Consider the following 461373-nt stretch of genomic DNA (forward strand, 5'->3'; position numbering starts at 1 on the left):
AAAGAGCGGTGGGTTGAGCCTTTCGTCTCAACCGAGGCGCGCATTCTACAGCGCTCTGTGTATCTGTCAAGCGGTTATTTTAAGAAGTTTTCAAAGTTTCCTCTGCAACTTCAACCACTTGCGCTTCCGATCTCTCGTTAGCGGGAGGCGAATTCTACAGCGTTACTCGCTGCTGTCAACACCTCTTTTTGACCGCTTTCGATCGAGAAGATCGAACCGTTAACGGAGCCAGGAAAACCGCCCCACCAACTGCTTCCCAAGCTTCGATGACCTGAAGCCCTGCGCCGCCTAAAATCGTTTAACTCATTGAAACTCAAGGAGTTTTCCGCTTCGACTGCGCCGGAAGTGGGGCGAATTATAGACGTCCAGAATTTGCCGTCAAGCACTAATTTCGGCTTTTATTCCGGCTTCAGCACGATACGCGCAAAAGCCTTCTTGCCAGCCTGACAGACATGGGTAGCGCCCAGCTTATATATATAGGCGCGATCCACCACTTCACCATCGATGCGCACGCCGCCCGAACCAAGAAGATCTCGCGCTGCTGCAGCATTCTTGACCAAGCCTGCTTTATTAAGGACGGCCGCAATCGGCATATCCTCGGCCGCAGTCAATTCGATCTCAGGCAGATCATCCGGCAATTCGCCATCCTTCATGCGGTTGCCCGCCGCACGATGAGCATTGGCCGCAGCTTCCTCACCATGGAAACGAGCAACAATCTCTTCAGCCAGCTTGATCTTGATGTCCCGCGGATTTGCCCCAGCCTCAACATCCGCACGGAATGCGTTGATCTCATCCATGGAACGGAAGCTGAGCAATTCGAAGTAACGCCACATAAGCACGTCAGGAATGGAAACCAGCTTGCCGTACATAACACCCGGCGCTTCCTGGATACCCACATAGTTACCCAACGACTTGGACATCTTCTTCACACCATCCAACCCCTCCAGCAAAGGCATGGTCAGAATGCACTGGGCTTCCTGACCATAACCACGCTGAAGCTCGCGCCCCATCAGCAGGTTGAACTTTTGATCCGTACCGCCGAGCTCGACGTCAGCACGCAATGCCACCGAGTCATAGCCCTGAACAAGCGGATAGAGGAATTCATGAATGGCGATCGGCTGACTGGTTTTATAGCGCTTGTCAAAATCATCGCGCTCGAGCATACGAGCCACGGTGTATTGGGAGGTCAGGCGAATGAAATCCGCCGGCCCCATCTGATCCATCCAGGTGGAGTTGAAAGCGACTTCGGTCTTGGCCGGATCAAGGATCTTGAAGACCTGAGTCTTGTAGGTCTCGGCATTATCAAGAACCTGCTCGCGCGTCAGCGGTGGGCGCGTCGCGCTCTTGCCACTAGGATCACCGATCATCCCAGTGAAGTCACCTATCAGGAAGATGACCTGATGCCCCAGGTCCTGGAACTGACGCAGCTTATTAATAAGCACGGTATGACCCAGGTGCAGATCGGGTGCCGTCGGGTCGAAACCAGCCTTGATACGCAGCGGCTGCCCACGCTTGAGCTTTTCAATCAGCTCGGACTCGACCAACAACTCTTCTGCACCACGCTTGATCAGCGCTAGCTGCTCTTCAACCGACTTCATAACAGACCCGCAAGGCTCAGATTCAAAGGGACCCAACCATACAAGATCGCGCACCAAATACAAGGTTTGCCGGGTGCGCGGACACCAATCCACGGACAGAGTGTCCGCGGGCTTGCTTCGCAGGTGATTTGGTTATATTTTATACAGTTATTTCATCTTCATCATGTCATTCATCTTTTCCAATTCATCTCTTCAAAAGTCAAATTACCTATGACCACAGAACCATCCAAAGCGCCGCCGCTTTACCCCAAGACCCACCTGCTCGCTGCAAGTGGTATTGCCGCCCTTCTTAGCCTGGCGCTCCTGGTGTTTCCCTCCAGCGATGTTGAAGCCAAAAAGACGACCCTAAGTCTCGAACTGGAAAGCCCTGCTGAACAACTGACACAAGATCAAGACGCTGCCGAAGCCGTCCAAGCCACAAACGAGGCCGCAGCCTCCCCCTTCGCGCAGATCGAAAACAACGCTGAAGACACGCCCGCGTCCGCCCAAGCGGAGCCTGCGATCGAAGAAAAGAAAGACCCGGGCCACCATGAGGTCATAGTTGCCAAAGGCGACACGCTCTCCACTCTCTTCGAAAAGGTTGGGCTGCCGTCGACCCTGGTCCACGAGGTCCTGGCCAGCGACAAGAAAGCCAAACAGTTCGCTCGGCTCCAGAGGGGTCAGAAACTCGAGTTCGAACTCAGCCCAGACGGACAACTGACCAGCCTGCATACCAAACTAAGTGACCTGGAAAGCATCACCCTGAGCAAAAACGACAAGGGTTATGCGTTCAACCGCGTCATCACCAAACCAACCGTGCGCTCAGCCTATGCTCACGGCGTCATTAACAGCTCATTGTCGCAATCGGCCGCACGCGCCGGCCTTTCCCATAGCCTGACAATGGACATGGCCAGCGTGTTTGGCTACGACATCGACTTCGCTCAGGATATTCACCAGGGCGACGAGTTCGACGTCATTTACGAACAGAAAATGGTCAACGGAAAAAGCGTCGGCAACGGCCCTATTCTTTCCGCCCGCTTCACCAATCGCGGCAAGACCTACACGGCGGTGCGCTACACCAACAAACAAGGCAACAGCAGCTATTACACTGCCGACGGCAACAGCATGCGCAAGGCATTTATCCGTACGCCGGTTGATTTCGCCCGCATCAGCTCAAGATTCTCCGTAGGCCGCAAACATCCAATCCTGAACAAGATCCGCGCCCATAAAGGCGTCGACTACGCAGCTCCCCGCGGCACCCCAATCAAGGCCGCCGGAGACGGCAAAGTGCTGTTGGCCGGACGCCGGGGTGGCTATGGCAACACCGTGATCATCCAGCACGGCAACACTTACCGTACGCTGTATGGCCATATGCAGGGCTTCGCAAAAGGCGTGAAAACCGGCGGCAGCGTCAAGCAAGGCCAGGTGATTGGCTATATTGGCACTACCGGTCTGTCCACCGGGCCGCATTTGCATTATGAATTCCAGGTCAACGGCGTTCACGTTGATCCGCTGGGCCAGAAGCTCCCCATGGCCGATCCGATTGCCAAGTCCGAGCGCTCACGCTTCCTGGCTCAGAGCCAACCCTTGATGGCTCGCATGGACCAGGAAAAAGCCACCATGCTCGCCTCAAGCAAGCGCTAAACCATGGCGCACTATATCGGCGTGATGTCTGGCACCAGCCTGGATGGACTGGATATCGCGCTGATCGAACTGACTCCGGCGATCAAGTTGATCGCCACGCACTACATCCCCATGCCCGCCTCCCTGCGCACCGAAATGCTCGAGTTATGCAGCAGCGGGCCCGATGAGATCGCTCGCTCAGCCATTGCCCAACAAAACTGGGTAAGGCTGGCTGCGCAGGGCGTCCACACGCTGCTCGACGCACAGAAGCTCAAACCTGAAGGTATCCGGGCAATCGGTAGCCATGGTCAGACCATACGACACGAGCCGGCCCGTGGCTTTACCGTGCAGATCGGCAACCCCGCATTGTTGAGCGAATTGACCGGCATTGCCGTCGTCAGCGATTTTCGCAGTCGCGATGTCGCTGCTGGCGGGCAAGGCGCCCCGCTGGTTCCTGCGTTTCACGAAGCACTGTTTGAAGAACGGGCCGGCAATCGCGCCGTACTGAATATCGGCGGCTTCAGCAATCTCAGCCTGATAGAACCCGAAAAGCCCGTAGCCGGTTTCGATTGCGGCCCTGGCAACGTATTGCTGGACGCCTGGATACATCAGCAACGGGGCGAGCACTTTGATCGCGATGGTCTGTGGGCTGCCAGCGGAAAAGTCGAACCGGCTCTGCTAAAGGCTCTGCTTGGCGACCCTTTCTTTGTCACTCAAGGCCCTAAAAGCACAGGGCGCGAAGTGTTCAACCTGTCCTGGCTGACCCAGCACCTGTCGCACCTACCGGTCTTCGCCCCTGAAGACGTGCAGGCAACGCTACTCGAACTGACGGCCCTGACCATCGTCCACTCACTGCAGAATGCCCAGACCAACACTCAAGAGCTGCTGGTTTGCGGCGGCGGCGCGCACAACCGCACACTCATGAAGCGGCTGGCCGACTTACTGCCAAACACCCAAGTCAGCAGCACAGCCACTTACGGTGTAGACCCGGATTGGGTCGAAGCCATGGCCTTTGCCTGGCTGGCCCATTGCTGCCTTGAAGGCATTTCAGCGAATCGCCCAAGTGTCACCGGCGCACGGGGTTTGCGCATACTCGGCGCAATCTATCCCGCCTGAATCCATTTTTCGCCGCACAGCAAAACGCCGCAGAGCCGTAAGGCGCTGCGGCGTTCTTATTTAAAGCCTCAGATCGAAAACGAAGAACCGCATCCACAGGTTGTGGTGGCGTTAGGGTTCTTGATGACGAAGCGCGACCCTTCCAGCCCTTCCTGATAATCCACCTCAGCACCCGCCAGGTACTGGAAGCTCATCGGATCGACCACGAGGCTGACACCTTCGCGTTCGACGATGGTGTCGTCATCAGCCACTTCCTCATCGAAAGTGAAGCCGTATTGAAAACCCGAACAACCGCCGCCCGTCACAAAAACGCGCAGCTTTAAACGATCATTCCCCTCCTCATCGACCAGACTCTTCACCTTGTGCGCGGCACCGTGGGTGAATTGCAAAGCCGTGGGGGTGAAGGTTTCGACGCTCATGCTGAATATCTCCCGGCGCTTACGCCGCCATAATGCGTGATGACGCGCATTATCCGCTTCTCCTAGAAAATCGGTCAACTATTTGAGAGGCAGGCGCAAACTACACGTTATGAGCTGCAAGCCTGGCGCTTCAAGCTTGCAGCCTCAGATTGGAGTTAAGGCAACATCCCAGCGTGGGACAGACCCAGACGCTCATCCAGCCCGAACAGGATGTTCAAGTTCTGCACAGCCTGGCCGGACGCGCCTTTGACCAGATTATCGATGACCGACAACACCACTACCAGATCGCCATCCTGTGGGCGATGCACCGCGATCCGGCAAACGTTAGCGCCGCGTACGCTACGAGTTTCAGGGTGGCTGCCAGCCGGCATCACATCGACGAACGGTTCGTTGGCGTAACGCTTCTCGAACAACGCTTGCAGGTCTACGGAACGGTCGACGACGGTTGCGTACAGCGTGGAGTGAATGCCCCGAATCATCGGCGTCAGGTGCGGCACAAAAGTCAGGCCGACATCCTTGCCTGCCGCGCGACGCAGCCCCTGGCGGATTTCCGGCAGATGACGGTGGCCTTTGACGGCATACGCCTTCATGCTTTCCGACGTCTCGGAGTACAACGAGCCGACACTGGCACCACGGCCGGCACCGCTGACACCCGACTTGCAGTCGGCGATCAGACGCGACGCATCAGCAAGCCCCGCCTCGAGCAGCGGCAGGAAACCCAGTTGCGTTGCCGTTGGATAGCAGCCCGGGACAGCGATCAACCGTGCCTGCCTGATTTTCTCGCGATTGACTTCCGGCAGGCCGTAGACCGCCTCGTCCAGCAGATCTGGCGCACCGTGTGGCTGACCGTACCATTTGGCCCACTCTTCAGCGTCCTGCAGACGGAAATCTGCCGACAGGTCGATGACCTTGGTCCCGGCGGCCAGCAGCTCGCCTGCCAGGGCATGGGCAACACCGTGAGGCGTGGCGAAGAACACCACATCACAGGCCCCGAGGGTCTTGATGTCCGGAACGCTGAACGCCAGGCCGTCGTAATGGCCCCGCAGGTTCGGATACATGTCGGCGACGGCCAGTCCAGCCTCGGATCGGGAGGTAATGACCACCACCTCAGCCTGCGGATGCTGTGCCAACAGACGCAGCAGTTCGACACCGGTGTAACCCGTGCCGCCGACGATACCGACCTTGACCATATACCTGCCCTCAACGAACCCACTGGAAAGCTGTCGATGATAGGGGCCGCGCGGCCCGGCGACAACCGCCAAGGTGACGTGTGGCCGCTCTAGCCTCTACTATCGGGCTACCGTGAATCTGGGAATACAAAAAAATGCTCTATCTATGGCTCAAAGCACTTCATATCATCAGCATGGTCTGCTGGTTCGCCGGCCTGTTCTACCTGCCTCGCCTGTTCGTCTATCACGCCCAAAGCGAAGACAGCGTCAGCAAAGAACGCTTCATCGTCATGGAGCGCAAGCTGTATCGCGGCATCATGGGGCCGGCGATGATCGCCACCCTCGTATTCGGCATCTGGCTGCTGAGTCTCAACGCTAGTGCCTACTTCACTCAAGGCGGCTGGATGCACGCCAAGCTGACCCTGGTGGTATTGCTGATCGGCTATCACCATATGTGCGGCGCGCAATTGAAGCGCTTCGCCCGTGGCGAAAACACCCGCAGCCATGTCTTTTATCGCTGGTTCAATGAAGTGCCGGTTCTGATATTGCTGGCTATCGTAATTCTGGTCGTGGTTCGGCCGTTCTAACTTTCAATCAGCACCACCTTATCCGGGGTACTTCCGATGTCGCTGCCCGCTCTGCTTGAACAACGTTTGCGCCTGCCCGTCGTGGCAGCGCCGATGTTTCTGATTTCCAATCCACAGCTGGTACTGGCCTGCTGCCGCAACGGAATCGTCGGCAGCTTTCCGGCGCTGAACCAGCGCGAAAGCAGTGGTTTCAAGGCTTGGCTGGAAGAAATCGAAGCGGGCCTGGCAACAATGGAAAACCCGGCACCCTATGCCGTGAACCTGATCGTCCATCATAGCAACCCACGGCTTCAGGCCGACCTGGCCATCTGCATCGAACATCAGGTGCCGATTGTCATCACCAGCCTGGGCGCCGTGAAAGAACTGGTGGATGCGGTTCACAGTTATGGTGGGCTGGTGTTCCACGATGTCACCACGCGCCGTCATGCTGAGAAAGCTGCCCAAGCCGGTGTCGACGGCTTGATAGCGGTCGCCGCCGGCGCAGGTGGCCACGCCGGGACCTGGAGCCCTTTCTCACTGGTCGCCGAAATCCGCCAGTTCTTCGACAAAACCCTGCTGCTTGCGGGATGTCTGAACCACGGCCATCAGATTCTGGCCGCCCAACTGCTTGGCGCGGATTTGGCCTACTTCGGCACACGCTTCATCGGCACGACCGAAAGCCATGCGCCTGACGCTTATAAAGAGATGTTGCTCACATCCAGAGCCGCAGACATCGTGCATACTCCTGCGGTGTCTGGAGTGCCGGCCAGCTTCATGCGCCAGAGCCTGGAAAACGCCGGTTTCGACCTGGCCGCCCTGCAGGGCAAGGGCGAAGTGGATTTCGGTTCCAAACTCAAGCCGCTGAACGACGAAGCCAAGGCCTGGAAAACCGTATGGTCCGCAGGCCAGGGCGTGGGTGAAATCCATGATCTGCCCAGTGTCGATCAGCTAGTGGCACGCCTGGATGAAGAGTACCGGCAAGCGCTGGCCCGCGCGACACAACTCGGCGGCCAATGGCCCCGCTGAAATCAACCGGATCAAAACCATTGCTTAACCTTATGAGACAAGGATGCCTGGCATGAGCGAAACCCGTTTCAATATCGTATTCGATGGAGCCCTGCTGCCGGGTGTCGAAACCACCACAGCCAAGCTCAACCTGGCTGAACTGTTCAAAAGCGATGTCAGTGCCATTGAGCGGTTGTTCAGCGGGCGCAAGGTGGCGCTTAAAAGCAACCTGTCCCAGGCCGAAGCGCAGAAGTACCTGGAGGCTCTCAACAAGAGCGGGATCGATGCACGAATCGAAGCCGAACCTTCCCTCGAACTGAACCTGGACGAGGTACAGCATTCGCCGCCGTCGAACGGACGCCACCCGGACTCCATCATCGACCCGGTATCGCCCTACGCGCCACCCCGAGCCGAGGTGGGTGAGGCAATGGCCGAGTACAGCACGCTCAAGCCCTTCAGCTTCGATGGGCGCATCGGACGGCTGCGCTTCCTGGGCTGGACCATGGCCTTGACGCTGGTCATGCTGTTTGTGGTGGGCACAGCCTTTTCATTGGGCGTGACCTGGTTCCTCGCCTCCAGCTCCACAGCGGCAATGATCGTCGGCGGCCTGCTGGGACTGATCATCGCACTGGGCTTTGCTTATGTAAGCATCCAGTTCAGCGTCCAGCGCCTGCACGACCTGGGTTGGTCCGGGTGGTTGTGGCTGCTCAACCTGGTGCCGTTCGTGGGCAGTGTCTTCCCCTTCGTACTCATGGCCTTGCCCGGCAACACCGGCGCCAATCGCTATGGCCCCCCGCCGCCGCCCAACAGCACTGCGGTCAAGGTACTTTCGTCGCTGTGGATTGTCATGATCGTGGTGGCTTTCCTTGCCGCAATGGCCGGGGCATTCAGCGGCATCACAGAGGAATACGACAGCAGTTCCTTGAGCAGCTATGAGAGCAGCGAGCTCATTGATGAAGACACTGCAGAACCAGCCGTCGAAGCAGCCGAGCCTGCTGCGCCTTCTGTAGACTATGAAGAGGAACAATAAGCGCGCTTCGTGCCGGTGACAGCTCAGTACACTGGTGACGGGCCGTTGCGATGGAGAACTGCATGACCCGTTACGCTCTGATCACTGGCGCCTCCAGTGGCATTGGCCTGGCAATGGCCGAAGCACTCGCCCGCCGCGGTCGCGACCTGATATTGGTGGCTCGACAGCGTGATCGGCTGGAAAGTATTGCAATCGAACTGACTCAGCGTTTTGGCGTGGAGGTGTTGTTCCGGGCCTGTGACCTGGGAGAACCGCTGAGGCTTTCAGGCTTTCTGCTCGAGCTGGAAGAAGGCGAGCGACAGATCGACCTGCTGGTCAATTGTGCCGGTATCGGCACCAGCGGGCCGTTCCTGGGCCAGGACTGGATGACCGAGCAGGACCTGATCGAAGTCAACATCCTCGCCTTGACGCGGCTCTGTCACTCGGTAGGCAACAGCATGGCGCTGCAGGGCGGTGGCCAGATCCTGAACGTTGCATCGATCGCCGCGTTCCAGCCTGGCCCCTGGATGAGCACCTATCACGCCAGCAAGGCTTACGTGCTGCATTTCTCCGAAGCCCTGCGGGTCGAGCTGAAAAAAAGCGCAATAAAGGTATCTGTGCTTTGCCCTGGCCCGACACGAACCGGCTTTTTCGCCCGGGCGCAGCTCAATGAACAGAAATTCAACGACAGTCAAACCCTGATGAGCCCGGAGGAAGTCGCGCTGTATGCCGTGCGCGCACTGGAAAAAAACCGGGCGATCATCATTCCTGGGCGCCGCAATCGCTGGCTGGCGGCGTTGCCGCGACTGGGCCCGCGATGGCTGGTTCGCACGATTGCCGGCATGACCAACAAGGCCTGCTGCCCCCGCTGAATGCCTTTTCCCGTGAAAAACCGGGCTCGCCAATCGCGCCTTAAGTACACTCAAGCTCGACTAACCCAATGGAGAAACAGCTGTGGATACTCTGTTTACCAAGATCATCAACCGGGAGATTCCGGCCAAGATCATTTACGAAGATGATCAAGTTCTGGCGTTCCACGACATCGCCCCTCAAGCACCTGTGCATTTCCTGGTCATCCCAAAGAAACCGATCCGCACGCTCAATGATCTGACCGAAGAAGACAAAGGCTTGGCCGGGCATATCCTGTTCACTGCCCAGCGCCTGGCGCTTGAACTGGGCTGCGAAGAAGGTTTTCGTGTGGTGATGAACTGCAATGAACTTGGGGGACAGACCGTCTATCACATTCATATGCATGTGCTTGGGCAGCGCCAGATGAACTGGCCGCCGGGTTGATACCCTGACCCAACGCAAATCCTGAGCGGCCGATTGAGTTAAACTGGCCGCCGAGATTTTTCCCGGAGGTAAGCATGACTACCCAACGTCACTACTCACCGATTGACCGTCTACTGCTGCAAGCTGATACCGCGATGCGTACGCTGCTGCCCTTCAGTGGTCAGCCCTACCGTCCATCGCCGGCTATCGTGCAGCCAGACGTGCAAATGAGTGACGAGCAAACCCGCCATGTCGCTGGGCTGATGCGCATCAACCACACCGGTGAAGTCTGCGCCCAGGCGCTGTATCAGGGCCAGGCGCTGACGGCGAAGCTGCCCCAGGTACGTGAGGCGATGGAGCATGCCGCCGAGGAAGAAATCGACCATCTGGTCTGGTGCGAACAACGCATTCACCAACTGGGCAGCCATACCAGCGTCCTGAACCCGTTGTTTTATGGGATGTCATTTGGAATCGGCGCAGTGGCCGGGCTGATCAGCGACAAAGTCAGCCTCGGCTTTGTGGCGGCCACTGAACATCAGGTGTGCAAACACCTGAATGAGCACTTGGAGCAGTTGCCGGCCGAGGACGAAAAGTCCCGGGCGATTCTCAAGCAGATGCGCGAGGATGAAGAGCAGCACGCCGAAAGTGCGCTCGAGGCCGGAGGGTTTCGTTTTCCAGCGCCGGTGAAGTTCGGCATGAGCCTGCTGGCCAAGGTCATGACCAAGAGCACCTATCGAATCTGATCGTGCAAGGGTGGCGAAGGGGTTATACCCACGCCACAGCGTTGCAGGCCTGAGCGTTCATCCACGTTCTACAGAAACTAAAAAAGGCGACTCCCATGGGGAGCCGCCTTTTTTGTAGCTGAAACCTTCAGCGTGGCATGTTGCGCGCGTAGAAAATTTCCAGCATTTCGTGTTTCACACGGTCTTCCACCTGATCCCGCTGTTCAGCAGAGAGGTTGCTGGTAGCGTCCCCGAACAAGTAGTTATCAAGCTCGAAGTTCTTGAGCAGCATTTTGGTGTGGAACAGGTTTTCCTGATACACGTTCACGTCGGTCATCTGATACGCGTCGCGAGTGTCTTCGGAGAGATAGTTCTGAATCGAGTTGATCTCGTGATCAATAAAGTGCTTGTGGCCTTCAACGTCGCGGGTAAAGCCACGCACGCGATAATCCACCGTCACGATGTCCGAGTCGAACTGGTGAATCAGGAAATTGAGTGCCTTGAGCGGTGAAATGACGCCACAGGTCGACACGTCAATGTCCACACGGAACGTCGCAATGCCATCCACCGGGTGGATTTCCGGGTAGGTATGTACCGTAATGTGGCTCTTGTCGAGGTGGGCCAGGATGATTTCCGGCAATGGGCCCGGGGACTCTTCGATCTGGCTGTCGGTCGGTGTCACCGGTTCTTCCGAGATCAGAATGGTCACGCTGGCGCCTTGGGGTTCATAGTCCTGACTGGCGATGTTCAGGATGTTGGCACCAATGATATCGACAACTTCCGTGAGGATCTGCGTGAGGCGCTTGGCGTTGTACTCTTTATTGATGTACTCGACGTAGGCCTGCTGGTCCTGCGGGGTTTCCGCATAGCAGATGTCATAGATGTTGAAGCTCAAGGTCTTTGTCAGGTTATTGAACCCATGGAGCTTGAGTTTGCTTTTCACCGTTTGAAAACTCTCTATGTATTGCGGCCTGGCCGCGTGATCAAGCATGCCCGTCAGATGCGAACGACGCACCTGCGTAGGACGGTTAACACCTCTTCGCGATGGCGATTTTGGTTGCCTGTCCAGACAAGGGACCGGCCGGAGGACCGATCACTGCCCTGAAAAAAGTGGCGCATTATGCAGAGGTCGGCTTCTGATCGCCAGAGCTTGCACTGCTTTTATGATGGTTGGATGTCGATTCAACCCAATTCGATGATTTCATAATCGTGGGTGATTTCAACACCGGCGGCGCCGAGCATGATGGAAGCCGAGCAATATTTCTCGGCTGACAGCTCAATGGCGCGCTTGACCTGGGCTTCCTTCAAGGCACGCCCCTTCACCACGAAATGCATGTGAATCTTGGTGAACACTTTCGGGTCTTCGGTGGCGCGCTCCGCTTCCAGGAAGGCTTCGCAACTTTCGACGGCCTGGCGCGATTTTTTAAGGATGCTGACCACATCGAAATTACTGCAACCACCCACGCCCAGCAGGAGCATTTCCATCGGCCTTACACCCAGGTTCCGACCTCCGGCTTCTGGCGGGCCATCCATGACGACCACATGACCGCTACCTGACTCACCGAGGAACATGGCTTCGCCAGCCCATTGGATGCGTGCCTTCATCGCCAAGACTCCACTGTCTGAAAAAAGGGTCGCCAGCTTAGCACAGCCCCCCGCCACGGCGGCTTCTGCCTTAGGACGCATGACAAATACGTGTAGGTAAATTCTCAAATCAATTAAGGACGCCTCTGTTAAGCTGGCGCCAATTAGCTGGCGTATGGCCAGCTATAGCGATTGCCATTCGCGCCCCACAAAAAATCCAAATCAATACACCGCGCAGTCTTTCGGGATACAACCATGGTTGCCATTACTCCCACACCCAAGATCAAGAATCTCGACAAACTCTTGATGCATTGTCAGCGTCGCCGCTATCCGGCCAAGCACAACATCATCTGCGCGGGCGATCGCTCCGACACCCTGTCGTTCATCATCAAAGGGTCGGTCACGATCCTGATCGAGGATGATGACGGTCGCGAAATGATCATCGCCTATCTCAACGCCGGGGATTTCTTCGGCGAACTTGGATTGTTTGAACAGGCAGGCAAAGAACAGGAACGTAGCGCCTGGGTACGGGCCAAGGTCGAATGCGAGGTCGCGGAGATCAGCTATAGCAAGTTCCGGGAACTGTCGGTGCAGGATCCCGACATTCTTTACGTCCTCAGCGGACAAATCGCACAGCGCCTGCGCAACACTACCCGCAAGGTGGGCGATCTCGCCTTCTTCGACGTGACCGGTCGCGTCGCCCGCTGCTTGCTGGAACTGTGCAAGCAACCCGATGCCATGACCCACCCGGACGGCATGCAGATCAAGGTGACGCGCCAGGAAATCGGCCGGATTGTGGGTTGCTCGCGGGAGATGGTCGGTCGTGTGCTCAAGGATCTGGAAGAGCGCAACCTGGTCAGCGTCAAAGGCAAGACCATGGTGGTCTTTGGGACGCGCTAGGCGAGCAGCCTGGTCAGCAGTTCCCGGTACAGCGCCTCAAGCCGCTGCAACGCGTGAGGCGCCGGAAATTTTTCATGCAAGGCAATATGACTCTCGGCGCGCACTCGCTGCGCCAAGCCACAGGCTTCATTGAAACGATTGACCGCGGCAACCATCGATTCGCGTTCGTTCTCCAGCAACAGGGCTCCATGCACCAGACCCACCGGGCGTTGGCCGCCCTTGCTCTGACGCCAGCGCTGAGCAGTGCCGACCATTTTCCGGCCGTCGAGATTGACGTTGAATCGACCGTCGCAGAACGCACCCTCGACTTCACCCAACGAAGCCACCCCACCCAGCTCATCCAATAACTGGCAGATCGGATCACACAACCGGCGATAACCGGTTTCGATGCGGCCATGGTCGCCTTCACTACGCGGCGGAGCGTAAACCAGGGCGATATTGACGGTGGCGGCAGACTGCGGCACCGGCTCACCGCCGGTTTCGCGCAGCAGCACTGGCCAGTCGTGGGCCGCCGAGATTTGGCAGGCGTGTTCGAACCCCGGGAAACGACTCAAACGACGAGGCATGACCAGCGCGCGATCATTGGGCTGCCAGAACAACAAGCCGAACTCAGCGTCGCCTGCACAGATGCTGGCCAGCAAATCCTGTTCGGCTTGCAGACCGGCTTCGACGGTCAGGGAAATCACCGGCGACATTGAATCAATCCAGCGTCGAACCGCTTATCGGAACGCCGCGTTCAGGGAAGAACAGACGTTGCAACTCGGTACCCGGATTTTCCGCGCGCATGAACGCTTCGCCCACCAGGAACGAATACACATCGCTGACTTCCATCAGTTCGACATCGGCCCGGTTCAGGATCCCGCTTTCGGTGATCACCAAGCGATCACGCGGAATACGCGGCAACAAATCCAGAGTCGTTTCCAGGCTGACTTCGAAATTATGCAGGTTGCGGTTGTTCACGCCGACCAGCGGAGTATCGAGGGTCTTCAAGGCCCGCTCCAGCTCCTCGCCATCGTGGACCTCTACCAGGACATCCAGGCCCACGCCTTTGGCGACCGCCGCCAGCTCGGCCATTTTCACATCGTCCAGGGCGGACACAATCAACAGCACGCAATCTGCGCCCAGGGCTCGGGCTTCAACGATCTGGTAAGGATCGATCATGAAATCCTTGCGAATCACCGGCAGCTTGCACGCCTCCCGCGCCTGTTTGAGGTATTCATCGGCACCCTGGAAAAAATCAATATCGGTCAGCACCGAAAGGCAAGTCGCACCGCCCTTCTCATAGCTCTTGGCGATGTCGGCGGGGACGAAGTGTTCACGAATCACGCCTTTGCTGGGGGAAGCCTTTTTAATTTCGGCAATCACCGCTGGCTGCTTTCTCTTGGCCTGATCGATCAGCGCCTTGGCAAAGCCACGCGGCGCATCCGCTGCCCGCGCCAAGGTTTCCAGCTCTGCCAGACTGACCCGAGCACTGCGTTCGGCAACCTCTTGAGCCTTGCGAGCCAGAATGTTTTCCAGAACCGTTGGCACACTCATCCTTCGTTCTCCACTTTGAATACGGCGGTAAATGCACCCAACTCTTCGAGTTTTTCCCTGGCAAGGCCGGTGTGCAACGCATCATGGGCCAGTTCCACGCCCTGCTTGAGGCTGCTGGCGTGATCCGCCGCATACAACGCGGCGCCCGCATTGAGCACGATCATCTCGGCGGCCTTCTGGCCATTTTCAGTCTTGCGGCGCCCCAAGGCATCGCGAATCAGCTCCAGCGACTGGGCCGGCCCATCCACCGCCAGCCCATGCAGGCTCTGGCTCTTCATGCCCAGGTCTTCAGGTTCGACCCAATACTCGCTGATCTGATCATTTTTTAATTCAGCCACGTACGTGGGTGCAGCCAGGCTGAATTCGTCCAGGCCATCCTTCGAATGGACCACCAGCACGTGCTTGCTGCCCAGACGTTGCAAGACCTCGGCCAGGGGCCGGCACAATGCCTGGCTGAACACACCGACCACTTGATGCTTCACGCCGGCCGGATTCGTAAGCGGGCCGAGCATATTGAACATCGTCCGCAGGCCCAGATCACGACGCGGCGCGGCGGCGTACTTCATGGCGCGGTGGTGGGTCTGGGCGAACATGAAACCGATGCCCACGTTATCGATGCAACGCGCCACCTGTACTGGCGTCAGGTTCAGGTAGATCCCGGCCGCCTCCAGCAGGTCGGCGCTGCCACTCTTGCCGGAGACCGCACGATTGCCATGCTTGGCAACGGTACAACCGGCCGCGGCGACGACGAAGGCCGAGGCAGTGGAAACGTTGAAGATATTGGCGCCGTCACCGCCGGTGCCCACCACATCCACCACGCCATCCAGGGTCTTGAGCTCGACCTTGTCCGCCAGCTCGCGCATGACCGAAACCGCGCCGACGATCTCATCGATGCTCTCGCTCTTCATGCGCATGGCCATCATGAATGCGCCGATCTGCGCATCCGAGCATTGGCCGGTCATGATTTCGCGCATCACATCGCGCATTTCGTCGGTGCTCAGGTCGAGATGGCCGACGATACGGCTCAGGGCTGTCTTGATATCCATGAAAAGTCCTTAGCGCGTGCCGCCGGTTTGTTTGAGGAAGTTGGCGAACAGCTCGTGACCCTGTTCGGTGAGAATAGACTCGGGGTGAAATTGCACGCCTTCGATATTCAACGTTTTGTGACGAAGCCCCATGATTTCATCCACAGAGCCGTCCTCGAGCTGAGTCCAGGCGGTCAGTTCCAGACAATCTGGCAGGGTTTGGCGCTTGACGATCAGGGAGTGGTAGCGGGTGACGGTCAGCGGAAGATTCAGACCTTCGAACACGCCCTTGTTCTCGTGAAATACCGGGCTAGTCTTACCGTGCATGACTTGCCGGGCGCGCACCACGTCGCCGCCAAAGGCCTGGCCGATCGACTGGTGCCCCAGGCAGACACCCAGGATCGGCAGCTTGCCGGCGAAATACTTGATGGCTTCGATGGAAATGCCCGCTTCGGTCGGCGTGCAAGGACCGGGAGAGACCACGATGCGCTCGGGCTTGAGGGCTTCGATTTCGGCGATGGTCAGTTCGTCGTTGCGCACGACCTTGACCTCGGAGCCCAGCTCGCCCAGGTACTGCACAACGTTGTAGGTAAAAGAGTCGTAGTTATCGATCATCAGCAACATGGCGTAAGCAACCTATTGAATTCACTGACTTGAAATACAGCCTTCGGAGAGTGACCCGCGCGGTGTTGCGCTTGGCGAGGCGTGTGATGGGCCAGCGAAGCGACTTTCAAGCGGGTAAAGAAGGCAAATCGGTACAGGTCCGGCCAGGCCGGCAGAGAACGTTCAGGCGCGCCAACGCCAACGGGCGTGTGCCTTGATCAATTGATCCAGAAGTTTGCTGACAATCGACACAGGGGAAGTCTCGTTCATACGTTCCGGCACAGTAGCTTAGCTGGACGGTGCACGCAATATGACGACCCCCGAAGGGCTTTGAAACAATCGCGACGAACCTGATGGATGGCAAAACGCCGGAAGTTTTTGGTACTGTCGTTTCGTTTTCTAACAACAATAAGATAAAAACGGACTTTCTCATGCTAAGAAAAACGTTATTCGTACCAATGGCCGGCTGTCTGCTGGCAATGGCCTGCGCCCAGGCGAGCGCCGCGCCCAATCCCTACTCCAGCTTCATCGTGTTTGGCGACAGCCTCAACGATGCCGGCCAGTTTGCCGACCCGAACGGTCCGTCCGAGGCCACGCAACGCTTTACCAACCGCACCGGCCCGCTCTATCTCGACGGAAGCGGCGAATCCTATTCCCTCAATTCCACCCAACTGCTGGGCGGACGGTTGGGCTTTTCCGATGATGAAACCGCGGCATCCACCTCGGCGGTTCGTGCCAGCGAAGGCCAGGCCGATGGCAACAACTGGGCCGTGGGCGGGTATCGTACCGACCAGATCCTCGAGTCGATTACCGGCGTTTCCGACACTGGCGAACGCAGCCGTGACGGATACCTGCTGTCCAACGGCCTGCGTGCCGACCCGAACGCGCTGTACTACCTTTCCGGGGGCGGTAACGACTTCCTCCAGGGTCTGGTACTGACCCCCGCCCAGGCGAACGCCGCCGCGGACCGCCTGGCCGACAGTGTCCAGGTGCTGCAAACCGCCGGAGCCCGTTATGTGATGGTCTGGCTGCTGCCCGACCTGGGCCTGACCCCTGCGCTCAATGGCACGCCTTTACAAGACGCCGTTTCGCAGCTCAGCAACCAGTTCAACCAGCAACTGGTCACGCGGCTGCAAGGCATTGATGCCGAAATCATTCCACTGAACGTTCCGCTACTGCTGCAGGAAAGTTTCGCCGATCCAGCACGATTCGGCCTCGCCACCGGCGAGAACCTCACCGCCACCTGCTTCAGCGGCAACGGCTGCACGGAAAACCCCACCTATGGCATCAACAGCGCGACGCCAGACCCCACCAAGCTGATCTATAACGACTCGGTCCACCCCACCGAGACCGGACAGCAACTGATCGCCGATTACGCCTTTTCCCTGCTCGCGGCGCCATGGGAGCTGACATTGCTGCCGGAAATGGCCCACTCGACCCTGCGCGCCCACCAGGATGAATTACGCAGCCAGTGGCAATCGGACTGGGAGAACTGGCAAGCCGTCGGCCAATGGCGGGCGATCGTCGCAGGCGGCGGCCAGCACCTGGACATCGACAGCCAAAGCAGTGGCGCCAGCGCCGACGGCAGCGGCTACAGCCTGAACGTCGGTGGCAGCTATCGTCTCAACGAGGCTTGGCGCGTGGGTGTAGCCGCCGGTTTCTACCGCCAGGACATGGAGGCAGGCAGCGCCGATTCGGACTACAAACTCAACAGCTACCTGGCCACCGCTTTCGCCCAGTTCCAGCAGAACCGCTGGTGGGCCGATGCCGCGTTGACCGGCGGCAAGCTCGACTACGACAACCTGGAGCGCAAGTTCGACCTGGGCGTCAACCAGGCGCAAGAGAAAGGTGACACCGACGGTCACCTGTGGGCATTCAGCACGCGCCTGGGCTACGACATTGCCCAGCCGGGCAGTCAGTGGCACCTGTCACCGTTTATCAGCGCCGATTATGCGAAGGTGGAAGTCGACGGGTATTCAGAAAAGAGCAGCCGCTCCACCGCCCTGACTTTCGATGACCAGACCCGCGACTCGAAACGCTTGGGCATTGGCTTGCAAGGCAAATACAACTTCACCCGTCAGACCCAGGTGTATGGCGAATATGCCCACGAACGCGAGTACGAAGACGACACCCAAAAAGTGAACATCGCCCTCAACAGTCTGCCGGCCAATGATTTCACGCTTGAAGGCTATACGCCGCAGAGTCATTTGAATCGCCTGAGCCTGGGGGTCAGCCACAAGTTGACCAACGATCTGGCCCTGCGGGGCGGTTATACGCTGCGCAAGGACGATGACTTTACCCAGCAGGGCGTGAATGTCGGGGTCAGCCTGGATTTCTGATCGAGATAACCCTGTGTGGGAGCGAGCCTGCTCGCGATGAGGCCGGCATGTTCGACACATGCATCGCCTCGCGAGCAGGCTCGCTCCCACAGTTGATCAGCTTCCATTCAGTCGCTTGGGGTCTGCTCGGCCAGCGCCACGGCACGGAACATTGCCCGGCGCTTGTTCAGGGTTTCTTCCCACTCCAGCACCGGCACCGAGTCGGCCACGATCCCGCCGCCGGCCTGCACGTGCAGCTCACCGTCCTTGATGACGGCGGTGCGGATGGCAATGGCAGTGTCCATGTTGCCGTTCCAGGCAAAATAGCCCACGGCCCCGCCGTACACCCCACGCTTGACCGGCTCCAGTTCGTCGATGATTTCCATGGCGCGGATTTTCGGGGCGCCAGACAACGTTCCTGCCGGCAGGATGGCCCGCAGGGCGTCCATCGCCGTCAGCCCGGCCTTCAACTGGCCCGTGACGTTGGAGACGATGTGCATCACGTTGGAATAACGCTCGATGACCATCTTTTCGGTAAGCTTCACCGAACCGACTTCCGAGACGCGCCCGGTGTCATTGCGGCCCAGGTCGATCAGCATCAGGTGCTCGGCGATTTCCTTGTCATCCGACAGCAGGTCCTCTTCCAGCGCCCGGTCGGCCTCCTCCGTGGCCCCACGAGGGCGGGTGCCAGCGATAGGCCGCACAGTGATCAGGTTGTCTTCGACCCGCACCAGCACTTCGGGTGAACTGCCTACAACGTGGAAGTCACCGAAGTTGAAGAAGTACATGTAAGGCGTCGGATTGAAACAGCGCAGTGCCCGGTACAGGTCGATGGGCGCGGCCTTGAAGTCGATGGACATCCGTTGCGACGGCACCACTTGCATGCAGTCGCCGGCCAGGATGTATTCCTTGATGGTATCGACGGCCCTTTCGTAATCGTTCTGAGTGAAACTGGAACGGAACACCGGGTCGGCCGCCGACTGTTTGCTGAAATCCAGGCCAGGACGCGGCGTGATCGGCTGCCGGAGTTTTTCCAGCAGCGCCTGAAGACTTTTCTGACCTTGCTCGTAGGCGTCTTCCCGGGACGGATCAGCCAGGACAATCGCGTGCATCTTGCCGGCGAGGTTATCGAAGACGACCACTGCGTCAGAGACCATCAGCAAAATGTCCGGCACGCCCAGCGGGTCCGGGTTCGGGCAGGTGCCCAGACGCTTTTCCACATAGCGTACGCAGTCGTAGCCGAAATAACCCACCAGGCCCCCGTTGAACCGCGGCAGGCCGGGGATGGTAGGCACGTTGTAGCGAGCCTTGAAGGTTTCGACGAAGGCCAGCGGATCTTCGACCTCCAGGCTTTCGATCTCGACGCCGTCATGGGTCACGCTGACACGATGGTCATGGACCCGCAGCACCGTGCGGCACGGCAGGCCGATGATGGAATAACGGCCCCATTTCTCACCGCCCTGCACCGATTCGAGCAGGTATGAGTTGGGCTCATCGGCCAGCTTGAGGTAGATCGACAGCGGCGTGTCGAAGTCGGCCAGGGTTTCGCAGGCAAGCGGGATACGGTTATAGCCGGCAGCGGCTAGACGCAGGAATTCTTCGCGGATCATGGTGTGCCTCGTGGCAGGAGGAGCTGACAGTCAGGTATGCAAACGCGCCGGATAACCGGCCAGGATCAGGTCAGGCGCGCCAACGCCAGCGGGCCAGGGCCTTCATGACTTTCATCCAGAGTTTGCGAGTGACCACCACGATGGCGTTTCCAGAAGAGGATTGAACAGCGTCGGGCAACGTTATCTCAGCGGCCGGGTCCAGGCAACCGGGAATTAACAGGCGCAAATCGTCGATCACCAGCGCGGGAAACTCTTCGGCGATCGGCCGGCCATGGTTGTAGCCGTAGCTCAGTGCCACACATTTGACCCCGGCGGCTTTCGCCGCCAACACATCGCTGCGCGAGTCGCCGACGAACAGCGATTGAGAGGCCGGGATGTTGGCCATTTTCATCACGAAAAACAGCGCGGCCGGGTCAGGTTTTTTCTGTGGCAGGGTATCGCCACCGATGATCCAGCGAAAATAACGACCGATTTTCATCTGATCCAGCAGCGGCGCGACAAAGCGCTCCGGCTTGTTGGTGATCAGGGCCATTTCCACGCCTTGCTTGTGCAGCCACTTGAGGGTGGAACGCACACCGGGGTAGACGACCGTCAGTTCGTGATTGCCTTCATAGGCTTCGTTGAACAACTCCAACGCCCGCTCGGCCTCGGCGTCATCGACGCCCTGGGCATCGATATGGTTGGCCAAGGCCCGCCGCACCAGCATGGGCGCGCCGTTGCCGACCCAGTGGCGCACGGCGTCAATTCCGGCGGCCGGACGACCGAGCTTGAGCAGCATGTTGTCCACGGCCGCCGCCAGGTCCGGCACCGAGTCGACCAGCGTGCCGTCGAGGTCGAACATCACCAGACGCGGCAGGCTGCCGGGGAACAGCTGCTCAAAGCCGCTCATAGACGGGCCAGGGCCAGTTCGGCACGCATCTTTTCAATGACCTCTTTGTAGTCCGGCGCATTGAAAATGGCCGAGCCTGCGACAAAGGTGTCGGCACCGGCCTCTGCGATTTCGCGGATGTTATTGACGTTCACGCCACCGTCGATCTCCAGGCGGATATCACGGCCCGATGCCTTGATCAGCGCGCGGGCTTCGCGCAGCTTGTCGAGGGTACCAGGAATGAACTTCTGCCCGCCGAAGCCGGGGTTGACGCTCATCAGCAGGATCATGTCGACCTTGTCCATCACGTACTTGAGCACGTCCAGGGGCGTGGCCGGGTTGAACACCAGGCCGGCCTTGCATCCGCCTTCGCGAATCAACTGCAGGGAGCGGTCGATGTGCTGGGTGGCTTCGGGGTGGAAGGTGATGTAGGTGGCACCGGCCTCGATGAAGTCGCCGACGATGCGATCCACCGGACTGACCATCAGGTGCGCGTCGATCGGCGCCGTGACGCCGTACTTGCGCAGCGCTGCGCAGACCATCGGGCCGATGGTCAGGTTGGGTACGTAATGGTTGTCCATGACATCGAAGTGCACGATGTCGGCGCCGGCGGCCAGAACGTTGTCCACTTCTTCGCCCAGGCGGGCGAAGTCGGCGGAGAGAATCGACGGAGCAATAGCGAAGGGCTGCATGACGCACCTGTTTTGAGCGAAATCACGATGGCGCGCATTGTATACCTCAAGATTTGGCGCGCCCACCGTGGCAGACGATCAATACGCCGCGCGGTAGATCTTCTCGATATCGCTGGCGCTCAGTTTGCGTGGGTTATTGCGCATCAGTCGCTCGATCCCGGCTGCTTCCACCGCCATGGACGGTATCACTTCGTCCGTCACCCCAAGGCTGCTCAGGCCCTGGGGGATTTCCACGGCAGCACACAGCGCAACCATGGCCTCCACGGCTTCGTCAGCGGCTTCAAGGTCACTCAGGTGCGCGGTCTTTATGCCCATGGCTTCGGCAATGTCGCGCATGCGCTCGACGCAAGCCATCTTGTTCCACGCCATGACATACGGCAGCAACAAGGCGTTTGCCACACCATGGGACACGTGAAAGCGCCCCCCCAGCGGATACGCCAGCGCATGTACCGCCCCGACCCCGGCATTGCCGAACGCCATGCCGGCCATCAGGCTTGCAGTGGCCATGTCTTCGCGAGCTTGCAAATGAGCGGGGTTGGCGTAGGCCTTGGGCAAGGCGCGGGTGATCAGTTTTATTGCGCCGATAGCCAAGGCATCGGTGATCGGCGAGGCATTGAGCGACAGGTAGGACTCGATGGCATGCACCAGTGCATCGACGCCACTGGCGGCGGTCACGCTCCGGGGACAGGTGAGGGTCATCTGCGGGCTGACCAGCGCCACGTCCGGCAGCAGATAATCGCTGACGATACCTTTCTTGAGTTGCGCGGCCTTGTCGGAGAGGATGGCCACGTTGGTGACTTCAGAGCCGGTCCCGGCCGTGGTGGGGATGGCGATCATGGGCGCGCCTTTGCGCGGGACCTGATCGACCCCGAACATATCCTGCAGCTCGCCGTGGTAACCGGCGTAGACCCCCACGCATTTGGCAATGTCGATGGCACTGCCGCCGCCCAGGCCGATCAAGCCATCATGGCCGCCGTCACGGTAGGCCTGCATGCAGTCTTCAACGATGGCGATTTCCGGGTCCGGCATGACCCGGTCGAAAATTTCGTAGTCGCGCCCGCCCAGATGCTGCAGCGCCAGCTCCACGGTGCCGGACTTGACCAGCGCAGCGTCGGTGACGATCAGCGGGTTATCGACATCCAGCCGCGTCAGCTCGGCCGCCAGTTGCTCGATGGCAGCCGCACCGGTGATCAGTTTGTGGGCGATCTTGAATGAGGAAAGACTCATGTGCGCGGCCTCTTATTCGCGTATGGGCTGGCACAAGGATAGCTCGGTATTTAAGGTTGTCTTCCATTCAGCCCATGAATACACCGCAAATCCCCTGTGGGAGCGAGCCTGCTCGCGATGGCGGTAGAACATTCGACATTTTTATCGACTGACACTCCCGCTATCGCGAGCAGGCTCGCTCCCACAGGGTACAACACTGACCGTCAGACCTGCGCAGTACGCAGCTTCTCGCTACGCCCACGCAACCACTCCAGAGTCAGCAACAGGATCACCGAAAAGGCGATCAGCAGCGTCGCGGCGGCGGCGATGGTGGGGCTGAGGTTCTCGCGGATACCGCTGAACATCTGCCTTGGCAGAGTTGCCTGCTCGGGACCGGCCAGGAACAGCGTCACCACCACTTCATCGAACGAGGTCGCGAAGGCGAACAGTGCGCCGGAGATCACGCCCGGGGCGATCAAAGGCAAGGTCACTCGACGAAACGCCGTCAACGGCGAAGCTCCAAGGCTGGCGGCGGCCCGAACCAGGTTGTAGTTAAAGCCCTGCAGAGTCGCCGATACCGTGATGATGACGAACGGCACGCCCAGCACGGCATGGACCACGATCAGCGAGAAGAAACTGTTGCCCATTCCCAGCGGCGCGAAGAACAGGTAACTGGCCACCCCGATGATCACCACCGGCACCACCATCGGCGAGATCACCAGGGCCATCACCAGCGCCTTGCCTGGGAAATCACCACGGGTCAGGCCAATCGCCGCCAGGGTACCGAAGACCATCGCCAGTACCGTCGCCGCCGGGGCGACGATGACGCTGTTCCTCAGCGCCCGCATCCACTCCGCCGAAGCGAAGAAATCGTGGTACCACTGCAACGAAAAGCCTTGCAACGGGTACACCAGGAAGCTGCCGGAGTTGAACGACAATGGAATGATCACCAGCACCGGCAGGATCAGGAACAACAGGATCAGCCCGCAGAATATGCGCAAGCTGTAGAACCACACCCGCTCGACGGGGGACATGTAAGGACTCAGCATTTCAATCTCCCCTCAGCTCAGGCGCAGGCGGCTGGCGCCCACCAGCCAGTTGTAAATCAGATAAAGCACGACGGTTGCCAGCAACAACAACCCGCCGAGCGCCGTGGCCATACCCCAGTTGATGCTGGTGTTGGTGTAGAACGCGACAAAATAGCTGACCATCTGATCGCTCGGGCTGCCCAGCAGCGCCGGAGTGATGTAGTAGCCGATGGCGAGGATGAACACCAACAGGCAACCGGCGCCGACACCGGCATAGGTCTGCGGGAAATACACGCGCCAGAAGCTGGCGAACGGATGGCAGCCCAGGGAAATCGCCGCACGCATGTAAGTCGGAGAGATGCCTTTCATCACGCTGTAAATCGGCAGGATCATGAACGGCAGCAGGATATGGACCATGGAGATGTAGACACCGGCGCGGTTGAACACCAACTCCAGAGGCTTATCGATAATGCCCATGGCCATCAGGCCACTGTTGATCAGCCCGCCCGATTGCAGCAGCACGATCCACGCCGCCACCCGCACCAGGATCGACGTCCAGAACGGCAACAGCACCAAAATCATCAGCAGGTTGCTTTGGCGCGACGGCAGGTTCGCCAGCAGGTAGGCCAACGGATAGGCCAGCACCAGGCAGATCGCGGTAATCACCAGGCCCATCCAGAACGTACGGGCAAAAATATCCAGGTAGATCGCCTGGTCGGGGGTGGCCGGGGCCAGTTCGCCAAGATCATCGATGCGATGATCGACGGCCGCCAGCAGGTAATACGGGGTGACATCACTGGTGTTGCGGCGGATCACCTGCCAATACGCCGGATCCCCCCAGCGTTCGTCGAGGCTCTCCATCGCTTCTTTATAGGAAACCGGCTCGGTGGCGAACGGCAGCGCACGGGCGGTCTTGGTCAGCAGACTGCGATAGCCGGCCAGTTCCATGTTCAGGCGCTTGGACAAATCGCCCAAGGTCTGATTCTTGCGCGCTTCGGCCAGGTCTTCGCTGGCGGCTTTGTATACCGGCTCGCCTGGCAACCCACGTCCGTCCCAGGCAGCGACCGCGGCGACAGTGCGCGGCATGCCGTTGACCACTTCCGGGTTGCTGACGCTTTTGAACAGCAGCGCCACGATTGGCACCAGGAACACCAGCAACAGAAACAACACCAGCGGCGCGATCAAGGCCTGGGCCTTCCAGCGGTTGACCCGCTCGGCGCGCTTGAGCCGTTGCTTCAGGGTGGGGCTGGTGCCCGCGTTCAGTGGAACGGCGATGGCCATGGCGAACTCCGCAAATCTTTTTGATCGTTACAGAAGCGGCGTGCCGCTTCTGTTCTTTTGAAACGTTGGCCTCTGAGCCGATCGTTCCCACGCTCCGCGTGGGAATGCATCCAATGACGCTCTGCGTCACAAAGGACGCGAAGCGTCCTGGGCGGCATTCCCACGCGGAGCGTGGGAACGATCTCTGTCAGCGGTTACTTCGCCGCCCAGGAGTTGAAGCGCTGCTCCAGTTGCTCACCGTTGTCAGCCCAGAAGCTGACGTCGATCTGCACCTGGTTGGCGATGTTTTCCGGGGTGGTCGGCATGTCTTTCAAGACATCCTTGGACAACAGCGGTACAGCCTGGGTATTGGCCGGGCCGTAGGCGATGTTTTCCGAGTAGATCTTTTGCTGCTGCGGTGCCACCGAGAAAGCGATGAATTTCTTCGCAGCTTCGGCGCGGGTCTTGTCCAGACCGCGTGGAATTGCCCACGCGTCGAAGTCGTAGATGCCGCCGTTCCACACCACTTTCAGGTTGCTTTCCTTCTGCACCGCAGCGATCCGACCGTTGTAGGCCGAGCTCATGACCACGTCACCGGAAGCCAGGTACTGCGGCGGCTGGGCGCCGGCCTCCCACCACTGGATGTTCGGCTTGAGTTCGTCGAGCTTCTTGAAGGCACGATCCTGGCCATCTTTGCCGGCCAGCACTTTGTACACGTCTTTCGGCGCGACGCCGTCAGCCATCAAGGCAAATTCCAGGGTGTACTTGGCGCCTTTGCGCAGGCCACGCTTGCCTGGGAATTGCTTGGTGTCCCAGAAATCCGCCCAACTGGTCGGTGCGGTTTTCAGTTTGTCGGCGTTGTAGGCCAGCACGGTGGACCACACGAAGAAGCCCACGCCGCAAGGCTGGATGGCGCCCTTGACGTAGTCTTCGGCCTTGCCGAACAGAGCCGGGTCCAGTTGCTCGAACATGTCTTCGTCACAACCTCGGGACAGCTCCGGGGACTCGACTTCCACCAAGTCCCACGAAACGCTCTTGGTGTCGACCATGGCCTTGACCTTGGCCATTTCACCGTTGTATTCGCCAGCGATGATCTTGCCGTTGCCGGCTGCTTCCCACGGCGCGTAGAAGGCTTTGGCCTGAGCCGCCTTGTTCGCCCCACCGAAAGACACCACAGTCAGGTCCGGGCCCGCCGCCATCGCGCTTGCCGCACCCATCATGCCCAGGGTCAGGGCTGTGAACTTCAGGGATCTCAACATTTATTGTTCTCTCCACGTGCAGGGTTGGTGTTGGTACAGCAGGGGGCGATCAATTCGCCTCTAGAAGGGGATCGAGCGCACGCACATGCTCGACTTGCCAGCCAAGCGGAACCACGTCCCCAACAGCGAGCCCGGGATCGAGTTCGGCAATCGGTTGTTTCACGAAGAAGTCATTCTTGCCACAGACCTCCAGGCGAACCCGGACGTGGTCGCCCAGATAGATGAATTCCGCCACCCTCCCTGAGAAGCGGTTGACACATTGTTCGCTTGCGCCGTTGAGGCTCACCCGCTCCGGGCGGATCGACAGGGTCACCGGCTCGCCGGGTTTGCCGACGTTCACCGCCAGGGCCTCGACCTTTTCACCACGCCCCAGCTCCACCAGGCAACGATCGCCGGTCTGGCTGTGCAGGCGGCCGTTGAGACGGTTGTTCTCGCCGATGAAGTTGGCGACGAAGGTGTTCCTTGGCTCTTCGTAGAGGGTGCGTGGCGGGGCAATCTGCTGGATTTCGCCTTGATGGAACACCGCTACCCGGTCGGACATGGTCAAGGCTTCGCCCTGGTCGTGAGTCACATAGACCACTGTCACACCGAGGCGCTGATGCAGATGCTTGATCTCCATCTGCATGTGTTCACGCAGTTGTTTGTCCAGGGCGCCAAGGGGTTCGTCCATCAGCACCAGTTGCGGTTCGAACACCAGCGCCCGGGCCAGGGCCACGCGCTGTTGCTGGCCGCCGGACAACTGAGCCGGGTAGCGTTGGGCAAACGTGTCCAGCTGGACCATGCTCAAGACGCGCTTGACCCGATCACTCACGTCGCTTTTGTTCAAGCCGCGCACGGTCAGCGGGAAGGCCAGGTTCTCGGCAACGGTCATGTGCGGGAACAAAGCGTAGTTCTGGAACACCATGCCGATGTCACGCTTGTGGGGTGGCACGTTGTTGATGGAGCGTCCGGCCAGCTGGATCTCACCGGCAGTGGGTGTTTCAAACCCGGCGAGCATCATCAGGCTGGTGGTTTTGCCGGAACCGGACGGCCCGAGCAGAGTCAGGAATTCGCCTTTGCGAATGTCCAGGTTGAGGTCCTTGACGATCAGGTTCTCGCCGTCGTAGCTCTTTTGCACACCACGAAAGCTGACCAGTACATCACTGGCCCCCGCGCTTGAATCGACCTGGCTCATACCCGCACCTTTTGTATTGATGACTGCTTGTGAATCAAGCCTAGTGGAGCCTGGGGCCTGCGCAAATCGGGGCGCAGGAGAGAATCGCCTCAGCCGGATGGAAGAGTCGGTGTAGGGATTTCCCTACAAGGATGGCGGGATTGGATAAGGACAGTCGTGAGTTATGAGCTGCAAGCTGCAAGCAGGGACAAAAGCGGTGTTGGGGCGTGTCGCAAATGGATATGCCGACACACTGCCCGTGTGGGAGCGAGCCTGCTCGCGATGGCGGCGGATCAGCCAGCATCGTGGTTGACTGACACACCGCCATCGCGAGCAGGCTCGCTCCCACAGGGGATTGTGGTGGGCTTAGAGCAACTTATGCTCCATCGCATACTTCACCAGTTCCGCCAAGGAAGTGATGTTGAGTTTCTGCATCAGCCGCGCTTTGTGAGTGCTGATGGTTTTGCTGCTCAGGGCCAATTGCTGGGCGATGTCGTTGACGTTGGCCCCTTGGGCCAGGCGCTCGAAGACAGAGAATTCGCGCTCGGACAGCAGCGAGTGCAGCGGTCGGCTGTCGGTCAGGCCCACTTCGAAAACCATGCGGTCGGCCAGTTCCGGGTCGATGTAACGTCCGCCGGCCGCGACCTTGCGAATCGCCATGAGCAGCAAGGCCGGGTCGCTGTCCTTGGTCGCGTAGCCGGCGGCACCGACCTTCAGCGCGCGCGCCGCCATTTGCGCCTCATCGTGCATCGACAACACCAGGATCGCCGGCGGATTGTTCAACGCACGGATCCGCGGGATCGCCTCCAGACCATTGACGCCAGGCATGGAGATATCCAACAGCACCACTTCGCAGGGCACATGCCGCAGGGTCTCCAGCAATTGTTCGCCATTGCTCGCCTCCCCCACGACCACCAGGTCCTTCGCCAGGCCGATCAACTGCTTGATGCCTTCGCGCACGATGGTGTGGTCTTCGGCTACCAGTACACGGATCACGTTTTTCTCCAGATTCAGAATCTCATCGCGAGCAGGCTCGCTCCCACAGGGTTGTGCGTGTGTGCATCTCAATCAATGTGGGAGCGAGCCTGCTCGCGATAGCGTCAGCCAAGCCAAGCCAAACAAAAATCATCAGGCCTCATTCACCGGTACCCGCACCGCCAGGGTCGTCCCCTCCCCAGGCTCACTTTCCAACGATAACTGCCCGCCCATGATCAACACCCGTTCCCGCATGCCGACCAGACCAAAGGAGGTCGGCCGCCCCGTGGCGGGAACGAATCCTACACCGTCGTCGCTCACCGTCAGACAAAGCTGGTCGTCTTCCTGCACCAGCGTCAGTTCTACAGTATGCGCCTGAGCATGGCGCATCACATTGGTCAGCGCTTCCTGGAGAATTCGAAACAGACCGATGGCCTTGGCGTCGCTCAAGGGCGGAAGATTGTCCGGCACCTGTACCAGGCATGGGATCTGCGTGCGCGCCTCGAAACGCCGCGCCTGCCATTCGATGGCCGAGGCGATGCCCGCATCAAGGATCGGAGGTCGCAATGCCGTCGCCACGTCCCGCACCAACTGGAACAACTGGGCAATCAGGCGCTTCATGCTGTTGAGCCGCTCTTGCAGGCCCGGGTCGAGCTGCGCATAGGCCAGTTCGCACATGGACGTTTCCAGCTTCAAGACGGTCAACATTTGCCCCAACTCGTCGTGGACCTCCCGAGCTATGCGCGCCTTTTCCTCTTCCCGCACGCTCTCCAGGTGCGCCGACAATTCGCGCAGTTGCTCCCTGGAGCTGGCCAGTTCCAGTTCGATGCGCTTGCTTTCGGTGATGTCCCAGACGATACCGTCCCACACGTAAGCGCCGTCCTCGAGACGACGGGTAATGGCCTTGATCTCGGCCCAGCGCTCCCGGCCTTCGCGGGTCAGGATGCGCCCCTGCCACGACCAGTCGCTGTCGCTGTCCAGCGCCTGATCCTGAGTGCGGTGATAACTGGCCTTGTCCTGGGGGTGTACGAGGCTGCGCAGGCCGGTGTCGCTACGGGCCAGGGTCGCTGGCGAATACCCCACGAGGCTTTCGCTACCCTCACTGATGTAGGCAAAGTCGATCTGCCCGGTTACCGGCGCCCGCTCCAGGCGAAAGACCAGGCCCGGGACGTTGGCAGCGATCCCCTGCAAGCGCGCCTCGCTTTCGCGCAGCGCCGCCAGCGCGCGACGGCGCTCGGTGACGTCGTTTATGTAGACCACCAGGTATTCGGCATCGCGAAAGCGCAGGAAGCTCAAGGAAACATCGGCCGGAAGGATGCTTCCATCGGCCCGCACGCATTCGGTTTCGAAACTCTGTGGCCCCTCCTCGCTGGCCCGGGCGCGTTTCCACAGGTTCAGCCAGCGATCCATGTGCAGGCCCGGTTCGAAGTCGATCAAGGGGCGCTCAATGATCGCGCCCGGCGCATAGCCCAGCATGATTTCGGCGGCGCGGTTGGCATACCGTACATGGCTATCCCAATTGACCCAGAGAATGCCGACAGTGCTTTGGTCGATGGAAAATTGTGTCAGGCGCAGGGCTTCCTCGCTGGCGGCCCGCTGGGCGATGTCATTTCGCGCATTGCGCAGGCGCCGCTCCAGCGCCCTTTGCTCGCGGCGCTGCCAAAACACGATCGCCACGCAGCTCAAGAGCAGGGCCAGCAGCAACAGGGTCAGGTTTTGCCAGAAACCCGGGGTGTCGGTCAGCCGCGGATATTTGGGCTTGAGCCAGCGACTGTGCAGTTGCTCAAGTTCCTTGGCCGGGATCGCCTGCAAACCGCTCTCGATGATGTTGGCCAACTCCGGCCAATCCCGGCGAGTGGCGACGCGCAACAGTTGCGGCAGGCCGATATCGCCTACGACCACCAGCCCGGCGAATTCAGGCTCGACCATCAGTCGCCCCAACTGCGCCTCATCGACCACCGCGTAACCGGCCTGCTGGCTCAACAACAGTTGCAACGCCTGACGCTCCAACGGTACGCCTTGAAGATTCAACGTCGGGTAGTTGCTACGCAAATAATCGGCCGTGGTACTGGGCATGCGCACCGCCACCCGCACTTGAGCATCGAGCTTTTCCAGCTCGACCCCTTCGGCGCCCTTCTTCTGGCCCACGATCAATTGCGGCACGCGCATGTAGGGGTCGGAAAACCGCCAGAGTCGCAGCCCGGCCGGGGTCTGGCTCAGCCCTGGGGCAATATCCACCTCACCGGAGCGCAACGCGGCTTCCAACTGCGCCACGTCCTGGAAATTGCGCCAGGTCAGTTCGACATTCAACGCCTTGCCCAACCACTGCATCAGCTCGACATTGGTGCCGGACAGACGCTGCAAGCGCCGGTCATATTGCGCATAGGGCGCCTGCAACACGAGGCCGACGCGCAGTTGCGGATGCTGGAGCAGCCATTGTCGCTGGCCCGCGTCCAGTTGCACCCCAGTCAACGACGGTGCGGGCGCGGCCCACGCCATCAAGGGAAGCCATAAACAGCCGATAACCCACAGGCAGCAAAAACGCATCATCGAAGTCTCATGCACTGACAAATACTGACCAACCCATTAGGCTGCCGGAAATACTTCTGGTCATGGAATATCCGATGCCCTTTGTTTATCGCCTGGCATTGCCAGCATTGTGCCTGTCGCTGATCCTGCCGAGTGCCTTTTCTGTACAGGCTGAAGAACCGGCCCCCGCGGCGGCGGATCAAGCCACCGAGGAAAAACCGGTCGAGCGTCCGCCTTTGCTCGAGCGCAGCGAGGAAGAAGCGACAGCACTTGAACGGGAGATCCCGGTCCAGGAGCAACAACAGCTACAAACCGGCAGCGACACCTTCCTGGCTCTCTGGAAACCAGCCAACACCAGCGAACCCAAGGGTGCGGTCATCATAGTCCCCGGCGCCGGCGAAACCGCTGACTGGCCTCAAGTGATCGGCCCGATGCGCAAAAAGTTACCGGATATCGAGTGGAGCAGCCTGAGTATCACCCTGCCGGACCTGCAAAGCGACGTCATCGCACCGCGCGTGGTGGAAACACCGCCCGAGACCAAACCGGCCGACGTGGCTGGCGCGGCACCGGACGCCACGACCGCAGCACCGATTGAACAAGTGGCGGGCGGCGAGGCTGACGCTGTAGATCCGGTCGTTGCCCAAACCAGCGAGGAACACCTCCTGGCCGATGCCGAACGTATCTTTGCCCGCATCGATGCCGCACTGGCCTACGCCGAACAGCAGGGCGCCCGCAGTATTGTTCTGCTGGGCCACGGCACCGGCGCCTATTGGGCGGCACGTTACCTGAATGAAAAACAGCCCTCGCAGATCGAGCGTTTCGTGATGGTCGCCGCCCAGACCCCGCTCGCAGTCAAGCCCGCCCTGGCCGAACTGACTCCCACCTTGAAACTGGCCACCGCCGACATCTTCTACATGGACAAACCGCAGGATCGCAATGCAGCGCTGGAGCGTTTACAGGCCAGTAAGCGTCTTAAAGGGTCGAGCTTCAGTCAGGTGTCACTCAAAGCGGTGCCCAACTCATCGGCGCAGCAAGAACAGCTGTTTCGTCGGGTACGGGGTTGGTTGAACCCGCAGAAGCCGGGGGAGTGAGGCTTAGACAAGCCCCAAGCCAGCCACCGTGGTGATCCCCTTCTAGCGAAAGTCCCGGCGCTCGCGGATCAACCGATAGGCGTTGTGCAACTCCCGGGTCTTGTCGGTGGCGTCACGCACTTGCAACGGCGTCGCCCCACTGCCGGCAATCTTGTCCGGGTGGTGACGACTGAGCAGACGGCGATAAGCCCGCTTGATCTGCGACGGCTCGCTGGTGGCCGAAACTCCCAGCAAGCGTAACGCCTCCTGATAGGTCGCGCCGCTGTTGGGCAACGACTGTTTGTGTGGTTCGTAATCCGCCGCCAGTGCCTGGACCTGTTGCGGCGTCCACCCCAGCCATTTGCCCCACTGAGCAAGCAACTCACGCTCGGCTATGCCCGCGCGACCGTCGGCCCAGACCATCCGCCAGCAGGCGCGCAGCACACCCTCAGCCGCATGGGGCTGGGTCGCAAGGCGACGCAAATAACCGCGCAAATGGTCGTTTCCGGTTTTGCCCCGGTTGAATGCGGCGACGGCCCGGCGTTGCGCTGGCTCGCTCAGGTCCAGCGCGCGCATCTCCTGACGCGCCTGCTGGATGTGCCCATCCACCACTCGTCCATCGCTCTTGGCCAGCCGGCCCAGCAATACAAACAGCAACTCATCGTTGCGTAATGCCGGACGGCCACCCAAACGCTCGCGCAGCTGCGCCCAGCCTTGCAGATTAAGTCGCCGATCCAGCGCCTGTCCTAATAACGCTCCCAGCATGGCCCCCGGAATGCTGGCTATGGCAAAGCCCGCCCCGGCTCCAATCAGAGTCCCTGGCCACCACATATCAACGGCTCGCTTCTATCAAGGTTTCAACCTGCGCCAAACGTTCATGAGTCCCCACATCCACCCAGTGTCCCTTCAGGTGCTCGCCGCTGACCTGGCCCTCGGCCATGGCCTTGCGTAGCAGCGGTGCGAGTTTGAACGCGCCGTCCAGGCAACCCTCGAACAACCGCGGATGCAAGACGGCAATGCCGCTGTAGGTCAGTTTGTCGGCAGCCGCCCCGCCATCATGAATCTGTCCGTCGGCCAGGAGGAAATCGCCGCCCGGATGGTGTTCGGGATTATCCACCAGTACCAGGTGCGCCAAGCCGTCCAGAGGTCGGCGCAAGGCGCTGAAATCGTAATCGGTCCAGATGTCGCCGTTGACCACCAGGAACGCCTCGTCGCCCAACAACGGCAGGGCGCGGAAAATGCCACCGCCGGTTTCCAGCGGCTCACCTTCGGGCGAGAAATGAATGCTCACGCCAAAACGTGAACCGTCCCCTAGATAATCTTCGATTTGCTGACCGAGCCAGGCGTGATTGATCACAATGTCCTTGAACCCGGCCCGAACCAAGGCACGCAGATGGTATTCGATCAAGGGAACACCGCCGGCACGAACCAGCGGCTTGGGCGTGGTGAGGGTCAAGGGCCGCATCCGCTCCCCTTTACCCGCCGCCAGGATCATCGCTTTCATGCCGTCGCTCCGGCCGACTGACGCAGGCTGGAGAGCAACTGATCCAGTTCCGCCAGTTCAGGGCGACGGGCAATGACCGCTTCTATATAGGCAAAGAAGCGCGGCACATCGCCCAGATAGCGCGGCTTGCCGTCGCGGTGGCAAATACGCGCGAAAATCCCGATGACCTTGAGATGGCGCTGCACGCCCATCAGGTCGCTGGCCCGCAGGAAATCCTCGAAGTCCGGCTGGACCGGGATGCCAAGCGCACCGGCCTGCTGCCAGTAATCCTCGAGCCAGCCACGCACGCGCTCCTCGGGCCAACTGAGAAAGGCATCCTTGAACAGACACGTGACGTCATAGGTCACCGGGCCGTAGACCGCATCCTGAAAGTCCAGTACGCCGGGGTTCGGTTCGCTGAGCATCAGGTTGCGCGGCATGTAGTCGCGATGAACCAGCACTTTCGGCTGAGCCAGCGCGCTGTTGATCAGCAGGTCGCTGGCCTGCTGCCAGAGCGCTTGTTGAGCAGCATCGAATTCGATACCCAGCTCATGCTTGACGTACCACTCAGGAAACAGCTCCAGCTCCCGGCGCAGCAAAGCGACGTCGTAGCTGGGCAGTGGCGCGACCATCGGCAGTTGCTGGAAAGCCAGCAGGGCCTGCAGGGCGTCACGGAATAATGGGTCGGCATTGTCGCCGTTGATCACGTCCAGATACGTCTGATTGCCCAGGTCATTGAGCAAAAGAAAACCGCGCTCAAGGTCTTCGGCATAAATTTTTGGCACGTTGATGCCGGATTTAGCCAGCAAAAAAGCAATGTCCACGAAGGGTTTGCAGTTTTCCTGGGGCGGTGGCGCATCCATCACGATCAAACTGCGGCCCTCGCCTTCCCAGCGGAAATAACGGCGAAAACTCGCGTCGCTGCTGGCCGCAGTCAACGTGGCCGGGGGTACGGCGCCCCAGCCCTGCTGAACAAAAAGGATCGGCAGCTGCTCATCGAGCCAAACTTTCAGGTGTTGCAGGCGTACATCTTGGTCAGGCATTGCAAGGGTCTCCGACGGCGCTAGCCGTCAAGCGGGTCATGCTTTATTATCCAGCATCTTTTTCAGACCATCGAGAGGCGTGCGGCCCACACCGCGGGCAGATGGCACGCAGGAAGCCCGGACTAATAAGATGGCATTGAAATCCCCCGCGTTTCGTAAAAAATTTCCGTTGCTGGTCACCGGCAGTCTGCTGGCCCTGCAACCCTTGGCCTCTTCATTCGTCGTCGCGGCAGAGCAGTATGACTGCTCCGTCTCCGCTTCGGGTGCCTGGGACTGTTCGCCCAAGACGCCGGCTGCTGCATTGCCGCCACGTCCGGTGCATGACGGCAGTGCGGTTTCCGCCAGCGGCGAGGCCCCGGCCGACAGCAGCTCGGGCGAAGAAGCCGGCGACAAGCCCGTGCTCGTCACCGAAGCCAAAGGCCGCGGCCTGAAGTCTCGCAGTGCGGACTACAGTCACCTGGACTGGGTTCCACGGGAGAACCTCACCCCTGCCCAATTGGCCGAAACCGGTCCTTATTGCGCCGGCGCCTATATCGAGCCCGTTCGTCCTGGCATGAATGACAAGACGGACAAAAGCGACGCTCCGACCTTCCTTGGCGCCAAAGCATCGCGCTACCAGCAGGAAGAGCAGGTGGCAACGCTGGCCGGCGACGTGGTCATGCGTCAAGGCAGCATGCAGGTCGAGGCCGACGAGGCCAACCTGTACCAGGCTGAAAACCGCGGCGAGCTGAGCGGCAACGTGCGCGTTCGCGATAACGGTGCGCTCATCGTCGGCGACCACGCCGATGTGCAGTTGGACACTGGCGAAGCCAAGGTCGACAACGCCGAATACGTGATGCACAAGTCGCGCATCCGCGGTAACGCGCTGTACGCCAAGCGTGCTGAAAACGCGATCATCCGCCTCAAGGACGGTACGTACACCACGTGCGAGCCGGGCAGCAACGCCTGGACACTCAAGGGCAACAACATCACCCTGAACCCGGCTACCGGCTTCGGCACCGCCACCAACGTGACGCTGCGGGTCAAGGACTTCCCGGTCCTGTATACGCCGTACATCTATTTCCCGATCGATGACCGTCGCCAGTCCGGCTTCCTGCCGCCGACAATCGGCACTGGCAGCGATACCGGCTTTTTGCTGGTCACCCCGTATTACTTCAACCTGGCACCCAACTACGATGCCACGTTGTACCCACGTTACATGAGCAAGCGCGGCCTGTTGATGGAAGGCGAATTCCGCTACCTGACCAAGTCCAGCGAAGGTCAGTTCGGTGCGGCGTACCTCAACGATGAAGACGATGAACGCAGCGGCCAGTCCGACTACGACAAGACCCGCTACATGTACAACTGGCAGCACAAGGGCGGGCTCGATTCGCGTGTGCTGACGGAAGTCGACTACACCAAGATCAGCGATCCTTATTACTTCCAGGATCTGCAGTCCGACCAGATTGGTGTCGAGTCAAATGACTACGTGAACCAGCAGGGCGCCGTCAGCTATCGGGGTGACAACTACGTTGCGCGGCTGAATGCCCAGGCTTACCAGATGGCGACGATTTCGAAGATCACGCCGTATAACCGCCTGCCGCAGATCACCTTCATTGGCGACCTGCCGCAGCACCCGTATGGTCTGGATTTCGCCTACAAGACGGAGCTGGTGCGGTTTGATCGAGATTTACGGACCGGCAATTACACCGATGAGGACGGCAACGCCGAGCGATGGCTGGACACCAACGTTCGCGGCCTGGCACGGGCTAACGGCAATCGCCTGAACCTGGCGCCGGTTGTGAGCCTACCAATGGAAGCAAGCTATGGCTTCATCAAGCCGTCGCTTAAATACCAGTACACCCAATACGATCTGGACCTGGATGGCACGGGCAAGTCGCAAATTGCCGCACAGTCTGCCGAGGCTGATCGCCTGCGGGGTACTTATAGTGGCAGCCAGAGCCGCGGCGTCCCAATCGCCAGCATCGACAGCGGTCTGTACTTCGACCGGGACACCCAGTGGTTTGGCAGTAACTACCGTCAAACCCTGGAGCCGCGCCTGTTCTACCTCTATGTTCCGGAGAAAGATCAGAGCGACATCCCGGTTTTCGACACTGGCGAATCCACCTTCAGCTACTCCTCGCTGTTCCGGGACAACCGTTTCTCCGGCTCCGACCGTGTCGGCGACGAGAACAAACTCTCCCTGGGCGTGACCAGCCGCTGGATCCAGGAAAACGGTTTCGAGCGCCAGCGCGTCAGCGTCGGCCAGGCCTTTTACTTCAAGGACCGCGAAGTTCAACTGCCAGGCATCGATTTCAACACGCGTGAAGATGCCAAGTCAGACGTATCTCCTTATGCACTGGAGTACGAATTCCGCTGGAACCGCGATTGGCGAACCACGGCTACGTACAACTGGGACCCGGACACCCGCAGCCCCCGCTCTGGCAGCGCGATGTTCCACTACCAGCCTGAAGACAACCCGAACAAGGTCATCAACGCCGGTTACCGCTACCGCAACGACCAGGTGCGCTACGACCAGACTACTGGCCAATGGTCCGTGGGTGGTGGCGACTATGGCACTCCGGGCACTCCGGGCTACGTGAAGGACTACTACAAGATCCAGCAGCACGACTTCTCGGTCATCTGGCCGGTCGTGCCGCAGTGGAATCTCATCAGCCGCTGGCAGTATGACTACAACCGCAACCGTACCCTGGAAGCCTTCGGTGGTTTCGAATACGACAACTGCTGCTGGAAACTGCGCCTGATCAACCGTTACTGGGTCGACTATGAAGAGTTCAGTCAAGCCGCCCCGGAAAACGAGAAGGGCGACCACGGCATCTTCCTCCAAATTGTCCTGAAGGGACTCGGCGGCCTCACCGGCGCCAAGGTAGAGAGCTTCCTCGACAAAGGCATCCAAGGTTATCGTGAACGTGAAGACCAAGCTTTCTGATTGTCTGCGCCCGCTGATGCTGGGCGCGCTGTTCCTGGGTACTGCGGCCAACGCCGCGGTACAGCCCATCGACAAAGTGGTGGCTATCGTCGACAACGACGTGGTCATGCAAAGCCAGCTGGACCAGCGCGTCCATGAAGTGCAGCAGACCATCGCCAAGCGCGGTGGTGGCTTGCCGCCTCCGGGCGTACTGGATCAACAGGTGCTCGAACGCCTGATCGTCGAAAACCTGCAATTGCAGATTGGCGAACGCTCGGGCATCCGCATCACTGATGAAGAATTGAACCAGGCCGTCGGCACCATTGCCCAGCGCAACAACATGAGCGTCGACCAGTTCCGCGCCGCCCTGGCTCGCGACGGCCTCTCTTACGAGGACGCTCGCGATCAGATCCGCCGCGAGATGATCATCAGCCGTGTGCGCCAGCGTCGTGTAGCCGAACGCATCCAGGTGTCCGAGCAGGAAGTGAAAAACTTCCTCGCCTCCGATCTGGGCAAGATGCAGCTTTCCGAGGAACTGCACCTGGCGAACATCCTGGTTCCTACCCCGGAAAGCGCCAACTCCGAAGCCATCCAGAATGCTTACCGCCAGGCGATGGACATCTACCAGCAGCTCAAGCAAGGCGCCGACTTCGGTCAGATGGCCATTGCCAGGTCTGGCAGTGACAACGCCCTGGAAGGTGGTGATATGGGCTGGCGCAAAGCCGCCCAATTGCCCCCTCCGTTCGATCGCGAACTGAGCAGCATGGCCGTGGGTGACATCACTCAACCAGCCCGCACGCCCGGCGGCTTCATTATCCTCAAGCTGTTGGAAAAGCGCGGTGGCGGTGCTCAGGTGCGTGACGAAGTGCATGTTCGTCATATCCTGATCAAGCCAAGCGAGATCCGCAGCGAAGCCGAGACCCAGCGTCTGGCGCAAAAGCTTTATGAGCGCATCGAAGCGGGTGAAGATTTCGCCGAGCTGGCCAAGAGCTTCTCGGAAGACCCGGGTTCAGCCCTCAACGGCGGCGACCTGAACTGGGTTGACCCGAACGCACTGGTGCCCGAGTTCCGCCAGGTGATGGCCGAGACACCACAAGGCCAGTTGTCCAAGCCGTTCAAGAGCCCTTATGGCTGGCACGTACTGGAAGTCCTTGGCCGCCGCGCCACCGACAGCACCACCCAGGCTCGTGAACAACAGGCGATGACCGTGCTGCGCAACCGCAAATACGACGAAGAGCTGCAAACCTGGCTGCGTCAGATTCGCGATGAAGCCTACGTCGAAATCAAACTCCCTGGTGCAGACCAGGCAGCGCAGTGAAACCCAAGCGTTTCGCGCTGACACCCGGCGAGCCTGCCGGCATCGGTCCCGACCTGTGCCTGCTGCTCGCCTCGCAACCCCAGCCACATCCCCTGATAGCCATCACCAGCCGCGACCTGCTCCTCGAGCGGGCTGCGCAGCTGGGGGTGGTCGTCGACCTGCTGCTGGTGACACCGGGAGCCTGGCCGGATGTCCCGGCACCCGCCAACAGCCTGTATGTCTGGGATACGCCACTGGGCGCCCCGGTGGTTACCGGGCAACTGGACAAGACCAACGCGGCATTCGTCCTGCAAACCCTGACCCGCGCTGCCCAGGGCTGCCTGGACGGGAGTTTCGCCGGCATGATCACCGCTCCGGTGCACAAGGGCGTGATCAACGAATCCGGGATTGCCTTTTCCGGGCATACCGAGTTCCTGGCGGACCTGACCCACACCACGCAGGTGGTAATGATGCTCGCCACCCGCGGCCTGCGCGTGGCACTGGTGACCACGCACCTGCCCTTGCGGGACGTCGCCGAGGCCATCACCCCGCAACGCCTGGAGCGGGTCACGCGGATATTGCACGCCGACCTGCAGGAAAAGTTCGGCATCGCCCGGCCCCGTATCCTGGTGTGCGGGCTCAACCCCCATGCCGGTGAAGGCGGACATCTGGGCCATGAAGAAATCGACACCATAGAACCCACCTTGGAGCGCTTGCGCAGCGAGGGCATGGACCTGCGTGGCCCGCTGCCTGCCGACACTCTGTTCACCCCCAAATATCTGGAGCACTGCGACGCGGTGCTGGCGATGTACCACGATCAGGGCCTGCCCGTACTGAAGTACAAAGGCTTCGGCGCGGCAGTCAACGTAACCCTGGGCCTGCCGATCATCCGCACATCGGTGGACCATGGCACCGCCCTGGACCTGGCCGGCAGTGGCAGGATCGATACCGGCAGCCTGCAGGTCGCCTTGGAAACCGCCTACCAGATGGCCGAGACCCATTTATGACCGAGCAATACCAACACCGCGCGCGTAAGCGCTTCGGCCAGAACTTCCTGCATGACGCTGGCGTAATCGATCGCATCCTGCGCTCCATCAATGCCAAACCCGACGATCGCCTGCTGGAGATTGGCCCGGGCCAGGGCGCGCTGACCGAAGGCCTGCTCGGCAGCGGTGCGCAACTGGATGTGGTGGAACTGGACAAGGATCTGATCCCGATCCTCAACCAGCAGTTCGCTGGCATGAGCAATTTCAACCTGCACCAGGGCGACGCGCTGAAGTTTGACTTCAATAGCCTGGAGGCTGCGCCCAATAGCCTGCGGGTGGTGGGGAATCTGCCGTACAACATCTCCACGCCGCTGATCTTTCATCTGCTGAGCAACGCTGGCCTGATCCGCGACATGCACTTCATGTTGCAAAAAGAGGTGGTCGAACGGCTCGCTGCTGGCCCTGGCGGCGGTGACTGGGGTCGCCTGTCGATCATGGTTCAGTACCATTGCCGGGTCGAACATCTGTTCAACGTAGGCCCCGGGGCATTCAACCCGCCCCCCAAAGTCGACTCGGCCATCGTCCGCCTGGTACCCCATGCCGTCCTGCCGCACCCGGCCAAGGATCATCGCCTGCTGGAGCGCGTCGTACGCGAAGCTTTCAATCAGCGTCGCAAAACCCTGCGCAACACCCTGAAGCTATTGCTCAGCAGCGCCGAAATCGAAGCCGCCGGCGTTGACGGCAGCCTGCGTCCCGAGCAATTGGACCTGGCGGCGTTCGTGCGCCTGGCCGACAAACTCAGCGAACAGGTAACGCCCAAAGCCGACGCCATCTGACAAGCTCATCGCTATCGGGTGGGACGTCTGGTCTACTACCCGATACATGGCCTAGACTGATCTTCTCAGCTACGCCCGCGTCCCGCTTCGCTTTTAAGGCCTTTTTGCATGTCCGATCTTCGTTATCAGGTCGACGTCAGCGTCGCCACCCGCTTTCTGGCAGAACAGTCGCAACCTGAGCACAACCGTTTCGCCTTCGCCTATACCATTACCGTGAGCAACAACGGCTCATTGCCAGCCCGCCTGCTATCACGCCACTGGGTCATCACCGACGGCGATGGTCATGTTGAGCACGTGCGGGGCGAGGGTGTGGTCGGTCAGCAACCGCTGATCGACGCTGGAAAAAGCCACAGCTACAGCAGCGGGACGGTGATGACGACCAAGGTCGGCACCATGCAGGGCACGTACCAGATGCTGGCGGAGGACGGCACGCGTTTCGACGCGATCATCAAGCCGTTTCGCCTGGCGGTACCCGGAGCCCTGCACTGATGGCGACGTATGCGGTCGGCGATCTGCAAGGTTGCCTGGACCCGCTCAAATGCCTGCTGGAACGGGTCGCCTTCGACCCACAGAAAGACACGCTGTGGCTGGTGGGCGATCTGGTCAATCGCGGCCCACAATCGCTTGAGACCTTGCGCTTTCTCTACAACATCCGCGATTCGCTGGTCTGCGTGCTCGGTAATCACGACCTGCACCTGCTGGCCGCCTGGCAGAACATCGAGCGCCTGAAAAAATCCGATACCTTGAGCGAGATCCTCGATGCTCCCGATTGCGTCGAGCTGCTGGAATGGCTGCGCCTGCAAAAGCTCATGCACTACGACGAGCAGCGCAACCTGGCGCTGGTGCACGCCGGCATCCCACCCCAGTGGTCCTTGCGCAAGGCGCTCAAGTACGCCGGCGAAGTCGAACACGCGCTGCGCGACGACAACCTGTTCGGCCCCTACCTGGATGGCATGTACGGCAATGAACCGGTCAAATGGGACAACGATCTCACCGGCACCGCCCGTCTGCGAGTCATCACCAATTATTTCACCCGCATGCGCTTCTGCACCCGCGACGGTAAGCTGGACCTCAAGGGCAAGGAAGGCATCGAGACCGCGCCACCTGGCTACGCCCCTTGGTTCAAACACAAAGAGCGCAAGACCCGTAATCTGAAGATCATTTTCGGGCACTGGGCGGCACTGGAAGGCCAATCCGACGAACCTGGGGTTTTCGCCCTCGACACCGGATGCGTATGGGGTAGCGCGATGACGCTGATGAACGTCGACTCTGGCGAGCAACTGCGTTGCGAGTGTGACGAACAGGGTCACGCCAAATCCCTTCATCATCCGACCATTGCATCAGTAACGGCCGCTACCATCGTTTGATCGATGCCGCGCGTCAGGCTACAGGAGTCCCAAATGACCGCTTTTAAACGCATCCCCCCAGAGCAGGCCCAGGCCCTGCGTGAAACAGGCGCGGTTGTCGTCGACGTTCGAGATCCGGCCACCTTCGCCGCCCTGCACATCAGCGGCTCGACCCATCTGGATAACCACTCCCTCTCCGATTTCATCCGCAATGCGGACCTCGATGCCCCCGTGGTGGTGGTCTGTTATCACGGCAACTCCAGCCAGAGCGCAGCCGCTTACCTGGTCAGCCAAGGCTTCTCCGATGTCTATAGCCTGGACGGCGGTTTTGAGCTGTGGCGCACGACTTATCCTGCAGAAACAGCCCCAGGTAACCCGGAATAATTTTTATGACGCCCAAGCCCACGTGAACCGCGGGTTTGGGTGATGGCGGACGAACGGTCTGCCACAACTAATTACGCATTCAACCTTTACCTCTCCGATTCCGAACTATCCTTAGCCTCAGGCCATCCAAAACAGGGGAGAGCCGGTACACCGGCGCGCGGGTTCATCGGGAGACAGCTTTCAGGAGACGGCATTTCTGAAAGCATTCTGGGGGGTAAACGGCAGCTGGGTTCCCAGCGGCCGACCAGCATCGACTGATTGATCCGACACCGGCTCCACGTATCGAGCGAGGTGACGTCATGAGTATTTTTAGCCACTTCCAGCAACGTTTCGAGTCCACGCGGCAGGAGGAATACTCGCTGCAGGAATACCTCGATCTCTGCAAGCAGGACCGCAGCGCCTACGCATCGGCTGCGGAACGCCTGTTGCTGGCAATCGGAGAACCGGAACTGCTGGATACCTCGGCCAATTCGAGGCTTTCGCGGATCTTTTCCAACAAGGTGATTCGCCGCTATCCGACCTTCCAGGACTTCCATGGCATGGAAGAGTGCATCGACCAGATCGTGTCCTATTTCCGCCACGCAGCTCAGGGTCTGGAAGAAAAGAAACAGATCCTGTACCTGCTTGGTCCCGTCGGTGGCGGTAAATCGTCCCTGGCCGAGAAGCTCAAGGAACTGATCGAAAAGGTGCCCTTCTACGCCATCAAGGGTTCTCCCGTGTTCGAATCCCCCCTGGGGCTGTTCAACGCTACCGAAGATGGCGCGATTCTGGAAGAAGACTTCGGTATTCCGCGCCGCTACCTCAATACCATCATGTCGCCATGGGCCACCAAGCGCCTGGCCGAGTTCGGCGGTGACATCAGCCAGTTCCGGGTGGTCAAGCTCTACCCTTCGATCCTCAACCAGATCGCGGTGGCCAAGACCGAACCGGGGGATGAAAACAACCAGGACATTTCGGCCCTCGTGGGCAAGGTCGATATCCGCAAGCTGGAAGAGTTTCCTCAAAACGACGCCGACGCCTACAGCTATTCGGGTGCGCTGTGCCGGGCCAACCAAGGCCTGATGGAATTCGTCGAAATGTTCAAGGCGCCCATCAAAGTGCTGCACCCCCTGCTGACCGCAACCCAGGAAGGCAACTACAACAGCACTGAAGGCCTCGGGGCGATTCCGTTCAGCGGCATCCTGCTGGCGCACTCCAACGAATCGGAATGGCACACCTTCCGCAACAACAAGAACAACGAAGCCTTCATCGACCGGATCTACATCGTCAAGGTGCCCTACTGCCTGCGAGTCACCGATGAGGTCAAGATCTACGACAAGCTCCTGTTCAACAGCTCGTTGTCCAAGGCCCACTGCGCCCCCGACACACTGAAGATGCTTGCCCAGTTCACGGTGCTGTCGCGCCTGAAGGAGCCGGAAAACTCCAACATCTATTCGAAGATGCGCGTCTATGACGGTGAGAACCTCAAGGACACTGATCCGAAGGCCAAGTCGATCCAGGAATACCGCGACAACGCGGGAGTCGATGAAGGGATGAATGGTCTGTCCACACGTTTTGCCTTCAAGATTCTGTCCAAGGTCTTCAACTTCGATCCACACGAGATCGCAGCCAACCCGGTTCACCTGCTGTATGTGTTGGAACAGCAGATCGAGCAGGAACAATTCCAGGCGGAAACCCGCGAGCGTTACCTGCGTTTCCTGAAGGAGTATCTGGCTCCGCGTTATATCGAGTTCATCGGCAAGGAAATCCAGACCGCGTACCTGGAGTCCTACAGCGAATATGGGCAGAACATCTTCGATCGCTACGTGCTTTACGCGGACTTCTGGATCCAGGATCAGGAATACCGCGATCCGGAAACCGGCGAAATCCTCAACCGCGTGGCGCTGAACGAGGAACTGGAAAAAATCGAGAAACCGGCCGGGATCAGCAACCCCAAGGATTTCCGCAACGAAATCGTCAACTTCGTCTTGCGGGCCCGGGCCAACAACAACGGCAAGAACCCGACCTGGCTCAGCTACGAGAAGCTGCGGGTGGTCATCGAGAAGAAAATGTTCTCCAACACCGAAGACCTGCTGCCAGTCATCAGTTTCAACGCCAAGGCCAGCAAGGAGGACCAGCAAAAACACAACGACTTCGTCACACGCATGGTCGAACGTGGCTACACCGACAAACAGGTACGACTGCTCTCCGAGTGGTACCTGCGGGTCCGGAAATCGCAGTGAGGCAGTGAAGCAGCGGCAAGCTTCAAGCCTTGAGCTGCAGGGGCGCTCACCGTCCCTGCGCTTGCGGCTTGCAGCTTGAAGCTGAGAACTTGAAGCTGCCCAGAGGGCCACCTATGAGCTATGTGATCGACCGACGCCTTAATGGCAAGAACAAAAGCACGGTGAACCGCCAGCGGTTTCTGCGGCGTTACCGCGACCATATCAAGAAGGCCGTCGAAGAGGCGGTCAGTCGCCGTTCCATTACCGACATGGAACATGGCGAGCAGATCAGCATCCCCGGACGCGACATCGACGAGCCGGTGCTTCACCACGGGCGTGGCGGCAAACAGACTGTCGTGCACCCCGGCAACAAGGAATTCACTAGCGGCGAACACATTCCGCGTCCGCAAGGCGGAGGTGGCGGGAGAGGTCCGGGCAAGGCCGGTAACTCCGGCGAGGGCATGGACGAATTCGTGTTCCAGATTACCCAGGAGGAATTCCTGGAGTTCATGTTCGAGGACCTCGAGCTGCCGAATCTGGTCAAGCGCAACCTGACCGGCACCGATACGTTCAAGACGGTGCGCGCCGGCATCAGCAATGAAGGCAATCCTTCGCGTATCAACATTATCCGTACGCTTCGCTCGGCCCATGCCCGGCGCATCGCGCTGTCTGGCAGCAGCCGGGCAAAGTTGCGCGAGACAAAGGAGGAGCTCGCCCGCCTCAAGCGCGAAGAACCCGACAATTTTGGCGATATTCAGGAGCTGGAAGCGGAGATCGAAAAACTTAGCGCGCGGATTCACCGTGTGCCATTTCTCGATACCTTCGACCTCAAGTACAACCTGCTGGTGAAACAACCCAACCCCAGCTCCAAGGCCGTGATGTTCTGCCTGATGGACGTGTCGGGGTCCATGACCCAGGCCACCAAGGATATTGCCAAGCGTTTCTTCATCCTGTTGTACCTGTTCCTCAAACGGAACTACGACAAGATCGATGTGGTGTTCATCCGCCACCACACCAGCGCCAGGGAAGTCGACGAAGAGGAGTTCTTCTATTCCCGGGAAACCGGCGGCACGATCGTTTCCAGTGCCCTGAAGCTGATGCAGGAAATCATGGCCGAACGCTATCCGGCCAATGAATGGAACATCTACGCCGCCCAGGCGTCCGACGGCGACAACTGGAACGATGATTCACCCATTTGCCGCGACATCCTGATCAACCAGATCATGCCGTTCGTCCAGTACTACACCTATGTGGAAATTACTCCACGGGAACATCAGGCCTTGTGGTACGAATATGAACGCATTGCCGAAGCGTTTTCCGACACATTTGCCCAGCAGCAACTGGTCTCGGCCGGGGACATCTACCCGGTCTTCCGTGAACTCTTCCAGCGCAGGTTAGTGACATGACCGCCAAAAAAGAGCAGAAGCGTCAACCCATCTCCACCGGCTCCGAATGGACGTTCGAGCTGATCCAGGCCTACGACCGGGAAATCAGCCGTATCGCGGACCGTTATGCCCTGGACACTTACCCGAACCAGATCGAGGTGATCACCGCCGAGCAGATGATGGACGCCTACGCGTCGGTCGGCATGCCTTTGGGCTATCACCACTGGTCCTACGGCAAGCACTTCCTCAGTACCGAGAAGTCCTACAGCCGCGGCCAGATGGGGTTGGCCTATGAGATCGTGATCAACTCCGACCCTTGCATCGCCTACCTGATGGAAGAAAACACCATCTGCATGCAGGCCTTGGTGGTGGCCCATGCTTGCTACGGCCACAACAGCTTCTTCAAGGGTAATTACCTGTTTCGCACCTGGACCGATGCCAGCTCGATCATCGATTACCTGGTATTTGCCAAGCAATACATCATGCAATGCGAGGAGCGTCACGGCATCGATGCCGTGGAAGACCTGCTGGACTCCTGCCACGCGCTGATGAACTACGGCGTGGACCGCTACAAACGACCGTATCCGATTTCCGCCGAAGAAGAACGCCGGCGTCAAAAGGATCGCGAAGAACATCTGCAAAAGCAGATCAACGATCTGTGGCGCACCATTCCCAAAGGGGCCGACAAGTACAGCGAGAAAGACAACGCGCGCTTCCCTGCCGAGCCTCAGGAAAACATCCTCTATTTCATTGAAAAACACGCTCCGCTGCTGGAGCCGTGGCAGAGGGAGATCGTGCGCATCGTGCGCAAGATCGCTCAATATTTTTATCCGCAACGCCAGACCCAGGTCATGAACGAAGGCTGGGCCACGTTCTGGCATTACACGCTCATGAACGACCTGTACGACGAAGGCCTGGTCACCGACGGTTTTATGATGGAGTTCCTCACGTCCCACACCAGCGTGGTGTTCCAGCCCGGTTTCGACAGCCCGTATTACAGCGGCATCAACCCTTATGCACTGGGCTTTGCCATGTACCGCGATATCCGGCGCATGTGTGAAAACCCCACAGAGGAGGATCGGCGCTGGTTCCCGGACATCGCCGGCTCGGACTGGTTGTCCGCTATCAAATTCGCCATGAGCAGCTTCAAGGACGAGAGCTTCATCCTCCAGTACCTCTCGCCCAAGGTCATCCGCGACCTGAAACTGTTCAGCATCCTCGATGATGACCAGAAAGATGACCTGCTGGTGCCTGCCATCCACGATGAAAGCGGTTATCGCGTCATCCGCGAGACACTGGCGGCGCAATACAACCTGGGCAACCGCGAACCCAACGTTCAGATCTACAGCATCGATCGCCGGGGCGATCGCTCGCTGACGCTGCGCCATCAGGCGCATGATCGCAAACCGTTGGGCGACTCAACCGATGAAGTCCTCAAGCACCTGCACCGCCTCTGGGGTTTCGACATCCATCTCGAAACCCTGCAAGGCGAGCAGGTGATGAAAACCCATCACGTGCCCCCCAGAACCGAGCAAACCGAAGGAGATTATGGCCGGTTGGACTTGGCTGTCATTCATCTTTGAACCCGTTTTCACCTCCGAAGGCCTGGCGCAAAGGTTATCCTGTCAGACCAACGGAGGTTTTTTATGCAGATCTATAAAGTCGGCGGCGCCGTTCGCGATCGCCTGCTGGGCATTCCTGTCACCGACATTGATTGGGTCGTGGTGGGGGCTACGGCCGAGGATATGCTCGCCAAGGGCTTTCGCCCGGTGGGAGCTGACTTTCCGGTATTCCTTGATCCCAAGACCGGGGAGGAATACGCCCTCGCCCGCACCGAACGCAAAAGTGGCCGCGGTTATGGCGGCTTCGTGTTCCATGCCAGCCCTGAAGTGACCCTCGAAGAAGACCTGATCCGCAGGGACCTGACGATCAACGCCATGGCCGAAGATGACCATGGCAATCTTACCGACCCGTATCACGGCCAACGCGATCTCAAAGCCCGCCTGCTACGCCATGTTTCCCCCGCGTTCGCCGAAGATCCACTCAGGGTCCTGCGGGTTGCCCGCTTTGCCGCGCGCTATGCTCCGCTCGGTTTCAAAGTGGCGGACGAAACCCTGGAACTGATGCGCCAGCTCAGCGACTCGGGCGAACTGCAAGCCTTGACCGCCGAACGCAGCTGGAAAGAAATTTCCCGCGCCCTCATGGAAAAACAACCGCAGGTGTTTATCCAGGTCCTGCGCGATTGCACAGCCCTCAAAGTCTTGATGCCCGAGGTGGATGCACTGTTCGGCGTGCCGCAACCCGAGGCCCATCACCCTGAAATCGACACTGGCGTCCACACCCTGAGCGTGCTGGAGCAGGCCGCGCTGCATGAACAGCCCCTGACGGTTCGTTGGGCGTGCCTACTGCATGACTTGGGCAAAGGCCTGACGCCCGCGCACGAATGGCCCCGGCATATCGCCCATGAACACACGGGCCTGAAGCTGATCAAGGCGGTCAATGAACGTTTCAAGGCACCGCGCGACTGTCAGGAGTTGGCTTTATTGGTCGGTCAATACCATACCCACGGCCATCGTGCGCTTGAGCTGAAGGCATCCACTTTGCTTGAGCTGTTGCAGAGTTTTGACGTGTATCGCCGCCCTCAGCGCTTCGAGGAGTTCATCGCCGCGTGCGAGATGGATGCGCGCGGCCGCAAGGGCCTGGAGAGTCGAAGTTATCCACAGGCGGATTACCTGCGTGGAGCGGCAGCGGCCGCACGCGGAGTAGCGGTGCAGCCCTTGCTGGAAAAAGGCTTCAAGGGACCTGAATTGGGCGAGGCGATCAAGCGTGAGCGTCTTCGGGCATTGAAAGCGTATAAAGACGCGGCGAGCTGAGAAAGCTTTGTGTCGGCTTGCATCTCGGCCATCGCGAGCAGGCTCGCTCCCACAGGCATCGCGGGCCGCTCAGGCGCAATGTCGGAGCGAGCCTGCTCGCGATGACGTCAGAGGCCTGACAGCAGCTCCAAAGGCGTGAGCGGTACACCCCGCCATTCAAAAGCCACCGGAGCCAACACCTGGTCAATCTGCGACTCATCCCACAAAGTCGCGAAGCTTTTGCCTACGCCAGGATGTATCCGATCGGGTGCAATCAACGACAATGGCCACAGGACAAAGGCGTTCTTGAGAATTTCGGCGCGGGGCAGGATCAAGCCGTCGAAATTGCCGACCTGCTCGCCATACAACAACACGTCGATATCCAGCGGCAGCCCTTTACGGTCCGGCGCATAACGACCGTTGTCTGCTTCGATGAACTTGAGGCGACGGTCCAGCTCCATCAGCGGCAGATCCGTGTAGGCAGCTACGACGAAATTGAAAAAAGGCCCGCTCTTGATCCCCACCGGCTGGCTCTCGAACACCGCCGAACAGCGTATGTCCACCAGGAAACCGGCAAGGGCTTCAAGACCTGCGCACAAGTGGGCTTCGCGCTCGATATTGCTGCCGAGCCCGAGAAAAACCTGAGTCAGCGACATCCGCGCTCGATCTCCACGCCCACGCCACTGGCGGCCGGCACAGCGCCGGGCTTGGTCACTTTCAGACGCAGCCAGGTAATCTTGAACTCGTCCATCAGCGCCTGAGCCAGTCGTTCGGCAAAGGTCTCAACCAATTGGAACTGGGCTTGCTCGGCAAATGCCTGGATGCGCGACGATACGCTGGCGTAATCGAGCGCCAGGGTCAGGTCATCGCCGGCGGCGGCCGGACGGTTATCCCAGGCGAAACTCAGATCCAGCCGCAGACACTGGCGGATGCCGCGCTCCCAGTCGTAGGCACCAATGACCGTGTCGACTTCCAGGCCTTCGATAAACACTCTGTCCAAGCACTCTTCTCCGCAGCACGACAAGGGCGCAATGCGCCGTTAGAATCAGGGCGTCCTCGCCCGGAATAGTTAGCATGTTTTGGTTACTGGCGACTTTCGCCTACCTGCTTGGCTCGCTGTCCTTCGCCATTTTGCTCAGCCGCCTGACCGGTCGCCCGGATCCGCGAATGAGTGGCTCGGGCAATGCCGGCGCCACCAACATGCTGCGCCTGGCCGGACGCAAACTTGCCATCCTGACCTTGCTTGGCGACCTCTGCAAAGGCCTTGTCCCGGTTCTGCTCGCCAATCTTGCAGGACTTTCGTTGCAGCAACAGGCCTGGATCGGTGTCTGCGCCGTCCTCGGTCACTTGTTCCCGCTGTACTTTCGCTTTCGCGGCGGCAAGGGTGTCGCCACCGCCGCCGGCATGCTGCTGGGTCTGTATCCACCCGCCGCCCTGCTGGCCGTCGCTGCCTGGCTGCTGACGTTCTACCTGACCCGTACCAGCTCCCTGGCCGCCCTGATCGCCACACCGCTGATCCTGCCATTGCTGGCCTGGCAGGAGCCGGCGGCCTTGCTGCCGGTGACGGCACTCGTTGCACTGATCGTCTGGCGCCACCGGGGCAATCTACGCGACCTGTTTGCCGGGCGCGAACGGCATTTTTAATCCAATCGCCCTACAGCGGTGACAACTGCTCCATGGGCCAGCGCGCCTGCACGCTGATTGCCAGGCTTTCGTGCTGGCCGGCTTGCAAACGCTGGCATCCGGCGAAGGCAATCATCGCCCCGTTATCTGTGCAGAACTCCGGCCTGGCGTAGTAAACGTCGCCGTTCATGCTGCCAAGCATGTTCTCTAGTGACAAGCGCAAAGCCTTGTTCGCACTGACTCCGCCAGCGATCACCAGACGCTTGAGTCCGGCCTGTTTCAGGGCGCGCTTGCACTTGATGGTCAAAGTCTCCACCACCGCCTGCTGGAACGCCAGCGAGATGTCGCAACGGGCTTGCTCGCCGTCGTCTCCGGCGCTGACGCATTGCTGCCAGGTGTTCAGGGCGAAGGTTTTCAGGCCGCTGAAGCTGAAATCCAGGCCGGGGCGGTCACACATCGGCCGCGGGAAGACGAAACGCCCTTCCACTCCGTGGGCCGCCAACCGTGCGATTTCCGGTCCGCCCGGGTAATTGAGGCCCATCATCTTCGCGGTCTTGTCGAAGGCTTCACCGGCAGCGTCGTCCAGGGTTTCCCCCAACAGTTCGTATTGGCCGATGCCATCGACCCGGACCAACTGTGTATGACCGCCAGAGACCAACAAAGCGACGAACGGAAACTCAGGCGGTTGCGGCTCCAGCATCGGCGCCAGCAAATGACCTTCCATGTGATGCACACCCAAGGCCGGGATACCCCAGGCGAAGGCGAGCGCCTGGGCACAGGAAGCACCCACCAGCAGCGCGCCCACCAGGCCCGGCCCGGCGGTGTAGGCAATGGCGTCGATCTCGGTCGGCACACAGCCGGCCTCGGCCAGGACCTGGCGAATCAAGGGCAGCATGCGCTTGACGTGATCGCGGGACGCAAGCTCGGGCACCACGCCGCCATAGGCGCGGTGCAGGTCGATCTGGCTGAACAGCGCATCGGCCAACAGGCCGCGTTCACTGTCGTATAATGCGACACCGGTTTCGTCGCAGGAGGTTTCTAATCCCAGTACTAGCATGGGTTTGCGCCTTGTAGAGGCTGAATTCGAAGGCGCGCATAATAGTCGTCACGTTGTGCCCCGACCAGCGGTTTTCGATCAGAGGCTTTGCATTCCGAGCGATGAGGGGTTAACATCCGCAACCCTTAAAAACCGACGTCTTCAAGTGCTCTTTTGCCGCGAGGATGTTGACCCCGGTAATGAATGAAGGTAGCTCTGGATGCCAGCCGTCAAAGTAAAAGAGAACGAACCCTTCGACGTAGCTCTGCGTCGTTTCAAGCGCTCCTGCGAAAAAGCCGGTGTTCTGGCTGAAGTTCGTAGCCGCGAATTCTACGAGAAGCCGACTTCCGAGCGTAAGCGCAAAGCAGCAGCCGCTGTTAAGCGTCACGCCAAGAAAGTTCAGCGCGAACAGCGCCGCGCCGTACGTCTGTACTAATACACAGACGTCCGTAGCAAGCTTCTGCCAAGCCCGGCCCTCAAGCCGGGCTTATGGCATTTGCGGAAAACGCTTGATGCTTCACTGTCAAAGTCGCACATGCGACCGAGACAACCTGCTTTACCACGTCAGACCTGGCTCTTTTGCCAGCGGTGCACGTCTCTTCTGACGAGCCTTCCAAGGCTACTGACGAGCACACCCTGATTCCTCTAACGACGATCAGCCCAAGGCACCTGCTTGCGTGCCCGCCTGATGATCCGAGGCCTGAACGGCCGTTACCGGACTCAGCGCAACATATTCAAACAGTCGAATACTGATTAGTGATTAACGTCAGTGGACTATCGGCAGATACACTTCCCGACAGCGATGATGCAGACGACCCGGTCGAGCCACCGTTTTACCGTGCCTCAAGACCAAGAGTCGGTTACGCCTGCTGATTTCGGGTCCATATTTCGCGCAGTGATGATGAGAACGCCATGGCCGGGCTGATTCCCCAGAGCTTTATTGACGACCTCCTGAACCGCACCGACATCGTCGATGTGGTCAGCTCTCGCCTGCAAATGAAAAAAGCCGGCAAGAATTACACGGCCTGCTGCCCGTTCCACAAGGAAAAGACCCCGTCCTTCAGCGTCAGCCCCGACAAACAGTTTTACTACTGTTTCGGCTGTGGCGCTGGCGGCAATGCCCTCGGCTTCATCATGGACCACGACAACCTGGACTTCCCCCAGGCTGTCGAAGAACTGGCCAAAGCCGCCGGCATGGAAATTCCCCGCGAGGAAAGTGGCCGAGCGCACAAACCGCGCCAACCCACCGACTCGCCGCTCTACCCATTGCTAACCGCGGCGGCCGATTTTTATCGCCAGGCCCTCAAAAGCCATCCTGCCCGCAAGGCAGCCGTGGATTATCTCAAGGGCCGCGGCCTGACCGGGGAAATCGCCCGGGATTTCGGCCTCGGCTTTGCCCCACCCGGCTGGGACAATCTGTACAAGCACTTAAGCAGCGACACCTTGCAGCAACGCGCGATGATCGACGCCGGCCTGCTGATCGAGAATGCCGAAACCGGCAAGCGCTATGATCGCTTCCGCGACCGGGTAATGTTCCCGATCCGTGACACGCGCGGACGGATCATCGCGTTTGGCGGCAGGGTCCTGGGCGACGACAAACCCAAGTATCTGAACTCCCCGGAGACCCCGGTATTCCATAAAGGACAGGAACTCTACGGGCTGTACGAAGCGCGCAAGAACAACCGCAACCTCGACGAAATCATCGTCGTCGAAGGTTACATGGACGTGATCGCCCTGGCCCAGCAAGGTTTACGCAATGCCGTTGCGACCCTGGGCACCGCCACCAGCGAAGAGCACATGAAGCGCCTGTTTCGCGTCGTGCCCAGCGTGCTGTTCTGCTTCGACGGCGATCAGGCCGGCCGCAATGCCGCCTGGCGAGCACTGGAAGCGACATTGCCATGCCTGCAGGATGGGCGGCGAGCGCGCTTCCTGTTTTTACCCGAGGGCGAGGACCCGGATACCCTGGTGCGCTCCGAAGGCACCGATGCTTTCCGTGCGCGGATCAACCAGCACGCGCAACCGCTGGCCGATTATTTTTTCCAGCAGTTGACCGAAGAAGCCGATCCACGCTCCCTCGAAGGCAAGGCTCATATGGCCACCCTCGCGGCACCGTTGATCGACAAGGTACCCGGCGCCAACTTGCGCACACTGATGCGCCAGCGTCTGACCGAAATCACCGGCCTGAACAGTGAAACGGTCAATCAGTTGGTCCACAGCGCCCCCCAGGAAGCACCGCCGGCTTACGACCCAGGCATTGATTACGACGCGATGCCGGATTTCGCCGACTATCATCAACCTCAGCAGGACTACGCGCCTGCGCAGGAATGGACACCCAAGAAACCGGGCAGCGGCGGCAAGAAATGGGACAAAAAACCCTGGGACAAGAACGGTAAGCGCGGCGATCGCGACCAGCCACGTGCCCCGCGCGTGCCGGCCGCCGTCGAACCACCAACACTGGCCGCCCTGCGGACTCTGCTGCACCACCCGCAACTGGCTGAAAAGGTCGAGGACGCCGGGCACTTCGCCGCCGAGGACCACAGCAATACGCAATTGCTGATCGCACTCCTTGAAGCCGTGCAGAAGAACCCCAAACTTAACTCTTTCCAGTTGATCGCCCGGTGGCACGGCACCGAACAAGGGCGCCTGTTGAAGGCCCTGGCCGAGAAGGAATGGTTGATTGATGGAGACAACCTTGAACAACAGTTTTTCGACACCATTACTAGCTTGTCCGCCCGCCAACGCGAGCGAAATCTGGAACAACTTCTGCGAAAAGCTCGCCAGAGCGAGTTGACCAGCGAAGAGAAAAACCAATTGCGCGATTTACTCAGCCGCAATGTTTGCGCATCAAACCCGACCTCAACTGGCGCGTGAGGTCACAGCTCAGGTATAATCCTCGGCTTGTTTTTTGCCCGCCAAGACCTTCAGTGGATAGGGTGTTATGTCCGGAAAAGCGCAACAGCAGTCTCGTATCAAAGAGTTGATCCTATTGGGTCGTGAGCAGGGCTACCTGACTTACGCGGAGGTCAACGACCACCTGCCGGAGGATATTTCAGATCCGGAACAGGTGGAAGACATCATCCGCATGATCAACGACATGGGGATCAACGTATTCGAGGTTGCTCCAGATAAGGATGCCCTTATGCTGGCCGACGCCGATACCGACGAGGCGGCCGCTGAAGAAGCGGCCGCAGCGTTGGCAGCGGTCGAGACCGACATTGGTCGCACCACCGATCCCGTGCGCATGTACATGCGTGAAATGGGTACGGTAGAGCTCCTCACGCGTGAAGGCGAAATCGAAATCGCCAAGCGCATTGAAGAAGGCATCCGCGAAGTGATGGGCGCAATCGCGCACTTCCCTGGCACGGTTGACCATATTCTCTCCGAGTACACCCGCGTCACCACCGAAGGTGGCCGCCTGTCCGACGTCCTGAGCGGTTACATCGACCCGGACGACGGTATCGCGCCGCCTGCAGCCGAAGTGCCGCCGCCGATCGACGCGAAAGCCGCCAAGGCCGACGACGACACCGATGACGACGACGCCGAAGCCAGCGACGACGAAGAAGAAGCCGAAAGCGGTCCGGATCCGGTCATCGCTGCCCAGCGTTTCGGCGCTGTGGCCGACCAGATGGAAATCACCCGCAAGGCGCTGAAGAAGCATGGCCGCAACAACAAGCAGGCAATTGCCGAGCTGTTGGCACTGGCCGAGCTGTTCATGCCGATCAAACTGGTGCCAAAGCAATTCGAAGGCCTGGTCGAGCGTGTCCGCGGCGCCCTGGATCGTCTGCGTCAGCAAGAGCGCGCGATCATGCAACTGTGCGTGCGTGATGCCCGCATGCCACGTGCTGATTTCCTGCGTCAGTTCCCTGGCCACGAAGTCGACGAAAGCTGGACCGATGCACTGGCCAAAGGCAAAAGCAAATACGCTGAAGCCATTGCCCGCCTGCAACCGGACATCATTCGTTGCCAGCAGAAGCTGACCGCGCTGGAGGCCGAAACCGGCCTGACCGTCGCCGAGATCAAGGACATCAACCGTCGCATGTCGATCGGTGAGGCCAAGGCCCGCCGCGCGAAGAAAGAGATGGTCGAAGCGAACTTGCGTCTGGTGATCTCCATCGCCAAGAAGTACACCAACCGCGGCCTGCAATTCCTCGATCTGATCCAGGAAGGCAACATCGGCCTGATGAAAGCGGTGGACAAGTTCGAATACCGTCGCGGCTACAAGTTCTCGACTTATGCCACCTGGTGGATCCGTCAGGCGATCACTCGCTCGATCGCCGACCAGGCCCGCACCATCCGTATTCCGGTGCACATGATCGAGACCATCAACAAGCTCAACCGCATTTCCCGGCAGATGTTGCAGGAGATGGGTCGTGAACCGACTCCGGAAGAGCTGGGCGAACGCATGGAAATGCCTGAGGACAAAATCCGCAAGGTATTGAAGATCGCCAAAGAGCCGATCTCCATGGAAACCCCGATCGGTGATGACGAAGACTCCCATCTGGGTGACTTCATCGAAGACTCCACCATGCAGTCGCCGATTGATGTCGCCACCGTTGAGAGCCTCAAGGAAGCGACTCGCGAAGTACTCTCCGGCCTCACTGCCCGTGAAGCCAAGGTACTGCGCATGCGTTTCGGCATCGACATGAATACCGACCACACCCTTGAGGAAGTCGGTAAGCAGTTTGACGTAACCCGCGAGCGGATTCGTCAGATCGAGGCCAAGGCCTTGCGCAAATTGCGCCACCCGACGCGAAGCGAGCACCTGCGCTCCTTCCTCGACGAGTGATGTTAAAAACCCCCGGCCCTGCCGGGGGTTTTGTTATGTGCAGATAAAATCCCCCCGCTACGCCCCCCCGCCCTATTGCCCGTCTACACTCGAAACATCCTCCCCAAGCCATGACGAGACCGTGATGCCCAGACTGACGGCCGTGATTTTGCTGTCATTGATGAGCTGGACCGCAACGGCTGGCGCGCTGACGCTCACCGACGAAGAGCGCCGCTGGCTCAAGGACCACCCCGACCTGCGCCTGGGTGTCGACGCCTCCTGGCCACCGTTCGAATTTCGCGACGATCAGGGGCGGTATCAGGGCCTGGCCGCCGACTACGTGGATGTTATCCGCGAGCGGCTGGCTGTCACGCTCACGCCTATCGAGCCCGTCAGCTGGACGATGGTGCTGGAGCAGGTCGCACAGGGCAAAATCGATCTTTTACCCGGCATCATGTCCACGCCCGAACGTCAGAACTACCTGGCCTTCACCCGCCCATATCTGGACTTCCCCATCGTCATCCTGGCCCATCATGGCGGTGCAGAACCTCATAACCTTGAGGATTTGTACGGGCTGAAAATCGCCGTGGTGGAAAACTATGCGCCCCACGAACTGTTGCGCAACCACCATCCAGACCTGAATCTGGTGGCGCTGCCCAATGTCAGCTCAGCCTTGCAAGCCTTGGCCACAGATAAAGTGGATGCGGTGGTGGGCGACCTGGCTTCCAGTGTCTGGAGCCTGCGCCAACTCAAGCTTGACGGGCTCTATGTCAGCGGAGAAACACCCTATCGCTATCAACTGGCCATGGGCGTCCCCCGGGAGAACAGGATACTGGTGGGTATCCTGGACAAGGTGATAGCGGACATGAGCCCGGCCCAGATCAGCGAAATCCAGGAGAAATGGGTCGGCAATGTCCGAGATTACCGAAGGTTCTGGTCAGACCTGCTGGTTTACGGCTTGCCGGCGCTGCTCCTCTTGAGCGGTGTCCTTGCGGCGGTGATTCGCATCAATCGCCGCCTCAGCTCAGAGATCGCGCGACGAGTCGATCTGGAACAAGAACTGCGCAGCAGCGAATACCACTACCGCGGGCTGGTGGAGAGCCTTTCAGCAATTGCCTGGGAGGCAAGGGTCAGTGACTTCACCTACAGCTACGTGTCGCCTCACGCCGAAGATCTACTCGGTTATCCCCTCTCCCACTGGCTGATTCCAGGGTTCTGGCGCAACATCATTCATCCTGCCGACCTGATCCGCGCCCAGAGCTATTGTGAGCATGAAGTGCTGGCGGGCCGGGACCATTGCATTGATTACCGCGTGATCACTGCTGACGGCCGCTGCCTGTGGGTGCGCGACATTGTCAGCCTGATCGAACACGGCCACGAACCGGTGATGCGCGGGCTGATGATCGACATCAGCGAAGCCAAACGCACCGAGGAAGCGCTGCGCCTCTCCGAGCAAAAATTCGCCTCGGTATTTCGTCAATGTCCGGACATCCTGGTGATAGCGCGCCTGATGGACGGTTGCCTGCTGGAGGTCAACAAAGCCTTCGAGGAGCAGATTGGCCTGAGCGCCGCAGAGGTGGTGGGCCAAACCGCGACCGAACTGAACATCTGGGGCATCCAGGACGTCGGCCCGGGCCTGCTGCAACGATTACAGGCCGGCAGTATCCGCAATCTGGAGATGCCTTTCCGTCGCAGCAATGGCCAGGTGTTCACCGGGCTGATCTCGGCCGAACCCTTCGACCTCGACACCACCCCAGCCCTGGTCGTGGTAGTCCGTGATATCAGCCAGCTCAAGGAAACACAGCAGCAGTTGCAGACTTCCGAAGAGAAGTTCGCCAAGGCCTTTCATGCCTCGCCCGACGGCCTGCTACTGTCCCGGCAAAGCGACGGCCTGCTGATTGAGGTCAACGAAGGCTTCAGCCGTATTACCGGTTTCAATAGCGCCTTGTCGGTGGACCGTTCCACCCTGGACCTGGGTATCTGGGTCAACCTCAATGAGCGCAAACAGATGCTCGACCAATTACAACGAGACGGTTATGTCAGGGACTTCAGATGTCATATCCGCCGTAACGATGGGCAGATAAGGCTCTGCGAAGTGTCCAGCCGCCCTCTGCCCATCGGCAACGAAGACTGCATGCTGACCATCGCCCGGGACATCACCGAACGCCACCTGATGCAGGAAAAACTGCAACAGGCAGCCACCGTGTTCGAAAGCACTGCCGAAGGCGTGCTGATCACCGATACACAACAGCACATCAGCGCGGTGAACCGCGCCTTCAGCGAGATCACCGGCTATAGCGAAACCGAAGCCTTGGGTCACACGCCGCGGCTGTTGGCTTCCGGCCTGCATGACAGTGCGTTCTATGCCGCGATGTGGCACCAGTTGACCGCCGAGGGACACTGGCAGGGGGAGATTTCCAACCGGCGTAAAAACGGCGAGTTGTATCCCAGTTGGCTGACCATCAGCGCGGTGCGTAACCGGGATCGGGAAATCACCCATTTCGTTGCGGTCTTTGCCGATATTTCCAGCCTCAAGCACGCCCAGGCCCGACTCGATTACCAGGCGCACCACGACCCGCTCACCGGCCTGCCAAATCGCACATTGTTCGAAAGCCGATTACTGACGGCGCTCAACAGCCAGCAGGAAGATGGCGGCCAGGGTGCGGTGCTGTTCCTGGACCTGGACCGCTTCAAGCACATCAATGACAGCTTGGGACACCCGGTGGGAGATCTGCTACTCAAGGGTATCGCCGTGCGCCTGCGCGAGCAGTTGCGCGATATCGATACCGTGGCGCGCCTGGGGGGTGACGAATTCATCATCCTGCTGCCAGGCCTGCAACAACCCAGCGACGCCGAACACATTGCCCAAAAACTGTTGAATTGCTTTGCCGCACCGTTCCAGGCCGGTGAACATGAGTTTTTCATCAGCGCCAGCATCGGCACCAGCCTGTACCCACAGGATGGCTGCGACGTCGCCACGCTGGTCAAGAATGCCGACGCGGCGATGTACCGCTCCAAGGCCAAGGGCCGCAACCGGGTTGAAAGCTACACCCGCGACCTCACCGCCCAGGCCAGTGAGCGGGTGGCACTGGAACACGAGTTGCGACGCGCCATCGAGCGCAACGAATTATCGTTGTCCTTCCAACCCAAATTCAGCCTTGCCGACAATCGCCTGGTGGGCGCCGAGGCGCTGATTCGCTGGACCCACCCCACATTTGGCGACGTACCGCCGGAGCATTTCATCCCGCTGGCCGAAGAAAACGGCATGATCCTGCAGATTGGCGACTGGGTACTGGAACATGCCTGTCGACAACTGTCCGAATGGAACGACGCCTACGAAAGCCTCGGCCCGCTGTCGGTCAACCTTGCCGGAGCCCAATTGCGCCAACCCAACCTGCTGGGGCGTATCGAACAGTTGCTGCGTGAGCACCACCTCAAGCCCGGCTTGTTGCAACTGGAAATTACCGAAAACTTCATCATGAGCCAGGCCGAAGAAGCCCTCGCGGTGCTGCACCAGCTGAAAAAACTCGGTGTGCAACTGGCGATAGACGACTTCGGCACCGGCTACTCCTCCCTGAGCTATCTCAAGCGTTTGCCACTGGACTTCCTCAAGATCGACCAGTCCTTCGTCCGTGGCCTGCCCGATGACCCGCACGACGTGGCCATCGTGCGGGCAATCATCGCGCTGGGCCGCAGTATGCAATTCACCATCATCGCCGAAGGCGTCGAGACCCTGGCCCAACAACAATTCCTGGCTGAAGAAGGGTGCGAACAGATCCAGGGCTACATCGTCAGCCTGCCCCTGTGCGCCGAAGAGTTCGCCGCAACGTTTCTTCGTATGACCGTATCGGATTTTTCGGATAGCACAGCCGAGAAACCGTCGCTATAATCCGCGGCCTACTGAGGGCCTATAGCTCAGTTGGTTAGAGCAGAGGACTCATAATCCTTTGGTCCACGGTTCGAGTCCGTGTGGGCCCACCATACTCAAAGCCGCGCATTGCGCGGCTTTTGCGTTTTTGAGCGGCGAGACTGGGCGCACTGGCCAAAGGTCTTCATAAACAACCGCTGCGCAATAAGCACGTCATCCATGCGATGTATACCCGCCCAGCTATAGTGAATTTCGCCTATACCGGACGTTTAGAAGATCAAACTGGCAGTAGCACTCAACTGAACAGACATTGGGCAGCCCCTGAGGCTGATTAAGCACAACTCTCAGGGCGCCGAAAGTACCGCTCTGTAGTACAGTTGCGCCCGCCAGGGCCCGGCCACTGCCAGCGATAAAGGTCGGTTTAGCCCTCGAACGACTCGACGGTGCCATATGGCGGGTTTTCGGATCGGGAACGATCGGCGGCACCGAAACGTCCGGAGACGCGAAATCGGATGTAAAACCAGGCATAAACCGATCGCGGGACGCTCAAGAGAGCGATTCCGCCGATAATAAGAAATATAGGAGAAACAGATGGAATTCCTGCAAACGCTGTTTGGGTATGTCGACAGCCTCACGTGGGGGTGGTCGCTCATACCCATTCTCGTGGTCTTCGGAGTGTTCATCACGATCATGTCGGGTTTCGTCCAGTTCGAATTCTTCGGCCGGATGTTCCGCGTGCTGTCAGGGAAGAACCAGAACAGCGACCCCAATAACCTCAGCGCGCGACAGGCGCTACTCGTATCCGTGGGCGGCCGCGTGGGCGGCGGAAACATTGCCGGTGTAGCCGTCGCGATCACGCTCGGTGGGCCCGGCGCGGTTTTCTGGATGTGGTGCATCGCGCTCGTCGGCATGGCGACAAGTCTCGTCGAATGTACGCTTGCCCAGATCTACAAGCGCACCGACGGGGAGCACTCCTTCCGTGGCGGCCCAGCCGACTATATCCGGCACGGCCTCGGCTCGAACTACAACTGGCTGGCGATAGTTTATGCAGTCTGCCTGCTGGCAGCCTTCGGCCTTGGCTTCAATGCCTTCCAAGGCAACACTGTGGCCGGCGCGATGCAGGATTCGTTCGGGATCAGCCGCCTTGTGACCGGGGCACTCCTGGTGCTTGTCACCGGTTTTGTGATCTTTGGTGGAATCAAGCGCATCGCCAAGGCGGCCGATGTCGTGGTGCCCGTCATGGCGCTGGGTTACCTGGCGCTTGCCCTGATCGTCATCGTGATGAACATCGGTGAAATTCCGGCGCTCTTCGTACGCATCGTCTCTAGCGCCTTCGGCTATGAAGAAGCCATCGCCGGTGGCATGGGGGCTGCGATTGCACAAGGCTTGCGCCGCGGGCTGTTCTCAAACGAGGCCGGGCTTGGTTCCGCACCGAACGTTGCAGCCACAGCGCTGGTACATCACCCGGTCAGCCAGGGCATCACCCAATCGTTCTCGGTCTTCATCGACACGATCGTGATTTGCTCGTGCACGGCTTTCATCATCCTGCTGGGTGATGTCTATGTTGCCGGTGCTACAGGTATCGACGGTGTCGTACTGACACAACAGTCACTGGCCAGCCATTTTGGTGAGTGGTCGCGCTACGCGTTGACTCTGGCGATCCTGCTCTTCGCCTTCTCGTCCATCATCTACAACGTCTATCTGGGTGAGAACGCACTGGCGGCCATCACCAAATCCAAACCGGCCCTGCTGGTGCTGCGCGTGTTTATCCTGGGCTTGATTTTCCTCGGCGCCGCGGCCCCGAACGCCACCTCGGTGTTCTTCTTCTCAGATCCGATGATGGGCATTCTGGCACTGGTGAACCTGATTGCGATTTTGATGCTGTTCCCTACCGCGATACGGGTGATCAACGACTTCCGCGCGCAGTTGAAAGCCGGTGTGGCAAGGCCGGTCTTCGATCCGGCAAATTTCCCCGACCTCGATCTCGACCGCAAGGCATGGGATACCAATCGCTGGAAATGATCCCGGCCCGGTCGCAGCCTGGATTGGGCTGTGGCCGCATCTGAAACGGGCTGATGCCAGCATCGTCAAATCTGCGGATACTGCCACCATGACCAACGTCATGGTGGCAGGCATTCCCGAGCGCATCCCAATGGAGTAGGTGGCAAAGGCATGGGAGCCTGTAACATGCCAGCCACCGATATCCACGCCGGAGCCCATCTTGTCTGACACCCGCCCTCCCGTCCTCGACGAAATCGACCGCCAACTGATTGCCGCCCTGCAAATCAATGCCCGGGAAAGCGTCGCCATGCTCGCCCGACAATTGGGCATCGCCCGCACCACCGTGACTTCGCGGCTGGCGCGGCTGGAAAAAACCAAGGTCATCACCGGGTACGGCGTGCGTCTGGGGCAGCGGGTGATAGACGGCGGGTTACAGGCTTACGTCGGCATCAAGGTTCAACCGCGCTCCGGCAAGGACGTGCTGCGGCGCTTGAGTGCGATGGCCCAGGTCCAGCAACTGTGTGCGGTCAGCGGCGAATTCGACTATGTGGCTTGGCTGCGCACGGATTCACCGGAGCAGCTGGATCAGTTACTGGATCAGATTGGCAGTGTCGATGGGGTGGAGAAAACCACCACTTCGATCATCCTCAGCAGCAAGATCGATCGGGGGCAGCCGGTCTAGAGGGTGCGACTTACCTGTCAGAGCGGGCTTGCTCACGAAAACCCGAGCACAACCAGCCTCCCCAGTAACCGCCCACCGCCTTCACCAGAAGGTCCATACTCACCAGGCTCACACTCGTCATTACGACTAACCCACGCATCAAAATGACTGATAACAATCCAGAACGACGACACATTGCGTCTTATTAACGTGTTTCACCCTCTCTAGAATGGCTGGCATCTTTCCTATACTCAGACGCGAAAGCCGCGTCGAGTCGCCCAATCAAGGTCAGCCATGAACAAAAACAATCGCCACCCAGCAGACGGCAAGAAGCCCATCACCATTTTCGGGCCGGACTTTCCTTTCGCTTTTGACGACTGGATCGAGCATCCCGCCGGCCTGGGCAGTATTCCCGCCCACAACCACGGGGCAGAAGTCGCGATTGTCGGTGCCGGGATCGCCGGTCTGGTGGCGGCCTACGAGTTGATGAAGCTGGGCCTCAAGCCGGTGGTCTACGAAGCGTCGAAGATGGGTGGGCGCCTGCGCTCACAAGCGTTCAACGGCGCCGAGGGTGTCGTTGCCGAGTTGGGGGGCATGCGGTTTCCGGTGTCGTCCACGGCGTTCTATCACTACGTCGACAAACTGGGCCTGGAGACCAAACCGTTTCCCAACCCTTTGACCCCGGCCTCGGGCAGCACGGTCATCGATCTGGAAGGCCAGACCTACTACGCACAAAAGTTGGCCGACCTGCCGGCATTGTTCCAGGAAGTGGCCGACGCCTGGGCCGATGCGCTGGAGGACGGGTCGCGCTTCGGCGATATCCAGCAGGCGATTCGCGACCGCGACGTGCCACGCCTCAAGGAACTGTGGAACACCCTGGTCCCCCTGTGGGACGACCGCACTTTCTACGACTTCGTCGCCACGTCCAAGGCGTTTGCCAAACTCTCGTTCCAGCACCGTGAAGTGTTCGGCCAGGTGGGTTTCGGCACCGGCGGCTGGGACTCGGACTTTCCCAATTCGATGCTGGAAATTTTCCGCGTGGTGATGACCAATTGCGACGATCATCAGCATCTGGTGGTCGGTGGCGTCGAGCAGGTGCCCCATGGCATCTGGAAGCATGTGCCGGAGCGCTGCGCGCACTGGCCAGAAGGTACCAGCCTCAACTCGTTGCACCTGGGCGCCCCGCGCAGCGGTGTGAAGCGCATCGCGCGTGCCGACGATGGCCGGTTCAGCGTGACCGACGTATGGGACAACACCCGCGAATATGCCGCGGTGCTGGTCACCTGCCAAAGCTGGCTGCTGACCACTCAGATCGAATGCGAAGAGGCGCTGTTCTCGCAAAAAATGTGGATGGCCCTGGACCGCACCCGCTACATGCAATCGTCGAAGACTTTCGTGATGGTCGACCGGCCCTTCTGGAAGGACAAGGATCCGGAAACCGGCCGCGACCTGATGAGCATGACCCTCACCGACCGCCTCACCCGTGGCACCTATCTGTTCGACAATGGCGATGACAAGCCGGGGGTCATTTGCCTGTCGTACTCGTGGATGAGCGATGCGCTGAAAATGCTCCCCCATCCGGTGGAAAAACGCGTGAAGCTGGCGCTCGACGCTTTGAAGAAGATTTATCCCAAGGTGGACATCGCCGCACGGATCATCGGCGATCCGATCACCGTGTCCTGGGAAGCCGACCCGCATTTCCTTGGCGCATTCAAAGGTGCTCTGCCCGGCCACTATCGCTACAACCAGCGCATGTACGCCCATTTCATGCAGGACGACATGCCGGCCGAACAGCGAGGGATCTTTATCGCCGGCGATGACGTCTCATGGACACCGGCCTGGGTTGAGGGCGCGGTACAAACCTCACTCAATGCCGTGTGGGGAATCATGAAGCACTTCGGCGGTGAAACTCACCCCGAGAACCCGGGGCCAGGTGATGTGTTCGACGAAATCGGTCCGATCGCCCTGCCCGAATAAAAGGAGTTTTTGATGCGTGTAGCCCTTTACCAATGTTCACCGCTGCCGCTGGACCCGGCCGCCAACCTGCAACGCCTGCATCAGGTGGCGCTGGAGGCCAGGGGCGCCGATGTGTTGGTGTTGCCGGAAATGTTCCTGACCGGCTACAACATTGGCGTCGACGCGGTGAATGTATTGGCCGAGGTCTACAACGGCGAATGGGCGCAGCAGATCGCTCGCATCGCCAAGGCGGCCAGTCTGGCGATCGCCTATGGCTACCCGGAACGCAGCGAAGATGGGCAGATTTACAACGCGGTGCAACTGATCGACGCCCACGGCGAACGCCTGGCAAATTATCGAAAGAGTCACCTGTTTGGCGATCTGGACCACGCGATGTTCAGCGCTGGCGATAGCGAGCTGCCCATCGTCGAGCTTAACGGCTGGAAGCTCGGCTTTCTGATCTGCTATGACCTGGAGTTTCCGGAAAACGCCCGGCGCCTGGCCCTGGCCGGCGCCGAACTGATCCTGGTGCCCACCGCCAACATGCAGCCCTATGAGTTCATCGCCGATGTCACCGTGCGCGCCCGGGCCATCGAGAACCAGTGTTTTGTGGCTTACGCCAACTATTGCGGTCATGAAGGTGAATTGCAGTACTGCGGGCAAAGCAGCATCGCCGCCCCGGATGGCAGCCGCCCTGCCCTTGCCGGGCTGGACGAGGCCTTGATTGTGGGGGAACTGGATCGGCACCTGATTGAGGATTGCCGTGCAGCCTACAACTACCTGCATGACCGCCGCCCTGAGCTTTACGACGACTTGAACAAACACTGATTGAGAACGCTCCCTAATCCGCTAGCATGAGCGCTTCTCTGTTCTGGAAACGCTCATGTCGGCCGTCGATTCCTTCTGCCCCCACACTGAAACCCTGGCCAACGGCTTGCGAGTGACATTGCGCCATGTCCCCGGCCTCAAGCGCAGCGCTGCGGTGCTGCGGGTGGCGGTCGGCAGCCATGATGCGCCGCTCGCCTGGCCGGGACTGGCGCACTTGCTCGAACATCTTTTCTTCCTCGGCACTGAGCGGTTTCCCACAGAGCAGAACCTGATGACCTACGTGCAACGGCATGGCGGCCAGGTCAATGCCCGCACCAGCGATCGCACCACCGATTTCTTCTTCGAATTACCACCGGCTGCCTTTGCCGGCGGTCTGGAGCGACTCGGGGACATGCTCTCCCATCCGCGCCTGGATGAAACCGTCCAATTGCGCGAGCGAGAAGTGCTGCACGCGGAATTCATCGCCTGGTCTCAGGACCCCACGGCCCAGCGACAAGTGGCCCTGCACGAAGGACTGTCCGCAGCTCATCCACTGCGAGGTTTCCATGCGGGTAATCGCGACAGCCTCGCGGTGCAGCGGGCCGAGTTCCAAATGGCACTGCAAGACTTTTATCGAAGGTTCTACCAGAGCGGCCAAATGACGCTGAGTCTGGCAGGCCCGCAAAGCATCGAAGCCTTGAAGGCACTGGCCGAGCAGTTCAGCGGCGATGTGCCTGCGGGTGAAGCGGTCACCCGACAGCCAGCGCCGGAGCTGATGGCATCGCACCAGGCCGGTTATCAACAGGTCAGCCCAGGACGTCTCGATCTGCTGTATGCCTTCGAAGGTTTGCCCGTCGCCTCGCCGCAAGCCATGGATTTTCTCTGCACATGGCTGAACAACAGCAAACCGGGCGGCCTGCTCGCCACCTTGCGTCAACGCGGTCTGGCTGACAGTCTCAAGGCATCGGCGCTGTACGAGTTTGCCGAGCAGGCGCTGTTGCACATCGAGTTCAAACTCGACAACGATCACGCACTGAACGACATTCAGCCATTGCTGCACGATTGGTTGGGATTTTTCGCCGCCCAGGACGACTGGGCGCCCTTGCGCGATGAGTTCAGCGCCCGCCTGCAACGTCGGCAGGAGACCGCGACGGCGTTGCAACTGGCCCGTTGGGACAATGAAGAACGCGCTGTTCAACTGTCGGAAAACGATCTGTCGCGGCTCAGGGAAGTTCTCAAGCAATTGCACCCGGCGGATAACATCACCGGGCGATGGCAACTGCCCGCGCCCAACCCGTTCCTGCAAACGGCAAGCGAACCACCCCGTACCGGCTTGATACGCGGCCAGACCAGCGCCCATCGCGGTCTGCGCACCTTCGCCCAGGACCGCTCCCGGGGCCGGCGGGAACGTTCCCCCATGCAGTTCAGCCAAGGGCTGGCGGACAACACCTCGCAAGGCGCGGTGTATCTGCGCTGGCGCCTGGCGACGCTGCCCCCGCTCGACCTCCCGGCCAGGCTTGATCGGCATCTGCAGGATCTGCGTGAAGATGCGCAGCAGGCCGGCGTGGAAGTCACCTTTGAGCCCTGCGCCGACCAATGGCTGCTGAAGCTGATTGGCGTGCAGGCACCGATGCCCTTGGTGCTCAAGCACATCCTGACGAAGCTGGGACAACCACTGCCGCCGGCGCCAGCGAAGAGCGAACCTGCGCTGATACCGATTCGACACCTGTTGAAGGAGCTGCCGATTCATTGCCAGCAAAACTCCCCATCGTCAGCCTTGGCGCTGCCTGATCGCGACAACAGCGTGTGGACGACGGCGCATTGGGACGCACTGGCCATCGGTCTCTCGGCCGCCACCCAGGGAGCAATGGGCCCGGTGCTGGCCCGGGTGCCCGGCATTGCCGGCCAGCAAGCCCAACCGACCTCCCCTTGCCGGCAGCCGATCTGGCACACCCTTCAGACCCACGGCGACGAACAGGCCGTGTTGTTGTTTTGTCCCACGCCTACCCGAGCCCTGCACGACGAAGCCGCATGGCGGTTGCTGGCACAGCTGTGTCAAACAGCGTTTTACCAGCGCCTGCGGGTCGAGTTGCAGTTGGGTTACGCAGTGTTCAGCGGTGTGAAGCAGATCGATGGGCAGACCGGTTTGTTGTTCGGTGTCCAATCACCCAGCGCCTCGGCGGCCCAGTTGATCGCCCATATCGACCAGTTCCTGAGCGGCCTGCCGGACCGTCTCCAGCAGCTCGACGATTCGACGCTGGCCAGTCAGCAGCAGGCCCTCGCCGCCCAGTTCCAGAGCGCCGCCCTACCCTGCACCCAAGCGGCCGAACTGCTCTGGCAGGGCAAACTCGCTGGCCATCCGTCGGATTATCTAGAGCAATTGCCCGACGCCATCATGCGTGTGAATCGAGAACAGCTGATGGACGCCGTGGGGCATCTGACTAGCGCCGAAAGTGCACGCTACTGCCTGACCAATGGAGCCTGCCCTGGAGAGCCCTGGCACGCGGTGCCGTGATCATTACAGTCTGTGCAATGAGCTTTCTTGGAGAATTGCGGCCAACGAATATGTCAGATTTAGTAACATAGCCGCCTAAGCATCTGAACATCTCCCTTCGGAGGTGGACTATATGTATAGGTCTCAACCGACCCATCCTGATTACAGCATCCCACCTAAAGGAGTATTTCCATGTCTTGGTCCAAACCCGCATATATCGACCTGCGTATCGGTTTCGAAGTCACCATGTACTTCGCCAGCCGTTGATTGCTGCAGGCGGTTGAACGCGCAGCACAACGCCTCGGTCAGCCGGGGCGTTTTTTATTTCGGTTTGCAGATGGAGCGGCCATGTTTGTCCAGATTCTAGGTTCCGCCGCCGGCGGCGGTTTCCCCCAGTGGAATTGCAACTGCGCCAATTGCGCAGGTTTTCGCAACGGCAGCCTGCGAGCCCAGGCACGCACTCAGTCGTCCATCGCGATTTCCGATGATGGCGTGAACTGGGTGCTGTGCAATGCCTCCCCGGACATTCGCGCCCAGCTCCAAGGATTCGCCCCGATGCAACCGGGTCGGGCACTGCGGGACACCGGTATCGGCGCCATCATTCTGATGGACAGCCAGATCGACCACACCACCGGCCTGCTCAGCCTGCGCGAAGGCTGCCCGCATCAAGTCTGGTGCACCGACATGGTCCATGAAGACCTGAGCACGGGTTTTCCGCTGTTCAACATGCTGACCCACTGGAACGGCGGGCTGAGCTGGAACCGCATCGAACTCGACCAGCCGTTCACCATCCCGGCCTGCCCGAACCTGCGCTTCACTCCCCTGCCGCTGCGCAGCGCCGCGCCGCCCTATTCACCGCACCGCTTCGATCCGCACCCAGGCGACAACATCGGCCTGATCGTCGAAGACCTGCGCACCGGCGGCAAGCTGTTTTACGCCCCTGGCCTGGGCAAAGTCGACGAGCCTTTGCTGGAGATCATGGCCGGCAGCGATTGCCTGTTGGTGGACGGCACGATGTGGGACGACGATGAAATGCAGCGTCGTGGCGTCGGCAGCCGCACTGGCCGCGAGATGGGCCATCTGGCACAGAACGGGCCTGGCGGGATGATCGAAGTGCTGGAGCAACTGCCCGAGCCGCGCAAGGTCCTTATTCATATCAACAATACCAACCCGATCCTTGATGAAGACTCGCCCGAGCGGGCCGAGCTTGTACGTCGAAAGATTGAAGTGGCTTACGACGGAATGAGTATTGAGTTGTAGGACGGGCGCGACGATTGTGGGCGTGGGTGTGCGCTGTGTCAGCCAATCGCTGCTGGCGGATGAGAAGCCATCGCGAGCAGGCTCGCCCCCACAGAAGTTTGAGTCGTACCGGATATTTCATGCGTTACAGATCGAGTGTGGCAGCGAGCCTGCTCGCGATGGGGCCAACCCTGACGCCACAGAATCCACGGGAATTGCCCGGAGAACCGCAATGACTGACACCCCCCTGTCCCCCGCCGAGTTCGAAGCGGCCCTGCGCGCCAAGGGTGCGTATTACCACATTCATCACCCGTATCACGTGGCGATGTATGAGGGCCGCGCCACTCGCGAGCAGATCCAGGGCTGGGTCGCGAACCGTTTTTACTATCAGGTGAACATCCCGCTCAAGGATGCCGCGATCCTGGCCAACTGCCCGGACCGGGAAATCCGCCGCGAGTGGATCCAGCGCCTGCTCGACCATGACGGCGCGCCCGGCGAAGACGGCGGCATCGAAGCCTGGTTGCGGCTGGGTCAGGCGGTTGGCCTGGATCCCGATCAACTGCGCTCCCAGGAACTGGTGCTGCCGGGCGTGCGCTTCGCGGTGGATGCCTACGTCAACTTCGCCCGCCGCGCCTCTTGGCAGGAAGCCGCCAGCAGCTCCCTGACCGAAATGTTCGCACCGCAGATCCATCAGTCGCGCCTGGACAGCTGGCCGCAGCATTACCCCTGGATCGACCCCGCCGGCTACGAATATTTCCGCACCCGCCTGGGCCAGGCCCGGCGTGACGTGGAGCACGGCCTGGCAATTACCTTGCAGCATTACACCACCCGCGAAGGCCAGGAGCGCATGCTGGAGATTCTCCAGTTCAAACTGGACATCCTCTGGAGCATGCTCGATGCCATGAGCATGGCCTACGAATTGAACCGCCCGCCCTATCACAGCGTGACCGGGCAACGGGTGTGGCACAAAGGAATTACCTTATGAGTTTCGATCGCAGCAAGACCCCACGCTGGCGCCCCGGCTATCGTTTCCAGTACGAGCCGGCACAGAAGGGCCACGTGCTGCTCTATCCTGAAGGCATGATCAAGCTCAACGACAGCGCTTCGCTGATTGGCGGCCTGATCGACGGTGAACGGGATGTGGCCGCCATCATTGGCGAGTTGGCCAGACAGTTCCCCGACGTGCCGGAACTCGGTGACGACATCGAGCAATTCATGGAGGTCGCCCGTGCAGAGCATTGGATCGAACTTGTCTGACACCACAAGCCTGCCGCCCAAGCCTGAAGTCGGCCTGCCGCTGTGGCTGCTGGCCGAGCTGACCTACCGTTGCCCGTTGCAATGCCCGTACTGCTCCAATCCGCTGGACTTCGCCGAACAGGGCAAGGAGCTGAGTACCGAGCAGTGGTTCAAGGTGTTTCGCGAGGCGCGTGAGATGGGCGCCGCGCAATTGGGCTTTTCCGGCGGCGAGCCGCTGGTGCGCCAGGACCTGGCCGAACTGATCGCCGAGGCGCGCAGGCTGGGTTTCTACACCAACCTGATCACCTCTGGCATCGGCTTGACCGAGCAGAAAATCAGCGATTTCAAAAAGGCCGGCCTCGACCACATCCAGATCAGTTTCCAGGCCAGCGACGAACAGGTGAACAACCTGCTGGCCGGTTCAAAGAAAGCCTTCGCGCAAAAACTGGAAATGGCCCGGGCGGTCAAGGCCCACGGCTATCCGATGGTGCTGAACTTCGTCACCCATCGACACAACATCGACAAGATCGACCGCATTATCGAGCTGTGCATCGCCCTTGAAGCCGACTTCGTCGAACTCGCCACCTGCCAGTTCTACGGTTGGGCACAGCTCAACCGCGTCGGCCTGCTGCCCACCCGGGAACAACTGGTGCGTGCCGAACGTATCACCAACGAATACCGCGCCAAACTGGAAGCCCAAGGGCATCCGTGCAAGTTGATCTTCGTCACCCCGGACTATTATGAAGAACGCCCCAAGGCCTGCATGAACGGCTGGGGCAGCATTTTCCTGACCGTCACGCCGGACGGCACTGCATTGCCCTGTCACGGCGCCCGTCAGATGCCCGTGCAATTTCCCAACGTGCGTGACCACAGCATGCAGCACATCTGGTACGACTCGTTCGGCTTCAATCGTTTTCGCGGCTATGACTGGATGCCCGAGCCGTGCCGCTCGTGTGATGAAAAAGAAAAGGACTTCGGCGGCTGTCGCTGCCAGGCGTTCATGCTCACGGGCGATGCGAGCAATGCCGACCCGGTGTGCAGCAAATCCGAGCATCACGGGATGATTCTTCAGGCTCGGGAAGACGCCGAGCATGCCACTCAGACGATTGAACAACTGGCCTTTCGCAATGAACGAAACTCACGCCTCATCGCCAAAGGCTGATTCTTTCAGCGCAGCCCAGGCCGTTGCGGCAGGCATCGACTTTGCTGAGCTGCAAGCCGGGCCCCTTGGACTGTTCTGGAATCAATACCGTCCCGAAGACGGTGCCTGCCGGATCTGGCATTGGCAGGATGCCAAGGCCCGATGCCTGACCCCGGACGGGTTCAGTGTCCGCAGCCGGGTTTATGAATACGGCGGCGGTTCGTTCTGCCTGAGCGACGACGGTGTGCTGTTCGTCAATGAGGCCGATCAGCAGGTGTATCACCAGTCGCTGGCCGGCGAACAGCCCGTGGCGCTGACCTCAAGTGATTGTCGATATGGCGATCTTCACTTCGCTTGCGGCCAGGTGCTGGCGGTGGAGGAGCAGGCCAATCAGCATCGCCTGGTCTCGATCGGCCTGGCAGATCATCAACGACATCTGCTGGCCGAAGGTGCGGACTTCTACGCCGCGCCGACCTTGAGTCCGGATGGTCGACGACTGGCCTGGATTGAGTGGAGCCGCCCCCATCAACCGTGGACGTCAACGAGACTGATGCTGGCCGAGCGCAACGCTGGCGCCTGGAATGAGCCGCGTTGCGTCGCGGGCAGCGGTCACGAGGAGTCTATTCAGCAACCGCGTTTTGATGATTGCGGTCGCCTTTATTGCCTGAGCGATCGTGGCGGTTATTGGCAGCCCTGGATTGAATCCGCCGACGACCTGGAGCCACTGCCCGCCGCCGAAGCCGATCACGCCCCAGCACCCTGGCAACTGGGCGGCTGTACCTGGCTGCCGCTGGGCGAAAGCGCTTACCTGGCGAGCTGGACCGAGGCGGGGTTCGGGCGACTGGGCCTCTGCCGCAGTGACGGCGTATCCGAGGATTTCACCGGCTCCTATTCGCGTTTTCGCAGCCTGGCACTCGATGAGCGGTTCATTTATGCCATCGCCGCTTCGCCAATCAGCCCGTCGGCGGTGATAGCCATTGAGCGGCAAAACCATGCAGTGGTGGTGCTCGCCGGTGGCGTTGCGCCGTTGCCCGTCGAACACATCAGTCGCCCCCGGACCCTGCGCTATCCCTCGGCTTCCAGCCAAGCCCATGGGTTCTTTTACCCGGCCATGAACGCCGAAGAGAAGCCGCCATTGGTGGTGTTCATCCATGGCGGACCGACCTCGGCGTGTTATCCCATCTTTGATCCGCGCATCCAGTACTGGACCCAGCGCGGCTTTGCCGTAGCCGATCTCAATTACCGCGGCAGCAGCGGTTATGGCCGGGCCTATCGACAGGCGCTGTATTTGAATTGGGGGGTGGTGGACGTCAAGGATGCCTGCGCGGTGGTCACGTACCTTGAGGAACAAGGCTTGATCAATGGTCGTTGCGCGTTCATTCGTGGCGGCAGTGCTGGCGGCTACACGACCCTTTGCGCCCTGGCGTTCCATGACGTGTTCCGCGCCGGCGCCAGTCTCTATGGTGTCAGCGACCCCGTCGCCCTGGGCCAGGCCACGCACAAATTCGAAGGCGATTATCTGGACTGGCTGATCGGCGACCCGCAACAGGACGCCGAACGCTACCGGGACCGCACGCCACTGCTGCACGCTGATCAGATCCGCACCCCGGTGATATTTTTCCAGGGTGAACTGGATGCCGTGGTCGTGCCGCAGCAGACACGCGATATGGTCGAGGCATTGCAGAACAACGGCATCGCGGTAGAAGCGCATTACTACGCCGATGAGCGCCATGGCTTTCGCAAGGCGATCAACCAGGCTCATGCGCTGGAACATGAATGGTTGTTCTATCGCAGGGTGATGGATGGCCCCCTATAGGGCAAATGCAAAACCAAATGTGGGAGCGAGCCTGCTCGCGACAACGGTGGATCAGTCCATGGAGATTTTGACTGGATCTACCGCTATCGCGAGCAGGCTCGCTCCCACAGGGGATTTGTGCAAACCAACAAATTCAGCGCTTGGCGATGATGTACACCGCATGCACGATACCCGGGATGTAACCCAACAGAGTCAGCAGGATGTTGAGCCAGAATGCCCCGCCGAAGCCCACTTGCAGAAACACACCCAATGGCGGCAGCAGGATGGCGATGATGATTCGAATGATATCCATGGATGACTCCTGATTGGCGATGGCCACATTGCCATATAGCACATGGACACCCGACCGCTCGTCAGGGTTCAGTGCGAAGCCATCCAGAAGGGATAAAGCGCGGGAAGATAAAAACGCGGACAAAAGAAAACCCCGCCGAAGCGGGGCTTTGCAGACTGTTTCCCTGACATCCATTTCGCTCCGCCATCCTGGCAGAATCCTACGTGTCCGTGTTTTTGCTTTGCGCATCCTGCGCGACGTCCATGTGAAGTAGATTAGCTCTGGATCCAATCCGCCGATAGAGGGAAAACGCCAGCACGACGTGTAAGCATTTGCTTACACGTCGTCAGATTTCAAAACTGCCCAGCGTCCAGCAGGAACAGTGACTCGCTACCCGCCTTCACCGAGGCACTCAGGGAGTGGATGCGCGGCAGCAAACGGGCGAAGTAGAACCGCGCCGTGCCCAGTTTGCTCGCATAGAAGTCATCCTGCGCTTCTTTGCCCAAGGCCGCTTTGGCCATCAGTGCCCACATATAGGCGTAGGCGGTGTAGCCGAACGCCTGGAGGTATTCCACCGAAGCCGCGCCGATTTCGTTCGGGTTGCTTTTCGCCCGGTCCAGCAGCCATTCGGTCAGTTCATCCAGCGTACCGACAGCGTCGTTCAACGGCTTGGTGAACTCGGCCAGATCACTGCTCGCGGTAGCCGTGAAGTGGCGGATTTCGTCAGCGAACAGCTTGTAGAACACCCCGCCACTGCCGACGATCTTGCGACCTACCAGGTCCAGCGCCTGGATACCGTTGGTGCCTTCGTAGATCTGGGTGATGCGCACGTCACGCACCAGTTGCTCCTGACCCCATTCGCGAATGTAGCCGTGGCCGCCGAAAATCTGCTGGCCATGGACAGTGGTTTCCAGTCCCAGATCAGTCAGGAACGCCTTCGCCACCGGGGTCAGCAAAGCCACCAGATCTTCGGCACGCTTGCGGGTGGCCGGGTCTTCGCTGAACTTGGCGGTGTCCAGTTGCATCGCCACGTAGGTGGAAAATGCCCGGCCACCTTCGTTCGAGGCTTTCATGGTTAGCAACATCCGACGCACGTCCGGGTGGACGATGATCGGGTCAGCGACTTTGTCTTTGTTCTGCGCGCCGGTTGGCGAACGACTTTGCAGGCGGTCACGGGCATATTCGATGGCGTTCTGGTAGGAGCGCTCACCGGTGGCCAGGCCCTGGATACCCACACCCAAACGCTCGTAGTTCATCATGGTGAACATCGCCGCCAGGCCTTTGTTCGGCTCGCCGACCAGATAACCCACGGCGTCGTCAAAGTTCATCACACAGGTGGCGGACGCCTGGATGCCCATCTTGTGTTCGATCGACCCGCAATTGGCCGCGTTACGCGCCCCCAGGCTGCCGTCGGCGTTAACCATGAACTTGGGCACCAGGAACAGCGAGATGCCTTTCGGGCCTGCCGGTGCGTCCGGCAACTTTGCCAGCACCAGGTGGATGATGTTTTCGGTGAGATCGTGTTCGCCGCCAGTAATGAAGATCTTGGTGCCGCTGACCTTGTAGGAACCGTCGGCCTGAGGTTCGGCCTTGGTGCGAATGATGCCCAGGTCCGTACCGGCATGCGGCTCGGTCAGGCACATGGAACCGGCCCAGACGCCGGCGTACATGTTCGGCAGGTAGGCTGCTTTCAGCTCTTCACTGGCGTGAGCATTGATCGACAGGCAAGCCCCGGCGGTCAGCATGGGGTACAGGCCGAAGGACAGGCTGGCGGAGTTGACCATTTCTTCGACCTGAGCCGAAACAGCCTTGGGCATGCCCATGCCGCCGTAGGTCGGATCACCACCGACACCGACCCAGCCGCCTTCAGCGTAAGTCTTGTAGGCCTGTGGGAAACCGGCTGGCGTGGTGACGGCACCGTCAGCCCAGTGGCAACCTTCTTCGTCAGCTGCACGGCTGAGGGGGGCAACGCTTTTGCTGGTGACTTTGCCGGCTTCCTCAAGGATCGCCTCGACGGTTTCAGCGTCTACGGTCTCGGCCAGCGCCGGCAGTTGAGCCCAGAGCTTCGCGACCTCGAACACTTCATTGAGGACGAAGCGCATATCGCGCAGGGGCGCTTTGTAGTCAGCCATGGCAAACCTCGCAAGATCTAAACAATTGGTTCGTAAGAAAACGGTTTTGCAGTGGCCTGAGTGTACCCCAACAACTTTTGCGACACATAGGGTCAGCCGGTGACTGTTTTGTTATTTTTAGTCACCAAAGAAAAGATCGCAGGCTTCGCCAGTTCCTACAGGGAATATGCGCACTTCTGTAGGCGCTGGCGAAGCCTGCGATCTTTGTCCCCCTCACATCAGAGGGCAAACAACTCCGCCGGCAGCTTCATCAAGCAATCGCTCCCCGCCTCCACCGCGGCCCGATGGGCAGCGGTCCTTGGCAGCAGGCGCTTGAAGTAAAACTCACAGGTCGCCAGTTTGCCCCGGCAGAAATCCGCATCACCTTCGCCTGCATCCAGTTGCGCCTGGGCCACCAACGCCATGCGCAACCACAGATAGGCCAGGATGATGTAACCGCTGTACATCAGATAGTCCACCGAAGCGGCGCCGACTTCATCGGGGTTCTTCATGGCCGCCATGCCAACCCGGGTGGTCAGTTCGCCCCATTGCTGGTTGAGCCCGTTGAGTTGCGCGACGTAATCCTTGAGCTGTGGATGTTCAGCGTTGGCGGCGCAGAACTTATGGACGATTTTGGTGAACCCTCGCAGCAACTTGCCCTGGCTGCCCAGCACCTTGCGCCCCAATAGATCCAAGGCCTGGATGCCGTTGGTGCCTTCATAGATCGGCGCAATACGGCAGTCGCGCACCAGCTGTTCCATGCCCCACTCACGAATGAAACCATGGCCGCCAAACACCTGCATGCCGTGGTTGGTTACTTCCAGGCCAGTATCGGTCATGAAAGCCTTGCAGATCGGGGTGAGGAACGCCAGCAGGTCTTCGGCCTCCTGGCGGGCGGTTTCGTCGCTGCTCAGGTGTGCGATATCCAGCAGTTGCGCGGTGAAGTAAGTCAGCGCCCGGTTGCCCTCGTTGAAGGCTTTCATGGTCAGCAACATCCGGCGCACATCGGGGTGGACGATGATCGGATCGGCGGCTTTTTCCGGCGCCTTGGGGCCGGTCAGCGAGCGCATCTGCAAACGGTCGTTGGCATATTTGATCGCGCCCTGGAAGCTCGCTTCCCCGAGGCACAGACCCTGCATGCCGGTGCCCAGCCGGGCATGGTTCATCATGGTGAACATGCAGTTCAGGCCCTTGTTCGGCTCGCCGATCAAGAATCCCTTGGCCCCGTCGAAATTAAGCACGCAGGTGGCGGACGCCTTGATGCCCATCTTGTGCTCGATCGAGCCGCAGGAGACGCCATTGCGCGGTCCCGCTTCGCCACTGGCGTCTGGCAGGAACTTGGGCACGATGAACAGCGAGATACCTTTGGTCCCGGCAGGCGCATCCGGCAGTTTGGCGAGCACCAAGTGAATGATGTTGTCGCTCATGTCGTGTTCGCCGGCGGAAATGAAAATCTTGCTGCCGGTAATCGCGTAGCTGCCATCGGCCTGAGGCAAGGCTCGGGTCTTGATGATGCCCAGGTCCGTGCCGCAATGGGCTTCGGTGAGGCACATCGTGCCGGTCCATTGACCGGCCGTGAGCTTGGTGAGGTAGGCCTGTTTCTGCTCTTCGGTGCCGTGGGCATGAATGGCCGACATCGCACCATGGGTCAGGCCCGGGTACATGCCCCAGGAGGTGTTGCTGGAGCCGACCATTTCGCTGATGACCAGGCCCAGGGAACTGGGCAATCCTTGGCCGCCGTAAGTCGGGTCCGCCGCCAGCCCGTGCCAGCCGCCCTCTACGTACTGTGCGAACGCCTGCTTGAAACCTGTAGGCGTGGTGACCACGCCGTTGTCGAAATGGCAGCCTTCTTCGTCACCGGAGCGATTGAGCGGCGCCAGCACATTCTCACAGAACCTGGCGCCTTCCTCGAGGATCGCGCTGACCATGTCCGGGCTGGCATCGCTGGCGCCCAGTTCGGCATAGCGGCCAGGGAAATCGAAGACGTGATCGATCAGAAAGCGCATGTCGCGCAGCGGGGCTTTGTACTCGGGCATGGTGGTCTTCTCCGGTAACAGGTCGTTCAAACCTACTGCCGGCCACCGAGGCTCACAATCACAGTCCAGACGCTGAATGCGCCATCATCACTCAACCCGCGGCCGCTTCCATGCGCACCGCACCGCGACGGTTCTGCCCATAGGCAATCACACAGTTACGCCCGGCTCCCTTGGCGTTGTAGAGAGCCTGGTCAGCGGATTTGAGCACTTCTTCGGGGGTGCGCTGTTCGATGCGCTCGGCCACACCGATGCTGACCGTCACCGATACACTGGATGCCCCGGCACCGGCACGACGCTGGCGACCTTGTTGATCATCCTGGGGACGACTGTCGGGATTGCGTAGCTGGATGCTGTAGTTCGCGATGGATTCGCGAATGACTTCCAGATGAGGCATGCACTCTTCGATGGTTTTTCCTGCGAATACCAGCGCAAATTCCTCTCCACCGTAGCGATAAGCCCTACCGCCACCGCTGATTTTCGACAGTTTGCTGGCGACCAGACGCAACACCTGGTCGCCCACGTCGTGGCCGTGGGTGTCATTGAATTTCTTGAAATGGTCCACGTCGCTCATCGCCAAGACATAATTGCGACCCAGGCGCTGCATGCGCTCATTCAGTGCCCGACGCCCCGGCAGGCCGGTCAGTTCGTCACGGAACGCCATCTGATAAGCCTCGTGGGCGACCGCCGCCGCGATCATCAGCATCACCTGGCTGCACATGATGTTCAGGGTGAATGGCAGGATGAAGGTCTTGGGCAACATCCAGAACACGCCGAGCAAACCCACCAATTGCGCGGCATGCAACGGTCGCGGATGGCGCCAGTATTGCCAGGCCAGCAACACAAAGGCGGCGATGAACACCGGGTAGGACAACTGGATCAGGCTCATCCAGGCACCGTGCAATGCTGGCCAGCGGATCTCCGAAAGCCACAACAGCAGTGCCTGGGGAAAACTTTGCTCCAGGGCCAGCGCCACGCTTCCAAAGATCAGCAGCACCGCGAACCGCGCCACCATGTCCTGGAACAAATGAGTCCGCTCCTGCCACGCGGCGAACAGGCCAAATAACAGCGGCAACAACAGGCAGACGAGGTGAAACACCACCGCTGCGTCATCGCGCACCTTGCCGTTGTCGCGATAGAAGTCGGTCTGGGTGTCCAGCAGGAAATAGGCGATGTACACCGTGATCATCAGAAACAGCTCACGCTGACGTCGGTAAACGGCGCAGTACGCCCCTCCGAGCAACAACACCAATGTAGGAAGAACGTTGAACAGGGAGGTGAAAAAGACATTGAGATCCTTGACGTAGGCAGCCGCAAGCCCCGCCAGCAATAGCACCAATGACGGTAGGAAATGACTGAGACGTACAGCGGAAGAACGCGGCAAGGGTAAAAGCTCCGACCCGGCTGATCAAAGATGGCATTGTGCCTGCTACTGGGGCATTAAGGCACGCGAGATGTGACAGATGTCACACTGCCATCCTTGTAACGGCAGGGGGGGATGTTTTCTTAGGGCTTTGTTGGATGAATGTTGCTCCACGATTGCCAACAACTCCTGTGGGAGCGAGCCTGCTCGCGATAGCGGTGGGTCAGCCCACAATGATGTTGGATATGCCGCCGTCATCGCGAGCAGGCTCGCTCCCACAGGGGTTGCGGTCAGGCGCAAAAAAGCCGCTGCTCCCGAAGGAAGCAGCGGCTTTTTTAGAAGAACCGCGTAAGGCTTAGTAACCCAGTGCGAAGTCTTCTTCTTTCATGTCCATCAGGTTGTTGGCGCCCGACAACATGGTTGCCACGTGAGTGCGGGTGCGTGGCAGGATGCGCTGGAAGTAGAAGCGCGCGGTCTGCAGCTTGGCGGTGTAGAAAGCTTCTTCGGTGGTGCCGGCGGCGAGTTTTTCCGCCGCCAGGCGCGCCATGTCAGCCCAGAAGTAGGCCAGGCAGGCGTAACCGGAGTACATCAGGTAATCCACCGAGGCCGCGCCAACTTCTTCGCGGTCTTTCATGGCCGCCATACCGACCTTCATGGTCAGCTCGCCCCATTCCTTGTTCAGCGCAGCCAGAGGTTCTACGAACTCTTTGACCGCGTCGTTGCCTTCGTTGCTTTGGCAGAACTTGTGAACGATCTTGGTGAAGCCCTTGAGCGCTTCGCCCTGGGTCATCAGCACTTTGCGGCCCAGCAGGTCGAGGGCCTGGATGCCGGTGGTGCCTTCGTACAGCATCGAAATGCGGCTGTCGCGAACGTTCTGCTCCATGCCCCACTCGGCGATGAAACCGTGACCGCCATAAATCTGCACGCCGTGGTTGGCCGATTCGAAGCCGACTTCAGTCATGAACGCCTTGGCGATCGGCGTCATGAACGCCAGCAGTGCATCGGCTTTTTTCTTCTCTTCTTCATCGACGCCGTACTTGACGATGTCCACTTGCTTGGCAGTGAAGTAAACCATCGCCCGGTTACCTTCGGCGAAGGCCTTCATGGTCAGCAGCATGCGACGCACGTCGGGGTGCACGATGATCGGGTCGGCAGCCTTGTCCGGCGCTTTCGGGCCAGTCAGGGAACGCATTTGCAGACGGTCACGGGCGTACTTCAGGCCGCCCTGGAAGCCGATTTCGGCGTGAGCCAGGCCTTGCAGCGCGGTGCCCAGGCGTGCGGTGTTCATGAAGGTGAACATGCAGTTCAAGCCTTTGTTCGCCGGGCCAATCAGGAAACCGGTGGCCGCGTCAAAGTTCATCACGCAAGTGGCGTTGCCGTGGATGCCCATCTTGTGTTCCAGCGAACCGCAGCTCACCGCATTGCGCTGACCGATGGAGCCGTCGGCGTTAGGCAGGAACTTAGGAACGATGAACAGCGAAATACCTTTGGTACCGGCCGGAGCGTCCGGCAGGCGTGCCAGAACGATATGGACGATGTTGTCGGCCATGTCGTGTTCGCCGGCCGAAATGAAGATCTTGGTGCCGCTGACCTTGTACGAACCGTCGGCCTGAGGCTCGGCCTTGGTGCGCAGCATGCCCAGGTCAGTGCCGCAGTGCGGCTCGGTCAGGCACATGGTCCCGGTCCATTCGCCGGAAACCAGCTTGGTCAGGTAGGCCTCTTGCTGCTCGGGCGTACCGTGCTCGGAAATAGTGTTCATCGCGCCATGGGACAGGCCTGGGTACATGCCCCACGACCAGTTGGCTTCGCCGACCATCTCGCTGACCGCCAGGCCCAGGGACTCCGGCAGGCCTTGACCACCATGCTCAACGTCGTGGGCCAGGCTTGGCCAGCCGCCTTCGACGAATTGCTTGTAGGCTTCCTTGAAGCCGCTCGGGGTCTTCACACCGGATTCACTCCAGGTGCAGCCCTCGATGTCGCCCACACGGTTCAGCGGCGCCAGCACCTGCTCACAAAACTTGGCGCCTTCTTCAAGAATGGCGTCAACCATGTCTGGCGTTGCGTCCTGGCAAGCCGGAAGGCTCTGATAGTGCGCTTCATAGCCAAGCAGTTCGTCACGAACGAAGCGAATATCACGCAAGGGGGCCTTGTAGTCAGGCATAGCGATAAACCTCTGCTGATGTAACCGGGAATGAACGACCGCATGGATTTGTTGTGACGGTCAAACAGTTGTTTGAAACATACGTTTACGCCTAAATCTTGTCAAGCGTCGATCTTTTGCCGTTCGTCATCGTCCCTGAAAAAATCCCAGGCACAGCAATTCACCGCAGCGAAACACTCACAGCGTCCGTAGGAAAAGATTAGTTGAGCCAGAAGGAGTTAGAGACGAAAACGCCGCGAATAATCGCGGCGTTTTGACAAACCTGAAGTAGAGAATCAGACGAAAGTGTCGATCAACGTACCGAGCATTTCATCGGAAGCCTTGGCCACGTTCACGCCCAGTTCGACCTGAAATTTGCCCTGGGACATTTCAACCATGTTGCTGGCCAAGTCCGATTGCTGGCTGCGATCCACCGACCGCAAGCGATCGGCTTGCAGTTCGGACGACTGGCTGGTGACCGAACGCTCGATCGTATTGTTGGCAATCTGGCTAGAGGCCTGATCGACACGGTTCTGCCCTGTCTGAATAGTGCTCAGACCGGCATAGAACGCGGTATTTCCTGAGATTTCCATGGCAGAACTCGTCTTCTTGAAGGGTAGACAGCGGACATTGAAACAGAAGCCTGGGGAAAAGGCCCGACAAAAACACTAATGGCACAGTGCCTTGTCATAGTGAAAACCTTAGTAGTCCAGCAAATCCAGGTGCAGATGCGCAGCCACGGCTTCGGCGGTGATGCCCTTGATTCTCGGCACACGCCCCAAGCACGGCGCCGGCAGGCGTTCGGCCAGGGTCGCCAGATTTTCTTCCAGCCGCGATGTCTTGGGGTCGATGATATTGGCCACCCAACCCGCCAGTTGCAGGCCGTCCCGGGCGATGGCCTCGGCGGTCAACAGGGCGTGGCTGATGCAGCCCAGGCGCACGCCCACCACCAGGATCACCGGTAGCCCCAGCGCCATCGCCAAGTCCGAGAGGTTGTCCTGATCGGCCAGCGGAACGCGCCAGCCGCCCGCGCCTTCGATCAGAGTGAAATCGGCCTCCAAGGCCAACACTTCACGCATCGGCCCCAGCAACGATTGCACAGTCAAGGCCACGCCGGCTTCCCGAGCGGCCAGGTGAGGCGCGATGGCCGGCTCGAACGCCACCGGATTGACCTGGGCATACTCAAGCGGCACCGAGCATTCGGCCAACAGCGCCAAGGCATCGGCGTTGCGCAGGCCCTTGGGCGTTACTTCACAACCAGAGGCCACGGGCTTACCCGCGGCGGTGCTCATGCCAGCCTGTCGCGCAGCATGCAGCAGGCCAGCCGCGACGGTGGTTTTGCCCACGTCGGTGTCGGTACCGGTGATGAAATAAGCCTGGCTCATAGCGGTTTCTCCAGCACGGCGTAAACCACCCGGTAGGTCGCGGGCAAACCCTGTACCTGACGAAACTGTTCGTAAGCGTCAACCAGTGCGAGGATCCGCGCCCTGCCCGTCAACCCGCCGGGCCGGCCGGGGTTCAGATTGTGGGCGCCGAGGGCTTTCAATTCATGGGTCAGACCGCGCACGTCCGGGTAATACATCACATGGGGACGGTTTTCCAGGCTGATAACGTTCAGCCCGCTGGCCTCACATAGCTGTTGATACGTTTCGAACCCGCGAAAACGGTTGACGTGCACCAGGCCATCCACCTGACGCCAGCTGTCGCGCAGTTCGTACAACGTGCCGACGCAAAGGCTTGTAAAGGCAAACACGCCACCGGGTTTCAAAACCCGATGGACTTCGTTCAACACCGAGGCAAAATCCGCGCACCACTGCACCGCCAGGCTAGAGAACACCAGATCGCAGCTGGAGGCCTGCAAGGGCAACCGCTCGGCATCACCGGCTATAAAGTGCGCAGCCCCGCCCTGAGGGCGAGCATGGTTGAGCATACCTTCGGCGATATCCAGCGCCAACCCGGTCACCTCGCCGAAGCGCGTACCCAGCGCCCGCGTGAAATAGCCGGTGCCACAACCCAGGTCCATCCAGCGCTCAGGCATGATCGAAGCAGGCAGCCGGTCCAGCAACTGCTGGCCTACGTCGCGCTGCAGCTCGGCCACGCTGTCGTAACTGGTCGCCGCCCGGGAAAACGAGGCCGCCACCTGGCGCTTGTCCGGCAAGGCACCGGGCAATTTGGCAACAGACAAATCAGTCATCATCGGACTCATGCAAAAAAGCCTGAATCGCCCCCGCCACACCGTGGGGGTCTTCCAGAGGGAATCCGTGGCCGGTCTGTTCGATCAGACCGATTTCAACATCGGGCAGCAACACCAGCAATTCACCCGCTGCCTCAGCCGGTACCAGGGCGTCGAGCCCGGCAAACACGTGGAGCTGCGGGCCGCCGAAGCCCTGCAAGGCGGCGCGGGTATCCAGTTGCGCCAGCAGCTCGAGCCCGGCCATCAACACATCGGGCGAAGTGACAGGCGCACCCGCCAGCAACAATCGCGACAAGCCGCGCGGATCGCTGCAACCCTGGGCACATAACAAACTGAAGCGCTTGAGGGTCTGGCGCGGGTCGGCGGCGCACCCGGCGAGAAACCCATCAAAGGTTTCACCGGCCATCGCGCTCGGCCATTGATCGTGGGCCACGAAAGAAGGGTTGCTCGCCAGGGTCAACAAGCCGCAACAGCGCTCGCCCCGACGCGCCGCCAGCTCGCCGGCCAGCATGCCGCCCAGCGACCAGCCACCCAACCAGGCATCCTGGGGCAATGTGGCATCCAGCTCATCGAGCCATTCATTGAGGTCGCTTGAGGTCAGTGCCGGCAACGGCTCGATCTCGACCCGCAGATGTTCATCGAGCCCTTGCAGCGCAGCCGCCAGAGGCTCCAGCGGGGAAACGCCCAAGCCCCAACCAGGCAGCAATATCAGTCGATCACGCATGGCTTGGCTCCGGTCCCAGTTGTGCAAAACACTCGGCCAATGCCTCCAGCAGTAGCTGCACCTGAGCCTCACTGTGAGCGGCGGTCAAGGTCACGCGCAGACGAGCGCTGCCGGCCGGCACGGTGGGTGGGCGGATCGCAGTGACCATCAGTCCCCGCTCACGCAGCATCTGCGACAAGCGCATCGCCCGCCCCGCATCGCCGATCAGGATCGGCTGAATCGGCGTGAAACTGTCCATCAATTGCAGGCCGATCTGCTCGGCACCGTGGCGAAACTGGCGGATCAGCACCTGCAAATGTTCGCGCCGCCAATGCTCGCTGCGCAGCAGCTCAAGGCTCTTGAGCGTAGCGCAGGCCAGAGCCGGCGGTTGACTGGTGGTGTAGATGTAGGGACGAGCGAACTGGATCAGGCTTTCGATCAGGTCTTCACTGCCGGCGACAAAAGCACCGGCAGTACCGAAGGCTTTGCCCAGGGTGCCGACCAATACCGGCACGTCATCCTGGCTCAGGCCAAAATGTTCGACGATCCCGCCGCCATTGGCCCCCAACGGGCCGAAACCGTGGGCATCATCGACCATCAGCCAGGCGCCCTTGGCCCTGGCTGCACGGGCCAGGGCCGGCAGATCGGCGATGTCACCGTCCATGCTGAACACACCATCGGTAACCACCAACGTATTGCCGGTGGCTTTCTCCAGACGGTTGGCCAGGCTCTGGGCATCGTTGTGCAGATAACGGTTGAAGCGCGCGCCGGACAGCAACCCGGCGTCGAGCAACGAAGCGTGGTTGAGTCGATCCTCCAGCACCGTATCACCCTGCCCCACCAATGCGGTGACAGCGCCAAGGTTGGCCATGTAGCCAGTGGTGAACAGCAGTGCCCGCGGGCGGCCAGTCAAGTCAGCCAGGGCTTCTTCCAGGGCATGATGAGGCCCGCTGTGGCCGATCACCAGATGGGAAGCACCGCCACCCACTCCCCATCGCGCCGCACCGGCGCGCCAGGCTTCGATCACTTGCGGATGATTGGCCAGGCCCAGGTAATCATTGTTGCAGAACGCCAGCAGCGGCTGGCCGTCCACCACCACCTCTGGCCCCTGTGGGCTTTCGAGCAGCGGGCGCTGGCGATAGAGGTTTTCGGCACGACGGGCAGTCAGGCGTGCGGCGAGATCGAAGGGCATGCAGGCCTCGGGGTGAACCGCTATTTAAAGACTGGAGGAGATCCCCCTGTGGGAGCGAGCCTGCTCGCGATAGCGGCGTGCCAGTCAACATAAATGTTGAATGCTCCATCGCCATCGCGAGCAGGCTCGTTCCCACATTTTTTTTGCGTCAGCTCAGAGGGCGGCGTTGTAGAACTGCTCGCTGCTCTTCTGCTCCACCAGCGCCTGTTCAATAGCCGCCTGATGCACTTCATCAGCATGCTCTTCGCGGGCCTCCGGCTGGATGCCCAGGCGAGCGAACAGTTGCATGTCCTTGTCGGCTTGCGGGTTGGCGGTGGTCAGGAGTTTGTCGCCATAAAAAATCGAGTTGGCACCGGCGAAAAATGCCAGGGCCTGCATCTGTTCGTTCATCGCTTCGCGGCCGGCGGACAGGCGTACATGGGACTGGGGCATCAGGATCCGCGCTACGGCGAGCATGCGAATGAAATCGAACGGGTCGACGTCTTCGGCGTTTTCCAATGGCGTGCCGGCGACTTTTACCAGCATGTTGATCGGCACCGATTCCGGATGCTCCGGCAGGTTCGCCAGCTGGATCAGCAGGTTGGCGCGATCGTCCAGGGACTCGCCCATGCCCAGGATGCCGCCGGAGCAGATCTTCATCCCCGAATCTCGCACGTAAGCCAGGGTTTGCAGACGCTCGCTGTAGGTACGAGTGGTGATGATGCTGCCGTAGAACTCCGGCGACGTGTCGAGGTTGTGGTTGTAGTAGTCCAGGCCGGCCTGGGCCAGGGCCTGGGTCTGGTCCTGATCGAGGCGGCCCAGGGTCATGCAGGTCTCCAGGCCCATGGCCTTCACGCCTTTGACCATCTCCAGCACATAAGGCATGTCCTTGGCCGACGGATGCTTCCACGCCGCGCCCATGCAGAAACGGGTCGAGCCGATGGCCTTGGCACGGGCGGCCTCTTCGAGGACTTTCTGCACTTCCAGCAACTTTTCTTTTTCCAGCCCGGTGTTGTAGTGGCCGGACTGCGGACAATATTTGCAATCTTCCGGGCAGGCGCCGGTCTTGATCGACAGCAGCGTGGACACCTGGACGCGGTTGGCGTCGAAATGCGCGCGGTGCACGGTCTGCGCCTGGAACAACAGGTCATTGAAGGGCTGGACGAAGAGAGCTTTGACTTCGGCCAAAGACCAGTCATGACGCAGGTTGGCAGTGGTGCTGGCGCTCATGGGCATTTCCTTGATTATGCTTGGCTGGCACCTGGGGACATGGAATACCCACAGGCGCGACACGGATGTTCGGCATATTTAAGGAAGAGTCATGCGCTGTCAACCACGATACGATGGGGCGGTTTACATCTGGTTAAAAAACAAACAATCTTGTCTGTTGTGTGGCGAAACCACCGATACGCCCCAACCCATTTGCACCCCCTGCGAGAGCGAACTGCCCTGGCTCGGTGACCAGTGCAGTATCTGCGCCTTGCCACTGCCCATGGCCGGGCTGCGTTGTGGCCAGTGCGCCACTCAACCGCCAGCCTTCGAGCGGGTCCTGGCGCCATGGGCCTACGACTTTCCTATCGACAGCCTGATCGCACGTTTCAAACATCAGGCCAAATGGCCGCTCGGTCGGTTGATGGGCGAACTGCTGGCGCAGTCCCTGCAGCATCACTTCAATGAAGGACTGGAGCCACCCGACGCACTGGTGCCAGTACCGCTTGCCAATCGGCGCTTGCGTCAACGGGGTTTCAATCAGGCCTCGATGCTTGCACGCTGGCTCAGCGCGACATTGAAGATCCCTTGCGAAGAACAATTGCTGCGGCGCGTCCTGGACACCCCCGCCCAGCAGGCACTCGATGCCAGGGCCCGGCGCCGAAACCTGCGTCAAGCCTTTGCCATCACACCCGACGCCGTGCTCGGCAACCGTCATCTGGCGTTGGTCGACGATGTGCTCACGACCGGCGCCACAGCCCAGGCGCTGGCTCGCCTACTATTGGATGCCGGCGCCGCCCGGGTCGATGTGTATTGCCTGGCCCGCACGCCGAAACCCGGTGAGCCGGCTTGACGCGCCGCCTGCGAGGCGCCAACGTCCGCTCATGATTCCTTGGCGCAGTTCTCCATCATGTCATTGCCCCCGCTCCTGACCCAGCACATCGTCCGGCGCCCACAACGCATCGCCTTGTTGCAGCACATTGCCGAACAAGGCTCGATCACCCGCGCCGCCAAGAGCGCGGGCCTGAGCTACAAGGCGGCGTGGGATGCCATCGACGAGTTGAATAACCTGGCGGACCAGCCGCTGGTGGAACGCAGCGTCGGCGGCAGGGGCGGTGGCGGCGCCAAGCTGTCAGAGGAGGGGCAACGCGTGCTGCGTCTGTATCAGCGCTTGCAAGCGCTGCAGGCGCAGTTACTGGAAGCCAGCGAGGACGCCGGGGATCTGGGCCTGCTCAGTCGCTTGATGCTGCGCACCAGCGCGCGCAATCAACTGCATGGCAAAGTCCTGGGGATCGAGGCCCAGGGCCACAATGACCGGGTACGCCTGGAACTGGCCCGGGGTCTGGTCATCGAGGCGCAAATCACCCATGACAGCACCTTACGTCTGGAGCTGGCTATCGGCACCGAAGTGGTGGCCCTGATCAAGGCCGGCTGGTTGGAGTTGCACCCCATCGAGTCAGCGGAGCAATCGGGAATCAACACGTTGCGCGGCGTGATCGAGCAGGTTGCCGCCGCCGAAGACGGCCCCAGTGAAGTGCGTATCGGCCTGCCCAACGGCCAGACATTGTGCGCCCTGGCCGATCCGCTCCAATTGCATGAGCGAAACCTGGCTACCGGTTCTGCGGTGCACGTCGCGTTTTCACCGACAAATGTGCTGCTCGGCACACCGCTGTAGCGCGCTGCAACAATAGTTTCATCGACCCGCTTTAAGGTGACTGCCAAAACCAGCAGGGAGCCTGATGATGAGCCTATTAGAAGAAAACCAATCCACCGACCTGGAAAAGATCGTCGGCCTGAGCCGTCGAAGCTTCATCAGCGCCGGCGCCCTGTGCGGCGCGGCGATGTTCCTGGGCGGCAACCTGCTGAGCCGCAGCGTGCTGGCCGCCGCCGTGAGCGAAGGCAACAGCAAGCTGCTGGGCTTTAAAAGCATCGCCGCCGCCACGGCCGACACCATTACCCTGCCTCCGGGCTACAAAGCCTCGGTGCTGATCAGTTGGGGCCAGCCACTGCGCAAAAATGCACCGGCGTTCGACCCCAGTGGCAATGGAACAGCCCGCGCTCAGGAAGAGCAGTTTGGCGACAACACCGACGGCATGAGCCTGTTCGAATTCCCCGGCGACAAGAACCGGGCGCTGATGGCGATCAACAACGAGTACACCAACTACCAATACCTGTTCCCTCACGGCGGCCAGCCGCAGTCGGCCGAAGACGTGCGCAAGGCCCAAGCCGCCGAAGGCGTGTCGGTGATCGAGATCCAGCGTCGTCGCGGCCAGTGGCAGTTCGTCCAGGAATCGCGCTACAACCGCCGGATCCACGGCAACACGCCGATTCGCCTGCGTGGTCCGGCAGCCGGCCACGACCTGCTGAAAACCAGCGCCGACAAGAGCGGCAAAAAAGTGCTGGGGACTTTCCAGAACTGCGCCAACGGCATGACGCCGTGGGGCACGTACCTGACCTGCGAAGAGAACTTCACTGACTGCTTCGGCAGCAGCAAGGCGGACCTGCAGTTCGACGCGGCACAAAAACGCTATGGCGCCACTGTCACCAGCAGTGAAATCAACTGGCACCTGCACGACCCGCGTTTTGATCTGGCGAAGAACCCCAACGAACTCAATCGCCATGGCTGGGTGGTGGAAATCGATCCGTTCGACCCGCAATCCACCCCGGTAAAACGCACTGCTCTGGGCCGTTTCAAACACGAAAACGCCGCCCTCGCGCAGACCAATGACGGTCGCGCCGTGGTGTACATGGGCGATGACGAGCGCGGCGAATTCATCTACAAGTTCGTCAGCCGCGAGCGCATCAACCATCGCAATGCCAAAGCCAACCGCAACCTGCTGGACCACGGCACCTTGTATGTGGCGCGCTTCGATGCCGGCGACGGCAACCCGGACCACCCCAAAGGCAAGGGCCAGTGGATCGAGCTGACCCACGGCAAGAACGGCATCGACGCCAGCAGCGGTTTCGCTGACCAGGCCGAAGTGCTGATCCATGCGCGCCTGGCCGCCAGTGCCGTTGGCGCCACGCGCATGGACCGCCCCGAGTGGATCGTGGTCAGCCCCAAGGACGGCCAGGTCTATTGCACCCTGACCAACAACTCCAAGCGCGGTGATGCCGGTCAACCGGTGGAAGGGCCAAACCCTCGGGCCAAGAACGTCTACGGGCAGATCCTGCGCTGGCGCACCGACCGCGACGATCATGCCTCCAAGACCTTCTCCTGGGATCTGTTCGTGGTCGCCGGCAACCCGGCGGTACACGCCGGCACGCCGAAAGCCGGCTCGTCCAACATCAACGCCCAGAACATGTTCAACAGCCCCGATGGCCTGGGCTTCGACAAGGCCGGGCGGCTGTGGATTCAGACCGACGGTGATTTCAGCAATACCGGGGACTTCGCCGGCATGGGCAACAACCAGATGCTCTGCGCCGACCCCGACAGTGGCGAAATCCGTCGATTCCTGGTCGGGCCGGTGGGTTGCGAAGTGACCGGCATCAGCTTCTCGCCAGACTACAAAACCCTGTTCGTCGGCATCCAGCATCCCAGCGGCAGCTCGACGTTCCCTGAGCACCTGCCCAACGGTAAGCCGCGGTCGTCGGTGATGGTGATTACTCGTGAGGATGGCGGGGTCATCGGCGCCTGATAGCCCTCACGCTGATCGTTCCCACGCTCTGCGTGGGGATGCAGCCAGGGACGCTCCGCGTCCCAAAGAGTAACGCGGAGCGTCACATGAGGCGTTCCCACGCAGAGCGTGGGAACGATCACCGACAGCCGTCACCTATCTCCCTCCGTCTGCGCTACCATGCTGGGCCGGACGCGGCAGCCCTGCCGCTGCGCAGGAGTCAGCATGTCCCATCCGTTTGAAACCCTCACACCCGACCTGGTGCTCGATGCCGTTGAAAGCATGGGCTTGCTCAGCGACGCCCGTGTGCTGGCCCTCAACAGCTATGAAAACCGTGTCTATCAGGTGGGTATCGAAGACGCCGAGCCGCTGATCGCCAAGTTCTATCGCCCTCAGCGCTGGACCAACGAAGCGATTCTGGAAGAGCACCGCTTCACCTTCGAACTGGCCGAATGCGACGTGCCGGTGGTAGCGCCGCTGATTCACAACGGCGTCAGTCTGCACGAACACGCCGGGTTTCGTTTCACCCTGTTTCCCCGGCGCGGCGGCCGCGCGCCTGAGCCGGGCAACCTCGACCAACTCTATCGCCTGGGGCAATTGCTCGGGCGTCTGCACGCGGTCGGGTCGACCCGTCCGTTCGAGCATCGTGAAGCGTTGGGCGTGAAAAACTTCGGCCACGATTCGCTGGCCACCGTGCTGCAAAGCGGTTTCGTACCCCGCAGCCTGCTTCCGGCCTACGAGTCGGTGGCCCGGGACCTGCTCAAACGGGTTGAAGAGGTTTATGCCGCCACGCCTCACCAGAACATCCGCATGCACGGCGACTGCCACCCCGGCAACATGATGTGCCGCGACGAGGTTTTTCATATCGTCGACCTGGACGACTGCCGCATGGGCCCGGCGGTACAGGATTTGTGGATGATGCTCGCCGGTGATCGCCAGGAATGCCTGGGGCAGTTGTCGGAATTGATGGACGGCTACCGCGAGTTTCATGACTTTGACCCGCGTGAACTGGCCTTGATCGAGCCTCTGCGGGCCTTGCGCCTGATGCACTACAGCGCCTGGCTGGCGCGCCGTTGGGACGATCCGGCGTTCCCGCGCAGCTTCCCGTGGTTCGGCAGCGAACGCTACTGGGGCGACCAGGTGTTGGCGTTGCGCGAGCAACTGGCGGCGCTCAATGAGGAGCCGTTGAAGTTGTTCTGATTTGCCACTGCCGCCCCCCTGTGGGAGCGAGCCTGCTCGCGATCGCGGTAGGTCAGTCGATATCCATGTTGAATGGGCCATCGTCATCGCGAGCGGGCTCGCTCCCACAGGGGCCGGCGATGGCGCTCATAAAGGTTCACAGCACAATCTGACAAATCTCCTTACAATCACTCTTTTGTTAGCTGCCTAAGCAAGGATTCTGCATGCAAGCCGCCAACCCGCGTCGCGGGTATATCCTGGGCCTGAGTGCCTACATCATCTGGGGTCTGTTCCCGATCTATTTCAAAGCCATCGCCAATGTGCCGTCCGTGGAGATCATCATCCACCGGGTGCTGTGGTCAGCGCTGTTCGGCGCGGCGTTGCTGATGGTCTGGAAACACCCGGGCTGGTGGCGCGAACTGCGGGACAATCCACAGCGGCTGGCAATCCTGGCCCTGAGCGGTACGTTGATCGCGGCCAACTGGCTGACCTATGTCTGGGCGGTGAACAACGAGCGCATGCTCGAAGCGAGCCTGGGGTACTACATCAACCCGCTGGTGAACGTATTGCTCGGCATGTTGATCCTGGGTGAACGGCTGCGGCGCATGCAGTGGCTGGCGGTGGGGTTGGCCGCGGTCGGTGTGGCGCAGCAGGTCTGGCAAGTGGGCAGCCTGCCTTGGGTGTCGCTGGTGCTGGCGCTGACCTTCGGCTTTTATGGGCTGATCCGCAAGCAGGCGCCGGTCAAGGCTTTACCCGGACTGGTAGTGGAAACCTGGATGCTGGTGCCGATCGCCATTGCTTGGTTGTTGTTCAACCCGGCGGCTACCAGCGCCCAAGCCGTTTTCTGGACCACCTCCGAAGCCTGGTGGCTGGTGGCGGCCGGGCCCGTGACGCTGGTGCCGTTGGTGTGCTTTAACGCTGCGGCGCGGCATTTGCCCTACACCACCCTCGGGTTCCTCCAGTACATCGCACCGACGCTGGTGTTGTTGCTCGCCGTACTGCTGTTCGGTGAGCATCTGTCGTCCAGCACATTGGTGGCGTTCCTGTTTATCTGGGCTGGGCTTGCGGTGTATAGCGTCGATGCCGTGATCAGCATGCGCCGGCGCAACTGATCAAAAAACGTACGAACCTCCACAGGCCACGTCTGGCGTGGCCTGCGCTTATCCTTCCCAAGGTTATCCACAGCGTGATCCCCGCCGTTTGTGCACAAGCCCTTGAAAACTGGTGATTTTTTAATCATATCCCGCCAGCGCCCGGCGGACGTGGGCTGGCGAGGTGTCTCTACAGGTTATCCACAGGCAGGCGCAGTTTTTCCTTGGATAACCCGTATCAGTTCTCGTCGCTGAGTTTCAGCTCCACCATCAACTCATCGGCCAGGGTTTCCAAACGTTCCTGCAAAGTGTCCAGGGACAAGGTCACCGGCACCCCGAGGATCGCTTCGGCATGAAACAGCAACTCGCTGCTCATCGGCGCCGGCCGCACGTCCGTGACCAGTCGCTCGACGTTGACGCCCTGCTCACTCAGCAAGCGCGTGATGTCGCGCACGATCCCCGGGCGATCATTACCCACCAGCTCCATCGCGATAGGCTTCCAAGTGCAGGACTCTTCGACGATGCCCTCGGCGATCAGCACGCGGATGTTGTGGGCCGACAGGCCTTGCAAGGCTTCGATCAATTCATCATGGGATTCAGCCGGAACGCTTAGGCGCAGGATCCCGGCAAATTGTCCCGCCAGACGGGACATGCGGCTTTCCAGCCAGTTACCGCCGTGCTCGGCGATGCAAAGGGCGATCTGCTCGACCAACCCGGGCTTGTCCGGGGCGAAAACAGTGATGACGAGATGGTCCATGGCGCGAGCCCTCTTGTTGTGGAAAGAAGAGTATAGGCAGGTGGTCGCGGACAGGCTGGTGCCCTAAAGATATAAACCTCGCCTCTGTGGGAGCAAAGCTTGCTCGCGATGAAAACAACTCGGTCCTTCTGAAACCAGGGCACCTGTATCGCAGCAAGCTCTGCTCCCACAGGATGAAACCAGATACATCGTGTACAAAGATCAAGATTTATATGGAACAATCCATACGTTTTTTGAGAACATCCCGTGCCTCGTCGTGACCGTAACACTTTAGTGGGTCGCGGAACGACGCAATTAGTCTAATTTTCACAACCGCAATTGATCATGTAGTATGCCGCAGCGCGCACTACATAATGTTGGACCAATGACTGTTCAAGGCGCGGTCGCATCCCTGAAAGCCCCGTCAGCAAGGCTTAACGCCCGTGACAGGTCCCACCCAGCCGCCAACGATGGCATGTACTGGTTCCGGGGTTTGTGGTTTAAATGTCCCGAGGCTTCATTGTCAAAATCGAAGAGCTGAAAAGCGAAATAGCTGAGCAGAGTGAGGCAAGCAATGACTGAACACGTTCAAGTCGGTGGCCTGCGGGTCGCCAAAGTCCTGTTCGACTTCGTGAATAACGAAGCTATCCCCGGAACCGGCCTCACCGCCGATGCGTTCTGGGCCGGTGCCGACAAAGTCATCCACGACCTGGCCCCGAAGAACAAAGCCCTACTCGCCAAACGCGACGATTTCCAGGCACAGATCGATGCCTGGCACCAGGCCCGTGCCGGCCAGGCCCACGACGCCGTGGCTTACAAAGCCTTCCTGCAAGACATCGGTTATCTGCTGCCAGAAGCGGCGGATTTCCAGGCCACGACGCAAAATGTCGATGACGAAATCGCCCGCATGGCCGGCCCGCAACTGGTCGTGCCGGTGATGAATGCCCGCTTCGCCCTCAATGCCTCGAACGCCCGCTGGGGTTCTTTGTACGACGCGCTGTACGGCACCGATGCCATCAGCGAAGCCGACGGCGCGGAGAAAGGCAAAGGCTACAACAAGGTACGCGGCGACAAGGTCATTGCCTTTGCCCGCGCCTTCCTCGACGAAGCCGCGCCGTTGGCCGCCGGCTCCCATGTCGATTCCACCGCTTACAAGATCGTCGATGGCAAACTGGTGGTTGCCCTCAAGGGCGGCAGCAACAGCGGCCTGCGTGACGACGCGCAACTGATCGGTTTCCAGGGCGACGCTTCGGCACCGACCACCGTGCTGTTGAAGCACAACGGCCTGCACTTTGAAATCCAGATCGACGCCAGCACCCCCGTCGGCCAGACCGATGCCGCCGGCGTCAAAGACATCCTGATGGAAGCGGCGCTGACCACCATCATGGACTGCGAAGACTCGGTCGCCGCCGTCGATGCCGATGACAAAGTGGTGATCTACCGTAACTGGCTCGGCCTGATGAAGGGCGATCTGTCGGAACAGGTCGCCAAGGGCGGTCAGACGTTTACCCGCACCATGAACCCCGATCGTGCGTACACGACGGTCGACGGTTCGGGCCTGACCCTGCATGGCCGCTCGCTCCTGTTCGTGCGCAACGTCGGTCATCTGATGACTATCGACGCGATCCTGGACAAGGACGGTCAGGAAGTACCGGAAGGCATCCTGGATGGCCTGGTCACCAGCCTGGCGGCAATCCACAGCCTCAACGGCAATACTTCGCGCCGCAACAGCCGTACCGGCTCGGTGTACATCGTCAAGCCGAAGATGCACGGGCCGGAAGAAGCGGCGTTCACCAACGAACTGTTCGGTCGCGTCGAGGACGTGCTGAACCTGCCGCGCAACACCCTCAAGGTCGGGATCATGGACGAGGAGCGCCGGACCACGGTCAACCTCAAGGCCTGCATCAAGGCCGCCAGTGAACGCGTGGTGTTCATCAACACCGGCTTCCTGGACCGCACCGGCGACGAAATCCACACCTCCATGGAAGCCGGCCCGATGGTGCGCAAGGCTGATATGAAAGCCGAGAAGTGGATCGCCGCGTATGAGAATTGGAACGTCGATATCGGCCTGAGCACCGGCCTGCAGGGTCGCGCACAGATCGGCAAGGGCATGTGGGCCATGCCGGACCTGATGGCAGCGATGCTGGAGCAGAAAATCGCTCATCCCATGGCCGGTGCCAACACCGCGTGGGTTCCGTCGCCGACCGCTGCAGCGCTGCACGCGCTGCATTATCACAAGGTCGACGTGTTCGCCCGTCAGGCCGAACTGGCCCAACGTGCCCGCGCCTCGGTGGACGACATCCTGACCATCCCGTTGGCCGTGAACCCGAACTGGACGCCGGAGCAGATCAGGAACGAACTGGACAACAATGCCCAGGGCATCCTCGGTTACGTGGTGCGCTGGATCGACCAGGGCGTAGGTTGCTCCAAGGTGCCGGACATCAACGATATTGGCCTGATGGAAGACCGTGCGACGCTGCGTATTTCCAGCCAGCACATCGCCAACTGGCTGCGCCATGGCATCGTCACCCAGGACCAGGTGATGGAAAGCCTCAAGCGCATGGCGCCGGTGGTGGACCGCCAGAACGCCAGCGACCCGCTGTACCGTCCACTGGCGCCGGACTTCGACAGCAACATCGCCTTCCAGGCGGCAGTGGAGTTGGTGATCGAAGGCACCCGGCAGCCTAACGGCTATACCGAGCCGGTGCTGCACCGTCGTCGTCGCGAGTTCAAGGCAGCCAATGGGCTGTGATTGAAGGGTAAAACGCAGCACAAGAAAAAGCCCTGATCGAAAGATCAGGGCTTTTTCATTGCAAAATCACCAAGCCCTAGCTGATGCTCTAGTCATTGTGGGATTCATCGGCTCCCACAGACAATTTTAAAGATCCATCCCCAGCTCATGCTTGACCAGACCCAGCAATTTTTCCGTATCAATAGGCTTGAGCAAAAAATCCACTACGCTCAGGTGCATCGCTTCGATGGCGTCCTTCACGTCGGCATCGCCGGAGACGAGGATGATCGGCAGCGCTGCCCGCTCCGACTCACGGACCAGGCGGACCAGTTCAAGGCCATCGACATTGCCCATACGCAAGTCAGTGATCAATAGGCCAATCGACGGCTTGGTTTCCAGCAACTTGAGCGCCGTTTCACCGCTGGCGGCGGTCATGCAGTGAATGCCGTCCAGGGCCAGAATTTCCGATAGCAGCTCACGGGCGTCCTTGTCGTCATCGACAATCAAGACTCGTTGCGGCGGCAGGTCGGGTTCCAGCATGACGGCACTCAGCGCCTCGCGCTCGGCGTCACTCAAAATATCGTGGTCGGACATGATGCTCTCTACGTTCTTTAATCGATCCCCTGGCACAGTGGTCAGACATCGTTCTGCGTCGCTTCAATGTGCACTTCGTCGGATTTTTTTCCAAGTACATTTATTGCAGGCTTCGGATAGACCACACGAGGGATTTTTCTATCGTTCCCAGCCTTTTGCGTTGACCTAGACTTACGTCCAATGGGCACCCTACCCTCAGGGGTTGACCATGGGGACAGATCCGACCACAACAATTCAAAAAAGACTGCGCCATGGTTATGAAAAAAACGGACGCCTTTACCCAGGCTGGGAAAACCGCGGTGTTGCAGAACATCCAGGGAACGCTGCAATTCCTTCAGCGTTTTCCCCCGTTCAACCAAATGGAAAACGCTCACCTGGCTTATCTGGTGGAGCAATGCCTGCTGCGTTTTTACGCACCGGGGGACACCATCATCAAACCGGCCGACGGCACGGTGGAACACTTTTATATCGTCAAGCAGGGCCGGGTCGTGGGCGAGCGTCCGCATTCGGCAAAAGGTGGCACCGAAACCACCTTCGAAATCACCACCGGCGAATGCTTCCCCCTTGCCGCGCTGCTGGGCGAGCGGGCCACGCGCACCGAACACCGTGCCGGCGAGGACACCTTCTGCCTGCAGTTGAACAAGCAGGCATTCATCAAGCTATTCGCCCTGTCGAGCCCGTTTCGTGATTTCGCGCTGCGTGGAGTTAGCAGCCTGCTCGACCAGTTCAATCAGCAAGTCCAGCAGAAGTCCGCGCAAACCCTCGGCACCCAATACTCCCTCAACACCCGGCTGGGCGAGCTGGCGATGCGTCATCCGGTGAGTTGCAACCCCGACATGCCCCTGCGCGAAGCCGTGAAACTGATGCACGAACAGCAGGTCGGAAGCATTGTGGTGGTGAACGAGCAAAAAGCGCCGGTAGGGATTTTTACCCTGCGCGACCTGCGGCATGTGGTCGCCGACGGCTCCGGGGATTTTTCCGAAGCCATCGCCGCGCACATGACCCCGACACCCTTCTATCTCTCGCCGGACCACAGCGCCTTCGACGCGGCCATCGCCATGACTGAGCGCCACATTGCCCATGTTTGTCTGGTCAAGGACCATCGCTTGTGCGGCGTGGTGTCCGAGCGCGATCTGTTTTCCCTGCAGCGGGTCGACCTGGTGCATCTGGCACGGACCATCAGCAGCGCCCCGAAAGTCGAGACCCTGGTGGCCCTGCGCGGCGAGATCGGTCAATTGGTCGAGCGCATGCTGGCCCATGGCGCGTCGTCGACTCAGATCACCCAGATCATCACACTGCTCAACGACCACACCGTGTGCCGGGTCATCGAACTGACCCTGGCCGACAAGGGTGACCCGGGCGTGCCGTTCAGTTGGTTGTGTTTCGGCAGTGAAGGCCGGCGCGAGCAGACCCTGCACACCGACCAGGACAACGGCATCCTGTTCGAAGCCCGGGACGCCGCCCATGCGGCGCAGATCCGCGGGCTGCTGCTGCCCATCGCCCAACAGATCAACCAGAGCCTGGCCCTCTGTGGTTTCACCTTGTGCAAGGGCAACATCATGGCCGGCAACCCGGAACTGTGCCTGTCCCGCGCCGAATGGGCCCGACGCTTTGCCGCATTCATTCGTGAAGCGACGCCGGAAAACCTATTGAGCTCGAGTATCTATTTCGACCTGCGGGTGGTCTGGGGCGATGAGCAAGGCTGTGAGCAGTTGCGCCAGCAAGTGCTCGAACAGGTGGCCGATAACCGTTTGTTCCAGCGCATGATGGCCGAGAACGCGCTGCGTCATCGTCCACCGGTGGGACGCTTCAGGGATTTCGTGCTCAGCCGCAAGAACGGCGAAAAAGCCACCTTGGACCTGAAAGTGCAAGGCCTGACGCCTTTTGTCGACGGCGCTCGCCTGCTGGCCCTGGCCAATGGCATCGAAGCCAACAATACCCTGGAGCGCTTGCGGCAACTGGTCATCAAGGACGTGATCCAACCGCTCGATGGCGCGGCCTATGAAGAGGCCTACCACTTCATCCAGCAAACCCGCATGCAACAACATCAACTGCAGACCCGCGAAAACCTGCCCTACTCCAACCGGGTCGACCCCGACAGCCTTAATCATCTGGACCGGCGCATTCTGCGCGAATCCCTGCGCCAAGCCCAACGGCTGCAAAGCAGCCTGACGCTGAGGTACCAGTTGTGAGCATTTTTTCCTGGTTACGCCCGGTCCAACCGATGTTGCCTGAAGACGTGCAACAGCGCCTGGAGCGCCTGCCGGCCCCCGCGCCCCTGGGTGAATGCAGCCTGAGGGAGCAACGCTGGGTGGTGCTGGATCTGGAAACCACGGGGTTGAACCTGAACAAGGATCAGGTGCTGTCCATCGGTGCGGTGGTCATAGAGGACGGCGCCATCGACTTCAGCCAACAGTTCGAACGCACCTTGCAGTGCGACAAGCAGAAGCTGGGACCCAGCGTATTGATCCATGGCCTGGCGCCGAGTGAAATTGCCGCCGGCAGCGACCCCGCCGAGGCGCTGCTGGCGTTCATGGAATTCGTCGGCGACAGCCCTCTGCTGGCATTTCATGCGCCGTTCGACTCCCACATGCTGGGGCGAGCACTGAAGGATTACCTCGGTTATCGCTTGCAGCATTCGTTTCTGGATGTCGCTGACCTGGCGCCGATGCTCTGCCCTCAAGCGCACCTGCGCAAGGCCGGCCTGGACGACTGGATCGACTGGTGCAAATTGCAAGTCTTCGACCGTCATAACGCCAGCGCCGACGCCCTGGCCACCGCCGAATTGGCGCTCATTCTGTTCAGCCGTGCCCGTCAGCAGCAGATCCATAGCCCGCTTGAGCTGCAACAGCACCTGAGCCAATGGAAGCGACGGCAACGGGCGCCTTCGCTTTAGCCCAAGGTGGTTGACCTGTGGGAGCAAGGCTTGCCCGCGATGCAGGCGACTCGGCCAGGCTGCCAGTCCCGGCGATGCCATCGCGGGCAAGCCTTGCTCCTACAGACTCACCTGAACCCGCGGATCGTGCTCCGACCAGCGCCAATTGCTTTCTCTCCCCCGCCTCTGCGACAATCGCGAACAATTCTCGTTACTTAAAACGTCGGTGATGCTTCGTGTCGTCAGCCCCAAGCCCCCACAGTGATCTGGTTGGTGCGTTGTACCGTGACCATCGCCGGTGGCTATTGGCATGGCTGCGCCGCAACGTGGCCTGCCCGCAACGGGCCGAAGATCTGAGCCAGGACACCTTCGTGCGCCTGCTGGGCCGGGAGGAACTGACAGCGCCCCGAGAGCCCAGGGCGTTTCTGGTGGCGATCGCCAAGGGACTGCTGTTCGATTATTTCCGTCGGGCGGCGCTGGAGCAGGCCTACCTCACCGAGCTGATGCTGATCCCGGAAAACGAACAGCCGTCGTTGGAAGAGCAGCAACTGATCGTCGAAGACCTCAAGGCTATCGATCGGCTGCTTGGCAAATTGTCGAGCAAGGCCCGCGCCGCCTTCCTCTACAACCGTCTCGACGGCCTCAGCCATGCAGAAATCGCCGAGCGCCTGGGGGTTTCCGTGCCCCGGGTGCGGCAGTACCTGGCCCAGGGCATGCGCCAGTGCTACATCGCGCTTTATGGTGAGCCGACATGAGCACGCCTTCTTCCAAACCCGTCTCGACCGGGGTTCTGGATGCGGCCATTGCCTGGCAACTGTCCCTGGACTCAGGCGGCGGTAGTGCCCAGGAGCGGGAAGCGTTCGCCCAATGGCATGCCGCCGACGAAGAACACGCCCGGGCCTGGCGGCAACTGGGCATGCTTGACCAACGCTTCAGTGTCGCCAACGGCCCTGGGCGAGCCGCGTTGTTGCAATCCAGAGCAAACATCCGTCGCCGGGTGCGCAAGCTCGGTAGCAGCCTGGCCAGCATTGTTGCAGTGATCGGCCTGGCGTTGTTTGCCGGAGATCGTTACTTGCCGCTGGATTACTGGCTGGCCGACCAGCGCACCGCCACCGGCGAACAACGCGTCCTGCGCTTGGCCGACGGCACGCTGATCAACCTCAACACCCACAGTGCGCTGGACGTGCGTTTCGATGACAAGCAGCGCCGCATTGTCCTGCAAGAAGGCGAGATCCTGGTGGAAACCGGCCACAACGACCCGCGTCCGTTTATCGTTGAAACCCGCGAAGGCAACATGCGCGCCCTGGGCACCCGGTTTTTGGTCAAGCGAGAAGCAGAAGGCACGCGCCTGAGCGTGTTGAAGTCGGCAGTGGCGGCGCATCCGCAGGCCACCGACGAAGAGCAGATCCTGCGCGAAGGCCAGCAGGTGTTGATGCGTCGCGACGGCCTCGGGCCGACGATGGCCCTGAATCCGGGTGCCGATGCCTGGACCCGCGGCATGCTGGTGGTGGACAACGCCCGCCTCGAAGACCTGGTCCATGAGCTGGGACGCTATCGTCGCGGCTACCTGGGTGTCGAGCCACAGGTGGCAGACCTGCGCATCACTGGCAGCTTCCCGCTGCACGACACCGATCTGGCACTCAGCGCCCTGCTCCCGACCTTGCCGGTACAGGTCGAGCATCACACGCGCTGGTGGGTGATGGTGGGGCCGAGGGCCGAGACCAAGCCTTGAGGCCCCATCGCGAGCAGGCTCGCTCCCACATTTGATCTTCAGTGATCCGCTGTGGGAGCGAGCCTGCTCGCGATGAAGCCGTCCCGATCCGAAGACCCGTTGGACACCTCACCCCAACCTGAATCTAAATTATTTTCATCCAGCCCTATCACTTTTGAATTTTCATCCGGCACCAAGGCAATTGAGAAATATTTCCATTCAGGAGCCGCCGTATGTCCCGCCCGCTAGACACCCTGTTGCGCCCCAGTCTGTTGGCCGTTGCCATCGCTTTTGCCGCCCCGTTGGTCAGCGGCCCGTTGCTGGCCGCCGAACAAGCCTCGAGCGTGCGCACCTACAACCTGCCCGCCGCACCATTGGCCAGCACCCTGAACCAGATCGCCAGTCAGGCCGGGCTCGCCCTGAGTCTGACCCCGTCCCTGGCCTCGGGCAAAACCTCGGCACCGGTCCAGGGCCAGTTCGATGCCATTGGCGCATTACGTGAGGCGTTGCGCGGCACCGGCCTTCAACTGCAACAAAGCAGCGCCGGCACCTACAGCCTGGTGGCCGTGCCCGAAGGCGTCATGGCTTTGCCGGAAACCAGCGTGATCGGCGCCGGCCTCAGCGAGACCGCGTGGGGTCCGACCGATGGCTATGTCGCCACTCGCACGGCAGCCGGCACCAAGACCGATACGCCGATTGTCGAACTGCCGCGCTCGGTTTCCGTGGTCACACGCCAGCAGATGGAAGATCGCTCGGTCCTCAACCTCAATGACGCCCTGCGCTACACCGCTGGCGTGCAGAGCAGCGGCTACGGCTCGGACTCACGCAACGACTGGCTGCTGGTGCGCGGTTTTGTACCGACGCAGTTCCTCGATGGTCTGCCGCTGCCCAAGGGCAACTACGTCACGCCGAAAATCGAGCCCTGGAACCTCGAACGCATCGCCGTGCTGCGTGGTCCGGCGTCTTCGATCTACGGCCAGACGCCACCCGGCGGCATGCTGGACATGGTCAGCCGTCGCCCGCAAGCTCAAAGCAGCCACGAGGTCGAACTGCAAGCCGGCAGCTACGAACACAAGCAGATCAACTTCGACAGCACCGGCAAGGTCGATGACGAAGGCCAGTTCCTGTATCGGGTCAGCGGCACGGTGCGCGACAGCAACGCCCAGGTCGATCACATCCCGGACAAACGCTACAACATCGCCCCCAGCCTGACCTGGAACATCAACGACGACACCCGTCTGACCTTCCTGTCTCAGTACACCCGCGACGACACCGGCATCACCGGGCAATTCCTGCCGCTGCAAGGCACCAAGCTGTCGTCGCCGGCCGGCAAGATTTCCCACCACAAAAACCTGGGTGACCCGGACTGGGAATTCTACGACCGCACCTACTACGCCCTCGGCTATGCGTTTGAACATCGTCTGAACGACACTTGGCAGTTCCGCCAGAACCTGCGCTATACCAAGAGCGACCTGGAGTTTCAGGGTGTCACTGCGGGCGGGCAGATCTGGCCGGCCGGCCCCGACGAAGCGGTCAGCGCCGACGGAACCGTGCAGCGAACAGCGGGTATCGTCGATGAAGACGTCAGCCAGTTCGCCGTGGACAACAACTTCCAGGCCGACTTCCAAACCGCAGCCCTGAGCCACACCTTGTTGCTGGGCCTGGATCACCAGCGCTCCAACAGCAACTCGCGCTGGCTGTGGGGCTCGACCGGCGTACCGGCCAGCAATATCCACAACCCGACCTACGGACAGGATTTCTCCAACGTCCAGTACTTCACCATGTACGACTACAACCAGAAGACCCAGCAAACCGGTCTCTACATCCAGGACCAGATCGCCCTGGACAACTGGCGTCTGACCCTGGGTGGTCGTGAAGACTGGATCCACACCGGCACCGAGTTCCACAACCAGGCCGGCGCGACCAACACCCAGCGCGACAAGAAATTCAGCGGCAACGCGGCGCTGAGCTACGTCTTCGACAATGGCGTGACGCCGTACATTTCTTTCGCCCAGTCCTTCCAGGCAGCGGCCGGAACCAACGTCAACAGCACCGATGCATTCAAGCCGACCGAAGGCGAACAGTACGAAGCGGGCATCAAGTACCAGCCACCCGGCACCAAAACCCTGCTGACGGCGGCGGTGTTCGACCTGACCCAGAAAAACAACTCTGTCACCGAAAACAACGTCACCCGCCAAGTGGGTGAAGTACAGGTACGTGGCCTGGAGTTGGAGGCCTCGGGCGACGTGACCGACAACCTGAAGCTCATCGGCTCCTACACCTACAACGACAGTGAAATCACCAAAGGCACGACGGCGGAAAAAGGCAAGCGCATGGCCCAGGTGCCGCGTAACCAAGCCACCGCCTGGGCGGACTACACCTGGCACAACGGCCCGCTGGACGGCTTTGGTGTCGGTGCGGGTGTGCGTTACGTCGGCGACACCTATGGCAACACCACCAACACCGACTGGGGCCATGTCGGCTCCTATACCGTGTATGACGCCTCGGCCCATTACGACCTGGGTCGCCTGGACAACTCGTTCAAAGGGGTATCGGTGGCGGTGGATGCAAAAAACGTCTTCAACAAGGACTACCTGTCCACGTGTGACGGTTTCTACTGCTACTACGGCGATCAACGCAGCGTCGTCGCCAGCGTGAATTACAAATGGTAAACGGTTAGCATTTGCGTAAACCTTTTGAAGGGCCACCTGTGGCCCTTTTTGCATTCGGATCAATCATGAAAAGCAAAACCATCCGTCGCTGGTCCTTCGTCCACACCTGGACCAGCCTGATCTGCACGGTATTTCTGCTGATGCTGGCAATCACCGGGCTGCCGTTGATTTTTCATCACGAAATCGAGCATCTGCTGGGCGACGCCCCCGAGCTTCGCGAAATGCCGGCCGACACACCGCCATTGGACCTTGCGCAACTGGTGGAAAAAGCCAAGGCCCATCGCCCCGGTGAGGTGGTCCAGTATTTTGGCTGGGACGAGGATGATCCCAACGGTGTCATCACCATCATGGCGCCGACGCCGGGCACCGAACCCAATTCCTCCCACACGTTCATGCTCGATGCCCGCACCGGCGAGGCCCTGGAAATGCCCTCGGCCAACGGCGGTTTCATGATGGTGATGCTGCGCCTGCATGTGGACATGTTCGCCGGCTTGCCAGGCAAGTTGCTGTTGGCGTTCATGGGCCTGTTGTTCGTGATCGCCATCGTTTCCGGTGTGGTGTTGTACCTGCCGTTCATGCGCCGCCTGAAATTCGCCACGGTGCGCCAGGATAAATCCACGCGCCTGCGCTGGCTCGATTTGCACAACCTGATCGGCGTGGTCACGCTGGTCTGGGCGCTGACGGTGGGCGTGACCGGCGTCATCGCGGCGTGCGCCGACCTGATCATCGCCGCCTGGCGCAATGACAGCCTCAGCGCCATGGTCGAGCCCTATCGCGACGCCCCGCCGCTGACGCAACTGGCCCCAGCGACCCGCTTGCTGGACATCGCCAAAGAGGTTGCGCCGGGCATGGTACCCAGCTTCATCGCCTTCCCCGGTACGCTGTTTTCCAGCGAACACCACTACAGCGTGTTCATGAAAGGTGACACCCACCTGACCTCCCATCTGCTGACACCCGTATTGATCGACGCCAGCACCCTGGACGTCACCGCCGTGGCTGAACGGCCGTGGTACATGGATATGATGAGCCTGTCCCTGCCGCTGCACTTCGGCGACTACGGCGGTCGGCCGATGCAGATTTTCTGGGCGACCCTGGACGTGCTGACCATCATCGTCCTCGGCAGCGGCGTCTACCTGTGGCTCGTGCGGCGAAAAGCGGCCAAGCGCGCAGCGGTCGCAGCGCAGGTGGTCTCGTGAGGCCCCGGCAGTCGAGTTTCTGGAAAGTGTTTGGTATTCCCGTGGCAATCGGCGTGCTGAGCGCGGCGGGGTTGTTTTCGGCATTGCTCGGCGATGGGGTCTGGGATGCCGTGAGTTGGGTGGGTTTGGGCGTGCCGACGGTGCTGGGAACCTGGGGGCTGATCAAACGCAGATAACTTCAGCCCGACGCGGACCCAATGTGGGAGCGAGCCTGCTCGCGATGGCGGTGAACCAGTCACATTGATATCGACTGACACTGCGCTATCGCGAGCAGGCTCGCTCCCACACTGGCATCCAATAGGCCTCGCCAGCCGAACCGGAACTGTCTAGGCTAAGCCCTTGCCCGTTAATCGAGGATACCTGCATGTCGGCCCCCAGCATGACGTTGTTCCACAACCCCGCTTCGCCTTTCGTGCGCAAGGTCCTGGTGCTGCTGCACGAAACCGGCCAGCAAGACCGCGTGGCGTTGCAGCTCAGCCAGCTCACGCCGGTCAGGCCAGACCAGGCACTCATTGATGACAACCCCCTGAGCAAGATCCCGGCCTTGCGCCTGGCCAATGGCAATGTGCTCCACGACAGTCGCGTCATTCTTGATTACCTCGACCACCAGCACGTCGGCAATCCGCTGATTCCCCGCGACGGCGCAGCCCGGTGGCGACGCCTGACCCTGGCGTCCCTGGCTGACGGAATCATGGACGCCGCGGTGATGATTCGCTACGAAACCGCCCTGCGACCCGTCGAAAAACACTGGGCCGAGTGGCTCGATGCGCAACGGGACAAGATCCGCCGCGCCCTGGGCATGCTCGAAGCCGAGGCGATAGCCGAACTGGCCTGCCATTTCGACATTGCGTCCATCAGCGTGGCCTGCGCCCTGGGTTACCTGGACCTGCGCCATCCCGATCTGGAATGGCGCAAGGCCAATCCACAATTGGCAGCGTGGTTTGCCGAAGTGAGCTTGCGGCCTTCGATGGTCGAGACAGTGCCTAGAATCTAGCCCTGCGTTAGCCATACTGGCCTTGTCGCGGGCAAGCCTTGCTCCCACATAGACCTTGCTCCGCCTTTGGGAGCAAGGCTTGCCCGCGATGGCAGCGCAGCGGATCCAAGGGAAACAACTGCCCTATGCGAGTCACCAGCACTGCTCGCCATTGCCGGTCCTCGCGCAACCCCAGCGACCGGCTCATTTCACCTCTCCCAGATCGAACGTCATCGCAGCCGTCGGCTTCGCTCCCACCCGGTACCAGTCCAGCTTACGGGTCAATACCATGAACACACCGAGCAGACCGAACAGCAACAGCGAGCCCATCAGCAAGGCGTAGTCCTCGGCACTCAACAATCCATAGAGCAAACCGTACAAGCCCGCCAACCCCGCCGAAAACCCCAGGCCGTGGCTCACGCTGCGCAACACATGACAGACATAGAACCCGATCAGCAGCACACAGGCGCTGGCTGACAGCAAATACGCCAGGGCAAAACCGATGTGTTCCGACAGGGACAGCAGCAACAGGTAAAAGAACGCCAGCGCCACGCCCACCAAGGCGTACTGGACCGGATGCACCGCCAGGCTCTTGAGCACTTCGAAGAGAAAGAACCCGGCAAACGTCAACGCTATGAACAGCAGTGCATATTTGATCGCCCGGTCGCTCTTGAGGTATTGGTCCACCGGGTCGATGAAACTCACACCAAAGGCACGGCTGCGAAACGCTTCACAGCCATCGCTTGGCTCGCAGGCTTGCAAGGTTTCCAGCAGGTTGGTAGAGAAAAACGAGGTCTGCCAGTCGGCACTGAAGCCCTGCTCATTGATGTCGCGCTGGGTCGGCAGGTAGTTGCCGATAAAGCTGGGGTGCGGCCAGTCGGCCGACAGGTGCACTTGGGTGGACTTACCTACCGGCAGAATCTGTAACTGACCGGTGCCTTGCAGCCGCAGGTCGAAACCGAAGGTCAGCTCAGTGCTGCCCTGGGCCGTGACCATTGGCAGCGGCACATGCACGCCCTGCCCCAGCCAGCCGATCCGCGAGCCGGGCAGGAAATCGACGGTCTGCTGGTTGAGCTTCAGGGTCAGTGCATTCTCGATACCGCGGATGTCGCTGATGCCCACGCTCAGATAGGGCTCGTCAAAGCGGTAGTCGGCAAAATCCTTGGTGGCCACGCCGAAACGCTCAGGCACCTTGAAGTGGCCGTCGATCCGGTTGTCGGCATGAAACAACCGCGCCTCGTAGATCCCGCGTGCACGGGTTTCTGTGCGGATCTGGCCGTCGACGTCCAATTGCTCCGGCAGAAAATATAACTCACCGCTTTGCTCGACGGTTTCCAGGAACCGCGCGCCGGTCTTCTCGTTGGTATTCCAGACCCGCACATCCTTGCGAAACGGCACCACGATCATCGGCCCGATGAGTTGCTGGCTGTGACTGGAACTGCGGGCGATGTCCTGCAGTACACCGTCGCGCAGTTCCTGACGCTCGTCGATGAGGCCGTTGATCATCAACAACGGGATCATCAGCAGGAGGATCAATAGGGCAATCATGCCCAGTTTTACGGCGAGGCTGCGGTTCATGTGGGGCTCTCCCTGTTCGAATGAGGGAGAGCTTGAGCCGGCTGTGTGCTGGGGTTATGGAGAGATTGTGGAGATTGTGTGGAGACTACCCAAGGCTCGCTCCCACAGGGTTGTGTTCTGTCAGGCGGCAGAGGCGGTTTCAAGGCAACCGCAAAACCACCTCAACCCCACCCTCGACATTGCCAATACTGAACTCCCCGGCATGCAACTGCACCACTTCCTCCACAAAGTTGAGGCCCAACCCGGTGCTCTTGCGACCGCTGTCAGGGCGCGGCAGGGAGTAGAAGCGTTCACTCAGACGCGGCAGGGCGTAGGCGGGAATCGGTTCGGCCTGATTGAACAGCCGGATCTCGACGCGGTTGCCGACACGCTCGGCACTCATGCGCAACAACCCGTTGACGGGCGTGAAGTCCAGGGCGTTTGCCAGCAGATTGCCCAGGGCCTGACGCAACAGAAACGGCTCCCCCGTCAATGTCAGGTCCACGGCAATGTGCCGCTCGATCTGCAAATGCCGGCTTTCGATCCAGCCACTGCGGGCCTCCAGCAGTTCGTCCATCAATGCCGCCAGCGGCACGGCAACCTCTTCTTCCAGTCCCTGTCGCTGCTCGACCTGGGCCAGGTTGAGCAAACGCTCGATCAACTGCTGCATGCGCACGCTTTCGTTGTCGATGTTGCTGACGAAACGCAGACGCTGGGCCGTCGGCATGTCGCTCTGCAGCAACTCGGCGGCACCACGGATTGCCGCCAGCGGGCTCTTGAGTTCGTGAGTCAGGGTGTGCACGTAGCGCTCGACGTAAGCCTTGCCTTCCAGTTGGGTGCGCATGTGTTCCACCGCACCGGCCAGTTGCTCGAACTCGCCACCGCGATAATGCGGCACCTCTACCCGTTGCCCTTGGCTGACGGCCTCGGCATAAACAGTCAAACGCCGTAGCGCCGCGCTCAGCCACCACGACAACAAGGCGCCCAACAGCAGCCCCAGGCCGATCAACCCGGCGCCGTAAGCCAACAGGCGCCGCTCGGTGCGGTCGACATAGGGTTGCAGCGAACTGTTGGGCTTGGCCACGGTGACCACGCCGATAATCCGGCCGTTGTCGCGAATCGGCGCGCCAACGTGCATCACCGAAGACGTCGGATCATCGGCAACGCTGCGGGTCGAGCGTGCGCCGTATTGCCCGCGCAGGGTCAGGTAGACATCGTTCCAGCGCGAATAATCCTGGCCCACCGCCACACCGCTGGAGTCGAGCACCACAATCCCCTTGGCGTCCGTGACGTAGATGCGATGGTTGACCTGGTTCTTTGGCAACCCCCAGATCGATGCTGCAGGCTGGCGCTCACCGTAAGCCTTGAGCAGTTGCGGCCAGCGGTTCTGGTTGAGGGTGCCGGCCTTGAAATCGTCCCGCAGGATCTCGGCCATCAGGTTAGCGGTGTCCACCAGGGTTTCTTCGGTGGACTGGCGCACGCCGGGGCGTATTTCTTCCATCACTGTGTTGAGGACGAAATACCCGGTCAAACCAATGAACAGCACATACACCAGGAAAATCCGGATGCCCAGCGACATCAGCTATGTCCCGGGCTGTAGCTGTAGCCGAGGCCACGGTGAGTCTGGATCGGTTCAGCCTCGGCCCTGACCAGACGCAATTTGGCGCGCACGCTCTTGATGTGGCTGTCGATGCTGCGCTCGTAGCCGGCATCACTGGCCACACCCAGGGCGTCGAGCAGTTGTTCGCGGCTGAACACACGCTCGGGTTGCTCCAGCAGACAGTTCAACAGGCGGAATTCGTGACGGGTGAGGTTCAGCGGTCGGCCACGATAGTGGATCTGCACCCGCTCTGTGTCGACCTGAAATAGCCCGGCGCCCAGATCCGTGGGCGGTCGCGGCGCGACGCGCTTGAGGATGGCGCGGACCCTCGCCGCCACTTCCCGAGGGCTGAACGGTTTGACCACATAATCGTCGGCCCCGATCTCCAGCCCCACTACCCGGTCGATCTCAGCATCCCGGGCTGTAAGAAAGATGACCGGAACGTCGCTGAAACGTCTGAGATTTTTGCACGTCTCGAATCCGCTGATATCCGGCAGGCCCACGTCGAGGATGATCAGGTCCGCCGGGGTGTATTTCTGATGCTCAAGCGCAGCCGCGCCAAGGTTCAGCCAGGTGGTGCCGAAACCCTCCCCTTGCAGGGCAAACACCAGCGTATCGGCAATGGCGGCTTCGTCTTCGACAATCAGAATGTGAGGCATGGCGTCCGCGCCCGACAGTAAAGTTGCCGGAACGGTGCCCCAACCCCGGGGGCACGTCAATCAGGGAAATCAGCAGTCGGGCTTGTCAGCGGTAAAACGTCGGGCCGGGTTCACCGCCGCATCAAACTCGCGCAGGGCCTTGGCGCCGATCAGCAGCGGGTAGTTGAAGCTGCTGCGGTCCGTCAGGTTGACCTCAACGGTCCGCTTGACATCACCCAGGCACATTTCAAGCTCCACCACCGGACGTTTGCTGGGGGCAGCCGATTCGTCGTCTTCATCTTCCTCCGAGCGGGTCTTGATCTTGCTGATGCGTGCGACCTTGTGCTCAAAGAGCTTGTTGCTCGCGCCTTTGGTCGCCAGGCGGAACCGTACCCAGTCCTCGCCGTCGCGGGTAAAGGTTTCGATGTCCTTGGCCGACAGCGAGGCCGTCAGGGCGCCGGTGTCCATCTTGGCCTTGAGCACCTCACCGCCGATTTCCGGCAGCGCGATGTATTCGTAGCGCCCGTACAGGGTCGGTTCGGCGGCCAGCACTGGAAGGGCCACCAGGGAAAGCAGAGCGAGAAGGGATTTCACGTAATGGACTTCCTTTGTAAGGGTGGGCAGCGGGATTTTAGACCGTGGGCTGTGAATTCGTTCGGTTGGCGTCAAGAACATCTCTGCCGGGGAAAGGGGGTCTGTGGGAGCAAAGCCTGCTTGCGATACGGGCACCACGGTTTTCCAGAGAAATGGCGTTACCTTCATCGCGAGCAAGCTTTGCTCCCACAGATCACTTCGCTCGTTTCACCTCGATTTGGTCTGCCGCCCGAAGCTGCTTATCATGGCCCGCCCACCTGTTTGCAAGAGTCATTTATGCGCCGCCTGCTCACCGGCTGTTTTGTCACCCTTCTGCTGTTACTCAACACCCTGGTGCTGTTCGGGCCGTTGATGGTGTTCGCGCTGCTCAAACTGGTCCTGCCCGGGCGTCTTCGTGATTACGCCTCGTGGGCGGTGATGTGGATCGCCGAAACCTGGGCCGAAATCGACAAACTGATCTTTGCCCTGTGCATCCCCACCCGCTGGGACATACGCGGCGGTGGCGACTTGCGCCGCGACACCTCTTATCTGGTCATCAGCAATCACCAGTCCTGGGTCGACATCCCCGCGCTGATCCAGGCCCTCAACCGGCGTACGCCGTTCTTCAAGTTTTTCCTCAAGAAAGAGTTGATCTGGGTACCGTTCCTGGGCCTGGCCTGGTGGGCGCTGGATTACCCTTTCATGAAACGCTACACCAAGGCCTTCCTGGCAAAAAATCCGGAGCTGGCAGGCAAAGACTTGGAAATCACCCGTCAGGCCTGCGAGCTGTTCAAGCGCCAACCGGTCACCGTGGTGAATTACCTCGAAGGCACACGCTTCACCGCCGCCAAGAGCCAACAGCAACAGTCTCCCTTCACCCACCTGCTCAAACCCAAGGCCGGTGGCGTGGCATTCGTGCTGGCGGCGCTGGGCGAGCAACTGGACGCGGTGCTGGACGTGACGGTGGTGTACCCCCAGGAACGGACGCCGGGGTTCTGGGATTTAATCAGCGGTGCGGTGCCGAAGGTCATTATCGACATCCAGACCCGCGAGCTGGACCCGGCGCTGTGGCAGGGCGATTACGAAAACGATCCGGTGTTTCGCCAGCATGTCCAGAACTGGGTGAACCAGCTCTGGATCGAAAAAGATCAGCGCATCGCCGCCTTGCGCAGCGAGCGCGACTGATCAGATACCCGCGCCTGCCCCCCAGATTCCACCCAAGTTCTGCAGCAGCGAACTGGCCACGCCCTGCTGGCCGAGGTATTCAAGGATCACCGGGGCAAACTGGCCGATCATGCCGCTGTCCATGCCCAGCGCGCTGAAGGCGTTGTTCAGGTCGTGGGTGTCCTTGACGTTACCCAGCAGACCGTCGAGCAAGGCGTTCTTGTCCGACCCGCCACCGAGCAAACCGCCCAGGCCACCCAAGCCATTCAGCCCACCGATAGCGTTGTTGCCAGCGATCTGATCGAGGCCCGGCACGCTTTTGCTCAATTCGGAAAACTGCGGCTCACTGAGTCGGTTCTTCGCCAGCCCCAGCATCGCACCAGCACCGCCGATGGCCTGTTCCGGGGTGATCTTGAGCTCCGAGCCCAGGGTATTGAGCAACCCGGCGGCTTGCGGCGCAGCTGCCACCGCGCCCTCCCCCGGCTGATCGCCCTGCATCGCCGCCACCGCATTGGCCGCATCACTGAGGCTGAACTGCGCGAAGGCCGGGCTGCTTGCCAGCGCGAGCAGGCAAGACAGTGCAAAACCTCGTGAAACCTTCATCCGGGACATCCTCTTGAGCATGAAAAAACCGCTCATAAAGAGCGGCGTAAAGCGTGCGTTGGACTGGGGTCCAGGGGGATTGTTCCCTGCTGCCCTGCTCATCGCCCCCAAGCCCTCGACGTCCTCCACGACTTCGGTATTGCCTACTGTCAATGTTGACAGTAGGCAGCTGTTCATACGGACTCTAAGCTGCAGCCGTGACAACGAAAAACAAGGCTATGGGCAAACCACAGTCCCTGTGCCTTTCTTCATTCGGGCAAGCAGGAAGAATAAAAATGAACGACCGAATCAAAGGAACCGTTAAATGGTTTAACGATGCAAAGGGCTATGGCTTCATTACCTGCGGCAAAGGAGGCGAGGAGTTGTTCGTTCATTACTCGGCAATAGCTGGCGAGGGTTATAAAACATTGAAACAGAAACAGACTGTTTCGTTTGAAATCGAGAAGGGTGATAAAGGCATGCAGGCTCTGAGAGTGACGCCGGAATAACCCTCGGTTTATTCAGGTCCTTCCCCTGAAACGTCGCATGAAAACCCGCAAGGCTATTTCCTTTTAGTCTGACCCACTGTCATTTCTGACAGTAGGCCCAAGCACGACGCTCAGCGATCATCGTTGCTCCAATCAACAAGCGAGTACCTGAAATGCGCGGTTTAATAGTTTGCTTACTTTCCGTCGCTGGACTCTTGGGCGTAACCCATGCTGCGAACGCAACAAGCTGTCCCGCCGTAGGGGAAATTGTGTTCCGTTTAATGCCAGAGACCATTCCTGGCCGACCGGTCTACGAGGAGTATTCTGTGAAGGACTCCTCTGGAAAAGTTATCTGGCGGGGCGAGGCCGTGGGCCCTAACTTTCTACAACCGATGTACCAAATGACGTTAACAACGCCCACGCCTGTAGCAAACACCTGCTTATATAGTTACCGGGAGCAGTATGTGGATGAGGGCCCTCCTCCTCAGCAGGCTTGGAGGAATAAACAGCTGACACTCAATAAACAACCTTGAGGGCAACCTATCAAATAAAAAGGGCGACATCACTGTCGCCCTTTTTCCGTCTTGCCTACCGCTTAGGCCGCACTGAACATCTTGTGCGGATCGATCACAAACTTCTTCGGTACGCCTGCATCGAACTCGCCGTAGCCTTTAGGCGCGTCGTCCAGGCTGATGACCTGTACGCCGACGATTTCTGCGATGTTGATGCGATCCCACATGATGGCTTGCATCAGTTGGCGGTTGTACTTCATCACCGGCGTCTGGCCGGTGTGGAAGCTGTGGGACTTGGCCCAGCCCAGACCGAAACGGATGCTCAGGCTACCCATTTTTGCCGCGGCATCGACCGCGCCCGGGTCTTCGGTGACGTAGAGGCCGGGGATGCCGATCTTGCCGGCTACGCGAACCACACCCATCAACGAGTTGAGCACGGTGGCCGGAGCTTCGTGCTTGACGCCTTCATGGCCGTGACCACGGGCTTCGAAGCCCACCGCGTCAACGGCGCAGTCGACTTCCGGTTCGCCCAGCAGCGCGGCGATCTGTTCGTGCAGCGGAGTGTCTTTGGACAGGTCGGCGATTTCAAAACCCTGGGCCTTGGCGTGGGCCAGGCGGATCGGGTTGACGTCACCGATAATGACCACAGCGGCACCCAACAGGCGGGCGGAAGCGGCAGCCGCCAGGCCAACCGGACCGGCACCCGCGATGTAGACGGAGCTGCCAGGACCAACGCCGGCGGTGACGGCGCCGTGGTAGCCGGTCGGCAGGATGTCGGACAGGCAGGTCAGGTCGCGGATTTTCTCCATGGCCTTGTCGCGGTCCGGCAGCTTCAACAGGTTGAAATCCGCGTATGGCACCAGCACGTATTCGGCCTGGCCGCCGGTCCAGTCACCCATGTCCACATAACCGTAGGCACCGCCGGCACGGGCCGGGTTGACGGTCAGGCAGACGCCGGTGTGTTGTTCTTTGCAGGAACGGCAGCGCCCGCAAGCCACGTTGAACGGAACAGACACCAGGTCGCCGATCTTCAGGTTTTCGACGTCGTTGCCCTTTTCGATCACTTCACCGGTGATTTCGTGGCCCAGGACCAGGCCGGTCTGAGCGGTGGTGCGGCCGCGCACCATGTGCTGGTCGGAGCCGCAGATGTTGGTGGATACCACGCGCAGGATGACGCCGTGCTCGATCTTCCTGCCACGCGGGTCCTGCATTTTTGGATAGTCGATTTTCTGTACTTCGACCTTGCCGTTGCCGAGATACACGACACCACGATTGCCAGACATGCTTTCACCTCGCTGTTGTTTTTATGAAACTGCGTTGCCCAGGCAGGCAGCGCGTTGATTGCTCGGGTAGTGCTTGTGTCTTGTTTCTTTGTTGTCTGTAAGGGCCTCATCGCGAGCAGGCTCGCTCCCACAGTACATAGAACCCAGTCATGCCCCAGATCCACTGTGGGAGCGAGCCTGCTCGCGATGGCGATCTAAAGAACAACGGTTCGGTTGGCATTGAGAAACACCCGCCGCTCAATGTGATACCCCACCGCCCGGGCCAGGGTCAGCCCTTCGATGTCCCGGCCCTTGGCGATCAGGTCTTCGGGATAGTGGCTGTGGTCCACCACTTCCACGCCCTGGGCGATGATCGGGCCTTCGTCCAGGTCGTTGTTGATGTAGTGCGCCGTGGCGCCGACCAGTTTCACGCCTTTGTTGTAGGCCTGGTGATACGGCTTGGCGCCCTTGAAGCCCGGCAGCAGCGAGTGATGGATGTTGATCGCCTTGCCGTCGAGCTTGCGACACAGCTCCGGCGACAGCACTTGCATGTAGCGGGCGAGAATCACCAGCTCGGCGCCGGTGTCTTCGATCACCTGCCACACCTGCCGCTCCTGGGAGGGCTTGTCGTTCGGGTCCAAGGGGAAATGGTAGTACGGAATCTGGTGCCAGTCGGCCAGCGGCTTGAGGTCCGGGTGGTTGGACACCACGGCCACGACATCCATGGACAACTGGCCGATGCGCTGACGGTAGAGCAAGTCGTTGAGGCAGTGATCGGCCTTGGAGACCATGATCACCACTTTGGGCCGGTAGTTGGGTGGCGTCAGTTCGAAGATCATGCCAAAGGCTTGCGCACGTTCGGCCAGGCCGGCCCGGAAGTTTTGCTCATCAAAACCGTCGGGTTGGCGGAACTCCACACGAATGAAAAAACGCGCCGAGAGCCGGTCGTCGAAGGAATGATGCTCGGTGACGTAGCAGCCCTGCTCGAACAGAAAGCGCGTCACCGCGTCCACCGTGCCGAGCACGCTGGGGCAGTCGGCAGTCAAGATCCATGTGTCTGGGGCGCGGCTCATTGCAGTGACTCCTGTGGCGAGGGGATTTATCCCCGTCGGGCTGCGAAGCAGCCCCAAAAAGCTTGATGTGATCGGCCTGACGTACTGAGGTGGCAGGTTTGGGGTCTGCTGCGCAGCCCAACGGGGATAAATCCCCTCGCCACAAAAAGACAGCGTCCAACCCTAGTCAGGCCTGCACGCTCAACCCATACTCAGCCGCGGCATCCTGCAACCACAGCCACCAGTAATCGGAGAAGCTGCGGCGAATCACCAGTTCCCAGGTGTCTTCGCCCGTGTGGCGGATCACCAGTTGCGACTTGGCGAACACCGTGCCCACGGCTTTGCCCACCGGGAAATTGCTTGGGTGTACGTCATAGCTGGTGGATTTCATCAGCACGTCGCGCACATTCGGGCCGGACAGTTCGAGGATCTGCTGACCGCCGCTGACGTTGACGATCTGGATGTGCAGATCGCCCAGGGCTTCGCGCAGGTTTTTCTCGGCGGCAAATTCTTCGCCACTGGGCACCACCAGCAGCCACTCGTCCGGGCCGAGCCATTGCAGGCTGGTTTCGCCCTTGACGATGACGGTCAGCGCGCCCGGCAGCTCCAGGCCCAGGGCCTTGTGCACGCCAGCAGCGAACGCAGGGTCATGACCATCGCCACGGATGGTCAAGTGGCCCAGGAGTTTCTTCTCGCGCACGGTCACGCCGGCGTTCTTGCGACCCTTGCCCACCAGGCTGGCGAGGTCGGCATGGTGCAGCGACGACTCGGCCTTGGCCCCGGTGGTTGGGCGTTGTTGGTACACGTTGACTGCGGTCATATGGAGCACCTGTCTCGTAGATTGATCGTTCCCACGCTCTGCGTGGGAATGCCGCCATGGACGCTCTGCGTCCGCTTTTGGGACGCGGAGCGTCCCGGGATGCATTCCCACGCGGAGCGTGGGAACGATCAGGTATCAAATATTCTGCCGATCCCCCTTCGGATCGAAGAACACCGAAGAAACAATCTCTGCCTCGATCACGCTGCCGTCGGCCAATGGCGCGAACACGCGTTCGCCCATCCGCTTGAGGCCGCCCTTGACCACGCCCATGGCAAATGAATAACCCAGGGAGTTGTGGGCGTAGCTGGACGTCACATGACCGACCATGGTCATCGGGATCGCCTGCTTGGTGTTGAACACCAGTTGCGCACCTTCCGGCAGCCAGACATTCGGGTCGATCGGCTTGAGGCCCACCAGTTGCTTGCGGTCCTCACGCACACAGTCTTCGCGATTCATGCCACGCCAGCCGATCCACGAGAACGGTTTGGTCCGGCCTACGCACCAGCCCATGTTCAGGTCGTCCGGGGTCATCGAGCTGTCAGTGTCCTGACCGACAATGATGAAGCCCTTCTCGGCCCGCAATACGTGCATGGTCTCGGTGCCATACGGGGTCAGGTTGTATTTCTTCCCAGCCTCGACGATCTGCTCGAGCACGCCCATGGCGTAGTCGGCCTGCACGTTGACTTCGTACGACAGTTCGCCGGTGAACGAGATACGGAACACCCGCGCCGGTACACCACCCACCAGGCCTTCTTTCCAGGTCATGAACGGGAAAGCGTCCTTATCCAGGTCGATGTCGGTGACTTCGCTCAGCAGCTTGCGGCTGTTGGGGCCCGACAGGGTCATGGTCGCCCAGTGGTCGGTAACCGAAGTGAAGTACACCTTCAGGTCCGGCCATTCGGTCTGGTGATAGATCTCCAGCCATTGCAGCACGCGCGCCGCGCCGCCAGTGGTGGTGGTCATCACGAAATGGTTGTCCGCCAGACAGGCCGTCACGCCATCGTCGAAGACCATGCCGTCTTCCTTGCACATCAAACCGTAGCGGGCCTTGCCCACGTCGAGCTTGGTCCAGGCGTTGGTGTACACGCGGTTAAGGAACTCGCGGGCGTCCGGGCCCTGGATATCGATCTTGCCCAGAGTCGAGGCATCCAGCAGGCCGACGCTATCGCGCACGGCTTTGCATTCGCGCTTGACTGCAGCGTGCATGTCTTCGCCGTTCTTCGGGAAGTACCAAGGGCGCTTCCACTGGCCGACGTCTTCGAATTCAGCACCGTTTTTCACATGCCAGGCATGCAGCGCGGTGAAGCGTACCGGTTCGAAGATGTGCCCGCAGTGCCGCCCGGCTATCGCGCCGAAGGTCACCGGCGTGTAGTTCGGGCGGAACATGGTGGTGCCCATCTGCGGGATGCTCACGTTCAGCGAGCGAGCCGCGATGGCCAGGCCGTTGACGTTGCCCAGCTTGCCCTGGTCAGTACCAAAGCCCAGTGCGGTGTAGCGCTTGACGTGTTCGACCGACTCGAAGCCTTCGCGGGTGGCGAGTTCGATGGCGGCGGCAGTGACGTCGTTCTGCAGGTCGACGAATTGCTTCGGCGCCCGTGCAGTGGATTTTTCATGCGGCACCTGGAACAGCGCCAGGGTCGGTTCTTCCTGGCGGCTCAGGGCTTTGGGCAACACACCCTCCACCGCTTTGAAACCGGCTTCGTTGGCCGCGCGCACGCCACCTTCGAAACCATCGGCCAAGGTGTCACCCAGGCTGTAGACGCCATTCACGCCGCCGACGCACACGCGCTTCTGCGGTGCTTCGCCCGGTACGAAACCAAGGATGTCTTCGCGCCAGATCGGCTTGCCGCCCAAGTGCGAAGCCAGGTGAACCACTGGGCTGTAGCCGCCGGAGCTGGCCACCAGGTCGCAGTCCAGCCATTCGCCGGGACTGGTGACCTTGTGCGCCTTGACGTCGATGGCGGCGATGCGGGCCCCGGTGACGCGCTTGCTGCCACGAGCCTCGATCACGGCGCTGCCGGTGAGGATGCGGATGCCTTTGGCACGCGCCTCTTCCACCAGCGCGCCACGCGGGTTGCTGCGGGCGTCGGCGATGGCCACCACTTGCAGGCTGGCGTCGAGCCAGTCCAGCGCCACTCGATAGGCGTGATCGTTGTTGGTGCTCAGCACCAGTTTCTTGCCCGGTGCCACGCCATAGCGGCGCACGTAGGTGGAGACCGCGCCGGCCAGCATGTTGCCCGGTACGTCGTTGTTGCCGTAGACCAGCGGCCGTTCGCAGGCACCAGTCGCCAGCACCACGCGCTTGGCGCGGACCCGGTTGATGCGCTGGCGGACCTGGCCGATTGGCGCGCGATCACCCAGGTGGTCGGTGAGGCGCTCGTGGATGGTCAGGAAGTTATGGTCGTGGTAACCGTTCACCGTGGCGCGCGGCAACAGCACCACATCTGGCATCGACTTGAGCTCAGCCACAACAGCGGCCACCCATTCGGTCGCCGGTTTGCCATCCAGGCTCTCGCGGGAATCGAGCAGGCTGCCGCCGAACTCTTCCTGCTCGTCGGCCAGGATCACCCGCGCACCGCTGCGGGCCGCGGCCAATGCGGCGGCCAGGCCAGCAGGGCCGGCGCCGACAACCAGCACGTCGCAATGACGGTTCATGTAGTCGTAGGTGTCCGGGTCGTTCTCGGTCGGCGAGCGACCCAGGCCCGCGGCCTTGCGGATGTACTTTTCGTAAGTCATCCAGAACGATTGCGGGTACATGAAGGTTTTGTAGTAGAAGCCCGGCGGCATCAGCTTGCCGCCGACCTTGCCGAGAATACCCATCATGTCGTTGTTCACGTTCGGCCAGCCGTTGGTGCTGGTGGCGACCAACCCTTGATACAGCGCCTGTTGCGTGGCGCGCACGTTAGGGATCTGCGTGGCTTCGGTGGCGCCGATCTGCAGTACCGCGTTCGGCTCTTCGGCGCCGGCGGCAAAGATGCCACGCGGACGGGAATACTTGAAGCTGCGGCCGATGATGTCGACACCGTTGGCCAGCAGTGCAGCGGCCAGGGAATCGCCCTCGAAGCCTTTATAGGTCTGGCCGTTGAAGGTGAAGCTCAGCACTTTGTTGCGGTCGATCCGTCCGCCGTTGGACAGGCGATTGATCTGGCTCATACCTTCTCTCCCAGAGCCTGCGCGGCCGCTTTCGGACTGTCAGCCTTGTCGGTGAATTGCGGCTTTTGGCCGATCTTGTAGGTTTCCAGAATCTCGTAGGTCACGGTGTCACGGGTCACGTTGAAATACTGGCGGCAGCCGGCGACGTGGTCCCACAACTCATGGTGCAACCCGCGCGGGTTGTCACGGAAGAACATGTAGTCGCCCCACTGCTCGTCGGTGCAGGCATTCGGATCCAGCGGACGCGGGATGTGCGCCTGGCCGGATGCATGGAATTCCTCTTCGGAGCGCAGTTCGCCGCAGTGAGGACAGAAGATGTGCAACATAGGGATTTCTCCTGTTAGTGGGCGACGGCAGCAGCGCCGTGTTCGTCGATCAGTGCACCGTTGTGGAAACGGTCGATGGAAAACGGCGCGGCCAGCGGGTGCATTTCACCCTTGGCCAGGCTTGCAGCGAAGACGTTGCCCGAGCCCGGGGTGGCCTTGAAGCCGCCAGTGCCCCAACCGCAGTTGAAGAACATGTTCGGCACCGGGGTCTTGGAAATGATCGGGCAGGCGTCCGGCGTAGTGTCGACGATGCCGCCCCATTGGCGGTTCATGCGTACACGGGACAACACCGGGAACATCTCGACGATGGCCTGAACCGTGTGTTCGATCACCGGGTACGAGCCACGCTGGCCGTAGCCGTTGTAGCCGTCGATACCGGCACCGATCACCAGGTCGCCCTTGTCGGACTGGCTGATGTAGCCGTGCACCGCGTTGGACATGATCACGCTGTCGATAATCGGCTTGATCGGCTCGGACACCAGCGCTTGCAGCGGGTGGGATTCGATCGGCAGGCGGAAGCCCGCGAGCTTGGCCATGTGTCCGGAGTTACCGGCGGTGACCACGCCGACGCGCTTGGCGCCGATGAAGCCCTTGTTGGTTTCCACACCGATGCACACGCCGTTTTCCTTGCGGAAACCGATCACTTCGGTCTGCTGGATCAGGTCCACGCCCAACGCGTCCGCCGCCCGGGCAAAGCCCCAGGCCACGGCATCGTGACGGGCCACGCCGCCGCGACGCTGGACGGTGGCGCCCATCACCGGGTAGCGAGTGTTTTTCGAGCAATCCAGGTACGGAATCTCGTCGGCCACTTGTTTGGCGTTGAGCAGCTCGCCGTCTACGCCGTTGAGGCGGTTGGCGCTGACGCGACGCTCGGAATCACGAATGTCCTGCAGGGTATGGCACAGGTTGTAGACGCCACGTTGGGAGAACATCACGTTGTAGTTCAGGTCCTGGGACAGGCCTTCCCAGAGTTTCATCGCATGTTCGTACAGGTGGGCCGATTCGTCCCACAGGTAGTTGGAGCGCACGATGGTGGTGTTGCGCGCGGTATTACCGCCGCCCAGCCAGCCCTTCTCGACCACGGCCACGTTGGTGATGCCGTGTTCCTTGGCCAGGTAGTAGGCGGTCGCCAGACCATGCCCGCCACCGCCGACAATGACCACGTCGTAGACCTTTTTCGGGGTCGGCGTGCGCCACATCCGCTGCCAGTTTTCATGATGGCTGAGAGAGTGTTTGAAGAGGCCGAAGCCCGAATAGCGTTGCATAGTGATTACTCCAAAACCGACTCAGCGATAAACCGGGAAGTCCGCGCACAGCGCCGCCACTTGCTGGGCAACATTGGCCTCGACATCGGCGTCGCCGAGGTTGTCGAGGATGTCGCAGATCCAGCCGGCCAGCGTCACGCACTGGGTGACCTTGAAGCCGCGCGTGGTCACCGCCGGGGTGCCGATGCGCAGGCCCGAGGTCACGAACGGCGATTGCGGGTCGTTCGGCACGGCATTCTTGTTGACGGTGATGTGCGCGCGGCCCAGGGCGGCGTCGGCGTCCTTGCCGGTCAGGCCCTGACGGATCAGGCTGACCAGGAACAGGTGGTTATCGGTGCCGCCGGACACTACATCGTAGCCGCGCTTGATGAACACGCCAGCCATGGCCTGGGCGTTATCGATCACTTGCTGCTGGTAGGCCTTGAAGCCTGGCTCCGCCGCTTCCTTGAAGCACACCGCCTTGCCGGCGATGACGTGCATCAGCGGACCGCCCTGGGCACCGGGGAATACCGCAGCGTTGAGCTTCTTCTCGATCTCTTCGTTGGCCTTAGCCAGGATCAGGCCGCCACGCGGACCGCGCAGGGTCTTGTGAGTGGTGGTGGTGACTACGTCGGCGTAAGGCAGTGGGTTCGGGTACAGACCGGCAGCGACCAGACCGGCAACGTGGGCCATGTCGACGAACAGCAGGGCACCGACCTTGTCGGCGATCTGGCGGAAACGTGGGAAATCCAGGGTCTTGGAGTAGGCCGAGAAGCCGGCGACGATCATCTTCGGCTTGTGCTCGACCGCCAGGCGCTCGACTTCGTCGTAGTCGATCAGGCCGGTGGTGGTGTCGATGCCGTACTGAACCGCGTTGTAGAGCTTGCCCGAAGACGACACCTTGGCACCGTGGGTCAGGTGGCCGCCGTGGGCCAGGCTCATGCCCAGGATGGTATCGCCGGCCTGTAGCAAGGCCAGGTACACGGCGCTGTTGGCCGAAGAACCGGAGTGCGGCTGGACGTTGGCGTAATCGGCACCGAACAACTGCTTGGCGCGCTCGATAGCCAGGGCCTCGACTTTGTCGACGTGCTCGCAGCCACCGTAGTAGCGCTTGCCCGGATAGCCTTCGGCGTATTTGTTGGTCAGGCCGCTGCCCTGGGCCTGCATCACACGCTTGCTGGTGTAGTTCTCCGACGCGATCAGCTCGATGTGATCTTCCTGGCGTTGCTCCTCGGCATTCATCGCCGCCAGCAGTGCATCGTCGTAACCCTGGATCTGGTCTTGCTTGCTGAACATCGCGTCTCTCCCAGCGGCGGCGGTGCGCCTTTCGTCTCGGTGAGGCACTGACCACCGTTCGGTCGTGCCCTTTGGAAGCGATGGTATGGCCGGCGCAGGCAGGTCAAATGCCTATGGACGCCACGCAAAGGTGCGTTTACGACATGCGCTCAAAGAGTCGGGGAGCAAGGCCTGTGGGATAGCACTGTGTTATCCCACAGGCCTTGCTCCCATAGGGCTATGCGGCGATCTGGCGAACCGCGAGCAACAGCAGGAAATGCGCGGGATACAGACCGTAGGCCCAGCGCCGCATGGGCGGAGGATGAAAACGACCAGCGTGTCGCAAAAGCACCAGCCCAAGCCATGGCGCAAACAGACACGCCACCAACCCGCCGATCGCCACCGCATCCCCCAGCCAGGCCGCGCCATACAGCACCCGCCACTGGTTGGCCGCCAGGCACACCAAGCCTGGCAACAACGCGAAATACCAGGGCCGGCGAAATACCAGCAACATCGCCAGCGGCAGCAGGACGCCGAAAAAACCGAACATCAGCCGCGAGGAAAACAGCGCCGCCAGCAGCAACGCCCCCGCCGCCAGCAAACGCGCTTCCAGCGTATGGGTTTGCCAACTACGCGCCACCAGCAACCCGAGGGTCAGGGTCGGCAGCACGTTCAAGGTAGCCGGCACAGGAATAAACAACCGATAAGGAATTTCGCTCACTGAGCTGAACAGCAACAGCCAGCCCAGGTAACGCCACGAGCTCGCACTGGCCCCGTTGCGCGCCAGGTTCGCCGCCATCGCCAGGCAGAACCAGGGAAACGCCAGACGTCCCGGCACATACAACCAATCGGCGGAGTAACCGACATATCGCAGATGATCGAGCACCATCGCCAACAGAGCCAACCACTTGAGCAGGTCCAAGGCTCCGTCACGTCGGTTCATGGGTACAGCCGCCCTAGGGTGTTGTGAGTTTCTGACAGAAACATCCAGTGTGTTCCCCCGCGAATCTTGGGTAAAGTGCGCACCACTATCGACCACCGCGTGCCGGACTCAAAGCACGCCGGACCACGGAATTCTCCATCCGGGAATTCTGTCAGGGATCTCTTACCCAGGACTCTCTATTTCAGGAGCAAGGCCATGACCGACAAGAGTCAACAATTCGCCAGCGACAACTATTCCGGCATTTGCCCCGAAGCCTGGGCGGCCATGGAAGAAGCCAACCAGGGTCATCAGCGCGCCTATGGCGATGATGAGTGGACCCACCGCGCGGCGGATGATTTCCGTGCCTTGTTCGAAACCGACTGCGAAGTATTCTTCGCGTTCAACGGCACCGCGGCCAACTCCCTGGCGCTGTCCTCGCTGTGCCAGAGTTACCACAGCGTGATCTGCTCGGAAACCGCCCACGTCGAAACTGACGAATGCGGCGCGCCGGAGTTCTTTTCCAATGGTTCCAAGCTGCTGGTGGCGCGCACCGAAAATGGCAAGCTGACCCCGGACTCGATCCGCGAGATCGCCCTCAAGCGCCAGGACATCCACTACCCCAAGCCCCGCGTTGTGACCCTGACCCAGGCCACGGAAGTTGGCAGCGTCTATACCCCGGAAGAAATCCGCGCCATCAGCGCCACCTGCAAGGAACTGGGGCTGAACCTGCACATGGACGGCGCACGATTCTCCAACGCCTGCGCCTTCCTTGGCTGCTCACCGGCAGACCTGACCTGGAAAGCCGGGGTGGATGTGCTGTGCTTTGGCGGGACGAAAAACGGCATGGCGGTGGGTGAAGCGATCCTGTTCTTCAACCACGACCTGGCAGAAGACTTCGACTATCGCTGCAAACAGGCCGGGCAGTTGGCCTCGAAGATGCGCTTTCTCTCGGCGCCCTGGGTCGGCCTGCTGCAAAACGACGCCTGGCTCAAGCACGCCCGGCACGCCAACCACTGCGCCCAACTGCTGGCGCAACTGGTGAGCGACATCCCAGGCGTGGAACTCATGTTCCCGGTCCAGGCCAACGGCGTATTCCTGCAACTCTCGGAACCGGCCATCGCCGCGCTGACCGCCAAGGGCTGGCGCTTCTACACCTTCATCGGCAAGGGCGGCGCGCGGTTCATGTGCTCGTGGGACACCGAAGAAGCGCGAGTGCGGGAATTGGCGGTGGATATTCGGGAAGTGATGGCGGGCTAGAAAAACCGAACCCATGCCCGTCATACCCCTGTGGTGAGAGGGGCTCACAGTGGGAACAAAGCCTTGCTCCCACTGGCTTTGTTCCCACAGAAGGTGCTCATCGCTACTTGGATGGACTGATCAGAACTCGATCCGCACATCCCCCTTCGGCACGCTGCAGCACGACAGGATGTAACCTTCGGCCTCGTCGTCTTCGGTGATGCCGCCGTTGTGGTCCATCTCCACTTCCCCGCCCAGTTTCAAAACCTTGCAGGTGCCGCAGATGCCCATACCGCAGGCCTTGGGAATCATCATGCCGAGCTTGGCGGCGGCGGCGTGGACGGTTTCTCCCGGCCCCACGCGAATACTCTTGCCAGAGGCGGTGAACTCCACCAGATGCAGGTCCGCCACATCGACTTCCGGGGCGTCCGCAGCCTGTTCGGCCTGTTCCACCGCGTCGGCGCGGGCTTCCGGTGGCGTGGCGCCGAAGGACTCCTCGTGGTAACGCGTCATGTCGAAGCCAGCGGCTTCCAGCAGGCGCTTGACCGCGTTCATGTAGGGCGTCGGGCCACAGCAAAACACTTCGCGCTCCAGGAAGTCCGGCGCCATCAGCTCCAGCATCTTGTGGTTCAGATAGCCGCGATACCCGGCCCAAGGCTCGCCCAGCCCATGTTTTTCGCAGATCAGGTGCAGGTTGAAGTTATCGATCCGCGACGCCATGTGTTCCAGCTCGCGGTGATAGATGATGTCCTTGGGCGAGCGGGCGCTGTGGATAAACACCATGTCGACGTTGGCATTGGTGTCGTAGTACCAGCGCGCCATGGACATCACCGGCGTGATGCCGACACCGCCACTGAGGTAAAGCACCTTGGGGTTGGAGAAGTCGATGGCATTGAACAGGCCGACCGGCCCGTGCACCGCCAGCTCCTGGCCTTCGTGCAGGGTGTCGTGCAGCCAGTTGGAAACCTTGCCCCCCGGTACGCGCTTGATGGTCACCGAAAAACTGTAGGGCACCGACGGCGAGCTGGAGATGGTGTAGGAGCGCATGATCGGCTGACCTTCGATTTCAAGCTCCAGGGTGACGAATTGCCCCGGCTTGAAAAAGAACAGAATCGGCTGATCAGCCATGAAACAAAAGGTGCGCACATCCCAGGTTTCCTGGATGACTTTGACGCAACGGACAATGTGACGACCATTGGCCCAGGTCTGGGTGGTTACCGGGTTCAGGAAGCTGTTGGACATGCTGATCTCCACGGCCGACTGTCGGCCTCTTATGAGGCGATTCTGCGTATAGCGCGAATCGCCCATTTACCTATCTGCGACATTCACATGCTTACCGCGACCAGCCCCCAACGACCGGACCTTGCGCGTCGGGAACAGATTGGGCCATGTCGCCCATGGATAAGGTTCGCCCCCTGCGCGGCCCCACACTCGCCCCAACAGATAAATAATATTTTCTGCCTTGCGTAGCACATTTGATTAGCCACTTTCGCCGGCCACGTAGAGGGCCATGAGGATAAAACGATGGACGTCACCGCAACCCTGAGCCTGGGCGATCCGCTGGAAGCCGCACGCAAGGCCACCGCGCAAATGCTGCAGGAACGCGAGCGCACTTTCTCGCTGCCGCAGCCGTTCTACTCCGATGAGCGCCTGTTTGATATCGACATGCAGGAAATCTTCCAGAAGGAATGGTTGATCGCCGGCATGACCTGCGAAATTCCGACCAAGGGCAACTACCTGACCCTGCAGGTTGGCAAGAACCCGATCATCGTGATTCGCGGCGCCGACGGCGTGGTGCATGCGTTCCACAACGTCTGCCGGCACCGGGGCTCGCGGCTGTGCACCAGCGACAAGGGCAAGGTCGCCAAGCTGGTCTGCCATTACCACCAGTGGACCTACGAGCTGGACGGTCGCCTATTGTTCGCCGGCACCGAAATGGGCGCCGATTTCGACATGAACCAGTACGGCTTGAAGCCAGTGAACGTGAAGACCGCCGGTGGCTACATCTTCATCAGCCTGGCGGAGAACCCACCGGCCATCGACGACTTCCTGGCGACCTTGACCCATTACATGGAACCCTATGACATGGAAAACACCAAGGTGGCGGTGCAAACCACCTTGATGGAAAAGGCCAACTGGAAGCTGGTGCTGGAAAACAACCGCGAGTGCTACCACTGCGGCGGCGCGCACCCGGAACTGCTCAAGACCCTGCTGGAATGGGACGACGTCACCGACCCACGGGCCGACCAGGCATTCAAGGACCATGTAGCGGCCTCCGCCGCAGCCTGGGAAGCCGAGAAAATCCCTTACGCCCACGCCAGTTTCGGCCTGCGCAACCGTATCGTGCGCATGCCGCTGCTCAAGGGCACCGTGTCGATGACCATGGACGGCAAGCAGGGCTGCGCCAAACTGATGGGCCGCATCAAGAACCCGGACCTGGGCTCGATGCGTATCCTGCACCTGCCCCACTCGTGGAACCACTGCATGGGCGACCACATCATCGTGTTCACTGTGTGGCCGATCAGCGCCCAGGAGACCATGGTCACCACCAAGTGGATCGTACACAAGGACGCGGTCGAAGGCGTGGACTACGACGTGGCACGCATGCGCCAGGTCTGGGACGCCACCAACGACCAGGACCGTCGCCTGGCCGAAGAAAACCAGCGCGGCATCAACTCCACCGCCTACCAGCCAGGCCCGTACTCCAAGACTTATGAGTTCGGCGTGGTGAACTTCGTCGACTGGTACAGCGAGCGCATGCTCAACAACCTGGGGGCGGAACCTGCGCCGTACCTCAAGGGCGTTCCGGTCCAGGGCTGACAGCAAAAGCATCGCGAGCAGGCTCGCTCCCACAAAGGATCTTTGGCGCACCGAAGATCAAATGTGGGAGCGAGCCTGCTCGCGATAGCGGCCTCACATTCACCCGATTACTGTGAAGACCACCGCACCGACCCATCCTCCCCATAAAACGTCTCGACAATCTCCTCCCCCACCAGCCGCACCTTCACATACCCGTTCAACACCCGTTCCGGGTACGCCTCATCCCCCGCCAGTTGCGTTTCCGACCACAACACCCCGGCATGTCCGTTCAACTCGCTGGTGGTGCCGTAGGGAATCGCTCCGTGCCCGGCACAGCGTGCGTGCAGCCCGCCTTGGGGCGCGTAGCAGATGCCATTGTGCAGATGCCCCCAATACCAGTAGTCCGGCTCACGCCCCAGTGCATCGCAGACCGGTTGGTAAAGCGCGGTCTTGTGGTGCCCGGAAATATCGAAGCCCTGGTGATGACTGAGCACCATCAGCTTTTTGCGCTTGGGCAGGTTTTTCATCCAGTCGATCTGTTGCGCGTTGAGGGTGCCATCCATGTACAGATTCATCGCGTCCGAGGCGTAGGCACTGTCGAGGCCGACCACCAGCCAATCGTCGTTGTACAGGGCAAAGTAACTGGTGCCCTGTTGCACCGGGAAACGCTTGGCCAGCTCCTTGAAATAACCGTGGGCGCCGCTGTACATCTCGTGGTTGGAATTGAGCGTGAACGAGCCGTGCTTGCCCTGGGGCCAGCCGACCATGTCGACGTCCTCCTGGGAATGGGTGCCGGCGTAATACACATCGCCCAGATGGATGGTGAAGTCGGCCTCGGCCAGTTGCATCTGATTGGCGACAGCCACGGCCGGAGCATGACTGTCGAACGGTCCGGTGCCCCAGTCGCCGGCAATCGCCAACACCACGTCGCTGTCCATTTTCACCAGCGCCGGGTTAGTGGCGAACGGCGCGTGATGGCGCAGGTTCTCGATCCACTTGAGCAACGCCTCACTCCACAACAGGTCGAGCAACTCCCATTTGCGGCAACCGAGCAAGGTGCCGTCCTTGAGCACGCGGGTCGGCAGCTCGTCCTCGGTTTGCGGCAAGGCGCTGGCATTGCCAATCTTCAGGATCGAAAGACCGTGGGCCAGCTCCCACGGCACGGCCGGTTCGTCATCCGGCAGGTCGCCGTGATCGATGACGTGCCGGGCCTGATCGTGGCCACGCTGGAGCAGCTTGACGATGGCCTCGAACTCTTCGGGCTCCAGGTCGTTGACGAGTTTTTTCCAGGACATCTCCAGCCGCGTGACCAACCCGTGCAGGCGGACTTTGACCTTGTCGAACTCATGTTCCCAATGGTGCAGTAATGACATGTGAACGCTCCTTCGCAGTGCCCTGGGCTACAGGGTTTTCATGAATTCGATCAGGGCCCGTTTGTCGACATCCGACAACTGCGTGCCATACAGGTGGCCGCCGTTGTGGTTGCCTTCCAGGCGGGTGTCGTATTTGAAATCCGCCGACGCCTTCATCTGCGCGCCGCTGGTGATGAAGCCGACCTTCTCCTGGTCGTAGATATCGGAGCCGGTGTAGAACACTTGCGGCCGCAACTCGGGCGGTTGCAACAAGTCCCACAGGGTCGGCACCGAGCCGTTGTGCAGGTACGGCGCCCTTAGCCAGATGCCGTCGGTGGGGGTGTTGCTGTAGCTCTGGGTCTTGCGGTACGCGCCGAAGTCGAACGGCGGTTTCTTGAAGCCGTGGAACGCCGTCACCAGCCCGACGGTGAAGGAGTTCAGGCGATGGGGATCGGTGCCCAACTGGTCGATGTTGGTAGTGACCTGTCCTGTGTCGGCACGGCCGAAGTCGTGGCAAGCGGCACAGTTCTGCTCCCAGATCGGTTTGCCCTGGGCGACTTTCGCCTGGTCCAGGGCGAACGGCCACGCCGGCGCCTTGTGGCCCAGCAGCCAATTGGTCACCCGGTTGAAACTCGGCGGCAGCACCGATTGCGGTGTCGCGCCCACGGCCATGGCCGCCGCGTAGTTGCGTTCGTGAATCTTGTTGTTATTGCCGTCCCAATGCAGATACATCGACTCACGGGGTTTCTGGTTCCAGACCTGCGGCAAGTCCACGGTGCCGATGGTGGAGTCATCCGGGAAGCCGAACACCACCATTTTGGTCGGGTTGAAGGTATCGGTCCGCCCCGGACCTTGGGCCGGGCGCAGTTTCTGCCAGGCGTAGGCCTGCTTCTGCTTGAGTAGCCCACTCTTGGCCATCGGGATGATCAGGTAACGGTTGTACAGTTTTTCGAAAAAGCCCAGCTGGAACTTGCTGTTGATCGCCGCCATGACCGCATCTGGGGTGAATTTCGGGTCGCTGGCACAATCGTAGGCAAACCACTGGAAGGCCTGCAGTTGCAGGGTGTTGGCCGGCGCGCTGGCGACCGGAACCGCTACGTCACTGGCATTGGCCCGGTACGAGCCGGTGTGGCACAGCGCGCAGTTCGGCTCCACGGTGGGGTAGCCCAGTTGCCGCTTGGCCATGCCGATCGGCAGGTCGTTGCCGTTCTCGTAGAGAAACCCGAACACCTCGTAACCGCCGGGCTTGGGCAGTTTTTCCGGGCACATCTGCGGCAGCACGGCGAACAGGTAATAAGGGATCCGCGCTTCGATGCCCAGGCCGATGGCGGCGTATTTGTAGTGGTCCTCGTCGGAAGCGAAGTCTGGCTGGGGCACCTCTCGTATCATCTGGTACCAGGTCTGGTAGCCGATGAAACCCAGCAGCAATACCACCACCAGCGTGCCGACCTTGAAACCATGACTGTGCCAGCGCCGCGCCCAGCCGGCGCGCCACTCCCGCCAACCGGCGCAGAGCAAGGCCAGTGGACGATGGGCCACCGGGCTGCCCAGGTACAGCAGCACGCCCAGAATCAGGAACATGCTCAAGTCGCCCATCAACATCGGCACGAACAACTGGCCCTGGTTGTTGGTGTTGATCAGGTAGATCCAGAACACCACCGCCACCAGCCGCGACAGCACGCACAACCACGAATGCACCACGAAACGCGGCGCGTTGAACCCCGAGGGCATGTAGAACAGGCTGATCCCCACCAGCAACATGCCGGTGTTTTCCAGCCAGGGATCGGACAGCACGGGCGGCAGGCCAAGCATGGACGTCAGCAACGCCGGCGCGAACAGCGCCGGAATCGCGAAGACCATGTTCATCACAATGCCCACCCAGATGATGCGTTGGAACCAACGGATGTAAGTGTTCATGGCATCCTTTTTCCTTATTCCTGACTCACGAGATGCAGCGTCCAGACGATCGCATCGCGAGCGGGCTCGCTCCCACATTGAACGGTGTGGGCCACCGAACCTGCGTACGGCACAAACCCCGTGTGGGAGCGAGCCTGCTCGCGATGCGATCTAGAACTAGCCCAGCGCCGTCTTCTCCAGGTGTTCGAGGATGATCGGGTACACATCCACCACCGCGTCCTTGCCAAAAATGCAGTCGATGTGGCCGTAGCCCGGCACTTCGTGACGGCTGAACAGTTGCGGGCCGTGCATATCGCACAGTCGCTCGTAGGTCTTGAGGGTGCTTTGAGGGAGGTAGCACTGGTTCTCGGCGCCGCTGATGAAGCAGATCGGCAATTTCAACCGATCGAAATGCGGCATGTAGACGTCGTTGCCCTTGAAGTCCACCAGGTGCCCCTTGCGCACGATCAGCGCCAGGTGCTCGAAGGTCTGGATGTTCGACTCACCGAACAATTCATGCAGGTTGTCGTGCAGGGTTTCGTTGAGGGTGTCGTGGCGGTACAGCGATGCATACATGAACGTGATGCGGTGGCAGACCGGGTTGGTGCAATAGCCCTGGGCCTCGATCCGGGCATAACCGTTGAGAGCCTTGTCGTAGAGTTTGTTGAACCAGCTTTCCTTGGTGTCGGCGTAGGCCGTGAGGGACTTGATGCCGATGGCATCGAGCATCCCCGGCAAATGCAAACCGGCCTTCAGTCCGGTGGCGGTGGCAACCACCGTGTCGGCGGCAATCTGTGAGCAGACCACCGAGCGAACCCCTTGCAGCCCCGCCAGCATCGACATGAAGAACGTCGTCGCACCGTAGCAATGCACCACACATTGCACGTCACGGGCCAACGTGGCTTGCTGGATCTGCTCGATAGCAGCCTTGAAGTCGTACTGAGCCACCTGGTCGCCGTTCCATTCATGCTTGCTGGCCGGCAGCAGGATGCTCACCCGCAAGTCCAGCAACCAAACGTCGTACTCGTGCTTGCACAGGTACTCCAGCAGGTTGGTCTGGATGGTGTCGGTGGAGAAAATATTCGACCCCACCCCCAGGCCATGCACCAGCATCACCGGGCCTTTGCTGCCCGCTTGATAGCGAGTCAGGCGTAGCTCGACGTTGTCCTCGGTCTGGAAGAAATGCACGGTCGGCGCCGGTGCGTCCAGCGGCCGCTTGCTGCGAGGCGGCGCGTCCGGATTGAAGTACACATCGCCAGCGAACACCCCGCCGTAGCTCTCCCACAAAATGCCGGCGAAGAACTTGCCGAAGCGGGCCAACGCTTCCACTCGCTCACGCTCGTTACGTGCGTTGAGCACTTTCATGGTGGTCATCTGCTTGGCGAAGTCGGCCGGCAGAATGTGCATCACCCCCGAGCCGATGACCTCGCCGCTCTTGTCCGGCCCGCGATACAGCGTGACATAGAGCGTGCTGGTGTCGTGCCAGATGTTCAGCACCCCGTTGTCCTCGGGCACGGTCTTGAAGGCGCTGAAGTAATAATCGCTGCCATCCTCGGCGGTCAGTTTCATGTCGTAGTTCATGTGCCGCACATCCACCTGTTCCTGGTATTGCTCGAACAGGTTGAATACTCCGTTGCTGGCGACCAGCGGCTTGGGCGAAAGCATCGGCGCATCCAGCGTACCCACCAGGGTGGCGGCGTGTTCCGGTTCCTTGATCAGGCGATTGAGATCGGCGGCAGTGATGGTCAGGGTGAATTCGATGGGCGAGTTATCGGCTTTGCCGCGCTTGGCCGCGGCTTCGTAAAGCGAAAGATCAGTGCCCTGAGGCTGGGTGAAGGCTGTGGAAAAGTAGCCCTTCATGGTTTCAGTGAACTGCACGCCAAGGGTCGGCGCCGCCACCGGTTTGCGCGGGGCCGAAGGCAGGGTGTAGTCGATGATCCAGCCACGATCGGCCGCCAGCAGCCCCATGTTGCGCTCGCTCACCGCCGAGATGGTCAACAACGGGTTCACCGCCAGGGAAGTCGGGATCACCGCACCGTCCGTCACGTACAGACCGGGATAGACATCCGTCCCGCTGGCACCACTGAATACCTGGCCCTTGTGGTTGACCACGCCTTGCGTCGCGTCTTCCCCCATCACGCAGCCGCCCAAGGGATGGACCGAAACGATGCTGTGCTTGAGCAGCTTGGTCCAGATCGGATTCTCGACCCAGATCCCGCCCAACGCCTTGGTGCTCTGGTGCAAACGCTCATTGCCCAGGGTCACGTTTTCCTGCTCGCCGACGCCGGGCCAGTCGATGCGCAGCTGGTCCTTGTTGTCGAGCACCATGCGCCCCTTGCCGTTGTCGTGACTCATGATCAGGTAGGTCTGCATGTTATGCAGCGCGCCATAGTACGGGCCGCGCAGAAAGCTCTCGGCTTCCCGGGCCTTGTACTTGAGGCTGGCACCCAGGCCCGTGTCGGTGGGCACGCCGATCATCCCGGCGAACGCCGCCATGCTCGGCACCATGGGCCGACCGAGTGCGCCGGGGATCGAGCCTTCCTCGATGACCATGCGGCTGCGCCAGTCACCCTCGGTACGCATGTCGATGATCGAGGTGATGCACGGTCCCACCGGCTCCAGCTCCTTGGCCGAGTGGGCGCCGAAACCGATACCGTTGATGGTCTGGTCGCAGTTGTGGCCAAACCCGAGGATGTCGCCGTTGCCGCTCATGTTCTCGCCCAGTTGACTGGACATCGACAGGCCTTTGTCCCGGGAACGCAGCATGATCTCGGTAGAGCCCAGGGTGCCGGCGGACACCACCACGATGTCGGCGCGCACGAACAGGGTTGGCGCCGAGAACAACTCGCGACCGCTGTCCAGGTACTGGAAATGCACGATCCAGCCGTCGCCGTCGCGCTCCAGGTGCCGCACCTGGGCCTGACAGAAAATCTCCGCACCATGGTTCCAGGCATCCGGCAGGTAATTCATCAGCGTGGTGTTCTTGGCCTTGTTGTTACAGCCCGAGACGCAATCCCCACAGCCGTTGCACGGCAACTGCTCGACGCCGACGTGGTTGAGGTTGTTGGGCAACTTGTCGAATGTCACGTTGATGGGCGGTTTGTAGAAATGTGCGTCCTGCTTGAGATAACTCGCCGACTTGCGGTTGGCGTCGAGTTTGGGCAGGTTCGGCGACGCATCTGGGTAAGGGTTGGGCTTGAGCATTTCCCGAGCCCGCGCATAACCGTCCTTGAGCAGCGTGTCGCAATGGTCACGCACCGCCTGCGGCCAGCGCGAGTCCTCGAACACACCGGGCTCCGGCTCCAGCGAAACGTTGGCGTTGATCAGCGAAGTGCCGCCCAGGCCGCAACCGACCACCACGTTCTGCTGGGCGTTGACGTGCAGGTCGAACAGTCCGGTGCGCGACCCGATGTGACCGTCCGGGTCATGCACCTGCAACTCTTCGGTGGCCGCAAGCATGGTGTTGGGGTATTCGCCGGGCTGGATCTCCCGGCCCCGCTCCAGCAGACAAACCTTGCGCCCAGCCCGGGACAGGCGTGACGCAGCAATGCCACCGCCGTAGCCGGAACCAATGACGATAACGTCGTAATGCTCCTTGATTTCGCTAATGGGGGTCGAGATCCGTGTCATGTTCAAGTCCTCTCAGGCAGATGGGGCAACTCTGCGGTTGCCTGCAAATCGACAGGCGCACGAACGCCTGGCCACTATCCCGTACGGGTTGGAGCGGCAGTCAACGGTGTTACAGGGGAAACTCAGGGCTCAACGAGGCGCTATAGACGCGCACGCTGATTGGTGGCACGACGACGTCTGCGTTTGGGTAACCGGGTGGGAGGGGTCGGAGTACAGGTCGGAGTACAGGTCGCAGCCGAGATCGGGTACCAGCAGGGGGGCTTGCTATCCATCATGCGTTCTCCCTGAACCAGATGTGGATAAAGTGGCGGTGTCCTTGTGCCATGAGTGAAGACAGCTGCCAGGGCCACGTCAAGGTGGATCCTTAGAACTGTATGAAATTTGATCTATAGCGTCTGGGCCTATACCCGCCGTGGCTCTTACGCTTTCGCAAACAAGTTATCCACATGTCCACCCACAGCTAATGGGGACAAGTGCGTCATTGCGACTGATTTTTTTAAGTAAAAGCTAAAGAAAAACCGTGACTTATGAACAAAGAGCGTTTCCTTTCCATATAGGTCAAAAACTGATCAACCACCTGAAAGCCTTGTCTAGCGTGGCTTCTGGAGGAGAGCGAACACCTTATCCACAGAAGCGCCAACAGTGTTTGGGGGTAATTCTGACGGTTCTGTGGAAAACCGCGACTATGGCCGGTAAATCGAGGTTTTAGCGGAATTTTTCGGATAAAAATGATGAATTGATCATTTTATGATCAACCCCATGAAAGCCCCGTTCCGTATGGCCTGTAGAGGGTAGCGAACATCTTATCCACAGAAGCGCCAACAGAGATTGGGGGCAAGTAGCGTCCTGCGCTCACGCTTATTCACAAACAAAATCGAGGAAAAACCGTGAGTTAGGCTGGTTGTTTTTTAAGCGCAGGCTTGGGGAGCTTGATCTGCGTGGGGTGTGGCGAGGGGCGAACAGGTTATCCACAGAGGCGCGCACAGGGATTGTGGGTAAACCTCAGCCCCTTGTGGGAGCGAGCCTGCTCGCGATAAGGCCATGCCAGTCAACATGGAGGTGAATGGAAGACCGCTATCGCGAGCAGGCTCGCTCCCACAAGGGTGTCTGGTGAGGCCGTCGTAATGGTTAAGGCCGATGCATCAAATACGCCTCCCCCGTCACCCGAATCAGCGGATGCGGGACGACCTGGCAGGTTTTGACGATGCCAAAACCGTGGCGCTCATAAAAGCGCCGGGCGCCGGTGTTCGCTGCGTAGTCGATCAAACTGAGGCCTTTGAGCGCCAGTTGATCGGCACGTTGTTGCGCTCGCTCGAGAAAGCGCACGCCGAGCCCCTTGTTACGCCACCCTTCATGCAGGGCCAGGCTCGATATATAGAGGGTATCGGGGACTTCCATGTCGGCGTAGGGCGCCAGGATCGGATCAGTGACGGGAGTCGCCAGCGGATCCTCACGCGTCACGTAACAATGCATCATGCCGATGACCTGTCCGCCGGCTTCTGCAATAAGGCAGTTCTGGTAGGAAAAATCGACATCCTCACGGGCATAGCGAGCAGCCCCTACCTCCAGCAGATCCTGCCCGGGCTCCGCCAGCTGGCTCCAGATGTAATCCGACGCGCCCTCTGAGGAAATCCGGAACAGACGAGCGATCTCCCGTGTATCCGTGGGCAACGCCGGACGAAATTCAACTTCCATTGATGTGGCTCCATTAGCTATCAAACAGCTTTTTTTAGGCGCAGGTTTGAGTCACGACAACATGCCAGGGCAGCGGTTTTATGGCTGGATGTTGCAGCGGGGCAGATTGGACGTTTTTTGAGCGAAGGCTTGAAAGGCCTGATTTGCGCGGTGTCTGGATAGGATCGAACAGGTTATCCACAGAGGCGCGCACAGGGATTGTGGGTAAACCTCAGCCCTTGTGGGAGAGAGCCTGCTCGCGATGGGGCCATGTCAGTCAACCTGGAGGTGAATGGAAGACCGCTATCGCGAGCAGGCTCGCTCCCACAAGGGACAAGGTGAGCCTGGATTTAACGAACCACCCCTTCCTCAATCAGCAGCTTGAGAATCGCCTCGGCGCCCGCCTCCGGGCTCACGCCTTTGAGCACCTGCCCACCTCCGCCGCTGGCCTTGGCCGTGGCGGCTTTCATGCGGTCGGCGCCGCTCTTGGCCTTGATCACTTTCAGGCGTTTGGGCCGTGGTTTGGCCGGTTGCAGGGTCGCCACCGCCAACAGGGCGTCGTCGATCACCTCGACTTCTTCAGCGTGCAACGCCCCGCGTCGGGCCGGGCCGTAGGCGCTTTGCCGGGGTTTGGGGGCCGCGTTATCCACCGTGGCGAGGAACGGCAGGCGCACTTTGAGACGTCGCCGCTGGCCGCGGGGCAAGGCTTGCAGCACCAAGGCTACGCCACTGTCGATGGATTCGACCTGGGCCAACCCCACCACCAGCGGCCAGCCGAGATTTTCTGCCAGCAGGAACGGCAACATGCCGGAACCCTCGCCGGTTTCCGCCTGACTGCCGGTGAGCACCACTTGGGCTCCCGCGTCACGCAGATAGTCGGTCAGGGCCGGCAGTGCGTCGGCGCCTGCGGGGTTATCCAGTACGTAGAGTTCGTCCAGACCCATGCCCAGATAGGCGCGCAGGGCCGGTTCAGCCACGTCGCCTGCGTGCAGCACTTGCAGGTCGTTGCCAGCCAGTTGCAGGCCCAGTTCCACGGCCCGCGCATCCTGCTCGGCGCGCCGGGGCCGACCGGAAGTGGGGTGGGCGCCGATGGACACCAGGCTGATCACTTGAGTACTCATGGTTGAATCCTTAGCTTAAGCCGCATCGCGCTTGGCTTCGTTGCGGTACGCCTCTACCGCCGCGATCAAGGCCTGGAGAATCGCCGCGCTGTCGCCAATCACCGACAGGTCTGCCCGTTTGATCATGTCGCAGCCCGGATCGAGGTTGATCGCCACCACCTTGTCGCAGGCGCCGATGCCCTGCAGGTGCTGGATAGCCCCGGAAATCCCCACCGCGACGTAGACCCGCGCCGTAACCCAGGTGCCGGACGCGCCAACCTGGCGATCCCGCGCCATGAAGCCATCGTCCACCGCTACCCGCGAAGCACCCTCGGTGGCGCCCAGGGCCGCAGCGGTCTGGTGGAACAGCGCCCAGTCCTTGACCCCGTTGCCGCCGGAAAAAATGAATTCGGCTTCGGCCATCGGAATCGCGCCCGGGTCCACCGCCACCGCGCCCAGGTCTTCGATGCGCGACAAGCTGCGGGCCACGCCTGTGGATAACTCCACCGGCAAGGCTTCGTGGCGGGTTTCGCTGACCGGTTCGGCGCATTCGGCCGCGGCCAGGATCAACCGCGCCAAAGGCCGCGCCAGGTCTTGCAGGCCGGCACCGGCCCGACCGATGCACTCCTCACCCTTGACCTGCCAGACCCGCGTGGCCGGGCGCTCGCCCAGGGCTGCGGCAAACCGCCGGCCCAGTTCGCCGCCACCGGTGCGGCTGTCAGGCAGCAGCCAATGGCGTGGGTTGAATTGGTTATCCACAGCCCGCAGGCCCTGGACTCGCTGTTCCGGTGCATAACCGCTGAACGCATCGCCTTCCAATACCAGCAAGCGGTCGACACCGGCCGTGGCAAAGGTGCTTTCCTTGTGCTCACCGAAGACCACTGCCAGCACCGCGCCGCCGGTACCGGCCAATTGATGGGCCAGGCCCAGCAGATCGCGGTCGTGACTGCTGAGACGACCGCCCACCATGTCCGGCACCACGCAGATATAAAACGCCGGTTGCGGCACCTGATGCAGCGGCAATTGCACTTCAGTTGCCGCAGTGCGCTTGGTCGCGCCGCCCTGCTGGGCGCCGCTGCGGTCGATACGCTTGATGCCGTTGGGGCCGATGAATCCGACACCATGAACGTTCTTGCGGATGACACCGTTGGGACCCATCCAGCTGTGCTGGACCGGTTGCATGGCCGCGTGCAGTGGGTGCAGGCGGTTACGGGCGATCCACTCGGCGCGAGGGTCGCGGCGGATGATGTCGCTCATTAATGCACCTCCGCAGGTTCACGTTTGGCCGGAGCCGCTGGTTTGTTCGCAACCGCGTCTTCGAGCAGAGCGTCGGCCACCAGTTCAGCGATGTCCTTGATCATCGGGCGTGGCTCAACCACACCCTCAAGCATCGCGGTGCACTGTGGACAACCCACTGCCACCAGTTCGGCGCCGGTTTCGCGGATGTCTTCCATGCGCATATCGGGGATACGCTGCTTGCCCGGAATGTCAGTGATCGGCGCGCCGCCGCCACCGCCGCAGCAACGGGAGCGGAAACCGGAACGCTGCATCTCCTTGATCTCGATGCCCAGCGCACGCAGCACCTGGCGTGGCGCCTCGTATTCGCCGTTGTAACGGCCCAGGTAGCAGGGGTCGTGATAGGTCACGCTGTCGCCCTTGTGCTGGCCGAGGTTCAGGGCGCCGGCCTCGATGACTTCTGCCAGGTAAGTGCTGTGGTGCTGCACCCGGTAGTTGCCATCGAAGGCGCCGTATTCGTTTTTCAGTACGTGGAAGCTGTGGGGGTCGCAGGTGACGATCCGGTTGAAGCTGTATTTGCCCAGGGTCTGGATGTTGCGCTTGGCCAACAGCTGGAAGGTCGCTTCATCACCCAGGCGCCGGGCCACATCGCCGCTGTCGCGCTCTTCGAGACCGAGCACGGCAAAGTCGATGTTCGCCGCCTTGAGGACTTTGACGAAGGCGCGCAAGGTGCGCTGGTTGCGCATGTCGAAGGCACCGTCGCCGACCCAGAACAGCACGTCGGTGGACTTCACCTCGCTGAGCAGGTTCAGGTTCAGGTCCGCCGCCCAGTTCATCCGCCCGCCCGGGGCGAAGCCGCCAGGGTTGTCGGTGGCGATGAGATTTTCCAGTACTTCAGCGCCCTTGTTCGGCGTGGCGCCTTTCTCCAGGGTCAGGTGACGACGCATGTCGACGATGGCATCGACGTGCTCGATCATCATCGGGCATTCCTCAACGCACGCCCGGCAAGTGGTGCAGGACCACAGCGTCTCGGCGTCCACTAGGCCGTTGACGATTGGCTGGTGTGGATTGCCGCTGTGTTCGCCCACCGGTTTACCCCTGCCGTCAAGGGATGGGTAGGGGCTGCCGGCGAATTTCGCATCGGTGCCGCCGGCCAGGCCGACGACCATGTCCTGGATGAGTTTTTTCGGGTTCAGCGGCTGGCCGGCGGCAAAGGCCGGGCACGCGGCTTCGCACTTGCCGCACTGCACGCAAGCGTCGAAACCGAGCAACTGGTTCCAGGTGAAATCCTTGGGTTTCTCAACGCCCAACGGTGCCGCGGGGTCGTTCAGGTCCAAAGGTTTGAGACCGGTTGAGCGGCCGCCACCAAAGCGTTCGGCGCGGCGGTGCCAGGCCAGGTGCAGGGCCCCGGCAAAGGCATGTTTCATCGGCCCACCCCAGGTCATGCCGAAGAACATTTCCGACACACCCCAAAGCACGCCCAGGCCCAACAGCGCCACCAACACCCAGCCCCCGAAGTCGGCCGGCAAGATCCCGGCGACCGGCAAGGTCACCAGGAAAAAACTGATGGAAAACGCAAACAGGCTCTTGGGCAAGCGCATCCACGGGCCTTTGGACAGCCGTGACGGTGGATTGCGACGACGCAGGGCAATGAAGATCGCGCCGCTGAACATCAGCAGCGTGGCGAACAGCAAGGCATAGCCCAGAATGCGGTTCTGCAGGCCGAAACCATGCACCAGAATCGCCAGCAGCGCCGCCAGGACAAATCCGCCCGCTGTGGCGACGTGGGTGTTGGCGATGTATTTGTCCCGCGCCACCACATGGTGCAAATCTACCATGTAGCGCTTGGGCATGGCGAAAAGGCCACCGATCAGGTCGACCTTGGACGGTCGCCCCCGGCGCCACATGTTCACCCGCCGCAAAGCGCCAAGGACCGCAAGGCCCAGGGCAGCGAACAGCAGGATGGGAAGAAGGGTGTTCAGCATGGTGAAGCTCCCAAAGACCTCAGGTCTTGCAGGTCGAGATGCCTTACTCGGTTCCTGTGGGAGCGAGCCTGCTCGCGATTCAGGCGCCGCGGTGCCTCAGGCAGACCGCGTTATCGTTCATCGCGAGCAGGCTCGCTCCCACAGGGCTATGTGCAAGCCGTTAGAAATCCTTGCACAACCGCAGCGCGTCGTAGATGGCGGCGTGGGTATTACGCTGCGCTACGCAATCACCGATGCGGAACAGCAGGTAACCATCGCCGCTCTGCTCCAGGCACGGTTGGGGCTTGATCGCGAACAAGGCTTCGACGTCGATCTGGCCCTTGTTGCGCGAACCTTCCTTGAGCGCGTAGTAGATTTCTTCATCCGGCCGCACGCCGTTTTCCACCACCACCTGATCCACCACGCGCTCTTCCTTGGCACCGGTGTATTCGTTCTCCAGCACCGCCACCAGCTTGTCGCCTTCGCGGTAGACCTTCTCCAGCATCATGTCCCCGGTCATGATCACTTCCTTGGGGTACATGCTGCGGTAGTAAGTGGGGAACGAAGTCCCGCCAATGGCCACGCCCGGCTTGATGTCGTCGGTAACGATTTCGACCTGGCTGCCCTTGTCGGCGAGGAAGTCGGCCACCGACATGCCGGTGAATTCACAAATGGTGTCGTAGACCAGTACGTTCTTACCCGGTGCAACCTTGCCATCGAGCACGTCCCAGCTGCTGACCACCAGCCCTTCGGCGGCGCCCCAGTGTTCGTTCTGCTCGAGGAATGGATGCCCGCCGACGGCCAGCACCACCACATCCGGACGCAGGTCCATGATGGTCGCCGCGTCCGCCGCCACGCCCAGGCGCAGGTCGACTTTCAGCCGGGCCAGTTCCAGCTGGAACCAGCGGGTAATGCCGGCGATCTGGTCCCGTTGCGGGGCTTTCGAAGCGGTGGTGATCTGCCCGCCAATGAATTCCTTTTTCTCGAACAGGGTCACGTCGTGGCCACGTTCGGCGGCCACACGCGCCGCTTCCATCCCGGCCGGGCCGGCACCGACGACGACCACTTTGCGCTTGGGCCCGGTGGATTTTTCGATGATGTGCGGCACGCCCATGTATTCACGGGAGGTTGCAGCGTTCTGGATGCACAGCACATCCAGGCCCTGGTACTGGCGGTCGATGCAGTAGTTGGCGCCGACGCACTGCTTGATCTGGTCGATCTGGCCCATCTTGATCTTGGCGATCAGGTGCGGGTCGGCGATGTGGGCACGGGTCATACCGACCATGTCGACGTAACCGCCCTCGAGGATCCGCGTGGCCTGGTTCGGGTCCTTGATGTTCTGCGCGTGCAGCACCGGAACCTTGACCACTTCCTTGATACCGGCGGCCAGGTGCAGGAACGGCTCCGGTGGATAACTCATGTTCGGGATAACGTTGGCCAGGGTGTTATGGGTGTCGCAACCCGAGCCCACAACACCGATGAAATCCAGCATGCCGGTGTCGTCGTAGTACTTGGCGATCTGCTTCATGTCCTCGTGGGACAGGCCGTCCGGGTGGAACTCATCACCGCAGATGCGCATGCCCACGCAGAAGTCGTCGCCCACTTCGGCGCGTACGGCTTTGAGCACCTCCAGGCCGAACTTCATCCGCCCCTCGAAGCTGCCGCCCCATTCGTCGGTACGCTTGTTGACCCGTGGGCTCCAGAACTGGTCGATCATGTGCTGGTGCACGGCGGACAGCTCAACGCCGTCCAGGCCACCGGCCTTGGCACGCCGTGCCGCCTGGGCGTAGTTACCGATCACCCGCCAGATTTCTTCCGGCTCGATGGTCTTGCAGGTCGCACGGTGCACCGGCTCGCGCACGCCGGACGGCGACATCAGGGTCGGCCAGTTGAAGCCGTCCCAGCGCGAGCGACGCCCCATGTGGGTAATCTGGATCATGATCTTGGCGCCATGCTTGTGCATGGCGTCGGCCAGGTTCTGGAAGTGCGGGATGATGCGGTCGGTGGACAGGTTCACCGAGCTCCACCATTCCTGCGGGCTGTCGATGGCAACCACCGACGATCCACCACAGATCGCCAGGCCGATGCCGCCCTTGGCCTTCTCTTCGTAATACTTCACGTACCGGTCGGTGGTCATGCCGCCGTCAGTGGCGTAGACCTCGGCGTGAGCGGTGCTGAGCACGCGGTTGCGGATGGTCAGTTTGCCGATCTGGATCGGCTGGAACATTGCTTCAAAAGCCATGGCGCGATCCTCGACTTACAACGGCTTGACGATGAACAGGCCGTCGTCGTGGCCTTCTTCGGAACCGCCGTAGACCTGCTCGGCCACGGTGCGGATCGAACTGCCACGGGCGGCGAGAATCTGGTCCATGGCACCAGCAAACCAGCCGGTGAACATGTAGTCGACCTTGCGTCCGACCTTGCCGTACACGTAGACGAACGCCGAGTGTTCCAGCTTGACGCTGGCGGTGCCTTTATCCAGGTCGATGTCCTGGATCTTGAACAGGCCCCAACCGCGCTGGGACAGACGCTTCATGTAATGCTCAAACACCGCGACGCCTTCCAGGCCATGGCATTCGGCTTCTTTTTCACACCAGTGCCAGGCGGATTTGTAGCCGGCCTTGTAGAGAATCTCGGCGTAGGCGTCGGCGCCCAGCACTTCTTCGATGCCCATGTGGTTATTGACGAAAAAGTGCCGCGGCACGTAGAGCATCGGCAGGGCATCAGAGGTCCAGACACCGGTTTCACTGTCGACTTCGATAGGCAATTGAGGGGCGATTTTGGCCATGGAAACTTAACTCCGAAAATTCGTGGTATGCCTGCGGCGCTAATGGCCGCAGGTTAAGGATTCAGTGATGCGGCGGCTTTATTCGCCCCAGACGTCTTTCAGGACGTTGACCCAGTTCTCGCCCATGATCTTGCGCACCACCCGCTCTGGATGGCCGCGCTTGAGCAGCGTCTCGGTGAGGTTCGGGAACTCGCCCACGGTGCGGATGCCCAGGGGGTTGATGATCTTGCCGAAGCTGGTCAGCCGACGGGCATAGCCTTTGTCGTGGGTCAGCATTTCGAAGAAATCCTGACCGTGACCCTGAGTGAAATCGGTGCCGATGCCGATGGCGTCCTCACCGACGATGTTCATGGTGTATTCGATGGCCTCGGCGTAGTCGTCGATGGTCGAATCGATGCCCTTGGCCAGGAACGGCGCAAACATGGTCACGCCGACAAAACCGCCGTGGTCGGCGATGAACTTCAGCTCTTCATCGGATTTGTTGCGCGGGTGCTCCTTCAGGCCCGAGGGCAGGCAGTGGGAGTAGCAGACCGGTTTCTTCGATTCGAGGATGACCTCTTCGGAGGTCTTGGAGCCGACGTGGGACAGGTCGCACATGATGCCGACCCGATTCATCTCGGCGACGATTTCACGACCGAAGCCCGACAGGCCGCCGTCACGCTCGTAGCAGCCGGTGCCCACCAGGTTCTGGGTGTTGTAGCACATCTGCACCACGCCAACGCCGAGCTGCTTGAAGATCTCGACGTAGCCAAGCTGGTCTTCGAAAGCGTGGGCGTTCTGGAAGCCAAAGATGATGCCGGTCTTGCCTTGAGCCTTGGCGCGCTGGATATCGGCGGTGGTTTTCACCGGGATCACCAGATCGCTGTTTTCGCGGATCAGTTTCTGGCTGGCCACAATATTGTTGATGGTGGCCTGAAAACCTTCCCACACCGACACCGTGCAGTTGGCGGCAGTCAGGCCGCCCTTGCGCATGTCTTCGAACAGGTCACGGTTCCACTTGGCAATGATCAGCCCGTCGATAACGATGCTGTCGGCGTGCAATTCGGCTGGGCTCATCAGGCAGTCCCCTTTTGTCAGCGATTCATGCGCCGAATCGTGTGCCGGCGCTTTGGGGCCAGCATATGCCTCGGTGCATTGGCGACCGGGTGCAAAAACGACAGGGGAATTGCCGAAAGCGTCAATCCACGACAAAGGGCTATGAGCGGGCCACCCTACCCGTCTGTTCTTTACCCGAGGCTTACGCCAGAATCCGCCGCATCACTGGTTTTCACTGGACTCGAGCGGCAACGCAATGAAATCAATCATCCTGGCTTTGGCCCTGATCAGCACCGTCGCCCACGCGACCGAAGACACCGAACACAACCCCTGCGACGCCGTGGAAAACGACGTCCAGACCCTGGCCTGCTCGGCCTACGGCAAAGCCGCCGCCGAACAACTGCTCGCCGACAACCTGCAGAGCCTCAACGAACGCCTGCAAACCCTCTACGCCGACAACAAGGCCCAGCTCAACGACATCACCAGCAAAATCAGAGTTGCCCAGCAACTGTGGCAAAAACAACGCGATGCCGACTGCGCCATCGCCGCCTTCCCGGCCAAACCCGGCAGCGAAGCCTACAAAATCGCCGAAAACGACTGCATGGCCCAGGTGAGTGATGACCGGTCGGAGTTCTTGGAGTCGATTGGGCAGGAATAAAGGGCCGTTTACGGAGCAATATTCAGACACCGTTCATACGTTGGCCCTAGAGAAAATATAAGTCAGGATTAGCAAATCTTATAAAAGACTTATATTCCTCCATGAACACTATTCACTGGACCAGAAAGGCCGTTAAGCAGCTTCTGAAAATGCACTCTATGCATCAGGCCCAGGTTCGGGACGGGGCGATCAAGGTCGTCAGCATTCAAGAGGTCAAGAAACGCGATGAACGTACCTACTGATATTCAGATCATAAACGACGCAAACGGGAATCCTGCATTCGTGGTCATTCCGTATGCCCAATACGTTGCGCAAAAAAAAATGGAACCCGATCTGATTCCCCATGAAGTCGTCAGCCGCATTGTCGACGGCGCCACGCCCATCCGTGCATGGCGCGAACATCTGAACTTGACCCAGGATGAGGTCGCCAGGCGCCTGGGTATTTCTCAACCGGCGTTTGCCCAGCAGGAATCAGTCGCCAAACCTCGCCGGGCAACTCGCGAAAAAATTGCCGCCGCCTTTGGTATCCATGCCGATCAGTTGGAGCTGTAAGCTGCACGCCACTATCGAGCAAAGGAATTCACATGAAAATCTGCGGCATCGAAATCAAAGGCAGCGAAGCGATCATTGCCGTTGCCTCGCTGGATCCACAGGCGTTGAGTCACGTCGCGCTGAATACCAAGAAAATCGCCCTGGACGATGATGACGAGGCCGCCAACGTCAAGGCGTTCGCCGCCCAGGTCCGGGCGTTCGTGGTGGATAACGGTATCGACCGCATCGCCATCAAGAAGCGCAGCAAGAAAGGCGAGTTCGCTGGCGGGCCGACCACGTTCAAGATCGAAGGGGTTTTCCAGTTGCTTGAGGGTTGTGAGGTGACGCTGCTGTCGCCGCAGACCATCAATGCGCAGAACAAGAAACACGACTTCGCATTGCCCGCGACGCTGAACAAGTATCAGCATGAGGCTTATAAGGCGGCGTGTTCGGCGTTGGTGAAGAAGTAAGCCTCTTTCAGCCAAACACTGCACTTGCGGCAGTTTTTTGTGTGGGAGCAAGGCTTGCCCGCGATACAGGCGCCTCGCTCTCCCATGCACCACGCCGCTTTCGTCGCGGGCAAGCCTTGCTCCCACAGAGGTCCGAACGAGCTTGTCGCGATTGGAGCCGGTGAACATGGCGTTGCCCCCCTGCCTCGGTGGTCAACGCATGCTTTGATACTCAATTATGGCGACAGGTGTAATTTAGTCGCGAACATAATTGAGTATAAAAGCCTGTCAAACCACCTCCCGCCCATCCCCTTGGCGCCGCCGATCTTCCCGCGGGCACCGTTCAAACCTCGCCCGATAACTGCGGGTGAAGTACGACGGTGACTCGAAACCGCAGGCGATGCTCACTTCCAGCACACTCATGTCGGTCTGGCGCAACAGTTGCCGGGCCTTTTCCAGGCGCAGGCGCAGGTAGAAGTTGCTGGGAGTGTCGTTCAGGTGCAGGCGGAACAGGCGTTCGAGCTGGCGGCGGGTGACGTTGATGGATTCGGCCAGGGCCAAGGTGCTCAGGGGCGGCTCGCTGTGGGTTTCCATCTCGCCGATGACGTGCACCAGCTTCTTGTTGCGAATGCCATAGCGGCTGGCAATTTCCATGCGCTGGTGGTCTTTGCGCGGACGGATGCGGCCGAGCACGAATTGTTCGCTGACCTCAATCGCCAGTTGCGGGCCATGGGCCTGGCCGATCAGGTCCAGCATCAGGTCGATGGACGCAGTGCCGCCGGCGCAGGTGATGCGCCGGCGGTCAATTTCGAACAGTTCCTGGGTCACACTCAGCTGTGGATAAGATTCCTTGAACGCCTCGATCGCTTCCCAGTGCAGGGTTACGCGATGGCCTTCCAGCAGCCCCGCCTCAGCCAGGACCACACTGCCGGTGTCGATGCCGCCCAGGGTGACGCCCTCGTTGTCCAGCCGATGCAGCCAGCGCTCCAACGCCGGGGTCACGAACTTGAGCGGTTCGAACCCCGCCACCACCCAGAGGGTCGCGCCTTTCTTCAATGGCTCCAACGCGGCATCGGCGTTGACCGACATGCCATTGCTTGCCAGCACCGCCCCGCCATCGGCGCTCAACACATGCCAACGGTACAACTCACCGCGAAAGCGGTTGGCGACCCGCAACGGTTCGATGGCCGAAATGAAACCGATGGCCGAAAAACCCGGCATCAACAAGAAGTAGAAATCCTGGGACATGTAGCGCACTCGGTTGGCGGGTAGCGTGCGCTCCTTGATACGCCACAGGTCGCTGCAGTGCAAGAGCGAGTCGCCGCTGTGCGTTTTGCCGGCGGACTGGCTGCGTAACTTGGCATCACCGGCGCGCAGATGCCGGAACCCATAACAAAGACTGCCGAGGAACCCGACATGAAACGACTGATCAGCTCCTGCGTTCTTGCACTCAGCACCACCACCTTCCTGAGTTCCGCTGCGATGGCAGCCGATCCCGCCGCGTGCCAGAACGTGCGCCTGGGTGTAGTCAACTGGACCGATGTCATCGCCACCAGCGCCATGACCCAAGTGTTGCTCGACGGCCTCGGCTACAAGACCAAACAGACCAGCGCCTCCCAGCAAATCATTTTCGCCGGCATCCGCGACCAGCGCCTGGACATGTTCCTGGGCTATTGGAACCCACTGATGACCCAGACCATCACCCCGTTCGTCGAGGCCAAACAGGTCAAGGTCCTGGAACAACCCAGCCTCAAGGACGCCCGCGCCACCCTGGCCGTGCCGACTTATCTGGCCGACAAAGGGCTGAAGACTTTCGCCGACATCGCCAAATTCGAAAAAGAGTTGGGCGGCAAGATCTACGGCATCGAACCCGGTTCCGGCGCCAACACCCAGATCAAGGCGATGATCGCCAAGAACCAGTTCGGCCTGGGCAAATTCCAACTGGTGGAATCCAGCGAAGCCGGCATGCTCGCCGCCGTGGACCGCGCCGTGCGGCGCAAGGAAGCCGTGGTGTTCTTCGGCTGGGCGCCGCACCCGATGAACGTCAACGTGCAAATGACCTACCTCACCGGCAGCGAAGACGCCCTCGGCCCGAACGAAGGCATGGCCACCGTATGGACCGTCACCGCGCCAGACTACGCGCAAAAATGCCCGAACGTCAGCCGTCTGCTGAGCAACCTGACGTTCACCGCCGAAGACGAGAGCCGGATGATGCAGCCATTGCTGGATCACAAGGACCCGCTCGAATCGGCCAAGCAATGGCTCAAGGATAATCCGCAAGACAAGCAACGCTGGCTCGAAGGCGTCACCACCTTCGATGGCAAGCCTGCCGCCGACAACCTGAAACTGACCAGCAACTGAACAAACGCCATCCATCTGCGCAGCGCCAATCGGCTGCGCAGTGACTCATCACGCCTGTAAGGAACCTGCACCATGAACCACGACGTCATCATCACCTGCGCACTCACCGGTGCTGGCGACACGACCGCCAAAAGCCCACACGTGCCGGTCACCCCGAAACAGATCGCCGCGGCTGCCGTCGAGGCCGCCAAGGCCGGCGCCACGGTGGTCCACTGCCACGTTCGCGATCCGCAGACCGGCAAGTTCAGCCGTGACGTGGCGTTGTACCGCGAAGTGATGGAGCGCATCCGAGAGGCGGACGTGGACATCATCGTCAACCTCACCGCCGGCATGGGCGGCGATCTGGAGATCGGCGGCGGCGAAAATCCCATGGAGTTCGGCCCCAATACCGACCTGGTGGGCCCGCTGACCCGCCTGGCCCACGTCGAGGAGTTGCTGCCGGAAATCTGCACTCTGGATTGCGGCACTCTGAACTTCGGCGACGGCGACACCATTTATGTTTCCACCCCGGCGCAACTGCGGGCCGGGGCCAAGCGCATCACCGAACTGGGGGTCAAGGCCGAGCTGGAGATCTTCGACACCGGCCACCTGTGGTTCGCCAAGCAGATGATCAAGGAAGGCCTGTTGGACAACCCGCTGTTCCAGCTTTGCCTGGGCATCCCGTGGGGAGCGCCGGCCGACACCACCACCATGAAAGCCATGGTCGACAACTTGCCGGCGGACGCGGTGTGGGCCGGCTTCGGCATCGGCCGCATGCAAATGCCGATGGCCGCCCAGGCCGTGCTGCTGGGGGGCAACGTGCGGGTCGGCCTGGAAGACAACCTGTGGCTGGACAAAGGCGTGCTCGCCACCAATGGCCAACTGGTGGAGCGCGCCAGCGAAATCCTCAGCCGCCTCGGCGCGCGCGTGCTCACCCCGGCCGAGGGGCGCAAGAAGATGGGGCTGACCACCCGCGGCTAAACCCAACCGACACCTTCCCCTGTGGGAGCGAGCCTGCTCGCGATAGCGGTGAAACAGGCGACTGATGTGCCGACTGACACAGCGCCATCGCGAGCAGGCTCGCTCCCACATTTAGATCAGCGAACCCTTTCAGGAAATCACCATGAGCTTTATCACCGACATCAAGACCTTCGCCGCCCTGGGCAGCGGTGTTATCGGCAGCGGCTGGGTCAGTCGCGCCCTCGCCCATGGCCTGGACGTCGTGGCCTGGGACCCGGCGCCGGGTGCCGAGGCAGCGCTGCGCAAACGCGTGGCCAACGCTTGGGGCGCACTGGAGAAACAAGGCCTGGCACCCGGTGCCTCCCAGGATCGGCTGCGCTTTGTCGCGACCATCGAAGAATGCGTGCGCGACGCCGATTTCATCCAGGAAAGCGCCCCCGAGCGCCTGGAGCTGAAGCTCGAGCTGCACGGCCAGATCAGCGCCGCCGCCAAGCCCAATGCGCTGATTGGTTCCAGCACATCGGGACTGCTGCCAAGCGAGTTCTATGAAGGTTCCACCCACCCGGAACGCTGCGTGGTCGGGCACCCGTTCAACCCGGTCTACCTGCTGCCGCTGGTGGAAGTCGTCGGCGGCAAAAACACCGCGCCCGAAGCGGTGCAAGCGGCGATGAAAGTCTACGAATCCCTCGGCATGCGCCCACTGCATGTACGCAAGGAAGTGCCCGGTTTCATTGCCGACCGGTTGCTCGAAGCGCTCTGGCGCGAAGCCCTGCACCTGGTCAACGACGGTGTGGCTACCACCGGCGAAATCGACGATGCCATCCGTTTTGGCGCCGGCTTGCGCTGGTCGTTCATGGGCACGTTCCTGACTTACACACTGGCCGGTGGCGATGCCGGAATGCGCCATTTCATGGCTCAATTCGGCCCTGCGTTGCAGTTGCCGTGGACCTACCTGCCGGCGCCGGAGCTGACCGACAAGCTGATCGACGATGTGGTGGACGGCACGAGCGAGCAACTGGGCAGCCGCAGCATCTCGGCCCTGGAGCGCTATCGTGATGATTGCCTGCTGGCAGTGCTGGAAGCGGTGAAGACCACCAAAGAAAAGCATGGGATGGCCTTCAGCGAGTAAACCTTGGCTTTTGGATCAGCAGGTCTGGCCCCATCGCGAGCAGGCTCGCTCCCACAGGATTTGAGGTGTGAATGCGATCTGTCTCACCCAGAAGTTCATTGTGGGAGCGAGCCTGCTCGCGATAACGCCAGCCCAGTCACCACAACTGTCGGAACCAGAAACATGCCCACCCTCACCACCTACCAAACCCGCATCCTCCCCGAATGGGTCGATTACAACGGCCATCTGCGCGATGCCTATTACCTGTTGATCTTCAGCTACGCGACCGACGCACTGATGGATCACCTGGGCATGGACAGCCAGAACCGCGAAGCCAGCGGCCACTCGCTGTTCACCCTCGAACTGCACTTGAACTACCTGCACGAAGTGAAGCTCGACGCCCAGGTCGAGGTGCGTACACAGATCATCGGCCACGACGCCAAACGCCTGCATCTCTACCACAGCCTGCACCTGGTCGGCGGCGATAAGGAACTGGCCGGCAACGAGCAGATGCTGCTGCACGTCGACCTGGCCGGCCCGCGCTCGGCGCCCTTCACGGAACAGACCCTGGGCAAGCTCAAAGCCCTGCTCACGGAGCAATCCGACCTGTCGCCGCCGGCCTATATCGGCCGGGTCATCGCATTGCCGCCGGCCCGATAAAACCCGAACAGGAGATCGCCATGAACACCGCCGCCGCTTTTGCCGACTTCCGTCGTTACCCCCTGATCTGTGCATTGACCGCAGTGACGCCCTTGACCGACCGGGTGCAGGTCACCTGGGCCGACGGTCGGATCAGCCCCTTCCATCATCAGTGGCTGCGGGACAACTGCCCCTGCCCGCAATGCGTCTACACCGTGACCCGCGAGCAGGTGCTGGAAATCGTCGATGTACCTGAAGACCTGGCCCCCGGCGCGACCCGCCTCGACAGTGAAGGCTGCCTGTGCGTGGATTGGCAGGACGGCCACCAAAGCCGTTTCGACCCAGGCTGGCTGCGTGCCCATGCCTACGATGATCAGTCCAGGGCTGAACGCCTGGCGAGCAAGCCCAAGCGCCAGCTCTGGCGGCACGATCTGCAACTGCCGGTGTTCGATTACCAGGCACTGATGGACGACACCGATACGTTGTTGCAATGGTTGCTGGCGGTGCGCGACATCGGCCTGACCCAGGTGCGCGGCGTACCCACCGAACCCGGCTCGCTGAAACTGATCGCCCAGCAGATTTCGTTCATCCGCCAGAGCAACTTCGGCGTGCTGTTCAACGTGCAATCCAAGGCCGATGCCGACAGTAACGCCTACACCGCTTTCAACCTGCCACTGCACAGCGACCTGCCCACCCGGGAGCTGCAACCAGGATTACAGTTTCTGCATTGCCTGGTGAATGACGCCGACGGCGGCGAGAGCCTATTTGTCGACGGTTTCGCCATCGCCGAGGCGCTGCGCCAGGAAGACCCCGAGGCCTTTGCCGCGCTGTGTGAAATCCCGGTGGAGTTTCGCAACAAGGACCGCCACAGTGATTACCGCTGCCTGGCGCCCATTATCGCGCTGGATGCCCTGGGACAGGTCTCGGAGATCCGCATGGCGAACTTTCTGCGCGGGCCGTTCGACACCTCGGTCGAGCAGATGCCCAGGCTCTACCGTGCCTACCGCCGCTTCATAGCGCTGACTCGCGAGCCGCAGTTCCGCCTGATGCAAAGGCTTGAACCCGGCCAACTGTGGTGTTTCGACAACCGCCGTACCCTGCACGCCCGCAATGCCTTCGACCCGGCCACCGGAGCTCGACATTTCCAAGGGTGCTATGTGGATCGCGATGAGTTGCTGTCGAAGATTCTGGTGTTGCAACGGTAGACCGCGTCATCGTTCATCGCGAGCAGGCTCGCTCCCACAGACCTTGTGCACGACACAGAGTCCCTGTGGGAGCGAGCCTGCTCGCGATAGCGGTCTGTCCGACACCCCATCACCCTCTGATTCACCCAGGCAAAAAAATCCCCGATCAAGCCGTGACTGGATCGGGGCAGTTGCGTTACTGGAGGAGCTGTTGCGCGAGGGTGACCAAACCGTCGTGATTCAGCTTGGGGCCAGTGTGCCCAGTCCAGGCCTGGGCAAGTTAGCCGAAAACGACGCCCCCATAGTCATTCATGACATCGCGACCATTTGCCCTTGCCGCCGCTTCGGCCGGCTACCAGAATCGAGTCACGACCCCAATCCCTGAACAAGGAAAAGCGTCATGATGTACGCCGATTTGATCGACCAGGAAGACCTGCTGGGCCAGCTCAAGGCCCTGGGGCTGCAAATACCCAGCGGCTCCACCGCCGAACAGGCCTGCGAGTGTGCGGTGCGCGGGCTGGACACGGCCCGCGCCAATGAACTGCGCAAGATGGTCAAGGACATGTACATCAGCGGCGCCACCATCCTGCCCGCCGTGCGTCGGGCGATTGATCTGCAGCTGCTGCCGGCTTTGGCGGAGTATCAGAAAAACCAGAACGTCTGAAAAACCTATCGCGAGCAGGCTCGCTCCCACAGTGATTCGGTGTCGATCACAGAACCTGTGGGAGCGAGCCTGCTCGCGATTGACGGCGCCTCGGTCTTAGAGCCTCACACTGGCAAACGTCGACTCATTACGTGCCTGGCTCAACGCTGACAACGGGCCAGACAATGGCGACAGCACCAGCGCCTGTGGCAGCGGCATCATCGCTACCTGCTGCGCGGTGTTGGAGCCGACGCGCTCGTCGCGCGGTGGAATGCCGAAGTATTCGCGGTAGCACTTGGAGAAGTGCGGCGTGGAGACGAAACCGCACACCGACGCCACTTCGATGATCGACATCGGCGTCTGCTTGAGCAGTTGCCGCGCCCGGATCAGCCGCAGCTTGAGGTAATAGCGCGACGGCGAGCAATGCAGGTATTTCTGGAACAAGCGCTCCAACTGGCGCCGGGAGACGGCGACGTACACCGCCAGTTCGTCCAGGTCGATCGGCTCTTCGAGATTGGCTTCCATCAGCGCGACGATTTCCTGCAACTTCGGCTGATTGGTGCCCAGCATGTGCTTGAGTGGCACGCGCTGGTGATCCTGCTCGTTGCGAATGCGCTCATAGACAAACATTTCGGAGATCGCTGCCGACAACTCGCGGCCGTGATCGCGGCTGATCAGGTGCAGCATCATGTCCAGTGGCGCGGTGCCGCCGGAACTGGTGAAGCGGTTGCGGTCGAGGGTGAACAGACGGGTGCTCATCGATACCCGCGGAAAGGCTTCCTGCATTGCCGCCAGACATTCCCAGTGCACACTGCAATCGAAGCCATCCAGCAGACCCGCGCAGGCCAAGGCCCAACTGCCGGTGCAGACCGCGCCGAGGCGCCGGGACTGACGGGCCTGGCTCTGCAGCCATGACACGTGTTCACGGGTGACGGTGCGCTGAATGCCCACGCCGCCACACACAATGACGGTGTCGATGGGCGGCGCTTTGTGCATGGCCGCGTCCGGCGTGATTTGCAAGCCATCACTGGCCCAGACCTGGCCGCCATCAACAGTGAGGGTGGTCCAGCGATACAGCTCACGACCGGACAGCTGGTTGGCCATGCGCAGCGGCTCCACCGCGGACGCCAGGGAAATGAGCGTGAAATTGTCCAGCAGCAAAAAGCCGATGGATTGAGGCGCACGGTTCTGGGGTTGGGCCCCTGAGTTGGACGTCGTCATCGCGGTATCTCCTCACACAAAGCAAGTGATGGCCTCAGGCGGAGGCTCTTTTTATTGGTTGTTGCCCTCGGTCTCTACGCAAGAGACGGGCTTTGCATCGATAGAGCAATTGCCATGCCTAAATTGAATGCGTGTTCAATAAATCCTGAAAACGACATTGCGGCCAGTCTAAATAAGGCACGCAATGAGTGTGGGTTATAGGTGCCATCAGGGGCGGCAGGCACCCGCCACCGTTGGCCGTGAGCAGAACGGTAGCACTTGTGGGAACTGGGCTGCGCCACCTGCGCAACCGGTATCACCACAGGTGCGAATGACGAACGGTCGAGGGACGAACAGCGGTGGGTCCGACAAACGGTGTCATGTCTGTTTGCGACGCGCTAAAAGGTGGCGCGTTTGTGGATCGGTGGGCATTTTGTGAGCGATATGCGATCGCCTCGGGCGAGGCGATCAGCACTCCACCGCACTGACCGCCAGTCCACCGCGCGATGTCTCTTTATATTTGTCATGCATGTCGGCGCCGGTATCGCGCATGGTGCGGATCACCCGGTCCAGAGAGATGAAGTGCTGGCCGTCTCCGCGCAGCGCCATCTGCGCGGCGTTGATGGCTTTCACCGCGGCTATCGCGTTGCGCTCGATACACGGCACCTGTACCAGGCCGCCCACCGGATCGCAGGTCAGGCCAAGGTTGTGCTCCAGGCCGATTTCCGCCGCGTTGCACAGTTGCTCAGGCGTCGCACCGAGGATCTCCGCCAGGCCGGCCGCCGCCATGGCGCAGGCCGAGCCCACCTCTCCTTGGCAACCGACTTCGGCACCGGAGATAGAGGCGTTCTTTTTACACAGGATGCCCACCGCCGCCGCGCCGAGGAAGTAATCCACGACGTTGGCATCGGTGACCGCTTCGCTGAATTTCATGAAGTAATGCAGCACCGCCGGAATGATCCCCGCCGCACCATTGGTCGGGGCCGTGACCATGCGCCCACCGGCGGCGTTTTCTTCATTGACCGCCAGGGCGAACAGGTTGACCCATTCCATGGCGCTGAGAGTCGAGCCGATGACATTGGGCTTGTTCAGCTCTTGCAGGCTGCGGTGCAGCTTGGCCGCTCGCCGGCGCACATTCAAACCGCCGGGCAAGATGCCCTCATGCTTGAGACCCTGCTCGACGCAATCCTGCATCGCCCGCCAGAGTTTCATCAGGCCGCTGCGGATCTCCTCCTCCGAGCGCCAGACCTTTTCGTTGGCCATCATGAGCTCGGCCACCCGAAGGTTGTGGGTGCTACACAACTGGAGCAGTTCTTCGGCACTGGAAAAATCGTAAGGCAGTTCAGTGACGTCCAGATCCACCACGCCGCTGGACGCCTGGGCCTGATCGACGACGAAGCCACCGCCGACTGAATAATAGGTGTCGCGGTGCAACTCGCCGTGGTCACCCTCGGCCACCAGCGTCATCGCGTTGGGGTGGAACGGCAGGTTTTCGTCGAGCAGGCGCATATCCCGGGACCAGACGAAAGGCACCGGCAGGCGACCGTCCAGCAGCAGGGTCTGGGTTTGGCGCAACAACTCGATGCGCGGGCCAATCTGCGACGGATCGATCGCGTCTGGCCACTCGCCCATCAAACCCATGATGACCGCGTTGTCACTGCCATGGCCGATGCCTGTTGCTGACAACGAGCCGAACAGCTGCACCTCGACCCGACGCACATCGCGCAGCAACGACTTCGCGCGCATCGCTTCAACGAACAGCGCTGCAGCGCGCATGGGCCCCACGGTGTGGGAACTGGACGGGCCGATACCAATTTTGAACAGGTCGAACACGCTGATTGCCATTGCCGAGAACCTCCAGAACAGGCACATCCGGGCGCAGGAGCGCCCGGTGGCGGAGCTGCTACGCTCAACGCCGGGATGCCCGCATCATCCGGCTTTTGCCAGGGCGTTCGACGTCTGACACCGACGCAATCATGCCCACCGACGTCGCCCGCCCTTTGCCCCGGTTTTACGACGTTTTTTGCGTATCAGAGGCCAGCCAAGGGTGAAAAAAATCTGTAAACGACGTCACTGACACTGGATGCGACCCTCCCTGTACTGGATACGACGCACCCTGTAGGCGACAGATTTGCACTGGTACATGATCGGTTACGGCTCGTTTGCAAGGCCGCGTGTCGAAGAGTGCCCACGCGCCACCAACCGCAACCCCAATAAGCGCGGTGGTCCTGACCGGACACCGCCGATAAAACACCAGGAGTCCACCCATGAAAGGTTCCACGCCGTTGTTGTTGGCCGCCATGCTGAGTCTTCCGATGCTGGCCAACGCTGCTGAACCCGCGCAGTGCAGCACCGTCAACTTCTCCGATGTCGGCTGGACCGACATCACCGTGACCACCGCCACCACCAGCGTGGTACTTGAGGCCCTGGGCTACAAAACCAAGACCACCATGATTTCCGTACCGGTGACCTACAAGTCCCTGGCCGACGGCAAGAACATGGATGTGTTCCTCGGCAACTGGATGCCGACGATGGAAAACGACATCAAGGCCTACCGCGAAGCCGGCACCGTGGATACGGTGCGGGCCAACCTGGAGAACGCCAAGTACACCCTGGCGGTGCCCGAAGAGCTCTATAACAAAGGGCTGAAGGATTTCGCCGACATCGCCAAGTTCAAGAAGGAACTGGACGGCAAGATCTACGGCATCGAACCGGGTAACGACGGCAACCGCCTGATCCAGAGCATGATCGACAAGAATGCCTTCGGCCTGAAGGACGCCGGCTTCAAGATCGTCGAGTCCAGCGAAGCCGGCATGTTGTCACAGGTCGATCGCGCCGAGCGCCGCAGCACCGCCGTGGTGTTCCTGGGCTGGGAACCCCATCCGATGAACACCCGCTTCAAAATGAAGTACCTCACCGGTGGTGACGAGTACTTCGGTCCGAATTTCGGCCAGGCAACCATCTACACCAATACCCGCAAAGGCTACGTCCAGGAATGCAGCAACGTAGGTCAGTTGTTGAAAAACCTGACCTTCACCCTGGACATGGAAAGCACGCTGATGGGCAACGTGCTTGACGACAAGATGAAGCCTGACGCAGCCGCCAAGGCCTGGCTGAAGAAAAACCCACAGGTACTCGATACCTGGCTCGCTGGCGTGACCACCATTGACGGTAAACCCGGCCTGGAAGCCGTGAAAGCCAAGCTTGCGCAGTAATGCTTTTATGCCGGGCGGGTTCGCTCGTCCGGGCTGTTTATTCCTTGCATGCGGATGTTCACTACCATGCTGATTGATCAGAAAATACCCTTGGGCCAGTACATTGCGGGCTTTGTCGACTGGTTGACGCAACACGGCGCCAACACATTCGATGCCATCGCCTTGTCACTGGAAACGATGATTCACGGCGTGACGTTTGCGCTGACCTGGTTCAACCCGCTTGTCTTGATCGGCCTCATCGCTCTACTGGCGCATTTTATCCAGCGCAAGTGGGGCCTGACGGTCTTCGTTATCGCAGCCTTTCTGCTTATCCTGAACCTGGGTTACTGGCAGGAAACCATGGAAACCCTGGCCCAGGTGCTGTTCGCGACCCTGGTCTGTGTCTTGATCGGCGTGCCGCTGGGCATTGTTGCCGCGCACAAGCCGCTGTTCTACACCATGATGCGTCCGGTGCTCGATCTGATGCAGACCGTACCGACCTTCGTTTACCTCATTCCTACCCTGACCCTTTTCGGGCTGGGTGTGGTCCCCGGTCTGATCTCGACGGTGGTGTTCGCGATTGCCGCGCCCATCCGCTTGACCTACCTGGGTATCCGCGACGTTCCGGACGAACTGATGGACGCCGGCAAAGCCTTCGGCTGCTCCCGTCGCCAACTGCTGTCCCGTATCGAACTGCCCCATGCGATGCCCAGCATCGCGGCCGGTATCACCCAATGCATCATGCTGTCGTTGTCGATGGTGGTCATCGCCGCGCTGGTGGGTGCCGACGGCCTGGGCAAACCCGTGGTCAACGCACTGAACACCGCTGATATCGCCCTGGGCTTCGAAGCAGGCCTGGCGATCGTATTGCTGGCAATCATGCTCGACCGAATCTGCAAGCAACCCGACGCCAAAGTAGGGGGTGACGCATGAGCATAATCCGCTTCGAAGAGGTCGACGTGATCTTCTCCAAAGATCCACGTGAAGCCCTCAAGCTGCTCGACCAAGGCATGACACGCAACGAAATCCTGAAGAAAACCGGGCAAATCGTCGGTGTGGAAAAAGCCAGCCTGGACATTGAAAAAGGCGAAATCTGCGTACTGATGGGGCTTTCCGGCTCCGGTAAATCCAGCCTGCTGCGTTGCATCAACGGCTTGAACACCGTCAGTCGCGGGAAGTTGTTCGTCGAGCATGAAGGCCGGCAGATCGACATCGCCTCCTGCAGCCCGGCCGAACTGAAGATGATGCGCACCAAGCGCATTGCCATGGTGTTCCAGAAGTTCGCCCTGATGCCCTGGCTGACGGTGCGCGAAAACATCAGCTTCGGCCTGGAAATGCAGGGCCGGCCGGAAAAGGAACGCAAGAAGCTGGTGGATGAAAAACTTGAGCTGGTGGGCCTGACCCAGTGGCGCAACAAGAAACCGGACGAGTTGTCCGGCGGCATGCAGCAACGGGTCGGTCTGGCCCGCGCCCTGGCGATGGACGCCGATATCCTGCTGATGGACGAACCTTTCTCGGCCCTCGACCCACTGATCCGCCAGGGCTTGCAGGACGAATTGCTGGAATTGCAACGCAAACTGAGCAAGACCATCGTGTTCGTCAGCCATGACCTGGACGAAGCCTTGAAGCTGGGCAGCCGGATCGCGATCATGAAAGACGGCCGGATCATCCAGTACAGCAAGCCGGAAGAAATCGTGCTGAACCCGGCCGACGATTACGTGCGCACCTTCGTCGCCCACACCAACCCGCTCAACGTGCTCTGTGGCCGCAGCCTGATGCGCACCCTGGACAACTGCAAGCGCATCAACGGTTCGGTGTGCCTGGATCCGGGCGGCGACTCCTGGCTCGATCTGGCCGAAGGCAACACCATCAAGGGCGCTCGCCAGAACGGAGCGGTGCTGGACCTGCAAAACTGGGCCCCGGGCCAAGCCGTCGAAGGCCTGGGCCGTCGTCCGACCCTGGTGGACTCCAACATCGGCATGCGCGACGCGCTGCAGATTCGCTACCAGACCGGCAACAAGCTGGTACTTCACGATAACCAGCAGGTCGTCGGGATTCTTGGCGACAGTGAGCTGTACCACGCACTGCTCGGCAAAAACCTGGGCTAAGCGAAACCGAAAAAACGCCGCGAGACGATCGCGGCGTTTTTGTTTGGGTGATTCTGAACTGCTGACCAGACTGACTTGGAATGCAAATACTGTGGCGAGGGGATTTATCCCCGTTGGGCTGCGAAGCAGCCCCAGAGCTAGGCGTCTCGGTGTATCAGACGGAATGAGTTCGCGGCTTTTAGGGCTGCTGCGCAGCCCAACGGGGATAAATCCCCTCGCCACAACAGCATTCCAGCTATCAAGCGCATTTGGCCTACATGCCAACCGACGAGTGTTATAAAGACATCCCCAAAAGTCCTCGCCCCGGCAAATAGCGACGACTTGTCATAGAACTTATTTTTGTTGATTGAACGTTCAATCAAAACAAAATAGACTGGCCTTCATTCCGATAGACAACACTCATCCATCGGATGGCCTAAGGAGATGTACCAGATGCCCAAGGTCGGTATGCAACCCATCCGCCGCCAGCAATTGATCGAAGCCACTATGCAAGCGGTCGATCAGGTCGGGATGGGGGACGCCAGCATTGCGCTGATCGCCCGTTTGGCCGGTGTCTCCAACGGCATCATCAGCCACTACTTCAAGGACAAGAATGGCCTGATCGCGGCCACGGCCCAGTACCTGATGAGTGTCCTGAGCGAGAACGTCACTGCACGCCGTCAGGCGCTGGAGGACCCAAGCCCAAGGGCTCACCTGCAGGTGATCATCGAAGGCAACTTCGACGCCAGCCAGGTCAATGGCCCGGCAATGAAAACCTGGTTGGCCTTTTGGGCCACCAGCATGCACCACCCGTCTTTGCACAGGTTGCAGCGGATCAACGATCACCGTCTGTATTCCAACCTGTGTTGCCAGTTCCGCCGCGTGTTGCCCCTCGATGAGGCACGTAGCGCGGCACGGGGCCTGGCCGCGTTGATTGACGGTTTGTGGCTGCGCGGGGCGCTGTCGGGAGACGCGTTCGATACCGCCCAGGCGCACCGGATCGCTTACGAATACATGGATTTCCAATTGGCCAAGGCAGGGGTAACAGAGCACACAGAACCGCTCGGCTCCTGAACCGCCACCGAACCGCGTAGTCAGCTGTAGACGACACGCCCCGGTGGTCAGCCAACCACTCATGCACTTGCGAGGACTTTATGGCCCGTTTCGAACTGCAAAAACTCTACATCGATGGCGCGTACAGCGATGCCAGCGGCGACGCCACTTTCGAAGCCATCAACCCGGCCAACGGTGAAGTACTCGCCCAGGTGCAGCGGGCCACCAAAGAAGACGTCGAGCGCGCCGTGGTCAGCGCCGAAAAAGGCCAGAAAGTCTGGGCCGCCATGACCGCCATGCAGCGTTCACGCATCCTGCGCCGCGCCGTAGAGATCCTGCGCGAGCGCAACGATGAGTTGGCCGCCCTGGAAACCCTCGACACTGGCAAAGCCTATTCCGAAACCCGCTACGTCGACATCGTCACCGGCGCCGACGTGCTGGAATACTACGCCGGCCTGGTGCCCGCCATCGAAGGCGAGCAGGTGCCGCTGCGCACCACTTCGTTTGTCTACACCCGTCGCGAACCCCTGGGCGTGGTGGCCGGCATCGGCGCGTGGAACTACCCGATCCAGATCGCGTTGTGGAAATCGGCACCGGCCCTGGCCGCTGGCAACGCGATGATCTTCAAGCCGAGCGAAGTCACCTCGCTGACCACCCTGAAACTGGCCGAGATCTACACCGAAGCCGGCGTTCCAGCGGGGGTGTTCAACGTGCTGACGGGCAGCGGCCGTGAAGTCGGCACCTGGCTGACCGAGCACCCGCGCATCGAGAAAATCTCGTTCACCGGCGGCACCGACACCGGCAAGAAAGTCATGGCCAGCGCCTCGAGCTCGTCGCTCAAGGACGTGACCATGGAACTGGGCGGCAAGTCACCGCTGATCATCTTCGACGACGCCGACCTGGATCGTGCTGCCGACACCGCGATGATGGCCAACTTCTACAGCTCCGGCCAGGTCTGCACCAACGGCACCCGGGTGTTCGTGCCGAGCCATCTCAAGGCAGCTTTCGAAGCCAAGATCGCCGAGCGCGTAGCGCGCATTCGCATCGGCAACCCAGAAGATGAAAACACCAACTTCGGGCCGCTGGTCAGCTTCGCCCACATGGAAAGCGTGTTGGGCTACATCGAGAAAGGCAAGGCCGAGGGCGCGCGCCTGCTGTGCGGCGGCGGTCGTTTGACTGAAGGCGAATTGGCCAAGGGCGCGTTCGTCGCCCCGACCGTATTCACCGATTGCACCGACGAGATGACCATCGTGCGCGAAGAAATCTTTGGTCCGGTGATGAGCATCCTCACCTATGAAACCGAAGAAGAAGTGATCCGCCGCGCCAACGACACCGACTTCGGCCTGGCCGCCGGCGTCGTGACCCGCGACCTGAACCGCGCGCACCGCGTGATTCATCAGCTCGAAGCCGGCATCTGCTGGATCAACGCCTGGGGCGAATCGGCCGCCGAAATGCCGGTCGGCGGTTACAAGCAATCGGGCGTGGGCCGGGAGAACGGCATCAGTTCGCTGAACAACTTCACCCGTATCAAATCGGTACAGGTCGAACTGGGCGATTACGCGTCGGTGTTCTGATCTGACATGAGGCCTTGAGTGAACGCCGTTGTGGCGAGGGGATTTATCCCCGTGGGGCTGCGTAGCAGCCCCCTCCCCAAGGCCCCCCATTCTTCAGACAAACCCAGTCGCTGATTTACGACTGCTGCGCAGCCGAACGGGGATAAATCCCCTCGCCACAGGTTGCGCGGCGTCAAGGCAATCGCGACCTGACCCCAATTCAAAAAGAGGGTGCATTTCATGTCCCAAGAATTCGATTACATCATCATCGGTGCCGGTTCGGCCGGTAACACCCTGGCCACCCGCCTGACCGAAGACGAAGGCGTCACCGTCCTGCTGCTCGAAGCCGGTGGGCCGGACTATCGCCTGGATTTCCGCACGCAAATGCCCGCCGCCCTGGCGTTCCCGCTGCAGGGTCGTCGCTACAACTGGGCCTACGAGACCGACCCGGAGCCGCACATGAATGGCCGTCGCATGGAATGCGGTCGCGGCAAGGGCCTGGGTGGGTCTTCGCTGATCAACGGTATGTGCTACATCCGCGGCAACGCCCTGGACTACGACAATTGGGCCAAGCTGCCGGGCCTGGAAGACTGGGCCTACCTGGACTGCCTGCCGTATTTTCGCAAAGCCGAAACCCGCGACATCGGCCCGAACGACTACCACGGTGGTGACGGCCCGGTCAGCGTGACCACACCCAAGGCCGGCAACAACCCGCTGTTCCATGCCATGGTCGAAGCCGGCGTTCAGGCCGGTTACCCGCGCACCGAAGACCTCAACGGTTATCAGCAGGAAGGTTTCGGCCCGATGGACCGTACCGTCACGCCCAATGGTCGTCGCGCCAGCACCGCGCGCGGTTACCTGGACGTGGCCAAGAAGCGCTCGACACTGACCATCGTCACCCATGCCCTGACCGACAAGATCGTGTTCGAAGGCAAACGTGCGGTCGGCGTGCGTTATCTGGTGGGCGCTGCTGAAGAGCGCGTCGAAGCCCGCGCCCGCAAGGAAGTATTGCTCTGCTCCGGCGCCATCGCCTCGCCGCAGATTTTGCAACGCTCCGGCGTCGGCCCGGCCAAACTGCTGGAAAGCCTCGACATCCCGGTGGTCCATGACCTGCCAGGCGTGGGTGAAAACCTCCAGGACCACCTGGAGCTGTACCTGCAATACGCCTGCACCCAGCCGGTTTCGCTGTACCCGTCGCTGCTCTGGTACAACCAGCCGGCCATCGGTGCCGAATGGCTGTTCAACGGCACCGGCATCGGCGCCAGCAACCAGTTCGAAGCCGGCGGTTTCATCCGCACCCGCCCGGACTTCGATTGGCCGAACATCCAGTATCACTTCCTGCCGGTGGCGATTAACTACAACGGCAGCAACGGCGTGAAGGAACACGGTTTCCAGGCACACATGGGCTCCATGCGTTCGCCAAGCCGTGGCCGGATCCAGGCCAAGTCCAAGGATCCGCGCCAGCACCCGAGCATCCTGTTCAACTACATGGCCACCGAGCAGGACTGGCAGGAGTTTCGCGACGGCATCCGCCTGACCCGCGAGATCATGCAGCAGCCGGCGCTCGACCCGTTCCGCGGTCGCGAAATCAGTCCGGGCATCGAGGTGCAGACTGACGAGCAGTTGGACCAGTTCATCCGCGAGCACGCCGAAACCGCTTTCCATCCGTCCTGCTCGTGCAAGATGGGCACCGACGACATGGCGGTGGTGGACGGCGAAGGCCGCGTCCATGGCATGCAAGGGCTGCGCGTGGTCGATGCCTCAATCATGCCGATCATCACCACCGGCAACCTGAATGCGCCAACGATCATGATCGCCGAGAAAATCGCCGACAAGATCCGTGGCCGCCAGCCACTGCCACGTAGCACCGCGCCGTACTACGTGGCCGGCGACGCGCCGGTGCGCGGCAAGCCAATGCGTGAAGTCGGGCCTCTGGCACAGTAAAGCATTACACCGCTATCGCGAGCAGGCTCGCTCCCACAGTGGATCTGCGGCGGACACAGATCTTGTGCCCGACAACCGTCAACTGTGGGAGCGAGCCTGCTCGCGATGGCGTCCGGCCTGACACTCCATATTCCCATCTGCCTTGATCCCTCCCCCGCCCAGGCCTAATCTAGAGCCGTCGCGTCAATGCGCCGCACCTCGCTGCACCGCCACTCCAGACAAGGAGGTTCCATGTTCGATGTCCACCCCCAGCTCAAGCAGCGGTTTGCTGCCTTGCGCACGGGCGCTGAGTTCTTTTCCCTGCGCTACGTGCGCGAGTCCGGCCAGCATCTGTCGGTGCGCAAGAACATTGCCGAACCGCCCAGCCTGGGCCGTGACGAAGGGGCGATGCTGACCGTGCGGGTCGACGGTGTCGAGGCCTATGCGGCCACCAACGACCTGTCCCAGGCCGGCCTGCAAGCGGCGCTGGAGCGGGCCGAGCAACAAGCCCGCCGGCTCAAGCCACACGCCCTGCTCGACTTGCGCGAGCAGGCGGTCTCCAGCGACCGCGCCGACTACTTCTCGCCTCACTTCGACCAGGCGTTCCCGTCCCTCAACGACTGCTATCAGTTACTGGGCGACGAATCCGCCGCGGTGCCCAAGGATGAGCGCCTGGTGAACTGGCAGGTCAGCATCGGCCTGACCCAGGTCGAGCAGATCTACCTCAATAACGCCGGCGCCGAACTGCGCCAGGCCCAACGCTTTGTTTATCCGGCCCTGGACGTCACCGCCTTCGACGGTAACGACAGCCAGACCCGCACCCTGGGCCGTGAGAACTTCGGCCAGCAAGGCGGCTTCGATGTCATCCGCCGCTGCGGCCTGATCGGTGCCGCACCAAAGATCGCCGACCAGGCCCTGCAATTGCTCCTGGCGCCGAACACCCCGCAAGGCCCCCGTGACCTGCTGTTGATGCCTGACCAGATGATGCTGCAGATCCATGAGTCCATCGGTCACCCGTTGGAACTGGACCGCATCCTGGGAGACGAGCGCAATTACGCCGGCACCAGTTTCGTCACGACCGGCGACTTCGGGCATCTGCAATACGGCTCCCAGCTATTGAACGTGACCTTCGACCCGAACGTTCCCGAAGAGCTGGCCAGCTACAGCCATGATGACGACGGCACCGCCGCCAGCAAAGAATTTCTGATTCGTGAAGGGCTGTTGCTGCGCCCCCTGGGTGGTGCGCTGTCGCAATTTCGCGCAGGCCTGAGCGGGGTCGCCAACAGCCGCGCCTGTGGCTGGAATCGCCCGCCCATCGACCGCATGGCGAACCTGAACATCGAGCCCGGCGACCAATCGTTGGAGCAACTGATCCAGGGCATCGAACACGGCGTGCTGATGCGCACCAACCGCTCCTGGTCCATCGACGATGCCCGCAACAAATTCCAGTTCGGTTGCGAGTGGGGCCAATTGATCGAAAACGGCGAGCTCAAGGGCGTGGTGAAAAACCCCAACTACCGAGGCATTTCCGCGCAATTCTGGAAAAGCCTGCGGGCGGTGGGCGATGCCAGTACCGCCCAGGTCCTGGGCACGCCAAATTGTGGCAAGGGCGAACCGAACCAGGTCATCCGCGTCGGCCATGCCTCGCCGGCGTGCGTGTTCAGCAATGTCGCAGTGTTTGGGGGAGATGCCTGATGAGCACCGGCAATATGAGCACCGGCAACAATCAGGCCGAGGCCTTCAAGGCGCTGGTGGACTGGCTGCGCAATGCACTGCGCGAAGCCGAGCAGTTCACCCTCGGCTACGCCGCCGAATCCTCTGCTTTTGTGCGTTTCAACCATGGCAAGGTCCGTCAGGCCGGGCAGGTGCAGCAGGCCAGCGTCAGCTTCAAACTGATCAACGACGGGCGCCACGCCGACTTGCAGATCACCTTGTCCGGCGAAGTCGAAACCGACCTGCAACGCCTGGCCGAAGGTCTGCAACAGTTGCGCGAAACCCTGCCGCTGCTGCCGCCCGATCCGTACCTGCTGCTCAACCACAATCACTGGCAGAGCCACAACGTGCAGGACCATCCACTGCCGGACACCGACCAGGCCGTGGCCGAAATCACCCGCGCCGCCGACGGTCTGGATTTGGTCGGTTTCTATGCCGCCGGCCCCATCAGCCGGGGCTTTGCCAGTTCTTCGGGGGCGTTCGGCTGGCATCAGGCCAACAGCTTCAACTTCGATTTCAGCCTGTTCCATGAAAACGGCCAGGCGGTAAAAGCCAGCTACGCCGGGCACGAATGGAGCAGCGAAGGCTTTGCCAGGCGCTTTGAACAGGCCCGCGAGCAGTTGGCGTTTTTGGGCCGCCCCTTGCGCACCCTGCCGCCCGGTGAATACCGCGCCTACCTGGCACCAGCGGCGATGGAAGAAATCATGGGCATGCTCAGCTGGGGCGGGTTTTCGGCCCGGGCGATTGCCAGCAAGCAAAGTCCGTTGCAGAAGTTCTACGCGAACGAAGCAAGCTTGAGCCCCGACGTATGGCTCAGTGAGCAGGTCAGCGGCTCTTTGAGCCCGGCGTTTTCCGACGAAGGTTATCCGCGCGATGACTTGGGCCTGATCGTCAAAGGCATGGCCGGTGCACAGTTGATCAACTCCCGCAGCGCCGCCGAGCACGGCCTGAACGCCAACGGCGCCAGCAGCTACGAATACCCCACGGCGCTGGTGATGAACGAAGGCCAGCTCGAGCAGCAAGACATCCTCGAGCACCTTGGCACCGGGCTGTACATCAGCAACCTCTGGTACCTGAACTACTCGGACCAACCGGCCGCGCGCATGACCGGCATGACCCGCTTCGCCACGTTCTGGGTCGAGAACGGCCAGATCGTCGCGCCGGTCAGCACCATGCGTTTCGACGACAGCGTCTACAGCCTGCTCGGCTCGCAACTCGAAGGCCTGACCCGGGAGCGGGAACTGCTGCTCTCGGCCAGCACCTACAGCCAGCGGGCCACGGCTTCGATGCTGTTGCCGGGGGCACTGGTCAAGCGCTTGACCTTGACGTTGTAGCCAACCAAACACAGGACCTGTGGCGAGGGGATTTATCCCCGCTGGGTTGCGAAGCGACCCCCAAAGGGTAAATGCGTTCTGCCTGACTCACCGAGGCGACAGTTCTGGGGCTGCTTCGCAGCCCAGCGGGGATAAATCCCCTCGCCACAACAGCGGCATCTGTTCCTGATCAACACTCCGTACAAGAGGTCCCATGCCCAACCGCGCACCGCTCGACGCTGTCACCGCCCGCTGGCTTCCTTGGGTCGTGGCGATTGCCTTCTTCATGCAGTCCCTGGACGGGACCATCCTCAACACCGCCCTGCCCGCCATGGCCAGCGACCTGGCGGAAAACCCGCTGCGCATGCAGGGCGTGATCATTGCCTACATGCTCACCGTGGCGCTGCTGATCCCGGCCTCTGGCTGGATCGCCGACCGCTTCGGGACCAAGAAGATTTTCTTCGGCGCGATCCTGCTGTTCAGTTTCGGCTCGTTGCTCTGCGCCTTGTCCAATTCGTTGTCCATGCTGATCGGCGCCCGGGTGATCCAGGGTCTGGGCGGCGCGCTGATGCTGCCGGTGGGCCGGTTGGTCGTGCTGCGGGCCTACCCACGCTCGGAACTGGTGCGGATCATGGGTTTCATCACCATTCCCGGCCTGCTCGGCCCGCTGATCGGGCCGACCATGGGCGGCTGGATGGTGGAGTACCTGACCTGGCACTGGATCTTCATCATCAACCTGCCGGTGGGCGTGCTGGGTTGCTACGCGGTGTGGAAATTCATCCCGGACCTGCGCGGCAGCGAGCGTACCCGGTTCGATGGCCTGGGATTTTTGCTGTTTGGCGCGGCCATGGTGCTGATCACCATCGCCATGGAAGGCCTCGGTGAACTGCACCTGCCGCACTTGCGCGTGATGTTGCTGCTGTTCGGCGGCATGGCCTGCCTGGCCGCTTATTGGCTACGGGCCGGGCACATCGAAAACCCGCTGTTCGCACCCTCGCTGTTCAAGACCCGGACCTTCGCCGTGGGGATTCTCGGCAATCTGTTCGCGCGCCTGGGCAGCGGCGCCCTGCCGTTCCTGGTGCCGTTGCTGCTGCAAGTGGCCCTGGGCTATTCACCGTCCCAGGCCGGGATGAGCATGTTACCTCTGGCCGCGGCGGCGATGGTCGCCAAGTCCGTGGCCCGGCCGTTGATCGAGCGCTTCGGCTACCGCAGCGTATTGACCGCCAATACCCTGGCCCTGGGCCTGATGCTGGCGAGCATGGGCCTGGTCAGCGAACAGACGCCGTACTGGCTGCTGCTGGCGCAACTGGCGGTGCTGGGGGCGATCAACTCGTTGCAGTTCACCGCGATGAACACCGTGACCCTGATTGACCTGGACGACGCCAGCGCCAGCAGCGGCAACAGCCTGCTGTCGGTGGTGGCGCAACTGTCCCTGAGCCTGGGCGTAGCCTGTGCTGGTGCGCTGCTCGGCGGCTTTACCGCCCAGGTCGGCAACGACGGGGTGGACACCGTGCTTGGCGCGTTCCAGTTGACGTTCCTGACGGTGGGCATCATGGCGATGCTGGCGGCGACGATTTTTTCGCAGCTGTCGAAAGAGGATGGGCGGCGGGCCAAGCGGCCGGATGAGCATATCGAGCACTGACTAAGAGGCGTCGTGGCTTGGCGCTTTTTGTGGGAGCAAGGCTTGCCCGCGATACAGGCGACTCGGTTTCCTGAAATAGCGCGCCACCTTCGTCGCGAGCAAGCTTTGCTCCCACAGTTCCAGAGCCCCACAGTTTCTGGATCCACCAGCCCCCAACACAAGCGTGGCCCTCACAGCTCGTCCAGAACTTTCGAGAAAAGTGGCACGAGGCTGCTACACTGCGCGACATTTTGTTTTGCAGGCCAGTCCCGTGACCACCATTGCCACCGCTTTTAATACTCTGCCGCTGTCCGCCGCCATGCTGGCTAACCTCGAATCCCTCGGTTATGCCCAGATGACGCCGATCCAGGCGCAGAGCTTGCCGGTGATCCTCAAGGGCATGGATCTGATCGCCCAGGCCAAGACCGGCAGCGGCAAGACCGCGGCCTTCGGCATCGGCCTGCTGAACCCGATCAACCCGCGCTTCTTCGGCTGCCAGGCACTGGTGATCTGCCCGACTCGTGAGCTGGCCGATCAGGTTGCCAAGGAAATCAGGCGCCTGGCCCGCGCCGAAGACAACATCAAGGTCCTGACCCTGTGTGGCGGCGTGTCGTTTGGCCCGCAGATCGCTTCCCTGGAGCACGGCGCCCACATCATCGTCGGCACGCCAGGGCGCATCCAGCAGCACCTGCGCAAGGGCTCGCTGGTGCTGGACGGCCTCAACACGCTGATCCTCGATGAAGCCGACCGCATGCTCGACATGGGCTTCTACGACGCCATCGAAGACATCATCCAGCAGACCCCGGAACGCCGTCAGACCTTGCTGTTCTCCGCCACCTACCCGGTGGGCATCAAGCAACTGTCGTCCAAGTTCATGCGCAACCCGCAGCAGGTCAAGGCCGAAGCCTTTCACTCCGACGCGCAGATCGAGCAGCGTTTCTATGAAATCTCCCCCGAGGAGCGCATGGACGCCGTGGTCAAGGTTCTGGCGCATTTCCGTCCGGCTTCCTGCGTGGCGTTCTGCTTCACCAAGCAGCAGGTTCAGGAAACCGTCGACCATCTGACATCCAAAGGTATCTCGGCGGTCGGCCTGCATGGCGATCTGGAACAGCGCGACCGCGATCAGGTGCTGGCGATGTTCGCCAACCGCAGCACCTCGGTGCTGGTCGCCACCGATGTGGCGGCCCGTGGCCTGGACATCGACGCACTGGACATGGTGATCAACGTCGAACTGGCCCGCGACTCGGAAATTCACATTCACCGCGTCGGCCGCACCGGGCGTGCGGGTGAAAAAGGCATCGCCATCAGCCTGGTGGCGCCGTCCGAAGCCCACCGCGCCCAAGCGATCGAGCAGTTGCAGAAGTCGCCACTGAGCTGGGACCAACTGGACAACCTCAAGCCCCAGGGCGGCGGCCCGCTGCTGCCGGCCATGAGCACCCTGTGCATTGGTGCCGGGCGCAAAGACAAAGTCCGCCCCGGCGACATCCTCGGCGCCCTGACCGGCGAGGCCGGCATCCCCGGCGCCCAGGTCGGCAAGATCGCGATTTTCGACTTCCAGGCCTATGTCGCCGTGGAGCGCGCAATCGCCAAACAGGCGCTGCAACGCCTGAACGATGGCAAGATCAAGGGCCGTTCGTTGCGGGTGCGGATCCTGTAACTCCAACAGAGATCAAACTGTGGGAGCGAGCCTGCTCGCGATGACGGACTGTCAGACAACATCAATGTTGAATGTACCGGCCTCATCGCGAGCAGGCTCGCTCCCACAATGGGTTTTGTGGTGACATTTAGAGGGACACCGTTTTGCGCTCTACCGAAGTCGTGATCATTGGCGCTGGCGCCGCGGGGTTGATGTGCGCGCTGACCGCCGCAGGGCGCGGACGGCAGGTGATGTTGCTGGACCACGCCAACAAAGCCGGCAAGAAAATCCTCATGTCCGGCGGTGGGCGCTGCAATTTCACCAACATGTACAGCGAACCGGGCAATTTCCTCTCGCAGAACCCGCATTTCTGCAAGTCGGCCCTGGCCCGTTACACCCAGTGGGATTTCATCGCCCTGGTGGCCAAGCACGGCGTGCCCTATCACGAGAAAAAACTCGGCCAGTTGTTCTGTGATAACAAGTCCAGCGACATCCTCGGCCTGCTGCTGGACGAATGCGACCAGGCCGGTGTCAACCTGCACCTGGACACCTCGATCGAGCGCATCGAGAAAACCGAGAGCGGCTACCTGCTGCAAACCACCCTCGGGGCCATCACCTGCCAATCCTTGGTGATTGCCACGGGCGGGCTGTCGATCCCGACGCTGGGCGCGACCGGTTTCGGTTACCAGGTGGCCAAACAGTTCGGCCACCGACTGCTGCCCACCCGCGCTGGGCTGGTACCGTTCACCATCACCGACCAGCTCAAGGCGTTGTGCACCGAACTTTCAGGCACTTCAGTGGATTGCCTGGTGAGCTGCAACGAGCAGAGTTTTCGCGAGAACATCCTGTTCACCCACCGCGGCCTCAGCGGCCCGGCGATCCTGCAGATTTCCTCGTTCTGGGAACCGGGTGACACGGTGCAGATCAACCTGCTGCCGGACCACGACGTGCCGAGCTGGCTGCAACAGCAACAGGCCGAACGCCCCAACAGCGAACTGAAAACCCTGCTGGGCGAATTGTTCACCAAAAAGATGGCCACCCTGCTGGCCGACACTTGGTTCGTCTCCAAACCCATGAAGCAATACACCCACGCCGAACTGGCAGACATTGCCGAGAAACTGTCGAGCTGGAATGTCGTCCCGGCCGGCACCGAAGGCTACCGCACCGCCGAAGTGACCCTGGGCGGTGTCGATACGCGGGAAGTCTCGTCCAAGACCATGGAATCACTGAAAAGCCCGGGCCTGTATTTCATTGGCGAAGTACTGGACGTCACCGGGCACCTGGGCGGGTTCAACTTCCAATGGGCCTGGGCGTCGGGGTATGCGGCTGCGCAATACGTCTGATTGAAGGGATGCATTGAATCCAATGGGGATGATGATCCTGTGGGAGCGAGCCTGCTCGCGATGGCGGACTATCAGACAACATCAATGTTGAATGTACCGGCCTCATCGCGAGCAGGCTCGCTCCCACTGGGGTTTGCTGGAGCATCCCGGAACACTTTTTGCTGCCGGATGTGATCGCCGCCATTGCGTCGGCGTCATTACTGCCTCAATTTAGCGTCATTGCCCGTCAGGCCCGTGCACTTCATGTCATCGACCTCGTTTAGTCAGTCTCTGCGTCGCCTTTGGGCGTTGGATAAATTCAGTTATAGCGTGCGGGTGTTCATCGCCCTGACCGGCAGCATGGCGCTGTGTTGGTATCTGGATGAGATGGCGCTGTTGATCCCGCTGTTCCTGGGCATCATCGCCAGCGCCCTGGCCGAGACCGATGACAGCTGGCAGGGCCGCCTCAACGCGCTGGCCGTGACGCTGGTGTGCTTCACCATCGCAGCGCTGTCGGTGGAATTGCTGTTCCCTTATCCGGTTCTGTTCATCGTTGCCCTGGCGCTGGCGAGTTTCGCCCTGACTATGCTCGGTGCGCTGGGCGAGCGCTATGGCGCGATTGCCTCGGCCACGTTGATTCTCTCGGTCTACACCATGATCGGCGTAGACCAGCGCGGTGGCGCGGTCACCGATTTCTGGCACGAACCTTTGCTGCTGGTGGCCGGTGCGGCTTGGTACGGCCTGCTCTCGGTGCTGTGGCAGGCGCTGTTTTCCAACCAGCCGGTGCAGCAAAGCCTGGCGCGGCTGTTCCGCGAGCTGGGACGCTATCTGAAGCTCAAATCATCGCTCTTCGAGCCGATCCGTCAACTGGACGTCGAAGCCCGACGCCTGGAACTGGCCCAGCAGAACGGCCGGGTCGTCGCCGCGCTTAACGCGGCGAAGGAAATCATCCTGCACCGCGTAGGCAATGGGCGACCAGGCTCGAAGGTCAGCCGCTACCTGAAGCTGTACTTCCTCGCCCAGGATATCCACGAGCGCGCCAGCTCTTCCCACTACCCCTACAACGCACTGGCCGAGGCGTTCTTTCACAGCGACGTGCTGTTCCGCTGCCAACGCCTGCTGCGCCAGCAAGGTAAAGCCTGCCAAGCGTTGGCCGAGTCGATCCAACTGCGCCAGCCATTCGTCTATGACGCCAGCTTCGCCGAGGCGCTGAATGACCTGCATGCCTCCCTCGAACACCTGCGGATTCAGAGCAACCCGGCCTGGCGCGGATTGCTGCGTTCGCTACGGGCCTTGTCGGCGAACCTTGGCACCATGGACCGCCTGCTCAGCGACGCGAGCAACCCCGACGCCCTGGCCGACGCCACCGATAGCAGCCTGCTGGATCGCTCGCCGCGCAACCTGAAGGACGTCTGGGTCCGCTTGCGCACACAGCTCACGCCCACCTCGCTGCTGTTCCGGCATGCCCTGCGCCTGCCCCTGGCGCTGAGTGTGGGTTATGCCATGGTGCATCTGATCCACCCGTCCCAAGGCTACTGGATCATTCTCACCACGCTGTTCGTGTGCCAACCCAACTACGGCGCCACCCGGCGCAAGCTCGGCCAACGGATCATCGGCACCGCCATCGGCCTGACGGTGGCCTGGGCGCTGTTCGATCTGTTTCCCAACCCGCTGGTGCAATCGTCTTTCGCCATCGCCGCCGGGGTGGTGTTCTTTACCAACCGCACGACCCGCTACACCCTGGCGACTGCCGCGATCACGATCATGGTGCTGTTCTGCTTCAACCAGGTGGGCGACGGCTATGGACTGCTGCTGCCACGCCTGTTCGATACGCTGCTGGGCAGCCTGATCGCCGGCCTTGCGGTATTCCTGTTCCTGCCGGACTGGCAAGGCCGCCGGTTGAACAAGGTGCTGGCCAACACGCTGACCTGCAACAGCATTTACCTGCGCCAGATCATGCAGCAATACGCCGCCGGCAAAAGCGATGACCTTGCCTATCGCCTGGCCCGACGCAACGCCCACAACGCCGACGCCGCATTGTCCACCACCTTGGCAAACATGCTGATGGAGCCGGGGCATTTCCGTAAGGAAGCCGATGTCGGGTTCCGCTTCCTGGTGCTGTCCCACACCCTGCTCAGCTACTTGTCAGGTCTGGGCGCCCATCGGGACACCGCATTGCCTGCAGACGTGCGCGAACACCTGATCGACGGCGCAGGGGTGAAACTGGCCGCGAGCATCGACGAAATTGCCCAGGGCCTGGCGAGCAAACAACCGATAGCGGTCCAAAGCGACGAGGAAGAAGCCTTGGCCAGTGAGCTTGAGCAGATGCCCGATGAAATCGACGAGGGTCAGCGACTGGTGCAGACGCAACTGGGGTTGATCTGCCGTCAGTTGGGGCCGCTGCGCACGTTGGCGGCGCATCTGGTCAAGGATACTAGCGAGGCTTGAGGAGTATGGTGCTCGCACCACAGCCATCGCGAGCGGGCTCGCTCCCACAGTGGACCTCAGCCGTACAAAATTTAAGTGTCCGCTCTAGATCAACTGTGGGAGCGAGCCTGCTCGCGATGGCGCCAGTCCAGGCACCGCAAGATCACATCCCGTGCGCCTTCAATAACCGCGCATAACTACCATCGGCCTTCATCGCCGCAATCTCCCGATCGAATCCCGCGACAATCTGCTCGTGCTGCGGGTTCTTCAGGCTGACCAGGATGTGCAGGCTGTTTTCACTCAGTGGCTTGGGCATGAACTCCACGGCGTTGCGCACCTTGGCCGACTCACGAGACAAGTAATAACGGGCGACGAACTCATCTTCCAGGGTCAGCTTCACCCGACCGGCAGCGAGCATGCGCACGGCCATTGCAAAGTTATGCACAGGGACTTTCTGCAATTGCTGATCCTCATCGAACGCCTTGGAGTAGGCGTATCCGCGGACCACGGCGATGGGATAGGCATGCAGCTGCTGCAAGTTCTCGTACTGGATGGGTGCGTCCTTGCGCTTGATGAAGCGCACGCGGTTGAGCAGGTACTCAGCCGAGAAACGGCCCACATGGGTACGTTCTTCGCTGTACCAGGCATTGATCAGCACGTCATAGCGCCCCTCACCGATGCCCAGCATCGCCCGGGCCCAAGGCACCTGCTCAAAGTCACTGGCATAACCGGCTCGCGCCAGAGCGGTACTGACGATATCGGTCGCCAGGCCACCATTGACCAGCGTGGTGTCGGTAAAGGGTGGCCAGCCATCTGCCACCAGACGCAACTTTTGCGCGCAGGCGTTGTGGCTCAGCAACAGCAACCCGACCAAAGCAAGAGCTCGATGCAATCGCGGCATGCCAAACATCCTTGACGGGTTCAAAGCCCGGTTTGTTTTTAGCCGAATCTCAAGAGATGTCGTCAGACATCCGGTCCTAACATTAGCTCAGTGGAACCGCTGCGCAGCGTTGAATCGAAGATTACACAAAGAAGGCCACGCCGCGACAATTCGATGATGGCATTTTGGCCTTTGTCACAGATTTTTACAGTTGTCCAAGAAAGAGACTTCCGCAGCCAGCCCGCTTAATATCGGCATCAGGTTCTTCAGGAAATTCAAAAAATGGATATCGACTGGGTCTGCAAACATCACAGTGACCTGAGCAAGGAACAGCTGTACGCCATCCTCAAATTGCGCGCCGAAGTATTCGTCGTGGAGCAGAATTGCCCCTACCTGGACGTCGACGGCCTGGACCTGGAGGGCGACACCTGCCACCTGATGGCCTGGCAGGACAATCGTCTGGTGGCTTACCTTCGCTTGCTCGATCCGCACTCGCAAAACAGTGACGTGGTCATCGGGCGCGTGGTCATCGCCCCCCAAGCACGGGGACAGGGGCTGGGCCACAAACTGATGGAACAGGGTCTCAAGCAGGCCGAGAAGCACTGGCCCGGTACATCGATCTCACTGTCGGCACAGGCGCATCTGCAGGGGTATTACTCGCGGTATGGGTTTGGAGTGGTGGGTATCGAGTACATGGAAGACGGGATTCCACACATTGGCATGCACCGGCCTTGATGCCCTCTTCGCGAGCAGGCTCGCGATAACGCCTCCCCAGAAGCCGCCAATGTTCAGGGATACTCCAACACCGCTTTAATGCGCGGCAAATTCCCCTCGATCCAGCGCCGATCAATCGCCCCCCAATCACGGATCCGATAATGCCCGGCATGGTTACGGGCGCCCTCTAGCTGCTCGAATTCACACACGATATCCAGGTCCGCCAGCGCTGCCACGGTGTCCTGGGCGGTGCGTCGCGGCATGCCGGTGACTTCGGTGAGCGAGGGAATGTTGCTGGCCACGCCGCTATCAATCAGGTAAGCCACATACAAACGACGATAGAAGCTGCTTTTGGTCTTGCTGACGTCCATTCGGTCATTCCTTGGGGGGTTGCAGATCGCGCCAGGTCAGGTACACCCGCAAGTCGAATTCCAACTGGTGATACCCCGGCAGCATGTGCTCGCAGAGTTGGTAGAACGCTTTGTTGTGGTCCGACTCCTTGAAGTGGGCCAGTTCGTGCACCACGATCATTTTCAAAAACTCAGGTGCCGCGTCCTTGAACAGCGCAGCGATACGAATTTCTTTCTTGGCCTTGAGCTTGCCGCCCTGCACCCGTGAAATGGCAGTGTGCAAGCCCAGGGCGCGGTGAGTCAGGTCCAGACGATTGTCGAACAGCACCTTGTCGATAGCGGGCGCGTTACGCAGGTATTGTTGCTTGAGATCCAGCGCATAACCGTACAGGGCCTTGTCGCTCTGGACCGAATGCCGGTCGGGATAGCGCTGCTGCAAGTAGTCGCCCAGCCGATCCTGGGCAATCAGTTGCTGCACTTGGGCTTGCAGGGCGGCGGGGTAAGCCTGGAGGTATTTGAGCGCGATCATCGGCGGCAACACAGTCACAAAAGCCGCCAGTGTAGCGAATTCAGACCTGCATCGCGCTCCAGTCAAATGGCCGGGCAAAGGCATCGGTGTCTTCGGCCATCAAGGGCCGCGCTACCAGGAACCCCTGCACATATTCGCAGCCGTGGGCCTTGAGCCACTTATATTGCTCAGGCGTCTCTACGCCCTCGGCGATCACCCGCAACCCCAATTGCTTGCACAAATCGATGACCGACGCCGCCAGTGCCGCATCCCGGGGCGAATCCGGCAGACGGGCGATCAGGTGTCGATCAAGCTTGAGGGTATCGAGTTCCAGGTCGCGCAGGTGCGCCAGCGAGCAAGGCCCGGAACCGAAATCATCCAACGCCACTCGCACCCCGAGGTTATGCAGCAACCGCAGTTGTTTATGGGTTTCGTCGGGGTTGCGCATCAGTGCATCTTCAGTCACCTCGACCTCAAGTTGCCGCGGTTTGAGGGCATGTCGCTCCAGGACCTGGCGCAATTCGGTCACCAGATTGGGCAAACCGAACTGGGTGCTGCTCAGGCTCACCCCCAGTACCAGATCATCAGCGAACAAGCGCTCCCAGACTTTACGCTGGGCCGCGCTGCGATGATAAATCCAGCTCCCCAGCCGACTGATCAACCGGGCCTCTTCCAGTAATGGCAGGAACAACCCCGGCGGCACATCACCGACGCTGGGGTGCTGCCAGCGCAACAGCGCCTCGAAGCCACGGATGCGCCCGTCGCCCACCCCCACCTGGGGCTGGTAGACCATATTGAAATCGCGGTTTTCGATGGCCGAGCGCACACTTTCTTCGAGCATCAGCCGTGAACGGGCTCGACCGTTCATTTCGTGATCGTAAAACCGGTATTGCTGACGGCCAGCGCGCTTGGCCTCGTACATGGCGATGTCGGACGCGCGCAGCAGACCGTCGAGATTGGCGCCGCAGTCGGGGTAGGTCGCGATGCCGATGCTGGCCCCCAGCGCTACATCCATGCCCTCGATCTGTTGGCAGATAGACACTCGTTCGATGAGTTTCTCGGCAATCTTGGCCGCTTGCTCGGGCACTTCCAGATCCAGCAGGGCGGTGAACTCATCGCCGCCCAGACGCGCCAGAATGTCGAACGGGCGCAGGCACGCCTTCAGTTGTTCCGACACCCAGCGCAACACGCGATCACCGGCATCATGGCCCAACGAATCATTGACCCGTTTGAAGCCATCAAGATCCAGGTACAGCAGCACCCAGTTGCTTTCCAGCCGCTCGCTGCGCATCAGCAGGTTTTCGGCTGTCTGATAAAACCCCCTGCGGTTGAGCAGACCGGTCAGCGGGTCAGTGACGGCCTGGTATTCGAGTTGCTGGTGCAAGTGACGCACCACCGACATGTCTTGAAGCGTTACCACCATGGCCTTCTGCTCCGCAGGCAGGGGCGCACAAGACAAGGCCACCGACACCTGCTGGCCGGGCGCGGTGCGCAAGACCGCATCGTGCAGGCGCCAGGTCTGCCCCCGGCAGTAGGCGACATGGATATCGGAGCCGGCCCACTCGGGGATGTGGGGTTTTTGCAGGAAATCCAGGAGCGGCATTCCCTGCAACTGCTCGGCGGTGGCATTAAGCAGGCGACAGGTAGACGGATTGGCGAAGCGAATACACCCGCTTTCGTCCACCACGAGGATGCCTTCGGCGGCGTTATCCAGCACCGAGGCGTTGAAAGCCCTGGCGGCTTCCAGATCCTGGCTCAGGCGCTGCAAGGCCCGGCGATTGCGCTGGTGTTCGAGCAGGGCATGAACCTTGGGCTTGAGAATCTGCGGATCGAATGGTTTGAACAGGTAATCCACGGCGCCGCTGGCGTAGCCCTTGATCACCGCATCCTGGGATTGCTCGTTAGCGGTCAGGAAAATGATCGGGGTCAGCCGTGTCCGCTGGCTGCCGCGCATCAGACGCGCCACTTCAAAACCGTCCATGTCGGGCATCTGCACATCCAGCAGGACCAGATCGATGTCATGTTCGAGTAGAAGGTTAAGGGCTTCGACACCCGAGGACGCGGTCATCACCTTCCAGTCCTGACGCTGCAACAACGCTCGCATGCTGAGCAGGTTTTCAGGGTAATCATCAACTATCAAAAGGACGGAACTGTCTTCGCCAAGCGGTGGTTGCACGCATTCCATGCTGCTTCTCTTATCGGGCGTCACGTCCGTCTTGCCGTAGCAAGGCGGACAAATACTGTGATCTCACTCTAGACCGTGATTCTGAAAAGCAGTAGGTGTCATCCCGCCATCATCCAGACAAAGCCCAAAATAGCCGACTAACGGTCACCCACCTCGGGCACAAAACCTGCAATGACACCTTCGACGGACAATTGACGTCAATCATCCGCTGGGCGGTCATTAAAAAATTTCTCCCTGCGTGATTAACACGCCCAAAAGCTTGAGCTAGAGCCTCTGGCTGGGCGTTCAGCATTTTCACTCCGTTACGTAGGATCCGACCATGATTGATCTCGCCACCTGGAACCTGAGCATCCCCGAAGGCAGCCCACCAACGACCATCGAAACCTCTCAACTGGTGCAGGGGTTCCAGAACCAATATTTCCACGCCGACTCCGGTACGGTGTTTTTCTGGGCACCGGTCACCGGCGCCAAGACTGCCAACGCGATTTACCCACGCAGCGAACTGCGGGAAACCTATAGCAACGGTACCCAGCGCAACTGGTTGTACTCAGCGGCTGATAACAAGCTGGCCGCCACGCTGACCGTCAACCAAGTCCCCAGCACTGGCAAGCTCGTCATTGGTCAGATCCACGCCAAAGACAGCACCAGCCCCATGGTGAAACTGGAGTACCAGTACAAAACCTACAGCTCCACCGGCAACATCGTCGCCAAAGTGCGCATGCGTCCCGACGACGAATCGGGCCAGGTCATCACCATCGCCACAGGCATAAAGCTCAATCAGTCCTTCTCTTACCTGATCCACCTAAGCCCCGCCGGTGTCCTGACCATCAATGGTGCGGGTTACCAGTGGAGCTCCCCCATCAGCTCCACTTGGAGCGACAAGCCGCTGTACTTCAAGGCGGGCGTGTACGTGCAGGACAACACCGGTTATCCCACCGAAGGCGGGACCGTGACGTTCAGCCTGCTGGATATCGATCACATCTAGACGCTTTGCATGGCGCCATGGCAGCAACGCAGCGCTGCCCACCCTGGCGACCCCATCAATGCGAAATAGTTCAGGGCAAATTCGAACTGCCGACTAACGGTTCCCCATCCAGGCACAGATGCTGCAAAAGATCCATTCGACGGACAATTGACGTCAAACATCCGCCGGATGGTTATCCAAAAAACTCCTTCCTGCGTGATCAACACACCCCAAATGCTTGGAGTAGAGCCTCCCGCTTTGGTCCTCAGCACTTTTACGCCCGTTACGCAGGATCCGACCATGATCGATCTCAGCACTTGGAACTTGAGCATCCCCGAAGGCAGCCCCGCCATCACCATCGAAACACCGCGGCTAGCCCAGGGCTTCAAGGACGACTATTTCCACTCCGACACCGGCACGCTGTTCTTCTGGGCGCCGGTGACCGGCACCAAGACTGCAAACGCCATTTACCCGCGCAGCGAACTGCGGGAAACCTACAGCGACGGCACCCTTCGCAACTGGCTCTACTCAGCGGCAGACAACAAGCTGCGCGCCACCTTGACCGTCAACCAGGTGCCCAGCACCGGCAAGATCGTGATCGGCCAGATCCACGCCAAAGACAGCACCCGGCCCATGGTGAAACTGGAATACCAATACAAGGCCTACAGCTCCACCGGCAACATCGTCGCGAAGGTCCGACTGCGCCCCGACGACGAATCGGGCCAGGTCATCACCATCGCCACGGGCGTGCAACTTGATCGCAGGTTTTCCTACCAGATTCACCTCAGTCCGAAGGGCGCGCTGGGCATCAGCGCGGCGGGTTACAACTGGAGAACCACGGTAAGCCCGGACTGGAAGGACAAGCCGTTGTATTTCAAAGCCGGCGTCTACGTGCAGGACAACACCGGCTACACCACTGAAGGTGGAAAAGTGACGTTCAGCATGCTGGAAATTCATCACACCGTTCTATAAGCGTATTTCCCCTGGCATACCGCAGCATGGACGCTGCTCCCTGCGAACGTGACCCACATCGACGCCGATGCCATAGCGCCATCGTTCAAAAAAAATTCGAATTGCCCGACTAACGGTCGTCGTCCTCGGGCACCAAAGCGGCAAACACCACTCTGACGGACAGTTGACGCCAACCCCCCGCCGGAAGGATATGAAAATTCGATCCCCCCGCGTTTCTCGGGACGCGTCATAAAGCGCTGGCTAGAGCCTCCGGCTGGATCTTGCAACATATTCATTCCGTAGAAAGGGCCCGCACATGGTCGATCTTGCAACCTGGAACTTGAGCATCCCCGAGGGAAGCCCACCCAAAACCATCGAAACCCCTCGACTGGTGGACGGTTTCAAGAACAAATACTTCAACTCTGAAGGCAGCACGGTGTATTTCTGGTCACCGGTCACCGGCACCAAGACTGAAAACGCGATCTACCCGCGCAGCGAATTGCGCGAGACCTACAAAAACGGCACCTTGCGCAACTGGCTATACCCCGACGCCGACAACAAATTGAGTGCGACCCTGGTGGTCAACCAGGTACCCAGCACCGGCAAGATCGTGATCGGTCAGATTCATGCCAAGGACAGCAGCAAACCCATGGTGAAGCTGGAATACCAGTACAAGGACGACAGCAAGACCGGCAACATCGTCGCCAAAGTGCGCATGCGCCCCGATGACGACGAGGGCCGGGTCATCACCGTCGCCTCGGGTGTAAAACTCAATCAGTCTTTCTCTTATCGGCTCCATCTTGATCGTACCGGCGACCTGGGTATCACCGCGGCGGGTCGTAGCTGGTACACCACCATGAGCGCCAAATGGAAGGTCAAGCCGCTGTATTTCAAGGCTGGCGTGTATGTGCAGGACAATACGGGCTACACCAGCGAAGGAGGGAAAGTGACGTTCAGCAAGCTGGATATCGATCACAACACCTGAGATTTTCAGCTCCGAAAATCTCGTAGGAATTTACCTTTGTGGCGAGGGGATTTATCCCCGCTGGGCTGCGCAGCAGCCCCCTCCTTTCGTCAGACCAACCGCATGCGCCGGTTTTGCAGCGGCTGCGCGCCCGAGCGGGAGCAAGCTCCCTCGCCACGTGGGCGCGGTGCGTCCTACAGGTCGATTTTGGGCTCGAAAATCTCCTCTATAGTTCGGGCTCGTCTGCTGGCTTTGGTCAGCGGGGCACGGGTTTCGCAGCCCACTGACAGAACAGAGACTTTGCACCGTCAAATGAAAATTCAGGCAAACTCGCCTGCGTTCATTTTATGGCGGTTGCGCGCGGGAGACCTTCGGGTCTGCCGGGTTTGGTCTCTATCTCGGTCTGCGAACCCGCGCGCAACTGCCACCCATTTGTTTCGCAGCAAGAAGGTGGCAATTAATTTTTATTAATAGAGCCCAAACCTTATGACGACGACTCAATCACTCAGCCGCTTCACCCCGCTCACTCCAATCGCCACCACCCAACCCATCCTGTTCATCGACAGCACTGCCCCACTGACTGAACTCCACGCCTGCGCCAGTGAACGCCTGCACGCTACCCTTGATTACCTGTCGCTCATGGCCTGCGCCACCCTGCGCGATTCGGCCGCCAGCGACCTCAATACCCTCACCAATGTCGCCCGGATCCTGGTTCAGGATGTCACCGATGTGTTTGGCGTCATTGAACAACGCGGCCTCGAAGACCAATAAAGCCCTCCCGGCGGGAGATGATCCCCTGTGGGAGCGAGCTTGCTCGCGATAGCGCTGGGTCAGCAGCATGGATGGCGACTGACACAGCGCTATCAGGATCTGTGTGTATATCCATTTCTTTGGTAACGGCTACTTAGGGTTCCGCCCTTACGGCGGGTCACTTTTGAAGAGCGCAAAAGTAACCAAAACGCTCCTGCCCCACCACTCGGTGCCTCGCCTAGGCTCGGCATGCCCGAACGCAGGCATTGCTCCGTGGGCCCGCCGCGAAGGGCCATCCATGGCCCAGCGCGGCTACCTCGGCATCCATGCCGAGGTGCCCACTACGCAACATCTGCGTTCGGCCAGCGTGGTTAACGGGGCGCCGAGATCAACGTCCACCGCGAGGCGGCCTTATAGCCGACCTGTTTCTCCCGGTAGTACTCCGATCCAATTGTGGGAGCGAGCCTGCTCGCGATGACGACAGCACATTCAACATCTTCATCGACTATGACACTGCCTTCGCGAGCAAGCCCGCTCCCACAGGAGAAACGCGATCTCCCTAAACAAGGCCGGCTATCAGGCCGCCTCGCTTTTGATTTTGATCTATGGGCCCCGTTAACCACGCTGGCCGAACGTAGGTATTGTGGAGTGGGCATCCCGGCATGGATGCCGGGATAGCCGCGCTGGGCCATGGATGGCCCTTCGCGGCGGGCCCACGGAGCAATGCCTGCGTTCGGGCATGCCGAGCCTAGGCGAGGCACCGAGTGGTGGGGCAAGACCTTTTGGTTACTTTTGGGGCGTTTGCCAAAAGTGACCCGCCGTAAGGGCGGAACCATAAGCAGCCGTTACCCAAAAAACGGATATACACACAAATCCCACACATAAAAAAACCCGCATCACTGCGGGTTTTCTCACAACCACAACGCTGAAGCCTTAGTTAACCTTAGCGTTCAACTCACCCTTCAAATACCGCTGATACATCGCTTCCAAAGAGATCGGCTTGATCTTCGAAGCATTACCCGCAGTACCGAAAGCTTCGTAACGCGCAATACACACATCACGCATCGCCGTCACGGTCGCACCGAAGAACTTACGCGGATCAAATTCGCTCGGATTGGTCGCCATCAAACGACGCATGGCACCGGTAGAGGCCAGGCGCAGGTCGGTGTCGATGTTGACCTTGCGCACGCCGTACTTGATACCTTCGACGATTTCTTCAACCGGCACGCCGTAGGTTTCTTTGATGTCGCCGCCGTACTGGTTGATGATCGCCAGCCACTCTTGCGGAACCGAGGAAGAACCGTGCATCACCAGGTGAGTGTTGGGGATGCGTTTGTGGATTTCCTTGATGCGGTCAATGGCCAGCACGTCGCCGGTAGGCGGCTTGGTGAACTTGTAGGCGCCGTGGCTGGTGCCGATGGCGATGGCCAGGGCGTCGACCTGGGTCTTCTTGACGAAGTCCGCGGCTTCTTCCGGGTCGGTCAGCATCTGGCTGTGGTCCAGCACGCCCTCGGCGCCGATGCCGTCTTCTTCACCGGCCATGCCGGTTTCCAGCGAGCCCAGGCAACCCAGTTCGCCTTCCACCGACACGCCGCAGGCATGGGCCATGGCGACGGTCTGTTGGGTGACACGCACGTTGTATTCGTAGTCGGTCGGGGTCTTGCCGTCTTCGCCCAGGGAGCCATCCATCATGACCGAGCTGAAGCCCAGTTGGATGGAGCGCTGGCAGACGTCAGGGCTGGTGCCGTGGTCCTGGTGCATGCACACCGGGATGTGCGGGAATTCTTCGATGGCAGCCAGGATCAGGTGACGCAGGAATGGCGCGCCGGCGTATTTGCGGGCGCCGGCCGAAGCCTGGACGATCACCGGGGAGTCAGTCTTGTCAGCGGCTTCCATGATGGCGCGCATCTGCTCAAGGTTGTTGACGTTAAAGGCTGGGACGCCGTAGCCGAACTCGGCTGCGTGGTCCAGCATCTGACGCATGCTGATAAGTGCCATTAGTGTGTCTCTCCCGGTCGAGGGTCGTTAATCGTGCCAGCCTGCCGGAGCGGCGGCGGCTATTCAAGTCATTGCAGGTCGGGGGTGGGTCCGCCCTGTGTGTTCGGTGAAACAAAATCTCGAAACTATAAGAGGCCCCTGTGGGAGCGAGCCTGCTCGCGATGAGGGCCCGACAGTCAACATCACTGATGCCTGATACATCGCTATCGCGAGCAGGCTCGCTCCCACATTGGATCTCTATTGAATCAGTCAGCCTTGCAGCCCCGGCCAATCAAGTCATTGGTGGCGACCCAGTAAACCAGGCCTTCCTCACCTTTGACGTGAAACGCCAGCATGTCGTCGCTGTACAGCGTACCCGATGCGCCCGGCTCTTCCTTCAGGTGATAGACCTGCTCGGCACCGCCGAGGCGAACGTCGACTTCCTTGCGGGTGTCATCGGTATAGCGCCACAGCACCTTGGCCTGACTGTCACAGGTCCAGGTTGTCCAGCCCTCTACGACAGGCTCGGACGAACGAAACCGATCCAGCTGCGCACAACCGGCCAGCATTGCCAGCGCCACAACGGCGATAAAGCCTTTCATCCGTGTTCCTCGACTGACGACCCGTGCCGCCAGCCATGAGTTAAAGAGTCTGACCCGTCAAGGACAACCATGTTCCTTGGCCGGGTTTTGCGTCTCATATTTATCCAGGCCATCCGGCCCCGAACGCTTGTTCAGCACCGGATTGGTCTCGGCCTGCCAGTCGGCCTGGTAACAGCCGCCTTCAGGCGTTGGCGTCCCGGTTTCCGGAGCCGTGGCCTTTGGGCTGCTCGAACAGGCCACTAACAGCGTCGTCGTCAACAGCAACGTGAACGTCTTGACCATCACAACACTCCTTTGCCTGGTCAACGAAACCTCAGGCCTTGGCCCGGCTTTCCAGGACTTCCACGGCTGGCAGTACTTTGCCTTCGACGAATTCGAGGAACGCACCGCCGCCGGTAGAAATGTAGGAGATCTGCTCGGCCACGCCATATTTATCGATCGCCGCCAGGGTGTCGCCGCCGCCAGCGATGGAGAAAGCGTCACTCTCGGCGATGGCCTGGGCCAGCACTTTGGTGCCGTTGCCAAACTGGTCGAACTCGAACACGCCGACCGGACCGTTCCACAGGATAGTCTTGGAAGATTTCAACAGTTCGGCGAAATTGGCTGCGGTTTGCGGGCCAATGTCGAGGATCATGTCGTCTTCGGCCACGTCAGCGATCAGCTTGACGGTGGCGGTGGCGCCTTCGGCAAATTCCTTGGCAACCACCACGTCCACCGGCAACGGCACGCTGACCTTGGCGGCGATTTCCCGGGCGGTGTCCAGCAGGTCCGGCTCGTACAGGGATTTGCCGACCGGGTGACCGGCCGCAGCAAGGAAGGTGTTGGCAATGCCGCCGCCGACGATCAACTGGTTGCACACCTGGCTCAGGCTGTTAAGCACGTCGAGCTTGGTGGAGACCTTGGAGCCGGCAACAATGGCAGCCATCGGCTGGGCCGGGGAGCCCAGGGCCTTGCCCAGTGCGTCCAGTTCGGCGGCCAGCAGCGGGCCAGCAGCGGCCACTTTGGCGAACTTCGCCACGCCGTGGGTCGAACCCTCGGCGCGGTGGGCGGTGCCGAACGCGTCCATCACAAACACGTCGCACAGGGCTGCATACTGCTTGGCCAGTTCGTCAGCGTTCTTTTTCTCGCCTTTATTGAAGCGCACGTTTTCGAACAGCACGACATCGCCGGCCTTCACGTCCACACCGCCCAGGTAGTCAGCCACCAGCGGTACGTCGCGGCCCAAGGCTTTGCTCAGGTAATCGGCGACCGGCTTGAGGCTGTTTTCCGCCGAGAACTCGCCTTCGGTCGGACGGCCCAGGTGGGAGCAGACCATCACGGCCGCGCCTTTTTCCAGGGCCAGCTTGATGGTCGGCAGCGAAGCCAGGATACGCGCGTCGCTGGTGACAACACCGTCCTTGACGGGGACGTTGAGGTCTTCGCGGATCAGTACGCGCTTACCTTGCAGATCGAGGTCGGACATCTTCAACACGGTCATGGGTCGCAATTCCTGGGTAACTGTTTAGAGAGCAGGTTTTTTAGAAGCGGTTTGCAGGTAATGCTCGGCAACGTCCAGCATTCGGTTGGCAAACCCCCATTCGTTGTCGAACCAAGCCAGGATGTTCACAAGCCGTGGCCCGGAAACCCGGGTCTGGCTGGCATCGACGATGGCCGAATGTGGGTCATGGTTAAAATCACAGCTGGCATGGGGCAACTCGGTGTAAGCCAGAAGGCCTTTGAGCGGACCGCTGGTGGCGGCTTCGCGCAAGATCCGGTTGACCTCGGTGGCGTCGGTATCGCTCACGGTCTGCATCGTAATGTCGAGGCAGGACACGTTGACCGTCGGCACCCGCACGGCTTTGGCCTGAATTCGCCCCGCAAGTTCCGGCAGCAGCCGTTCAATGCCGCGCGCCAGACCAGTGGACACCGGAATCACCGACTGGAACGCCGAACGGGTCCGCCGCAAGTCTTCATGGTGATAGGCGTCGATCACAGGTTGATCGTTCATCGCCGAGTGAATGGTGGTGATCGACACGTATTCCAGGCCAATGGCCTGGTCCAGCAGGCGCAATAGCGGCACGCCGCAGTTGGTGGTGCAGGACGCGTTGGACACCAACAGCTCGTCGCCGCTCAGGCAATCCTGGTTCACGCCGTAGACAATGGTCGCGTCGACATCCGCTTCGCTGGCCATCGGCTGGGAGAACAACACCCGCGGAGCGCCGGCCGCGATGAAGCGCTGGCCATCTTCACGGGTGTTGTAGGCGCCCGAGCATTCAAGCACCAGGTCGACACCCAAGGATGCCCAATCGATACCTTCGGGAGTGGCACTGCGCAGGACTTTCACGCAATCGCCATTAATGTGCAGACAATCGCCCTCGACCCGCACCTCGCCCGGAAACCGGCCGTGGGTGGAGTCAAAGCGTGTCAGGTATTCGATGCTGGCCATGTCGGCCAGATCGTTGATCGCCACAATCTCGAACCCGGCCCTGGCCCCTCGCTCGAACAACGCACGCAAGACGCAACGACCAATCCGGCCGTAGCCGTTGAGTGCAACTTTGTAGGGACGCGGTTGGGGCATGGGGTTCTCTGACTTGGGTGAATCCATCAAGGCAGCGTTGCCTGAGCCATCGCCATCGCGAGCAAGCTCGCTCCCACAGGGTCGGTGGAGATCCTTGTGGGAGCGAGCTTGCTCGCGATGGCGTCAGCCCGGACGACGCGACTTCGGATCAGTCTTCCAACAGCTCTTCAGCCTGACCCAGGATGTTTTCCAGGGTAAAGCCGAACTCCTCGAACAACGCCGGCGCAGGCGCCGATTCGCCGTAGGTGGTCATGCCGATCACACGACCTTCCAGGCCGACGTACTTGTACCAGTAATCGGCGTGAGCGGCTTCGATGGCAATCCGGGCGCTGACTTGCAACGGCAATACCGCTTGCTTATAGCCGGCGTCCTGGGCATCGAACACGCTGGTGCACGGCATGGACACCACACGTACGTTGCGGCCCTGCGCGGTTAGTTTGTCGTAGGCCTGGACGGCCAGGCCGACTTCGGAGCCGGTGGCGATCAGGATCAGTTCAGGCTCGCCAATGCAGTCCTTGAGCACGTAGCCACCGCGGGTGATGTCGCCGATCTGGTCGGCATCGCGGTTCTGGTGCTGCAGGTTCTGGCGGGAGAAGATCAGCGCCGATGGACCGTCGTTACGCTCGATGGCGTATTTCCAGGCCACTGCCGATTCCACGGCGTCACATGGGCGCCAGGTGTCCAGGTTCGGCGTGCAGCGCAGGCTTGCCAGTTGCTCGATCGGCTGGTGAGTCGGGCCGTCTTCGCCCAGGCCGATGGAGTCGTGGGTGAACACATAAAGCACGCGCTTCTTCATCAGGGCCGACATGCGCACTGCGTTGCGGGCGTATTCCATGAACATCAGGAAGGTAGCGCCGTAAGGCACCAGGCCGCCGTGCAGAGCCACACCGTTCATGATCGCGCTCATGCCGAACTCACGAACACCGTAGTACATGTAGTTGCCGCTGGCATCTTCGGCGCTGACGCCTTTGCAGCCCTTCCACAAGGTCAGGTTGGAACCGGCCAGGTCGGCCGAACCGCCGAGCAGCTCCGGCAGCAGCGGGCCAAAAGCGTTGAGGGTGTTCTGGCTGGCCTTGCGGCTGGCAATGGTTTCGCCTTTGGCGGCGACTTCCGCGATGTAAGCCGAGGCTTTTTCAGCGAAATCGGCAGGCAGCTCGCCGCTGAGGCGACGCACCAGTTCATTGGCCAGCTCAGGGCATTGCGCGGAGTAGGCGGCAAAGCGCTGGTCCCACTCGGCTTCGGCGGCACGACCTTTTTCCTTGGCGTCCCACTCGGCATAAATGTCGGCCGGGATTTCGAACGGACCGTGTTCCCACTTCAACGCAGCGCGGGTCAGGGCGATTTCCTCGGCACCCAGTGGCGCGCCGTGGCAGTCTTCCTTGCCTTGTTTGTTGGGCGAACCGAAACCAATGGTGGTCTTGCAGCAGATCAGGGTCGGCTGGGCGCTCTTGCGCGCCGTCTCGATGGCGGTCTTGATTTCTTCCGGGTCGTGGCCGTCGACATTGCGGATGACCAGCCAGTTGTAGGCTTCGAAACGCTTGGGGGTGTCGTCGGTGAACCAGCCTTCGACTTCGCCGTCGATGGAAATGCCGTTGTCATCGTAGAAAGCGATCAGCTTGTTCAGGCCCAAGGTGCCGGCCAGGGAGGCGACTTCGTGGGAAATGCCTTCCATCATGCAGCCATCACCCAGGAACACGTAGGTGTGGTGATCGACAACGTTATGGCCTGGGCGATTGAACTGCGCCGCCAGGACTTTTTCCGCCAGGGCAAAGCCCACGGCGTTGGCCAGGCCCTGGCCCAGTGGACCGGTGGTGGTTTCCACGCCTGGGGTGTAGCCATATTCCGGGTGGCCCGGAGTGCGGCTGTGCAACTGGCGGAAATTCTTCAGGTCATCGATCGACAGGTCATAACCGGTCAGGTGCAGCAACGAATAGATCAACATCGAGCCGTGGCCGTTGGACATCACGAAGCGGTCACGGTCGGCAAACGACGGGTTGCTCGGGCTGTGCTTGAGGTAGTCGCGCCAAAGCACCTCGGCGATATCCGCCATACCCATAGGGGCACCGGGATGGCCGCTGTTGGCTTTTTGCACGGCATCCATGCTGAGTGCACGGATGGCATTGGCACGCTCACGACGGCTGGGCATCGCTGATCTCCTGGGTTTTGAATTGTGAAACTGAAAAAAGGCGAGCATTTTCCCTCACCCACCCGCCCCGGGGCAATGACAGATAGTCATCCAGAGGCTTTTTTCCGGTGGATAAAGTCGCATTCGCCAGGTGAAACCTTTCCGCTGAAGGTTTGTAGAGTCAAGCACGCCTTGGGAAGTGCCATTTATCGAGCAATATCAAAACTTTTTGATATTGACCTTGCGGTGATCCATACCCCTCACTAGACTGCCGCCCTATGAATTTACGCGTGCCTTCCATTCGCCATGACGATTGCGATGAGCTGGCGGCCCTTTGCAAGGCCGGCGGCGATCCGCTGCGGCTCAATGTATTGCGCGCCTTGGCCAACGATTCGTTCGGCGTGCTGGAACTGGCGCAGATCTTCGGCATCGGTCAATCCGGCATGAGCCACCACCTCAAGGTCCTGGCCCAGGCGGACCTGGTGGCGACCCGTCGTGAAGGCAATGCGATTTTTTACCGCCGCGCCCTGCCCCATACCGATCTGCTGGGCGGCAAGCTGCATGCCGCGTTGCTCGAAGAGGTGGATGAACTGGACCTGCCGACAGACGTGCAGGCCCGCATCGCCCAGGTACACGGGCAGCGAGCCGCTGCCAGCCAGGATTTTTTCGCCCGGGTGGCCGAGAAGTTTCGCGCCCAGCAGGACCTGATTGCCGGGTTGCCGCAGTACCGTGAAAGCGTCGTGGCGCTGCTCGACAAACTGGGCTTCGAGCCCACCGCCACGGCCATTGAAGTCGGCCCCGGCGACGGTGCGTTTCTGCCGGAGCTGGCGCGGCGTTTCAGCCAAGTGACGGCGCTGGACAACAGCCCGGCCATGCTCGAGCTGGCACGCCAGGTGTGCGAACGTGAAACACTGGCTAATGTCAGCCTGCAACTGGCCGATGCCTTGAATGGTGTGAGCCTGCAGGCCGATTGTGTTGTATTGAACATGGTGCTTCACCATTTCGCCGCGCCGGCCGATGCGCTCAAGCACATGGCCGACTTGCTGCAACCGGGCGGTAGCCTGTTAGTGACAGAGTTATGCAGCCACAACCAGAGTTGGGCCAAGGAGGCCTGCGGTGATCTCTGGCTGGGGTTTGAACAGGACGATCTGGCCCGTTGGGCCACCGCTGCGGGCCTCGTGCCCGGGGAAAGCCTCTATGTGGGCTTACGTAATGGTTTCCAGATCCAGGTCCGCCATTTTCAGCGACCGGCTGGCGACACTCACCATCGGTAACTTGTAGGAAAACATCGAGATGAGCGAATACTCCCTTTTCACCTCCGAGTCCGTGTCTGAAGGGCATCCGGACAAAATCGCCGACCAGATTTCTGATGCGGTGCTGGACGCCATCATTGCTGAAGACAAGTTCGCCCGCGTGGCGTGCGAAACTCTGGTGAAAACGGGCGTGGCGATCATCGCTGGCGAAGTCACCACTTCAGCCTGGGTCGACCTGGAACAGATCGTCCGTGACGTCATCCTGGGCATTGGCTACAACAGCTCCGACGTCGGCTTCGATGGCGCGACCTGCGGCGTGATGAACATCATCGGCAAGCAGTCCCCCGACATCAACCAGGGTGTTGACCGCGCCAAGCCTGAAGACCAGGGTGCCGGCGACCAGGGCCTGATGTTCGGCTACGCCAGCAACGAGACCGACGTGCTGATGCCAGCACCGATCACCTTCTCGCACCAGTTGGTTCAACGCCAGGCTGAAGCCCGTAAATCCGGCCTGCTGCCTTGGCTGCGCCCGGATGCCAAGTCTCAGGTGACTTGCCGTTACGAAGGCGGCAAGGTTGTCGGTATCGATGCCGTCGTACTGTCGACCCAGCACAACCCCGAAGTGTCCTATAAAGACCTGCGTGAAGGCGTGATGGAGCTGATCGTCAAGCACGTACTGCCTGCCGAGCTGCTGTCCAAGGACACCCAGTTCCACATCAACCCGACCGGCCAGTTCATCATCGGTGGCCCGGTAGGCGACTGTGGCCTGACCGGCCGCAAGATCATCGTCGACAGCTACGGCGGCATGGCCCGTCACGGCGGTGGCGCGTTCTCCGGCAAGGATCCATCGAAGGTCGACCGTTCGGCAGCCTATGCCGGTCGTTATGTGGCCAAGAACATCGTGGCCGCCGGCCTGGCCGAGCGCTGCGAGATCCAGGTTTCCTATGCCATCGGCGTTGCTCAGCCTACCTCGATCTCGCTGAACACCTTCGGCACCGGCAAGATCGGCGATGACAAGATCATCAAGCTGGTTCGTGAAGTGTTCGACCTGCGTCCGTACGCCATCACCACCATGCTCGACCTGCTGCACCCGATGTACCAGGACACCGCCGCCTACGGCCACTTCGGCCGCACGCCGCAAACCAAGACGGTCGGTGACGACACCTTCACCACCTTCACCTGGGAAAAAACCGACCGCGCCGACGCCCTGCGCGCGGCTGCCGGCCTGTAAAAACTGCGGGTACGAAAAGCCCCTGGCGACTGGGTCGTCAGGGGCTTTTTCATGTCCGGCCCATACCCATTCAGGGGGGGGTTAAGCCATGCAAGGATTTGTCGCTTGGGCACTTATCTGTGGGAGCAAGGGGCCATCGACTTCAGGACCGTCGCGCCACCAGCAAGAACGAAGCCGCACTGGCCAGCAGCCCCGCACACAGGCGATTGAACAGACGTTTGCCGCTCGGCCGGGCAAACAGCCGCCGCGCATAAATCCCCATGTAGCAATACAACCCGATGGCAATGCACTCCAGCGCCAGGAACAGGCCGCCCAGCACGGCGAACTGCTGGGTGACAGTGCTGGCGCGGTCGACGAACTGCGGCAGGAAGGCGGTGAACAACAGGATCGCCTTCGGGTTGCCGATCGCCACCAGAAACTCCTGGCGTGCCAGGCGGGTCACGCTCATCGAAGTGACCGCCGTTTCAGCTCCGGCTTCTGGCTGCGCCCGCCACAATTGCACGGCAAGGTAGAACAGATAAGCGGCACCCACGAACTTGATCCCCAGGAACAACAGTTCCGAGGTATGCAGCACAGCGGTCAATCCCACCGCTGCCAGGGCAATCATGAGCGCAAACGCCAGCAACCGGCCAATGCCACCGCTGCACGCCCGGACGAAGCCATAACGCGAGGCGTTGCTGATGGACAGCAGGTTATTCGGCCCCGGCGCCATGTTCAGCGCGAAGCAGGCCGGGATGAAAACAGCGAGGGTCGTCAGGTCCATAGGATGCACGCCTGGCAGAGCAGATCGAGCCCCCATTCTGCACTCGCCCCTGATGGGTTCAAGGCACAGTTGCGCAACCAAATCACCCTGCACTGTACCGCCACGACTTCGCTATCGCCCCCTGCAAAATCCGGTAACGCTCCCAGCCTCGCACCTTCTGTGACAGTGACTAGCCTTCAAGCACACCACCAAGCAAGGATGCTTCGATGCTGCCGTTATCACGCCTATTGGCCTGTTTTATATTCATCTCCTTCCCTGTCATTGCCGCGCCTTGTCCCGACTGGCCCCTCGGACGCGCCCAGGCGGAAATCACCGCCCTGCAACAGCGAATCGATTCGTGGGATGACAGCTATCACCGTCTCGGCCGATCACTGGTAGCCGATGAACTCTACGATCAATCCCGCATCCAGCTGGGCCATTGGCGCGACTGCTTTGACCTTGTGGCACCCAGTTTCCCCCTGCGTACGGCGGGCGGGAAAGAGCCACATCCGGTTGCACACACCGGCCTGGACAAACTCAAGGATGCCGCCGCGGTCAAGGCGTGGCTACAAGGCCGAGAAGACCTCTGGGTCCAACCGAAAGTCGATGGCGTGGCCGTGACTCTGATCTATCGCGGGGGGCGCCTGCATCAGGCGATCAGCCGCGGTGATGGTGTCCAGGGGCAAGACTGGACCTGGGCTGCGCACAAAATCAACGCCATCCCGCAACGGCTGAATCAGCCATTGGACCTGGTCGTTCAGGGTGAGCTGTACTGGCGGCTGATTGCCCATGTCCAGGCCAGCAACGGCAGTCTCAACGCCCGGGCGACCGTGGCGGGGCTGATGGCGCGCACGAATTTGACCGCGCAAGAAGGGGCGGACATCGGCCTGTTTGTCTGGGACTGGCCTGACGGACCGGCCACGCTGCCCGAACGGGAGGCGACCCTGCAGGCGCTGGGCTTCGCCGACACCATCGGCTACAGCCAGCCCGTTCAGGCATTGGCCGACGTCGAGCACTGGCGCAACCACTGGTATCGCACGCCCCTGCCCTTTGCCAGCGATGGCATCGTCTTGCGCCAAAGCCGCCGCCCACCGGCTGACCGCTGGCAAGCCCGGGCGCCGTTCTGGAGCGTGGCCTGGAAGTACCCCTATGCCCAGGCCCTGGCCGAGGTGCGCAACGTGCGCTTCAAGATCGGTCGTACCGGGCGCATCACGCCCGTGCTGGAACTTGAACCTGCCATGCTCGACGACCGACGAATCCGCCGCGTGAGCGTCAGCACCCTCAAACGCTGGGAGCAAATGGACATTCGTCCTGGCGACCGGGTCGCCATCAGCCTGGCCGGGCTGACCATTCCACGCCTGGACAGCGTCGTGTTGCGTAGTGTCGAGCGCCAGGACGTGAACGCCCCAGCGGCAGCCGATTATCACTTTTTAAGTTGCTGGCAGCCGACACCCGGCTGCGAAAGCCAGTTTCTGGCGCGCCTGGGCTGGCTCAGCGGCAAGCACGGGTTAGCCCTGCCCCATGTCGGCCCGGGCACCTGGGAAAAACTCCTGGCCGCCGGTCGACTCAATGGTTTGCTGGATTGGATGACCCTCGATGCCGACGAGCTTGCTAACATTGCCGGCTTCGGCGAACGCAGCAGCGCCCGCTTGCTCGACAGCCTGCACAGCGCCCGGCAACGTCCTTTTGGGCAGTGGCTCAAGGCTCTTGGCCTGCCACCCACCGGCGAGGTCCGGCTGGAAGGGCCATGGCAGGTGCTTGCCGAGCGCGACATCGAACATTGGCAAGCCGAAGCAGGTATCGGCCCGGGACGCGCCGCGCAACTGAGGGCTTTTTTTCGCGACCCACAGGTGCTGGCGTTAAGTGAAGTACTAAGGGGTGCCGGGGTCGACGGTTTTTAATCCAGGTCCCACAGTTGAACCCAAGGGGTAAACATGCGCTCCAACAGCGCATCTATACCAACCGTTCGCGAGTTTTCACGGAGTTGCTATGAATTTCCTGTCTCCTATCGCACTGCTGACACTATGCATGGCCGCCCCCCTGATGGCAGCCGAGCAAACACCGGAGCTCACCGGCTGCGCAGCCAAGCGCCAGGGCATCATCAATCAAATCGAGCTGGCGAAGTCCCGCGACAACAAAGACCAGCAAGCCGGCCTGGAAACAGCATTAAGCCAGGTCACCACCCATTGCACCGACGCGTCCCTGCGCAAGGAACGTGAAAACAAGGTTCTTGAAGCCAAGCACGAAGTCAACCAGCGTCAGGCCGATCTGGACAAAGCCATGAAAAAAGGCGACGCGCAGCGGATCAACAAACGCAAGGACAAGCTGGCGGCTTCGCGCAAAGAGTTGCAGGAAGCGGTGGATGAGTTGGATAAATAAGCGGCAAGTTTCAAGCTGCAAGCCCCAAGCTTCACACTTGCAGCTTGCAGCTAAAAACTTGCAGCTGCCCCTACTCAATAATCCCGAAACTCTTTATGGCAGGCACTGCACGCGTCCTCTACTTTCTGCACCGCAGGCCCCAGGTTGCTGGCCCTGTACGGCTGGACCTTGCTGGCGGTTACCAACTCACCGGTGGCGGCTTCAAGGCTGCGGGCCAGTTCCTGGAAACGCGCCTGTTTTTGCCAGACCTCATCCCGGGCACTGGTGTGGTCTTCTTCACGCACTTGCGGGAAATGCTTCCACGGCTCGCGGGACAGTTGATCAAGTTGCACCGCGCCCTCGGCAAAGCGCGGGCCGTCGAACGGGATGCGACCGCGCAGCATGCCACCGAGCTCTTCGTTGGTCTTGAGCATCTGCTTGAAGATCGCTTTGCGTTGGCCCAGCGGGGAATTGGGATCGACACCGCCACAGGCGGACAACATCAGGCAGGCCAGCACGGCCATGGAAAATCGTTTTACAAACATCTTGGCCTCGGAGCAGGAAACGGCGGTTAGTATCCTCGGGTCATCGGCAAAGACCAATAGCCCTATTATCAATACGGGTTGTCTGGACGCCTGGAGCGTCCGTACGACCGGCAAGGAAATCTCATGCACAGTTTCAAGACCTGGCACAAAAGCCTGGCGCTGACCCTACCGCTTATCGCGCTGTTGGCCGGTTGCAATCGCGGCGACAAAGCCGAAGAGCCCCAGACTCACGCCGTCGCTACTTATGTCAGCGCACCGTGGGAAGCCTTGCCATCGGTGTCCGACGAAGACCTGCTGGCGGGCTTTGGCTCCTGGCGCAGCGCCTGCAACCGGCTCAAAGCCGACGCGGTGTGGGGTGCCACCTGCGCGGCGGCGGCCAATGTGCCGCTGACCGCTGTAGATGTGCGCAGCTTTCTGAAGCAGAACCTGGATGTCTACGGCCTGCGCTCGGGTGACAACAGCCCCAACGGTCTGATTACTGGTTACTACGAACCGGTCTACCCCGGCAGCCTCACCCAGACTGCCAGCGCCAACATCCCGGTGTACGGGGTTCCGGAGGACATGATCATCGTGTCGCTGGACAGTATTTACCCCGAGCTCAAGGGCAAGCGCCTGCGCGGTCGCCTCGAAGGCCGAGTGCTCAAGCCCTACGACGACGCGGCCACCATCGAAACCAACGGGGTGAAGGCTCCGGTGATCGCCTGGCTGACAGACCCGATGAACCTGCAATTCCTGCAAATCCAGGGCTCGGGCCGCATTCGACTCGATGACGGCCGCCAGTTGCGCATCGGCTATGCCGACCAGAACGGCCACCCCTACCGGCCCATCGGGCGCTGGCTGGTCGAACAGGGCGAACTGAAGAAAGAAGAGGTGACCATGGGCACCATCAGTGCCTGGGCAAAAGCCAACCCGAACCGGATTCCCGAATTACTCGGCAGCAACCCCAGCTACGTGTTTTTCAACCGCAACCCCGACAGCAACGAAGGGCCGCGGGGCTCACTGAATGTGCCGCTGACCGCCGGCTACAGCGTGGCGGTGGATCGCAAGGTGATTCCTCTGGGAAGCCTGTTGTGGTTGTCCACCACCCGCCCTGACGGCAGTGCATTGAACCGCCCGGTCGCGGCTCAGGACACCGGCGGCGCAATTGCCGGCGAAGTACGGGCGGATCTGTTCTGGGGCACCGGCGAAGCAGCGGGAAACCTGGCCGGGGATATGAAACAACAGGGGCAGATCTGGATGCTGTGGCCCAAGGGCATGGCATTGCCGCAGGTGCCGCAGGTTGCCAATACGGTCACCGCCAATCCCTGAGAAGTGGGCTGACTGTACCGGCGCCATCGCGAGCAGGCTCGCTCCCACATTGGATCTAGTCGTACACAAAACATGTGTCCACTGGAGATCAACTGTGGGAGCGAGCCTGCTCGCGATGGGGACAGCACAGACAACGGGACTCAACCGCCAGGCTCAGACCGAAACGAAGAAGAAACTCAACACCAACCCTACCCCCACGAACCACACCAGCGAACGCAAGATCGCCCAGTCCGCCAGATAGCAGATGATGTACAGCAGACGACTGGTGATAAACAGCACCGCCAGCACGTTGATGGTCACAAGCTCGGCATTGCCGGCCAGGTGCGCGACAATCACGGCAGCGGCGAAAAACGGGGCGATTTCAAAGCTGTTCAGTTGCGCGGCGTATGCACGCCGGGGGGCTCCTTCGAGCGAGTCCAGAAAATCCCGAGGGTCGTGGTTGTCGCTCAACCGGTACTTTCCACCGGCCTTGGCGATCGCAATGCACAGGTAAGGCAGGAGAAAGGCAATCAAAATGCACCACAGGGCAACCGTCATGAAGCAGTTCCTTCTTTGAGTGTTATAGAAAAACAAGAATCGAGGCACTGGTCAGAATTTCATCACCAACATGCCAATCAGCACCAGCCCGCAGGCTAAGAGCCGCGGCCGGCCGAAAGGTTCTTTCAGGTAGCGCATGCCAAACAACACCACCAGGATCACGCTGATCTCCCGCAGCGCAGCCGCTTCGGCAATCGAGCCCAGTTGCATGGCCCACAGCACCAGAGCGTAGCTCAACAATACGCAAAACCCGACCGCCAGCCCCAGCCGCCACTGTTCACGCCAGAACAGCATGAACGCAGGTCGTTTGCGCACCAGCGCCAGCAACGGAAAGGGCCAGGCACTGAGCAGCGTGACCCAGGCCAGGTAATCCAGTGGCCGGGGCCAGCGCCGAAGGGCATGGCCGTCAATAAAGGTGTAGCAGCCGATGCACAGGCCGATCAGCGCCACCACCGGTAGCATCGACCAGGGCAACCGTTCGCCACCACCGCCCTGCCACAACAGGCACAGCATGCCGAACGGGATCAGCAAGATGCCGATGATCTGATGGGTTGTCAGCACTTCTCCGGCGAAGATCAACGTCAAAGCCAGCACCACCAATGGCGACAGACCACGCATCAGCGGATAGACCAGCCCCAGGTCACCCACCCGATACGCCTGAATCAACAGATAGCGGTACAACAGCTCGAATGCCGCCGACGCCAGGATCCACGGCCAGATCTCCAGCGGTGGCAACGCCACAAAGCCCAGCACCAGCACCACGAACAGCAACGCGACGCTGTCCATGCACGCCACCACCAGCAAACGCTCGCCACTGAACTTGATCAGCGTATTCCATGCCGCATGCAACAGCGCGGCGACCAATACCAAGGCCGTTGCCAGCACAGCAAGCTCCTTATTGCGTCCAGAGAATTGATTCGCCATCCATCAGCGCCCGTTTATACTGCAAACGACCACGCCGCACTCAGTTGCGCATAAACCAATTCCAATAATTTTGCTGCTGCCCCGTTTCATCCGAACCGGCGCATCGGCATGCGTATGCCTGATCAGAGCGTCAAGACTACAGACAGAGACCTTGCGCATGCCACTCGCCTTGCTTGCTTTGGCCGTCGCCGCTTTTGGCATCGGCACCACCGAATTCGTCATCATGGGGCTGTTGCCCGATGTCGCCCGTGACCTGGCCGTGAGCATTCCCCAGGCCGGGCTGCTGATTACCGGGTACGCCCTGGGCGTGGTGTTCGGCGCGCCGATCCTGGCCATCGGCACCGCCAACATGCCGCGCAAGGCAACGCTGCTGGGCATGACGCTGATGTTCATCGTCGGCAACGTGCTCTGCGCCCTGGCGCCGAACTACGCCACGCTGATGGCCGCCCGGGTCATCACCGCACTGTGCCACGGGGCATTCTTCGGGATCGGCTCGGTGGTCGCGGCCGGACTGGTGGCACCGAACAAACGGGCCCAAGCCATTGCGATGATGTTCACAGGACTGACCCTGGCCAATGTACTGGGCGTGCCCTTGGGCACTGCGTTGGGCCAATATGCCGGCTGGCGCTCGACCTTCTGGGCGGTATCGGTCATCGGGATCATTGCCGCCCTTGCCCAATGGGTCTGGCTGCCCCGGGAAATTCCCATGGAGAAGGCCAATCTGGCCAGCGAGTTCAGAGTGCTGGGCAAGGCCAACGTGCTGCTGGCCCTGGGCATGAGCGTGCTGGCCTCCACCAGCCTGTTCAGCGTGTTCACCTACATCGCGCCGATCCTGCAGGACATCACGGGAGTCAGCCCCCACGGCATCACGCTCATGCTGCTGCTGTTCGGTGTCGGCCTGACAGCGGGCAGTTTCCTCGGCGGGCGGCTGGCGGACCGGCGCCTGCTGCCTTCGCTGGTAGCCATGGCCCTGGCAGTGGTGCTGGTGCTGGCCGCGTTCAGCCAGACCAGCCGGTCGGTGGTTCCTGCAGCTATTACCCTGGTCCTATGGGGTGTGTTCGCCTTCGCACTGTGTCCGATCCTGCAATTGCTGATCATCGACCAGGCCCAAGAAGCGCCGAACCTGGGCTCGACCCTGAACCAGAGCGCGTTCAACCTTGGCAACGCATCTGGTGCCTGGATTGGCGGCCTGGTGGTGGCCAGCGGCGCCGACCTGGCGGACCTGCCATGGACCGGCGCTCTGGTGGGCGGGCTGACCGTGTTGACAGCACTGTATTTTATTTATCGTCAGCGTCGTCAGGACGCCCTGGTGGGTGTGGCCGACTAGGCTGGCCGGTCTCGCTCCGCACCTGGGCATGACTCAGCAGCGCAAAGATGAAACTGCCACCAATGATGTTCCCTGCCAGGGTCGGCCCGGCAAACACCATCCAGAAGTCCTCCCACGACAGCTGGCCGGCGAACACCAGATAGGACACTTCGGCCGAGCCGACGACAATGTGGGTGAAATCCCCAAGCGCCATCAGGTAGGTGATGAGGATGATGATCCACATCTTGGCGCTCTCCATGGACGGGATCATCCAGACCATGGTGGCGATCATCCAGCCTGAAATGATGCCCTTGGCGAACATCTGGCCAGTGTCGTTTTCCATGACCTTGCGACCGATCTCCAGAAAAGCCATATCGGTGCGGCGGTCGAAAATCGGCAGATGCAGCATCACATAGGCCACCAGCAAGGTCCCGCACAGGTTCCCCACCAACACCACCCCCCACAGGCGGAACAGACGGCCGAAGTTGCCCAAGGTGGGTTTGCTCATGATGGGCAGCACGGCGGTCAAGGTGTTTTCGGTGAATAGCTGCTGGCGGGCAAGAATCACCGCGAGAAAACCGGCGCAGTAGCCGAAGCTGGCGATCACCTTGAAGGCTTCACCCTCGGGCAAGCGGGAATTGAGCAGCCCCATCGCCATCAGCGACAGGCCCATGGTCAACCCGGCGGCCAGGGCCGACCACCAAAGCGCGGCGACACTGCGCTCCAGTTCCTGATTGCCCTGGGTCCGGATAATTTCATGCAGCACTGCGGCCCGCGGTGGCTGATTGCGGTCGACTTCGTGCTTTTCCTGTGCCGAAAGATCAGGGGTCTTGCCGTCTTTACGAGTGTCCATGGAGCTCCTGAACCGGTGGCGTGATGTACCTACGACACGCGGCCTTCGGAGCTGTTCAGTGGCGGATGAAATCCAGGAGCTTGAAGCACTGCCGTCGCGAGTAGGCTCGCTCTCACAAGGGATGGGTGGTAGACAACAATGCTGCGACCGACCGCAAGTCCATGTGAGAGCGAGCCTGCGCGCGATTGGCGACGCCGCCGATCTCATGCACTGGCAATATCGTCCTGGAACTGATCCTTGACGTACTTGATCTCGGTCCGGCCGTGCGGCGCCGGCAGGCCATCTTCCCCAAGATTGACGAAGACCATCTTCTCCACGGTGAGGATGCTTTTACGGGTGATCTTGTTGCGCACTTCGCAGGTCAGGGTGATCGAGGTGCGGCCGAATTCGGTGGCGGTGATGCCCAGTTCGATGATGTCGCCCTGGCGCGAAGCGCTGACGAAGTTGATTTCGGAGATGTATTTGGTAACCACACGCTGGTTGCCGAGCTGGACAATGGCATAGATCGCCGCTTCCTCGTCGATCCAGCGCAACAGACTGCCGCCAAACAGCGTGCCGTTGGGGTTGAGGTCTTCGGGCTTGACCCACTTGCGGGTGTGGAAATTCATGTTCACTCCTGAGCGTCTGGCCGATGGATGCCTGCATCATGGCAGACCGGGCAGCGTGGCTCTATGTCGGGGTCCCAATAACGATCATCGGCAATTTTGATTTGCCGACAGAAACCCTTTGGAAGATCCGATTAGCCCGTTATAATCGCCACCGCTTTACCTCGGTCCTCGCTTTGGACCGTTCCCGCCACCTGTCCGAGGGGCGCTGCAGCAGGTTCGACCTGTCAGGCTCGGATGGGGCGTTGTTTGTACGGGGCTCCCCGCACGGACACTAAACGCACAACGGCGCCCATTCGCATACATTACGAATGGAGGCTCTTCATGAGCGCTGTTATCACGCCTGCAGATTTTACCGATTACAAAGTCGCTGACATGTCCCTGGCTGCCTGGGGTCGTCGCGAAATCATCATCGCCGAATCCGAAATGCCAGCCCTGATGGGTCTGCGTCGCAAATACGCCGGCGAGCAACCGCTCAAGGGCGCGAAGATCCTCGGCTGCATCCACATGACCATTCAGACCGCCGTGCTGATCGAAACCCTGGTTGCCCTGGGTGCGGAAGTGCGCTGGTCGTCCTGCAACATCTTCTCGACCCAGGACCAGGCCGCTGCCGCCATTGCCGCTGCCGGTATCCCGGTATTTGCCTGGAAGGGCGAGACCGAAGAGGAATACGAATGGTGCCTGGAGCAGACCATCCTCAAGGATGGCCAGCCATGGGCCACCAACATGATTCTTGACGACGGCGGCGACCTGACCGAACTGCTGCACAAGAAATACCCAGCCGTACTGGACAACGTCCACGGCGTGACCGAAGAGACCACCACCGGCGTACACCGCCTGCTGGACATGCTGGCCAAGGGCGAACTAAAGATCCCGGCCATCAACGTCAACGACTCGGTGACCAAGAGCAAGAACGACAACAAGTACGGCTGCCGTCACAGCCTCAACGACGCCATCAAGCGCGGCACCGACCACCTGTTGTCGGGCAAGCAGGCGCTGGTGATCGGCTACGGTGACGTGGGCAAGGGCTCGGCTCAGTCCCTGCGCCAGGAAGGCATGATCGTCAAGGTGTCCGAAGTTGACCCGATCTGCGCCATGCAGGCCTGCATGGACGGCTTCGAGCTGGTTTCGCCGTTCATCGACGGTAACAACGATGGCACCGAAGCAAGCATCGACAAAGCGCTGCTGGGCAAGATCGATTTGATCGTGACCACCACCGGTAACGTCAATGTCTGCGACGCGAACATGCTCAAGGCCCTGAAAAAGCGCGCCGTGGTCTGCAACATCGGCCACTTCGACAATGAAATCGACACCGCTTTCATGCGCAAGAACTGGGCGTGGGAAGAAGTGAAGCCACAGGTCCACAAGGTGCATCGCACCGGCGCCGGCAGCTTCGACCCACAGAACGATGACTACCTGATCCTGCTGGCCGAAGGCCGCCTGGTGAACCTGGGCAACGCCACCGGCCACCCAAGCCGCATCATGGACGGCTCGTTTGCCAACCAGGTCCTGGCGCAGATTTTCCTGTTCGGCCAGAAATACGCCGACCTGTCGCCAGCCCAGAAAGCCGAGCGCCTGACCGTGGAAGTGCTGCCCAAGAAACTCGACGAAGAAGTGGCCCTGGAAATGGTCCGCGGTTTCGGCGGCGTGGTCACCAAACTGACCAAGCAACAGGCTGACTACATCGGCGTGACCGTCGAAGGCCCGTTCAAGCCCCACGCCTACCGGTACTGATCGGCGCTGCCTCCTTGGTGGAGCGGACCTGTGGGAGCGAGCCTGCTCGCGATGCAGGCACCTTGATCTGACTGTCAGACCGAGGTGATGCCAATCGCGAGCAGGCTCGCTCCCACATGAGTCCGCTCCCGCAAGGGATATGCAAGCCTCCCCGGCCTACGAGTTTCCAAGGATATGACCATGTCCCAAGACCGTCGCTACAGCTTCGAGTTCTTCCCGACGAAGACCGATGCTGGGCATGAAAAACTGATCGCCACTGCCCGTCAGTTGGCGAGCTACAACCCCGACTTCTTCTCCTGCACCTATGGCGCTGGCGGTTCGACCCGTGACCGCACGATCAACACCGTGTTGCAGCTCGAAAGTGAAGTCAAAATCCCCGCCGCCCCGCACCTGTCCTGCGTGGGTGACAGCAAAGCCGATCTGCGCAGCCTGTTGAGCCAGTACAAGGCTGCCGGCATCACCCGTATCGTGGCCCTGCGCGGTGACCTGCCCTCGGGTATGGGCATGGCGAGCGGTGAACTGCGCCACGCCAACGACCTGGTTGAATTCATTCGTGAAGAAACCGGTGAGCACTTCCATATCGAAGTGGCGGCCTACCCAGAGATGCACCCCCAGGCACGCAACTTCGAAGACGACCTGCTCAACTTCGTACGCAAGGCCAACGCCGGCGCCAACAGCGCGATCACCCAGTACTTCTTCAACGCTGACAGCTACTTCTACTTTGTCGACCGCGTACGCAAGATGGGCGTCGACATTCCTGTCGTGCCGGGGATCATGCCAATCACCAACTACAGCAAACTCGCGCGTTTTTCCGACGCCTGCGGGGCAGAAATCCCACGCTGGATCCGCAAGCAGCTGGAAGCCTACGGCGACGACACATCCAGCATCCAAAGCTTCGGAGAGCAAGTCATCACACAAATGTGTGAACGCTTGTTACAAGGCGGGGCACCGGGGCTGCATTTCTATACCCTGAACCAGGCCGAGCCCAGCCTCGCAGTATGGAATAACCTCAAGCTGCCGCGTTAATGTCTTAATTGGGCGGTACAAAGAGGCCTTGGCGAAAAACCAAGGCCTTTTTTCTACCCGAAATATCTGGAGGGATGCAGTAGATGCCTATTGGTCAAAGGTTAACGACCCCACAACTCATTTATCTGGTCTACGGGGCCGAGACCTATCATCAAGAAGCCGTGTTCAGCATTGCCAGCGCCTTGGCCGGACTGCGCGAGAGCCCGGGTGAGGCACTGGACATCCAAGTATTTACCGACAATCCCATGCCCTACGCTGGACTCCCGGTGCGCGTACGCCACCTCGACAACGAAACCCGTCAGACCTGGATCGAGCCGCACGGCTATCACTTTCGCGCAAAGCATGTAGTCATGCAAAAGGTGCTTGAGGAAGTCGAGCTGGCACTGCTGATCGACACCGACACCTTCTTCCACTGCTCTCCTCTGGAGCTGTTTCGGCGCATTCAGCCCGGCACGTTGCTCTGCAACGCGGTAGATCTGAACTATGGCGCCAACAAGGATGCCGTACTTTACGTAACGCTGGCGCAAGCCCTGCAACGACGGCAACTGGCGGATGACAACATGCCGCAGTTGAACTCGGGCGTGATTGGTCTTCATTGGACCGACGCATCAGTTCTGGATCGCTCGATTGCCCTGATGGACGAGTTTTATCCCATGGCGAACGGAGCCTACACGCTGGAAGAGTTTTGCCTTTCGGTGGCGGCCTATCGTTCGGTACACGTGCGCGAATGTCCGGACCTGATTCACCATTACTGGAGCCGCAAACAGCTGTTCCGCGCCAAAACCAAGGCTTGGCTCGACAAACATCATGCCGCGCCCATGTGCCAATCGGCCCTGGATGAAACCCGACAAGTCACCGCGACGTTACCCCGACCGCCCACATTGCAACGTCTGGCTTATAAATTGATTACCGTGGCGTTACCCAGCCATAAACGGCAATTCATGCGCGAAATTCTCTACGGCTGCTACCGTCACACCAACCCGTTCGACCAGGCCTGCGCGCCGGTCTGGTGGGAAAAGGCCAGGGAGAACGTTGAAAATCGCCTGAAAGAGCCATTGAAAGACCATGAACTCAAACGATGGCTCAACCACCCACTGATTCGCTGGGTGCTGGGCGAGCGCCGCGAAGCCATCTATCGGCACCTAATGCAGGCAAAAGGCAATTAAGCCGCGGGCCAGAGGGCTCTAGCTATTTGATGAGCTCTCGTCGTAACCTCAGGCCATGCCCTTCATCACCCGGTTACTGACCACCTTTGTCCTCCTGTACCTGAGCATGGATGCCCGGGCCGAGAAGTTGCGCATTGTCACCGAACCCTGGGCGCCTTATGTCTACGAAGAGAACGGCCAGGTCCTGGGACTCGACTACGAAACCACCGCCATTGTGTTCAAGCGCCTGGGCATTGATGTGCAATGGCAACTGCTGCCGTGGAAACGTTGCCTGGCGATGCTTGAGCAGGGCCTGGCGGACGGTGCGCTGGACATTTTCCACAGCAACGAACGCGACGCCATGCTGCTTTACCCCAGCGAACCGCTCTCGGACGTGGAGTTCGTGATGTTCTACGCCAACGCCCGCCCCCATCCCTTTCGCACGCTCGATGACTTGGTCGGCCTGACCGTGGGCACCTCGCCCGGTTATCTGTACAGCCAGGCCTTCAGAGAATCGCCCCTGTTCAAACGTGAGACGGCACCCACCCATGAAGCCAACTTTGGCAAGTTGCAACTGGGCCGGATTGACCTGCTCATCACCGACCGCCGGGTGGGTCGGCACGTACTCAAGCAAATGCAACTGGGCGACCAGATCACCGAAAACCCCGTGGTTGTGAGCCGTCAAAGCCAATACCTGGCGGTGCGGCGCAACGCCGGGATGGATCTGCTGGTGCAGCGCTTCAGCGCCGAGCTCAAGCGCTTCAAGCGCGAACCGGCCTATGCCGAGCTGATCGCCCGCTATGGCGCCGTTCCGTCTGCCAGGACCAAACCGTCCAGCCCGGTGCAGCGTTGAAATAAACCGTTGAGCAGCAGGAAAGCGGCGCACGGCGTTTGCTCTGTTATACTCCGGCCTTCCCGCCAGGCTCACGCCCGGACGCCCGGTCTTGCAAAAGGCATCCCGACACCGCTACAGCGCAGCTTCCAGCCCGCGCGAGCCCTGTCCGGACCTGCCTTCCAGACTCGGCAGGACCGGACGGGATGACGTCTTTTTGTTGAACGTCATTCGCGCCCGGCAAGACTATCCCATTGGGCCAGGCCCTCACTAAAACAGGATTACTCATGTCCTTTGCTTCCCTCGGTCTCTCCGAGGCTTTAGTCCGCGCCATCGAGGCTGCCGGCTACACCCAGCCTACCCCGGTGCAACAGCGGGCCATCCCCGCCGTGTTGCAAGGTCGCGATCTGATGGTCGCGGCGCAGACAGGCACTGGTAAAACCGGTGGTTTTGCCCTCCCTATCCTGGAGCGGCTTTTCCCCAACGGTCACCCAGACAAATCCCAGCGTCACGGCCCGCGCCAACCGCGCGTCCTGGTCCTGACCCCTACCCGCGAACTGGCGGCCCAGGTACACGAGAGCTTCAAGATCTATGCTCGCGACCTGAAATTCGTCAGTGCCTGCATTTTCGGCGGCGTTGGCATGAACCCTCAGGTCCAGGCCATGGCCCGTGGCGTCGACGTGCTGGTGGCCTGTCCGGGTCGTTTGCTCGACCTGGCCGGCCAGGGCAGCGTCGATCTGTCCCACGTGGAAATCCTCGTGCTGGACGAAGCCGACCGCATGCTCGACATGGGCTTTGTCCATGACGTGAAGAAAGTGCTGGCCCGCCTGCCCGCCAAGCGTCAGAACCTGCTGTTCTCGGCGACGTTCTCCAAGGACATCACCGACCTGGCCGGCAAGCTGCTACACAACCCGGAACGCATTGAAGTCACACCGCCAAACACCACGGTCGAGCGCATCGAACAACGTGTGTTCCGCTTGGCGGCCAGCCACAAGCGTGCCCTGTTGGCGCACCTGATTACCGCCGGCGCCTGGGAACAGGTCCTGGTGTTCACCCGCACCAAGCACGGCGCCAACCGTCTGGCCGAGTACCTGGACAAACATGGCCTGCCGGCCGTGGCGATCCACGGTAACAAGAGCCAGAACGCCCGCACCAAGGCCTTGGCCGACTTCAAGGCCGGCGAAGTGCGCATTCTGGTTGCCACCGACATCGCCGCTCGCGGTCTGGACATCGACCAGTTGCCCCACGTGGTCAACTTCGAGTTGCCGAACGTCGATGAAGACTACGTACACCGTATCGGTCGTACTGGCCGGGCCGGCCGTTCGGGCGAAGCGATCTCGCTGGTCGCGCCGGACGAAGAGAAACTGCTCAAAAGCATCGAGCGCATGACCAAGCAGAAAATCGCCGATGGCGACCTGATGGGCTTCGATGCCAGCACCATCGAGGCCGAGAAGCCTGAAGTGCGTGAACGTCCGGACGTGCGCAACCCACGCAATGCCCGTGGCCCTCGCGGTGACGGTCCAAATGGCGGCGGCGGTGGTGGCGGCGGCCGTAAAGACAAAGGCAAGGACAAGGGCAAGGAAAAATCGGCCAGCACCAGTCGCGGCGAACGCCCGGCTCGCGAGCACAAGCCTCGCGAAGGTACCCCGGCCCGTGAACAGCAGCGCCCGGCACCACGTGCCGCTGCCGATCGCGCACCGGACGAGTTCCTGGACGACGATATCGATAACTTCGGCAACCGCGTCGATTACGTGCCGCAGCAGAAACCCGCCCAGGGTCGCGGACGTCGTCCTGGCGCACCGGCACAGGGCGCGGCGGGCGCAGGTGCTCCTCGTGGCCAATCCCAGGGGCGTCAGAACGGCCCGCGCAACAGCAACGGCTCGTCCACCGGCACCCCGCCGGCCAAGCGCAGCGGCCCGCGCAACGGCGCACCTCGTGACGGCCAGGCCCGCCGCGAAGACTCCCGCCCTCGCCGCCCGGCACGTGACGAGCAGCCTCGTCAGGAACCTGCCGTGCAAGCCCCTCGTGGTAACCAGCCGAAGATCATGCACAAGGAGTCGAAGATCGATCGATTCCCGACGCCTGAACAGCTGGATCAACTGCCAAGCCGTCCACGGGGCGAGAAGCCGGCACTGCTGACCCGCAATCGCTGAGTTTCTCCAAGCCGTAAAAATGCCCCTGATCTCGCGATCAGGGGCATTAATGAGATGGTCACCCCCACACCTTGCGAGGGCTACGCTTTCGCAGGGTGTTTTGTTTTCGGAGGCCATCATTATGAGCGAGTCAGCGCTGATCGGGATCGATCTCGGTAAACACAGTTTCCACCTGCACGGCCAAGACAAATTGGGCCGAGAGGTGTTTCGCAAGAAGTTCTCGCGTCAACAGATGATGACGCTCTTCGGCAATCTGCCGGCCTGTACCGTGGTGATGGAAGCTTGTGCCGGGGCGCATTTCGTCGCTCGCCAGCTGATGGCCATGGGGCACCCTGCGGTTGTTGCAGTACCACGAATCACCCTTCAGGTTTTGCGATAGCTGAACAACGGATGACGTGAACGGCCCACCGGCCTGACGAAGAACCTGACATAAAAATCGGCTTCAGAAGCCGCGGCATTTTTCAGGATCGTCAGGCGCGACTCTCATCGTGGCGCGGGGCATGCCCTGGATCGACGCCGGATAGATTTAAGCAAGCCAACCACTTCACCCATTAATCAGTATTGCAAAAATGGGGGTGACCATAGATTTTTTTGAGTAACGCCAACTTCACCCCGTGGGAGCGAGCCTGCTCGCGATTGCGGTGGTTCAGCCAGTACAGAGGTTGACTGACCCATGGCAATCGCGAGCAGGCTCGCTCCCACAAGGGGTCATGTGCGGTTCACAAGATTCCATACGGCAATAAAAAACGCCCCTGATCCAAGATCAGGGGCGTTTTTTGTCAGGCGCGAATGTTATTTCGCTTTGACACCTTCAAACGAAACGTACAGCTCGACCACGTCGGACGTTGGGCCCAGGTCTTTCTGCTTGCCGAAATCGGAACGCTTGATGCTGGTGGTCCCTTCGAAGCCGGCACGGTAGCCGCCCCACGGGTCCTTGCCTTCACCCAGGAAGGTGGCTTTGACCACGACAGGCTTGGTCACGCCCAGCAGGGTCAGGTCACCAGCCACGTCGGCGGTTTCCTTGCCATCAGCGTTCTTGCCGGTGGATTTGACGCTGGTGGACACGAAGGTGGCCTTGGCAAATTTGCTCGCGTTCAGGAAGTCAGCACTGGCGATGTGCTTGTCGCGCTCGGCGTGGTTGGTGAACACGCTGGCGGTGTTCACGTTGAACTCGATCTTGCTGTCTTCAGGCTTGGCGGCGTCGAAGCTGAACTTGCCGTCGATGTCCTTGAAGGTACCGGTGATGTAGCTATAGCCCAGGTGGCTGATCTTGAAGTCGACGAAGGCGTGTTGGCCTTCCTTGTCGACCACGTAGTCGGCAGCCATGGCCTGACCGGCCGACAGCAGGGCAGAACCGATTGCCAGGGCGGCGAGCGTTTTTTTCAACATGCTTTCTATTCCTTTGGAGTCGAGGTTGAACATCAGGCTTGGCGTCCCAGCATGCGCTTGAGGGTCGCGTCACGATCGATAAAGTGGTGTTTCAATGCTGCCAACGCATGGAGGCCGGAGAAAATTACCAGCGCCCATGCCAGGTAGAAGTGAATCTGGCCGGCAACGTCTGCCTGATCGGGCAGTCCGGACACCAGCGCGGGTACTTCAAACAGACCAAACACCGGAATCCCGACACCGTCTGCGGTGGAAATCAGGTAACCGGCAATCATCACGGCGAACAACCCGAGATACAGTGCGCTATGGCCAAGCTTGGCGCCGACGCGGGTCAGGCGGCCATAGGTTGACAAGGTCGGTGGTGGCGGACTGACAACCCGCCAGATCACCCGCAGCAACATGACTGCCAGCAGCACCAAGCCAATGCTCTTGTGCAGGTCCGGCGCGTCTTTACGCCAAGTGCTGTAGTAATCCAAGCCGACCATCCACAGCCCCAGCGCGAACAGCCCGTACACCACCAGTGCAATGCCCCAGTGCAAAACGATGCTGACCCAGCCATAGCGAGAAGAAGAGTTGCGTAGCTGCATTGCTCATATCCTGTGAAAACTGCGACCAAGACTAGCGAGTTATCTATCGATTTAAAGCGGAAAATTTTGCTTTGAAATATCGAGAAATACGATCATCAGTCTGGAGGGGGTGGGTTAAGGAAAGATTAAAGGGGAAACGGCGGGTGATGGCGAGGCGATCAGGCAGCCTTTGGGGCCTGTATGGACCTCATCACGAGCAGGTTCGCTCCCACAGGGGACCGCACCGGAGCCGTCACCGCCGTCCAACTATTTGTTCCATTCAATATATATCTATCGCCATTTTCACTTTCACCCTTGATCAAATGAGCGCTCCACAACTCATTGAACAAGGTGAACAAAATGGCTGTTCGTTATACCCATTTTAAAGCTAACGGCTCGCCGCAATTACCCCCTAATCAAACGATGTCCCCGGGGCAATACCTAAAATCCAGTAATGGGCGGTTCCGATTGATATTGCAGGCCGATGGAAACTTGGTAATCAAGGACCGCGAGGCAATTATCTGGACCGCTGGTGATAAACAACCTCACAGCGTCACGTTGTATCCAAGGAGAATGCGTGAACCTCTACAATTCGTCGTCAGCAACAGCGGCTTTCTTTATGATCCGTCCAGACGGCGATTGTGGATCGCCGAAAGCACCCACAGTACTGATAAGTCACTTTGGTATAACACTTGTATGACCATGCAGGACGATGGAAACCTAGTCATTTTTGACATGCGAACAGGCAACCTCTGCTGGGCCCGCTTTGGCTTCGTTCCGGGACGTATGTCGAAGCCGAAGCGGGTCAGGATCCTGTTTGAGGACGTGCCAATTCATACGTGGTCATTTTCGTTACCCCCCTCTAAAAATTCTCTTAGGTAATGTTACTTAATGGGGTACTCGGACCTGTGGATCCATATCGCATCTGTACGCCAATTGAGGGTCGTATTTTTTAAGCGTCATACGACCGTCAGTAAAGCCTCTACTGGCGAGCATTATAAAGAACATCAAAGCTTCTATCGGTTTCATGGTCGCTCCAGTTTACGAGCCTGAAACTTGAAGAATTAGTTTACCGAACACTCAGGCTTATATGGATCGATGGAGCATTTGTGTGCTAACTGCGGATCTCTTTTTGGAATCATCGGAATTGTCAAAGGATCCCGGCATTCGCCATACACACATCCATATATCGAAACCAATACAACCACTGCCATTAGTATTTTCATACGCGCTCCTGTTTTTCGAGGAGCCTAGACTTATGGCTTGGTAAGCGCTATAGCCTGCTTCTGGTTAAAGGGTGGGAAGTTTCCGATATATCGCCAAGGCGTGTAGGACGTAGCGCTTATTAAGCGACGCCGGGCTTTGAGTGGCGCCGCCGGTACGCTTGATACTGGATAAAAAACGCGGCCCTTGAGCCGCGTTCTTTCCACCTGATCGTTACTGAGCCTTGGTTTCAGTAGTCGTCGTCGGTTTGACTGCCGGCTTCTTCGCCGGCGGGGCCTTTTTCACCGGAGCCTTGGCCGGGGCTTTTTTGGCCGGGGTCTTGGCGGCTGGTTTTTTCACCGCTGGTTTGGTGGTTGCTTTCTTGGCGGGCTCAACTTTCGCCGGGGCTGGCGCGGATGGTGCCACCGGTGCGGGCGCTGGGGCGGGTGCCGGCACTGGAGCAGGCGCTACCGGCTCCGGAGCCTTGACCGGCTCCGGCTTCTTGTCGTCATCCGAGCCACCAAACAGGTTGGAGAAAAAATTACCCTTCTTCGCCGCCACCGCACCGGCAGCTGCTGCCGCTGCCACCGGCACGACCTTGGCCGGTTCAAACGATTTGCCCGCCGCCAGGTCTTCAACCTGGCTGGCTGCCCGCTGACCGCTACGCAACGCGCCCTCCAGAGTGCCCGGATACAAGGTGTCGGTGTGTTCGCCGGCAAAGGCTACGCGCTGCAACGGCATTTCCCACAGGCGCCAGTACTTGCTGATCTGGCCCGGTCCGAAGGCCAGGTACGCGCCGCCCATGGACGGGTCGGTGCTGTAGCGGCGAATTTCATAACCGGTGAAAGCACCCCGGGCCTGCGGGTAAAACGCGTGCAAGCGAATCAGCACCTGATCGGCCATCTGCTTGTCACCAAAGGCCTGCATCACCCGGGCGTTGTCGCCGGACAGATTGATGACCACATTGGCGCCGCCCTTCATGGCCGGCTCGATCCACATCATGCCCAGACCGGTGTTGCTGTAGATCTCACCCGACATGCGCGCCTTGCTGTCCCAGACCGGGGTCTTGAACTTGAGCATGATCTGGTCGCGCCAGCCGTAGTTGGTGCCCTTGATCGCGCCCTGATGCCGGGCGTCCAGGGCCGGGGTCAGCTGGATTTTGTTCAGGGCTCGCAACGGCACCGCCAGCACTACGTAGTCAGCTTGATAGCCGACGCTGCCAACCTTGACGGTAACGCCGTCCTTGTCCTGGGAGATGGCCGAGACGGGCGAGCTGGTCTTGATGGTTTTCAGTTGCTTGACGAAAGCCTGGGCCAACACAGGGCTGCCACCCAGCAGGCGCGCGGCGCGCAGGTCACGGTCGGACACACCACGGTAGACCCGGGTTTGCTGGGCAAAATACAGCAACGACAGTCGCGACGGCTCGTCATAGCGGGTGCGGATCTGCTGGTTCACCAACTGCCGCGCGGTGGTCGGCAATTGCAGACGGTCGAGCCAGTTGGAGACACTGATCTGGTCCAGTGCGTGCAACGTGTTGTTGGCCGACGGGTTCTGTGGGTCTTCAATGGAACGGGCCAGGTCGTCCAGGGTGGTTTCGTAACGTTTGAGGGCCTCAGCCGTGGCCGGTTGCTTGGTCGCCAGGTCAGCGGCGGTGAGGTAGGTGCCGTCGATCAAATAGCTGGGGGTGCGCACGAACTCCGGGGCCGGTGTGGTGCTCAGCTTGAAGGTCGAGATGTACTTGTTCAGTACCGGCTGAGTTTTTTCGTTGCCGATCCATTCACTGGTGGCCATGCCCGAACGACCGCCCAGGCTTGGCTTGGCTTCCAGCAGGGTTACCTGCCAGCCTTTGTTCTGCAGCTCGTAGGCCGCCGTGAGCCCCGCCAGGCCGCCGCCGATGACGATCACCGTCGGTTGCTTGTCCTTGGCCAGCGCACACACGCTGAACAGCCCTATCACCACCAGCGCACAGGCGCGCAGCCAACCAGCAGACATTCAGCGAACTCCGGAATAAAACGCAGGAACGATCAGTTTTTCGAGCCAGACGGCTCAGAGAACGGCGAAGAATACGTCAGCCACCCCAGCGCCGCCAGCGGCGTCTATCGCCTTACTCAAGGTAGCAGGAATGACACAATGGGTTGTCCCCGGGGCTGCCATTGCATAGGCTTGCCCGATTGTTTTGCCCGCGCCCGCCGCGAGCCGCCTCGAGGAGACTGTATATGGGCCTGAATAACCAGTGGATGCAACGCGATCTCGCGGTGCTATGGCATCCCTGCACCCAGATGAAAGACCACGAAAAGCTGCCGCTGATCCCGATCAAGCGCGGTGAAGGCGTGTGGCTGGAAGACTTCGAAGGCAAGCGCTACCTCGATGCCGTCAGTTCCTGGTGGGTCAACGTGTTCGGCCATGCCAACCCGCGGATCAACCAGCGCATCAAGGACCAGGTCGATCAACTGGAGCATGTGATCCTCGCCGGCTTCAGTCACCAGCCGGTGATCGAACTGTCCGAGCGCCTGGTGAAGATGACGCCTGAAGGCCTGACCCGGTGTTTCTACGCCGATAACGGCTCGTCCTGCATCGAAGTGGCGATGAAGATGAGCTTTCACTACTGGATCAATCGTGGCCAGCCGGCCAAGAAGCGCTTCGTCACCCTGAGCAACAGCTACCACGGCGAAACCATCGCCGCGATGTCGGTGGGCGACGTGCCGCTGTTCACCGAAACCTACAAGGCGTTGCTGCTGGACACGATCAAAGTGCCGAGCCCCGATTGCTACCTCCGCCCCGAAGGCATGAGCTGGGAAGAGCATTCGCGCAATCTGTTCGCGGCCATGGAACAGACCTTGGCCGAACACCACGACACCGTGGCCGCCGTAATCGTCGAGCCGCTGATCCAGGGCGCCGGTGGCATGCGCATGTATCACCCGGTGTACCTGAAACTGCTGCGCGAGGCTTGCGACCGCTATGGCGTGCACCTGATCCACGACGAAATCGCCGTCGGCTTCGGCCGCACCGGCACGATGTTCGCCTGTGAACAGGCCGGTATCACCCCGGACTTCCTTTGTTTGTCCAAGGCCCTGACCGGCGGCTACCTGCCGCTGGCGGCGTGCGTGACGACCGATGAGGTCTACAGCGCGTTCTACGACGACTACCCGACCCTGCGCGCCTTCCTGCATTCCCACAGCTACACGGGCAACCCGTTGGCCTGCGCAGCGGCCCTGGCGACGCTGGATATCTTCGAAGAAGACAACGTCATCGAAAACAACAAGGCCCTCGCCCAACGCATGGCAAGCGCCACCGCGCACCTGGCCGATCACCCGAACGTGGCCGAAGTGCGCCAGACCGGCATGGTCCTGGCCATCGAGATGGTCAAGGACAAGGCGAGCAAGACCGCTTACCCATGGCAGGAACGTCGCGGTCTGACGGTGTTCCAGCATGCTCTGGAGCGCGGCGCATTGCTGCGGCCGCTGGGCAGCGTGGTGTATTTCCTGCCGCCGTATGTCATCACCCCCGAGCAAATCGACTTCCTGGCTGAAGTGGCCAGCGAGGGCATCGACATCGCCACCCGGGACAAGGTCAGCGTGGCGGTGCCGAAGGATTTTCATCCCGGTTTCCGTGATCCGGGTTAAACCCCGGTGTTCTTGTTGGAATACTGTTGTGGCGAGGGGATTTATCCCCGCTGGGCTGCGCAGCAGCCCTAAAACCGGACACTCCGATACTTCAGGCAAATCGCGTTGTAAGCATTTGGGGTTGCTTCGCAGCCCAGCGGGGCGGTGCGACGTTTCGCTAAATCCCCTCGCCACAGGTTTAACTTTTTCAGAGATTCGAAATGAGACTGTCCCGCTTCTTCATCGACGCCCCCCTCAGCCTCGGCGCTCACGAACTGCCCGAAGCCCAGGCCCACTACATCGGTCGGGTGCTGCGCATGGCCGAGGGCGATGCGGTGCAGGTGTTCGACGGCTCTGGCCAGGAGTTTCGCGGCACCCTGGCCGAAGTCGGCAAAAAACGCGTGCTTGTGCAGTTGAACGAACAATTCGCCGGGCAGGTTGAATCGCCCTTGCGCATCCACCTCGGTCAGGGCCTGTCCCGGGGCGAGCGCATGGACTGGGCGATCCAGAAAGCTACCGAACTGGGCGTCAACGAGATCACGCCGATTTTCAGCGAGCGCTGCGAAGTGCGCCTCAAGGACGAACGCGCCGACAAACGCCTGCTGCACTGGCGCCAGGTGGCGATCAGCGCTTGCGAGCAGTGCGGGCGCTCCACCGTGCCGGTGATCCACCCGCCGCTGCTACTGGCCGACTGGCTGAAGCAAACCGACGCCGAACTGAAACTGGTGCTGCACCCGGTGGCCGAGCCGCTGGTCAGCCATGCCAGACCGTCGAGCCTGGCCTTCCTGATCGGCCCCGAAGGCGGTTTGTCGGATGCCGAAGTGGCACAAGCCGGGACCGCCGGCTACCACGCCGCCCGCCTCGGCCCGCGCGTGCTGCGCACTGAAACCGCACCGGTGGTGGCACTGGCCGTGGCACAGCAGCTGTGGGGGGATTTCTAAAGTCGAATGAAGAAGCCGTGTGGGAGCGAGCCTGCTCCCTCCCACAGGACCAGCGGTGGTTATGAGCTAGAGCACATAGAACAAGATCGCCACAAAATGCAGCAAACTGCCGGCGATCACGAACAGATGCCAGATGCCATGGGCGTGCCGCAACCGATGGTCCAGCGCGAAAAAGACAATGCCGACGGTGTACAACACACCACCCGAAGCCAGCCAGGCAAAGCCGGCGCTGCCCAAGGCGGCCAATAACGGTTTGACCGCCACCAGCACGATCCAGCCCATCACCGCGTAGATCACGATCGACAGGATTCGTGCTTCAGAGCGCGGCTTGATCTCCTGCAAGATCCCGATCAGCGCCAGCCCCCAGACAATCCCGAACAAGGTCCAGCCCCACGGCCCGCGCAGGGTGACCAGGCAGAACGGCGTATAGCTGCCGGCGATCAGCAGATAGATCGAAAAGTGATCGACCTTCTGCATGATTGCTTTCTTGCGCCCGCGCACACTGTGGTAAACCGTCGAAGCGCTGTACAGCACCAGCAAGGTGAAACCGTAGATCGCCACGCTGACGATTTTCCACGCATCGCCCGTCATCCCGGCAATTACCAGCAACCACACCGCCCCGATAAAAGCCGCCACCGCCCCGACCAGGTGGGTCCAGGCGTTGAGTCGCTCTCCGTGATACATCCAGTCCCACCTCACATTCCAAAACAGACGCCAAGGCTCAGGCTTGGCGCTACAAAGTGCAATGTTTAGCTCTCTGTGGGAGCAAGGCTTGCCCGCGATGAAGATAACGCGGTGCCTCAGGAGCCTAGTCGCCTGCATCGCGAGCAAGCTTTGCTCCCACAGATCAACATCCTCCTACCGATTGGGGCACAATCGGGCGATACGAATAAGAGTCCACCCCATGCTGATCGACGAAGAATTGACCCTGAAAAAACTCGAGGTGTTCCTGGCGTTCATGCGCACCGGCAATCTTGCGCGGGCGGCGGCCGAGTTGCAGACCAGCAACGTCAGCGTACACCGGGCCATTCACTCGTTGGAAAGCGCCTTGCGTTGCCCGTTGTTCAAGCACGAGGGCCGCAACCTCACCCCCCTGGAAAGCGCTTACGTGCTGGAAGAACGCACACAGAAGCTGATCCAGGACGTGATCGAAAGCGTGCGCCTGACCCGTGAAGCCGCCGGGTTTTCCGCGGAGCGGTTCAAGCTCGGCTCGCTGTATTCACTGACGGTCAAGACCGTGCCGCAGTTGATCATGGGCCTGAAAATCCGCCGCAGCGAACTGAACATCGACCTGATCCTGGGCTCGAACATCGACCTGCTGTACAAGCTCAAGAACATGGAGGTGGACGCCATCCTGATCTCCCTGGACGACAGCGTGAACGACCCTGACTGCGAGCATATCGAGCTGTTTTCAGACGACATTTTTCTCGCCACGCCAGCCGATTCAGCCTTCGCCCAACGCAGTGAAGTGGACCTGGCCGAAGTGTGCAACGAAACCTTCATCACCCTCACCCAGGGCTTCGCCACTCATCAGGATGGTAATCGAGTGTTCAAGCAGGCGGGGTTCGAGCCGAAGGTGGCGATGCAGGTCAACGACATCTTCACCCTGCTGAGCATGGTCAGCTCCGGGGTCGGTTATGCCTTGCTGCCGGGACGGATTGCGGCGGTGTATGAAAACCGGGTGAAACTGATCCCGTTGCAGGAAAAGTATCGGCTTCAGCAGCACATCGGCGTGGTATTCCTGAAGGCCAAGGAGCGCGATCCGAATTTGCTGGCGTTGCTGGCGGAGTGCCGGATGTATGCCAATCGCCAGGCTTGAGACCCAGTCGCCTTCATCGCGAGCAGGCTCGCTCCCACACGGGATGGTGAACACCGATCCAATGTGGGAGCGAGCCTGCTCGCGATGAGGACAGCCCGCTCAGCGAAAATTCAAAGCCTTAGCCCAACAACCCCCGCATGATCAGATACAACAGCGAAGGCCCGAGCAAGCACCCGAGCGCCGTGTAGAACGCCGCCGTCAGGCAACCATACGGCACCAGTTTCGGATCGGTGGCCGCCAGGCCGCCGGCCACGCCGCTGGAAGTGCCCATCAACCCGCCAAAGATCACCGCACTGCGCGGATTGTTAAGGCCAATAAAAGGTGCCACGAACGGCGTCGCCACCATCACCAGGATCGCCTTGATCAAACCGGCGGCGATGGACAGCGCCATTACCTCGGAACTGGCACCGATCGCCGCGCCAGTGACCGGCCCGACGATGTAGGTCACCGCTCCGGCGCCGATGGTGGTCAGGCTCACCGCGTCGGTGTAACCGAAGGCCATCGCCACTCCGACACCGGCGATGAACGAGGTGGCCACCCCGACGAACAACGCCAGCACTCCGACGAAACCGGCGCGCTTGAGTTCCTCGACACTCACGCCGAACGCCGTGGCTACTATGGCGAAGTCACGCAGCATGGCGCCGCCCAGCAGGCCGATGCCCGAGAGCAGCGGAATGTCTACTACACCCTTCTGCCCGCCGGTCATCGCACCGCCGATGTACGACAGCACCAACCCCAGGAGAATCGCGATGGCCGAACCGTGCAGGCGGCCCTTGGTGAACGTGTCGCTGATCCAGTACGACACCCACATGGTGATGCCGACAATCGCAAAGCCACTGAGCAGACCGTAGCCGGTGATCACTTTCATCATTGATTCGTACATGGCAATCACCCGACTGTCTTGGCGGAAACATCGGTTTCAGGCCCTTTGTTGCCGATGCGCACCAGCACCGGCACCATCGCAAAGGCAATCACCACCGCCAGGGTCCCAGCCAGAATCGCCATTGGCCCGCCCTTGAGCGCGCCATAGACGTTTTGCTGGGCCGCCATCGCGACCACGATAGGAATGTAGATCGCACTCCAGAATTCCACGCCGGCTTCGGATTTGCCCTTGAACAGGCCGCGTTTGCTCAGGTAACTGCCCAGGCCGATCAACAGCAGCATCGCAATGCCGACACCGCCGACGTTGGCCGGCACGCCGATCAGTTTGCCCAGCAGCTCACCGATGAAAATACCCGCCAGGGTACAAAAGGCCAAAAACGCCACACCGTAAATAATCATTGTTGTAGTCCTCAAAGTGCATCGTCGAAGTTGTTGTTTTTGTGCTTCGCCAGCTTGAGTCGGTGGTTTAGGGTCGGCGGCGTCCCTCCTCTCTGAGCAACGTCTGCAAGGTGTCCAGGCGCGCACCGTCGAAGGCAATGACGGTGCCCTGCTCGAACACCCGACGCGCCAGTCCCGTCAAAACCGCACCGGGTGGCAGTTCGATCTGTAACCGCACGCCTCGCTCGTAGGCGCTTTGCACGGTGCCGCGCCAATCCACCACGCGGCACATGTTGAAGGCCAGGTCCTCACGCAAGGCGTCGGTGTTCACCACGGGCCGGGCACGACTGCCGCTCAGATAACCCAAAGCGGGCGCTTTCAACGGCACGTCGGCAAACGCCTGGGCCAGTGCCCGGGCCGGGACCTCCAGCAACGGGCAGTGGGACGGTACGCTCACCGCCAGCCGACACGCTTTCGCGGCGCCCTGGCGGCGTGCTCTCTCGGCAACGCTGGCCATGGCCTCGTCACTGCCAGCGATGACCACCTGGTTATCGGCATTGATGTTGGCCAGGTAAACCGGCGTCATGGCGCTGTGTACCTGCGCGAGCAACGCCTCCACTGTCGCCAGATCAAGGCCGATGATCGCCGTCATGCCGTAGCCTCGCGGATACGCCTGCTGCATCAGTTCGCCACGCAGGCTGACCAGGCGCAATGCATCATCGAACCCCAGCGCACCAGCCACCACCGCCGCCGGGTACGCGCCGATGGACAGGCCCGCGACGTAATCCGGCACAGGTGCCTGTTCCAACAATTGCCGGGCCGCCGCGACACCCGCGATCAACAGACACAGTTGTACGGCTCGGGTCGATTGCAACGCCTCGGTGCTGTCCAGCTGTCGTACGTTTTCGCCCAGCACTTCACAGGCCAGTTCCAGCAGTTGCGGCGACACGCCCTGGAGCATGCCCGCTCGCTGCGCACCCTGGCCGGGGAATACCAAAAGGCTGCTCACGCCACTTGCTCCAGCGCCGGTTGCCATGGATCGGTCACCAGACGCGCCTGAAGATTATCCTTGAGCAATACCCGCCGCGCCGAGCCGGCCCACTCGCGCAGGGCGACGGCGCCGAAGGGGGTTTGCAGTTGCATGTCCACGGCGCACGTCGAACCGTCCAGTTGTGCCAACAAATCCCTGGCCTGGATACGATCCAGCGGATCCGGTGTGCGCAGGATCAAGTCCAGATCGCTGCGTGCATGCAGCGCCTGGATGCCACTGGCCAGTTCAAATCCGGCGCTGCCGCTGACGCCCCAGATCCAGCCGCTGGCATCCAGCATTGGCCGCACTTGAGCGAGCGCCTGCAACGCCGGCAAGTCACGGCGCAATGCGACATGGCAAAGGTCCTCCGGGCGCACCCGGCGCTGGATCGCCGCCACCGGCATCGACGTGGCGTAACGCTGTTCCCGCGAGACGCCTCGCACGCCCACGGCAATGTGTCCCGGCGCGGTGATCGCTCGCCGCACCACCACCGGCTGCTCAAGGCTCAAGGACTCAATGACCCACGCCGGCGCATCCGCAGGCAACGCCTGTGGAGTCATTCCCCATAGCAGGTCGTGGGCCAGGAAGGTGCTCACCACTGCGCTCTCAACAATTGGCGAACGGTGCTGGAAGCCGCACGATGCGTCGCCCCGAGACGGCTGCTCAGGTCCCGAGGCGCACCTGCCACTTCGTTGATCGCCTGTTGCAGACAATCCCTGACCCGTGCCAGATCCGCCGCGTTTGGCTGTTCGATCTGCTCCACCGACAGGGTTTCCCAGAGCAAACCGAGGCTGGCGAAACTGTCGATGTCGTAGGCCATCGGCGGCACGCTGGCGGCCAGGGCTTCAAGCTCTTCGACGCTGCGCAGGGTTACCCGCGCCGCCGAGGCCTTGCCCATGGCGTGGACCATCACACCCGGATCACGCAAGGCGATCAACCGGTTGGCCTGATAACCGTGGGCCAGGAACGCCCCGGACATCGCCTTGCCCACCAGCAAACCAATCACCGGATGCCCGGCCAGCCGCGCTCGGGCATAACTGTCTGCGGCACCGGCCAGGGCCTGATGAATGCCGAGGGCTTCTTCGCGACGACCATAGGCCTGGCTCGGCACATCGACGATGGCAATCAGCGCGCGCTTGCTGGACGCATCACGGTCGGCGTCAATAGCCTCATCCACGGCCTTGGCCAAGCCCCAGCCTTCCAGCAAACCGACTTCGCCGTTGCGGGCACGAGGGAAACGGCTATCGGGATCGGCCACGACGGCCAACAGCCGCACGTTCTGCTCGCCCAACGTGACGTCGGCCACTTTCAGAGAAGCGGGCAATCCTGCCAACGGCGTGGCGCCGTCGCTCAGAGCCGCGAACCAGCGCAAGCCTCTCAACGAATACGAATTCATGGGCGTTCTCCCTGATACAGCTGGCGAACCGCGGCCGGTTCGATTTGCACTTCAGTGTCCAGTCGGGCCAAACGTTGCAGGAACACCTCGGCCTGACCGCTGCGGTGCTCGGCGGGTACACCCAACTGCAACAACTGGCTGACTTGCTCGCGGATCTGCGCCACGTCATCAGCCACATAGCGGTCCACCAACCCGGTGGCGAAGCGTTGCTCACCGCCGGTCAGGCTCCAGATGAACGGCCGATCACGGGAATCGTATTCGTCGATCCCGGCTTCCTGCTCGATCACTTGCGGACCGTTCAGGCCCAGTCGCGCTTCCTGGGTCACCAGCAGATAGCTGCACAGCCCGGCGGCGATGGACATGCCGCCAAAACAACCGACGCTGCCGGCCACCACACCGATGACGGGCTGGTACTGGCGCAAGTCGACAATCGCCGAATGAATCTCGGCAATCGCCGCCAGCCCCAGATTGGCCTCTTGCAGACGCACGCCGCCGGTTTCCAGCAGCAACACGGCGCGGGTCGGGATGCCCTTGCGGTTGTCTTCAGCGGCCAGCTCCAGCGCGCCGGCGATCTTCGCCCCGCCGACTTCGCCAAGGCTGCCGCCCTGGAACGCGCCTTCGATGGCCGCGATCACCACCGGCAGGCCATCCAGCAAACCCTTGGCGATCACCACACCGTCGTCGCTTTGCGGCACCACGCCCTGGCGCAGCAGCCACGGCGACATGACTCGCTGAAAGGGGTCGAGCAGCTCACGGAACGAACCGTTATCCAGCAAGGCCTTGGCCCGTTGCCGGGCACCCAGCTCGACGAAGCTGTGTTTGTTGAGCAACGCGGCGCTGTCAGTCATGGCCGATCTCCTCGAAGCCCTGTTCCAGGCGCAAACGCACCACCCCGGGGGTGGCGCCGAAATCGTGGATGTCGATCGCCAGGGCCGGCGGCATCTGGCCGTCGAACATGCGGGCGAACAGGTGTTGCCAGCGTTGTTCACTGCCGTTGACCGAGGTCTGCACCTGAATGGTCAACTTGCCCGCCAGGCCCGGCTCGATCAGCACTTCCAGGTCGCCCGAGCCGACACAGCCCACCAGCGCCCGGCCCCGTGGCGGCTGCCCGGCGGGAAATTCAAAGGATAAGGTTTGCATCAGCACACTCCTGGGAAGAGGCCATCGCCGCGCTCGATACGGTCGAGGAACAGGCAGGCGGCGAGCAAGTCAGCAGCGCCGCCGGGCGAGGCGTTCATGGCAATCAGTTGTTGGTCCAGCGCATGCAACTGGCGACGACCGCCCAGGCTGGCACTGCCACCGGCGTCGAGCACCGCTCTGGCACCGTGCTGCATGGCCTGCAAACCTGGCTCACCGGCGCGGTAGAGCACGCAGGTGTCGGCCAACGTCGTCATGATCGCCAACAAGGCATCGAGCCGGGCGTTCTGTTCTCCCGCCCCCGCCGCGCGACTGCGCTTGAGTTGTGGCAGGCCCAGGCCGGTGACGGCCGGGAATGCCAGTTGCGCTTCTTCCCGGGCACCGCGCACGCCGTAGCGTTGGGCCACTTGAGCGCCATGGCTGAAAGGTTTGGGGGCGTAGCGATCGTTGAGCAAGGCCAGGCGGGCGGCACGTAAGGTGACGGCGCTGGCGACGCTGGATTCAGGTTCCAGCGCGGCCGCAGCCACCAACAACCCCAACGCCCAGATCGCGCCGCGGTGGGTGTTCACACCATCGGTGGTAGCGAGCATCGCCGCTTCCCCCTCACGGCCGATCCGCCCAAGGGCTTCGCGCAACGGCAGGCCGATCTCGCCGCATTCAAGGGCGGCGTCGGCCATTTCCTTGAATGCCGGCCACAGCGACAGCGCCGAAGCGTGCATCAGCCCCAAGTGCAGATCGGTGTGGGCGCCATTGCCGCGCCGATCCACCAGGGCCGGTTTGGGTGACAGGTCGGCTTCGTCGATCAGCGCGTCCACGGCCATATCCGCCAAGCGCTCGGCCAAGGACAATTTTTTCGGTTGCAGGTTGAAGGCGTGCATTTACCAACTCCTGAACTTGGCGGGCGGGTTGTAGAGACCACCGGACCACTCCACCAGATCGGCCACGCTCTTGGCGGCGAGCAACTCGCGGGTGGCATCGGTGCGACGAATGCCGAGGTCTTCAGGCAGGGCAATCAAGCCTTCGCGGCGCATACGGGCAGTGTCTTTCGGGTTATGGCGCAAACCGATGGCAGTGACCCCGGCCACGGCCGCGATCATTGCCTGACGCTCTTCCAGCGAGCGGGCCTTGTACAGGTAGGCGATGCCTTCTTCGGTGAGCAAATGGGTGACGTCGTCGCCGTAGATCATGATCGGTGCCAGGGGCATGCCGGCTTTTTTCGCCACCTCCACCGCGTCGAGGGTTTCGACGAAGGTGGGTTTGCCGCCCTCCTGGAAGGTCTCGACCATCTGCACCACCAGTTTCTTGCCGCGCTCAAGCAGCGGCGCCTCACCATCGCCGTGGCGCATGTCGAGCCAGGCCGGCGTGCCGTGACGGCGCCCCCGCGGGTCGTGGCCCATGTTCGGCGCACCGCCGAAACCGGCCAGTCGGCCACGGGTCACCGTCGAAGAATGTCCGTCACCGTCCACCTGCAAAGTGGCGCCGATGAACAGGTCCACCGCGTATTGCCCGGCCAGTTGGCAGACCATGCGGTTGGAGCGCAGCGAGCCGTCATGACCGGTGAAGAACACGTCCGGCCGCGCGGCGATGTAGTTTTCCATGCCCAGTTCGGTGCCAAAGCAATGCACGCTTTCGACCCAGCCGCTTTCGATGGCCGGAATCAGGGTTGGATGGGGATTGAGGGTCCAGTTACGGCAGATCTTGCCCTTCAGGCCGAGGGACTCGCCGTAGGTCGGCAGGATCAGCTCGATGGCGGCGGTGTTGAACCCGATGCCGTGATTGAGGGACTGGACATTGTGTTTTTCGTAGATCCCGCGGATGGCCATCATCGCCATTAACACATGCACCGGCTTGATGTGGCGCGGGTCGCGAGTGAACAACGGTTCGATGTAGAACGGCTTGTCGGCCACCACCACGAAATCGACCCAGGACGCCGGGATATCAACCCGTGGCAGGTCGCTGACATCGTCCACCAATTGGTTGACCTGGACGATGACGATGCCATCGCTGAAGGCCGCCGGCTCGATCAGCGCGGGGGTATCTTCGGTGCTGGGGCCGGTGTAGATATTGCCGGCACGGTCGGCCATGAACCCGGCCGAGAGCACTACATTGGGAATCAGGTCCACCACCAACCGGGCATAGAGCTCGATGTAGGTGTGGATCGCGCCGACTTCCAGCAGCCCGTCTTCGAGCAACTGGCTGATGCGCAGGCTCTGGGTGCCGGCGAAGGAAAAATCCAGCTTGCGGGCAATGCCGCGTTCGAACAGGTCCAGGTGTTCGGAGCGACCGACGCTGGGCATGATCATGTGCAGGTCGTGCAGCTTCGCCGGGTCGACTTTGGCCAGAGAGCGTGACAGGAAATCCGCCTGCTTCTGGTTATTGCCTTCCAGCACCACGCGATCGCCCGGAAGGATCAACGCCTCCAGCGCCGCGACGATCTTGTCGGTGGGCAACACCACACCGTCGGCAAGCCCCTTCACCAGCTCGAGACGCCGCTGCTTTTCGCAACGCCGCCGCGTCCAGCGCGAGTCGGGGGATATTGTTGTTGTCATGACCACTCCACGGGTTCGCTGTCGTGGGGGTCACATTAGGAGTGTTGTGGCGCGGGCATCAATCAAGCTAAGTGGCGAACTATTACGGTTAGGGTAATGGTCTGCGCATAGGGTCCATTCGGGCGGTATTCACATACTCAAACAGCCCCCAACAAAAAGCCCCGCTTCCTTTCAGAAGCGGGGCTTTTTGCGTATCAGGCCAGTTGAGGCTGTGCGCTCATGGGCTGAAGCGGCAGTAACGGAGCGTGGGGATCGGCCTTGACCGATGCACGCCACGCCGACAGCCATTCGGTATGCCCCTCGCTCCAGACCTGCTCATGCAGGCGGGACAGGGCCACCGGGTCGCTCAGCAGCGCCAGTCGCTCGCTGTTGTTCAGGCCCGCCGGGCCAACCTTGAGGGCATGACGAACCCGTTCGATCCGCAGCCATTCGATCGGCTCGGCCTGGCCGTGACGCGAGGTGGCCAGCGCAAAGGCCAGGGCGTTCTGTTGCGGATCGACCACTGCGCGGATGAAACCGTCGTTCAGCGCGTGCCAACGGTTTTCATGAGTGTACTGGTCAGTCGACAGCAGTTCCTGTGGCGGTGCGTATTCCTCGGGGATCAGGAACAGGCTTTCATCACGGGACTTCAAGCCAAGGCCCACTCGGCTGGAGATCACCGACACCGGAATCGACAGCATCAGCGAACCGACGATCGGCACCAACCACCACAAAAAGCTCGGGTTCAGCCAGATCACCAGCAAGGCCCAGAAGAAGCCCAGCAGGGTTTGCGGGCCGTGGCGCTTGACGGCTTCGCTCCAGGGCGTGGAGTCGTCGTCACGCTTGGGTGAATTCCAGGTAGCGGCCCAACCCAGGAAGGCGGCGAGCACGAAGCGGGTGTGGAAAATCATCCGCACCGGCGCCAGCAGCATGGAGAACAACATCTCCAGCAGCATCGACATCGTTACCTTGAACTTGCCACCAAACTCTTTCGCGCCCTTGGCCCAGATCAGGATGATGCTCAGCAGCTTGGGCAGGAACAGCAACACGATGGTGGTGGAGAACAGCGCGATGGCTTTTTCCGGATGCCACTGCGGCCACAACGGGTACAACTGGCGTGGCTCGAGGAAGTATTGCGGTTCCATCAGCGTGTTCACCGCCAGCAGCGCGGTGGATAGCACCAGGAAGAAGAACCACAGCGGTGCCGACAGATAGGACATCACGCCGGTCAGGAATACCGCGCGATGCACCGGGTGCATGCCCTTGACCAGGAACAGCCGGAAGTTCATCAGGTTACCGTGGCACCAGCGACGGTCACGCTTGAGTTCGTCCAGCAGGTTCGGCGGCAACTCTTCATAGCTGCCCGGCAAGTCATAGGCAATCCAGACGCCCCAGCCGGCACGGCGCATCAGCGCTGCTTCAACGAAGTCGTGGGACAGGATGGCCCCGGCGAACGCCCCTTTACCAGGCAACGGCGCCAGGGCGCAGTGCTCGATGAACGGCTTCATGCGGATGATCGCGTTGTGACCCCAGTAGTGGGATTCCCCCAACTGCCAGAAGTGCAGGCCGGCGGTGAACAACGGACCGTACACCCGAGTGGCGAATTGCTGCATGCGCGCATACAGCGTGTCCATGCCCGAGGCGCGTGGCGCGGTCTGGATGATGCCAGCATCCGGCGTGGCTTCCATCAGGCGCACCAGGCTGGTCAGGCACTCGCCGCTCATCACGCTGTCGGCGTCGAGCACGACCATGTACTTGTAGTCACTGCCCCAGCGACGGCAGAAGTCGTCGAGGTTACCGCTCTTGCGCTTGACGCGACGACGACGGCGGCGATAGAAAATCTTGCCAAAGCCCCCGGCTTCACGGCAGACGTCCAGCCAGGCTTGCTGCTCGGCGACACAGATATCGGTTTCGTTACTGTCGCTGAGTACGAAGAAGTCGAAACGATCCAGGTCCCCGGTGGCCGCAACCGACTCGAACGTGGCGCGCAAACCGGCGAACACTCGCGGCACGTCCTCGTTGCAGATCGGCATCACCAGCGCGGTGCGGGCGTCCTTGGGAATTGGCTCGTTGCCGGCACTGGCACCGGAGATGCGGTACTTGTCGTGACCGGTCAGCAACTCGAGAAAACCCATCAGCGCCGTCCAGAAACCGGCCGATACCCAGCAGAACAGGATCCCGAACAGAATCAGGATGCTGGTCTGCAATGCATAGGGCAGCACCTGGGTAGCGGTCTGCAACAGCGGCTGGTGCAGGACTTCGTCCAAGTCCACCAACGACCAGCCCTGGTACGGCATGATGCCCTTCATGTACCAGCCGGCGACGATGGTCTGGCCGAGCATCAGGATCAGCAGGATATAGCGACGGATCGAACCCACTGTGCGCCAGCGTGCGTGCGGCAGCACGCGCTCGTCCTTGGGTGGCTTCGGCGGGTTGGTGCGACCTGTCAGGCGACGCCAGGCGCGCACCAGGATATTGGTGCGCCACGGCTCCGGTACCACCTTGGTCCGACGAATCGGCGGCGTGGCTTTGAGACAGACACGCCCGCTGGCGTCGAGCGCCAGCATTTCGGCGTCTTCGAGTTCTTCGGCGGTGCTCAGGGTCAGCCGACGGCCCACCGAGGCTTGCGCCGCTTCGGTGGGTGCATCGAAAGTCGACGACGAAAGGCGCTCGTGCAACTCGCTGAAAGACTTGCAGCCCGCCAGCTCGGCACGCTGCGCATCGGTCATGGGCAAATGGGCCAGATACTCGCTGAGCGTCTCTGGCTGTACTGGAGTATTACTCATCGGCTGGCAACTGATAGCTCCAGGTCTCGGTCAGGACTTGTTCAGTCGGTTCCGGTTCCTGCGGGGTTGGGGTCGATTCAGCGGCAGTGGACGCGTTGTCGGCCTTGGCTTCTTTTTCCTGCTCTTTTTCTTGCGCGGTTTCCTTATCGCTCTGCTGCCTGGCGACCTTGTCAGCCTTGGCAAGGGTCGTGGTCACCGCATGGGACGCGGCAGGCGCTTCAACCGGAACCAGTGGACGGACCAGCGCGGCGCGCAATTCAGTGGACTGTTTCGGGTCTTTGATCTTCAGTCGCAGGGTCAGGCGCCAGCCCTTGGTTTCAGGGTTGTAACGCACATTATTCTCGACGATCTCGCCGTTTTCGCCGACGCTCACCTGACTACGCACTTCGGCGTCTTCCGGCAGGGCTTGCAGGGAAGGACCTTCGAAGTCCACCAGATAAGCCACGCTGCCGTCCGGCTGACGGATCAGGTTGGACTGCTTCACGTCACCGGTCGAACGCAGGGTCTGCTTGACCCAGGCGCTGTCCGGCGAATGCAGGTTGGCTTCGTCGAGGGTCCAGTGCAGGCGATAGGCGAAGTCCAGCGGCTGACCTGGCTCAGGCAGCTTTTCCGGGCTCCAGAACGCCACGATGTTGTCGTTGGTTTCGTCAGCGGTCGGAATTTCAACCAGATCGACGGAGCCCTTGCCCCAATCGCCTTTCGGTTCGATCCAGGCACTTGGACGCTTGTCGTAGCGGTCATCGAGGTCTTCGTAGTGGCTGAAGTCACGACCGCGTTGCAGCAGGCCGAAACCACGCGGGTTTTCTACCGAGAAATTGCTCACGGCCAGGTGTTTCGGGTTGTTCAACGGGCGCCAGATCCACTCGCCGTTGCCGGCATGGATCGACAAGCCGCTGGAGTCGTGCAGCTCTCGACGGTAGTTCAGGATCTTGGACGGCTGGTTGGCGCCGAACAGGAACATGCTGGTCAACGGAGCAATGCCCAGCTTGGTGACGCGATCTCGCAGGAACACGCGCGACTTCACGTCGACGACGGTGTCGGTGCCCGGACGCAGGATCATGCGATAGGCACCGGTAGCCCGTGGCGAATCCAGCAGGGCGAAGATCACCAGGTGCTTATCGGTCGGCTTCGGACGCTGGATCCAGAACTCGCGAAAGCGCGGGAATTCTTCACCCGATGGCAGGGCGGTATCGATGGCCAGGCCACGGGCGGACAAACCATAAACCTGGCCCTTGCCGATGACGCGGAAGTAGCTCGCGCCCAGCATGGTCATGATTTCGTCTTGCTTGTCAGCCTTGTTGATCGGGTACAGCACGCGAAAACCCGCGTAGCCCAGTTTCTCCGTGGACTTGGGATCGAACTTGACGTCACCGAAATCGAAGCGCGTCGGGTCATACTTGATTTCATCGACGGTGGTCGCGGTGATCTCGTTGATCTTCACCGGCGTGTCGAAATGCATGCCTTGGTGATAGAAGGACAGCCTGAACGGCGTCTTCTGATCTGCCCACTCGGCTTTTTCGGTGCGGAAACGGATTTTTTGATAGTCAGCGAATTTCATTTCGCGGAATTCGTTCGGCAGATTGCTGCGCGGGGCTTCGAATTTTTGCCCGGCCAGTTCTTGAGCCTTCGCCGATACATCATCCAGGCTGAATGCCCACAGTTGGCCCGCGCCAAACAGGCACAGCAGGGCCGAGCCCGCTACCAGAGCGTTTCTAAACCGTTTGGCAGTCATTTTTGGTGCATTACAGGGACTAACAATCACGAGCAACCCTCGCCGAAAACAGATCAAAAAACCAACGGCCAGATAAAGTATCTGCAAGGTATCGGCATTGAAATCCGCACCTGCAGGCCACTCTTGCCAAGTTGGCGAGCATTGTTCCGACTCCGATGGGACAAAATGATTCCCCAAACGGCCCAGGACAAGTCTCTACCTAAGTCAAATGGACCAGCGAACGCTGGTCCCCCGTAGCGCGCGATTATCTAGTAGCCCGCGTGACAACGCATCAGGGGTAACAAAGTATTTATCGAGAAAACTCCCTGTTTTGCCTCGAAACAGGACCGAAAAGATGTTTCAAACACTTTCAGACCTGTAACAGGAAGGTTACCGGGCCGTCGTTAACCAGATGCACCTGCATGTCGGCGCCGAATCTACCTGATGCCACAGTGCCATGCACCTGTTTCGCGTGGGTGAGCAGATAGTCAAAGAGTTCCTCGCCCAAGGCCGGAGGTGCGGCCGTCGAAAAGCTCGGGCGTAATCCGCTTTTGGTGTCCGCCGCCAGGGTGAACTGCGACACCAACAGCAAGCCACCGCCGACATCTGCCAGGGACAGGTTCATCTTGCCATCAGCGTCGCTGAACACCCTGTAGTTCAGTAGCTTGTGCAGCAACTTGTCGGCGCTGGCCCGGGTGTCCTCGGGCTCGACCGCCACCAGCACCAGCAGGCCCTGGTCCACCGCGCCAACGACTTCCCCTGCGACCTCGACCCGAGCGCCGCGGACCCGTTGCAACAGCCCCTTCATGCTTCTTCGGGCGGCAGGTCGAGCAGGCGCCGGGCCATTTGGGCGGCGGCGCGCACCAACGCATCGGTAATACCCGGCTCCGAAGCGGCGTGACCGGCGTCGCGGATCACCTGCAGTTCGCTGTTGGGCCAGTTCTGATGCAGTTCCCAGGCATTGTCCAGCGGGCAGATCACATCGTAGCGCCCGTGCACGATGACGCCCGGTAGATGGGCGATCTTGCCCATGTCTCGGATCAACTGGTTGGGTTCGAGAAAAGCGTTGTTGGTGAAGTAATGACACTCGATCCGGGCAATCGACAGCGCGCGCTGCGGCTCGGAGAAGCGATCGACCACCAGCGGGTTCGGGCGCAGGGTCGCCGTACGGCCTTCCCAGGTCGACCAGGCCTTGGCCGCGTGCATCTGGGCGATCTGGTCATTGCCTGTCAGGCGTTTGTGGAAAGCAGCGAGCAGGTCGTCGCGCTCGTCCAGGGGGATCGGTGCGATGTAATCCTGCCAGTAATCGGGGAACAGGCGACTGGCGCCGGCCTGGTAGAACCACTCGATTTCCTGCGGACGGCAGAGAAAGATCCCACGCAGAATCAGGCCGTGTACCCGCTCGGGATGGGTCTGGGCGTAAGCCAAGGCCAGGGTCGAGCCCCAGGAGCCGCCAAACAGCACCCATTTTTCGATGCCCAAATGTTTGCGGATGCGCTCCAGGTCTTCGACCAGATCCCAGGTGGTGTTGTTTTCAAGGCTGGCATGAGGGGTGGAGCGGCCACAGCCGCGCTGGTCGAAGGTAACGATGCGGTACAGGTTCGGATCGAAGTAGCGACGGCTCTGGGCATCGCAACCGGCACCCGGGCCACCGTGAATGAACACCACAGGCAGGCCTTCCGGGGAACCGCTTTCATCGACATAGAGCGTGTGGGTGTCATCGACAGCCAGATCGTGCCGGGCATGAGGTTTGATCTGCGGGTACAAAGTCTGCATTGCGCGCTCCGTAAGGGGTCGAGTCATCCCTGGGGGGACTTCTATTTAATCTGCCGTCCGGCATCATAAACCCGAATTACCCGAATGAGCATGTCCCCTGCGCAGTCAAAGCGTGTCAGCCAGATACGCCAGCAGTGTGCGATACATCTGATCGACCTCCGGCACTTGGCCCCGGCCACGTAAACAGCCGTGAACCAATCCTCCCCCGACATACAGCACAGCATCCACACCTGCGCTGTTCAGCCGCTCGCTATAAAGGACGCCGTCGTCGCGCAACGGGTCCCATTGCGCCACGACGACCAGCGCTGGCGGCAGGCCGCTCAGGTCATCGGCGAGCAACGGCATGGCGAGGGAAGACGGTTGAGCGTCGCTCAGATAGAGGGCGTGATAACTGTCCAGATCGCTGCTGCTCAACAGTGGCGCATCGGCACATTCGCGCCGCGAGGGCAGATGGGCCGGGCCACCGAGGGCGGGATAAATCAGCACCTGACCCCGTGGCAGCGCTTGCCCGGCATCGCGCAAGGCCAGGCATAACGCGGCGGCGAGATTGCCTCCGGCGCTGTCACCGGCCACCAGCCGACGGCGAGGGTCGATGGCAAAGGGGGTGGCCGCCAGGTGATGCCACACGGCGAGGCAGTCTTCAAAGCCGGCGGGGAACGGATGCTCCGGCGCCAGTCGATAATCCACCGCCAGCACCAGCACGCCGAGGGTCGCGGCCAGTTCCATGCAGATGAAGTCGTGGGAGTCCAGATCACCCACCACCCAGCCGCCACCGTGCAGATAAAGGATGCATGGCCAGCCTTCGGACGGCGGCGCGCTTCGAGGACAGTAAGCCCGCACGGCTACCCCGGCCAGCTCGAAATCCTCGACTGCCAGCGCTTGCGGGCATGGCGGGGTGAAGGCCCGGCACATCTGGCTGTAGGCCTGGCGCAGACCAGGGAGGCTGTTGTCCGGGGCGTTGAAGCTCAGGGTTTGGTCGATGAAGGCGGACATTGCCTGGGAGAGTGGATAAGTAGCCATGGAACGACGCCAACATAGAGGATCGGGATGGGCGCTGATTATGAGACGAGGGGATCTAAGTGGGAGCAAGGCTTGCCCGCGATGACGGCGGTACATTCAACATCAGTGTCGACTGACATATCGCCGTCGCGGGCAAGCCTTGCTCCTACAGATAAATCCCCTCGCCACGATCATCTAATCGTCAATTCTTGAGACTGGCCTGCACCGCCGCCACGCCATCCTTGCCGTCAAAACTGGTCACCCCGGTGAGCCAGCGCTGAAGATCCTCGGGGTGCTCACGCAGCCATTGCCGGGCGACGTCCTGGGGTGTCTTGCGCGCCATGATCGGCACCATCAACTGACTTTCCTGGGCGGCGGTGAAAGTGAGGTTTTCCAGCAAGCGGTTCACGTTCGGACAACGCTGGGCGTAGTCCGGCGCGGTGACGGTGGAGACCGTCGCGGCGCCTTCGTTCGGGCCGTAGACGTCTTCGCTGCCCGTCAGGTAGGTGATGTTCATATTGATGTTCATCGGGTGCGGGGTCCAGCCGACGAACACCACGAACTCCTTGCGATTCACCGCCCGCTGCACCGCCGCCAGCATCCCGGCCTCACCGGACTCGATCAGCTTGAAGTCCTTGAGGCCAAAGTGATTGGTTTCAATCATGGTCTTGATGGTGGTGTTGGCACCGCTGCCCGGCTCGATGCCGTAGATTTTTCCGCCGAGCTGCTCCTTGAACCGGGCGATGTCGGCGAAAGTCTTGAGGCCCGCTGCGGCCACGTAGTCCGGCACCGCCAGCGTGGCTTGGGCATCGGCAAGGCTTGGCTGGTCCAGGACTCTCACCTGGTTGGCCGCCAGGAACGGAGCGATGTTGTTGTCCATCGCCGGCTTCCAGTAGCCCAGGAAGATATCGAGGCGCTTGTCACGGATGCCGGCGAAGATGATCTGCTGCACGGCGCTGGTCTGTTTGCTTTCATAACCCAGACCGGTGAGCAACACATCGGCCATGCCACTGGTGGCGATCACGTCGGTCCAGTTGACCACGCCCATGCGCACCGTCTGGCAGGACGCCGGCTCGGCGGCCATTGCCCCGCTGCTCAGGATGGCGGTACCGCAGAGGATCGACAGACAGCGTTTGAACAGTCTTTTCATCGGGAAGGTCTCGTGCGGCAGCGATTATTGTAGGTCGGTGTCTTGCTGCACCGTGACCGGAACATTACGCAGCGTCGAGGGGCTGAAGATGAACTGTGGCGACCCGGTTTTGCACGGTGGCGACTGTTCCCCTGCGAGGCTCAAGGACACATCTATCTGAGGGAGCAAGGCTTGCTCCCCCCCCTAGCCCCAGGAAACAGGCATTATTTCTTGTAGGCCTGCTGCCCCCACGCCAGCAAGCCTTCCAGCAATTCCCTGAGCACCACCTGGGTCGGTTCCGCCAGATCCGCACGGTAGTTGAACGGCTCGAACTCTTCCATGTAGGTGCTCTGGCACAGTTCCAGTTGCACCGCGTGGATGTCTTCGGCCGGGTTGCCGTAGTGCCGCGTGATATGTCCGCCCTTGAAACGTCCGTTGAGCACGTGGGTAAATTCGCCGTGGCGGGCGCAGATGGCTTCGAGCTGGCTGGCCAGGGTCGGGGCGCAACTGGCGCCGTTGAAGGTGCCGAGGTTGAAGTCCGGCAACTTGCCGTCGAACAGGTGCGGGATCACCGAACGGATCGAGTGGGCGTCGAACAGCATGGCATAGCCGAATTCGGCCTTGAGCCGCGCCAGTTCCTGTCGCAGGGTCTGGTGGTAAGGCACCCAGATCTGTTGCAGATAAGTCGCCCGCTCCGCGGCGGACGGCTCCAGCCCCTGGCGAAACAACGGTACGCCATCGAACAGGATCGAAGGATACAAACCGGTGGTGGCACCGACGTACATCGGTTTGTCATCGTCGGGGCGGTTCAGATCGATCACGAACCGTGAATATTCAGCGGCCAGGGTGCTGGCGCCCAGTTCGGCGGCGAACTCGTAAAGCTTGGGAATATGCCAGTCGGTGTCCGGCAAGCTCTGGGCCTCAGGGATCAAACCAGCCTTCACCGCCGGGGTCAGGCGCAGGCCGGCGTGGGGCATGCTGATCAACAGCGGCACGCGCCCTTGCTTGAAATTCAGGACCTTCTCCACAACCGTTCTCCTTAATCGATTTCCACGCCGTGACGCACGACGCGTTTTTCCAGATCGCCACCCAGCCAGTACGACAGGTCGGCCGGGCGGTCGATGTGCCAGGCGACAAAGTCCGCGACTTTGCCGACTTCCAGCGAACCGTGAGTGGCAGCCATGCCCAAGGCCTGGGCCGCATGAATCGTCGCCCCCGCCAGGGCCTCCTCAGGGGTCATGCGAAAGCAGGTGCAGGCCATGTTCAACATCAAGCGCAACGACAGCGCCGGCGATGTGCCGGGGTTGAGGTCGCTGGCCACGGCGATCTTCACGCCGTGCTTGCGCAGGGCATCCATGGGCGGCAGCTGGGTTTCGCGCAGGAAATAAAATGCCCCGGGCAACAACACCGCCACCGTGCCGGATTCGGCCATGGCCCTGGCGTCGTCCTCGGTCATGAATTCCAGATGATCGGCCGACAGCGCCTGATAACGGGCCGCCAGGCTTGAACCGTGCAGCGACGACAATTGTTCAGCGTGCAGCTTCACCGGCAGGCCCAGTTGTTGGGCGGTGATAAACACCCGTTCGACCTGCGCCGGGGAAAACGCCAGGTACTCGCAAAATGCATCCACCGCATCCACCAACCCTTCGGCGGCGAGAGCCGGGAGTATTTCGGTGCAAATGTGCTCGATGTAGTCATCGGCGCGATCAGCGTATTCCGGTGGCAAGGCGTGGGCCGCCAGGCAGGTGCTGCGCACGCTGACCGGCAGCTGTTCACCCAGGCGACGGATGACCCGCAGGATCTTGCGTTCGCTGGCCAGGTCCAGGCCGTAGCCGGATTTGATTTCCACCGTGGTCACGCCATCGCGCATCAGACTTTTCAGGCGTTTGGCGGCGCTGTTGAACAGTTCATCTTCGCTGGCGGCCCGGGTAGCGCGCACGGTGCTGGCGATGCCCCCGCCGGCCGCTGCGATCTCGGCGTAGCTGACGCCCTGCAGGCGCTGTTCGAATTCACCGCTGCGGTTGCCGCCGAACACCGTGTGGGTGTGACAGTCGATCAGCCCAGGAGTGACCCAGGCGCCCTTGAGGTCGTTGACGGCCGGATAGTCACCGGCCGGCAGCTCGGCGCGCGGGCCGATCCATTGAATCAGCTCGCCGTGGGTGACGATGGCGGCGTCTTCGATGATCGAGTAGACGCCCTGGGCCATGGTGGCGGCGTGGCAGTTTTGCCAGAGGGTTTTCATCCCGGTTTCCTCGAATTATTGAAGATCGAATCGCGAGCAGGCTCGCTCCCACAAGGACTTCTGGTGTACCGGGGCTCTACACCACCCCCTGTGGGAGCGAGCTTGCTCGCGATGAGGTCCTTACAGGCTCGGCAACAACTGCGCCGTGACCAGTTCATTCAGGCAACGACTGGCCAACAACTCGCTCGCCGCATTGATGTCCGGCGCGAAGAACCGGTCTTTCTCATAGAACGGCACTTCTGCGCGCAAGAGGGCGCGGGCCTGCTCCAGCTTGGCAGAGGTTTTCAAACCGCCGCGCAGATCCAGCCCCTGGCACGCCGCCAGCCATTCCACCGCCAGAATCCCCCGGGTGTTCTCGGCCATTTCCCACAGCCGCTTACCGGCGGCGGGGGCCATGGACACATGGTCTTCCTGGTTGGCCGAAGTCGGCAGGCTGTCCACCGAATGGGGATGGGACAACGCCTTGTTTTCGCTGGCCAGGGCAGCAGCGGTGACCTGGGCGATCATGAAGCCGGAGTTCACCCCGCCATTGGCCACCAGAAACGGCGGCAGTTGCGACATGTGCTTGTCCATCATCAGCGAAATACGCCGCTCACTCAGCGAACCGATTTCGGCGATTGCCAGGGCCATGTTGTCAGCGGCCATTGCCACCGGCTCGGCGTGGAAGTTGCCACCGGAAATCACGTCGCCCTCGGCGGCGAACACCAGCGGGTTATCCGATACGGCGTTGGCTTCGATCACCAGCACCTCAGCGGCCTGGCGGAACTGGGTCAGACAGGCGCCCATCACTTGTGGCTGGCAGCGCAGGGAATACGGGTCCTGGACCTTGTCGCAATTCTGGTGGGAAGCGGAGACTTCGCTGCGCTCGCCCAGCAGATCGCGATAAGCAGCGGCGGCATCGATCTGGCCTTTCTGGCCGCGCGCGGCGTGAATACGCGCATCGAATGGCGAACGCGAACCGAGCACCGCTTCTATCGTCAAGCTGCCCAGAGCCAGGGCGCCGGCGAACAGGTCTTCGCCTTCGAACAGGCCACGCAAGGCAAACGCCGTGGACACCTGGGTGCCGTTGAGCAGCGCCAGTCCTTCTTTTGCAGCCAGGGTCAGCGGCGCAAGGCCGGCCACTTTCAGCGCTTCGACAGCCGGCAACCATTCACCTTTGTAACGGGCCTTGCCTTCGCCCAACAGCACCAGGGACATGTGGGCCAGCGGCGCCAGATCACCCGAAGCGCCGACCGAGCCTTTCAACGGAATGTGTGGATAGACCTCGGCATTGATCAGCGCAATCAGCGCATCGATCACCTGCCGACGGATGCCGGAAAAACCCCGGCTCAGACTATTGACCTTGAGCACCATGACCAACCGCACCAGCGCATCGCTGATCGGCTCGCCCACGCCAGCGGCATGGGACAGCACCAGAGAGCGTTGCAGGTTTTCCAGGTCTTCACTGGCGATGCGGGTCGAGGCCAGCAAACCAAAACCGGTGTTGATGCCGTAGGCCGTGCGATTCTCGGCGAGAATCTGCTCCACGCAGGCGACGCTGGCTTCGATCTGCGCCGACGCGCTGGCGTCGAGGCTCAGGGTCACGGGTTGCTGATAAATGTCACGCAATTGAGCCAGGCTCAATTGGCCGGGAATCAGGTTTAAGGCAGTCATGTATTGCTCCTTTTGAGAGTTTTGTTTTCACCCGCCAGTCGCTCCGGAATGTTCCGTTATCCGTCACCCTCGCCTTTTGGGCGGTGGATGCCTTGGCACGCTGGCGGTTTTTTGATCAATTCAAATTCGGTAAGGCGTTGTGCAACACGGCTGGATCTTTAAGCAGCGCGGCAGCGCTGGCGATGTCCGGCGCCAGCCAGCGGTCCTGGTCGTAGGCCGGCACATGCTCACGCAGCAGTTTCCAGGCAACGTCAGTGCCGGCACCGAAGCGTTGCGTCTTGAGAAACTCAAAAGCCTGGGCGGCCAGCAGGTATTCGATGGCGAGGATCTGCGTGCAGTTTTCCAACGCCCGGTGCAGCTTCAGGGCGGCGTTGGTGCCCATGCTCAGGTGATCTTCCTGCAAGCCCGAGGTGACAAAGTTGTCGAGCACCGCCGGCTGGGCCAGCTGGCGATTTTCCGCACACAGCGACGCGGCGACGTATTGCACGATCATCATCCCCGAATTTACCCCGGGGTTGGCCACCAGAAAGGCCGGCAGGCCGCTGACGTGGGGGTTGATCAAACGGTCGAGACGACGTTCGGCGATGGAGCCGATTTCGGCCATGGCAATCGCCAGCAGATCCGCCGCCAAAGCCACCGACTGACCGTGGGGGTTGGCCTGGGACATGACCCGGAAGCTCTCGGGCGTGCCCAACAACAGCGGGTTATCGGTGCTGGCGTTGAGTTCGGTTTCGATCTGTTGCCGGGCATGGGCCAGTTGGTCGCGAGCGGCACCGTGGACCTGAGGAATAGAGCGGATGCTCAACGCATCCTGGGTGCGAATGCCCAGGCTCGAAGCGATGACTTCGCTGCCGTCCAACAGTGCCCGCAAGTTGACGCCGACCTGTTGCATGCCAGGGTGCGGCTTGAGGGCGATGATCTGGGCATCGAACGCCGCGATCTGCCCGCGCTGGGCCTCGAAGCTCATGGCGCCGATCACGTCGGCCCATTGCAGCAGCCGCGTCGCATCGGCCAGGGCCAGGCAACTGAGGCCGGTCATGCACGGCGTGCCGTTGACCAGGCACAAACCGTCCTTGGCCCCCAGTTGCACCGGTTGCAAGCCCTCTGCGGCCAGAGCCTGTTGCGCCGAGACGATTTGCCCGCGATAGCTGACATTGCCAACGCCCAACAACGCGATGCTTATATGGGCCATGTGGGTCAGGTAGCCCACCGAACCCTGGGACGGCACTTGCGGGGTGATGCCGCGATTGAGCAGCGCCAGCAGGGCTTCGACCACCCGGCGATGAATGCCGGACTTGCCCTGGCTGTAGTTGAGGATGGCCGCGCAGACAATCGCCCGGGTCTGTTCATCGGCCAGCGGCGCGCCAACGCCACAGGCATGGCTGAGCAGTGTGTTGCGCGACAATTGGCTGAGCTGTTCGTCCTTGAGCGAGACATTGCACAGGGCACCCAGGCCGGTGTTGACGCCATAAGCGCGCTCGCCGCTTTCGACGATGCGCTGGACGATGGCCTGGGCATTGTCGATCCGCGCCCAGGCCTGGGCCGACAGCTCAAGCTCGGCACCGAAGCGGGCGACCGCGACCACATCCTGCCAACGCAACGGCGCGTCGGCGATTACGATTTTTTCAGCCTGGGACATCTTCAACCTCATGCCTATAACCTGAACATTGATGCAGCTTTACCGGCGCCATCGCGAGCAGGCTCGCTCCCACAGGGATTTGCTTTGGACACAAAATGGGGTGAACAAAAAAGACCCCATTGTGGGAGCGAGCCTGCTCGCGATGGGAGCAGCCCAGCCACCACAAATCCCTCAAACCACCGCAGCCCTGCGCTGCACAAACCGATCAACATACTCATCCGCCGGCGAGTGCAGGATCTCTCGGGGCGTGCCGACCTGGATCAGCTTGCCATCCTTGAGAATCGCGATGCGGTTGCCGATGCGCACGGCTTCGTCGAGGTCGTGGGTGATGAACACGATGGTCTTGTGCAGGGTCTTTTGCAGTTCCAGCAACTGGTCCTGCATTTCCGCGCGGATCAGCGGGTCGAGGGCGCTGAAGGCTTCGTCCATCAGGATGATGTCGGTATCCGCCGCCAAGGCACGGGCCAGGCCCACGCGCTGGCGCATGCCGCCGGAGAGCTGGTGCGGGTATTTGTTCTCGTAGCCCTTCAGGCCCACGGTGTTGATCCAGTGCAGCGCCCGCTCAGTGCAGACCTGCTTGCTCTCGCCACGCACTTTCAAGCCATAGGCGACGTTGTCCAGCACGCTCTTGTGGGGCAACAGGCCGAAGCTCTGGAACACCATGCTGATCTTGTGCCGGCGAAATTCGCGCAGGGCTTCCATGTCCAGTTGCAGAATGTCTTCGCCGTCCACCAGGATCGCGCCGCTGGTAGGATCGATCAGCCGGTTGAAGTGGCGCACTAAAGTGGACTTGCCGGAGCCGGAAAGCCCCATGATCACGAAGATCTCACCGGTGCCAATGCTCAACGACAAGTCGTTCACACCGACCACGCAACCGGTTTCGGCCAGCACCTGGTCCTTGGTCTTGTTCTGGCGGATCAGCTCCAAAGCCTCCTTGGAGCGATTGCCGAAAATCTTGAAGACGTTCTTGACTTCGATCTTGCTGATGGCTGCGTTGTTCATTTGCTCACCTCATGCCGAGGACGACCATAGGCCTGGGTAATGCGGTCGATGACCACGGCGAGAATCACGATCGCCAGCCCGGCTTCCAGGCCGCGTCCGACGTTGAGGGTCTGGATGCCCACCAGCACATCTTCGCCCAGGCCACGGGCGCCGATCATCGAAGCGATGACGACCATCGACAGGGCCATCATGGTGGTCTGGTTGATCCCGGCCATGATGCTTGGCAGGGCCAGGGGCAGTTGCACGCCGAACAGCTGTTGCCAACGGTTGGCGCCGAAGGCATTGATGGCTTCCATCACTTCGCCGTCCACCTGGCGAATGCCCAGGTCGGTCAGACGAATCAATGGCGGCGCGGCGTAGATCACCGTGGCGAAAATCGCCGGGACCTTGCCCAGGCCAAACAGCATCAATACCGGAATCAGGTACACGAAGCTCGGCATGGTTTGCATGATGTCCAACAACGGCATCAACACCGAACGCAGGCGATTGCTGCGGGCCGAGAGGATGCCCAGCGGAATGCCGATCAACACCGAAATAAATGTCGCCACCAGCATCAGGGCGAGGGTCTGCATCAGTTTGTCCCACAGGCCCACCGCGCCCACCAGGAACAGCAGGCCGACAATCACCGCCGTGGTCGCGACCTTGCGGGTGGCGTGCCAGGCAATGCCGCCGACGATGGCCAGCATCAACCACCAGGGTGCCATGCGCAGCAGGCCTTCGAGGTTGACGATGGCCCACAGCAAGGTGTCGGAAATGTGCCGGAACACATCGCCGTAGTTGGTCACCAGGGAGTCGACCCAACTGTTGACCCAGTCGGCGATAGAGAAGGTAAAGCTTTCGGGAAACATAAGAGACTCTCGATCAAGTGGATGCAGTGAACGTCCCGGCCAGCCCTAGGGTTGGCCGGGTGTATTCGACCTACAGAGCCGCGTCGATTTTTTTGGCCGCGTCTTCACTGACCCAGGCGTGCCAGACTTCAGGATGTTCCTTCAGGAAGATCTTCGCCAGTTTCGGCGACTCGATCCGCTCCTTGGCCATGCGCCCGAGGTTCTGGTTCAGGATATCGATGGGCAGATTGACCTTTTCCAGCACCGCCACCAGTTCAGGCGCTTCGTCGTGGAAGGTCTTGGACAGGCCGACTTTGATGGTCACGCTTTTGTCCACGCCCGGTTTTTCTTCCAGTTTCACCAGGTCCACCTGACCCATGAGCGGGGTTGGCGACCAGTAGTAGAACAGGATCGGCTCGCCGCGCTTGTAGCTCGACAGCACCGCCGCATCCAGGGCCGGACCGGTGCCGGGGCGGAAGTTGGTGTAGGTTTTTTCCAGGCCATAGCTTTTCAGCATTTCGCTGTTGTCCAGCTCACAGGTCCAGCCGGCCGGGCAGTTGTAGAAGCGGCCCTTGGATGGCTCTTCCTGGTCCTTGAACACAGCGGCGTACTGGCCCAGGTCGGCGATGTTCTTCAGGCCCGGCGCCTTGGCTTCAAGCTTACGCTTGGCGTCACCCTCGATCACATAGCGCGGCACGTACCAGCCTTCGATGGCACCCACCACCGGGGCGCCGACACCGACGACCTTGCCGGCCTTCTCGGCCTTGTTCCAGACTTCACTGCGACCGACCCATTCTTCGGCGAACACCTGAATATCGTTGCTGCTCAAGGCGTTCTCCATGGTGATGGAGTTGCCTGGCAGACTGTCGGTCTTGCAGCCGTAGCCTTTTTCCAGCACCACTTGCATGACGTCGGTCAGCAACATGCCGCTTTCCCAGTTCAGACCGGCGAATTTCACCGGCTTGCCCGACTCGCACCAACCCGCCGCTTGCGTGGCGCCGGCACTGGCCAGCAGGCCCATGCAAAGCAATGTGGTCAGCAGGGTCTTGTTCGATTTCATTATGTGACGCTCCTAATCAGTGAATTGGCTTACGGCAGTCAAGAGGCATCCAGCCCTGTCAACATCCCATCAGGCCGCTTGGATGCGACCCGCCCTGCTCGGTTGTGCGTCAACCGCGTCCTGCTCGACCGGCAGGATCAATTGATCGGGTACAGCGCTGTGCCACTTCCTGGCGGCGAGGTAATACAGCACCGCCGGAACCACCAGGCCGATGATCCAGGAAATATCCACACCACCCATGGCTTCCACCAGCGGACCGGTATAGAACTTGGTGGCGATGAACGGCAGTTGAACCAGTACACCGAAGACATAGACGCTGATACCAAGGGCATTCCAACGACCGTAGCGACCGTTCGGGTCGGCCAGCGCCGGCACGTCATAGCGCTCGCGAGTGATGCAGTAGTAGTCCACCAGATTGATCGCGCTCCAAGGCGTAAAGAACGCCAGCAAGAACAGGATGAAAGACTTGAACGCACCGAGGAACGAGTGCTGACCGAGCAGCGCGATCAGGGTCGCCGCGCCGACGATGACCAGCACGAAGCCTAGACGCTGCAAGCGCGTGACGTTCAGGTGACCCCGAAAACCACTGATGATGGTCGCAATGCACATGAAGCTGCCGTAGGAGTTCAGCGTGGAGATAGTGACCTTGCCGAACGCGATGCTGAAGTACAGCAGCGCAGCGGTGGCACCGGTACCACCCAGACCAACGATGTAGGCCACTTCGTGACCCGCGAACTGCCCATTGGCCGAGGCGGCGGCAAACACGCCGAGGATCATCGCCACCTGCGCGCCGATGACTGAACCTGCGCCTGCGGCAAAAAAGGTTTTCACCGAGGAAGTCTTGCTCGGCAGGTAACGCGAATAGTCCGCCACGTAGGGGCCGAAGGCGATCTGCCAGGAAGCCGCGAGAGACACCGCAAGCAGGAAACTGCTCCAGCTGAAATGGCGGATTTGCAGGAGTGCGCCAACGTCCGTCTGGCTCATCAGGCGAGCGAACAGGTAAACAAAGGCGATCACACCAATGACGCTGGCGACACGGCCAATGAAGTGAATCACCCGATAACCGAGCACCGTGACCAGCACGATGGTACTGGCGAAAATGAGGATGCCGACACTGTCGCTGACACCAAACAACTGGCCCAGCGCCTGGCCGGAAAGCACGGTTCCGGTTGCGGTGAAACCCAGGTACATCAGGCACACCAGCACGATCGGGATAGCCGCGCCGTACACACCAAACTGCACCCGGCTGGAGATCATCTGCGGCAGGCCAAGCTTGGGCCCTTGCGCGGCATGCAACGCCATGACGCCACCGCCGAGCAGTTGGCCGATCAGCAAACCGATCAACGACCAGAACACATCACCACCCAGCACCACCGCCAATGCGCCGGTGACAATGGCAGTGATTTGTAGGTTGGCACCCATCCAGAGGGTGAACTGGCTCAACAATCGGCCGTGTCTCTCCGCTTCCGGTATGTAGTCGATCGAGCGCTTCTCGATCAACGGCTTGCTGCTTGCGCGTGTGCGGGTGACGGCCATGGTTCAACCTCTGTGGATTGTCCTAGTTCGAGCGTTGCTTTTTTGTGGGAGCGAGCCTGCTCGCGATGGCGGCCTATCAGCCAACACAAGTGTTGAATGTGCCGGCCACATCGCGAGCAAGCTCGCTCCCACATGGGCTCCGGGGTTACTTGCCGGTGATCATCGGCAGGTTCAGCCCCTGTTCCTTGGCGCAATCAATCGCGATCTGATAGCCAGCATCAGCATGGCGCATCACCCCAGTACCCGGATCGTTGTGCAGCACGCGGGCAATTCGCTCGGCCGCTTCGTCGGTGCCGTCGCAGACAATGACCATGCCCGAATGCTGGGAGAAGCCCATGCCGACGCCGCCGCCATGGTGCAGCGACACCCAGGTCGCGCCGCTGGCGGTGTTGAGCAAGGCGTTGAGCAACGGCCAATCGGACACGGCATCGGAACCGTCCTGCATGGCTTCGGTTTCGCGGTTGGGGCTGGCCACGGAACCGGAGTCCAGGTGGTCGCGGCCGATCACGATAGGGGCCGACAATTCGCCGCTGCGCACCATTTCGTTGAACGCCAGGCCCAGCTTGGCACGCTGGCCCAGGCCGACCCAGCAGATACGCGCCGGCAGACCCTGGAAGCTGATGCGCTCGCGGGCCATGTCCAGCCAGTTGTGCAGATGGGCGTCGTCGGGGATCAGTTCCTTGACCTTGGCGTCGGTCTTGTAGATGTCCTGCGGGTCGCCCGACAGCGCAGCCCAGCGGAACGGACCGATGCCACGGCAGAACAGCGGACGGATATACGCCGGCACGAACCCTGGGAAATCGAAGGCATTTTCGACGCCCTCTTCCTGGGCCATCTGACGGATGTTGTTGCCGTAGTCGAAGGTCGGCACGCCCATTTTCTGGAAGGCCAGCATGGCTTTGACGTGGACGGCCATCGATTGTTTGGCCGCTTTGACCACGGCAGCAGGCTCAGTCTTGGCGCGGGCGCGGTACTCGTCCCAGGTCCAGCCGGCCGGCAGGTAACCGTTGAGCGGGTCGTGGGCGCTGGTCTGGTCGGTGACCATGTCCGGGCGCACACCGCGACGGACCATTTCCGGCAGGATTTCGGCGGCGTTGCCACAGAGCGCGATGGAGATCGCCTTGCCTTCTGCGGTGTATTTCTCGATACGGGCCAGGGCGTCGTCCAGATCAGTGGCCTGTTCGTCGACATAACGAGTCTTGAGGCGGAAATCGATGCTCACCTGCTGGCATTCGATGTTCAGCGAGCAAGCACCGGCCAGGGTCGCGGCCAACGGCTGCGCACCGCCCATGCCGCCCAGGCCGGCCGTGAGGACCCAGCGCCCCTTGAGGTTGGCGTCGTAATGCTGGCGACCGGCCTCGACGAAGGTCTCGTAGGTGCCTTGGACGATGCCCTGGCTGCCGATGTAGATCCAGCTGCCGGCGGTCATCTGGCCGTACATGGCCAGGCCCTTGGCGTCCAGTTCGTTGAAGTGTTCCCAACTGGCCCAGTGCGGCACCAGGTTGGAGTTGGCGATCAACACGCGAGGAGCGTTGCTGTGGGTTTTGAACACGCCCACCGGCTTGCCGGATTGCACCAGCAGGGTTTCGTCGTCGTTGAGGTTGGTCAGGCTTTCGACGATCTTGTCGTAGCACTCCCAGTTACGCGCCGCACGGCCGATGCCACCGTAAACCACCAGTTCCTTGGGGTTCTCGGCCACTTCCGGGTCGAGGTTGTTCATCAACATGCGCAGCGGCGCTTCGGTCAGCCAGCTCTTGGCGGTCAGGGTGTTACCGCGTGGGGCACGGATTTCAACGTCACGGTATTTTTCGGGTTTGCGGGTAGCGTCGGTCACAGCAAGAACTCCTCAGCGATCAATCCAGACCAGCCCAGGCAATGGGCGCGATTTCCAGGCACGTTACGTTGAGCAATGGTGACTCATACGCATACGTCTTTACTTGTATGTACAAGCATATGCAATCAGGCGGCCAACTTGATGAATGCGCGCCCAAGGAAAACGACGAGCATGGTTGTGAGTCCCGTAATTAAAGGGCTCTAGCGGAAAATGAAATTTCTGAAGGGGATTTTTGGTACTGGAAGGAAGGGCCAATAAAGCGTGGCGTTGCGCCACGCTGGGGCATTCGGTAACAAGTTGGTGCGAGTAGAAGGAACAACGATCAGGCTTTTGTGGCGAGGGGGCTTGCTCCCGCTGGGGTGCGAAGCAGCCCTATATTTTTTGCGACTGCTGCGCAGTCGAGCGGGAGCGAGCTCCCTCGCCACAATGGCCTACACGTCTGAGGTCAGTGAGCAGTCAGCTCGATCACACAGCACTGGCCAGCAGTTGATATCTCCAGCAATCCGGTGTTACCGCTCAGTTGCAGGCAGTCATAAAGCCCCAGTGCCTCGACAGCCGTATCAATCTTGACCCTCAGCGTCGGAGCCGCACTGAACACCAACACCGTCCCCGCCTCACTGAAAAACCGCTGCTGGCCGCCCATCCACTGCAACCGCGCGCGGTAACGCAGTGGCGCGTAGATCAGGTTGAAATCACGAATCGGCCCGCCCAGCAACGTGCAGTGCACATGGCTCTCGCCGTTGAATGCAAAAGGGTCCAGCGGATGCAAAGCCCGCGTAACCTGACCATCGACGTTCAGCGTCATGCCGTCACCCTGCAAGACACTGATGACCCGCTCGTAACCGGCGAAGCTGGAAAAGCCACCCGACTCAGCAATATCGGCAATCGACAGGCGCCAGCCGAAACCGTCCAGGCCGGTACCCGCATCACGGGTAATTTCTTCGGTGCTGCCGCCGCCGTTTTTCCATGGCATGCGTGGATAATCGGCGGCGCGCAGAACTTTCATCTGCTTGATCATTTATGAAAGCGTCCTTCCAGACGATGACGGGAACCGGGGTGAATCAGGCGCGCGGCGGTTACCGGCTGACGCCCCGACCAGGTGCGGCGGCGAATCAACAGGCATGGCTCGCCCCGTTCGATCTGCAGCAGCTTGCACTCGCTCGCCTCAGCGAGAATCGCTTCAACCACGTGCTCGCCTTCGGTCAGCGGCGCAACCTGGTTGAGGTAGGCGTAGGGCGTTTGCAGGGTGAAGTCCTGCTTGAGGTAGTCCGGGGCCACCAGGGCATTGACGAAACGGTCCTCGATTTGCACGGGGATGTCGTTTTCGAAATGAACGATCAGCGAATGGAATACCTTCTGGCCTTCGCGCATGTCCAGGGCCAGGGCGCGCTCGGAACCGGCGGCCTCCTCCTCCAGCGTGATGACCTTGCACGTATGGCGGTGGCCTCGGGAGGCGATCTCGTCGGCAATGTTATGCACTTCGAACAACGCCGACTGGCTCTTGGGCTCGGCCACGAAGGTGCCGACGCCCTGCATGCGCACCAACAGGCCGTCGGCGGTCATCTCACGCAGGGCACGATTGATGGTCATGCGGCTGAAACCCAGTTGGCTGACCAGTTCGCTTTCCGACGGCACGCGGTAATGCGGCGGCCAGTTTCCACTGTCGATCTGCTGGGTGATCATCTGTTTGACGCGGGCGTACAAGGGCGCCGGACTGTCGCCCATGTTTGCGGCCAGCGGCGGTTTGGCAGGCGGAGTCGGCACGGCGGTTCCTTGTTCTGCAAAAGAAGGGTGCTAGCTTGCCGGAGTTTACCGGGCAGGCAAACGTCTGTATATGTATATACAAATTACGCACGATGAGGTTGAACCATGTCCGCCTTCTTTGCCGAACGCGCGCTGCTGCCTAGTGGATGGGCCCATGATGTACGTTTTGAAGTCGACGCCAGCGGCGTCTTGACTCATATCCAGGCCGATTCCCAGGCAAACGGCGCCGAACGGCTGGGCGGGCCACTGTTGCCTGGCATGCCGAACCTGCACTCCCACGCCTTCCAGCGGGCCATGGCCGGGCTGGCGGAAGTGGCGGGCAACCCCAACGACAGTTTCTGGACCTGGCGCGACCTGATGTACAGCCTCGTCGGAAAAATCAGCCCCGATCAGCTCGGCATCATCGCCCGACAGCTGTACATCGAAATGCTCAAGGCCGGTTACACCTCGGTCGCCGAATTCCATTATGTACACCACGACACCGACGGCACGCCTTACGCCGACCCGGCGGAACTGGCCCTGCGCATCAGCCAGGCCGCCAGCGCCGCCGGCATCGGCCTGACCCTGCTGCCGGTGCTCTACAGCCATTCCGGTTTCGGTGGCCAGGCCCCCAATGACGGGCAACGTCGATTCATCAACAGCACCGAAAACTACTTGAAACTTCAGTCACGCTTGCAGCCGATCCTGGCCGGGCAACCAGCCCAGGCGCTGGGTTTGTGTTTCCACTCGCTGCGCGCCGTGACCCCCGGGCAAATCCAGGAAGTGCTGGCCGCCAGCGACCGCCATTGCCCGGTGCACATCCACATTGCCGAGCAGCAAAAGGAAGTCGACGACTGCCTGAGCTGGAGTGGCGCCCGACCGCTGCAATGGCTGTACGAAAACACCGAGGTGGATCAGCGCTGGTGCCTGGTCCACGCCACCCACGCCAATGCTCACGAAGTCAGCCTCATGGCCAGGAGCCAGGCGATTGCCGGCCTGTGCCTGACCACCGAAGCCAACCTGGGTGACGGGATTTTCCCGGCCGTGGATTTCCTCGCCCAGGGCGGACGTCTTGGGATCGGTTCCGACAGCCATGTGTCGTTGAGCGTGGTGGAAGAGCTGCGCTGGCTGGAATACGGCCAGCGCCTGCGAGATCAACGGCGCAACCGCTTGTATCGGGCCGATCAACCGATGGTCGGGCGCACCTTGTTCGATGCCGCGCTGCAAGGGGGTGCCCAGGCGTTGGGACAACCGGTCGGCGCCCTCGAAGTGGGCAAGCGCGCCGACTGGCTGGTGCTCGATGGCAACGATCCATACCTGGCCACCGCCAACGGCGATGGGATTCTCAATCGCTGGCTGTTTGCCGGCGCAGATCGTCAGGTGCGGGATGTGATGGTTGGCGGGCAATGGGTCGTGCGTGACGGGCATCATGCCGGGGAGGAGGACAGTGCGCGGGCGTTTACTCAAGTCTTGCGCGAACTGTTGGGTTGACCACAAAACTGTGGGAGCGAGCCTGCTCGCGATGGCGGTCTATCAGTCAACATCTGTGTTGAATGTGACGACCTCATCGCGAGCAGGCTCGCTCCCACATTTGATCGGTGACTATCAATCCGAAGTCTTGGCCATCTGCCGATCCGAGGCACGCCAGATCAACCGTGTTGTGTCGTAACCCTGCTGGCGCGCCTTACTCAGCAGTTCTTCGCGCACAACGCCATTGACCGTCGGGGTTCGGGACAGCAACCACATGTAGCGACGACTCGGGTCACCGACGATGGCGGTCTTGTAATCATCGCTGACATACAGGACCCAGTATTGCCCCTTCGCCACACCCGGCACGATCCGCGAAAACCAGTTATCAAACTCGACCCAGAGCTTGTCGGTCTTGCCCGGCACTTGAGGCGTTGCAGTGCCCCTGGCTTCTTCCCACTGCCAGTCCGAGGTCAGGCAGCGGTTGAACACATCCACATTGCCGTCAGGCTTGAGGGTGTAGTGGGCTTCCGATTGCGCGCAGTTGCGCTGGAAGTACATCGGTAGACGGGCCAACTCGTACCAGGTCCCTTGGTAACGCTTGAGGTCGACGCTGTTGACAGTCTTTGGCGCCAACGGGTCTTCGCCAGAAGTGGCACAGCCAGCCAATACCAGGCCGGCAAAAAGCACTAACAATAACCGCATCATTATTTTTCTCCCGCGGGCCGGTGGCCCCGGTTTACTTCAGGCCTTGGCCGGAAAACATCAACACTTTGTCACCGGCGTACTGCACGCTGATAAAGCTCTTCTGGTCGCCCCAGGTGCAACTGGACATGCCGAGCGCGCCCGAACAATCGGTCGGTTTCCCCAACAACGCTTCGACTTCGGCCTTGGGCATGCCGGCAGACAGTTTCGAATAGTTTTCCTGGTTGACCTTGCTGCATGCCGTCAACAAGACGCACAAGGACAACAGGGCGATAGATCGCAGCGACATGGTGTAACTCCTGGAACGGAAGGGGGTGGCAGGGTGCCAACCAGAACCTTAGAAGAGAAAACCCCTATCTGGTTCCCCGACAGACCCAGTATTTGTTGGGCTTTGGGCCGGTGTTTCATGGATGAATCAACCCGTTTGTGACGCCGTCGTGTATTTCGTCGGGATTAGCCTGCACGCGCCTGATTCAAAGCGCTTTGGAGCCGATAAAAAGAGCAGCGCGATGCCAGGTGTTATGGCAAATTGACGCCCCTTCCAGACCAGCTCCTCTGCGGTAGCGTTCTTAATGACCAGAAACATGAAATTCAGCCACAAAATCCTGCTGGCTGCTGCGCTCGTGGTAGCCGTTGCATTCGCCTGCTTCATCCTGTTCAACGACTACCGTCAGCGCCAGGGCTTGCAAGCCAGCACCGAGACCTCCATGCAGGAGCTCGGCAGCCTGACCAGCCGCAACATTCAAACCTGGGTCGAAGGCCGCACCCAATTGCTGCAATCGTTGGCCCAGCAGATTGCCGTGGACGGCAGCAGTGCCGATAGTCTCAAGCGCGCCGTGGGCCTACCGGCCTACACCGGCAACTTCCAGCTCAGCTATTTCGGTGGCACCGACGGCGTGATGTTCTCGGTACCGGCCGGCAATCGTGCGGCCGACTACGATCCCCGCGCCCGTGGCTGGTACAAGGCCGCCAACAGCGCCCAACAAACCATCGTCACCGAACCCTACATCGCCGCCTCGTCGGGCAAACTGGTAATAACCGTCGCCACCCCGGTACAACATCAGAACCAGATGATCGGCGTGGCCGGTGCGGACATCGACCTGTCCAGCGTCAGCGCCATCATCAACTCGCTGAATTTTGGCGGCCACGGCCATGCGTTCATCGTCAGCGCCGACGGCAAGATCCTCATCCACCCCGACAGCAAGCGCGTGCTCAAGACCCTGGCCGAGGCCTACCCTGACGGCGCACTGCACGTCAGCCCAGGCATGAAAGAAGTCGAGCTCGACGGCAAGACTCAATACCTCTCCTTCACGCGGGTCAACGGCGTACCGGGGGCCGACTGGTACGTGGCGCTGGTGCTCGACAAGAACACTGCCCTGGCGATGCTCAGCGAGTTCCGTACTTCGGCGCTGATCGCCATGGTGATTGCCGTAGTATTCATCATCGCCCTGCTGGGCATGCTGATCCGCGTGCTGATGCAACCGCTGCTGACCATGGGCCGCGCCATGCATGACATCGCCGAAGGCGAAGGCGACCTGACACGCCGTCTGACCATCCATGGCCAGGACGAATTCGGCGCTCTGGGCACGTCGTTCAACCGTTTCGTGGAGCGTATTCACACGTCGATCCGCGAAGTGGCCTCGGCCACCGGTCTGGTCAACGAAGTCGCGCTGCGTGTGGTCAGCGCGTCAAACTCGTCGATGGTCAATTCCGATCAGCAGGCTTCACGCACCAGCAGCGTAGCCGCGGCGATCAACCAGCTCGGTGCCGCCGCCCAGGAAATCGCCCAGAACGCCGCCCTCGCCTCGCAACATTCCAGCGATGCCCGCAGCCTGGCCGAAGACGGTCAACACGTGGTGGATAAAACCATCACCGCCATGCAGCAGTTGTCCGCCAAGATCAGCGATTCGTGCGGCAACATCGAAACCCTGAACAACAATACGGTGAACATCGGCCAGATCCTTGAGGTGATCACCAGCATTTCCCAGCAGACCAACCTGCTCGCCCTGAACGCAGCCATCGAAGCCGCCCGGGCCGGTGAAGCCGGTCGCGGCTTCGCGGTGGTGGCCGATGAAGTGCGCAACCTGGCTCATCGCACCCAGGATTCGGCGCAGCAGGTGCAGAAGATGATCGAGGAGCTGCAAGTCGGCGCCCGGGAAGCGGTCCTGACCATGACCGACAGCCAGCGCCAGAGCGAAAGCAGCGTCGGCATCGCCAACCAGGCCGGCGAACGCCTGGGCAGCGTGACCCAGCGCATCGGTGAAATCGACGGCATGAACCAGTCCGTGGCCACCGCCACAGAAGAGCAGACCGCCGTGGTGGAATCGATCAACGTCGACATCACCGAAATCAACACGCTGAACCAGGAAGGTGTGGAAAACCTGCAAGCGACATTGCGGGCCTGTGCCGACCTTGAACAGCAAGCGGCGCGGTTGAAGCAGTTGGTGGGTAGTTTCCGAATCTAGTGCCCGGGCGGGCCCCATCGCGAGCAAGCTCGCTCCCACACCGATCTCTGTCGGACACAAAATCCGCGATCACCAAAGATCAACTGTGGGAGCGAGCCTGCTCGCGATGGCGATAGTAGCCGCAACGCAATCTAGAACCTGGACCCAGGCCTGTTCAAAAACTCGATTTCATCAGCCGTGGACTCACGCCCCAACACCGCATTGCGATGGGGGAAACGTCCAAACTGCGCAATGATCTTCTGATGCCGCTCGGCGTAATCCAGGTTGTCTTCGAACACCGCCCGATCCGCCTCGGGCTGCTCGCGGGTCAGTTCGATGAAACGGGACACCGCTTCATTCTGCACTGCCAGGTTTTCGCAATGTTCGAGCACCAGGTAGATGAACACCCGCTGGATAGGTTCGAGTTGCCGGTCGAAACCCGCCGCCATGCCCTGGGCCACCAGCGCTTGGGCACGCAGGTCACCGGAAAAAGCCTTGGGGGAGTCGCGAAAGATCATCCGCGGGAGCTGATCAAGCAGCAGCACCAGGGCCAGCCAGCCTTCGGGGCGTTGCGCCCAGTCGGTCAATCCGCCGGCCAGTGCCTGCTCGACCTGATCGCCGAAGCGCTCTTGCGCTTGGCGATCATGCCGTTTGCCGAACCACAGCTTGCCCTTGTCAGCGGCTATTTCGTCCGGCGATTTGGCGGAGCCAAACCACCAATCGAGCAACGGCTGCCAGGGCTGGGCCATGATTTATTCCTTGTGGTAGGCCGTGGCGCGGGCGACCTCTTCCTTCGAGCCAAGGAACACCGCCACACGCTGGTGCAGGCCTTCGGGCTGGATGTCGAGAATACGCTGGTGACCGTCAGTGGACGCACCGCCAGCCTGTTCCACCAGGAACGACATCGGGTTGGCTTCGTACATCAGACGCAGTTTGCCCGGCTTGGACGGCTCGCGGCTGTCGCGCGGGTACATGAACAGACCGCCACGGGTCAGGATGCGGTGTACGTCCGCGACCATCGCGGCGACCCAGCGCATGTTGTAGTTCTTTTTCAGCGGACCTTCTTCACCGGCCAGCAATTCGCTCACATAGCGTTGTACCGGGGCTTCCCAGTGACGCTGATTGGACATGTTGATGGCGAATTCCTGGGTGGTTTCAGGAATGGTGATGTCTTCGTGGGTCAGGACGAAGCTGCCCATCTCACGGTCCAGCGTGAAGCCTTTGACGCCGTCGCCCAGGGTCAGCACCAGCATGGTCTGCGGGCCATAGATGGCATAACCGGCGGCGACCTGTTCGGTGCCTGGCTGCAGGAACGCCTTTTCATTCAAGGCTTCATTCTGGCTCAGGTATTCGTTCGGGCAACGCAATACCGAGAAGATGGTGCCCACTGGCGCGTTGATATCGATGTTCGACGAACCGTCCAGTGGGTCGAACACCAGCAGGTAAGCACCCTTGGGGTATTTGCCTGGGATCTGGTAGGCGTTGTCCATTTCCTCGGACGCCATGCCGGCCAGGTGGCCGCCCCATTCGTTGGCTTCGAGCAGAATTTCGTTAGAGAGCACGTCGAGCTTCTTCTGCACTTCGCCCTGCACGTTTTCGGTGCCCATGCTGCCCAGGACACCACCCAGGGCGCCTTTGGATACGGCGTGGCTGATCTCCTTGCATGCACGCGCCACCACTTCGATCAAAAAGCGCAGATCGGCAGGGGTGTTGTTGCTGCGGGTCTGCTCAATCAAATAGCGACTCAAGGTAACGCGGGACATGGACGGCTCCGAAGAATAGGGGGCGGAAAAACCTGCGCAGTTTAGCGCGAGTCGGGACTTAATTCCTCCTATGAGACGGGGAATGGAGGATTGAGTTCACGGGGTCGCGCCTCGCTTGGGTATTTCTGTTGTCGATAGGACGCTATCGCGAGCAGGCTCGCTCCCACATTTGATCTTCTGCGGACACAGTTTTTGTATACGACATAAATCCAGTGTGGGAGCGAGCCTGCTCGCGATGGGTGTGCAGCACCTCAGTTTTTGACCGGCGGCTTGCGCAGCAAGCTCAATGCCATCCCCGCGAGGACCAGTACGCTGATCAGCAACACCGCCCACAAGCCGATCTTCTTCCAGTTGGTCTCGATGGTCGCAGGCGTGGAGGCGGTAACCGGTGTCGAGGTGGCCGCACCGCTCAGCGTCGCCGTACCCAGGGTCGCCAGGCGTGACGGCTTGTAATCGGGCACCAGCGTGGCCAGTGGCAGGCTGGCCGCTTTCGCCGTCGCATTGCCCAGCGCCAGGCTGTAGGGCCCCTCGCCACGCGCCAGGAACACCACCTGGGTCGGGCGCACGGCAAAACGCAAGGCTGGCGCTTGGGCACCGAGGCCGCCGCCTCGCTCGTCCACCGTCAGCTTCAATTGCTGCACGGTCTGCCCCGACAGCTGCAGTTGGTTTTGCAGCACATCCTGGCCGTTCTGGGTCAGGCGATACAGCAAGCCGCTGCCCAGCGATTGCCACGGCTGGCTGCTTTCACGCCGTCCGGCCAGGGTCACCGGTGCCAGGCTGTTGGCCTGGCTCAGTTCGACCTGCACCTGTTCGACATTCAACCCCATGGGCAACTGCCAGGTGTATTGCCCAGCCTTCGTGGTGCTACCGGCCAAAGGCTGCGACCAGACCAACGGCAACGGCAGGCTCTCGCGACTGCCGCTCTGCAACTGGGCCGAGGTCAACACCGGCGCCGATGATGGCGATTCCCATAACAACCGCAGATAACGCGCCGGCTGTCCTGGCAAGCTGACCTCATGCTGCTCCACTCGCTCATCAGCAAAGGTCAGCCGCGCCACCTGGCCTTCGCCCCACGCCTGCCAGTGTTGCAGGTCGTCACTGGCTTCGATGGTGAAGCGCTGGAAGCCGTCGCGCTCGCTGGTCCAGTCGAGGATCAGCTGCTGCAAGGGCGCCTTGATCGCACTGGCATCCAGCAGCCAGCCGCGCAGTTCCTCCTCCCCCGCCTCGAGCCGGCTGGACGGTTGCACCTGCACCAGCGTGCCGTTGGCGCTCGATTGCACCCGTACGCTGGGCGCGCGCTCGTTGTCATCGGCGGCGTTGTACAACGGGAACCACTTCACGTCGGTGGTGCTGTTTTCCCGGCTCCGGGCCGTCTCGCGAACCAATGCGTAGGCCTGTGCCTGCCCGGCGGCGTTGAACACCCGCAGGTCGCTCAGATCGGTCTGGCGCGCTTGCAACTGAATCTCCAGGGGCAACGCCAGGCGATACCAAGGCCCCTCGCCGCTCAAGGCCAATTGCACCTGATGGGCAAAGTCCGCCGGCTGTTCCTGGGCCGTCACCGACAAGGCCACCCACAACCCCACCACGCCCAACCCGATGCGACTCAACTTGTGACTCAAGACGACACTCCCTCACTGACAGGTATTGGCGGCTCGGTCCGCGAGCCCCCTTCCGGGCGTTTTGGCGGCAGCGGCGCGAAGTAGCCCACCACCAACAGCAATACACCCACGCCGATAAACGACACGATCCGCGCCAGACCGCCACGGTTGCTCAATTCGACAAAGAACAGCTTGGCCACCACCACGGCGATCAACGCCGCACCGATCAGCCAGACCTCACGACGATGGCGCAAATGCCCGCCGATCATCAGGCCCAGGGCAATCAGGGTCCAGACGATGGACAGCCCGGCCTGCACGAACATGGATTCGAGCAACGCATCCAGCTCGAACGGCACGCCGATCCAATGGTGGGCACTGCGCATCACCACGGCGGTGAAGAACGCGAACAGCGACACGCCGGCGATCAACTGGGCGACGTGTCCGGCATGACCCCACCGGATTGCCAGTTGCGCCACCGCGCTGCGGGCCCACGCGTAGACGCCAAACAAGGCGAACAGCAAGCCCAGCTCCAACGGGTTGAGCAGCGGCACATAGGGCAACGGCTCGGCGCTGCCGTCGCTGAAGGTGTTGGCCAGCCAGAACCAGCCCAGCATCAACAGGGCCAGGGGTGCCGCCGCGTACACACGATATTCGCGCGAATGGGCCGAGACCGGCCACGGCCAGGCCCGCGGCGCGGCCATCAGCACCAGGTACAGGCTCGGCAGAATCGCCCAACCCAGCCAGCGCCAGGCGTTGTACTGCTCGGACAGCAGCAGCAGGCCGTAGCGCACCTCCAGCGCCAGCACACCGATCAGCAGCCAGCAACCGAGCACATGGGCGGTGCTGCGCGCCCGGGCCGGTAGCAGCGGTGCCAGACGTTTCAGGGAAAGCAAATGCACGGCGAACACGGCCAACCAGGCCAGCCAGCCGAAATCCGCCGCCGGGTGATAACGGCTGTGCCCAGTCGCGACCAGCACACAGCCGGCCACAGGTATCAGCAAGGTGCATAGCAACCCCATCGCCGGCCATTTCAAACGCAGCGCCAGCAATGCCCACAGCGCTACACTGATTGCCGCGACGATCAGCATCAAATGACCTTGCAGGTGCTGCGGTGCAAAGCGCAGCACTTCGCTGCCCCACGCCAGCGCCCACCAGCCTGCCCCCCAGACCAGCAGCAACTCGGACAACCGCTGCAAGCTCAAGGCCTGGAACACCGCCGACGGATGACCGCGCTGCAATCGCCAGGCGCCTACCAGCGCCGCCAACCCCAGTACCAGCGGCGTCCAGAACCCGCTGTGGGCCAGGGGCCGCAGATCCTCGGCACTCAGCGGCCCGAGCAGCGCCGACCCGGCGGCAAGAAACGCCGCGCCGCCGATCAACTGCAACAACAGGCCAAACACGAAACTCACGCGCTGCTTCAGGTACAGGCTCAGCCAGATGATCAGCAGGCCGCTGGCCGCCCATACACCGCTCGCCGTTTGCCAGGGCAGGACGAAGAGCACGGCAAGGTTGATCAGCACCAACCCAGCCAGCAGCACCACCGACAGCCCGCGTAGCAATCGGACATCGTTGCGCACCATGTCATCGCGTGCCGCCAACAGCATGCCGCCAATCAGCGCCAGGCCGATCAGGGAGGCGCTGAGCAAACCGCTCCAGCCAGCGCTGAACACGGCGGTCGAATCCCCTTCGGCCCCCTGCAAACGCAACAGGAACAGCGCACCGCCCAGCAACTGCACCGCGAACGCGGTAAACAGAAAGCTGCGCGATTGCAGGCGCAGGCCCGCGAACAGCGTCGCCAGACCGGCCAAGGCCCAGGCGATGGCAGTGCCGTGAGTGAAGAAGAACAACGGCGCCAGCAGATAGAGAAAACTCAAGCCCAGCACTGCCAGCACCGGCAGGCCTTGGCGCTCCCAGCGTGTGGCGTGCTCAGGCGCGGTCTTGCGCAACTGGTAGAAACTGAACAGCAAGGCGCCACCCAGCATCAACGCCCCCAGCGGGGCGCCATCGATCAGGCTGCTGTCGCCCTGACGCAACTCGCTGACAAAAGCCAGCGCCGAGCCCAGTTGCAGCAGCAAGGCAAAAGCCCGAGCCAAAGGCCGCTGCTGACGCAGGCCCAGCCAGAAAATCCCCGCCCCTTCCACGGCCCATGCCGCCGCGGTCCACCGAGCATCGAGGCCCAGGGGAATCGCCAGGCTGGCAAAAACCACCCCCAAGGCCAGGCAGGTTTCGGCCAACAGGACGGCGCGCCCCCCCATCAATCCCCGCGCCAGTCCCATGTAGATGATGCCCAGGGCCAGGGCGCTGAACGCTGCGGCGAACTCCAGATGCTGCACCAGCGCGAACTGCAGACCGAACCCCACCAGGGGCGGGCCGAACAACAGGGTGCCGTCCACGTAGTCGCCCTTGCGGGCCGACCAGCGCAATAGCGCATCGCGGCCTTCGTCCTCGGGCCCGTCGCCCATTTCCAGCAGCTTGCGTCGGGTAAACAACAAGCCGATCGCCAGGTACATCAGGAAGAAAACAATCAGGAACGGCTCGGTGCTCCAGAGCACTTCCGGCCCATAAGAGCGCAAGCCCCAGGCGAAACCGATGCCGAAGGTGCCGACAAAACCAATCAGGTTGAGCAGGCGCCAGGCCTTGAACCAGGCAATCGCCAGAATGCCGGCATTGAGCAGGATGAAGTAGCTGAACAGCGCGACATGGTTACCGCTGCCGGTGGACGTCAGGATCGGCGCGGCAAACCCGCCCAACGCTGCCACCGCAGCCAGGCCGAGGGCATTTTGGGTGACCGCCAGAATCGCCGAGAACACCGTGACCGCCACCAGCAAGCCCAAGGCCGCTTTCGAGTCGAGCAGCGGATGCAGGCGCATGGCGGCGAACACGGTCAGGTACAGCACGGCGATCCCGGTGCCCTGCAACATCAGCGCGTAGTTGCTGTTGCGCTGGCGCAGCCACCAGCCCAGGCCTAACAGGCCCAACGCACTGGCCGCGACGCCGGCATAACGCAACTCGATGGGCACGACCATGCCTTCAGTGGCATAGCGCAGCAGAAACGCCAGGCCGAGGAACAACAGCACCACCCCGACCCGCAATACGGTATTACCGCCAAACAGCCAGTTACGCGCCCCCGCGACGGCACGCTCGAACAGATTCGGACCACGAGGGGCAGCCGGTTCCGGCTGGACCGGTTTGGGGGCGGCCGGCGCAGACTTCCATACGTCGTCGGGCAACGGCTGGCTGGCTTGTGTGGTCATCGCCGGAAGGGCTTCAAGGTCAGGCGGCAGTTCCCAGACCAGCTCCGGTTCAGGTGGAATTTCGGATTCCGGTGCCTGGGCCACGACGATCTCGGGCGATGGCGGCGGTTCGGAGGCTGCGACCGTGCTGCGCTCAAGCGCGATCAGCCGCTGCTCCAGTGCGCTCAAGGTGCGCTGGGCCGTTTGCAACTGGTTCTGCTGTTCGGCGGCGTGGGCGCCGAGGCGACGCAGACCAATCCCCTGAGCGATGCCAAGGCCCAGTAACGCGCCTATCAGCGCATCGGCGAACGACTCATCCACCACCCAGCCAAATGCCAGGCCCAACAGCATCAAAATCCATTGCATGGTCGATATCCCTAAGCGGCCCTTTGCGGGCGTAACCGGGGTGAAGCGGTGCCTGGTTCAGTCTAGTGGAACCACACAAACCTTGTGGGAGCGAGCCTGCTCGCGATAGCGGTCCGTCAGTTACCAAACAGGTTGGCTGACACACCGTTATCGCGAGCAGGCTCGCTCCCACAATGGATTGCTGGCGCCTCAAGTACTAAACCGGCCACACAGCCCGGCGAAACTGGCGCTTAGTATATCGACCAAGCCCAACCACCGTTGGGCTTCGCTCACATTTCCTGCAACTGCTACTCCAGGGCTTTCCAGATGTCGGTGGCGTATTCCCGAATGGTCCGGTCGGAGGAAAACCAGCCCATGCGCGCGGTGTTGAGCACCGCCGAACGCCACCAGTGCTGGGCGTCGTGCCAACGTTCTTCGACCCTGGCCTGGGCATCCCAGTAAGAGTCGAAGTCGGCGCAGACCAGAAAGCGATCGTAATCCACCAGCGAATCGACAAGCCCGGTGTAGCGCATCGGATCGTCCGGCGAAAACACCCCGCCGCGAATAGCCTGCAACACATCGTTGAGGCGATGGGACGCGGCAATGTCCGGCGCGGCACTGAACTCGCCGTTCTGCTTGCGGGCCTCCACCTGCTCGGCCGTCAGGCCGAAGATGAACATGTGCTCACCGCCCACGCGCTCATGCATCTCCACGTTGGCGCCGTCCATGGTGCCGATAGTCAGCGCACCGTTAAGACCGAACTTCATGTTACTGGTGCCTGACGCTTCAAAACCGGCCGTGGATATCTGCTCGGAAAGGTCCGCCGCCGGGATGATGCTCTCGGCCAGGCTGACGTTGTAGTTGGGCAGGAACACCACTTTGAGCAGGCCACGCACGGTCGGGTCGTTGTTCACAACACGGGCGATATCGTTGGTCAGCTTGATGATCAACTTGGCCTGGTGATAACTGGCGGCGGCCTTGCCAGCGAAGATTTTCACCCGTGGCACCCAGTCCACTTCCGGTTCGGCGCGGATCGCCTGGTACAGCGCCACCGTGTGCATCAGGTTGAGCAACTGGCGCTTGTATTCATGGATCCGTTTGACCTGCACGTCGAACATCGCCGCCGGGTTCACGGCAACCCCCAAACGCTCGTGAATCAGATGCGCCAAGGCCTTTTTGCTGTGCAGGCGCTGTTCGGCGAACTGTTTGCGGAACGCCGGCTGATCCGCGAACGGCTCCAGCTCGATCAGGCGTTCCTCGGGGTTGTCGAGCACGCTCGGGCCCAGGGCATCGACCATCATCGAGGTCAGTTCAGCGTTGGCCTGAAACAGCCAGCGGCGGAACGTGATGCCGTTGGTTTTGTTGTTGATCCGCTCGGGATAGAGCTTGTGCAGCTCGGAGAACACCGTGCTGCGCATCAGTTGCGTGTGCAATCCGGACACACCGTTGACGCTGTGGGAACCGAGAAAGGCGAGGTTGCCCATGCGCACCCGGCGGCCATTGTCTTCTTCGATCAGCGACACCGCGCGCAACACGTCGAAATCGTGCACCCCCTTGGACCGCAGAGCATCGATGTGCTGGGCGTTGATCAGGTAAATGATCTGCATGTGTCGGGGCAACATGCGCTCCATCAGCCCCACTGGCCAGGTTTCCAGGGCTTCGGGTAGCAGCGTGTGGTTGGTGTAGGAGAGCGTGTCCTGGGTGATCTGCCAGGCGGCGTCCCAGGCCACGTCGTAGACGTCCACCAATTGGCGCATCAACTCGGCCACGGCGATCGACGGGTGAGTGTCGTTGAGCTGGATCGCCGCGTGGTCGCCCAAGGTCAATACCGAGGTGTGCATGTTGCGATGACGGCGCAACAAATCCTGCAGCGAGGCGGCGACGAAGAAATACTCCTGGCGCAGGCGCAATTCCTGGCCCGCCTCGGTGCTGTCGGCCGGGTACAGCACGCGGGAGATACTTTCGGCCCGGGCCACTTCCGCCACGGCACCCAAATGGTCGCCGGCGTTGAAGCGTTCCAGGTGCAGCTCTTCCATGGCACGGGCGCGCCACAGACGCAGGGTGTTGACGCTGGCACCGCGCCAACCCACCACGGGGGTGTCATAGGCGATGGCTCGCACGGTTTCGCCCGGAGACCAGACTTGCTTGGTATTGCCGGAGGCGTCGGTCACGGTCTCGACGCTGCCGCCGAAGCCGATCGGGTAAACCACTTCCGGCCGCTCGAACTCCCAAGGGTTGCCGAAATCCAGCCAGTGTTCGGTTTGCTCCTGCTGCCAGCCATCAACGATGGCCTGGCGAAACAGGCCGTGCTCGTAACGAATGCCGTAGCCATGGCCGGCAATGCCCAAGGTGGACATGCTTTCCATGAAACATGCCGCCAACCGGCCGAGGCCGCCGTTGCCCAACGCCGCATCGGGTTCGAGCAGGCGAATGCGCTCCAGATCCACGCCCAGTTCGGTCAAGGCTTCGCGCGCAGTGTCCAGCAGGCCGAGGTTGCTCAGGCTGTCATAGAGCAAGCGGCCGATGAGAAATTCCAGGGAGAGGTAATAAACGCGCTTCTGGCCCTTGCGGTAAATCTGCCGCGTGTGGTCCATCCAGTGCTCGACCATATGGTCGCGGGCGGCCAGGGCAATGGCTTCGAACCAGTCGTGATCAAACGCATGATCCGGGTCCTTGCCGACGGCGTAAGTGAGTTTGGTCAACACGGCATCGCGAAATGCAGCCACTTCGGCTTCGCGAACAAGTGGTTCTTGAGTCATTGATGAGACCTCGAACGAGCATGAAATTGTCTGAGCCTAGACGGTCTGACAGGCACTACAGGCGCAGGTTCGTTGGTTTTTCCATGGCGACGGAGAATCGCCGCCAGGGAATTGCCGTATGGGCGAATGAATGCAGGGGCCGTGCCGGTCCTGGGAGAGTTTTACCGGGCTCGAAAAAAAACCGGCAGATGGTCGTTCAAAATTTCACCAGTCCCGGTATGATCGCGCGCCCTGATGCATGCTGGTAAACCTTGATGATGAAGCCCAACCTGATCGCCGCCGCGGAGATCGACCGAATCGATACCTGGGCCAAGTACTCCGCGCCAATGTGCGGTTCCTGCGTGTCGAGCTGCTGCACACTGCCGGTGGAGGTCAAGATCAAGGACCTGATCCGAATCGGTATCGTCGATGAATTCGAACTGGGCGACCCGCCGAAAAACATCGCCAAGCGCCTGCAAAAGGAAGGGATCGTCGAGCGCTATAACCAGAAATCCGAAATCTTCACGCTCCAGCGCATGAGCAACAACGATTGCCTTTATCTGGATCGCAAGAGCCGGTTGTGCACCATTTATGAGAAACGCCCGGATACCTGCCGCAACCATCCGCGGGTCGGGCCGCGCCCGGGGTACTGCGCCTACAAGCCCAAGGAAGTGGAGCGCGAGCGTAATCCGCGGACGTTGGACAAATTCTGATCTACAGATGGTTCAGCGGGGCCTGAACCATTGTCATCGCGAGCAGGCTCGCTCCCACACTGGATTGATGCCGGACACAACATCTGTATCCGCTGAAAATCCACTGTGGGAGCGAGCCTGCTCGCGATAGAGCCCTAAGAAGCGATGCACAAACTCCAGGCATAAAAAAACGCCCCTGATCTCACAATCAGGGGCGTTTTTTTCAGCCATTAACTAAGTCGAAACTCAGTTACCGCTTTTCTTGGCGGCGCGGGTACGCTCGCTTTCGCCAAGGATCTTCTTACGCAGGCGAATCGACTTAGGCGTCACTTCGCACAGTTCGTCTTCCTGCACGAACTCCAGCGCTTGCTCCAGGGTGAACTTGACCGGCGGAACCAATGCGATGGTTTCGTCTTTGCCCGAAGCACGCATGTTGTCGAGCTTCTTGCCTTTGGTCGGGTTCACGCCCAGGTCGTTGTCACGGCTGTTGAGGCCGACGATTTGACCTTCGTAGATGTCCTGGCCGTGCTCGACGAACAGCTTGCCGCGCGCTTGCAGGGTTTCCAGCGAGTAGGTCAGTGCCTTGCCGGTCGCAACCGATACCAGAACACCGTTCTGACGGCCGGACATGTCGCCGGACTTCATCACGTCGTAACGATCGAAGATCGAAGTCAGGATGCCGCCACCGGAGGTCAGGGTCAGGAACTCGTTACGGAAACCGATCAGGCCACGGGCCGGGATGTTGTATTCAAGGCGCACACGGCCCTTGCCATCCGGAACCATGTTGGTCAGGTCGCCTTTGCGCAGGCCCATTTGTTCCATGATCGCGCCCTGGGATTCTTCCGGCAGGTCGATGGTCACGTTTTCGTACGGTTCGTGCTTGACGCCATCAACCATACGGATGATCACTTCAGGACGACCTACGCCCATTTCGAAGCCTTCGCGACGCATCGTTTCGATCAGAACCGAGAGGTGCAGCTCACCACGGCCGGAAACCTTGAACTTGTCGGCCGAGTCGCCTTCTTCAACGCGCAGTGCCACGTTGTAGAGCAGCTCCTTGTCCAGACGCTCCTTGATGTTACGGCTGGTCACGAACTTGCCTTCTTTACCGCAGAATGGCGAGTCGTTGACCTGGAAGGTCATGGAAACGGTTGGCTCATCGACGGTCAACGGCTTCATCGCTTCGACGTTCAGTGGGTCGCACAGAGTGTCGGAGATGAACAGTTGCTCGAAGCCGCTGATGCAGACGATGTCGCCGGCAGCTGCTTCTTCAACGTCGATACGGTGCAGGCCGTGGTGACCCATCAGCTTGAGGATACGACCGTTGCGCTTCTTGCCGTCGGCGTCGATAGCCACGACCGGCGTGTTCGGCTTGATGCGACCACGGGCGATACGGCCAACACCGATCACACCCAGGAAGCTGTTGTAGTCCAGGGCCGAGATTTGCATCTGGAACGGACCGTCACGGTCGACTTTCGGCGCAGGTACGTCGTCGACGATCGACTGGTACAGCGGGGTCATGTCTTCGGCCATGTTGGTGTGGTCCAGACCGGCAATACCGTTCAGGGCCGAGGCGTAGACGACTTTGAAGTCCAGCTGTTCTTCGGTGGCGCCCAGGTTGTCGAACAGGTCGAAAATCTGGTCCAGAACCCAGTCCGGACGCGCGCCTGGACGGTCAACCTTGTTGATGACCACGATCGGACGCAGGCCGGCTTCGAAAGCCTTCTTGGTCACGAAACGGGTTTGCGGCATAGGGCCGTCCTGGGCATCGACCAGCAGCAGCACGGAGTCGACCATCGACATTACGCGCTCTACTTCACCACCGAAGTCGGCGTGGCCCGGGGTGTCCACGATGTTGATGTGGTAGCCATTCCAGTTGATGGCGGTGTTTTTCGCCAGGATGGTAATACCGCGCTCTTTTTCCTGGTCGTTGGAGTCCATCACGCGCTCGTCGTTGAGCTCGTTGCGCTCCAGAGTGCCGGATTGACGCAAGAGTTTGTCTACCAGGGTGGTCTTACCATGGTCAACGTGAGCAATGATGGCGATGTTGCGTAGATTTTCGATCACTTGTGTATCTCGATCAGAGGATTCGGTGTGCTGACAGGTCGTGGCAGCGATTTACGTTGAGTCCGACAAAGCCGTTACAGCCTGTCGGCGGCGTCGGGGGGCCGGTGACGCAGGCCACAGGCAAACAGCCCCGGGCACTTAGCTCGGTCGATAAACGCGCACATTGGCATGCCCCTCACTGAGCAAATGGTGGGCATGCAGGCGACTCATCACGCCTTTGTCGCAATACAACAGGTACTGGCGAGTAGGGTCCAGTTCCTTGAAACGCGCGTTCACTGCATAGAACGGCATCGTTTGTACCTCGATACCGGCGATACTCAGCGGGTCGTCTTCAGCGTCGTCCGGGTGACGGATGTCGATGATGATCTGACCGGCCAGCGCTTCGCCGACTTCTTCAATCTGTATGTCCTGGCCCAATTCATCGATCACCCGATCGATTGGCACCAGCCTGGCGTTTTCGAGCGCACGCTCGAGCACCGCCATGTCGAATTCTTTCTCTTCATGCTCCACACGCCCGCGCTTGGCCGCAGTCTTCGGATTGACCGAGATGACCCCGCAGTATTCCGGCATGTGCCGGGCAAAATCGGCGGTGCCGATCTCGTTGGCCGTGTCGATGATGTCCTGCTTGTGGCTGGCGATCAGCGGGCGCAGCACCAGCTTTTCGGTCACGCAGTCGATCACTGACAGGTTCGGCAGCGTCTGGCTCGACACCTGGGAGATCGCCTCGCCGGTGACCAGCGCATCGATGTGCAGCCGATCGGCGATGCTGGATGCGGCACGCAACATCATACGCTTCAAAATGACGCCCATATGACTGTTATCGACTTTGCCGAGAATCTCGCCCAGGACTTCCTCGAACGGTACGCTCACAAATAACACGCGTTGGGAGCTGCCATACTTCTTCCAGATGAAGTGCGCCACTTCCATTACGCCCAGTTCATGGGCGCGCCCGCCAAGATTGAAGAAGCAGAAATGGCTCATCAGCCCGCGCCGCATGATCTGGTAGGCCGCGACCGTGGAATCGAAACCGCCGGACATCAGCACCAGGGTCTGTTCCAGCGAACCCAGCGGATACCCGCCAATGCTGTCGTGCTGACTGTGGATCACGAACAACCGCTGGTCGCGAATTTCGATGCGCACTTCAATTTGCGGGTCTTTCAATGAAATTCCGGCGGCGCCACACTGCTTGCGCAACTGGCTGCCGACGTATCTCTCCACGTCCATCGAGCTGAACGGGTGTTTGCCGGCGCGCTTGCAGCGCACCGAGAAAATCTTGCCGGCCAGGGCATCACCATAATGCAGCTTGCACTTGGCGAGGATGTCGTCGAAATCCCCCAGCGGGTATTCGTCGACCTGCAGGAAATGCGCGATGCCCGGCATGCAGCTCAGGCGCTCGGTCATTTCCTTGAGAATCTTGGGTTCGCTGACGCGGGTTTCCAGTTCGAGGTTGTCCCACACGCCGTTCACCACCACAGCCGGGTCCAGATCGCGGAGCACGGCACGGATGTTCTTGGCCAACTGGCGGATGAAACGCATCCGTACCGGGCGGCTCTTGATGGTGATCTCGGGGAAGACTTTTACGATTAGTTTCATGAAAACAGCGCGCGAACGGCCAGCCGAAAAAGGGGGGCGCGGATTATAGCGGAAATTGCTCAAGGTTTAACCAGTTAATGTGCACTCGGTTTTCAACGCACCAAAACAGGTCATATCTCGCAAGTTACGCCACATTGCAGTGCGCAATTGTTCGACAATCCGCGAATACAGGCTATAAAAGCGTGGATTTGGTGCAAAAAACCCATGCTGGGGCACTGGCATGCAAATTGCTCCCTTGTGAGGCAGGTTGCCTTGGCAGAGTATTCGCGCCGGCATCACCCATATCTAAGGGCACACCATTACCCGCCCGAAGCCACCCGGAGGACATATGTCGAAGTCGGTTCAACTCATCAAAGATCATGACGTCAAGTGGATTGATCTGCGCTTCACTGACACCAAAGGCACTCAACATCACGTGACCATGCCGGCCCGTGATGCGCTGGACGACGAATTCTTTGAAATCGGAAAGATGTTCGACGGTTCCTCCATCTCTGGCTGGAAAGGCATCGAAGCCTCCGACATGATCCTGATGCCGGACGACGAAACTGCCGTCCTGGACCCGTTCACCGAAGAGCCGACCCTGATCCTGGTCTGCGACATCATCGAACCTTCGACCATGCAAGGCTATGACCGCGACCCACGCGCCATCGCCCACCGTGCCGAGGAATACCTGAAGTCCACCGGTATCGGCGACACCGCTTTCTTCGGCCCTGAGCCTGAGTTCTTCATCTTCGACTCGGTCAAGTTCAAGTCCGACATCTCCGGCTCCATGTTCAAGATCTTCTCCGAACAAGGTTCGTGGATGTCCGACCAGGACGTGGAAGGCGGTAACAAAGGCCACCGTCCTGGTATCAAGGGCGGCTACTTCCCGGTTCCACCGTTCGACTTCGACCACGAGATCCGTACCTCCATGTGCAACGCGCTGGAAGAAATGGGCCAGACCGTCGAAGTTCACCACCACGAAGTGGCGACTGCCGGCCAGAACGAAATCGGCGTGAAATTCAACACGCTGGTCAAGAAGGCTGACGAAGTCCAGACCCTGAAGTACTGCGTACACAACGTTGCTGATGCATACGGCCGCACCGCGACCTTCATGCCGAAGCCTCTGTACGGCGACAACGGTTCGGGCATGCACGTGCACATGTCGATCTCCAAAGACGGCAAGAACACCTTCGCTGGCGAAGGTTATGCCGGCCTGTCGGACACCGCTCTGTACTTCATCGGCGGTATCATCAAGCACGGTAAGGCCCTGAACGGCTTCACCAACCCGTCGACCAACTCCTACAAGCGTCTGGTACCAGGCTTCGAAGCACCGGTCATGCTGGCCTACTCGGCTCGTAACCGTTCCGCCTCGATCCGTATTCCTTACGTCAACAGCCCTAAGGCTCGCCGTATCGAAGCCCGTTTCCCGGATCCGGCTGCCAACCCGTACCTGGCCTTCGCTGCACTGATGATGGCCGGTCTGGACGGTATCCAGAACAAGATCCACCCTGGCGATGCCGCCGACAAAAACCTGTATGACCTGCCGCCTGAAGAGGCCAAGGAAATCCCACAGGTTTGTGGCAGCCTGAAAGAAGCCCTGGAAGAGCTGGACAAGGGCCGTGCGTTCCTGACCAAGGGCGGCGTATTCAGCGATGACTTCATCGACGCTTACATCGCACTGAAAAGCGAAGAAGAAATCAAGGTTCGCACCTTCGTACACCCACTGGAATATGAGCTGTACTACAGCTGCTGATCCGGTAGCGTCGCCCCACGCGGCGTGAATAAAAAGAGGCCTCCTTCGGGAGGCCTTTTTTATGGGCGCAGGTTACGTGCATGATTGTCTGCGCCCTCCACTATTCGAAGACGAGATCACCCATGACTTCGCGCGTTTCATTCTGCCTTGCTCTGTCTGCCGCGTTGTTGGGCACCGCCGCCCAGGCCGCCACCGCACCCACCACCCTCGCCCCACTGCTCGGCACCATAGGCGAGCGCCTGGCCATTGCCGATCAGGTCGCCCTGAGCAAGTGGGACAGCCGCAAACCGGTGGAAGATCGCCAGCGCGAACGCGAGGTGATCGCCGCTGCCGTCGCCCAGGCACCAGCTTACAAACTGAGCAGTGAAGCGGTAGAGGCGTTTTTCGCCGCACAAATAGAAGCCAACAAACTGGTGCAATACGCGCATCTGTCCGACTGGCAACTGCAAGGCAAAGCCCCGGACGCACCGCGCCCGGACCTGGTTGGGCAGATCCGCCCGCAGCTGGATCAACTGCAAAAACGCCTGCTGCAACAACTGGCCGACTTCAGCCCCTACCGCACCGACCCGCAATGCCCGCAATGGCTGGCCCAGGCCACCCATACCGTCAGTAACGACCCGTTGCGGCAAATGGCGCTGGTTCGGGCGACCGCAGAGCTGTGCGTCCTCACAAAATCCTGAGCCCACACATCTTTCCCCTGTGGGAGCGAGCCTGCTCGCGATGAGGCCAGCCCATCTACCACTTGTGTGACTGACACTCCGCCATCGCGAGCAGGCTCGCTCCCACAGGGGTCCAGTGTCGAACCTGGAGGCTGTGAACACCGCCCCCACAAGGGATGGCGTGCAACAACTTGGGCCAACCGCCTCCCCTGACCTATGCTGCAATCCAACACTTTCGGTTTTCGGTTGATTTTATGGGTCGTGGCTTTCCAGGAATGCTGTTGTTGCTGTTGGCGCTGCCAGCCGCCGCACAGATCTACAAATACACCGACGCCGACGGTAACACCGCCTATAGCAACCAGCCGCCCGATGGCATACCGGCCCAGGCAGTGGAGCTGCCGCCACTCAACAGTGTCGAACCCCAGCCCCCGACCAACCCGAACGCTGCTGCGCCCGCCGCGAACCGGGACGAGCCAGGCAACGCCTACGAAACTCTGGAGCTGACAGACATCCCCAGCGAAGAAGCCCTGCGCGCCAACAACGGCACCTTCACCGTTGGCGTCCTGGCTCGGCCGCGTCTGCAAAGCCCCCATCTGTTCAGGTTGTTGCTGGACGGCCAGCCCTATGGCCAGCCGAGCAACGTGCCGCGCCTGCAATTGGTGAATATCGATCGGGGCGAGCACAGCCTGGCGGTACAGGTCATCGACGGCGAACATCTTGTGCAACAGAGCGAAACCGTCATCTTCACCGTGCAACGGGTGCACCGCCCATGATCCGCTGGCTGCTCGTGCTGTGCCTGGCCGTGCTGCCAGGGCTGGGGGCAGCGCAGGTCTATACCTACATCGACGCCCAGGGCAATCGCGTCTTCACCGATCAACCGCGTCCCGGTAACGCACAGAAAGTGCAACTGCCGCCCGCCAACCGGATGGCGACACCGCCCTCCGGCGCAGCCTCGGCGTCGGCGCCTGAAAAAAAGCCCGATCCCATGTTCCGTTACGAAATGCTGCGACTGTTGATCCCTGAACCGGATGCTACGATACGCAGCACAGCGGGGGAACTGATCGTCACGGTCACCAGCGAACCCGGTTTGCAAAAAGGCCACCGCTACCGACTGCTACTGGATGGCAACCCCACAGGCGAACCTGGACCCAGCCCAGTGTTCGCGCTGAGCAACATTGATCGGGGCAGCCATCATCTGGCGGTAGAGATTCTCGATGAGCAGGGCCGCATCGTCGAACGTACCGCCAACCAGCCCTTCCACATGCAGCGCATTTCCCTGGCGCAGAAACGCCGCATCAAACCCTGCGCCACCGCCGACTACGGCCAGCGTCCCGAATGCCCCCTCACCGACAAGCCCGCAGAAGAGCAAAGCAGCATCCTGCCGTTCTTCTAACGCCCGCCTGGATGGCGCACTATATTGGTGCAAGTGTCTGCACCCTACTCAAATTCCAGCCCATTTTGGTTCGAAAGTACCCGAAAAAGCTGGCAGAACGCCACGCAATCGGGCGAAAAAGGTTCGTTTGAGGCTCTAAACGCTTCTTTTCGGAGCCTTGGTTTGGTTTTTGCATTTTCCTTGTATCGGCGCGTCATACGCGTGCTTGCTTACGCTCCAAAAGAGGTCCTGATGACCATTAGCGACGCACTACACCGCTTGCTACTCGATAACCTCACCACCGCAACCATCCTGCTCGATGCCGAACTGCGGCTCGAGTACATGAACCCGGCGGCAGAGATGCTGCTGGCCGTCAGCGGCCAGCGCAGCCACGGGCAGTTCATCAGCGAGCTGTTCACCGAATCGGCCGAGGCGCTCAACTCCTTGCGCCAGGCAGTGGAGCAGGCGCACCCGTTCACCAAGCGCGAAGCGATGCTCACCGCCCTGACCGGCCAGACACTGACCGTGGATTACGCGGTAACACCGATCCTGAACAACGGTGCCACGCTGTTGCTGCTGGAGGTGCATCCCCGTGATCGCCTGCTGCGCATCACCAAGGAAGAGGCTCAGTTGTCCAAGCAGGAAACCAGCAAGATGCTGGTGCGCGGCCTGGCCCATGAGATCAAGAACCCCCTCGGCGGGATTCGCGGCGCGGCGCAACTGTTGGCCCGGGAGCTGCCCGAAGAAAGTCTCAAGGACTACACCAACGTCATCATTGAAGAAGCCGACCGCTTGCGCAATCTGGTGGATCGCATGCTCGGCTCCAACAAGCTGCCGTCCCTGGCGATGTGCAACGTTCACGAAGTGCTGGAGCGCGTCAGCAGCCTGGTGGAAGCCGAGAGCCAGGGGTGCATCACCTTGGTGCGCGACTACGACCCGAGCATTCCCGATGTTTTGATCGATCGCGAGCAGATGATCCAGGCGGTGCTGAACATCGTGCGCAACGCCATGCAGGCCATCAGCAGCCAGAACGAGCTGCGCCTGGGCCGCATCAGCCTGCGCACCCGCGCCATGCGCCAGTTCACCATCGGCCATGTGCGTCATCGCCTAGTGACCAAGATCGAAATCATCGACAACGGCCCGGGCATTCCCGCGGAGTTGCAGGAAACCATCTTCTTTCCCATGGTCAGCGGCCGCCCTGACGGTACCGGGCTGGGCCTGTCCATTACCCAAAACATCATCAGTCAGCATCAGGGCTTGATCGAATGTGAGAGCCATCCCGGCCACACCACCTTTTCGATCTTCCTGCCACTGGAACAAGGAGCCACATCGACATGAGCCGTAGTGAAACCGTGTGGATCGTCGATGACGACCGTTCTATCCGTTGGGTCCTGGAAAAAGCCTTGCAACAGGAAGGCATGACCACCCAGAGCTTCGACAGCGCCGACGGAGTGATGAGCCGCCTGGCCCGTCAGCAACCGGACGTCATCATCTCCGACATCCGCATGCCCGGCGCTAGCGGTCTGGACCTGCTGGCGCGGATTCGCGAGCAGCACCCACGGCTGCCGGTGATCATCATGACCGCCCATTCGGACCTGGACAGCGCTGTGGCGTCCTATCAGGGGGGTGCTTTCGAGTACCTGCCCAAGCCCTTCGACGTCGATGAGGCCGTGTCACTGGTCAAGCGCGCCAACCAGCACGCCCAGGAACAACAGGGCATGGAAGAGGTGCCTGCGCTGGCGCGCACCCCGGAAATCATCGGTGAAGCGCCGGCAATGCAGGAAGTGTTTCGCGCCATTGGGCGTTTGAGCCACTCCAACATCACCGTGTTGATCAACGGCGAATCGGGCACCGGTAAAGAACTGGTCGCCCATGCCCTGCACCGCCACAGTCCACGGGCGGCCTCACCGTTCATTGCGCTGAACATGGCGGCGATTCCCAAGGACCTGATGGAGTCCGAGCTGTTCGGTCACGAGAAAGGCGCGTTCACCGGCGCCGCCAACCTGCGGCGCGGGCGCTTCGAACAAGCCGACGGCGGCACCTTGTTCCTCGACGAAATCGGCGACATGCCGGCTGACACCCAGACCCGGCTGTTGCGCGTGCTGGCGGACGGCGAGTTCTATCGGGTGGGCGGCCATACACCGGTCAAGGTCGATGTACGCATCATCGCCGCGACCCACCAGAACCTGGAAACCCTGGTCCACGCGGGCAAATTCCGCGAAGACTTGTTCCATCGCCTGAATGTGATCCGCATTCATATCCCGCGCCTGGCGGACCGTCGCGAAGACATCCCGACCCTGGCCCGGCACTTCCTCAGCCGCGCGGCCCAGGAGCTGGCGGTAGAGCCCAAACTGCTCAAGAGCGAAACCGAGGAATACCTCAAGAACCTGCCGTGGCCCGGCAACGTGCGCCAGCTGGAGAACACCTGCCGCTGGATCACGGTGATGGCGTCCGGTCGCGAAGTGCACATCAGCGATCTTCCACCGGAGCTGCTCAGCCTGCCGCAGGACTCGGCCCCGGTGACCAACTGGGAACAGGCCCTGCGCCAGTGGGCCGACCAGGCCCTGGCCCGCGGCCAATCGAACCTGCTGGACAGCGCCGTACCGAGTTTCGAACGCATCATGATCGAGACCGCCCTCAAGCACACCGCCGGCCGCCGTCGCGACGCCGCGGTGCTGCTGGGCTGGGGCCGCAATACCTTGACCCGCAAGATCAAGGAATTGGGGATGAAGGTTGATGGCGGGGATGATGATGAGGGGGATGAGGGCTGAGCAGCCTTTAGCCCTTCACTGATCTTGAAGGCCCATCGCGAGCAGGCTCGCTCCCACAAAGGTTTGCGGTGTCGCGACTATCTTGTGGGAGCGAGCCTGCTCGCGATGCTTTTGAAGGCTTGATGCACCGCATCGATGCACTGAGAACCGTAATGGCACATGCGCCCCCCCGTCAAAACCAATCAGCCCAACTCGAAGAAACCGCACAAACAAAAGCAAAAGCCCCGAAATACGGGGCTTTGCGCATCATCAGCAGATTTTTTGTGACAAGCCATTTAAAACTGGCACGCCCCCTGCAATAACTCATTCACTACCCAGTTTCGGGGACCTTGGTACAGGCAGGCCGGGGATTCCCCATTTTACATCGGGCTCATCGAGCCCACTGTTTTGGGGGCCTTGATACAGGCAGGTCAAGGTTTCCCTTCTTTACACCCGGGGCTGCGCGTTTAACGCAAGCCCCTCCCGTTTGGGGACCTTGGTACAGGCAGGCCGGGGATTCCCTCTTTTATTGCTCTTGGAGACGGATCTCCAGCCGCCAGCGGTCATCGACCTCGCTGCCGGCCCACTCCCCCCGCAATGGACGCGCCGCCACCAGCGTCAGCAACAACCCTTTGTCACTCAAACGCACCCGCCAGTTCACGTCCTTGCCATTGAGTTTGAGCTGGCCCTTCTGCGGACGGCCCTCTGCCTGGAGCAACAGCGCCACTGAGCCGTCGATGATTTCCCCGTGCAGCTTGGGCTCGTTGTTGAACCAGGCCACCAGCGTCCCGTCGATCACTTCGACCTGTTGCAGCACGCTCGGCTCGGGCGTGGTCAGGCGACCGATCATCAGGCCGACCATCAGACCGAAGATCGCCAAAGACCCCATCACTCGAGGTAATAGCTTCGAACGCTGATCGGTTTGCGGCGTAGAATGCCGCTCATCTTTATCTGCGGAGCCGTGCATGTTTCACGTCATCCTTTTTCAACCGGAAATTCCGCCGAACACCGGCAACGTCATCAGGCTGTGCGCCAACAGCGGCTGCCACCTGCATCTGATCGAACCACTGGGCTTCGAGATGGACGACAAGCGCCTGCGCCGTGCCGGTCTCGATTACCACGAGTATGCCACCCTGCAGCGCCACGCCGACCTCGCCAGCTGTCTGGAGAGCCTGGGGCATCCGCGCTTGTTTGCCTTCACCACCAAGGGTTCGCGGCCATTCCATGATGCCAGCTTCGTCGCGGGCGATGCGTTCCTGTTCGGCCCGGAAAGCCGTGGCCTGCCGGCCGAGGTACTGGAAGCCCTGCCCGCCGATCAGCGTCTGCGCCTGCCGATGCGCGAAGGCTGTCGCAGCCTGAACCTGTCCAACACCGTGGCAGTGGCCGTTTACGAGGCCTGGCGGCAGAACGGTTTTCGGTAACCCTGGCCAGAAACTTCTGTGGGAGCGAGCCTGCTCGCGATAGCGCTGTACCAGTCAACTCAATACTGACTGACATGACGCTATCGCGAGCAGGCTCGCTCCCACAGGTTTATACCTTGTGCTACAGCCGCGATACCGTTTACTGAACGGTCGCGGCGCCTTCTTGCTGCATGCGCTGCAGTTCTTGCGCGTACAGGGCATCGAAGTTCACCGGGGCCAGCATCAGGGCCGGGAACGAACCGCGGGTCACCAGGCTGTCCAGGGTTTCGCGGGCGTACGGGAACAGGATGTTGGGGCAGAAGGCACCCAGGGTGTGGCTCATCGAAGCGGCATCCAGGTTCTTGATCAGGAAGATCCCGGCTTGCTGCACTTCGGCAATGAACGCCACTTCGTCACCGTTCTTCACGGTCACCGACAGGGTCAGCACCACTTCGTGGAAATCATCTTCCAGGGCTTTCTGGCGAGTGTTCAGGTCCAGGCCTACGCTCGGTTCCCACTGCTGGCGAAAGATCGCCGGGCTTTTCGGGGCTTCGAAGGACAGGTCACGCACATAAATACGCTGCAAGGAGAATTGCGGTGCGGTTTCTTCTTCGCTGGCAGCTGTGTTCTGTTGGTCAGTCATCGCAGATCCTTCTTACTTTCAGGTTCTTAGTGGGGAATTCAAGCCTTGAGCATCGCATCGAGCTTGCCGGCGCGATCCAGGGCAAACAGATCATCGCAACCGCCCACGTGGGTGCTGCCGATCCAGATCTGCGGCACGGAGGTACGTCCGGCCTTTTGAGTCATTTCGGCGCGCAGTTGCGGCTTGCCGTCGACCTTGATCTCTTCGAAAGCCACACCTTTGTTCTTGAGCAGGAACTTGGCTCGGGAGCAATAGGGGCAGTAATCGCTGGAATAGACAACAACGTGGGTCATATCACTTCACCAGGGGCAGATTGTCGGCTTTCCAGCTTGCAACGCCACCGGACAGTTTGGCGGCGGTAAAGCCGGACTTCATCAGCTCGCGGGCATGAGTGCCTGCGTGCTGGCCCTGAGCATCCACCAGGATCAGCGTCTTGGCCTTGTGTTTTTCCAGTTCACCGATACGAGCGATCAGTTTGTCCTGGGGAATGTTCACCGCGCCGACAATGTGACCAGCGGCGAAATCCTTGCTCGGGCGGATGTCTACCACCACGCCGGTGTCCTTGTTGACCAGTGCCGTCAGCTCGCCAGTACTGAGACTGCGACCGCCGCCCTGCATCGTATGGGCAACCAGCAACGCCAGCAGTACGACGAAGATACCGACGAGAAGGTAGTGGTTAGTGGCAAATTCAATCAGGTGAGCAACCATCGAAGGAGGTTCCAGGGCGTTAAAATGTCGGCCAGTATACACAGCACACAAGGCCGGCCAAACCCCGCCCGGCGGTGACGGCACCGGAACTTACCTTTAAACTGCCCGTCCCTTTTCCATCGCCTTCTTTTAATCAGCCACGAGTGGATTCCATGACTACCACGCCTAAACCTTTGGTCCTGATGATTCTCGACGGCTTCGGTCACAGTGACAGCCACGAATCCAATGCCGTGTACGCGGCCCGCAAGCCTGTGCTGGACCGTCTGTGGGCCACCGTGCCGAACGGCCTGATCTCCGGCAGCGGCATGGACGTCGGCCTGCCCGACGGACAGATGGGCAACTCCGAAGTCGGCCACATGAACCTCGGCGCGGGCCGCGTGGTGTATCAGGACTTCACCCGCGTGACCAAAGCGATCCGCGACGGCGAGTTCTTTGAAAACCCGACCATCTGCGCTGCTGTGGATAAAGCCGTGGCTGCTGGCAAAGCCGTGCACTTCATGGGCCTGCTGTCCGATGGCGGCGTGCACAGCCATCAGGACCACCTGATCGCCATGGCTGAACTGGCCTTCAAGCGCGGTGCCGAAAAAATCTACCTGCACGCGTTCCTCGATGGCCGCGACACGCCACCAAAAAGCGCCACTTCGTCGATCGAACTGCTCGACAGCACCTTCCAGGCTCTCGGCAAGGGCCGTATCGCCAGCATCGTCGGCCGTTACTACGCCATGGACCGCGATAACCGCTGGGACCGGGTGTCCCAGGCCTACAACCTGATCGTCGAAGGCAACGCCGAGTTCAACGCCGCCACCGCCCAGGAAGGCCTGCAAGCCGCCTACGAGCGGGGTGAAAGCGACGAATTCGTCAAGGCCACCACCATCGGCGAGCCGGTCAAAGTCGAGGACGGCGACGCCGTGGTGTTCATGAACTTCCGCGCCGACCGTGCCCGCGAGCTGACCCGCGTGTTTGTCGAAGACGATTTCAAGGAGTTCGAACGCGCCCGCCAGCCGAAACTGGCCGGCTTCGTGATGCTGACCCAATACGCCGCCAGCATCCCCGCGCCGTCGGCCTTCGCCGCCGGCAGCCTGGAAAACGTTCTGGGCGACTACCTGGCGAAGAACGGCAAGACCCAACTGCGCATCGCTGAAACCGAAAAGTATGCCCACGTGACGTTCTTCTTCTCCGGCGGCCGTGAAGAGCCGTTCCCCGGCGAAGAACGCATCCTGATTCCGTCGCCGAAAGTCGCCACTTATGACCTGCAACCGGAGATGAGCGCACCGGAGGTCACCGACCGCATCGTCGATGCCATCGAGCACCAGCGCTACGACGTGATCGTGGTCAACTACGCCAACGGCGACATGGTCGGCCACAGCGGGGTGTTCGACGCCGCGGTCAAAGCGGTGGAATGCCTGGACACCTGCGTCGGGCGCATCGTCGAGGCGCTGGAAAAAGTCGGCGGTGAAGCGCTGATCACCGCCGACCACGGGAATGTCGAGCAGATGTCCGACGAGTCCACCGGCCAGGCCCACACCGCCCACACCACCGAGCCGGTGCCATTCATCTATGTCGGCAAGCGTGACTTCAAGGTCCGCGATGGCGGCGTACTGGCTGACGTGGCGCCGACGATGCTGATGTTGCTGGGGATGGAGAAGCCGGCGGAGATGACCGGGACGTCGATCCTGGTCTGACCCAACACTTACCAATGTGGGAGCGAGCCTGCTCGCGATAGCGGTATTACAGTCAACATCTATGTTGGATGTTATGGCCTCATCGCGAGCAGGCTCGCTCCCACAGGGTTCAAGGTGTTTTTTGGGCCAGTTATCACACAGCCCCAAATGGGCGTTTTTTTTGCAGCGTGGGGCGGGCATACTAGGCCGTCCCTTTCCCTGGTGTCGCCCGCCTCTATGCTTCGCGTTCTGATAGCCCTCGCTCTGACCTGCCTGCTCCAACCGGCCTTCGCTGACGAGCGCGCACAAACCCAACAGCAGTTGGACGCCACGCGTCAGGACATTGCCGAGCTGAAAAAGCTGCTGGGCAAGTTGCAGGAAGAGAAGTCCGGCGTGCAGAAAGATCTGCGCGGTACCGAGACCGAGATGGGCAAGCTGGAAAAGCAGGTCGACGCCCTGCAACAAGAGCTGAAGAAAAGTGAATCCGAGTTGCAGCGGCTCGATACGGAGAAAAAAAAACTCCAGAGCGCGCGCACTGAACAGCAAAAGCTGATCGCCATCCAGGCCCGCGCGGCCTACCAGAACGGCCGTCAGGAGTACCTCAAGCTGTTGCTCAACCAGCAGAACCCCGAGAAATTCGCTCGCACACTCACGTACTACGATTACCTGAGCCAGGCACGCCTGGAGCAACTCAAGAGCTTTAACGAAACCCTGCGCCAGCTGGCCAATGTCGAAAAAGAGATTGAATTGCAGCAGGCCCAGTTGCTGGTGCAGAAAAGCAGCCTCGACACCCAGCGCGAAGAACTCGAGAAGGTTCGCAAGGAGCGTCAGGTCGCCCTGGCCAAGCTCAATGAGGACGTGAAGGCCCGCGACAGCAAGCTCAAGGCTCGCGAGCAGGACCAGGCTCAACTGGCAAAAGTCTTGAAGACCATCGAAGAAACCCTGGCACGCCAGGCTCGAGAGGCGGAAGAAGCGCGCCAGAAGGCGCTGATCGCCCAGCAGGAAGCCGAAAAAAAGCGCTTGCGTGAGGCCCAGGCCGACGCCAGCGATGCACCGCGCAAACCTGCCCGATCAAGCCCTGGCCCCCTGGTTTCGGCAGGGGGTGAAACCTTCGGCGGCGCCTTTGCTTCGGCACGGGGCAAACTTCCATGGCCGGTCAATGGTCGATTGCTTGCACGCTTCGGCCAAACCCGCGGCGATGATACCCGCACCAAATGGGACGGCGTGATGATCAGCGCCACTGCCGGCAGCCAGGTGCATGCCGTGCATGGCGGTCGTGTGGTGTTCGCCGACTGGCTTCGCGGCGCCGGCCTGCTGGTGATCCTGGATCATGGTAACGGCTATTTGAGCCTGTACGGCCATAACCAGACGCTGCTCAAGGCGGCCGGCGATGTAGTCAAGGCCGGCGAGTCCATCTCTACGGTTGGTAACAGTGGCGGGCAGGATACGCCAGCGCTGTATTTCGCTATTCGTCAGCAGGGTCGCCCCAGTGACCCGACCCAATGGTGTCGTGCGCAAGGATAAGCGCGCCCATCCAACTCAGGAGTTCGTTCGACATGCTGCATTTGTCCCGCCTCACCTCGCTGGCCCTGACGATCGCCCTGGTGATCGGTGCGCCCCTGGCGTTCGCCGCTGAACCGGCCCCCTCGTCGACAGCCGCTACGGCCGCGACCACCAAGGCCCCGCTGCCGCTGGACGAACTGCGCACCTTTGCCGAAGTCATGGACCGGATCAAGGCCGCCTACGTGGAACCGGTGGACGACAAGCTGCTGCTGGAGAACGCCATCAAGGGCATGCTCAGCAACCTTGACCCCCACTCGGCCTACCTGGGGCCGGAAGATTTCGCCGAGCTGCAGGAAAGCACCAGCGGCGAGTTCGGCGGCCTGGGCATCGAGGTCGGCAGCGAAGACGGCTTCGTCAAAGTGGTTTCGCCCATCGACGACACGCCTGCTTCCAAGGCCGGCATCCAGGCCGGTGACTTCATCGTCAAGATCAACGGCCAGCCGACTCGCGGCCAGAGCATGACCGAAGCCGTGGACAAGATGCGCGGCAAGATCGGCCAGAAGATTACCCTGACCCTGGTGCGCGATGGCGGCACGCCGTTCGACGTGACCCTGACCCGCGCGATCATCCAGGTCAAAAGCGTGAAGAGCCAGTTGCTGGAGTCGGGCTACGGCTACATCCGCATCACCCAGTTCCAGGTCAAGACCGGCGAAGAAGTCGCCAAGGCCCTGGCCAAGCTGCGCAAGGACAACGGCAAGAAGCTCAACGGCATGGTCCTGGACCTGCGTAACAACCCCGGCGGCGTGCTGCAATCGGCCGTGGAGGTGGTGGACCATTTCATCACCAAGGGCCTGATCGTCTACACCAAGGGCCGCATCGCCAATTCCGAGCTGCGCTTTTCGGCCACCGGCAACGACCTGAGCGAAGCCGTGCCGCTGGTGGTACTGATCAACGGTGGCAGCGCTTCGGCATCGGAAATCGTCGCCGGCGCCCTGCAGGACCAGAAACGCGGTGTCGTCATGGGCACCACCAGTTTCGGCAAAGGCTCGGTGCAGACCGTCTTGCCGCTCAACAATGACCGCGCCCTGAAGATCACTACTGCGCTGTACTACACCCCTAACGGCCGATCCATCCAGGCCCAGGGCATCGTCCCGGACATCGAGGTGCGCAAGGCCAAGATCACCAGCGAGCAGGACAGCGAGTACTTCAAGGAAGCTGACTTGCAGGGTCACTTGGGCAATGGCAACGGCGGCGCCGACAAACCGACCGGTTCCGGCGCCAAGGCCAAGCCCATGCCGCAGGATGATGATTATCAGTTGGCTCAGGCCCTGAGCCTGCTCAAAGGACTGAACATCACCTCCGGCCGCTGAGATGGGCCTGCGCTTCATCCTGGGCCTGGTGTGCTGCCTGGCTGGCGCGGCCTTTGCCGCGCCCGCCACACCGGCACCGGCACCGCACAAGGCCTACCTGAGCCTGATCATCGATGACCTGGGGCAGAACCTGCCTCGGGATCGCCGCGTGCTGGCCCTGCCCGGCCCGGTCACTGCGGCGATCATGCCCGACACGCCACACGCTGCCGAACTCGCCCGCGAAGCCCATCGCGCCGGCAAGGTCGTCATGCTGCACATGCCCATGGACCCGGCCACCGGGCCGTTCGCCTGGCATCCGGAACTGCCCCTTGAAGAGTTGGGAAAACGCCTCGACGCCGCATTCGCCGCCGTGCCCTTCACCAGCGGGATCAATAACCACATGGGCAGCCGCATGACTTCCCAGCCGCGGGCCATGGCGTGGTTGATGGCGAACTTGCAGCAGCGACACAAGTTCTTTGTCGACAGCCGCACCAGCGCCCAGACAGTCGCCGCCGCCGAGGCGCAAAAAATCGGCCTCGCCAGCGTGTCACGCGATGTGTTCCTGGACGATGAGCGCACCGAAGCGGCCATCGCCCATCAGCTTCAGGTCGCCATAGAGCTGGCTCGCCAGCAGGGCTCTGCGGTGATGATCGGCCATCCCTATCCGCAGACCCTGACCGTGCTCGAACGTGAACTGCCCAGGCTCAAGGCCCAGGGCATCGAATGGATCGACATCAAGTCGATGATCAGCTTGCGCAGCAATCGGGCGATGGCTGGGCATGGCAAAGATGGGGTTTATCGGTAGCGGTTAAACCGCGCCGCCGCTATCGCGAGCAGGCTCGCTCCCACAGGGTCTCGGGTTGTTCGCAAGTCATGTGCCCACCGCAGATCCAGTGTGGGAGCGAGCCTGCTCGCGATGGCGGTGGCGCAGCCTTCAGAGATACCGCGCCATGATCGCGTCCACCGCACCTTCCTTGCGCAGTTCATCCAGGGCCGCTTGAAGGCGGGCGACCACGTCGTCGGGCACGTTTTTGTTCAACGCCAGGTACAACTCGGCACTGTTGAACCGTAGCACGGTCTTGAGATCGCTCACCCCTTCCTCACGCGCCAGATAGCGCCCGGCCGGATCCCCGGTGGCCCACAGATCGATTTGACCATTGACCAGCTTCCTGGCGTTGTCCTGATCGCGCAACACGACAATCGGGTTCAGCCCTTGCTTGGCCAAGGTCTCGGCAATCGCGTCACCCTTGTAAGCCCCGATCCTGTATTGACGCGCCGGCTCCAACGAGTCCAGGGAAATCTTGCTGTCGGCCTTGGCGAGCATGATCCAGTCGTCCGGGCCAATCGGGCCGACCCATTTGAAGAGTTTTTCACGCTCGGGCAATCGCGCCGTGACAAACACGCCGTACCCGGGATTATCCAGGGCCAGTTTATAAATTCGCTCCCACGGGAAACGCAGTGTCAGGCTGTAGCTGATATCGGCACGTTTGAATATCTCGCGGACAATGTCCACGGCGATGCCATTGATGTTCTCGTCCTGAGCGAAGTTTTTGCCATTCTTGGCCATGTTGTAGGGCGGGAAGTTTTCCGTCAGCAACACCAGGCCGACGTCACGGCGATCTTGCGCTTGTGCCCCGCTGACGAACAACAAAGAGGCACTGGCAAGAACCAAAAGAATGCGTTTGAACATGTCTGGCTACCCGAATCCATGGCGTGCCCAAGAGTGCCTCGGGCCTGCGAGCATGTCCACAGCCCTTTGCTGCCCAAGTGGCTCAACGACTCAAAATATAAAAGAGCACTCTCACCATTGAGGTAACTATTTACCGCCAACCGTCAGCCCCTACCTGATTAATTGGAGAACACCGGCCACTGCCGGTTTTCATTCAACTAACCAAGGGTGTCACTCGATGAAATCGATCTCCTTTCTGCTGACCGGCCTGTTCTGCTCGCTGAGTTTGCAGGGTATCGCCCACAGCCAGGACTTTGGCGAAGGCATACAAAATTTTACGGCCTCTAAGGTCCTTGAAAACGCGGATGGATCACACAACCACTGGCGAGGCGTCGGACGCCTGTTTATCGACGGCTCTTGTACCGCGACGCTTCTCGACACTCAGGATGCCTCGGTACCCCAACCAACACCCGCCTATGTACTCACTTCAGGACACTGTATCGAAAAAGGCAACGGCAACATCGTGACGGATAAACCGCTCAGCGGGGTCATGCAGTTCGATTACTTCGCCGACACCGAATTATTCAAAACCTACGCGCTGAAAAAGGTCGCATGGCGCAGTATGCAAGGCGTCGATCTGGCGATCATAGAATTGGACGTCAGCCTTCAGAAACTCATTGAGGAAGGCATACAGCCCCTGGAACTGGCCCGACAAAAGCCTGCCGACGGGACCGATGTGCTGATCGTGAGTGCCCCGCAGGGTTTCGACAAAGCCACATTGCGCATGGCTGCCTGCACTTTGCAGCCCGCTGGGGAAATAGTGGAAGGCCCATGGGTGTGGCGAAACAACGTGATGACACGCTGTCAGGATATAGCCGGCGGCAGTTCAGGGGGACCGATTCTTGATCGTCACTCCAACGAAATAATAGGCGTAATAGGCACCGGTAACCTGGCGGCCGGTTTCGCTCCATGCGACGAACATGCACCCTGTATGCGGGTTGGGGATGTCTATAAGGCCATTCCCAAAAACGTTTATGGGAACCCGACGATCTTTCTCAACGGATGCTTTGTACAAGGCCACATTGTCAATGAGGTCACTTCGTCGTGTCCGCTTTATCCAGCGTTCACCGTGAGTGCTGATGCCAACGAGCCCGCAAGGTACAAGAGGCTCAAAAAACGGGATGACGGGACGATGGAAGTTCCGACATGGGATTACCATTTCTCCATCAGCACCGCTTTTTATCGCCACAAGACCGTGCGCACGGCGAAGGACTGCGAAAGTGGCCATTACTACAGCGACGCAATAAGTTCTAACCACGCGTTTATCAACAGCGAGATCGGCGCCCGGCCCGGTTTCTATTTCCTTTGCATTCTTGGCGTTGACTCCCCGACTCAAGGAGCGCAGGTCGGACTCATCAAGAATGGACTGTCCCTTGTGGTGGAAGTCCTCGATGACACGCCAACGGCGCAGCCCGATTTGTCGATCAGTAGCGGAGTCGGCGTGGAGTTGGCTCGCGGTAGCGAGTACCGGACCTACGCCGTCAAATTTGGCCCGCTGGACACCACAGATTGCTCAAGGGATGAGCAGTATCTGACCCACACCTACATGGATTTCTGGTTTCCGGATGCAGAACTGCCGCTGAAATTCTGCACAATCGCCTACGACAAATCAGGACAGGCATCCGAGCCGAGGGTTGACGTACTGAGCCCTGCGACAGGGGCGCAAAACGCAACCCCCGTCGCTCCCTGAGGGGAGTATCAGGTCTCGTCTGTGCCCGCTTATCGAATGACGATTCCGCGCTGCGCCATGTAAGCCTTGGCTTCCGGCACGGTGTATTCGCCGAAGTGGAAAATGCTCGCCGCCAGTACCGCACTGGCATGGCCTTCAAGGATGCCATCGGCCAGGTGCTGCAGGTTGCCGACGCCGCCGGAGGCGATGACCGGGATGCCCAGGGCATCGCTGATGGCGCGGGTGACGCCCAGGTCGAAACCGTTTTTCATGCCGTCCTGGTCCATGCTGGTCAGCAGGATCTCACCAGCCCCCAGGCCTTCCATCTTCTTCGCCCATTCCACGGCGTCCAGGCCGGTGGGTTTGCGCCCACCGTGGGTGAAGATTTCCCAGCGAGGGGTTTCGCCCGGGCCGGACACCTTCTTGGCATCGATGGCCACGACAATGCACTGCGAACCAAAACGCTGGGCCGCTTCGCCGACGAATTCCGGGTTGAACACCGCGGCGGTGTTGATCGACACCTTGTCCGCACCGGCGTTGAGCAAGTTGCGGATGTCCTGCACGGTGCGCACGCCACCGCCCACGGTCAGCGGGATGAACACCTGGCTGGCCATGCGCTCGACGGTATGCAGCGTGGTATCGCGGCCGTCGACGCTGGCCGTGATGTCGAGAAAGGTAATCTCGTCCGCGCCCTGCTCGTCATAGCGACGGGCGATTTCCACCGGATCCCCGGCGTCGCGGATGTTCTCGAACTTGACGCCCTTGACCACCCGGCCGTTGTCCACGTCCAGGCAAGGGATGATGCGTTTGGCCAGCGCCATGGTCAGTCCTCAGCCTTTGTAGGAATCGCAGAAGGCCTGGGCCTCAGCGACATCCAGCGTGCCTTCGTAGATCGCGCGACCGGTGATCGCGCCGATGATGCCTGGCGCCTTGGCGTCGAGCAGCGCCTTGATGTCGCCCAGGTTATGGATGCCGCCGGAGGCGATCACCGGAATCTTCGTGGCGGCGGCCAGGGCGGCGGTGAACGGAACGTTGCAGCCCTGCATCATGCCGTCTTTGGCGATGTCGGTGTAGACGATGGCAGACACCCCGTCGGCCTCGAAACGCTTGGCCAGGTCAATCACCTGCACGGTGCTGACTTCAGCCCAACCGTCAGTGGCGACGAAACCGTCCTTGGCATCCAGGCCAACGATGACCTTGCCCGGGAAGGCGCGGCAAGCTTCAGCGACAAACGCCGGGTCTTTCACCGCCTTGGTGCCGATGATCACATAGCTCACGCCAGCCTTGACGTAGTGTTCGATGGTTTCCAGCGAGCGGATACCGCCGCCGATCTGGATCGGCAGGTTCGGGTAGCGCTTGGCAATGGCCGTGACCACTTCGCCGTTCACCGGCTGCCCTTCGAAGGCACCGTTCAGGTCAACCAGATGCAGGCGACGGCAGCCGCCCTCCACCCACTTGGCGGCCATGCTCACCGGGTCATCGGAGAACACCGTGGAGTCTTCCATCCGGCCCTGACGCAGACGTACGCAAGCGCCGTCCTTGAGATCGATAGCGGGGATAATCAGCATCTGGCAAACCTTCAAATTCGAATGTTCAGCTTGGCTCGGAAATCAGTTTTTCTCGAGCGCCCACAAGTCGCTTTCGATGCTTTCGAACCTTTCTTTAAGGTGCGTCTGCACATCGAAAATCGCCCTGTTGTAATAGTGCGGAGCAATTTCGCGGGTAAACAGCTCAAGAATTTCCGCCGCTTCGAACGAACCCAGGTCCAGTTCGAAACGATCCTCCATGAACCGTTGGATCTTGAGGTTCGCCTCACTTTCCTGCTCGGGCGTGAGGGTGAGGATCGGCGGTTTCTTGCGGGCCATTACCAGCGCCCGTCCCACGCCGCGAAGTTCTGCAGCAACTGCAGGCCATGGGTATGGCTCTTCTCCGGGTGGAACTGCACGGCGAAGCGCGAACCGTCGGCCAGGGCCGCGGCGAAATCGACGCCATAGTGACCGCCGCCCACCACCTGCCGGGCGTTACCGGCCGCGATGTAGTAGCTGTGCACGAAGTAGAAGCGCGCCAGGTCCGGAATGTTGTGCCACAGCGGGTGATCCACCGTCTGCTTCACCTCGTTCCAGCCCATGTGCGGGACTTTCAGGTGCTCGCCGTCTTCGTGCAGATCCTTGCCGAAAAACTTCACCTGGCCTGGAAACATCGCGATGCAATCGACGCCGTCGTTCTCCTCGCTGCTCTCGAGCAAGGCCTGCATGCCCACGCAAATGCCGAGGAACGGACGATCCTGACTGACTTCATGCACCAGCGAATCGAAGCCCAGGCGACGGATCTCGGCCATGCAGTCACGAATCGCACCGACACCGGGAAAGACCACCCGGTCGGCTTCGCGAATCACGTCGGCATCGCTGGTGATCAGTACCTTGCCGGCGCCCACGTGCTCGAGGGCCTTGGCCACCGAGTGCAGGTTGCCCATGCCGTAATCGATAACCGCGACCGTCTGCATTACAGAACGCCCTTGGTGGAGGGCATTTGCCCGGCCATGCGGTCATCGAGCTCCACGGCCATGCGCAGCGCGCGGCCGAAAGCCTTGAACACGGTTTCGATCTGGTGGTGGGTGTTGTGCCCGCGCAGGTTGTCGATGTGCAGGGTCACATTGGCGTGGTTGACGAAGCCCTGGAAAAATTCCTGGAACAGGTCCACGTCGAAGCCGCCAACGGTGGCACGGGTGTACGGCACATGCATTTGCAGGCCCGGACGACCGGAGAAGTCGATGACCACACGCGACAGCGCCTCATCGAGCGGCACGTAGGCGTGGCCGTAGCGACGGATGCCTTTCTTGTCGCCGATGGCTTTGGTGAAAGCCTGCCCCAGGGTGATACCGACGTCTTCCACCGTGTGGTGGTCGTCGATGTGCAGGTCGCCCTTGCTGACGATATCCAGGTCGATCAGCCCATGACGGGCGATCTGGTCCAGCATGTGCTCAAGAAAAGGCACGCCGATATCAAACCGGGCCTTTCCGGTGCCATCCAGGTTGATCGAGGCTTTGATCTGGGTTTCCAGAGTGTCGCGCTCGACAGACGCCTTACGTTCGGCCATCACCAGCTCCGCAAAATCATTGGGCGAAAAAGGCAGCCATTATAGGGGCGTGAGCGGCAAACAGAAACACAGGAGGTGATATCCCTGACGGGTTGTCGGCGATAGACATGTCCGTACAAGCAATTGTGGCCATCACCCAAAACAAATGTGGGAGCGAGTCTGCTCGCGATAGCGGTGGATCAGCCGACAATGATGCCGGCTGACCCTCCCTCATCGCGAGCAGGCTCGCTCCCACAAGATTCGCCCTCACCCCAGCGGGTTCGGGCTAGCGCATTACTGGAACAACACCGCCGTCTTCTGCAGGGTTACCCAGACACCCCACGCCAACGGAATGCCCACCACCAACCAGGCGGCGATCGCCAAAGGCTTGGTGCCCGGCGCGGCTTTCCACTCCAGCGAAGTGGTGCTGTCGGCGCCCTTGTCATGGCCCAGTGCCTGTTCGGCGGCCAGTTCGGCGTCGGTCATGAAGTACTTGTCGGCGACCGGACGAACCATCAGGTTGCACAGGAAGCCCAGCACCAGCAGGCCGGCGAGGATGTACAAGGTGATGTCATAGGCCGCAGCGCGTTCAACGCCGATGCTCAACTGATATTCACGCAGGTAGTTCACCAGTACCGGACCCAGCACGCCTGCCGCGGCCCAAGCGGTCAACAGCCGACCGTGGATCGCGCCGACCATTTGCGTACCGAACAGGTCCGCCAGGTAGGCCGGCACGGTGGCAAAACCGCCGCCGTACATCGACAGGATGATGCAGAACGCCGCCACGAACAGCGCGACGCTGCCCAGATGACCCAGGTTCGGGATCAGCGCGTACAGGGCAAAGCCCAGGGCGAAGAACACGAAGTAGGTGTTCTTGCGACCCAGGTAATCCGAGCAGGATGCCCAGAAGAACCGCCCACCGATGTTGAACAGGCTCAGCAGACCAGTGAAACCGGCCGCAATGGCCGCGATCTGACCCAGTTGCGCAGCATCCAACTGACCGAAAGGCAAGTCATTGCCGAGCAACTTGCCGCCGAACACTTCCTGCAACAGTGGCGATGCCATGCCGATGATGCCGATACCGGCAGATACGTTCAGGCACAGCACCAGCCATACCAGACGGAACTGCGGGGTTTTCCAGGCCACGTTCACGTGAACGTGACGATGGGTGATCATCGCGTTCGCAGCTTTCTTCGGTGCCGGGGTCCAGCCTTCAGGCTTCCAGCCGGTCGGCGGGACGCGGTACGACAGGGCGCCACCGACCATGAACACGAAGTAGATCGCGGCCATGACCAGGAAGCTTTGCCATACGCCCACTTCAGTCGGCGAAGAGAAATGGCTCATCAGCGCTGCAGCCAGCGGTGCACCTACCATCGCGCCGCCGCCGAAGCCCATGATCGCCATGCCGGTGGCCATGCCACGCTTGTCCGGGAACCACTTGATCAGCGTCGAAACCGGGGAGATGTAGCCCAGCCCCAGGCCGATACCACCGATTACCCCGGAGCCGATCCACATCAGCCATATCTGGTGAGTGTAGATACCCAGTGCGGAAATCAGCAGACCGCCGCACCAGCACAAGGCCGATACAACGCCGGCCTTACGCGGCCCGGCGTGTTCCAGCCAGCCGCCCCAGATGGCTGCCGAGCAACCCAGGAAGATGAAGAACAGGGTGTAGATCCAGCCGAGCATCGAGATCGGCCAGTCACATTGGGATGAAAAGACTTGTGCGATGAAACTCATGTCCGGTGCACAGGCTACAGGCTTGGTGACGCCCAGTGCCTTGGACAACGGCAACCAGAACACCGAAAAGCCGTAGGCCATGCCGATGCAGAGGTGGATGGCCAGTGCAGCCGGTGGAACCAGCCACCGGTTGAATCCGGGCTTGGCGATAATGCGTTCCTTGGAGAGGAACGCAGGCTGGTCGGCAATGCCGTCCGCCGTGATGCTCGTGCTCATTATGTATCCCCCAGTTATTGGTATGGCTCGCCAGCCATGCATCACCCTCAGCCTTATTGCGCGCAAAGCTCGACTGTATTTTCTGGTGAAGCTTCATTTTGGTGCGACATTGAGTCGCAGAAGGACGGGCGAACGGGTAAAGGTTACCATTTGCTTATGACAGAAAAGCCAAAGTGCTATCACCTTTTTTACATCTTCTGTCTTATCGCGCCGTTGCACGTTTTCTGTAGGGCGTGAATCGTTTATTTTTCAGGAATTTATATGCCCATCGTTGTCGAGCAGTTGAATGACGCCACCTGTCGGGACCGGCAGGACCTGCACAAAATCTACCAGGATGCCCCGGCCTGGCTGTTCGAGCCGTTCACCGACGGCACACAACTGATACACAAATGCCTGGAAGACGGCGCGCTGATCGCAGCCCGCTTCAATGATCGGTTGCTCGGTGCCGCGCGGCTGCAACGGCACCAGGACGTCTGGCACTTGTCCCAATTGTGTGTACGAAACATCACCCGTCGTCGTGGGGTGGCGGAACGATTGGTCAGCGAAGCACGGAAAATGGCTACGCAACACGGTGCCGAACTGAAACTCTTGGCCCCATCCGGTCATCTGGAAGCCCAGGCGCTGGCGGCCAAATTGAAACTGACGCTGGAGCAGGCCTAGATCCGGGAGCTCAGAGCAGCCCTCGCCACGGGTGCCATGATCCACAGGCCTGTCAGAAAGAACGATCACCCAACGCGCCATCAGGTCAGGGCGTTATACTCCCAGGCTAAATTTTGAACTCAACCTACAAGGACTCGCCCATGAAAGCGTTCGGCAAAATCCTGGGTCTGGTACTTCTCGGGCTGTTGCTGGTCATTGTGGCCTTGGGCTTTGCCCTGACCCACCTCTTCGATCCCAACGACTATAAAGAAGAGATCCGCCAGATAGCCCGCGACAAGGCCCACATTGAGCTGACTCTCAATGGCGACATCGGCTGGAGCCTTTTCCCGTGGCTGGGTCTGGAATTACACGAAGCCAGCGTCGCCACCCTGGCAAACCCGACACAACCGTTCGCCGACCTGCAGATGCTCGGCCTTTCCGTGCGCGTGATTCCACTGCTGCGCCGCGAAGTGCAGATGAGCGACGTGCGGGTCGAAGGCCTGAACCTGCGACTCAACCGTGACAAGAACGGCCACGGCAACTGGGAAGACATCGGCAAGGCACCCGCCTCTAAAACCACGGCAAACGCCCCGGCACCGGCCGAACAGCCTGCCCCTGGGGACAGCGCCCCGGCGCAGAAACCGGCCCAGCCAACCCGCCTGGACATCGACAGCCTGACCGTTAACAACGCCCGGGTCGAATACACCGACGAGCAGGCCGGCCGGCAGTTCACCGCCGAAAGCATCCAACTGAGCACTGGCCCGATCCATGATTCCACCAACATCCCGGTCACTCTCACCGCATTCCTGGCCAGCAACCAGCCAGCCGTGCGCGTGCGCACCGAAGTCACGGGCGAGCTGCGCTTTGAGCGCGCCTTGCAGCGCTACAAGTTCGAAGACCTGAAGCTGTCCGGCGAAGCCACGGGCGACCCTTTGCAGGGCAAGACCGTGACGTTCGCGGCACACGGGCAGTTACTCCTTGATAAAGCGGCGAACGTCGCCGAATGGACCGGTATCAAGCTTTCCATCAATCAACTGCGGGCGTTGGGCGAACTGAAGGTCAATGATCTGGACAAGACCCCACAACTGAGCGGCGGCATGTCGATCGCCCAATTCGACCTGGCGAAATTCGTCGACGGCGTCGGCCAGAAACTGCCGGCCATGGCCGAAGGCAGCTTGAGCAAAGTAGAACTGGTCACCCGTATTGCGGCCACGCCGACCAGCGCCGAATTCAATAGCATCAATCTGAAAATCGACGACAGCACCTTCAGCGGTCGTATCGCCGTGGAAGACTTTGCCAAGCAGTCACTGCGTGCGCAGCTCAAGGCCGATACCTTCAACGTTGACCGCTATCTGCCGCCAAAATCCGCCGAGGCCGACAGTTCCAAGGCAGCCCGTGAGGCGGAGGTCAGCAACACCGAAGCCAGCGCCATGGCCGGCGCCGGCAGCACACCGTTGCCGAGCGCGCCCACCCAGGGCGCCTGGAGCAACGACCGGCTGTTTCCGGTCGAACGCTTGGGCAAACTGGACCTGGATGCCGACCTGACCTTCGGCCAACTGACTCTCGATAAGCTGCCGATCCAGAATGCCGCCCTCAAGGCCACCGGCCAGGGCGGCCTGCTGACCCTGGAAAACCTGCGGGGCGATCTGTACAACGGCAACTTCGAAGTCAAAGGCACGCTGGACGTGCGCCAGCCCACGCCGCAGTTGAGCCTGCAAACCCGCATCAACCGGGTACCGGCCGAGAAAATCATCGAAAGCCAGGGCAAGACGCCGCCCGTCAAAGGCCTGGTGACACTCAACAGCGCCGTGACCGCCAGCGGCAACAGCCAAAAGGCCCTGATCGACAGCCTCAATGGCACTGCCGGATTCGTCATCAACGACGGCGTACTGCTCAATGCCAACCTCGAGCAGCAGTTGTGCCGAGGCATCGCCACCCTCAATCGTAAAACCCTCAGTGGCGAGCCCCGGGGCAAGGACACCCCGTTCGAGCAACTCAACGGCAATCTCACCTTCCGCAGCGGCGTGGCCAGCAACCCGGACCTGAAAGTCCGTATCCCTGGCATGACCGTCAACGGCAACGGCGATATCGACCTGCGTGTGCTGGGCATGGACTACCGCGTCGGCATCATCATCGAAGGCGACAAGAGCGACATGCCCGACCCGGCTTGCCAGGTCAACGAACGTTACGTCGATGTCGAATGGCCGTTACGCTGCCGCGGTCCGCTGGAGCTGGGCGCGAAGGCATGCCGCCTGGACAACGAAGGATTGGGCAAAGTCGCCGCGAAACTGGCCGGCGACCGCCTCGGTGACAAGCTCAATGAGAAGATCGACGAGAAGCTCGGCGACAAGGTCAGCCCCGAGCTGAAGGACGCGCTCAAGGGGTTGTTCAAGCGATGACAGCCGAGCAGTTTTCCAGCGCCGTACTGGACTGGTTCGACCGCCATGGGCGCCACGACTTGCCTTGGCAGCAAGACATCACTGCGTATCGGGTGTGGGTCTCGGAAATCATGCTGCAGCAGACCCAGGTCAGCACCGTGCTCAATTATTTCGACCGGTTCATGGCCTCGCTGCCCACCGTGCAAGCCCTGGCCGCCGCGCCGGAAGACGAAGTGCTGCACCTGTGGACCGGCCTGGGCTACTACACCCGCGCCCGTAATCTGCAGAAAACCGCGAAGATCGTAGTCGACCAATATGGCGGTGAATTCCCCCGCGACGCGGAAAAACTCACCGAATTACCGGGGATCGGCCTGTCCACAGCCGGCGCCATCGCCAGCATCAGCATGGGCCTGCGGGCACCGATCCTCGATGGCAACGTCAAGCGGGTGCTGGCGCGCTTCACCGCCCAGGAAGGTTACCCGGGCGAACCGAAGGTCGCGAAGCAACTGTGGGCGACTGCCGAGCGCTTCACGCCTCAAGACCGGGTCAACGCCTACACCCAGGCGATGATGGACCTGGGCGCCACGCTCTGTACCCGCAGCAAACCCAGCTGCCTGCTTTGCCCGCTTAAAAAAGGCTGCCAAGCCCATATGCTCGGCCTCGAGACCCGCTACCCGATCCCCAAGCCACGCAAGGATGTGCCCAAAAAACGCACCTTGATGCCGATGCTGGCCAACCGCGAAGGCGCGATTCTGCTTTATCGTCGCCCCTCCACGGGCCTGTGGGGCGGTTTATGGAGCTTGCCGGAACTCGACGACCTCGACGACCTGCAACACCTGGCCCTGCAACACTCGCTGGAGCTGGGCAATCAGCAGCAGATGCCAAGCCTGGTGCACACTTTCAGCCACTTCCAGTTGGCGATCGAACCCTGGCTGGTCCGGGTCCGGGAAACCGGCCATCACGTGGCCGAGGCCGACTGGCTCTGGTATAACCTCGCCACCCCGCCGCGCCTGGGCCTCGCCGCCCCGGTCAAGACCTTGCTCGAACGCGCGGCCGCCGTATTGAACGCAGGAGAGTTGCAATGATCCGCACCGTGATGTGCCGCAAGTACAAAGAACAACTGGAAGGCCTGGAGCGCGCGCCGTTCCCGGGCGTCAAAGGCCAGGACATCTACGACAATGTCTCGGCCAAGGCCTGGGCGGACTGGCAAAAACACCAGACCCTGCTGATCAACGAAAAACGCCTGAACATGATGAACGCCGAAGACCGCAAATACCTTCAAGGCGAAATGGAAAAGTTCTTTTCCGGCGAAGAATACGCCAAGGCCGAAGGCTACGTGCCGCCGTCCGAATAGGCCACCCAGAACCGGGGCGGATCGTAAGCGACGGTAATAATTAAATATTTTTTGATAACGTGCTTGACGACCCCCTGAAAAACCCGTTTAATGCGCCCCGTTGCCCAGATAGCTCAGTCGGTAGAGCAGGGGATTGAAAATCCCCGTGTCGGCGGTTCGATTCCGTCTCTGGGCACCAAATACCGAAAACCCCGATCAAGAAATTGATCGGGGTTTTTTATTGCCTGGGATTTACGGTAGCTGTGACAGCGCGTCGAGTTCTTCAACCTCACTGGGTGCCACATTGTTTGTGGTGGATTGAGATTCGAAGTGGTTGCCCTGAAGCTGTAGGATAGATCGCCTTATTTTCATGCCAGGAGTCTGCCCCCCCATGTCATCGGCAAACAAACAGCAGAAACGAAACCAGCGCGCCAAGGCCAAAGCCAAGAAGAACCGCATTCAGCGTGCTGCTGCGCCGAACGACTTCCTGGACCCAAACGATGAGCGCATCGATCTGGAATCCGTGGACCTGACGGAGCTGTTCCAAATCATGAGCTCCGCTGAAAAGGTCAGCCAGAAGGCGATGTGCGAGGCGTTCCTGACCTATCCACTGCTGACGCTGGTGCTGGAACAGGAAGGTGAGGACGAAGCGACCGACTTCATCATTACTGCATTGATCGAATACCGTCGCCTGACCAAAGGCGTCGATGAGCAGACCGCGCTGGATTGGGTGGAGAGTGAGCAGTTCCAGGCCGATTATGTCGCCGCGTCCAAGGCGCTAGCCCAAGATCCGATCTGATGATCGTCCTCATTATGAGGACGTCGGCAGTGGATGACGCCATCCCGGGATAGCTCCTACAAGCCAGGGTCAGCCAAGATCAGGCGGCGTCAAACCCGTCCTGCAAGAATCGGACGGCTTTCCTCCCACCTAATCAGACTCGCCCTGCATCATCGAAACGTCGTCCAGAGCATCCTTTTGGTCCGCCCGTTTGGGAAAGGCTTTGATGAACGCAACCTGCGCCACATGCGGGACTTTTATCAATCGTTTCCAATTTGGAACGCAGTGCGCCATATTTTTGGAGTTCCTCGGAATGCCCAATGCCGGCGCTTTGCTGGAGACCGACCTGGAGCAAGCCTTGAGGCTCGACAACCAAGACTGACGACGGGCGAACTGAAAGCCAACAGCTGATGGCCGCTCTGGCCGAAAAATCTGTGTAAGATTGATGCGCTTTTTTTTTCCAGCAACGCTCCAGTCAACGAGCTCTATCCCGCATGTCACCGGCCGCGCCTCCCCCTTCTCTGATTCAGGCATTGCGGACCGAAACCGCTGAGCTGCACGTCGCCCTGGAAAAACGCTTGCCGTTTTTCTCCGAACAGTTGGACCTCGACCTGTACCGGCGCCTGATGGCCGCCTACTACGGTTTTTATAAACCGCTGGAACAGCGACTTCATGTACTGACGCTGACACCGACGGGGTTGGACCAATCCCTGCGGATCAAGCTTCCCGTACTGCAGGCGGATCTCACGGCATTGGGCCTGGATGACCACGCTATCGAGGCACTGCCCACCTGCCGGGACCTGCCGCAGATCGATTCCCGTGCCGCCGCCCTGGGGGTTTCCTATGTGCTGGAAGGTGCAACCCTCGGGGGGCAGATCCTGCGGCGCAGAGTCGCCGAACAGCTCGGTCTTGATGCCTCCAGCGGCGCTGCGTTTCTCAATGTGTATGGCGAACTCACCGGTCGGCGCTGGAAGGACTTCCTTCAATATCTGGGCGACAGGAACCTTGGCGACGCCCAAACGCTCGAAGTCACATGTGCCGCCAAAGCGACGTTTACTCATTTTGAACATTGGCTGGACAGCCAAAAGGTATTGTTATGACCCCGGAAAACCAGGAAGCCTTCGAAGAACTGCTGGCCAATTGTGCAGACGAACCGATTCGCTTCCCCGGGGCCATCCAGCCTCATGGCGTGCTACTGATGCTGTCCGAACCCGACTTCGTCATCCGACAGGTCAGCGCCAACGTATTGCAATTGATGGGGCACGATCCTCACGGTCTCCCCGGCCAGACGCTGGACGCACTGTTCGGGCAGCAGCAGGCCCAAGCCGTCCTCAAGGCCTGTCGCGCCGATGCGGACGGGGACAACGCGCCCGTGGAGATTGTCGTGAACCAGCTGCGTTTTGACGCCCTGGTCCACCGCCATCAAGGCGCCCTGATCGTCGAACTGGAACAGCACCTGAGCGACTACCGTCCCGAAGGTGTCAGCGGCGAAGCCAATCTGGGGCGCATGCTGCAACGTCTGCAAGGCGCGAAAAGCCTTCAGGCTCTCTACGAAATCAGCGTTCGGGAAATTCAGGCCATGACCGGCTACGACCGAGTACTGATCTATCGCTTCGAAGAAGAAGGCCATGGCCAGGTGATCGCCGAGGCCAGCGCGCCGTCGATGGAGCTCTACAAAGGCCTGTTTTTTCCGGCATCGGATATCCCTGAACAGGCCCGGGAGCTGTATCGCACCAACTGGCTGCGGATCATCCCCAACGCTGACTACACGCCGGTACCGCTGGTCCCGCAGTTGCGCCCCGACACTCAAACACCCCTAGACCTGAGCTTTTCCACCCTGCGTAGCGTCTCGCCGATCCACCGCCAATACATGAAGAACATGGGTGTGCTGTCGTCCATGAGTATTTCCCTGATGGAAGGCGACCGGCTGTGGGGCCTGATCAGTTGCGGCAACCGTCAACCCCTGCTCGTGCCCCACGAAATGCGCATGGCCTGCCAGACCATCGGCCAAGTGCTGTCGCTGCAGATCAGCGCCATGGAAGCACTGGAGCTGACCCGTCAACGGGACGCCAAGCTTGAGGACCTCAAGGTTCTCGCCACGGCCATGGCCGAGTCCAGCGACAATGTCTTTGACGGCTTGTCCCACGAACCCCAACGGCTGATGGACCTGACCGGCGCCACCGGCGTCGCGATCCTCGAGGACAACAAGCTGCACCGCCATGGCCAGTGCCCGGAAGCGGAGCAGATCCGCGAGCTGCATAAATGGATGCTGGAGACCGGCCAACCCGTTTTCTCCCACCACAACCTGAGCAGCATTTTCGCTCCGGCCCAGGCTTACCAAGACGTGGCGAGCGGTGTGCTGGCGATCCACCTGCCCAAGCCTGTGGAAAATGGCGTGCTGTGGTTCCGCCCCGAGGTGAAGCAAACCATCCAGTGGAGCGGCGACCCGCAAAAACCCCTGGACCTGGAAAGCAGCGAGACAGGTTTGCGCCTGCGACCGCGAACGTCTTTCGAAATCTGGAAAGTCGAAATGGCCGGCATCAGTACCAAATGGACCCACGGCGATCTGTTTGCCGCCAACGACCTGCGTCGCTCGGCCCTGGAAAACGATCTGGCCCGGCAAGTCCACAAGGAGCGTCAGGCGGTGCAGGCGCGTGATGAACTGGTGGCGGTGGTGTCCCATGACCTGCGCAACCCGATGACGGTCATATCCATGCTCTGCGGCATGATGCAAAAGTCCTTCAGCTCCGACGGCTCCCATAGCTCCAAGCGAATTGCTTCAGCCATCGACACCATGCAACAGGCCGCCAGCCGCATGAACGTACTGCTCGAAGACCTGCTGGACACTTCGCGCATCGACGCCGGGCGCTACACCATCCATCCCCAGCCGCTGGACGTCAGCCAGATATTCGAAGACGCCTGCTCGCTGCTGACGCCGCTGGCAACCGCCAAGGCCATCGATATTTCGTTCCACGCCGAACCCAATCTCAAGATCAATGCCGACCCCGAGCGGTTGTTCCAGGTGCTGTCGAACCTGATTGGAAACGCCATCAAGTTCACCCCCCAGCAAGGCAGCGTGGGCATCAGCGCGATGTCGGTGGGTGACGAGATCGTGTTCAGCGTTCGTGATACCGGCGAAGGAATCAAACCGGAGCAGTTGCCTCACGTGTTTGACCGCTACTGGACAGTCAAGGAAGGCAACCCGAACGGCACCGGGCTGGGTTTGTATATTTCCAAGGGGATTGTCCAGGCCCATGGCGGTAAACTGCACGCTGAAAGCCAGCCAGGCAAGGGCAGCGAATTCAGCTTTACCGTGCCGAAAATCAACTGAGCCGGGCATCGCCCTCTAACAAACTGGAAACCGAAGCCCAATGGCCTCACTGAACAAACAGCAAAAACGCGCCAAGCGTGCCAAAGACAAGGCCAAGCAAATCCGCATGAGCGGGCGTAAATCCATCCCCATGTATGGCGACCCGGCCCATGCCACCGCCCAGCCACCGGTCTACGTGCTCGAGCTGTTCGCCAAGCTACGCGAAGCCGAGGCCATCAGCCGCAGCGAGATGCTCGACACGCTGCTCGCGTCCCTGAGCGTGATGATCAGCGAACGCCCCGGCCTGCTGGACCTGAAAAACGCCGAGAACGAAAGCATGGCCGCCACCAACCTGGCCGCTGACATGCTGGTGGACTACCGCATGTGGGCCGACGACATGGATCGCGAGACGGCCCAGCGCTGGCTCAGCACCCCGGAGTTCATCAAGGACTTCAGCGAGGCCCTGGATCGTTATCGTCAGCTGATGGAAGAGCCCGCCAGCGAATAGAACGCGATCAGCCTCACGGAGAAGAGGACAGCCAGCTAAAACTTCCTATGGACGATAAAAACGCACAACGGCAACACTCACCCGATTAACCCTTCCAACCCCCAGCCAAAGCTGGCACCATCGCGCCTTTTTTTACGCGACTCCCCGGGACTTTTACCGGTAAACAGAGTTCGAACGGCCGTTCGGTTGTTGATGGCGCGACAGTCTGCTGCGCCGATGCGACAACCTGCCGCACATTCGCGGTTTACCACCCGTAGCGCTGTTGGCTGCCATTCGGACGCTATGCTAGCTTGGCCGCCTCGCCAGGAAGGCCGCCAACAGCAAGGGAGCACACACCATGAGGACCGCACATGGCCCAGGCCACGCCCGCGCTTGAAATCCGCAACCTGCACAAACGCTACGGAAAGCTGGAGGTGCTCAAAGGCGTCTCGCTGACCGCCCGCGACGGCGATGTGATCTCGATCCTGGGTTCCTCCGGTTCCGGCAAATCCACATTCCTGCGCTGCATCAACCTGCTGGAAAATCCCAACCAGGGCCAGATCCTGGTGGCCGGCGAAGAGCTCAAGCTCAAGGCCGCGAAAAACGGTGAACTGGTGGCCGCCGATGGCAAACAGATCAACCGCATGCGCAGCGAAATCGGTTTTGTGTTTCAAAACTTTAACCTCTGGCCGCACATGAGCGTGCTCGACAACATCATCGAAGCCCCGCGCCGGGTGCTCGGCCAGAGCAAGGCCGAGGCCGTGGAAGTGGCCGAAGCCCTGCTGGCCAAGGTCGGCATCGCCGACAAGCGTCATGCCTACCCTGCCGAGCTTTCCGGTGGTCAGCAGCAGCGCGCCGCCATCGCCCGCACGCTGGCGATGCAGCCTAAAGTGATTCTGTTCGACGAGCCCACCTCTGCCCTTGACCCGGAAATGGTCCAGGAAGTACTTAGTGTGATCCGCGCCCTGGCCGAAGAAGGCCGCACCATGCTGCTGGTGACTCACGAAATGGGCTTCGCCCGTCAGGTTTCCAGCGAAGTGGTGTTCCTTCATCAAGGCCTGGTCGAGGAGCAAGGATCGCCACAGCAGGTCTTCGAGAACCCGCTTTCGGCGCGCTGCAAACAATTCATGTCCAGCAACCGCTAACGGAGCAGTACATATGCAGACCTACAAGAAATTCCTCCTGGCCGCTGCCGCCAGCCTGGTCTTCTCGGCCAGCGCCATGGCCGCGGAAACACTGAAGATGGGCATCGAAGCGGCCTACCCGCCGTTCAATAACAAAGATGCCAGTGGCAACGTGGTCGGCTTCGACAAGGACATTGGCGACGCCCTGTGCGCCAAGATGAAAGTCGAATGCAGCGTGGTGACCTCCGACTGGGACGGCATCATTCCGGCCCTGAACGCCAAGAAGTTCGACTTCCTGATCTCCTCGCTGTCGATTACCGAGGAACGCAAGCAGGCCGTGGACTTCACCGAACCGTACTACTCCAACAAGCTGCAATTCATCGCACCGAAGGCCACCGAAGACTTCAAGACCGACAAGGCCTACCTGAGCGGCAAGACCATTGGCGCACAACGCGCCACACTGGCCGGCACCTGGCTGGAAGACCGCAACATGGAAGATGACTACAACGTAAAGGTCACGCTCTACGATACCCAGGAAAACGCTTACCTGGACCTGCTCTCGGGCCGCGTTGACGCCATCCTGGCGGACAAATACGTGCAATACGAATGGCTCAAGAGCAAAGACGGCGCCGCCTTCGAATTCAAAGGCGACCCGGTGGTGGAAAGCGACAAGATCGGTATCGCCGTGCGCAAGGGTGACGACGAACTGCGCAACAAGCTGAACGCCGCGCTCAAGGAAATCGTTGCCGACGGCACCTATAAAAAGATCAACGACAAGTACTTCCCGTTCAGCATTTATTGATACTGACGTGCCTGGCCGGCGCCGCTTCATTGCGGCGCCGGCCCTTAGCAAAGCCTGCCGCGATATGAACACACACCCATGATGATCGATCTCTACGGATTCGGCCCGGCGCTCGCCGCTGGCGCGCTGATGACCGTCAAACTGGCGCTCTCGGCCCTCTGCCTGGGGCTGCTGCTCGGCTTGCTCGGCGCCTTGGCCAAAACTTCCCCGTACAAGCCGCTGCAATGGCTGGGCGGCACTTATTCGACACTGGTTCGCGGCATCCCCGAATTGCTCTGGGTGCTGCTGATCTACTTCGGCACCGTCAATCTCATGCGTGCCCTGGGCGAATACTTCGGTAACCCGGACCTTTCCCTCAACGCCTTCGCCGCTGGCGTCATCGCCCTGGGCCTGTGCTTTGGCGCCTACGCCACGGAAGTATTTCGCGGCGCGATCCTGGCCATTCCCAAGGGCCATCGCGAAGCTGGCGTGGCGCTGGGGTTGTCCAAGTGGCGGATCTTCACCCGGCTGATCATGCCGCAGATGTGGCGCATCGCCCTGCCCGGGCTGGGCAACCTGTTCATGATCCTGATGAAAGACACCGCGCTGGTGTCGGTGATCGGCCTGGAAGAAATCATGCGGCACGCGCAAATCGGCGTGACCGTGTCCAAGCAACCGTTCACCTTCTATATGGTGGCCGCGTTCATGTACCTGGGCCTTACCGTGCTCGCCATGATCGGCATGCATTTTCTGGAACGACGTGCCGCTCGCGGCTTTGCCAGGAGCACCCAATGAACTGGGAAGTCATCATCAAGTGGCTGCCGAAACTGGCCCAAGGCGCGACACTGACCCTGGAGCTGGTCGCCATCGCCGTGATCGCCGGTCTGCTGCTGGCGATTCCGCTGGGCATCGCCCGCTCCTCACGCCTGTGGTACGTGCGGGCGTTACCCTACGCCTACATTTTCTTTTTCCGTGGCACGCCGTTATTGGTTCAGCTGTTCCTGGTCTACTACGGTCTGGCGCAGTTCGACGCCGTGCGCAGCAGTTCGCTGTGGCCCTATCTGCGGGATCCGTTTTGGTGCGCCACGGCCACCATGACCCTGCACACCGCCGCCTACATCGCCGAGATCCTGCGCGGCGCGATCCAGGCCATCCCTCGTGGTGAAATCGAAGCCGCGCGAGCCCTGGGCATGTCCCGACCCAAGGCGTTGTTCTACATCATCCTGCCTCGCGCCGCGCGCATCGGCCTGCCGGCCTACAGCAACGAAGTGATCCTGATGCTCAAGGCCAGCGCCCTGGCGAGCACCGTGACCCTGCTGGAGCTGACCGGTATGGCCCGGACCATCATTGCCCGGACCTACCTGCCGGTGGAAATCTTCTTCGCGGCCGGCATGTTCTACCTGCTGATGGCGTTCATGCTGGTGCAGGGCTTCAAGCAGCTGGAGCGCTGGTTGCGCGTCGATGCCTGCCAAGGACGCTGACAGCGGCGTGTTGACGGGCGAGGCGTTACTCGCCCGTTTCACCGCGCTGGATGCTTTTCTCACAACGCACCAGGCATTGTGGAAACCGCGTCCGTTCACCCATCTGCAACTGCCATGGGAACGGTCCTACCCTGAGCTGGCCCAATGGCTACGCAAGCGTTCGCTGGAAGACGCAGAAAACGACCATCACCAACCCTGGCTGATTCAACATGCACCCGCGCCATTTCCAGAACTGGCGGGCATTTCCCATGCGTTGAGCGTCGTCGCAGAACTGCCGGGCAAAGAGCTCGAAACCGCCGCCCATCGCCTCAGCGTCGACGTGCCAGGGCGCAAATGGCAGCAAATCGAAGCCTTCGCCAGCCGCCTGCACTTCGCTACCAAACCGACCCACTGGCTCGATTGGTGCGCCGGCAAAGGTCATCTTGGCCGACGCTTGCTGCAGGCTGAACAACAACTGACTTGCCTGGAATACGACCCAGCCCTGGTCGCCAGCGGCCAGCAACTAAGCCAACGCCACCGTCTGCCCGCCACGCACTTGCAGCAAGACGTGCTGGCGGCAGAGGCAGGCCTGGCGATCCGCCCTGAACACACGCCGGTAGCCCTGCACGCCTGCGGCGACCTGCATGTGCGCCTGATGCAGTTGGCGAGCGCCGCTGGCTGCACTCAACTGGCAATCGCCCCGTGCTGCTACAACCGCATCAGTGCTGAACGTTATCAACCGCTGTCCGACGTCGCCAAGGGTTCGGTCCTACAGCTAACGCTCGATGATCTCAGCCTGCCACTGACCGAAACCGTCACCGCCGGCGCCCGCATCCGGCGGCAACGGGACCAGTCCATGGCTCGGCGCCTGAGTTTTGACCTGCTGCAACGACAGATCCGGGGCCGCGACGAGTATCTGCCCACCCCCTCGCTCCCCAGCGCCTGGCTGGAAAAATCCTTCATCGAGTACTGCACCGATCTGGCAGCCCTGAAAGACTTATCCACAGTCGGCTCGCCTGACTGGTCGGCACTGGAAGCGGCCGGCCATCAACGCCTGGCCCAAGTGCGCAACCTGGAATTGGTCCGCGGCCTTTTCCGGCGGCCTCTTGAGCTGTGGCTGGTGCTGGATCGGGCGCTTTTCCTCAGCCAGGAAAACTACCGCGTCCGCCTCGGCACCTTCTGCGAAACGCCTCTCACGCCGCGAAATCTGATGCTGCTGGCCGAACGTCACTGACATGAAACAGCCTGTGGATAACTCTGTTGATGAAATTGTCTTGGATCCAATTAATCCGCGATTTTCTGCTGGAAGCGAGGCTGGTCATTTTTTGTTCACATGGATAAAAAACCATTAAAACAGGCATTTGCGAGCAAACGAGAAAGCTGTCACAAAATCGCAAGATGGCAGTCGCCCCACCCCGCCCGTTGTGCATAAGCGTTCAAGCAAAACGACATAACCGCCGAACTCAGTGCTCCCACACGCCAGCAATTGCGCCCATCGCGCCTGTGCAGTACAACAGCCTTTCGTATCGTGATTGACACAATGCCGACACACACAAGGACTGGCCGTGACGTTCATTTCCTACGCACAGAACTTCGAAGACATACGCCTGTGGCGCGCCCTTCAATCGGTGGAAAACGGCTTTTATCTGGACGTAGGCGCCAATCATCCAACAGATGATTCCGTGACCCGGGCGTTCTACGATCACGGCTGGCACGGGATCAACATCGAACCGGTGCAGGCCTACTACGACGCTCTCTGCCAAGAACGGCCAAACGACATCAACCTGCAATGCGTAGCCGGCGAAAACGCCGACAGCCTGACCTTCTACACCATCGCCGACACGGGTCTGTCCACCGTCGAAGCCAGCGTCGCCCAACAGCACCGCGACGCGGGCATGAAGGTAAGCAAGCAGACCGTCCAATCCCGCACCCTGACTTCGATCTGCGAGCAATACGCCCAGGACCGCCCCATCCACTTTCTGAAAATCGACGTCGAAGGCCACGAAGAAACCGTGCTGCGCGGCATGGATTTCAGCCGCTGGCGCCCCTGGATCATCCTCATCGAAACCCCATGGGCCCGCGACCAGACCTGGGAAACCCTCGTCACCGACGCCGGCTACCACTCCATCCTGTTCGACGGCCTCAACACCTTTTACCTCGCCGAAGAACACCTGGCGCTCAAACCCGCTTTCGACATCCCCCCGTGCAACCTCGACGGGTTCCAGTTCTGCAAAGGCCACAAATTCAGCCACCCCCTGAGCGAACCCGACCAGCAACTCACCGCCGCCCTGCAACGCGCCGAACGGGCCGAAGCCCAACTCCATGCCCTGCAAAACAGCCGTACCTGGCGAACCTTGCAGAAAGTGCGCAACCTCGTGCGCCGCGCCTGAGCCGAGGTCCTGCAAAAATAGTCAGAATTCAGGGGTTTACAGAACGCACCCAATCGCTATAATCGTCGCCCACACGCCGGTATAGCTCAGTTGGTAGAGCAACTGACTTGTAATCAGTAGGTCCCGGGTTCGACTCCTGGTGCCGGCACCATACAAGGTTCCAGAGAGGGCTTTCAAAATCTCTGGAACCCCCGAAAAACCCGCCTTCTGGCGGGTTTTTTCGTTTTGGCGTTCCGTCGGATTCCGCCAAAATCTTATGGATACCAGCCGTTTTAAGGATAAAGATAGGGGTAAGGTCATTCGATAAAGGGAGGAGTACCCTTATGTCGCGCACCACTGCTCCACTCTCCGATTCGGCTTGCCGTTCAGCCAAGCCCACCGACCGCGCCTACAAGCTTTTCGACGGTGACGGCCTCTACCTTTTAGTCCAACCCAATGGCCGCAAAGGCTGGCGTTTCAGGTATGTAAAACCTGATGGACGTGAAGGACTGACCTCGTTTGGCAACTACCCCGTGATCGGCCTCGCCGATGCGCGCAAGAGGCGCCTGGAGGTCAAGCGCATGCTGGCGGAAGGCATCGACCCCATCGAGTCCAAACACCAAGCCAAGACGCAAGCCACAATCCGAGGCCGAACCTTTGAGAGCGCAGCCTTGGACTGGCACAAAGCGATGTCTGCCAAATGGGCTCCAGGCCATGCCAAGACGGTCCTGAGCCGTCTAAAAACCCATGTTTTTCCACTGATCGGTGATCGCGCAATTGTCGACCTAGACACTCACGACTTGATGCAACCTCTGGAAGCAATCCAGAAGCGCGGCACGATTGACGTCGCTTTAAGGGTACAAAACTACCTACAAAGCATCATGCGCGAGGCGAAACGTGCTCGACAGATCGCGGCCAACCCTGCCTCCGACCTTGAAGGTTTGATCAAAGCCCCGAGGGTGATTCACCGCCCTGCTTTACCCTTATCGCGTCTGCCTGAATTGCAGGAGCGTATCGACACCTACAAAGGCCGCGCACTTACCCGACTGACGGTCATGCTCTCGCTGCATGTGTTCGTCCGCTCCAGCGAACTGCGCTTCGCCCGCTGGAGCGAGTTCGACCTCAAGCGCGGCACCTGGGAGATACCGGACACTCGACCCGCATTGGACGGAGTACCCTTTTCAACAAGGGGTACGAAGATGGCCGGGGACATCCACCTTGTACCCTTATCGCCGCAAGCCGTGGCCCTGCTTGAACAGATCCACGTCCTCACCGGTAAATTCGACCTGGTGTTTGCAGGCGATACCAAGCCCTGGAAACCCATGTCTGAAAACACGGTGAACAGCGCACTCAGAAAAATGGGCTATGACACCAAAACCGAAATCTGCGGGCATGGGTTTCGGTCGATGGCCTGTAGCGCGCTGATTGAGTCAGGGCTGTGGTCCGAGACAGCCATTGAAAGGCAGATGAGCCACAAGGAGCGGAATAACGTCCGCGCCGCTTACATCCACAAGGCCGAGTTCATTGAGGAGCGCAGGCTGATCATGAACTGGTGGAGCCGGTACCTAGAGGCCAACCGGCAGGAGCATGTCACTCCACACGAGTTCGCGAACCAGACCGGAGCGAACGTCACTCGCCTAAAAGCAAAACGTGGCGCAACCGAGTAAGCGTTCGGTCTTCATATCTCAGTGATCCGCTTGTCCACGCGGGTCCATCCAAACAGGGCTGCAAAGCCGCCCTGCTTGGATGGACCTCACTTAAAAAAACTAAAGCCCACGCAACTGTCTGTGGAAAACCACAGATTTCCACCGGTGGATAATTTCATCCACAGCCGCAGAATTCCCGAGAACTCGAGCCTTGACCCGAATTATCCACAGGCGTAGAAAAGATCGGGCAAAGCGCTGTCGTTGACAGCAACCCCAGGTAGCCAGAACCTTTAAGGCTACGCCACACCGTGGTGGTTCTCCCAAAGTGCGATTAGCGTCCGGCGGCTCGCACGGTCACAGCGATGTGATGGATGCCTACTTTTACCAGCGTGCCCACTGCGGCAACTCATTCCCTTTCATAGCTGCCCTGCAGCAACCTATCCGCTTGGCCATTTCCTTGCGCCAACCTGCGCCCGTCTCTTTCTTCCGGAAAGAGACGGGCGCTCCTACCGCTGCTGCAGCCCAACTCGTACAAGGCATTGCGGCATTTCCCCTCGTGACAATCGGCGTGACAAACACCGAAGTCACCAGCAACAGCGACGCAGATGATGGTGCCGCAGCCCAGGGAATGGACTGCACCTGACTGACAGTCAGGCATGCCCCGGTCATCGCATCACTGCTTTTACCTGACTCAGGATCTCGCGGCGTTGGATTCGTCAGCCGATGCAGCCACCACCCGCCCACTTCCTCGGAAGTGTTCAGGAGGCCAGATCATGAGATGCCCAAGCTCCCGGTCGTAAAGAGCCGCCAGTCCCGCGTTAGTGGACAACCCTCACAGGTCGCAGGGGCCTTGATCCCTGATAACACTCAGCATTCTTGGCGGGATGACGTGGGGAAAGTTTTAAAAGTTTTGGCTTCGAGAGGAGTTTGCTCATGGCATTGGTAGGAAGGCGAGACGGGCGCAATTTTGGCTATGGTCGGCAGCTGAGCTATGCGGGGCCACAAGCATTACGTGATCTTTTTGGCGGCGGGCATTACGGCACGGTCAAAGCGCACAGTGATCGGTGGCAGGCATTTGTGCGGTGGTGTCGGTCGAAGGATGGGCCAGGGTTTAACGATGCGCGGCAGATAGATCGGCAGACCTTGCTGGACTACGCCGGACATCTGCGTCAGCAAGTTGAACAAGGCGCTATAGGCATCGCCACCGCGCAAAACCGGTTGTCCAGCGTGAACCGGACCCTGGCTGCGCTTCGCGGTGATCAGTATATGAGAGCGCCAAGTCCAAGTAAGGCGCTGGGAATGCAGCGCTCCGGTATCCGCAGTGAAGTACCTCAAGGCCAAGACCGCGCACAAGTGAAACGGATCGTTGAAGTGCTATGTGAACATCAGCAGCCACGAGTCGCTGCCATCGTGCAGTTGGCACGCGAAACCGGGATGCGTTTACGTGAGGCCATTTTAGCAAACCTGCCCCGGCTGCAACGTGAGGCCAAACAACTCGGCAGGATCAACATCCAGGACGGCACCAAAGGCGGTCGTTCGGGCGCATCAGCCTCTCGCTGGATTACGGTAAGCAATAAGATCCGCGAGGCACTGGCATTCGCCCATCAAGTTTCGCCAAAAGGTAGCCGCAACCTATTGGCCCCGAACGAAAGCTACCTAGACTTCCTAACGAGCACCGTCCGTCCCGCTCGAGACCTCCTCCACACGCATGAACTCAGAGGCTTTCATGAGCTGCGGGCGGCTTATGCGTGCGAACGCTACGAGGAAATCACTGATCACCTCGCGCCCATCAACGGTGGTAATTGCTACCAACTCAACCAACACCTCGATCAGTTGGCCCGAGTACAAATCAGCTACGAACTTGGTCACGGTCGTATCGACGTGGTTTCGGCTTACATTGGTGGTCGAGCATGAGCAAAACATTTGATATGGAACTGTTCCTGGCGAGCGTACTGACTGGATCGTATACCACACGTCAACGTCACCTTCGGCAGGCAAAGATAATCCAAACGACAATTGTTAATCGCTGGAACCTGGAAAACCCGTGGATATGGCAACGAAAGCACCTTATATGGTTCCTAAACAACAGCGCGAATAATAAGTCAACCTCCACCCATTATTATTACGTACTGACCGCTCGTTTGATCGTATCTCGGTTAAAAAAAGGGTGGCGGTTACCGAAATAACCATACGAAATTTTTTGGGACGATGCTTACTCTGGAGAAGTCATGCTAAGCTCTGATGCACCAATTAAAAGCGAAAAACTCAACAACAAATTACAACCGGCCAGCAATCAACATTACTCCTTTAAAAGTCACCATGAACAAAAAAGTTATTTTATGTGCCTGGATCTGCGCAACATCTATAATTCAGATTTTTTTGGATAAAGTTATTTTCCCAGAAAATGACAAAATACAATATAGAGAGATGGAACTCTACAGACCACGAGCGGACTTCGAATACAAATTAACTGAACTGTTAAAAAGTATACGCACCAACCAGTATTATGAGAAGTTAAACATTGAAAATACAAAACGAACAATTGACACAGCCTATATACATACACTTCTTGAGTATCATCGAGAGATCGTTCAGCTCTACGACGTAGCGGGATCAAAAGAAATTCTATTAGCGCTTCAAGAAATGGGTACCGATATTGTACGAATGTCTAAGAGCATTGGATATAATACTTGCGTTCCCAGCGATCAGTTTTCCAACTTCAATACTTCTGCAAAAGAGATAGCTCCGCTAATAGATAAATTAAGTTCCATCAAAGAAAACATATTAAACTTTGACGAAAAAATTCGTAAAGCTAAACCTGATCATCTCGAAAACGGAAAGTTTGATACTGAAGCAGCGGCAGAAAAGGTCAGGCTATTGATCGAGCTTATGAAAGATCCATATCTATATGTTAGATTCAACAACAAAGACCCAATTTCTGATTTCCAAAAATACATAAATGACTTCGACACCATACATGAGACATATAGAACCTGCGCTGCCAACTATGCAGAGAGAAACGAACACAACAACCACATTAAATTGTTTTATCAAATTATGACCTTCTTAATTCTCACCATACTTATGTATAGAAAAGACTTGTTATAAATATTCAAATATTCAAATATTCAAATATTCAAGAAATATCATCCACGTTGATTAGTAATGCTTTACATAGCCATGACTGATCAACACACCGTTCGCCTTTGGTCGAGTAGAGAGAGAGAGCGCTTACAACCCATGCAAACTTAAACCCATTGAACTGCCTAAAACATACCAAATATCTTGTCACTTTACTTTTACCAAGTCGGTACAGTTCGGGGGAGATTATTGGCCACCCTGGATACTTAAATTGATTTCTCCATTGCTAAAGTAAAATTAATAGCGAGATTAAGGCATATCGCTTTTTGGCATAGCATTGAGCGAACTGTCACTTGTAGCCCATGGTTTTACAGTAGTCACAGATTTACGATTCGGCTTAATTTTTTGTTTCCGCACCGACCCCCATTGATAAATAAGTTCTTGTTCGTATGCCTCTACATCCTTGAATGCAGCTTCTCCAATATGTGCAATGTAGAGTGAAAAATCAGATCGTAACATTCCAGCAATCAAGTGCATATATCCACTGTTATACCTAGCAGAAGCTGTATAACCAGAACTTTGACTTGTACCGAAACTCTTAGCTTTACCTATATAAAAAGGCCTATCTCCATCTTGAGGATGGTGGAATACGTACAAACAGAAGCACTGACGCTTAGCATCTTCGAGTGTATCGTATGTAAACTTTTCCCAAACCAGTTGCATTGGTTTACCCCGACATCAAACTACAATCATTATAAAAACAGTGCGGCAAAACTTCAGATTTGTTTTCGAGTAAATCTTACCATGCTATAAATAACTAACTCCCCTTAGGTACTACAAGAGTCACAAAACCAAACTTGCCCTCACTGAACCTCTCAATCAATGAGTACCACTCACAAAAAAGCCCCTAGGAAACGAACACCTTGAATGCCACATCATTATTTGCCGAAGTTGCTGTCCATGAGTCTAGCAACTGGAATGCCTGAAGACTTTCATGTATGCATTCATTACCGCGACTCACTTGATTAGAAAAATGAGTCCGAGAAAAAGCGTTTCCGATCACAATCCAAATTTCTTTTTCCACCCGTAAAGAATTTCTTCGTTCAGTAAACACGCGCCACGCTTCATCAACCACAGTCTCATAACCCACCCCTAATCTCGCCATATAAGCGTCGGGGGCTTCCTTATGAATCAGCCGCACTCGCTTTAGGAGGTCTGGGTGAGTTAGATCTAATCGCCACGGAGCGCCTAGCAATCGATGATTCCCAAACTTAAGATCCTTATTAGGACTTATCAAAACCTCCATATTTTTTATTGCTTGCCCACCTACTTCTGCAATTGCACCCGCTGAGGATCGCGGCTGCAAAGTATCTCCACACTTAACATGTATAAATACCAACTTTGTTTCAGAACTGGCAATAAAATCTGCAGGCTCTGTATTTAAATCAGTGCAGAGCAAATAATCAATATCAGGTATATGCGAGAAAAATGGACCATATTCAGCCACACGCATATTAGAGTCATTTACATTTCGAATTTTGTCTATTAAAAAAAACACGGAATTAGGTAGAAAAGCGTTTTGTACCAACCCAGCGGAACCTCCTTTTTCATCCATTCCGGGCGAAAGCAACTCGTTTACCTTTATAATTGAGCGACCTATGGCGGATTTATCTAAGTCAAATCCTGCCTCAAGTGGTAGTCTAAATTTATAATATCGTCCTTGGTAGAACGCTGATGAATTTATATACAGAATCCTCTGCAATCCAGCAGTAAACACTTCCGTCATCGACTGTCCAGAGAAAAACTCCTGCCCGGAATCAGATATCTGTTGATTAAGAAGCCTGTAGTTACTATCTAAAACAAGTCTAGGTGCGTGTGTATTTATGTCATATGACAAATAGATATGCACATCTCCTAGTTCCGCCCGATAAACAAAACTATTAGAGCCAGACACATACTCTAGATAAATAATATCATTAATTAAATTAAACTCCTGCCCATTTAACGCAAACATCAGAGGATCGGAAAAATCACAAAAATCAAGAATGATGCTTGCAGGCTCACACTCCGGAGGGTTAGCAACGGGCTTCGCGAAAGAATTTATTAAATTACTTTCGACGACCCTTCCGCTATTTATCACATCTACAACATCATCTATCCACGCAGCTAATCCGCGCAGACTTAGGTTCCTATTCTTCTGATCAGAAATTCGTCCAGATCCTACACCGAGGTAATAGCTACTTTGTGCAACACCATTCTGCGATAGATTATCAACCATAAGTGTTGACAGTGCATAGGAGGCGTTGGACTGCGCCGAGTGAATATCTTCGAGATTACGTCCTCGCCATGAGACTCCTTCTGGACGCCGCCTAGCTTCGCCTATGGCCATACTTGTGGCCGACTTGGTTCTAATGCGGTCAGTTCTTGCTCCGAGGGATAGAATTTCCTCCAGTGAAATTACACCGCCAAGACCAATTTCAGCTTCACTCGAATAGTTAACGCCTCTACTATCATAAACAACGAATAGGTCACCAAGCTCTCTACAAATTACAACTTGAAGCGCCGGCTCAAAAAATAAAGAATCCTTTAAAAACCTTGAATTACTAAAACTTATGCTTAGAGCAATTGAAAAACCTAGAGACTCTCGAATTACGACAAGCTCACCAGCCATAGTGAGCTTCCAATATAAGGCATCTATAAATTTAGCCATCGTAAAAGCAGGCGTCTTCTTTATAAAACAGAGAGATGCCAGAGGAATAGTTAAGCTTTGTTCCACATCGAAATTATCAATATCAAATTTCTTCCTAAAGCCTGAGTCAAAATAACTTACATCAGGGAAGGCATCAAGATACCTCTTTAGGAGCATTGATGTATCAAGTGACTTTAAGAACGAAACACAATTATCGCGAACACTAATATACTCATCAAAATCTAGGAAATTTCTCCACAAGCTCGAGTTGGAGTTCGAGTTTATTTCCAACGTAAACGCATCATAATTCCGATGTGCCCGAACAACCCGCCCGACTGTTTGCACAAGCTCTCGACCACTACGGACGGCATATGTCAGAACCAGAATTTTTGCTTGTGGAATATCTATACCTTCATCAAGTTTTCTCTGATGAATAATCACATCATAACTGGAGTTTTTAAGTGACCTAGGAACTGTAGATTTAAAGTTCTCTCTTGCATCGCCTGAAAACTGTTGGTGGACAGCCAATACAGAAAACTCCGGAGAAAATAATTCGGCGTATAACTCTATAGCTTCAACATTTTCGCATTTTACAATACACTTGGTATTAGGCTGTTGCTCTAAAAGTTCTTTTACACGCGGAAGCAGTCTTTCATAAGCCATAGACTCCCAAACCGGCTCACAGAGAACATTGTCTTCAAGCGCATGTTTGTATGTATAAACATAGCTCCATTCGGGAGCAACATCAAATTTAAATAAATCGTTTCTATATGGCGTAGCAGTTATTATGACTTTATGGGCTCTAAATGACCGTGATATTTCACTCCAGATTGGGGACGGCTCGGAATGTCCCTCATCCACAATTACCAGATCCACAGCCTCAACTAACGCACTTAAAGCCACCTCAGATAGCGACGACAACATCTGAAAAGTAGTAACATTTATACTTTTATCTTCAGTAAGTGCCACACCATCAATTACTGTTTTCAATTCAATATCATATTCAGGCAGTCTATCAGTGAAAAACTCCCCTGAAAGCTGCTTAACCAGTTGCTCCCGTACCGCCGAACGATGGCAAATAACTAATATTTTCTGCTGTTGCCCAAAGTGGGCTAGAACAGAAATCACTCCTGTTTTACCACCCCCGGTGGGCATGCTTACCAAGCATGAATGGCGAATTTCTGGTTGGTTAAGGTAATCGAATGCCAGCTCAAGCGCATTTTTCTGGCCTTTACGAAGGACATTCCAAAGGTCGTCGTTAACTTCTACAGCCCCGAACTCCATTTCTGATCTCCATACCCTACGCTCAGCACCGGGATAGTTAGCTGAGTCGGAAAGCATACCGGCACAAAGCTACTACACCCACATATTTTTGACTATTCACTACCAGCCCTCCCTTCAATGCAATTCGCTTCTGCAAATTAAACGAATATCGCTAATTTTCATCAGGAGGGCTCAAAAAGTCAGATGCGTGCGTCTTCACCTAGCTAGAGGTAGATTTAGGGGTATATCCAAGACTAGCCGCCTATAAAAAACTTTATTTACAGATAGTTAGGTATAGGTTCGACTCCTGGTGCCGCACCATACAAAACAAAGCCCTCGCAGAAATGCGAGGGCTTTGTTGTTTCTGCACGCCCACTTTTCTGTGGGAGCGAGCCTGCTCGCGATGAGGCCATCACCGCCACCGACACTCTGCCATACAGACGCAAGCTCGCTCCGTCCGCCCCAGATGCGTTAATCCCGGACACACAATTTCTAACCCCGCCAGCATGGCGCCACGATTGTCCCCTATCCAATCGACCGCTACCTTCCAACTGTCGCTGCCAATTCAGCGACCGGGCGTAAGAAACCCGAAGTACATCAAGGCGTATCAGCTGCGCCTCGCTTACTAATGCTGGCGTTTTTTGTGTCTGCGATATGCGTTATGGCGGCTTTGCGCGGGACGCCTTCGAGTGTGCGGGAGCCTTGATTCCCGGTTTTCCTACCCGTGCATGGCCGCCACCCAATCCCGGACAAGTACGGGGACAGGCCACGATTCCTAGCTGAAATGAATATGCAGACGCCAAATTAAGCGTGATCTGTCCCCGTTTTACCTTCCTGGGGCACCTGCGCTGCCAATGCAGGGATTGCGCAAGGCAGGCTGCGTGGGCAACCTAGAGGGTTGCGACGAGAGGACTGAGTGAACCTGCTTCCTACCTTGACGTTTTATCAACAGATGATAAGGTTTGTGACATGCAAAGGGACTATGGGCTCGACACATTACTGAGCCTGCACCAAGAAATTTTGGCTCAGGAGGGTGGCTACTGGGCCAAGATCGAGGCCTACCAGGTTGAGCCTTCTGAGCATATCCCGCATGGGATTAAATACTCGCTCACCCTGCATGATCGAGGTGGAACCAGGGTGCTTGGTTATGACAATGCCCACTTGGTGAAGCCCGCCAAGTTCAAATATGCGGGCCAGGTCCTACCCTACGACCATAAGCATCGGTCGAGCACGGATAAGGGCGTGCCCTATGAATTCAAAGACGCTCAGCAGTTGCTACGGGATTTTTTCGCAGACGTTGACCGTGTGTTGGAGCAGGTGAAGAAATGAAAACATTAAAGATTGGCATCATGTCGCAAGCGCAGATGCGTGCCCGTGTATTGGCGATTGCCTGTGGCGAGTACAAGCCCAAGGCAACCGAGCCCAAAATTTGGTTCCCGTCCATGAAGTCGCTGGCCGAGGTGCTGAGTGACGAAAACCGGGCGCTGCTCAAGCTCATCAAAGAAACTCAGCCGGAATCTCTGACCTCGTTGGCCGAGGCTACTGGGCGAAAGGTAAGCAACCTGTCGCGGACGCTAAAAACCATGTCTGGTTACGGGCTTGTTGAAATGAAGCGCGAGAATAATCACGTCAGGCCGATTGCCAAGGCCACGGAATTTCATATCATCGCGGCCTGAGTTTCCAGGCAGACGCCCCCCGCACGACGGAGGGACCCAGGACCTATTCGAGTACCTTCTTTTTATTCTGAACACGCTTGATCCTTTATTTTAAAGGGTTCTGCGCATTGTGTTTTACTCCTGGTGCCGCACCATACAAAAACGAAGCCCTCGCAGAAATGCGAGGGCTTTGTTGTTTCTGCACGTCCACTTTCAATCCACACACTGAATACTGTGGGAGCGAGCCTGCTCGCGATGAGGCCATCACCACCGACATTCTGCTATACAGACGCAAGCTCGCTCCGTCCGCCCCAGATGCGTTAATCCCAGACACATAATTTCTAGCCCCGCCAGCATGGCGCCACGATTGTCCCCTATCCAATCGACCGCTACCCTCCAACTATCGCTGCCAATTCAGCGACCGGGCGTAGGAAACCCGAAGTAAATCAAGGCGTATCAGCTGCGCCTCGCTTACTATTGCAGGCGCTTTTTTTGTGTCTGCGATATGCGTTATGGCGGCTGTGCGCGGGACACCTTCGGGTGTGCCGGGTGCCTTGATTCCCGGTTTTCCTACCCCGTGCATGGCCGCCACCCAATCCCGTAGGAAAGGAAGGTTGCGGCTCTCACAGTCAAGGAGCCAGACAATGCCAAACCCGCAAGACCTCAAAACCCCAGGCCTAACCCCCTTCTCCTACCACTCCGACCGTCCCCTCTTCCGCGTCAACAGCGGCATTCCCATCGGCGAAGCCTTATCCCACGCCTCCGACCTGCTCCACGTTGCCAAGCTCTTGGCCGAGGACGCGGCGATGATTCGCAGCACGGATCGGTACGCCTGGGCGTCGTGTTATTTGCAGGATATGAGCAAAGCCGTCATCGATGACGTGGTGAAGGTGCTGGAGGCGCCGGGGAGTCATTCTGCTTAAGAGCCGCGGGGGCAATGCTGCTCCAAGGGGGCAGCATTGAATTGTATTTGCAGGAGCGGATTAAAGAAGGGCAGCTTCGCAGCCCAGCGGGAGCAAGCTCCCTCGCCACGGGGGCTACGGACAGAGCACGATTACCGGCTGCAATGAGTAGGCGGACACTAAATCAACCATGGTCTGTCCCCCGTTTTCCTACGAGAACGCTCTGGCGCTGCGGGCCTAATACCCACGCAAGCGCATCATGTCGCCAAGCGATAGGTAGACTGCACCAACCCCGAAGCAAACCAGCGGCTGGATACCAGTTTCAGATCTACGTCCTGCCCAAGAGCCCCGAACAATGGCCTTCCGGAGCCGATCAGCACAGGTACAGTGGTAATCACCATGTCGGTGATTAAACCATCGCGCAGGAATGACTGCACCACCTGTCCGCCATCGACATAGACCCGACGTACGCCTTGTCTCGTCAGTTCCTCCATCACGTCCTTGGGCGCGAGGCTAGAGAACCGGAGCTTGCCCTTCAGCGCTTCGGGCACTGGCGCATCCAACAGGCTTTCAGACAGCACCACCACGGGGCGCTCGTAGAACCAGGTGTCGAAGGTCCGGACCTTCTCATAGGTTCCGCGCCCCATCACGATCACGTCCTTGTCAGCGATGAAGTCTGAGTAGCCATGGTCCTCGGTTTGATCATCGCGCTGTAAAAGCCAGTCGATGTCACCGTCGGGCCTGGCGATGAAGCCATCCAGGCTGGTGGCGATGAAAACATGTGCAGTGGCCATCAGGATCTCCTTATTCATACGGGGTATTTCGATGCCCGGCGTCGAGAAACACCTGCTGGCATTGATCATCCATTGTGCAATCGCTCCCATCGCTTGTCTTCGGGCCCGCAGGTCGTTGGCGTTATCGGCAAGCGGGCGTGAGCGCCCGAAGCAATCAAAGCGAACCTCCGAGCGCTCCGCCGGCCCTCAACTACACTTTCCCTGAAATCCCGCCCCCTCTGGAGTAGTAGGCGATGAAGATCAGGACCAAGATCATAGGCTCGGGGTTGATCAGCCTTTTCTTTGCCCTCGTGCTCGGCGGTATCGGGTTGTGGGGCTATATCAGCATGACCAGCGCCCTGGCGCGTAGCGAGACCAGTATTTCGGCCATGCGCAAGCACATGGAGGCGGACATGATGCACGACGCCATTCGTGGCGATGTGTTGGCCGCTTTGCTGGTGGCGCCGGGGGATGCCGCGGGAGCCAAGGAGGTGAGAGAGGCGCTCGATGAGCATGCGCAACGGATGCGCAAAGTCATCGCCGAGAATGCCGAGGCCCAGTTGCCGCAAGCGATCGCTCAGGCTATTACCGAGCTGAAGCCGCAAGTGGAAACCTATATTGCATCGGCTCAGCAGGTGATCGCTAAGGCGTTGGAGGGTGCCCAGGATGGCCGGGCGCTGCGGACGGAGTTCGACGGGGCGTTTTCGGCGCTGGAGGAGCGTAACGAGGCGGTGAGTGAGTTGATCGAGAGCCAGGCCCATGCCACCCGCGAGCATCAGGACCACAGCATTCAAACGTCGGAGCGCTGGTTGGTTTTCACATTGCTGGCCACCTGTGTGGCGTTGGCGCTGTTGTCCTGGAGCCTGCTCAAGGCGGTGCTTACGCCGCTGAACAAGATCATCCTCAATACCCAGGCTATTTCCCAAGGGGATTTGCAGCGCTCGATGGGGGCTCAAAGCAAGGATGAGCTGGGTCAGTTGCAGGGTGTGATCGAGCAGATGCAGGTCAATCTGCGGCAAATGATCGCCACGATCCGCAGCCAGAGTGACGAGTTGCATGGCACGTCGCGCGTATTGGGCGATACGGCGCGGCAGATTGTGTCCAGCGCCGATCAGCAGGCTCAGAGCGCCACCAGCATGGCGGCGAGCATGGAGCAGATGATGGCGAACATCAGCCAGATCCATCAGCACGCCGACAGCGCCCGGACGATTTCAGCGCAGTCCGAACAACTGGCCAGCAGCGGCGGGCAAGTGATTCTTGGGGTGGTAGAGGGCATGAGCCGGATCGCCGAGGTGGTCAATCAGTCGTCCAGCAAGATCACGGCGCTGGATGCGTCGTCCGAAGACATTCATTCCATCATTCAGGTGATCAAGAGCATCGCCGAGCAAACCAACCTGCTGGCCCTCAACGCCGCCATCGAAGCCGCCCGCGCCGGTGAGGCGGGGCGGGGCTTTGCGGTGGTGGCCGATGAGGTGCGTAACCTGGCAGCGCGCACCACCCAGTCCACTCAGGAAATCACCGCAATGATCGAGCGCATTCAGACCAGCGCCCGGGATGCGGTGGCGAACATGCAGGCTTGCGTCAGCCGCGTGGACGAAGGCGTCTCACTGGCCCAGCAGGCCGGGGTGTCCATCAGCGAAATCCGCACCGGCGCCCGGCACGCGGCAGAAGTGGTGGAGGAAATTTCCCAGACCATTGCCGAACAATCGAAGGCCAGCGATGAAATGGCTCAGAGGGTGGAGTCGATTGCCGCGCAGTCCCGCGAGAACACCCGCTCGATTCACAACCTGACGCAAACAGCGGATCAATTGAACGATGCGGCGGGGTCGATGCAGTCTTCGGTGCAGCAGTTCAAGATTTGATCAATCGGCCGGACCCACTTTTGTGGCGAGGCCGCTTGCTCTCGCTCGGCTGTGTAGCAGCCTGTGCTTTCAATACTCGCGAATTATTGAAAATTTTGGCTGGGCAATAATTATTGCCCAGCCATAAAACACCCTAAAAACCTGACTCACACCTCGCTCACCTCAAACACAAACGAAATCTCCCGCTTCTGGGCGCTCCAGACGTACCGGATATGCTTGCCCTGCACCGGAATCGAAACCGCCGGTGGGCGAAACGCCGCCACGCATTCGTGGCCGGGCAGGCGGACGCTGTTGTACAGCAAGCCCCAGGACAAGGTTTCGCGCAGTTGCCGGGCGAACACCTGGGACGGACCGTAGGCGGTGGGATCCGGGTCGTGCAGGTGCGGGTAATCTTGGCGGATGTCGTGCAGCGGCTTGATGACCTTGTTGACGTAAGTGCGCATGGTCAATTCCAGATCCGGCTCGTTGGTCGCTCCGAGGAATCGCGCCTGGTGGTAGCAGGTCTCGGCAATGGCGGCTTCCTGGCTGCTGGCGGCGTAGTAGACACCGAAGGTGCCGTCGCTGAAGCGGCTGCTTTTGCCGATATGAGTAAACGCGGCCATCACCGGCGAGGAGCCGGGCCCGGAAATGCGGTCCTCGGGGCGTACCCGGGACAGCACCCCGGCTTCTTCCATGAGCCGATCGTTGGTCAGTGCTTCCAGGGCATACGCGGTGGGCAGGTCCTCGGGATCGAGCACGTCTTCGAACAGCGCAATCGGCGGGAAGCTGCTGTTGACGATCCGGTAGGCACGCTTCCATTGCGGGTCCGCCAGTGGTGGCGTCATCAACCGCGCACTCCGTCGAGGTAACGCCGCACATCGGCAATGTCTACCACCCGGCCGGCAAGCATGTAGGCCAGTGCCGACTGGCCGTTGAAGGGCGCAGCGGTATTAGGGCTGTTGACCCACTGGTAAGCGCGGTCCCGGCTGTTGCTGAAGATGATGCTCAGCGCCTTGTGAATACCCATGAGGTAGGAAATGCGCTCCAGTGTGTCGTGAGGCAGCCTGACGTTTTCCGGTAATTGCTTGTACTTATAGAAAGTCGTGTTGCCTACCTTGCCCAGCAATGTGCGCTGCTGCTCGACACTGCAGCCCCACAACGCCATGAGATTGAAGAAAAACTTCAACGCGACCCGACCCGCGTCAGGGGAGTCCAATTGTTGCTGCGCGTTGAGGGTGATGGAGGAGGTTGCCATAAAATTTGGGCTCCATTGCTAGGGGGTGACACCTAGAGAGTAGTACAAATACGGATAAATTATTATTTTTTATTCGCAAACGGATTTTTACCACCCTCTACCTGAACCATTCAGCAAGCTGTGTGCAGGAATTTTCTCTGCTCCAGCCACTTACGGACTCGCTGACCGCCCCGATTACCGTTGATCAGGCAAAAAACCCAAATCCCGCATAAGCTCCAACCATCGTCTGCTGGAGCTTTTCGCCACAAAACCGCGACAACCGTGGCAAGGTACATGATGATAGCCGGCATGCACTGCCTGACCGGGCCAGGTGCACAACAATAGCGAGCCCACTTAAGCAGAGGGCATTACCTCATGGATAGCAGAACCTTACGCAACCTCATGCGCATCGTGCAGACCGGCTCCTTGTCGGCGGCGGCGGAACATTCGTGCCTCACGGTGCAGGCATTGGCGGCACAGTTGAACAAAGTTGAGGAGCAGTTCGGCTTCCGGTTGTTCCGGCGGTCGAACAAGGGCCTGACGTTGACGAGCCAAGGCTCGGAACTGACGCCGTTCATGGATCAGGTGCTGGTTGCCACGCGGCAGTTGGAAGAGAAGGTCGCGGCGCTGAAGACGCCTCGGCAGCGCACGCTGAGAGTGGCGCTCAATACCACGCTGCCGGCGGAGTTCAACCGGCGGATGATCGATCGGCTGATCGCCGTGTTTCCTCAGTATCAGTTGGAGTTCAGCTACGCCGAGTCGATGGAGAACCTGAGCAAGCTCAAGAACGAAGATTTTGACCTGGCGATCCTGATCGGTCCGCAGCAGAGCGGCTTTTCCAGCATCACAATGCCGGACGTCCAGGTGCAGGTGGTCGGCGCCCATTGCGGCGAAGAGGACGACTCCCTCGGTTTGCTCGGCGATAAGTTTCAGGTGCGTCCGGCCGAGGAATGTCCGTATTCCCACAGTTTCCTTCGCTTCCTGGATGCCGGCCTGGGCGAGTACGGCTCGAGTCAGCGGATGGTGTATTCCTGCAGTGAAACGCTGACATTGTCGTTGATTACCCAACTCGATGGCCTGGGGCTGGTGTCCCGGGAAGCGGCGCTGCGTAACGACTTGACGATTTTCCCGGACTTCGAGGATTTCCTCGAGGTCCGCCTGGCGGTGAATAATCCAGAGTTGTCCGGCCAGGCACTGCACGATGTTGTGGACCTGACGCTAAAGGAACGAACCGAGCGCGATGTACGCCGCCGTGCCCACCGCCACACTGAGAAACAGGTTGCGGCTGAAATACGCACATAACAGCGTCGGAATCGCGGCATAGAATTCCGGGCGGTCGAGTTGTATCTGCTGATCCTTGATCAACAACGGGGTGAGGCTGATGGCAGCGACGATCGCCACCGGCAGGTATTCCAGGGCGCGGGCGACGAACGGTGGCCAGTTTTCAGTATTGACCTGCAGCGGCAGGGCCCGTGGCAGAAAGGTCACCGCCATCATCAGGGCCACGACCAGGATCAGGAACGTTTGGTCAGGCATACGCCCACCCCGCAGCCAACGAACGTGGCAATGAAGACATTGAACGGCGAGCTGCCCAGCAGGCTCAGCCCGCCCATGCAGACGACCGCCGCCAGGGCAGCGATCAGTTTGTTACGGGTATTGCACAGCGAAACCAGCACGTAGAGCATCATCGCGGTCAAGGCGTAGTCGAGCTGGTATTTGATCAGGTGCGCCGCGTATTGCGCACACACCGCTCCCAACAGGCCACCCAGCACCCAGGAGGTGTGGCAAAAGAGGTTGAAGCCGATCAGGTAACGCACGCTGACCGGCGCACCGGTGCCGAGCTTGACGCTGTGGAAAGCGAATGACTCGTCCGTGAGCCCCGCCGCGTAGCACCAGCGCTCGAAACGACTGAGCCCCAGCGCACGCAATGCCTTGGCCATGTAGACCGACATCAGCATGTGTCGCGCGTTGATCAGGAAGGTGGTGAGCACGATAGTGGTCAGCGATGCTCCACTGGAAATCAACGCCAGCGCCGCAAATTGCGAAGCGCCCGCGTAAACGAACAGGCACATCGCCACCGGCAGCCACAAGGGCAACCCGGCGTTGACCGCCATCAGACCGAACACAAACGAAACCGTAAAATAACCCGCTACCACCGGACTGGCTTCAGCAAAGGTACGCGAGGCTTGTGGTTCGACCACCAGCGGCTGGCTGGAAGTCTTGCTCATAGATCCCTCTCGAAAGTGATTTCACCCCGAGGCTCACAAAAGCCTTGGGCTGCCCAAAACCGCTTGCCGGCCAGATTAGCATCGTCGACGAACAGGAACATGCGCAGTACGCCGACCCGTTTCATGTCGGCCGATGCCGCCTCCACCAGACGCTGGCCCAAGCCTCGGGTTCGATGCCCCGGGCTGACGGCCAGGTGATTGATGGTGCCACGGGTGCCGAGCATGCCGCCAATCACCGCCCCCACCACTTCACCGCTGACATCGACGGCCAGGTACGCGGTGGTGGTGTCCTGCAACAATACCCCGCGCAAGAATCGGGCATCCTGCCACTCGCAGAACGACACTTCGTCGAAACCGCGAAAAAACTGCTCCAGTCGTTCGGCGTCCCTGACCATTGCCCGGCGCAACAGAACCTGTTGCTCCAGATCGTCCATGGGTTCGAGCTGTTCAGCGAACAATGTCGAAAGCGGTCCCGGGCCGCGAGAAGGAAATCGCCAGGATCTGCCTGAAAGCCATTTCATGGCTGTGGACGTTCCGGGCCGGGGTGACGTAATGGCGCATGTCGCGGTCGAGGAAGAAAGTGGTGTCGAGAATGTCCTCGTAGGTAATCGCTGCCAGTTGTTCTTCCTGGGCGGTGTACAGACGACTCTCTGCGCCGGCCACATTATGACGGCCCCAGAAGTGCACGCCGCTGAACGGATACCCATCGCAATGGATCCCTTCAGGGGTGATTTCCAGTTGCTTGCCCGGCTTGATCTCGATACGGATCTGGTGGATCTGGCACTGCCAGGTTTCCTCGTGCAGCTCCTGAGGAAGGACGTTCTTGTACACCTCAAAGTCCGTGTCGATCAGACTGCGCATCACCGGTGAGTTGATCACTTCGTTGGAAAAGTCCTGGAAGTGCCGCTCCAGTCCACCGACATAGCTGTTGTTGGCCTTGGACTGAATGTAGGCCCGATGCTCGAGCTGCGTAAGGTCGCGGGTCCTGGGGTTGTATTCGAAGTCGCTATAGCGGCGAAAACGCATGCCTGACTCGGCCTGGCCGTAGTAGCTGTCGGGCTCCATGTTTTCCCAGCTCTTGGTCAGCCGGACAAAGTCGCCGAAATGACCGTAGAGATTGAAGTCTCCACCGCGGACGTTGACGTATTTGTCACGCCTCAGCGCTTCGCCTACTTCCCTGTTCAGAACGATCATTTTTCATAGGTCTCCACTGCATTGAGCAGCCTAATCTAGTAGGTACAGGATTTACGTCCATGAGAAAGTATTTGAGGCATTTCAAGCCATGCTTGAAACGGTGGACAATGTTTCATTAGTACGACTTTTTCTCGGGAAAACAGACTGTTCCAACGTTTTTTTTGCCGTCCAAAGAAAAAACCCCGAGTTTGCGCTCGGGGTTTTTCATCAGACGCTTGTAACGTGATCAGGCATCAGAAGACGCTGATCGGATAATCCACGAACACCCGCAGCTCATTGCCGCTGACGTTGTACTCGCTGGATTTCTGCGAAACACGCAGGAAGGAACTGCGCAACCGCACGCTCAGGTCTTTGGCGGGACCGTTCTGGACCACGTACTTGAACTGGTTGAAGATCTCGCGCTCGGTGCCACCTTCGCTGGTGGAGGTGGTGATGTTATCGCCACGCACATAAGCAACGTTATACGTCAGACCGGGAACCCCGAACGTGGTGAAATCCAGGCCATAACCCAGTTGCCAGCTGCGCTCGTCTTCAGCATTGAAGTCGGACCAGTAGGAGTTGGCCAGGTAGATCGTATTGCCGCCGTCCCCTACACGATTCTGCCCGCGCTGATAACCGCCATAGGCGTAGCCCTGGTTGCTGTCACCAGTGCTGCGCTGGTGAGCGAGGGTGAAACTGTGCGGGCCGGTGGCGAAGGTGGCGGCCAGGCTCCAGATCTTGTTGTCGTCGCCGGTGACGTTGTTTTCGCGAACATAGCTGTTGTCCAGCTTGGTGCGATAGCCGTTGAAGTCCAGGGTCAGGGATTGATCCTTGGCCAGCGGGAATACGTAGTTGGCGTTCACGTACTGCTTCTTCAACACGTCCTCGACATCCGAGGCGTAGAGCGAAGCCTTGAACTGCTCGGTGAACTGATAGCTGCCGCCCAATACGTTGATCGACTTCAGGCCACCGCTGTCACGACCCTCGGCGCTTTTGCGCGATTCGGCGGTGAAACGTCCAGCGTTCAGCTCCAGGCCCTTGATCTCTTTGGAGGTGATCAGCGTGCCGGTGTAGCTTTCCGGCAGCAGGCGCGAGTTGTCGTAGCTCAGCACCGGCAACGCCGGCATCTGGTCACCGTAGGCCAACACGGTATTGGAAACACGGAATTTGACCGCCGCACCAAACTTGGACAGGTCATCGGCCGCGTTGCCGCTGTCGCCTTGCTTGAAGAAGTCGATGCCGCCCGCACCGCTGCGACCTTTGCCGCCATCCAGACGCAGCGCGTACAGTCCGAAGGCGTCCACCCCTACACCGACAGTGCCTTGGGTAAAGCCGGACGAGAACGTTCCGATGGCGGCCTGCCCCCATTCGGCTTTGTCTTCATTACCGTTTTTGTAGTCGCGATTGATATAGGCGTTGCGTAACAGCACGTTCAGGCTGCTGTCCTCAACGAACCCCTTGGACTCAGCCTGGTCGCTGGCCATGGCATATGTCGTGTTTAAAATCCCCAGTGCGATCAGAGCAATGCGCTTGTTCAACATGATTATTTTCCTTATACGGGTTGATACGCACTGCGACGGCAGCCGAAACGGCGCTTTTGCGCTCTTTTTCGGACTCTTGCTCCTGAAAATAATGAAAAGGCCCGCCCACGAATGATCGTGGCGGGCCTTTTTATTATTTAAGAGTCATGGCTGTTAGCCACAGGCGTGGACGAATCCTAGTCCCGCCTTCAATGATGTGTCAATTTCGTGAATCGTCTGTAATCAGGCGAAAAACTTCTAAAAACAACCTTCAAATGGGCTCAGTGTTCAACACAGAACCATCAGCCACAAAAAAGCGCTGCCATCCTGGCCAGCGCCTTTTCTCAATCCGTCGAATTCTATCCTTGCATCACGTCCCACAGTGCTTCCAGCTCAGCCTCGCTGAACAGGCCATCCGGGTAGCGTTCCATGATCATCCGACGCGGATCGGGTTCTCTGGTCTGACGCGTTCCGTTGGACTTCAACCACTGTGCCAAAGCTTTAAGCGACTCACCATTGACAACGGCCAAGGGATGGTATGTGCGCTCGCTTATCATATTCATTCCAGCGCCCTCTCCTGGTTGATGAGCGGCCAATTTATCCAAGGTTTATGACAAAACAACTCAGCTCCGCTCCCCAGAACTGCCGGGATACAGATACAAGAGCTATGCCAATGTGCCTGCACTGCCGATCTGCAGACATAAAAAAGCCCGCACCCCCAATCAGGCCGCGGGCCAAAGCAAAATGGATCCAAAAAGCCCGGCGCAGAGCTGCCGCCAGCGCTATTGCCTGGCTGTTACATCACCACTCATTTTGTGCGCGGCGCAGGCTGTTGTTGGGTAAGGCAGTGGATGTTTCCGCCCCCCAGTAACAGTTCGCGCCCCGGCACCATGACCACTTCGTGCTCTGGAAAAAGCCCTTGCAGAAGCGCCTTCGCCGGGCCATCCAGTGGATCGTCGAAACTCGGTGCGATGATGCCGCCGTTGACGATCAGGAAATTCACGTAGGAACCGGCCAACCGCACGGTCGGATTGCGCTCCTGGGAACCCTGCACCGCGTCCACGCCGGCGCATTCCTCTTCAGTGGCATACAACGGCCCCGGAATTGGCATTTTGTGCACTGTGAACGGGCGTCCCTTGGCGTCAGTGCTGTTTTGCAGGACGTCCATCGCGGCGTGGCAGCGGGCGTAGTTCGGGTCCTGCGGGTCATCGGTCCAGGCCAGCAATACTTCGCCAGGGCGCACGTAGCAGCAGAAGTTATCCACATGCCCGTCGGTTTCGTCGTTGAACAGGCCGTCCGGCAGCCAGATGATCTTGTCCACCGCCAACTGCGCGCTGAGCACAGCCTCGATGTCTTCGCGGCTCAAGTGCGGGTTGCGATTGCGGTTGAGCAGGCATTCCTCGGTGGTGATCAGGGTGCCCTCGCCATCGACGTGGATTGAGCCGCCCTCAAGCACGAAGCCTTCGGTGCGGTAACGCGGGCTGCGTTCAATCTCGAGAATCTTGCTGGCCACTTGCGAATCCCGGTTCCACGGCGCATACAGGCCACCGTCAAACCCACCCCAGGCGTTGAAATCCCAGTCGACGCCGCGCACTTCGCCACTATCATTGATGACAAACGTCGGGCCGGTGTCCCGGACCCAGGCATCGTCGCTGGACATTTCCACCACGCGGATATTCGGCACGTCGAGATGCGCCCGGGCATTTTCGTATTGGTTCGCGGACACCGCCACGGTTACCGGTTCGAAGCGGGCGATGGCTTTGGCGACCGCCACATGAGCGGCCTGCGCGGGCTTGCCGCCCAGGCGCCAGTTGTCAGGGCGCTCGGGCCAGACCATCCAGACCTGGGTCTGGGGTGCCCACTCGGCAGGCATGTGGAAACCATCCGCGCGGGGAGTGCTGTTCAACGTTGTCATAAATCAGGACTCCAGTGAGCCATCGAGGGTTTTGATCGAGCCGTACAGGTCCGCACGACGATCACGGAAAGTGCCCCAGGCACTGCGAATGTGTTCCAGCTCGTCCAGGTCAAAGCTGTGCACCAGCACGCCTTCTTCGGTTTCGTTCAATTCCTGGACCTTTTCACCGAACTGATTGGCGATGAACGAGGAGCCGTAGAACGTGATGTCGTAGCCATCCTGCTCTTCGTTGCCGATGCGGTTGCTGGCCACCAGCGGCATTACGTTCGCGCCGGCATGGCCTTGTTGCACGCGCTGCCAGTGATCGCGGGACGAAATGCTTTTGTCGTGCGGCTCGCTGCCAATGGCGGTCGGGTAAAACAGGATTTCCGCACCTTGCAGCGCCATGCTGCGGGCGCACTCGGGAAACCACTGGTCCCAGCAGATGCCCACGCCGATCCTGGCGTAGCGGGTATTCCAGACCTTGAAACCGGTATCGCCAGGGTTGAAATAGTACTTCTCATGGTAGCCAGGACCGTCCGGGATGTGACTCTTGCGGTATACCCCCAGGTTACGGCCGTCGGCATCAATGATCGCAATACTGTTGAAACGCGCACGACCGGCCCGTTCAAAAAAGCTGATGGGCAAGACGACCTGAAGCTCCCTGGCGACTTTCTGAAAATGCCTGATGGCGACGTTATCTTCGACCGGAGTCGCCAATTGCAGGTAGTCCGGGTTGGGCTTCTGGCAAAAGTACGGCGTCTCGAACAACTCCTGAAGCAGAATGATCTGCGCCCCTTTGGCAGCGGCCTCGCGAACCTGCTGTTCAGCGATCTCGATATTGGCCTCCAGGTCCCAGGAACAGGCCATCTGGGTGGCGGCAACGGTGACGATACGACTCATGAAGGGAGCTCCAGAGCATGTGTGGTGTCGACTTTATAACCGATAAAAATCGACTTTAGAAGCGATACATATTTAAAAACACACGCCAGTCGCAAAAAACACCGACAAAAATCGAACTATCGACCGCGCAAAACCTTGTGGGAGCGAGCCTGCTCGCAATGCGATCCCCATCTGACATCGCTGCAGACGGGTTCACCACTATCGCGAGCAAGCCCGCTCCCACAGGGAAAGCGTTTGCCTCAGTTAGTCAAAGCCCCTCGTCCAACACCTTCACCAACATATCGACAAAGAAATCCACGCTCTGGCGGGTGGTGACCATCGGCGGTTTGATCTTGAGGATGTTCAGGTAGTCGCCGGTCGGTTGCATGAAAATACCCAGCTCCCGCAGGCGATTGCACAGCGCCGTGGTTTCTTCGGTGGCCGGCTCGAGGGTGTCGCGGTTGCGGATCAGTTCCACGCCCAGGTAAAAACCGGAGCCATGCACCGCACCGACCAACGGATATCGGTCGATCAAAGCTTGCAGGCGGGCCTTGAAATGCCCACCCACTGCCCGGGCGTTTTCCCACAGTTTTTCTTCTTCCATGACGTCCAGCACGGCCATGCCGATCTGGCAACTGACCGGGCTGCCGCCGGCTGACGAGAAAAAATACCCTTCTGCTTCCAGCGCCTCGGCGATTTCCCGGCGGGTGATGACCGCTCCCAGCGGCTGGCCGTTACCCATGCCCTTGGCCATGGTGATGATGTCCGGTACTACATCCTGTTCTTCGAAGCCCCAAAAAAATTCTCCCATGCGCCCGTAGCCGACTTGCACTTCGTCAGCGATGCAGACGCCGCCGCGCTCGCGCACCAGCGCGTAGACCTGCTTCAGATACCCCGGCGGCAGTGCGATCCCGCCAGCATTGCCGTACACCGGTTCGCAGATGAAGCCGGCGAGCTGGCGCTTGTGTTCGGCGATTTTTGCCAGGTTGTGCTCGACGCTGCGCAGGTAGTCCGGCGCGCTGTTGGGGCCGCGGAATTCACCGCGATAAGTGTTTGGCGCGGTCACCGGATGCACCCAATCCGGGCGACTGCTCAGGGCCTGAGGGTTGTCGGCAATGGACGTCGAGACCGCATCGGCCGCTACCGACCAGCCGTGATAGGCCTCCAGCACACTGAGCATGTCCCGGCCGCCGCTGTAGGCCCAGGCCAGGCGGATCGCCAGGTCGTTGGCCTCGGTGCCACTGTTGACCAGAAATACCCGATCCATGCCGGGCGGCGCCAGCGCCAGCAAGCGCTCGGAAAATTCGGCAATCGCGGCATAGTGAAAGCGGGAGTTGGTGTTGAGCAGCGACCACTGCCGGGCGGCCACCGCGGCCATGCGCGGATGCCCGTGCCCCAGTACCGCGACGTTGTTGAGCATGTCCAGGTAGGAGCGGCCCTGCATGTCGATCAGGTGATTGCGCCAGCCGCGCTCAATGCGCGGCGGATCAACGTAATAGTGCTTCTGCGAACGGGCAAAGCTCGCATCGCGACGGGCCAGCAACTGCTGGGGGTCGATCTCTGGCTCGGCATCACAGGCCAGTCCCAGCAGCACCGCTGGTGAGGGGCAGAGCGCCTGCCAGGCCGGCGCCCTGGATGGCGTGCAGAACAACGGCGGATTGAGCTGAGCGCCACGACACAACTGCACCCGCAACGGTCCATCGACTTCGCCCAAGACCTGGCCCTTGACCAGCGCAGCCCCGGAATGCAGCGGCGATGTCACGCCCCACAGCCGAATGCTCAGTTGCACGCTGTCCAGTTGCAACATGCCGTCGGCAGCCTTGTGCACCACCCCGGCGAACGGCGATTCCAGCGGCGTGCCCCGCGGCACCTGCAATTCTACGTGTAATGGATAAGTATCCGGTTCAACGGCGCTGTCCGGCCGGGTCCGAGACAACCGGTACTGCCCGTAGCGGCTGGCGGCCAACCCATGGACCGCGGCGGCTTCACTCAGCAGACGCTGATCGATCCCCTCCTGCTCCCAGTTACCGGCTTCGAAATGCGGGCTCAGTACACCCAGGTCGATCAGGGCGAACTCGCGGCCCACCAAGGTCGGCAACAGCGGCACAAAGCCTTCACTGGCAACGGGTGGCAGATGGTGGCCCACGGACGTGAGGATCGCCGCTTCCATCAGTTCGAACGGGACCGACTGAGCAATCCGGAAAATCTCCCACTCATGGTCCAGGTTGTCGCGGCTGTATTGATTTTCCGGGTCAATGGATACCTGCTGTTCACCGCTGAGCACCAGCACGGCAGCGCGGGCAACGATCAGCGGCCAAAGCGCCAGCAGCTCCTCATATTGCAGCGGGTTGAGCGCGTTGTAAGCCTTGATCGCCGGCAGGATGAAAAACGGATCGCCGTCGGCATGGTGCAACAAGGCTGCACAGGTCACCGACAGATCGGTAACGCGCCAGGTGCGGATCAGGTCGCCGAAGTCGATGACGCCCTGCAATTGCCATTGGCGCTGGGCATCGCGCTGCCAGACCACGTTGTCATCGGTGATGTCCATGTGGATCGCCTGCACCGGCAGGCTGGCCTTGAGCGGCTGCAAGCGGCGTTCGGCCTGTTGCGCCGCCTCGGCGATCAGGTTGCGTTCTTGATCATCGTCGATGACGGGCAGCAGATGGCCGACCAGTGCATTGGCGTGGCGGGCGTCCCATTGCAGGGTGCGCTCCAGGCCAGGGTGATCGAACGTGGCCAGCGCCAGGTCGATTTGTGCGCACAAGCGCCCCAGCCCCGTGACCAGTTCAGGTCCCCAATGGTTAAGCTGGGTGAGCGACTGGCCGTCGATGTACTCCAGCAGTCGTACATGAACCGCTTGCCCTGCGAGCTCCAGGGTCAACAGATCCTGGCCATTATTGGCGGCGATCACCCGCGGCACTTTTACCGCGCCGTGCTCGGCCAGGTGCTTGAGGGCGGCATGCTGGGCCTGGAGTTCCTGGACGGCATAGTCACCATGGCAAATCTTCAGCACAAACCGTCCGCGCTCGCTGTCGACGCGATAGTTGAGGTCCTGCTGGCTGCCCAAGGGTCGCAGGTCACCGCTGAGTCCGTAATTCGAGCGCAGCAGCACCAGCGCCTGTTCGGCACTGATCTGTGGGCTTGGCAAACTGGCACGGTGAACCAACGTAGCGAGTGGCATACAACGACCCCTGAGGTGGTTTTATCGGATGTCTATCTCGCCATTGAGTCGGGGGATAAGCAACCCCTCACCACAGCTGAATTTACAAGCGCGTGAGAGCCCCCCGAAATATCCCGCTTGCACCGCACTCGCCATGCCGACAAGCTATGCTCCAATCGCTTATGTTGTATTACGGAAGAAGGCTTATTCGGATGCGCATTCTCATCACCGGCGGTGCCGGTTTTATCGGCTCGGCGCTTATACGGTACTTGATCCTTGATACCGGACATCAGGTCCTGAACCTCGACAAGCTGACCTATGCCGGCAATCTCGAATCGCTGAGCAGCATCGATCACGACAGCCGCTACGAATTCGTCCAGGCCGATATCGTCGATCAACCGACGGTCAGCGCGATACTGGCAAGGTTCAAGCCTGAGGCCATCATGCATCTGGCGGCCGAGTCCCACGTCGACCGCTCCATCGACGGCCCGGCGGACTTCATCCAGACCAATATCGTGGGCACCTACAGCCTGCTGGAAGCCACCCGCGCCTATTGGCAGACCCTGGCCGAGCCGCAGAAGCGCGCGTTTCGCTTCCATCACATCTCCACCGACGAAGTGTATGGCGACCTGCACGGCGTGGATGATTTGTTCACCGAAACCACCGCCTACGCCCCCAGCTCGCCGTACTCGGCGAGCAAGGCGGCTTCCGACCATCTGGTACGCGCCTGGCAACGCACTTACGGCTTGCCCGTGCTGCTGACCAACTGCTCCAACAACTATGGGCCGTTTCACTTTCCCGAGAAGCTGATTCCGCTGGTGATCCTCAATGCCCTGGCCGGCAAGCCGTTGCCGGTATACGGCGACGGCCAACAAGTGCGCGACTGGCTGTACGTCGAAGACCATGCCCGGGCGCTGCTCAAGGTCGTGACCGAAGGTGCCGTGGGCGAGACCTACAACATCGGCGGCCACAATGAACAGAAGAACATCGACGTGGTGCGCGGCATCTGCGCCCTGCTCGAAGAACTGGCGCCCCACAAGCCCGACGGCGTGGAGCACTATGCCGACCTGATCACCTTCGTCAAAGACCGCCCCGGCCACGACCTGCGCTACGCCATCGATGCCGGCAAGATCGAGCGTGAACTGGGCTGGACGCCCCGGGAAACCTTCGAGACCGGCCTGCGTAAAACCGTGCAGTGGTACCTCGAAAACCTGCTGTGGTGCCGGCGTGTCCAGGACGGTAGCTATCAGGGCGAGCGCCTGGGCTCGCTCGACAACAAGGAATCGATTGCATGACAAAAGGTATTGTTCTGGCTGGAGGATCAGGCACACGACTGCATCCCATTACCCTCGGCGTATCCAAGCAGCTACTGCCGATTTATGACAAACCTATGATCTATTACCCGATTTCGGTATTGATGCTTGCCGGGATCAAGGAGATTCTGGTTATCTCCACCCCGCAGGATTTGCCGCAATACCGCAACCTGCTAGGCGATGGCAGTCAGTTCGGTGTGCAATTCAGCTACGCCGAACAACCCTCACCCGATGGCCTGGCTCAGGCCTTCCTGATTGGTGAGCAATTCATTGGCAACGACTCAGTCTGCCTGATTCTGGGCGACAATATTTTTCATGGATCGTATTTCAGGGATCGATTGCAGACCGCCGCCACCCGGCAGAGCGGTGCGACAGTGTTCGGTTACTGGGTAAAGGACCCGGAGCGTTTCGGCGTGATCGATTTCGACGCTGAAGATCGTGCCATTTCTATCGAAGAAAAACCCTCCTCCCCCAAGTCCAGCTATGCGGTAACCGGTCTGTATTTCTATGACAACGATGTCATCCAGATCGCCAAGGCGGTAAAGCCATCCAAACGCGGCGAACTGGAGATTACCGATGTCAACAATGCCTACCTGCAACGCGGCGACCTGCACGTCGAGCGCTTTGGTCGAGGCTTCGCCTGGCTGGACACCGGCACCCATGACAGTCTGCTAGATGCGTCGCAATATGTGCAGACCATCGAGCATCGGCAAGGCCTGAAAGTGGCGTGTCTAGAGGAAATAGCTTATCAACAAGGTTGGGTCAGTCGCGAGCACCTCCTTGAGCGCGCCAAGTATTTTGGTAAAACCGGTTATGGCCAATACCTGTTCAAGATAGCCGGAGAGCCACAATGAAAGTCACTCCCACCCGATTGCCGGAAGTCCTGTTAATAGAGCCAAAGATCTTCGGAGATGAACGTGGTTTTTTCTACGAAAGCTTCAATGCTCGTGCCTTTGCCGAGGCCACCGGGTTGACGCCTCAATTCGTGCAGGATAATCACTCCCGTTCAGCCAAGGGAGTTCTGCGTGGCCTGCACTATCAAATCGAACAGGCCCAAGGGAAGCTTGTAAGGGTCACTGATGGGGAAGTGCTGGATATCGCAGTAGATATCCGCCGCAGCTCTCCGAACTTCGGCCAATGGACCGCAGTTCGTCTTTCAGCAAAAACCGCACATCAATTATGGATTCCACCAGGCTTCGCCCATGGCTTCGTCGTGCTCAGCGATTGCGCTGATTTCCTCTACAAGACCACTGACTACTACGCGCCCTCGGCCGAGCGCTGCATTCGCTGGGACGACCCGGACCTGGCCATCGACTGGGAACTGGAGAGTGCGCCGATCCTCTCACCCAAGGACCAGGCCGGCAAGGCTCTGCACGAGGCCGACCTGTTCCCATGAGTACCTCCTTGCGCATCCTGATCATCGGCCAGAACGGCCAGGTCTCCCGAGCACTTCAGTCGCGCCTGGCCGGCATGGCTGAGTTGATCGTGCGCGGCAGCGACCAACTCGACCTGGCGCGCCCCGATCACCTTCGTTCGCCCATCACTGCCCTGCGGCCTGACCTGATCATCAACGCCGCCGCCCACACCGCCGTCGACCAGGCCGAGAGCGAACCGGAACGGGCCTTCGCCATCAATGCCACGGCGCCGGGCGTCCTGGCTCAAGTGGCGGTCGAGTTGGGTGTCCCGCTGATCCACTACTCCACCGATTACGTCTTCGATGGCCGCAAGCCTGAGCCCTACACCGAGACCGACTCGCCCAACCCGCTGAGTGTCTATGGGCGCAGCAAGCTGGCCGGCGAGGACGCCATTCGCCACATCGCCGGGCAGCACCTGATTTTGCGCACCAGTTGGGTGTACTCCAACGAAGGCCGCAACTTCCTATTGACCATGCAACGCCTGCTGCAGGAAAAATCGCACCTGCGGGTGGTGGACGATCAGATCGGCGCACCGACCTGGGCCGGGACTATCGCCGACAGCACCGCCCACTTGATTGAACGTTGGCAGGCCGGCCGGTGCGGCGCCTGGGGGACTTACCACCTGACGGCGCAGGGTGAAACGTCCTGGTTCGGCTTTGCCCAGGCCATCGGCGAGCACCTGATCGAGCAGCACAAACCCTGCGCGGTGCTTGAGCCCATCCCCTCCAGTGCTTACCCGACCCCGGCCCCACGCCCGCTGAACTCGCGTCTGGATTGCACACGCCTGCTTCAGCAATGGGGTGTAAGTCAGCCAGACTGGCAAAGCGCGCTGCACCAGTGCCTTGCCGCCGGACACTAGGCATAATGCGCCTGTCCCCACAGGCGCCTGATGCTCATGAATTCCACTCTTCCCCGCAGACCCCGCTGGCGCAGCCTGGCCTTGCTTGCGCTGTGCCTGGCGCCGTTGCTGTGGCCGCTGGAACATCTGGCCGAGCGTTACTACCGCAGTGAACTGGCCGGGCAGAACCGCCAGACCCTCGATCTCTACGTCGCCAACCTGTTGGGCACCCTGCATCGCTATGAAGTGCTGCCACAGATTCTCGGTGAGCTGCCGGCCCTGCGCGCCACTTTACTGGCACCGGACGACGGCATCATCCAAGGCAATGCCAATCGACTGCTGAAAAACATCAGCGCCCAGACCGGCGCAGAAGTCATGTACCTGATGGACCCCACCGGCAAGACCCTCGCGGCATCGAACTGGGATAAACACGACAGTTTCGTCGGACGCAATTTTGCCTTCCGGCCGTACTACATCGAGGCGATGGCCGGGCGGCTGGGACGCTTCTTCGGCTTGGGCACCACCTCGGCCAAGCGCGGTTACTTCTTCGCCGCTGCCGTGCGCGACCGGGAAAAAGTGATCGGCGTACTGGTGGTCAAGGTGGATCTGGACCACACCGAAAGCCTCTGGGGCAAAACCCCCGAACAACTGCTGGTGACCGACCACAACGGCGTGGTGATCCTCACTTCGCGACAAGAATGGCGATTTCGCGCGACCCGCCCCTTAAGTGACGAGGAGCGCCAGTCCATCAGCGCCGTACAGCCCTACCCGACCCGCGACCCCAAGCCGCTGAATCTGGATGCGAACGCCTGGCTGATCCAGACCCAGTCCATTGAGGAGACCCGCTGGAGCGTGAGCATTCTCGCCCCGCGTACCCTGATCGACCGTCCGGTGCGCACCGTGGTGGTCATCGGCGGTGCGGCCTTGCTGGTCCTGATGCTGTTGCTCGGGTTGATGATGCAGCGCCGGCGGCATTACCTGGACCGCATCGCCTTCGAAGGCAAGGCCCGTCAGGAGCTGGAAGGCCGGGTAGCCGAGCGCACCAGTGACCTGGAAGGCCTGAACCGGCGACTCAAGCAAGAGGTGCTGGAACGCGAGCAGGCCCAGCAGGAACTGGTCCGCGCCCAGGATGACCTGGTGCAAGCCGGCAAGCTGTCAGCCCTGGGCACCATGTCGGCCAGCATCAGCCACGAACTCAACCAGCCGCTGGCGGCGATCCGCAGCTATGCCGAAAACGCCGAAATATTGCTCGATCACCAGCGTACCGAGGACGCCCGAGGCAACCTCAAGCTGATCAGTGAGCTGACCGCTCGCATGGCCTCGATCATTGCCCACTTGCGCGCCTTCGCCCGCCGCGACCGTCACGCCCCGGAAAGTGTCGCCCTGCAACCGGCGCTGGACGATGCCCTGGCACTGCTCGCCAAGCGCCGGCGCAGCATGGAAGTGGAACTGATCCGCGACCTGCCGGCCGCCACTTTGTGGGTCGAGGCCGGGGAAACGCGCTTGCGCCAGGTGCTCGGCAACCTGCTGGCCAACGCTCTCGACGCCCTGACTGAAAAAGGCCCGCCGCGCAAACTCTGGCTCAGTGCCGAAGCCACCGAAACCGGCGTCAACCTGTACATCCGCGATAACGGCCCGGGGTTTTGCATGGAAGCCCTTGGTCGCGCGGGCGAGCCCTTCTACACCACCAAGACCCGCACCCAGGGCCTTGGCCTGGGGCTGGCGATTTGCGACACCCTGATGCGCGCCTTCGGCGGTGAACTGTCGTTCGCCAATCACAAGGAAGGCGGCGCCCTGATTACCCTGAAGTTGCGCGCTGGCGCGCCCGGTGTGAGCCTGCAACCGTCCGAGGACCGTAGTGTATGACCATCGATAACCGGATTGAGGTGGTGTTGATCGACGACGATCCCCACTTGCGTCAGGCCTTGAGCCAGACCCTCGACCTGGCCGGCCTGAAGGTCCTGTCCCTGGCCGAGGCCAAAGGCGTGGCCGGGCAACTGTCTCGCGACTGGCCGGGTGTGGTGGTCAGTGACATTCGCATGCCGGGCATCGACGGCCTTGAGTTGCTGAGCGAACTCCATGCCCAGGACCCGGAGCTGCCGGTGTTGCTGATCACCGGCCATGGCGACGTGCCGCTGGCAGTCCAGGCCATGCGCGCCGGAGCCTATGACTTCCTTGAGAAACCTTTCCCCAGCGATCACCTGCTCGACAGCGTGCGCCGGGCCCTGGCCTTGCGGCGCCTGGTACTGGACAACCGCAGCCTGCGCCTGGCCCTGAGCGACCGCCATGAACTCAGCGCCCGGCTCGTCGGCCAATCGCCCTCGATACTGCGCCTGCGCGAGCAGATCGGTGCGTTAGCGGCGACCCGCGCCGATGTGCTGATCCTCGGAGAAACCGGGGCCGGCAAGGAGGTAGTCGCCCGAGCCCTGCACGATCTGTCGGGCCGGCGCAACGGCCCGTTCGTCGCGATCAACGCCGGAGCCCTGGCCGAGTCGGTGGTGGAGAGCGAGCTGTTCGGTCATGAGCCCGGCGCTTTCACCGGCGCGCAGAAGCGCCGCATCGGCAAGTTCGAGTTCGCCAACGGCGGTACGCTGTTTCTCGATGAAATCGAAAGCATGAGCCTGGACGTTCAGGTCAAACTGCTGCGGCTGCTGCAAGAGCGGGTAGTGGAACGACTGGGGGGCAATCAACAGATCCCGCTGGACATCCGCGTCATCGCCGCCACCAAGGAAGACCTGCGTCAGGCCGCTGATCAGGGTCGTTTTCGCGCCGACCTGTATTACCGCCTGAACGTCGCGCCGTTGCGTATCCCCCCGCTGCGTGAACGCGGTGAGGATGCCCTGATGCTGTTCCAGCATTTCGCCGACGAAGCCAGCGCCCGTCACGGCCTGCCGCCCCACGAGTTGCAACCGGCCCAACGGGCATTGCTGCTGCGCCATAGCTGGCCGGGCAACGTGCGAGAATTGCAGAACGCCGCCGAGCGTTTTGCCCTGGGTCTGGAGCTGGCCCTGGACAACAGCGCGCCCGACGGTAGCCCCGGTGCCCCGGTCGAAGTGATCAGCGGCGGCTTGAGCGAGCAGGTGGAGAACTTCGAGAAAACCCTGATCGCCGCCGAACTGGCCCGCCCTCACAGCTCGGTGCGCAGCCTCGCCGAAGCCCTGGGCATTCCGCGCAAGACCTTGCACGACAAGTTACGCAAGCATGGGCTGAACTTCGGCGATAGCCAGGGCCATGCCGATGAGTCCGATTGAGTCTGCTTGAGTGATTGCCATCTTCCCTTTCAAAAGAGGCCCTGCATGAACCGCGACAGCCGCTACCTGGAATCGATCCTGCACCACGACATCCCGTTGACGCGGGACATGGGCCTGAAGGTGCTCGACTGGCAGGCCCGGCAACTGCGCCTGTTTTTACCGCTGGAGGCCAACGTCAACCACAAGAGCACCATGTTCGGCGGCAGCCTGTACTGCGGCGCGGTGCTGGGTGGCTGGGGCTGGCTGCACCTGGCCCTGCGCGAAGAGGGCATTGAGGACGGGCATATCGTCATTCAGGAAGGGCAGATCAGCTATCCACTGCCAGTCACGAGGGACGCCACAGTCATTTGCCAGGCTCCCGAAGAAAAGGTCTGGAAACGCTTCCTGGCCACCTACCGGCGCTACGGACGCGCACGACTGACCTTGCAGACCCAGGTGATAAATGCCGGGAGCGAAGCTCCAGCGGTGCAATTTGTGGGGCAGTACGTGTTGCACCGCTGACCCCCGAGCATCACAAAAAACCCTGTGGCGAGGGAGCTTGCTCCCGCTCGGCTGCGCAGCAGACGCATTGGGGCCGCTTCGCAGCCCAGCGGGAGCAAGCTCCCTCGCCACAACAACTGTCCCAGGTCCAGCAAGGGGCAGTCGATTCAGGAGCGGGCAAGTTCCAGCAGTTTCCCACGCCACGCCGCCTTTGCCGGCAACGCCAGGAAGGATTCATTCAACAGCGACTCCCGCGGCGGATAGCAGAACGGCTCGCCGCGTAGGTCCAGCACCTCGCCGCCCGCACCCTCCAGCACGCCTTGGGCGGCGGCGGTGTCCCACTGGGACGTCGGCGCCAGTCGCGGATAGCAATCCGCCGCGCCCTCGGCCAGCAGGCAGAATTTCAACGAACTGCCGATGCTGGTCAGTTGCAACTCACCCAGGCTCTCGCTCAAGCCGCCCAAGAGACGCTCTTGCTCCGGGCTGGTATGGCGACGGCTGGCGACCACCGTAAAAGCATCACCCGGCGCCGGCACGTTACGCACTTCGATCGGCAAAGGCTCGCCCCCCTTGTCGCCACGCCAGGCGCCGAACCCCGCGCCACCGACGTAAAAGCGACCATTGGTGGGCATCGACACTACGCCAAACACCACCCGCCCCTGCTCGACCAGTGCGATATTGACGGTGAACTCTTCGCTGCCGGAAATGAACTCCTTGGTGCCGTCCAGCGGGTCCACCAGCCACCAGCGTTGCCAGCCGGCGCGCACGCTTTGCGCAATATTGGCGTCCTCTTCGGAGAGGATTGCAATATCCGGCGCCAACGCGGTCAGCCCGGCCACGATCACATCGTGAGCGGCCATGTCCGCGGCGGTCACCGGCGATGCGTCGGCCTTATGGTTGACCTGCACATTGGCTCGCCAGAACGGCAGGATCGCCTCACCGGCCTTGAGCGCCAGCTCGACCACAGGGGCCATTAGAGGGTGGGGGAAATTCATGACAGGAACGCTCCGCGCTGGGTCAACAGGTCACGGGCCAGGTACAGCGCCGCCAAGGCACGGCCTTCCGTGAATTGAGGGTTTTGCGCCAAGGCCGACAACTCACGCAGGTTGACCTTGTCCACGCGCATCGGCTCAGGCTCGTCGCCTTCCAGCCGCTCTTCATAGAGATCGGTCGCCAGCACCACCTGGATCTTCTGGCTCATGTAGCCGGGGGACAGGGACAGTTCAGTCAGGTGTTCCAACTGACGTGCACCATAGCCGGCCTCTTCTTTAAGCTCCCGCTCAGCCGCCGCCAACACGTCTTCACCCGGCTCAATCAAACCCTTGGGCAGGGACAATTCGTAGGCATCGGTGCCGCCGCAGTATTCTTCCACCAACACGGCGTGATCGGCGTCGAGCATCGCCACGATCATTACCGCGCCGTAACCTGCGCCCTTGCCCGCCAAACGCTCATAGGTGCGCTCCACGCCGTTGGAAAACCGCAGTTTCAGTTCTTCCACGCAAAACAGGCGGCTGGTGGCGACGATCCGTCGATCGAGTATGGTGGGTTTCTGGCGCATAAACGGCTCCCTGGGCGATAGCGGGCTACTATACCCGGCCTATTCTGATTGTTTGTGTCGGATATCCGATTACCGCTGGAGAAGTTTTATGGCCTTGCTGCCCTGGCACGAGATCGATACGGTGCTGCTGGACATGGACGGCACCCTGCTGGACCTGCATTACGACAACCATTTCTGGATGGAACACTTGCCCCAACGCTACGCCGAACTGCATGGCGTGAGCCGGGCCATGGCGGAGCTGGAGTTGCAGCCGCTGTTCGAGCGCAACGCCGGCCAATTGCAGTGGTATTGCCTGGACTTCTGGAGCACCGAGCTGAAACTGCCGGTGCGCGAACTGAAGCTGGAAACCGCGCACCTGATTGCCCTGCGCCCGGACGCCGACACGTTCCTGGCGGCGATCCAGCGGGCGGGTAAACGGGTGGTAATGATCACCAACGCCCATCGCGACTCATTGTCCCTGAAGCTGGAACGCATCGAACTGGCCCCTTACTTCGAACGTTTGATCAGCTCTCACGACTACGGTTTCCCCAAGGAAAGCCCGCAGTTCTGGGATGCCCTGCAAGCCGATCTGAACTTCGACCCGGCCCACAGCCTGTTTATCGACGACACCTTGCCAGTGCTGCGCAGCGCCCGGGAATTCGGCGTGGCACACCTGCTGGCGGTCAGCGTACCGGACAGCCGCAAAGGGCCAAAGGACACGGGGGAGTTCGAGGCGTTGGGGGATTATCGGGATTTGATTGCCGGGCTTTGATAGCCGGCCGTTAGCATCGCGAGCAGGCTCGCTCTCACAAGGTTCCTTGTTCGCCACAGATCCAGTGTGGGAGCGAGCCTGCTCGCGATGAAGACAATGCGGTCCTCAAGCTTTATTCGGGAATGCGCAGCACCTGCCCCGGATAGATCTTGTCCGGATGCGACAGCATCGGTTTGTTGGCTTCAAAAATCTTGTTGTACTTGTTCGCATCGCCATATTCGGCTTTGGAGATGGCGCTGAGTGTGTCGCCCTTTTTTACGGTAACAAAACGAGCGGCCTGGGCGACTGGCCCGGTTACCGTGATCTGATCATCAACACTGCCCACACCTGCTATGTTGCCTACCGCCAGCAGGATTTTCTCCTTCTCCTCCTGACTACCCACCTCACCAATAACAGTAACTTTATCGCCCTCAATGGTCGCCTGAACATTCGGGTTACCAAGACCAACCTTGCTGATGTGTTCTTTCAGTTGCTCACTGGCGTTGGCATTACCGGGAGTCAGCAGATCGATCAGTTTTTCGCCGGCCTCCTTCACAAAACTAAAAATACTCATGGTGCACGCTCCTTGGGTTTAAGTGTCCAGACGCAAAAGCCTAGACCAAGCCAAACGAACCCGGTTCCCAGCCGACCAATGACCCTGCCGCGCACAAAGCGCTAGAATCCCAACCTTCCCGCGCCCTGGAACGAAGATGGACATCAAGCAGCTGAAATTTCTCATCGCGCTCGACGAAACCCGCCACTTCGGCCAGGCGGCCGCGCGCTGCCACATCACCCAACCGACCCTGTCAATGCGCCTGCGCAGCCTTGAAGAAGAGCTGGGTCTGCCGCTGGTCAATCGAGGCCAGCGCTTTGAAGGTTTCACCGCTCCGGGGGAGCGGGTGTTGGCCTGGGCACGCACGGTCATGGCGGCCTATGACGGTCTACAGGCCGAAGCGGCGGCCTGCCGTGGCAACCTGGTGGGTACCCTGCGCCTGGGTGTGGTGCCATTGTCGGACTTCGATCCGTTGTCGATGATGCAGCGGCTGCACAGCGAGCACCCTAACCTGCATTTCGAATTGTCATCCTTAAGCTCCGAACGCATCCTCGAACAACTGGCGAACAACCGCATCGACCTGGGCATTTCCTATCTGGAGCGCCTGGACACCGAGCGCTTCGACGCCCTGCCCTTCAACCATACGCGCATGGGCTTGCTCTTTGACCAGAGATACTTCTATTTCGGCGAGCAGCCGCTGAGCTGGGAAGCGCTGATCGAGTTGCCCCTGGGCATGCTCACCAGCGGCATGCATTTTCGTCAGTCCATCGACCACAACTTCCACAGTCGGGGCCTCACACCCCGCCCTCTGCTGCAAACCGACGCGGTGCATCAATTGTTACAAGCCGTACACGGCGGACTGTGTTGCGCCGTGATGCCGCTGAACAGTGGCCTGGGTATGCTGACCCGAGACTTGCGCATCCAGCCCATCGAAGACGCGCAAACTCTGGTCCCGCTGGGTCTGATCATGCGCCGCGGCGCTCCACGCTCGGCTTTGGCGGAAGCTTGTTTCGCCCTCTATCAGAAATCATCAACGACATCTTGATCGACGTCATCTATTGATAGATCAGTAATAGCGATTAGACGTGGCAGATTGCCGCATTTAGTCTTATCACTATTCCCACTGTCAGTGATGCCTATGAACGACAAGCCTCCGGTCTGTTCTGCGCCTGCGGAGAAAATACCCGCGCCAGCCGCCAGCCAGAGCTATCGCTACTGCAACCTGGACCATTCCCAATCGGACAGCACCGCGCTGGCCGAGGAAGTGGCGCTGGCGATCGCCTATAACGGCATCAGTCAGGCTGTCATGCTGGTCACGCCGTCTGACCTTGAAGACTTCATCGTCGGCTTCAGCCTAGGCAGCGGCATCATTGAACACCCTGCGGACATCTATGACGTGCAACTGAGCGGCGACGGTTCTGCGCAATACGCCCAGGTAACCATCGCCAACCGCGCCTTCTGGAACCTCAAGCAACAACGCCGACAACTGGCCGGCACCAGCGGCTGCGGGCTTTGCGGGGTGGAAGCGGTGGAGCAGGCATTACCGAACCTCAAGGCACTGCCCGGCACGCCACTGCCACCGGCCCAGTGGCTCGAAGGCCTGCGTCAACGCATCGGCCAGTTCCAGCCCCTGGGCCAGCATTGCGGCGCGGTCCACGCGGCCCTGTTCATGAACGCCCAAGGCCAATTGCTGCTGGGACGCGAAGATATCGGCCGGCACAACGCGCTCGACAAACTGATCGGCGCGCTGATCCGGCAACAGATCCCGGTGAACGGAGGCGTGGCGATCGTCACCAGTCGTTGCAGCCTCGAATTGATCCAGAAAGTGTTGCGCGCCGGCATTCAGACCCTGGTCAGCCTGTCGTCACCCACCGGCCTTGCCGTGCAGTGGGCCCGCCAGCACAACCTCAATCTCATCCACCTGCCGCAGAAAAGTGCGCCGCGGGTCTATAGCCCTGCGATGGAGAATCAAGCGTGAGCAATCATCAACAAGCCGATCAGAAACCCGTACCGCGCTACAAGCCCTACAAGGGTCCGGCCGGTGGTTGGGGCGCGCTGATCAGCGTCGCCCAGGCCTGGCTGACCAGCGACAATGCGCTGAAGAACCTGCGCATGATGCTCAAGACCAACCAGAACGGCGGCTTTGACTGCCCAGGCTGTGCCTGGGGCGACTCGCCGGAAAGCGGCATGGTCAAGTTCTGCGAGAACGGCGCCAAAGCCGTGAACTGGGAAGCGACCAAGCGCCGTGTCGATGGCGCATTCTTCGCCAAACACAGTGTGACCTCGCTGCTGGAGCAGAGCGACTATTGGCTGGAATACCAGGGGCGCTTGACCGAGCCACTGAGCTACGACGCCGAAACCGACCGCTACAAACCCATCAGTTGGGAAGCGGCATTTGCCCTGATCGGCAAACACTTGCAGGGGCTCTCCAGCCCGAACCAGGCTGAGTTCTATACCTCGGGCCGGGCCAGCAACGAAGCAGCCTACCTTTATCAGTTGTTCGTGCGCGCCTACGGCACCAACAACTTTCCCGACTGCTCGAACATGTGCCATGAAGCCAGTGGCGTGGCGCTGTCTCAGAGTGTCGGCGTAGGCAAAGGCACCGTGACTTTCGACGATTTCGAACACGCCGACGCGATTTTCGTCTGGGGCCAGAACCCGGGCACCAACCATCCACGCATGCTCGAACCGCTGCGCGAAGCAGTGAAACGCGGCGCCCAGGTGGTGTGCATCAACCCGCTCAAGGAGCGTGGCCTGGAGCGTTTCCAGCACCCACAAAACCCGATCGAGATGCTTACCAACGGGGACAAACCGACCAACTCCGCCTATTTCCGTCCGGCCCTGGGTGGCGACATGGCCGTGCTGCGGGGCATGGCCAAGTTCCTGCTGCAATGGGAACGTGAGGCGCAAAACACCGGCGCTGCTGCAGTGTTCGACCACGCGTTCCTGAACGAACACAGCATCGACGTACTGGATTACCTGGCCGTGGTCGATGACACGCCATGGGAGCAGATCGTTGAGCAGTCGGGCTTGACTCTGGTCGAGATCGAACAAGCGGCGCGCATGTACGCCATCAGCAAGAACGTGATCATGTGCTGGGCGATGGGCATCACCCAACACCGCCATTCGGTGGCGACCATCCAGGAAATCGCCAACCTGATGCTGCTGCGCGGCAACATCGGCCGGCCGGGCGCCGGTCTGTGCCCGGTTCGCGGCCACAGTAACGTGCAGGGCGACCGGACCATGGGCATCAACGAGCGTCCGCCGGCGGCGTTCCTTGACTCGCTGGAGCGTCGCTTCCAGTTCAAGGTGCCGCGCGAGAATGGCCACAACGTGGTCGAAGCGATCCACGCCATGGCTGACGGCCGGGCGAAGGTCTTCATCGCTCTGGGCGGCAACTTCGCCCAGGCCACCCCGGACAGTGATCGGACGTTCCAGGCCTTGGGCAACTGCGACCTGACTGTGCAGATCAGCACCAAGCTCAACCGCAGCCATCTGGCTCATGGAAAAGAGGCGCTGATCCTACCGTGCCTGGGCCGTACCGACATCGACCTGCAAGTCGAAGGCGCACAAGCGGTGACCGTGGAAGACTCCTTCAGCATGGTCCATGCATCCAATGGCCAATTGCAGCCGCTGTCGAACCAGATGCGTTCCGAGCCCTGGATCATTGCCGGCATCGCCGCCGCCACACTGGGCCACCACCCGGTGGACTGGAACTGGCTGGTGGCGGACTACAACCGCATCCGCGACCTGATCGCCGATACCATCCCGGGGTTCAAAGACTTCAACGAAAAGCTCCAGAACCCCGGCGGCTTCTATCTGGGCAACAGCGCCGGTGCACGTCGCTGGAACACCGCCTCAGGCCGCGCCAACTTCAAGCCCAACCGGCTGCCGACCGACCTGGTGCATGAACGCACCCGCGCCACCGGGCAGTTGCCTGACCTGATCATGCAGTCCATGCGCTCCCACGATCAGTACAACACCACCATCTATGGCCTCGATGACCGCTATCGCGGCGTGAAGGGCCAGCGTGACGTGTTGTTCGTCAACGAAGCGGACATCATTCGACTGGGCTTCAAACCTGGGCAGAAGGCCGACATCGTCTCGCTCTGGGATGACGGCCGCGAGCGACGGGTCAAAGGCTTTACCCTGTTGGCATTTGACATTCCCGCCGGACAGGCCGCCGCCTATTACCCTGAAGTGAATCCGTTGGTGCCGTTGGAGAGCACCGGCGACGACAGCCATACCCCGACTTCGAAATTCGTGGCGATCCGTCTGGAAGCGGCGAGCGAGAATGGGCTGATTCTGGCCAAGTCGGCCTGACACAACGTGCCAGGCGATTAGGTTGTGTGGGAGCAAGGCTTGGCTCCCCACAATCCTGCTTTTCAATCGCCCACAAAAAAGGCCGTTTTCCATAGAAAACGGCCTGTCCGAAGTAGCTAAAGACCGGCGAAAATCTGTTAAGTTCCGCTCAAAAAACAATAACTTATCGAATTGTGCACAAGTCGTGTTACTCGTCGGATTTCGATTGTAACCAAGCGAAGCCAGCCTCAGGATCGCGCCGTCATCCCTTTGAGGCTCCTCTATGAAGTTCTCCTCGATTCTCTTGTTGTCCCTTGGCCTGATCAGTGGCGCAGCCTCTGCCGGTGGCACCACCGAAGCAGGCGTGGGCGGCGCATTGGGCGGGGTTCTGGGTTCTGTGGTCGGCCAGTCCTTGGGCGGCAACACCGGGTCCACCATCGGCGCAGCCTTGGGTGGCGCGGGTGGCAGTGCGGTCGGTGCGGACAAACGCAGCCGCGGCGAAGCAGCGATTGGCGGTGCGCTGGGCGCAGCCGGCGGTAACGTGGTCGGCCGTAGCGTAGGCGGCACCACCGGCAGCCTGATCGGTGCAGCAGCAGGCGGCGGCGCTGGCGGTGCACTGGGCAACTATATGGGCAAGGACGATGACGACGATCGTCGTTATGACGGTCGCCGTGGTGATCGCCGTTATTACCGTGACGGCCATCCAGGTCGTGGCCATGCCTATGGGCATCGCAAGCACAAGCACAAACATCGCTATCACGACGATTGATCACTGGCTCTAACCAGTAGTCGATAGAAAATCGCAGTCTTCGTCAGCGCTTCTCAAGCGTCTGACAGGAGACTGCGATTTTTCGTTTAAATCACCAACCGTTCCAATGCGGCGCGCAACCGATCCGGAATCGCCACTGGCCGATTCGAAGACCGCTCCACAAAAACATGCACAAAGCGCCCCGCCGCGCAGGCCTCCTCCTCCCCCGCCTTGAACACCGCCAGCTCATACTGCACTGAACTGCTGCCCAGCTTCCCCACCCGCAGACCGATTTCAATCTGGTCGGGAAAGGCGATCGAGGCAAAGTAGTCGCAAGCCGAACTCACCACGAACCCCACCACCTCCCCATCGTGGATATCGAGGCCGCCGACCTCGATCAGATAAGTGTTCACCGCCGTGTCGAAAAAACTGTAATAAGTCACGTTGTTGACGTGACCGTACACGTCGTTGTCGTGCCAGCGTGTGGTGATCGGTTGCAGGTGCGGGTATTCGCTACGTTGGGGCATCAGGTGTCCTTTACGATTGCTCAATGGTTCATGCGTTGTTCAGGATTTTGAGGCCTGGTGTTGTGCGAATCCCTTGCCCTGGGCCGCCAGCTCCCCGATCAGACGCGCGGGCTTCCAGTGGTCCCCCTGCTTCGTTTCGAGTTCCAGCAGCCGTGCATGGATGTCTTCAAGTCCCTGATGGTCGGCCCAGGCCATCGGGCCGCCCTTGTCCGCGGGGAAGCCGTAGCCGTTGAGATACACCAGGTCGATGTCGTGAGCCGACTCGGCAATACCTTCCTGCAGGATTTTCGCGCCCTCATTGACCAGCGCCAGCAAGCAACGCTCGAGGACTTCCTCGGGGCAGATCTCGCGACGCTGAAAACCCAACGTTTCACTGACTCGCTGCACCAGCGCATCGACCTCTACATCATGCTCGGCCTGGCGACTGCCGGCTTCGTAGTGATAGTACCCGTTGCCGCTTTTCTGGCCGAACCGACCCAGTTCGCACAAACGGTTGTCCACTTGCACCTCGGGTGCATCCTGACCTTTGCCCGCCAGTTCCCGAGCGCGCCACTCCAGGTCGATGCCGACGACGTCGTACATGCGAAACGGCCCCATGGCGAAGCCGAAACCCTGCAATGCCGCGTCAACCTGATGGGGAAACGCCCCTTCCAGCAGCATCTTGCGCGCCTCCAGCACATAGGGGTGAAGCATCCGATTGCCGATGAACCCGTGGCAATTGCCCGACACCACGCTGACCTTGCCCATGCGCTTGCCCAATACCAGGGCTGCGTCCAGCACCGCTTTGGAGGTTTGCGCACCACGAACGATTTCCAGCAACTTCATGATGTGCGCCGGGCTGAAGAAGTGCAGACCCAACACCTGGGTGGGGCGGCGGGTGACGGCGGCAATCGCATCGATGTCCAGCGCCGAGGTGTTGCTCGCCAGAATGGCCTCGGGCTTGAGCAAGCCGTCCAGCTCGCGGAAGATCTTCTGCTTGAGCTCAAGGTTCTCGTAAACCGCCTCGATGACCAGATCCACATTGCGGATCGCCGCGTAATCATCTGCCCGCGTCACCCTGGCGATTCGCGCATCGGCTTCACCCTGGTCGATACGGCCCTGGCGCACGTTGTGGGCATAAGTATCGGCCACGGCAGCCAACGCCTGTTCCAGCATCTGCGGATTGTTGTCGACCCATTGCACCGTCACGCCGGCGTTGGCCAGGCACATCACGATGCCCCGCCCCATAGTGCCTGCACCGACTACGGCAGCGCGCTGAATATCGAAGGGTGTCTGGCTCATGTTTGCTCTCTTGTTGGTGATCCAAAGACAGCCCTCACCTTAGTCAGCCGCAGAATATTTTTGAAATTTATTCGTGTGATGGCGGGCATTCATCGGATGGATGCGGATTACAAAGCCGCTTGAACCCAGTGGCGAACTTCGGCGTACGGGTAATCCTCCAGCTGCGCATATCCTGGAATCGTCCGTGCCTTCAGTTTGGTGAACAACGGCACGCTGATGCCGCAGAGGAACCGGGTCACCCGCTCCGCAGAGGGTGCACTGCCGGTATGCTGCTCGTGCCTGTTGATAAAGTCGCCACACAGTGCGTTGAAGTCTCTGTCCACCAGTACTGGTAATGGTGGTGGCTCCGGCAGACGGGCAACGTGTCCATGGCACACCGAACAATGACCACAGCGCTGCGGTGCACTTTCATCGCCGAAATACTGGGCCAACCGATAACCGAGGCAATGATCGGTGGCGAACAGTTCGAGCATCGCGTGGATCCGCGCGATCTCCCCACGCTCGTGCCGGGTGAAATAGTCGTGCAACTCGGCGCTCAGCGCCTGAACGTCGAACCCTGCTTCAAGCACGTTATACACCTCGGTCATCTGTTTGCTTTCCAGCTCGACCCAGCCCTTTTCCTGAAAGTAATCCAGCGCCTTGACCACGCGGTTACGCTCGGCGTGATACAGCTGGTACATCCCGTCGAAATCCACCGTGGCCCAGGTACGGGCACGGCTGGAGGTCTGGATGATGGCCGAGACAAACGCCTGACGCTCCCCTTCGAAGTGCTCGAGCAATGCCTGCGGCTCGATCAGAAACTTGAAGCGATACTCCGCGAAATAGGCATAACGCGGCGCGATCAGCCGGCGCAGTTCCAATTGCACCAGCAGCGTCTTGAGCGGCAGTTGCCGGATGTTGCTCTTGTCCGCCAGCGGCCCCAGCAAAAACTCCCATTGGCCATCGGCAGCTGCGGCCTTCAACTCATCAAGCACGCACCGAATACCCGCCAGCTCCGGCGTATCACCATAAATAAAGTTTTCCAGCACGTTGAGGCTGTCACGGTTGGCCAGGACCAGACAATCGGACGGCAACCCGTCACGCCCCGCCCGGCCGATCTCCTGGCTGTAGTTCTCGATGGATTTAGGCAGGTCGAAATGCGCCACGTTGCGGATATCACTCTTGTCGATACCCATGCCGAAGGCGATGGTCGCAACGATGCAATTGCACTGCCCGCCCATGAACCGTCGCTGAATGGCTTCGCGTTGTTCATGAGGTAAGCCGGCGTGATAAGCCTGGGCCTCAATCCCATGCTGGCTCAAGTGCTCGGCAATCTGCTCGGCGGTTCGCTGCAAGGTGACATAGACGATGCTCGGCTGCCCGGCTCGCTCGCCCAGCCATTGCACCAGTCGCCGCCGCTTATCCGCGCCGCGTACCGGTTCCACTAGCAGGTTGAGGTTAGGTCGATAGAAGCCGGTGGTGACCACATCGTCGGGGGCGATGGCGAACTTCGCCTGCATGTCCGCGATGACTTTGGGCGTTGCGGTGGCCGTCAACAGCAACACCTGGGGAATGTCGAACTGACGCTGGTAGTCGGGGAGCTTGAGGTAGTCGGGACGAAAGTTATGCCCCCATTCGGAGATGCAGTGGGCCTCATCTACCACCAGCAACGAGATCGGTACCTGCTGCAGGAAATTGCGAAAGCGCTCGTTCTTCAGCCGCTCCACCGAAATCATCAGAATCTTCAACTCGCCCGAACGGGCCCGTGCCATGACCTCGCTGGCTTCGTCACGACGCTGGACTGAATCGATACTCGCCGCCGCAATGCCATGGCGATGCAGGAACGCCAGTTGGTCCTGCATCAGTGCCAGCAGCGGCGAGACCACCAGGGTCAGATGCGGTAATAGCAGGGCCGGCAATTGATAGCACAGGGACTTGCCCGAGCCGGTAGGAAAAATGGCCGCTGCCGACCGACCGGCAAGTACTGCGCTGACGGCAGCTTCCTGACCGGGGCGAAACTGCGGATAACCGAAAACCTGTTCCAGGGTGCTGTGCATAGGCGGTCACTCCTTGACTGCTGCGATGCCAAAAGCCTAGCCGGACGGCGCAGGGAGTCGAGAAAAGGTTTGGGGGGAAAACGATACCGGATGATACAGCCTCAGCGCCTTTGTGCTTTGCCATGAGGCGATACAAATCCAGGCACTTTGATGCCTCGTTCCCGTTTCGCTTGCAAGGTAAGGTGCGCCATCCACTCATGCGTTACAGGCCTGGAAGCCTGGCGCTCAAGACTCCGTTCAAGGACTGAACCATGTCACATCCACTTTCCGCGCTACGCACCCTGGCGCTAACGTCGGCCTCACTCCTGGCCGGTTGCTTGACCATCCCAGCACAGCCCGACATGCGAACCACCGTGTTCGAAACACCGGAATACCGCGCCCAGCAAGGTCTGGCCATCGTCAAAGCCTCAGCTCTGTATGCCCGGGGTGGCACCGGCCGGAACGTGACCGTGGCGCTGATCGACTCTGGACTGAACAGCAGGCTGACGGAGTTCGAGGGCAGGCTGGGTGACCCCGGATTCGACCATGTCGAAAACCGTCCCGGTACCCTTGACCGGGTCGGGCACGGCACGCAAATGGCCGGTATCCTCGCCGCCAACAAGGACGACCAGGGCATGCATGGCATCGCGTTTGAGGCCAGGTTGATCCCCTTCCGTTTCGGCGACGACAACGAACCGTTTTTTTTCGACAGCGAAATCGCACAGTCCTGGCAAGGCGGTTTCGACAAGGGCGCGCGCCTGTTCAATAACTCGTGGGCCAACGCCATCCCCGCCACCGAAATCACTGAAGCACGTTACAACCAGGTGATGCCCGACTCCCTGGCCGCTGCCCGAAAACTGGTGAAAGACGGCGCCGTATTTGTCTTCCCGACCGGCAATGAGCTCAAGCGCGAGCCCTTGGCCGAACCTGGGTTACCAGCAGCATTGCCGGAACTGGAGAAAGGCTGGATCGCGGTCGTGGCGTTGAAAAACGATGGCAGCACCATCAATGGAAAATCCAACTATTGCGGCGTCGCAGCCGCCTGGTGCATCGCCGTACCCGGCGGCGACGCAGGTCCACAGGCAGGCCTGCTTACCGTGGGCAAGGATGGCCGTTACGTGCAAACCGCCGGCACATCCCCGGCCGCCGCGTTGGTCAGTGGCGCACTGGCCGCACTGCAAAGCCTCTACCCGCAGCTCAACGCCCAGCAAGTGCGCGAACATCTGCTGGCGACAGCCAACCGCACTGGCATCTACGCCAACAGCGAAGCCTACGGCAGAGGGTTGATGGACCTTGAGGCGGCCTCACGACGCGCCCCAGGACCGCTGGCTGACTGAACCAAGAGCCGCTACCGCTCGCGGCTGTCGAAGCCTCCCGGACAGTTCCGAGACGGTCGCGGGATATTTCTTCTTTTTCCAACGGGCAAAGATTTCGCCCTAAACTTTCCACCTATACAGACGCCACCCTCAGCCCGGACATTTTTTCATGTACCTCGCCCCAGATTTTCCTGACGACCACGCCATGCGCCAGCTCATGGAACTGCTCCATGAAGAAATCGGCCTGCCGGAGCGCAAGACAATCCGTCTGGACACCGCCATCAATCTCGACTTGGGCTGTGACGGCGCGGACGCTCGGCATCTGATGGAAGCATTGGAGGAGCGGTTCGCCCTCGACCTCATTGACTACGACGCGTACCGCTACTTTCAGCCGGAAGGATTTGATGTGTTTCAAAAGCGCAGGGCCAAGGGCCGTGGCAGCAAGGTGCCACTGACCATTGGGATGCTCTACAAGGCAATCAAGGCTCAGCGCTGGGAGACGCAGGAAGTGGAAGGGGTGTAGCCGAACGGCACGCATTAAGTGGCATTATTCTGGCTGTTTACCGTGATTCCAGGTGGAATAATGGCTGCTTTCGAGCCGGGAGCAGCACAGCATTGCATCCGCCCCCTCAAAAGCCGTCCATAAAAAAACCGCCCTGAAAAGGGCGGTTTTTTTCATTCGCGAACCAAGCCTTACAGCTGCGGCCCAGCGGCCTTGATCGCGTCGCTCACTTCAAACTTCTTGAAGTTCTCGATGAACAAGCCGGCCAATGCCTTGGCGGCTTCGTCGTACGCAGCCTTGTCGGTCCAGGTGTTGCGTGGGTTCAACAGGCCAGTCTCAACGCCCGGAACGGCCAACGGCACGTCCAGGTTGATGATGTCCAGGTGCTCGGTTTCAGCACCGATCAGCGCGCCGCTCTGAATTGCCGCGATCACCGCACGGGTGGTCGGGATGTTGAAGCGCTTGCCGACGCCGTAGCCACCGCCGGTCCAGCCGGTGTTGACCAGGTAGACCTTGGAGCCGAAGCCGCGGATACGCTTGATCAGCAGCTCAGCGTATTCACCAGCAGGACGTGGGAAGAATGGAGCGCCGAAGCAGGTGGAGAACGTCGACTTGATGCCGCTGCCCGAACCCATTTCAGTCGAACCCACCAGTGCGGTGTAGCCGGACAGGAAGTGGTAGGCCGCTTGTTCTTCACTGAGGATCGACACCGGCGGCAGTACGCCGGTCAGGTCGCAAGTCAGGAAGATCACTGCGTTTGGCTCGCCACCGAGGTTTTTCGGTGCGCGTTTTTCGATCAGTTCACGCGGGTAGGCGGCGCGGCTGTTCTGGGTCAGGCTGTCGTCGGCGTAATCGGCTTTCTTGGTGACCGGGTCCAGGACAACGTTTTCCAGTACGGCGCCGTGCTGGATGGCTTTCCAGATAACCGGCTCGTTCTTCTCGGACAGGTCGATGCACTTGGCATAGCAACCGCCTTCAATGTTGAAGACCACGCCAACACCCCAGCCGTGCTCGTCATCACCGATCAGGTAACGGCTTTCATCGGCGGACAGCGTGGTTTTGCCCGTGCCCGACAGACCGAAGAACAGGGTCACATCGCCCTCTTCGCCCATGTTGGCGGCGCAGTGCATAGGCAGTACGTCAACCGCTGGCAGCAGGAAGTTCTGGACGGAGAACAGCGCTTTCTTCATTTCACCGGCGTAACGCATGCCGGCGATCAGTACTTTCCTGGCCGCGAAGTTGATGATCACGGTGCCGTCGGAATTGGTGCCGTCGCGCTCAGGCTCGCAGACGAAGTTCGGCGCGTTGAGGATCTGCCATTCATCCTTGCCACCGGCGTTGTACTGCTCGGGGTTGATGAACAGGCAGCGGCCGAACAGGTTGTGCCAGGCAGTCTCGGTGGTCATCTTGACCGGCAGGTAGTGCGCAGGGTCGGAACCTACATGAACATGGGAGACAAAACGCTCACGCTCGCCCAGATAGGCTGCTACGCGGTCCCACAGGGCGTCGAACTTGTCGGCCGGGAACTTGCGGTTGATCGGGCCCCAGGCAATGGCGTCCTGGGTGGTCGGCTCTTCAACGATGAAACGGTCAACCGGTGAACGACCGGTACGATGACCGGTGCGAACAACCAGCGCGCCAGTATCGGCAAGCTCGCCTTCACCGCGACTGAGGGCTTCTTTGACCAGATCATCGACACTCAGATCGGTGTACACGGCGTTATTGGCTTGCGTCATGAGATTCCCCGTCGGCCTGTGGCCGAGTGCTCCAAACGTTTTGTAGTAGGAAGTCGCGCACTACTACCCGAAAAAAGTGGGCCGGATTATGCCAGAAAAGCCCAAAAAAAGTAGGGCCCTCCCGTCAGTACGGCGTAAATCCGGCGTTTGCCAGGAGATTTACCTGCGCTGAACCGTTTTAGTGACGAGTATCTGACGGTGTGTCGACACCCGCACCGGCGAACAATTGGGCGATGTCCGCAGCGTCGAACAGGTAGCGCTCGTTGCAAAACTGGCAATCGATCTCGATGGCGCCACCATGCTCGATCACCAATTGCTGCGCATCTTCCAGACCCAGACTGACCAGCGCATTGCCGGAACGTTCACGAGAGCAGCTGCATTGGAAGCGCAACGGCTGAACGTCGAACAGGCGGACCTGCTCTTGATGGTAGAGACGATGCAACACGGTTTCGTTGTCCAGGCTCAGTAGCTCATCGGCGCTCAGGGTGCTGGCCAGAGCGGTGATGTGCTGCCAGCTGGCGTCACGTTCTTGCGGGTCGCGAAGGCGATCGGCGGGCAACTGCTGCAGCAGCAAACCACGGGCACGCCGCCCGTCGGCATAGAGCCAGAAGCGAGTGTTGGTCTGTTGCGACATGACGAAGTAGTTGGTGAAGCATTCAGCCAGAGACGTGCCATCGAGATCGACAATACCCTGGTAGCGCTTGCCGTGGGTTGGATCGACCGTCAGCGCCAGCACGCCATCGGGCATCATGTCGGCCAGGGTCGCGTCGGGGGCGATCTGCTCGGCGTGATAACGGGCCAGGCCACGGATCTCGCGTTCGCTGGAGCATTCGATCATCAACAATGGCACCGGGCCTTCGGAACGGGCCTGGAGAATCAGCAAGCCATCGAATTTCAAGGTGCCGACCAGCAGCGCCGCAGCCGCCATCAGTTCACCGAGCAGTTGGGCGACCGGTTCCGGATAGGGATGCTTGGCAAGAACTTCGGCGTAGCTACGCTCCAACGCCACCAGTTCGCCACGAGTGTCGCTGTCATCGAAGATGAAGCGTTGGGTGTAGTCGGTATCCGGCAAATCAGTCATAGGGTCTGGTATCTGAGGTGATGACAAAGGATGACGGGCATTTTATGGACATTCCGGGTGGGTTCCAAGCAAGGCCAGGATTTGTCGGACGGGATGGGGCTGACTGCGCATCCGAGCCAAAGGCACTGCGGCCTCAAATTGCCGATCTTTTATTCGCTATTGCTGCCATGAAACTTGAACAGATCCCGACGCTGCTTCTTGCTGGGCTTGCCATCGGTGCTGACCCCCAAGGCGCCGGCCTTGCGCTGGGCGGCTGCGGTTTCGCGCCGGGCGATACTGGCTTCGGTCTCGCGATACAGCGCCTGCGCTTCTGGCGCGCTGCGGCGCACGATCGACAGGGCCTGGACAACCACGGTTTTTTCGTCGAACCCGGCGCGAATGACATATTCGTCGCCGATGCGAGGCTCCTTGCCCGGCTTGCAACGTTCGCCCCGGTGATGGACCTTGCCGCTTTCGATGGCGGTCTTGGCCAGGGCGCGGGTTTTATAGAATCGCGCTGCCCACAACCATTTATCGAGACGGACCTTGTCGTCTTCTTCCTTTTTTTGTGCCACTGCAATTCCTCTTTCAGCCAATAGTCAGAACTGTACTACCGTTTTTGTCGAGCGCACGAATTCGGTCCGACAGATAGAATGTCGGCCGAACTGACTTGCGGCACGATGCGGGCCGGTATCGGTTACGAGCGGAAACAGGTGTGTAGATAACTGTCGCCATTTTGTGATTATTCTGCGTGAATACCGCGATTCGCGGGCTCCACGATCCGATGTACTGATCGCAGGTTTTTTTATTGAAGACTTTTGACCATCTGACCGTTGTCGGTCTACGCGAGTGGGTGGCGCTCCCGGATCTGGGTGTCGCGGGCCTGCGGGCAAAAATCGACACCGGCGCCAGCACCTCCAGCCTGCACGCCACCGACATCGAGCCGTTCGAGCGCGACGGTGAAAAATGGGTGCGCTTCACCGCGCATCTGGGAACGGTGGTGCAGTTGCGCCATCGTCGCTGCGAAGCCCCATTGGTGGCGCGCAAAACGATAAAAAGCTCCAACGGCCACGCTCAGGTTCGCTACGTGATCAGCACGACGCTGGCACTGGGGGATCGGATCTGGCGAGTCGAGTTCACGCTTGCCTGCCGCAAGTCCATGCGATATCGCCTGTTATTGGGTTCCAAAGCCTTGATCGACGGCCAGTTGGTGGTCAATCCGGGCATCAAATACGTTCAAGACAAGCCGGTGTTCCCGGTGTCCACTACCTCTGCCACAGGTGTTGCATGAAGATCGCTGTGCTGTCGCGTAATCCGCGTCTGTATTCCACTCGTCGCCTGGTTGAAGCCGGGACCGAACGTGGCCATGAAATGGTGGTGATCGATACCCTGCGCGCCTACATGAACATTGCCAGCCACAAGCCGCAGATCCACTACCGTGGCAAGCCGCTGGAAGGGTTCGATGCGGTGATCCCGCGCATCGGTGCGTCGGTAACGTTCTATGGTTGCGCCGTGTTGCGCCAGTTCGAAATGATGGGAGTATTTCCCCTCAACGAGTCCGTGGCCATCGCCCGCTCCCGGGACAAGTTGCGCTCGCTGCAATTGTTGTCGCGCCGTGGGATCGGCTTGCCGGTGACCGGTTTTGCCCACTCTCCCGACGACATTCCCGACCTGATTGCCATGGTCAACGGCGCGCCACTGGTCATCAAGGTGCTGGAAGGCACCCAGGGTATCGGCGTAGTGCTGTGTGAAACCGCGACGGCCGCCGAGTCGGTGATCGAAGCGTTCATGGGCCTGAAGCAGAACATCATGGTCCAGGAATACATCAAGGAAGCCGGCGGCGCGGACATTCGCTGCTTCGTGGTCGGCGACAAGGTGATCGCTTCGATGAAGCGCCAGGCCAAACCCGGGGAATTTCGCTCCAACCTGCATCGCGGCGGTAGCGCGAGCCTGATCAAGATCACGCCGCAAGAGCGCATGACTGCCCTGCGCGCCGCTAAAGTCATGGGCCTGGCCGTGGCGGGTGTAGACATCCTGCGTTCCAATCACGGGCCGCTGGTGATGGAGGTCAACTCCTCGCCGGGCCTGGAAGGGATCGAAACCACCACGAGCAAGAACGTGGCGGGGATCATCATCGAGCATCTGGAAAAGAATGGCGGGCCGAACATGACCCGGACCAAGGGTAAGGGTTAACTCATAGGTGGGAGCGAGCCTGCTCGCGATGGCGGCGTGTCAGTCAACATCAATGCTGCTGATCCACTGCTATCGCGAGCAGGCTCGCTCCCACATCAGTTCTTGAGCAAACGGGTGTATCCCTATACCGCATCCCTAGGCAACAACAGCCCCAACGGCAACCTCACCCGCGCTTCCAGACCACCACCGGCGCGGTTGCGCAATTCGACATTGCCGCCGTGCATCGAAGCGATGCGCTTGACAATGGCCAGGCCCAATCCCGTGCCTTTTCCGCCCCGGGCACGGTCGCCCCGGGTGAAGGGGTTGAAAATGGCTTCCAGTTCCGACGGATCGATCCCGGCACCACGGTCCATGACGCTGAGCACCACATAAGGTGCGCTGGTATCACCGGAAACATAAGCCGCCACTTCGACGCCCGTGCCGGCGTGATTCAAGGCATTGCCGATCAGGTTGTTCAGCAATCGCTTCATCGACACCCGGCGCAGCGGGAACGGCTGGATCGGCTCCAGGCGCAGGTGCACTTTTTCGCAGTTCTGGTTATAGGGCGCGGCCACTTCCCGTACCAGCTCGCTGAGATCGACTTCTTCCACGGACTCGTCCCGACCGTCGCGAATGAACGCCAGGAACTGATCGAGAATCGCGTCCATGTCTTCGATATCGCGGACCATTTCATCGGTCAGGTCGGTGTGCTCGCCCATCAACTCCAGCGACAGCCGTAAACGGGTCAACGGTGTGCGCAGGTCGTGGGAGACGCCCGCAAGCATCAGTTCACGCTCGCGTCCGGCCTGCTCGACGTCCTCGGCCATCTGGTTGAAAGCGCGGTACACCTCGGTCATTTCACTGGGAGTGTCGCTGATGGGCAATCGCACGCTACGGCCCTGGCCCAATTGTCGGGCCGCGTAGACCAGACGCTTGAGCGGCTGATTGAGCTGGCTGACGAAGATCCACGCCGAAGCGGTCGACAACAGGCCGATGGCCAGGAACCAGCCAAGCACGTTCCAGATTTTCTGGCCGCGCAACGGGTGGGGGTACAACGGTACCTTCAACCAGCCATCCCCCAGGCTCGGCGCACGGACCCACAGCGCCGGAGGCGAGTGCATACGCAAGCGCACTTCGGTATCGGCGCCGAGTTCGTCCTGCATCTGCCGTTGATAGATCTCGCTGTAAGGCCAGTGTTGTTCGCCTTCCGGCACGCCAGCGCCAACCACCCGGATCAGGGTCGCCGCTTCGGCGATCTTCTCCCGGTTGGCTTCGTCGGCGGCCCAATAGGCTCGAAGGGTCAAGGCAACGCCGTGGCTGTACTGCCGGTCCACCAGCACATCTTCGTTCATCAGCAAGTAGACGAGCGTCAGTGCCTTGGAAAAGAGCACGACAATCAGCACCAGCCAGAGGGTGCGGGAGAAGAAGCTCTGGGGGAACCAAACGGGGGTTTTCATGAATAGCCGCTACACACTTGCAGGAGCGAGCGATGCTCGCACAATAACGGACCGCGAGTCGCCTGCAGGAAGAAATTCAACCCGCCAGGCCACCCGCTCCTACAAATCACCGATCACTTGCTGGCGGCGCCATCCGGCACGAATACATAACCCACGCCCCAGACAGTCTGGATATATCGCGGCTTGGAAGGATCAGGCTCGATCATCCGGCGCAGACGGGAAATCTGCACGTCGATGGATCGCTCCAGCGCATCCCATTCACGGCCACGGGCCAGGTTCATCAGCTTGTCGCGGGTCAGCGGCTGACGGGCGTTCATCACCAGGGCCTTGAGCACGGCGAACTCACCGGTGGTGAGCATGTGTATTTCATCGCCGCGCTTGAGCTCGCGAGTGGCCAGGGACAGTTCATAGTCGCCGAAGGTCACGCTTTCATCTTCGCTGCCCGGGGCGCCAGGCACCGGGGCCGACTGACGACGCAACACCGCCTTGACCCGGGCCATCAGCTCGTCCGGGTTGAACGGCTTGGCCAGGTAATCGTCAGCGCCCAGTTCCAGACCCTTGATACGGCTCAGCTCATCGCCCTTGGCCGTGAGCATGATGATCGGGATCTGGTTGTTCGCGCCACGCAGGCGACGGCAGGCTGTCAAACCGTCTTCACCTGGCAGCATCAGGTCGAGGACCACCAGGTTGAAGACCTCACGGGCCAGCAGCCGATCCATTTGCTCGGTGTTCGGTACGGTGCGGGCACGGTAGCCCTTGCTGACGAAAAAGCGCTCCAGCAGGCTGCTCAGCCCCGGATCGTCGTCAACAATAAGAATTTTTTCGCCTTCAGCAGTTTGTGCAGTGCTGCTCATAGGAAGCTCCTTTGATCTCGGCGCGCATTATGGCCTAGCTGCCGTTATACGCACCGTGTGCATTGTTAGCAGATTTTTCCTCTATCTCCAGTCATCCGGGTATCGAGCCTACAGACCACGACGCCCCCTAAGAACGCAACGCTGGTTATAATGCGCGGCCTTTTGTGCCAGGGAATGTCGGATCGTGATCCCGACCCATCGTTTTTTCCCTTGCCAGGCAGCACTTTCTGAATTTCGCGGGTCAACAGGCAGCCTTTTGACCCAGGCAGCGGCGCACGCCAGGCCGCTCAACCAGTCTCGCCGAGCCCGGTTTCTGCGGTGACGAGTCTGATTTCACAATTTTTCAGGTGGTTTTATGGACAGCATCAACAGCCGCATCGCCGAGGAACTCGGCGTACGCCCACAACAGGTCGAAGCGGCCGTCGCGCTACTGGATGAGGGCTCCACGGTGCCCTTTATCGCCCGTTACCGCAAAGAAGTGACCGGCAGCCTCGATGACACTCAATTGCGTCATCTGGAAGAGCGCCTGCGCTACTTGCGAGAACTCGACGAGCGGCGCGTCAGCATCCTGGCCAGCATTCAGGAACAGGGCAAGCTGACCCCGCAACTTGAGCGTGACATCAAGCTGGCCGACACCAAGACCCGTCTCGAAGACCTGTACCTGCCCTACAAGCAAAAACGCCGCACCAAGGGCCAGATCGCCCTGGAGGCCGGCCTCGGCGAGCTGGCCGACGGCCTGTTCAACGACCCGACCCTGTCCCCGGAAACCGAAGCCGCGCGTTTCGTCGATGCCGAAAAAGGTGTGGCGGACGTGAAAGCCGCGCTGGAAGGTGCCAAGTACATCCTTATGGAACGCTTCGCCGAAGACGCCAACCTGCTGGAAAAACTGCGCAATTACCTCAAGCAGGAGGCTACCCTCAGCGCCCGCGTGATCGCCGGCAAGGAAGAGGAAGGCGCCAAGTTCCGCGACTACTTCGAGCACGACGAACCGCTCAAGAGCATGCCGTCCCACCGCGCCCTGGCAATTTTCCGCGGCCGCAACGAAGGCATTCTCAGCTCCGCGCTGAAGGTGGGCGATGAGTTGCCCGGCACCATGCACCCGTGCGAAGGCATGATCGGCCAGCAGTTCGGCATCCAGAACCAGAACCGCGCCGCCGACAAATGGCTGGCCGAAGTGGTGCGCTGGACCTGGAAGGTCAAGCTCTACACCCACCTGGAAACCGATCTGCTGGGCGAGCTGCGCGACAACGCTGAGACAGAAGCGATCAACGTCTTCGCTCACAACCTGCACGACCTGCTGCTGGCCGCACCGGCCGGGCCGCGCGCCACCCTGGGCCTGGACCCGGGCCTGCGTACCGGTTGCAAAGTGGCCGTGGTGGACTCCACCGGCAAGCTGCTGGACCATGCCACGGTCTACCCCCATGTGCCGCATAACAAGTGGGACCAGACCCTCGCCGTGCTCGCCGCGCTATGCGCCAAGCATTCGGTGGACCTGATCGCCATCGGCAACGGCACCGCCAGCCGGGAGACCGACAAACTGGCCGCCGAACTGATCAAGAAATACCCGACCATGAAGATGACCAAGGTCATGGTTTCCGAGGCCGGCGCTTCGGTTTATTCGGCGTCGGAACTGGCCTCCAAGGAGTTCCCGGACCTGGACGTGTCGATTCGCGGGGCGGTGTCCATCGCCCGTCGCCTGCAGGACCCGCTGGCGGAACTGGTGAAGATCGATCCGAAATCCATCGGTGTCGGCCAGTACCAGCACGACGTTTCCCAGTTGAAACTGGCCCGGGGCCTGGACGCCGTCGTGGAGGATTGCGTGAACGCCGTGGGCGTGGATGTGAACACCGCTTCGGTAGCGCTGCTGGCGCGCATCTCGGGCCTCAACGCCACGCTGGCGCAGAACATCGTCACCCACCGCGACGAACACGGTGCGTTCAAGACCCGCGCCGCATTGAAGAAAGTCCCGCGCCTGGGTGAAAAAACCTTCGAACAGGCCGCCGGCTTCCTGCGGGTCATGAACGGCGACAACCCGCTGGATTCGTCGGCTGTCCACCCTGAGGCCTATCCGCTGGTGCAACGCATCGCCGCCCAGACCGACCGCGACATCCGTTCGCTGATCGGTGACGCCGCGTTTCTCAAGCGCCTGGACCCGAAAAAATTCACCGACGAAACCTTCGGCCTGCCCACCGTGACCGACATTCTTCAGGAACTGGAGAAACCCGGCCGCGACCCACGCCCCGAGTTCAAGACCGCCGAGTTCCAGGACGGCGTCGAAGACCTCAAGGACCTGCAGCCGGGCATGATCCTCGAAGGCGTCGTGACCAACGTCACCAATTTCGGGGCCTTCGTCGACATCGGCGTGCATCAGGATGGTCTGGTGCACATCTCCGCCTTGTCGGAGAAGTTCATCAAGGACCCGCGCGAAGCGGTAAAGGCCGGTGATGTGGTGAAAGTGAAGGTCATGGAAGTCGACATCCCGCGCAAACGCGTCGGTCTGTCGATGCGCATGAGTGACACACCGGGCGAGAAGGTCGACGGTGCCCGCGGCGCTCGTCCGGGCTCGACACCGCGCCAGTCGCAGAACACCGCGCCGCGCAAGGAAACCGCCACTGCGGCCCCGGCGAACAACGCCATGGCCTCGCTGTTCGCCAACGCCAAGCAGTTGAAGAAACGCTGATGGACGCGCCAGCCGGGTTGGTGGAAAGCGCGTTTTTCAAGCTGCTCGGCTGCCGTCTGCACAGCCTGGGGGACGGGGTGGCGCAAGTCGCCCTGAGCCTTGAGCCACCGCTACGCAACCGTGGCGGCAAGCTGCACGGCGGCGCGCTGTTCAGCCTGGTGGACATCGCCATGGGCCTGGCTTGTTCCAGTGTCCACGGTTTTGACCAGCAGAGTGCGACCATCGAATGCAAGATCAACTACATCCGCGCCGTCTCCGACGGTGAGGTGCTCTGCACGGCCCGGGTCATCCACCCGGGTCGGCGCACGCTGGTGGTTGAGGCCGAGGTGATGCAAGGCGACAAACTGGTCGCAAAAGCACAAGGCACGTTCGCAGTCCTATAGCTCCCTGTCATCGATTTGGGTTAATTTCGGCGCTGCGAATGCGGCATCGATATCCCCTGTGGGAGCGAGCCTGCTCGCGATAGCGGTGGACCAGTCAATGTAAAGTTGACCGACATACCGCTATCGCGAGCAGGCTCGCTCCCACAGAGGGGCCGCGACGAATTGTCTTTGGCCACACAAAAACCAGGCGAAAACGCCAGTTTTAACTTCACCCTTGTAGACCGTCGTGACCACCCCCATATTGGGGCGACTGACGCGTGAAGGAATTCAACTTGAGCGACCTTTTAAACCGCCGCCTGGCTCTGCTCGGCGAGCGCGCCAACCTCTCCCTGCTCGAGCAGTGCCTGCACGGCATCGAACGTGAATGCCTGCGCGTCACGGACACAGGGCATCTGGCGCAGACCCCGCACCCCGAGGCCCTAGGCTCGGCGCTGACCAACGAGCAGATCACCACCGACTATTCCGAGTCGCTGCTGGAGTTCATCACCCCGGCCCAGGCTGACGTGGCCGATACCTTGCACAGCCTCGACAAGATCCACCGGTTTGCCTACAGCAAGCTCGGCAACGAGTACCTGTGGAGCCCTTCGATGCCGTGCCCGCTGCCAGCGGAGGAAGACATCCCGATCGCGTATTACGGCACCTCGAACATTGGTCGGCTCAAGTATGTCTACCGCCAGGGTCTGGCCCTGCGCTATGGCAAGACCATGCAATGCATCGCCGGGATCCACTACAACTTTTCCCTGCCGGAAAAACTCTGGCCGCTGCTGCGTCAGGCCGAAGCCGTTGAAGCGAGCGATCGTGATTTCCAGTCATCGGCCTACATCGCGCTGATCCGTAATTTCCGTCGCTACAGCTGGTTGCTGATGTACCTGTTCGGTGCCTCGCCGGCTCTGGATGCCGGCTTTCTGCGCGGCCGTCCGCACCAGTTGGAACAATTGGATCCGGACACCTTGTACCTGCCGTACGCCACCAGCCTGCGCATGAGCGACCTGGGTTACCAAAGCAACGCCCAGGCCGGCCTGACCCCCTGCTACAACGACCTGGCAAGCTATACCGACAGCCTGCGCAAGGCGGTGGCGACACCGTACGCGCCCTACGTCGAAGTCGGCACGCATAAGAATGGTGAGTGGGTGCAGCTCAACACCAATATTTTGCAGATCGAAAACGAGTACTACTCCAACATCCGCCCAAAACGCGTGACCTATACCGGCGAGCGCCCGATCCAGGCGTTGATGGCTCGAGGCATCCAGTACGTCGAAGTCCGTTGCCTGGACATCAACCCCTTCCTGCCGATGGGCATCGACCTCACCGAATCGCGCTTCCTCGATGCGTTCCTGCTGTATTGCGGTCTGAACGACAGTCCGCTCCTGGAAAACAACGAATGCAGCAATGCGACGAACAACTTCCTGACAGTGGTCAAGGAAGGCCGTCGGCCAGGTTTGCAATTGCAACGCCAAGGGCAATCGGTGGACATGCAAGCCTGGGCTATCGAGCTTCTGGAGAAGATCGCGCCATTGGCCTCGCTGCTCGACGAGAGCCAGGGGGGCGACGACCACCGCCAGGCATTGGACGCGCAATTGGCGAAGGTGCGGGACCCGTCACTGACCCCCTCCGCCCAAGTGCTGGCGGCCATGGCAGAACACCAGGAAAGTTTCGCCCAGTTCTCCCTGCGCCAGAGCAAGGCCCACGCCGAATTCTTCCGCGCCGAGCCGTTGCCTGCCCAGGAGCAGAGCGCATTCGAAGAAAACGCTCGTCAATCCCTGGCTCAGCAAGCCGAGCTTGAGCAGAACGAAGTGGGGGATTTCGATGTGTTTGTAGGGGCGTACCAGGCGAGCATCCTGGCGATCAGTAACTAGGCACACCTCGCCGACGAGCGAACACCTGTGGGAGGGAGCAAGCTCCCTCCCACAGGGTTTTGTGTACAGCCGGCCATTTCTGGCGGATCGGCTGATTGGCTCAAGTCACTACTCCGCCGACGAAGGCTTCTCCCACAGATTGATCCCGCCCTCCTGGGCAAACCGGTCGATCTGCGCCAGTTCTTCAGCGCTAAAACTCAGGTTCTTCAACGCCCCGACGTTCTCGATAATCTGCTCCGGCCGACTGGCGCCGATCAGCGCAGAGGTTACCCGTGCGTCGCGCAGGGTCCAGGCCAGGGCCATTTGCGCCAGGCTTTGCCCGCGACGCTGGGCAATTTCATTGAGGGCGCGTACATGGGCGATGTTCTCCTGCGACAGGTGCGAAGCCTGCAACGAACCACCACCCGGGCGATTGACCCGCGCATCGGCCGGAATGCCTTTGAGGTACTTGTCGGTCAGCAGGCCCTGGGCCAACGGCGTAAAGGCAATCACACCCGTGCCCAGTTCATCGGTGGCGTCCAGCAGGTCCTTTTCCACCCAGCGATTAAGCAGGTTGTAGGCCGGTTGATGGATCAGCAGTGGGACCTTCCACTCTTTGAGTAGCGCAGCCATTTCCCGAGTCTTCACCCCGGAATACGAAGAGATGCCAATGTACAACGCCTTGCCCTGCTGCACAGCCGTGGCCAGCGCGCTAGCGGTTTCTTCCAGCGGGGTGTCGGGGTCGAAGCGGTGGGAATAGAAGATATCCACATAGTCCAGGCCCAGGCGTTGCAGGCTCTGGTCCAGACTGGCCAACACGTACTTGCGCGAACCACCACCCTGGCCGTAAGGACCCGGCCACATGTCCCAACCGGCCTTGCTGGAGATGATCAACTCATCGCGATACTGCTTGAAGTCTTCGCGCAGCAACCGACCAAAATTGATCTCGGCGCTGCCGTAGGGCGGGCCGTAGTTGTTGGCCAGGTCGAAGTGATTGATACCCAGATCAAACGCCGTACGCAGCAGCGAACGCTGCGTGTCGATCGGCGTGCTGTCGCCGAAGTTGTGCCACAACCCCAACGACAGCGCCGGCAGCACCAGCCCGCTGCGACCGACACGGCGGTAAGGAATGGACTCGTAGCGGTTTTCGGCAGCGGTGTAGGTCATCGAAAGGCTCTCTGTTCGGGTGGCTGGTACAAGGGGCAAGCTAACACCTCACAGACGCATTCGTCAGGCCGAAAGTTCGCATATCAGGTGTGGGGGCTGGATGCCGGCGCAGGTGATCTGCCGCAGATTGGCCACGCATCGGCCAATCAACGAGGCGTCATGCAGCGCGCTTATTGTTTGTAATTACTGAACAGTCAAGGCAGCCGTCGGGCATTTATCGCTGAGGGTAAACATGTGAATCTGGCGTCATCCACTTCAAAAGGAGCCTCTTATGCCCTCTCCAACCGCCAAAGTTGCCATCGTAACCGGCGCCTCCCGCGGCATCGGTGCCGAAATCGCCAAGCAATTGGCTCTCGATGGCTATGCCGTCGCCATTAACTACGCCAACAGCGCCGCCGAAGCCTCGAAGCTGGTGGTGCAATTGCGCCAGGCCGGTCACCAAGCCATAGCGATCAAGGCAGATGTGTCCTCTGCCGTCGACGTCCGCCGGATGTTCGATGAAACCGAAGCGCAACTGGGCAAGGTGGATGTGCTGATCAATAACGCGGGTACCCTGCAAGTGATGCCCTTGGCCCAGCACAGTGACGAGTTGTTCGACCAGACGTTCGCCATCAACACCCGCGGCACCTTCAACACCCTGCGCGAAGCCGCAACCCGTTTGAACGACGGTGGCCGGATCGTGAATTTTTCCAGCAGCACCGTTGGCCTGAACCTGCCCGGTTATTCGGTGTACATCGCCAGCAAGGCCGCCGTCGAGTCACTGACACAGGTGTTTGCCAAGGAACTGCGCGGCCGCCAGATCACGGTCAACGCCGTGGCGCCCGGCCCGGTTGCTACCGAACTGTTCCTGCATGGCAAGAGCGAAGAACAGATCCAGAACTTCGCCAAAATGCCGCCCCTGGAACGCCTCGGCCAGCCGGAGGACATCGCCAGCATCATATCCTTCCTGGTCAGCCCGGCCGCCGGCTGGGTGAACGGGCAAATTCTGCGAGCCAACGGCGGCCTGGTCTGAGGTTTCGCCCGATCAGCGCACCAGATGCAGGAACTGCATGTGCCGCTCGTATTGGTCGAGGATGTCGTTGATGACCTGCTCCTTGGTATAACCCACCAGATCGTAGTCCTGACTGCCTTCGCTCAGGTGCACTTCGGCGCGGTAGTAACGGCGGTTGTTGAGTTCCTTGGAGCCCATGCCGCCGCGGGCGAAGGACGGCGTGAAGTAGCCGCGCATCTGCACCTGGTAGATGAACGGATGCTGCTCGCCGTGGCCGATCTCCAGGCTGACGCTGTCGTTGGCCGGGTCTGGCTGGGTCACCACTGTCAGACCTTTCTCGGCGAACACCGCCTTCACCTCTTCGATGGCCGGGCGCACCGTGGTGTCGAGAAAACGGTACACCTCATCGCGGGACGGGAAATGCACCGCCTGACTCAAGCGCTGTCGCCAGCCGCCCGTACCCCGTCGAGAAGCCGACACCGGCGCCAGCGAATGCAACTGCGCAATCTGCTTCTGGGACTCGAGGTAAAACGCCTTGTGCAGGCCCCACATCATCAGCAGCAGAATCAGCGAGAACGGCAAGGACGTCAGCACCACTGCCGACTTCAAGGCATCGATACTGCCGGAGAACAGCAATGCGCTGGTCACCAGGGCAGTCATCGCTCCCCAGAACACCCGCAGCCATTTGGGCCCGTCTTCATCGGGGTTGCCGCCCTTGGCCGACAACGTGGAAAGCACCACGGTGCCGGAGTCGGCTGACGTGACGAAGAACACAAAACTGATAAACACGGTGACCGCGATGACGGTCTTGCTCCATGGATAGGTTTCCAGCAGCAAATAAAGGCTCATCGACGGGTTTTCCAGGGCGGACATACCCAGGGCACTCATGCCGTGGTTCAGCACTTGGTCAATGGCGCTGTTACCGAAGATCGACATCCACGCCAGGGTGAAGCCAAGGGGAATCAGCAGCACGCCAAACACGAACTCACGGATGGTGCGCCCACGGGAAATGCGCGCAATGAACAACCCCACGAACGGCGACCACGCAATCCACCAGGCCCAGTAGAACACCGTCCAGCCGCCCAGCCAGTCGCTGGGCTCGTCGTAGGCATACACGTCAAAACTCTTCATCGGCAGGGCGCCGAGATAATCGCCGATGTTCTGGATCAACGTGTTGAGCAAATGCTGGGTAGGTCCGGCAAACAGCACGAACAGCAGCAATGCGCAGGCCAGCAGCATGTTGATGTCGGACATGACCCGCACGCCTTTATCGACACCGGCCACCGCCACAATGATTGCCGCGCCCATCATCAGCACGATCAGGCCGACCTGAATCCACTGGGTATGGGCGATGCCGAACAGGTAATCGAGCCCGGAATTGAGATGCAGCACCCCAAACCCCATGTCCGCGCCGAGGCCGAACACGGTCGCGATGATGCCGAAGCCGTCCACCGCGTAGCCGATGGGACCGTTAATACGTTTACCGATCAGCGGGTACAGCGCTGAACGCAGGGCCAGCGGCAAATTGTGCCGGTAGGCAAAGTACGCCAGGGCCATGCCGACGAAAGCAAACACGCCCCAGCCGTGCAGGCCCCAGTGCAGAAACAGGATCTGCATGGCCTGGCGCGCGGCATCTGCGGTACCGGCCTCGCCTTGCGGTGGCTGAACCAGATGGGTCAGCGGTTCGGAGACACAGAAAAAAAACAGCGTGATGCTGATACCGGCAGCGAACAGCATGCCAGCCCAGGACAGGTAACTGAATTCGGGCTCGTCGTGGTCGGCACCGAGCTTGATCTTGCCGTAGCCGGACAAGGCGGTGACCACCACGAAGACCAGATACAGGGTCATCGCCAACATGTAATACCAGCCGACCGTATTGGCCGCCCAGTTCTGCGCCGCCAGCAGCCAGGCACCCGCCTGCTCCGGCACGGCGATGACCACCAGGCCGAACAGCAGAATGAAGGTCGCGGCAAAGTAAAAAACCGGCGGATTCATGCGGACCAGGCCGCTGGGTGGAAGGGACGAGGCACTCATGAGCGATGTACCCCGGAAAGCGGAATCGTGAAAATCGAAAACGGACTCGGCAAAGGCAAGCCTCCTGTTGTGAGCGGGCAGCAAACCGACGGTTTAACTTGAATGAACGTTCAAGTTAAACATGAATAGGTAGCTAAGGACTAATCGCACGGCTGGATGGCATGTTTCCTACGCTAGCCTACGGGAGGGTATGACGTTGCCTGGAGAGCATTCGTTCAGTGTTCAACAGACATAACACAGCCCCTGTGGGAGCGAGCCTGCTCGCGATCGCGGTGGTTCAGTGGGTACATCCATTCGCTGACACACCGCGATCGCGAGCAGGCTCGCTCCCACAGGTTTTCGCTGCTCATCTCTCATGCGTCCCCATTTACGCCCCGGCAAACGATTGGCGGTTGCCCATCAATATCGGCGTGCCTATAGTCCATGGATTTCCTGCAACCAGTACGACCCCATGATCAAACAACAGCTGGCGCGCTTTAACCGTCTCGACCTGCTCGGTCATCCAACTCCCCTGGAAAAACTCGACCGTCTTTCCTCCTGGCTCGGTCGCGATATCTATATCAAGCGCGATGACCTGACGCCTCTGGCGCTGGGCGGCAACAAGCTGCGCAAGCTCGAATACCTGGCCGCCGACGCCCTGGCTCAAGGTGCCGACACCCTCATCACCGCCGGGGCGATCCAGTCCAATCATGTGCGCCAGACTGCCGCGCTGGCGGCAAAGCTGGGCCTGGGCTGTGTGGCCCTGCTGGAAAACCCCATCGGCACCGAAGACAGCAACTACCTGAGCAACGGCAACCGGCTGCTGCTGGAGCTGTTCGACGCCAAGGTCGAATTGGTAGAAAACCTGGATAACGCCGACGAGCAGTTGCAAGCCCTCGCCGCACGCCTGCGCAGCAACGGGAAGAAGCCCTATCTGGTACCGATTGGCGGTTCGAACGCTCTGGGTGCGCTGGGGTATGTACGCGCCGGGCTTGAGCTGGCCGAGCAAATCAAGGACACCGGCCTGAATTTCGCTGCCGTGGTGCTGGCTTCGGGCAGCGCCGGGACGCACAGCGGCCTGACGCTGGCGCTCAGTGAAACGCTGGGGCAACTTCCCGTGATTGGCATAACTGTGTCTCGCAGCGAAGAAGACCAGCGCCCCAAGGTCCAGGGCTTGGCCGAACGCACCGCCCAGTTGCTCGATGTATCGCTTCCAGAGGCCTTCAAGGTGAACCTGTGGGACGAATACTTCGGCCCCCGCTACGGCGAACCCAATGCCGGTACGTTGGCGGCAGTCAAATTGCTGGCTGGCCTGGAGGGCCTGTTGCTGGACCCGGTCTACACCGGCAAGGCGATGGCCGGCCTGCTCGATGGGGTGGGTCGCGACCGCTTCGACGAGGGCCCGATCATCTTCCTGCATACCGGCGGCGCACCGGCGTTGTTTGCGTATAACGCGGCGTTCCAGGCGTAGTGAAGTTCTCGATGTGGGAGCGAGCCTGCTCGCGATAGCGCCGTGTCAGCCAAAACAATATTGACTGGTTATCGCGAGCAGGCTCGCTCCCACAGGGGACTTTTTTCATTCCATACTCGAATATTTGAATGATTTAATATTATTTTCCAATCTATAAACACCACCCTATAGTCTCGCCACAGGCGCATTTGCCGCGAGACGCCCAGGCTGCTTTAAGGCAGGATGTGGCAATCTTTTCGGATCGCGGCTACGCCTTATCTCAGCCAAAATAACCTCTTCATAAGAAAACACAGGGGCTTGTCATGAATTTTTCCGCATTACGTCGCAACCTGTTGGTGGGTTCGCTGGGCCTGGCATTGAGCGCCGGCCTGCTGGGCCAGGCCGTTGCCGGTGAGCAGCTGCAAAAGATCAAGGACGCGGGCGTGATCAACGTCGGCCTGGAAGGCACTTACCCACCGTTCAGTTTCGTGGACGCCGACGGCAAGCTGGCCGGTTTCGAAGTGGAGTTTTCCGAAGCACTGGCCAAGGAGCTGGGCGTGAAGGTCAAACTGCAACCGACCAAATGGGACGGCATTCTCGCAGCGCTGGAATCCAAGCGCCTGGACGCGGTGATCAACCAGGTCACCATCTCCGAGGAGCGCAAGAAGAAGTATGACTTCTCCCAGCCCTACACCGTTTCCGGCATCCAGGCGCTGGTTCTGACCAAGAACAAAGACGCCATCAAGACCGCCGATGATCTGGCCGGCAAAAAAGTCGGTGTTGGCCTGGGCACCAACTATGAGCAATGGCTCAAGGAAAACCAGCCAAAGGCTATTATCCGCACCTACGACGATGACCCAACCAAATACCAGGACCTGCGTGTAGGCCGCATCGACGCCATTCTGGTAGACCGGCTGGCTGCTCTGGAGCTGACCGCCAAGGCCAAGGACACCGCTGTAGCCGGCGAGCCGTTCTCCCGCCAGGAAGCCGGTATCGCCCTGCGCAAAGGCGAGCCTGAGCTGCTGGATGCAATCAACAAGGCCATCGACAAACTGCGGGCCGACGGCACCCTGGCGAAAATCTCGCAGAAGTACTTCAACGCTGACGTCACCCAATAATGGAAGAGGCTTTTCAACTCGCGCTGGACTCCGCGCCCTTCTTGCTCAAGGGCGCGTATTACACGGTCATCCTCAGTTTGGGCGGCATGTTCTTCGGCTTGCTGCTGGGCTTCGGCCTGGCGTTGATGCGCCTGTCGCGCTTCAAACTGGTGAGCTGGATCGCCCGCATCTACGTGTCGTTTTTTCGCGGGACGCCGCTGCTGGTGCAGTTGTTCGTGATCTATTACGGGCTGCCCCAACTGGGCATCGAGCTGGATCCATTGCCGGCGGCGCTGATCGGCTTCTCGCTGAACATGGCGGCCTATGCGTGTGAAATCCTGCGGGCCGCCATCAGCTCCATCGAGCGCGGCCAATGGGAAGCCGCGGCCAGTATCGGCATGACCCGCGCCCAGACCCTGCGCCGGGCCATCCTGCCGCAAGCGGCGCGAACGGCCTTGCCTCCTCTGGGCAACAGCTTCATTTCCCTGGTCAAGGACACCGCACTGGCGGCGACCATCCAGGTGCCGGAGCTGTTCCGTCAGGCGCAGTTGATCACTGCCCGCACTTTCGAAATCTTCACCATGTACCTTGCCGCCGCGCTGATCTACTGGATTCTGGCCAGCGTGCTGGCGCACCTGCAGAACGTCCTGGAAGCCCGGGTCAATCGGCATGACCAGGAGTCCTGACCCATGATTGTCGTGGAAAAACTGACAAAGCAGTTCAAGGGTCAAGTGGTGCTCAATGGCATCGACCTGAAGATCGAAGAAGGCGAAGTGGTGGCGATCATCGGCCCCAGCGGTTCGGGCAAGACCACCTTCCTGCGCTGCCTGAACTTCCTCGAAGAACCCAGCAGTGGCCGGATCAAGGTCGGCGACATCGAAATCGATGGCAGTCGCCCGCTGAACCAGCAACAGAACCTGGTGCGTCGTTTGCGCCAGCAAGTGGGTTTTGTGTTCCAGAACTTCAATCTGTTCCCCCATCGCACCGCGCTGGAGAACGTCATCGAAGGCCCACTGGTGGTGAAGAAGATCCCCCGTGCCGACGCTGAGGTTTTAGGCCGTAAACTGCTGGCCAAGGTCGGGCTGGCGGGCAAGGAGGACGCCTACCCGCGGCGTCTTTCCGGTGGCCAGCAACAGCGCGTGGCGATTGCCAGGGCGCTGGCGATGGAGCCCGAGGTGATTCTGTTCGACGAGCCAACGTCGGCCCTGGACCCGGAGCTGGTGGGCGAGGTGCTGGCGACGATTCGTGGCCTGGCCGAAGAAAAGCGCACCATGGTCATTGTGACTCACGAAATGGGCTTCGCCCGGGACGTAGCGAACCGCGTGGTGTTTTTCGACAAAGGTGTGATCGTCGAGCAAGGCGAAGCCAAGGCCTTGTTTGCAGCCCCCCGGGAGGAACGCACTCGACAGTTCCTCAGCAAGTTCCTCTCGGCTGGACACGGCGACCAGTAAATTATTGATATTGTCCCCACTTCCAAGGATGGAAGTGGAACAACTAACAGCCCAGCGTAACAAACTGAAACTTCCAGTTGACTTAACACAGCCACCCCGTTGACGTGCGGTATATACATATCTCCGGCAACACTTCTCTTTGGGCTACGCTATTTATCCGACTTCCTGCCGCACCTCCCTTCCAAACCAATGAACCCGAGGAAAATGGCGCACAACGCAACGTATTCTTAACTTCAATGCGTAGGACATTTCTGAAGCCTTATACAATTAATTATTAAGCAAGTCCCTCTATTGACACTGAAACTGCTGAACCCTTATCTAGTGACCCACAGGCGATGCGAACTATTTTAGTTCTGCGCGATGAACCGCAGACAGGGTCCATGCTGCGCAATAAAAATATATCGCGATGATTAAGCGCTTTTGATCTTCCCGAAACGGACTTCGTTTTAAAGCATCAAGGAGAACACCATGACATGTACGTCGAATATTCCTGAACTGGCTGCGCCTACCCTGGTCAACGCTCTGCGTACCCGCATCAACATCACCAGCGCTGCGCACCTGCAAGTGGCAATTGCCCCTTACCCCGGCATGGACGCGGGCGATCTGATCGAGCTGTTCTGGGACAACTGCTACGTCGGCTCCCGCCTGTTGTCCCAGGCCGACGTGCAAACTAGCGTTACGTTGCGGGTACCCGAGAGCTTCATCGTCAATGGGACTTCGCGCATCCATTACCGCGTGATGCAAGTGGGGCGCGGCCCGGCGCTGTCAGCAACGCAACGGGTGCAGGTCAAGCTGGACTGTCCCGGTGGCCAACCGTCGGCCCTGAGCGGTGATGAAAACCAGGGCCTGGCGCCAGTGCGGATTCCTGATGCGATTCGCCGCAACGGCGTGAACCCGAGTCAGGTCAAACGCGGTGTACCACTGACCATAGAGCCCTATCTGAACATGGCTGCTGACGATGCGATTACCTTGCGCTGGGGCGACGTGCGCATGGACCTGCCCCGCATCAAGCCCTGCGAGGTTGGCCTGCCGATCAACATCTGGGTACCGCCGCAGATCATTCTGGAGGCGGGAGAAGACCTGCGCCTGGAAGTGACCTACTGCATCCTCGACCGCGTGGGCAACAACTCCCACTGGGCGCCGCCGCGAACGTTGAAGATCGGTTGCGCCAACCCCTACCTGAGCACTTCTCCGAAAGAGGCGCTCATGGCCGCCGAAACGCGCCGCCGAACATGAATACTCTGAGCAAGCTGTTGTGGCGAGGGGATTTATCTCCGCTGGGCTGCGAAGCAGCCCCCACTATGCAATCGCGGTGCAGCAGGTTGCTGTGTTGACTGCTTTGGGGCTGCTGCGCAGCCCAACGGGGATAAATCCCCTCGCCACAACATCGCTCGGCACAAAGCCCTCTATTGATATTCCTAAAAGTTAGTTCAAAAATAAATTACACACGTTTAGGGTATATAAACCGGACCACCGGACATTCTTGATTTTCGCTCGCCGCATTCATCGCGGCGTTTCTTGAGATGTGAGGTGGGTATGGAACGGAACACAATCACCCCAGCGCAGTATGCCAGGGCACTGCCTGCAGCCACGGAGTGGCTGTAATGTCGGATTTGGCGCAAGCAAAGATCCAGAGCGACCTGGACATCGCACCGCAGCTGTTGCCCGCACAGGTGTTGCGCAACGATGCCGAGGCCATCCAAGCCGCCCATGAACTGGCGCAGGTCGCCCGTCAGCAGGCCGCGCGTCGTGACCAGCAACGCAAGCTACCCTGGGCAGAAATCGAGCAATTCACCCGTAGCGGACTGGGCAGCATCGCCATTCCCCGGGCATACGGCGGCCCGCAGGTTTCTTTCGTCACGCTGGCCGAGGTGTTCGCGATCATTTCCGCCGCTGACCCGGCCCTCGGGCAGATCCCGCAAAACCAATTCGGCGTACTCCAACTGATTCTCGGCACCGGCACCGAACGGCAGAAAAAAATCCTGCTGCAGAGCGTCCTCGAAGGCTGGCGCATCGGCAACGCAGGGCCGGAACGTGGCACTCGCAATACCCTTGAACTCAAGGCCCGGATCACCGCTGACGGTGACGGGTTTGTCATCAATGGTCAGAAGTTCTATTCCACCGGCGCGCTGTTTGCCCACTGGGTCGCGGTCAAGGCGCTGAATGACGAGGGTCGGCAGGTGCTGGCGTTCGTGCGGCGCGGCACCCCGGGCCTGGGGATCGTCGACGACTGGTCAGGGTTCGGCCAGCGCACCACGGCCAGCGGCACCGTGTTGCTGAACAATGTGCAAGTGGATGCCGACTTGGTGCTGGAGAACTGGCGCATCAACGAAACGCCCGGCGTGCAAGGCGCGATTTCCCAACTGATCCAGGCCGCCATCGATGCAGGCATCGCCCGTGGCGCCATCGACGATGCCATCGCCTTCGTCCGAGAACGAGCCCGGCCCTGGATCGATGCCAAGGTCGACCGGGCCAGTGACGACCTCTATGTGATCGCCGACATCGGCAAGCTGAAAATCGAACTGCACGCCGCCGAAGCGTTGTTGCGCAAGGCCGGACAAGTGCTGGACCAGGTCAGCGCCGCGCCCATCACCGCGCAATCGGCTGCCCGCGCCTCGATTGCCGTGGCCGAGGCCAAGGTGCTCACCACCGAGATCGCCCTGCAAGCCAGCGAAAAACTGTTCGAACTGGCCGGCAGCCGCGCCACCCTCGCCGAATTCAATCTCGACCGCCACTGGCGCAACGCACGGGTCCATACCCTGCACGACCCGGTGCGCTGGAAGTATCACGCGGTAGGCGCCTACCACCTGAACGGCACCTTGCCGGCCCGGCATTCCTGGATCTGACGACCCGACCTCTGGAGCAGTACATGACGTTTTCTCAACACGTCGCGGTGATCACCAGCGATGAACAAGCCCTGATCGTGGCCAGCGACCTGGCCGATGACTTCAAGCGCGACAGCGCCCTGCGCGACCGTGAGCGCCGCTTGCCGTACCCGGAACTGGAGGCCTTCTCCCGCTCTGGCCTGTGGGGCATCAGCGTGCCCAAGGCCTATGGCGGCGCCGGTGTGTCCAACGTCACCCTGGCCAAAGTCATCGCGCTGATTGCTCAGGCCGACGGCTCGCTGGGGCAGATTCCGCAAAATCATTTCTACGCCCTGGAAGTGCTACGGGTAAACGGCAGCCAAGCGCAAAAACAACGCCTGTATGCCGAAGTCCTGGCCGGCCAACGTTTTGGCAATGCATTGGCGGAGCTCGGCACCAAGACCGCCCACGACCGCATCACGCAACTGCGCCGCGACGGTGAGGGCTACCGCATCAGCGGTCGCAAGTTCTACGCCACGGGGGCGATCTACGCCCAGCGCATCCCCACGTCGGTGGTGGATGAAAACGGCGTGCAACAACTGGCATTCGTCCCGCGCAACAGCCGAGGCCTGACGGTGATCGACGACTGGAGCGGTTTCGGCCAGCGCACCACCGGCAGTGGATCGGTGGTGTTCGAGGACGTTTATGTCACCGCCGAAGACGTCGTGCCCTTCCATAGCGCCTTCGAACGCCCGACGCCGGTGGGGCCACTGGCGCAGATTCTTCACGCCGCCATCGACACCGGCATCGCTCGCGCCGCCTATGAGGACGCCCTGCATTTTGTCCGCAGCAAAACCCGGCCCTGGATCGACGCCACCAGCGACGTCGCCACCGAAGACCCGCACACCCTCAAGAGTTTCGGCCAACTGAGCATCCGCCTGCACGCCGCCGAAGCCCTGCTGGAACGTGCCGGTGAGTTTCTCGACCGGGCCCAGGCCGACACCCAGGCCGACACGGTCGCCGCCGCCTCGATTGCCGTAGCCGAAGCCCGCGCCATCAGCACCGAGATTTCCCTGGCCGCCGGCAGCACCCTGTTCGAATTGGCCGGCAGCCAGGCGACCCTGGCCGAACATGGCCTCGACCGCCACTGGCGCAACGCCCGGGTGCACACCCTGCATGACCCGGTGCGCTGGAAATACCACGCGGTGGGCAACTTCTACCTCAACGATGAAAAACCGCCGCTGCGGGGGACTATCTGATGGCGGCCGACAGGAAAAAGATCCTGCTCAACGCGTTCAACATGAACTGCATCGGGCACATCAACCATGGTTTGTGGGCTCATCCCCAGGACACCTCGACCCAGTACAACACGATTGAATACTGGACCGCCCTGGCGCAGTTGCTCGAGCGTGGATTGTTCGACGGGCTGTTCATCGCCGACATCGTCGGGGTCTACGACGTGTACCAACAGTCGGTGGACGTCACGCTCAAGGAGTCGATCCAACTGCCGGTCAACGACCCGTTGCTGCTGATCTCGGCGATGGCCGCCGTGACGAAAAACCTCGGCTTCGGGCTCACCGCCAACCTGACCTACGAACCACCCTACCTGTTTGCCCGACGCATGAGCACCCTCGACCATCTGAGTCGCGGCCGGGTCGGCTGGAACATCGTCACCGGCTATCTGGACAGCGCCGCCAAAGCCATGGGGCTTACTGCGCAGGTCGAGCATGACCGCCGCTACGACCAGGCCGATGAATACCTGCAAGTGCTCTACAAATTGTGGGAAGGCAGTTGGGAAAACGACGCGGTGCTCAACGACCGCGAGCAGCGGATCTATGCCCGGCCGGAGAAAGTGCACAAGGTTCGGCACCAGGGCGAGTTCTACCAGGTCGAGGGCTATCACCTCTGCGAACCCTCGCCCCAGCGCACGCCGGTGCTGTTCCAGGCCGGTAGTTCCGAGCGCGGCCTGCTGTTTGCCGGGCGGCATGCCGAGTGCGTGTTCATCAGCGGCCAGAACAAACCCGCGACCAAGGCCCAGGTGGACAAGGTTCGCGCCAGCGCCGCCCGGGCCGGACGAAACCCCGGGGACATCAAAGTGTTCATGGGCCTTAACGTGATCGTCGGCGAGACCGAAGCGGCCGCCTGGGCCAAGCATGCCGAGTACCTGAGCTACGCCAGCGCCGAAGCCGGGGTGGCGCATTTTTCCGCCTCGACAGGAATCGATTTTTCCGCGTACGAACTGGACGAACCGATCCAGTACGTGAAGAGCAACGCCATCCAGTCTGCCACCAAGATCCTGCAGAACAACGACTGGACCCGGCGCAAATTGCTGGACCAACACGCCCTGGGCGGTCGCTACATCACCCTGATCGGCTCGCCCGAACAGGTGGCCGATGAACTGGAGGCGTGGATCGCCGAAACCGGCCTCGACGGCTTCAACCTGACCCGCATCGTCACGCCGCAAAGCTACGTGGACTTCATCGACCTGGTGATCCCCGAGTTGCAGCGACGCGGTTCGTACAAGACCGAATACGACAACGGCACCCTGCGCGAAAAGCTGTTTCACGCAGAGGCCCATTTGCCCGAACGACACACCGGTTCGACCTACCGACACTGACCTTGTGGGAGCAAAGCTTGCTCGCGATGCAGACACCTCGGTTTTTGAGCGACCGCATCAACTTCATCGCGGGCAAGCCTTGCTCCCACAGAGCTCTGTTCGCCACAAAAAATATGCACCGCCCATTAATGACTGGAATATCCGACATGACCAAGCAACTCCTGACCCTGCCAGTCAAAGCACTGGCCCTGGCCCTCGGCCTGTTCAGCTCGACGCTGTTTGCCGCCGACGCACCGTTGAAGATCGGCACCACCGCCGCATTTGCCATTCCCCTGGAAGCCGCCGTAGAAGAAGCCGGCAAGCAAGGCTTGAAGGTCGAGTTGGTGGAGTTCAGCGACTGGATCGCGCCCAACGTCAGCCTGGCCTCCGGTGATATCGACGTGAATTACTTCCAGCACATTCCGTTCCTGGAAAATGCCAAGGCCGCCGCCGGGTTCGACCTGGTGCCCTTTGCGCTGGGGATCATCAACAACGTCGGGCTCTATTCGAAAAAATACAAAAGCTTCGACGAGCTGCCCGAAGGCGCGAGCGTCGCCATTGCCAACGACCCGATCAACAGCGGTCGCGGCCTGCAACTGCTGGCCAAAGCCGGGCTGATCACCCTCAAGCCGGGAGTGGGTTACAAGGCCACCGAAGACGATATCGTCGCCAACCCGAAAAAAATCAAAATCCTGCAAGTCGAAGCCGTGCAACTGGTGCGCGCCTATGACGACGCCGACTTGGTACAGGGCTATCCCGCCTACATCCGCTTGGCGAAGACCTTCGACGCCACGTCTGCCTTGCTGTTCGACGGCCTCGATCACAAGGAGTACGTCATCCAGTTCGTGATCCAACCCAAGAGCAAAACCGACCCAAGGCTGATCAAATTCGTCGACATCTATCAGCACTCACCTGTCGTGCGCGCTGCCCTGGACAAGGCCCATGGCAAGCTCTACCAGGCCGGATGGGAAGGCTGACCATGAACGCCGTCAATGCTCGACTCAGACACGAAGCTCCCACGCCCCAAAGCGCCGACCAGACCGAGCTGCATCCGGAGTTGAACCGCGCCCTTGTGCGCTTCATCGGCCTGGGCAAGACCTACAACGGTGCCCAGGGTCCGGTGGCCGCGCTGCAAGGGATCGACCTGGCGATCCAGCGCGGCGAGGTGTTCGGCATCATCGGCCGCAGCGGCGCCGGCAAGTCGTCGCTGATCCGCACCATCAACCGCCTCGAACAACCCACCAGCGGCAGGGTGTTGATTGATCAGATAGACATCGGCGAGTTCGATGAGGACCGCCTGGTGGAATTGCGCCGGCGCATCGGCATGATCTTCCAGCACTTCAACCTGATGTCGGCCAAGACCGTGTGGCAGAACGTTGAGCTGCCGCTGAAAGTCGCCGGCGTGCCCAAGGAACAGCGCCAGCGCAAAGTCCGCGAGCTGCTGGAGCTGGTCGGCCTGCAAGGCAAGCACAAGGCCTATCCGGCGCAACTTTCGGGCGGTCAGAAGCAGCGGGTGGGGATTGCCCGGGCACTGGTCCATGACCCGCAGATCCTGTTGTGCGATGAAGCCACATCGGCCCTTGACCCGGAGACCACCCAATCGATCCTCGGTTTGCTACGCGAGATCAATCAGCGACTGGGCCTGACCATCGTGTTGATCACCCACGAGATGGCGGTGATCCGTGAAGTCTGCGACCGGGTGGTGGTGCTCGAGCAAGGACGCATGGTCGAGCAGGGCCCGGTCTGGGAAGTATTCGGCAACCCGCAACACGAGGTCAGTCGGACGCTGCTGGCGCCGTTGCAACACGCCATACCGCAAGAGCTGCAAAGTCGCTTGCAGGGGCAGCCGGCATCGGCGGATGCGGCTACCGTGCTGCGCCTGCAATTCAGGGCATAGATCGAGAAGAACCGGATCTCGCCGCCTTGTTCAGTGCCCTCGGTGGACGGGTGCGGCTGCTACACGGCGGCATCGAGCGCATTCAGGGCCACGGGCTGGGGCAATTGCTGCTGGCCGTGAGCGGTGCGTCATGGGGCGCCGAGGAATTGCGTCAACGGGCGGGCAATTGGGCACAACGGGTAGAGGTGCTGGGTTATGTGGTTTGACCGGTTGTTGCAGGGTTTTATCGACACGTTCCTGATGGTTGGCGTGTCGTCGCTGATCGCCTTGCTGGCGGGCATACCGCTGGCGGTGATCCTAGTCACGAGCGGCAAGGGTGGAATTTATGAAGCGCCGGCCTTGAACCGGGCCCTGGGCGCGTTCGTGAACCTGTTCCGCTCGATACCGTTCCTGATTCTGATGGTGGCGTTGATCCCATTCACCCGGCTGATCGTCGGCACCACCTATGGCGTGTGGGCAGCGGTAGTACCGCTGACCATTGCCGCCACGCCGTTCTTTGCCCGCATCGCCGAAGTCAGCCTGCGCGAGGTCGACCATGGCCTGATCGAAGCGGCCCAGGCCATGGGTTGCCGACGCTGGCACATTGTCTGGCATGTGCTGCTGCCCGAAGCCCTGCCGGGCATCGTTGGCGGTTTTACCATCACCTTGGTGACCATGATCAACTCCTCGGCCATGGCCGGAGCGATCGGCGCCGGCGGCCTGGGCGACATCGCCTACCGCTACGGCTACCAGCGTTTCGACAGCCAGATCATGCTCACGGTGATCGTGTTGCTGGTGGCATTGGTCGCCGTGATCCAATTGGGTGGTGACCGCCTGGCGCGCGGCTTGAATAAACGCTGACCTATGGGAGCAGTTGACCTGTGGGAGCAAAGCTTGCTCGCGATAGCAGTATTCCATCCAACATGGATACCAACTGGACGACTGCAGTCGCGAGCAAGCTTTGCTCCCACAGGCAGATCAGCGGGCTTGCGGTATAGTCGGCTGACACTCCTCACCCAAACCCACACCCATGAAACACACCACCGACGACCTGCACGCCATCACCGCCACGACCTTGGGCCATTACAACGCCGTGGCAGAGAGCTTTCGCGACGGCACCCGCGACCACGATGTCAGCCAGAACATCGACGCCCTGCTGCGCCATATCCAGGGCCAGGCACCGCTGCACATCCTGGATTTCGGCTGCGGCCCGGGGCGCGACCTGCGCACATTCACGGCCATGGGCCATGTCGCGGTCGGCCTCGACGGTTCAGAGGAATTTGCCCGGATGGCGCGCCAGGACAGCGGTTGTGAGGTGTGGCAGCAGGACTTCCTGGAACTCGACCTGCCGGTCGAACGCTTTGACGGGATTTTCGCCAACGCGGTGCTGTTTCATGTCCCCGTCCAGGAACTGCCACGGGTGCTCAAGCAATTGCACGCCACCCTCAAGCCCGGCGGCGTGCTGTTCAGTTCCAACCCCCGGGGCGAAAACCAGGAAGGCTGGAACGGCCAGCGCTTCGGCGCGTATCACGACCTTGCGGCATGGCGCACCTTGCTCACAGAAGCGGGCTTTGTAGAGCTTGAGCATTACTACCGACCGGCTGGGCTGCCGCGAGAGCAGCAGCCTTGGTTGGCGAGTGTCTGGCGTAGACCTGCTTAGGACTTGAGGGCGCCATCGCGAGCAAGCTCGCTCCCACACGGGTCAACTGCGAACATAAATGGCGAACCATCAATGATCCAAATGTGGGAGCGAGCCTGCTCGCGATGACGGCGGATCAGCAACATTGATGCGACTGACACACCGCCGTCGCCCACCGCCCCATTGTTACTCCTGCTTGACCAACCACTTCTGCGACAACTGCTCCAACCTCCCGTCATCCTTGATACGCGCCAAAGCGTTGTCCAGGCTGGCCTTGAACGCCGGATTGCCCTTCTGGAATGGAATCACCAGGCTGGGCGGCGGGCCGCTCTTTTCTTCCGGCTGGAACGACTGTGCCATGACCATCGGGCGTTGTGAGTCGTCCTTGCGCGCCAACAGTTGCGCATCCGGTTGGCTATAAGCGGTGCTTGTGTCGAAACGTTCGGCCAGTTCCGGGGTCATTGCTATGTGGTTGATGGCGACATCGTATTTGCCGCTTTCCACGCCGGCCAGCAGATCGCTGGCATCGGTGACCACAAAGTCGGCGCGAACATCGAGCTCGCCGGCCAGCATCTGACCCAGTTCCACTTCGAAGCCGGTGAGCTTGCCGTCTTCCTTGAAGTTGAAAGGGCTGGTGTTGGCTTCCAGAGCGATGCGCAATTCGCCACGGTCGTTGATGTCGTCGATCAGTTCGGCATGGGCCAGAGGGCTCAAGAGAGGTAGCAGGCAGATCAGCCCAGGCAGAAAACGCATGGTCACTCCTTTGTATTGTTACAAGCGACGCTCGTTTCAGGTTCGCTTTGCTATGGTTGTTGCAGGCTTCGACAACGAATGGTCATGAAGTTGTCATGACCACGCGGATTTCATGGAAAAACTGGAGAAAAAAATGAAAAGCTTTATGTCACGTGCCGCCTTGGCCGGCCTGTTGCTGGGAGCTTCGATGCTGGCATCCGCCGCAACCCCTGCTCCCAAGGGTGCAGAGGTATTCATCGTTTCCCCGGAAGACGGTGCCACCGTTGGCCAGGAGTTCAAGGTCAAGTTCGGCGTCAAGAACATCGCGCTGGCCCCGGCGGGTGATGAAACCAAAAATACCGGGCACCATCATTTGCTGATTGATGTCGACAAACTGCCTGCCGCGGGCGCGCCGATTCCCACCGATGCCAACCACATGCATTTCGGCAAGGCGCAAACCGAGGCTACGATCAAACTGGCACCGGGCAAGCACACCTTGCAGCTGATACTGGGCGACAGCGGCCATATGCCGTTCGATCCGACGATCGTGTCCGAGAAGATCACGGTAAACGTGAAATAAACCGGCACAGGTCGACACAACACAAAACCCTCCCACAGGTTATGTGTTCGACAGAAAAAAACGGGAGCCCCCTGCGAGGCTCCCGTTTTTTGTTGCACGCCAGGTCTGCTTAGAACAACACCCGGCTACGAATAGTGCCGTTGATGTGCTGCAGTTTCTCTTGCGCCAGATCGGAGTATTCGGCATCGACGTCGATCACGACGTAGCCGACTTTCTCGTTGGTCTGCAGGAACTGACCGGAAATGTTGATGCCGTTTTCGGCGAAGACCTTGTTGATCTCGCTCATCACACCCGGGATGTTCTCGTGGATGTGCAACAGGCGGTGTTTGCCAGGGTGAGCCGGCAGGGCCACTTCCGGGAAGTTCACGGACGATACCGAAGTACCGTTGTCGCTGTACTTGACCAGCTTTTCCGCCACTTCCAGGCCGATGTTGGCTTGGGCTTCGGCAGTAGAACCGCCGATGTGCGGGGTCAAGATCACGTTGTCCAGGCCGCGCAGCGGGCTTTCGAAGATATCGTCGTTGGAGCGCGGCTCCACCGGGAATACGTCGATGGCGGCGCCGATCAGGTGTTTGTCCTTGATCGCTTCGGCCAGGGCGTCGAGCTTGACCACGGTGCCACGAGCGGCGTTGATCAGGATCCCGCCTTTCTTGATGGCACGGATTTCCTTCTCGCCAATCATCCACTGGGTGGCGGCGGTTTCCGGAACGTGCAGCGTCACGATGTCGGACATGCCCAACAGCTCGTGCAGGTCGTTGACCTGAGTGGCATTGCCCAGCGGCAGCTTGGTCACGGTGTCGTAGAAAAACACCTGCATGCCAAGGCCTTCAGCCAGCACCGACAACTGCGTGCCGATCGAGCCGTAACCGACGATACCCAGCTTCTTGCCACGGATTTCGAAGGAGTTGGCCGCGCTCTTGATCCAGCCGCCACGGTGGCAGGAAGCGTTCTTCTCGGGAATGCCGCGCAGCAGCAGGATCGCTTCGGCCAGCACCAGTTCAGCAACGGAACGGGTGTTGGAGTATGGCGCGTTGAACACCGCGATACCGCGCTCGCGCGCCGCATTGAGGTCCACCTGATTGGTGCCGATGCAGAAGCAGCCGACCGCCACCAGTTTCTTGGCGTGGTCGAAGATCTCTTCGGTCAATTGGGTACGGGAGCGAATACCGATGAAGTGAGCATCGGCGATCTTTTCCTTGAGCTGGGCTTCCGGCAGAGAACTGGTGATGTACTCGATGCTGGTGTAGCCCGCCGACTTGAGGACGTCGACAGCCGATTGGTGGACGCCTTCGAGAAGAAGGAACTTGATCTTGCTCTTATCGAGAGAAGTCTTGCTCATCTGCGTAAACCTGTGTCCCGGAGAAAAATGGCAGGGAATCGGACAGCGCATGCTGGTCCGACCGGCATGACAGCCGTCGCCGCAGAACAGCCAATGGGCACTACGCTGCGGGGTCGGTATGCTAGCATACGCACCCCGCTAAACACTCATTCCTGCGACGTGAAGCGTTCTCAGGATGACCATGAATTGTTCGAGAGTTCTGTCGATGACCAATCCTGCCGTGATAGATGAGCTGAAGACCCTGGTTGAGCCTGGCAAAGTCTTGACCGATGCCGACTCCCTGAACGCTTATGGCAAGGATTGGACCAAGCACTTCGCCCCGGCGCCGAGCGCCATCGTCTTCCCCAAGACCACCGAACAGGTTCAGGCCATTGTGCGCTGGGCCAATGAGCACAAGGTCGCGCTGGTGCCATCGGGCGGGCGTACCGGGCTTTCCGCCGCGGCCGTGGCGGCCAACGGCGAAGTGGTCGTGTCATTCGACTACATGAACCAGATTCTCGACGTGAACCTCACCGATCGCACAGCCGTCTGCCAGCCAGGTGTGGTCACTGAACAACTGCAGAACAAGGCTGAAGAGCACGGTCTGTACTACCCGGTGGACTTCGCCTCCGCCGGTTCCAGTCAGATTGGCGGCAACATCGGCACCAATGCCGGCGGAATCAAGGTCATTCGTTACGGCATGACCCGCAACTGGGTAGCCGGCATGAAAGTCGTCACCGGTAAAGGTGACCTGCTGGAACTGAACAAGGACCTGATCAAGAACGCCACTGGCTACGATCTGCGGCAGTTGTTCATCGGCGCCGAAGGCACCCTCGGGTTCGTGGTCGAAGCCACCATGCGCCTGGACCGGGCTCCGAAGAACCTCACCGCCATGGTCCTGGGCACCGCCGATTTTGATTCGATCATGCCCGTACTGCATGCCTTCCAGGGCAAGCTGGACCTGACGGCGTTCGAATTCTTCTCCGACAAGGCCCTGGCCAAGGTCCTGGATCGGGGCGACGTACCGGCGCCATTCGAAACCGAGTGCCCCTTCTACGCCCTGCTGGAGTTCGAAGCCACCACCGAAGAAGTCGCCAACCACGCCCTGGAAACGTTCGAACACTGTGTCGAACAGGGCTGGGTGCTCGATGGGGTGATGAGCCAAAGCGAAACCCAACTGCAAAACCTGTGGAAGTTGCGCGAGTACATCTCGGAAACCATCTCCCACTGGACACCGTACAAGAACGACATCTCGGTCACCGTTTCGAAAGTCCCGGGCTTCTTGCGCGACATCGACACTATCGTCGGCCAACATTACCCGGATTTCGAGATCGTCTGGTTTGGCCACATCGGCGACGGCAACTTGCACTTGAACATCCTCAAGCCAGAGAACCTGAGCAAAGACGAATTCTTCGCCAAGTGCGCGACCGTGAACAAATGGGTCTTTGAAACCGTCGAGAAATACAACGGCTCGATCTCCGCCGAACACGGCGTAGGCATGACCAAACGCGATTACCTGACCTACAGTCGCTCGCCGGTAGAAATTGAATACATGAAGGCCGTCAAGGCAGTGTTCGACCCGAACGGCATCATGAACCCGGGCAAGATTTTCGCGGTTTAATGCAAAAAATACCTGATGAATCCCAGAAGCAGGAGTCGGTAATGAGCTATCAGCACCAGTATGTCGACGGTACCCGTATTCATTTCCCGGTGGGAAAAATCGTGTGCATTGGCCGCAACTACGCCGAACACGCCAAGGAACTGGATAACCCGGTACCTACCGAACCCCTGCTGTTCATCAAGCCCGGCAGCTGCGCGGTGCCGCTGGAAGGCGGTTTCAGCATCCCCGCTGACCGTGGTGCGGTGCACTACGAAGCTGAAATTGCCGTGCTGATCGGCAAGCCACTGTCGACCCGGCCCAGTGCCGAGGAAGTGCTGGATGCCATCTCCGGCTTCGCCCCGGCCCTGGATCTGACCCTGCGGGACAAGCAAGCCGAGCTCAAGGCCAAGGGCTTGCCCTGGGAAGTCGCCAAATCCTTCGACGGTGCGGCGGTGCTGGCACCTTTCGTGTCCAGCGGCACCTTTGCCGACCTGACCGACATCCCGGTTCGCCTGACCATCAACGGTGAAGTGCGCCAGGACGGCAACAGCAGCCTGATGCTCAACCCCATCGTGCCGATGATCCAATACATGGCTGGCTGCTTCTCATTGCAGGCCGGCGACGTAATCCTCACTGGCACTCCGGCGGGCGTAGGACCGTTGAACGTCGGGGATGAACTGGTACTGGAATTGCCAGGCGCGAGCCGTTTCGAAAGCAGCGTTCGTTAACCGCAGGCGCTGTCCCGCGTGGGCGCGAGCCGGCTCGTGTCCACATGGATGGACGGCTCTCGCCATTTACCATTTTTTTCACATGCCATCCGGATAATTCCAGGGAATACGGCGTCTGAGCCATTCATTTTCCTAACCCGAATACCTGGAACACATCCCCTGATGGCCACTCCTCTAGCTCGGCCCTCCTCCAGCCCCGTCCGCCGCGCTCGCTTCTCGCTGCCCTGGTATGCCTGGTCGCTGTTAGCAGCCGGGGCCTTTTACTGGCTGGCGCATGCCATGCACTGGGATGACCGGGGCCTGCTGTGGGCATCGGAACGTCTCGAGAGCCCCGCCCAGCGCCAGGAAAGCATCTGGCTGCCGGACTACCACGCGGTGATTGATGCCAAGGTCCTGCCAGGAATGGAAGAGGATGAAGCGTCCGACCTGACCTATAACCCACAGACCAAAACCCTGTTCGCGATCATGGGTAAGCATCCGTTTCTGGTGGAACTCACCCTGCAGGGTGACGTGCTGCGCAAAATGCCGTTGGTGGGCTGGAGCAATCCTGAAGGCGTGGCCTACATGGAGAATGGCCTGATGGCTATTACCGATGAACGAAAACACACGCTGTCGATCATCCAGGTCGATGCCGATACTCGCGAACTGAACAGCACGGATTTCCCCCACTACGATCTCGGCCCGTCCAAGAACCAGAACAAGGGCTTCGAAGGCGTCGCCTGGGATCCACGCAACCAGCAATTGGCCTTGGGTGAAGAGCGTCCGCCAGCGTTGTTCACCTGGAAAAGCGACGGCAGCCAACTGCTCAAGGGCGACAAACAGATCCATGCCAGCGACGAGCTGGACCTGCGCAACCTGTCGGCGCTGGCGATCGATCCTCGCACGGGGCACTCGCTGCTGCTGTCGGCCGACTCCCATCTGTTGCTGGAGCTGGACGATGCAGGGGAACAGGTCAGCTTCATGACCTTGCTGGGCGGTTTCAACGGCATCAAAGATACGATCCCCCGCGCAGAAGGCGTAGCCCTCGATGAGTCCGGCAACCTGTACATGGTCAGCGAGCCGAACCTGTTCTATCGTTTCGAAAAACAACGCTGATAGCGCAACTCTGTAAGGTAATTCATCCTTCGCCGTAGGGTGTGGCATCCGGCCATTAAGCTTCAGTTCAGGCAGCCGTGGTATTTCCAACCACCTGTTCTCATCCGAGCCCACCCACATGCGTCGACTTGCCCGCCCGAAGCCCTTGATCCTGCTGCTGATCATGATCGTACTGATCGCTTTGATCGCAGCAGCTCAATACCTGCGCCTGTTCGAGCGCGCCTGGTTCAACTTCAACACTCTCTGGCAGCCCCCCAGCGAACAGGCCATTGCCCTGGACCACTATCGGGTGACGGTCGAGGCGCGGGTGATTGAAGGCCTGGACAATGACGTTTCGGCGCTGACGTACGATCCGATCCGCAAGAGCCTCTTTACCGTTACCAACAAGAATGCCGAACTGATCGAGCTGTCATTGGACGGCAAGATTCTTAGGCGCATCGCCCTGATTGGCTTCGGCGACCCGGAGGCGGTGGAGTTCATCAGCGAGGACATTTACGTCATCACCGACGAGCGTCAGCAGCGGCTGATCAAGATTCACTTGGACGACGATACCCAATTCCTCGACGCCGCCGACGCAGAGCAAATGACGCTTGGCCTGCACCTGAACGGTAACAAAGGGTTTGAAGGGTTGGCCTACGACTCAGTGGGCAAACGGTTGTTCGTGGCCAAGGAGCGCGATCCGATGCTGATTTATGAAGTGCGGGGCTTTCCCCATCACAAACCGGACAAATCCTACGCTGTCCATGTAATCAACAACCCCAAGCGCGATGCCGGACTGTTCGTACGCGATCTTTCTAGCCTGCAATACGACGAGCGCAGCGGCCATTTACTGGCGCTGTCCGATGAGTCGCGATTGATTATCGAGCTGGACATCGACGGCCGGCCGTTGAGCACGCTGTCGTTGAGCAAGGGCCGTCAAGGGCTGCAAAAAACCGTCCCTCAGGCCGAGGGCGTTGCCATGGACGATGATGGCAACTTGTATGTGGTGAGCGAACCGAACCTGTTCTACGTCTTCAAGAAACCGCAGCCTTGATCCCCAAAAAACCTGATGTGGGAGCGAGCCTGCTCGCGATGGCGGTGCGTCAGCCAACATGGATGTGTCGGGTAGACCGCTATCGCGAGCAGGCTCGCTCCCACAGGGGCTGAATCACTGAAAGAGCAGATTATCTGGCCGGCTTACTCAGCCCGCAGGGTCTTCACCCCTTCAGGCGTCCCCAGCAACAACACATCCGCCGGGCGAGCCGCGAACAAGCCATTGGTGACCACACCGACGATGGCGTTGATCTGGCTTTCCAGTTCCACCGGGTTGGTGATCTGCAGGTTATGGACATCCAGGATGATGTTGTCGTTATCGGTCAGCACGCCTTCGCGGTACACCGGGTCACCGCCCAGTTTCACCAGTTGGCGGGCCACATGGCTGCGGGCCATCGGAATGACTTCCACCGGCAGCGGGAACGCGCCGAGGACTGGCACCAGTTTGCTGGCGTCGGCGATGCAGATGAAGGTCTTGGCCACGGCCGCGACAATCTTCTCGCGGGTCAGGGCTGCGCCGCCGCCCTTGATCAGGTTCAGGTGCGCGTCGCTTTCATCGGCGCCGTCGATATAGAACTCCAGGTCGCTCACGGTATTGAGCTCATAGACCGGAATCCCGTGGCCCTTCAAGCGCGCGGCGGTGGCTTCGGAGCTGGCGACCGCGCCGTCGAACGCACCTTTGTGCTGCGCCAGTGCGTCGATGAAGCAATTGGCCGTCGAGCCGGTGCCGACCCCAACGATGCTCTTGTCATCCAGTTTCGGGAGGATGAGGTCGACAGCGGCCTGGGCCACGGCCTGTTTGAGTTGATCCTGGGTCATGCGGGCTCCGAAAGCGGACGGGGAGTAAAGAGGGACGCGAGTATAACCCAACAAAACCTTGGGATTCGTGTGGTCGCCCAGCCAAAAGCCGGGTTAGACTCCTTGGCCCTGCCCAACCCGCTCAGTGATGCTTTCCGATGCTTGAACAGTACGTCAAAAAGATCCTCACCTCGCGCGTTTACGACGTTGCCGTGGAAACCCCATTGCAGACTGCCCGCCAGCTCTCCGAGCGGCTGGGCAACAACATCTGGCTCAAGCGCGAAGACTTGCAGCCGGTGTTCTCGTTCAAGATTCGCGGCGCCTACAACAAGCTGACCCAGCTCAGCGACGAAGAGCGCGCACGCGGCGTGGTCACGGCTTCGGCGGGCAACCACGCCCAGGGCCTGGCCCTGGCGGCCAAGGTGCTGGGCGTCAAAGCCACCATCGTGATGCCCAAGACCACTCCGGAAATCAAAGTCGAAGGCGTACGTTCCCGAGGCGGCAAAGTGGTGTTGCACGGCGATTCGTTCCCCGAAGCCTTGGCCTATTCGCTGAAACTGGTCGACGAAAAGGGCTACGTCTACATTCACCCCTATGACGATCCCCACACCATTGCCGGGCAGGGCACGGTGGCGATGGAGATCCTGCGCCAACATCCGGGGCGTCTGGATGCGATTTTCGTCCCGGTGGGCGGCGGCGGGCTGATTGCCGGGATCGCGGCCTATGTGAAATACCTGCGGCCTGACATCAAGGTGATCGGCGTCGAGCCGGACGATTCCAATTGCCTGCAAGCCGCCCTGGCCGCTGGCGAGCGAGTGGTGCTGCCGACCGTGGGGCTCTTTGCCGACGGCGTTGCCGTGGCGCAGATCGGCCAGCACACGTTCGACATCTGCAAGCACTACGTGGATGAAGTCATCACCGTCAGTACCGACGAGATCTGTGCGGCCATCAAGGATATCTACGACGATACCCGCTCGATCACCGAACCTGCCGGCGCCTTGGGCGTGGCCGGGATCAAGAAGTATGTGGAATCGCGCGGCGTCAGCGGGCAGACCCTGGTGGCCATCGACTCCGGCGCCAACGTCAATTTCGACCGTCTGCGTCACGTGGCCGAGCGTGCCGAGCTGGGCGAAGGCCGCGAGGCGATCATCGCAGTGACCATTCCCGAGAAGCCTGGCAGCTTCAAGGCCTTCTGCGAAGCCGTCGGCAAGCGCCAGATCACCGAATTCAACTATCGCTACAACACGGGCAGCGAAGCGCACATCTTCGTGGGCGTGCAGACGCACCCGGAAAACGACCCGCGCAGCGCGCTGATCGCCAGCCTGACCGAGCAAGGCTTCCCGGTGGTGGACCTGACCGACAACGAACTGGCCAAACTGCACATTCGCCACATGGTGGGCGGGCATGCGGCCCACGTCATCGACGAGGTCGTGCTGCGCTTCGAATTCCCGGAACGTCCGGGGGCGCTGTTCAACTTCCTCAACAAGCTGGGCGGACGCTGGAATATCTCGATGTTCCACTACCGCAACCATGGTGCGGCGGATGGTCGTGTGGTTGCGGGCCTGCAGGTACCGCACGATGAACGTCATCTGGTACCGGCAGCCCTGGAAGAAATCGGCTATCCGTACTGGGATGAAAGCGATAACCCGGCGTATCAGCTGTTCCTGGGCTAAAGCAGAGCTAGACTGCCCGGCAAGACTCAAGGAAATCCAACGATGGAAACGTTAACCGCGCTGAAGATCGCCCATGTCGTCGCCACAGTATTGCTCTTGGCGGGCGCCTTGGGGCTGGCCATCTGGGTCTGGAGGACGCGCCGCAACGGCGATGCCACGGCGGCCGCGCGCACATTGCAACGCCCGCGGGTGTTTGTCTGGCTGGTGATGGCCCTGGCGCTGGTGAGCTTGCCATTCACGGGGTGGTGGATGGTGCATCAGATCGGCTGGCCACTGGGGCAGACCTGGTTGCTGGCTTCCAGTGTGCTCTACACCGTGGCGGCGCTGGCGGGGTTCTGGCTGTTGGTGCGGTTGAACAAACTGCGCAAGGCGCCGGGAGGTAGTGGGAAATTCACCTTTGCCTTGGCGCTGTTCAGTTTTGTCTGCTTTATCGCCATTGCGGGGTTGATGGGGGCCAAGCCGGTTTAAGGCGTTAGACCGCGTCGACCCTATCGCGAGCAGGCTCGCTCCCACAGGGGTTTGTGAACGATGCACATCCAGTGTGGGAGCGAGCCTGCTCGCGATGAAGATATCAGCCGCGCAACGAAATCACCGGCCAACCCCGCCTCTGGGCTTCGGCCCTGAGGTTCGGGTCCGGATCCACGGCCACCGGATGGGTCACCACTTCCAGCAGCGACAGGTCATTCATCGAGTCGCTATAAAAGTAACTGCCGTCCAGCGAATACCCGGTCTCCTCCAGCCAACGATTGAGCCGCACCACCTTGCCCTCACGAAAACACGGAATGTCGGTACTGCGCCCGCTGTAGCGCCCGTCGATCATTTCGCACTCGGTGGCGATCAGGGTCTCGACTCCCAAGCGCTCGGCGATCGGTGCGGTGACGAAGCGATTGGTAGCGGTGATGATCACCAGCTTGTCGCCGGCCTCACGGTGTTTACTCAACAGCTCGATCGCCTGGGGCAACACAATCGGTTCGATGCAGTCGCGCATGTAGTCCAGATGCCACTGTGCCAGCACCTCCATCTCCGTGCGGCCAAGGATTTCCAGGCAAAAATTCAGGTACTCGGCGTTGTCGAGCTTGCCGGCCAGGTAATCCTGATAGAACTCGTCATTGCGCGCCTTGTACGTAACGGCGTCGAGGAAACCGCGCTCACACAGGTAATCGCCCCAGGCGTGGTCACTGTCGCCGCCCAGCAAGGTGTTGTCCAAGTCGAATAAAGCCAGCCGCATTGCAGTTACTCGCTGAAGAATCTGAAGAAAGGCGTCCAGAATACGGACTTTTCACAAGAGTGCACATAAGGTAGGAAGGCTCGTTGCTGCTTTCACAACCTTTGTGGAACAATGCGGCGACATGCGTTTGCGAGGTTGTTGCCGTGATCGATCCCGATGGTTTCCGACCCAATGTGGGGATCATTCTTACGAATGATGCAGGGCAGGTGCTATGGGCTCGCCGTATCAATCAAGACGCCTGGCAGTTTCCCCAGGGTGGGATCAACCCTCAGGAGACGCCCGAAGAGGCCTTGTACCGCGAGTTGAACGAAGAAGTGGGGCTTGAGCGAGAAGATGTCGAAATACTCGCCTGCACCCGGGGCTGGTTGCGCTATCGTTTGCCGCAACGCCTGGTCAGAACGCATAGCCAACCGCTGTGCATCGGCCAGAAGCAGAAATGGTTTCTCCTGCGCCTGATCTCCAACGAGCAGCGGGTGCGGATGGATTTGACCGGTAAACCGGAGTTCGATGGCTGGCGCTGGGTCAGCTATTGGTATCCGTTGGGCCAGGTGGTGACATTCAAGCGCGAGGTATACCGACGCGCCCTCAAAGAGCTTGCCCCGCGCCTGCTGACGCGCGACTGACGACGGAGTTCGACCCCGAGCCATGCTCAATACGCTGCGCAAGATCGTCCAGGAAGTTAACTCCGCCAAGGATCTCAAGGCGGCGTTGGGGATTATTGTATTGCGCGTCAAAGAGGCCATGGGCAGCCAAGTCTGCTCGGTCTATCTGCTGGACCCCGAGACCAACCGTTTTGTGCTGATGGCCACCGAGGGCTTGAACAAGCGCTCGATCGGCAAGGTCAGCATGGCGCCCAATGAAGGTCTGGTCGGCTTGGTCGGCACGCGCGAAGAACCGCTGAACCTCGAAAATGCCGCGGATCACCCGCGCTATCGTTATTTTGCCGAGACCGGCGAAGAACGCTACGCCTCGTTCCTCGGGGCGCCGATCATCCACCACCGCCGTGTCGTCGGCGTGTTGGTCATCCAGCAGAAGGAGCGTCGCCAGTTCGACGAAGGTGAAGAAGCCTTCCTCGTGACCATGAGCGCGCAATTGGCCGGGGTTATCGCCCACGCCGAAGCCACCGGGTCGATCAGCGGCCTGGGCCGCCAGGGCAAGGGCATCCAGGAAGCCAAGTTCGTCGGCGTGCCAGGTTCACCCGGCGCGGCAGTGGGTACGGCGGTGGTCATGTTGCCGCCCGCCGACCTCGACGTAGTGCCGGACAAGACCATCGTCGACATCCCCGCCGAATTGGGCCTGTTCAAGACGGCCATCGAGGGCGTACGGGCCGACATGCGCGCCCTGTCGGCGAAACTGGCGACGCAGCTGCGCCCCGAAGAGCGCGCGCTGTTCGACGTTTACCTGATGATGCTCGACGACGCCTCCCTGGGCAGCGAGGTCACCACGGTCATCAAGACCGGTCAGTGGGCCCAGGGCGCGTTGCGCCAGGTGGTGACCGACCACGTCAACCGTTTCGAACTGATGGACGACGCCTACCTGCGCGAGCGTGCCTCCGACGTCAAGGACCTCGGTCGCCGGCTGCTGGCCTACTTGCAACAGGAACGCCAGCAGACCCTGGTCTATCCCGATAACACCATCCTGATCAGCGAAGAACTGACCCCGGCCATGCTCGGCGAGGTGCCGGAAGGCAAGCTCGCGGGGCTGGTCTCGGTATTGGGTTCGGGCAACTCCCACGTCGCGATCCTGGCCCGCGCCATGGGCATTCCGACGGTCATGGGCGTGGTGGACCTGCCGTATTCAAAGGTCGACGGCATCCAGATGATCGTCGATGGCTACCACGGCGAGGTCTACACCAACCCCACCGAATTGCTGCGCAAGCAGTTTGCCGATGTGGTGGAGGAAGAAAAGCAACTGTCCCTGGGCCTGGATGCGCTGCGGGACCTGCCTTGCGTGACGCTCGACGGCCACCGCATGCCGCTGTGGGTCAACACCGGGCTGCTGGCCGATGTTGCCCGGGCGCAGAAGCGCGGCGCCGAGGGTGTGGGCCTGTACCGCACTGAAGTGCCCTTCATGATCAACCAGCGCTTCCCCAGCGAAAAGGAACAGCTGGCGATCTATCGCGAACAGTTGGCCGCTTTCCATCCGCAACCGGTGACCATGCGCAGCCTGGACATCGGCGGGGACAAATCCCTGTCCTACTTCCCCATCAAGGAAGACAACCCCTTCCTTGGCTGGCGCGGGATACGCGTGACGCTCGACCATCCGGAAATCTTCCTGGTCCAGGCCCGCGCCATGCTCAAGGCCAGCGAGGGTCTGAACAACCTGCGCATCCTGTTGCCGATGATTTCCGGCACCCATGAGCTGGAAGAAGCCTTGCACCTGATCCACCGGGCGTGGGGCGAAGTGCGCGACGAAGGCACCGACGTGCCGATGCCGCCGGTGGGGGTGATGATCGAGATTCCGGCGGCGGTGTACCAGACCAAGGAACTGGCGCGCCAGGTTGACTTCCTGTCGGTCGGTTCCAACGACCTGACCCAGTATTTGCTGGCCGTGGACCGCAACAACCCGCGGGTCGCCGACCTGTACGACTATCTGCACCCAGCGGTGCTGCAAGCCCTGCAGAATGTGGTCCGCGACGCCCATGCCGAAGGCAAGCCAGTGAGTATCTGCGGTGAAATGGCCGGGGACCCGGCGGCGGCGGTGCTGCTGATGGCGATGGGCTTTGACAGCCTGTCGATGAACGCCACCAACCTGCCGAAAGTGAAATGGATGCTGCGTCAGATCAACCTCAGCAAGGCCCAGGAACTGCTGGCCGAAGTGATGACGATCGATAATCCGCAGGTGATCCACAGCTCCTTGCAACTGGCGCTGAAGAACCTTGGGTTGGCGCGGATGATCAATCCGGCTTCGAACAAGACGCTCTGAATCTTTAGCGACCTCATCGCGAGCAAGCTCGCTCCCACAGGGGATCTCGGTTGTTCACAACGTTTGTGTTCACTGAAGATCTACTGTGGGAGCGAGCCTGCTCGCGAAGGGGCCGGCACAAGCACCACAACTAAACCCTGACCTCCACCTCCCCCAAATGCCCCCCAAGCGGCCCATAACTGCGCTCGACCAGATGCCGCGTCCCATCGGCATGGACAATCAGCGCCGTACTCGCTCGCGTCCCGTAAGCAGGGCTGGCGATGAACACACTCGACAACAGCGTCTCGGTCGCCAGCCCTACGCCGGTGTCCGGCAGTTCGGCTACCGGGGCCGGCTGCGGGTCGTTCAGCAGCGCCAACAAGGCCTGGGGCTGCGGGTCGTCCAGTACCTCGACCAGCGCCGCCCGGGCCTTGAGCAGCTTGGGCCATGGCGTGTTCAGCCCGGCGTTCGACAAACCGTAGACACCCTCGGCCAGTCGCTGTGGCCGGGCATCGCGGGCATTGTGGTGCCACAGTTCGGTGCCATCGCCCAACAGCAAGTTGAACCCGCCGTACTCACCGGCACGGGGCACCACTTCGCTCAAATAATCGGCAATTGAAAGATTTCCGCTCAAAAATCGCGCCACCAGTTCACCACGGGACTTGAAGCCGGGCGGCTGGGCCGGGTCGCGAATGTTGGTCAGGGCAGCGAAGCGGCCATCGGCGCCGACGCCAAGCCAGGTCCCCCCGGCTTCCAGATCGCGGCCGGCATGGACATCAGGGGCGTCAGGCCATTGCCCCAGGGGCAAGGTCGGGCGCGCGTAGAACTCATCGCGGTTGGCCGCCACGATCAGCGGCCGGGCGTGGCCGGGGCGCCAGGCAAATACGATCAGGCACATCAGATAGTCCCATTAAAAATAAAGCCGAGCACAGCTGTTGTGGGTTCCACTCTACCCAGACATCGCCCCGGCATCCATCGCCTTGAGTGGAGCCCAAGGCCATGGATCCGTTACCATGCCGCTCTTGTTTCTAGGATGGGCGAGGGACGCTGGTGGAATTTGTGCTCTATCTGCTGCTCGGCGCCTGTGCCGGCGTGCTGGCCGGACTGTTCGGCGTGGGTGGCGGGATCATCATCGTCCCGGTGCTGGTATTCAGTTTTACCTTGCAGGGCTTCGACCCACTGGTGTTGACGCACCTGGCGGTCGGCACGTCCCTGGCATCGATCATCTTCACTTCGGTCAATGCCGTGCGCGAGCATCAGCGCAAAGGCGCGGTGCGCTGGCCGATTTTTGCCTGGATGACCGTTGGAATCCTGATCGGTGCCGGTTTCGGAGCCGTCACTGCCGAAGCGATTTCCGGTCCGAACCTGCAAAAAATCATCGGCGTGTTCGCCCTGATTGTCGCCGTACAACTGGGCCTGGACTTGAGGCCCAAGGCCAGCCGCACAGTTCCGGGCAAGGTCGGGTTGACGGTGGCGGGGACGGTGATCGGCTGGGCCTCGGCGATTTTCGGCATCGGCGGCGGCTCGCTGACCGTGCCGTTCCTGACCTGGCGCAGCGTGCCGATGCAACAGGCGGTGGCGACGTCATCGGCCTGCGGTTTGCCGATTGCCCTGGTCAGTGCATTAAGTTTCATGATTCTGGGCTGGCAAGAGCCGCGGCTGCCGGCTCATAGTCTCGGTTTTGTTTATTTGCCGGCGCTACTGGGCATTGCCCTGACGAGCATGGTCTTCGCCCGCTTCGGCGCGCGACTGGCCCATCGCCTGTCACCGCGCTTGCTCAAACGGCTGTTCGCCGCTTTGCTGTTCAGCGTGGGCTTGAGTTTTCTGCTCTGACGCAATCCTGGCTTAATCCCGAGGTGGCAGCGTCGCCCGGATATTTTTGACGTTTACGAGGAATATCAATGCTGCCTTACCCGCAGATCGATCCGGTGGCCCTGGCCATCGGCCCGCTGAAAATCCACTGGTACGGCCTGATGTACCTGATCGGCATCGGCGGTGCCTGGTTGCTGGCGTCGCGCCGGCTCAACCGCTTCGATCCGACCTGGAACAAGGAAAAGCTCTCGGACCTGGTGTTCTGGCTATCCATGGGCGTGATCGTTGGCGGACGCCTGGGTTACGTCTTGTTCTACGACCTGAGCGCGTACCTGGCCAATCCGACGCTGATCTTCGAAGTCTGGAAGGGCGGCATGTCGTTCCACGGCGGGTTCATCGGCGTGATGCTGGCAGCGCTGTGGTTCGGTAAACGCAACAACAAATCGTTTTTCGAGCTGATGGACTTCGTCGCGCCAATGGTGCCGATTGGCCTGGGGGCCGGGCGCATCGGAAACTTCATCAACGCCGAATTGTGGGGCAAGGCCACCGACGTGCCATGGGCGATGGTCTTCCCGCCGTTCAGCGACCCGGCGCAGCTGCCCCGTCATCCTTCGCAGCTGTACCAGTTCGCGCTCGAAGGCGTGGCACTGTTTGCCATCCTGTGGCTGTTCTCGCGCAAGCCACGGCCGACCATGGCCGTGTCGGGCATGTTCGCGCTGTTCTACGGGATCTTCCGTTTCATCGTTGAATTCGTCCGCGTACCAGACGCCCAACTCGGCTATCTGGCGTGGAACTGGCTGACCATGGGCCAGTTGCTGTGCCTGCCAATGATCATTGGTGGCCTGGCGCTGATCTGGCTGGCCTATCATCGTGCGCCGGCTGCGGCGGCCAAGATTTAAATTCGAACCCCGGGGCGCTGGCCCCGGGTTCAAGGACACAGGTAACCCATGAAGCAATATCTCGATCTGGTGGCCCACGTCATCAAGAACGGCACCAAGCAAGCCAACCGCACGGGTGTAAACACCATCAGCTTTCCCGGCGCCATGTTGCGCTATGACCTGAAGGACGGATTCCCGGCCATCACCACGCGCAAAATGGCCTTCAAGTCAGCCATCGGTGAGATGTGCGGTTTCCTCCGTGGGGTCAACAACGCCGCCGAATTCCGTGCCCTGGGCTGCAAGGTCTGGGATCAGAACGCCAACGAAAACGCCCAATGGCTGGCCAACCCGTTTCGCCAGGGCGAAGATGACCTGGGTGAGATCTATGGTGTGCAATGGCGCAAGTGGCCAGCCTACAAGCAGATCCCGTTGAGCAACCCGGCCGCCATCGAGCAAACCCTGGCCCAGGGCTACCGACAAATCGCCGAGGGCGAAGAAAACGGTCAGGCCTACGTGGTGCTGTACAAAGCCATCGATCAGGTGCGCCAGTGCGTCGACACCATCATCAAGGACCCGGGCAGCCGACGGATCCTGTTCCACGGCTGGAACTGCGCCCAGCTCGATGAAATGGCCCTGCCGCCCTGCCATTTGCTCTACCAGTTCCACCCGAATGTCGAGACCAAGGAAATCTCCCTGACCCTCTACATCCGTTCCAACGACCTGGGCCTGGGCACACCGTTCAACCTCACCGAAGGCGCCGCGCTGCTGAGCCTGATCGGTCGCCTGACCGGCTACACGCCACGCTGGTTCACCTATTTCATCGGCGACGCCCACGTCTACGAAAACCACCTGGACATGCTCAACGAGCAGCTCAAGCGCGAGCCGTTCCCGATGCCCAAACTGGTGATTTCCGAGCGCGTGCCGGAGTTCGCCAAGACCGGTGTGTACCAGCCTGAGTGGCTGGAGCTAGTAGAGCCGAGCGACTTCTCCCTCGAGGGCTACCAGCACCACGCGCCGATGACGGCGCCGATGGCGGTCTAAGCCACACCACCTCTCCCCCTGTGGGAGCGAGCCTGCTCGCGATAGCGTCTTCACATGCGAAATCCATGTGACTGACACTGCGCTATCGCGAGCAGGCTCGCTCCCACATTGGATCTTCATATGTTCAAGATCGGCTCAATGCCCATGACTCCTGCCCACATGTGAATGCTCCACCTCCGGCGCCACCGCGCCACTCACTTCCAGGCGCTGCAAAATCCCGCATTGATCCGGGTCCGGCCCTTCGCCACAACGATGGCGCAGGTCGATCAGTTGTGTCTGCAAGGCCAGCAGACCGTCGATGCGCGCCTTGACGTGGTGGATGTGTTCGTCGATCAGCGCGTTGACGTTTTCGCACTGGTCCTGAGGGCTGTCGCGCAGGGCCAGGAGGCTGCGGATTTCTTCCAGGGTCATGTCCAGGGTGCGGCAGTTGCGGATGAACGTCAGCCGCTCGGCATGAGCCTGGGTGTAGACCCGATAATTACCATCGCTGCGGGCCGGCTCCGGCAGCAAGCCTTCGCGCTCGTAGTAGCGAATGGTTTCGACCTGGCAGTAGGTGATTTTTGCCAGTTCGCCGATCTTCATGACGTTGCCTCCAAAACAGGTGCTTGACCCTATAGTGGCTACAGGGTCTTTACTGTGCAACAGGCACTTTTCACGGACGTAACCCGATGAGCGATTCCATTCACACCCACAAGCCCAACCACGGCCATGACCACGGGCATTCCTGCTGCTCAGCCAAAGCGGCACCGTCGGTGGTCAAGCTCGGCAAGGCCCCGACGGACGGCGCTCGGCTGAGCAGTTTTCGCATCCAGGCCATGGACTGCCCCACCGAACAGACGCTGATCCAGAACAAGCTCGGCAAACTTGCAGGCGTGCAACAACTGGAATTCAACCTGATCAATCGCGTGCTGGGCGTGACTCACGACTTGCCCAACGACTCGCCGATCATTGATGCGATCCAGTCCCTGGGCATGCAGGCCGAGCCGTTGGCCCCGGGCCAGGAAAAAGAAACCAGCGAATTGCCCGCCCCGGCTAAGCCCTGGTGGCCGCTGGCGCTGTCGGGTGTCACCGCACTGGGTGCCGAGGTGATCCACTTCACCAGCGCCGCGCCGGAGTGGGTGGTCGCGCTAATGGCGTTGGTGTCGATCCTCAGCGGCGGTCTCGGTACCTACAAGAAGGGCTGGATCGCTCTGAAAAACCGCAACCTGAACATCAATGCACTGATGAGCATCGCGGTGACCGGTGCGGTGCTGATCGGCCAATGGCCGGAAGCGGCGATGGTGATGTTCCTGTTCACGGTGGCTGAATTGATCGAGGCCAAGTCCCTGGACCGGGCGCGCAACGCCATCAGCGGCCTGATGCAGATGGCCCCGGAACAGGCCACCGTGCAACAGGCCGATGGCACCTGGCAGGTGCAAGCGGTCAAGACCATCAACCTCGGTGCACGGGTGCGGGTTCGTCCAGGCGAACGGGTGGGTCTGGACGGGGACGTCGTCGCCGGTCGCTCTACCATCGACCAGGCGCCCATTACCGGCGAGAGCCTGCCGGTGGAAAAAACCGTGGGCGACAAGGTTTTCGCCGGCACCATCAACCAGGCCGGCGAACTGGAGTACACCGTGACCGCCGCAGCCGACCACTCCACCCTGGCGCGAATCATCCACGCCGTGGAACAGGCCCAGGGCTCCCGCGCCCCGACCCAGCGCTTCGTCGATCAGTTCTCGAAAATCTACACCCCGGCGGTGTTCGCCCTGGCGTTGGCCGTGGCGGTGATCCCGCCGCTATTCATGGGGGCGACCTGGTTCGACTGGATCTACCGGGCGCTGGTGTTACTGGTGGTGGCCTGCCCGTGTGCGCTGGTGATTTCCACCCCGGTGACCATTGTCAGCGGCCTCGCCGCAGCGGCGCGCAAAGGCATTCTGATCAAGGGCGGCGTGTATCTGGAGGGTGGCCACAAGCTCGACTATCTGGCCCTGGACAAGACCGGCACGATCACCCATGGCAAGCCGGTGCAGACCGACTACGTTCCACTCGACCCGACAGTGGAAGCGACGGCACCCGCTTTGGCCGCCAGTCTTGCCGCCCGTTCCGACCATCCGGTCTCCCACGCAATCGCCAACGCAGTTGTGGATAAACAGCAGGCGCCGCACGCTGTGGATAACTTTGCAGCGCTGCCGGGACGCGGGGTACGCGGCGATATCAACGGCCAGACCTATCATTTGGGCAATCACCGTCTGGTGGAAGACCTGGGCCTGTGCTCTGCCGAGCTGGAAGAGAAGCTCTTCGCCCTGGAAAAACAAGGCAAGTCCGTGGTGCTGTTGCTCGACCACTCAGGCCCCTTGGCGCTGTTTGCCGTCGCCGACACGGTGAAGGACTCCAGCCGCGAAGCCATCCAGCAACTGCATGAGCTGGGTATCAAGACCCTGATGCTCACCGGCGACAACGCCCATACCGCCGAAGCGATTGCCGCCCAGGTGGGCATGGATCAGGCCCGAGGCGATCTGTTGCCAGGCGACAAACTGCAAGCCATCGAGGATCTGTATGCCTTGGGTCACCGGGTCGGCATGGTGGGCGACGGCATCAACGACGCCCCTGCCCTGGCGCGCTCGGAGATCGGCTTCGCCATGGCGGCGGCGGGCACCGACACCGCCATTGAGACCGCCGATGTCGCCCTGATGGACGATGACTTGCGCAAGATCCCGGCGTTCATCCGCCTGTCGCGGCAGACTTCGAGCATCCTGAAACAGAACATCGCTTTGGCGCTGGTCATCAAGGCGATCTTTCTGGGATTCACCTTTGCCGGGTTTGCCACCATGTGGATGGCGGTGTTTGCCGACATGGGGGTGAGTTTGCTGGTGGTGTTCAATGGGTTGCGGTTGTTGCGTAAATAGAGGTGATGAGGCACCCGCATCGCGAGCAGGCTCGCTCCCACAGTAGATCTCAGCGGCCACACGTGGTGTACAACCGAGACCCAATGTGGGAGCGAGCCTGCTCGCGATGGGGCTGCACCGCAGCCCCAATGATTCACCGCCTGTTCAGTCGCGCTTGGGCTCGCGAATCTTGTACCAGGCCACATACAGCGCCGGCAGGAACAACAACGTCAGCAGGGTGGCGATGATGATCCCGCCGATCATCGCGTAGGCCATCGGCCCCCAGAACACTTCCCGGGCAATCGGGATCATCCCCAGGCTCGCGGCGGCCGCGGTGAGCAGAATCGGCCGACGCCGATGTTCGGTGGCTTGCACCACCGCATCCCAGGGCTCGTACCCGTCACGTTCATACTCATCTATCTGGGTCACCAGGATCACCGAGTTGCGGATGATGATGCCGATCAGTGCCAGTATCCCGAGGATCGCCACAAAGCCCATGGGCGTGCCCGTCGGCACCAGCGCCAGCACCACGCCGATCAACCCCAGGGGCGCGACGCTGGCAACCAGGAACATCTTCTGCACACTGTGCAGCTGGATCATCAGGAAGGTCGCCATCAAAAACAGCATCAGCGGCACGACGCTGGCGATCGGCCCTTGGGCTTTGCTGCTTTCTTCCACCGTCCCCCCGGTGGCGACCTTGTAGCCCGCCGGCAGGCCGGCAGCGAATTGATCGATGGCCGGTTGCAGTTGCTTCACCAGATCGGTGGGCTGGATTTCATCGCGCACCGCGGCCTTGATGGTAATGGTGGGCTTGCGGTCGCGACGCCACACCAGGGGTTGTTCCAGTTCATAGCGCACTGTGGCGAACGCCAGCAGCGGAATGGAGGTGCCGCTCGGCGTGACGATCTGCAAGTTCTGCAGGGTCTGCGGCGAACCGCGCTCGGCGTCTTCGGCACGACCGACCACGTTGATCAGGTATATGTCGTCATTGACCTGGGTCACCGGCGAACCGCTGACGATACTGTTCATCAGCCTGGCCACGTCCTCCGAAGACAAGCCCAGTTGCCGCGCCCGGTCTTGGGCAATGTCGATACGCAGCACCTTGCCCGGCTCGTTCCAGTCATAAATGATTTCGCCAATGTGGGTGTTCTTGTCCAGTTCGCTGGCAAGTTCGATGGCGTGCTTGCGCACCTGGTCGATGTCCTTGCCGCTGACCCGGTACTGGATCGGCCGCCCCACCGGCGGGCCCATTTCCAGGGCCTGCACGTAGCTGCCAATGCCGACGAAGTCCTCGCGCAGACGCTTTTGCAGGCGTTCGGTGAGGGCCGTGCGCGATTCCAGGCCTTTGCTGACGATCACCAGTTGCGCGTAGTACGGATTCTGCAACTGCTGGTCCAGCGGCAGGTAGAAACGAATCGCGCCCTCACCGATGTAGGTGCTCCAGCGCTCGATGTCCGGGTCGCCCTTGAGCGTCGCCTCCAGGCGATCGACCGCCTTGCGGGTCTCGTCCATCGAAGCGTTCTGCGGCAGGTTCAAGTCCACCAGAATTTCCGGGCGGTCCGAAGACGGGAAGAACTGGTTCTGCACAAAACGCATGCAAAACACCGACAACGCAAACAGCAGCACGGTGATGCCAATGGCCCACCAGCGATTGCGCATCGCCCACAGCAAGCCGCCATTGAAAGCCCGGCCGATCCGTCCTGGCTCGTTGCTGTGGGGTTTCACATTGGTACTGAGGATGTGCACGCCGATCACCGGGGCGAACAGCACCGCGACGATCCACGACACCAGCATCGCCACGGCAATGACTGCAAACAGGGTAAAGGTGTACTCGCCGGCGGAGCTGGCGTTCAGGCCGATGGGCACGAACCCGGCCACGGTCACCAGGGTCCCGGTGAGCATCGGGAACGCCGTTGAGGTGTAGGCGAAGGTCGCGGCCTGCTCCTTGGTTTCACCTTTCTCCAGGCGCGTGACCATCATTTCCACGGTGATCATCGCGTCGTCCACCAGCAGACCGAGGGCGATGATCAGCGCACCAAGGGAAATCCGCTGCATGGTGATGCCGCTGTATTCCATGAACACAAAGACCATCGCCAATACCAGCGGAATCGAGCAGGCCACCACCAGCCCGGCCCGTAAGCCAAGGCTGATAAAGCTGACCACCAGCACGATAATCACCGCCTCGAACAACGCGCTGGTGAAACCGCCGACCGCTTCCTCCACCACTTCGGCCTGGTCCGACACGGTATGCACGTCGACGCCCACTGGCAGATCGGCGGTCAGTTCGTTCATGCGCGCGTGCAGTGCCTTGCCGAATTCCTGGATGTTGCCGCCCTTCTTCATCGCAATGGCCAGGCCAATGGCCGGCGTGCCATTGAAGCGAAACATTGGGGTCGCGGGGTCGACATAACCGCGACTGATGTCAGCGATGTCGGCCAGGCGATAAAAACGATCATTGAGCCGCAGATTGACGTTGGCCAGGTCCTTTTCCGACTGGAACTGCCCGGAAGTGCGTACGGAAATCCGCTCCGGCCCGGCGTCGATCACCCCGGCGGGAGTCACAGCGTTCTGGGATTGCAGGCTCTGCACCACCTGGCGCTGATCAATACCCAGCGCGGCGAGCTTGCGGGTCGAAAAATTCAGGTACAGGACTTCATCCTGCTCGCCCACCATCTCGACCTTGCCCAGGCCCGGTACCTCACGGATTTCGGCGCGCACTTGCTCCACATAATCGCGCAACTGACGCATCGAAAGCCCGTCGCCGGTGAAGGCATAGACCGACCCGTACACATCGCCGAATTCGTCGTTGAATCCCGGGCCCTGCAGGCCCTGGGGGAAGTCACCACGGATGTCGTCGATCTTCTTGCGAACCTGATACCAGATCCCGGGGATTTCCTCGGCGTCGGTGGTATCGCGCAGGTACACGAACACCGTCGACTCCCCTGGTCGGGTATAGCTTTTGACATAGTCGAGAGAGTCGAGCTCTTCGAGTTTTTTCTCGATGCGGTCGGTGACCTGCTTGAGGGTTTCCTCCTGGGTCGCGCCAGGCCAACGAGTCTGGATGACCATGGTCTTGATGGTGAACGAGGGGTCTTCTTCGCGCCCCAGGTTCATGTAGGAAAACACCCCCATCAACAGGGCGACGAACATTAAGTACCAAACAAACGACTGATGCCGCAGGGCCCATTCGGATAAGTTGAAAGGCCCTTTCATCGTGCGTCCTCGTCGAGTTTCACTTTCTGCCCCGGCTGGAGGCTGTTCACACCGGCGCTGACCACACGGTCGCCGGGCTTGATGCCATTGGCCACCAGCACCGAGTCGGTGGAGCGGCTGAGAATCCTCACCTCTCGGGGGGAAACGGTCTGACTCTGCGGATCGACAAGCCAGATCCGCGTTGTGCCATCAACCTCTTGCAAGGCACTGAGCGGCAGCTCGATGCGCGGCTCGATGGTTGAGCTCAGGGTCACGCTGATGGCCGTGCCCAGGCGAAAGCCTGGCGGTGTATCGCCCAGGGTCAGCCGTGCGCGGCGCGTGCGGGTGGCGCTTTGGGCCTGGGGTTCGATCTCGCGCACGGTGGCGGTCGTGCGGATGCTCGGGTCCAGTTCCCCGGCAACCTCGAACACGACATCGGCGGGCAGGCGCTCAGCCAGGCCGGCCGGCAGGTCGATCACCGCTTCCTTGATGTCCGGGCGCGCCAGGGTCACCACTTGCTGGCCGGCAGTGACCACCTGCCCGGCCTCGGCATTCCAGGCCGTGACGACGGCATCGTGGTCGGTGTGCAACTGGCTGTAGTTGAGTTGGTCGCGAGCCTGCTCCACCGATGCACGGGCCTGTTCCAGGGAAGCCGCGGTGGTTTTCAGATCGGTCTGGGCAATGTCCAGTTGCGCCTGAGCGCCGACACCACGGTCGAACAACTGCTGCTGGCGACGGGCATTGGCCTGGGCATTGATGTACTGCGCCTCAATCCGCGCCAGGTCGCCCTGGGCGGCGCGCAACTGGTTCTGTTGATCGGTGGGGTCGAGGGTAGCGAGCAAATCACCCTTCTTCACTTCGGCGCCGACATCGACGTTGCGGCTGGCGATCCGTCCCGGCACGCGGAACCCCACATTGGTCTCGTAACGGGCCTGGATGCTGCCCGCGAAGCGCCCAAGGGCTTGCTGGTCGAGCGCGCGAACCTCGATGGACAACACCGGGCGCACCGGCTCAGGTGGCGGCTCTTCCTTCGAGCACGCCGCCAGCAACAGGCCAGCCGAGACCATCCATAAACGCTTCATGGCTGGACTCCCGTCGGGGATTTCTCATGGGTATTTTCAGCGATCTCTACGCGCACGCCGGGATGCAGCAATTGCCCACCTGCAGTGACCACGGTCTCACCCCCCTTGAGCCCGTCGCTGATGATGACCTTTCCAGTGAGATACCGGCCGACGGTGACATTGTGCAACTGCGCCTTGCCTGCATCGTCCACCAGCCACACCGCCGGATCGTGAAGGTTCTTGGTCAGCGCCGACCAGGGCAGTTCCACGGCGGTCTTGCCGGCAGACTTGGCGGTGGCACTGACCACCGAACCCAGGCGCATGCCTTCGGGTAACTCACTGAGCGTCACCTTGACCTGCACGGTGCCGGTTTCAGCGGAAACCGCCGGGGTGATCTCGCGCACCGTACCGGTGGTCTTGATGGCCGGGTTGTCCAGCAGGCTAATGACGATGGCGGGATCCGAGGGCGGTTCGCGCAACAGTGACTCGTAGATATTGAACACGGCGTCGCGCTCTCCGTCCTGGGCCAGGCTGAAGATCGGTTCCGTGGCCTGCACCACCTGGCCGACCTCCGCCTGCCGTGCCGTGATGATGCCCGGAGCCTCGGCGATCAGCGCGGTATAGCTCAGTTGTTCGCGGGCGTTGGCCAACTGGGCCTGGGCAGCGGTCAGCGCACTCTGGCTGCTGCGCAGTTGCGCCTGGGCCGTGTCATATTCGCTCTGGCTGGTATAACCCTTGGGCAAGAGTTTTTGCTGGCGCACGAACGCCGCCGCACTCTGCTTGACCCGCGCCTGTTCGGCAGCCACCTGAGCCTGGGCGGAGTCGACACGAGTCTGCAGATCCTGGGGGTCGAGCCGGGCGAGCACCTGTCGGGCCGAAACCCGGTCACCGACATCCACCTTGCGCTCGACGATCTTGCCGGCCACGCGGAACGACAGATCGGTCTGCACCCGAGCCTGGACGTCACCGGTGAGGGTCACCGAGGCGGCATATTCGGTGGGCACGGCCTGTTGCACGAAAACCCTCGGCAGGGCCTTTTCCTCGGGTTTTTCATCACCGCATCCGGCCAACACCACACACAAGCCAAGGCCAACCAGAACTTTACTTCGAGGACCAGCCATGCAGACTCCTTTGCGTTGTACGGACGTACCAGTGACGATACGACTGTGAGCTTAGAACAGGGTTCAACACCTGCCACAGGATCACAATGGATACACCCATCAGGCAGACTAGTGCCTTTGCGGCAGCGGGAAAAATTTGCACATGCTCAAGACACTGGCGGTGGCCAACTACCGCTCGATCAACAAACTGGTGATCCCCCTGGGCCGGCTGAACCTGATCACCGGCCCCAACGGCAGTGGCAAATCCAATCTGTATCGTGCCCTGCGCCTGTTGGCGGAGACCGCCCAGGGTGGCGTGGTCAACGCCCTGGCCCGCGAAGGCGGGCTGGACTCGACCTTCTGGGCCGGGCCGGAAGTGATCAGCCGGCGTATGCGCAACGGCGAGGTGCCCATCGGAGCTACGGTGCGGCTCAGCACGAAACGCCTGCGCCTGGGTTTTGCCGGGGAAGATTTCAGCTATTCGATTTCCCTCGGCCTGCCGGAACCGAGTTTGTCCGCGTTTTCGCTGGACCCTGAAATCAAGCGCGAATGCATCTGGGCCGGCCCGGTGTTTCGTCCCGCCAGCCTGCTGGTGGATCGCAACGGGCCCATGATCCGTGCCCGGGACGGTCGCACCTGGGACGTCCTGGCTCAGTACACGCCCACCTTTGACAGTTTGTTCGACCAGGTCGGCAGCCTGCGCACCTCACCGGAGGTGCTGCAGATGCGCGAGTCCATTCGTCGCTGGCGCTTCTATGACCACTTTCGCAGCGACGCCGACGCCCCGGCGCGCCAGCCGCAACTGGGCACCCGCACGCCGGTGCTGCACCACGACGGGCGTGACCTGGCCGCTGCCCTGCAAACCATTCTTGAGATCGGCGACGATCAAGCCTTGCACTCGTCCATCAGCGACGCATTCCCCGGTGCCCGGCTGCATGTCGAGAAACTGCAAGGCGGGCGTTTCGGCATCGAGTTTCATCAGCATGGCTTGCTGCGCCCGCTGTCGGCCGCCGAACTTTCCGACGGGACCCTGCGCTATCTGCTGCTGATAGCCGCACTGCTCACCCCGCGCCCACCCTCGCTGATGGTGCTCAACGAACCGGAAACCAGCCTGCACCCGGACCTGTTGCCGGCCCTGGCGCGGTTGATCATCCGCGCTTCAGCGCACTGTCAGGTCTGGGTGGTCTCCCATGCCCGGCGCTTGATCACCGCCTTGCAGCAGGACAACGACTGCAATTGCATCGTGCTGGAGAAAGATCTGGGCCAGACCGGGATCGTCGGCCAGGGAATACTGGATGCGCCGGCCTGGAGCTGGCCGGATTGATCGACGGTATTTGCAGGGGCCAAGTAAGAAGGCTATTTTTCCACTGGCTGTAGGACGGGTCTATTTCTCGACGGACCTCTCCAAGGAACCGCAGCTTATGGCCAGACTGCCTGGCCCCCATCACAAGGAAGATCACAATGGCTGACGTGAAAGCCCCGCAACACCTCGACCCACGCGACATCGTCAAACTGCTCGTGGCCCTGCGCCGCGCATTGAAAAAACCGCCTGCATAGCTACATCGATCAAGACGGGTTCTGAGCGTCGGCACAAAAAAAACGCCGACGCTGGCAAAGCCGTCGGCGTTGAAACTTAAAATCCCTGCTGTTCGATCAGAACGCCGGCAGTACCGCGCCGCTGTATTTCTTCTCGATAAATGCCTTCACTTCCGGGCTGGTCAGGGCCTTGGCCAGTTTCTGCATGGCCGGGCTGTCCTTGTTGTCCGGGCGGGCCACCAGGAAGTTCACGTACGGCGAATCCGAACCTTCGATCACCAGCGCATCCTTGGCCGGGTTAAGACCCGCTTCCAGGGCGTAGTTGGTGTTGATCATGTCCAGGTCGACCTGATCCAGCACACGCGGCAGCATGGCCGATTCCAGCTCCTTGAACTGAAAGTTTTTCGGGTTCTTGGCGATGTCCTTGGGCGTGGCCAGGGCGTTTTTCGGGTCCTTGAGCTCGATCAGGCCCGCCTTCTGCAACAGGATCAGGGCGCGACCACTGTTGCTGCCTTCGTTGGGGATGGCGATGGTCGCGCCGTCCTTGAGTTCGGCCAGGCTTTTGACTTTCTTCGAGTAACCACCGAACGGTTCCACATGCACGCCGATCACGGTCACCAGATCGGTGCCTTTGCCTTCGTTGAAGCTCTTGAGATACGGCAGGGTCTGGAAGTAGTTGGCGTCCAGGCGCTTCTGATCAACCTGTACGTTGGGTTGAACGTAGTCGGTGAACACCTTGATTTGCAGGTCCACGCCTTCTTTGGCCAGGGCCGGCTTGATCAGCTCAAGGATTTCAGCGTGGGGCACCGGGGTGGCCGCCACGACGAGTTTCTCCGCCGCCTGGGCCAGACCCGAGGTCAGGGCTGCTGCCAACGCGGTGAATAACAGAACCTTTTTCATGCAGTGTCCTTATCGAAGATCACCGTCGTCATGGACCACGGTCAAACAATGGAAGTGCCAGCGAAGTGCTATCGCTGGCGTGATGTGGACGATACCGATATTTTTTATGCCTTAACAATATCTTTTATTGAGGTACTTATACCCAAAATCCATAAATGAGCAGGCGTAATTTCCTCGTCAGGCAAATCGGATATCGGCGCTTCGCTTCCTGACGTCACCATAGATTTCGTCCTGTGCCTGCCCAAGCGACTGGCTGCCGAAAAAATCGTCCGCGCGCTGGAGATACTCTTTGGCTTTTTCGATGTACCGATCTCTATCGATCGTGTACCTGACGCCGTCAACCGGATATTTGACATAACCGACCACATCCTTGGCTGTCAGTACATTCCTCAGGTCGTTTTGCACAGCGATGAAGTTACGCCGACCGCCTTCAGGAACCAGACGGCTCGCGGCCTTGGCATATTCACCAACACGTACCGCACGCAAGGCATTGCCACGATTCACTGTCACGGTATCACCGAGTGCCTCGACGGTTTTCTGCAACGCCACGCTTGTGCCTTTGCCCAATACCTTGCCCGCCAGGGAAGCCCCGCCGGACACAACACCCAGCGCAATACTGGTGTAACTGAGAATCTGCGTGGCGACGGCATCCGGGGCTGCCTCCGTCAACACCACCGATGCAATCGATGCCGCGCCTGACACCACTTCCAGCGTCAACGCCGTCGCGGCCGAAAATGACACCCCGACCAAAGGTGCGGATGCGCCAAGGGTCGCAAGGGTCAATGCGACGGAAGCCACAGCAAAAGCAGCCGTAAGACCTATCTTGACCCAACCCCAGGCAGAAATATGGCCTGTCGGATCGCTGAGATTGATCGGGTCTCCCAGACAATAGGCATAAGGATTGAGGCCACCGCCATCGAACGGGCTCCAACTGTCGGGCCGGTGGAATCGCATCAGTACCGGATCGTAAGCCCGGTAGCCATTACCCAGCAGGTAACATCCCGTCACGGGGTCCAGCGGCTCGCCATTGAAACCGAACAGGCTACCCAACCCGTCGGACACCGGGCGTTGTCCATAGGGTGAATAAGCCTGCGTGGTGGTGTCTGCACCGGAAAGTGCCTGCAGGACGTTGCCATAAGCGTCGGTGCAAAACAGCGCCGTCTCCTGGCCTTGCAACAGGGCCAGCAACTGCCGCCCTTCGCGCACGATGCTGCGCCTCTCGTCCCCTGCGACTTCGCTGCACAACTGCTCTTGATGGTGGAAACGCCGGTATGCCTTCTCCCCCGTCAGCTCAAAGGCATGGAGCCAATCCGAGGCGTCATACCGATAGCGGGCCAACGTCGATCTGGAGTCCGCCGACGTCACGCTTTCCAGGCGGCCCAACTCGTCATACAGCAGCCTGCGCCCTTGCCCATCGTTGAGCAGATTGCCGTCCGCGTCATAACTGAAGGTTGTATTGCCCGCCACATAGTCGGGATGACTGTGGATGACGGCACTGAGTTGCGTTTTGTCAGCCAGGTCATACCGATAGTTCGCAATGTTCTCGCCACCTACGAAACGGGTGGTGACCTGACGAATGTTATCGAGATAGTCGTAAGTGAAATCCTGGGAAACGATAACTTTTCCCTGCGTATCCACGGGCGCCTGCTCACCCTTGCAGGCGTAACGCTCCAAGCGGCCACGCAGATCATAGGTGAACGATTCCAGGCGCAGGAGAACGTTCCCGACCTTGAGCGTGCGCTGGCTGAGCTTATCGCCGGGGCCGAACGACTGGGCCAACTCCAGGACGTCTTTTTCCTGGGAGGAGGAACGTCGAAGAACCTCGCGGCCAAACTCGTCGTACACCAGGTCGGTGACCATCGACAGGCCCGATTGAGCGTCGGTGACGGTGATACAACTGAGGTGCTCTTGAGCGTTGTACGAGTAGGCGACGCAGACTCGGCCTTGGGTGATGCCCGACAACCGTCCTGTCTCGTCATAAAGACAGGTGCGATCCGCGCCGTTGACGTCTGTATGGCAAATCGGCTTTCCCATCAACGAGTGGGTTTGCGAACTTTCGAACCGGTCGAGCGCAGTTACCCATTTTTCCTGCTTGAGCCGACCGGACGCAGAATATTCCATGCGTCGCTGCACCAGCGCGTTGGCCGACTCCTGGAGCAGGCCGGTGCGCGGATCAAAACGATGCCTTGTCGAAACCGGCGCCTGGCTGCCTGCGCGCTCGGTGACACAATCATCGAGCAACGGATCAAGGGTGAACCGCAGGACTTTGCCGGCCGCAGTGATCCTCTGTGAAGCGTTCCTGCTGGAGCCTTCATAGACCAATCGTTCAGTGCGACCACCTGAGCGATTGAGCGTAATACGCATCAGCCCATCGTAGGTTCGGCTACCCACCACGTAGTCATTGGCGCTGATTTGCGTGGGATGGTCACCCTGGCTGTGTACCGCGTACTGCTTCTTGATGACCGTACCGTCGGGCAAAACCGTACTCAGGACCCTCCCCGCCAGATCGTAGCTGAAGCGAGTCACCGCCCCGTCAGAAGCCCTTTGCCTGATGCACCGTCCCAGCCCATCGTATTCGTAGGCGGTGACCTCTCGAACAACGCCTGACAGGTCCACCCGTTCGATGCGCGACGGTTTGCCAAAAACGTTCGTGAACGTACGCGTCTTGCCGGCGCCTTCCATCCACTGTGTGCGAGTGAGCGCTACCGGGTCGACCTCATCATGCACGATCACCTGTCCACGGCGACGGACGCGGCTCTGATGTCCCCACGGGTCATACTCGTACAGGGTCTTCAGTGATTTCGCCTGGCCCTCGAACCAGTCGGTTTCTTCATCCGCCTTCAGGCGCCCGAGGCTGTCGTATTCGGCCTGATAGATCAGGCGCATGGGCGCGCCAGGCATATCGACATCCTGCTTCTGGACGCTGATGGTGCGGCCGACGCCGTCACTGCGGGTCGCTGTCTGGACACCCCGCGAATCCGTGACGATGACCGTGACAAACGGATCTTCGGGTGTGAACGGTTGATAGGTGAATTGACGCGACGCTGCGCTGTCGGTGCCTGGCATCACCGTTTCACGAATCAGTTGCCCCAGCGAATCGTATTTCATGCTGACGCTGCTGCCCCCGGATTCACGGGTCTTGATCAGCCAGTCACACTCGTCATGCCAGCTCTGTCGCAAGTGCCTCACGCCTTCGGCGCTAAAGGTCTGGTCGGTGCGGACATGCCCGTTTTCACGCTGGTAGGCATAATGGTATTCAGTCCGCACACCGCCTACCGTTTCAACTTTGCTTTGCAGCCTCGCATGGAAGACGTCATTGACGTCATTGACGTACTTTAATCGACAGTCCACCCGTGGCTCGCTGACGCCGTCTTCGTACAGTGTTTCACTGGCCAGCTGCACACAACGGCCGCCACCGGGACGTAACGAAGGCAGCTCAGCGTAGGTGTAACGGACCACCGTTGTAGGCGCGGCAGCGAAGTCAGGGGAAGCGAAAATGGACTTCTGTTTGAGCAAGGACGGCACGCCCAATGGACTGGCAGGGCAGTCAGCATCCCCTTGTGCGGGGAAGTATTCATAGACTTCACGCACTCCGCTCGGACTGGTCTTTTCCAGCAGATTCCCATGTTCATCATAGGACGTGCGGGTGACCTCGCTTCTGATTCTACTGCGCCCCGCATCCGCGGCATCGCTGCTGTCAAAGAAGCTGTCGCGCACCACGCGTTGCATCTGGAACTGTGGGGGCTGATCCTCGAAAGCCCTATTGGGGACATCGTGGTATTCGATCTCCCGCAGTTGCATCTTGCCGCCACTGATCGTTCTTTGCGAAATCATCGAATGAAAGCGGTTGTAGGTACGCGTGACGCGAGACGCCTCACGCTGACCACCTTCATCAAGGGCAATCTGTATCTGGGTGCAAGCGTACTCGTACTGCCCGCTCAAGCCATAAAGCACATCACTGTCAGCGGTCCAGAGCGCGCGCGAATCGAACCCGAGAAAGTTTCTGCGCGAGTATTCATATTTGCTCATCATGGCCGGCTGCCCCCCGCCGGGGGACATGACCGACTGGACGACAACCGGCAACGAAGAGACCGGCGCCCCCGTAGGCAAGCGATGTCCCTCAGGCCTGTAACTGAGCGTTTCCTGCGCGCCGCTTGGCTGTTGGACGTTGGTCATCAGCAAAAAACCATTGATTCGCCGATAACCAAAGGACCACATCAACTGATTATTTTCGGCCGTGACCAGAATGATGCGCTGGAGTAGTTCATTGTTGAGCGCGAACCGGTATTGGAGTCTTTTTGAAGGCATATCCGGCCACAAGGTAATGGTCGGTGGCGTTCCTCCGTTCTGGGCATAGTCGATACTCAACAGGCGGTGATGTTGGTGATAAACCTCCGTCAGACGTCGCTGTCCAGAGATGAGCCTGTAGGCATAGCGCGTTTGCTTGCCATTGGGGCAATACGCATGCGTCAGCAGCCACTCCTCAGCCGTTGCAGAGGGGCGCGAGAGTATTTCGGTCCGCCCATCTATGTGCTCAATGACAAGTTCATCGCCTTGCACCGTAACGTTCAGGTTATCGAGCTTTTTATCCTTGACCGCGGCCTGGCCTTCGCTGACCAGAAGCTGATAGGTCACGCCGTTCGACAGTGTCAGCTTGCGTCGGCGTTGCTCATAGCTGCAGGTGCGCAGGGACCAGCCGATGCCTAAACCCATGTTTTGATTATTGAAGGAATCATATGAAAGGGTAAGCGGCACCTTCGACCCGCCGGCTGCGTCAGTGGGCGCTGCATCCAGCGCCACGCTGCAACTATAACTACCGGTACGAGGATCAACACCCGAGCGAATGAAACTATCAAACCTGAAGGCAGCCGAAGTTAACTGCTCTTTGAATGGAACTGAGCGACTCATCTATTCTTCCTTGAACATGGTTTCTGATTTACCGGGCGACCCAGACCGCCAACGTCTCTTCAGTTATCCCGACGCGCAGTTGATGGAAATTTCCAAATACATCACGCATTTCCAGTGCAGCGCTGTTTCTATTCTCTCGGACCCACACCGGCCCACCCTTTTTTCCGAACGCCAGAACGAATGCAACCACGCCCTTTTCGCTTAAATTCCTTCCTACCGCATCCGGCCGCTCCCAACTCAAATAGGCTGACGTTCGTATTGCGCGGCCATCGCCATAGCCCACCACGTAATAACCCGAGTATCGATTGTCCGAGCTTCCTATCTGAAGATGCGTCCTCATATAAAAGTCCGCCACAAATTCCATTCGCTGCTGGTCAACGATCAACTCCAGGACAAAACCCTCGACTTTCGCGATATCAGGCGATTGGCTGGAATAGTAGGCGGGGATGGTGCGAACAGAGTACTGCTCACTTCGGTAAACAGCGGGCGCCAGTGGAATCAATACCAGAGAGCCAAACTCGCTGGCCTTGGAAGATAGAAATTTTTTGCCATCGGCCCGCGTGATGCACAGCTGTAAATCTATCGGTGTGTCGGAACGGGTCGTGACATAAAAATCTTTGGTGTAAACAAACTCACCCGACGGCACCGAGCCTTGGATAGGGCCATTCGGAGGAAGCTGGCGAAAACGGCTGTCCTCCCGCTCGGTGTACCTCCAGTCTTTGATGTCTTCGCGGTGCCGGTCTTTGGTCAATGCCAATCCGGTCAATGCATCGACCAGAACAATGGAGTCCAGCTCGGACTGGCTTAGAGCGACACTGCCCCAGAGCCAGTCTTCGACCTCGACAACCACTTTAACCTTCAATTGCTGATAACCGTTGCGGTACAACTGATTACCGCCCGAGACTGAAAAAATCTTAAAGGTTTTCAGGTCCGACCATGTCGCCACGCCAGGTTCATTATTCTTAAGTTCCATTTTCAAATCCTTAGTCCGTTACTTGATTGATAAGTGGCAGCCTTCCAGTTTGGTCGCCACATTGCTTGCGCCATTTAATTAACCATCACTACGGCGCCACCAATCAAGATCAAAACCCAGACAAATTATTTGAATGACAACTTATAACTGGCCGCAAAATGAAACAGCCCCGACATTTACGGGATCCGCGCAACAACAACGCCGACAATATAAAAATCATCAGCGCTCAAATGATTCAGTAACATTATTGACGCAGGCATCAGATCCCGGCGATCCATGTCTTTAATCGCTCAAGTTGTTGCCGGTCACCTTGCCTGATCAACTCAAGAACCATTTGCTCAATCACCGTTGCGGGTGTCGGTTGATGCGGTAAATTGAGATGTTCTGGCAATATTTGATCGCCGGTGCTCACCAGCAACGCAAAATGAATGACGTTCTCCAACTCGCGGGTATTGCCCGGCCAGTCGTGCCGTTCCAGCGCGTGCTGCGCGGCTTCGCTGATCAGCGGCACCGCCAGGCCGAGGCGCTGGCTGTAGATGCCCAGGAAGTACTCGGCCAGGGACAGGATATCGCCCACCCGCTCGCGCAAAGCCGGCAACTCGAGTTGACCTTCACTGAGATAGTCATAGAGCCGTTGGTGGAATTTACCGGCTGCCACTGCTTGCGCCAGATCGATGCTGGTGGCCGCAACCAGGCGCACATCCACAGGGCTGGGCTGGTGGGCGCCGACGCGGATGACTTCGTGGTTCTCCAGAGCCGCCAACAATTTTAGCTGGATCGGCAGCGGTAAATCGCCGATCTCATCCAGATAAAGGGTGCCGCCATTGGCCGAGCCGAACCAGCCGGCGCGGCTACTGGCCGAGCCGTTGTGGCTGCCGACGGCATAACCGAACAATTCGGCGTCGGCGTAAGTCGGGCTGATCGCAGCGCAATTGACCGAAACGAACAGCCCACCGCGAGCGCTTTCACGATGCAGGTAACGGGCAAGCAACTCCTTGCCCGTACCGGTTTGGCCGCGAATCAGTACCGCGATCGAGCGCGGCGCCAGTTGCTCCAATGCGTGGCGTAGTTGCCGCGAACGCGGGTCGACGAACACCAACGCCTTGGCGCGAATGCTCAGGGGGCTTTTTTGTGCGTCGGGAAACGTCAGCAACGGCTGACCCAGTGTTTCATGCAAGCTCATGGCAGACTCCCGCCCCAACCGCCGGGAGACGGGAGGGCAAAAAAATTCAGGCGCGACGCAGGGCGTGGTGCTCCATGCGGGTTTGCAGACGATAGAGATAGGCGAACCCCTGCTCCCAACGCTGATGGCCAGACTTGACATTGATATGCCCCGCCCCGGCCAAAATCCCGGCCTCGGCGCCCCAATGACGCGCCAGTTCAAGCGCGCGCTCAACGCTTACGGCGGGGTCATTGTCGGAACTGACCACCTGGCTCGCAAATGGCAGCAGATCGGTGGGAATCGGCGCGAAATTGCGCAACGCAGGCGCGCAGGCCGGCCGTTCGACATCCGCCGGCGCCACCAGTAACGCCCCGCGCACCTGCTGCAGAAACTGCACCGGCGCGCTGGCCGCCCAATGGGCAACCGTGATGCAACCCAGGCTATGGGCAATGAGGATCACCGGCCTGCTGTCGGCGGCAATGGCTTCGGCCAGCGCCGCCACCCAGTCTTCACGCCGAGGGGTCAACCAGTCGGCCTGCTCGACCCGGGCACTGTTGGGCAGGCTGTTCTGCCAATGGGTTTGCCAGTGGTTTTGCGGCGATCCTTGCCAGCCCGGCACAATCAGGTAGCGAATCGATTCGTTGCGCATGGGTGCTCTCCCGCGTGTCTGTTGCAGGCGAGTATAGGGAGGTGAGCCAGATTGATTAAGGAATAAGAAGCTATTTATTAATAACAGCAAAGAATAATAACCTTTCTCTGTGGGAGCGGGCTTGCTCGCGAAAGCGCTGGGCCAGTTGTCGGTGATGCTGGCTGATATGACGCATTCGCGAGCAAGCCCGCTCCCACAGGTTCTGCTTCCGTGTCACTCGTTGCGTCCCTTGCGCAGCAACACATTCAACTGGTCCACCACTTCCGCCCAGTCCGCGTCCTCGAGGATTTCTTCACGCAGTAACTGCTGCTGGCTTGTGCTCCAGAAAAACGCGTCAGCCAAGTGCAGTTCAGGCTTGAGGGGTGAATGGGTCGTGATGAATTTGTCGATATCAACGGGGTCGTCAGACAGGCCCAATTGTTTGAACAGCGCGGGCAGGCTGTGGATCGGGGATTCCATGCGGGACTCCTGAGCATAGATCGGATGGCTGGGTTACTCCCCGCAGTCTAGCCTCTTGACGACCGCCAGACTGATCAAAATTCGATCAAACCACGCGTGAACTAGACTCTAGATAGAGTTCCCAATCACATCGCGGAGGATCCAGTGAACATTCGCTGTTTGATGGTCGCATTGCTGGCCATGAGCGGGCCCGCATTGGCGGCCGACGGACTCGCGCTACTGACGGCCAATCCCTTGGGTTTCTGGCTGATTGCCGCGGGCGTGGCCTTGCTGATCGCCGAGGCCGCCTTGCCCAACTACGGAGTCGCCGGGTTGGGCGGCATCATTCTGTGCGTCATTGGCGCGATCATCCTGACCAACGCCGATATACCGGTCCCACTGATGATCGTCCTGGGTCTGATCAGTGGCTTTTTGCTGATAGCCCTCCTGGTCCGCGCATTGAAAACCCGACCGCGCCAACCCGTCAGCGGCGATGCCGCGTTGTTGGGCAGCGTCACGGCGGTGACAGCGTTACAGGCCGGCAATAACCATCATGGCTGGATCCAGCTGGAAGGCGAACGCTGGCAGGTGACAAGCGCGATGCCGCTGCGGCCTGGCCAGGCCGTGCGGGTCATCGCACGCAAGGGTCTGCTACTGGAAGTGGCCGCCGCTGATTCACAAGGAGCCTGATATGGGTATGCAAATCGGTTTCACGATGCTGTTGTTGCTGTTGATAGCACTGGCGGCTTCAACGTTCCGGATCCTGCGCGAATACGAACGCGGGGTGGTTTTTCAGCTCGGCCGGTTCTGGCAGGTCAAAGGGCCCGGGCTGATCCTGCTGATTCCCGTGGTGCAGCAGATGATCCGCGTCGACTTGCGCACCATTGTCCTCGACGTACCGGCGCAGGACGTGATCACCCGCGACAACGTCTCGGTGAAGGTCAACGCGGTGTTGTACTTTCGCGTGCTCGATCCACAGAAGGCGATTATCCAGGTCGAAAACTTCCTCATGGCGACCAGCCAACTGGCCCAGACCACCTTGCGCGCCGTTCTCGGCAAACATGACCTGGACCAATTGCTGGCCGAGCGCGAGCAACTGAACAGCGACATCCAGCAAGTGCTGGACGCCCAGACCGACGCCTGGGGTATCAAAGTGGCCAACGTGGAAATCAAGCACGTGGATCTCAATGAATCGATGATCCGCGCCATCGCCCGGCAAGCCGAAGCAGAGCGGGAACGACGGGCCAAGGTGATCCACGCCGAAGGCGAGTTGCAAGCCTCGGAAAAACTCATGCAAGCCGCCGAAATGCTCGGTCGCCAGCCTGGCGCCATGCAACTGCGCTACATGCAGACACTGGGCTCCATTGCCGGGGACAAGACCTCCACCATCGTTTTTCCGCTGCCGATCGAGTTGCTCAAGGGGATGGCGGAGTTGTCGCCCAACAAGTCTTGATCAATTGCGCAGGGCATGGAATTCCAAGCGAGAGATCAAAAAATCGCAGCCTTGGTAGCTCCTACACCCACTTCTGTAGGAGCTACCGAAGACTGCGATCCTTTGATCTTTTCCCCCGCCAAACCCTCGGACATTTCCTTCAATACGCAGCGTTGTTCATGAACTAGGCAGCGATTTCGAGCGCCGCTAACCTTTGTCCGTCATCGCAAAAAACGGTGACACGGACGTGCAAGTCCGATCTAGGAACGCATTCGTTATGGCTATTCGCCGAGCATTTTTCTATGCTCGCCGACTGTTATGGCGGCTGCGCGTGGGAGACTTTCGGGTCTGCCGGGTTCCTGGACCGGTCTTGCACACCTACGTACAGCTGCCACCTTTTTCGAAGTGCAATCGATGGGTGTCGGCTCCACCTCCAGGGAAATCATTATGTTCAAAGCAACACCGAATCCGCCGCAAAGCGGCCAGAAATCCCGCGTCGAAAACCTCGAAGCCAAAAAACTAGACGAAGCCGCCACCCGCGCTCTCGATTACTACCTCAAGCCCCAACCCTCATCCCCACCTGAACCTGACAAAAACCAACTTTTCATCGTCTCCCCCCACATCGACACCGAAACCCTGCTCGCCAACGCCTCCGAAGACCTGCTCTCCATCAGCACCATCGCCGCCGACCTGGCAGACGATGTCGATGACTCACGCCGCTGCGTAGCCCTGGCGATCAGCCGCATGGCCGATGGGGTTCAGTTGTTGGTTGAACGGGCGTTGGATCATTTGGAAACAAAAGAAATGGCGGCGCCTGGGGCCAAGGGGTAGAGCTTTGCTTTGATGCAAACGGTGCCGACGCCATCGCGAGCAGGCTCGCTCCCACAATTGGATTGGAGTACGACCGCAAGAGCCAGGTCGGCTATAAGGCCGCCTCGCGAGCAAGCTTTGCTCCCACAGGTCCTGCTCAAACAAGTCTGATGGGTGTACACCCGCTAAAGCCAGGCCGGCTGTCAGGCCGCCTCGTTTCGGCTTTTGATCTAGGGGCCCCGTTAACCACGCTGGCCGAACGTAGGTATTGCGTAGTGGGCATCCCGGCATGGATGCCGGGATAGCCGCGCTGGGCCATGGATGGCCCTTCGCGGCGGGCCCACGGAGCAATGCCGGAGTGAGGGCACACCGAGCCTAAGCGAGGTGCCGAGTGGTGGGGCAAGACCTTTTGGTTACTTTTGGGGCGTTTGCCAAAAGTGACACGCCGTAAGGGCGGAACCGCCAGCAGCCACTACCGCAGCAACGGATATGTACCCAGTCAACCAAATCCTGGCCGGCTATCAGGCCGCCATCGCGAGCAGGCTCGCTCCCACAGTTTGATCGACGTACAACCGGGAGAGCCAGGCCGGCTGTCAGGCCGCCTCGCGAGCAAGCTTTGCTCCCACAGGGAATAGGGGGTGCAGCAGATATCACGATCAGCACAAAACAAATGTGGGAGCGAGCCTGCTCGCGATGGCGGCGTATCAGTCCACATTGATGCCAACTGAACCACCGCTATCGCGAGCAGCCTCGCTCCCACAGGTTTTTGTGCATTGATCACTCCCTCGAGGGAATGATCAGCAACAGTCAATCAAACATTCGGGCAAGGCACCGGTGCCCAGTCACCCAGGTCCGGGTTTTTGCACATGCTGTTGACCTGGCTGGTGCCGGCGCTGGCGACCTGCTTGCTTTCATCCTGCTTGGCCTTGGCGGTCTGCAGGGTTTTCTCGGTGGTTACCGCTTCTTTCGGCACGGTTGGCAACACCGGTTTTTTCGCCGGTTTCACCGCTTTTTTGGTCTTGGTCGAAGCCACAACCGGCTTGGTTTCGGCGGTCGCTACGGTCACCACGTCAGTACGCTGCACACCCACTTGTTGCAGGTCTTTTTCATAGGCCTGGGTGTAGTTGTTCAGGTCTTCGGCGGCTTTGCCGTTGACCGCGACGATCAGGTCGTTGGACTCTTTCAGGCCGGAGACGATTTCTGCCAGGCGCTTGCGGCCTTCAGTTTCGTTGACGGTCTTGGCCTTGCGGTCGGCCACCAGCTTGGTGAACGCGCTCTGGTAGCACTGCTGCGAAGCCTTGGCGTACGCGGTGCTGCGATCGATATCGGCGGCGCTTTTGTTGACGTCAGCGGCGTAGGAGGCGATGCGCTGGTTGTCATCGGCGATCTGCTTCTGACGCTCGGTGTAGTAACCGGTTGCGCCACCGGCCAAGGCACCACCGGCGGCGCCGATGGCGGCGTTGCGGCCACGGTTTTCCGAATCGGTCAGCGCACCCAACAGGGCACCACCGACCGCACCGACGGCCGCGCCGGTGAGTACCGATTTGGTCATGTTCCCCTCGGTGGAGCGCAAGTGCTGCACCGGCTCGTAGCAGTTAGGGTAGTACTCGACCTTGGTGCTCGACGCGACCTTGGAAGTCGGCGACGTAGCGCAGCCGGTCAGGACGGTGCTGAAGCCGACAGCGACCATCAGCAGGTGACGCTTGGAAACCGAAGCAAAAGGTTTACGGGAGAAAAGCATGATTGTGTTCTCTTTTTAAGTGTTGACCAGCTCAGCACGGCCCACCGCCGTCTGAGTCCCTTCCAAGCTCGCTGACAATCAACGATCAAGACCGCTGACTGCTCGATGCGAGCAGTTCCTTCAATATCGCCGCCGGGTCGGCTCGTTTTTGCTGACGATACTGACCGACATGGCGAACGAATAACGTTGCGCGCGCCACCAGGCTCTTGCCCAGCACCGGCTTGCGCTCCAATTCCTCCTTGATGCGTTGAAACTGCGCCTGGATCACGGCATCGGTGTAACGCGTGCCGGTGGCCAGGTTGTCGATGTAAATCGCCACGGCGCCCTCGAGCGCGCTGCGGCCGTTGTTGATGGCCGTGGCGAACAGCTTGGCGCTGGCCTCGTCCTTGGCGTCCAAGGCCTGCTGGCGACTGTTCTGCAAATTGGTCAGGCGAATGTTGTAGTTATTGATGGTCTCGACCACCAGGGCCGCCGACTGGATCAGGTTGCCCGCCGCTTCCTCGCGCTGCTGGGCGATGAGCGAGACGTTGCGCTTGAGCTCTTCGTTGACCAACCCCAGCTCGGCCTGCAGGCGCGGGTCGACGCTGGCGGCGATGATGCTGTCCAGGCGCTTGGTCGGGTCTTCGGCTTCATCGATGGCATCGGTCAGGGACGCGAGGCGGCCTTCTTTCTCCCATTGGGCGAACAGCTCTTTGTAACGTGAGCGCGGCGCCGACAATGCCCCGACCGCCACGCGGAACCCGGTGGTTTCGTTGCTTTGCTCGGTGCCGTCGGCGGCGAACAACGGATACTCGCGGCGCATTCCGGTGAACAGCGTGCCTTCGCCTTCCAGGTAGTTACCGCCCTTGACCACGAAGCCACCGTAGGCGCCCTGGCGGCGACCGGCATGCACCAGTTGGAAGGACTCCTGAACCATCTCGGCGGCGTTGCCGATCACGTCGAACAAGCCGATGGGATTTGGCAGTTTGATCCCGACGGGCATCAGCCGCGCCGCCTGGCCGGTGCCGCCAGCGACCTGATTGAACACCGCCCAGTCGGCCAGTGGCCCGTCGCTTTCACTGCCTTCCAGACGTCGGGGAAACAAGCGCCCCTCCAGGTCCTGGCGGCTGACGGCTTGCCCGCCACGAGCAGCGAATTCCCACTCGACTTCGGTGGGCAAACGCACAAAGCCCAGCCCGCCGTCTTCGGCGGAGGTGCCGCGACCGCTCACCGGCAGCAGATCCTTGTGGTATTTCATCAGCCAGGCGCTGTACACCGCCGCAAAACGTTCGGCCTCGAACTTGGACAGTTTCACCTTGGGCAAACGCCCGGCCATGCCTTGGGGCAGCTCGGTTTTGAGGGTCTCGCAGGCCGGCGCGGGTTCGCCGCTGGCCAACGACTGCGCCTGGGCCATGACCTGGGCGTATTGGCGAGCGGTGACCTCGTATTTGCCGATGAAGTACAGCATCGGTTTGAGCGGGGTCTTGGCGTCAGCCTTGGGCATCAACGGCGCGATGGTTTTGTTCCAGTCCTTGGGCAGGTCCTTGAGGGTGAACTGGCCGTTGATGAAGTCCCGACGGTAACCGGAAATGAACGACTGCTTATAGCCGGCCTCGCCCTCGCTGAACGGGTAGCCAAGGCTGATCTCCCGATCATCCAGGGTGCCTTGGGCGAGGATGTAGACGTAACGGAACACCATTTGCCCTTCGCACGGCAGCGGCAGGCTGACGTCACCGGGCAGCGGTTTGGGGTTGTCCAGTTTGTCGGTGCTTTCGTCGGCCCAGGTTAAACCGGCCAGGCTCAGCGCCACGGCGGCGACCAATAACTTATACATCGCGAATTCCTTCACACGCCTGGATGCGCGCTACCCGCCAGCCACCACAAGCCGCCGCCACGGCGCTGACGCCGAGCACGGCCACCAGGGCCAAGGTGTAGTGACGCGGCAACAGATGGCTGGCGTACTCGCCCGGCAACTGCGCAAATAAATAATTGAGGCCCGACTGCGCCAGGCCATACAGCCCGGCACTCAACAAGGCCGCCAGTGCGGCGCTGTAGAGCGCCTGCAACACCACGAACAACAACAGCGCCGCCGTAGAAACCCCCAGCAGGCGCAACACCGACAGTTCCCGGCGCTTACGCTCGACCGCCGCCAGGGCACCGGCAAAAATCGCCGCGAACGCTCCCGCCAACGCCAACCCAGCGATGATCCAGAACACGATCGACAGGTTGCGGCTCAGCGATTGCACCTGTGCGATGGTCTGGGCCTGGGTGGACACCAGCAGGTTCTGCGCCGCGAAATACTCGCGCAGCGGCTCCACATCACCCAGGTTGCGGGCGTACAGGCGAAACGCCGGGTAGACCCGCTGCGCGCTCTGCCCCACCGCGTCGCCCGGCCAGCCGAACGCGGGCACGGCGCGACCGTCGCGGTAATCCTCGGCCGCTTCCAGCAGCGCCAGCGGCGCGAACAAACCATCCCGGGCAAAGGCTCGCAGCGGCAGTACGTGCAACACCTGCACGCGCGTGCGCTGCGCCTCGCTACGACCGGCCACCTGCCGAGCGAAACTGGCCTGCAGCCAATCACCGGCCCTGGCGCCGAGTTTTTCGGCGGCGGTGTGGCTGAGCACCACTTGATCCAGGCCTTGCGGCACCGGCAGGCGCTCAAACAAAGGATCATTGGCCGCCGTGGGGATCATCTCGACGGTGACGGGCTCAGCCTCGCGGCTCAAATCCGCAGTGGCCGCAATCTGCCGCGTGCGGGCCAGGGCAAACGCCACGTCGTTGCGCCGGCCCAATTGCTCGACGAACTCAGCGCTGAACCGGCCGCCACCCAACGGGATGATTTCCCGGGTAGCCGGATCATTCTCCAGACGCTCGGTGAGGCTGCTGACCAGACCGAATTTCAGGCCGAACAGCACCAGCAACGGCGCCACCACCGCCACCAGCGCCAGCACCGAACAGGCCGACAGCCAGGCATCGTTGCGGTAATCCTGCCAGGCCAGGGAAGCCACCAGCGCGCCGCGCATCAGCAAGCCTCCCCAAGGGTTGCGGTGACACCACCATCGGCGTCGCGACGACAACTGATGCGCCGCACCTGCAAACCGCTGGCGCGGGCCAGTGACTCATCGTGGGTGGCGACCACACAACACACACCGTGATCGCGGGCCTGGGCCACCAGCAACTGCATGACCCGCTCAGCGTTCAGTGGGTCGAGGGCTGCGGTGGGTTCATCCGCCAGCAACAGGCGCGGCCCATGCGCCAAGGCGCGGGCGCAACTGACCCGCTGGCGCTGGCCGACGGACAAATCCGCCGGCTTCTTGCCCAGTTGGTCGGCGATGTCCAGTTGACCGACCAGGCGCGTGACGCTGCCGTCATCCGCCATGCCAAGCAGTTTGCGCGACAACTCGATGTTGCCGCGCACGTCCAGAAAACCCAGCAAACCACCGGTTTGCAGCACATAACCCAAATGCCGGCTGCGCAGGTCCGCCAAGGCGCCCTGCTGCCCCGCACGCCACAGCGCGGCGATGTCCAACGGCGTGTTGGCCGGTGTGAAGTCAAACTGCCCGGCCTGATCCGGCGCCAGCACCAAGGCCAGCAGATCCAGCAAAGTGCTCTTGCCGCAACCGCTGGGGCCGACCACCGCCAATTGTTCGCCGGCACGCAATTGCAGCCGTGGAATCACCAGGCTGTAGCGCTGGCTGCCGGCGCCCCGGCTTTTGTGTACGGCGCTCATATTCAGCATCACGGCAGCGTCGACAATGGAACGCGGTACAGGGCATCGCCCGGCTCGGCATCGCCGAACCGCACCCAGTTGGCCAGATCGTTGTGGAAGGTCTCGTAGAGGCGGATTTTCGAATCCAGCTCGTCGATGAAATCTTCCTGCTCGGCCACGCTCAGGGACAGCCACAAATCCTGGGTCATGTTCAGCGACTTGCTGCGGTACGGCAGCCCTTCGAGGTACTCACCGAGAATCCCGCCATCAGCCAGGTTGCCGCCCTTGCGCAACGCCGAAGGATCACGGCTCATGTAGGCACTGGCGCTGGCGATTTCCTGGAAGAAATCCTTGGGCGAAGTCTGGGTCTTGCGCGCCGCATCGACGATCAGCTTCAGCGACTGCTGCAAGTCGTTGAGTTGCAGTTTGGTCAGCATCACGCACACCTGGAACGCCGGCAGCGCCGGGTTGGTCAGGTCACGGTCGGCAGTCCAGGCGCTGACCAGTTGCGGGGCCTGGCTGGCGGATTTGCGCCCCAAAAAGTCCATGTGCATCGCGTAGCCCACCGCCGCCGATTTATCGCTCAGGCTCGGCGCCGCGCCCAACTGCGGCACGCTTTGCGGTTTGTTGCTGCGCACCTGGTGCACCAGGTCGGCGAACACCGAGCCGATCTCGTCGACGCGCTCACCCAACTTGCGCACATCGGCGCCCGGCACCGGAATGTACAGGTCACCGATCTGCGGGTTGGCGTCGGCGGTCAGGGTGCGATATTGGCTCTGCGCACCGCCGTGGGTTTTCTTGCCAGCGTCGCTGAGCAGGTGCAGGGCGTAGATCTTGATCTGTTTACCCAGCGCCGCCTGCCGCACTTCGGCTTCGTTCATTTGCGTGGCGGCAAACGGATCGTTCTTGCGCAGGGCGCCAGCGTCGGTGACCAACAGAATCAAGCGCCCGCCATAACCGGACCAGTCCATGCCCTCCACCGCTTCCATGACACCGGCAAACGCATCCTCGTTGAACGAATGGCTCGACACAGTGGACGCCTTGACCTGTCGCGCCATCTCCATGAAGCGTTGCGGGTCGCGGCCCTGCTCCAAGGTGATCAAGGTCTTGGCGACGTATTCCAGGCCGGGGGTTTTCTGGGTGCTGCTGCGAAAACCCACCATGCCGAAGCTGACACTGTCCAGCTCGCCACGCTCGGCGATGCGGCTTTGCAGTTCGTGGACCACGTCGCGGACCTGATCGATGTAGGGCTGCATCGACACGGTGGTGTCCACCACCAGCACCACGGCGGTACGGAACGCGTCGGCGTTGGCGGTGCTGATGGGCGTGTTGGGGGTAGCCTTCGGCGTGTTGCCGGGGTCGATGGAGGCCACGTTCAGCAACTGCACCGGCTGGCCGGTCTCATCGAAGCTTTCGCGGGAATCGAAGATCGGCAACAGGTAGAACTGATTCTGCGGCACGGCGCTGGCGGCCGGTTCCAGGGCCAGCACTTGCTGATTGTCTTCACGGTTCTGCTGGGCCTTGAGCAAGACATTCCTGGCCGCTGAAGGGTCGGCCAGCAGCTTTTCCACTTCGCCGGGCTGGCGCAGGAACATTACCGGCGCACGGCCGGAACGCTCGGTGAACTTGAGCACCAGGCTTTGCTTCCAGTCGCTGACCTGCGTGGCCGGCAACCAACCGTCGCTGCGCCCGTCCGTGGCCGCGCCGACCCGCAACCAGGGGCTGCCATCGAGGTCTTTACGCTCATACACGTACAGCACGGAAAACGCCGGCAACGCCTTGCCCGGCGCAGCGCCCGCTTCTTCAGTGAGCTTGGCGCCCGGTTTGCTCAGCACTCGCTGGAACAGGGTTTTCTTGCCAGCCATCAACAATGGACGCTGGCCGCCATCGGCCTGCGTTGCCACAGGCGGTTTTGCCGGGGGCACATCTGGAGTTTTCACCGGTGGTGGATTTACCGGCGGCGTCGAGACAATCGGCGGCTTCGTGGCTTCTCCACCATCGCCCGACAGCCACCAATAAGCCCCACCCCCCAACGCCAGCGCCACGGCCACCGCGACGGCGGCCAGGGCGAATAGCGGGGTCTTGGGCTGCGACGAAACGCTAGAGCGTTGAGTCGGGCTCACCGGCGGCGGGGTTGGCTTGGGCTGGGATTGCGGCTGTGCCGGCCCTGTCGGAATATCGATGGACACCGGAGTCAATCCAGCCAGGTCAGCGCCGCTCGGTGGCGTCGACACGGGCAGCGGCAACGGCCGGATCAGCGTCGCTTGCGCCGACTCCTCGGGCAGATTGTCCAGCGCCCGCAAGAGAGCCGCTGCATCCGGGAAACGCTCCGCCGGGTCTTTGGCCAGCAGTTTGCGCAGTACGTCCTGGTAATGACCGTGATGCACCGGCAACTCCGGCAGCGGTTCGGTCAAGTGCGCCAGGGCCGTGGACAGCGCGTCGTTGCCGGTATACGGCAGTTTGCCGACAAGGATTTCGTAGAGCACCACGCCCAGGGCATACAGGTCGGCCCGACCGTCGATGTCTTGCCCACGGGCCTGTTCCGGGCTCATGTAGCTGGGCGTGCCGACGGCGAAACCGGCCTGGGTGAATTGGGTGCGGTCGTCCAGGGACTTGGCGATGCCGAAGTCCGAGAGCACCGCCGTACCGTCAGCGCGGAACAGGATGTTGGCCGGCTTGACGTCACGGTGCACCAGGCCCAAGCCATGGGCGTAACCCAAGGCCGAGGCAATCTGGCGGATGTAGATCAGGCCCTGCTCCGGTGACAGGCCGGCGGCGATGCGCTCCTTGAGCGTGCCGTTGGGCAGGTATTCCATGGCCATGTAATACAGCTCACCGACGTTGCCGATGTCATGGATGGTGACCGTGTGCGGATGGGACAGGCGCGCCAGGGTCTTGCCTTCGCGCAGGAAGCGCTCGCAGAACGTCGGGTCGGCAGCCAACGCGGCCGCCATGACTTTCAACGCCACCTTGCGCTCCAGCGAGCGCTGGGTCGCCAGGTAGACGCTGGCCATCGCGCCTTCACCGATCGGCCCTTCGATGTCGTAGCCAGGGATGACAATGTTCAAGGTCAAACTCATGACGGCACCTTCACGACAACCACAGTGATGTTGTCCGGCGCGCCGCGCATCAGGCCCAGGGACACCAGGCTGCTGGCGATCTCACCGGGATCGTCGTGGTTCAGGACTTCACGGATTTCATCGTCCTCGACGGTCTTGGTCAGGCCGTCGCTGCACAGCAGGTAGCTGTCGCCGGGCACCAGCAGCAACTCGACCATCGCCAGATTCAGTTGCGCCTCGACCCCGATGGCACGGGTAACGATGTTGGCCCGTGGATGCACCCGGGCTTCGGCTTCGCTGAGCAGGCCACTGTCCTGCAGGTCCTGGACGTAGCTGTGATCGCGGGAGATGCTGTCGAGCTTGCCGTCGCGCAGGCGATACAAACGACTGTCACCGGCCCACAGGCACATGCCGCGCAGGTCCCGCGCAACCAGCACCACCACGGTGCTGCCCATCATGGTCACGCCACGGTTGGCGGTTTCTTCACGCACGGCGGCGTTGACCCGCAGCAAGTCGCTGTGCAGTGCGGCGACGTATTCGTCCAGCGAGCGGCCCGCGGCAATGCCGCGCAGGCTGTCGACGATCAGGCTGCTGACGTAGTCGCCCGCCGCGTGCCCACCCATGCCATCGGCGACCACCCACAGGCCGTTTTCCGGCAGTTCCAGGCACGCGTCTTCGTTGACCTGGCGAACCATGCCGACATGGCTCTTGCTTGCAGACTTGAAGGCTTTCCCAGCACTTGGACGCATCTACACAACACCTTCTTGGCCGAGCAAAAATTGCGCAAAATCAGCGGCGGCCGGCAAACCCTGGCAGCGCATCAGACCGGGCGCGATACGTTCCGAACCCTGGCCCCACCACACGCTCACGCCTTCGCAGGCCGCTTCGGCCAGGGCGCTCATGCGCCGCTGCGGGTCGGTGGCGTCGAAGCGATGCAGGCTGGCAAAGCGGCTGCTCGGCGTGCGCGGCAGATACATCGGGCTGCCGAGGGTCTCCAACTGTTCGTTGAACGCTTCGAAACTGGCCTCCACACTCAACGTGCTCAGCAACAGGTTCTCCACCCGCTCAAACCACTCGTCCGCACCGCCCACCACGGACGCCGGGTCCGCGTCGGGCTCCAGCAGCACCGCGACGGTCAGCGGAAAATAACGGCCGACCCGATCGATACTCGGCATCACCACGCCCACGGCGGCGTCGGGCCCACAGACCCCGGGCGCGACCATGAAGCGCCACAGCGGGCTGACCAGATAGGCATCCAGCCAACGCTCGCCCAGGCCGGTCTGGCTGGCGAGCAATCCCGCCGCCAGCCACGAATCCCACGGACCGATAAAACTCTGGGGCAAGCCACGGCTGACGAAGTCCCCGCGGCTGGCCAACTTTCCATAGAAGCCCGGTGTACTCATAGACGCTCCGGCAGGCTGAAGCCGCTGAGCACGCGGCTCTTGAACGGGTTGAAGGCGCTGTTGGCCCGCAGCTCGTAAGAGGCGCTGGCGCCGTCGACCCGCAGCCGCAGGTTGAAGCGGTCTGGCGAGTTGCCGGCGGTCAGGTCCGATTGTTCCAACAGGCGGAACCAGGCCCACGGGCCGTCCAGAGTGATACCAGAACGACCATTGGCCGAGGGCGGCAGGATCGAGATCCGTACCACGCCGATGCTGCCGGGGTTGGGCCACTGCATGGCGGTCGGACGACTCGGGCCGTGGTCGTAGCTCAGTTGCTGGCCGTCGAGGTCGAGCAAAAACTGGGTGATGGTCGAGTCCATCGCCACCGGCTTGAGCTCGAAGCGCACCATCGGCTGGGTGCCGCCGGAACGGAAAAACGCATCGCGGATGGTGGCCGCACGCTGGAAGGTTTGCAGCACGCCAGGGGCGATACCGAGCTTCTGTGCCGCACCCGGCTGCCAGCGCCAGGCCGGGGTCGAGGTGTCGACGTAGGGCTGCAGGTATTTGCGGAAGTAGTTGTCCATCACCCCGCCGACGCCGAAGAACTGACCGAAGTCGTCCAGGGTTGCGTCCCGCGCACTGCCCGGCGACATGGGATAACGACCGGCCAGGGATTGGCGGTAGATGTTCACCACTTCGCTGGTCCAGGCGGCGTTCAGTTGATTGCGCACCCCGCCCATCATGCTGTTGGTGGTGGAGTTGACCACCGATTTGACCAGGCCTTGCACCAGCGGCGGCTGGCGTTCGGCGTTGAGGCTGACCCGTGTGGCAGCAGCCTGGGCCTGGTTCTTGGCTTCGCCGAGCAGGGCGTCGCCGCTGGCGCCGACCATGGCGCTGACCTGCACGTACAAGGCATTCATGTCGGCGAGCAGGCCATCGATAGCCGCCGGTTCGCCTTCGTTTTTGCTGACGATGCTGTTGAGCTCGGCGAAATGCGCAGTGACCGGATCAACGCTGGCCTGGGGTGCGTTTTGCGCCGCTTGCTCCTGGCCGAGCAAGCTGCCCAGGCGCTCCTTGAGCTTGTCCACACCGCCTTCGACCTGCTCGCCTTGGGCCGCCAGCAAGCGTTCCTCCTGTTGCAGGTCGGTCTCTTTCGCCACCGCCACCAGCAGTTTTTTCAACGGCGAACTTGGCCCGGACAGGACCCGCAAGACATCGGCGGCCTGGGCCACGCTGGTGATCGGCACAAAGTCGATGTCGGCCAGCAAGGCGTCCCATTGGCGCTGATAGTCCTGGAAATACAGGCGGCGCACTTCGGCGGCCAGGCTGGCGACGTCCTGCTGCCCGGCCTCGTCGCGACCCAACACCCATTGCTCTTCAGCCAGCGTTCCAGCCTGGTTCAAGCTGGTGAGCAAAAAGCCCTGACGGTAGCCCTTGACCGTGAAGAACCCGCTTAGTGGCTCGCCCAAGGGTTTGCCGCTCTTGCGGCTGAACACCAGTGCAGCGTCGCGCCCGGCGGCTTCGTTGAGGCGAAAATCTGCGATGCCCTCGGGCAGTTTCTGGCGCTTGACCCGGTCATAGACGCGCTGGGCCACGGGCAGTTGCTGCAATTGCCGGCGCAGGTCTTCGATCAAGCGCGGGTCCAGGCGGGCGGTGGGCGGACGACGCTCGAACAGCGCCTGTAAATGCTCGCCCAGGGCCAGCCGTTGATCGGCCGGCAGATCACGCGGCAGGCTGCGGTCCCAATCCAGGGCAACCCAGGCCTTGATGAAGTCGGCATCGTAGTGCTCGTTGTCAGCGAGCATCAGGTAGGCCTTCAATCCTTCATAGAGGAAATCCGAACTGCCGCCGCTGTGCAGTTGCTCTTCGATACGCGTCAGCAAGCGTGGCGCGAACACGGCGATCAGCAACTTGCGATAGACACTGCCGGACTCGGCTTCGAGCATGTCGCCCTGATACAGACCCAGGCCCTCGGCCCAATCGGGCGCGTCGTCGGCCAGGTGCTTCACGGCGTTGAGCAATGGCAATACGGCGAGGACATCGCGTTGTGCCGGACTGAGGCTCTGCACGGCCTGACCCAGCGGCGCGACTTTCTGATCGACCTGGGTGATGTACGCCTGGTTGGCCCGATAGCTGATCCACCACAACGTCGAAACCACCAGCACCAAAGCCACAGTGGAGGCCAATACGCCCCGGGCGATCCACTTGCGTCGACGCTCGACCTTGGGATCGACGCCCACCAACCCACGCTCGGCGAACGCCACGGCGGTGAAGAGTTTTTCGATGAAGTAACTGCGCCCGGTGCCGGTCTGGCGTGCCAGGTGCTGACGGTCCAGATTCATGCTCTGGGCCATGGAGCCGATCAAGCGATCGATCGGGCTGCCTTCCTGGGTGCCGCTGGTGAAATACACCCCGCGCAGCAGCACACGCTCTTCGAAAGCGTTGGGTTTGAACACACCTTCGAGGAAACTTTGCAGACAATCTTTCAGCGCGCCGAACTGCTGCGGGAAACCGTAGATCAAGTCGCGCCGCGCCGGGTCGCGCTCTTGCTGCAAGCGTTCCACCAGGCGATCGTTGAGGCGCTGCTCAAGGCCGGCGAATTCGCTTTGCAGATGCGCCAACGGACTGTCGTTGCTCTTGCCATCGTCCAGGGCGAAGGTCATGCCCCAGACCTGGGCGCGCTCTTCCTTGCTCAGGCTGTCGAAGAACTCCATGAACCCGGGCACCAGGTCGAGCTTGGTCAGCATCAGGTAGATCGGGAAGCGTACGCCCAGTTGGGTGTACAGCTCCTGGATGCGCAAGCGAATCGCCGCAACATGAGCCGCGCGCTCGGCGTCGCTGCCCAGCAGCAGGTCCGACAGACTGATGGCAATGAACGCACCGTCAATCGGGCGACGGGCGCGTTGTTTTTTCAGCAGCCCGAGAAAGCCCAGCCACGCGGCCTTGTCGACGGTCGCGTCACTGTCCTGAGTGGTGTAGCGGCCAGCGGTGTCGAGCAGCACCGCCTGGTCAGTAAACCACCAATCGCAGTTGCGCGTACCGCCCACGCCGCGTACCGCGCCGGCGCCCAGTTGCGCGGCCAACGGGAAATGCAGCCCAGAGTTGACCAGCGCAGTGGTCTTGCCCGAACCCGGCGGGCCGATGATCACGTACCACGGCAGCTCGTAGAGGTTGCGGCGCTCGTCCCCACCCAGCTTGGCTTTCTTCAACAGCGCCAAGGCTTCGTCCATGCGCTGGCGCAGGGTTTCGAGTTCTTCGGCCGTCGCGATGCTGGTAGGGTCGGGCGGGGTTTGCGCGGCCAGGCTGCGCATGACTTCGGCGGCCTGCCGGCGCGCCTGGATGATGCGAAACACCCGATAGGCGATCCACACCGCAAACACCAGGATGATCAACGCCCAACGACGGCCTTCGGGCACCAGCCAGTCCAGCAACGGGCCGACGAACCAGATGATCAAGCTCAGGGCGATCAGCCCCAGCAGCGGGATGACCCAGCGGATCATAAAACTGAAAAACGCCTTCACTCGACCCCCTCCGCCAATACTGTAATTTCAACCCGACGATTGCGCGCACGCCCCTCTGCGGTGGCGTTGGAAGCCAACGGCTCGGTGTCGCTGCGGCCTTCGGCGCTGAAGCGCTCGGCCTGGCCGGTCTTGGCCGAAAGGATTTGCAGCACCGACTTGGCCCGCGCTTCGGACAACGCCCAGTTGGATGGGAACCTGAGGGTGGCAATCGGGCGATTGTCGCTGTGGCCGGTCACCAGGACCTGGCCCTTGACCTTGCGAATGGCATCGGCGATGCGCAGCATCAGCGGCTCCAGATCATCGGAGATGCTGGCGCTGCCCGAGGCGAACAGTTCATCGCCACGGATGGTCACCACCGAGCGATCCACGGCATCTTCCACCGCGACCCGACCGGCCCGGATTTCATCGGCCAGGAAACCGGCCAGGCGTGGTCGTTCGATCACTTTGGGCTGCACCACGGGGCGGTCGATGGCCTGCACCGGGATTTCTCCCAGGGCATGGATGTTCTTGAACACCGGCTCGGCATCGGAAGCCAGTTTCATGCGCAGACCGAACAGCAGCGCCAGCAACAAGGCCGCGCCGATGGCCACGGCGATCCACGGCGGCATGAATTGCGCCAGCCGATCCCGGGCCACGGTAACGCCGCGCCAGTGCGGCGACAGCTCACGCTCGTAGTCGCCACGGGCGCTGCGGATCACCGCGCTGGTGCGCTCGCGCAAGGCTTCCAGTTGGCTGCGCCCGTCGTTCATCACCCGGTAGCGCCCTTCGAAACCCAGGCACATGCACAGGTACAGAAGCTCCAGCAGGTACAGGCGTTCCCGTGGACTTTGCAGGCAATGCTCCAGAAGCTGGAACACCTTCTCGCCGCCCCAGGCTTCGTTGTGCACGGTGATCAGCAGGCTCTGTTTGCCCCAGTCGCTGGTGCCGCCCCAGGGGGTACTCAACACGGCTTCATCCAGGGCGGTGCACAGGGCGTAACGAGCCAGCAGCACGTCATTGCGCACCACGCCGGCGGCTTCGGCGCGCTCCTCGAATTGACGCAGGTACGCCAACAGTTGCGCCCGCAGGCTGGCCGGAGCCGGATGGGCAATGGTGTTGCGCAGGCGCGTCAACAGCGCCAGCAGCGGACCGGCCGCGCTTTCCAGCGGGTTGAGGCCTTGGGCCTTGCCGGTCAGGACCGGGGCGGCCGGCATCGACAGCGGTGCGGGCGCCGGCTGTGGACGACCAGGGTCCGGACGGCCAGAGTCCGGGCGGAATGGGTCGGCGCCACGGCCACCGGGCGTCGGCATGAACTGAGTACGATCGTCGTTGCTCATCGCGGTTTATCCTCGGATCGCCCAGAAAGCCAGATTCAGCCCCGGGAACTGGCCGGCGATGTGGAACGCGAACCCGCCGGAGTTGCTCAATTGCTGCCAGTGATCGCTACCGCGGTCGAGTTCGTAGTAAGTGGAGCCGGCGTGGTAGGGAAGCTGGCGTGGCGCCACCGGCAACGGCAGCAGGCCGATGCCCGGCAGCTGCAGGTTGACCAGATCGCGAATGTGCTCCACCGAACCGACCTTGCTCTGCTGGCCGAAGCGACCGCGCAGGGTTTCGGCTGGGACATCGGCACGCACCACCAGGATGAAACTGGCGCTCTCGAGCAGGGTCTTGTCGGCCAGCATCGCCACGTGGATGCCGTAGGCTTTCTCGACAATCGGAATCGGCGTGGCCTTGCTGTCGATCAGCATCGACAGGGCCTCACGCAGGGCTTGCATGACCGGCGCGTAGCTGAGCGCCAGGTCATCGTGCTGGTATTGCGGATACTCCTGAGGCCGACGCCCCGAGGCGGTGAAGGTCGAGAACTCACCGGCCAGGCTGACCAGCTCGCTGTAGAACCGTTCGGGGTGCAACGGGCTCAACTGGCTCAGGTGCTGGATCAGCGGCTGCGCGCGGTTGACCAATTGCAGCAGCATGAAATCGGCGATCTCCGAGGCGCCCCCGGCACCGGACGCCACCACCCGCCCGGCGAGGGCTTCGCCGCGTTGATGGAGCAGGCCCAACAGTTCGCTGCGAAACGCGGCCAACGGTTTGGAGGCGGCCACATCCAGCAGCGGCGGGATGTAGCTGTCGTCCAGCACCAGGGCGCGGTCGGCGCGTTTCTCCTTGATGCGTACCAGGCCGATGGCGGCGTAGTCACTGATGCCGTCCTGCGCGGTCAACAGGCGCAAGGCCCGCGAACCCAAGGCAACCGGCGCGCGGTTCTCGAACGGTGCGTTATCGTCACGCACTTCGCACACTTGGCTCACGTAGCGCGCAGCGCCGAGGGCTTCACCTTCGTCAACGGTGTCACGCGCACCGGCACGCTTGAGCGGCAAAGCCAGATACACCAGACCATCGCGCAGGTTGTCATCGACGTTCAGCGGAGTCGGCGCCAGGTCATCCTCGGGGATGTTGAACGGTGTGCCGTCCGGCAGCAGGCCCCGCGCCGAAACGATCGCCAGCTTGCCCTGGGCCAGCAGGCCCTGGTCGATCAGCAATTGGGAAAAACCCCAGGCGCCGGCCGACAGCGGGCGGCTACGGGCGTCGATGAGGTTTTCCAGGTAACGGTCATGCTGCTGGAAGTGCTGCGTTCCAATGAACATGCCTTCCGACCAGACCACGCGATTGTTCCAGGACATGGGGGCTCCGATTGCTTATTGGGCAGGGCTGGATGGGGGAACGACGACGGCGCTGCGCACGGCGCGCACGTCGAGGCTGATCTGGTATTCGGTGTATTGGCGCGGCGGGACATTCATCACCGTGCGCCACAGTGACCGGTCCAGTTCGCGATAGCCCACCAGCACGCCGATATGGCGGGTAGCCGGATCGAGATCGCGTTGCAGGCTCAACTGCTGACCGGGCTGGACCAGCACTTCGTCCTGATCGATCAGGTCGGCACCGAGGGTCGCCTGGGCCCGTTCGGCCAGGGCGAAATAATCGGAGCGGGCGAAGGTGGCGGCATTTTTCAGTTCGAAAATTCGCACCCGGACCGGCGCCGGATGGCCGGTGGCGCCGGGGTTGAGGCCGGCAATGGCGTGAAAGTGCAGTTCGACGGCGGCGGTGTCAGCCTCTTCGGACTGTGGATCGGCCGCATCCTTGGCGCATGCCGTCAGCAGAAGCACGGTGGCGACTGCGAGTAAAAACCTGAAAATCATCCTGCGTCCTCAATGACGTTTGAGCTATCCGTTGATTGCTTTTAAAAGTGTTATAGGCGGCGCTGTCGCGCGCTGTGCTCTTCGTAGGCGCGACTGAATTCGCGTCCGAACAGGTCCTGGAAATCCTCCTGGGCTTCCCGGGAAATGTTGCTGTAGAGCTCGGTGAATTGCTGCCAGTACTGAGCCTGTCGCGAGCCGTTGAAAATGCTCGACAGACCAGCGGGTTTGCCCATGCGCTCTTCCAGTTGCGCCGGCTCAAAGCGCGCCAGCAAATGCTTGATGGCCGCTTCCACGCCGGCCATCACTGCCAGTTGGTGAGCGCGCAGGTCGTCGAAGCTGTCACGCACCGCCACATCCGGCGCCATGAACGCCTGATTGCCATGGCGCAGCAGCAACAACATGGCCTCCTCGACATTGGGGGCGAACTTCAGCGGGTTGTTTTCCACCGGCTGGATCATCGTTTGCTGAATGCGGAACTCGCCCTTGAGGCTGCTACGGGCACGCAAGACATCGATCAAGCCTTCGACCATCAGCCGATAGCTGCGCCCGATGCTTTCCATCTGCGCCTCGGCCTGGGCCTGGTCCAGGCGCAACTGATCCAGCCCGGCGCCGCGCAGGAAGGCTTGCAACAGGTCGGGCTGGGCGGCGTCGAGCGGCTTGGGCGGCGTGGCCAGGGTTTGAACGCTGGTCACCGGCGCCTCGCGCAGCGGCGCAGGTTCGGCGGTGGCGTGGACCTGAGGCGGGGGTGTCGGCACCGGCTCTACGACAGGCGGCTCTACGACAGGCCGCTCGACAACGGGCGGTGGCGCAACCGGTGGCGCAGCGACAGGAATCGGAGCAACTGCCACGGGCGCGGGCTTGTCGCTGAACGGGTCCCAGTCCTCCGGTATCACCGAGGCCGAGGCCTGCGCCACAGGCTCGATCACCGGCGGCGGGCTGGGAGGAGCAATGGGCGTAGGTGGACGGAAATCATGCTGTTGGGCCGGCACATGGTCAGGCTGGGTGGCCGGCGGGACACTGCCCGGGCTCAGGAAGTCGAACAGGTCGGGCAAGGTGTCCATGGCCGAGGCACCCTGGAAATGGGCCGGGGGAGCCACGGGCATCGGCGTAGGTGTATTCAAGCCGGCACCCTGATGCCCCATCAAGGCTTCGAAGCTGCTGGGCGCCTCAGCGAACGGATTGCTGTCGGAGACTGGCAGGTTGAAATCCACCCGCGCCTGGATTTCATAATCGCCAATGCGGATAACTTCGCCGTCTTGCAGCGGCTCACTGTTGCCCTTGCGCAAACGGACACCGGCCTTGACCAATTCCACACCATTAGTGCTGTTATCGGTTAAGTAATAACGCCCATCTTTGTATTGAATAACGCAATGTTTGCCGGAAACCAGGCGCTCAGGGTCCGGTAATACCCAGTCATTATCGGAATTACGGCCAATTGCCATCACTCCCTGGTCCATGGACTTCTCAGAACACTGGCCCGGGGTAATCTTGTGATAACTAGTGATAGTCAAACACAGCGCCATCTTGCCTCCTTGCTGAACACTTGCGCATGCGATCGAGTGCCGGGATCTACGCCCGAACGACTCGCCGACAAACCTTTGCAACCGACTGCGAAACGGCTTTTTGCCAGCATGATTGCTGATATTAACCCGCCTGCATGACAAAAAACCTGCATCAGTGCCTGCCTTGACCTACTGGTCGCGCAGGTTGTTAAGCGCCTCACAACTGTCACACAGGGGAAATAGCTTACCTTGACAAGCCATAAGTACTACACCAAAAATGCACAACTTCTTGAATATACGTGATGGCACTTTAAGATCATTAAGCATCTAAAGAGCCATTAGCCTCAAGGAACATGTGGAGTTCCATTCGGAACTTGCGTGTGCACTGCCCGAGTTATTCAGCGGGCGATAGGGAGATCGAACGAAGTGGATGTGCCTCTGCTGCTCGCCGCCGTATCCGCGACTTCGCCGTGCGGTGAAGATTTGGAATATGACGCGGATTTCTTGCGCCTGGAACGCGATTCCCAAGGTCAGCCCGAGCGCAGCATGGGCGATTCGATATTGCCTGCCGAACCCCCTGAGTGGCGCAGCATCCAGCAGCAAAGCCTGGACCTGCTGCAACGCAGCAAAGACCTGCGCATCACCCATTTCCTGCTGCAAAGTTCCCTGGCCCTGGAAGGCATACCGGGCCTGGCCCGTGTGTTGACGCTGACCAGCGAATTGCTCAAGCAGTACTGGGCCGAGCTGCATCCGCGCCTGGACGCCGAGGACGACAACGATCCCACCGTGCGCATCAACGCCCTCGCCGGCCTGACATCCGATATCACCATTGGCCTGCTGCGCGAAAGCATTCTGGCCCGCTCGCGCACCTTCGGTGCCGTGAGCCTGCGCGCCGCCGCCAATGCCAGCGGCCTGCAAAGTTTCCCGAATGAAAGCCTCGGCGCTGAACAGCTCGCCGGAGCCCTGCTCGACAGTGATCCCGAGCAGCTGGAAATCACCCGCGCCGCCCTGTTGGAAGCCCGCAGCGCCGCCGAAGCCATCGAGCAACACGTCAGCGATCAAGTCGGTTCCGCCCAAGGCGTGGACCTTGGCCCGCTGAAGCAACCGCTCAAGATGGCCCTGCAGATTCTCGGCCAGTTCGCCCCACAGAGCGGCGACAGCGCCCTGCCCGAAGTCATCAGCAGCGGCGACGACAACACCGCGCCGGTTGAACACGCCACCGCGCCGAGCGCGGGCGCGCCACGCAGCACCGCCCCTGGCGAAATCAACAGCCGCGACGACGTGCTGCGCAGCCTGGACCGGATTCTCGCGTACTACGCCCGTCAAGAGCCCTCCAGCCCCCTGCCGGTGCTGTTGAATCGGGCCAAGATTCTGGTGAACGCCGACTTTGCGACCATCGTGCGCAACCTGATTCCCGACGGCATGAGTCAATTTGAAAACCTGCGCGGCCCAGACAGCGAATAAAAGCGAACGGATCACGCAGTCACGTCACCGGCACCCCCGATGACGCCAACACCGTCGCTCAAGCGACCAGGAGCAGCAACGTGGCGAAGCAAAGTTCTCAGAAATTCATCGCGCGCAACCGTGCGCCTCGAGTGCAGATCGAGTACGACGTCGAGCTCTACGGCGCCGAGAAAAAGGTCCAGTTGCCCTTTGTCATGGGGGTGATGGCGGACCTGGCCGGCAAGCCCGCCGAGCCTCTGGCACCTGTGGCCGATCGCAAATTCCTTGAAATCGATGTCGACAATTTCGACTCGCGCCTCAAGGCCATGCAGCCTCGCGTGGCGTTCCATGTTCCCAACGAACTGACCGGCGAAGGCAACCTGAGCCTGGACCTGACCTTCGAAAGCATGGACGACTTCAGCCCGGCGGCCGTGGCCCGCAAGGTCGACTCGCTGAACAAGCTGCTCGAAGCGCGCACCCAACTGGCCAACCTGCTGACCTACATGGACGGCAAGACTGGCGCCGAAGAAATCATCATGAAAGCGATCAAGGACCCTGCCCTGTTGCAGGCCCTGGCCAGCGCGCCCAAGCCCGCCGACAACGAGCCCAAGGCTTAATCAGGACGAATGATCATGAACGAATCAGCACGTGAAAATCAGTCCCAGGCCCTGGGCACCACCGAAGTACCCAGCGAGTTCGCCTCGCTGCTGATGCAAGAATTCAAGCCCAAGACCGAGCGCGCTCGCGAAGCCGTCGAAACCGCCGTGCGCACGCTGGCCGAGCAGGCCCTGGCGCAGACTGACCTGGTGTCCAACGACGCCATCAAGTCGATCGAATCAATCATCGCCGCCATCGACGCCAAGCTCACCGCCCAGGTCAACCAGGTCATCCACCACCCCGACTTCCAGCAGCTGGAAAGCGCCTGGCGTGGCCTGCACTACCTGGTCAACAACACCGAGAGTGACGAGCAGCTCAAGATCCGCGTGCTCAACATCTCCAAGACCGACCTGCACAAGACCCTGAAGAAATTCAAGGGCACCGCGTGGGACCAGAGCCCGATCTTCAAGAAGATGTACGAAGAAGAATACGGCCAGTTCGGCGGTGAACCGTACGGTTGCCTGGTGGGCGACTACTACTTCGACCAGTCGCCACCGGACGTGGAGCTGCTGGGCGAGCTGTCGAAGGTCTGCGCCGCCATGCACTCGCCGTTCATTGCCGCCGCATCGCCGACCGTGATGGGCATGGGCTCGTGGCAGGAACTGTCGAACCCGCGCGACCTGACCAAGATCTTCACCACGCCGGAATATGCCGGCTGGCGTTCGCTGCGTGAATCGGAAGACTCGCGTTACATCGGCCTGACCATGCCGCGTTTCCTGGCGCGCCTGCCGTACGGCGCCAAGACCGACCCGGTGGAAGCCTTCGCCTTCGAAGAAAACACCGACGGCGCCGACAGCTCCAAGTACACCTGGGCCAACGCCGCTTATGCGATGGCGGTGAACATCAACCGTTCGTTCAAACACTTCGGCTGGTGCTCGCGCATCCGTGGCGTGGAATCCGGCGGTGAAGTGGAAAACCTGCCAGCCCACACCTTCCCTACCGATGACGGTGGCGTGGACATGAAGTGCCCGACCGAAATCGCCATTTCGGACCGCCGTGAAGCGGAGCTGGCGAAGAACGGTTTCATGCCGCTGCTGCACAAGAAAAACACCGACTTCGCCGCGTTCATCGGCGCCCAGTCGTTGCAGAAACCGGCCGAATACGACGACCCGGACGCCACCGCCAACGCCAACCTGGCCGCGCGCCTGCCGTACCTGTTCGCCACCTGCCGTTTCGCCCATTACCTCAAGTGCATCGTGCGCGACAAGATCGGCTCCTTCAAAGAGAAGGACGAGATGCAGCGCTGGTTGCAGGACTGGATCCTCAACTACGTCGACGGTGACCCGGCGCACTCCACCGAGACCACCAAGGCCCAGCACCCACTGGCCGCCGCCGAGGTCATCGTCGAGGAGGTCGAAGGCAACCCGGGGTACTACAACTCCAAGTTCTACCTGCGCCCGCACTATCAGCTCGAAGGGCTGACTGTGTCGCTGCGCCTGGTATCGAAACTGCCTTCGGCCAAGGGTGCGTAAAAACCTGCTGAACGGTACGCGGTAAACATGTGGGAGCGAGCCTGCTCGCGATAGCGGTGGATCCGTCGCCACCTGCGTTGCCTGACACGCCGTCATCGCGAGCAGGCTCGCTCCCACAGGGGATCTTCAGTGGGTTAGAGATCGCCTTCGTAGCGTTCAGCAGAACAGATTTCGCAAGGTCGGCGTCAATCAAACAATGTGGTAGAGACCACACAGGGAGAAAACATGGCTGTTGATATTTTCATCAAGATCGGCGACATCAAGGGCGAGTCCATGGACAAGGCCCACAAGGACGAGATCGATGTCCTGAACTGGAGCTGGGGCATGTCCCAGTCCGGCAACATGCACGTGGGCAGTGGCGGTGGCGCGGGCAAGGTCAACGTGCAGGACCTGTCGCTGACCAAGTTCGTCGACAAGGCATCGCCCAACCTGATGATGCATTGCGCCAGCGGCAAGCACATCGACAAGGTCAAGCTGACCGTGCGCAAGGCCGGTGGTGAAAGCCAGGTCGAGTACATGATCATCAATCTTGAAGAAGTGCTGATCACGTCCCTGAGCACCGGTGGCTCGGGCAACGATGATCGCCTGACCGAAAACGTCACCCTGAACTTCGCCAAGGTGATGGTCGACTATCAGCCGCAAAAAGCCGACGGCACCAAGGAAGGCGGTCCGGTCAAGTTCGGCTGGAACATCCGTCAGAACGTCAAGGTGTGATCGAACACGCCCCCGGTGCCAGGCGCCGGGGGTGTTTGGTGCTTGCTCGAATCCAATCCTTTCCCACCCGGTATCTGAGTCATGGCCAAGCCTTCGTTTATCAATTTGTGGAACAGCTATCCGCCCTACCCGTCCGCCAGTCCGGCTTGCGACGGTCCCTATGTCAACCAGTGCGCTATTCGTATGAGCATCGCCTTGTGCGGAGAAAAGACCTTACCGGTCAACTCATCGACTTATACGCTGGATCCCAAATGCGCCCATGGACATGCCCGCGGCGCGGAGTCATTGGCCAACTGGCTATGGAGGAAGAACCGCCTAGGCCCACCGAAGGTCTACACCACCAGCGTGGCAGACCGCACAACACTGATGGGCAAAACCGGAATCATCTTCTTCAAAGACTGCTACCAACAGAACAGCGACACTGCCGGTCGACCTACTGGTGATCACATCGACCTGTGGAACCGTGGCCTGACCAAGAGCGGTGATCTGTTCTCAAGATCCAAGGCCATCTGGTTCTGGGAGCTTTCGTGATGCGCAGCCCTTTGTTTCTTTCGGCGCTGGCGGCAAGCCTCGTCAGTCTAAGCGCGTGCGCCGGGCAGGAAACAGTCGCTCCGGCAGCCCTGACGCAAGCAGTTTTCGTCGGACATCCGGTGAGCCTGATCGACGTTCAAGGTCGCTGCACGCTCGTTAAACCTGACCAGAGCCACCTGACGCTCGATATGGAATGGCCTTGCCAGTTCAGCCTGGGCCCGGACAAGCAACTGCGTGTGGAGACCTTCAACCAAGTGCCGATTTTCTTGGTCGAACGCAGCGAACACATGCCCGCTCCCAGCCGCGATTGCTTGACCAAAATTCAAGCAGTACGCCTGGTCAAGGAAACATTGGAGGTCTCGGATGTGAGCCAATTCGCCTCCTGCGGCCCTGGCCAATGGGATCAAAAAATGTATACGGCGCTCTTTCGGTGGTAACCGAAATCGCCACCCGCGATCGCCTGCAACCGTCCCTGTTGGACCGGTTGACCGACGACGATCCGAGCAACCCCAAGGAAAGCGCCGACAAGCGCGTGTTGTCGCTCACCCAGTTGAAAGCCTCGGTGCTGCGTGACCTGGCGTGGTTGCTCAACACCACATCGTTGCTCGATACCGACGCCACGCTGCACACCCCGGCAGGCACGTCTGTGGTCAATTTCGGGTTGCCGGCGCTGGCCGGCAACAGCGCATCGAACGTCGACCTTCCGGCCTTGGAAGCGTTGATCCACCAAGCCATCGCCACGTTCGAACCGCGCATCTTGCGCCACACCCTGAGGGTGCGAGCCCGAGCAACCGCCGAGATGAACCACAACGCCTTGAGTTTCGAGATCGAGGGTGACCTCTGGGCGCAGCCCGTGCCGCTGCGCCTGATGCTGCAAACCGACCTGGACCTGGAAACCGGCCACGTGCGCGTGGTCCAAGCCGACCAGCGGAGACGCCCATGAATCCGCGCCTGCTGGAGCTGTACAACCAGGAACTGCACCACGTGCGCGAAAGCGCGGCGGAGTTCGCCAAGGAATACCCCAAGATCGCCAGTCGGCTGACGCTGTCCGGGATGGACTGCGCCGACCCGTACGTCGAACGTTTGCTGGAAGGCTTCGCCTACCTGACGGCGCGGGTGCAGCTCAAGCTCGATGCCGAGTACCCGACCTTCACCCATAACCTGCTGGAAATCGCCTATCCCCACTATCTGGCGCCCACGCCGTCGATGACCGTGGTGCAACTGCAGACCGACCCCGATGAGGGCTCGCTGAGCGGCGGCTTTGCGCTACCCCGGGACACCGTCCTGCGCGCCGCCCTGGGGCGTGAGACCCAGACCTGCTGCGAGTACCGCACCGCCCACGCGGTGACGCTGTGGCCGTTGCAGGTCAGCCAGGCCGAGTACTTCGGCAACCCGTCCGCCGTGCTCGGACGCCTGGCCGCCAGCGAACCGAAGGCCAAGGCCGGCCTGCGCCTGACCCTGCGTACGGGCGCCGAACTGCCGTTCAACAGCCTGCCCCTGGACAACCTGCCGCTGTACCTCAGCGGTGCCGACGAACAGCCCTTCCGTCTCTACGAACAACTGCTGAGCAATGCTTGCGCGGTGTTCGCCCGCAAGCCCGGCGGCGATTGGGTTGAACGCTTGCCTCAGGACGCGCTGTGCTCGCGGGGTTTCGACGATGCCGATGCCGCGCTGCCCGTGGTCTCGCGCGCCTTCCAGGGCTATCGCCTGTTGCAGGAATACTTCGCCCTGCCCCATCGGTTCCTGTTCGTCGACTTCACCCAATTGAGCCGCGCGGTCAAGCGCTGCGACGGTCAGGAGCTGGAGCTGATCGTGCTGTTCGACCGGCACGACCCGAGCCTGGAGGGCAGCGTCGGCGCCGCGCAGTTCCTGCCGTTCTGCACCCCGGCGATCAACCTGTTTCCCAAGCGCCTGGATCGCATCCACCTCTCGGAGCGGGTCAACGAACATCACGTCATCGCCGACCGCACCCGACCGATGGATTTCGAAGTGCATTCGCTGACCGGCCTCACCGGCCACGGCACCGGGCCGGAGCAGCCGTTCCTGCCGTTCTATGCCGTGCGCGATCCGTCCCGTTATGGCCGCGACCAGGCCTATTACACAATACGGCGTGAGCCACGAGTATTGTCCAGCGACCAACGACGCAACGGCCCGCGCTCGACCTACGTGGGCAGCGAAACCTTCGTCAGCCTGGTGGACAGCCAGCAGGCGCCCTATCGCCACGACCTGCGCCAACTGGGCGTGACGGCGCTGTGCACCAACCGCGACCTACCGCTGTTCATGAGTGTGGGCAACGGCAAGACTGATTTCACGTTGGCCGACAGCGCGCCCGTCGGCGCGATTCGTTGCGCCGCCGGCCCCAGTCGACCACGGGCCAGCCATGCCCACGACGCCAAGGCCTGGCGTTTGATCAGCCAGCTCTCGCTCAATTACCTGTCCCTGAGCGAGCAAGGCCAGGGCGCCGCCGCCCTGCGCGAACTGCTGCGCCTGTACGGCGACAGCAACGATGCGGCGGTGCAGTTGCAGATCGAAGGCCTGCGCGAAGTCAGCAGCAAGGCCTGCACCCGACGCCTGCCGATGCCCGGCCCGATCGTGTTTGGTCGGGGCCTGGAAATCACCCTGGAATTCGATGAAAACGCGTTTCGCGGCACCGGGGTGTTTTTGCTCGGCGCGGTGTTCGAGCGCTTCCTGGCACGCTACGTGTCGATCAACAGTTTTACCGAGACGGTGATCCGTACCACCGAACGCGGCGAGATCATGCGATGGAAAGCCAAGCCCGGACGTCGTCCGACCCTTTGAGTACCCTGGACGCGATGCACCAGGAGCCCTGGGAATACGACTTCTTCCAGGCCTTGCGCCGTATCGAGTGCGAATCCCCCGAGCTGCCGCGCCTGGGCCATTCATTGCGCCTGGCCGACGACCCGCTGCGCCTGGGGCAACAGGCCGAATGCACCTTCGCCCCGGCGACCCTGGCCTCGGTGCAACCGGGCCTCGACGGTGCGCCGGCACGCCTGGAGCAGTTCTTCTTCGGCCTCGGCGGCCCCAACGGCCCGCTGCCGCTGCACATCACCGAATACGTGCGCGAACGTCAGCGCAACAACGCCGACAGCACCAGCAAACGGTTCCTGGATGTGTTCCACCATCGCCTGCTCAGCCTGTTCTACCGGGCCTGGGCCGAAGCGCGGCCAACGGTCAGCCATGATCGCCCGGACGATGACTACTGGTCGGCGCGCCTGGCCGCCCTCAGTGGTCGGGGCATGCCGAGCCTGCTCAAGCAGGGGCTGATCCCCGACACGGCGAAGCTGCATTACAGCGGCCACTTGTCGGCGCAAACCCGCTACCCGGACGGCCTGAAGGCCATCATCAGCGAGTACTTCGGCCTGCCGGTGGAGATCGAAGAATACGTCGGCCAATGGCTGGAACTGCCAGAACGCAGCCGCGTGGGCGTCAGCGCCCATCAGTTGGGCGTGGACTTTTGCCTGGGCCGCTACGTGTGGGATCGCCAGCACAAATTCCGCATTCGCCTGGGGCCACTCAAGCTCGATGACTACATGGGCATGTTGCCCGGCAGCCAACCCTTCAACGAGCTGGTGGCCTGGGTCGCCGAATACCTGGGCCATGAACTGGACTGGGACCTGAACCTGATCCTGGAACAACCCGAAGTACCGGCGCTGCAACTCAACGGTAGTTTGCGCCTGGGGTTCAACACCTGGTTGGGACGCCCCGAAACAGATGCCAAGGATTTAATACTGGCCCGGCATTACGCCGAACAGGCCAACACCTCACAGACCTCAAGGAGCCATGAGCATGGGTGAAATCAGTCGCGCCGCGTTGTTCGGCAAACTCAACAGCGTGGCCTACAAAGCCATCGAAGCCGCCACCGTGTTCTGCAAGTTGCGCGGTAACCCCTACGTGGAACTGGCCCACTGGTTTCATCAGTTGCTGCAACTGCAGGACTCGGACCTGCACCGCATCATCCGCCAGTTCAATATCGAGCCGGCACGCCTGGCCCGCGACCTGACCGAAGCCCTGGACCGCCTGCCACGGGGCTCGACCTCCATCACCGACCTGTCTTCCCACGTTGAAGAAGCCGTGGAACGCGGTTGGGTCTACGGCAGCCTGATGTTTGGTGAAAGCCAGGTGCGCACCGGTTACCTGGTGCTGGGCATTCTCAAGACGCCAAGCCTGCGCCACGCGTTGCTGGGGCTGTCGTCGGAGTTCGACAAGGTCAAGGTCGAGGCCTTGAGCGAGCGCTTTGACGAATACGTCGGCGACTCCCCGGAAAACGCCCTGACCGCCAGCGACGGTTTCAACGCCGGCGCCGTGCCGGGCGAAGCCAGCGGCGCTATGGCCCCCAGCGCCATGGGCAAACTGGAAGCCCTCAAGCGCTTCACCGTCGACCTCACCGAACAGGCGCGCAGCGGTAAGCTCGACCCCATCGTCGGTCGCGACGAAGAGATCCGCCAACTGGTGGACATCCTCATGCGCCGCCGGCAGAACAACCCGATCCTCACCGGTGAAGCCGGCGTGGGCAAGACCGCCGTGGTCGAAGGCTTTGCCCTGCGCATCGTCGCCGGCGACGTGCCGCCATCGCTCAAGGACGTGGAGCTACGCAGCCTCGATGTCGGCCTGCTACAGGCCGGCGCGAGCATGAAAGGCGAGTTCGAACAGCGCCTGCGTCAGGTCATCGAAGATGTCCAGGCGTCGCCCAAACCGATCATTTTGTTCATCGACGAAGCCCACACCCTGGTGGGCGCCGGTGGCGCTGCCGGCACGGGTGACGCGGCCAACCTGCTCAAGCCGGCCCTGGCCCGCGGCACCCTGCGCACGGTAGCGGCCACGACCTGGGCCGAGTACAAGAAACACATCGAAAAAGATCCGGCCCTGACCCGGCGTTTCCAAGTGGTGCAAGTGGCCGAGCCGTCCGAAGACAAGGCGCTGCTGATGATGCGCGGCGTGGCCTCGACCATGGAAAAACACCATCAGGTGCAGATCCTCGACGAAGCCCTGGAGGCCTCGGTCAAACTGTCCCACCGCTACATCCCGGCGCGCCAGTTGCCGGACAAATCCGTGAGTCTGCTGGATACCGCCTGCGCCCGTGTCGCCATCAGCCTGCACGCGGTGCCGGCCGAAGTGGACGACAGCCGTCGGCGCATCGAAGCGCTGGAAACCGAGCTGCAAATCATCGCCCGTGAACACGCCATCGGCATTGCCATTGGCAGCCGTCAGACCCAGAGCGAAAACCTGCTGAGCGCCGAACGCGAACGCCTGGCCGAGCTGGAAGGCCGCTGGGCCGAAGAGAAAGCCTTGGTGGACGAGTTGCTCGCCACCCGCGCCACCCTGCGCGAGCGCGTCGGCGTGGTGGACAGCGAAGACAACAGCGAAGCTTGCGACAACGAAAGCCACGCCCTGCGCGAGCAACTGGTGGACCTGCAACAGCGCCTGACCGCGCTGCAAGGCGAAACCCCATTGATTCTGCCGACCGTGGACTACCAGGCCGTGGCCTCGGTGGTCGCCGACTGGACCGGTATCCCGGTGGGCCGCATGGCTCGCAACGAACTGGAAACGGTGCTCAACCTCGACCAGCACCTGAAAAAACGCATCATCGGCCAGGACCACGCCTTGCAGATGATCGCCAAGCGCATCCAAACCTCCCGCGCCGGCCTGGACAACCCGAGCAAACCCATTGGCGTGTTCATGCTCGCCGGCACCTCCGGCGTGGGCAAGACCGAAACCGCCCTGGCCCTGGCCGAAGCCATGTATGGCGGCGAGCAGAACGTCATCACCATCAACATGAGCGAGTTCCAGGAAGCCCACACCGTGTCCACCCTCAAGGGCGCGCCACCGGGCTACATCGGCTACGGCGAAGGCGGCGTGCTGACCGAAGCCGTGCGGCGCAAACCGTACAGCGTGGTGCTGCTGGACGAGGTGGAAAAAGCCCACCCGGACGTGCATGAGATTTTCTTCCAGGTGTTCGACAAAGGTGTGATGGAGGACGGTGAAGGCCGGGTGATCGACTTCAAGAACACCTTGATTCTGTTGACCACCAACGCCGGTACCGAACTGATTGCCCAGGTCTGCAAAGACCCGCAGAACGTGCCCGAGCCCGAGGACATCGCCAAGGCCCTGCGCCAGCCGCTGCTGGAGATTTTCCCGCCGGCCCTGCTGGGTCGCCTGGTGACAATTCCGTACTACCCGCTCAGCGACGAGATGCTCAAGGCCATCACCCGCCTGCAACTCAACCGCATCAAGAAGCGCGTGGAGAACACCCACAAAGTCGCCTTCGACTACGACGACGCGGTGATCGACCTCATCGTCTCGCGCTGCACCGAAACCGAAAGCGGCGGACGCATGATCGACGCCATCCTGACCAACAGCCTGCTGCCGGACATGAGCCGCGAGTTCCTGACCCGCATGCTCGAAGGCAAGGCGCTGGCCGGCGTGCGGATCAGCGCCCGGGATAACGAATTGCAGTACGATTTCAGCGACGCGGCCTGACGGTAAGGAACACCGTAAAACCCTGTGGGAGCGAGCTTGCTCGCGATAGCGCAAGTACATTCAACATCAATGTTGACTGATACGCCGCCATCGCGAGCAAGCTCGCTCCCACAGTGGCATCTTCCACAGTGGGGGTTGCGTTCCTTCAGCTATTACAACTTGCACGGGACACTCGATGTTATTCAACCAAGCCTCACGCCTGGCCAAAATCACCAGCCCCCTGGGACCTGAGGTGCTGTTGCTCAAGGACATGGGCGGCGGCGAAGAGCTGGGGCGGCTGTTCAACTACGAGTTGCAGTTGCACTCGCTGGACAACGCCATCGACCTCAACCAGGTGCTCGGCAAACCCATGTGCGTGAGCCTGCAACTGGACGGCGGCGGCGAGCGGCATTTCCACGGCATCGTTTCGCGCTTCAGCCAGAACGTTGACCAGGGACAGTTCGCCAGTTACCAGGCGACCTTGCGGCCCTGGCTATGGCTGCTGACCCGTACCTCCGATTGCCGGATTTTCCAGAACCTGACCATCCCGCAGATCATCAAGCAGGTGTTTCGCGACCTGGGTTTCTCCGACTTCGAAGACGCCCTCAGCCGCCCCTATCGCGAGTGGGAATACTGCGTGCAGTATCGCGAAACCAGCTTCGATTTCGTCAGCCGCCTGATGGAACAGGAAGGGATCTACTACTTCTTCCGCCACGAACAGGGCCGTCATGTATTGGTGCTGGCCGACGCCTATGGCGCCCATACCACGGTGCCCGGCTACGGCTCGGTGCCCTACTACCCCAAGAACGAACAGCAGCGCGAGCGCGACCATATCCACGACTGGCACCTGGCCCAGGAAGTGCAGCCCGGCTCGCTGGAACTCAACGACTACGACTTCCAGCGCCCCAGCGCGCGCATTGATGTGCGTTCGGCCATGCCGCGCCCGCACACCGCCGGCGACTATCCGCTGTACGACTACCCCGGCACCTACGTGCAGAGCCAAGACGGCGAACACTACGCCCGCACCCGCATCGAAGCCTTGCAAACCCTGCACGAGCAAGTGGAGCTGGCCGGCAACGCTCGCGGTCTGGGCTCGGGCCACCTGTTCAGCCTCACCGGCTTCACCCGCCAGGACCAGAACCGCGAATACCTGATCGTCGGCGCGCGCTATTACGTGTCCCAGGAAAGCGGTGAAACCGGCGGCGGCGCACCTTCGGCCCAGTTCGAAAGCAGCCTGACCTGCATCGTCGCCCAACAAAGCTACCGGCCGCTGCCCACGACCCATCGCCCCATCGTCAAAGGCCCGCAGACCGCGTTGGTGGTCGGCCCCAAGGGCGAGGAAATCTGGACCGATCAGTTCGGCCGGGTGAAGGTGCATTTCTACTGGGACCGTCACGACCAGTCCAACGAAAACAGCTCGTGCTGGATTCGCGTGTCACAGTCCTGGGCCGGGAAAAACTGGGGCTCGATGCAGATCCCGCGCATTGGCCAGGAAGTGATTGTCAGCTTCCTCGAAGGCGACCCCGACCGGCCGATCATCACCGGTCGTGTCTACAACGCCGAACAGACCGTGCCTTATGACCTGCCCGCAAACGCCACCCAGAGCGGCATGAAAAGCCGTTCGAGCAAGGGCGGCACGCCAGCGAATTTCAACGAAATCCGCATGGAAGACAAAAAAGGCGCCGAGCAGTTGTACATCCATGCCGAGCGCAACCAGGACATTGTGGTGGAGGTCGATGAAAGCCACTCGGTGGGTCACGACCGCAACAAGAGCATCGGCCACAACGAGACGGTGACCATCGGCAATAACCGCCTGCGCATCGTCAAGCAGGAAGACATCCTGTCGGTGGGCTTGCGCAAGACCGACAGCATCAGCCAGAGCTACGTCATTGAAGTGGGCGAGAACCTGCGCCTGGTCTGCGGCGAAAGCATTCTGGAGCTCAACGCCAGCGGTCAGATCAATCTGACCGGCGTGCAAATCAGCTTCTATGCCAGCGGCGATGCCGAATTCAACACCGGCGGTGTGCTGCACCTGAACAACGGCGGCGGCCCCGGTGCCACGCCCGACGGCCAGGGCGTCAAGGCCAGCATCGACGCCAATATCGCTGCCGCGTTCCCCAAAGGTTAACCTCGAGATTTATGCGCCATGACTTACCGCATCAATGAATTCCAGTTCCAGCTGCCGCCCAACGAGTTGCTGGATGCAACGATCAACATCCTCAAGTTCCCTGAACTGGGCACCTCCTTGATCGTCAGCCGCAGCTTGCTGGCCGACGGCGAAACCCTGCAGAGCAACCTCGACGAGCAGCTCAAACGCCTGGAAAAACAGGTCCAGGACCTGCGCGCTCAACCGGGCGTCGCCGTGCGCCTGGGCGCCAATCAGGAAGTCGAAGGCATCGAGCTGCGCAGCCAGTTCAACAAGGGCAACGAAAAGGTCTTCCAGTTTCAGCTCGCCCTGGTACTGCCCGGCACGCGCAAGATGCTTGCCTTGAGCTACGTCAAAGCCGAGAAGCTCGGTGATGCTGAAGCAGCGCATTGGGCGACGATCAAGGGCTCGTTGTTGTTTGACGTTCCGGCTTGATGAGCGAACTGCATGTCTGACGCTCTCTGGGCCGCCCGGCTGGGCGATGCGCTGGACCACACCTCAATGATGGCTGACATTCTTGGAGGCGTGCTGGAGGTAGCAGCCAACATTGCGATTACCGCCCTGGCGACGGCTGCGGTGGTGGCGGCTACAGGCATCACAGTCGCCACAGGCGGGTTAGGTTGCTTCCTGCTCGGCGCCGTGGTGGGCGCCGTCGTTGGCCTTGCCATGAGCAAGACCGGGGCCGACGAAGGGCTGAGCAATATCTGCGAAGGCATTGGCAACGCGCTGTTCCCGCCCACGGTGCAAGCGAACATCCTCACCGGCTCAACCAACACCCTGACCAACAACATCCCAGCCGCTCGCGCCGCTGGGGCGATTCAATCCCATGTCGCACCAGCAGGCACCGAGCTTGAGGCACCTGAGCCGCAAGCCGAGCCCAGCTATCTGGACATGGCCGAGAACTTTTTCTCGCAGATGTGGCGCCCCACTGTTGCAACACCCGCGCCCGGCGCCGTACCCAAGCCGCTGGACATGATCGCGTGCATGAAACATCCGCCGATGCCGCCGCAGTTTTTGGCCGAAGGGTCGGACAAAGTCACCATCAACGGCCAGCCAGCAGTGCGCAGCGGCGACCGCAGCACCTGCGATGCCAAGGTCGTGTCATCCGGGCTGATTTCACCCGATGTCACCATTGGCGGCGGCTCGGTGGTGGTGCGCGAGATTCGCAGCGGCAAGACTCCGGGCGTCGGTCTGGCTGTCACGGCGCTGCTGATGCTCAAGGGCGGCAAAGGCAAGTTCCTGAGTAACCTGCCGTGCATGCTGGTGGGCGGCGCGGCGTCGATGGCGGTCAGCAGCGCGATGGGCGCCGCGGCCAACGCTACTATGGGTTCGTCGAACCCGGTGCATGCCGCCACCGGGGCCAAAGTTCTGGGCGATGTCGAGGAGATGGACTTCGTCCTGCCCGGCATCTTGCCAATCGACTGGCAACGCTTCTACAACAGCCGCGACGAGCGCCGCGAAGGTATGTTCGGTGCGGGCTGGAGCGTGGCCTATGAGGTGCGCGTCGAGATCCTGCCTCACCCCGAGGGCGGTGAAACGCTGGTCTACACCGATGAACAGGGCCGGCGCATCGACATGGGCTCCATCCCTCTGGGCGGCGCCGTGTTCAGTCCCGGTGAAGGGCTCAGCGTACGACGGCATGCCAATGGCCAATTGCTGATCGACAGCTCAGACGGCCTGTACCGGTTGTTCGAACCCACCCCGGGCCATGCATCGCTGCTGCGCCTGAGTCAGCTGGGCGACCGCAATGACAACCGCATCTACCTCGACTACGACGACACAGGTCGGTTGGTACAGCTGCGAGACACCTTTGACCTGACCAGCATCGCGCTGGCGTACCACAAACGCTGGCCGCAACGGGTCAGCCGGATAGACCGGCTTTACGCCGATCAACGCCGTGAAGTGCTGATGCACTACGATTACGACGCCCAGGGTGATCTGACCGAGGTCCGTCAATCCAACGGTCACGTGAAACGCCGCTACGCCTACGATGCCGGACGGCGCATGGTTGAGCACCAACTGCCCACCGGGCTGCGCTGCTTTTACGAATGGGCCTTAATCGAAAAGCGAGAATGGCGGGTTGTTCGCCACTGGACCGACGCGGGCGACACTTACGCCTTTGACTACGACCTGGCTGCCGGGACAACGCGCATCACCGACGGTTTGAATCGCATCAGCACCCGTCGCTGGGATAGGCGGTATCAGATCACCGAAGCCACCGATGCCCTGGACCGTACCTGGGCCTTCCAGTGGAACGAGGAAAGCCAGTTGGTGGCGGCAACGGCCCCCAACGGCGGACAACATCAATTCAGTTATGACGAGGCGGGTAACCTTTGCCAGACGTCTGACCCACTCGGACGCAGCGAGTCAACACTGTGGCTCGAACACTGGGCGCTGCCCCTGACCGAAACCGATGCCGCGGGCAATACCTGGCAGTACCGCTATGACTCGCGTGGCAACCGCATTCGCGAAACCGATCCGTTGGGCAACGTCACCCGCTATCGCCATGACGCCCACGGTCAGGTGGTGGAAGTTATCGACGCCATCGGTAAACGCAAAACCCTGCGTTGGACGCCCCTTGGCCAGCTCAGCGAGCACACTGATTGTTCCGGCTACACCACACGGTTCAGTTATTGCGAGCGCGGGACGTTGCTCAGCAGCACCGACGCACTGGGGGAACGGACGCTTTTCAGCTATGACGACCAAGGCAGGCTGCTGACCAAACAATTACCGGACGGACGTACCGAGCAATATCAGCGCGATGCGAGCGGCCAATTGATCGGCTACAGCGACCCCGCCGGGCACACTACGCATTTCCAGCACACCCTCAATGGGCAACTGCGCGTGCGTACCGACGCGCATGGTCGACGGGTAGAGCTGAGCTACGACAACTACGGCCGCCTGCTGGCGCTGACCAACGAAAACGGTGAATGCTACCGGTTTGCCTGGGACGCTGGCGACCGTTTGACCGCCCAGCACAGCCTGGACGGCAGCCTCAAACGCTACGCCTACGACCCACTGGACAACGTCACCCGCATGGAAGCGCTCGCGGTTGCGGGCAGCACCGACCTGGACCTCGCGCCGCAAGCATCGATCACCCATGAGCTGGAGCGCGACGCAATGGGTCGGCTGGTGGCCAAAGTCACCACAGACGGGCGCACCGAGTACCGCTATGACGCGCTCGATCAGGTCAACGCCATCACCTTCACCGCGCTTACCGGTGAGCAGCAAAGCATCGGCTTGAACTACGACGCTCTTGGGCAACTGATCGCCGAGCAAGGATGGGCCGGACGCCTGGAGCATCGCTACGATGAGCTGGGCAATCTGACCCAGACGCGGCTCCCCGATGGTCGCTGGCTAAACCGACTGCATTACGGCAGCGGCCACCTGCACCAGATCAACCTTGACGGCCAGGTCATCAGCGACTTCGAACGCGACCGCCTGCACCGTGAAGTGCTGCGCACCCAAGGGCGCCTCAGCACCCGCAGCGAATACGACCGCAGCGGTCGCCTGCGCGCACGCCAACGTCGGCAACAGGGCCAGTCCGCGCTGTTACCACCGGCGGCGCAATCACTGTTTGGCTATGACAGCAGTGATCAACTGGTAGAACGCTTCAACAGCCAGCCTGACGCCCCTCATCGCCATCTGCTGCACTACGACGCCACCGGACGCATTCTCGCCAGCCAGGACAACCTCCAGGGCCAGCGTGAAGGCTTCGCCTATGATCCGGCCGCCAACTTGCTCGATAGCCTGGGCACCGAACGGGTCGCTCATAACCGTTTGCTGACCTATCAGGACAAGCGCTACCGCTATGACGGCTTCGGCCGCATGGTGGAAAAGCGCAGCGCCCGGCGGGGTGTCCAGCGCATGCGCTACGACGCCGAACAGCGTTTGGTGGAGGTTAGAAACGATAACGGCTCGGTCGTGAAAATGACCTACGACCCGCTGGGCCGGCGCATCGAAAAAGCCGAATACGACCGCCATGCCACCCTGCTTAGCCGCACCCGCTTCACCTGGGATGCACTGCAACTGTTGCAGGAACACCGCGACAACCAGACCAGCCTGTACATCTACGCCGACGACAGCCACGAACCGTTGGCAAGGGTCGACGGCCTGGGTGAACACCAGAAAATCCGTTACTACCACAACGACTCCAACGGCCTGCCCGAACAACTCTCGGAAGCCGACGGACACACGCTTTGGCGGGCCCGTTACCAGGTGTGGGGCAACACCGTAGAAGAGCTACGCGAACCGTATTACATCGAAGAGCAGAACCTGCGTTTCCAGGGCCAATACCTGGACCGGGAAACCGGGCTGCACTACAACACCTTGCGCTTCTACGACCCGGACATCGGTCGCTTTACCACACCGGACCCCATCGGTTTGGCCGGTGGGCTGAACCTCTACCAGTACGCGCCAAACCCGGTGAGCTGGATCGACCCCTCGGGTCTGATGAAGTGCTCGACGCCACCTAAGGGCCGCAAGGTCAACCGGACGGTTTATCGCTTTGAAGAGCCAGGACGGATCAGCACAACCTGGACGGCGCACAAGTGGAACGTTGCCTCCAGACATCGTTACACCGCCCCCGGACTGGGTGGTGTCTATGGCGCCAACTCACGCAAGACCGCCATGGGCGAGGTCAACCACTGGGGTGTGGACCTTTCCACCCGGGTGTTGGTAAGCAAGAAAGTGCAACTCAACAACGTTCTGGATCTGACCCGGGCTGATGTGCGTAAACAACTGGGGGTTTCGCTAAAGAGCATTACCGGCAACAAATACACCCAGACTCATCAAATAGGCGCCTGGGCCAAGGCCAATGGTTATGATGGGATCCTGGCACCGTCGGCGCGAAACCCGACCGGCAGCAACTTGATTTCCTTTGCAGGTTTTTAAAATGGGACTGGAAGACGAATACGTCGGCGATGCCGATTGGCAAACTTTCGTGCGGTTGTACGAAGAGGACTACCTCGACGACAACGCCCGCATGCTGGCCAAGGCCATGGATGACAACCTCGACATGGCAGTGGTGCTCTACGGAAAAAGGGGGCTCAAGGAAGGGTTCTGGTGGCTGGAACAGACCGTGCCCGCCCTGGGTAACAAACGCCCGGCCGATTGTCTCAAGACCCCGAAACTGATCAAGCGTCTGAGAATGGCCTTGATGAGCATGCCCTGATACGCCAGTAGCGTGTTGGAGAACGTCACCCCGCGATGGCCTCTACCCCCTAAGAATTTCGCCGGAAAGCCCTCATGCTTTGGCCTACGAGAGACGCCATGAGCCTGAAACAAGAGTTCGTTGCCTTCACGGCAACCCGGCAGCAACAAACCTGCGCCGTGGTCTGGATCGCAGGTGGCGCATCCAGGTGAACGAAAGATCAGGATCAAAAGATCGCAGCCTTCGGCAACTCCGACACTGCACCCCGCCCTTCGTCGCCTGAAAAGGAACTTCGCCCCGAATCCCTTATCTCAAAGAGCACTTCGCCATACTGGCGGGCTTTGGAGCAAGCGCGTGCCAATCCACAGCAGTGCACGTTCTTTGAGATTTGTGCCGATGGTCGACAAGAACCTACAGGATTCGTCCCAACCTCACTGGCCCGAAGCGGCCCAGACGCTCATGGCGCTGATGCACGCCCAGGGCGAAGTCGCGCGCCTGAGCGAGCGTGAGCAGCTATTCAGCTCATTGCTGGTCAGCGTCAACGCGGTGCTCTGGGCGTTCAACTGGGAAACCCGACAGGTCCTGTATGTCAGCCCCGCCTATGAACGAATCTTCGGTCGGCCGGCAGGTCTGGTGCTGGCTGATTTCAATGAATGGCGCGACGCAATCTACCCCGACGACCTCGAATACGCGGAGCGCAGCCTGGCCGAAGTGCTGGTCAAAGGTGCCGTGGAGGATCGTGAGTACCGCATCATCGCTGCCAATGGCCAGATCCGCTGGCTGAGCGACAAATGCTTCATCAACCGTAAGGCTGAGTCGGGGCAACCGGTGATCGTGGTGGGCATTGCCGAAGACATCACTGAAAAGAAGCTGCTGGAAAGCGAACTGCAACGACTGGCAACCACCGACGTGCTGACCCAGAGCAGCAATCGCCGCCACTTCTTCGAATGCGCTCACCGTGAATTCGAGCAGGCACGACTGCAGGGCACACCCATGGCGTTCCTGTTGCTGGACATCGATGATTTCAAAGTGATCAACGACACCTACGGTCATCAGGAAGGCGATAACGTGCTGCAGAAAATCGCCGAAAGCGGACGTTCCGTTCTCAGACGCGGTGATCTGTTTGGACGAATCGGTGGTGAAGAATTCGCCGCGGTGTTCCCTGGCTGTGCCCCGGACATGGCACTGCAAGTCGCCGAGCGTCTGCAGCGCGAGATTCAGCGCCTGGCTTTCCGCAGCGGGGAGAAAGGCTTCGGCATCACCGTCAGCCAAGGCTTGACCAGCCTTACCGCCGAAGATCAGAGCCTCGACACCCTGTTCTCCCGCGCCGATGCGGCCATGTACGAAGCCAAGCGCCAGGGGAAAAATCGCATCATTGCGGCTTGAGCAATCTCGTCGCCAAGGCGTCAGCAAAACTCCAGTCATACCCCCTGTGGGAGCGAGCCTGCTCGCGATGGCGGACTGACAGCCAGCGCATCGGTGAATGGCACACCCCTCATCGCGAGCAGGCTCGCTCCCACAGGGTTGGTCAGCGGCCTTACTTGCGGCGCAATCGCATCAACTCCGGCAATCCGATCTTCAGCAAACGCGCCGTGCGCCCACGGGCCAGCTCTTCCAGCCCTTCATGCTCGGTCAGATGGGCCATTTGCGCCGCCATGTTCATCACCAGTGCCTCGCGGGAGTAAACCCCGCCGCCCAGGCCATAGGCCGCCGCAATCAACTCCCGCAGCTCCAGCGGCAGACGCCAGCGGGTGCGCAGCGCGGAACCGAAGCTGGCACCGAACTGATCGAGCAAATTGCCCACCTCCTCCGATTCGTCGAGCTCGCCGCCGGCCTGCGTCCATTCCTCCAGGCATCGCAACAACGCCAAGTCCCCCAAGCGATGCAACAACCCGGCGCAATAGCAGCGCTCCTGCTCCAGATCCAGCAGCCGCGCCAGCATCCGGGCGTACTCACCGGTGTGCAGCGACAACTCCCAGTAACGCTCGGCATAGTCTGCCAGGCACGGGACACTGAGTCGGGCACAGCGCTTGAGGGTCAGCCCCAGAATCAGGTTCATGCTCTGCCCGGTACCAAGCTGATGCAGCGACTGCGCGACCGTCTGCACCAGGCCGCCGCCCTGATGCTGCGCAGCGCTGTTGGCCGCAGCAATCAGCACGGCGGTAATTTGCGGGTCGGTGCGGATTTCTTCTTCCAGCAGTTTCAGGTCCAGACCGCCGGGGTTGAGGCTGCGCTTGACTGCCACTTGCACATCGGTCATCAGCGGCGCGCCTTCGGAAGAATCACGTCGACGCTCCAGAAAGGTTGTCAGGGTCTGCTCCGGGGCTGACACGGCGGTGGAGCAATCCTCTGCGCTGCTCAACAGTAGCCCCTGCAAACGCTGGGTCAGGTCTTCCCGGTTCAAGGGTTTGGTCAGGTAGGCCGCAGGCGCCAGCGGCAAGACCTCACGTACGCTGGCGCTGTCGTTGCGCCGGCTCATGAGAATGAACGGCAACACCGGTTTTCGATGCTGCTGGCGAAGGCCCCGCAGGATGCTCAGGCCATCGACGCCCGGCAATTCCCAATCGGCGATCACCAGGTCATAGGCGTTGTGCGCAAGCAGATACAGAGCCTGCTGGCCCTCGCCGCACGTATCCACCCGGGCATCGCAGCGTATGCCCGATAACACCTGCTCAAGCAGCTCCCGAGACACCGGATCGGCCTCGGCGATCAACACACGGGGTACAGCGGGTAAATCCACGGCAGTCATGCAGCATCGCTCCCTCGCAATACTTGCACCTTAGCCAATGGTGGCCGTTGCAGACAGCTCTACCCTTGGGAATATGTTCCCGAATATGAAAAAACCCGCTGCGAAGCGGGTTTTTTGTGGGTCAGCGCACAGCTCAGGGCTCGTACAATCAGAGCTCGGAGAAGCACTCTTCGATGATTGCCAAGCCTTTGTCCAATTGCTCGTCTGGCGAGGTCAGCGGTACCAGCACCCGCAGGACGTTGCCGTAGGTGCCGCAGGACAGCAGGATCAAGCCCTTGTCGCGGGCCTTGGCCACAACCTGAGCCACGGCCGCCGCGTTCGGCTTGTGGGTATCGCCATTTTCGAACAACTCCACGGCGATCATCGCACCCAGGGCACGGACTTCGCCGATGACCGGGTATTTCTTCTGGATGGCCTTGAGGCCAGTCACCAGACGCTCGCCCACCGCCTTGCAGCGATCCAGCAAGTGCTCTTCCTCAAACACCTCCATCACCGCCAGCGCAGCAGCGCAGGCAATCGGGCTGCCGGCGTAGGTGCCACCCAGGCCACCAGGGGCAATAGCGTCCATGTACTCGGCCTTACCGCAGACACCGGCCAACGGGAAACCGCCGGCGATGGATTTGGCGAAAGTCGTCAGGTCGGCGGCAACACCCATTTGTTCCATGGCGAAGAAGGTGCCAGTCCGACCGGCGCCGGTCTGTACTTCGTCAGCGATCAGCAGAATGCCGTGCTGATCACAGAGGGCGCGCAGGCGCTTCATGAATTCCTTGGGCGCCACGTAGAAACCACCCTCGCCCTGTACTGGCTCGATGATGATTGCCGCGATGTCACGTGGTTCGGCGTCGTTCTTGAAAATACGCTCGATGCTGGCAATGGAGTCGTCGATGCTCACGCCGTGCAGTTCGTTCGGGTACAGCGCGCGGAAGATGCCGCCGGGCATCAGGCCCATGCCGGCCGAATACGGCACGACTTTACCGGTCAGGCCCAGGGTCATCATGGTGCGGCCGTGGTAGGCACCGGTGAAGGCAATTACACCGGCGCGACCCGTGGCGGCGCGAGCGATTTTTACCGCGTTCTCCACCGCTTCGGAACCGGTGGTCACCAGCAGGGTTTTCTTGGCGAAATCACCCGGCACCTTCGCGTTGATTTTTTCGCACAGTTCCACATACGGCTCGTAAGCCAGCACCTGGAAGCAAGTGTGGGTCAGCTTGTTCAGCTGTTCGGTCACGGCGGCGATGATTTTCGGATGTACGTGGCCGGTGTTCAGCACCGCGATACCGCCCGCGAAGTCGATGAATTCACGGCCTTCAACGTCGGTTACCGTGGCATTCTTCGCCGATTCGGCGAAGATCGGGTGAATCTGGCCAACACCGCGTGGTACAGCGGCTTCGCGGCGTTTCATCAGGGAAGCGTTGGTCTTGTTGCTCATTGAATATGTCCTCATTCGCCGCTCATCGGTCGGCGTGGGTCAAGGCGTACATGGACGGGAGGCAACTGCGACAGCATGCGATGATCGACTGTCACAGCGTTCCGGCCACAAGAAACAGAACGGGTGAAACGCGCAAAGGGACAGCGCTCTCGTGCCCTTTGCGCTTGCAGCAGAATCAGATACCGAGGCAGAGGTATTTGATTTCCAGGTAATCCTCGATGCCGTACTTGGAGCCTTCACGGCCCAGGCCCGAGGCCTTGATGCCGCCGAACGGCGCGACTTCGTTGGAGATCAACCCGGTGTTGACGCCAACCATGCCGTATTCCAGGGCTTCGGCCACGCGGAACACACGGCCCAGGTCGCGGGCATAGAAGTACGAGGCCAGGCCGAACTCGGTGTCGTTGGACATCGCGATCACTTCGGCTTCGTCTTTGAAGCGGAACAGCGGCGCCAACGGGCCGAAGGTCTCTTCCTTCGCCACGGCGGCACTCGAGGGTACGTTGGTCAGGATAGTCGGCTCGAAGAAGTTGCCTTCCATGGCCTTGCCGCCAGCCAGCACGGTCGCGCCTTTGCTGACCGCATCAGCGATGTGCTCTTGCACCTTGGCAACCGCTTTCTCGTCGATCAACGGACCGGTGGTGGTGCCATCTTCCAGACCATTGCCGATCTTGAGCTTGGCGACTGCCACTTTGAGTTTTTCAGCGAAGGCGTCGTACACCGAATCCTGGATGTACAGACGGTTGGCGCAGACGCAGGTCTGACCGTTGTTGCGGTATTTGGAAATGATTGCGCCTTCGACGGCCTTATCCAGGTCCGCGTCGTCGAACACGATGAACGGCGCGTTGCCGCCCAGTTCCAGGGAGACTTTCTTGATGTCCTTGGCACATTCGGCCATCAACTGACGACCGATTTCGGTCGAGCCGGTGAACGACAGCTTGCGCACGATCGGATTGCTGGTCAGCTCGCCGCCGATGTCGCCGGCACTGCCGGTGACCACGCTCAGCACGCCCTGCGGGATGCCGGCACGGTGAGCCAGTTCAACCAGCGCCAGCGCCGAGAACGGGGTTTGCGAAGCCGGCTTGATGACCATGGTGCAGCCCGCGGCCAGAGCCGGGCCGGCCTTGCGGGTGATCATCGCAGCCGGGAAATTCCATGGGGTAATGGCAGCAGTCACACCGATTGGCTGCTTGATCACGATCAGGCGCTTGTCGGGCTGGTGGCCAGGAATCACATCACCGTAGATGCGCTTGGCTTCTTCGGCGAACCATTCGATAAACGAGGCGGCGTAAACAATTTCGCCCTTGGCTTCGGCCAGCGGCTTGCCCTGTTCCAGGGTCATCAGGCGACCGAGGTCATCCTGGTTTTCGATCAGCAATTCGTACCAGCGGCGCAGCTTGTTGGCGCGCTCTTTGGCGGTGAGGGCGCGCCAGGCCGGCAACGCCTTGTCGGCGGCTTCAATCGCCCGCCGGGTTTCGGCAGCGCCCATCTTCGGCACCGTGCCCAGCACTTCACCCGTTGCCGGGTTGGTAACCTTGATCGTCTGACCATTGTCCGCGTCGACCCAAGCGCCATCGATAAAGGCTTGCTGGCGGAACAACTGGGTGTCTTTAAGCTGCATGTCGGCTTTCCTTAACAGCACCGCGCGCGCGCGGAGCGAATTAGATTTGTAGAAAGGCGCCTCAGGGGCTGCCGTCAGGGAAATCATCCACCGGGCTGAAGCACAGAAATAACGCACATAAGCACAGACGTGCGGTTCAGCACCCAGACAAGAGCGTTTGAAATCTCAAACGAATCCTAGGGCCGATGGGGGGGAAGGACAATAGGCTGTTCGAAAAAAAGAACAAAAAACCTGAATTTGCCTGCTTTTTCTGATCAGCGTAGCCCATACCCACCTATGCTTATGAAAACACCGGCAAATCAGCAGCATGGACGCCCGCATTGCATATGAGTATCATGGCGCCCGCGTCGCACCAGTAGCTCAGCTGGATAGAGTACTGCCCTCCGAAGGCAGGGGTCGTGGGTTCGAATCCCGCCTGGTGCACCATCTGCAGAATCAAAAGCCCCAGGTCTTGCGACCTGGGGCTTTTTTGTGGACGCTGATTTCACTCAACGCTTGCGCAACGCCTCCAACCGCGCCGGCAAGTCCTCCTCGGGAAAGCGCTGATGCAGCGCCAGCAGCTTTTCATCAGCAGCCTTGTCCTCACCCGCCTCGCGCAAGCGCAGGATTTCCAGCAGTTCCTGCTCCAGCGACGGCCGTGCAGCGGGCACGCGTTTGCTCATTTTCGCCGCAGGCTTTTCCGCCAAGGCGTGGTCAGCGCTTGCCGGGGCTTGAGCGATTTCGCCCTGGGGTGCTGCCATGCGGGCTATCGGCGCGGGAGCGGACATGGCGGGCGGCGGTGCGGCGGCGACCGCGGACTCCTGTCGATTGGCGGAAAACTCCATCGGAGCTGGCGCGGACAGGTCGCTCTGAGGTACTGGCGAGCGAACCACCAGACCGATCATCAACGCGACCCCGGCGACCGTGGCGAATGCCATCTGCCAGCGCGGCCATTGGCAGGCCTGTAGCCAGCGTTTCCACAGACTGGGCGTAGGCGTCGGGGCTTCGCGACGGGCGGCAGCCAGGATGAAAGCGTCCAGGGACACGGGCGGTTCGCCGCTGGTGTGTTGGCGAAAATGCTCGATCAGCATTTCGTCATCGGGCTTCGGGGTGTGTTTGGAATCAATCATGCGGGTACCTCCTCGGCCAGCAGTCGATGCAATTTCTGCTGGGCGTAACGCAAGCGGCTTTTTACCGTTTCCAGCGGGGCGCCGGTCAGGGCGGCGATCTGCGGCAGCTCCAGGTCGCCGTGTAGTCGCAGCAGGAAGACTTCCCTCTGGTCTTCGGGCAAGGCTTGCAACGCGGCGTCCAGGCGGGCCTGATCGCGACTCAGGCTCAACTGCTGTTCGGGGTTGCTGGTGTCGTCGGGCTGGACATGAACCTGTTCGTCGTAACTGTCGTGCAGCGGGTTGCGGACACCGTGTTTGCGCCAGTGATCAATCAAGCGGTTGCGGGCAATCTGGAACAACCAGGTACGAAAACTCGCCCGTCCTTGTGGCTGGGTAGTGCTGCGGATCAGGCTGAGCCAAGTGTCCTGGAAGACTTCCTCGGCCAGTTCGGCTTTGTTGCTCAAGGACACCAGAAAACGATATAGCCCCTGTCGATGGCGGGCGTACAGGACTTCAAAACAAGCCCCGTCGCCATCGCGGTAGCGGGCCAGCAGCGATTCGTCGCTGGGGCAATCATGCGGAGCGGGCATGTCGGTGGCGAACTCCTTTGCGGTCAACACAGTTCTGGCAGGCGACAAGAGAATACCGTGGGAGCGAGCCTGCTCGCGATTGCGTCGGATCAGTCAATAATGATCGTGATCGATCCACCGCTATCGCGAACAGGCTCGCTCCCACATTTGATCCTCGTCGTGGTCAGGATCAGCGCTCAAGGCTCTGCGCGAGTTCCACTAACTGGACAAATTCGGCACGCAGCCCAAACGGATCATCGCCCCGGGCGGAACGGGCCAATTGCGCGGTGTCCTTCAAGCTCATCGTCCCAGTGTAGCGGCCATCCCCCTTGAGCTGTTGGGCGAAGGCGGCCACAGCGGCCGAGAAGCGCAAGTCATCGCTGGCCTTGTCATTTTTTTGCGTGCTGCCGACAGGATGCTCGATCAATCGGCTGCTCCCACCTTCAACGGGCTTGTAGCGCACGCGCAGCATCGCCAACTCCCCTGCCTTGCCCTCCAGCTTGGGTGTGCTCGCATAACGCAACGGTTCCAACCAGCCCTGCTCGCCTTTCGGAACAATTTCATACAAGGCGGTCACCGTGTGTCCGGCGCCTATTTCGCCCGCATCAACCTTGTCGTTGTTGAAATCCTCACGCTTGAGCGCGCGGTTCTCATACCCCAACAGCCGATACTCACTGACCTGAGCGGGGTTGAACTCCACCTGCAACTTCACATCCCGCGCCACCACCGCCAGGGTGGAGCTGAGCTGGTCGACCAATACCTTGCGCGCTTCAAGCAAGTTGTCGATGTAGGCGTAGTTGCCGTCACCGGCATCGGCCAATTGCTCCATCAGATGCTCATTGTAGTTATCCACACCGAAGCCCAGCGTGGTCAGGGATACACCGCTTTTACGCCGGTCCACCGCCATTTGCTTGAGGCTGTCGAAGTCAC

General features: G+C 60.5%; 388 protein-coding genes, 4 tRNA genes, 2 pseudogenes and 1 riboswitch (1 of these 395 only partly in view). Of the genes and pseudogenes, 202 read left to right on the top strand and 192 right to left on the bottom strand.

Going from position 1 to position 461373, the window contains the following annotated elements; all coding sequences use genetic code 11:
* Nucleotides 1–398 precede the first annotated feature (398 nt).
* Complete coding sequence (tyrS, locus tag CRX69_RS24185; RefSeq protein ID WP_076383442.1) at nt 399–1598, bottom strand: tyrosine--tRNA ligase; 1200 nt, start codon at nt 1596–1598, stop codon at nt 399–401.
* A 210-nt stretch (nt 1599–1808) separates the two neighbouring features.
* Here tyrS and CRX69_RS24195 point away from each other — a divergent pair, with 210 nt between their 5' ends.
* Together CRX69_RS24195 and CRX69_RS24200 are read left to right on the top strand one after the other, a co-directional pair.
* Complete coding sequence (locus CRX69_RS24195) at nt 1809–3221, top strand: peptidoglycan DD-metalloendopeptidase family protein (protein ID WP_047228040.1); 1413 nt, start codon at nt 1809–1811, stop codon at nt 3219–3221.
* A gap of 3 nt (nt 3222–3224) precedes the next feature.
* On the top strand, nt 3225–4316 hold the full coding sequence (locus CRX69_RS24200; RefSeq protein WP_047228041.1) for an anhydro-N-acetylmuramic acid kinase: 1092 nt from the start codon (nt 3225–3227) through the stop codon (nt 4314–4316).
* 68 nt (nt 4317–4384) lie between these two features.
* Here the strand turns inward: CRX69_RS24200 and erpA are convergent, their stop codons facing one another.
* Nucleotides 4385–4735, bottom strand: coding sequence for an iron-sulfur cluster insertion protein ErpA (erpA, locus tag CRX69_RS24205; RefSeq protein ID WP_003206114.1), 351 nt, complete (start codon nt 4733–4735; stop codon nt 4385–4387).
* A 155-nt stretch (nt 4736–4890) separates the two neighbouring features.
* Entirely contained in the window at nt 4891–5925 is a 1035-nt protein-coding gene (gene argC / locus CRX69_RS24210; RefSeq protein WP_047228042.1) for an N-acetyl-gamma-glutamyl-phosphate reductase, read from the bottom strand.
* Between the two features lie 134 nt (nt 5926–6059).
* On the opposite strand from argC, the gene hemJ reads away from it, so the two are divergent.
* The 6 genes from hemJ to coq7 all read left to right on the top strand — a co-directional run bounded on the left by hemJ (nt 6060) and on the right by coq7 (nt 10499).
* Nucleotides 6060–6491, top strand: a complete 432-nt coding sequence (gene hemJ / locus CRX69_RS24215) for a protoporphyrinogen oxidase HemJ (protein WP_047228043.1) — start codon at nt 6060–6062, stop codon at nt 6489–6491.
* 36 nt (nt 6492–6527) lie between these two features.
* The gene (locus CRX69_RS24220; RefSeq protein ID WP_107322991.1) at nt 6528–7496 is read left to right on the top strand and encodes an NAD(P)H-dependent flavin oxidoreductase; all 969 of its coding nucleotides are present in this window, start codon (nt 6528–6530) and stop codon (nt 7494–7496) included.
* 52 nt (nt 7497–7548) lie between these two features.
* Nucleotides 7549–8505, top strand: coding sequence for a DUF805 domain-containing protein (locus CRX69_RS24225; RefSeq protein WP_047228045.1), 957 nt, complete (start codon nt 7549–7551; stop codon nt 8503–8505).
* A 62-nt stretch (nt 8506–8567) separates the two neighbouring features.
* Complete coding sequence (locus tag CRX69_RS24230; protein ID WP_047228046.1) at nt 8568–9356, top strand: SDR family NAD(P)-dependent oxidoreductase; 789 nt, start codon at nt 8568–8570, stop codon at nt 9354–9356.
* Between the two features lie 82 nt (nt 9357–9438).
* A complete protein-coding gene (locus tag CRX69_RS24235; protein WP_003316306.1) occupies nt 9439–9777 on the top strand; it encodes a histidine triad nucleotide-binding protein in 339 nt (112 codons plus the stop codon).
* A gap of 74 nt (nt 9778–9851) precedes the next feature.
* Nucleotides 9852–10499 (top strand): 2-polyprenyl-3-methyl-6-methoxy-1,4-benzoquinone monooxygenase, encoded by a 648-nt coding sequence (gene coq7, locus CRX69_RS24240; RefSeq protein WP_047228047.1) that lies wholly within the window; start codon nt 9852–9854, stop codon nt 10497–10499.
* Between the two features lie 127 nt (nt 10500–10626).
* Here coq7 and speD read toward each other — a convergent pair whose 3' ends face one another.
* Together speD and CRX69_RS24250 are read right to left on the bottom strand one after the other, a co-directional pair.
* The gene (gene speD / locus CRX69_RS24245; protein ID WP_047228048.1) at nt 10627–11421 is read right to left on the bottom strand and encodes an adenosylmethionine decarboxylase; all 795 of its coding nucleotides are present in this window, start codon (nt 11419–11421) and stop codon (nt 10627–10629) included.
* 239 nt (nt 11422–11660) lie between these two features.
* The gene (locus CRX69_RS24250; RefSeq protein ID WP_003206127.1) at nt 11661–12083 is read right to left on the bottom strand and encodes an OsmC family protein; all 423 of its coding nucleotides are present in this window, start codon (nt 12081–12083) and stop codon (nt 11661–11663) included.
* Nucleotides 12084–12317: 234 nt separating this feature from the next.
* Between CRX69_RS24250 and crp the strand changes: the two genes are divergently transcribed.
* Nucleotides 12318–12962: a cAMP-activated global transcriptional regulator CRP gene (gene crp / locus CRX69_RS24255; RefSeq protein ID WP_047228049.1), complete on the top strand. Its 645-nt coding sequence runs from the start codon at nt 12318–12320 to the stop codon at nt 12960–12962.
* On the opposite strand, the gene CRX69_RS24260 is transcribed toward crp, so the two are convergent.
* The 4 genes from CRX69_RS24260 to CRX69_RS24275 are packed head-to-tail and all read right to left on the bottom strand — an operon-like array spanning nt 12959 to nt 16147.
* Nucleotides 12959–13657 carry a lipoate--protein ligase family protein gene (locus tag CRX69_RS24260; protein WP_107322992.1) on the bottom strand — a complete coding sequence of 233 codons (699 nt, stop codon included), beginning with the start codon at nt 13655–13657 and terminating at the stop codon, nt 12959–12961. The genes crp and CRX69_RS24260 overlap by 4 nt on opposite strands.
* Nucleotides 13658–13661: 4 nt before the next feature.
* Entirely contained in the window at nt 13662–14498 is an 837-nt protein-coding gene (trpC, locus tag CRX69_RS24265; protein WP_107322993.1) for an indole-3-glycerol phosphate synthase TrpC, read from the bottom strand.
* Complete coding sequence (gene trpD / locus CRX69_RS24270; RefSeq protein ID WP_047228052.1) at nt 14495–15544, bottom strand: anthranilate phosphoribosyltransferase; 1050 nt, start codon at nt 15542–15544, stop codon at nt 14495–14497. Before trpD ends, trpC begins: the two co-directional genes overlap by 4 nt.
* A gap of 9 nt (nt 15545–15553) precedes the next feature.
* Nucleotides 15554–16147 carry an aminodeoxychorismate/anthranilate synthase component II gene (locus CRX69_RS24275; protein WP_047228053.1) on the bottom strand — a complete coding sequence of 198 codons (594 nt, stop codon included), beginning with the start codon at nt 16145–16147 and terminating at the stop codon, nt 15554–15556.
* 410 nt (nt 16148–16557) lie between these two features.
* Between CRX69_RS24275 and estP the strand changes: the two genes are divergently transcribed.
* Nucleotides 16558–18465 (top strand): esterase EstP, encoded by a 1908-nt coding sequence (estP, locus tag CRX69_RS24280; protein WP_107322994.1) that lies wholly within the window; start codon nt 16558–16560, stop codon nt 18463–18465.
* A gap of 107 nt (nt 18466–18572) precedes the next feature.
* On the opposite strand, the gene trpE is transcribed toward estP, so the two are convergent.
* From trpE to CRX69_RS24340, 10 genes are all read right to left on the bottom strand, one after another.
* Nucleotides 18573–20054 carry an anthranilate synthase component I gene (gene trpE / locus CRX69_RS24285; protein ID WP_047228055.1) on the bottom strand — a complete coding sequence of 494 codons (1482 nt, stop codon included), beginning with the start codon at nt 20052–20054 and terminating at the stop codon, nt 18573–18575.
* Between the two features lie 70 nt (nt 20055–20124).
* On the bottom strand, nt 20125–20943 hold the full coding sequence (locus CRX69_RS24290; protein WP_047228056.1) for a phosphoglycolate phosphatase: 819 nt from the start codon (nt 20941–20943) through the stop codon (nt 20125–20127).
* A complete protein-coding gene (gene rpe, locus CRX69_RS24295; RefSeq protein ID WP_047228057.1) occupies nt 20940–21614 on the bottom strand; it encodes a ribulose-phosphate 3-epimerase in 675 nt (224 codons plus the stop codon). The genes CRX69_RS24290 and rpe overlap by 4 nt, the downstream gene beginning before the upstream one ends.
* A gap of 78 nt (nt 21615–21692) precedes the next feature.
* The gene (locus tag CRX69_RS24300; protein WP_047228058.1) at nt 21693–22841 is read right to left on the bottom strand and encodes an iron-containing alcohol dehydrogenase; all 1149 of its coding nucleotides are present in this window, start codon (nt 22839–22841) and stop codon (nt 21693–21695) included.
* Nucleotides 22842–23044: 203 nt separating this feature from the next.
* Nucleotides 23045–23869 carry an ABC transporter permease gene (locus CRX69_RS24305; RefSeq protein ID WP_047228059.1) on the bottom strand — a complete coding sequence of 275 codons (825 nt, stop codon included), beginning with the start codon at nt 23867–23869 and terminating at the stop codon, nt 23045–23047.
* Between the two features lie 12 nt (nt 23870–23881).
* Complete coding sequence (locus tag CRX69_RS24310; RefSeq protein WP_047228060.1) at nt 23882–25129, bottom strand: ABC transporter permease; 1248 nt, start codon at nt 25127–25129, stop codon at nt 23882–23884.
* 194 nt (nt 25130–25323) lie between these two features.
* Nucleotides 25324–26367, bottom strand: coding sequence for an ABC transporter substrate-binding protein (locus CRX69_RS24320; protein WP_047228061.1), 1044 nt, complete (start codon nt 26365–26367; stop codon nt 25324–25326).
* A gap of 49 nt (nt 26368–26416) precedes the next feature.
* Nucleotides 26417–27541 carry an ABC transporter ATP-binding protein gene (locus tag CRX69_RS24325; protein WP_047228062.1) on the bottom strand — a complete coding sequence of 375 codons (1125 nt, stop codon included), beginning with the start codon at nt 27539–27541 and terminating at the stop codon, nt 26417–26419.
* Nucleotides 27542–27886: 345 nt separating this feature from the next.
* Nucleotides 27887–28516, bottom strand: coding sequence for a response regulator (locus tag CRX69_RS24335; protein WP_076383435.1), 630 nt, complete (start codon nt 28514–28516; stop codon nt 27887–27889).
* A 132-nt stretch (nt 28517–28648) separates the two neighbouring features.
* Nucleotides 28649–31045 carry a PAS domain-containing sensor histidine kinase gene (locus tag CRX69_RS24340; RefSeq protein WP_107322996.1) on the bottom strand — a complete coding sequence of 799 codons (2397 nt, stop codon included), beginning with the start codon at nt 31043–31045 and terminating at the stop codon, nt 28649–28651.
* A gap of 74 nt (nt 31046–31119) precedes the next feature.
* Here CRX69_RS24340 and CRX69_RS24345 point away from each other — a divergent pair, with 74 nt between their 5' ends.
* Nucleotides 31120–32115: an alpha/beta hydrolase family protein gene (locus CRX69_RS24345; protein ID WP_076383433.1), complete on the top strand. Its 996-nt coding sequence runs from the start codon at nt 31120–31122 to the stop codon at nt 32113–32115.
* Between the two features lie 42 nt (nt 32116–32157).
* Here CRX69_RS24345 and CRX69_RS24350 read toward each other — a convergent pair whose 3' ends face one another.
* The 3 genes from CRX69_RS24350 to CRX69_RS24360 are packed head-to-tail and all read right to left on the bottom strand — an operon-like array spanning nt 32158 to nt 34620.
* A complete protein-coding gene (locus CRX69_RS24350) occupies nt 32158–32925 on the bottom strand; it encodes a TerB family tellurite resistance protein (RefSeq protein WP_047228066.1) in 768 nt (255 codons plus the stop codon).
* 1 nt (nt 32926) lies between these two features.
* Nucleotides 32927–33598, bottom strand: coding sequence for an N-acetylmuramate alpha-1-phosphate uridylyltransferase MurU (gene murU, locus CRX69_RS24355; protein ID WP_047228067.1), 672 nt, complete (start codon nt 33596–33598; stop codon nt 32927–32929).
* Nucleotides 33595–34620, bottom strand: coding sequence for an aminoglycoside phosphotransferase family protein (locus tag CRX69_RS24360; RefSeq protein WP_047228068.1), 1026 nt, complete (start codon nt 34618–34620; stop codon nt 33595–33597). Before CRX69_RS24360 ends, murU begins: the two co-directional genes overlap by 4 nt.
* Before the next feature lie 130 nt (nt 34621–34750).
* Here CRX69_RS24360 and CRX69_RS24365 point away from each other — a divergent pair, with 130 nt between their 5' ends.
* The 11 genes from CRX69_RS24365 to CRX69_RS24415 all read left to right on the top strand — a co-directional run bounded on the left by CRX69_RS24365 (nt 34751) and on the right by CRX69_RS24415 (nt 48836).
* Nucleotides 34751–37549 carry an LPS-assembly protein LptD gene (locus tag CRX69_RS24365; RefSeq protein ID WP_047228069.1) on the top strand — a complete coding sequence of 933 codons (2799 nt, stop codon included), beginning with the start codon at nt 34751–34753 and terminating at the stop codon, nt 37547–37549.
* Nucleotides 37530–38846 carry a peptidylprolyl isomerase SurA gene (gene surA / locus CRX69_RS24370; protein ID WP_155417177.1) on the top strand — a complete coding sequence of 439 codons (1317 nt, stop codon included), beginning with the start codon at nt 37530–37532 and terminating at the stop codon, nt 38844–38846. Before CRX69_RS24365 ends, surA begins: the two co-directional genes overlap by 20 nt.
* Nucleotides 38843–39832 (top strand): 4-hydroxythreonine-4-phosphate dehydrogenase PdxA, encoded by a 990-nt coding sequence (pdxA, locus tag CRX69_RS24375; RefSeq protein WP_107322997.1) that lies wholly within the window; start codon nt 38843–38845, stop codon nt 39830–39832. Before surA ends, pdxA begins: the two co-directional genes overlap by 4 nt.
* Nucleotides 39829–40647 (top strand): 16S rRNA (adenine(1518)-N(6)/adenine(1519)-N(6))-dimethyltransferase RsmA, encoded by an 819-nt coding sequence (gene rsmA / locus CRX69_RS24380; RefSeq protein WP_047228071.1) that lies wholly within the window; start codon nt 39829–39831, stop codon nt 40645–40647. The genes pdxA and rsmA overlap by 4 nt, the downstream gene beginning before the upstream one ends.
* A gap of 108 nt (nt 40648–40755) precedes the next feature.
* Nucleotides 40756–41136, top strand: a complete 381-nt coding sequence (gene apaG / locus CRX69_RS24385) for a Co2+/Mg2+ efflux protein ApaG (protein WP_047228072.1) — start codon at nt 40756–40758, stop codon at nt 41134–41136.
* Nucleotides 41136–42014 (top strand): symmetrical bis(5'-nucleosyl)-tetraphosphatase, encoded by an 879-nt coding sequence (locus CRX69_RS24390; RefSeq protein WP_107322998.1) that lies wholly within the window; start codon nt 41136–41138, stop codon nt 42012–42014. The genes apaG and CRX69_RS24390 overlap by 1 nt, the downstream gene beginning before the upstream one ends.
* Before the next feature lie 33 nt (nt 42015–42047).
* Nucleotides 42048–42377: a thiosulfate sulfurtransferase GlpE gene (gene glpE / locus CRX69_RS24395; protein WP_047228074.1), complete on the top strand. Its 330-nt coding sequence runs from the start codon at nt 42048–42050 to the stop codon at nt 42375–42377.
* 299 nt (nt 42378–42676) lie between these two features.
* Nucleotides 42677–44599: a PrkA family serine protein kinase gene (locus CRX69_RS24400; RefSeq protein ID WP_047228075.1), complete on the top strand. Its 1923-nt coding sequence runs from the start codon at nt 42677–42679 to the stop codon at nt 44597–44599.
* A 113-nt stretch (nt 44600–44712) separates the two neighbouring features.
* Nucleotides 44713–45984: a YeaH/YhbH family protein gene (locus tag CRX69_RS24405; protein ID WP_047228076.1), complete on the top strand. Its 1272-nt coding sequence runs from the start codon at nt 44713–44715 to the stop codon at nt 45982–45984.
* The gene (locus tag CRX69_RS24410) at nt 45981–47546 is read left to right on the top strand and encodes a SpoVR family protein (RefSeq protein ID WP_047228077.1); all 1566 of its coding nucleotides are present in this window, start codon (nt 45981–45983) and stop codon (nt 47544–47546) included. The genes CRX69_RS24405 and CRX69_RS24410 overlap by 4 nt, the downstream gene beginning before the upstream one ends.
* Nucleotides 47547–47609: 63 nt before the next feature.
* Nucleotides 47610–48836: a multifunctional CCA addition/repair protein gene (locus CRX69_RS24415; RefSeq protein WP_107322999.1), complete on the top strand. Its 1227-nt coding sequence runs from the start codon at nt 47610–47612 to the stop codon at nt 48834–48836.
* Between the two features lie 107 nt (nt 48837–48943).
* Here the strand turns inward: CRX69_RS24415 and folK are convergent, their stop codons facing one another.
* On the bottom strand, nt 48944–49471 hold the full coding sequence (gene folK / locus CRX69_RS24420; RefSeq protein WP_047228079.1) for a 2-amino-4-hydroxy-6-hydroxymethyldihydropteridine diphosphokinase: 528 nt from the start codon (nt 49469–49471) through the stop codon (nt 48944–48946).
* Entirely contained in the window at nt 49462–49815 is a 354-nt protein-coding gene (gene folB / locus CRX69_RS24425; protein ID WP_018607238.1) for a dihydroneopterin aldolase, read from the bottom strand. Before folB ends, folK begins: the two co-directional genes overlap by 10 nt.
* Before the next feature lie 74 nt (nt 49816–49889).
* Here folB and plsY point away from each other — a divergent pair, with 74 nt between their 5' ends.
* Nucleotides 49890–50459: a glycerol-3-phosphate 1-O-acyltransferase PlsY gene (gene plsY, locus CRX69_RS24430; RefSeq protein WP_047228080.1), complete on the top strand. Its 570-nt coding sequence runs from the start codon at nt 49890–49892 to the stop codon at nt 50457–50459.
* Nucleotides 50460–50469: 10 nt separating this feature from the next.
* On the opposite strand, the gene tsaD is transcribed toward plsY, so the two are convergent.
* Complete coding sequence (gene tsaD, locus CRX69_RS24435) at nt 50470–51495, bottom strand: tRNA (adenosine(37)-N6)-threonylcarbamoyltransferase complex transferase subunit TsaD (RefSeq protein ID WP_107323000.1); 1026 nt, start codon at nt 51493–51495, stop codon at nt 50470–50472.
* A 199-nt stretch (nt 51496–51694) separates the two neighbouring features.
* Here tsaD and rpsU point away from each other — a divergent pair, with 199 nt between their 5' ends.
* From rpsU to CRX69_RS24515, 16 genes are all read left to right on the top strand, one after another.
* The gene (gene rpsU / locus CRX69_RS24440; RefSeq protein ID WP_002551877.1) at nt 51695–51910 is read left to right on the top strand and encodes a 30S ribosomal protein S21; all 216 of its coding nucleotides are present in this window, start codon (nt 51695–51697) and stop codon (nt 51908–51910) included.
* 476 nt (nt 51911–52386) lie between these two features.
* Nucleotides 52387–54345, top strand: a complete 1959-nt coding sequence (gene dnaG, locus CRX69_RS24445) for a DNA primase (RefSeq protein WP_107323001.1) — start codon at nt 52387–52389, stop codon at nt 54343–54345.
* Nucleotides 54346–54412: 67 nt separating this feature from the next.
* Nucleotides 54413–56260 carry an RNA polymerase sigma factor RpoD gene (rpoD, locus tag CRX69_RS24450; RefSeq protein WP_047228083.1) on the top strand — a complete coding sequence of 616 codons (1848 nt, stop codon included), beginning with the start codon at nt 54413–54415 and terminating at the stop codon, nt 56258–56260.
* A gap of 124 nt (nt 56261–56384) precedes the next feature.
* Nucleotides 56385–60128 (top strand): bifunctional diguanylate cyclase/phosphodiesterase, encoded by a 3744-nt coding sequence (locus tag CRX69_RS24455; RefSeq protein WP_047228084.1) that lies wholly within the window; start codon nt 56385–56387, stop codon nt 60126–60128.
* Nucleotides 60129–60143: 15 nt separating this feature from the next.
* A tRNA-Ile gene (locus CRX69_RS24460) sits at nt 60144–60220 on the top strand.
* 478 nt (nt 60221–60698) lie between these two features.
* Nucleotides 60699–62129, top strand: coding sequence for an alanine/glycine:cation symporter family protein (locus CRX69_RS24465; protein WP_107323002.1), 1431 nt, complete (start codon nt 60699–60701; stop codon nt 62127–62129).
* 199 nt (nt 62130–62328) lie between these two features.
* Nucleotides 62329–62790 (top strand): Lrp/AsnC family transcriptional regulator, encoded by a 462-nt coding sequence (locus CRX69_RS24470; protein ID WP_024779396.1) that lies wholly within the window; start codon nt 62329–62331, stop codon nt 62788–62790.
* 273 nt (nt 62791–63063) lie between these two features.
* Entirely contained in the window at nt 63064–64746 is a 1683-nt protein-coding gene (locus CRX69_RS24475) for a flavin monoamine oxidase family protein (RefSeq protein ID WP_107323003.1), read from the top strand.
* A 12-nt stretch (nt 64747–64758) separates the two neighbouring features.
* Nucleotides 64759–65553, top strand: a complete 795-nt coding sequence (locus tag CRX69_RS24480) for a carbon-nitrogen hydrolase family protein (RefSeq protein WP_107323004.1) — start codon at nt 64759–64761, stop codon at nt 65551–65553.
* Between the two features lie 55 nt (nt 65554–65608).
* Nucleotides 65609–68047 carry a pyrroloquinoline quinone biosynthesis protein PqqF gene (gene pqqF, locus CRX69_RS24485; RefSeq protein WP_107323005.1) on the top strand — a complete coding sequence of 813 codons (2439 nt, stop codon included), beginning with the start codon at nt 65609–65611 and terminating at the stop codon, nt 68045–68047.
* A 171-nt stretch (nt 68048–68218) separates the two neighbouring features.
* The gene (gene pqqA, locus CRX69_RS24490) at nt 68219–68293 is read left to right on the top strand and encodes a pyrroloquinoline quinone precursor peptide PqqA (protein WP_003177660.1); all 75 of its coding nucleotides are present in this window, start codon (nt 68219–68221) and stop codon (nt 68291–68293) included.
* 81 nt (nt 68294–68374) lie between these two features.
* Entirely contained in the window at nt 68375–69286 is a 912-nt protein-coding gene (pqqB, locus tag CRX69_RS24495) for a pyrroloquinoline quinone biosynthesis protein PqqB (RefSeq protein ID WP_076383425.1), read from the top strand.
* Nucleotides 69287–69497: 211 nt separating this feature from the next.
* The gene (pqqC, locus tag CRX69_RS24500; protein WP_047228105.1) at nt 69498–70250 is read left to right on the top strand and encodes a pyrroloquinoline-quinone synthase PqqC; all 753 of its coding nucleotides are present in this window, start codon (nt 69498–69500) and stop codon (nt 70248–70250) included.
* Nucleotides 70247–70522, top strand: coding sequence for a pyrroloquinoline quinone biosynthesis peptide chaperone PqqD (pqqD, locus tag CRX69_RS24505; protein WP_107323006.1), 276 nt, complete (start codon nt 70247–70249; stop codon nt 70520–70522). Before pqqC ends, pqqD begins: the two co-directional genes overlap by 4 nt.
* Entirely contained in the window at nt 70494–71663 is a 1170-nt protein-coding gene (gene pqqE / locus CRX69_RS24510; RefSeq protein WP_107323007.1) for a pyrroloquinoline quinone biosynthesis protein PqqE, read from the top strand. The genes pqqD and pqqE overlap by 29 nt, the downstream gene beginning before the upstream one ends.
* Nucleotides 71629–73458, top strand: coding sequence for a S9 family peptidase (locus CRX69_RS24515; protein WP_107323008.1), 1830 nt, complete (start codon nt 71629–71631; stop codon nt 73456–73458). The genes pqqE and CRX69_RS24515 overlap by 35 nt, the downstream gene beginning before the upstream one ends.
* 133 nt (nt 73459–73591) lie before the next feature.
* Here CRX69_RS24515 and CRX69_RS24520 read toward each other — a convergent pair whose 3' ends face one another.
* The 11 genes from CRX69_RS24520 to bioB all read right to left on the bottom strand — a co-directional run bounded on the left by CRX69_RS24520 (nt 73592) and on the right by bioB (nt 86674).
* Nucleotides 73592–73750 carry a YqaE/Pmp3 family membrane protein gene (locus tag CRX69_RS24520; RefSeq protein WP_038436734.1) on the bottom strand — a complete coding sequence of 53 codons (159 nt, stop codon included), beginning with the start codon at nt 73748–73750 and terminating at the stop codon, nt 73592–73594.
* A 332-nt stretch (nt 73751–74082) separates the two neighbouring features.
* Entirely contained in the window at nt 74083–75861 is a 1779-nt protein-coding gene (locus CRX69_RS24525; protein WP_076383422.1) for an acyl-CoA dehydrogenase C-terminal domain-containing protein, read from the bottom strand.
* 218 nt (nt 75862–76079) lie between these two features.
* Complete coding sequence (locus CRX69_RS24530) at nt 76080–77876, bottom strand: acyl-CoA dehydrogenase C-terminal domain-containing protein (protein ID WP_047228109.1); 1797 nt, start codon at nt 77874–77876, stop codon at nt 76080–76082.
* 91 nt (nt 77877–77967) lie between these two features.
* The gene (locus tag CRX69_RS24535) at nt 77968–79257 is read right to left on the bottom strand and encodes a GGDEF domain-containing protein (protein WP_047228110.1); all 1290 of its coding nucleotides are present in this window, start codon (nt 79255–79257) and stop codon (nt 77968–77970) included.
* A 334-nt stretch (nt 79258–79591) separates the two neighbouring features.
* On the bottom strand, nt 79592–81397 hold the full coding sequence (locus CRX69_RS24545) for a phenylacyl-CoA dehydrogenase (RefSeq protein WP_047228111.1): 1806 nt from the start codon (nt 81395–81397) through the stop codon (nt 79592–79594).
* 275 nt (nt 81398–81672) lie between these two features.
* Nucleotides 81673–81969, bottom strand: a complete 297-nt coding sequence (locus tag CRX69_RS24550) for a pyrroloquinoline quinone biosynthesis protein PqqE (protein ID WP_107323009.1) — start codon at nt 81967–81969, stop codon at nt 81673–81675.
* 108 nt (nt 81970–82077) lie between these two features.
* Nucleotides 82078–82761 carry a dethiobiotin synthase gene (gene bioD, locus CRX69_RS24555; RefSeq protein ID WP_047228113.1) on the bottom strand — a complete coding sequence of 228 codons (684 nt, stop codon included), beginning with the start codon at nt 82759–82761 and terminating at the stop codon, nt 82078–82080.
* Nucleotides 82758–83570, bottom strand: a complete 813-nt coding sequence (gene bioC, locus CRX69_RS24560) for a malonyl-ACP O-methyltransferase BioC (RefSeq protein ID WP_047228114.1) — start codon at nt 83568–83570, stop codon at nt 82758–82760. Before bioC ends, bioD begins: the two co-directional genes overlap by 4 nt.
* The gene (locus CRX69_RS24565; protein WP_076383417.1) at nt 83563–84294 is read right to left on the bottom strand and encodes an alpha/beta fold hydrolase; all 732 of its coding nucleotides are present in this window, start codon (nt 84292–84294) and stop codon (nt 83563–83565) included. Before CRX69_RS24565 ends, bioC begins: the two co-directional genes overlap by 8 nt.
* Nucleotides 84287–85465: an 8-amino-7-oxononanoate synthase gene (gene bioF / locus CRX69_RS24570; protein ID WP_047228116.1), complete on the bottom strand. Its 1179-nt coding sequence runs from the start codon at nt 85463–85465 to the stop codon at nt 84287–84289. The genes CRX69_RS24565 and bioF overlap by 8 nt, the downstream gene beginning before the upstream one ends.
* 153 nt (nt 85466–85618) lie before the next feature.
* Entirely contained in the window at nt 85619–86674 is a 1056-nt protein-coding gene (gene bioB, locus CRX69_RS24580; protein WP_076383416.1) for a biotin synthase BioB, read from the bottom strand.
* A gap of 91 nt (nt 86675–86765) precedes the next feature.
* Between bioB and CRX69_RS24585 the strand changes: the two genes are divergently transcribed.
* From CRX69_RS24585 to rarD, 5 genes are all read left to right on the top strand, one after another.
* Nucleotides 86766–87506 (top strand): ComF family protein, encoded by a 741-nt coding sequence (locus CRX69_RS24585; RefSeq protein ID WP_107323011.1) that lies wholly within the window; start codon nt 86766–86768, stop codon nt 87504–87506.
* A gap of 57 nt (nt 87507–87563) precedes the next feature.
* Entirely contained in the window at nt 87564–88328 is a 765-nt protein-coding gene (locus tag CRX69_RS24590) for a TOBE domain-containing protein (RefSeq protein ID WP_047228119.1), read from the top strand.
* Nucleotides 88329–88395: 67 nt separating this feature from the next.
* Nucleotides 88396–90291 carry a PhoX family protein gene (locus CRX69_RS24595; RefSeq protein WP_107323012.1) on the top strand — a complete coding sequence of 632 codons (1896 nt, stop codon included), beginning with the start codon at nt 88396–88398 and terminating at the stop codon, nt 90289–90291.
* A 204-nt stretch (nt 90292–90495) separates the two neighbouring features.
* Nucleotides 90496–91470, top strand: coding sequence for a serine/threonine protein kinase (locus CRX69_RS24600; protein WP_047228121.1), 975 nt, complete (start codon nt 90496–90498; stop codon nt 91468–91470).
* A gap of 203 nt (nt 91471–91673) precedes the next feature.
* A complete protein-coding gene (gene rarD, locus CRX69_RS24605) occupies nt 91674–92561 on the top strand; it encodes an EamA family transporter RarD (protein WP_047228122.1) in 888 nt (295 codons plus the stop codon).
* A 217-nt stretch (nt 92562–92778) separates the two neighbouring features.
* Here the strand turns inward: rarD and CRX69_RS24610 are convergent, their stop codons facing one another.
* Entirely contained in the window at nt 92779–93297 is a 519-nt protein-coding gene (locus tag CRX69_RS24610; RefSeq protein ID WP_047228123.1) for a glycine cleavage system transcriptional repressor, read from the bottom strand.
* A gap of 553 nt (nt 93298–93850) precedes the next feature.
* On the opposite strand from CRX69_RS24610, the gene CRX69_RS24615 reads away from it, so the two are divergent.
* Nucleotides 93851–96028 (top strand): malate synthase G, encoded by a 2178-nt coding sequence (locus tag CRX69_RS24615; RefSeq protein ID WP_047228124.1) that lies wholly within the window; start codon nt 93851–93853, stop codon nt 96026–96028.
* A 126-nt stretch (nt 96029–96154) separates the two neighbouring features.
* Here the strand turns inward: CRX69_RS24615 and CRX69_RS24620 are convergent, their stop codons facing one another.
* Nucleotides 96155–96601 carry a response regulator gene (locus tag CRX69_RS24620; RefSeq protein ID WP_047228125.1) on the bottom strand — a complete coding sequence of 149 codons (447 nt, stop codon included), beginning with the start codon at nt 96599–96601 and terminating at the stop codon, nt 96155–96157.
* Between the two features lie 257 nt (nt 96602–96858).
* On the opposite strand from CRX69_RS24620, the gene CRX69_RS24625 reads away from it, so the two are divergent.
* The 8 genes from CRX69_RS24625 to CRX69_RS24660 all read left to right on the top strand — a co-directional run bounded on the left by CRX69_RS24625 (nt 96859) and on the right by CRX69_RS24660 (nt 106049).
* Entirely contained in the window at nt 96859–98793 is a 1935-nt protein-coding gene (locus CRX69_RS24625) for a putative nucleotidyltransferase substrate binding domain-containing protein (protein ID WP_305468590.1), read from the top strand.
* Complete coding sequence (locus CRX69_RS24630) at nt 98790–99497, top strand: 3'-5' exonuclease (RefSeq protein WP_047228127.1); 708 nt, start codon at nt 98790–98792, stop codon at nt 99495–99497. The genes CRX69_RS24625 and CRX69_RS24630 overlap by 4 nt, the downstream gene beginning before the upstream one ends.
* 215 nt (nt 99498–99712) lie before the next feature.
* Nucleotides 99713–100231, top strand: a complete 519-nt coding sequence (locus CRX69_RS24635; protein WP_107323013.1) for an RNA polymerase sigma factor — start codon at nt 99713–99715, stop codon at nt 100229–100231.
* Nucleotides 100228–101208, top strand: a complete 981-nt coding sequence (locus CRX69_RS24640) for a FecR domain-containing protein (RefSeq protein ID WP_047228129.1) — start codon at nt 100228–100230, stop codon at nt 101206–101208. The genes CRX69_RS24635 and CRX69_RS24640 overlap by 4 nt, the downstream gene beginning before the upstream one ends.
* A gap of 212 nt (nt 101209–101420) precedes the next feature.
* Nucleotides 101421–103859: a TonB-dependent siderophore receptor gene (locus CRX69_RS24645; protein WP_107323014.1), complete on the top strand. Its 2439-nt coding sequence runs from the start codon at nt 101421–101423 to the stop codon at nt 103857–103859.
* 65 nt (nt 103860–103924) lie between these two features.
* Complete coding sequence (locus CRX69_RS24650) at nt 103925–105055, top strand: PepSY-associated TM helix domain-containing protein (protein WP_107323015.1); 1131 nt, start codon at nt 103925–103927, stop codon at nt 105053–105055.
* Complete coding sequence (locus tag CRX69_RS24655) at nt 105052–105231, top strand: hypothetical protein (protein WP_047228132.1); 180 nt, start codon at nt 105052–105054, stop codon at nt 105229–105231. The genes CRX69_RS24650 and CRX69_RS24655 overlap by 4 nt, the downstream gene beginning before the upstream one ends.
* Nucleotides 105232–105419: 188 nt before the next feature.
* Nucleotides 105420–106049: a glutathione S-transferase gene (locus CRX69_RS24660; protein ID WP_076383408.1), complete on the top strand. Its 630-nt coding sequence runs from the start codon at nt 105420–105422 to the stop codon at nt 106047–106049.
* Nucleotides 106050–106232: 183 nt separating this feature from the next.
* Here the strand turns inward: CRX69_RS24660 and creD are convergent, their stop codons facing one another.
* The 4 genes from creD to rloA2 form a co-directional block, all read right to left on the bottom strand.
* Nucleotides 106233–107606 (bottom strand): cell envelope integrity protein CreD, encoded by a 1374-nt coding sequence (creD, locus tag CRX69_RS24665; protein ID WP_107323016.1) that lies wholly within the window; start codon nt 107604–107606, stop codon nt 106233–106235.
* A gap of 139 nt (nt 107607–107745) precedes the next feature.
* A complete protein-coding gene (gene creC / locus CRX69_RS24670; RefSeq protein ID WP_107323017.1) occupies nt 107746–109164 on the bottom strand; it encodes a two-component system sensor histidine kinase CreC in 1419 nt (472 codons plus the stop codon).
* Nucleotides 109164–109844, bottom strand: coding sequence for a two-component system response regulator CreB (creB, locus tag CRX69_RS24675; RefSeq protein ID WP_107323018.1), 681 nt, complete (start codon nt 109842–109844; stop codon nt 109164–109166). Before creB ends, creC begins: the two co-directional genes overlap by 1 nt.
* Before the next feature lie 69 nt (nt 109845–109913).
* Nucleotides 109914–110417, bottom strand: a complete 504-nt coding sequence (gene rloA2 / locus CRX69_RS24680) for a retropepsin-like aspartic peptidase RloA2 (protein WP_047228137.1) — start codon at nt 110415–110417, stop codon at nt 109914–109916.
* A 276-nt stretch (nt 110418–110693) separates the two neighbouring features.
* On the opposite strand from rloA2, the gene CRX69_RS24685 reads away from it, so the two are divergent.
* Nucleotides 110694–111581 carry an acyltransferase gene (locus tag CRX69_RS24685; RefSeq protein ID WP_107323019.1) on the top strand — a complete coding sequence of 296 codons (888 nt, stop codon included), beginning with the start codon at nt 110694–110696 and terminating at the stop codon, nt 111579–111581.
* On the opposite strand, the gene CRX69_RS24690 is transcribed toward CRX69_RS24685, so the two are convergent.
* Nucleotides 111582–112163 carry a DUF2780 domain-containing protein gene (locus tag CRX69_RS24690; RefSeq protein WP_047228139.1) on the bottom strand — a complete coding sequence of 194 codons (582 nt, stop codon included), beginning with the start codon at nt 112161–112163 and terminating at the stop codon, nt 111582–111584.
* Nucleotides 112164–112438: 275 nt separating this feature from the next.
* On the opposite strand from CRX69_RS24690, the gene CRX69_RS24695 reads away from it, so the two are divergent.
* A complete protein-coding gene (locus CRX69_RS24695) occupies nt 112439–112651 on the top strand; it encodes a cold-shock protein (protein ID WP_107323020.1) in 213 nt (70 codons plus the stop codon).
* Nucleotides 112652–113225: 574 nt separating this feature from the next.
* On the opposite strand, the gene fdhA is transcribed toward CRX69_RS24695, so the two are convergent.
* From fdhA to CRX69_RS24735, 8 genes are all read right to left on the bottom strand, one after another.
* Nucleotides 113226–114425, bottom strand: a complete 1200-nt coding sequence (gene fdhA, locus CRX69_RS24700) for a formaldehyde dehydrogenase, glutathione-independent (RefSeq protein WP_047228141.1) — start codon at nt 114423–114425, stop codon at nt 113226–113228.
* A 194-nt stretch (nt 114426–114619) separates the two neighbouring features.
* Nucleotides 114620–115477: a formyltetrahydrofolate deformylase gene (purU, locus tag CRX69_RS24705; protein WP_047228142.1), complete on the bottom strand. Its 858-nt coding sequence runs from the start codon at nt 115475–115477 to the stop codon at nt 114620–114622.
* 166 nt (nt 115478–115643) lie between these two features.
* Entirely contained in the window at nt 115644–116276 is a 633-nt protein-coding gene (locus CRX69_RS24710; RefSeq protein ID WP_076383401.1) for a sarcosine oxidase subunit gamma, read from the bottom strand.
* Between the two features lie 135 nt (nt 116277–116411).
* The gene (locus CRX69_RS24715) at nt 116412–119429 is read right to left on the bottom strand and encodes a sarcosine oxidase subunit alpha (protein ID WP_047228144.1); all 3018 of its coding nucleotides are present in this window, start codon (nt 119427–119429) and stop codon (nt 116412–116414) included.
* Nucleotides 119426–119755, bottom strand: a complete 330-nt coding sequence (locus CRX69_RS24720; protein ID WP_003206305.1) for a sarcosine oxidase subunit delta — start codon at nt 119753–119755, stop codon at nt 119426–119428. Before CRX69_RS24720 ends, CRX69_RS24715 begins: the two co-directional genes overlap by 4 nt.
* 14 nt (nt 119756–119769) lie before the next feature.
* Complete coding sequence (locus CRX69_RS24725) at nt 119770–121020, bottom strand: sarcosine oxidase subunit beta (RefSeq protein ID WP_003177603.1); 1251 nt, start codon at nt 121018–121020, stop codon at nt 119770–119772.
* 21 nt (nt 121021–121041) lie between these two features.
* Nucleotides 121042–122295, bottom strand: a complete 1254-nt coding sequence (glyA, locus tag CRX69_RS24730; RefSeq protein WP_047228145.1) for a serine hydroxymethyltransferase — start codon at nt 122293–122295, stop codon at nt 121042–121044.
* 217 nt (nt 122296–122512) lie between these two features.
* On the bottom strand, nt 122513–123217 hold the full coding sequence (locus tag CRX69_RS24735) for a TraX family protein (protein ID WP_076383400.1): 705 nt from the start codon (nt 123215–123217) through the stop codon (nt 122513–122515).
* Nucleotides 123218–123412: 195 nt separating this feature from the next.
* Here CRX69_RS24735 and CRX69_RS24740 point away from each other — a divergent pair, with 195 nt between their 5' ends.
* Nucleotides 123413–124453 (top strand): threonine aldolase family protein, encoded by a 1041-nt coding sequence (locus tag CRX69_RS24740; RefSeq protein WP_107323021.1) that lies wholly within the window; start codon nt 123413–123415, stop codon nt 124451–124453.
* A 120-nt stretch (nt 124454–124573) separates the two neighbouring features.
* Here the strand turns inward: CRX69_RS24740 and gbcB are convergent, their stop codons facing one another.
* Complete coding sequence (gbcB, locus tag CRX69_RS24745) at nt 124574–125674, bottom strand: glycine-betaine demethylase subunit GbcB (RefSeq protein ID WP_047228148.1); 1101 nt, start codon at nt 125672–125674, stop codon at nt 124574–124576.
* Between the two features lie 282 nt (nt 125675–125956).
* Here gbcB and gbcA point away from each other — a divergent pair, with 282 nt between their 5' ends.
* Nucleotides 125957–127252 carry a glycine-betaine demethylase subunit GbcA gene (gbcA, locus tag CRX69_RS24755; protein WP_107323022.1) on the top strand — a complete coding sequence of 432 codons (1296 nt, stop codon included), beginning with the start codon at nt 125957–125959 and terminating at the stop codon, nt 127250–127252.
* Between the two features lie 107 nt (nt 127253–127359).
* On the opposite strand, the gene CRX69_RS24760 is transcribed toward gbcA, so the two are convergent.
* From CRX69_RS24760 to CRX69_RS24805, 10 genes are all read right to left on the bottom strand, one after another.
* On the bottom strand, nt 127360–128604 hold the full coding sequence (locus CRX69_RS24760) for a metallophosphoesterase family protein (protein WP_047228150.1): 1245 nt from the start codon (nt 128602–128604) through the stop codon (nt 127360–127362).
* Nucleotides 128605–128631: 27 nt separating this feature from the next.
* Nucleotides 128632–130500: a c-type cytochrome gene (locus CRX69_RS24765; RefSeq protein WP_047228151.1), complete on the bottom strand. Its 1869-nt coding sequence runs from the start codon at nt 130498–130500 to the stop codon at nt 128632–128634.
* Between the two features lie 156 nt (nt 130501–130656).
* Nucleotides 130657–134109 carry a GMC family oxidoreductase N-terminal domain-containing protein gene (locus CRX69_RS24770; RefSeq protein WP_107323023.1) on the bottom strand — a complete coding sequence of 1151 codons (3453 nt, stop codon included), beginning with the start codon at nt 134107–134109 and terminating at the stop codon, nt 130657–130659.
* A 1128-nt stretch (nt 134110–135237) separates the two neighbouring features.
* Nucleotides 135238–135804 (bottom strand): GNAT family N-acetyltransferase, encoded by a 567-nt coding sequence (locus CRX69_RS24775; RefSeq protein WP_047230578.1) that lies wholly within the window; start codon nt 135802–135804, stop codon nt 135238–135240.
* Between the two features lie 329 nt (nt 135805–136133).
* Nucleotides 136134–136904, bottom strand: coding sequence for an electron transfer flavoprotein subunit beta (etfB, locus tag CRX69_RS24780; protein WP_047230385.1), 771 nt, complete (start codon nt 136902–136904; stop codon nt 136134–136136).
* Between the two features lie 15 nt (nt 136905–136919).
* Entirely contained in the window at nt 136920–138140 is a 1221-nt protein-coding gene (gene etfA / locus CRX69_RS24785) for an electron transfer flavoprotein subunit alpha (protein ID WP_107323024.1), read from the bottom strand.
* Nucleotides 138140–140104, bottom strand: a complete 1965-nt coding sequence (dgcB, locus tag CRX69_RS24790) for a dimethylglycine demethylation protein DgcB (RefSeq protein WP_047230383.1) — start codon at nt 140102–140104, stop codon at nt 138140–138142. Before dgcB ends, etfA begins: the two co-directional genes overlap by 1 nt.
* A gap of 160 nt (nt 140105–140264) precedes the next feature.
* On the bottom strand, nt 140265–142325 hold the full coding sequence (dgcA, locus tag CRX69_RS24795) for a dimethylglycine demethylation protein DgcA (RefSeq protein WP_047230382.1): 2061 nt from the start codon (nt 142323–142325) through the stop codon (nt 140265–140267).
* A gap of 15 nt (nt 142326–142340) precedes the next feature.
* Nucleotides 142341–142871: a DUF5943 domain-containing protein gene (locus tag CRX69_RS24800; RefSeq protein WP_030139308.1), complete on the bottom strand. Its 531-nt coding sequence runs from the start codon at nt 142869–142871 to the stop codon at nt 142341–142343.
* Nucleotides 142872–142949: 78 nt separating this feature from the next.
* Nucleotides 142950–143927, bottom strand: coding sequence for a dipeptidase (locus tag CRX69_RS24805; RefSeq protein WP_047230381.1), 978 nt, complete (start codon nt 143925–143927; stop codon nt 142950–142952).
* Nucleotides 143928–144162: 235 nt separating this feature from the next.
* Between CRX69_RS24805 and CRX69_RS24810 the strand changes: the two genes are divergently transcribed.
* The 3 genes from CRX69_RS24810 to CRX69_RS24820 all read left to right on the top strand — a co-directional run bounded on the left by CRX69_RS24810 (nt 144163) and on the right by CRX69_RS24820 (nt 145565).
* A complete protein-coding gene (locus tag CRX69_RS24810) occupies nt 144163–144564 on the top strand; it encodes a lysozyme inhibitor LprI family protein (protein ID WP_047230380.1) in 402 nt (133 codons plus the stop codon).
* A gap of 225 nt (nt 144565–144789) precedes the next feature.
* A complete protein-coding gene (locus CRX69_RS24815) occupies nt 144790–145116 on the top strand; it encodes a helix-turn-helix domain-containing protein (RefSeq protein ID WP_047230378.1) in 327 nt (108 codons plus the stop codon).
* Nucleotides 145117–145148: 32 nt separating this feature from the next.
* Nucleotides 145149–145565, top strand: a complete 417-nt coding sequence (locus tag CRX69_RS24820; protein ID WP_047230377.1) for a DUF3010 family protein — start codon at nt 145149–145151, stop codon at nt 145563–145565.
* 267 nt (nt 145566–145832) lie between these two features.
* On the opposite strand, the gene CRX69_RS24830 is transcribed toward CRX69_RS24820, so the two are convergent.
* Nucleotides 145833–146792 carry a GlxA family transcriptional regulator gene (locus CRX69_RS24830; RefSeq protein WP_047230376.1) on the bottom strand — a complete coding sequence of 320 codons (960 nt, stop codon included), beginning with the start codon at nt 146790–146792 and terminating at the stop codon, nt 145833–145835.
* 168 nt (nt 146793–146960) lie between these two features.
* On the opposite strand from CRX69_RS24830, the gene choX reads away from it, so the two are divergent.
* The 6 genes from choX (at nt 146961) to CRX69_RS24865 (ending at nt 152439) form a co-directional block, all read left to right on the top strand.
* Nucleotides 146961–147905, top strand: a complete 945-nt coding sequence (choX, locus tag CRX69_RS24835) for a choline ABC transporter substrate-binding protein (RefSeq protein ID WP_047230375.1) — start codon at nt 146961–146963, stop codon at nt 147903–147905.
* Nucleotides 147906–147977: 72 nt separating this feature from the next.
* On the top strand, nt 147978–148865 hold the full coding sequence (gene cdhC / locus CRX69_RS24840) for a 3-dehydrocarnitine:acetyl-CoA trimethylamine transferase CdhC (protein WP_076383396.1): 888 nt from the start codon (nt 147978–147980) through the stop codon (nt 148863–148865).
* Between the two features lie 142 nt (nt 148866–149007).
* Nucleotides 149008–149973 carry an L-carnitine dehydrogenase gene (locus tag CRX69_RS24850; RefSeq protein WP_047230373.1) on the top strand — a complete coding sequence of 322 codons (966 nt, stop codon included), beginning with the start codon at nt 149008–149010 and terminating at the stop codon, nt 149971–149973.
* 162 nt (nt 149974–150135) lie between these two features.
* The gene (locus tag CRX69_RS24855) at nt 150136–150612 is read left to right on the top strand and encodes a thioesterase family protein (protein WP_047230372.1); all 477 of its coding nucleotides are present in this window, start codon (nt 150136–150138) and stop codon (nt 150610–150612) included.
* Between the two features lie 20 nt (nt 150613–150632).
* Nucleotides 150633–151796: a gamma-butyrobetaine dioxygenase gene (locus CRX69_RS24860; RefSeq protein ID WP_107323026.1), complete on the top strand. Its 1164-nt coding sequence runs from the start codon at nt 150633–150635 to the stop codon at nt 151794–151796.
* 379 nt (nt 151797–152175) lie between these two features.
* Nucleotides 152176–152439 (top strand): hypothetical protein, encoded by a 264-nt coding sequence (locus CRX69_RS24865; RefSeq protein WP_047230370.1) that lies wholly within the window; start codon nt 152176–152178, stop codon nt 152437–152439.
* 96 nt (nt 152440–152535) lie between these two features.
* Here CRX69_RS24865 and gbdR read toward each other — a convergent pair whose 3' ends face one another.
* Together gbdR and CRX69_RS24875 are read right to left on the bottom strand one after the other, a co-directional pair.
* The gene (gbdR, locus tag CRX69_RS24870) at nt 152536–153639 is read right to left on the bottom strand and encodes a choline metabolism transcriptional regulator GbdR (protein WP_047230369.1); all 1104 of its coding nucleotides are present in this window, start codon (nt 153637–153639) and stop codon (nt 152536–152538) included.
* 447 nt (nt 153640–154086) lie between these two features.
* Nucleotides 154087–155463 (bottom strand): L-serine ammonia-lyase, encoded by a 1377-nt coding sequence (locus tag CRX69_RS24875; RefSeq protein WP_047230368.1) that lies wholly within the window; start codon nt 155461–155463, stop codon nt 154087–154089.
* A 422-nt stretch (nt 155464–155885) separates the two neighbouring features.
* Between CRX69_RS24875 and CRX69_RS24880 the strand changes: the two genes are divergently transcribed.
* From CRX69_RS24880 to yccS, 12 genes are all read left to right on the top strand, one after another.
* Nucleotides 155886–156833, top strand: a complete 948-nt coding sequence (locus tag CRX69_RS24880; protein WP_047230367.1) for a choline ABC transporter substrate-binding protein — start codon at nt 155886–155888, stop codon at nt 156831–156833.
* Between the two features lie 66 nt (nt 156834–156899).
* Nucleotides 156900–157745 (top strand): choline ABC transporter permease subunit, encoded by an 846-nt coding sequence (gene choW / locus CRX69_RS24885; protein ID WP_047230366.1) that lies wholly within the window; start codon nt 156900–156902, stop codon nt 157743–157745.
* Nucleotides 157742–158920 carry a choline ABC transporter ATP-binding protein gene (choV, locus tag CRX69_RS24890; RefSeq protein WP_047230365.1) on the top strand — a complete coding sequence of 393 codons (1179 nt, stop codon included), beginning with the start codon at nt 157742–157744 and terminating at the stop codon, nt 158918–158920. Before choW ends, choV begins: the two co-directional genes overlap by 4 nt.
* Nucleotides 158921–159352: 432 nt before the next feature.
* Complete coding sequence (gene betI / locus CRX69_RS24900; protein ID WP_047230364.1) at nt 159353–159973, top strand: transcriptional regulator BetI; 621 nt, start codon at nt 159353–159355, stop codon at nt 159971–159973.
* Between the two features lie 80 nt (nt 159974–160053).
* Nucleotides 160054–161526: a betaine-aldehyde dehydrogenase gene (gene betB, locus CRX69_RS24905; protein ID WP_047230363.1), complete on the top strand. Its 1473-nt coding sequence runs from the start codon at nt 160054–160056 to the stop codon at nt 161524–161526.
* A 219-nt stretch (nt 161527–161745) separates the two neighbouring features.
* Nucleotides 161746–163449, top strand: coding sequence for a choline dehydrogenase (betA, locus tag CRX69_RS24910; RefSeq protein ID WP_076383391.1), 1704 nt, complete (start codon nt 161746–161748; stop codon nt 163447–163449).
* 231 nt (nt 163450–163680) lie between these two features.
* Nucleotides 163681–165123 carry a TldD/PmbA family protein gene (locus tag CRX69_RS24915; protein ID WP_107323027.1) on the top strand — a complete coding sequence of 481 codons (1443 nt, stop codon included), beginning with the start codon at nt 163681–163683 and terminating at the stop codon, nt 165121–165123.
* Between the two features lie 14 nt (nt 165124–165137).
* The gene (locus CRX69_RS24920; RefSeq protein WP_107323304.1) at nt 165138–166475 is read left to right on the top strand and encodes a TldD/PmbA family protein; all 1338 of its coding nucleotides are present in this window, start codon (nt 165138–165140) and stop codon (nt 166473–166475) included.
* A gap of 193 nt (nt 166476–166668) precedes the next feature.
* Nucleotides 166669–168096, top strand: coding sequence for a multidrug transporter subunit MdtD (mdtD, locus tag CRX69_RS24925; RefSeq protein WP_076383389.1), 1428 nt, complete (start codon nt 166669–166671; stop codon nt 168094–168096).
* Nucleotides 168097–168394: 298 nt separating this feature from the next.
* Nucleotides 168395–169732 carry an ATP-dependent RNA helicase DbpA gene (gene dbpA / locus CRX69_RS24930; RefSeq protein WP_230682660.1) on the top strand — a complete coding sequence of 446 codons (1338 nt, stop codon included), beginning with the start codon at nt 168395–168397 and terminating at the stop codon, nt 169730–169732.
* A gap of 143 nt (nt 169733–169875) precedes the next feature.
* Nucleotides 169876–171054 carry a BaiN/RdsA family NAD(P)/FAD-dependent oxidoreductase gene (locus CRX69_RS24935; RefSeq protein WP_107323028.1) on the top strand — a complete coding sequence of 393 codons (1179 nt, stop codon included), beginning with the start codon at nt 169876–169878 and terminating at the stop codon, nt 171052–171054.
* Nucleotides 171055–171297: 243 nt separating this feature from the next.
* On the top strand, nt 171298–173481 hold the full coding sequence (gene yccS / locus CRX69_RS24945; RefSeq protein ID WP_047230493.1) for a YccS family putative transporter: 2184 nt from the start codon (nt 171298–171300) through the stop codon (nt 173479–173481).
* Nucleotides 173482–173623: 142 nt separating this feature from the next.
* Here the strand turns inward: yccS and CRX69_RS24950 are convergent, their stop codons facing one another.
* Nucleotides 173624–174361, bottom strand: a complete 738-nt coding sequence (locus CRX69_RS24950) for a substrate-binding periplasmic protein (protein WP_047230494.1) — start codon at nt 174359–174361, stop codon at nt 173624–173626.
* Nucleotides 174362–174622: 261 nt separating this feature from the next.
* Between CRX69_RS24950 and CRX69_RS24955 the strand changes: the two genes are divergently transcribed.
* The gene (locus CRX69_RS24955) at nt 174623–175075 is read left to right on the top strand and encodes a GNAT family N-acetyltransferase (RefSeq protein WP_047230495.1); all 453 of its coding nucleotides are present in this window, start codon (nt 174623–174625) and stop codon (nt 175073–175075) included.
* A 53-nt stretch (nt 175076–175128) separates the two neighbouring features.
* Here CRX69_RS24955 and CRX69_RS24960 read toward each other — a convergent pair whose 3' ends face one another.
* Genes CRX69_RS24960 through CRX69_RS24970 form a run of 3 tightly spaced genes read right to left on the bottom strand, consistent with a single transcriptional unit; the run spans nt 175129 to nt 178097 of the window.
* Nucleotides 175129–175425, bottom strand: coding sequence for a winged helix-turn-helix domain-containing protein (locus tag CRX69_RS24960; protein ID WP_076383387.1), 297 nt, complete (start codon nt 175423–175425; stop codon nt 175129–175131).
* A gap of 4 nt (nt 175426–175429) precedes the next feature.
* On the bottom strand, nt 175430–175933 hold the full coding sequence (locus CRX69_RS24965; protein ID WP_047230503.1) for a M48 metallopeptidase family protein: 504 nt from the start codon (nt 175931–175933) through the stop codon (nt 175430–175432).
* Between the two features lie 40 nt (nt 175934–175973).
* On the bottom strand, nt 175974–178097 hold the full coding sequence (locus CRX69_RS24970; RefSeq protein WP_076383386.1) for a putative bifunctional diguanylate cyclase/phosphodiesterase: 2124 nt from the start codon (nt 178095–178097) through the stop codon (nt 175974–175976).
* A 319-nt stretch (nt 178098–178416) separates the two neighbouring features.
* Between CRX69_RS24970 and CRX69_RS24975 the strand changes: the two genes are divergently transcribed.
* The 4 genes from CRX69_RS24975 (at nt 178417) to CRX69_RS24990 (ending at nt 181747) form a co-directional block, all read left to right on the top strand.
* Nucleotides 178417–179082 (top strand): polysaccharide lyase family 7 protein, encoded by a 666-nt coding sequence (locus CRX69_RS24975; protein WP_076383385.1) that lies wholly within the window; start codon nt 178417–178419, stop codon nt 179080–179082.
* A 279-nt stretch (nt 179083–179361) separates the two neighbouring features.
* On the top strand, nt 179362–180033 hold the full coding sequence (locus CRX69_RS24980; protein ID WP_047230499.1) for a polysaccharide lyase family 7 protein: 672 nt from the start codon (nt 179362–179364) through the stop codon (nt 180031–180033).
* Nucleotides 180034–180328: 295 nt separating this feature from the next.
* Nucleotides 180329–180997, top strand: coding sequence for a polysaccharide lyase family 7 protein (locus CRX69_RS24985; RefSeq protein WP_047230500.1), 669 nt, complete (start codon nt 180329–180331; stop codon nt 180995–180997).
* A 465-nt stretch (nt 180998–181462) separates the two neighbouring features.
* On the top strand, nt 181463–181747 hold the full coding sequence (locus CRX69_RS24990) for a fructose-bisphosphate aldolase (RefSeq protein ID WP_107323029.1): 285 nt from the start codon (nt 181463–181465) through the stop codon (nt 181745–181747).
* A 912-nt stretch (nt 181748–182659) separates the two neighbouring features.
* On the opposite strand, the gene fba is transcribed toward CRX69_RS24990, so the two are convergent.
* From fba to tkt, 6 genes are all read right to left on the bottom strand, one after another.
* Nucleotides 182660–183724, bottom strand: a complete 1065-nt coding sequence (gene fba / locus CRX69_RS25000; protein WP_003177554.1) for a class II fructose-bisphosphate aldolase — start codon at nt 183722–183724, stop codon at nt 182660–182662.
* Between the two features lie 245 nt (nt 183725–183969).
* The gene (locus CRX69_RS25005) at nt 183970–184305 is read right to left on the bottom strand and encodes an MliC family protein (RefSeq protein WP_047230408.1); all 336 of its coding nucleotides are present in this window, start codon (nt 184303–184305) and stop codon (nt 183970–183972) included.
* Nucleotides 184306–184362: 57 nt separating this feature from the next.
* Nucleotides 184363–184587 carry a hypothetical protein gene (locus CRX69_RS25010; RefSeq protein ID WP_047230409.1) on the bottom strand — a complete coding sequence of 75 codons (225 nt, stop codon included), beginning with the start codon at nt 184585–184587 and terminating at the stop codon, nt 184363–184365.
* Nucleotides 184588–184618: 31 nt separating this feature from the next.
* Nucleotides 184619–185782 (bottom strand): phosphoglycerate kinase, encoded by a 1164-nt coding sequence (locus CRX69_RS25015; RefSeq protein ID WP_076383382.1) that lies wholly within the window; start codon nt 185780–185782, stop codon nt 184619–184621.
* Between the two features lie 24 nt (nt 185783–185806).
* Nucleotides 185807–186862, bottom strand: coding sequence for an erythrose-4-phosphate dehydrogenase (epd, locus tag CRX69_RS25020; RefSeq protein ID WP_076383381.1), 1056 nt, complete (start codon nt 186860–186862; stop codon nt 185807–185809).
* Nucleotides 186863–187010: 148 nt separating this feature from the next.
* Nucleotides 187011–189008: a transketolase gene (gene tkt / locus CRX69_RS25025; RefSeq protein WP_107323030.1), complete on the bottom strand. Its 1998-nt coding sequence runs from the start codon at nt 189006–189008 to the stop codon at nt 187011–187013.
* Nucleotides 189009–189265: 257 nt separating this feature from the next.
* Between tkt and CRX69_RS25030 the strand changes: the two genes are divergently transcribed.
* Nucleotides 189266–190261 carry an ArsR/SmtB family transcription factor gene (locus tag CRX69_RS25030; protein ID WP_092401593.1) on the top strand — a complete coding sequence of 332 codons (996 nt, stop codon included), beginning with the start codon at nt 189266–189268 and terminating at the stop codon, nt 190259–190261.
* 19 nt (nt 190262–190280) lie between these two features.
* Nucleotides 190281–191471: a methionine adenosyltransferase gene (gene metK, locus CRX69_RS25035; RefSeq protein WP_047230414.1), complete on the top strand. Its 1191-nt coding sequence runs from the start codon at nt 190281–190283 to the stop codon at nt 191469–191471.
* A 142-nt stretch (nt 191472–191613) separates the two neighbouring features.
* Here metK and CRX69_RS25040 read toward each other — a convergent pair whose 3' ends face one another.
* Nucleotides 191614–192234 carry a LysE family translocator gene (locus tag CRX69_RS25040; protein WP_076383377.1) on the bottom strand — a complete coding sequence of 207 codons (621 nt, stop codon included), beginning with the start codon at nt 192232–192234 and terminating at the stop codon, nt 191614–191616.
* 206 nt (nt 192235–192440) lie between these two features.
* Between CRX69_RS25040 and ligB the strand changes: the two genes are divergently transcribed.
* Together ligB and CRX69_RS25050 are read left to right on the top strand one after the other, a co-directional pair.
* Complete coding sequence (ligB, locus tag CRX69_RS25045; RefSeq protein ID WP_107323031.1) at nt 192441–194114, top strand: NAD-dependent DNA ligase LigB; 1674 nt, start codon at nt 192441–192443, stop codon at nt 194112–194114.
* 88 nt (nt 194115–194202) lie between these two features.
* Complete coding sequence (locus tag CRX69_RS25050) at nt 194203–194592, top strand: DUF1090 domain-containing protein (RefSeq protein ID WP_107323032.1); 390 nt, start codon at nt 194203–194205, stop codon at nt 194590–194592.
* Nucleotides 194593–194666: 74 nt separating this feature from the next.
* On the opposite strand, the gene CRX69_RS25055 is transcribed toward CRX69_RS25050, so the two are convergent.
* Complete coding sequence (locus CRX69_RS25055; RefSeq protein ID WP_047230418.1) at nt 194667–195116, bottom strand: c-type cytochrome; 450 nt, start codon at nt 195114–195116, stop codon at nt 194667–194669.
* A gap of 123 nt (nt 195117–195239) precedes the next feature.
* Here CRX69_RS25055 and mltA point away from each other — a divergent pair, with 123 nt between their 5' ends.
* Nucleotides 195240–196424, top strand: coding sequence for a murein transglycosylase A (gene mltA / locus CRX69_RS25060; protein ID WP_107323033.1), 1185 nt, complete (start codon nt 195240–195242; stop codon nt 196422–196424).
* Nucleotides 196425–196577: 153 nt separating this feature from the next.
* Here mltA and CRX69_RS25065 read toward each other — a convergent pair whose 3' ends face one another.
* Nucleotides 196578–196961 (bottom strand): MAPEG family protein, encoded by a 384-nt coding sequence (locus CRX69_RS25065; RefSeq protein ID WP_047230420.1) that lies wholly within the window; start codon nt 196959–196961, stop codon nt 196578–196580.
* A 51-nt stretch (nt 196962–197012) separates the two neighbouring features.
* Complete coding sequence (locus CRX69_RS25070; protein ID WP_047230421.1) at nt 197013–197846, bottom strand: EamA family transporter; 834 nt, start codon at nt 197844–197846, stop codon at nt 197013–197015.
* Between the two features lie 196 nt (nt 197847–198042).
* Here CRX69_RS25070 and CRX69_RS25075 point away from each other — a divergent pair, with 196 nt between their 5' ends.
* Nucleotides 198043–199212: an MFS transporter gene (locus CRX69_RS25075; RefSeq protein ID WP_047230422.1), complete on the top strand. Its 1170-nt coding sequence runs from the start codon at nt 198043–198045 to the stop codon at nt 199210–199212.
* Here CRX69_RS25075 and CRX69_RS25080 read toward each other — a convergent pair.
* A complete protein-coding gene (locus CRX69_RS25080) occupies nt 199163–200044 on the bottom strand; it encodes a formate/nitrite transporter family protein (protein WP_047230423.1) in 882 nt (293 codons plus the stop codon). The genes CRX69_RS25075 and CRX69_RS25080 overlap by 50 nt on opposite strands.
* Nucleotides 200045–200247: 203 nt before the next feature.
* Complete coding sequence (locus CRX69_RS25085) at nt 200248–200652, bottom strand: acyl-CoA thioesterase (protein ID WP_047230424.1); 405 nt, start codon at nt 200650–200652, stop codon at nt 200248–200250.
* 191 nt (nt 200653–200843) lie between these two features.
* Nucleotides 200844–200950, top strand: a riboswitch (S-adenosyl-L-homocysteine riboswitch).
* A 23-nt stretch (nt 200951–200973) separates the two neighbouring features.
* Here CRX69_RS25085 and ahcY point away from each other — a divergent pair.
* From ahcY to CRX69_RS25115, 6 genes and pseudogenes are all read left to right on the top strand, one after another.
* Complete coding sequence (gene ahcY / locus CRX69_RS25090) at nt 200974–202383, top strand: adenosylhomocysteinase (protein ID WP_076383373.1); 1410 nt, start codon at nt 200974–200976, stop codon at nt 202381–202383.
* Nucleotides 202384–202563: 180 nt separating this feature from the next.
* Nucleotides 202564–203409 (top strand): methylenetetrahydrofolate reductase [NAD(P)H], encoded by an 846-nt coding sequence (gene metF, locus CRX69_RS25095; RefSeq protein ID WP_047230426.1) that lies wholly within the window; start codon nt 202564–202566, stop codon nt 203407–203409.
* A gap of 83 nt (nt 203410–203492) precedes the next feature.
* Complete coding sequence (locus CRX69_RS25100) at nt 203493–204575, top strand: hypothetical protein (RefSeq protein ID WP_047230427.1); 1083 nt, start codon at nt 203493–203495, stop codon at nt 204573–204575.
* 55 nt (nt 204576–204630) lie between these two features.
* The gene (locus CRX69_RS25105) at nt 204631–205407 is read left to right on the top strand and encodes a substrate-binding periplasmic protein (RefSeq protein WP_107323034.1); all 777 of its coding nucleotides are present in this window, start codon (nt 204631–204633) and stop codon (nt 205405–205407) included.
* 266 nt (nt 205408–205673) lie between these two features.
* A complete protein-coding gene (locus tag CRX69_RS25110; RefSeq protein ID WP_047230429.1) occupies nt 205674–207539 on the top strand; it encodes an RNA helicase RhlE2 in 1866 nt (621 codons plus the stop codon).
* A gap of 121 nt (nt 207540–207660) precedes the next feature.
* Nucleotides 207661–207894, top strand: a pseudogene (locus CRX69_RS25115) (IS110 family transposase); the annotation flags it as partial.
* Nucleotides 207895–208331: 437 nt separating this feature from the next.
* Here the strand turns inward: CRX69_RS25115 and CRX69_RS25120 are convergent.
* The 3 genes from CRX69_RS25120 to CRX69_RS25135 all read right to left on the bottom strand — a co-directional run bounded on the left by CRX69_RS25120 (nt 208332) and on the right by CRX69_RS25135 (nt 212686).
* On the bottom strand, nt 208332–208928 hold the full coding sequence (locus CRX69_RS25120; RefSeq protein WP_047226959.1) for a YceI family protein: 597 nt from the start codon (nt 208926–208928) through the stop codon (nt 208332–208334).
* 32 nt (nt 208929–208960) lie between these two features.
* A complete protein-coding gene (locus tag CRX69_RS25125; RefSeq protein ID WP_047226958.1) occupies nt 208961–209512 on the bottom strand; it encodes a cytochrome b in 552 nt (183 codons plus the stop codon).
* Nucleotides 209513–210928: 1416 nt separating this feature from the next.
* Nucleotides 210929–212686: a flavin monoamine oxidase family protein gene (locus tag CRX69_RS25135; protein WP_107323036.1), complete on the bottom strand. Its 1758-nt coding sequence runs from the start codon at nt 212684–212686 to the stop codon at nt 210929–210931.
* Nucleotides 212687–212910: 224 nt separating this feature from the next.
* On the opposite strand from CRX69_RS25135, the gene CRX69_RS25140 reads away from it, so the two are divergent.
* Nucleotides 212911–214317, top strand: a complete 1407-nt coding sequence (locus CRX69_RS25140) for an adenosylmethionine--8-amino-7-oxononanoate transaminase (protein WP_076383370.1) — start codon at nt 212911–212913, stop codon at nt 214315–214317.
* Between the two features lie 200 nt (nt 214318–214517).
* On the top strand, nt 214518–215237 hold the full coding sequence (locus CRX69_RS25145; RefSeq protein ID WP_047226954.1) for a 16S rRNA (uracil(1498)-N(3))-methyltransferase: 720 nt from the start codon (nt 214518–214520) through the stop codon (nt 215235–215237).
* A gap of 66 nt (nt 215238–215303) precedes the next feature.
* On the opposite strand, the gene trhA is transcribed toward CRX69_RS25145, so the two are convergent.
* Nucleotides 215304–215921 (bottom strand): PAQR family membrane homeostasis protein TrhA, encoded by a 618-nt coding sequence (gene trhA, locus CRX69_RS25150; RefSeq protein ID WP_047226953.1) that lies wholly within the window; start codon nt 215919–215921, stop codon nt 215304–215306.
* A gap of 220 nt (nt 215922–216141) precedes the next feature.
* On the opposite strand from trhA, the gene CRX69_RS25155 reads away from it, so the two are divergent.
* Nucleotides 216142–217056, top strand: coding sequence for a LysR family transcriptional regulator (locus CRX69_RS25155; protein WP_047226952.1), 915 nt, complete (start codon nt 216142–216144; stop codon nt 217054–217056).
* 118 nt (nt 217057–217174) lie between these two features.
* Here CRX69_RS25155 and madM read toward each other — a convergent pair whose 3' ends face one another.
* From madM to hutC, 26 genes are all read right to left on the bottom strand, one after another.
* Nucleotides 217175–217939, bottom strand: coding sequence for a malonate transporter subunit MadM (gene madM / locus CRX69_RS25160; protein ID WP_076386537.1), 765 nt, complete (start codon nt 217937–217939; stop codon nt 217175–217177).
* Between the two features lie 5 nt (nt 217940–217944).
* Nucleotides 217945–218337, bottom strand: a complete 393-nt coding sequence (gene madL, locus CRX69_RS25165; protein ID WP_047226951.1) for a malonate transporter subunit MadL — start codon at nt 218335–218337, stop codon at nt 217945–217947.
* Between the two features lie 67 nt (nt 218338–218404).
* Nucleotides 218405–219325 carry a malonate decarboxylase subunit epsilon gene (mdcH, locus tag CRX69_RS25170; protein ID WP_107323037.1) on the bottom strand — a complete coding sequence of 307 codons (921 nt, stop codon included), beginning with the start codon at nt 219323–219325 and terminating at the stop codon, nt 218405–218407.
* Entirely contained in the window at nt 219322–219945 is a 624-nt protein-coding gene (locus tag CRX69_RS25175; protein ID WP_260990062.1) for a malonate decarboxylase holo-ACP synthase, read from the bottom strand. Before CRX69_RS25175 ends, mdcH begins: the two co-directional genes overlap by 4 nt.
* Nucleotides 219939–220742, bottom strand: coding sequence for a biotin-independent malonate decarboxylase subunit gamma (gene mdcE / locus CRX69_RS25180; protein WP_107323038.1), 804 nt, complete (start codon nt 220740–220742; stop codon nt 219939–219941). The genes CRX69_RS25175 and mdcE overlap by 7 nt, the downstream gene beginning before the upstream one ends.
* Nucleotides 220739–221590, bottom strand: coding sequence for a biotin-independent malonate decarboxylase subunit beta (locus CRX69_RS25185; RefSeq protein WP_047226947.1), 852 nt, complete (start codon nt 221588–221590; stop codon nt 220739–220741). Before CRX69_RS25185 ends, mdcE begins: the two co-directional genes overlap by 4 nt.
* Entirely contained in the window at nt 221583–221882 is a 300-nt protein-coding gene (locus CRX69_RS25190; RefSeq protein WP_047226946.1) for a malonate decarboxylase subunit delta, read from the bottom strand. The genes CRX69_RS25185 and CRX69_RS25190 overlap by 8 nt, the downstream gene beginning before the upstream one ends.
* On the bottom strand, nt 221882–222757 hold the full coding sequence (locus CRX69_RS25195; RefSeq protein WP_047226945.1) for a triphosphoribosyl-dephospho-CoA synthase: 876 nt from the start codon (nt 222755–222757) through the stop codon (nt 221882–221884). The genes CRX69_RS25190 and CRX69_RS25195 overlap by 1 nt, the downstream gene beginning before the upstream one ends.
* Nucleotides 222758–224428, bottom strand: coding sequence for a malonate decarboxylase subunit alpha (gene mdcA / locus CRX69_RS25200; RefSeq protein WP_047226944.1), 1671 nt, complete (start codon nt 224426–224428; stop codon nt 222758–222760). It lies immediately after the preceding gene.
* 194 nt (nt 224429–224622) lie between these two features.
* Nucleotides 224623–227193, bottom strand: a complete 2571-nt coding sequence (gene mdoH, locus CRX69_RS25205) for a glucans biosynthesis glucosyltransferase MdoH (protein WP_047226943.1) — start codon at nt 227191–227193, stop codon at nt 224623–224625.
* A complete protein-coding gene (locus CRX69_RS25210) occupies nt 227186–228925 on the bottom strand; it encodes a glucan biosynthesis protein G (protein ID WP_218277732.1) in 1740 nt (579 codons plus the stop codon). The genes mdoH and CRX69_RS25210 overlap by 8 nt, the downstream gene beginning before the upstream one ends.
* A gap of 349 nt (nt 228926–229274) precedes the next feature.
* Complete coding sequence (gene dtd, locus CRX69_RS25215) at nt 229275–229712, bottom strand: D-aminoacyl-tRNA deacylase (RefSeq protein ID WP_076383364.1); 438 nt, start codon at nt 229710–229712, stop codon at nt 229275–229277.
* Nucleotides 229709–230680, bottom strand: a complete 972-nt coding sequence (pip, locus tag CRX69_RS25220; protein ID WP_047226941.1) for a prolyl aminopeptidase — start codon at nt 230678–230680, stop codon at nt 229709–229711. Before pip ends, dtd begins: the two co-directional genes overlap by 4 nt.
* A gap of 105 nt (nt 230681–230785) precedes the next feature.
* Entirely contained in the window at nt 230786–231700 is a 915-nt protein-coding gene (locus CRX69_RS25225; RefSeq protein ID WP_047226940.1) for an alpha/beta hydrolase, read from the bottom strand.
* A 181-nt stretch (nt 231701–231881) separates the two neighbouring features.
* On the bottom strand, nt 231882–232829 hold the full coding sequence (locus CRX69_RS25230; protein ID WP_047226939.1) for a choline ABC transporter substrate-binding protein: 948 nt from the start codon (nt 232827–232829) through the stop codon (nt 231882–231884).
* Nucleotides 232830–233032: 203 nt separating this feature from the next.
* Nucleotides 233033–233836, bottom strand: a complete 804-nt coding sequence (hutG, locus tag CRX69_RS25235) for an N-formylglutamate deformylase (RefSeq protein ID WP_107323039.1) — start codon at nt 233834–233836, stop codon at nt 233033–233035.
* Nucleotides 233837–233847: 11 nt separating this feature from the next.
* Entirely contained in the window at nt 233848–235050 is a 1203-nt protein-coding gene (gene hutI / locus CRX69_RS25240; RefSeq protein ID WP_107323040.1) for an imidazolonepropionase, read from the bottom strand.
* 120 nt (nt 235051–235170) lie between these two features.
* Nucleotides 235171–236703, bottom strand: coding sequence for a histidine ammonia-lyase (gene hutH, locus CRX69_RS25245; RefSeq protein ID WP_107323041.1), 1533 nt, complete (start codon nt 236701–236703; stop codon nt 235171–235173).
* A 115-nt stretch (nt 236704–236818) separates the two neighbouring features.
* Nucleotides 236819–238342, bottom strand: coding sequence for a histidine ammonia-lyase (gene hutH / locus CRX69_RS25250; RefSeq protein WP_076383361.1), 1524 nt, complete (start codon nt 238340–238342; stop codon nt 236819–236821).
* A gap of 171 nt (nt 238343–238513) precedes the next feature.
* A complete protein-coding gene (locus CRX69_RS25255; protein WP_052915294.1) occupies nt 238514–239344 on the bottom strand; it encodes a quaternary amine ABC transporter ATP-binding protein in 831 nt (276 codons plus the stop codon).
* Nucleotides 239341–240192, bottom strand: a complete 852-nt coding sequence (locus CRX69_RS25260; protein WP_047226934.1) for an ABC transporter permease — start codon at nt 240190–240192, stop codon at nt 239341–239343. The genes CRX69_RS25255 and CRX69_RS25260 overlap by 4 nt, the downstream gene beginning before the upstream one ends.
* 70 nt (nt 240193–240262) lie before the next feature.
* Nucleotides 240263–241231 (bottom strand): ABC transporter substrate-binding protein, encoded by a 969-nt coding sequence (locus tag CRX69_RS25265; RefSeq protein ID WP_047226933.1) that lies wholly within the window; start codon nt 241229–241231, stop codon nt 240263–240265.
* Nucleotides 241232–241300: 69 nt separating this feature from the next.
* A complete protein-coding gene (locus CRX69_RS25270; protein WP_107323042.1) occupies nt 241301–242767 on the bottom strand; it encodes a purine-cytosine permease family protein in 1467 nt (488 codons plus the stop codon).
* A 145-nt stretch (nt 242768–242912) separates the two neighbouring features.
* A complete protein-coding gene (gene hutU, locus CRX69_RS25275) occupies nt 242913–244601 on the bottom strand; it encodes a urocanate hydratase (protein ID WP_047226931.1) in 1689 nt (562 codons plus the stop codon).
* Between the two features lie 445 nt (nt 244602–245046).
* The gene (locus CRX69_RS25280; protein WP_107323306.1) at nt 245047–245616 is read right to left on the bottom strand and encodes a HutD/Ves family protein; all 570 of its coding nucleotides are present in this window, start codon (nt 245614–245616) and stop codon (nt 245047–245049) included.
* Nucleotides 245616–246326 carry a histidine utilization repressor gene (hutC, locus tag CRX69_RS25285; RefSeq protein ID WP_171061303.1) on the bottom strand — a complete coding sequence of 237 codons (711 nt, stop codon included), beginning with the start codon at nt 246324–246326 and terminating at the stop codon, nt 245616–245618. The genes CRX69_RS25280 and hutC overlap by 1 nt, the downstream gene beginning before the upstream one ends.
* A gap of 144 nt (nt 246327–246470) precedes the next feature.
* Between hutC and CRX69_RS25290 the strand changes: the two genes are divergently transcribed.
* Nucleotides 246471–247835, top strand: coding sequence for a formimidoylglutamate deiminase (locus tag CRX69_RS25290; protein WP_107323043.1), 1365 nt, complete (start codon nt 246471–246473; stop codon nt 247833–247835).
* 114 nt (nt 247836–247949) lie between these two features.
* Here the strand turns inward: CRX69_RS25290 and CRX69_RS25295 are convergent, their stop codons facing one another.
* Both CRX69_RS25295 and CRX69_RS25300 read right to left on the bottom strand, forming a co-directional pair.
* The gene (locus tag CRX69_RS25295) at nt 247950–248519 is read right to left on the bottom strand and encodes a lipocalin family protein (RefSeq protein ID WP_047226927.1); all 570 of its coding nucleotides are present in this window, start codon (nt 248517–248519) and stop codon (nt 247950–247952) included.
* A 31-nt stretch (nt 248520–248550) separates the two neighbouring features.
* Nucleotides 248551–248805: a lipoprotein gene (locus tag CRX69_RS25300; protein WP_047226926.1), complete on the bottom strand. Its 255-nt coding sequence runs from the start codon at nt 248803–248805 to the stop codon at nt 248551–248553.
* A 283-nt stretch (nt 248806–249088) separates the two neighbouring features.
* On the opposite strand from CRX69_RS25300, the gene CRX69_RS25305 reads away from it, so the two are divergent.
* The gene (locus CRX69_RS25305; RefSeq protein WP_197685214.1) at nt 249089–250981 is read left to right on the top strand and encodes a methyl-accepting chemotaxis protein; all 1893 of its coding nucleotides are present in this window, start codon (nt 249089–249091) and stop codon (nt 250979–250981) included.
* Between the two features lie 131 nt (nt 250982–251112).
* On the opposite strand, the gene CRX69_RS25310 is transcribed toward CRX69_RS25305, so the two are convergent.
* The 5 genes from CRX69_RS25310 to CRX69_RS25335 form a co-directional block, all read right to left on the bottom strand.
* On the bottom strand, nt 251113–251709 hold the full coding sequence (locus CRX69_RS25310; RefSeq protein WP_107323044.1) for a DUF924 family protein: 597 nt from the start codon (nt 251707–251709) through the stop codon (nt 251113–251115).
* A 3-nt stretch (nt 251710–251712) separates the two neighbouring features.
* Nucleotides 251713–252723, bottom strand: coding sequence for a class 1 fructose-bisphosphatase (locus CRX69_RS25315; RefSeq protein WP_107323045.1), 1011 nt, complete (start codon nt 252721–252723; stop codon nt 251713–251715).
* A gap of 251 nt (nt 252724–252974) precedes the next feature.
* Nucleotides 252975–254342: a DUF3999 domain-containing protein gene (locus CRX69_RS25320; protein ID WP_107323046.1), complete on the bottom strand. Its 1368-nt coding sequence runs from the start codon at nt 254340–254342 to the stop codon at nt 252975–252977.
* The gene (locus CRX69_RS25325; protein WP_107323047.1) at nt 254339–257920 is read right to left on the bottom strand and encodes a DUF2339 domain-containing protein; all 3582 of its coding nucleotides are present in this window, start codon (nt 257918–257920) and stop codon (nt 254339–254341) included. The genes CRX69_RS25320 and CRX69_RS25325 overlap by 4 nt, the downstream gene beginning before the upstream one ends.
* A gap of 287 nt (nt 257921–258207) precedes the next feature.
* Nucleotides 258208–260658 (bottom strand): glycogen/starch/alpha-glucan phosphorylase, encoded by a 2451-nt coding sequence (locus CRX69_RS25335; RefSeq protein WP_076383354.1) that lies wholly within the window; start codon nt 260656–260658, stop codon nt 258208–258210.
* Nucleotides 260659–260912: 254 nt separating this feature from the next.
* Between CRX69_RS25335 and CRX69_RS25340 the strand changes: the two genes are divergently transcribed.
* Entirely contained in the window at nt 260913–261350 is a 438-nt protein-coding gene (locus tag CRX69_RS25340; protein WP_047226919.1) for a YkgJ family cysteine cluster protein, read from the top strand.
* 225 nt (nt 261351–261575) lie between these two features.
* On the opposite strand, the gene typA is transcribed toward CRX69_RS25340, so the two are convergent.
* The gene (typA, locus tag CRX69_RS25345; RefSeq protein WP_047226918.1) at nt 261576–263396 is read right to left on the bottom strand and encodes a translational GTPase TypA; all 1821 of its coding nucleotides are present in this window, start codon (nt 263394–263396) and stop codon (nt 261576–261578) included.
* Between the two features lie 138 nt (nt 263397–263534).
* Nucleotides 263535–264989, bottom strand: coding sequence for a tRNA uracil 4-sulfurtransferase ThiI (thiI, locus tag CRX69_RS25350; RefSeq protein ID WP_047226917.1), 1455 nt, complete (start codon nt 264987–264989; stop codon nt 263535–263537).
* A 328-nt stretch (nt 264990–265317) separates the two neighbouring features.
* Between thiI and glnA the strand changes: the two genes are divergently transcribed.
* The 6 genes from glnA to ntrC all read left to right on the top strand — a co-directional run bounded on the left by glnA (nt 265318) and on the right by ntrC (nt 271526).
* The gene (gene glnA / locus CRX69_RS25360) at nt 265318–266724 is read left to right on the top strand and encodes a type I glutamate--ammonia ligase (protein ID WP_014336114.1); all 1407 of its coding nucleotides are present in this window, start codon (nt 265318–265320) and stop codon (nt 266722–266724) included.
* A 122-nt stretch (nt 266725–266846) separates the two neighbouring features.
* Complete coding sequence (locus tag CRX69_RS25365; RefSeq protein ID WP_047226916.1) at nt 266847–267404, top strand: chorismate mutase; 558 nt, start codon at nt 266847–266849, stop codon at nt 267402–267404.
* Between the two features lie 233 nt (nt 267405–267637).
* Nucleotides 267638–268156 (top strand): DUF4124 domain-containing protein, encoded by a 519-nt coding sequence (locus CRX69_RS25370; protein WP_047226964.1) that lies wholly within the window; start codon nt 267638–267640, stop codon nt 268154–268156.
* Nucleotides 268153–268776 carry a DUF4124 domain-containing protein gene (locus CRX69_RS25375; RefSeq protein WP_047226915.1) on the top strand — a complete coding sequence of 208 codons (624 nt, stop codon included), beginning with the start codon at nt 268153–268155 and terminating at the stop codon, nt 268774–268776. The genes CRX69_RS25370 and CRX69_RS25375 overlap by 4 nt, the downstream gene beginning before the upstream one ends.
* 231 nt (nt 268777–269007) lie before the next feature.
* Nucleotides 269008–270093 (top strand): nitrogen regulation protein NR(II), encoded by a 1086-nt coding sequence (gene glnL / locus CRX69_RS25380; RefSeq protein WP_047226914.1) that lies wholly within the window; start codon nt 269008–269010, stop codon nt 270091–270093.
* A complete protein-coding gene (gene ntrC, locus CRX69_RS25385; RefSeq protein WP_047226913.1) occupies nt 270090–271526 on the top strand; it encodes a nitrogen regulation protein NR(I) in 1437 nt (478 codons plus the stop codon). The genes glnL and ntrC overlap by 4 nt, the downstream gene beginning before the upstream one ends.
* 505 nt (nt 271527–272031) lie before the next feature.
* Here the strand turns inward: ntrC and CRX69_RS25390 are convergent.
* Nucleotides 272032–272472: a hypothetical protein gene (locus CRX69_RS25390; RefSeq protein ID WP_076383353.1), complete on the bottom strand. Its 441-nt coding sequence runs from the start codon at nt 272470–272472 to the stop codon at nt 272032–272034.
* Here CRX69_RS25390 and trmL point away from each other — a divergent pair.
* Complete coding sequence (gene trmL, locus CRX69_RS25395) at nt 272471–272926, top strand: tRNA (uridine(34)/cytosine(34)/5-carboxymethylaminomethyluridine(34)-2'-O)-methyltransferase TrmL (RefSeq protein WP_107323049.1); 456 nt, start codon at nt 272471–272473, stop codon at nt 272924–272926. The genes CRX69_RS25390 and trmL overlap by 2 nt on opposite strands.
* Nucleotides 272927–273065: 139 nt before the next feature.
* Here the strand turns inward: trmL and secB are convergent, their stop codons facing one another.
* Genes secB through CRX69_RS25410 form a run of 3 tightly spaced genes read right to left on the bottom strand, consistent with a single transcriptional unit; the run spans nt 273066 to nt 274256 of the window.
* Nucleotides 273066–273548: a protein-export chaperone SecB gene (gene secB, locus CRX69_RS25400; RefSeq protein ID WP_047226910.1), complete on the bottom strand. Its 483-nt coding sequence runs from the start codon at nt 273546–273548 to the stop codon at nt 273066–273068.
* A 38-nt stretch (nt 273549–273586) separates the two neighbouring features.
* Entirely contained in the window at nt 273587–273841 is a 255-nt protein-coding gene (gene grxC, locus CRX69_RS25405; protein ID WP_047226909.1) for a glutaredoxin 3, read from the bottom strand.
* A 1-nt stretch (nt 273842) separates the two neighbouring features.
* Entirely contained in the window at nt 273843–274256 is a 414-nt protein-coding gene (locus tag CRX69_RS25410; RefSeq protein ID WP_047226908.1) for a rhodanese-like domain-containing protein, read from the bottom strand.
* Between the two features lie 152 nt (nt 274257–274408).
* On the opposite strand from CRX69_RS25410, the gene gpmI reads away from it, so the two are divergent.
* From gpmI to CRX69_RS25435, 4 genes are all read left to right on the top strand, one after another.
* Nucleotides 274409–275938 (top strand): 2,3-bisphosphoglycerate-independent phosphoglycerate mutase, encoded by a 1530-nt coding sequence (gene gpmI, locus CRX69_RS25415; protein WP_107323050.1) that lies wholly within the window; start codon nt 274409–274411, stop codon nt 275936–275938.
* A 216-nt stretch (nt 275939–276154) separates the two neighbouring features.
* Entirely contained in the window at nt 276155–277441 is a 1287-nt protein-coding gene (locus CRX69_RS25425) for a murein hydrolase activator EnvC family protein (RefSeq protein WP_047226906.1), read from the top strand.
* A gap of 32 nt (nt 277442–277473) precedes the next feature.
* Nucleotides 277474–278790 (top strand): S41 family peptidase, encoded by a 1317-nt coding sequence (locus CRX69_RS25430; RefSeq protein WP_047226905.1) that lies wholly within the window; start codon nt 277474–277476, stop codon nt 278788–278790.
* Between the two features lies 1 nt (nt 278791).
* Nucleotides 278792–279574 carry a divergent polysaccharide deacetylase family protein gene (locus tag CRX69_RS25435; protein ID WP_107323052.1) on the top strand — a complete coding sequence of 261 codons (783 nt, stop codon included), beginning with the start codon at nt 278792–278794 and terminating at the stop codon, nt 279572–279574.
* A 129-nt stretch (nt 279575–279703) separates the two neighbouring features.
* Here the strand turns inward: CRX69_RS25435 and CRX69_RS25440 are convergent, their stop codons facing one another.
* A complete protein-coding gene (locus CRX69_RS25440; RefSeq protein WP_107323053.1) occupies nt 279704–280459 on the bottom strand; it encodes a substrate-binding periplasmic protein in 756 nt (251 codons plus the stop codon).
* A 217-nt stretch (nt 280460–280676) separates the two neighbouring features.
* Between CRX69_RS25440 and CRX69_RS25445 the strand changes: the two genes are divergently transcribed.
* Nucleotides 280677–282188 (top strand): trypsin-like serine peptidase, encoded by a 1512-nt coding sequence (locus tag CRX69_RS25445; RefSeq protein ID WP_107323054.1) that lies wholly within the window; start codon nt 280677–280679, stop codon nt 282186–282188.
* Nucleotides 282189–282217: 29 nt separating this feature from the next.
* On the opposite strand, the gene hisF is transcribed toward CRX69_RS25445, so the two are convergent.
* The 6 genes from hisF to CRX69_RS25480 form a co-directional block, all read right to left on the bottom strand.
* Nucleotides 282218–282988 carry an imidazole glycerol phosphate synthase subunit HisF gene (gene hisF / locus CRX69_RS25450; RefSeq protein WP_047226901.1) on the bottom strand — a complete coding sequence of 257 codons (771 nt, stop codon included), beginning with the start codon at nt 282986–282988 and terminating at the stop codon, nt 282218–282220.
* A 9-nt stretch (nt 282989–282997) separates the two neighbouring features.
* A complete protein-coding gene (hisA, locus tag CRX69_RS25455) occupies nt 282998–283735 on the bottom strand; it encodes a 1-(5-phosphoribosyl)-5-[(5-phosphoribosylamino)methylideneamino]imidazole-4-carboxamide isomerase (RefSeq protein ID WP_047226900.1) in 738 nt (245 codons plus the stop codon).
* A gap of 42 nt (nt 283736–283777) precedes the next feature.
* Nucleotides 283778–284032 (bottom strand): DUF2164 domain-containing protein, encoded by a 255-nt coding sequence (locus CRX69_RS25460; RefSeq protein ID WP_047226899.1) that lies wholly within the window; start codon nt 284030–284032, stop codon nt 283778–283780.
* Complete coding sequence (gene hisH / locus CRX69_RS25465) at nt 284032–284670, bottom strand: imidazole glycerol phosphate synthase subunit HisH (protein WP_047226898.1); 639 nt, start codon at nt 284668–284670, stop codon at nt 284032–284034. The genes CRX69_RS25460 and hisH overlap by 1 nt, the downstream gene beginning before the upstream one ends.
* Nucleotides 284670–285263 (bottom strand): imidazoleglycerol-phosphate dehydratase HisB, encoded by a 594-nt coding sequence (gene hisB, locus CRX69_RS25470; RefSeq protein WP_003186751.1) that lies wholly within the window; start codon nt 285261–285263, stop codon nt 284670–284672. The genes hisH and hisB overlap by 1 nt, the downstream gene beginning before the upstream one ends.
* A 273-nt stretch (nt 285264–285536) precedes the next feature.
* Nucleotides 285537–287198, bottom strand: coding sequence for an OFA family MFS transporter (locus CRX69_RS25480; protein WP_107323055.1), 1662 nt, complete (start codon nt 287196–287198; stop codon nt 285537–285539).
* Between the two features lie 261 nt (nt 287199–287459).
* Between CRX69_RS25480 and panM the strand changes: the two genes are divergently transcribed.
* The 6 genes from panM (at nt 287460) to CRX69_RS25510 (ending at nt 292347) form a co-directional block, all read left to right on the top strand.
* Nucleotides 287460–287858 carry an aspartate 1-decarboxylase autocleavage activator PanM gene (panM, locus tag CRX69_RS25485; protein WP_107323056.1) on the top strand — a complete coding sequence of 133 codons (399 nt, stop codon included), beginning with the start codon at nt 287460–287462 and terminating at the stop codon, nt 287856–287858.
* Nucleotides 287859–287998: 140 nt separating this feature from the next.
* Entirely contained in the window at nt 287999–290236 is a 2238-nt protein-coding gene (locus CRX69_RS25490; RefSeq protein ID WP_107323057.1) for an AsmA family protein, read from the top strand.
* Nucleotides 290233–291300, top strand: a complete 1068-nt coding sequence (mutY, locus tag CRX69_RS25495; protein WP_107323058.1) for an A/G-specific adenine glycosylase — start codon at nt 290233–290235, stop codon at nt 291298–291300. The genes CRX69_RS25490 and mutY overlap by 4 nt, the downstream gene beginning before the upstream one ends.
* Nucleotides 291297–291569 carry an oxidative damage protection protein gene (locus CRX69_RS25500; RefSeq protein ID WP_047226893.1) on the top strand — a complete coding sequence of 91 codons (273 nt, stop codon included), beginning with the start codon at nt 291297–291299 and terminating at the stop codon, nt 291567–291569. The genes mutY and CRX69_RS25500 overlap by 4 nt, the downstream gene beginning before the upstream one ends.
* A 102-nt stretch (nt 291570–291671) precedes the next feature.
* A tRNA-Phe gene (locus tag CRX69_RS25505) sits at nt 291672–291747 on the top strand.
* A gap of 192 nt (nt 291748–291939) precedes the next feature.
* Nucleotides 291940–292347 (top strand): hypothetical protein, encoded by a 408-nt coding sequence (locus CRX69_RS25510; RefSeq protein ID WP_107323059.1) that lies wholly within the window; start codon nt 291940–291942, stop codon nt 292345–292347.
* A gap of 129 nt (nt 292348–292476) precedes the next feature.
* Here CRX69_RS25510 and CRX69_RS28130 read toward each other — a convergent pair whose 3' ends face one another.
* Entirely contained in the window at nt 292477–292860 is a 384-nt protein-coding gene (locus CRX69_RS28130) for a hypothetical protein (protein WP_177513896.1), read from the bottom strand.
* Here CRX69_RS28130 and CRX69_RS25520 point away from each other — a divergent pair.
* The 13 genes from CRX69_RS25520 to CRX69_RS25590 all read left to right on the top strand — a co-directional run bounded on the left by CRX69_RS25520 (nt 292821) and on the right by CRX69_RS25590 (nt 306611).
* Nucleotides 292821–293426, top strand: a complete 606-nt coding sequence (locus tag CRX69_RS25520) for a biliverdin-producing heme oxygenase (RefSeq protein WP_107323061.1) — start codon at nt 292821–292823, stop codon at nt 293424–293426. The genes CRX69_RS28130 and CRX69_RS25520 overlap by 40 nt on opposite strands.
* A complete protein-coding gene (locus CRX69_RS25525) occupies nt 293423–295657 on the top strand; it encodes an ATP-binding protein (RefSeq protein ID WP_107323062.1) in 2235 nt (744 codons plus the stop codon). Before CRX69_RS25520 ends, CRX69_RS25525 begins: the two co-directional genes overlap by 4 nt.
* A gap of 40 nt (nt 295658–295697) precedes the next feature.
* Nucleotides 295698–296144 (top strand): hypothetical protein, encoded by a 447-nt coding sequence (locus CRX69_RS25530; protein ID WP_047226889.1) that lies wholly within the window; start codon nt 295698–295700, stop codon nt 296142–296144.
* 350 nt (nt 296145–296494) lie between these two features.
* Nucleotides 296495–297268, top strand: a complete 774-nt coding sequence (locus CRX69_RS25535) for an ABC transporter ATP-binding protein (RefSeq protein WP_047226888.1) — start codon at nt 296495–296497, stop codon at nt 297266–297268.
* Between the two features lie 13 nt (nt 297269–297281).
* A complete protein-coding gene (locus tag CRX69_RS25540; RefSeq protein ID WP_047226887.1) occupies nt 297282–298049 on the top strand; it encodes an ABC transporter substrate-binding protein in 768 nt (255 codons plus the stop codon).
* 78 nt (nt 298050–298127) lie between these two features.
* Nucleotides 298128–298823, top strand: a complete 696-nt coding sequence (locus CRX69_RS25545; RefSeq protein WP_107323063.1) for an ABC transporter permease — start codon at nt 298128–298130, stop codon at nt 298821–298823.
* Nucleotides 298820–299509 carry an ABC transporter permease gene (locus tag CRX69_RS25550; RefSeq protein WP_076383341.1) on the top strand — a complete coding sequence of 230 codons (690 nt, stop codon included), beginning with the start codon at nt 298820–298822 and terminating at the stop codon, nt 299507–299509. Before CRX69_RS25545 ends, CRX69_RS25550 begins: the two co-directional genes overlap by 4 nt.
* Complete coding sequence (locus tag CRX69_RS25555; RefSeq protein ID WP_107323064.1) at nt 299490–300722, top strand: methyltransferase; 1233 nt, start codon at nt 299490–299492, stop codon at nt 300720–300722. The genes CRX69_RS25550 and CRX69_RS25555 overlap by 20 nt, the downstream gene beginning before the upstream one ends.
* A 331-nt stretch (nt 300723–301053) precedes the next feature.
* Nucleotides 301054–301878, top strand: coding sequence for an FkbM family methyltransferase (locus CRX69_RS25560; protein WP_107323065.1), 825 nt, complete (start codon nt 301054–301056; stop codon nt 301876–301878).
* 75 nt (nt 301879–301953) lie between these two features.
* A tRNA-Thr gene (locus CRX69_RS25565) sits at nt 301954–302029 on the top strand.
* Between the two features lie 172 nt (nt 302030–302201).
* Entirely contained in the window at nt 302202–303524 is a 1323-nt protein-coding gene (locus CRX69_RS25570) for a tyrosine-type recombinase/integrase (protein WP_107323066.1), read from the top strand.
* Between the two features lie 912 nt (nt 303525–304436).
* Nucleotides 304437–305417: an integrase domain-containing protein gene (locus CRX69_RS25580; RefSeq protein WP_107323068.1), complete on the top strand. Its 981-nt coding sequence runs from the start codon at nt 304437–304439 to the stop codon at nt 305415–305417.
* Between the two features lie 327 nt (nt 305418–305744).
* Complete coding sequence (locus CRX69_RS25590) at nt 305745–306611, top strand: hypothetical protein (protein ID WP_107323070.1); 867 nt, start codon at nt 305745–305747, stop codon at nt 306609–306611.
* Between the two features lie 282 nt (nt 306612–306893).
* Here CRX69_RS25590 and CRX69_RS27625 read toward each other — a convergent pair whose 3' ends face one another.
* Together CRX69_RS27625 and CRX69_RS25595 are read right to left on the bottom strand one after the other, a co-directional pair.
* Nucleotides 306894–307307: a hypothetical protein gene (locus tag CRX69_RS27625; protein ID WP_133822111.1), complete on the bottom strand. Its 414-nt coding sequence runs from the start codon at nt 307305–307307 to the stop codon at nt 306894–306896.
* A gap of 184 nt (nt 307308–307491) precedes the next feature.
* Nucleotides 307492–310557, bottom strand: a complete 3066-nt coding sequence (locus CRX69_RS25595) for a DEAD/DEAH box helicase (protein WP_158277073.1) — start codon at nt 310555–310557, stop codon at nt 307492–307494.
* A gap of 948 nt (nt 310558–311505) precedes the next feature.
* Between CRX69_RS25595 and CRX69_RS25600 the strand changes: the two genes are divergently transcribed.
* The 3 genes from CRX69_RS25600 (at nt 311506) to CRX69_RS25610 (ending at nt 313114) form a co-directional block, all read left to right on the top strand.
* Nucleotides 311506–311865, top strand: a complete 360-nt coding sequence (locus CRX69_RS25600) for a toxin-antitoxin system TumE family protein (protein ID WP_047226882.1) — start codon at nt 311506–311508, stop codon at nt 311863–311865.
* Nucleotides 311862–312212, top strand: coding sequence for an HVO_A0114 family putative DNA-binding protein (locus CRX69_RS28025; protein WP_107323072.1), 351 nt, complete (start codon nt 311862–311864; stop codon nt 312210–312212). Before CRX69_RS25600 ends, CRX69_RS28025 begins: the two co-directional genes overlap by 4 nt.
* A 623-nt stretch (nt 312213–312835) precedes the next feature.
* Nucleotides 312836–313114, top strand: coding sequence for a DUF3077 domain-containing protein (locus CRX69_RS25610; protein ID WP_047226879.1), 279 nt, complete (start codon nt 312836–312838; stop codon nt 313112–313114).
* Nucleotides 313115–313350: 236 nt separating this feature from the next.
* Here the strand turns inward: CRX69_RS25610 and CRX69_RS25615 are convergent, their stop codons facing one another.
* Nucleotides 313351–313887, bottom strand: a complete 537-nt coding sequence (locus CRX69_RS25615; protein WP_047226878.1) for a dihydrofolate reductase family protein — start codon at nt 313885–313887, stop codon at nt 313351–313353.
* A gap of 233 nt (nt 313888–314120) precedes the next feature.
* Between CRX69_RS25615 and CRX69_RS25620 the strand changes: the two genes are divergently transcribed.
* Entirely contained in the window at nt 314121–315728 is a 1608-nt protein-coding gene (locus CRX69_RS25620) for a methyl-accepting chemotaxis protein (protein WP_107323073.1), read from the top strand.
* A 146-nt stretch (nt 315729–315874) separates the two neighbouring features.
* On the opposite strand, the gene CRX69_RS25625 is transcribed toward CRX69_RS25620, so the two are convergent.
* Both CRX69_RS25625 and CRX69_RS25630 read right to left on the bottom strand, forming a co-directional pair.
* Nucleotides 315875–316552, bottom strand: a complete 678-nt coding sequence (locus CRX69_RS25625) for an RES family NAD+ phosphorylase (protein ID WP_047226876.1) — start codon at nt 316550–316552, stop codon at nt 315875–315877.
* Entirely contained in the window at nt 316552–316962 is a 411-nt protein-coding gene (locus CRX69_RS25630) for an MbcA/ParS/Xre antitoxin family protein (RefSeq protein ID WP_047226875.1), read from the bottom strand. Before CRX69_RS25630 ends, CRX69_RS25625 begins: the two co-directional genes overlap by 1 nt.
* Nucleotides 316963–317316: 354 nt before the next feature.
* Between CRX69_RS25630 and CRX69_RS25635 the strand changes: the two genes are divergently transcribed.
* Complete coding sequence (locus CRX69_RS25635; RefSeq protein ID WP_047226874.1) at nt 317317–318243, top strand: LysR family transcriptional regulator; 927 nt, start codon at nt 317317–317319, stop codon at nt 318241–318243.
* Here the strand turns inward: CRX69_RS25635 and CRX69_RS25640 are convergent.
* The 9 genes from CRX69_RS25640 to CRX69_RS25680 all read right to left on the bottom strand — a co-directional run bounded on the left by CRX69_RS25640 (nt 318160) and on the right by CRX69_RS25680 (nt 327819).
* Nucleotides 318160–318477 carry an AzlD domain-containing protein gene (locus CRX69_RS25640; protein ID WP_047226873.1) on the bottom strand — a complete coding sequence of 106 codons (318 nt, stop codon included), beginning with the start codon at nt 318475–318477 and terminating at the stop codon, nt 318160–318162. The genes CRX69_RS25635 and CRX69_RS25640 overlap by 84 nt on opposite strands.
* Complete coding sequence (locus CRX69_RS25645; protein ID WP_047226872.1) at nt 318456–319169, bottom strand: AzlC family ABC transporter permease; 714 nt, start codon at nt 319167–319169, stop codon at nt 318456–318458. The genes CRX69_RS25640 and CRX69_RS25645 overlap by 22 nt, the downstream gene beginning before the upstream one ends.
* Nucleotides 319166–319603, bottom strand: coding sequence for a GNAT family N-acetyltransferase (locus CRX69_RS25650; protein WP_171061302.1), 438 nt, complete (start codon nt 319601–319603; stop codon nt 319166–319168). The genes CRX69_RS25645 and CRX69_RS25650 overlap by 4 nt, the downstream gene beginning before the upstream one ends.
* 13 nt (nt 319604–319616) lie before the next feature.
* Nucleotides 319617–320363 (bottom strand): 2OG-Fe dioxygenase family protein, encoded by a 747-nt coding sequence (locus tag CRX69_RS25655; RefSeq protein ID WP_107323074.1) that lies wholly within the window; start codon nt 320361–320363, stop codon nt 319617–319619.
* A 233-nt stretch (nt 320364–320596) separates the two neighbouring features.
* A complete protein-coding gene (locus tag CRX69_RS25660; protein WP_107323075.1) occupies nt 320597–321883 on the bottom strand; it encodes an OprD family porin in 1287 nt (428 codons plus the stop codon).
* A 338-nt stretch (nt 321884–322221) separates the two neighbouring features.
* The gene (locus tag CRX69_RS25665) at nt 322222–322425 is read right to left on the bottom strand and encodes a hypothetical protein (RefSeq protein WP_047226869.1); all 204 of its coding nucleotides are present in this window, start codon (nt 322423–322425) and stop codon (nt 322222–322224) included.
* 245 nt (nt 322426–322670) lie between these two features.
* A complete protein-coding gene (gene aguA, locus CRX69_RS25670) occupies nt 322671–323777 on the bottom strand; it encodes an agmatine deiminase (RefSeq protein ID WP_107323076.1) in 1107 nt (368 codons plus the stop codon).
* A 3-nt stretch (nt 323778–323780) separates the two neighbouring features.
* A complete protein-coding gene (gene aguB, locus CRX69_RS25675) occupies nt 323781–324659 on the bottom strand; it encodes an N-carbamoylputrescine amidase (RefSeq protein ID WP_076383287.1) in 879 nt (292 codons plus the stop codon).
* 247 nt (nt 324660–324906) lie between these two features.
* Nucleotides 324907–327819: an aminotransferase gene (locus CRX69_RS25680; RefSeq protein WP_107323077.1), complete on the bottom strand. Its 2913-nt coding sequence runs from the start codon at nt 327817–327819 to the stop codon at nt 324907–324909.
* Between the two features lie 191 nt (nt 327820–328010).
* Between CRX69_RS25680 and rfbB the strand changes: the two genes are divergently transcribed.
* From rfbB to CRX69_RS25715, 7 genes are read left to right on the top strand one after another with little or no spacing between them, the layout of a single operon-like run.
* Nucleotides 328011–329093 (top strand): dTDP-glucose 4,6-dehydratase, encoded by a 1083-nt coding sequence (gene rfbB, locus CRX69_RS25685; RefSeq protein WP_107323078.1) that lies wholly within the window; start codon nt 328011–328013, stop codon nt 329091–329093.
* Nucleotides 329090–329965 carry a glucose-1-phosphate thymidylyltransferase RfbA gene (gene rfbA, locus CRX69_RS25690; RefSeq protein ID WP_107323079.1) on the top strand — a complete coding sequence of 292 codons (876 nt, stop codon included), beginning with the start codon at nt 329090–329092 and terminating at the stop codon, nt 329963–329965. Before rfbB ends, rfbA begins: the two co-directional genes overlap by 4 nt.
* Nucleotides 329962–330507 carry a dTDP-4-dehydrorhamnose 3,5-epimerase gene (rfbC, locus tag CRX69_RS25695; protein ID WP_107323080.1) on the top strand — a complete coding sequence of 182 codons (546 nt, stop codon included), beginning with the start codon at nt 329962–329964 and terminating at the stop codon, nt 330505–330507. Before rfbA ends, rfbC begins: the two co-directional genes overlap by 4 nt.
* Nucleotides 330504–331385 (top strand): dTDP-4-dehydrorhamnose reductase, encoded by an 882-nt coding sequence (rfbD, locus tag CRX69_RS25700; RefSeq protein ID WP_107323081.1) that lies wholly within the window; start codon nt 330504–330506, stop codon nt 331383–331385. The genes rfbC and rfbD overlap by 4 nt, the downstream gene beginning before the upstream one ends.
* A gap of 36 nt (nt 331386–331421) precedes the next feature.
* Nucleotides 331422–333230 carry a sensor histidine kinase gene (locus CRX69_RS25705; protein WP_047226961.1) on the top strand — a complete coding sequence of 603 codons (1809 nt, stop codon included), beginning with the start codon at nt 331422–331424 and terminating at the stop codon, nt 333228–333230.
* The gene (locus CRX69_RS25710) at nt 333227–334615 is read left to right on the top strand and encodes a sigma-54-dependent transcriptional regulator (RefSeq protein ID WP_047226861.1); all 1389 of its coding nucleotides are present in this window, start codon (nt 333227–333229) and stop codon (nt 334613–334615) included. The genes CRX69_RS25705 and CRX69_RS25710 overlap by 4 nt, the downstream gene beginning before the upstream one ends.
* A gap of 45 nt (nt 334616–334660) precedes the next feature.
* Nucleotides 334661–335116: a YiiD C-terminal domain-containing protein gene (locus tag CRX69_RS25715; protein ID WP_047226860.1), complete on the top strand. Its 456-nt coding sequence runs from the start codon at nt 334661–334663 to the stop codon at nt 335114–335116.
* A 146-nt stretch (nt 335117–335262) separates the two neighbouring features.
* On the opposite strand, the gene cysQ is transcribed toward CRX69_RS25715, so the two are convergent.
* Both cysQ and nudE read right to left on the bottom strand, forming a co-directional pair.
* Nucleotides 335263–336090, bottom strand: coding sequence for a 3'(2'),5'-bisphosphate nucleotidase CysQ (gene cysQ, locus CRX69_RS25720; RefSeq protein ID WP_107323082.1), 828 nt, complete (start codon nt 336088–336090; stop codon nt 335263–335265).
* Entirely contained in the window at nt 336087–336653 is a 567-nt protein-coding gene (gene nudE / locus CRX69_RS25725; protein WP_047226858.1) for an ADP compounds hydrolase NudE, read from the bottom strand. Before nudE ends, cysQ begins: the two co-directional genes overlap by 4 nt.
* An 88-nt stretch (nt 336654–336741) precedes the next feature.
* Between nudE and yrfG the strand changes: the two genes are divergently transcribed.
* On the top strand, nt 336742–337404 hold the full coding sequence (gene yrfG, locus CRX69_RS25730) for a GMP/IMP nucleotidase (RefSeq protein WP_107323083.1): 663 nt from the start codon (nt 336742–336744) through the stop codon (nt 337402–337404).
* A 112-nt stretch (nt 337405–337516) separates the two neighbouring features.
* On the opposite strand, the gene lysM is transcribed toward yrfG, so the two are convergent.
* Entirely contained in the window at nt 337517–337957 is a 441-nt protein-coding gene (lysM, locus tag CRX69_RS25735; protein ID WP_107323084.1) for a peptidoglycan-binding protein LysM, read from the bottom strand.
* 136 nt (nt 337958–338093) lie between these two features.
* On the opposite strand from lysM, the gene CRX69_RS25740 reads away from it, so the two are divergent.
* The 4 genes from CRX69_RS25740 (at nt 338094) to CRX69_RS25755 (ending at nt 343007) form a co-directional block, all read left to right on the top strand.
* On the top strand, nt 338094–338981 hold the full coding sequence (locus CRX69_RS25740; RefSeq protein ID WP_076383281.1) for a LysR family transcriptional regulator: 888 nt from the start codon (nt 338094–338096) through the stop codon (nt 338979–338981).
* A 93-nt stretch (nt 338982–339074) separates the two neighbouring features.
* Nucleotides 339075–339914, top strand: a complete 840-nt coding sequence (gene fdhD, locus CRX69_RS25745; RefSeq protein ID WP_107323085.1) for a formate dehydrogenase accessory sulfurtransferase FdhD — start codon at nt 339075–339077, stop codon at nt 339912–339914.
* Nucleotides 339911–342259 carry an FdhF/YdeP family oxidoreductase gene (locus CRX69_RS25750; RefSeq protein ID WP_107323086.1) on the top strand — a complete coding sequence of 783 codons (2349 nt, stop codon included), beginning with the start codon at nt 339911–339913 and terminating at the stop codon, nt 342257–342259. The genes fdhD and CRX69_RS25750 overlap by 4 nt, the downstream gene beginning before the upstream one ends.
* Before the next feature lie 262 nt (nt 342260–342521).
* Nucleotides 342522–343007 (top strand): glycine zipper domain-containing protein, encoded by a 486-nt coding sequence (locus tag CRX69_RS25755; protein ID WP_047226852.1) that lies wholly within the window; start codon nt 342522–342524, stop codon nt 343005–343007.
* Nucleotides 343008–343093: 86 nt separating this feature from the next.
* Here CRX69_RS25755 and CRX69_RS25760 read toward each other — a convergent pair whose 3' ends face one another.
* The 3 genes from CRX69_RS25760 to CRX69_RS25770 all read right to left on the bottom strand — a co-directional run bounded on the left by CRX69_RS25760 (nt 343094) and on the right by CRX69_RS25770 (nt 346830).
* Nucleotides 343094–343513, bottom strand: coding sequence for an acyl-CoA thioesterase (locus CRX69_RS25760; RefSeq protein ID WP_107323087.1), 420 nt, complete (start codon nt 343511–343513; stop codon nt 343094–343096).
* A gap of 39 nt (nt 343514–343552) precedes the next feature.
* Entirely contained in the window at nt 343553–344794 is a 1242-nt protein-coding gene (locus CRX69_RS25765) for a 3-hydroxyacyl-CoA dehydrogenase (protein ID WP_107323088.1), read from the bottom strand.
* 107 nt (nt 344795–344901) lie between these two features.
* On the bottom strand, nt 344902–346830 hold the full coding sequence (locus tag CRX69_RS25770) for a RecQ family ATP-dependent DNA helicase (protein WP_107323089.1): 1929 nt from the start codon (nt 346828–346830) through the stop codon (nt 344902–344904).
* A 251-nt stretch (nt 346831–347081) separates the two neighbouring features.
* Here CRX69_RS25770 and CRX69_RS25775 point away from each other — a divergent pair, with 251 nt between their 5' ends.
* Nucleotides 347082–348146, top strand: a complete 1065-nt coding sequence (locus tag CRX69_RS25775) for a S8 family peptidase (RefSeq protein WP_107323090.1) — start codon at nt 347082–347084, stop codon at nt 348144–348146.
* Nucleotides 348147–348294: 148 nt separating this feature from the next.
* Nucleotides 348295–348648: a DUF1493 family protein gene (locus CRX69_RS25780; protein WP_047226847.1), complete on the top strand. Its 354-nt coding sequence runs from the start codon at nt 348295–348297 to the stop codon at nt 348646–348648.
* A gap of 170 nt (nt 348649–348818) precedes the next feature.
* On the opposite strand, the gene CRX69_RS25785 is transcribed toward CRX69_RS25780, so the two are convergent.
* From CRX69_RS25785 to CRX69_RS25800, 3 genes are all read right to left on the bottom strand, one after another.
* Nucleotides 348819–350363 carry a phosphoenolpyruvate carboxykinase gene (locus tag CRX69_RS25785; RefSeq protein WP_047226846.1) on the bottom strand — a complete coding sequence of 515 codons (1545 nt, stop codon included), beginning with the start codon at nt 350361–350363 and terminating at the stop codon, nt 348819–348821.
* A 178-nt stretch (nt 350364–350541) separates the two neighbouring features.
* Nucleotides 350542–351444, bottom strand: a complete 903-nt coding sequence (gene hslO / locus CRX69_RS25795) for an Hsp33 family molecular chaperone HslO (RefSeq protein ID WP_047226845.1) — start codon at nt 351442–351444, stop codon at nt 350542–350544.
* Nucleotides 351445–351593: 149 nt separating this feature from the next.
* Nucleotides 351594–351998 carry an RNA-binding S4 domain-containing protein gene (locus tag CRX69_RS25800; protein ID WP_107323091.1) on the bottom strand — a complete coding sequence of 135 codons (405 nt, stop codon included), beginning with the start codon at nt 351996–351998 and terminating at the stop codon, nt 351594–351596.
* Nucleotides 351999–352231: 233 nt separating this feature from the next.
* Between CRX69_RS25800 and rimB the strand changes: the two genes are divergently transcribed.
* Together rimB and rimK are read left to right on the top strand one after the other, a co-directional pair.
* Complete coding sequence (gene rimB, locus CRX69_RS25805) at nt 352232–352714, top strand: retropepsin-like aspartic endopeptidase RimB (RefSeq protein WP_025211286.1); 483 nt, start codon at nt 352232–352234, stop codon at nt 352712–352714.
* Nucleotides 352711–353616 (top strand): 30S ribosomal protein S6--L-glutamate ligase, encoded by a 906-nt coding sequence (rimK, locus tag CRX69_RS25810; protein WP_047226843.1) that lies wholly within the window; start codon nt 352711–352713, stop codon nt 353614–353616. Before rimB ends, rimK begins: the two co-directional genes overlap by 4 nt.
* 122 nt (nt 353617–353738) lie before the next feature.
* Here the strand turns inward: rimK and CRX69_RS25815 are convergent, their stop codons facing one another.
* The gene (locus tag CRX69_RS25815) at nt 353739–355052 is read right to left on the bottom strand and encodes an ATP-binding protein (RefSeq protein WP_047226842.1); all 1314 of its coding nucleotides are present in this window, start codon (nt 355050–355052) and stop codon (nt 353739–353741) included.
* 113 nt (nt 355053–355165) lie between these two features.
* The gene (gene ompR, locus CRX69_RS25820) at nt 355166–355906 is read right to left on the bottom strand and encodes an osmolarity response regulator transcription factor OmpR (protein ID WP_025211284.1); all 741 of its coding nucleotides are present in this window, start codon (nt 355904–355906) and stop codon (nt 355166–355168) included.
* Between the two features lie 355 nt (nt 355907–356261).
* Between ompR and CRX69_RS25825 the strand changes: the two genes are divergently transcribed.
* The 3 genes from CRX69_RS25825 (at nt 356262) to gshA (ending at nt 360825) form a co-directional block, all read left to right on the top strand.
* A complete protein-coding gene (locus tag CRX69_RS25825) occupies nt 356262–358586 on the top strand; it encodes a Tex family protein (protein WP_107323092.1) in 2325 nt (774 codons plus the stop codon).
* Complete coding sequence (locus tag CRX69_RS25830) at nt 358586–358969, top strand: PaaI family thioesterase (RefSeq protein ID WP_047226840.1); 384 nt, start codon at nt 358586–358588, stop codon at nt 358967–358969. The genes CRX69_RS25825 and CRX69_RS25830 overlap by 1 nt, the downstream gene beginning before the upstream one ends.
* A 272-nt stretch (nt 358970–359241) precedes the next feature.
* The gene (gene gshA / locus CRX69_RS25835; protein WP_107323093.1) at nt 359242–360825 is read left to right on the top strand and encodes a glutamate--cysteine ligase; all 1584 of its coding nucleotides are present in this window, start codon (nt 359242–359244) and stop codon (nt 360823–360825) included.
* Between the two features lie 108 nt (nt 360826–360933).
* Here gshA and mgrA read toward each other — a convergent pair whose 3' ends face one another.
* On the bottom strand, nt 360934–361971 hold the full coding sequence (gene mgrA, locus CRX69_RS25840; RefSeq protein ID WP_047226838.1) for an L-glyceraldehyde 3-phosphate reductase: 1038 nt from the start codon (nt 361969–361971) through the stop codon (nt 360934–360936).
* 271 nt (nt 361972–362242) lie between these two features.
* On the opposite strand from mgrA, the gene CRX69_RS25845 reads away from it, so the two are divergent.
* Nucleotides 362243–362983, top strand: coding sequence for an SDR family oxidoreductase (locus tag CRX69_RS25845; protein WP_047226837.1), 741 nt, complete (start codon nt 362243–362245; stop codon nt 362981–362983).
* Nucleotides 362984–362995: 12 nt separating this feature from the next.
* Here CRX69_RS25845 and betT read toward each other — a convergent pair whose 3' ends face one another.
* Complete coding sequence (gene betT / locus CRX69_RS25850) at nt 362996–364957, bottom strand: choline transporter BetT (protein WP_171061300.1); 1962 nt, start codon at nt 364955–364957, stop codon at nt 362996–362998.
* A gap of 490 nt (nt 364958–365447) precedes the next feature.
* Between betT and CRX69_RS25855 the strand changes: the two genes are divergently transcribed.
* The 12 genes and pseudogenes from CRX69_RS25855 (at nt 365448) to CRX69_RS25915 (ending at nt 377909) form a co-directional block, all read left to right on the top strand.
* Nucleotides 365448–366446 carry a D-cysteine desulfhydrase gene (locus tag CRX69_RS25855; RefSeq protein WP_107323094.1) on the top strand — a complete coding sequence of 333 codons (999 nt, stop codon included), beginning with the start codon at nt 365448–365450 and terminating at the stop codon, nt 366444–366446.
* Nucleotides 366447–366748: 302 nt separating this feature from the next.
* The gene (gene tcyJ, locus CRX69_RS25860; RefSeq protein ID WP_047226834.1) at nt 366749–367543 is read left to right on the top strand and encodes a cystine ABC transporter substrate-binding protein; all 795 of its coding nucleotides are present in this window, start codon (nt 366749–366751) and stop codon (nt 367541–367543) included.
* The gene (gene tcyL, locus CRX69_RS25865; protein WP_047226833.1) at nt 367543–368208 is read left to right on the top strand and encodes a cystine ABC transporter permease; all 666 of its coding nucleotides are present in this window, start codon (nt 367543–367545) and stop codon (nt 368206–368208) included. Before tcyJ ends, tcyL begins: the two co-directional genes overlap by 1 nt.
* A 3-nt stretch (nt 368209–368211) precedes the next feature.
* Nucleotides 368212–368973 carry an L-cystine ABC transporter ATP-binding protein TcyN gene (tcyN, locus tag CRX69_RS25870; protein WP_076383273.1) on the top strand — a complete coding sequence of 254 codons (762 nt, stop codon included), beginning with the start codon at nt 368212–368214 and terminating at the stop codon, nt 368971–368973.
* 468 nt (nt 368974–369441) lie between these two features.
* Nucleotides 369442–370209 carry a hypothetical protein gene (locus CRX69_RS25875; protein ID WP_107323095.1) on the top strand — a complete coding sequence of 256 codons (768 nt, stop codon included), beginning with the start codon at nt 369442–369444 and terminating at the stop codon, nt 370207–370209.
* A gap of 368 nt (nt 370210–370577) precedes the next feature.
* Entirely contained in the window at nt 370578–371819 is a 1242-nt protein-coding gene (locus CRX69_RS25880) for an SfnB family sulfur acquisition oxidoreductase (protein ID WP_107323096.1), read from the top strand.
* A 23-nt stretch (nt 371820–371842) separates the two neighbouring features.
* The gene (locus tag CRX69_RS25885) at nt 371843–373036 is read left to right on the top strand and encodes an SfnB family sulfur acquisition oxidoreductase (RefSeq protein ID WP_076383271.1); all 1194 of its coding nucleotides are present in this window, start codon (nt 371843–371845) and stop codon (nt 373034–373036) included.
* Entirely contained in the window at nt 373036–374394 is a 1359-nt protein-coding gene (locus CRX69_RS25890; protein ID WP_076383270.1) for an LLM class flavin-dependent oxidoreductase, read from the top strand. The genes CRX69_RS25885 and CRX69_RS25890 overlap by 1 nt, the downstream gene beginning before the upstream one ends.
* 146 nt (nt 374395–374540) lie before the next feature.
* Entirely contained in the window at nt 374541–375350 is an 810-nt protein-coding gene (locus CRX69_RS25900; protein ID WP_107323097.1) for a MetQ/NlpA family ABC transporter substrate-binding protein, read from the top strand.
* A gap of 2 nt (nt 375351–375352) precedes the next feature.
* Nucleotides 375353–376476: pseudogene (locus CRX69_RS25905) on the top strand (methionine ABC transporter ATP-binding protein).
* Entirely contained in the window at nt 376466–377110 is a 645-nt protein-coding gene (locus CRX69_RS25910) for a methionine ABC transporter permease (protein WP_025211262.1), read from the top strand. The pseudogene CRX69_RS25905 and the gene CRX69_RS25910 overlap by 11 nt, the downstream one beginning before the upstream one ends.
* A gap of 169 nt (nt 377111–377279) precedes the next feature.
* On the top strand, nt 377280–377909 hold the full coding sequence (locus tag CRX69_RS25915) for a class I SAM-dependent methyltransferase (RefSeq protein WP_047226825.1): 630 nt from the start codon (nt 377280–377282) through the stop codon (nt 377907–377909).
* Nucleotides 377910–378074: 165 nt separating this feature from the next.
* On the opposite strand, the gene CRX69_RS25920 is transcribed toward CRX69_RS25915, so the two are convergent.
* Nucleotides 378075–378641, bottom strand: a complete 567-nt coding sequence (locus CRX69_RS25920; protein ID WP_047226824.1) for a transporter substrate-binding domain-containing protein — start codon at nt 378639–378641, stop codon at nt 378075–378077.
* Between the two features lie 133 nt (nt 378642–378774).
* Between CRX69_RS25920 and CRX69_RS25925 the strand changes: the two genes are divergently transcribed.
* Entirely contained in the window at nt 378775–379200 is a 426-nt protein-coding gene (locus tag CRX69_RS25925; protein WP_047226960.1) for a DUF4399 domain-containing protein, read from the top strand.
* A gap of 109 nt (nt 379201–379309) precedes the next feature.
* Here CRX69_RS25925 and serA read toward each other — a convergent pair whose 3' ends face one another.
* Nucleotides 379310–380539 (bottom strand): phosphoglycerate dehydrogenase, encoded by a 1230-nt coding sequence (gene serA / locus CRX69_RS25930; RefSeq protein ID WP_047226823.1) that lies wholly within the window; start codon nt 380537–380539, stop codon nt 379310–379312.
* A 205-nt stretch (nt 380540–380744) separates the two neighbouring features.
* Here serA and CRX69_RS25940 point away from each other — a divergent pair, with 205 nt between their 5' ends.
* The 4 genes from CRX69_RS25940 (at nt 380745) to CRX69_RS25955 (ending at nt 384974) form a co-directional block, all read left to right on the top strand.
* Entirely contained in the window at nt 380745–382139 is a 1395-nt protein-coding gene (locus tag CRX69_RS25940; RefSeq protein WP_107323098.1) for an FAD-binding oxidoreductase, read from the top strand.
* Nucleotides 382140–382180: 41 nt separating this feature from the next.
* On the top strand, nt 382181–382846 hold the full coding sequence (locus CRX69_RS25945; protein WP_047226821.1) for a fumarylacetoacetate hydrolase family protein: 666 nt from the start codon (nt 382181–382183) through the stop codon (nt 382844–382846).
* 162 nt (nt 382847–383008) lie between these two features.
* Entirely contained in the window at nt 383009–383941 is a 933-nt protein-coding gene (locus tag CRX69_RS25950) for an SdiA-regulated domain-containing protein (RefSeq protein WP_107323099.1), read from the top strand.
* A gap of 118 nt (nt 383942–384059) precedes the next feature.
* Nucleotides 384060–384974 carry an SdiA-regulated domain-containing protein gene (locus CRX69_RS25955; protein ID WP_047226819.1) on the top strand — a complete coding sequence of 305 codons (915 nt, stop codon included), beginning with the start codon at nt 384060–384062 and terminating at the stop codon, nt 384972–384974.
* A 143-nt stretch (nt 384975–385117) separates the two neighbouring features.
* Here CRX69_RS25955 and rpiA read toward each other — a convergent pair whose 3' ends face one another.
* Complete coding sequence (gene rpiA, locus CRX69_RS25960) at nt 385118–385792, bottom strand: ribose-5-phosphate isomerase RpiA (protein ID WP_107323100.1); 675 nt, start codon at nt 385790–385792, stop codon at nt 385118–385120.
* Between the two features lie 137 nt (nt 385793–385929).
* Between rpiA and ilvA the strand changes: the two genes are divergently transcribed.
* Together ilvA and CRX69_RS25970 are read left to right on the top strand one after the other, a co-directional pair.
* Nucleotides 385930–387444, top strand: coding sequence for a threonine ammonia-lyase, biosynthetic (ilvA, locus tag CRX69_RS25965; protein ID WP_047226817.1), 1515 nt, complete (start codon nt 385930–385932; stop codon nt 387442–387444).
* A gap of 42 nt (nt 387445–387486) precedes the next feature.
* The gene (locus CRX69_RS25970; RefSeq protein WP_047226816.1) at nt 387487–387912 is read left to right on the top strand and encodes a DUF2269 domain-containing protein; all 426 of its coding nucleotides are present in this window, start codon (nt 387487–387489) and stop codon (nt 387910–387912) included.
* A gap of 103 nt (nt 387913–388015) precedes the next feature.
* Here the strand turns inward: CRX69_RS25970 and CRX69_RS25975 are convergent, their stop codons facing one another.
* A complete protein-coding gene (locus CRX69_RS25975) occupies nt 388016–388672 on the bottom strand; it encodes a histidinol-phosphatase (protein WP_047226815.1) in 657 nt (218 codons plus the stop codon).
* 143 nt (nt 388673–388815) lie between these two features.
* Between CRX69_RS25975 and CRX69_RS25980 the strand changes: the two genes are divergently transcribed.
* Together CRX69_RS25980 and ptsP are read left to right on the top strand one after the other, a co-directional pair.
* Nucleotides 388816–389295, top strand: a complete 480-nt coding sequence (locus CRX69_RS25980; protein ID WP_003186867.1) for an RNA pyrophosphohydrolase — start codon at nt 388816–388818, stop codon at nt 389293–389295.
* Between the two features lie 22 nt (nt 389296–389317).
* Nucleotides 389318–391597, top strand: a complete 2280-nt coding sequence (gene ptsP / locus CRX69_RS25985; protein WP_047226814.1) for a phosphoenolpyruvate--protein phosphotransferase — start codon at nt 389318–389320, stop codon at nt 391595–391597.
* Between the two features lie 130 nt (nt 391598–391727).
* On the opposite strand, the gene CRX69_RS25990 is transcribed toward ptsP, so the two are convergent.
* Nucleotides 391728–392474 (bottom strand): NRDE family protein, encoded by a 747-nt coding sequence (locus CRX69_RS25990; protein WP_107323101.1) that lies wholly within the window; start codon nt 392472–392474, stop codon nt 391728–391730.
* Between the two features lie 152 nt (nt 392475–392626).
* Between CRX69_RS25990 and CRX69_RS25995 the strand changes: the two genes are divergently transcribed.
* The 3 genes from CRX69_RS25995 to CRX69_RS26005 all read left to right on the top strand — a co-directional run bounded on the left by CRX69_RS25995 (nt 392627) and on the right by CRX69_RS26005 (nt 395307).
* The gene (locus tag CRX69_RS25995) at nt 392627–393409 is read left to right on the top strand and encodes a sulfite exporter TauE/SafE family protein (RefSeq protein WP_047226812.1); all 783 of its coding nucleotides are present in this window, start codon (nt 392627–392629) and stop codon (nt 393407–393409) included.
* 68 nt (nt 393410–393477) lie between these two features.
* Entirely contained in the window at nt 393478–394287 is an 810-nt protein-coding gene (gene lgt, locus CRX69_RS26000; protein ID WP_076383259.1) for a prolipoprotein diacylglyceryl transferase, read from the top strand.
* A 48-nt stretch (nt 394288–394335) separates the two neighbouring features.
* Entirely contained in the window at nt 394336–395307 is a 972-nt protein-coding gene (locus CRX69_RS26005) for a thymidylate synthase (protein WP_047226810.1), read from the top strand.
* Between the two features lie 135 nt (nt 395308–395442).
* Here CRX69_RS26005 and cadR read toward each other — a convergent pair whose 3' ends face one another.
* Nucleotides 395443–395889 carry a Cd(II)/Pb(II)-responsive transcriptional regulator gene (cadR, locus tag CRX69_RS26010; RefSeq protein WP_107323102.1) on the bottom strand — a complete coding sequence of 149 codons (447 nt, stop codon included), beginning with the start codon at nt 395887–395889 and terminating at the stop codon, nt 395443–395445.
* 86 nt (nt 395890–395975) lie between these two features.
* Between cadR and CRX69_RS26015 the strand changes: the two genes are divergently transcribed.
* Complete coding sequence (locus CRX69_RS26015) at nt 395976–398195, top strand: heavy metal translocating P-type ATPase (protein WP_107323103.1); 2220 nt, start codon at nt 395976–395978, stop codon at nt 398193–398195.
* 144 nt (nt 398196–398339) lie between these two features.
* Here the strand turns inward: CRX69_RS26015 and CRX69_RS26020 are convergent, their stop codons facing one another.
* From CRX69_RS26020 to CRX69_RS26030, 3 genes are read right to left on the bottom strand one after another with little or no spacing between them, the layout of a single operon-like run.
* Nucleotides 398340–401387 (bottom strand): efflux RND transporter permease subunit, encoded by a 3048-nt coding sequence (locus tag CRX69_RS26020; RefSeq protein WP_047226807.1) that lies wholly within the window; start codon nt 401385–401387, stop codon nt 398340–398342.
* Entirely contained in the window at nt 401384–402448 is a 1065-nt protein-coding gene (locus CRX69_RS26025) for an efflux RND transporter periplasmic adaptor subunit (protein WP_107323104.1), read from the bottom strand. Before CRX69_RS26025 ends, CRX69_RS26020 begins: the two co-directional genes overlap by 4 nt.
* Nucleotides 402445–403548: an efflux RND transporter periplasmic adaptor subunit gene (locus CRX69_RS26030; protein WP_107323105.1), complete on the bottom strand. Its 1104-nt coding sequence runs from the start codon at nt 403546–403548 to the stop codon at nt 402445–402447. Before CRX69_RS26030 ends, CRX69_RS26025 begins: the two co-directional genes overlap by 4 nt.
* Nucleotides 403549–403690: 142 nt before the next feature.
* Between CRX69_RS26030 and CRX69_RS26035 the strand changes: the two genes are divergently transcribed.
* On the top strand, nt 403691–404851 hold the full coding sequence (locus CRX69_RS26035) for an AAA family ATPase (RefSeq protein WP_107323106.1): 1161 nt from the start codon (nt 403691–403693) through the stop codon (nt 404849–404851).
* Between the two features lie 329 nt (nt 404852–405180).
* Here the strand turns inward: CRX69_RS26035 and CRX69_RS26040 are convergent, their stop codons facing one another.
* The 6 genes from CRX69_RS26040 to CRX69_RS26065 all read right to left on the bottom strand — a co-directional run bounded on the left by CRX69_RS26040 (nt 405181) and on the right by CRX69_RS26065 (nt 414114).
* Nucleotides 405181–405963, bottom strand: a complete 783-nt coding sequence (locus CRX69_RS26040) for a MetQ/NlpA family ABC transporter substrate-binding protein (protein WP_047226803.1) — start codon at nt 405961–405963, stop codon at nt 405181–405183.
* A gap of 177 nt (nt 405964–406140) precedes the next feature.
* The gene (locus CRX69_RS26045; protein ID WP_107323107.1) at nt 406141–410871 is read right to left on the bottom strand and encodes an RHS repeat domain-containing protein; all 4731 of its coding nucleotides are present in this window, start codon (nt 410869–410871) and stop codon (nt 406141–406143) included.
* A 28-nt stretch (nt 410872–410899) separates the two neighbouring features.
* Nucleotides 410900–411844, bottom strand: a complete 945-nt coding sequence (locus tag CRX69_RS26050; RefSeq protein ID WP_107323108.1) for a hypothetical protein — start codon at nt 411842–411844, stop codon at nt 410900–410902.
* A 259-nt stretch (nt 411845–412103) separates the two neighbouring features.
* Nucleotides 412104–413027: a sigma 54-interacting transcriptional regulator gene (locus tag CRX69_RS26055; protein WP_076383250.1), complete on the bottom strand. Its 924-nt coding sequence runs from the start codon at nt 413025–413027 to the stop codon at nt 412104–412106.
* 46 nt (nt 413028–413073) lie between these two features.
* Nucleotides 413074–413655 carry an alpha/beta hydrolase gene (locus CRX69_RS26060; RefSeq protein WP_047226799.1) on the bottom strand — a complete coding sequence of 194 codons (582 nt, stop codon included), beginning with the start codon at nt 413653–413655 and terminating at the stop codon, nt 413074–413076.
* Nucleotides 413656–413868: 213 nt separating this feature from the next.
* Nucleotides 413869–414114 carry a DUF2789 domain-containing protein gene (locus CRX69_RS26065; RefSeq protein ID WP_076383248.1) on the bottom strand — a complete coding sequence of 82 codons (246 nt, stop codon included), beginning with the start codon at nt 414112–414114 and terminating at the stop codon, nt 413869–413871.
* Nucleotides 414115–414258: 144 nt separating this feature from the next.
* Here CRX69_RS26065 and CRX69_RS26070 point away from each other — a divergent pair, with 144 nt between their 5' ends.
* The 3 genes from CRX69_RS26070 (at nt 414259) to CRX69_RS26080 (ending at nt 416356) form a co-directional block, all read left to right on the top strand.
* Nucleotides 414259–414783, top strand: a complete 525-nt coding sequence (locus CRX69_RS26070; protein ID WP_047226797.1) for an NfeD family protein — start codon at nt 414259–414261, stop codon at nt 414781–414783.
* Nucleotide 414784: 1 nt separating this feature from the next.
* On the top strand, nt 414785–415546 hold the full coding sequence (locus CRX69_RS26075; RefSeq protein ID WP_047226796.1) for a slipin family protein: 762 nt from the start codon (nt 414785–414787) through the stop codon (nt 415544–415546).
* Between the two features lie 426 nt (nt 415547–415972).
* The gene (locus CRX69_RS26080; protein WP_107323109.1) at nt 415973–416356 is read left to right on the top strand and encodes a DUF6124 family protein; all 384 of its coding nucleotides are present in this window, start codon (nt 415973–415975) and stop codon (nt 416354–416356) included.
* Between the two features lie 790 nt (nt 416357–417146).
* Here CRX69_RS26080 and tagQ read toward each other — a convergent pair.
* From tagQ to tagH, 12 genes are all read right to left on the bottom strand, one after another.
* Complete coding sequence (gene tagQ / locus CRX69_RS26090; RefSeq protein ID WP_047226786.1) at nt 417147–418076, bottom strand: type VI secretion system-associated lipoprotein TagQ; 930 nt, start codon at nt 418074–418076, stop codon at nt 417147–417149.
* Between the two features lie 85 nt (nt 418077–418161).
* Nucleotides 418162–419889 carry a formylglycine-generating enzyme family protein gene (locus CRX69_RS26095; protein WP_107323110.1) on the bottom strand — a complete coding sequence of 576 codons (1728 nt, stop codon included), beginning with the start codon at nt 419887–419889 and terminating at the stop codon, nt 418162–418164.
* On the bottom strand, nt 419882–421078 hold the full coding sequence (locus tag CRX69_RS26100; protein ID WP_107323111.1) for an FtsX-like permease family protein: 1197 nt from the start codon (nt 421076–421078) through the stop codon (nt 419882–419884). Before CRX69_RS26100 ends, CRX69_RS26095 begins: the two co-directional genes overlap by 8 nt.
* Nucleotides 421078–421794 carry an ABC transporter ATP-binding protein gene (locus CRX69_RS26105; protein WP_107323112.1) on the bottom strand — a complete coding sequence of 239 codons (717 nt, stop codon included), beginning with the start codon at nt 421792–421794 and terminating at the stop codon, nt 421078–421080. The genes CRX69_RS26100 and CRX69_RS26105 overlap by 1 nt, the downstream gene beginning before the upstream one ends.
* Entirely contained in the window at nt 421794–424844 is a 3051-nt protein-coding gene (locus CRX69_RS26110; RefSeq protein ID WP_107323113.1) for a serine/threonine-protein kinase, read from the bottom strand. Before CRX69_RS26110 ends, CRX69_RS26105 begins: the two co-directional genes overlap by 1 nt.
* A complete protein-coding gene (locus CRX69_RS26115; RefSeq protein ID WP_047226781.1) occupies nt 424841–425572 on the bottom strand; it encodes a PP2C family protein-serine/threonine phosphatase in 732 nt (243 codons plus the stop codon). The genes CRX69_RS26110 and CRX69_RS26115 overlap by 4 nt, the downstream gene beginning before the upstream one ends.
* Nucleotides 425573–426226 carry a type VI secretion system-associated protein TagF gene (gene tagF / locus CRX69_RS26120; RefSeq protein WP_107323114.1) on the bottom strand — a complete coding sequence of 218 codons (654 nt, stop codon included), beginning with the start codon at nt 426224–426226 and terminating at the stop codon, nt 425573–425575.
* Nucleotides 426223–429723 (bottom strand): type VI secretion system membrane subunit TssM, encoded by a 3501-nt coding sequence (gene tssM / locus CRX69_RS26125; protein WP_107323115.1) that lies wholly within the window; start codon nt 429721–429723, stop codon nt 426223–426225. Before tssM ends, tagF begins: the two co-directional genes overlap by 4 nt.
* Nucleotides 429720–431039, bottom strand: a complete 1320-nt coding sequence (locus CRX69_RS26130) for a DotU family type VI secretion system protein (RefSeq protein WP_047226778.1) — start codon at nt 431037–431039, stop codon at nt 429720–429722. Before CRX69_RS26130 ends, tssM begins: the two co-directional genes overlap by 4 nt.
* 6 nt (nt 431040–431045) lie before the next feature.
* On the bottom strand, nt 431046–432380 hold the full coding sequence (tssK, locus tag CRX69_RS26135; protein ID WP_107323116.1) for a type VI secretion system baseplate subunit TssK: 1335 nt from the start codon (nt 432378–432380) through the stop codon (nt 431046–431048).
* 15 nt (nt 432381–432395) lie between these two features.
* Nucleotides 432396–432896 carry a type VI secretion system lipoprotein TssJ gene (tssJ, locus tag CRX69_RS26140; protein ID WP_047226776.1) on the bottom strand — a complete coding sequence of 167 codons (501 nt, stop codon included), beginning with the start codon at nt 432894–432896 and terminating at the stop codon, nt 432396–432398.
* Between the two features lie 50 nt (nt 432897–432946).
* Nucleotides 432947–434419, bottom strand: a complete 1473-nt coding sequence (gene tagH, locus CRX69_RS26145; RefSeq protein ID WP_107323117.1) for a type VI secretion system-associated FHA domain protein TagH — start codon at nt 434417–434419, stop codon at nt 432947–432949.
* Between the two features lie 405 nt (nt 434420–434824).
* Between tagH and tssA the strand changes: the two genes are divergently transcribed.
* The 15 genes from tssA (at nt 434825) to CRX69_RS26230 (ending at nt 454376) form a co-directional block, all read left to right on the top strand.
* Nucleotides 434825–435862 (top strand): type VI secretion system protein TssA, encoded by a 1038-nt coding sequence (gene tssA / locus CRX69_RS26150; RefSeq protein ID WP_107323118.1) that lies wholly within the window; start codon nt 434825–434827, stop codon nt 435860–435862.
* A gap of 80 nt (nt 435863–435942) precedes the next feature.
* On the top strand, nt 435943–436458 hold the full coding sequence (tssB, locus tag CRX69_RS26155) for a type VI secretion system contractile sheath small subunit (protein WP_047226773.1): 516 nt from the start codon (nt 435943–435945) through the stop codon (nt 436456–436458).
* Nucleotides 436459–436473: 15 nt separating this feature from the next.
* Entirely contained in the window at nt 436474–437970 is a 1497-nt protein-coding gene (gene tssC, locus CRX69_RS26160) for a type VI secretion system contractile sheath large subunit (RefSeq protein WP_047226772.1), read from the top strand.
* 225 nt (nt 437971–438195) lie between these two features.
* Nucleotides 438196–438684 (top strand): Hcp family type VI secretion system effector, encoded by a 489-nt coding sequence (locus CRX69_RS26170; RefSeq protein WP_047226771.1) that lies wholly within the window; start codon nt 438196–438198, stop codon nt 438682–438684.
* 81 nt (nt 438685–438765) lie between these two features.
* Nucleotides 438766–439215 (top strand): type VI secretion system amidase effector protein Tae4, encoded by a 450-nt coding sequence (locus CRX69_RS26175; protein ID WP_047226770.1) that lies wholly within the window; start codon nt 438766–438768, stop codon nt 439213–439215.
* Nucleotides 439215–439652: a hypothetical protein gene (locus tag CRX69_RS26180; RefSeq protein WP_047226769.1), complete on the top strand. Its 438-nt coding sequence runs from the start codon at nt 439215–439217 to the stop codon at nt 439650–439652. The genes CRX69_RS26175 and CRX69_RS26180 overlap by 1 nt, the downstream gene beginning before the upstream one ends.
* A complete protein-coding gene (gene tssE / locus CRX69_RS26185) occupies nt 439646–440158 on the top strand; it encodes a type VI secretion system baseplate subunit TssE (protein ID WP_047226768.1) in 513 nt (170 codons plus the stop codon). The genes CRX69_RS26180 and tssE overlap by 7 nt, the downstream gene beginning before the upstream one ends.
* Complete coding sequence (gene tssF / locus CRX69_RS26190; protein WP_107323119.1) at nt 440155–442014, top strand: type VI secretion system baseplate subunit TssF; 1860 nt, start codon at nt 440155–440157, stop codon at nt 442012–442014. Before tssE ends, tssF begins: the two co-directional genes overlap by 4 nt.
* Entirely contained in the window at nt 441978–443030 is a 1053-nt protein-coding gene (tssG, locus tag CRX69_RS26195) for a type VI secretion system baseplate subunit TssG (RefSeq protein ID WP_047226766.1), read from the top strand. Before tssF ends, tssG begins: the two co-directional genes overlap by 37 nt.
* Complete coding sequence (gene tssH / locus CRX69_RS26200) at nt 443023–445713, top strand: type VI secretion system ATPase TssH (RefSeq protein WP_047226765.1); 2691 nt, start codon at nt 443023–443025, stop codon at nt 445711–445713. Before tssG ends, tssH begins: the two co-directional genes overlap by 8 nt.
* Before the next feature lie 175 nt (nt 445714–445888).
* Nucleotides 445889–447820, top strand: a complete 1932-nt coding sequence (locus tag CRX69_RS26210) for a type VI secretion system Vgr family protein (RefSeq protein ID WP_047226764.1) — start codon at nt 445889–445891, stop codon at nt 447818–447820.
* A gap of 18 nt (nt 447821–447838) precedes the next feature.
* The gene (locus CRX69_RS26215; protein WP_107323120.1) at nt 447839–448273 is read left to right on the top strand and encodes a DcrB-related protein; all 435 of its coding nucleotides are present in this window, start codon (nt 447839–447841) and stop codon (nt 448271–448273) included.
* 12 nt (nt 448274–448285) lie between these two features.
* On the top strand, nt 448286–452731 hold the full coding sequence (locus tag CRX69_RS26220; RefSeq protein WP_107323121.1) for an RHS repeat-associated core domain-containing protein: 4446 nt from the start codon (nt 448286–448288) through the stop codon (nt 452729–452731).
* Between the two features lies 1 nt (nt 452732).
* Nucleotides 452733–453011, top strand: a complete 279-nt coding sequence (locus CRX69_RS26225) for a hypothetical protein (protein ID WP_107323122.1) — start codon at nt 452733–452735, stop codon at nt 453009–453011.
* Nucleotides 453012–453386: 375 nt separating this feature from the next.
* Nucleotides 453387–454376 carry a GGDEF domain-containing protein gene (locus tag CRX69_RS26230; protein WP_047226760.1) on the top strand — a complete coding sequence of 330 codons (990 nt, stop codon included), beginning with the start codon at nt 453387–453389 and terminating at the stop codon, nt 454374–454376.
* A gap of 151 nt (nt 454377–454527) precedes the next feature.
* Here the strand turns inward: CRX69_RS26230 and CRX69_RS26235 are convergent, their stop codons facing one another.
* The 3 genes from CRX69_RS26235 to gabD all read right to left on the bottom strand — a co-directional run bounded on the left by CRX69_RS26235 (nt 454528) and on the right by gabD (nt 458786).
* Nucleotides 454528–455739, bottom strand: coding sequence for an HDOD domain-containing protein (locus CRX69_RS26235; RefSeq protein WP_107323123.1), 1212 nt, complete (start codon nt 455737–455739; stop codon nt 454528–454530).
* Between the two features lie 148 nt (nt 455740–455887).
* Complete coding sequence (gabT, locus tag CRX69_RS26240) at nt 455888–457168, bottom strand: 4-aminobutyrate--2-oxoglutarate transaminase (protein ID WP_047226758.1); 1281 nt, start codon at nt 457166–457168, stop codon at nt 455888–455890.
* Nucleotides 457169–457343: 175 nt separating this feature from the next.
* Complete coding sequence (gene gabD, locus CRX69_RS26245; RefSeq protein WP_107323124.1) at nt 457344–458786, bottom strand: NADP-dependent succinate-semialdehyde dehydrogenase; 1443 nt, start codon at nt 458784–458786, stop codon at nt 457344–457346.
* A gap of 349 nt (nt 458787–459135) precedes the next feature.
* Between gabD and CRX69_RS26250 the strand changes: the two genes are divergently transcribed.
* A tRNA-Arg gene (locus tag CRX69_RS26250) sits at nt 459136–459212 on the top strand.
* Nucleotides 459213–459274: 62 nt separating this feature from the next.
* Here the strand turns inward: CRX69_RS26250 and CRX69_RS26255 are convergent.
* From CRX69_RS26255 to CRX69_RS26265, 3 genes are all read right to left on the bottom strand, one after another.
* Nucleotides 459275–459895 (bottom strand): hypothetical protein, encoded by a 621-nt coding sequence (locus CRX69_RS26255; protein ID WP_107323125.1) that lies wholly within the window; start codon nt 459893–459895, stop codon nt 459275–459277.
* Complete coding sequence (locus CRX69_RS26260) at nt 459892–460464, bottom strand: RNA polymerase sigma factor (protein WP_047226755.1); 573 nt, start codon at nt 460462–460464, stop codon at nt 459892–459894. Before CRX69_RS26260 ends, CRX69_RS26255 begins: the two co-directional genes overlap by 4 nt.
* Before the next feature lie 169 nt (nt 460465–460633).
* A protein-coding gene (locus tag CRX69_RS26265; protein ID WP_107323126.1) for a vWA domain-containing protein crosses the window boundary here: on the bottom strand, nt 460634–461373 show its 3' end. It continues 922 nt past the right edge of the window; the window shows 740 of its 1662 coding nt (coding positions 923–1662); its start codon lies off the right edge, out of view; it ends in the stop codon at nt 460634–460636.

The sequence above is a fragment of the Pseudomonas rhizophila genome (assembly GCF_003033885.1).
Classification (GTDB): Bacteria; Pseudomonadota; Gammaproteobacteria; order Pseudomonadales; family Pseudomonadaceae; genus Aquipseudomonas; species Aquipseudomonas rhizophila.

Excerpts from the sequence above, each read along its gene's own strand:
- tyrS (WP_076383442.1), bottom strand. The coding sequence starts at position 1,598 with ATGAAGTCGGTTGAAGAGCAGCTAGCGCTGATCAAGCGTGGTGCAGAA.
- CRX69_RS24195 (WP_047228040.1), top strand. The coding sequence starts at position 1,809 with ATGACCACAGAACCATCCAAAGCGCCGCCGCTTTACCCCAAGACCCAC.
- CRX69_RS24200 (WP_047228041.1), top strand. The coding sequence starts at position 3,225 with ATGGCGCACTATATCGGCGTGATGTCTGGCACCAGCCTGGATGGACTG.
- erpA (WP_003206114.1), bottom strand. The coding sequence starts at position 4,735 with ATGAGCGTCGAAACCTTCACCCCCACGGCTTTGCAATTCACCCACGGT.
- argC (WP_047228042.1), bottom strand. The coding sequence starts at position 5,925 with ATGGTCAAGGTCGGTATCGTCGGCGGCACGGGTTACACCGGTGTCGAA.
- hemJ (WP_047228043.1), top strand. The coding sequence starts at position 6,060 with ATGCTCTATCTATGGCTCAAAGCACTTCATATCATCAGCATGGTCTGC.
- CRX69_RS24220 (WP_107322991.1), top strand. The coding sequence starts at position 6,528 with ATGTCGCTGCCCGCTCTGCTTGAACAACGTTTGCGCCTGCCCGTCGTG.
- CRX69_RS24225 (WP_047228045.1), top strand. The coding sequence starts at position 7,549 with ATGAGCGAAACCCGTTTCAATATCGTATTCGATGGAGCCCTGCTGCCG.
- CRX69_RS24230 (WP_047228046.1), top strand. The coding sequence starts at position 8,568 with ATGACCCGTTACGCTCTGATCACTGGCGCCTCCAGTGGCATTGGCCTG.
- coq7 (WP_047228047.1), top strand. The coding sequence starts at position 9,852 with ATGACTACCCAACGTCACTACTCACCGATTGACCGTCTACTGCTGCAA.
- CRX69_RS24250 (WP_003206127.1), bottom strand. The coding sequence starts at position 12,083 with ATGAAGGCACGCATCCAATGGGCTGGCGAAGCCATGTTCCTCGGTGAG.
- crp (WP_047228049.1), top strand. The coding sequence starts at position 12,318 with ATGGTTGCCATTACTCCCACACCCAAGATCAAGAATCTCGACAAACTC.
- CRX69_RS24260 (WP_107322992.1), bottom strand. The coding sequence starts at position 13,657 with ATGTCGCCGGTGATTTCCCTGACCGTCGAAGCCGGTCTGCAAGCCGAA.
- trpC (WP_107322993.1), bottom strand. The coding sequence starts at position 14,498 with ATGAGTGTGCCAACGGTTCTGGAAAACATTCTGGCTCGCAAGGCTCAA.
- trpD (WP_047228052.1), bottom strand. The coding sequence starts at position 15,544 with ATGGATATCAAGACAGCCCTGAGCCGTATCGTCGGCCATCTCGACCTG.
- CRX69_RS24275 (WP_047228053.1), bottom strand. The coding sequence starts at position 16,147 with ATGTTGCTGATGATCGATAACTACGACTCTTTTACCTACAACGTTGTG.
- estP (WP_107322994.1), top strand. The coding sequence starts at position 16,558 with ATGCTAAGAAAAACGTTATTCGTACCAATGGCCGGCTGTCTGCTGGCA.
- trpE (WP_047228055.1), bottom strand. The coding sequence starts at position 20,054 with ATGATCCGCGAAGAATTCCTGCGTCTAGCCGCTGCCGGCTATAACCGT.
- CRX69_RS24290 (WP_047228056.1), bottom strand. The coding sequence starts at position 20,943 with ATGAGCGGCTTTGAGCAGCTGTTCCCCGGCAGCCTGCCGCGTCTGGTG.
- rpe (WP_047228057.1), bottom strand. The coding sequence starts at position 21,614 with ATGCAGCCCTTCGCTATTGCTCCGTCGATTCTCTCCGCCGACTTCGCC.
- CRX69_RS24300 (WP_047228058.1), bottom strand. The coding sequence starts at position 22,841 with ATGAGTCTTTCCTCATTCAAGATCGCCCACAAACTGATCACCGGTGCG.
- CRX69_RS24305 (WP_047228059.1), bottom strand. The coding sequence starts at position 23,869 with ATGCTGAGTCCTTACATGTCCCCCGTCGAGCGGGTGTGGTTCTACAGC.
- CRX69_RS24310 (WP_047228060.1), bottom strand. The coding sequence starts at position 25,129 with ATGGCCATCGCCGTTCCACTGAACGCGGGCACCAGCCCCACCCTGAAG.
- CRX69_RS24320 (WP_047228061.1), bottom strand. The coding sequence starts at position 26,367 with ATGTTGAGATCCCTGAAGTTCACAGCCCTGACCCTGGGCATGATGGGT.
- CRX69_RS24325 (WP_047228062.1), bottom strand. The coding sequence starts at position 27,541 with ATGAGCCAGGTCGATTCAAGCGCGGGGGCCAGTGATGTACTGGTCAGC.
- CRX69_RS24340 (WP_107322996.1), bottom strand. The coding sequence starts at position 31,045 with ATGATGCGTTTTTGCTGCCTGTGGGTTATCGGCTGTTTATGGCTTCCC.
- CRX69_RS24345 (WP_076383433.1), top strand. The coding sequence starts at position 31,120 with ATGCCCTTTGTTTATCGCCTGGCATTGCCAGCATTGTGCCTGTCGCTG.
- CRX69_RS24350 (WP_047228066.1), bottom strand. The coding sequence starts at position 32,925 with ATGTGGTGGCCAGGGACTCTGATTGGAGCCGGGGCGGGCTTTGCCATA.
- murU (WP_047228067.1), bottom strand. The coding sequence starts at position 33,598 with ATGAAAGCGATGATCCTGGCGGCGGGTAAAGGGGAGCGGATGCGGCCC.
- CRX69_RS24360 (WP_047228068.1), bottom strand. The coding sequence starts at position 34,620 with ATGCCTGACCAAGATGTACGCCTGCAACACCTGAAAGTTTGGCTCGAT.
- CRX69_RS24365 (WP_047228069.1), top strand. The coding sequence starts at position 34,751 with ATGGCATTGAAATCCCCCGCGTTTCGTAAAAAATTTCCGTTGCTGGTC.
- rsmA (WP_047228071.1), top strand. The coding sequence starts at position 39,829 with ATGACCGAGCAATACCAACACCGCGCGCGTAAGCGCTTCGGCCAGAAC.
- apaG (WP_047228072.1), top strand. The coding sequence starts at position 40,756 with ATGTCCGATCTTCGTTATCAGGTCGACGTCAGCGTCGCCACCCGCTTT.
- CRX69_RS24390 (WP_107322998.1), top strand. The coding sequence starts at position 41,136 with ATGGCGACGTATGCGGTCGGCGATCTGCAAGGTTGCCTGGACCCGCTC.
- glpE (WP_047228074.1), top strand. The coding sequence starts at position 42,048 with ATGACCGCTTTTAAACGCATCCCCCCAGAGCAGGCCCAGGCCCTGCGT.
- CRX69_RS24400 (WP_047228075.1), top strand. The coding sequence starts at position 42,677 with ATGAGTATTTTTAGCCACTTCCAGCAACGTTTCGAGTCCACGCGGCAG.
- CRX69_RS24405 (WP_047228076.1), top strand. The coding sequence starts at position 44,713 with ATGAGCTATGTGATCGACCGACGCCTTAATGGCAAGAACAAAAGCACG.
- CRX69_RS24410 (WP_047228077.1), top strand. The coding sequence starts at position 45,981 with ATGACCGCCAAAAAAGAGCAGAAGCGTCAACCCATCTCCACCGGCTCC.
- CRX69_RS24415 (WP_107322999.1), top strand. The coding sequence starts at position 47,610 with ATGCAGATCTATAAAGTCGGCGGCGCCGTTCGCGATCGCCTGCTGGGC.
- folK (WP_047228079.1), bottom strand. The coding sequence starts at position 49,471 with ATGTCGCTGACTCAGGTTTTTCTCGGGCTCGGCAGCAATATCGAGCGC.
- plsY (WP_047228080.1), top strand. The coding sequence starts at position 49,890 with ATGTTTTGGTTACTGGCGACTTTCGCCTACCTGCTTGGCTCGCTGTCC.
- tsaD (WP_107323000.1), bottom strand. The coding sequence starts at position 51,495 with ATGCTAGTACTGGGATTAGAAACCTCCTGCGACGAAACCGGTGTCGCA.
- rpsU (WP_002551877.1), top strand. The coding sequence starts at position 51,695 with ATGCCAGCCGTCAAAGTAAAAGAGAACGAACCCTTCGACGTAGCTCTG.
- dnaG (WP_107323001.1), top strand. The coding sequence starts at position 52,387 with ATGGCCGGGCTGATTCCCCAGAGCTTTATTGACGACCTCCTGAACCGC.
- rpoD (WP_047228083.1), top strand. The coding sequence starts at position 54,413 with ATGTCCGGAAAAGCGCAACAGCAGTCTCGTATCAAAGAGTTGATCCTA.
- CRX69_RS24455 (WP_047228084.1), top strand. The coding sequence starts at position 56,385 with ATGCCCAGACTGACGGCCGTGATTTTGCTGTCATTGATGAGCTGGACC.
- CRX69_RS24465 (WP_107323002.1), top strand. The coding sequence starts at position 60,699 with ATGGAATTCCTGCAAACGCTGTTTGGGTATGTCGACAGCCTCACGTGG.
- CRX69_RS24475 (WP_107323003.1), top strand. The coding sequence starts at position 63,064 with ATGAACAAAAACAATCGCCACCCAGCAGACGGCAAGAAGCCCATCACC.
- CRX69_RS24480 (WP_107323004.1), top strand. The coding sequence starts at position 64,759 with ATGCGTGTAGCCCTTTACCAATGTTCACCGCTGCCGCTGGACCCGGCC.
- pqqF (WP_107323005.1), top strand. The coding sequence starts at position 65,609 with ATGTCGGCCGTCGATTCCTTCTGCCCCCACACTGAAACCCTGGCCAAC.
- pqqB (WP_076383425.1), top strand. The coding sequence starts at position 68,375 with ATGTTTGTCCAGATTCTAGGTTCCGCCGCCGGCGGCGGTTTCCCCCAG.
- pqqC (WP_047228105.1), top strand. The coding sequence starts at position 69,498 with ATGACTGACACCCCCCTGTCCCCCGCCGAGTTCGAAGCGGCCCTGCGC.
- pqqD (WP_107323006.1), top strand. The coding sequence starts at position 70,247 with ATGAGTTTCGATCGCAGCAAGACCCCACGCTGGCGCCCCGGCTATCGT.
- CRX69_RS24515 (WP_107323008.1), top strand. The coding sequence starts at position 71,629 with ATGAACGAAACTCACGCCTCATCGCCAAAGGCTGATTCTTTCAGCGCA.
- CRX69_RS24520 (WP_038436734.1), bottom strand. The coding sequence starts at position 73,750 with ATGGATATCATTCGAATCATCATCGCCATCCTGCTGCCGCCATTGGGT.
- CRX69_RS24525 (WP_076383422.1), bottom strand. The coding sequence starts at position 75,861 with ATGGCTGACTACAAAGCGCCCCTGCGCGATATGCGCTTCGTCCTCAAT.
- CRX69_RS24530 (WP_047228109.1), bottom strand. The coding sequence starts at position 77,876 with ATGCCCGAGTACAAAGCCCCGCTGCGCGACATGCGCTTTCTGATCGAT.
- CRX69_RS24545 (WP_047228111.1), bottom strand. The coding sequence starts at position 81,397 with ATGCCTGACTACAAGGCCCCCTTGCGTGATATTCGCTTCGTTCGTGAC.
- CRX69_RS24550 (WP_107323009.1), bottom strand. The coding sequence starts at position 81,969 with ATGGAAATCTCAGGAAATACCGCGTTCTATGCCGGTCTGAGCACTATT.
- bioD (WP_047228113.1), bottom strand. The coding sequence starts at position 82,761 with ATGAGCCAGGCTTATTTCATCACCGGTACCGACACCGACGTGGGCAAA.
- bioC (WP_047228114.1), bottom strand. The coding sequence starts at position 83,570 with ATGACTGATTTGTCTGTTGCCAAATTGCCCGGTGCCTTGCCGGACAAG.
- CRX69_RS24565 (WP_076383417.1), bottom strand. The coding sequence starts at position 84,294 with ATGCGTGATCGACTGATATTGCTGCCTGGTTGGGGCTTGGGCGTTTCC.
- bioF (WP_047228116.1), bottom strand. The coding sequence starts at position 85,465 with ATGCCCTTCGATCTCGCCGCACGCCTGACTGCCCGTCGTGCCGAAAAC.
- bioB (WP_076383416.1), bottom strand. The coding sequence starts at position 86,674 with ATGAGCGCCAGCACCACTGCCAACCTGCGTCATGACTGGTCTTTGGCC.
- CRX69_RS24585 (WP_107323011.1), top strand. The coding sequence starts at position 86,766 with ATGCGCTGTCAACCACGATACGATGGGGCGGTTTACATCTGGTTAAAA.
- CRX69_RS24590 (WP_047228119.1), top strand. The coding sequence starts at position 87,564 with ATGTCATTGCCCCCGCTCCTGACCCAGCACATCGTCCGGCGCCCACAA.
- CRX69_RS24595 (WP_107323012.1), top strand. The coding sequence starts at position 88,396 with ATGAGCCTATTAGAAGAAAACCAATCCACCGACCTGGAAAAGATCGTC.
- CRX69_RS24600 (WP_047228121.1), top strand. The coding sequence starts at position 90,496 with ATGTCCCATCCGTTTGAAACCCTCACACCCGACCTGGTGCTCGATGCC.
- rarD (WP_047228122.1), top strand. The coding sequence starts at position 91,674 with ATGCAAGCCGCCAACCCGCGTCGCGGGTATATCCTGGGCCTGAGTGCC.
- CRX69_RS24610 (WP_047228123.1), bottom strand. The coding sequence starts at position 93,297 with ATGGACCATCTCGTCATCACTGTTTTCGCCCCGGACAAGCCCGGGTTG.
- CRX69_RS24615 (WP_047228124.1), top strand. The coding sequence starts at position 93,851 with ATGACTGAACACGTTCAAGTCGGTGGCCTGCGGGTCGCCAAAGTCCTG.
- CRX69_RS24620 (WP_047228125.1), bottom strand. The coding sequence starts at position 96,601 with ATGTCCGACCACGATATTTTGAGTGACGCCGAGCGCGAGGCGCTGAGT.
- CRX69_RS24625 (WP_305468590.1), top strand. The coding sequence starts at position 96,859 with ATGAAAAAAACGGACGCCTTTACCCAGGCTGGGAAAACCGCGGTGTTG.
- CRX69_RS24640 (WP_047228129.1), top strand. The coding sequence starts at position 100,228 with ATGAGCACGCCTTCTTCCAAACCCGTCTCGACCGGGGTTCTGGATGCG.
- CRX69_RS24645 (WP_107323014.1), top strand. The coding sequence starts at position 101,421 with ATGTCCCGCCCGCTAGACACCCTGTTGCGCCCCAGTCTGTTGGCCGTT.
- CRX69_RS24650 (WP_107323015.1), top strand. The coding sequence starts at position 103,925 with ATGAAAAGCAAAACCATCCGTCGCTGGTCCTTCGTCCACACCTGGACC.
- CRX69_RS24660 (WP_076383408.1), top strand. The coding sequence starts at position 105,420 with ATGTCGGCCCCCAGCATGACGTTGTTCCACAACCCCGCTTCGCCTTTC.
- creD (WP_107323016.1), bottom strand. The coding sequence starts at position 107,606 with ATGAACCGCAGCCTCGCCGTAAAACTGGGCATGATTGCCCTATTGATC.
- creC (WP_107323017.1), bottom strand. The coding sequence starts at position 109,164 with ATGTCGCTGGGCATCCGGATTTTCCTGGTGTATGTGCTGTTCATTGGT.
- creB (WP_107323018.1), bottom strand. The coding sequence starts at position 109,844 with ATGCCTCACATTCTGATTGTCGAAGACGAAGCCGCCATTGCCGATACG.
- CRX69_RS24685 (WP_107323019.1), top strand. The coding sequence starts at position 110,694 with ATGCGCCGCCTGCTCACCGGCTGTTTTGTCACCCTTCTGCTGTTACTC.
- CRX69_RS24690 (WP_047228139.1), bottom strand. The coding sequence starts at position 112,163 with ATGAAGGTTTCACGAGGTTTTGCACTGTCTTGCCTGCTCGCGCTGGCA.
- CRX69_RS24695 (WP_107323020.1), top strand. The coding sequence starts at position 112,439 with ATGAACGACCGAATCAAAGGAACCGTTAAATGGTTTAACGATGCAAAG.
- fdhA (WP_047228141.1), bottom strand. The coding sequence starts at position 114,425 with ATGTCTGGCAATCGTGGTGTCGTGTATCTCGGCAACGGCAAGGTCGAA.
- purU (WP_047228142.1), bottom strand. The coding sequence starts at position 115,477 with ATGAGCCGCGCCCCAGACACATGGATCTTGACTGCCGACTGCCCCAGC.
- CRX69_RS24710 (WP_076383401.1), bottom strand. The coding sequence starts at position 116,276 with ATGACCGCAGTCAACGTGTACCAACAACGCCCAACCACCGGGGCCAAG.
- CRX69_RS24715 (WP_047228144.1), bottom strand. The coding sequence starts at position 119,429 with ATGAGCCAGATCAATCGCCTGTCCAACGGCGGACGGATCGACCGCAAC.
- CRX69_RS24720 (WP_003206305.1), bottom strand. The coding sequence starts at position 119,755 with ATGTTGCACATCTTCTGTCCTCACTGCGGCGAACTGCGCTCCGAAGAG.
- CRX69_RS24725 (WP_003177603.1), bottom strand. The coding sequence starts at position 121,020 with ATGCAACGCTATTCGGGCTTCGGCCTCTTCAAACACTCTCTCAGCCAT.
- glyA (WP_047228145.1), bottom strand. The coding sequence starts at position 122,295 with ATGTTCAGCAAGCAAGACCAGATCCAGGGTTACGACGATGCACTGCTG.
- CRX69_RS24735 (WP_076383400.1), bottom strand. The coding sequence starts at position 123,217 with ATGAACCGACGTGACGGAGCCTTGGACCTGCTCAAGTGGTTGGCTCTG.
- CRX69_RS24740 (WP_107323021.1), top strand. The coding sequence starts at position 123,413 with ATGACCGACAAGAGTCAACAATTCGCCAGCGACAACTATTCCGGCATT.
- gbcB (WP_047228148.1), bottom strand. The coding sequence starts at position 125,674 with ATGTCCAACAGCTTCCTGAACCCGGTAACCACCCAGACCTGGGCCAAT.
- gbcA (WP_107323022.1), top strand. The coding sequence starts at position 125,957 with ATGGACGTCACCGCAACCCTGAGCCTGGGCGATCCGCTGGAAGCCGCA.
- CRX69_RS24760 (WP_047228150.1), bottom strand. The coding sequence starts at position 128,604 with ATGTCATTACTGCACCATTGGGAACATGAGTTCGACAAGGTCAAAGTC.
- CRX69_RS24765 (WP_047228151.1), bottom strand. The coding sequence starts at position 130,500 with ATGAACACTTACATCCGTTGGTTCCAACGCATCATCTGGGTGGGCATT.
- CRX69_RS24770 (WP_107323023.1), bottom strand. The coding sequence starts at position 134,109 with ATGACACGGATCTCGACCCCCATTAGCGAAATCAAGGAGCATTACGAC.
- CRX69_RS24775 (WP_047230578.1), bottom strand. The coding sequence starts at position 135,804 with ATGGAAGTTGAATTTCGTCCGGCGTTGCCCACGGATACACGGGAGATC.
- etfB (WP_047230385.1), bottom strand. The coding sequence starts at position 136,904 with ATGAGTACTCAAGTGATCAGCCTGGTGTCCATCGGCGCCCACCCCACT.
- etfA (WP_107323024.1), bottom strand. The coding sequence starts at position 138,140 with ATGAGCGACATCATCCGCCGCGACCCTCGCGCCGAGTGGATCGCCCGT.
- dgcB (WP_047230383.1), bottom strand. The coding sequence starts at position 140,104 with ATGCTGAACACCCTTCTTCCCATCCTGCTGTTCGCTGCCCTGGGCCTT.
- dgcA (WP_047230382.1), bottom strand. The coding sequence starts at position 142,325 with ATGGCTTTTGAAGCAATGTTCCAGCCGATCCAGATCGGCAAACTGACC.
- CRX69_RS24800 (WP_030139308.1), bottom strand. The coding sequence starts at position 142,871 with ATGGCCAAAATCGCCCCTCAATTGCCTATCGAAGTCGACAGTGAAACC.
- CRX69_RS24805 (WP_047230381.1), bottom strand. The coding sequence starts at position 143,927 with ATGAGCCCAGCCGAATTGCACGCCGACAGCATCGTTATCGACGGGCTG.
- CRX69_RS24810 (WP_047230380.1), top strand. The coding sequence starts at position 144,163 with ATGAAATCAATCATCCTGGCTTTGGCCCTGATCAGCACCGTCGCCCAC.
- CRX69_RS24815 (WP_047230378.1), top strand. The coding sequence starts at position 144,790 with ATGAACGTACCTACTGATATTCAGATCATAAACGACGCAAACGGGAAT.
- CRX69_RS24820 (WP_047230377.1), top strand. The coding sequence starts at position 145,149 with ATGAAAATCTGCGGCATCGAAATCAAAGGCAGCGAAGCGATCATTGCC.
- CRX69_RS24830 (WP_047230376.1), bottom strand. The coding sequence starts at position 146,792 with ATGTCCCAGGATTTCTACTTCTTGTTGATGCCGGGTTTTTCGGCCATC.
- choX (WP_047230375.1), top strand. The coding sequence starts at position 146,961 with ATGAAACGACTGATCAGCTCCTGCGTTCTTGCACTCAGCACCACCACC.
- cdhC (WP_076383396.1), top strand. The coding sequence starts at position 147,978 with ATGAACCACGACGTCATCATCACCTGCGCACTCACCGGTGCTGGCGAC.
- CRX69_RS24850 (WP_047230373.1), top strand. The coding sequence starts at position 149,008 with ATGAGCTTTATCACCGACATCAAGACCTTCGCCGCCCTGGGCAGCGGT.
- CRX69_RS24855 (WP_047230372.1), top strand. The coding sequence starts at position 150,136 with ATGCCCACCCTCACCACCTACCAAACCCGCATCCTCCCCGAATGGGTC.
- CRX69_RS24860 (WP_107323026.1), top strand. The coding sequence starts at position 150,633 with ATGAACACCGCCGCCGCTTTTGCCGACTTCCGTCGTTACCCCCTGATC.
- CRX69_RS24865 (WP_047230370.1), top strand. The coding sequence starts at position 152,176 with ATGATGTACGCCGATTTGATCGACCAGGAAGACCTGCTGGGCCAGCTC.
- gbdR (WP_047230369.1), bottom strand. The coding sequence starts at position 153,639 with ATGACGACGTCCAACTCAGGGGCCCAACCCCAGAACCGTGCGCCTCAA.
- CRX69_RS24875 (WP_047230368.1), bottom strand. The coding sequence starts at position 155,463 with ATGGCAATCAGCGTGTTCGACCTGTTCAAAATTGGTATCGGCCCGTCC.
- CRX69_RS24880 (WP_047230367.1), top strand. The coding sequence starts at position 155,886 with ATGAAAGGTTCCACGCCGTTGTTGTTGGCCGCCATGCTGAGTCTTCCG.
- choW (WP_047230366.1), top strand. The coding sequence starts at position 156,900 with ATGCTGATTGATCAGAAAATACCCTTGGGCCAGTACATTGCGGGCTTT.
- choV (WP_047230365.1), top strand. The coding sequence starts at position 157,742 with ATGAGCATAATCCGCTTCGAAGAGGTCGACGTGATCTTCTCCAAAGAT.
- betI (WP_047230364.1), top strand. The coding sequence starts at position 159,353 with ATGCCCAAGGTCGGTATGCAACCCATCCGCCGCCAGCAATTGATCGAA.
- betB (WP_047230363.1), top strand. The coding sequence starts at position 160,054 with ATGGCCCGTTTCGAACTGCAAAAACTCTACATCGATGGCGCGTACAGC.
- betA (WP_076383391.1), top strand. The coding sequence starts at position 161,746 with ATGTCCCAAGAATTCGATTACATCATCATCGGTGCCGGTTCGGCCGGT.
- CRX69_RS24915 (WP_107323027.1), top strand. The coding sequence starts at position 163,681 with ATGTTCGATGTCCACCCCCAGCTCAAGCAGCGGTTTGCTGCCTTGCGC.
- CRX69_RS24920 (WP_107323304.1), top strand. The coding sequence starts at position 165,138 with ATGAGCACCGGCAACAATCAGGCCGAGGCCTTCAAGGCGCTGGTGGAC.
- mdtD (WP_076383389.1), top strand. The coding sequence starts at position 166,669 with ATGCCCAACCGCGCACCGCTCGACGCTGTCACCGCCCGCTGGCTTCCT.
- dbpA (WP_230682660.1), top strand. The coding sequence starts at position 168,395 with ATGCTGGCTAACCTCGAATCCCTCGGTTATGCCCAGATGACGCCGATC.
- yccS (WP_047230493.1), top strand. The coding sequence starts at position 171,298 with ATGTCATCGACCTCGTTTAGTCAGTCTCTGCGTCGCCTTTGGGCGTTG.
- CRX69_RS24950 (WP_047230494.1), bottom strand. The coding sequence starts at position 174,361 with ATGCCGCGATTGCATCGAGCTCTTGCTTTGGTCGGGTTGCTGTTGCTG.
- CRX69_RS24955 (WP_047230495.1), top strand. The coding sequence starts at position 174,623 with ATGGATATCGACTGGGTCTGCAAACATCACAGTGACCTGAGCAAGGAA.
- CRX69_RS24960 (WP_076383387.1), bottom strand. The coding sequence starts at position 175,425 with ATGGACGTCAGCAAGACCAAAAGCAGCTTCTATCGTCGTTTGTATGTG.
- CRX69_RS24965 (WP_047230503.1), bottom strand. The coding sequence starts at position 175,933 with ATGATCGCGCTCAAATACCTCCAGGCTTACCCCGCCGCCCTGCAAGCC.
- CRX69_RS24970 (WP_076383386.1), bottom strand. The coding sequence starts at position 178,097 with ATGGAATGCGTGCAACCACCGCTTGGCGAAGACAGTTCCGTCCTTTTG.
- CRX69_RS24975 (WP_076383385.1), top strand. The coding sequence starts at position 178,417 with ATGATTGATCTCGCCACCTGGAACCTGAGCATCCCCGAAGGCAGCCCA.
- CRX69_RS24980 (WP_047230499.1), top strand. The coding sequence starts at position 179,362 with ATGATCGATCTCAGCACTTGGAACTTGAGCATCCCCGAAGGCAGCCCC.
- CRX69_RS24985 (WP_047230500.1), top strand. The coding sequence starts at position 180,329 with ATGGTCGATCTTGCAACCTGGAACTTGAGCATCCCCGAGGGAAGCCCA.
- CRX69_RS24990 (WP_107323029.1), top strand. The coding sequence starts at position 181,463 with ATGACGACGACTCAATCACTCAGCCGCTTCACCCCGCTCACTCCAATC.
- fba (WP_003177554.1), bottom strand. The coding sequence starts at position 183,724 with ATGGCACTTATCAGCATGCGTCAGATGCTGGACCACGCAGCCGAGTTC.
- CRX69_RS25005 (WP_047230408.1), bottom strand. The coding sequence starts at position 184,305 with ATGAAAGGCTTTATCGCCGTTGTGGCGCTGGCAATGCTGGCCGGTTGT.
- CRX69_RS25010 (WP_047230409.1), bottom strand. The coding sequence starts at position 184,587 with ATGGTCAAGACGTTCACGTTGCTGTTGACGACGACGCTGTTAGTGGCC.
- CRX69_RS25015 (WP_076383382.1), bottom strand. The coding sequence starts at position 185,782 with ATGACCGTGTTGAAGATGTCCGACCTCGATCTGCAAGGTAAGCGCGTA.
- epd (WP_076383381.1), bottom strand. The coding sequence starts at position 186,862 with ATGCCCCAACCGCGTCCCTACAAAGTTGCACTCAACGGCTACGGCCGG.
- tkt (WP_107323030.1), bottom strand. The coding sequence starts at position 189,008 with ATGCCCAGCCGTCGTGAGCGTGCCAATGCCATCCGTGCACTCAGCATG.
- CRX69_RS25030 (WP_092401593.1), top strand. The coding sequence starts at position 189,266 with ATGAATTTACGCGTGCCTTCCATTCGCCATGACGATTGCGATGAGCTG.
- metK (WP_047230414.1), top strand. The coding sequence starts at position 190,281 with ATGAGCGAATACTCCCTTTTCACCTCCGAGTCCGTGTCTGAAGGGCAT.
- CRX69_RS25040 (WP_076383377.1), bottom strand. The coding sequence starts at position 192,234 with ATGGACCTGACGACCCTCGCTGTTTTCATCCCGGCCTGCTTCGCGCTG.
- ligB (WP_107323031.1), top strand. The coding sequence starts at position 192,441 with ATGCTGCCGTTATCACGCCTATTGGCCTGTTTTATATTCATCTCCTTC.
- CRX69_RS25050 (WP_107323032.1), top strand. The coding sequence starts at position 194,203 with ATGAATTTCCTGTCTCCTATCGCACTGCTGACACTATGCATGGCCGCC.
- CRX69_RS25055 (WP_047230418.1), bottom strand. The coding sequence starts at position 195,116 with ATGTTTGTAAAACGATTTTCCATGGCCGTGCTGGCCTGCCTGATGTTG.
- mltA (WP_107323033.1), top strand. The coding sequence starts at position 195,240 with ATGCACAGTTTCAAGACCTGGCACAAAAGCCTGGCGCTGACCCTACCG.
- CRX69_RS25065 (WP_047230420.1), bottom strand. The coding sequence starts at position 196,961 with ATGACGGTTGCCCTGTGGTGCATTTTGATTGCCTTTCTCCTGCCTTAC.
- CRX69_RS25075 (WP_047230422.1), top strand. The coding sequence starts at position 198,043 with ATGCCACTCGCCTTGCTTGCTTTGGCCGTCGCCGCTTTTGGCATCGGC.
- CRX69_RS25080 (WP_047230423.1), bottom strand. The coding sequence starts at position 200,044 with ATGGACACTCGTAAAGACGGCAAGACCCCTGATCTTTCGGCACAGGAA.
- CRX69_RS25085 (WP_047230424.1), bottom strand. The coding sequence starts at position 200,652 with ATGAATTTCCACACCCGCAAGTGGGTCAAGCCCGAAGACCTCAACCCC.
- ahcY (WP_076383373.1), top strand. The coding sequence starts at position 200,974 with ATGAGCGCTGTTATCACGCCTGCAGATTTTACCGATTACAAAGTCGCT.
- metF (WP_047230426.1), top strand. The coding sequence starts at position 202,564 with ATGTCCCAAGACCGTCGCTACAGCTTCGAGTTCTTCCCGACGAAGACC.
- CRX69_RS25100 (WP_047230427.1), top strand. The coding sequence starts at position 203,493 with ATGCCTATTGGTCAAAGGTTAACGACCCCACAACTCATTTATCTGGTC.
- CRX69_RS25105 (WP_107323034.1), top strand. The coding sequence starts at position 204,631 with ATGCCCTTCATCACCCGGTTACTGACCACCTTTGTCCTCCTGTACCTG.
- CRX69_RS25110 (WP_047230429.1), top strand. The coding sequence starts at position 205,674 with ATGTCCTTTGCTTCCCTCGGTCTCTCCGAGGCTTTAGTCCGCGCCATC.
- CRX69_RS25120 (WP_047226959.1), bottom strand. The coding sequence starts at position 208,928 with ATGTTGAAAAAAACGCTCGCCGCCCTGGCAATCGGTTCTGCCCTGCTG.
- CRX69_RS25125 (WP_047226958.1), bottom strand. The coding sequence starts at position 209,512 with ATGCAGCTACGCAACTCTTCTTCTCGCTATGGCTGGGTCAGCATCGTT.
- CRX69_RS25135 (WP_107323036.1), bottom strand. The coding sequence starts at position 212,686 with ATGTCTGCTGGTTGGCTGCGCGCCTGTGCGCTGGTGGTGATAGGGCTG.
- CRX69_RS25140 (WP_076383370.1), top strand. The coding sequence starts at position 212,911 with ATGGGCCTGAATAACCAGTGGATGCAACGCGATCTCGCGGTGCTATGG.
- CRX69_RS25145 (WP_047226954.1), top strand. The coding sequence starts at position 214,518 with ATGAGACTGTCCCGCTTCTTCATCGACGCCCCCCTCAGCCTCGGCGCT.
- trhA (WP_047226953.1), bottom strand. The coding sequence starts at position 215,921 with ATGTATCACGGAGAGCGACTCAACGCCTGGACCCACCTGGTCGGGGCG.
- CRX69_RS25155 (WP_047226952.1), top strand. The coding sequence starts at position 216,142 with ATGCTGATCGACGAAGAATTGACCCTGAAAAAACTCGAGGTGTTCCTG.
- madM (WP_076386537.1), bottom strand. The coding sequence starts at position 217,939 with ATGTACGAATCAATGATGAAAGTGATCACCGGCTACGGTCTGCTCAGT.
- madL (WP_047226951.1), bottom strand. The coding sequence starts at position 218,337 with ATGATTATTTACGGTGTGGCGTTTTTGGCCTTTTGTACCCTGGCGGGT.
- mdcE (WP_107323038.1), bottom strand. The coding sequence starts at position 220,742 with ATGAATTCGTATTCGTTGAGAGGCTTGCGCTGGTTCGCGGCTCTGAGC.
- CRX69_RS25185 (WP_047226947.1), bottom strand. The coding sequence starts at position 221,590 with ATGACTGACAGCGCCGCGTTGCTCAACAAACACAGCTTCGTCGAGCTG.
- CRX69_RS25190 (WP_047226946.1), bottom strand. The coding sequence starts at position 221,882 with ATGCAAACCTTATCCTTTGAATTTCCCGCCGGGCAGCCGCCACGGGGC.
- CRX69_RS25195 (WP_047226945.1), bottom strand. The coding sequence starts at position 222,757 with ATGCACGCCTTCAACCTGCAACCGAAAAAATTGTCCTTGGCCGAGCGC.
- mdcA (WP_047226944.1), bottom strand. The coding sequence starts at position 224,428 with ATGACAACAACAATATCCCCCGACTCGCGCTGGACGCGGCGGCGTTGC.
- mdoH (WP_047226943.1), bottom strand. The coding sequence starts at position 227,193 with ATGAGTAATACTCCAGTACAGCCAGAGACGCTCAGCGAGTATCTGGCC.
- CRX69_RS25210 (WP_218277732.1), bottom strand. The coding sequence starts at position 228,925 with ATGACTGCCAAACGGTTTAGAAACGCTCTGGTAGCGGGCTCGGCCCTG.
- dtd (WP_076383364.1), bottom strand. The coding sequence starts at position 229,712 with ATGAAGGGGCTGTTGCAACGGGTCCGCGGCGCTCGGGTCGAGGTCGCA.
- pip (WP_047226941.1), bottom strand. The coding sequence starts at position 230,680 with ATGCAGACTTTGTACCCGCAGATCAAACCTCATGCCCGGCACGATCTG.
- CRX69_RS25225 (WP_047226940.1), bottom strand. The coding sequence starts at position 231,700 with ATGGCTACTTATCCACTCTCCCAGGCAATGTCCGCCTTCATCGACCAA.
- CRX69_RS25230 (WP_047226939.1), bottom strand. The coding sequence starts at position 232,829 with ATGAAAAGACTGTTCAAACGCTGTCTGTCGATCCTCTGCGGTACCGCC.
- hutI (WP_107323040.1), bottom strand. The coding sequence starts at position 235,050 with ATGAAAACCCTCTGGCAAAACTGCCACGCCGCCACCATGGCCCAGGGC.
- hutH (WP_107323041.1), bottom strand. The coding sequence starts at position 236,703 with ATGACTGCCTTAAACCTGATTCCCGGCCAATTGAGCCTGGCTCAATTG.
- hutH (WP_076383361.1), bottom strand. The coding sequence starts at position 238,342 with ATGTCCCAGGCTGAAAAAATCGTAATCGCCGACGCGCCGTTGCGTTGG.
- CRX69_RS25255 (WP_052915294.1), bottom strand. The coding sequence starts at position 239,344 with ATGAACAACGCAGCCATCAGCAAGATCGAAGTCAAGAACGTCTTCAAG.
- CRX69_RS25260 (WP_047226934.1), bottom strand. The coding sequence starts at position 240,192 with ATGTTTCCCGAAAGCTTTACCTTCTCTATCGCCGACTGGGTCAACAGT.
- CRX69_RS25265 (WP_047226933.1), bottom strand. The coding sequence starts at position 241,231 with ATGAAATCGAACAAGACCCTGCTGACCACATTGCTTTGCATGGGCCTG.
- CRX69_RS25270 (WP_107323042.1), bottom strand. The coding sequence starts at position 242,767 with ATGGCCGTCACCCGCACACGCGCAAGCAGCAAGCCGTTGATCGAGAAG.
- hutC (WP_171061303.1), bottom strand. The coding sequence starts at position 246,326 with ATGGGCGACAGTCCGGCGCCCTTGTACGCCCGCGTCAAACAGATGATC.
- CRX69_RS25290 (WP_107323043.1), top strand. The coding sequence starts at position 246,471 with ATGTCCGCCTTCTTTGCCGAACGCGCGCTGCTGCCTAGTGGATGGGCC.
- CRX69_RS25295 (WP_047226927.1), bottom strand. The coding sequence starts at position 248,519 with ATGATGCGGTTATTGTTAGTGCTTTTTGCCGGCCTGGTATTGGCTGGC.
- CRX69_RS25300 (WP_047226926.1), bottom strand. The coding sequence starts at position 248,805 with ATGTCGCTGCGATCTATCGCCCTGTTGTCCTTGTGCGTCTTGTTGACG.
- CRX69_RS25305 (WP_197685214.1), top strand. The coding sequence starts at position 249,089 with ATGACCAGAAACATGAAATTCAGCCACAAAATCCTGCTGGCTGCTGCG.
- CRX69_RS25310 (WP_107323044.1), bottom strand. The coding sequence starts at position 251,709 with ATGGCCCAGCCCTGGCAGCCGTTGCTCGATTGGTGGTTTGGCTCCGCC.
- CRX69_RS25315 (WP_107323045.1), bottom strand. The coding sequence starts at position 252,723 with ATGTCCCGCGTTACCTTGAGTCGCTATTTGATTGAGCAGACCCGCAGC.
- CRX69_RS25325 (WP_107323047.1), bottom strand. The coding sequence starts at position 257,920 with ATGCAATGGATTTTGATGCTGTTGGGCCTGGCATTTGGCTGGGTGGTG.
- CRX69_RS25335 (WP_076383354.1), bottom strand. The coding sequence starts at position 260,658 with ATGACTCAAGAACCACTTGTTCGCGAAGCCGAAGTGGCTGCATTTCGC.
- CRX69_RS25340 (WP_047226919.1), top strand. The coding sequence starts at position 260,913 with ATGATGAAGCCCAACCTGATCGCCGCCGCGGAGATCGACCGAATCGAT.
- thiI (WP_047226917.1), bottom strand. The coding sequence starts at position 264,989 with ATGAAACTAATCGTAAAAGTCTTCCCCGAGATCACCATCAAGAGCCGC.
- glnA (WP_014336114.1), top strand. The coding sequence starts at position 265,318 with ATGTCGAAGTCGGTTCAACTCATCAAAGATCATGACGTCAAGTGGATT.
- CRX69_RS25365 (WP_047226916.1), top strand. The coding sequence starts at position 266,847 with ATGACTTCGCGCGTTTCATTCTGCCTTGCTCTGTCTGCCGCGTTGTTG.
- CRX69_RS25370 (WP_047226964.1), top strand. The coding sequence starts at position 267,638 with ATGGGTCGTGGCTTTCCAGGAATGCTGTTGTTGCTGTTGGCGCTGCCA.
- CRX69_RS25375 (WP_047226915.1), top strand. The coding sequence starts at position 268,153 with ATGATCCGCTGGCTGCTCGTGCTGTGCCTGGCCGTGCTGCCAGGGCTG.
- glnL (WP_047226914.1), top strand. The coding sequence starts at position 269,008 with ATGACCATTAGCGACGCACTACACCGCTTGCTACTCGATAACCTCACC.
- ntrC (WP_047226913.1), top strand. The coding sequence starts at position 270,090 with ATGAGCCGTAGTGAAACCGTGTGGATCGTCGATGACGACCGTTCTATC.
- trmL (WP_107323049.1), top strand. The coding sequence starts at position 272,471 with ATGTTTCACGTCATCCTTTTTCAACCGGAAATTCCGCCGAACACCGGC.
- CRX69_RS25390 (WP_076383353.1), bottom strand. The coding sequence starts at position 272,472 with ATGCACGGCTCCGCAGATAAAGATGAGCGGCATTCTACGCCGCAAACC.
- secB (WP_047226910.1), bottom strand. The coding sequence starts at position 273,548 with ATGACTGACCAACAGAACACAGCTGCCAGCGAAGAAGAAACCGCACCG.
- grxC (WP_047226909.1), bottom strand. The coding sequence starts at position 273,841 with ATGACCCACGTTGTTGTCTATTCCAGCGATTACTGCCCCTATTGCTCC.
- CRX69_RS25410 (WP_047226908.1), bottom strand. The coding sequence starts at position 274,256 with ATGGTTGCTCACCTGATTGAATTTGCCACTAACCACTACCTTCTCGTC.
- gpmI (WP_107323050.1), top strand. The coding sequence starts at position 274,409 with ATGACTACCACGCCTAAACCTTTGGTCCTGATGATTCTCGACGGCTTC.
- CRX69_RS25425 (WP_047226906.1), top strand. The coding sequence starts at position 276,155 with ATGCTTCGCGTTCTGATAGCCCTCGCTCTGACCTGCCTGCTCCAACCG.
- CRX69_RS25430 (WP_047226905.1), top strand. The coding sequence starts at position 277,474 with ATGCTGCATTTGTCCCGCCTCACCTCGCTGGCCCTGACGATCGCCCTG.
- CRX69_RS25435 (WP_107323052.1), top strand. The coding sequence starts at position 278,792 with ATGGGCCTGCGCTTCATCCTGGGCCTGGTGTGCTGCCTGGCTGGCGCG.
- CRX69_RS25440 (WP_107323053.1), bottom strand. The coding sequence starts at position 280,459 with ATGTTCAAACGCATTCTTTTGGTTCTTGCCAGTGCCTCTTTGTTGTTC.
- CRX69_RS25445 (WP_107323054.1), top strand. The coding sequence starts at position 280,677 with ATGAAATCGATCTCCTTTCTGCTGACCGGCCTGTTCTGCTCGCTGAGT.
- hisF (WP_047226901.1), bottom strand. The coding sequence starts at position 282,988 with ATGGCGCTGGCCAAACGCATCATCCCTTGCCTGGACGTGGACAACGGC.
- hisA (WP_047226900.1), bottom strand. The coding sequence starts at position 283,735 with ATGCTGATTATCCCCGCTATCGATCTCAAGGACGGCGCTTGCGTACGT.
- CRX69_RS25460 (WP_047226899.1), bottom strand. The coding sequence starts at position 284,032 with ATGGCCCGCAAGAAACCGCCGATCCTCACCCTCACGCCCGAGCAGGAA.
- hisH (WP_047226898.1), bottom strand. The coding sequence starts at position 284,670 with ATGCAGACGGTCGCGGTTATCGATTACGGCATGGGCAACCTGCACTCG.
- hisB (WP_003186751.1), bottom strand. The coding sequence starts at position 285,263 with ATGGCCGAACGTAAGGCGTCTGTCGAGCGCGACACTCTGGAAACCCAG.
- CRX69_RS25480 (WP_107323055.1), bottom strand. The coding sequence starts at position 287,198 with ATGAGCACGAGCATCACGGCGGACGGCATTGCCGACCAGCCTGCGTTC.
- panM (WP_107323056.1), top strand. The coding sequence starts at position 287,460 with ATGCCCATCGTTGTCGAGCAGTTGAATGACGCCACCTGTCGGGACCGG.
- CRX69_RS25490 (WP_107323057.1), top strand. The coding sequence starts at position 287,999 with ATGAAAGCGTTCGGCAAAATCCTGGGTCTGGTACTTCTCGGGCTGTTG.
- mutY (WP_107323058.1), top strand. The coding sequence starts at position 290,233 with ATGACAGCCGAGCAGTTTTCCAGCGCCGTACTGGACTGGTTCGACCGC.
- CRX69_RS25500 (WP_047226893.1), top strand. The coding sequence starts at position 291,297 with ATGATCCGCACCGTGATGTGCCGCAAGTACAAAGAACAACTGGAAGGC.
- CRX69_RS25510 (WP_107323059.1), top strand. The coding sequence starts at position 291,940 with ATGTCATCGGCAAACAAACAGCAGAAACGAAACCAGCGCGCCAAGGCC.
- CRX69_RS25520 (WP_107323061.1), top strand. The coding sequence starts at position 292,821 with ATGTCACCGGCCGCGCCTCCCCCTTCTCTGATTCAGGCATTGCGGACC.
- CRX69_RS28130 (WP_177513896.1), bottom strand. The coding sequence starts at position 292,860 with ATGCCTGAATCAGAGAAGGGGGAGGCGCGGCCGGTGACATGCGGGATA.
- CRX69_RS25525 (WP_107323062.1), top strand. The coding sequence starts at position 293,423 with ATGACCCCGGAAAACCAGGAAGCCTTCGAAGAACTGCTGGCCAATTGT.
- CRX69_RS25530 (WP_047226889.1), top strand. The coding sequence starts at position 295,698 with ATGGCCTCACTGAACAAACAGCAAAAACGCGCCAAGCGTGCCAAAGAC.
- CRX69_RS25535 (WP_047226888.1), top strand. The coding sequence starts at position 296,495 with ATGGCCCAGGCCACGCCCGCGCTTGAAATCCGCAACCTGCACAAACGC.
- CRX69_RS25540 (WP_047226887.1), top strand. The coding sequence starts at position 297,282 with ATGCAGACCTACAAGAAATTCCTCCTGGCCGCTGCCGCCAGCCTGGTC.
- CRX69_RS25545 (WP_107323063.1), top strand. The coding sequence starts at position 298,128 with ATGATGATCGATCTCTACGGATTCGGCCCGGCGCTCGCCGCTGGCGCG.
- CRX69_RS25550 (WP_076383341.1), top strand. The coding sequence starts at position 298,820 with ATGAACTGGGAAGTCATCATCAAGTGGCTGCCGAAACTGGCCCAAGGC.
- CRX69_RS25555 (WP_107323064.1), top strand. The coding sequence starts at position 299,490 with ATGCCTGCCAAGGACGCTGACAGCGGCGTGTTGACGGGCGAGGCGTTA.
- CRX69_RS25570 (WP_107323066.1), top strand. The coding sequence starts at position 302,202 with ATGTCGCGCACCACTGCTCCACTCTCCGATTCGGCTTGCCGTTCAGCC.
- CRX69_RS25580 (WP_107323068.1), top strand. The coding sequence starts at position 304,437 with ATGGCATTGGTAGGAAGGCGAGACGGGCGCAATTTTGGCTATGGTCGG.
- CRX69_RS25590 (WP_107323070.1), top strand. The coding sequence starts at position 305,745 with ATGCACCAATTAAAAGCGAAAAACTCAACAACAAATTACAACCGGCCA.
- CRX69_RS27625 (WP_133822111.1), bottom strand. The coding sequence starts at position 307,307 with ATGCAACTGGTTTGGGAAAAGTTTACATACGATACACTCGAAGATGCT.
- CRX69_RS25595 (WP_158277073.1), bottom strand. The coding sequence starts at position 310,557 with ATGGAGTTCGGGGCTGTAGAAGTTAACGACGACCTTTGGAATGTCCTT.
- CRX69_RS25600 (WP_047226882.1), top strand. The coding sequence starts at position 311,506 with ATGCAAAGGGACTATGGGCTCGACACATTACTGAGCCTGCACCAAGAA.
- CRX69_RS28025 (WP_107323072.1), top strand. The coding sequence starts at position 311,862 with ATGAAAACATTAAAGATTGGCATCATGTCGCAAGCGCAGATGCGTGCC.
- CRX69_RS25610 (WP_047226879.1), top strand. The coding sequence starts at position 312,836 with ATGCCAAACCCGCAAGACCTCAAAACCCCAGGCCTAACCCCCTTCTCC.
- CRX69_RS25615 (WP_047226878.1), bottom strand. The coding sequence starts at position 313,887 with ATGGCCACTGCACATGTTTTCATCGCCACCAGCCTGGATGGCTTCATC.
- CRX69_RS25620 (WP_107323073.1), top strand. The coding sequence starts at position 314,121 with ATGAAGATCAGGACCAAGATCATAGGCTCGGGGTTGATCAGCCTTTTC.
- CRX69_RS25625 (WP_047226876.1), bottom strand. The coding sequence starts at position 316,552 with ATGACGCCACCACTGGCGGACCCGCAATGGAAGCGTGCCTACCGGATC.
- CRX69_RS25630 (WP_047226875.1), bottom strand. The coding sequence starts at position 316,962 with ATGGCAACCTCCTCCATCACCCTCAACGCGCAGCAACAATTGGACTCC.
- CRX69_RS25635 (WP_047226874.1), top strand. The coding sequence starts at position 317,317 with ATGGATAGCAGAACCTTACGCAACCTCATGCGCATCGTGCAGACCGGC.
- CRX69_RS25640 (WP_047226873.1), bottom strand. The coding sequence starts at position 318,477 with ATGCCTGACCAAACGTTCCTGATCCTGGTCGTGGCCCTGATGATGGCG.
- CRX69_RS25645 (WP_047226872.1), bottom strand. The coding sequence starts at position 319,169 with ATGAGCAAGACTTCCAGCCAGCCGCTGGTGGTCGAACCACAAGCCTCG.
- CRX69_RS25650 (WP_171061302.1), bottom strand. The coding sequence starts at position 319,603 with ATGGACGATCTGGAGCAACAGGTTCTGTTGCGCCGGGCAATGGTCAGG.
- CRX69_RS25655 (WP_107323074.1), bottom strand. The coding sequence starts at position 320,363 with ATGATCGTTCTGAACAGGGAAGTAGGCGAAGCGCTGAGGCGTGACAAA.
- CRX69_RS25660 (WP_107323075.1), bottom strand. The coding sequence starts at position 321,883 with ATGTTGAACAAGCGCATTGCTCTGATCGCACTGGGGATTTTAAACACG.
- CRX69_RS25665 (WP_047226869.1), bottom strand. The coding sequence starts at position 322,425 with ATGAATATGATAAGCGAGCGCACATACCATCCCTTGGCCGTTGTCAAT.
- aguA (WP_107323076.1), bottom strand. The coding sequence starts at position 323,777 with ATGACAACGTTGAACAGCACTCCCCGCGCGGATGGTTTCCACATGCCT.
- aguB (WP_076383287.1), bottom strand. The coding sequence starts at position 324,659 with ATGAGTCGTATCGTCACCGTTGCCGCCACCCAGATGGCCTGTTCCTGG.
- CRX69_RS25680 (WP_107323077.1), bottom strand. The coding sequence starts at position 327,819 with ATGCCACTCGCTACGTTGGTTCACCGTGCCAGTTTGCCAAGCCCACAG.
- rfbB (WP_107323078.1), top strand. The coding sequence starts at position 328,011 with ATGCGCATTCTCATCACCGGCGGTGCCGGTTTTATCGGCTCGGCGCTT.
- rfbA (WP_107323079.1), top strand. The coding sequence starts at position 329,090 with ATGACAAAAGGTATTGTTCTGGCTGGAGGATCAGGCACACGACTGCAT.
- rfbC (WP_107323080.1), top strand. The coding sequence starts at position 329,962 with ATGAAAGTCACTCCCACCCGATTGCCGGAAGTCCTGTTAATAGAGCCA.
- rfbD (WP_107323081.1), top strand. The coding sequence starts at position 330,504 with ATGAGTACCTCCTTGCGCATCCTGATCATCGGCCAGAACGGCCAGGTC.
- CRX69_RS25705 (WP_047226961.1), top strand. The coding sequence starts at position 331,422 with ATGAATTCCACTCTTCCCCGCAGACCCCGCTGGCGCAGCCTGGCCTTG.
- CRX69_RS25710 (WP_047226861.1), top strand. The coding sequence starts at position 333,227 with ATGACCATCGATAACCGGATTGAGGTGGTGTTGATCGACGACGATCCC.
- CRX69_RS25715 (WP_047226860.1), top strand. The coding sequence starts at position 334,661 with ATGAACCGCGACAGCCGCTACCTGGAATCGATCCTGCACCACGACATC.
- cysQ (WP_107323082.1), bottom strand. The coding sequence starts at position 336,090 with ATGAATTTCCCCCACCCTCTAATGGCCCCTGTGGTCGAGCTGGCGCTC.
- nudE (WP_047226858.1), bottom strand. The coding sequence starts at position 336,653 with ATGCGCCAGAAACCCACCATACTCGATCGACGGATCGTCGCCACCAGC.
- yrfG (WP_107323083.1), top strand. The coding sequence starts at position 336,742 with ATGGCCTTGCTGCCCTGGCACGAGATCGATACGGTGCTGCTGGACATG.
- lysM (WP_107323084.1), bottom strand. The coding sequence starts at position 337,957 with ATGAGTATTTTTAGTTTTGTGAAGGAGGCCGGCGAAAAACTGATCGAT.
- CRX69_RS25740 (WP_076383281.1), top strand. The coding sequence starts at position 338,094 with ATGGACATCAAGCAGCTGAAATTTCTCATCGCGCTCGACGAAACCCGC.
- fdhD (WP_107323085.1), top strand. The coding sequence starts at position 339,075 with ATGAACGACAAGCCTCCGGTCTGTTCTGCGCCTGCGGAGAAAATACCC.
- CRX69_RS25755 (WP_047226852.1), top strand. The coding sequence starts at position 342,522 with ATGAAGTTCTCCTCGATTCTCTTGTTGTCCCTTGGCCTGATCAGTGGC.
- CRX69_RS25760 (WP_107323087.1), bottom strand. The coding sequence starts at position 343,513 with ATGCCCCAACGTAGCGAATACCCGCACCTGCAACCGATCACCACACGC.
- CRX69_RS25765 (WP_107323088.1), bottom strand. The coding sequence starts at position 344,794 with ATGAGCCAGACACCCTTCGATATTCAGCGCGCTGCCGTAGTCGGTGCA.
- CRX69_RS25770 (WP_107323089.1), bottom strand. The coding sequence starts at position 346,830 with ATGCACAGCACCCTGGAACAGGTTTTCGGTTATCCGCAGTTTCGCCCC.
- CRX69_RS25775 (WP_107323090.1), top strand. The coding sequence starts at position 347,082 with ATGTCACATCCACTTTCCGCGCTACGCACCCTGGCGCTAACGTCGGCC.
- CRX69_RS25780 (WP_047226847.1), top strand. The coding sequence starts at position 348,295 with ATGTACCTCGCCCCAGATTTTCCTGACGACCACGCCATGCGCCAGCTC.
- CRX69_RS25785 (WP_047226846.1), bottom strand. The coding sequence starts at position 350,363 with ATGACGCAAGCCAATAACGCCGTGTACACCGATCTGAGTGTCGATGAT.
- hslO (WP_047226845.1), bottom strand. The coding sequence starts at position 351,444 with ATGACTGATTTGCCGGATACCGACTACACCCAACGCTTCATCTTCGAT.
- rimK (WP_047226843.1), top strand. The coding sequence starts at position 352,711 with ATGAAGATCGCTGTGCTGTCGCGTAATCCGCGTCTGTATTCCACTCGT.
- CRX69_RS25815 (WP_047226842.1), bottom strand. The coding sequence starts at position 355,052 with ATGAAAACCCCCGTTTGGTTCCCCCAGAGCTTCTTCTCCCGCACCCTC.
- ompR (WP_025211284.1), bottom strand. The coding sequence starts at position 355,906 with ATGAGCAGCACTGCACAAACTGCTGAAGGCGAAAAAATTCTTATTGTT.
- CRX69_RS25825 (WP_107323092.1), top strand. The coding sequence starts at position 356,262 with ATGGACAGCATCAACAGCCGCATCGCCGAGGAACTCGGCGTACGCCCA.
- CRX69_RS25830 (WP_047226840.1), top strand. The coding sequence starts at position 358,586 with ATGGACGCGCCAGCCGGGTTGGTGGAAAGCGCGTTTTTCAAGCTGCTC.
- mgrA (WP_047226838.1), bottom strand. The coding sequence starts at position 361,971 with ATGACCTACACCGCTGCCGAAAACCGCTACGAGTCCATTCCTTACCGC.
- CRX69_RS25845 (WP_047226837.1), top strand. The coding sequence starts at position 362,243 with ATGCCCTCTCCAACCGCCAAAGTTGCCATCGTAACCGGCGCCTCCCGC.
- betT (WP_171061300.1), bottom strand. The coding sequence starts at position 364,957 with ATGAATCCGCCGGTTTTTTACTTTGCCGCGACCTTCATTCTGCTGTTC.
- CRX69_RS25855 (WP_107323094.1), top strand. The coding sequence starts at position 365,448 with ATGATCAAACAACAGCTGGCGCGCTTTAACCGTCTCGACCTGCTCGGT.
- tcyJ (WP_047226834.1), top strand. The coding sequence starts at position 366,749 with ATGAATTTTTCCGCATTACGTCGCAACCTGTTGGTGGGTTCGCTGGGC.
- tcyL (WP_047226833.1), top strand. The coding sequence starts at position 367,543 with ATGGAAGAGGCTTTTCAACTCGCGCTGGACTCCGCGCCCTTCTTGCTC.
- tcyN (WP_076383273.1), top strand. The coding sequence starts at position 368,212 with ATGATTGTCGTGGAAAAACTGACAAAGCAGTTCAAGGGTCAAGTGGTG.
- CRX69_RS25875 (WP_107323095.1), top strand. The coding sequence starts at position 369,442 with ATGACATGTACGTCGAATATTCCTGAACTGGCTGCGCCTACCCTGGTC.
- CRX69_RS25880 (WP_107323096.1), top strand. The coding sequence starts at position 370,578 with ATGTCGGATTTGGCGCAAGCAAAGATCCAGAGCGACCTGGACATCGCA.
- CRX69_RS25885 (WP_076383271.1), top strand. The coding sequence starts at position 371,843 with ATGACGTTTTCTCAACACGTCGCGGTGATCACCAGCGATGAACAAGCC.
- CRX69_RS25890 (WP_076383270.1), top strand. The coding sequence starts at position 373,036 with ATGGCGGCCGACAGGAAAAAGATCCTGCTCAACGCGTTCAACATGAAC.
- CRX69_RS25900 (WP_107323097.1), top strand. The coding sequence starts at position 374,541 with ATGACCAAGCAACTCCTGACCCTGCCAGTCAAAGCACTGGCCCTGGCC.
- CRX69_RS25910 (WP_025211262.1), top strand. The coding sequence starts at position 376,466 with ATGTGGTTTGACCGGTTGTTGCAGGGTTTTATCGACACGTTCCTGATG.
- CRX69_RS25915 (WP_047226825.1), top strand. The coding sequence starts at position 377,280 with ATGAAACACACCACCGACGACCTGCACGCCATCACCGCCACGACCTTG.
- CRX69_RS25920 (WP_047226824.1), bottom strand. The coding sequence starts at position 378,641 with ATGCGTTTTCTGCCTGGGCTGATCTGCCTGCTACCTCTCTTGAGCCCT.
- CRX69_RS25925 (WP_047226960.1), top strand. The coding sequence starts at position 378,775 with ATGAAAAGCTTTATGTCACGTGCCGCCTTGGCCGGCCTGTTGCTGGGA.
- serA (WP_047226823.1), bottom strand. The coding sequence starts at position 380,539 with ATGAGCAAGACTTCTCTCGATAAGAGCAAGATCAAGTTCCTTCTTCTC.
- CRX69_RS25940 (WP_107323098.1), top strand. The coding sequence starts at position 380,745 with ATGACCAATCCTGCCGTGATAGATGAGCTGAAGACCCTGGTTGAGCCT.
- CRX69_RS25945 (WP_047226821.1), top strand. The coding sequence starts at position 382,181 with ATGAGCTATCAGCACCAGTATGTCGACGGTACCCGTATTCATTTCCCG.
- CRX69_RS25950 (WP_107323099.1), top strand. The coding sequence starts at position 383,009 with ATGGCCACTCCTCTAGCTCGGCCCTCCTCCAGCCCCGTCCGCCGCGCT.
- CRX69_RS25955 (WP_047226819.1), top strand. The coding sequence starts at position 384,060 with ATGCGTCGACTTGCCCGCCCGAAGCCCTTGATCCTGCTGCTGATCATG.
- rpiA (WP_107323100.1), bottom strand. The coding sequence starts at position 385,792 with ATGACCCAGGATCAACTCAAACAGGCCGTGGCCCAGGCCGCTGTCGAC.
- ilvA (WP_047226817.1), top strand. The coding sequence starts at position 385,930 with ATGCTTGAACAGTACGTCAAAAAGATCCTCACCTCGCGCGTTTACGAC.
- CRX69_RS25970 (WP_047226816.1), top strand. The coding sequence starts at position 387,487 with ATGGAAACGTTAACCGCGCTGAAGATCGCCCATGTCGTCGCCACAGTA.
- CRX69_RS25975 (WP_047226815.1), bottom strand. The coding sequence starts at position 388,672 with ATGCGGCTGGCTTTATTCGACTTGGACAACACCTTGCTGGGCGGCGAC.
- ptsP (WP_047226814.1), top strand. The coding sequence starts at position 389,318 with ATGCTCAATACGCTGCGCAAGATCGTCCAGGAAGTTAACTCCGCCAAG.
- CRX69_RS25990 (WP_107323101.1), bottom strand. The coding sequence starts at position 392,474 with ATGTGCCTGATCGTATTTGCCTGGCGCCCCGGCCACGCCCGGCCGCTG.
- lgt (WP_076383259.1), top strand. The coding sequence starts at position 393,478 with ATGCTGCCTTACCCGCAGATCGATCCGGTGGCCCTGGCCATCGGCCCG.
- CRX69_RS26005 (WP_047226810.1), top strand. The coding sequence starts at position 394,336 with ATGAAGCAATATCTCGATCTGGTGGCCCACGTCATCAAGAACGGCACC.
- cadR (WP_107323102.1), bottom strand. The coding sequence starts at position 395,889 with ATGAAGATCGGCGAACTGGCAAAAATCACCTACTGCCAGGTCGAAACC.
- CRX69_RS26015 (WP_107323103.1), top strand. The coding sequence starts at position 395,976 with ATGAGCGATTCCATTCACACCCACAAGCCCAACCACGGCCATGACCAC.
- CRX69_RS26020 (WP_047226807.1), bottom strand. The coding sequence starts at position 401,387 with ATGAAAGGGCCTTTCAACTTATCCGAATGGGCCCTGCGGCATCAGTCG.
- CRX69_RS26025 (WP_107323104.1), bottom strand. The coding sequence starts at position 402,448 with ATGAAGCGTTTATGGATGGTCTCGGCTGGCCTGTTGCTGGCGGCGTGC.
- CRX69_RS26030 (WP_107323105.1), bottom strand. The coding sequence starts at position 403,548 with ATGGCTGGTCCTCGAAGTAAAGTTCTGGTTGGCCTTGGCTTGTGTGTG.
- CRX69_RS26035 (WP_107323106.1), top strand. The coding sequence starts at position 403,691 with ATGCTCAAGACACTGGCGGTGGCCAACTACCGCTCGATCAACAAACTG.
- CRX69_RS26040 (WP_047226803.1), bottom strand. The coding sequence starts at position 405,963 with ATGAAAAAGGTTCTGTTATTCACCGCGTTGGCAGCAGCCCTGACCTCG.
- CRX69_RS26045 (WP_107323107.1), bottom strand. The coding sequence starts at position 410,871 with ATGAGTCGCTCAGTTCCATTCAAAGAGCAGTTAACTTCGGCTGCCTTC.
- CRX69_RS26050 (WP_107323108.1), bottom strand. The coding sequence starts at position 411,844 with ATGGAACTTAAGAATAATGAACCTGGCGTGGCGACATGGTCGGACCTG.
- CRX69_RS26055 (WP_076383250.1), bottom strand. The coding sequence starts at position 413,027 with ATGAGCTTGCATGAAACACTGGGTCAGCCGTTGCTGACGTTTCCCGAC.
- CRX69_RS26060 (WP_047226799.1), bottom strand. The coding sequence starts at position 413,655 with ATGCGCAACGAATCGATTCGCTACCTGATTGTGCCGGGCTGGCAAGGA.
- CRX69_RS26065 (WP_076383248.1), bottom strand. The coding sequence starts at position 414,114 with ATGGAATCCCCGATCCACAGCCTGCCCGCGCTGTTCAAACAATTGGGC.
- CRX69_RS26075 (WP_047226796.1), top strand. The coding sequence starts at position 414,785 with ATGGGTATGCAAATCGGTTTCACGATGCTGTTGTTGCTGTTGATAGCA.
- CRX69_RS26080 (WP_107323109.1), top strand. The coding sequence starts at position 415,973 with ATGTTCAAAGCAACACCGAATCCGCCGCAAAGCGGCCAGAAATCCCGC.
- tagQ (WP_047226786.1), bottom strand. The coding sequence starts at position 418,076 with ATGCTTTTCTCCCGTAAACCTTTTGCTTCGGTTTCCAAGCGTCACCTG.
- CRX69_RS26095 (WP_107323110.1), bottom strand. The coding sequence starts at position 419,889 with ATGTATAAGTTATTGGTCGCCGCCGTGGCGCTGAGCCTGGCCGGTTTA.
- CRX69_RS26100 (WP_107323111.1), bottom strand. The coding sequence starts at position 421,078 with ATGCGCGGCGCGCTGGTGGCTTCCCTGGCCTGGCAGGATTACCGCAAC.
- CRX69_RS26105 (WP_107323112.1), bottom strand. The coding sequence starts at position 421,794 with ATGCTGAATATGAGCGCCGTACACAAAAGCCGGGGCGCCGGCAGCCAG.
- CRX69_RS26110 (WP_107323113.1), bottom strand. The coding sequence starts at position 424,844 with ATGAGTTTGACCTTGAACATTGTCATCCCTGGCTACGACATCGAAGGG.
- CRX69_RS26115 (WP_047226781.1), bottom strand. The coding sequence starts at position 425,572 with ATGCGTCCAAGTGCTGGGAAAGCCTTCAAGTCTGCAAGCAAGAGCCAT.
- tagF (WP_107323114.1), bottom strand. The coding sequence starts at position 426,226 with ATGAGTACACCGGGCTTCTATGGAAAGTTGGCCAGCCGCGGGGACTTC.
- CRX69_RS26130 (WP_047226778.1), bottom strand. The coding sequence starts at position 431,039 with ATGAGCAACGACGATCGTACTCAGTTCATGCCGACGCCCGGTGGCCGT.
- tssK (WP_107323116.1), bottom strand. The coding sequence starts at position 432,380 with ATGTCCTGGAACAATCGCGTGGTCTGGTCGGAAGGCATGTTCATTGGA.
- tssJ (WP_047226776.1), bottom strand. The coding sequence starts at position 432,896 with ATGATTTTCAGGTTTTTACTCGCAGTCGCCACCGTGCTTCTGCTGACG.
- tagH (WP_107323117.1), bottom strand. The coding sequence starts at position 434,419 with ATGGCGCTGTGTTTGACTATCACTAGTTATCACAAGATTACCCCGGGC.
- tssC (WP_047226772.1), top strand. The coding sequence starts at position 436,474 with ATGAACGAATCAGCACGTGAAAATCAGTCCCAGGCCCTGGGCACCACC.
- CRX69_RS26170 (WP_047226771.1), top strand. The coding sequence starts at position 438,196 with ATGGCTGTTGATATTTTCATCAAGATCGGCGACATCAAGGGCGAGTCC.
- CRX69_RS26175 (WP_047226770.1), top strand. The coding sequence starts at position 438,766 with ATGGCCAAGCCTTCGTTTATCAATTTGTGGAACAGCTATCCGCCCTAC.
- CRX69_RS26180 (WP_047226769.1), top strand. The coding sequence starts at position 439,215 with ATGCGCAGCCCTTTGTTTCTTTCGGCGCTGGCGGCAAGCCTCGTCAGT.
- tssF (WP_107323119.1), top strand. The coding sequence starts at position 440,155 with ATGAATCCGCGCCTGCTGGAGCTGTACAACCAGGAACTGCACCACGTG.
- tssG (WP_047226766.1), top strand. The coding sequence starts at position 441,978 with ATGGAAAGCCAAGCCCGGACGTCGTCCGACCCTTTGAGTACCCTGGAC.
- tssH (WP_047226765.1), top strand. The coding sequence starts at position 443,023 with ATGGGTGAAATCAGTCGCGCCGCGTTGTTCGGCAAACTCAACAGCGTG.
- CRX69_RS26210 (WP_047226764.1), top strand. The coding sequence starts at position 445,889 with ATGTTATTCAACCAAGCCTCACGCCTGGCCAAAATCACCAGCCCCCTG.
- CRX69_RS26215 (WP_107323120.1), top strand. The coding sequence starts at position 447,839 with ATGACTTACCGCATCAATGAATTCCAGTTCCAGCTGCCGCCCAACGAG.
- CRX69_RS26220 (WP_107323121.1), top strand. The coding sequence starts at position 448,286 with ATGTCTGACGCTCTCTGGGCCGCCCGGCTGGGCGATGCGCTGGACCAC.
- CRX69_RS26225 (WP_107323122.1), top strand. The coding sequence starts at position 452,733 with ATGGGACTGGAAGACGAATACGTCGGCGATGCCGATTGGCAAACTTTC.
- CRX69_RS26230 (WP_047226760.1), top strand. The coding sequence starts at position 453,387 with ATGGTCGACAAGAACCTACAGGATTCGTCCCAACCTCACTGGCCCGAA.
- CRX69_RS26235 (WP_107323123.1), bottom strand. The coding sequence starts at position 455,739 with ATGACTGCCGTGGATTTACCCGCTGTACCCCGTGTGTTGATCGCCGAG.
- gabT (WP_047226758.1), bottom strand. The coding sequence starts at position 457,168 with ATGAGCAACAAGACCAACGCTTCCCTGATGAAACGCCGCGAAGCCGCT.
- gabD (WP_107323124.1), bottom strand. The coding sequence starts at position 458,786 with ATGCAGCTTAAAGACACCCAGTTGTTCCGCCAGCAAGCCTTTATCGAT.
- CRX69_RS26255 (WP_107323125.1), bottom strand. The coding sequence starts at position 459,895 with ATGATTGATTCCAAACACACCCCGAAGCCCGATGACGAAATGCTGATC.
- CRX69_RS26260 (WP_047226755.1), bottom strand. The coding sequence starts at position 460,464 with ATGCCCGCTCCGCATGATTGCCCCAGCGACGAATCGCTGCTGGCCCGC.